The organism is Paraburkholderia sp. BCC1884, from assembly GCF_900996225.1.
In the GTDB taxonomy this organism is placed as follows: domain Bacteria; phylum Pseudomonadota; class Gammaproteobacteria; order Burkholderiales; family Burkholderiaceae; genus Paraburkholderia.
The window spans coordinates 228,053-689,425 of record NZ_CAAJGL010000090.1 but is presented as its reverse complement, the minus strand read 5'-3'; the positions used below and the strand labels follow the sequence as shown (position 1 = coordinate 689,425).

Here is a 461,373-nt window from a genome sequence, read left to right as displayed (position 1 = left end):
GATGAAGAAACGGAACAGACCGTAGTACACCACCGAGTAGACGATACCGATCGGAATCGCCCACCAGCCCTTGGTCGACAAACCGTAGTTCAGCACGTAGTCGATCGCGCCCGCGGAGAACGTGAAGCCCAGGTGAATGCCGAGCGCCGAGCAGATGGCGAGCGACAAGCCGGTCAACAGCGCGTGGATCACATACAGCACCGGCGCGAGGAACATGAAGCTGAATTCGATCGGCTCGGTCACGCCCGTCAGGAACGAGGTGAGACCCATCGAGACCAGCAGGCCGAAGACCATCGCGCGACGCTCTTTCGGTGCTTCGTGATACATCGCCAGACACGCAGCCGGCAGGCCGAACATCATGATCGGGAAGAAGCCCGTCATGAACGTTCCGGCCGTCGGGTCGCCCGCGAAGAAGCGATGCAGGTCGCCCGTCACGGCGACGCCGCCCGGCGGCGTGAAGGTGCCGAACACGAACCACGTCAACGAATTGAGAATGTGATGCAGACCCGTGACGAGCAGCAAGCGGTTCAGCACGCCGAACACGAACGCACCAAGCGCGCCCGCCGTGGTCAGCCAATGACCGGCCGAATCGATCACGGCTTGCACCGGTTGCCACACGTACCCGAATGCTATGCCGAGTACGAGACAGACCACCCCCGTGACAATCGGCACGAAGCGTTTCCCTCCGAAGAACGCGAGGTAGTCAGGCAGCTTGATGTCCTTGTACTTGTTGTACAGGAGACCCGCGACGACACCCGCGATGATCCCGGACAACACGCCCATGTTGAGCTTGTCGTTGATGTCCTTCATTACGGCGATTTCGACCAGATAGCCGATCGCGCCGGCAAGACCCGCCACGCCGTTGTTGTCCTTCGCGAAACCGACCGCCACGCCGATCGCGAACAGCAGCGGCAGGTTGTCGAAGATCGCGCCGCCGGCGTCGGCGATCATCTTGATGTTGAACACATCGGGCTGGCCAAGTCGCAGCAGCAGGCCGGCAACCGGCAGCACCGCGATCGGCAGCATCAGCGCGCGTCCCAGGCGCTGAATCTTCAGAAAGGGATTCCCATCCATTGATACCTCCAATCCTTGTCTCGTGGGTCGACTGTCGTCGTTGAGTTTTGTAGCTCTAAGTTGTGTTCCAGCGAAGCTGGTTGCGGACCGCTCGAGGTCAGTCCAAAGGCCAGGTTTCGCGGCTTACTGCTCTTACCGCCTGCGCCGATTCGAGCGCCAGGGCATCCTGGGCACGTTGACGGCACAGCTGATAATCGAGGTTGCGCACCCGCGCCTTGATGCCCGGCACCGAGACCGGATCCACCGACAACTCGGTCACGCCGAGGCCGATGAGCAACGGCATCGCCAGCGGATCGCCCGCGAGCGCACCGCATACGCCGACCCATTTGCCATGCTTGCCGGCACCCTGCACGGTGGCCGCGATCAGACGCAGCACCGCCGGATGCAAGCCGTCGGCCTGCGCGGCGAGGTCGGCCTGGCAGCGGTCCATCGCGAGCGTGTATTGCGTCAGATCGTTGGTGCCGATCGAGAGGAAATCCGCGTGTTGCGCCAGTTGATCGGCCAGCAAAGCCGCCGACGGAACTTCGACCATTACGCCGACTTCGATCGGCTCGGTCCGGCCGGACGCGCGTGCAAATTCGTCGATGCGTTTGCGGATGCGGATCAACTCGCCGACGTCGGTGACCATCGGCAGCAGGATGCGCACGGCGCCGAGCGGTTGAACCGCGAGCAGGCCGCGCAACTGATCGTCGAGCAGGTCAGGGCGCACCTGGGCGAGGCGAATGCCGCGCAGGCCGAGCGCCGGGTTCGGTTCCGGCGGCAGCGTCAGATAATCGACTTCCTTGTCCGCGCCGACATCCAGCGTGCGGATGATCGCGGTGCGGCCTTCCAGGGCGTCGACGATCGACTGGTAACTCTGCCGATGCTCGTCCGTGGTGGGCGCCGCAGCGCGGTGAATGAAGAGCAGTTCGGTGCGCAACAGGCCGACCGCATCGGCGCCGTTTTCGACAGCGGTTTTCGCGTCGTCGAGCGTGGCGATGTTCGCGGCCACTTCGACCGCGCGGCCATCGGACGTCACCGCAGCTTGCTGCGACGTACGGCGATTCGCTTCGCGCACTTCGGCGAGGCGGCCGCGCTCCATGCGTGCGCGCTCCACATCGAGTTCGGTCGGCGCGAATTCAAGGCGACCGGTGGTGGCATTCACCACCACCTGCGTGCCTTCGGGAATCGCGTGCAACGCGTCGCCGACGGCCACCAGCGAAGGAATGCCCGCTTGACGCGCGAGAATCGCCGCGTGCGAGGTCGCACCGCCACGCGCCATCACCAGCGCGGTGACGCGCGAACGATCCAGCGTCGACAGATCGGAGGGCGTGAATTCGTCCGCTGCGAGCACGGCTTCGTCAGGCAGCACACGCGCCGTGGCGTTCGTGTAACCGAGCGCGCGCAACACGCGCTTTTCGATGTCGCGCAGATCGGCGGCACGCTCCGCGAGCAGCGCGTCTTCGATGTTCATGAGGATCGCGATTTGCGCGCGGATCGCTTCGCGCCAGGCAAAGCCAGCGCTTTTGCCCAGGCTAATCAGATCGCGCGCGGCGTCGAGCAGCGACGGATCTTCGAGCAACACGCGATGCACCGCGAAAATCCCCGCTTCACCAACCGCACCGCGCTGCGATGCGTCGCGCACCGTGGTACCGAGATCGCCGTCGACGGTCGCAATCGCCTTGTCGAGCAGACGGCTTTCCGCGGCAGACGTGCCGCTTGCCTTTTCAGGTGGATCGATATCCGCGTCGTCCCAGCGCACCAGCTTGCCGACCGCGACGCCCGGCGCAGCGCACACACCCGCGAGCGTATTCGGCGCAAGCGTTTCGCCTGCAGGACGCACCGTCGCTTGCGGCGCCGGCGAGCTTTGACGCGCCGGTTTCTCTTCTGCTTCGCCGTGCGCTTCGCGCGTCAGTTCATGGGCAATCGCTTCGACCGCGGCCTTGGCCTGCGAACCGACGCCGAGCAACTCGACGGTCGCGCCTTCGCCCGCGCCCAGCGCAAGCAAACCAACCACGCTTTCAATCGCCGCCTTGCGGCCTTCATAACGCACTTCGACGCGTGCATCGAAACCACGCGCCGCTTCACGAGCCCGTGCTGCAGGACGTGCGTGCAAGCCGCCCGCGTGGATCAGCATGACCTGCTGACGCGCTTCTTCCGTGATGTTCGTCGCGCTCGCCTGACGCGATGCCTCGGCCGCCGCACCGTCGCGCGCACGCAGCACCAGCAGCGGCGTTTCGCCAGCCTTCAGCATGCCGCCCTGCACACGCTCGACGATCTCGAACGCATCCGAATTGGCAATCGCGATCACCGATACCAGGCTCGGCGCATTCAATGCGACCTGATCCTGATCGAACTCGATCAGCACGTCGCCGGCGCGCACTTTGGCGCCTTGCTCGATCATCGGCGCGAAGCCCTTGCCGTTCAGCTCGACTGTGTCGATGCCGATGTGCAGCAGAATTTCCGCGCCTTCGGCGGTCGTCAGCGTGACGGCGTGACCGGTGCGCGCGAGGTGCATCACGGTGCCGTCACATGGCGCGACGAGTCGGCCTTCGAGCGGATCGACGCCGATGCCGTCGCCGAACATACCGCCCGAAAACACAGGGTCGGGCACGTTCGCGAGCGGGACGACCGGACCGGTCATGGGCGCGAGCAAAACAATATGGCCTTCAGTGGGGCTCATCAAGCGGGACTCCTCGACACGTCGCATCTGATTTCTCGTCAGTGAGTTTCGGTGACTTTGTTGAGATGGCGCGGCGCATCGGGATTGCGCCCGCGCGCGGCGGCGAGGCCGGCGGCCATCACGTAAAAGGACAGAATGGCGGCGATCGGGTCGAGCGCCGCGTGAGCGGTGGTGGCCAGCGGCAGCGTGGCTTCCGGTACGTCCGACGGCGCCGCGAGCAACACCTTTGCGCCGCGTGCCTGCATGTCGCGCGCAAGTTGCAACAGGCCGGCTTGTTCCGGTCCGCGCGGCGCGAAGACCAGCAGCGGATAGTCGCGATCGATCAGTTCCATCGGACCGTGACGCACTTCCGCGCTCGAAAACGCTTCGGCCTGAATGCCGGAGGTTTCCTTCAGCTTCAGCGCGGCTTCCTGCGCGATCGCCAGACCCAGACCACGGCCGATCACGATCATGCGTTCGACGCCACGCAATTCCTCGACGGCCTTCGACCAGTCGAGCTTGCCCGCCGTTTCCAGTGCTTCAGGCAACGTGTTCAGCGCGGCGAGCAGTTCAGCGTCTTTCTGCCAATGCGCGACCAGTTGCGCGGAAATCGACAGCATCGCGATATAGCTCTTCGTGGCCGCGACGCTCAATTCCGGGCCGGCGACGAGCGGCAGTTGCCACTCGCACGCGTCGGCCAGCGGCGAGCCAGGCGCGTTCACCGCGGCCACCGTCAACGCGCCGGCGCGACGCAGCGCTTCCATCGTGCCGACCAGATCCGGGCTCTTGCCCGATTGCGAGAATGCCAGCGCGAGTTGATCGCGCACCTGCAGCGGCGCTTGCTGGAGCGTGGCGACCGACATCGGCAGCGAGGCAACCGGCACGCCGAGGCGGCTCATCGTCAGGCTGGCGAAATAACTCGCGGCGTGGTCCGAGCTACCGCGCGCGACGGTCAGCGCGACATGGCGCGGCTGGCTGGCGAGCTTCGCCGCCAACGCCTCGACGCGCGAGGTGTCCTTGAGTTGCGCGGCGACCGTTTCGGCGGACGCCAACGCTTCTTTAAGCATATTCGACAATTGCTTCTCCTTCGACGTAAGTCGCGGTCAACGCCAGTTCACGATCGAACACGACCACATCGGCCCATGCACCGCGCGCGATGCGGCCGCGGTCTTCGATGCCCAGGTAGTCGGCGGCGTAGCGCGACAAACGGTTTGATACGTCGGCGATCGGCAGACCGATCGATACGAGATTGCGCAGCGCCTGATCCATCGTCAGGGTGCTGCCGGCGAGCGTGCCGTCGGCGAGACGCACGCCGCCGAGACACTTCGTGACGTGCTGGCTGCCGAGCCGGTATTCGCCGTCGGGCATGCCGGTCGCCGAGGTGCTGTCGGTCACCACGTAGAGACGCGGAATCGCCCGCAGGGCGGCGCGGATCGCACCCGGATGCACGTGCAGCAAATCGGGAATGATCTCGGCGAATTCGGCATGCGCGAGCGCGGCGCCGACGAGGCCAGGATTGCGGTGATGCAGCGGCGACATCGCGTTGAACAGATGCGTGAAGCCGCAGGCGCCGTGCTTGAGCGCGGCGACGGCGTCGTCGTAGGTGCCGAGCGAATGGCCGAGTTGCACACGCACACCGCGCGCCGCCATCTCGGAGATGATCTCCATATGGCCCGCGATTTCCGGCGCCAGCGTGACCACCCGGATCGGCGCAATCGACAGATACTTCAGCACTTCGTCCATCACCGCCGAGACGGCCGCGTCCGGCTGCGCGCCGAGCTTGCCGGGGTTGATGTACGGCCCTTCCAGATGCACGCCGAGCACGCGCGCGCCGCCTGGCGTACGCGTTTTTGCGACGTCGCCGAGACCGGCGACCACGCGCATCAGTTCGTCGCGCGGCGCGGTCATGGTGGTGGCGAGCAGACTCGTCGTGCCATAGCGCGCATGCGTGCGGGTGATGGTTTCGATGGCGTCGCCCGCCTCCATCACGTCGGAGCCGCCGCCGCCATGCACGTGCAGGTCGATGAAGCCTGGCAGGATGTACGGCGCGTCGTTGGTCGACGGATCGACGCGTTCGCCGGTCAGCGCCGTGATGCGGCCGTTTTCGTATTCGAGCGTGCCGTGAATCCACCCATCGGTGGTGAGTATGTTTCCGGTCAGCATGAGTCTCTCTGGTGAGGCGTAATACGGGGTGTGCCTGAAGTGCGCCTGCTCGGCGCCGCGTTCTGGTTGGTCAGTGCCACGGCCACTCAGGTTCGCAATTCGGCGACAAAGTCGTAGTAATCGTCACGGCAATACGTGTTGGTCATTTCGATGGCGCGCTGGTCGGCGCTATAGCCGATACGCGTAATGACCAGCAGTGCCGAGCGCGGTTCGATATCCATCAGCGCGGCGATCTCGCTCGAGGCGTTGACCGCGCGAAAATGCTGCAAGGCGCGCACTACAGCGGCGCCACGTTGTTCCAGATAGCTGTAGAGCGAGACGCCGATCGCCTGCGGGTCGGGTACGATCGCCGCCGGCAGGGCCGAATGCTCGACCGCCATCACGATGCCGTCCGCGCGCCGCAGACGCCGCAGACTCGCCACGGCCGCGCCGGGCGACAAGCCCAGATGCACCAGTTCGTCACGGTTGGCGGCGCGAATCTCGCGCTCGAGCCACACCGAGTCGGGACGGAAACCGCGCTGCTGCATCTTCTTCGTAAAACCGGTGAGGCGGGACAGCGGATCTTCCACACGCGGCGTGATGAAACTGCCCGCGCCACGTGCGCGCCGGATCAAGCCCTGTTCCACCAGTAACTCGATCGCCTTGCGCGCGGTGATGCGCGACACGCCGATCGCGTCCGAGAGCGTGCGTTCCGAAGGCAGCGCCTCGCCCGCCGACCACACGCCGCAGTGGATCGCCGTCGCAAGATTGCGCGCGAGCTGCAAGTAGAGCGGCGTGACGTTGCGGGCGTCAGGCATCAGTGCGGACCAGCGAGTTTCCATGGGGCTCCGGCGGCCGTTGCAAAAGTACGGTCTACGAAAAATGAGAGCCCATTATATAACCAACATAATACCAGTCAACGAACTGGTTACAGGGTGGGCTAAATGCCGAAAATGCTTACTGGGTAAGACTTTGCGGTCGATCGAAAGGCTTTTGGTAGGGTTCCGACCAGATCGGGATTTACCCCTACATGGGAGCCCAGCAGAGACACCGGTGCCTAGGTGGGCTCCGCGCGCAAACGATGAAATGCGTGGCACGCAATACCACTTAAGCACCAGTTCAGCCAAAGCGGGATCCGCGCGGCTTTTTTAATAGGGTGCCTTCCAATATAGTGCTATGTACCAAGTGATAAATAACTTCCGGGGAGCCGCATTTGACCGATTCCGAGGCGCTACGGCGCGCTCAGGCCGTTCGCCATTTCAATCGCTTCTATACGCAGCACATTGGCGTACTGCATGAGCATCTGGCAAAAAGCGCCTTCTCGCTGACGGAAGTGCGCGTTCTGCATGAGCTCTCCCGGGGCCGCGCACAAACGGCTTCGGTGCTCGGTCGCGCCCTCGGTCTGGACAGCGGTTATCTCAGCCGTCTGCTTACCAGTTTCGAACGACGCAATCTGATCACGCGCCGGCCGTCCGAATCGGATGCACGCCAGTCCCTGATCGCCCTCACCGACGTCGGCCACGCCGCGTATGCGCCGCTCGACACGGCCGCGATCGAGGAAGTCCAGGCCGTGCTCGAGAGCCTCCCCGTGCTCGGCCAGGAACAGCTCACCATGGCGATGAAGATCATCGAACGGCTGCTGGGCGACAAACCGCAGCACGAGCTCGTCATGCTCCGGCAGCCGCGCCCCGGCGAATGCGGCTGGCTCGTGCATCGTCAGGCGCAATGGTTTGCCGCGCAGTACGGCTGGGATCGATCGTTCGAGGGATTGCTCGCGCGCGTGGTCGCGGATTACACGCAACGCGGCGACGCGGTGCGGGAAATGTGCTGGGTCGCCGATCAGGAAGGCTTGGTGGTCGGATCGGTGTGCATCGTCGCCGTCTCGACGACGGTGGCCGGCGTGCGGCTCCTGTGGGTGGAACCGGAAGTGCAGCGGCTGGGCGTCGGTACCCAACTACTCAACGAATGCGTGCGCTTCGCGCGGCGCGCGGGTTATACGAAACTCACGCTGACAACGGCCGCCACGCTCGCGGAGCCGCGGCGGCTAAGCGAACGTGCCGGCTTCAAACTGGCCGGCACGTCCGCCGAGCGCCGTTTCGGCAAGGAGCTGACGATCGAGCGCTGGGAATTGGTCCTGTAGGAACGCGTCTTAGAACGACGGCACCATCGAACCCTTGAACTGGGTCTTGATGAACTGACGCACGTCTTCCGACTGGTAAGCCGCGACCAGCTTCTTCACCCACGGTTTGTCCTTGTCCTGCGCGCGCACGGCGATCAGGTTGGCGTACGGGCTGTGAATGTCTTCCAGCGCGATCGCGTCTTTAGTCGGCTGCAGACCGGCGGCCAGCGCGAAGTTCGTGTTGATCACGGCAGCGTCGACGTCCGACAGCGAGCGCGGCAGTTGCGCGGCGTCGAGTTCGACGAGCTTGACCTTCTTCGGATTGTCGGCGAGGTCGAGCGGCGTGGCGTTGTTGCCGTTCGTGCCCGCACCGGCCTTCAGCTTGATCACGCCTTGCGCCTGCAACAGCAGCAACGCACGGTTTTCATTCGACGGATCGTTCGGCACCGCGACCTTCGCGCCTTGCGGCAGGTCCTTCAGCGATTTCAGCTTCTTCGAGTACGCGCCGAGCGGCGAGATGTAAGTCAGACCGGCGTTGACGATCTTGTAGCCGCGCTGCTTGATCTGGCTGTCGAGGTAGGGCTGATGCTGGAAGCTGTTGGCATCGAGATCGCCTGCGTCGAGCGCGGCGTTCGGCTGTACGTAGTCGTTGAATTCGACGACCTTCACGTTCAGGCCTTCGCGTTTGGCCACTTTCGTGACGACTTCCCAGATTTGCGCATCCGGGCCGCCGATGGTGCCGACCTTGATGACTTTGTCGTCGGCGTGGGCGCCGAAGCTGGTGAACATCGCCGCGCTGGCGACGACTGCCGAGAGGGCTTTGAGGATATTTCTGCGCTGCATGTGATTCTCGCTGGTTCTAATCGATTGGCCGACTGCTGACTGCTTGACCGCCCGATTTTCTGATCGATGTCAGATTGGGGTGAAGGCCGGTGGCCGCCCTGCTTTTGGCAGCGCGCCGCCAGCTGGACCGCAAATGGTCTCATAGGACCGGCGAGATGGGAAATATCACGATCGCATATGGGTATGCGCCAGAGGCTGTCTGCGTCGGCTTTTGTCGACTAGAAAGATGCCCACTCGTCGTCGGCGCTTATCTTCGCGGGGACGACTGTTGCACGAGGCGTTGCCGTTTTTTTAGCACTCGATGCCGCCGGTGCGGAGGCGGCGAATGACGTGGGTGCCGTGGGTGCCGTGGGTGCCGTGGGTGCCGTGGGTGCCGTGGATGCCGTGGGTGCCGTGGATGCCGTGGGTGCCGTGGGTGCCGTGGGTGCTACGGATGCGGCCCCCGGCCCCGCCAGCTGCGGCTCGGCGCGCGCCAGCGCCTTGGCGGGCAAAGCCGCACCGCTATCCTGCTTTGCGGCACGCTGCACACTCGCAGTAACCCGACGCGCCGCCACCGCCACCGCCACCGGACGCTCCGTCGGCCCCGCGCCGTTCACGCGGAACTCGCCAACCGTATCGCGCAGACGGCCCGCCTGATCCTGCAGCGAAGCGGCGGCCGCGGCCGCCTGCTCGACCAGCGCGGCATTCTGCTGCGTGACTTCGTCCATCTGCGCGACCGCGCGCCCGACCTGCGAAATGCCGCTGCTCTGCTCCTCCGACGCCGCCGCGATTTCGCCCATGATGTCGGTCACACGCTGCACCGCCTGCAGGATCTCGCCCATCGTCGTGCCGGCCTGCTCGACCAGAGTCGACCCGTTGTGCACGCGCTCGACCGAAGCGCTGATCAACTGCTTGATCTCTTTGGCCGCCGTGCCGGAGCGCTGCGCGAGGCTGCGCACCTCGCCGGCGACGACCGCGAAACCGCGGCCCTGCTCGCCGGCGCGCGCGGCCTCGACCGCCGCATTCAGCGCCAGAATGTTGGTCTGGAACGCAATGCCCTCGATCACGCCGATGATCTCCGAGATCTGCCGCGAGCTGTCGTTGATCTCGCCCATCGTGCCGATCACACGGCTCACCACCTGGTTGCCGCGCGTCGCGATTTCAGATGCATTGTGCGCAAGCCCGCTCGCCTGACGCGCGTTGTCGGCGTTCTGCTTGACCGTCGCGGTCAGCTCTTCCATGCTCGCCGCGGTCTCCTGCAACGAGGCCGCCTGCTGTTCGGTGCGCTGCGAGAGATCGTTGTTGCCGGCCGCGATCTGCTGCGTCGCCGAGGCAATCGATTCCGTCGAGTGACGAATCTCGCCGATGGTCCGCTGCAGACGGTTCTGCATGTCGCGCATCGCCGCCATCATGCTGGTCTGATCCTCCGTACGAACGTCGACGATCTGCGTCAGATCGCCTTGCGCGATGCTCGCCGCAAGCCGCGCGGCCTGGTCCGGCTCGCCGCCGAGACTCGCGCGCACATTGCGGATGATCAGCACCATCGCCAGCGAAATAATCGCGCCGATCACCAGCACCACGGCGAGGTGTCCCAGCAATGTTTCGTAGTAGACCGTGTCGATGTCCTTGATGAACACGCCGCTCGTGATGTTCCAGTCCCACGGCGCGAAACGCACCACGTAGCTGATCTTCGGCACCGCCGTTTCACTGTGCGGCAGACGTCCGCGATACTCGGCGAAGCCGCGGCCGGTGGCCTTGGCGGCGTCGACAATCGCGACATAGAGGAGCTTGCCGTCGGGGTCCTTGAAATCGCCGACGGGCTTGCCGGTCATTTGTGGCAACGTCGGATGCATCAGCACGACTGGCTTCGAATCCATCACGAACAGATAGCCGGATTCGCCGTAGCGCATCGTCGCGAGACGGGCGAGCGCCTCGCGCTGGGCATCGGCTTCACCGAGCTTGCCGTTCTGCGCGAGCGTGTAATAGCCATTGACGACACCCTGCGCCGCATCGACCAGGTTCACCATGCCCGCCTTGCGCTCGGCGAGCATCGTGCTGCGCGTTTCGACCGCACTCCACAGTCCGACACCCAGCAACCCCAGCCAGACGAGCGCGAGCGACAGCCACAGTTTGCGATTCAAACTCATCCTGCTCATTGTTATGGTCTCTCACGTGTGATTCGTTTCCTGCTTGCGAACGCGCGCAAACGCTTTGCCGGGCACTCGCAAACGATTGCCCCCTTTTATATCGGCATGGCGGCCGGCCAACTTGAGCGGCGCCAATAGTGAAACGACGAGGTCATCCGGCAATGCTCTATTGCGGCGACGCCACGCAAAGACGCCGCCGCTGACCGATAATCGACACGCAAGCCGTGTAGAGCAACGGCCCATTTAATGGTCAACGAGAAGAAGCCCTATGTACGTGATCAACCTCAGTTACACCGCATCGCTCGATCGCGTCGACGACGCACTCGATGCGCATCGCGCGTTTTTGGCCAGGCAGTTCGAGGCGGGGGTATTCGTCGCCGCCGGTCCGAAGATTCCGCGCGACGGCGGGATCATCCTGGCGGTGCGCATCGAGCGCGAAAAACTGGATGCGATTCTTGCCAGCGACCCGTTCGCGCAGCAACAACTCGCGCGTTACGAGGTGACGGAATTCAAGGTGACGCGGCTCGCGCCGGGGATGAATTTGCCGATACCGGCTTGAGAGGCGGGGTCTTGCGCAGGGGAATTGCGGATGCGCTCGAGAAGAACGGGCGCATGCGTGAAGCATGCGCCGTTCAGCATCGAAGCGTTAGTCGAGCAGCAGCTTGAAGTCGTGCACCCAGGGCGTGGCGCCCTGACCGTCACGTGCGAACAGACGCAATTTGCCGTCGGTATCGAACACGTAGCTCGCGGCGGTGTGATCCATCGTGTAGCTATCGGGCGTCTTGCCCGGTACCTTCGCGTAATAGACGCGGAAGTCTTTCGTGACCTTCGTGAGTTGTGCCTGATCCGCAGGACGCAAGCCGACGAAGGTCGGATTGAACGCCGGTGCGTATTGCGCGAGCAAGGCCGGCGTATCGCGCTCGGGATCGACGGTGACGAAGAGCACCTGCACGCGTTTCGCGTCTTCAGGTCCGATTTGCTGCAGCGCCTGCGACAGTTCGGCCATCGTCGTCGGGCAGACGTCCGGGCAGTGCGTATAGCCGAAGAACAGCACCACGACCTTGCCCTTGTAGTCCGCCAGGCTACGGAGCTTGCCGGACGTGTCGGGCAGCGAGAAGTCACTGCCGAATTGGGTATTGCCGGTGATGTCGAGATTCGTGAATGCCGGCGGCTGCTTGCCGCAGGCGGCCACCAACAGAGCGCCGCCGAGCGCGCAAGCCATCACGGCAGCACGCGCGACGCGCGCGAAGCGATTCTTGAACATGGATATGAGTACGGGTATTACGCGCCGATCAGCACGCGCGCGTAGTGGTCGATCAGTAGCGCGATAAACAGCAGCGACAGATAAACGATCGAGTAACGGAAGGTTCTACGCGCCAGATCGTCCGAGTACTCCCGATAGATCTTCCACGCATAGGCGAGGAACACCGCGCCGAGCAGCACGGCCGCGGCGAGATACACCACGCCGCTCATGCCGGAGATGAACGGCATCATCGTGACGGCGAAGAGGATCACCGTGTACAGCAGAATATGCAGGCGCGTGTACTTCTCGCCGTGCGTGTTCGGCAGCATCGGCAGGCCGGCGTTTTCGTAGTCTTTGCGGCGATACAGGGCGAGCGCCCAGAAATGCGGCGGCGTCCACACGAAAATGATCAGCACCAGAATCCACGCGTCGCCCGGCACGTGACCGGTGACCGCTGCCCAGCCAAGCGCCGGCGGCATGGCGCCCGAAGCGCCGCCGATCACGATGTTCTGCGGCGTGGCTGGCTTCAGCAACAGCGTGTAGATCACCGCATAGCCGACGAAAGTGGCCAGCGTGAGCCACATGGTGAGCGGGTTGGCGAACGTGTAGAGCGTCCACATGCCGAGGCCGCCGAGCACGGCCGAGAACAGCAGAATCTGCGTAGTAGTAATTTCGCCGCGTGCGGACGGACGCCACGAAGTGCGCCGCATCTTCGCGTCGATTTTCTGCTCGACGAGGCAATTGATGGCAAACGCCGCACCGGCCAACAGCCAGATGCCAATGGTGCCGCCGATCAGCGGAGTCCACGGCACCATACCGGGCGTGGAGAGGAACATACCGATGACGGCGCAGAACACGGCGAGTTGCGTAACGCGCGGTTTCGTCAGGGCGAGGTATTGGGAGACCCGGCTACCGGGCGTCTGGGAGAGTGTTGTGCTGTCCATGTGGAGTCACGCTGGCGCGGCATCGCGCGCAGGAAGCGCGGCGTGGCCGGGACGGCTATAAGCGATCCGAAAGTTTAACATAACGAGCAAAAGCAGCAGGATCGCGGCTCCCCCGTTATGCGCCACTGCAATAGGCAACGGCCATTGCAGAACGATATTCGACAACCCCGTGATGAACTGGATCAGCACCACCAGCAACACGCCGTTCGCCGGCCGCCGCAGCGACTCGAAATGGCGAATTTTTAACGCGAACCAGACCAGATAAGCCACTACGATCAGCGCAAAAGTGCGGTGCGTCCAGTGGATCGCCACCAGCGCGTCCTGCGTGATCATGTCGCCGTCGCCGGTCATGCCGAGCGCGCGCCACAGGTGGAAGCCGTGCGCGAAGTCCATCGGCGGAATCCATTGGCCGTTGCAGGTCGGGAAATCCGTGCAGGCAAGCACCGCGTAATTCGTGCTGACCCAACCGCCCAGCGCGATTTGCGCGATCAACAGGATCAGACCCGCCACTGCCGCCGTACGCCAGCGCGCGGCTTCGGGCTCGTAGGCGGGCAACGGCGTTTGCCGCGCGGCCAGCCAGCCGAGCGTGCCGAGCAGCGCGAGACCGAGCAGCAGATGCGTCGTCACGATGATCGGTTGCAACTTCATCGTCACGGTCCATGCGCCGAACGCGCCTTGCACGAGAATCAGGAGCAGCAGCGACGTCGGCCACCACGGCGATACATGCAGCGGACGACGCTTGATGCGCGCCGTCCACGCAATGATCGTCTGCGCGATGATGAGCACGCCGATCGCCATCGCGAAGTAACGGTGGATCATCTCGATCCAGGCTTTGCTCATGCTCACCGGCCCCGTAGGCATCAGTTGATGCGCGGCCGAGATCGCCGCATGCGCGATGAACGGCGACGACGTGCCGTAGCAGCCCGGCCAGTCCGGACAACCGAGCCCGGAATCGGTGAGGCGCGTGAAGCCGCCGAACATCACCAGATCGAGCGTCAGGAAAGTGGTGAGCCAGACCAGCTTGCGAAATTTGTTGTCATCGGCCTTGACCCACACGTAGGACAGCGGCAACAACGCGATACACACGCCGATCAGGGCCAGTTGCAGTACGAACATCTCTCTTACCTTAGTTGCGACATCAACCGATGGTCGACCATTTGAGCAGCTTGGTCACGTCGCCCTTGATCTTGCTCGGGTTCGGATCTTTGGGAAAACGCATCATCAGATTGCCGTTCGGATCGACCAGGTAGATGTGGTCGGTCACGTGCGTACCGGTGTCGACCGGCAGCCAGGCGGACACCGCCGCCGGATCGGCGATCAGCATGTCGGTGTCGGGGTAGGCGCTTTGTATCACGTCTGCGACCTTGCCTGCATCGGTGCGCAGCCACACTTGCACGACGCGCTCGCGTTCCGGGCCCTGAGCTGTGCGGATTTGTCGCATGAAATAGAGCTTGGTGACGCAGGCCTTGTCGCACGCGCTGTTGTCGACCGAGATCATCAGCCATTTGCCGCGCAGCGAGGCCAGCTTGAGCGGCTTGCCGTCTTCACCCGTGACCACGAGCGATTCGGGGATCGGACGCTGCGGTTCGACCAGCGTGCCGTAGTTCGTGCTGCCGCCGGTGGGCTTGATCACGTAGTACGTGAAATACGACACGGCGATCGGCGCCGCGCAGACGAACGCCAGCAGCAGCAGGACCCAGCGGCCGCGCTGCCATGAACCCTTGCCGTTGGGTTGGCCGGGCATTGCTTGTTGCGCAGCGGGTTTGCCGGCTTGGGGCGTACGGGGAGATTGCGTCGACACTACGGGACCTCTATCAATGATTGCGCGGTGAGCGGCCCAACTGCGGGCCGCGAAGCCGCTTTGGCTATTCAGGCAGCATCAGGCGAGCGGTACGTGCTCCTTCCTCGCCGCACGGCGCGCGGCGTACAGGCCGAACACCAGCGCGGCGGCGGCCATCCCCCACCACTGGAACATGTAGCCGTAATTACGCTCGACGCCGCTCGTCGGAGCGGGCCAGTCGCGCACGAGTTGGTCGCCGTCGTCGCTCAATTGCTGGATCACGAACGATTGCAACGGCAAGCCGGTTTCCTCGGCATAGGCGGCGGTGTCGAGATTCTGGCGGATCAGTTGATGCTCGGCCGAGCCGCCCTGCCCCAGTTCGTAGGCGCGCGTCGCATCGGCTCGGGCAACACCTTCGATCTCGATCTCGCCCTGCGGCGTGAGATACGGCGCGATGGTCTCGCGATTGTTCATGTTGCGCGGCAACCAGCCGCGATTGACCAGCACGTAACCGCCGTCGGCCAGTTTAAAAGGCATCACGACGTAAAAGCCGGGCTGATCGTTATACGGACGATTATCCAGGTAGACGACCTTGTCCGCGACGAAACTGCCGCGCGCCTTCACCCGATGAAACTCGATGTCCTTCAGCGGGAGCGGCGCGCCGCTCACCGTCAGCGCGGGCGCGTTCTCGAACTGGGTGATCTGCGCTTCGAGCGCCTCCTTCTGATGTGCGCGATCGCGCTGCCAGAAACCAAGCCGCACGGTCACCAGAATCACCAGCAGAATCAGCAGCGCGGGAATCAGGCGGATCTTCATTGCCCGTGCTCCGGCGCGGCCTGAAACGGCATCTGGAACGTGCGGCAAACGCCGGCGCGCGGTGAGATAATAAATGTCTTGCCTCTGCGCTTTCGGGTTTCAGCTGGTTCCATGCACATTCTCGTTCCCATCGCCTTCGTCCTGATCATCGCCAGTATGGTGTCGGCGCTGTATTTCATGATGCATGACAAGGGCAAAACCAAGCGGATGGTCTGGTCGCTCGCCACGCGGGTGGGGCTGTCGATTTCGCTGTTCCTGTTCATCCTGTTCGCTCACTGGATGGGCTGGATCCAGTCGACCGGCATTCCCTACGGCCGTTGAGTCCGGCGCGAGCGCAACACGCGCTGCGCGCTGCCACATCATCACGCCGCCAAACAAAACGCCGCCCTGACACGGTCGAGGGCGGCGCGGCATGAGTCCTTCGTACTGCTCGTGCGCCACGCCATCAACGACGTCGCGCGAAGGGCCTGCACGCATAGCCGGTAACCGGTCGGCGCAGGCCAGACTTCGTTACAGCCAGTACACGACGACGTACAGCCCGAGCCACACGACGTCCACAAAGTGCCAATACCAGGCGGCGCCTTCGAACGCGAAGTGATGTTCTGCCGTGAAGTGGCCGCGAATCAACCGCGCCAGCACCACCGCGAGCATCGTACCGCCGAGGAACACGTGGAAACCGTGGAAGCCCGTCAGCAGGAAGAAGGTCGAACCGTACACGCCCGAAGCCAGCGTCAGATTCAGTTCGTTGTACGCGTGGAAATATTCGAAGCCTTGCAGGAACAGGAAGCAGACGCCGAGCACGAGCGTAGCCGCCAGCCAGATGATCGCCTTCTTGCGATGATCTTCACGCAGCGCGTGGTGCGAGACCGTCAAGGTAGCGCCCGACGACAGCAGCAGCGCCGTGTTGATGGTCGGCACCGGCCACGGTTGCATCGACTTGAAGGTCGAGACCAGCGCTGCCGGACCGTTGTTCGGCCACACCGCCGAGAAGTCCGGCCAGATCAGCTTGTAGTCGAGGCTGCCGAGTTGATGCAGCGCGATTTCACGTGCATAGAACAGTGCACCGAAGAACGCGCCGAAGAACATGACTTCGGAAAAAATGAACCAACTCATGCTCCAGCGGTACGACTTGTCGACGTTCTTGCCGTACATGCCGCCTTCCGATTCGGCGATCGCGTCGCCGAACCAGTGCCACAGCGTGAAGAGCAGCCACAACAGGCCCGCGACGACGCCGATCGGCGCCCAGTCGTGATCGTTGATCCAGGCCGCAAGCGATCCGAGCATGACCAGCAACCCGGTGGCGGCGCTGATCGGATGCCGCGACGGATGCGGTACGAAATAGTACGGGCTCTCGTTTTGACCGCTCATTCTTGATTCTCCACTTCAGTCCAGTTGTTCCGGAATTTCCGGCTGTATCTTCGGCGGCGCGTCGATATCGCACCGCTTCGCTCTAATTCGTGGGCTCGCCTGCGCCCGATACTACGTCTCGCTCCAAACCGTCTCAACCGACTACTGCACGCACCACCAGAATCAGCACGCCGATGAAAATGGCCGCACTGATCAACGCCGCCGCGATCACATGCAACGGGTTCAACTGCGTGGCGTCCGCCTCCAGATCGCTGCGCTTGCGCACGCCAAAAAACGACCAGAAGACGGCGCGCATCGACTGGCCGAAGCTGGCCTTGCGCGGACTGCCGCCGTTCTCGCTCATCATGTTCCGTTTTCCTTCGCCGGCGGCCCGAGCCGTCAGGCGGGATTGGCGGCCGTGGCCGCCGTATTGGCCGTGGGTGCCGCGCTACCGGCCGTCGCCGCGGCCGGCGTAGTCAATTCAAAAAACGTGTACGACAAGGTGATCGTTTTCACGTCCTTCGGCAACTTCGGATCGACCACGAATACCACCGGCAGCCGCCTGGTCTGATTCGCCGTCAAAGTCTGCTGCGTAAAGCAAAAGCACTCGATCTTCCTGAAGTATTCGGTGGCCTGCTTCGGTGCGTAGCTCGGAATGGCTTGCGCCTGAATCGTGCGCGCCTGTTCGTTGCTGACTTCGTACATCACCGTTGTCACTTCGCCCGGATGCACGTCGAGACTGCGTTGCTCCGGCTTGAAACCCAGCGGGCCGCGCGCGTTCGCATCGAATTCGATTGAAATCGTGCGAGTCATGTCGACCTGCGTATTCTTCGCCTCGCGCACCGTGGCGTCACGCTGCACGAGGTTGTTGATCCCGGTGATCTGACAGATCGCGCGATACATCGGCACCAGCGCAAAACCGAAACCGAACATCATCAAGGCGACGATGAACAGCTTGATCAGCATGGGACGGTTAAAAGAGCGATCGGCCTGAGCCGGCGGTTGCGTCGACATCTCAATCCTCAACAAACCTGCAAATCAGACTTCACGCTCGCGCTAGGTGAAAAACCGCTGCCTGATGATGGCGCTCGCGAAAAACACCGCCGCGATGGCGAACATCACCCAACCTATCCGCCTGTTGCCGGCGCGAATCTGCTCCGGCGACCGTCGTTCCTGTGGATTACGCGTCATGCTCGATTGTCTGAATGCCTGTGTGACCGCCCGGTTCCGGCTGCGGTCTATTGCACGCCGCCGGACCGGTTAGCCCACCGATTGCCGATTACTCGACGGTCGGCGGATGTTCGAACGTGTGGAACGGAGCCGGGCTCGGCACGGTCCATTCGAGGCCCGTTGCGCCGTCCCACGGCTTGTCGCCGGCTTTTTCGAGTTCGCCGCCGCCACGGTAGGCCGGCAGCGCAACCGCGAACAGGAAGTAGACCTGCGCCAGACCGAAGCCGAATGCGCCGATCGAGATGACCTGGTTCCAGTCCGTGAACTGGGCCGGGTAGTCGGCATACCGACGCGGCATCCCAGCGAGGCCGACGAAGTGCATCGGCAGGAACGCGAGGTTGAAGAAGAACATCGACGCCCAGAAGTGGATCTTGCCGCGCGTTTCGTTGTACATCCAACCCGTCCACTTCGGCGCCCAGTAGTACCAGCCGGAGAACAGCGCGAATAGCGAGCCCGCCACCAGCACGTAGTGGAAGTGCGCCACCACAAAATAAGTGCCGTGATACTGGATGTCGAGCGGCGCCATGGCCAGCATCAGACCCGAGAGGCCACCGAACGTGAACACGATCAGGAAGCCCACCGCGAACAGCATCGGCGTTTCGAAGCTCAGCGAACCGCGCCACATCGTCGCGACCCAGTTGAACACCTTCACGCCCGTCGGCACGGCGATCAGCATCGTGGCGTACATGAAGAACAGCTGGCCGGTAACCGGCATGCCGGTCGCGAACATGTGGTGCGCCCAGACCATGAACGAGAGAATCGCGATCGAAGAGGTGGCGTACACCATCGAGCTATAGCCAAACAGCGGCTTGCGCGAGAACGCCGGGATCACCTGCGACACGATCCCGAACGCCGGCAAGATCATGATGTACACCTCGGGGTGCCCGAAGAACCAGAAGATGTGCTGGTACATGACCGGGTCGCCGCCGCCTGCCGCGTTGAAGAACGACGTGCCGAAGTGACGATCGAACAGCACCATGGTGATCGCGCCTGCCAGAACCGGCATCACGGCGATCAGCAGGTACGCGGTGATCAGCCACGTCCAGACGAACATCGGCATCTTCATCAGCGTGAGGCCGGGTGCGCGCATGTTCAGGATCGTCACGACGATGTTGATCCCGCCCATGATCGACGAGGCGCCCATCAAGTGGATCGCGAAAATCGCGAAGTCCATGCCCGGGCCCATCTGCGTGGACAGCGGCGCGTACAGCGTCCAGCCGGCGGCGGTCGCGCCGCCCGGTGCGAAGAACGAACCGACCAGCAGAACAGCGGCAACCGGCAGCAGCCAGAAGCTGAAGTTGTTCATGCGGGCGAAAGCCATGTCCGACGCGCCGATCTGCAGCGGAATCATCCAGTTCGCGAAGCCGACGAAGGCCGGCATGATCGCGCCGAACACCATGATCAGGCCGTGCATGGTGGTCAACTGGTTGAAGAACTCGGGACGCATGATCTGCAGGCCCGGCTCGAACAACTCGGCACGGATCATCAGCGCCATCACGCCCCCGGAGAGGAACATGGTGAACGAGAAGATCAGGTACAGCGTACCGATGTCCTTGTGATTGGTTGCGAATAGCCAACGGCGCCAGCCGTGCGGCGTTTCGTGAGCATGGTCGCCGTGCACGTGCTCGTGGCCTGCGACTACATCGTGTCCGATGCTAGACATGACAATCTCCTAAAGCGAATACTGCGGTGCTGCCCATGAACACGTCAGGCGGCCGGGCTGATCTGGACACGCCGGGCTTCTTTCGCGTCGGTCCCGCCCGTGATCGTCTCCGGCTTCTTTAAAATAATATGGTCTTCTGCGATGCCTGCTGCTTTCAGCGCGTCGCGCACGGCTTCGGCACGACTCTTCGCGAGCTTTGCGTTGATGTCGGCAGAACCGGTGGCGTCGGTGAAGCCCGAAACCGTGAACTTCGCGTCCGGATGCGCCTTGGCGTAGGCCGCGGCTGCATCTACTGCAGCTTGCGCGTCGGCCGGCAGCGCGCTCTTGCCCGTGTCGAAGTAGATGCTAGCCGGAAGCGCCGCTTGCGGAGCTGCTGCACTATCCGAACCTGCCGCTGCTGTGTCCGCAGCCGATGCGCCCGACGCTGCCGCTGCGCCCGACGCCGCTTCTGCACCGCTTGCCGCACCGCCTGCGTCGGCCAGATGGTTGCCGCCTTCCGGCAACTTGCCGTTGCGGGCGTCCAGAATCTGTTTCGGCTGGAGAATGTCGCCGGTGTGATTGCCCCACGAGTTACGTTCGTACGTGATCACCGAGGCGATTTCGACGTCGTTCAAAGTGGGCGCCCACGAAGGCATGGCGTTCTTGCCCTTGAGCACGAGGCTCACGTGTTCGGCGATCGGGCCGTTGGCGATCTTGCTGCCGTCGAGCGCCGGGAATGCGCCTGCGCCCTTACCGGTCGGCTGGTGGCAGACCGCGCAGTTCGACGCGTACACCTTGCCGCCGCGATCCATCAGCTCGGCCATCGTGTAGGTCTTGTTCGGATCGTCCTGGCCGGCGGCCATTTTCTTCTTCTGCGTGTCGACCCATTTCGCGTAGTCGTCGGCGGAGAGCACTTCGACCACCACCGGCATGAACGCGTGTTCCTTGCCGCAGAGTTCAGTACAGAAGCCGCGGAAGGTGCCGACCTTGTCGGCCTTGAACCACGTGTCGCGCACGAAGCCCGGAATCGCGTCCTGTTTCACGCCGAATGCCGGCACGTACCAGGAATGGACCACGTCGTTCGCGGTGGTGATGATGCGGATTTTCTTGTCGACCGGGACGACCAGCGGATTGTCGACTTCCTGAAGATACGTGGTGGAAATCGGCTCACGGCCATCGGTTTCCGCACGCGGCGTGGCCAGCGTGGACAAGAAGTTGATGCCTTCGCCCGGGCCCTTCACGTAGTCGTAGCCCCATTTCCACTGATAGCCGGTGACCTTGATGGTGACGTCGGCATTCGTGGTGTCTTTCATCGCGACGACGGTCTTGGTGGCGGGCAGCGCCATCAGCACGACGATGACGAACGGCACGATCGTCCAGATGATTTCGACGGTGGTGCTTTCGTGGAAATTCGAAGCCTTGTGGCCTTTCGATTTGCGGTGCGCAAAGATCGAATAGAACATCACGCCGAACACGCCGACAAAGATGACCAGGCACAGAACCAGCATGAACATGTGGAGGCTGAAGAGCTCCTCAGCGATTTTCGTCGCAGGCGGCTGGAGATTGATCTCGTTGACGGCAGGGCCGCCCGGGACATCGCCCACTGCCAGGGCCGCACCGGCGAAAAGCAGACCGCTCATCGCCAGCACGCCCATGAGGGCTCGCTTGATTGTTTTCATAGCTTCCTTACCCAAAATTTCCATTCAAACCCTCGACCCCGCTGGCAGGCTGTCTCGCGCTCCCCGTGAACGCCGCGCATCTGCACGCGTCTAACAACGCGTGAGCCACAGCCGCAATTCGCCTGCGAACTGGGCGCGCCGAAACTGCGCGAGATGTTGCCCGATCATGATCGTCTGGCCACGCGAGACCAGTTTGATGTGGTCACGCGGCGTCGCGCCCGGCTCGATCCGCACCCAGCGCGGATTGAATTCAAACTGCGTGAGTTGCTCGGCGCTGACCTGCTCGATCACCAGCCGGTTTGGAAACAACCGGATGCGTTCGTAATCCACAGCATGACGCGCATAAATGGCAAACGCGATGCCCACCGCCAGCAATTCGATACCGGTGAACGGCAACACCAGCCAGGCGCCGACCAGAACCAGCATGAATGCAATTGCCAACGAGAACAACGCCAGCGACACGTAGAACCCTACGAACTGCCGCGGCGATATCGAACAGTTGCGTTTCATCGTCCAGTCTTTGAGGACCGGTTCTGAATCCGCCAGCAGATCTGATGCTTGCATCGCTGCCTCCTGCGAACCGCCGCTTTCTGCTTTGTTGGCAGCCACTCAGCCGGCCGCTCGTCTCCTGCCACGTCACCTCATGTTGCAGCCCTGCGTCTCGGGCCTGTCGCCCCCGAGATGCGGGAACTCCGGGCGACAAACTGACGCATTATAGGCGCGATCCATGGCATCCACAAGCAAGCCTCGATTGGCCTGCAAGCCCGCTGCGACAGGCCTCCGCGCCGTTTTGCCGCAGCTTTCGCGGGTCTTTTGAAGCGGTAATTTCAGACATAACAGATGCCCTCTTTACCGCCTCGCCGATCCGCTACCGGTTCCTCGACGAACCTCGTCCGATATCCTCGATTCGCACGATGCCGTGACCGTCTGCCGTGGTCCGCGGCACGGCTTTCCATGCATGGCCGTAGATCACCTCGAAAGTCAGCGCGAGTGTGCCGTCGGCGCGCCGACGCGCTTCGAGCGCAGCCAGCAAAGCCTTGTGCAGCCGGCGCGCCGTCGCACCTGACGACACTTCGCGCTCGAACGGATACGCGCCCCACCGACGCACATCCGCGAGTAGCGACTCGGGCGACTTATAGGTGATGGTGAGCACTTCCTGATCCATCACTGGAATCTCGAAGCCGCTCTCCACCAGCATATCCCCAAGATCATGCATGTCGACGAAGTCGATCACATGTTTGCGCGAACTCACGCCGTGCGCGGCCTCGACCTCGGCGTAAGCGCCGCGCAACTCCTTGAGCGTGTCCGGGCCGAGCGTGCTGAACATCAACAGACCGTTGACCTTGAGCACCCGTTGCCATTCGGGGAATACGAGATCGGGCCGCGAGTGCCAATGCAGCGCAAGATTCGACCAGATGAATTCGAAGGCGCCGGCGGCGAACGGCAGCGCCGAGAAGTCGGCTTGCGCGAAACGCGGGCCGCGCGCGCCGAGCGCCTTGCCGAGCGTGGCCGGCAGGAAGCGGCGCCAACTGGTGTCGCCGGCGTCGTGGCGCAGCGCGCGGCCGAGCATGGCGTGCGACAGATCGGTGCCGAACACCGGCGCCTCGGGAAAGCGCTCGCGCAACGCCGGGAGGTCCTCGCCAGCACCGCAGCCCGCGTCGAGCACGTTCGACGGCGCGACCTTGATGTAATCCAGCCGCTCGCGCATGCGCTGGGCAATCTCGCGCGGCAGAAAGGCGACGTCGTCGAAAGTCGCCGCGCGGCGATCGAAGATCCGCCGGAGGCGCCGGGAATCGTAGGCCGGACGGCCAGTTTGAGCGGAAGTGGGGGGCATGGGTGTCGTGCTGGCGTGGAGCAGGAAGTATACTCGTTCGCTTCCTTCCATTCAGTGGAGACGGCCTTCGCGGCCAATCCGATCGTGGCTTTCCGACCTTTTTCCCTGTCGTCAGATACTAAATTCGCGCGGTTTGCGCGCGGGGTACAGTCGGCCTGGCCGCACATCGTCAATGCGGCGTTGCCGAACCTGTGCGCGTTATGCGGCAATTTGTCGCATGACACGCTCTGCGCGGCTTGCGACCAGGCGTACTGGAACGAAAGCCGGCTGCGTTGCGTCGTCTGCGCGGTGCCGTTGTCCGGTTTGCGATGGGCGAGCCACGCGCGGTATCACTGTGCGGATTGCATAGCCGTACCGCCGCCGTTCGACGCTACGTTTGCCCTCGCCGACTACCGCGCGCCACTCGACACACTCGCGGTCGGCCTGAAATTCCGCGCGCGCCTCGCGCTGGCCCGCGAGTTCGGGCTGCGTCTTGCGCGTGTCGCGCAAGACGCCTGGCATAGTCCGCTGGAACGGCCGGATGTGATCGCGCCGGTGCCGCTCGCGGGGCAAAGGCTTGTCGAGCGCGGCTACAACCAGGCCTGGGAGATCGCAAAGCCGCTGGCGCGCGCGCTGAATCTGCCGGGCCACGCCACCCTCGTGCAGCGCGTGATTCACACCGCGCCGCAATCGCGGCTCGATCTCGACGCGCGAAGGCTCAACGTAGGCCGTGCCTTCAAAGTTGCCGCGCAGGCGCAAGGCATACGCGGCATGCACGTCGGCATCGTCGACGATGTCATGACGACCGGCGCAACCCTCGAAGCGCTGGCCCGCACGCTGAAAGCGGCCGGCGCGCGGCGCGTCACCAATTTCGTCGCGCTGCGTACCCCGAAAAACTAATTCCACCTGGCCTCATTATGTTCAACGTCGTTCTCGTCGAACCCGAAATCCCGCCGAACACCGGCAACGTGATCCGCCTGTGCGCCAATACCGGCGCGCGGCTGCATCTGATCGAACCGCTCGGCTTCCCGCTCGACGACGCCAAATTGCGCCGCGCCGGCCTCGACTATCACGAGTATGCGCAGATGAATGTGCACGCCGACTGGGCCGCGTTCGTCGCGAGGGAAACGCCCGACCCGGCGCGCATGTTCGCCTTCACCACACGCGGCTCGGGACGCTTTCACGAGCACGCGTTTCAATCCGGCGACTGGTTCGTGTTCGGCGCCGAAACGCGGGGCCTGCCCGACTCCGTGCTCGACCAGTTCGCCAATGAGCAGCGCGTGCGGCTGCCCATGCGTCCGGGCAATCGCAGCCTGAATCTGTCGAATACCGTCGCGGTTGTGGTGTTCGAAGCCTGGCGTCAAACCGGTTTCGACGGCGGCGCTTAACGGTTTATCGGCTGGAAAAAGCAGGCAGCCGTTCAGCGCCCGGTCGCGCTAAAACGGCTGATAGATATAGCTTATTCAGCTTTGGAATCGCGCCGCAGCAGGGCGCTGACGGCGTCGCGGGGCGCCACGCCGTCGAACAGCACGGCACAGACCGCCTGCGTGATCGGCATGTCGATCGCGTGAGCGCGAGCGATGGCCAGCACGGCTTGCGCACAACGCACGCCTTCGGCCACGTGGCCGAGGCCGCCGAGAATATCCTCGAGCGACCGGCCCGCGGCGAGTTGCACGCCGACCGTGCGGTTGCGCGACAGGTCGCCGGTAGCGGTCAGGATCAGATCGCCCAGGCCGGTCAAACCGGTGAACGTTTCCGTCCGTCCGCCAAGCGTCACGCCGAGGCGCGACATTTCCGCCAGACCGCGCGTAATCAGCGCCGCGCGGGCATTCAGACCGAGGCCGAGACCATCGGCGATACCCGTGGCGATCGCCAGCACGTTTTTCACCGCGCCGCCCACTTCCACGCCGACGATGTCGTCGCCGGTGTAGATGCGCATGGCGCCATGATGAAACGCCGCGACCGTGCGTTCGCGGCATGCCGCCGAGCCGCTCGCGATGGTCAGCGCGACCGGCAGGCCCTGCCCGACCTCGCGCGCGAAACTCGGACCGGACAGCACGCCATTGCTGGTATGCCCCGGCAATTCAGCCGCGACCACCTGATGCGGCAACAATTGCGAGTCGGCTTCAAAGCCTTTGCACAGCCACACCACGTGCGCGGGCACCTTGCCGGCGTCGCGCATCGCCTGGAACAGACCGCGCAGGCCGGCCACGGGCGTGGCCACGACGCATAACGCGTCGTCGGCCAACGCGTGGTCGAGCGCCGCGTTCAGGTCCGCTTCGTAGCGAAGCGCCGCCGGCAAAGCAACGCCCGCCAGATAGCGGGCGTTTTCGTGCGAAGCGGAGAGGTCGGCAACGAGCGCGGGTTCACGCGCCCACAACACCGTGTCGTGCCGTACGGCCAGATGGCCGGCGAGGGCCGTGCCCCATGCGCCGGCGCCAAGGACAGCGACCTTCATAGCCGGCACTGCCTGCGACACTTAGTGCGTGACGCCGTTCTGCGCCGGGGCTTCCTGGCCACCCATCTGCGCGAGACGTTGCTCGTACAGCGCCTGGAAGTTGATTTCGGCGAGGTGGATCGGCGGGAACCCGGCGCGAGTGATCGCGTCGGCAATGTTCGAGCGCAGGTACGGGAACAGGATCGTCGGGCAGGCGATGCCGACCAGCGGATCGATCTGCTCAGCCGGGATGTTGCGGATGTCGAAAATGCCGGCTTGCTTGGCTTCGATCAGGAACGCAACCTTGTCCGACACCTTGGCCGTGACCGTGCCCGTGACGAGGATTTCGAACACCGTGTCGGCGAGGCGCTCGGCCTTCACGTCGACTTCGACTTCGACCGACGGCATTTCCTGCTCGAGGAAGATGCCCGGCGAATTCGGCTGCTCGAGCGACATGTCCTTCAGGTAGATGCGCTGGATGTTGAAGAACGGCTGGTTATTCTCGTCGGACATGATGAAGTGATTCCCTGATAGGTATGCATGGCGGCGACCCACGCTTGCATGGGCCGCCAGATCGTTGCGGCGCCTCGCCCGCCCGGATCGGGCGAGGATGCGCCGGCTTGTATTTCACCCGCCTCTCACACGCCCGCGGGCGCGCGAATTCAGGCGGCTTCGAGCAGAGGCGTCAGACCGCCCGCGCGGTCGAGCGCGGACAGGTCGTCGTACCCGCCCACATGCGTCTCGCCGATGAACACCTGCGGCACCGTGCGACGACCGGTCCGGGTCATCATTTCTTCACGACGGGCCGGGTCTTTGTCGATCAGTACCTTCTCAACGTGCTCGACGCCGCGCGACTTTAAAAGACGTTCGGCCATCTGGCAATACGGGCACACCTGGGTGCTGTACATGATCACTTTGTTCACTTGGCTACTCCTTGTTTCACAACCGGCATGCCGGCTTTCTGCCAGGCGTCGACACCGCCTTCGAGAACATGGACTTCGGCATATCCTGCATCCTGCACGATACGCGCTGCCTTGTTCGACTGCTGGCCGGTTTGACACACCAGCAGTACCGGGTTGCTCTTGTTCTTCACGAGTTGCGCGACTTTCGCCTGCAGTTCCGCAAATTCAAGGTGCCGTGCCGCGGGCAAATGGCCCTTGGCGTAATCGGCGGTGGGGCGCAGATCGATGACCGCCGCGTTGCGGCGGTTGATCAACTGGGTAGCTTCAGCGGCCGACAGGCCGCCACGGCCGCGCCGCATGATCGTTGGCCACAGCAGCAACCCACCAGAGATGAGGACGATCGCGATCAGTACAAGGTTTGTGTAATCAGTGAAAAACTTCACGGAAAATCCGCCGAAAAAGAGAGAAATCGAAAAGGGCAATCCACCCATTATAAAATAACCGTCTGACGCGATGGCGGCGCTCCTCTAGAGGACCCCCGCAACGCCTTCCTGCTTCCTCACTACCGACCGGCAATCTCATGTACAAACTCGTTCTCATCCGCCACGGCGAATCGACGTGGAACAAGGAAAACCGCTTCACGGGCTGGGTCGACGTCGACCTGACCGAGCAGGGCAACAGTGAGGCGCAGCAAGCCGGCGTGCTGCTGAAGGAATCGGGCTATACGTTCGATATCGCCTACACGTCGGTGCTCAAACGCGCGATCCGCACCTTGTGGCACGTGCAGGACAAGATGGATCTGATGTACCTGCCGGTGGTGCATTCGTGGCGTCTGAACGAACGTCACTACGGCGCGCTGTCGGGCCTGAACAAGGCGGAAACCGCCGCCAAATTCGGCGACGAACAGGTCCTGATCTGGCGTCGCAGCTACGATACGCCGCCGCCGGCGCTCGAACCGACCGACGAGCGCGCACCGTACAACGACCCGCGTTACGCCAAGGTTCCGCGCGAGCAATTGCCGCTCACCGAGTGCCTGAAAGACACCGTCGCGCGCGTGCTGCCGCTGTGGAACGAGTCGATCGCGCCGGCCATCAAGTCGGGCCGCAAGATCGTGATCGCCGCGCACGGCAACTCGATCCGCGCGATGGTGAAGTACCTCGACAATATTTCGGACGACGACATCGTCGGCCTGAACATTCCAAACGGCGTGCCGCTCGTCTATGAACTCGACGAGAACCTGAAGCCGATCACGCATTACTACCTCGGCGACCCGGACGCGATCGCGAAGGCGCAGGCCGCTGTTGCCAAGCAAGGCAAGGCAGGCTGATTCCACAGCCGCGGATGAACCGGTTGGGTAGTTCGCTCGCCGGTCATTTCCACGCCACCTCCCGGCCATCTTGCGGCCATGTCCAGCCGGAAGTCGTGGCGCGTTTGGGGCTTGGCGACAGCCGGCCCTCCACCGCACCGTCCGGCAACACCTACCGGCCGGAGCCGCGCAGGTCAGGCATCGCGCGTCATTCTGCCCACCCTTCACGGTTACCACACATTACTTTGGTGCCACGGGTACGATCTCACGAACCAGGCCCGGTGCCGGCTGTCGAATCACGATTGCCTGCGCTGCGCCCTTTGTGGGCGGGTGTGCAGTTATACTTGTCCGTCCCTATCTCTATCGACGCTGCCACGCGCTTCCGACCGCAACAGACTCTATGCGAAAGAACCTGAAAAATATCGGCCTGATTGCCGCGGGCCTTGCTACCGGCGTATTTGCCACCCTGCAACTTTCCGCCTCGGCCCAGCAACCCGCCAGTGCCGCGTCGAGCGCAGTCGCACCGCTTCCGCTAGACCAGCTCAGGCTCTTTGCCGAAGTGTTCGGGCAAATCAAGCATGAGTACGTCGAACCGGTCGACGATAAAAAGCTCCTCACCGCCGCCATCAAGGGCATGGTAGCGAGCCTCGACCCGCACTCGTCGTACCTCGACAAGACTGATTACGAAGAACTGCAGGAGCAGACCAAAGGTCGCTTCGCGGGCCTCGGCATCGAAATTTCGTCGGAAGACGGCCTTATCAAAGTGATCTCGCCGATCGAAGACACGCCTGCGTTCCGCGCCGGCATTCGTCCGGGCGATCTGATCACCCGCATCAACGACAAGCCGGTTCGTGGCATGACGCTCGACCAGGCCGTCAAGCAGATGCGCGGCGACCCGGGCACCAAGGTCACGCTCACGATCTTCCGCAAGACCGACGACCGCACGTTCCCGCTCACGGTCACGCGCGCAATCATCAAGGTCCAGTCGGTCAAGATGAAGATTCTTGCGCCGGGCTACGCGTATGTGCGTATCACGAGCTTCCAGGAACGCACCGTACCTGACCTCGCCGCGCGACTGCAGGACATTGCGCGTCAGCAGCCGAACCTGAAGGGTCTCGTGCTCGATCTGCGCAACAACGGCGGCGGTCTGCTGCAAAGCGCGGTCGGCGTAGCCGGCGCGTTCCTGCCGCCGAATTCGGTTGTGGTGTCCACCAACGGCCAGATTCCGGACTCGAAGCAGGTCTACCGCGACACGTACGACAACTACCGTCTGCAATCCTTCGACAGCGATCCGCTGAAGGACGAAGCGCCGATCTTCAAGACCGTGCCGATGATCGTGCTGACCAACGCGTACTCCGCGTCGGCGTCGGAAATCGTCGCGGGCGCGCTGCAGGATCAGCATCGTGCGCTGATCGTCGGCAAGACCACCTTCGGCAAGGGCTCGGTGCAGACCGTGCGCCCGATGACGGCGGACACCGCGCTGCGTCTGACCACGGCGTACTACTACACGCCGAGCGGCCGTTCGATCCAGAACAAGGGCATCCGTCCTGACATCGCGGTCGATCAATACGCGGAAGGCGATCCGGACGACGCACTGGTTACCCGCGAAGTCGACTACTCGAATCACCTTGCCAACACGCAAGACCCGAACGAGAAGAAGGAAGCGGAACAGCGCGAAGCCGATCGCATGGAACAACTGCGTGTGCTCGAAGAGCAGAACGACAAGAAGACGCCGGAACAGCGCCAGAAGGATCGCGAGCGCAAACCGGTCGAATTCGGTTCGGCCGACGACTTCATGCTGCAACAAGGGCTGAACAAGCTGGAAGGCAAGCCGGTTCAGGAATCGAAGTCGCTGAGCGAGCGCCGTCTGGCGCAGAACAAGCCGGGCACTTCGGCGTCCGCACCGGTCGCAGTCAAGCCGACCCAGCCGGTTCCGGGTGCATCCAGCCCGGCTGGCGCTTCGGCACCGGCGACGGAAAGCAAGTAAGCAGCTTGAGCCTTAGCGGGTCTTCGCAACGCTGTTCATCGCGATGCGAAGACCCGCAGTATCACCAGCACGCAGTAATCCCTCTTCTTCGCGCGATTAAAATAACCACAACGACAACGCGCGCCGCAGACTTCCCGTCTGCGTTCCTTCGCGCGACACACTCACGCGCCTCGCCATGAATGACGATCAACTCCTCCGCTATTCCCGCCATATCCTCGTCGACGAAATCGGTATCGAGGCGCAGCAGCGCTTTATCGATGCTCATGCGATCGTCGTCGGTGCGGGCGGGTTGGGTTCGCCCGCAGCCATGTATCTCGCAGCGGCGGGCGTCGGCCGTCTGACGTTGGTCGACGCCGACACGGTCGACCTGACCAACCTCCAGCGGCAGATCCTGCATGTGACCGCGTCGGTCGGGCGCAAGAAGGTGGAGTCGGGACGCGATGCGATCGCGCAGATCAATCCCGAGGTGGTGGTGAACGCCGTAGCCGAACGCGTCGACGAGGCATGGCTCGACGCGCACGTTCCCCACGCCACCGTAGTACTCGATTGCACCGACAATTTCGCAACCCGTCACGCGATCAACCGCGCCTGCGTGAAGCACGGCGTGCCGCTGGTGTCGGGCGCGGCGTTGCGCTTCGACGGCCAGATCAGCACATTCGACTTCCGCGACAACGCCTCGCCGTGTTACGCGTGCGTGTTTCCGGAAGACCAGCCGTTCGAAGAAGTCGCGTGCTCGACCATGGGTGTGTTCGCGCCGACGGTGGGCATTATCGGCTCGATGCAGGCGGCAGAAGCACTCAAAGTGATCGGCGACATCGGCACGCCGCTGGTGGGCCGCCTGACGATGCTCGACTCGTTGCGCATGGAATGGAACACGATGCGCATTGCGCGCCAGGCAGACTGCCCGGTATGCGGGCAGATGCATCATCGCGCTTGATAGGACCACGCAAGCCGGACATAAAAAAACGCCGCACATGTGCGGCGTTTTGTTTGAAGCAGCGCTTTCGAAAGCTCAGATCAACATAACTCGCTTGAGCGCCGCCTGCACTTCCTCCGGTTCGAACGAAGCCAGCACGTCGGCCACCGGCTTCTCCAGCGTCTTCAGATGGGAGCGCAGCACTTCCTGCTTGACCACAAGCAGTTGGCTCGGATGCATCGAAAACTCCGTGAGCCCCATGCCGAGCAACAGGCGCGTCAACGCCGGGTCGCCCGCCATCTCGCCGCACACCGAGACTGGCACGTTCGCCCGCTTCGCCTCGCGCAGCGTGAACGCGATCAGATGCAGCACCGCCGGATGCAGCGGATCGTACAGATGCGCGACGGCGTTGTCCGCGCGATCGATCGCCAGTGTGTACTGGATCAGGTCGTTGGTGCCGATCGACAGGAAGTCGAGCCGCTTCAGGAACAGCGGCAACGCGATCGCCGCAGCCGGAATCTCGATCATCGCGCCCACCTGCACGTTCGGATCGTAAGCAATGCCGGCGTCGTCCAGTTGACGTTTGGCTTCGCGGATCAGATCAAGCGACTGGTCGATCTCCTGCGCATGCGCGAGCATTGGAATCAGAATCTTCACCGTACCGAACGCCGACGCCCGCAGAATGGCGCGCAACTGCGTGAGAAACATCTGCGGCTCGGAGAGGCTCCAGCGGATCGCTCTCAGCCCCAAAGCGGGGTTCGCAGCGGTTTCATATCCATCGCCCCCGCTCATCGAATCGAGCGGCTTGTCGGCGCCCACGTCGATCGTGCGGATCGTAACCGGCAGACCGTTCATCAACTCGACCGCGCGACGGTAAGCAGCGAACTGCTCTTCCTCTTCCGGCAGACGGTCCTTGTGATTCATGAACAGGAACTCGGTGCGAAACAAGCCGACGCCGGTTGCACCCGCGTCCACCGCCGCGCGCGCGTCTTCCGGCAATTCGATGTTCGCGCACAACTCGATGCGCGTGCCGCACAGCGTTTGCGTCGGCGAAAATTTCAGGCGTTGCAGCTTGCGCTGCTCGAGCGCCTTTTCGCTTTGACGATACGAATACTCTTCCAGCACGATCGGTGCGGGATCGACGATCACGATACCGTGGTCCCCGTCGACGATGATCAGATCGTCCTGACGGATCAGCGCGCTGGCGTGCTGTACGCCAACTGCCGCCGGAATGCCGAGACTGCGCGCCACGATCGCCGTATGCGAGGTGCGACCGCCGAGATCGGTGACGAAACCCTGAAACGTTTGCGTTTTGAATTGCATCATGTCGGCCGGCGCGATGTCGTGCGCGACTACGATCATCTCGTCGCATGCACCGTGCACACTATCCGGCAGTCCCGCCGATGCCCCCGCGAGCGCCTTCAGCACGCGCTCCACCACCTGCTCGATGTCGGCTTTGCGCTCGCGCAGGTATTCGTCTTCGATATCGTCGAAGTGGCGCGACAGGCGCTCCAGTTGTTCGGTGAGCGCCCACTCCACGTTGTAGCGGCGCGTGCGGATCAGGTCGATGGTCTCCTGCACGAGCATCGCATCGTTCAGGATCATTGAATGCACGTTGATGAACGCGCCCATTTCGCTGGGCGCGTCTGCCGCAAGATCGGCGCGCAACGTGTCGAGCTCGTGGTGCACCTGTTGCTGGGCCGTGCGAAAGCGTTCGACCTCGCTCTCGATTTGAGCGGGCTCGACCAGATAGTGGTCTACGTCCAGTGCGGCCGGGGCGATCAGATAAGCCCGCCCGATGGCGATACCGCGTGACACGGGAATTCCATGCAGCGTGAAGGACACGCGCACCTCCTCTAGTTGTGTGATGCCGCGGCAAACCGCTGCAATGCTCTCAGACTCTCATCGTCATTATAAATTCCGCGCCCCATGCACGTAGGGCAACGGTGTGTGCAGCGCAGCACGAATGATTGTAATCGGCGCGACAGCACGGAATTTTCGTCTGTTGATTCCAGGGCCATTGTTACGCGCTAAAAAAAACGCCGCGGACAGCCGCGGCGTTGATCTCATGCAACGTGGACGCGCAAAATCACTGACCCTCGCCGAATTTATCGGCAATCAGTTTCAACAATGCGTCCATCGCTTCTTTTTCGTCGGCGCCTTCCGTTTCGATCAGCACCGTGCTGCCGATGCCCGCGGCCAGCATCATGACTCCCATGATGCTCTTCGCATTGATGCGGCGGCCATTGCGGCTCATCCAGATTTCCGACTGGTAGCTGCCCGCGAGTTGCGTCAACTTGGCCGACGCTCGCGCGTGCAGCCCCAGCTTGTTCACAATAGTCGTTTCCTGTTGCAGCATGTGATGGTCCGAAGCGCGGGTAAATGTTGTTGTGAAAGGTGGAACTGCACTCCACCTGCAATGCGTGTGAAACCAGAGTCAGACCGTGCGTCCTGCCGGTGGGTCACAACCCGGCTGAGTCGGCCTTCTGCGTCAGATCCGCGCCGGGCGGCAGCGCGGGCAGACAGTCACCGGGCGCGGCATCGGGCGGCAAGGCGGGCAGACAATCGCCGGATTCCGCGCTCGGCGCAACCGGTGCGGGCGTAGCGGGTCCGATTGCGTGCACACCTTTGGTCGCGCCGGCCAGCGCCTTGTCGACCAGCGTGTCGAGCGGCGTGGCGCGATAGCAGACCGCGCGTACCAGCATCGGCAAATTGACGCCGCACAGCACGCGCACGTTCGGCAGCGAGGCGAGCCGGCCCGCGATATTCGCGGGCGTCGCGCCGAACATATCCGTGAGCACGAGCGCACCGTTTTCTTCCTTGAGACGCTCGATCTCCGAATTCGCGAACGCGACTTGCTGCACCGGATCGCAATCGGGCGATACGTCGATCACGCCGATGCGCGCCGGCAAGCCACCATAAATGTGCGAAATACAGTCGCGCAACGCGGTGGCGAAAGGAGCGTGCGCAATGATCAGAATGCCTGCCATGTCAGCCTTACTGCCAAAAGAACGGCCCTGAACCGTGGAGCGGGACGAATCCCGCCACCAAGCGCTCTCGACCGGCCGTGGGCCATGAGAGCCGGAACACATCACGCGATGTACGCATCACAGCGCCCGATACTGCGCCGGCGCCGGCGAACCACTGCGCGATCACACGTCCGCAATCCCTGCCTCAGACGCCCCGTGGACGCCTTCGATCGAGCCTGGCGCGGAAGAGCGGGCATTGTAGCAGGCCCATTTTCGCGTCAAAGCCGCTGTACTACCTGATGCGGATTAACGACACAGTTTGGGGGCCGCGGCCTGCATTCAAGGGCACCACGTCAGGCGGCCGCACGCTCCAACGCATCGATAAACATGGCGGCGACGTCGAAACCGGTTTGATCCATGATCTCGCGGAAACACGTCGGACTCGTGACGTTCACTTCGGTCAGCCAGTCGCCAATGGCATCCAGTCCAACCAGTAGCAAACCGCGCGCCGCGAGCACCGGCGCCAGCGTGTCGGCGATCTTGCGATCGTGCTCGGTAAGCGGACGCGCCACGCCCAAACCGCCCGCCGCGAGATTGCCGCGCACTTCATTACCCTGAGGAATCCGCGCGAGCGAAAACGGCACCGCTTCGCCGCCGATCAGCAGAATGCGCTTGTCCCCCTCCTTGATCTCGGGGATGAATTTCTGCGCCATCACCGAACGCGTGCCGTCGTGGCTCAGCATTTCGATGATCGAACCGAGGTTCATGCCGTCGGCCTTCACGCGGAACACGCCCATGCCGCCCATGCCGTCGAGCGGCTTCAGGATCACGTCGCCATGTTCTTCGTGGAAAGCACGCAAACGGGTGGCGTCGCGCGTGACCAGCGTGGGCGTGACGAACTGTGCGAATTCGCCGATCGCCAGCTTTTCCGAGTGATCGCGGATCGCCTGCGGTTTGTTGAAGATGCGCGCGCCGCCGCGTTCGGCCATTTCGAGCAGCCATGTCGACGTCACGTACTCCATGTCGAACGGCGGATCCTTACGCATCACGACCGCGCTGAAGCTCTTGAGCGAGCGCGCCGTCGGGGCGTCCGCCGCGTACCAGACTTCGCGATGCAGATCGGTGACGTCGCCGACGATCGCGAAGCGCTGCACATTGGCTTCCACGTCGCCGCCGGTCCATGCCAGATGCTTCGGCTCGCACGCATACACCACGTGGCCGCGGCGCGCCGCTTCCGCCATCATCGCGTAAGTCGAGTCTTTGTAGATCTTGAAGTGCGAGAGCGGATCGGCGATGAAAAGAATGTCCATGAAGGTTCCGGTGCGCCCTGATGGGCTTGGCATTGATCGTAAATATAGTCGTTGAAAATGGCGATGGCGGCACGCATGCCGCCATCGACCACCCGCCGTGGCTTAAACCTGGATCGCTTCCGGGTCGGTCTTTTCCAGTTCGACCGATGCAGCCAGCAAGCCGAGCCGCGCCACCACGCCGTACATGTAGAAGCGGTTCGGCACCGCCGCGCCCGGCTTGGCGTGCGCATCCGGCAGCGCCGTGTGCTCGAAGCCAAGCGGCACGAAGTGCATGCCGGGCGCGTTCAGGTTCTGATCGCGCTCGCGGCTGCCGTGCACGCGGTAGAAACCGCCCACCACGTAGCGGTCGATCATGTACACGACCGGCTCGGCCACTTCTTCGCCGATCCGCTCGAAGGTGTACACGCCTTCCTGCACGATCACGTCATGCACTTCGAGGCCGTCTTTGGTGGCGGCCATCTTGGCGCGCTCGCGCTTGGTGAGCGCGGCCACTTCCGACGCATCGTGCACGGTCATCACGCCCATGCCATACGTGCCCGCATCGGACTTGATGACGACATACGGTTTCTCGGAGATGCCGTACTCGCGATACTTCTTGGCGATCTTCTTCAGCACGCCGTCGATCGCATCGGCCAGCGCTTGTTCGCCGGTGCGCTCCTGGAAGTCGACGCCTTCGACGTGCGCGAAGTACGGATTGATCATCCACGGATCGATCTCGACCATCTTCGCGAACTTCTTCGCGACGTCGTCATAACAGGAGAAATGCGTGGATTTGCGGCGAACCGCCCAGCCCGCATGCAGCGGCGGCAGCAGATATTGTTCGTGCAGATTCTCGAGGATCGGCGGAATGCCGCCCGACAAATCGTTGTTCAGCAGAATCGAACACGGATCGAAATTCTTCAGACCAAGCCGGCGCGGCGTCCGCTCGAGCGGTTCGAGCACCAGCTTCTGGCCGTCGGACAGCGCAATCGTGACGGGTCCGTTGATGCTTTCGTCGAGCGTGCCGAAGCGCACGTTCAAGCCTGCTTGCCGCATGATCGCGGCCAGACGGGCGACGTTCTCGAGATAAAACGCGTTGCGCGTGTGGCGCTCGGGGATCACCAGCAGATTCTTCGCGTCCGGGCAGATCTTCTCGATCGATGCCATCGCGGCCTGCACGGCGAGCGGCAACACTTCCTGCGGCAGATTGTTGAATGCGCCGGGGAACAGATTGGTGTCGACCGGCGCGAGCTTGAAGCCCGCGTTACGCAGGTCGACCGAACAGTAGAAAGGCGGCGTGTGTTCCTGCCATTCGAGCCGGAACCAGCGTTCGATGGCGGGTGTAGCGTCGAGGATCTTCCGCTCGAGATCGAGCAGCGGGCCGTTTAACGCCGTAACTAGGTGCGGAACCATTGATCACTCGCAGACTGGAGAAAAAAGATTGTAGAGCAAATGCTTTGCCCATTTGGGGACGGTTTCTCCATTCGCAAGCCGATGCGAATGCATTCTCGCTATCGCCATGATAGGCGCGGAAATCTGCTGTGACCAAGCCAGGCGCCAAGAAAAAAGCCCGCCATGAAGGCGGGCCAAAATCGCTGCGCTTGTTCGTCATCCAGCGAGCCCGGGAGCGCGGGCCCGCGGAGTATTGCCGTTGCTTATTCGACGTGTTCGCCGTGCAGGCTCACGTCCAGACCTTCGCGTTCCTGTTCTTCCGTCACGCGGATGCCCATCACCATATCGATGACCTTCAGCAGGATGAAACTCACCACGCCGCTGTAGATCAGGGTGGTCAGCACGCCCTTGGCTTGCAGAACGATGCTGCCGTCCGCGCCGCCGATGTCCTTGACCGCGAACACGCCCGTCAGCAACGCACCCACGATACCGCCGATGCAGTGCACGCCGAACGCGTCGAGCGAGTCGTCGTAACCGAGCTTGTGCTTGAGCCACGTTGCCGACCAGAAGCAGACCACGCCGGCCACGATACCGATCACCAGCGAACCCGACATGCCGACGAAGCCCGAAGCCGGCGTAATCGCCACCAGACCTGCCACAGCGCCCGACACGATACCGAGCACCGACGGCTTACCCTTGGCAGCCCATTCAGCGAACATCCATGCGAGTGCTGCTGCTGCGGTTGCGATTTGCGTCGCGAACATCGCGAAACCGGCACGGCCGTCAGCCGCCACTGCCGAACCCGCGTTGAAGCCGAACCAGCCCACCCACAGCATCGCGCCACCGATCAGCGTGAGCGTCAGGTTGTGCGGCGCCATGGCTTCCTTGCCGTAGCCGACACGCTTGCCGAGCACCAGGCAGCAGACCAGACCGGCGATACCGGCGTTGATGTGCACCACCGTGCCGCCTGCGAAGTCGAGGATGCCTGCCGTAGCCAGCCAGCCGGTCGGTTCCCAGACCATGTGAGCGATCGGCGAGTAGACGATGATCGACCACAGCGTCATGAACACGAGCATGGCCGAGAACTTCATACGGTCAGCAAAGGCGCCCGTGATGAGTGCCGGCGTGATGATCGCGAACGTCATCTGATAGACGAAGTAGACCGTTTCCGGGATCGTCGGGGCCAGATGGCTGACGGTCAGCGTCGTGGCCTTGTCGCCCTTGATGTAGTTCATGCCCGACATGAAGACGCGCGAGAAGCCGCCGATGAACGAGCCGCCCGGCGTGAACGCGATGCTGTAGCCGACCACGGCCCAGACGATCGTCACGACGCAGGTGATCGCGAAGCTTTGCATCAGCGTGGCGAGCACGTTTTTCTTGCGGACCATGCCGCCGTAGAACAGCGCCAGACCCGGGATCGTCATGAACAGCACGAGCGCGGTGGAGGTCAGCATCCAGGCGGTGTCGCCCGAATTGATCTTCGACGAATCGACCGAGAACGGCGCGGTCGGTGCAGCCGGCGCGGCGGCGGCCGATGCGTCTGCCGGTGCCGAGGCCGCTGCGTTGGCGGTGCCTGCAGTAGCTGCATCCGGGGTCGGCGTCGAAGCCGCGGCTACCGGCGCCGAAGCGTCCGGTGCCGGCGCGCTCGCCGTCGTATCGGAAGCCGCTGCCGAAGCGGCTGCGGGGGCGGAAGCGTCGTCCGCGAGGGCGGCGCCGATACCGCCCGCGAGCAGCGAACCGGCCATCAGCAAGGACATCAATAATTTGCGCATCTTTCGTTTCCTCTTATCGCTATCTGTGTCGCTGTCTTTTGGTATTACAGAGCGTCCGCGCCGGTCTCCCCGGTGCGAATCCGAATCACTTGTTCGATCGGCGTGACGAAGATCTTGCCGTCGCCGATCTTGCCGGTGCGCGCCGCACGTTCGAGCGCTTCGATTGCCTGATCGACGATGTCGTCCGAGACCGCGGCCTCGATCTTCACCTTCGGCAGGAAATCGACGACGTATTCAGCGCCGCGATAAAGCTCCGTGTGGCCCTTCTGGCGACCGAAGCCTTTCACTTCAGTCACCGTGATGCCCGAGACGCCGATGGCCGACAAGGCTTCGCGCGCCTCATCGAGCTTGAACGGCTTGATGATTGCGGTAATGAGTTTCATGAAATCCCTCGCTAAAGTTGCGTAACCCGTTGCGTAACCCGTTTTGCGTACCCGTAACCCGTTCGCGTGGTCTCGTTTCGTTGCCGGTAAAAAGGTGCCGGCAGTGCGCGCGGGGCAGTAACAGCAACTCGCATGCCATGTTGTGTCAGACTCCGCGGAGTTGCCGCCGCCAAAGGGGCGCAAGTCGCCCTGGCCGGATGGCCAACGTCGGCGGGGCACGGTGGCACGGCGTATGGATCGTTGCTAAAGTGTTCGCAGGCTCTGAACAGACGGCGGCGCACCAAAGGGGCTCATGCACCGGCGGTACGTAACGTCCCATGCACCAACACCGCCCATTCGCCGTAACAAAGCACAGACGTAACGAAAGATGCACATTTTTTGTGCACCAAGGGGAACACCATGAAACAACCTAACGATGTTTTTAACGACTTCCAGGCTCGCATGAGCGATCTGTTCAAGAATTCGCCGGCCAAAGATGTCGAGCGCAACGTCAAGGCCATGCTGTCGCAAGGCTTCTCGAAGCTCGATCTGGTCACGCGCGAAGAATTCGATACCCAGACCCAGGTGCTGGTGCGCACGCGTGCGCGTCTCGAAGAACTGGAACGCCGCGTCGCCGAGCTCGAACAGAAGCTGCCGGTCACGACGCAAACGTCCTAACGCCTTGCTCGCAGCTTTCTAGCTGCGCAGTGCTGCACATCACCGGCAAGCGAGCCGTGACGTCATCAGCGTTTTAGGGGACTTGCGCGCGCCCTCGGCGCGCCGTCCGACGGGAGAAAACATGTCGCTTGCCGTGGTGCGCAGTCGCGCGCCGGCCTCTGGCCGCGCGCCCGAAGTAACCGTCGAGGTCCACCTCGCAAACGGATTACCTTCGTTTTCCATCGTTGGCCTTCCTGATCTGGAAGTGCGTGAAAGCCGCGAGCGCGTGCGCGCGGCGCTGCAGAATTGCGGCTTCGACTTTCCCGTGCGACGCATCACCGTCAACCTGGCACCGGCCGATTTGCCGAAGGAGTCCGGCCGCTTCGACCTGCCGATCGCGTTGGGCATCCTCGCGGCGAGCGGGCAGATTCCTGCCGAATCCCTGTTGAACCGTGAATTCGCCGGTGAGCTTTCGCTGACGGGCGCACTGCGGCCGATGCGCGGTGCTTTCGCCATGGCTTGCGGCACGGCGCGCAGCTGTGCGGCAGGCGGGAGCCTGGCTGGCGGTGAACTGGCGAACAGCGAATGCGCCAGCGGCGGCTCGGCTGGCGACGGCTCGCGCGGCAAGGCCGCCGGCGAGCAACCCGCTTACCGTGCATCCGCTACGCCGCAGCTGTACCTCCCTGCCGCGAGCGCTGCGGAAGCCGCGCTCGTACCCGGTGTCGAAGTTTATGGCGCGTCCGATCTACCGTCGCTGTGCGCGCACCTCGCCGGTGAGGCCGATGCGCGTCTCTATCCGCTGGCCACACCAGAGCACGCCGACAGCTCGACCGCCGCCATCCCTGACATGGGCGACGTCATCGGTCAACGCGGTGCGCGCCGGGCGCTGGAGGTGGCTGCGGCCGGCGGCCATCACGTGCTGCTGGTCGGGCCGCCGGGCGCCGGCAAGTCCATGCTCGCCGCCCGTCTGCCCGGCCTGCTGCCGCCGATGACCGACGACGAAGCGCTCAGCTCCGCCGCGCTGCTGTCCGCCAGCCGGGCCGGCTTCAAACCTTCGCAGTGGCGCCAGCGGCCGTTTCGGGCGCCGCATCATTCGTCGAGCGCGGCAGCGCTGGTCGGCGGACGCAATCCGCCGCAGCCAGGCGAGATCACGCTGGCGCATCTGGGCGTGCTATTCCTGGACGAGTTGCCCGAGTTCGATCGCGACGTCCTCGAAACCTTGCGCGAGCCGCTCGAAGCTGGCCGCATCACCATTTCACGCGCAGCCTGGCAAGCTGACTTCCCGGCTGCATGCCAGCTGATTGCCGCGATGAATCCTTGCCCATGCGGGTGGCGAGGCGACCCCGGCGGACGTTGCCGCTGCACGCCGGAGATCGCGGCGCGTTACCTGCGCAAACTGTCCGGCCCGCTTCTCGACCGCATCGATATCCAGATCGAAATCCCGGCGCTGACGTCGGCCGAATTGTCGACTCGCTCGACCTCGACCGGCGAGAGAAGCTCGTCCATCGCGCGGCGGGTCAATGCCGCCCGCGAACGCCAATTGGGCCGTCAGGGCAAAACCAACCGCGAACTGGCGGGACGGGAAGTCGACGCGGTTTGCCAGCCCGACGCCGCAGGCGAATTGCTGCTGCGCGAAGCGGGCGAGCGTTTCGGTTGGTCGGCGCGTGCCTACTACCGCGTGCTCAAGGTCGCGCGCACCATCGCCGACCTCGCTGGCGAAGCGATGCCGAGCGCGCCGCAGATCGGCGAGGCGATCCAGTATCGCCGCGCTTTCGGGCCGCTAAGAGGCGAAAATTTTGCTGTCAAGACTTGACTTATGCACATGCGCGCGTTCCAGACAGAATTTGAAACAACTGAAAGGTATGTCAATCTCGATCGCACAAGCCCATTGATTTAATTGAGTTTTTTTAATTGCTCTGAGCAAGCCAAGCCTGACAGAATGCCCGCAGGATGGGCCTCTTCGGCAAAACCGGCCGAGTTCTCAACAGAGTTATCCACAGGCAAGGTGGGTAAAGCAAAAACCTCAACGTAAACCGTGAATTAGCGCGCGTTGCTGCGAAGGAACTTTCACTGCACGACGCGCCCTACAGCGCCCGAAATCGGCCAGAAATGCCGGTTCTAAACGCTCGTCAATACAGTTGGAACGACGAAAAAAATTGATCGACCTGTTCCTGCTGCAGCGGTTTGGAGGCAATGATCGCCGCCTGGTAGACATGGCGGCCGTGCGCCACCAGCCTTGCGTAGACGGTGCGCGCTTCGTGCTGTGAACCAGCCGGTCCGCTCAGCTTCATCTCCAGACCAGCTACCTGGCCGCCGGCGGCCAACGGAATCTGCACCGCGCGGGCATCCGGCGACGCACCCACGTTGCGGGCAAGTCCCGTGCGCAGGAAATCGAGCGCGGCGCGTTGGGTGGCCTCGTGGTCGTCCGGCAGCATCACGGTGCCGACCGCAAACACCGCGTCGCCTGCTTCGGCGGTCTGCATCGCCATCTGCATTGGCGTCCCGTCGATCTGAACCGCCCGCTGATCGTTGCCCGGCTTGGCCGGTAAGTCGACGGTGTAACCGTTGTCGTTATTCATGACGGTGCGCCAGTCGAAAGTCGGGGAGCACGCACTGAACGCGGCGCCCAAGGCCAGCGCAACCACGAGGGAGAGACAGAATGAAAGTCGTGCGAAAGACTGGCCGGTGCGAAAAACAGTTCGGAACATGGGGACAGAAGCTCGGAGTGGCGAAGACGTAAAGCCCTATTATCCGCTGCCGGCCGCCGCCCTGCCGCGCGGCGGGAATGGGGCTACAATAACGACGCTGCTATATAGCACCGGGCTGCCAGCCCAAACCGGCACACTGTCCCGCGCCTTCTGCGCGACTCTCGAGGTTCCGTTCATGAGCTCTACCCCGTCCACCGCAACCCGGCGCGCCAATCCGCTTCGCTACATCGTCATCGCCGTCGTGGCCATCGCGATTGCTGTCGCCGGCTATTTCGCGTTTGCCGGCCAGCAGCGCGTGCCCGATGCGACCTTCACGTTGCTGTCGGGCCAAAAGGTCTCGACCGCCGATCTGAAGGGCAAGGTCTACCTCGTCAACTTCTGGGCGACGAGCTGCGACACCTGCATGAAGGAAATGCCGCAGATGGTCCAGACGTATAACCGCTTCAAAGACAAGGGCCTCGAATTCGTCGCGGTGGCAATGAATTACGATGCGCCGATGTACGTCGCCAATTACACGCAAACGCGCCAGTTGCCGTTCAAGGTCGCGATGGACGACGGCTCCGCCGCCAAGCAGTTCGGCAACGTGCAGCTCACGCCGACCACCTTTCTGGTCGACAAGGACGGCAAGATTCTGAAGCGCTATGTCGGCGAACCGCAATTTGCGGAACTCGACCAGTTGCTTGAAAAGGCGCTGAAGCCGGCGTAAGCGTAAATGCGCAGACCGACCTGACCTGAAAAAAACGCCGGCATTGCCGGCGTTTTGCATTCTCAACGCTCCCCCTCCCCTTTGGCCGCGAGGCCATATCGTTTGATCTTCTCGTAGAGCGTCGCCTTGCCGAGCTGCAACTTGTCTGCGGCCACCGCGACCACGCCGCCGGTCTGCTCCAATGCCTCGGCGATCATCGCCCGTTCGAATTGTTCGACGCGCTCCTTCAAGGGTTGCGCTGCCGCGCTGTCGTCGGCGAAAGACATCACGGGATCATCGGCCACGCCGAGCACGAAGCGGTCGGCGGCGTTGCGCAGCTCGCGCACGTTGCCTGGCCAGTCGCGTTGCATCAGACCCGCACGCTGCCGATCGGTGAGGATCGGCACGGGACGCTGATAGCGCACAGCCGCGTCCAGCAGAAAATGCTCGAAGAGCGGCACGATGTCCTCGCGCCGCTCGCCCAATGGCGGCAACGCGATCGTCACCACGTTCAGCCGGTACAGCAGGTCGCGCCGGAACGAGCCATCCGCGACGTGCTCGGCCATGTCACCCTTGGCGGCGGCCACCACGCGACAGTTCACGCGGATCGGCTGATTCGAGCCGAGCCGTTCCAGCACGCCGTCCTGCAGCACGCGCAGCAGCTTCACCTGCAACGCCAGCGGCATGCTCTCGATTTCGTCGAGAAACAGCGTGCCGCCCGATGCATGTTCAAGCTTGCCGATCCGGCGTTTCGCCGCGCCCGTGAACGCACCTGGCTCATAACCGAACATCTCCGATTCGAACATCGGCTCCGGCAACGCGCCACAGTTTACGGCGATGAACGGCTTGTCCCGGCGCGGCGATAACTCGTGCAGACTGCGCGCGATCAATTCCTTGCCAGCGCCGGTGTCGCCGTTGATCAGCACGGAGGCATCGGTCGGCGCGATGTTCGCGATCAACCTGCGCACCTGTTCGATCGCCGGACTGCGGCCGATGATGCGCGGCGCGAGCGAGTTCTGTTCCGCAAGCTCGCGGCGCAGCGCGAGGTTCTCCAGCACCAGCTTGCGACGCTCCAATGCGCGCCGCACGGTTTCAATCAGGCGTTCGGACGCGAACGGTTTCTCGATGAAGTCATACGCGCCGTCGCGCATGGCCTGCACGGCCATCGAAATATCGCCGTGACCGGTCACCAGAATCACCGGCACGTCGGGCGCACGTTCGTGGCACTGAGCGAGCAATTCCAGCCCGCTCATACCCGGCAAGCGGATATCGCTCACGATCACGCCGGAGAAATCCGCGCCGATCATCTTCGCGGCCGATTCCGCCGACGCATGGCCGATCACCTCGAAGCCGGCCAGTTGCAAACTCTGCACGCTGGCGCGCCGCACGAGTTCGTCGTCTTCGATATACAGCACTTGCAGGCCGTGGTTCAGCATGGCGTTTTCCGTCTGATTCAGGAGCCCGTGGTCAACGGGTCCGATGTGTGGCTCGTCTGCACGCGCGCGCGGCGCAGCGTCAAGACGAATAATGCACCGCCGTCCGGCGTATTGCGCGCAACCAGCGAGCCGCCGCAATCGCGCGCAATCGACGACGAGATGGCGAGCCCAAGACCGAGACCCTGGCCCATTTCCTTGGTGGTGAAGAACGGCTCGAACAGGCGCGGCAACACGTCTTCGGGAATGCCGGGGCCGTTGTCGCTCACCGCGAACGACAAGCTTGTTTCCGATACTTCGATTTCGACGATGATGCGCGGCGCCGTCATGCCCGCAGTCGCGTCGAGTGCATTGCCGAGCAGATTGATAAGCACCTGTTCGAGCCGAAGGTCGTCGCAATTGGCGACCAGCTCGGTGTGGTCGTCGGCGAGACTCAGCGGCGAGCGTGTCGCGCTTTCAATATCGAGCAAGCGGAATTCGATCTCGACGCCCTGCAGGCGTTTTTGCAGCAGCGCGACGACGTTGCGCAAAGCCCGCACGATCGGCGCACGCGCGCTGCGCGGCCGCGCGCGTCCGACGAATAGCTTCAACTGATTGGTGATCTTGCCCATGCGCTCGGTGAGCGCCGCGATCGCTTCGAGATTTTCACGCGCCGACGCCTGGTCGCCGCGCTCGAGCAGCACGCGCGTGTTGTCCGAGAAGCCACGCAAGGCGGCCAGCGGCTGATTCAATTCATGCGTGATGCCGGCCGCCATCTGCCCGAGCGCGGCGAGCTTGCTCGACTGGATCAGCTCATCGTGCGCGTCGCGCAATTCCTGTTCGGCGCGCGTGCGTTCGGCCACTTCCTTCTGCAACTGTTCGTTCGCCTCCGAGAGATCCGCCGTGCGCTCGGCTACGCGCCGGTTCAATTCCGCATACGCTTTCTGCAGCATCGCGCGGCTGCGCATCACCTCGCGTACGCGAGCACGGCGCATGCGCCAGTAGAACGCAAACAGCACGAGCGACACATAGCCGAAGCCCGTCACGATGGTGGCGTTGCGCGCATCGGCATCGACCGGATCGACGGGCGACATGGTGATCAGATGCCAATCCGGTTCGCCCATGCCGCGCCGCGACGCGAGATAGCGCGGCGCATAGCGTCCGCCGCCGATGCGCACGATCTGCGCATTGCCTTCGAGCGTCCGCTCGACGGTGACCGGTAGCGGCGGGATCGGCTGTTGCGCGTACTGGCGTGCCTGGTAGATGGAATCGGCAACCGGCCCCGATAGCGGCCGGATGGTGTGGTACTTCCACGCCGGCACGGAAGACAGAAAGATCACGCCGTGATCGTCCGCGACGACGAGCGGCTCCGACGCGTCCGCGCCCTGGAACCACTCCAGATCGAGTTTGACGACCGCCACGCCGACGATCTTGCCGTCGCGCCGCACTGGCTGCGAAATGTAGTAGCCCGGTGCCTGTGAGATCGTGCCGATGCCGAAGAAGCGGCCCACGCCGCCTTTCACCGCATCGAGAAAATACGGCCGGAACTGATAGCCCGCGCCGATGAAGCTCTGCGGCCCATGCCAATTGCTTGCGGCCACGCAAAAGCCATTGACCGGAATGATGTAGGTGACCGTCGCGCGTGCGTGGCGGTTGAGGTCTTCCAGATAGAGATTGGCGCGCTGGACGTTGGCCGCGCTGGGATCGACCAGCACGTCCTGCACGATGGGATGTTCGGCCAGCAGATAAGGCAGCGACTCGTAACGTTCGAGCGTGCTTTTGAGAGCGTTGGTGGTGCGATCCACGCGCACGGCAGCGTTGCGCCGCAAGTTGTCGATGCCGCGTTGCCACGCGACGCTATAAGTGAGCCCGCACGCCGCTGCGAGCCCGGCCAGCAGCGCGAAGAGGATCAGCAGGCGACGCGTCACGTTGGCAATATCCGGTCGATGAGGATCGGCTATTGTGGCATAAGGTGACGCGCCATCGGCGCGACCCTGGTCGGCCGATGGCGCGTAATGTGGGCGCACGGACACCGGTTTCATGAGTAGGTGTCCGCGGCCGTTACAGAGGTAGGGAAGCGCGAGCGCGGTTCAAACCCGCACCGGTTCCTTGTCCTTGACCGACGCCTCCCCGCGCAACGCGGCGTTCAGCTTGTTGCGGTCCAGTTCCTTTTCCCATGCCGACACCACCACCGTCGCCACGCCGTTGCCGACGATGTTGGTCAGCGCGCGGCATTCGCTCATGAAACGGTCGATCCCGAGAATCAGCACCATGCCCGACAGCGGAATGGTCGGCACCACCGCCAGCGTCGCGGCCAGCGTGATGAAGCCCGCGCCCGTCACGCCGCTTGCGCCCTTCGAGGTCAGCATCGTCACCGCCAGCAGCGTGAGCTGCTGCGTCCACGTGAGATCCGTGTTGGTCGCCTGAGCGATGAACAGCACGGCCATCGTCATGTAGATGTTGGTACCGTCGAGGTTGAACGAGTAACCGGTCGGCACCACGAGGCCCACCACCGAGCGCGAGCAGCCGAGCTTTTCGAGCTTGAGCATCAGTTGCGGCAACGCGGCTTCGGACGAACTCGTGCCGAGCACGATCAGCATCTCTTCCTTGATGTACGCAACGAAGCGCAGGATGTTGAAGCCGACGGCCCGCGCGATGATCCCGAGCACCACCACCACGAACACGATCGAAGTCAGATAGAACGTGCCGATCAGCTTGAGCATCGGCAGCAGCGAGCCGATGCCGTACTTGCCGATGGTGAACGCCATCGCGCCGAACGCGCCGATCGGCGCCAGCTTCGTGATGATGCGCACCACGCCGAACAGCACGTGCGACAGGCCGTCGATCAGGTTCGTCACGACCTTGCCCTTCTCACCGGCCGTTGCGAGCACCGCGCCGAACAGCAGCGCGATCAGCAGGATCTGCAGGATTTCACCTTGCGCGAATGCCGACGTGATCGTGTCCGGAATGATGTGCATCAGGAACTCGACCGTCGACTGGCCATGCGCTTTCGCGGCGTACGAGGCGACGGCCTTACCGTCGAGCGTCGCCGGATCGATATTGAAGCCGACGCCCGGTTTCAGCACGTGCGTGGCGATCAGGCCGAGCAACAGTGCGAAGCTCGAGACGATCTCGAAGTACAGCAGCGCCTTGCCGCCGACGCGCCCGACCTTCTTCATGTCCTCCATGCCGGCGATACCGGTCACCACCGTACAGAAGATGATCGGTCCGATCACCATCTTGATCAGCTTGATGAAGCCGTCGCCGAGCGGCTTCATGTCGACGGCGAGATTTGGGTAGAAGTGGCCGAGTGCGATCCCGATAAGGATCGCCACGATCACCTGGACGTACAGCACTTTGTGGATAGGTTTCTTCACGATGTTTCCTGCGATGTGGATGAGCCCATGGCCTGCCACGCTGCGCATCATGCGAACGAATGATCGTCACGCCTGTGCACGGCATTAGGCCGCGACAAGACGACGAATCTAGAAATACCGGGAAGGGAAATCGGACATCGTTGTCTCCTTGCTTTAGTTGTCGGACCGTTGCGGCCGCACGATCTAATTTGCAAGGTCGATGCCAGCTTGAGGCTGGGTCGAGCGTGTTGATTCTTATAGTTTTTTTGAGACGCTAGGACGCATCTCGTCCGGGATTCTGGAAATCCAGACGAGGGTTGTCGGGGAATCCGGAATGCGCACACGCCGCAGCCTCGGGAAAACCCCGAGGCTTTTCAGTGACGTTTAAACCGCGCCTTCTTCCAGCACCAGCAGATTCTCGTGCGAGAAGCCGAGCGACACCGGCTGCCCACGTTCGGGCAAGCCGCGATTCGGGTCGTTGAACACATCGAGCGAAATGACGGCGTCTTTCACGCGCGTTCGGATGCGTACCACCGCGCCGAGGAAATTGACTTCTTCGACGGTCGCGTTCAGCGTGTTGCGGCCGGGCGCGGCCGGTTCCAGCACGATCGCTTCGGGACGCAGCGCGAGCAGGCGCTTCTTGCCCGCATCGTCCGCGGGTAATGCCTGGGTGGTGGTCAACTCTTGGCCGTCCACCGCCATCCGGCCGGTCGCCGGATCGACCACGTGCCCGGCCAGAATATTCAAGGTGCCCACGAACGAGGCGACGAAACGCGTGCGCGGATAGTTATAGATTTCCGAGGGCGAGCCGATCTGTTCGACACGCCCTTCGTTCATCACGACGATGCGGTCGGAAATCGACAGCGCCTCTTCCTGATCGTGCGTGACGAAAATCGACGTGATGCCGAGTTCGCGCTGCAACGCGCGAATGTCCTGTCGCAACGAGATACGGATTTTCGCGTCGAGCGCCGAGAGCGGTTCGTCGAGCAGCAGCACTTGCGGCTTGCCGGCAAGCGCGCGCGCGAGCGCCACACGTTGCTGCTGCCCACCCGACAGCTGCCACGGATAGCGACCGCCGAGTTGCGGCAACTTGATGAGGTGCAACATCTCTTCGACGCGCGAATTGATCTCCGCCTGGGGCCGGTGCGTGATCTTCAGTCCAAAGCCGATGTTCTCGGCCACCGTCATGTTCGGAAACAGCGCGTACGACTGGAACACCATGCCGACCTTGCGTTGCCGCGTGCGCAGGTGCGTGACGTCCTTGTTATCGAGCCGGATGATGCCGCGCGTCGGCGTTTCAAAGCCCGCAATCATGCGCAGCACCGTGGTCTTGCCGCAACCGGACGGTCCGAGGAACGTGATGAACTCGCCGCGCTCGATCTTCATGTCGAAGTGATGCAGCGCCGTGTTCGCCCCGAAGGACTTGTGCAGATTTTCGATCTCGAGAAATGCCATGATTCGTCGCCTGGGTCCGTCAAATTTTCTGGCCGCTCAATGCGCGGGCCGAGCCGAATACCTGAATCAAGCCCATCGACGCCCACGTGATCATGAACGCAATGATCGCGAGCGCCGACGGTTCATACGCGCGGTTCGCGCCGATCAACTGCAGATACGGACCGAACGCGGGACGGTCGAGCAGACTCGCCAGCGTGAACTCGCCGATCACTACCGCAAAGGTGAGAAACGCGCCGGACAGAATGCCCGAGCGGATATTCGGAAAGATCACCTTGAAGAGAATCGTCGGCCAGCTTGCGCCGAGACACTCGGCGGCTTCAGTGAGCGAGCGCACGTCGACGGCGCGCAGACCGGCGTCGACCGCGCGGTACATGTAGGGCAGCGAGAGCGTCACATAGCCGAATACGAGCAACAGATCGGTCGAGCGCTCGTTGCCGGTGAGCGGCAGTATCGAACTGCTGTTGTAGATGCGCAGATAGCCGAACACGATCACGATAGCCGGCACCACCAGCGGCAACAGGGTGATGAATTCGATGACCGGCCGCAGCTTCGGCAACCGCAATTGCACCCAGTACGCGGTCGGCACCACCAGCAGCACGCCGACCACGATCGTCAGCAGCGCCATCAGAATCGAATAGCCGAACGAGGCCTGAAAACGCGGGTCGCTCAGCACGACGCGATACGCTTCCAAACTGTACGAGCCGCGCTTCATGCGCAGGCTGAACTCGAAAGTCGCGATCAGCGGAATCAGGAAGTACAGCGAGCCGACCGTTACCGCGGTCCACGCGCCCACACGCGATTGGCTTTTCATCGACGCCCCTTTTCAACGCGTGAACGCAGCCAGATATAGCCGCCGTTCGAGAGCCCCGTCACGAGCACCATGCCGAGCGCGAGTGCGTAGCCGAGGTTCTGGTTGTGCATCACGTCGCCGCGAATCTGCGCGTACAACAGGATCGGGACGATGTTCAACGAACTGCCCGTGAGCGCGTAAGCCGTGGCTACCGCGCCGAACGAATTGGCGAACAGCAGCAAGGCGGCGCCCAGCACGCTCGGCCACAAGACCGGCAGCGCGACGTGACGCCAGTATTGAAACGCGGTGCCGCCGAGGCAATCGCAGGCCTCGCGCCATTCGCGCTTAAGGCCGTCGAGCGCGGGTGTGACGATCAGCACCATCAGGGGAATCTGGAAATACAGGTAGGTCAGCGTCAAGCCGGAAAAGCTCAGCACGCTGAAGCCCGTCGAATAGAGATTGAAGCCGAGATATTTCTTCAGCAACACGGTGACGAGACCGACCCGCCCCAATGTGCAGATGAAAGCGAATGCGAGCGGTACGCCCGCGAAGTTTGACGCTACGCCGGAGAAGGTCATCAACGTCGGACGAATCCAGCCGGGCAGCTTGCCTTGCACGGCAGCCCACGCGAGCAGCGAGCCGATCACCGCGCCGCCGAACGCGGAGGCGGCGCTCACCTTGAAGCTGATCCAGTAGGCGTCCAGCACGGTCGGCTGAAGCAGTTCGTGGAAGTTGGCGAGCGTGAAGTGGCCTTGCGGGTCCTGGAATGCGCCGACCATCAGGAAGCCGGTCGGCAGAATCAGGAACATCAGCGCGAAGACGAAGAACGGCACCACGCCGATCCAGGCGAGAAACTGCGACGCGCGGCCCGGACCGTCGACGCGCGGCGCGGGCGTAGGCACAGGCGGAACCAGCAATTCCGGCTGCGCCGACCCGGCATCCGATGAAGCGCTCATAGCTCACCTTTGGGGCAATCAGTTCAACGCCACCGGCGCGCCGCTCATGACAAGCGGTGCGCCGGTGGCAATACTTCAGGCTAGGGCGGCGGCCAGTCGCGGCGGCGTTTCAGCCGTCACGACTCAAGCCGTATCGCTTACTTGACGTTCGCGCCGACCACTTCGTCCCAATGCTTCGTGATCGTGTCCTTGTACGCGTCCTGTTGCTGGAGCGTCGGGAACACCACGTTCTTATACGACGACGGCGGCGGCAGCTTGTCGAGCAGCGCCTGCGGCACCTTCTTGCCGGCCACCAGTTCGTTGTAGCGCATCGGATGGCAGTAGCCCGTCAGCCAGCCGATCTGACCTTCGTCCGAGTAAAGGTATTCCATCCACAGCTTGGCGGCGTTCGGATGCGGCGCATAAGCGCTGATTGCCTGAACGTAGACACCGGCGACCACGCCCGTCTTCGGAATCACGACCTGCACCTTCGGATTGCCCTTGAGCGTGTCGCGGTCGGCCAGCGCGTTGTAGTCCCACCGCACGACGATCGGCGTCGTACCTTGCGCAAGCGATGCCGCCTTGCCGATCACCGGCACGAAGTTGCCGTTCTTGTTGAGGTCGGCGAAGTACTTCAGGCCGGCCTGATCGGCCTTGCTCGCGTCGCCCTTGCTTTGCGACAGACCGGCTGCGTACACGGCCTGGATCGCCTGGTTGGCCGAACGCGGGTCGCCTGCCAGCGACACGGCGTTCTTGTAGTCGGCCTTGAGCAGATCGCTCCAGTCGGCCGGAGCCTTGTCGATCATGTCGGCGTTCACTTCGAACGACAGCACACCGTAGTAATCGCCATACCAATAGCCGTCCGCGTCCTTCGAGTCTTTCGGGATCGAGTTCCACGTCGCGACCTTGTACGGCTGCAACAGGCCTTGCGCCTTCGCGGTCGGACCGAACGACAGACCCACGTCGATCACGTCCGGCGCTTGCGGGCCCTTGTTGCCCTTGTTCGCCTTGATCGCTTCGACTTCGTCGCCCGAACCCGCATCCGGATTCAGTTCGTTGATCTTGATGCCGTACTTCTTCTGGAAGCCCGCGACCAGTTGGCCGTAGTTGCACCAGTCGTGCGGCAGCGCGATCACGGTGAGCTGGCCTTCCTGTTTGGCGGCGGCGATCAGCGTGTCGAGCGGTGCAGCCGACGCGGCCGTGCTGACGCCCGCTGCGGCGATACCGGCGACGGCCGACATCGAAAGTGAACAGGTCAATGCGCGGGTCAAGGCGCGAGCTAACGCAGTGCGGTTCATGGTGTTCCCCATCCTGTGCCGAAATTGCTACGTTTGGAAAATTTCTGGTTCGAGCTTTCGTGTCGCGCCGATGCGGGTTGGCAGGCGCTTGTCTACGGCATGTTCAGGCCGGATTCGCCGGCGCGGAAAACATGTCGGGTTGCAGCCTATCGATACGATCTGTACAAATCATGTCGACGCCCCATTGCGCGAGCAATTGCGCACGCGCCGGGTCGTTCACCGTGTAGGCGAGCACGCGCAAACCCGCCGTGCAGATCTGCGCGACCAGCGCTTCGTTCAGATAGCGGTGGCTCGCGTGCAGCGATACGCAATCGAGTTCACGCACGATGCGCAGCCAGTCGGCCGGCACTTCTTCGAACAACATGCCGCGCCGCAGCGAAGGGGCCGCGTCGCGCGCGGCGGCCAGCGCTTCGTAAGAGAATGAGGACAGCAATGGCGGCGTCTGGTCCTGCCACAGCGTCAGCGCGCCTGCGGCCACCAGCGCGCCGGTGATCTCGTCGCGGCCGCTACAGGGTTTGATTTCGATGTTGGCGGCAATGCCGTCGCGTGCGCACCGCTCGGCCGCATCGGCGAGCGTGGGCAATCGTGTGCCGGCGAACTGCGGCCCGTACCAGGCGCCGGCGTCGAGGCCGGTCAGTTGCGCCCAGGTGTGGTCGGCAGCGGCGCCATGACCGTTGGAGGTGCGCTCGAGCGTATCGTCGTGGAGCAGGAAGAGCTGGTTGTCGGCGGAGAGCTTGGCGTCGAATTCGACCATGCGATAGCCGTAACGCACGCAGGCCTCGAAACCGGCTAGCGTGTTCTCCGGCGCAAGCGTGCCGCCGCAGCGATGCGCGACCAGTCGCGGATAGGGCCAGTCTGCGGATGAAGCCTGATCAATCCCGTTTCCCACGTCTCGTTACCTTTACAGATAGAGCGTTTGTGGCGACGACAGCATTCGGTCAAATTGCCAACAAACGCCGCGAAATGCTCGAATCAGGTCATTTCACTTCCTTTTCGAACATTTCCTGTTCGAAAAGGCCGCCTCGTTTCGATTTGCGAAGGCTAAAGTCAAATACACAAAGTTGCAAGCTGCCAAAAAAATACAACACAATCCGGCTAAAGTAGCGCGTCTGACATAGTGTGGACACACATTCGTGACCACGATAACGTCCTTAGATTCAAGTCGTGTGAACGCGTCACCATCCAGGGAAAATGCATGTGGCAGGAAGACCGTCATCAGAGAATTCGCGCGTTGCTGTCCACGCTGCAACGCGTGTCGACCGAACGGATCATGGCGGATCTTGGAGTATCGCGCGAAACGGTGCGGCGCGATCTGCTCGACCTCGAAGCGCTCGGTGAACTGCGGCGCGTGCACGGCGGCGCCATCAAACCCGGCGACGAAGCGCCGATCGCCGAGCGTGCCCACATGCGCGTCAAATCCAAAACTGCGATTGCGAAGGCGGCCACTGGCTTGATCGCGAGCGGCCAGACGCTTTTCATCGATGCGGGCACCACCACCGCTGCGTTAGCCGAGGAACTGGCGAAACTCGCGAACCTGACCATCGTCACCAATTCGATCGACGTCGCGTTGAAGATGCGTGGCGCGGTCGATCAAACCGACACCGCCAACGAAGTGATTCTGCTCGGCGGCTCGATCAGCGATCGTGCAATGGCGACCACCGGCGCCACCACCGTGCTCGACATTCACCGTTATCACGCGGACTTGGCGCTGCTGTCGCCGGTCGGCATCGATCATCGGCACGGCGCGACCAATTACGATCACGCCGAAACCGAAGTCGCGCGCGCCATGGTCGCCAATGCGGACCGCGTGGTGATCCTCGCCGACTACAGCAAGATCGGCCAGCGCAGCCGCATTTCGTACTGTCCGGCCGATCGGATCGACGTGCTCGTCACCAACAAAAAAGCGGCCGATGCCGCCGATTTCGCCGCGCTGAAAAAGAAGCTGGCAGAGATCGTTCTGGCTTAGGGCACGCGCTTATTCCTTCACGTGCATCGTGTCGAGCGAGCGCTTGCGCAAGCGCGTGTCGTGCAGTGCGCCAGCTGCGTCGAGCACCGGATAGGCCGTCGAGCAGAACAGGGAATTGAGCCGCTTCATGTCGCTGATCAGATCCAGATGCAGCGCGCTCGTCTCGATGCTGCGCAGCGTCTGACCGCTGAGACGATCCAGATGCCGATACGAATACGCGCGCTCCAGATCGCGGAAGCGCTCCTTTTCGGCAAGCAGCCGCTCAGCGCAACGCAAATCGCTGTTCAGAAACACCGACAGCCCCAACTGCAGATTGCTCACGAGCCGCGCCTGCAAATCGTCCAACTCGCCCAGCCCTTCTTCCGAAAACGACAGTCGGTGCGCGATCTTCTTTTCTTCGATGTCCCGCACGATCCGCTCGATGATGTCGCCCGCGTGTTCGAGGTTGATCGTCAGGGAAATGATATCGGTCCAGCGACGGCTGTCGGCTTCATCGAGTTGTTCGCGCGAGATCAGCGTCAGATAGCTTTTGACCGCCGCGTAGAGTTCGTCGACGTCGTCGTCCATGCGGATCGTCTCGCGCGCCTTGTCCAGACTGTTGTGATGAATCAGATCGGCGACGTTGTCGAGCATGGTGCGCACGATATCGCCGATGCGCAGCACTTCGCGCGAGGCATGCGCGAGCGCGAGGGCCGGGGTGGAAAGCGCGGCGGCATCCAGATGCAAGGGCCGTAACTCGCCGCTGGGCAGCGGCCGGTTGGGCAATACGCGCGTGCAGATGCGCGCCACCGGATCGATCAGCGACAGGCAGGCGCAGCAACGCAAGGTGTTGTAGATCAGATGGAAGCCGACCGTGGCTTCACGCGGATTGGCGATCAGCACGGGCAAACCACGCGCGAGCAATGGCGCGAACGGCAAGATCAACAAAGCGCCCGCGAGTTTGAACGCAAAGCTGCCCAACGCGAGACGCCGCGCCGCCGCATTCTGCGCGACCGTACCGAGCAGCGCCAGCAAGCCGCTGCCGAGATTCGCGCCGATCACGAGACACAGCGCGACCTTCAGCGAGATCACCCCGGACGACGCCAGCGTCGCGGTCAGCAGCACCGCGGCGAGGCTCGAATAGGACAGCATGGCGAAGGCGGCGCCGACCAGCGCGTCGAGCATGGTGTCGCCGGTCAAGGCGCCGAACATCACGCGCACGCCAGCGCCCTGCATCATCGGTTGCGCGGTCTCGACGATCAGATGCAAGGCCAGCAGGATCAGACCGAGACCGATCAAGGTACGGCCCGCCTGGCCGACGCGCGTCTGTTTGCGCGACAGGAATAGCGGCACGCCGAGCAGGATCAGGATTGGCGAAAGCCAGGAGAGATCGAGCGTGAGCACCCGTGCCATCAAAGCGGTGCCGACGTCGGCGCCCAGCATGATCGCAAGGCCGCTGGTGAGCGGCAACATGCCCTGCGCCGCGAACGACGTCACGATCACTGCGGTGGCATTGCTACTCTGCACGAGACTGGTGACGCCGACGCCTGACAGGAATGCACGCCAGCGGCCCTTGGTGCTGCGCCCGAGCACGCCGCGAAGATCGGCGCCCAGCACACGCAGGATGCCGGTGCGCACGATGTGTGAGCCCCACACGAGGAGCGCCACGCCCGCCAGGAGGTTAAGGAGAATCAACATAAGCCACTGCGCATCCATTCCTGCTGCCACATCCCAACCGCGTCCCGCGTTGAGCGACACCCGGCGCGTTTATGTCATCAGTGTTGCACATTTTTGCCTTATTGTAATTTTGTGCTTTTAATAATACGCTCGTGCAAACTGTGGGCGACTGCGTATCCCCGATATGCTCCATGCCCCGGTTGTGCGACTGCCTCGACCCATCAATCAAAGGACGCTGGATGAGCCGTAACCTCGCGCTGTTCGACCTGGATCACACCTTGCTGCCGCTCGACAGCGATCAGGCCTGGGCCCACTTTATGGCAGGCCTGGGTGTGGAAGGCGCGGCGCGGCATGCCGAGGAAATCGACGGGTACTACCGGCAATATGTAGCGGGCACGCTCGATATGGCCGCCTATCTGAACTACACGTTGGCGCCGCTCGCGCGTCACTCGCGCGAGCAACTCGACGCGTGGCATGCGCAGTTCATGCGCGAGGTAATCACACCGGCCATTCTGCCTGCCGCGCGCAAACTGGTTGCGCGGCATATCGAGGCAGGCGATCTATGCTGCATCGTTACCGCGACCAACGTGTTCATCACGGCACCGATCGGCGTGGCGCTCGGCTTCGAGCATCTGCTGGGCATCGAACTCGGCACCGAAGGCGAAGATCCGTCGGCGCGCTTTACGGGCAAGGCGGCAGGCGTGCCGACCTTTCGCGAGGGCAAGATCACGCGTACCGAGAGCTGGCTGGCTTCGCTCGGGCATCGGCTGGAAGACTTTGAGGAAAGCTGGTTCTATAGCGATTCCATCAACGACGTGCCCCTGCTCGAACGTGTCACGCATCCGGTTGCGACCAATCCTGATGCGCGCTTGCGTACCATTGCCGAGCAACGCAACTGGCCGGTGATCGAACTGTTTGCGTAAGGTTCGCCCGGACTCCGGCGACTTTATATGCGCCGTTTCCAAAGCACGAGGCGTCGCTCCAACAAGCGCATGCCGAGATCGAACAGCCACGCGATCAGGCCGATCAGCGCGATGCCCATCACCACGACGTCGGTGCGCAGAAAACTCGACGCGTTGAGCACCATCTGACCCAAAACGGCGGTGGCCACGACCATCCCGGCGGCCACTAACGTGGTCCAGCCGAAACCGATGGCGATGCGCAAGCCCGTGAGAATCTCCGGCAGCGCTGCCGGCAAAACCACGTGATTTTTCACGCCGAGTTGTTTAGTGCGACTGTCGATGCGCGCAGTGATGCGGCTTCAGCGAATGATGGCGTGAAGATACGCCCTGGCGCAACCTGGCCGTTCGGCAGATTGACCTTGCGTTGACGGCGGCGGGATGATCGCAGGATTGATCTTCGCTGGAGTCTTCATGCTCGATTTGTTAGGTCGCGTTAGCTGGTCGTTCTTCAATATCGGCGTACCGGTGTTCGCGCCAATTGCACTGCTCCCGCTGTTGAGTTTTTCGCGGTTCTATAGGCAGGCGTCGGCGGGCGCTGCAATGCGCTCAGTGCAGGACGGCCAGCTTCTCTGGGGCGTCATTTCGATGTGCGCGAGCGCGTGTTACGAGATCGGCTGCGGATTGAGCGAGGCGTCGCATGACGGCGCCCGAGCACTCATGCTAACCGGTCTTCTTTGGCACGTTCTGCTTATCATCGCAGCGTCGATCCTTGTGTCGTTTGGCGCAGCCGACTCCGCAACTCTCTACACGCGCCCCTTTGACGAGAAAGATTCGGATCGACGCCTGCTATGGCCTTCACTTTTCATGACGGCAATTTCAGCGGCGTCCTTTTCCGCATCTCATTATTCGTTAACCTAAACAAATTCAAAATGCCGCGATATACTTTGCGCGTGACGTTCAAGGGAGATATGACATGCCTAATCTGATTGATTACATCATCGAGAACCGCTCGTTGCGCGATCGTTTCATCAACTTCCTGTATCCCTTCATGCTTATCGGCACAGTTGTGTCCTCCACCTGCATGTTTCTGGCGCGGCACTATCGATAGGCTTGGCAGACAGAGCCGCAACGCGTGGCTGGAGCAATCAACGCTCGCCGAAAAAAACAAAGCCCGCATCAAGTGCGGGCTTTGTTTGTCCAGCTAACAGCAAGTCAATCGGCTCAGACCACACCGGCTCCATGTGCCTGCAAATCGGCGTGGTAGCTCGAACGAACCATTGCGCCAACCGCTGCGTGTGTGAAGCCCATCTTGTACGCTTCTTCCTCGTACATCTTGAACGTGTCCGGATGCACGTACGAGCGCACCGGCAGATGGTGTTCCGACGGCTGCAGATACTGGCCGATCGTCAGCATGTCCACGTTGTGTTCGCGCAGGTCGCGCATCACTTGCAGAATTTCTTCTTCAGTTTCGCCGAGGCCGACCATCAGACCGGACTTGGTCGCGACGTGCGGATGCAGCGCCTTGAAGTCCTTCAGCAGCTTCAGCGAATGCGCGTAGTCCGAACCCGGGCGCGCTTCCTTGTAAAGACGCGGCACCGTTTCCAGGTTGTGGTTCATCACATCGGGCGGTGCGGCGTTCAGAATGCCGATCGCGCGATCCAGCCGACCACGGAAGTCCGGCGTCAGAATTTCGATGCGCGTTTCCGGCGATAGCTCGCGCGTCTGACGGATGCATTCCACGAAGTGGGCAGCGCCGCCGTCACGCAAATCGTCGCGGTCTACGCTGGTGATCACCACGTACTTCAGCTTCAACGCGGCGATGGTGCGCGCCAGGTTGCCGGGTTCGTCCACATCGAGCGGGTCCGGTCGACCGTGGCCGACGTCGCAGAACGGGCAACGGCGCGTGCACTTGTCACCCATGATCATGAAGGTCGCCGTGCCCTTGCCGAAGCATTCGCCGATATTCGGGCAACTCGCTTCTTCACACACCGTGTGCAGGTTGTGTTCGCGCAGAATCTGCTTGATTTCGTAGAAGCGCGAATTGCCGGTGGCCGCTTTGACGCGGATCCAGTCCGGCTTCTTCAGCTTTTCGATCGGGATGATCTTGATCGGAATACGGGCGGTTTTGGCTTGCGCCTTCTGCTTCGCGGTGGCGTCATACGCGGCGGCGGCCGGCACGGCGTCAGGGGCGGGAGAAGCTGCGAGGTTCGCGGTTACGTCAGTCATTCGTTCGGTCCAGTCAGGCGGTGAGCGCACCGGCCTGCGGTTGGGCGACGGCCGCGGGACTGCCGTCGAGGTTTGCGGTGAGGCGTTCTGCAAAGGTACGGGCCACGTCGTCCCAGCCGGCGGTCACGCCGAGCGTGGCCATGTCGACCGTTTCGAGCCCTGCATAGCCGCATGGGTTGATCGCCAGAAACGGCTGCAAATCCATGCTCACGTTCAGACTCACGCCGTGATAGCTGCAGCCGTTGCGGATTTTCAGCCCTAGCGCGGCGATCTTGGCGCCGGCGTGTGATCCTGCCTCCAGCGCCGCGTCGGAGCCCTCTGCCACATAGATGCCGGGGGCGCCCGCCTTGCGTTCTCCGGCGAGATTATACGCCGCGAGGGTGTCGATCACGGCCTGCTCGATCCGCGTGACCATCTCACGCACCATCAGCTTGCGGCGTCGCAGGTCGAGCATCAGGTAAGCGACCACCTGCCCCGGCCCGTGATACGTGATCTGGCCGCCACGGTCGACTTTCACCAGAGGAATACCGCTGTCGGCAGCCAGCAGGTGCGCCGGGTCGCCGGCCTGGCCGAGCGTGAAGACGGGAGGATGTTCGACCAGCCAGATTTCGTCGGGTGTGTCGGCGGTGCGCGAGTCGGTGAACGCGCGCATGGCCTCGAAACTGGCTTCGTAGGGTTCGCTGCCGCGCCAGCGCAGCGTTAGCGGCGCCGTGGCGGACGAAGTAGACAGGGAAACCGGGTTGGCGCACATGATTTCGCCAGTTTACCGAAATATGGGAATCGGCGCCGGAGGCGAAAGCATGAGTGATGCCGGGGCGGATGCCTGGCCGTCATGCCGCCAGCCGTGCCGCGCCGTACCGCCGACCACGCATCTCCCCCCGCCTTACGCCTTTCCGCGCCCACCTAAACCGTCCGCCACCCGCCGCGCATGCGCGCCGCCAGCCGCTCGCCGATGCGCGCAAACCAGTTCAACGCGCGCTGGTCGCAACGCGTCGGCACGGAAAACGCAACTGTCGCGCGTGCGCTGCCTTCGGCGCTCAGCCATAACCGTTCGCCCCGACGCAGACGCAGCGTATGACCCGGTTGCAGCCAGTAATCTTCCGTATCGTCGCTACGGGTCACCCACACCGCGCCGCCGCGCACGACAAGCTTGGTGCTGCGCGCCACCTTCATCGGCACCGTTTCGCCGCTACGGATTTCAAACGCGATACTAGAGGAAATTTCTCGCATGATGCCCTCGCCAAAGATCGTTTCGTGACTACAATCCTAGGCGTATCAAGGGTTTGATCAAAACGATCAATTTTCACCTCTATGTGAGAAATATTGCGATGGATCTCCGGCAATTACCCGCGCTGAACGCCATCAAGGCTTTCGAAGCCGCGGCCCGACACGAGAGTTTTTCGCGTGCCGCCGACGAGCTTTTCGTCACTCATGGCGCCGTCAGCCACCAGATTCGCGCGCTTGAGGCCGAGTTGGGTGTCGCGCTGTTCGCCCGCGACGGTAAGCGCGTGCGGCTTACCGAAATCGGCCGCCGCTACGCCACCCACGTACGCTCCGCGCTGATGGCGCTCGCCGACGCCACCCGTGAAATCCGTGCCGGCGACCGTGAGCGACGGCTCGTGGTGTCCATGCTGTCGTCGTTCGCGGCGCGCTGGGTGACGCCGCGCCTCGGCAGCTTTATCGAGGCGCATCCACAGTGGGACCTCGAACTGCTGTCCACCAACGTGCTGACCGATTTCGCTCGCGACGACGTCGACGTGGCGATCCGTTTCGGCTTCGGCAAATATTCGGGGCTGCACGCGGAGTTGTTGCTGGAGGAGATTTTCTTCCCGGCCTGCTCGCCGAACTTCAACGGCGGCAAGCTGCCGCAAACACCGACCGATCTCGCCAAAGTGCCATTGCTGCGCTCCGACGACGAACTATGGCGCCCATGGTTCGACGCCGCAGGCCTCACCGACTGGCCGGAGCCCAAGCGCGGCGTGCTGTATCAGGATTCGTCGAATTTGCTGCAGGCGGCGATCGACGGCCAGGGCGTCGCCCTGACACGCCGCTCGCTCGCCATGCACGAGATCGCGGCGGGCCGCCTGGTCAGATTATTCGATGTGGACGGGCCGAGCCCGTGGCAGTACTACTTCATCTGCCCGCCGCAGATGATGGAAACCGCTAGGGTCAAGGCATTTCGCGACTGGGTCTTCGAGGAAGTGGGCCGCTTCAAGCAGCTTTTCGATCAAGCCTGCGAGGTGGGACCAGGCGCCGATGCCGGCCCAGGTCAAACGGCGGACGCATTGCGCGTCACAGCATAACGATCAATACAACCAATACGACCGACCGATGCGTCAGAGCACCACTTTGACCATCGGATGACCCGTCAGCGCGCGATAGATATCGTCGAGCTGCTCCTGGCTCGTGGCGCGCACCGTGACGGTCAGGCCGGTGTAATTGCCACCGCTCGAAGGACGCGTCTCAAGACGCGAGGCGTCCACTTCGTTGTCGAACTTGCGGACGACCTCGACAATCGTGTCGGCGAACTCGGGATGCGTTTTTCCCATGATCTTGATGGGGAATTCGCACGGGAACTCAAGCAGTGATGTTTTCTCGGGATTCATTCTCGACTCCTTGCTGCACGTGTTGCGCTTCCTTGACCTTGGCCCGCTGATAGGCCGCATACAGCGCCGCAAAGACCGCGCCCGGCTTACCCTCGCCGACCGGCTGGCCGTCGAGCTGCGTGACCGGCAGCACTTCCTTGGTTGCCGAACTGACGATGATCTCGTCGGCGACACGCACCTCGGCTTCGCTGATCTCTCGCGCTTCGAAGCGAATGCCGCATTCCTGCGACAACGCCTCGATCAGCCCGTAGCGAATGCCTTCGAGAATCTTGCGGCTACGCGGCGGCGCGGACAACACGCCGCCTTTCACCACCCACACATTCGACGACGACCCTTCGGTCAGCATGCCGTCGCGAAACTGGATCGTCTCGAACGCGTCGTTCTCTGCCGCATATTGCGCCATCAGCACGTTGCCGAGCAACGACACCGACTTGATATCGCAATTGAGCCAGCGACGATCTTCTGCGCTGACGCAACGCACGCCTTGCGCGCGCTGCATCTCGCCCGGCAACTGCAGCGGCGTAACCATCACGAAAACCGTCGGCTGTACGCCGGCCGGAAACGCATGAGCACGTTTGGCGACACCGCGCGTTACCTGAATGTAGACAATCGCGTCCTGATCGACGCGCAAAGAACCGTCGGCCTCGTTGGCCGCGACGACGCGTGAGATCAGTTCCCGCCAGCCGGTGTCGTCGAACGGATTGGCGATGCCAATCTTCCCGACCGAGCGCGCGAGACGCGCGAGATGCTGCTGCAAGCGAAACGGCGTGCGCGGGCCAGCGCCATTCGCGTACAACGGTGCGACTTCGTAAATGCCGTCGCCGAAGATAAAGCCGCGGTCGAGAACCGGCACACGCGCTTCGGACAACGGCACCAACTCGCCGTTCAGATAAACAATCGGGTCGAGCGAAACATCGGCAACAGCATTGGCAACAGCGGTCATTGCAATCAGACTCTTACTTCTTCTTGTTGAACATCAGCATCAGCGAATCCCACACGCGGCCGACCACGCCGGCTTGCGGCACGGCTTGCAACGCAACGATCGGGAACTGCGCGAGCACCTTGCCGTCGGCGACCAGTTTCGCCGTGCCGACCTGCTGACCGTTCGCGATCGGCGCGATCAGCGGATCGATCTGCTCGATCTGCGGCTTCACCTTGTCGCCCATGCCCTTCGGCACGGTGATGTACTGATCGCCCTTCACACCGATCTGAACCGTATCCTGCGCACCCTTGTAGACGCGCGGCGTGCCGACCACCTGATTCGCCTTGTACAGACGCACCGTGTCATACGCGCTGTAGCCGTAGTTCAGCATCTTCAGGCTGTCCTGCACGCGATCGTGTTCCTTGGTCTCGCCCATCATCACCGAGACGAGGCGGCGCGAGCCGTCGTTGGTACCCGGCAGCGAACGCTTCGCGCTCGCGATCAGGCAGTAGCCGGCGGCTTGCGTGTGACCGGTCTTCAGACCGTCGACGGTCGGGTCGATCCACAGCAGACGGTTGCGGTTCGGCTGCTTGATCTTGTTGTACGTGAATTCCTTGACCGAGAAGATGTTGTAGTAGTCGGGGAAGTCACGGATCAGACGCGCTGACAGGATCGCGAGGTCGCCCGCGGTCGTGTAGTGCTGCGGATCGGGCATGCCGTTCACGTCGGCGAAATGCGTGTGCGTCATACCGAGGCGCTTCGCCTCGTTGTTCATCATGTTGACGAACTGCGACTCGCTGCCGCCCACCAGTTCGGCCAGCGCGATCGCCGCGTCGTTACCCGACTGGATGATCATGCCGTACACCAGATCGTGCACGGTCACGGGCTTGTTCGCCTCGATGAACATGCGCGATTCGTCGGTCTTGACCCGGCGCACCGCTTCGCTCGGCGTGACCGTCTGATCCATCGTGATCTTCTTCGCCTGCAATGCTTCGAAGACGAGATACGCGGTCATCAGCTTGGTCAGCGAGGCCGGTTCGACACGTTCGTCGGCGTTGCCCGAGGCGAGCACCTGATTGCTGGTGGCGTCGACGAGCACCCACGAGCGCGCGTTCACCGCCGGCGGCGGCACTTGCGCGAACGCCGTGCTGGCCACGAGCGTGGCCGGCAGGACCACGCCGAGGGTCACGGCACGGCTAAGCGATTGGGGAACGAAGGAAGCGACTGAAGGGAATGACGTGCGGCCGGAGGTGGAAAAACGCATAGGGTCGATTCGTGCAGAAAAATACATCGCGCGCAGGGCGCATAGTTTGGAAGAGCCGGTCGGCGAGCGTCTTGCCGCAAAAACGGCGCGGCGCCCATTGGACTTCCGGCTACGCGGTCGGTTCGCGCAGCGCAATCCGCACCCGGCACCGCTGCGCACGCAAGCCCACTACGCGGCGCGCGAACTGCCGGATGGGCGGCGCTGCGCCCAAAAAAGTGCGCTCATTATACGCGCGCAATCCTGGTAACTTTGCGCAAAGGCGGGCGATTAATTTGCGTTTTCGCGTACCTGTACCCCGGAAAACGCATATGACGCGCCAATCACCGCCACGCGTCGACGATGATCCGCTTCAGCACATGCAGCTTGCGATGCAGAAAATGTTCCGCCCCCGGAATCACCACGACCGGCAATTCTTGCGGCCGCGCCCAGTCGTAAACCGATTGAATGGGAACGGTGTCGTCGGTCTCGCCGTGAATCACGAGCGTGTTTTCCGGCACGGGCGCGACTTCCCAACGGCTCGCCGCCGTACCGACGAATACCATGCGCTCGATCGCCTGCCCTTCCTCGCGCAGCTTCGCGGCCACGTGCGACAACACGAAGGTACCGAACGAAAAGCCCGCGAGCACGAGGGGCAGATCGCCTTGAGCCGGCTCGGCGCGCATGTGATCGAGCACGGCGCGCAGATCGTCGCGCTCGCCGATACCGGCGTCATGCTCGCCTTGCGTTTCGCCGACGCCGCGAAAATTCGCGCGATACGTCACGTAGTTCAACTGCACGAGCGTGCGTGCGAGCGTCTGCGCGACCTTGTTGTCCATCGTGCCGCCGAACAGCGGATGCGGATGCGCGACCAGCGCGATGCCGCGTGGTGCCGCGCCGTTGTCGCGCATCTCGTCGGGCAGATCCAGCGCGACTTCGATTTTGCCGACGGGGCCGTCGATCAGATATTTTTTCGTGTGTACGTTCATAGCGAGGCTTATTGATCGATCTTCAGACGCTCGACGATCTTGCCGTTCGCGAGGTGTGAATCGACGATCTCGTCGATGTCGCTTTCGTCGACATACGTGTACCAGACGCCTTCGGGATAGACGACCAGCGCCGGGCCGAGCTCGCACCGGTCGAGACAACCCGCCTTGTTGATGCGCACCTGGCCGGGACCGGCGAGACCGAGTTTCTTCACGCGCTTCTTGGCGTGCTCCTGCATCTCCTGCGCGTTGCAGTTCGCACAGCTCGGGCGCTCAGCGCCAGGGTCGCGCTGGTTGAGGCAGAAGAACACGTGATACTTGTAGAAGGAGTCCATGATGTCTAGGGAGCGAGACGATGAGAATGGGGAGTGGCGCTCTGAGCACAGCGGCGCGCCTGTCGTGCGAACGATTATAGCGAGCGAGGCTAGCGGTCGCTGGAGCGCGGCGCAGCAGCGCGCTGAGACAGCGAGCGCGATTTCATCCCGGCTCTCACGCGCGTTTCATCCGTGTTTCATCCGTCGCCTCAACCACGCCTGCTCGACGGTATAGGCCAGCCACACGAGCGCCGCATACGGCCAGATCCACGCGAGCCAATGCGCAAGACCGTTGAAGTGCAGGTAGCGTCCTTGTCGCCAGTCGGCCAGTACCGCATCGAAATACGGGTTCACCGGCAGCAGGTTGACGAGTACGAGCGAAGCCGTCAGCGCACACGCCGCCAGTGCTGCACGCCATTTGCGGCGCGCACGCAGGGTGAGAAGCGCCAGGAGCGTGCCGCAGACGAGCCCCGCGAGCGCGCCCGGTGTTGCCCAGTCGAAGGCGAGGCCCGACTGCGACTGCAAAAATGTTGCGCCCACTTTGACGCACAAGGTCGAGACGACAAACAGCAGCAGCAACCGCACGCGCGGCGCATGACGCCGCACCGGCAGCGACGCCAGCATGAGCGCGGCGCACAGATTGAGCATGGTGATCAGCGCCTCCCACACTTCGTCCGGCAAGCGTGGAGCGAGCAGCGCAGGCCATGCGCTTACGTGCCAGGCGGACGGCGTCCATGCAAGCAAGGCATCCTGCGTCGTCGAATCGAAACGCAGCCATAGCGCGCGAGGCCAGTTGCCGAGGCCGAACAGGCGCGGCGCCGGATACATCGTCGCGACCGGCCACAACCCGACCAGACAGACGAGCGCCGCCCTGCCTCGCTCGAACCACAGCAGCCGCCAGCGCCTTAGCAAGCCGCGATCGAGCAGCGCGCCGGTGGCAGGCGACATGATCGCCGCGCCAAGCAACGCGCCGAGCGCATTGGCCGCCAGATCGAGATTGGAAGCGACCCGCGTGGGCAGATAGGTTTGCACCGCTTCCATCACGCCCGACAGCAGTCCGCCAAGCAAAAAGGCCAAAGCGACCGCCAGCGTGCCACGCCAGCGCGGATAGACGGCGAGCACCACCAGCGCACCGAACGGCATGTAGCCGAGCACGTTGGTGACGACGTCGAACGCCGTCAGGTACTGCGGCATGGGATCGAACAGATAGGCGAACGGCGCGAGGCCAAGCGAACGCCAGCCCGAAAACGGATACCACGAACCGTAGACGATCAGCGCCGTGTATAGCAGCAGCGCCTGCCGGGCGAGCGCCGACGGACGGCGCAGCCAGGGTCTTTCGCTCACGCAGCGCTCCTTTGCGTGAGCGGCGCGCCGGTCATTGCGCAGCGACCAGCGCCTGTACGCCGAGCCACGCGCCGATCTGCGAGACCAGGTCGTCGCTGGCGGCGGCGAGCGCCTGCGCGCCGCCGGCGGCATCCGCCGAACTGGAGGGCGCACGCGCGATGAACGTGCGCTGGCCGACCACCTTGCCGCTCTGCGTGAGCGTGGCGCGCGCGGTCACCGCGGCATGACTTTCCGACTGGCTGTCGAAAACCTGCTCGAACTCGCTCAGATCGACTTTCAGGACGGGGGCGGCCACGCCGTCGGCGCCCGTGAGCACCGTGCCGCGCGAACTGAGCGCGCCGCGCAGACGCTGCGTCAGCAATTGCGACGGCGCCATGGTCCAGTGGCTGTTGGCGTAAGCGGCGGTCTGCTGCGCGTCCGCGTAGCTGATGCGGTAGATCAGCTTGTCGGTCTCGAGCACGTCCGGGGCGCTCACTTCGAGCACCTTGACCGGCGGCGCCGTACCCGCCGATGCAGCCGGATTCGGCGGTCCGAAGTCGTAACGGATGTCCGAGATCGCGGCCGGGTTGCCCGCGCAGCCCGCAGTCAGCACGCCGAACGCGAGCAGCACTGCTAGCGTGGCGCTGGTGGACAACAATCGGTGGGGCGAGCGTGACATGACAATCTTCCTTTCTTCAAATCTGCAAAATTATTTGGTGGTGCGGGCAGCCGGCCACGTAAAACCGGCTTCGCCGGGACCCGGCGCCGCAGCCGGCGCGCCGAACAACACGCTGCGCGGGCTGGTGCTGAACATATCGGCGGCACGGTCAACCGAACGCGCTGCGGAGCGCACGTCTTCGGCAAGCGAATTGACGCGCGGCAGCGTGTCGTAACCGACGCGCGAGGACAATTCCTGCAGCGAGCCGTTCATCGACGTCAGCGCATCTCCCGCCTGCTGGGCAGCCGTGCCGACCTTGTTCAGATTGGTCTCGAACGGGCCGTCCGGCCGGTTCAGCCCGGTGATCAACTGGTTGGTCGACGCCAGCGTGCGGTCCAGCTGGTCGATCGTGCCGGGCAGCTTGCCGGCGACCGGCCCCATCTGCTGGCTCAGCGTAGCGATGCCGTCGGCAGCTTTCTGCAGGCTCGCCGCGGTGCTCTGCACCTGGGCGATCATTTCCGGCGACAGCAGATTATTGACGTCGTCCGTGACCTTTTCGAGTTTGCGCAGCAGCACGTCGCCGCGTTGCTGCAACTGGTCGAGCAAACCGGGTCGCATCGGCAATTGGGCCACATCCTTGACCGACGAGGGCAACGGCGAGGTATCGCGCCCATTGTCGTCCAGCTGGATGAAGGCAATGCCCGTCACGCCCTGGAACCCGAGACTACCAAAGGTCGAGTGGGTAATCGGCGCATGCGTGTCGACCAGAATGCGGATCAGGATCTGACCCGGATGGTCCCGGTCGAACTTGATCGACTGCACCTTGCCGACGTCGAGGCCGCGATAGCGCACCGCCGCGTCGGTATAGAGGCCGGTCACGTTGGTGCGCGCAATCAGATCGTACGGCACTCGCACGGATCGGTCGACATTGAACAAAAAGGCCGCCACCGCGATTGCCACCAGCAAGACTATCGTAAAGAGCCCTGCCCAGAAGGCATGTGATTTATTTTCCATTGTCAGGTTCCCTGGTTCACAGCGGCAATTCGGACGACGCCGGTTCGAGCGCGGCACGCGGCAGCTTCGCGCGGCGCTCGGGCGGCAACGCCTGCAACGCGCGGCGCCCGCGCAGGCCGAGGAAATATTCGCGGACGAAAGGATGGTCGAAACCCGCGGCCTCTTCGACCGGCGCGGCCACCAGCACCTTGCGATCCGCCAGCACGGCGACGCGGGTGGAGAGCGCGATCATGGTGTCGAGATCGTGGGTGATCATCACCACCGTCAAACCGAGCGCGCGATGCAGCGCGGAAATCAGTTCGACGAATTCATCGGACGCCTGCGGATCGAGGCCGGCAGTCGGTTCGTCGAGAAACAGCAGCTCGGGTTCGAGCGCGATCGCGCGGGCGATGCCGACCCGTTTGACCATGCCGCCCGACAGCGCCGACGGCATCAACGAGGCATTCCTGCACGGCAACCCGACCATCTCGAGCTTGAGCATCACGATGTCGCGCAGCAGGTCTTCAGGCACTTTGCCCAGCTCGCGCACCGGCTGCGCGATGTTGTCGAACACCGACAGCGAAGAGAATAGCGCGCCGCGCTGAAACAGCATGCCGGAGCGGCTGCGCATCAGCAGCGCCGCGTCCGGCGGAATGGTCGCGAGGTCTTCGCCGAACAGCTTGATGGTGCCGGACGAAGGCCGCTCCAGCCCGAGAATCTGCCGCACCAGGGTGGTCTTGCCCGAGCCCGAGCCGCCCACGATCGACATGATCTCGCCGCGCCGCACCTCCAGATTCAGGTGCTGGTGCACGATGTTGCGGCCGTAGCGCTTGGTGATATCGGTCACTTCGATCACCGGTTCGGCGATCGACGGCGCCGGCTGGCCGCGCACGGTCTGGCTAAGCGGTGCGATCATCCGAGCCCCACGTTCTGGAAGAGGATCGCGAACACCGCGTCCGCGAGAATCACGATGGTGATCGAAGTCACCACCGAGGTCGTCGTGCCTTCGCCGAGACTTTGCGAATTGGCCTTGATACGGAAACCGAAGTGACAGCCGACGATCGCGATCAGCATGCCGAACGCCACGCCCTTGCCGATCCCGATCCACAGATTGGCCACCGGCACCACGCCCGGCAAAGCTCGCGCGAAATAGCTCATGTCGATGCCGAGCACGATCTTGGCGGCGAGCGCACCGCCCGTGAGCGCGATGATGTTGGTCCACATCACCAGCAGCGGCATGGCGACGCCGAGCGCGATCACCCGCGGCAAAATCAGGCGCAGACCGTGCGAGATGCCCATCACGCGCATCGCGTCGAGTTCTTCGGTCACGCGCATCACGCCGATCTGCGCGGTGATCGCCGAACCGGAGCGGCCCGCCACCAGAATCGCCGAAAGCACCGGCCCGAGTTCGCGGATCACCGAGAGACCCAGAATGTTGACGATGAACTGGTTCGCGCCGAACAACCGCAGTTGCTGCGCCGACAGATAACTCAGCACGATACCGATCAGGAACGCGACCAGCGCGGTGATAGGCAACGCCTTCGCGCCGGCGTTATACACGTTCGCGGAGATCTCGGTCCACGGCATGAGCTTCGGCTTGCGCAAGATCGACAGAAGATCGAGCACGACGCGCCCGAGCATGCCCACGCCGCCGTACAGGTGCTCGAAAAACGAAAAGATCGAGAGACCCAGGCGCGTGAACGGATCGAGCTTGGGCACCGGTTCGGCGTTGTCGCGCACGGTGTCGAGCAGGGCGATGCGTTCGAAAATGTCGCGCTGCGTGTCGGTCAGCGAGGTGTCCGGCGGCATCTTGTGGCCCCAGACGCGCCACAGCGCCTGGCCGCCGACGTGATCCATCCGGTCGATGCGCGACAGGTCCCACTGGCGGATGCCCGTGGCGCCGATCAGCGCGCGCAGCTGCGGGATCACATGGCCGGTGGCGCGGTCGCGCGCGAGTGCGAGCGCCGTCCACTGGCCCGAGAGCCGGACGATCTTGCCTTGGCTGCCTGCCGCGACTTCAAGGCCGGGCGGAGTGTCGTAGTTCAAGGATCGCTGGAATCTGGTTATCGGATTAAGGGCCATTGTAGCGAAGGCGCGGCGGATGGACCTTGCCGACCGCCCCAGCGGATGCGCTGTCGCTACAATATGCGATATGAACGCTTCCAAGACCTCCCCTCAGACCGCCTCGGCGGCGGATTGGCGCATCGACCGCGAGCGCGCCGTTGCCCTGTTCGGCCCGCAGGCCCATGACTGGCCGATCGAAATCGTCGAGGAAACCGGCTCGACCAATGCCGACCTGATGGCCCGCGTGAAGGCGCTGCCGCGCAAAGCCGGCGCACTGCCGCGGCCGATCGTGCGGGTCGCGTATCTGCAGACCGCCGGCCGCGGGCGCCGTGGGCGTCCGTGGTACGCGGAGCCGGGTAATGCGCTGCTGTTCTCGGTGGCCTGCGTGCTGCCCCGTCCGCTCGAGGGGCTGGCGGGTTTGAGCCTTGCCGTGGGCGTCGCACTGGTCGACGGGCTGCGCTCGCTGCCGGTCGCCGGCCCCGGCCAGATCGCGTTGAAGTGGCCGAACGACGTGCTGCTCGAAGGCGACAAGCTGGCCGGCATCCTGATCGAAACCGCCTGGAGCACCGACGACGCCAGCGCCGTGGTGATCGGCATCGGCACCAATGTGAAGGGCGCCGACGAACTCGCCGCCAAAGTCGGCGCGTTGAACGCCAGCGCCCCGCCGCAAGCGCGCGGCACGATGCCGACCGCGCTGCAGCGCGCGCTGCCCAACGCCAATCTCACCGACACGCTGGCCGCCGAACTGAACGCGCTCGAACCCGCTCTGCAACGCTTCGGCGTCGAGGGTTTCGCGCCGTTCCAGGCGCGCTGGAATGCCGTGCATGCGTACGCGGGTCGCGAAGTCGTGCTGCTCGAACAAGGCGAGGAACTGGCGCGCGGCATCGCAGCGGGCGTCGATGACCGCGGCCAGCTGTTGCTCGATACCGCGTCGGGCCGCCAGACCGTCGCCACCGGCGACGTCTCGCTGCGCCTCGCGGATGGTGCTGCATGACGGGCGGCGCGCCTCATCTGTTGATCGACGCGGGCAATAGCCGCATCAAGTGGGCGCTGGTGCAGACGGACGGTTCGCCAATGGCGAGCGGCGCGTTGGCGCACAGCGGTAGCGGTAGCGGTAGCGGTAGCGGTAGCGGTAGCGGTAGCGGTAGCGGTAGCGGTAGCGGTAGCGGTAGCAACAATGATCGCAGCGACGGCGGTAGCGGCGCAGAGCCGGACTGGTCGAGTTTGCCGACGCCCGGCGGCGCGTGGTTATCGAATGTCGCGGGTGAAGAAGTCGCGGCGCGCATCAAAGCATTGCTCGACGCGCACTGGCCGCAACTGCCGCTCACGACGATCCGCGCCACCGCTCAGCAATGCGGCGTGACCAACGGCTATACCACGGCGCACGCACTCGGCAGCGACCGCTGGGCCGGCATGATCGGCGCGCATGCGGCATTTCCCGGCGACCATCTGCTGATCGCGACGTTCGGCACGGCGACCACGCTCGAAGCCTTGCGGGCGGACGGTGGTTTTGTCGGCGGACTGATTGCGCCGGGCTGGACCTTGATGATGCGCTCGCTAGGCGAGCACACGGCACAATTGCCGACACTCGACGCCCGCGTCGCCCGCGACCTGCTCGATACCGGCGACACCGGCCGGACACTCCGCCGCGGCCCGTTCTTCGCGACCGACACGCCGCGCTCGCTATCCGCCGGTTGCACATTGGCGCAGGCCGGTTTGATCGAGCGGATGTGGCAGGACTTGCAGGACGAATGGCAGGTGCCGGTGCGGCTCGTGGTCAGCGGCGGCGCCGTGGACGAAGTGGCGAGCGCGCTGAAAGTACCGCATACTCGCCACGATTCGCTGGTGCTGTCGGGCCTTGCGCTGATCGCCGCCGAGCAGACGGCGCAACGCGGCACCTGAATCGCGAAGCTCGTGGCCCGCGAGATAACGGCGGCTCAACTTCTTCTGGACGGGGAAAACTAACAATGCTGCGCTGGCTGATCGCCATACTGTTTTTTGCCAACCTGCTGGCATTCGTCGCGGTGCGCGGCGTCTTCGGCCCGACGCCTACCGCAGGCGGACGCGAGCCCAACCATCTGAACCGGCAAATCCATCCGGAATGGTTGAAAGTGCAACCGGTTACCGCCTCCGAAGCCGCCGACCAGGCGGTGGTGGGCGCGCCAACGCCGTCGGTACCGATCGCGGCGTCGGCGTTGCAGTAAAGCGCGCGGTCAGCTTTGGGTGCGTACTTTCTTCAACAGCGCCGTGGTCGAGCGGTCGTGTTCGAAGGGAATCGCCAGCGCCTTGCCGCCCCAACTGCGCACGATCGCCGACTCCGGCAACACGTCCATATCGTAGTCGCCGCCCTTGACGAGCACGTCCGGGCGCAGCGCCGAAATCAGATCGACAGGCGTTTTCTCGCCGAAGCAAACCACGTAATCGACGCTCTCCAGCGCGGCCAGCAGCGCCATGCGATCGGCCTCGTTGTTGATGGGCCGGTCGTCGCCCTTGCCCAGCATGCGCACCGACGCGTCGCTATTCACACCGACGATCAGGCACGCGCCCAGCGCTTTGGCATCCGCGAGATACGTGACGTGCCCGCGATGCAGGATATCGAACACGCCATTGGTGAACACCACCGGCGCCGTGAGCGAAGGACGCAAATTCGCCAGTGCGTCGCGCGTCAAAATCTTGCGTTCGAAAGTAGCAGCCATGGAGAAGTACGAGAGAGGAAGTGTGTGTTGAAACGGAGAAGTGCCGTCACGATACACGGTACCCGGCATGATGCAAAACGGCCCGGCAAGCTCATGCTTGCCGGGCCGTTTGCTGAAACCGTGAAAACGGCTTACACGCTCGAGACGATCAAGCCGGCTGTTCCGCCGACTTCTGCTCAGCCTGCAAACGCTGCACCACTTCCTTGCGATAGCGGTTCAATTCCTGCGCGGTATTGAACGTGCGCTCGAACAGCAGCGACAGGTTGTGCAGAATCCGCTCGACGACCTTCTTTTCCCAGCCGTCGTCGAAACGAATCTGTTCGTCGAGCCAGCGTTCGAGCCATTCCGGATCCGGCAGACGCGATTGAATCGTGTCGCGCGGGAACAGTGCCTGATTCACGTGCAGATTCGTGGGATGCAGCGGTTTTTCCGTGCGGCGAGCCGATGCCATCAGCACGCCGATCTTTGCAAAAGCAGCACGTGCGATGTCGCCGGTCTGCACCATCGCTTTCTTCATGTAGCGCAGGTATGCGCCGCCATGACGCGCTTCGTCGCGAGAGATGGTTTCGTAGATCTGTTTGATGACCGGCTCAGTGTGCCATTCGGCCGCGCGGCGGTACCAGTGATTCAGACGGATTTCGCCGCAGAAGTGCAGCATCAGCGTTTCGAGCGGCGGCGCCGGATCGAACTCGAAGCGCACGGCGTGCAGCTCTTCTTCGGTCGGGCACATTTCCGGCTTGAAACGGCGCAGATATTCCATCAGCACCAGCGAGTGCTTCTGTTCTTCGAAGAACCACACGCTCATGAATGCGGAAAAATCGCTGTCGTGATGGTTGTCACGCAGAAACATTTCCGTGGCGGGCAACGCCGACCATTCGGTGATCGCATTCATCTTGATCGTTGCGGCCTGCTCGTCGGTCAGGAGCGATGCATCGAACTTGTCCCAGGGAATGTCTTTCTCCATGTCCCATCGAACGGATTCGAGCGATTTATAAAGTTCCGGATAAAGCATGGTGTTCATAGTCCCACCCCTGTTCTGCGCATACTGTGTGTGTCTGTCACTGCTACGTGTAGCACTTTTGTTCACGACGAAACGAAGTGCTCCCGTTTGTCGGCCAAGCATTCAATTTTACGCGGTAATCAGCTGCCTAGATGCATCAGACAGCAAAGAAGTCGAGGCGCGTGCGCGAGGCGCAGCTAACCATAAGTTACGCGCTGCGCGGCCAACCGTGGGTGAGGGATACCCTGTGCCTGAGGTCGAGCCAGTTTGCGATGAAAACCGCACCTGCCAGCCCTACGCCGGAATACCGGCGGTAAATGATGCAAGGGCGGCTGGATTGGTTGTTTTCAGCGCACGCCCAAAACCAAGTGAACCTTACACAATGATAGCACGCTGACTTTACGGTTCCCGCACGGGACAAGACGCAATAACAGTGCCTGATTGACCCCGCTCAATGAAGCCGGCGCCTCGGCAGTCTGGCGGACGACCGAGGTCAAAACCGTGACAGGCGCCGATTTCCCGCTGCCTCCCGAGGTCGACCGCTGGCGTCGTCACCGCGCCGGAAATACGGCGGCGCGGCTTGAGCCCCCACGATTCGTTCCCAGCGTCAAATCGACTTTTTCGTCGTGCGCGGCGCAGCGGCGCGCTTGGCGGAAGCGGACGTCGAAGTCCGCTTCGCTGCCGGCCGCCTGGTCGATGCTTCGCTTTCCGATTCCTTCGATGTCGCGGCCGACGGCGTTTCCTCACCTGCGGGCACCCCGGCCGAGGCCGCCCCTTCCGCCGCCGCCTGCATCTCCCGCGCCGTGCCGCCACCGGCTGCCGCCGTGGCGACCGAGGGTTGCGTCATGGCAAATTGTGCGATCTGGTTGAACTGCGATTGCAGCAGATTCCACCAGGCCGATGCGTCGAACGGCGGCGTGGCCGTGGCGTCATCCTCGTCGCTCGTCGACGACTCGGACGACTCGGACGACTCGGACGCCGGCGCCTCGGGATGCGGCCAGCCCGTTGCAGGCGCCGGACTCGGCGCCGCAGCAGCCGCCGGCTGCGCCATCGACGATTGTGCGAACGCGCCGAATGCACGCAGCGTGGCGAGCGTGGCGCGCTGCACCTCGAGCGCCTGAATCGCCGATTGCAACATGCTCAGATTCAGCTTGAGCCACTGCTCGACCGCGCGCATGTCGGTGATGCGCTTGTCGAGTTCCTCGACGTTGGTGAGCGGCGCCATCATGTCGGACATCATCGACAGCGAGGGCGTGAGTCCGGCGCCCGGCTGGGCACCGGAGAACGCGGAGCCGAACGGCGACAGCCGCATCATGCCCCACATGCGCTCCAGCATTTCAGCGGGCGGAAAACCAGGAAAGCCGGGAAAGGGCGGCGTGGAGTCAGTCTTATCGGTCATGCTTGTCGCCTCGCTGCTTTGATGGAAAGTGCGCCGTGCCGCGCGCGTCTGCGTCGATCATACCGTGGGGGACGCGTGCTCAGGAGCGCTCGTCGTCCGGAGTCATGGTGCCGGTGCCGGTGCCGGTCGGCGACTGGCCGCGCCACGGATCACTGCCGCCGAAATCCGGCGCGCGCCGCTCACGCAGCGAATTCACGCCCTCGCGCACATCCGGTCCCGCAAAGCCCATGAATTCCAGCGCGAGCGAGGTATCGAAAGCGGGCCCCGCCGAGCGCAACCAGTTATTCAACGCGTACTTGGTCCAGCGAATCGCTGTCTGCGAGCCGTTCGCGAGTTTCTGGGCGACTTCGAATGCCTTGGGCAGCAACTCGTTTTCCTCGACGGCGAGCGACACCAGCCCGATGCGCTCCGCCTCCTCGCCGCTCACCGGCTCGCACAGCATCAGGTAGTACTTGGCCTTCGCCATGCCGCACAACAGCGGCCAGACTATCGCCGCATGATCGCCCGCTGCAACGCCCAACCGCGTATGTCCGTCGATGATGCGCGCCGTCTTCGTCGCGATGGAAATGTCCGCGAGCAGTCCCGCTACGAGTCCCGCGCCGACCGCCGGACCATGCATCGCCGACACCACCGGCTTGCTGCAATTGATCACGTTGTAGACGAGATCGCGCGCTTCGCGCCACACGCGTGCACGCACGTCGAAATCCGTGGCCATATCTTCGACGAGTTGCAGATCGCCGCCCGCGGAAAAGCCCTTGCCTTCGCCGCGAATGATCGCCACGCGTGTCTCGGGATCGCGGTCGATGTCGCGCCAGATTTCCGCCAGTTCGAAATGCATGCGCGCGTTGGCGGTAGCAAGTCCGCTCCTGTTCGCGCCCTCGCCGCTCATCACGACTTCGAGCACGCCGTGCGGATGCCGATGCAATTGAAGCGACTGGTAACGCGCATAGAACGCGTCGTTGCTGTGAGGTGTTTGAGACATGATGAGCAATCCGTGTAACGGTGAATCAGTTAAATCGTGGCGCGCACGAGCCATTGCGCGCAGAGGCTCATGCGCACCAATTTCAGCGCGGCTGATAAACCCATTTGCCGTTCATGATTTCCACCATGACGCGCGCACGTTGGTCGAGTCCAAGGTGATCCGTCTTGCTCATGTTGACCACACCGTTGGTATCCGCGAGACCGTGTGTCGATTCGAGCGCGTCGCGCAACGCGCGGCGAAATTCCGGTGTGCCGGGCGCGCCCGCTTTCAATGCGATGGGCACGGCGTTGCTGAGCAGCATGCCCGCGTCCCACGTGTACGAGCCGAACGCGGACACGCTGTTGGGCCCGCGCAGCGCTTCGAAGCGTGCGATGTAGTCGAGCGCGAGACGCCTGGCCGGATGATCCGCTGGCAATTGCGCGGCGACCAGCACCGGGCTGGCAGGCAGGAACGTGCCGTTGCAATCGGCGCCGCATACGCGCAGGAAGTCGTTATTGCCCACGCCGTGGTTGTGATAGATCAGCCCTTTATAGCCGCGCTCCCTGAGCGTCTTCGGCGGCAACGCGGCGGGCGTACCGGCCGCGCCGACCACTACGGCGTCGGGATGCGTCGCGAGAATCTTCAGTACCTGGCCGGTCACGCTCGGGTCGGTGCGGTTGAAGCGTTCGCTCGCCACCATCGCGATGTGATGCAGCTGCGCGAACTTCGCGACTTCGGCGTAAAAGGTTTCGCCGAGCGCGTCGGCCTGGCCGATGAAGGCGATCGTTTTGACGTTGTGCAGACTGGCGTGCTCGGCGATCGCCGAGGCCATCATCGCGTCGGTTTGCGGCGTCTTGAAGACCCAGTGACGTTTCGCATCCACCGGCTCGATGATTTTCGCCGACGACGCCAGCGAGATCATCGGCGTCTCGCCATCGGCCACCACGTCGATCATCGCCAGCGAATTCGGCGTGATCGACGAGCCGATGATGGCGTCGACGTGATTCTCGGAGATCAGCTTCTTGGTGTCCTGCACGGCCTGAGTGGTGTCGGACGCGTCGTCGAGCACGATGTATTCGACCGACTGACCGCCGATCTGCTTGGGCAGCAGTGTCGCCGTGTCGCGCGCCGGGATGCCGAGCGAGGCAGCCGGCCCGGTCAGCGACAGCACGAGTCCGATCTTGACCTGCGCAAGCGCCACGGCAGGCAGCGCGCTCAACAGCGCAGCGCCCAGCGCCGTGACACGCTTCGCGAATCCGTGACGCGATGCGTTCACACGCCCGCCCGGTCTTTCAGTACGCCGGGTTCCCGATGCAAAGGATTCGAATCGCAGCATGCTGTCTCCTCACGTTGGTTTTCGTTCTGATATGCCGCCGATGCACGCAAACCATTTCACTTGCGCACAGAGGCGTGTACGTTCCGCGATCAACCGGCGACACGCCACCCCTGGCTACGCCGCCGCGCCCGTCAGTGTAGCCGCGCGCTGTGGCCGCGGCATCGGGCGAAACCCTTTCGAATTCAACGAGGTCGGCGCGCACGTGAACGGCGCGCCGCCTACTTCTTCACCAGGCACACAAGCGGTGCATCGATCAATCCAGCGGCGCGATGCCCTGATCGATCGAGCCGAAAATCGACTTGCCCGCTTCGTCGAACATTTCGATCTTCACCGTGTCGCCGTACTTCATGAACTCGGTTTGCGGCGCGCCGTGCTCGATGGTCTCCAGGCAGCGCTTTTCGGCGATGCAGCAGTAGCCGCGCTTCGCGTCCTTGTTCGACACCGTGCCCGAACCCACGATTGCCCCCGCGCGCAGATTGCGGGTTTTCGCCGCGTGCGCGATCAACTGGCCGAAGTGAAACACCATGTCGGTGCCGGCGTCGGGCTGGCCGACCTTCCTGTTGTTCCAGTGGACGATCATCGGCCGATGCACGCGGCCTTCGCGCCAGTGTTCGCCGAGTTCGTCGGGCGTGACGGCGACCGGCGCGAACGAGGTAGCGGGCTTGCTCTGGAAAAAGCCGAAGCCTTTTGCAAGTTCCGCGGGAATCAGATTGCGCAGCGAAACATCGTTGACGAGCGTGATCAGCCGCACGCTACGCAGTGCCTGGTCGGGTGTGGCGCCCATCGGGACGTCGGTGGTGATCACGGCCACTTCCGCTTCGAAGTCGATGCCGAACGCTTCCGAGGCGCACGGCACATCGTCTTTCGGGCCGATGAAGTCATCGCTGCCGCCCTGGTACATCAGCGGATCGGTCCAGAATTCCGGCGGCATTTCCGCGCCACGCGCGCGGCGCACCAGTTCGACGTGGTTCACGTACGACGAGCCGTCGGCCCATTGGAACGCGCGCGGCAGCGGCGCCATGCATTCCCTGGCGTCGAACGAGAAGGTGTTGCGCGCGCGGCCCTGATTGAGCGCGTCGTACAGGTCGTGCAGTTGCGGCGCGTAGAAGGCCCAGTCGTCGAGCACGCGCTGCATGGTGGGCGCGATCGCGTCGGCGATGGCCGCGGTATGCAGGTCGCGGGACACGACGATCAGCTGACCGTCGCGCGTGCCGTCCTTCAGCGTGGCAAGTTTCATAGAGAAGTGGAACCGTGTTAGTGACGATAGAAGGAATCTATTCTACGATGGTGAATCGGCACGACCCAAGTGCGGGGCTGCGCTCGCTAGGCTGGGGCCAGCCTCGGCACGAAGTGCGCCGGAAGCGTGGTCCGATTTCGGGCACTCTCGCCGGACCCCGCTGTCCATCCTTTCTCACTGTCATTTGAACGCGCTCCATGCGCTCTGCTCATGCCTCCTATTGCCCGCGCCGGTGCGATCCGCACCGACCACGAGTCTGCTGAACCGCTCGACCCGCCCGAAGCCGACGACGATAGCGTCGAGTCCGGCGAGGAAAAGCTGCGCTCGGGCATCCAGTCGATCGAAGTCGGTTTCCGGCTGCTCGAAGTGCTGACCGGCGAACCGCGCGCGATGATGCTGCGTGATCTCGCACAACGCGCCGGCATGAGTCCGGCGAAAGCGCACCGTTATCTGGTGAGTTTTCTGCGACTGGGCGTGGTCGCGCAAGATCCGCTCTCGGGTCGCTACGAGCTAGGCGGCTTCGCCTTGCAGATGGGCCTCGCGCGGCTCGCGCGGGTCGACGGTGTCAAGCTTGCGCGGATTGCGCTGGCCGAGATGCGCGACCGGCTCGATCTGACGGTAGGTATCGCCGTATGGGGCAATCAGGGGCCGACCATGGTTCATTGGATGGAATCGAGCCATCCGGCGAAGGCATCGCTGAAACTCGGCGACGTGATGCCGCTGCTCAGCTCGGCCACCGGCCTGCTGTTTGCCGCGTATTTACCGTCCAGCAAAACCGCCGCGATGCTCGAACGCGAGTTGGCCGATTCGCGCCGCTCCTCACAAACGGGCGGCCCGCGCACACGGGAAGAAGCCGAACGGGTGCTGGCTCAGGTGCGTCAGCATGAAGCGGCGCGCGTGGAAGGCATGTTGCTGCCGACTATTCACGCATTCTGCATGCCGGTATTCGACTCGACCGGCGAGCTTGCCCTGGGACTCGTCGCGCTGGGTCACGAAGGTGTATTCGATATCCGTTGGGGCGGCGAGATCGATACGGCCCTGCGGGAATGCGCTCAAAAGCTTTCGTATGAGCTGGGGTATAGTGCGGCGCCCCGCAACGACGCCGCTTGATGTGATGCGCCTGGCACGCATTCGGCACGTATCACGGCCCTCATAAGCTCTTACAGCTATCCGCGATGTCCTCACCCTCCGCCACCCACCGCACCGATCGCACGCCGCCCAGCGGGCCGCGCGCGGGATTGCGCGCGTGGCGCTGGATTGCCGTGCTCGTGCTGGTGGCCGTGCTGCACTGGATCGCCGCGCAGTGGGTGGAGCGCAATCGCGCCAATCTGAATCCATCGGACAACGCGCGCGTGCCCGTGCAGGTTACGCTGCTCACGCCCGAGCGGATCGAGCGCAAACCGGCGGCGGCAGCGCCGCAGGCACCGGCCGCTGCGCCCGCGCATAAGGCTGCGGCAAACAAGCCGCACGAGCAGCATGTGTTGACGGCTTTGCAGCCTGCGGCGAAAGCGCCATCGACGGCCACTGCGGCCTCGGCGACGACTGCGGCGAGCGCTGTTGCCGCTGCCGCCGCAAGCAGCGCAAACGCGAGCGCCGGCGTGAACGGCACCGGAACCGCCAGCGCACCATCCGCTGCCAGTGCTCCCCAGGCAACGCCTGGCGTGAAGTTCGCGGTCCCGCCATCCGGTGAACTGCAATACGACACCTTCTACAACGGCGTACGCAATCAGCCCGGCACGATTCACTGGACCAGCAACGCGCAGAGCTACGAAATGGTCGTGTCGGTGCCGCTGCCTTTCGTCGGTACATTCGTGTATTCGAGCCACGGCCGCATCGATGCATTCGGTCTCGCGCCGGATCAGTACATCGAAAAGCGCGGACATCGCGCGGAAGACGTCGCAATCTTCAATCGCACCGACAAGAAGATCGCCTTTACCCGCACCCCCGCTACGCTGCCGCTGCCCGACGGCGCGCAGGATCGTTTCAGCATGGTGATGCAACTCGCGAGCCTCGTGCGGGGGGACCCGGCCGCCTATAAGCCAGGCGTGACGCGCCAGTTCTTCGTGGTCGACAACGACAGCGGTGAAAACTGGCCGATCGTAACTATCGGCGACGAAACGATCCGCACCGCGCAGGGTTACCTCGACACACGCCATTTCAAACGCCTGCCTCGCCACGACGGCGACATGCGACGCATCGACGTATGGCTCGCACCGTCGCTCGGCTGGCTGCCGGCGCGCATCGTTCAAACTGAACCGAACGGTACACAATTCGAACTCGTGTGGCGCGGCAAGCTCAATGCCGATAACGCGAATAGTTCAGTCAATAGCGACAATAGCGCGGTCCCCTCTGACGATTCTCCCAACGCACCGCCATCCGACACTTCGGCGGTTGCGCCCGAGCCTGCGCCCTCTTCTCCGGTTGATTCGACCGAGCCCGGCAGTCCGTCCGGCATCATCAAGCCCTAAAGCTTTAAATCCGAGCATAGGCTCCAGTGACTCGCTGAACTTACGTCGCGAGGTGCACTCGCACACACTGTTGCAACCGTTCGCGCGTAAGCTGCGTATATACCTCAGCCGTGCAGTCAAAAGCGTGGCGTCGCGCGTGAATGGACCCTTCCACTGCGTTCCCCTTCAAGGAGCCCGCATGCAAGTGAACATCAACGGTATCGAAACGCGCTATGTGCTGAGCAACGAGGGCGGCGGCCCGTGGCTGACGTTCATCCATCAACTCGGCGGCGACCTGTCTGTCTGGGATCAGCTCGCGGGCTATTTCCGCGACGACTACACCGTCCTGCGCTACGACTTGCGCGGACATGGCAAGACCGCGGCATCGCGTGCGCCGTTTAGCATAGACGACCTGGCCGGCGACCTCGCCGCCTTGCTCGATGCGCTCGGCGCACCCACGACGCATCTGGTCGGCATGTCGATGGGCGGCATGATTGCGCAGCAATTTGCGCTGACTCACCCTGACCGCGTCGATACTTTGACCATCGCCGACAGCAGCGCCGGCACTTTGCCCGAAGCGCGTGCCACATGGAACCAGCGCGCTGCCAGCGCCCGCAGCGACGGCATGGCGGCGCTCGTGCCATCGACCTTGAGCCGCTGGCTGACGCCCGATTTCACGACCGCGCACCCCGAAGCGGTCGAACAGATTCGCGACGTACTGACGCATACGTTGCCAGAAGGCTACGCCATGGCGTGCGAAGCGCTGCGCGATTTCGATGTACGCAGTAAGCTGGGAACCATCCGTTGCCCAACGTTGACGGTGGCGGGCCGCCACGACACGGGCACGCCGCCTGCTTCTACGCAGGCGATAGCAGACGCCATCGAAGGCGCGCGTTTCGAATTACTCGATGCCGCTCATCTGGCGCCCATCGAGCAATCTCACCGTTTTGCTGCACTGCTTGAAACGTTTCTTGAAAGGCCGGTCTAACCGGTAGGTTCGGAACTTTTACAAGCGTCAATCCGGACCCACCCCTTGAATTCCACACCATACGCTCCACCTATGGCGCAGGAATGGCCAGGAGCCAACGGAAATAAGGAGTGTCGCCATGCAAATGATCTACAACAGCCCGAACTATTGTGTCGTCGAGTTTCCGCCGCAGGAAGGTCCGCTGGCCATGAAGTCGGGTGGCTATGAGATCGTCGACAAGAACATGCAGCGCGAAATCTACATTGACGGTGCTATGGCGGCGCGCTTTCGCGAGCACGTGCAGAAGCTGATCGAAGAAGAACCGTCGCTGGACGAGGTAGACGAATTCCTCGGCCAGTTCGACAGCCTCATGCACCAGCCCGTCATTCTTCACTGAGGGCAGGGTTCGGCTTAACGTTTTTGGCGACATGGATTGGCCGCGCTGTCCGGATTCGCAAGTCCATCCGGCGGAGTTTTTAAGACGGCCAGCAGTTAATGAAACGGCCCAGCAGGCTTTCGCCTTGCGGGGCCGTTTTCTTTTCACACTGTCGATGTCGCGAAGGCCCGCGCCGGGCGGTTCCGTCCGACAGCGGCTACAATGACAGGTTTCCCGAAAAAGCCGGCGCAAGCCCACGTCCGCCATGAACCAGCCTGCTCAAACCGCCACGCCAGTCCGTCTCGACGCCGCCTACACGCGCGGCGCGGCGCTGCCCGCGCTGCTCAAGTCGCGCATCCTGATCCTGGATGGCGCAATGGGCACGATGATCCAGCGCTACAAACTCGACGAAGCGGCCTATCGCGGCGAGCGTTTCGCGGACTACGGGCGCGACATCAAGGGCAACAACGAACTGTTGTCGATCACGCAGCCGCAGATCATCCGCGAGATTCACGAGCAATATCTCGCGGCGGGATCGGACATCATCGAGACCAACACGTTCGGCGCGACGACCGTGGCCCAGGCCGACTACGGCATGGAACAACTTGCCATCGAGATGAACCTCGAATCGGCGAAACTGGCGCGCGCCGCTTGCGACAAGTATTCGACGCCCGACCGCCCGCGTTTCGTCGCAGGCGCGATCGGACCGACGCCGAAAACCGCCAGCATTTCTCCTGACGTGAACGATCCGGGCGCGCGCAACGTGACCTTCGACGAACTGCGCGCCGCGTACTACGAGCAGGCCAAGGCATTGCTCGACGGCGGCGCCGATCTGTTTCTCGTCGAAACGATCTTCGACACGCTCAACGCGAAAGCCGCGCTGTTCGCACTAGACGAGTTGTTCGAAGACACCGGCGAGCGTCTGCCGATCATGATTTCTGGCACCGTCACCGACGCATCGGGCCGCATTCTGTCGGGCCAGACCGTCGAAGCATTCTGGAACTCGCTGCGTCATGCCAAGCCGCTCACGTTCGGCCTGAACTGCGCGTTGGGCGCGGCACTGATGCGCCCGTACATCGCCGAGCTGGCGAAGCTGTGCGACACCTATGTATCTTGCTATCCGAATGCGGGCTTGCCGAATCCGATGAGCGACACGGGCTTCGACGAACTGCCGGCGGATACCTCGGGCTTGCTCAAGGAGTTCGCGCAGGCCGGCCTCGTGAATATCGCAGGCGGTTGCTGCGGCACGACGCCGGAGCACATTGCGGCGATTGCACAGGCACTCGCTGAAGTGAAGCCGCGCCAATGGCCCAACCAATATCGCGACGCAGCCTGAGTCCGGCGGCCTGAACCTCGGCCGCCAGTTCCCGCTATCGACTCCGACGCACCTCAAACGCAGCACTCGACTCGCACCTACGCCATGACCGATCACACCATGCGCCTTTCCGGCCTCGAGCCGTTCAACGTCACGTCCGGGACGCTCTTCATCAACGTCGGCGAACGCACCAACGTGACCGGCTCGAAGGCGTTCGCGCGAATGATCCTGAACGACCAGTTCGACGAAGCCGTCGCGGTTGCGCGCCAGCAGGTCGAAAACGGCGCGCAGGTCATCGACGTCAACATGGACGAGGCGATGCTCGATTCGAAAGCGGCAATGGTGCGCTTCATGAATCTGATCGCGTCGGAGCCGGATATCGCGCGCGTGCCGATCATGATCGACTCGTCGAAATGGGAAGTGATCGAAGCCGGTCTGAAGTGCGTGCAAGGCAAGGCGATCGTCAACTCGATCTCGCTGAAGGAAGGCGAAGAAGCCTTCCGCCATCACGCAAACCTGATTCGCCGCTACGGCGCGGCAGCCGTCGTGATGGCATTCGACGAGAAAGGCCAGGCCGACACTTTCGAGCGCAAGACGCAGATCTGCAAACGCTCGTATGACTTCCTCGTCAACGAAGTCGGTTTCCCGCCGGAAGACATCGTGTTCGATCCGAACATCTTCGCGATCGCAACCGGCATCGAAGAGCACAACAACTACGCCGTCGACTTCATCAACGCCACGCGCTGGATCAAAGCGAATCTGCCCTACGCGAAGATCAGCGGCGGCGTGTCGAACGTGTCGTTCTCGTTCCGCGGCAACGACCCGGTGCGCGAGGCAATTCACACCGTGTTCCTGTATCACGCGATTCAGGCCGGCATGGACATGGGCATCGTCAACGCGGGCCAGCTCGGCGTGTATGCCGACCTCGATCCGGAGTTGCGCGAGCGCGTCGAAGACGTGGTGCTGAACCGTCGCGAAGACGGCACCGACCGGCTGCTCGAAGTCGCCGACAAGTTCAAGACCGGTGCAGCGAAAAAGGAAGAGAACCTCGAGTGGCGTAACCAGCCGGTCGAGAAGCGTCTTGCGCATGCACTCGTGCACGGCATCACCAACTTCATCACCGAAGACACCGAAGAAGTCCGCGCGACGATCGCGGCCGCGGGCGGCCGCCCGATCAACGTGATCGAAGGCCCGCTGATGGACGGCATGAACGTCGTCGGCGACCTGTTCGGCCAGGGCAAGATGTTCCTGCCGCAAGTCGTCAAATCGGCGCGCGTGATGAAGCAGGCCGTGGCGCATCTGATCCCGTTCATCGAGGAAGAAAAGCGTCAGATGGCTGCGGCCGGCGACGACGTCCGCGCCAAAGGCAAGATCATCATGGCGACGGTAAAGGGCGACGTTCACGATATCGGCAAGAACATCGTGACCGTGGTGCTTCAGTGCAATAACTTCGAAGTGGTCAACATGGGCGTGATGGTCCCGTGTAACGAGATTCTCGCGAAGGCCAAGGTCGAAGGCGCGGACATCATCGGTCTTTCCGGGCTGATCACGCCGAGCCTCGAAGAAATGGCCTACGTCGCCTCGGAAATGCAGCGCGACGACTACTTCCGCATCAAGAAGATTCCGCTGCTGATCGGCGGCGCGACCACCTCGCGCGTGCATACCGCCGTGAAGATCGCGCCGCATTACGAGGGACCGGTGGTGTACGTGCCGGACGCGTCGCGATCGGTGTCGGTGGCGTCGAGCCTGCTGTCCGACGAGGGCGCGGCCAAGTATCTCGACGACCTCAAGTCCGACTACGACCGCATCCGCGATCAGCACGCCAACAAGAAAGCCACGCCGATGGTCACGCTCGCCGAAGCACGCGCGAACAAGACCAAGGTCGACTGGGCGAGCTATCAGCCGGTCAAGCCGAAGTTCATCGGCCGCCGCGTGTTCAAGAATTTCGATCTGAACGAGCTTTCGAACTACATCGACTGGGCTCCGTTCTTCCAGACGTGGGACCTAGCCGGTCCGTATCCCGCGATTCTGAACGACGAGATCGTCGGCGAATCGGCGCGCCGCGTGTTTTCGGACGGCAAGTCGATGCTTGCGCGCCTGATCCAGGGCCGCTGGCTGCAGGCCAACGGCGTGATCGCGCTGCTGCCGGCCAACACGGTGAACGACGACGACATCGAAATCTACACGGACGAATCACGCACGGAAGTGGCGCTCACGTGGCGCAACCTGCGCCAGCAGACCGTGCGGCCGGTGGTGGACGGTGTGATGCGGCCGAACCGGTCGCTCGCCGACTTCATCGCGCCGAAGGAATCGGGCGTGGCCGACTACATCGGCATGTTCGCGGTCACGGCGGGTCTGGGCGTCGACGTCAAGGAAAAGCAGTTCGAAAAGGATCACGACGACTACAGCGCGATCATGCTGAAGGCGCTCGCCGACCGGTTCGCGGAAGCCTTCGCCGAAGCGATGCATGCACGCGTGAGACGCGACCTGTGGGGCTACGCGAACGACGAAACCCTCTCCAACGACGACCTGATCTCCGAAAAATACCGCGGTATCCGTCCGGCGCCGGGCTATCCGGCCTGCCCGGACCACCTGGTCAAACGCGACATGTTCGACGTGCTGCAAGCCACCGAAATCGGCATGAGCGTGACCGAATCGCTCGCCATGCTGCCGGCGGCCAGCGTCTCGGGCTTCTACCTGGCGCACCCGGACAGCACCTATTTCTCGGTTGGCAAGATCGGTCAGGACCAGGTAGAAGACTTCGCTCAACGCATGTCGTTGTCGAAAACCGACGCTGAACGGGCGCTCGCGCCTTTGCTGTAAGGCTTCCGTGGGGGCAACCCCACTATATCGGGCCAGAAAGAATGAATATTTGCGGCGGCGTAATTTTCGTCTTTGTAGACTGAGTCGGCTTTACCTCGCCAGACGCGGCCAAAACGCGTCGGCTTAACTAATTGCAATCGTCGACGGAGAGAAATCCTATGAAGAAGCTGACGCTGTTGTTGACTGCTGTTTCGCTTGCCGCTGGCGCCTCGATCGCGGTGGCTCAGCCCGCCGCTCCCGGTGGCTCCAGCTCGGTCAGTTCGTATTCGCCGCCCACGGTGAAACACGTCAAAAAGCCGAAGAAACAGAAAATGAAGAAGGGCGCGTCGGCTCCGATGGCCGCTCCGGCTGCCGCCAGCCAGTAAGCAGCGTAGCGAGGCCGGTTGCGTTCCAGCCTTTTTTCCGGCCTTCGAAAGACAAAAGAGCCCGCATCGAGCGGGCTCTTTTCATTGGTGCGCCTGAATTAGCGTGACCGCCGGCCGCGAGGCGCGATCAGATCCCCCAGACGATATCCGCGTTTTCCTTCTGCGCCGCGCGCAGCATGTCGAGGAACGGATAGGCGCGCTGCGCGAGTCCCGGCGGAATCTCGTGGTGCTCGTGACCTTCCTCGCCTTCGTGGAAATGACCGTCGTGCTCGGCCCGTTCCTGTTTGTCGACGACGATGGCCGCTTCGAGCTTGGTGATCGCCGGGCCCAATTCGTCGTGTGTGATGACGCCTCGCTCACCCAGCCGTTTGCCGACGATGCCGATCAGGTACTGTGCCAGGTTGTCCAGCATCATCACGTCCGGCGTGGCGCGGCATTTGAAAGTAATCAGCATGACTGTTCCCATTTTCGTTATGTTGGATTGGCGCGCAAGCAGCTCGAGAGCCACCGCCGCAGCGCGTTACGTTGGCTCGCCGATCAGGCATGACGGCCACGGCCCTTGCTGGGCATCTCATTGAACATATTAGCACCTGCTAAAATCCGTCTGAACGGAAAAGCGAAGCGCAAAGGGCGTGGGCCGGCCGGTTGGCCACATTCACCACGCCATCGCGGCACGCCGCCGCCGTGCATGTCACAACAGGCCGCCACGCACCGCACTGATTGCGTTGCAGGCAACGTGCCTGACGGCGCAGCCGCTGCACCCGAGGCGTCACGCCGGGCGCAGCGCCGCTTTCCATGCTTCTGACGAACCGGCCGCGCCTGCCGCGCGGTCGGCGCCTCTTCCGCATCACCGGATTGCCTCACTGGACTCGCAACAAGCATGCTGCCCGCACATAAACATACTCTCGAAACACTGCTCGCCGACACGGTGAAGCAGGTCGCACAAGCCACTCAGGGCGCGAGCGAAGCCGCGTTCGTGTCGCCCACCATCACGCTGGAACGTCCGAAGGTCGCGGCGCACGGCGACGTCGCGTGCAACGTGGCGATGCAACTCGCCAAGCCGCTGCGCGCCAATCCGCGCCAGCTAGCGCAACAGATCGTCGACGCGCTGCTCGCTCAACCGCAGGCCAAAGGCCTCGTCGAAGCCGCCGAGGTGGCCGGCCCCGGCTTCATCAACCTGCGTCTGGCCGCGGCCGCCAAGCAGGCGGTGATCGCTGCCGTGTTCGCGGAGCGGGACGCCTTCGGCCACTCGCAACGCGACGCCGGCAAGCATGTGCTGATCGAGTTCGTCTCGGCCAACCCGACCGGCCCGCTGCACGTCGGCCACGGCCGCCAGGCCGCGCTCGGCGACGCGCTCTCGAACGTGCTGGCCTCGCAAGGCTGGGACGTGCACCGTGAGTTCTACTACAACGACGCCGGCGTGCAGATCCAGACGCTCGCCCTGTCCACCCAGGCGCGCGCCCGTGGCCTCGCGCCCGGCGACGCCGGCTGGCCGGCTTCGGCGTACAACGGCGAGTACATCGCCGAAATCGCGAAAGAGTATCTGGCCGGCGCCACCGTGGCCGCCAGCGACGGCGCGCCGGTCACCGGCGCGCGCGACGTCGAAGATCTCGAAGCGATCCGCCGCTTTGCCGTGACGTATCTGCGGCGCGAGCAGGATATGGACTTGCAGGCCTTCGGCGTGAAGTTCGACCAGTACTATCTGGAGTCGTCGCTATACAAGGAAGGCCGGGTCGAAAAGACGGTCGAGGAGCTGGTCGCGGCCGGCAAGACCTACGAACAGGAAGGCGCGCTCTGGCTGCGCACCACCGACGACGGCGACGACAAAGACCGCGTCATGCGCAAGACCGACGGCACCTACACGTACTTCGTGCCGGACGTCGCATACCACGTCGCCAAGTGGCAGCGCGGCTTCACCAAGGTCATCAACATTCAGGGCTCGGACCACCACGGCACGATCGCGCGCGTGCGCGCCGGTCTGCAGGGTCTTGGCGTCGGCATTCCGAAGGGCTATCCCGACTACATCCTGCACAAGATGGTCACGGTGATGCGCAATGGCGAAGAGGTGAAGATCTCCAAGCGCGCGGGCAGCTATGTGACGGTGCGCGATCTGATCGAATGGTCGGGGGGCGCCACGCCGGGCTCGGAAGCGGCCGTCGATCTGATCGACGAAGAAACGATCCGGCGCGGCCGCGACGCCGTGCGCTTCTTCCTGATCTCGCGTAAGGCGGATACGGAATTCGTGTTCGACATCGATCTCGCGTTGAAGCAGAACGACGAAAATCCGGTGCATTACGTGCAGTATGCGCACGCGCGCATCTGCTCGGTGATCGCCGAATGCAAGTCGCGCTACAACACGGACGAAAGCACGCTCGCGTCGGTAGATGTCTCGCCGCTCACCAGCGAACGCGCGATGGCGCTGTTGAACAAGCTCGCCGAATTCCCGGACGTGCTGCAACACGCCGCGGAAGAACTCGCACCGCACGCGGTCGCTTTCTATCTGCGCGACCTCGCCGGGGAATTCCACTCGTTCTACAATGACAGAGCCGAGCGCGTGCTGGTCGACGACGCGGCCGAACGCAATGCACGCGTCGCGCTGCTCACCGCCACGCGTCAAGTGCTGGCCAACGGTCTGGCGACGATCGGCGTCTCCGCTCCCGTCAAGATGTAAGTCCTCCGGCGCAACATGCATGCGGCCGTCGCTATAATCGGCGGCCGTTCCAGGATTCTTTTTGCAGGTGATTCATACGATGGCAAAACCACGCCGCACAACAAAGCAATCGAAACAAACCGGGGGTACGTTTCTCGGTATCGTGCTGGGCCTGATCGTCGGCCTTGCGATCGCGGTAGTGGTGGCGCTGTATATCACCCGTGCGCCTACGCCGTTCGTGTCGAAGGTGGCGCCGCCCGCGGCGTCCGATTCCGGCGCGAGCCAGACCCAGTACGACCCGAATCGTCCGCTGCAAGGCAAGACGCCGGGGCAACCGGTGCCGCAGGCCGCGCAACCCGCGCCGCCCAACACGGCGCCAGGCCAGACCAATCCGCAGACCCAGTCGGGCATGCTCGAAGAACCGCAGATCGTCGAAGTGCCGCCGTCCAATGGCAGCGCGAACGGCGTCGCGGTTCCGCCGAAGGCCGCGCAGGATAACGGCGAAGGCACCACCGCACCGGCCAAAAAACCGCAGGCCGGCAGCGCGCCGGGCGCCAACGCGTCCAACTCGGCGCCCAAGAGCGGCTCGGCCACGACCGCCGCCAACGCCAAGCCGGGTTCCGGCGCAGCACCGGCTCCGGGCGACGCCAACACCGGCTACTTCCTGCAAGTGGGCGCCTACAAGACCTCGGCCGACGCCGAGCAACAGCGTGCGCGCCTCGCCTTCCAGGGCTTCGAATCGAAGGTCACGCAGCGCGATGCGGGCGGTGTGACGTACTATCGCGTGCGTATCGGACCGTTCTCGAAGTTCGAGGACATGAATTCGAACCGTCAGCGTCTGTCCGACGCGGGCGTCGATACGGCTGTGATCCGCTTTACCAAACAATAAAACCACGTGATTGGTCGACACGCGCCGCCGCCGAACTATCGGCGCGCGGCGCGTGTCACAAACACGACGGACAATTCACGACGTTCAAAGCCGACATTGAAAAACGGTGACGGGCATTTGCGTGGCGCCACCGGTTTACCGCCTACTTGGGTCATCACAACATGAAAAAACTGCTGAGCATTCTGTTCCTCTCGCTGGGCCTCGTCGCCGCAACGGCACAGGCATCGCCGGCCGCACCGGTATCGGGCAAGGACTACACCGTGCTGTCCACGCCGCAGCCGACCGACGAGCCCGCCGGTAAGATCGAAGTCACCGAATTCTTCTGGTACGGCTGCCCGCACTGCAATGAATTCAACCCCTACCTCGAAGCATGGGTGAAGAAGCAAGGTCCGGACGTGGTGTTCAAGCGCGTGCCGGTGGCCTTCCGCGACGACTTCATCCCGCATTCGAAGATGTACCACGCGCTCGACGCACTCGGTCTGGCCACGCAACTCACGCCGAAGGTCTTCAACGAAATCCACGTCAACAAAGACTATCTGCTGACGCCGGAAGATCAGGCCAAGTTCCTCGCAAAGAACGGCGTGGATCCGAAGAAGTACATGGACGCGTACAACTCGTTCTCGACGCAAAGCGCGCTGCAGAAGGACAAGAAGCTGCTGGACGACTACAAGATCGACGGCGTGCCGACGCTGGCCGTGCAGGGCAAGTATGAAACCGGCCCGGCCACGACCAACAGCCTGCCGGGCACGATCCAGGTGCTCGACTACCTGGTGACGCAAATCCGCGCCAAGAAGATGTAAAGCCGAGGCGCCGGAATGAGTTCACCCCTGAAGGTTTTCATTACCGGCGCGTCGAGCGGTATTGGCCTCGCGCTCGCTACCGAATACGTGCAGCGCGGCGCGATTCTCGGCCTCGTCGCCCGCCGTGGCGACGCCCTCGCCGCCTTCCAGCAGTCCCATCCGCACAGTTCCATCTCGATCTATTCCGTCGACGTTCGCGACGCCGAAGCGCTGGCCGAAGCTGCCGCGCAGTTCATCGCGCAGCACGGCTTGCCGGATGTCGTCATCGCCAATGCGGGCATCAGCCGCGGCGCGGTCACGGGTGAGAGCGACTTGCGCACCTTCCGCGAAGTGATGGATATCAATTACTTCGGCATGGTCGCCACCTTCGAGCCGTTCGCCGCCGCCATGGTCGCGGCACGGCGCGGCACGCTGGTCGGCATCGCCAGCGTGGCCGGGGTACGTGGCCTGCCGGGTTCGGGCGCGTACAGCGCGTCGAAGTCGGCGGCGCTCAAGTATCTGGAAGCGTTGCGCGTCGAAATGCGGCCGCACGACGTCGGCGTGGTCACCATCGCGCCGGGCTACATTCGCACGCCTATGACCGAGCACAATCCGTACACCATGCCGTTCCTGATGGACGCCGACCGCTTCGCGGTGAAAGTCGCGCAGGCCATCGAGCGGCGCACGGCGTTCGCGGTGTTTCCATGGCAGATGGGCATCGTGGCAAAGTTGCTGCATGTGCTGCCGCGCTGGCTCTACGATCGCGCCTTTGAACGCGCGCCGCGCAAGCCGCGCGGCACCGTGACGGAATAACCGCAGCGGCCATGTCGCGGACGATGCTGCCGCACAGGGTCGTCATCTCTCTACAGACCTGGCAGGCTCTCCTGGCGCGATCTTCGATCGTGAGCACGGCGCAGGCGCACGCACGGCCCCAATGGGCCAGCCCAGATGGGCCAGCCCAAACGGGCCAGCCATATCCATATGTAGATTAAGTTGTTGTCGTCGCAACGACCCTTCGATAAGCTTTCGCGAAGGCCGACGCGCTTACTGGCTGGCTCACCGGGCCCATGCGTCAGCGCCGGAAACGTATCACAATGAACACGGCGGCCACGCCGGCCGCCTTCGTCAACGGAACATAAACACAACCAGACGCACTGCCTGACTGCGCTTGTTATGGGAGATCCTATGCGCTTCAAACTGCTCGCAGCCGCCGTACTGTTCACGGCGCCCGCGCTCGTGCTCGCCAAACCGCTGACCGTCTGTACCGAGTCGAGCCCCGACGGTTTCGATGTCGTGCAGTTCAACTCACTCGTCACGACCAATGCGTCAGCCGATGTGATCTTCAACTCGCTGGTGTCGTACGACGAAGCCGCGAAAAAAGTAGTGCCCTCGCTCGCCGACAAGTGGGAGGTGAGCGCCGACGGCCTCACCTACACGTTCCATCTGCGTCCGAACGTGCAATTCCAGACCACCGACTACTTCAAGCCGACCCGCGCGCTGAATGCCGACGACGTCGTCTTCACGTTCGAGCGCATGCTCGACGACAACAATCCGTGGCACAAGGTGGCGGGCGCGAGCGGCTTCCCGCATGCGCAGTCGATGGGCTTGCCCAAGCTCATCAAATCGATCAGCAAGGTCGACGACAACACCGTCAAATTCGAGTTGAACGCACCGGACGCGACCTTCGTCTCGATCCTGACCATGGGTTTCGCTTCGATCTATTCGGCTGAATACGCCGATCAGCTACTCAAGGCCGGCAAGCAGGTCGATCTGAACGCCAAGCCGATCGGCACCGGGCCGTTCGAATTGAAGAGCTACACGAAAGACGCCGTGATCCGCTACGACGTGAACCCGACCTACTGGGGCCCGAAACCGAAAATCGACCGCCTGATCTACGCGATCACGCCGGACGCCACGGTGCGCGCGCAGAAGGTAAAGGCCGGCGAATGCCAGATCGCGCTCTCGCCGAAGCCGCAGGATCTCGCCGACGCGAAGACCGACAAGTCGCTCGCCATCGTGCAGACGCCCGCCTTCATGACGGCGTTCGTCGCATTGAACACGCAGAAGAAGCCGCTCGACAACCAGAAGGTCCGTGCCGCACTGAACATGGCGTTCGACCGCACCACGTATCTGAAGACCGTGTTCGACAACACTGCGACCGCCGCCGTGAATCCGTATCCGCCGAACACGTGGAGCTACGACAAGGCCGTCAAACCGTGGCCGTACGATCCGGCCAAGGCGAAGAAACTGCTCGCCGACGCGGGCTATCCGAACGGCTTTGAAACGACCATCTGGGTGCGTCCGAACGGCAGCGTGCTGAATCCGAATCCGAAGGCCGGCGCCGAACTGCTGCAGGCGGACTTCGCGAAGATCGGCGTGAAGGCGGACGTGAAGGTGATCGAATGGGGCGAGCTCATCAAGCAGGCCAAGCAAGGCCAGCATGATTCATTGTTCATGGGCTGGGCCGGCGACAACGGCGATCCGGACAACTACCTCTCGCCGCTCTTCAGTTGCAATGCAGTGAAATCGGGCATCAACTTCGCGCGCTTCTGCGACCAGGATCTGGACAAGCTGATCGCCGACGGTAAGGCGACAGCCGATCAGGCCAAACGCGCGAAAGCCTACGAACAGGCGCAGCAGATCATCCACGATCAGGCGCTGTGGATTCCGCTGGGTTATCCGACCGCTGCAGCGATCACGCGCACCAACGTGAGCGGCTATCACGTGAGTCCGTTTGGTCGGCAGAACTTCGGCGCGGTGTCGGTGCAGTAAGATCGCTTCGACTTAGCCGCCTCGACGGGCGGCCATAAGAAAAGCCCGGTTGCGTGACGAACGCAACCGGGCTTTTTTATCGATACGCTAACGTCGATGCGTTAGCGCTTACGCCGGCGAGAACCGGATCACGCCATCCGCGTCCTGTGTGCGCTTCAACTCGCCCGCGAGCCACAGCAGATGCAAATGCGCGAGCGCTTCGCCCATCGCGAACGTCATCTGGTGGATGTCGAGTTGGCGTTTGAACATCAGCGGGACGATATCCGCTGCGCTTTGCGGCTTCTGCGCGCAGGCCTCGCGCACTTCGGCGAGTCGCGCATCGTGATGCTCGCGCAACTGGCGGATACGCGTACGCACGCCGCGAAACGGCTTGCCGTGCGACGGCAGCACCAGCGTGTCCTCCGGCATCGTCTCGTAGCGACCTAGCGATTCCAGATACAGCGCGAGCGGCGTGCCTTCCGGCTCCATATCGAACACCGACACGTTGGTCGAAATACGCGGCAGCACCATGTCGCCGGAGATCAGGACGCCGGTCTTTTCGCAGAACAGCGCGCAGTGTTCCGGCGAATGCCCGAAGCCGGTCACCACACGCCAGGTCTCGCCGCCGATCGTCACGCCGTCACCCTCGCGCAGACGACGGTATTGGCCAGGAATCGCCGGTACGAGGCTCGCGTAATAGCTCTTGCGGTTGCGCAGTTTGTCGAGCGATTCCTCGTCCGTCACGCCGTGCCGCGCGAAGTGGCGCGCCGCGCCGTCGCCGCCCGCGTTCGAACCGTCGCCGGCTGCCATCACGCGTGCCTGCATGTATTCGCCGAGCGTCATCCACAGCCGCACGTCCCAGCGCTGCTTGTCGCCGCCCGTGCAAATCCAGTGCGCGAGGCCGATGTGATCCGGATGGCAATGCGTGACGATCACGCGCAGGACCGGCAGGCCGTCGAGCACCGAGTCGAACACCTTCTCCCAGTTCTGCTTGATCGTGTCCGAGGTGATGCCGCAGTCCACCACCGTCCAGCCACGCTGACCGTCGATCTCGTCACGCAGCAGCCAGAGGTTGATGTGGTCCAAAGCAAAAGGCAGCGGCATACGCAGCCAGAACACGCCGGGCGCGACTTCCATGGCGTGGCCCGCTTCCGGCAAGGTGTCGCCGAACGGGTAGTCGAGTTGATGTTCGAGTGCATTCATTGTGGGTGTCTTCCTCCGTCGGCCGCCCGGCAAGGCGAGGTTTGCGATGCCGGTCAGCGTGGTTGCGGCACGTTCGTGCCGTGATGCGCCAGGGTTACTGCGGTGGTTGCGTTCCACTCAAGTTGACGATAACGTAAACGTCGATTCTATCGTCCAATCCGAATGTCTGCCCGGCCATGGGATGCCCCGATGAACACGCAATACACGATCACCGAGCTCGCGCGGGAATTCGACGTCACGCCGCGCGCGATCCGCTTTTACGAAGACCAGGGTTTACTCTCGCCAAGCCGAGAAGGATCGAGCGGCTTGCGGCGCGTCTATTCGGGGCGAGACCGAACGCGTCTGAAGCTGACGTTGCGGGGCAAGCGGCTCGGTTTTACGTTGTCGGAAATTCGCGACCTGCTGGACGTGTATGAATCGCCCACCGACACCGTGTCGCAACTGCACGCCTTCCTCGCCACGGTGGCACGTCATCGCGATGTGCTGGAGCGTCAACTGGAAGACCTGAACGCGACGCTCGAAGATCTCGCGCAATACGAAACCCAGGCGCGCGCGCTGCTCGAAAGCGGCGCACGCGAGGCCAGGCCTGCTTGAGCGGAGCATACGGTCGACATGAATCACTTCCCCAAACTGCTGTCGTCGCAGATCGGCTTCGACGTCGCGCAGACGATGCTCGAAGGATTCGACCGTCACTACCGTATCTTTCGCGACGCTGCGATCCACGCCAAGACGCTCTTCGAAAAGGCGGACTGGCATGGCTTGCAGACACTCGCCCGCGAGCGCATCACGTCGTACGACGAGCGTGTGCAGGAGTGTGTCGAACTGCTCGAAGACGAATATGACGCCGAGAATATCGACGACGAAGTCTGGCAGCAGATCAAGCTGCACTACATTGGCCTGCTGACCACGCACCGTCAGCCCGAGTGCGCCGAAACCTTCTTCAATTCGGTGTGTTGCAAGATCCTGCACCGTTCGTACTTCAACAACGATTTCATTTTCGTGCGTCCGGCGATCTCGACCGAATACATCGAGAACGACGAACCGGCGGCGAAACCGACTTATCGTGCGTACTACCCCGGTAAAGACGGGCTCGCCGCGACGCTCGAACGCATCGTCACGAACTTCCAGCTCGAGCCGCAATTCGAGGACCTGACGCGCGACGTCGGCTGTGTCATGCAGGCGATTCACGATGCGTTCGGCGTATTCGACGAAGCGCCCAATTTCCAGATTCACGTGCTTTCGTCGCTGTTCTACCGGAACAAGTCGGCGTATATCGTCGGGCGCATCATCAACGGTGATCTGCTGTTGCCGTTCGCCGTGCCGTTACGCCACGTGAAGCCCGGCTTGCTCGTGCTCGACACGGTGCTGCTGAAGCGCGACCAGTTGCTGATCATCTTCAGCTTCTCGCATTCGTACTTTCTGGTCGACATGGAAGTGCCGTCCGCTTACGTGGAGTTTCTCGGCACCATCATGCCGGGCAAACCGAAGGCGGAAATCTATACATCGGTGGGTCTGCAAAAGCAGGGCAAAAACCTGTTCTATCGCGACCTGCTGCATCATCTGTCGCATTCGAGCGATCAGTTCATCGTCGCGCCCGGCATCAAGGGCCTCGTGATGCTGGTGTTCACGCTGCCGTCGTTTCCGTACGTCTTCAAGCTGATCAAGGACAACTTCCCGCCGCCGAAGGAAACCACGCGCGCGAAGATCAAGCAGAAGTATCAACTCGTGAAGCGGCACGATCGGCTGGGCCGCATGGCCGACACGCTCGAATATTCGAGCGTCGCCCTGCCCCGCTCGCGACTCGACGAAGTGCTCGTGCGCGAACTGGAAAAGGAAGTGCCCTCGCTGATCGAATACGATGGCGACAACCTGGTGATCCGCCATCTGTACATCGAACGACGCATGGTGCCGCTCAACCTGTTCCTGCAGAACGGCAACGACGACGACGTCGATCACGGCATTCGCGAATACGGCAATGCGGTGAAGGAATTGATGCAGGCGAACATCTTCCCCGGCGACATGCTGTACAAGAACTTTGGTGTAACCCGTCATGGCCGCGTCGTGTTCTACGACTACGACGAAATCGAATATCTGACCGACTGCAACGTGCGCGCAGTGCCGGCGCCACGTAACGAGGAAGACGAAATGTCGGGCGAGCCATGGTATTCCGTCGGCCCGCACGACATTTTCCCGGAGACGTACGGCACATTTCTACTCGGTGACCCACGCGTGCGCCGAGCCTTTCTGCAGCATCACGCGGACTTCTTCGATCCTGCGCTTTGGCAACGGCACAAGGATCATCTATTGAAAGGCGAATTGCCCGACTTCTTCCCGTACGACAGCAGCGAGCGCTTCTGCATCCGTTATCCGCAACGTTTCGCCGATATCGATCCCGATGCACAGGTCGACGCGCGCAGCGTACGCGCGGCATGATGCCCGCGCACTTCTAACGACACCGGCCGGTCAATCGGTCGAGCCATCGCCCACACGCACCATGCACACGAACACGACGAATTCCGACAACCCGCTCTCGCATCTGTTCGACAACAACGATGCGTGGGTCACGCGCAAACTCGCCGAGGACCCCGAGTACTTCTCGCGTCTCGCCCATCAGCAAACGCCGGAGTATCTATGGATCGGCTGCTCCGATTCGCGCGTGCCGGCGAACCAGATCATCGGCCTGCCGCCGGGCGAAGTGTTCGTGCATAGAAACATCGCCAACGTAGTGGTGCATACGGACCTGAACTGTCTCTCGGTGATCCAGTTCGCCGTCGATCTGCTGAAGGTCAAGCACATCATGGTGGTCGGCCACTACGGCTGCTCGGGCGTCGGCGCGGCGCTGCATGGCCGGCGCGTGGGTCTCGCGGACAACTGGCTGGCGCACGTGCAGGACGTGCGTACCAAACATGCCGCATTGATCGAAGAATGGCCGCTTGGCGAAGCGCGTCACCGTCGCCTCGTCGAACTGAACACGATCGAACAGGTGGTGAACGTGTGCCGCACGACCATCGTCAACGACGCATGGGCGCGTGGCCAGGAACTGACCGTGCATGGCTGGGCCTACGGCGTGCATGACGGCAAGGTCCGCAACCTCGGCATGACGATCAACGACGCCGCCGCGCTGGATGCGACTTACAGGGAATGTGTGGGCGCCATCTCGGCCGGCGGCGCGCACAAGGCAGACAACGACATGATTACCGCCGACGCCGCTCAACTCGGCGACGTGCCGGCAATCGTCGAAGGTGTGATCAAGGAGCTAAAACATGAGTGAGACGAATATGAGCACGACACAGACTGATCCGATCGTCATCGTGGGCGTGGCCCGCACGCCAATGGCCGCCTTTCAGGGCGACTTCGCGTCGCTGACCGCGCCGCAACTCGGCTCGGTGGCCATCGAGGCGGCGGTCCAGCGCGCGGGTCTGAAACCCGAACAGATCGACGAAGTGGTGATGGGCTGCGTGCTGCCCGCTGGCCTCGGCCAGGCGCCGGCACGACAGGCGGCATTGGGCGCCGGCTTGCGGTTGAGCACCGGCAGCACGACCGTCAACAAGATGTGCGGTTCCGGTATGCGCGCGGCGATGTTCGCGCACGACATGCTGGCGGCAGGCTCGGTCGACGTGATCGTCGCGGGCGGCATGGAAAGCATGACGAATGCGCCCTACCTGCTGCCCAAAGCGCGCGGCGGCATGCGCATGGGCCACGGTCAGGTGATCGATCACATGTTCTACGACGGCCTCGAAGACGCCTACGAAAAAGGCCGTCTGATGGGCACCTTCGCCGAGGAGTGCGCATCGTCGTTCGATTTCACGCGCGAGGCGCAGGACGCCTTCGCGATCGAGTCGCTCAACCGGGCGAAGCGCGCCAACGAAGACGGCTCGTTCGCGTGGGAAATCGCACCCGTGAAGGTGGAAAGCCGCAAGGGCGACGTCACCATCGATCACGACGAGCAGCCGTTCAAAGCCAACCTCGACAAGATTCCGACGCTCAAGCCCGCGTTCAGCAAAACCGGCACGGTGACGGCCGCGAATTCGTCGTCGATTTCCGACGGCGCGGCCGCGCTCGTCATGATGCGCGAGTCGACCGCCAAACGCCTCGGCGTCGAGCCGATCGCGCGCGTGGTCGGTCACTCGACCTTCGCGCAGGAACCCGCCAAGTTCACCACCGCGCCGGTCGGCGCGCTCCGCAAGCTGTTCGAGAAGAACGGCTGGCGTGCTGACGAAGTCGATCTGTACGAAGTCAATGAAGCGTTCGCCGTGGTGACGATGGCCGCGATGAAGGAACACCATCTGCCGCACGAGAAGGTCAACGTGAATGGCGGCGCTTGTGCGCTCGGCCATCCGATCGGCGCTTCGGGCGCGCGGATTCTCGTCACGCTGATCGGCGCCTTGAAAAAGCGCGGCTTGAAGCGCGGCGTCGCGACGTTGTGCATCGGCGGCGGCGAAGCGACTGCCATGGGTATCGAACTGGTCTGACGCGTCGTCCAATGCGTTTGAAGTCTGAAGGCTTGAGGTAATTCGATGAAGACAGTGTTGATCGTCGGTGCGTCGCGCGGCATCGGCCAGGAATTTGTCCGGCAATACCGGAAGAGCGGCTGGCGCGTACTCGCCACCGCGCGCGACGGCGCCGCGCTCGACGCGTTGAAACAGCTCGGCGCGCAAACTTACTCGCTCGATGTGACCGTGCCCGAGGAAATCACCGGCTTCGGCCAGCAGCTCGACGGCGAAAAACTCGACGCGGCAATCCTCGTGTCGGGCGTCTATGGTCCGCGTACCGAAGGCATCGAATCGATTCTCGCCGAAGACTTCGACCACGTCATGCACACCAACGTGCGCGGCCCGATGCAACTCATGCCGGTTCTGCTGCCGCTCGTCGAAGACGCTGGCGGCGTGTTCGCGGTGATCTCGAGCAAGATGGGCAGCATCAGCGACACGAGCGGCACGACCGGCTGGTTGTATCGGGCGAGCAAGGCGGCGTTGAACGATGCGCTCAAACTCGCCTCGCTGGATACGCAACGCGCCACCTGCATCTCGCTGCATCCGGGCTGGGTGCGCACCGACATGGGCGGCGCGCAGGCGGCGATCGATCCGGCGCGCAGCGTCACCGGCATGCGTGAAGTGCTGGCGCAGGCTGCCGGCGCACGCGAGGCGTTCAACGGCCGTTTCTATCAATACGACGGCACGCCGCTCGACTGGTGAGGAGACACACCGAATGGTGCTTGACCAGGATCACCCGATGGTCCACGACGCGCTGCGCACCTTCGTGCGCGACGCGATCACGCCTTACACGGCAACGTGGGACCGCGAGCGAGCCTTTCCGAACGACGTACACCGGCAACTCGCCGAACTCGGCGCTTATGGAGTGGATCTACCGCGACGTGCGCGTCTGCCAGATCTACGAGGGCACGAGCGACATCCAGAAAATTTTGATTGCACGCGGAATCGGTTGAAGATCAGATGAATGAGCAACTGTTGTCAACGCAACGACCGATCGACTGCCCGTGCGGCGGCGCGGCACCGGATCAACGCAGCGGGGCCAAGGCGCCCCGCTTCGCGCAATGCTGCGGGCGCTATATCGACAACGGCGAAAGCGCGCCGCGCGCCCTCGAACTGATGCGCTCGCGCTATAGCGCGTACGTTGTGGGCGCAACGGACTATCTGCGCGCTACCTGGGCGCCGCACACCTGCCCCGCCGACCTCGACGTGAACCTGGCCGCCCCCGACACGCCGCGTTGGCTCGGACTCCAGATCAAAGCTTTTGCCGAGAGCGATGCCGATCATGCAACGGTCGAATTCATCGCACGATACAAGGTGGGCGGACGCGCACGCCGCTTGCACGAACTAAGCCGTTTCACGCGCGATGAAGCCGGCCGCTGGCGCTACGTCGACGGCGACGTGAGCGAATAACGCGCGGAACCTTTCTGACCCTTACGCAATGCTACGGCGTGCGTAGCGACGTGCTCACCTATGGCCCTCAAAGCAGGGCCATTTTTTTTGTTGGCGTGACACCACAACGGCCGCGCTGCCCCTTATTGCTTCGTGTCACCAACTACCGGCGGGGCCCTGTTTTCGCGGACCTGAGCGCCCGTTCTAAAGGCGGCAATTTTTGCGTCGCGGGTTCTCCTTGATTGCACAAAACAAAATTGTCGTGCCAGGATGAGGCCGTAGCTTCATGACGTCACGTTGCGAGAGCCGGTCCATACCGACTCCGCAAAATGCGCAGGGTGCTCTGCCAGATACCAGACAGTGTGGATTCGGCGGCAGCTTCCGGTAGCAGGAGTGATGCTCATCATCGGCGCGTGGGGTCGCGTCGGCCGTTTGGGTTCATCCCGTGCGATCTCGATTGGCGTGCGTGCACCTGGTGCACTGCGTACGCGAGTGTGCTTTTGTTTGTCGAAAACCCGGCCGAAAGGCAATCGTCAGCAATGACATTCGACAGACAGGCATCACGGTGTTCAGGGCAGGTTTTTCAGGCAGGTGCGTCGATGGGTTTCAGCAAGGTTCTGACGAAGTGCGTAGTGGTCTGTGCAACGGCAACGTGCGCAGTCGCACTCGCACATGCCGACCCGCTCGCCGACAACCAGGCTGGCCCTCTGACCCGCGCACACGTGCCGCGCATCGCGCTCGACGACGATGTCTATTTGCCCACGGCGGGTCTGAACGAACAGATCATTCGCGTGCCCGTCGACGCAGCCGGCACTACCACCCTTGAAACCACGATCTACAAGCCGGACGGCGCAGGCCCGTTTCCGATGATCGTGTTCAACCACGGCAAAATCCCTGGCGATCCGCGTACGCAGGAACGCAGCGACCCGCTGCCGTTCGCGCGCGAGTTCGTGCGTCGCGGTTATGTGGTGGTCGCGCCGAACCGTCAGGGCTTCGGCCATTCGGACGGCGTGTATGAGCAGGATGGCTGCGACGTCGAGAAGAACGGCATCGGCCAGGCGGGCGACGTGGCGGCGACCATCAGCTTCATGTCGAAGCAGTCTTATGTGGACGCGACGCACATCGTGGTGGCGGGTACTTCGCATGGCGGCTTGGCGACGATGGCGTACGGTACCGAGGCGGCGTCGGGCGTGCGGGCGCTGATCAATTTCTCGGGCGGGTTGCGGCAGGATGCCTGCACCGACTGGCAGGGCAACCTGACGCGGGCATTCGGCGCGTATGGCGAGAAGACCAAGGTGCCGTCGCTGTGGATGTATGGCGACAACGATTCGGTCTGGAATGCGCCGCTGGTGGCGGGCATGTATTCCGCATTTGCCGCGCATGGCGCGAGCGCGAAGATGGTCGATTTCGGCACGTACAAGAACGACGCACATCGGCTGGTCGGCGACCGCGACGGAGTGCATGTCTGGTGGCCCGCCGTCGAGGCGTTCCTGGCCCGCGTGGGCATGCCTACGGGCGTGCAGTATCGTGTCGCGGATCCTTCGATGCCGAAGGCTAGCGGTTTTGCGGCTGTCGATGCGGTGGATTCAGTGCCGTTTGTCGATGAAGCCGGACGCAATGGGTATCGGAACTTCCTGCATCAATATCCTAGCCGGGCTTTTGCGGTGTCGGATTCGGGTGCCTGGTCTTGGGCCGAAGGTGGGGATGATCCGATGACCGTGGCTGTGGCGAATTGCCAGAAGCAGAGTTCGGCGCCTTGCCGGTTGTATGCGGTCAATAACTCCGTTGTTTGGGGGGATCAGTCTTCGACTACGGCGGATAATGGTGTGGGCGCTCCTGCTTCTGCTGCTGCGCAGCGGGCTATTGCTAGTCGGGAGTAGGGGTTGGGTTGCTTGTTTGCGTGATGATTTGGGCTTTTGTTTTTCAGGGTTTTGGCCTTTCCTTGAGGTCACGGTGGTCTATTAGTGTTGCCCCTGTGCGGGGCGGCACTCACTTTCTTTGCCGCCGCAAAGAAAGTAAGCAAAGAAAGCGGGCTCACACCGCCAGCTCATAAGCGGGTCCCCCGCACAGCCACGATAGTGGCTCATCTGGAATCCGTGCCCTCGCGCACTCCGCGCTCGTGGCACAGCAGTCATTCTTCCGGCGGCGCTGCGCGCGCCCCCCCGCCAGTTCTCAAACAGTCGGTTGTCCGGCGTCTCGCCGAGGCGAAGCCGACGTCCCCACAGACAAAACTCAACCGCTGCTTTTCGACCGACCGCTCCGCCGCGCGAAGCGCGAGGCGGGATGGATGATGGCTTTGTCACCGACGTCGAATGTGCGAGAACACGGATTCCAGATGCACCACTGCCTCCTGCGAGCCAGGGGGCCCGCTTCCTGGCTGGCGGTGTGAGCCCGCTTTCTTTGCTTACTTTCTTTGCGGCGGCAAAGAAAGTGAGTGCCCCCCCGCACAGGGGGAACGCTAATGGACCACCGTGACTTCAAGGAAAGGCCCAAGCCCAACGACCACAAAACCCACCACAAAACCCACCACAAAACCCAAACCCTCACCCTGAAGCCCAAATTCCCGCCAGTAACAGCCCATTACTTTGTCGTCGTCAACTCCGTCCATTCCCGGGGTTCAGAAACGAAAAGCAGCGACCTGCAGCAAACACCCCACAACCCCAGCGTCGCAGACAAAAAACCCCTCCGTAACCCAGGTGCACGGCACGAAATAAACCGCTAATCTCGACCCCGCACGCCTGCCCAAAGCCGCGCGCAGCGCAAATCCCACGCGTCAAACCGTGCCCCATCAAGGCCCTGAAAACCCCTTGAAAAAGCCCCGCGCAGCGGCAAAAAAGCACCCCTGGAGCACCGCATTGGAAAACGCAACAACACCCTCAGCCACATCCCCCGACGACTGGATCGCCCGCAGCCTGCGCGCCGTCTGGCACCCCTGCACGCAGATGAAGCACCATGAGCGCCTGCCGCTCATCCCCGTCGCGCGTGGCCAGGGCGCCTGGCTCTACGACCGCGCCAACCATCGCTATCTGGATGCCATCAGCTCCTGGTGGGTCAACCTCTTCGGCCACGCGAATCCGCGCATCAACGCAGCGCTGAAAGACCAACTCGACACCCTCGAGCACGCCATGCTCGCCGGCTGCACGCACGAACCGGCCATCGAACTGGCGGAACGCCTCGGCGCGCTCACGAACAACACGCTAGGCCACGCGTTCTTCGCATCCGATGGCGCGTCCGCCGTCGAAATCGCGCTGAAGATGAGCTTTCACTCATGGCGCAATCGCGGTTTCGCCGACAAGCAGGAATTCGTCTGCATCGCCAACAGCTATCACGGTGAAACCATCGGCGCGCTCGGCGTCACCGACGTCGCGCTCTTCAAGGACGCCTACGATCCGCTGATCCGTCACGCGCACGTGGTGGCCTCGCCCGACGCGCGCCAGGCTCAGCCGGGCGAGACCGCCGCCGATGTTGCCCGCCGCGCACTCGACCACGTCCGCTCGCTGTTCGATGCGCGCGCCACGAAAATCGCCGCGCTGATCGTCGAGCCGCTCGTGCAATGCGCGGCCGGCATGGCCATGCACGACCCGTCGTATATCGCCGGATTGCGCGCCCTCTGCGACCAGTACGGCGTGCATCTGATCGCCGATGAAATCGCCGTCGGCTGCGGCCGCACCGGCACCTTCTTCGCGTGCGAACAGGCCGGCATCTGGCCGGACTTCCTGTGTCTGTCGAAGGGCATCAGCGGCGGCTATCTGCCGCTGTCGATCGTACTGTCGCGCGACGAAATCTTCGAGGCCTTCTATCACGACGAAACCGCACGCGGTTTCCTCCACTCGCACTCGTACACCGGCAATCCGCTCGCCTGCCGCGCAGCGCTCGCCACGCTCGATCTGTTCGCGAGCGACAACGTGCTCGCCGTCAACACGCAGAAGTCGGCGAAGTTGAAAGCCGCGCTCGCGCCGCTCGCCAATCACCCGCAAGTACGCAACCTGCGTCAGTGCGGCACGATCTTCGCGTTCGACGCCGTGATCGACGACGCTCAGCAAGCCCGCACTTTCTCGCGCCGCTTCTTCGAAAACGCCTTGCAGCGCGAACTGTTGCTGCGCCCGATTTCGACCACGGTGTACCTGATGCCCCCTTACATCCTCGACGACGAAGAACTCGCGCTGCTCGCTTCGCGCACGATCGGGACCTTCGAAGCCACGCTCGCGGAGACTTGCTAATGCACCTGCTCGACACTCTTGCCGAAGGCTTGAAGGAAATCGACGCACTCGGCCTGCGCCGTCGCCGCCGCACCATCGACACACCGTGCGCCGCACACATGACGGTCGATGGCCGCGCGATGATCGGCTTCGCCAGTAACGACTATCTGGGCCTCGCCGCGCATCCGCAACTCATCGCCGCGATCGCCGAAGGCGCGCAGCGCTACGGCGCCGGTAGCGGCGGTTCGCATCTGCTCGGCGGCCACTCGCGCGCGCACGCGCAACTCGAGGACGACCTCGCGGCATTCGTCGGCGGCTTCGTCGACAATGCCCGCGCGCTCTACTTCAGTACCGGCTACATGGCCAACCTCGCCACGCTCACCGCACTCGCGGGCCGTGGCACGACGCTCTTCTCCGACGCGCTGAATCACGCCTCGCTGATCGACGGCGCACGGCTGTCGCGTGCCGATGTCCAGATTTATCCGCACTGCGATACCGACGCATTGAGCGCGATGCTCGATGCCTCGGATTCAAACGTCAAGGTGATCGTCTCCGACACCGTGTTCAGCATGGATGGCGACATCACGCCGCTCGCGCGTCTGCTCGAACTCGCGGAGCAACACGGCGCATGGTTGATCGTCGACGACGCGCATGGTTTCGGCGTGCTCGGCCCGCAAGGCCGTGGCGCGGTCGCGCAAGCCGCGTTGCGCTCGCCCAATCTCATTTCGATCGGCACGCTCGGTAAGGCAGCAGGCGTCTCAGGCGCCTTCGTCGTCGCGCACGAAACGGTGATCGAATGGCTCGTGCAGCGCGCGCGTCCGTACATCTTCACCACGGCGTCGACACCGGCGGCCGCACATGCGGTGTCGGCGAGTCTGCGCATCATCGGCGGCGAGGAAGGCGACGCAAGACGCGCGCATCTTCAGCAGTTGATCGAACGCACACGTGCGATGCTCAAAGCCACGCCGTGGATCCCCGTGGATTCGCACACTGCCGTTCAGCCGCTCATCATCGGCGCGAACGACGCCACGCTCGATATCGCCGCCACGCTCGATCGCGCGGGTCTATGGGTGCCGGCAATCCGTCCGCCGACCGTGCCTGCGGGCACCTCGCGTCTGCGCATTTCATTGTCCGCCGCGCATTCGCAAGCGGACCTCGATCGTCTCGACGCTGGTTTGCAACAACTCGGAGCGAAAGCAGCATGAGTAGCGTGAGTGGTAAGGCACTGTCCCTGTTCGTCACCGGCACCGATACGGAAATCGGCAAGACCTTCGTTTCGTCGGCGCTGTTGCGCGGGTTCGTGCGTGAAGGCTTACAGGCCGCCGCGATGAAACCGATCGCCGCGGGCGCATTCAAACTGAACGGCGTGCTGCATAACGAAGACGCGGATCAACTCGACGCCGCCGCGAACGTCCTGCTGCCGCCCGCGATGCGCACACCGTATCTGCTGAAGGAACCGGCCGCGCCGCATATCGCGGCTGCGCTGGAGAACGTCACGTTCGACATCGCGCACATCGTCGATTGTCATGCGCAGGCGTTGCAGCGCGCGGAGATCGTCGTGGTGGAAGGCGTCGGCGGCTTTCGCGTGCCGTTGACCGCGACGCAGGACACCGCCGATCTCGCCGTCGCGTTGAAGCTGCCGGTGGTGCTGGTGGTCGGCATGCGCCTCGGCTGTATCAGCCACGCGCTGCTCACCGCCGAAGCAATCGCCGCACGCGGTTTGACGCTCGCCGGATGGGTCGCAAACCGCATCGATCCGGATATGACGTTCCCCGACGAAAACATTGCATCGATCCGCGAGCACCTCGCGCGTGAATACGACGCGCCACTGCTCGGCATCGTGCCGCATCTGAAACCGGCTTCGCCCGAACTCGCGGCGGACCGACTCGACATCAACCGGCTTTTGCAGACGCTGCGTCAGACGCAGCGCTGAGCCACCATCATCTCCATCCATGAGGATTGACGACATGACGCAACTGAATATCGCCCCGACGCCAGCCGACACGGCCGCCGCCAACCAGAACGCCGCCGCAGGCACGAAACCGGTCGCGCGCTGGCGTGTCGCCGACATCGTCGCGCTGTACGAACTGCCGTTCAACGACCTGATGTTCCGCGCGCAGCAGGCGCATCGCGAACATTTCGACGCCAACACCGTGCAACTGTCGACGCTGCTGTCGATCAAGACCGGCGGCTGCGAAGAAGACTGCGCGTACTGTCCGCAGTCGGTGCATCACGACACGGGCCTTGTCGCCGACAAACTGATGCCGGTCGACGAAGTGCTCGCCGCCGCGAAGGTCGCCAAGGAAAACGGCGCAACGCGTTTCTGCATGGGCGCCGCGTGGCGCAACCCGAAGGACCGTCACCTCGAACCGATCAAGGACATGATTCGCGGCGTGAAGGCAATGGGGCTCGAAACCTGCGTGACGCTCGGCATGCTCGAAACGCATCAGGCGCAAGGTCTGCGTGATGCAGGGCTCGACTACTACAACCACAACCTCGATACGTCGCCGGAGTTTTACGGTCAGATCATTTCGACGCGCACCTATCAGGATCGTCTCGATACGCTGGAACGCGTGCGCGATGCGGGCATCAACGTCTGCTGCGGCGGCATCGTCGGTCTAGGCGAGTCGCGCCGTGAACGCGCCGGGTTGATTTCACAGTTGGCGAACATGGAGCCGTATCCGGAATCGGTGCCTATCAACAATCTGGTTCAGGTCGAAGGCACGCCGTTGACGGGCACCGAGGCAATCGATCCGTTCGAATTCGTGCGCACCATCGCGGTTGCGCGCATTACGATGCCCAAGGCAATGGTGCGCCTCTCGGCCGGCCGTGAGCAAATGGATGAAGCGTTGCAGTCGCTGTGCTTCCTCGCCGGCGCGAATTCGATTTTCTACGGCGATCAACTGCTGACGACCAGCAATCCGCAGGCGGAGGCGGATCGGAAGTTGCTGGAGCGTCTTGGCATTCGCGCTGAAGCCGCGCAACAAATGCCGCTGGATCAGAGCGGTTGTGAGAATGGCTGCGATAAGCATGCAGCGCCAAACTAAGCATTGGGACTTGCTGCACACGCTCAAACGCATGCGATGAAAAAAAGGCCGCCTCGGAAACGAGGCGGCCTTTTTACGTTGAGCCGCGATCGACTACTTCTTGTCGACGATGATCTGATCGAACGTCCCGCCGTCGGAGAAATGCGTTTGCTGCGCCTTCTGCCAGCTGCCGAACATTTCTTCGACGGTGAATGTCTTGATCGGTTTGAACTCCGCCGCATGCTTCGCCAACACGTCCTTGTCGCGCGGACGCAGATGATGCTGCGCGATGATTTCCTGCGCGGCCGGCGACCACAGATAGTCGAGATATGCCTGCGCTTCCTTGCGTGTGCCGCGCTTGTCGACCACCTTGTCGACGATCGAAACCGGCGGCGCAGCTAGCAAACTCACTGACGGATACACGGCTTCGAAATTACCCGCCCCCACGCCGCTGTCGATCAGCGACACCTCATTTTCGAACGTCACCAGCACGTCGCCGATGCCGCGTTGCGTGAAGGTGGTCGTCGCGCCACGGCCGCCCGTGTCGAGCACTGGCACGTTCCTGAAGATGGCTTTTTCCAAGTCGAGCGCCTGGGCATCCGTCCCACCATGCTGCTTGCGATAGCCCCACGCGGCCAGATACGTGTAACGCCCATTGCCCGACGTCTTCGGATTCGCAATCACCACCTGCATGCCCGGTTTCGCGAGATCGTCCCAATCCTTGATGTGCTTGGGGTTGCCCTTGCGTACGAGGAACACCATCGTGGTGGTGTAAGGCGCGCTGTCGTTCGGCAGACGCGTGCGCCAGTTGGCCGGCACCAGTTGCCCCTTCTCGGCGAGCAGGTCGATATCGTTCGGCTGGTTCATCGTCACCACGTCGGCCTGCAAGCCTTGCAGCACCGACAACGCCTGCGCGCTCGAAGCACCATGCGACTGACGGATCGACACGGTCTCACCGCTCTTCTGCTTGTATGCCGCGACGAAGCTGGCGTTGATGTCCTTATACAACTCGCGCGTCACGTCATACGACACGTTGAGCAACGACGTATCGGCGTGCGCCGTCGAGATGCCGCTCATCGCGAGCGTGATTGTCGTTATGCCGGCTGCCAGCCAGCGCGATGTCCCCGTCTTGCCTGCCATCTTGTCCCCGCCTATCGATGATGAAAACCTGCAGCCGCACGAACGCGCAGCGTAAAGCGGGATTCTAACGGATCGCTTACTGGCGCAGGCACGCACGCGCGGCGATGCGCTCACATGAACGCGTGCTGTGCGGCCTCGAACGGCTCCTCGCGAAAACGCAGCGGCGCGGCGCAATGCACCAGCGTATCGACGAAATATTTGGCGCGCGGCCACGGACCGAATCCGGCCGCGGTGTTGATATGCCCTGCATCGCCGAGATTGACGAACGCACTACCGAAACGCTGCGCAAGCTCACGCGATCCGGCCAGCGGCATCCACGGATCGGTTTCGCTGCCGATCAGAATCGACGGCACACCCAGACGCCGCGCGTCGAATGCACCCGCAAAGGCGAATTTCTGCGGACTGGCAGGCGCCACGAACAGCACGCCGACCACGTCGTTGGCATACGACGCCTGTTGCAACGCATGCGCGGTCGCGAGGCAGCCGAAGCTGTGCGCGGCCAGCACGAACGGCCCGCGCTCGCGGGCCAGCAAATCGCGCAACGACGTCGCCCACAGCGCGAGGTCCGGCGCGTCCCAGTCGGTCTGTTCGACCCGCAGCGAGCGCGCGAACTGACGCTCCAGCCATGTTTGCCAGTGCGCGCCCTCGCTGCCGTGCAGACCGGGAACGGTCACGAGGCGCGGCGGCCATGTCGATTTGGTGCAAGAAAGCATGTCGGTCCCTCGCTGCGGAAATCCGGAACTTGATTGTCCCGCTGCGCACCGCACGCACGAACCAAGTTTTTGTGCTTTGGTTATGGCGTAAAAACACGCGAGAAGGCGCTAACACGGCACGTCGCCCTGCCGACGCGAGCCATACGATATGCACGCTCGTGCGCAAACGGGCGCGAATCGCGTCGAAAAAGTAGAATGAAGCCTATCCATAAAAGGAGGAGCCCCATGCAGCAGGCGTCGTTCGTTGCGAAACAGCGCTCGCAGCCGCCGCATCACGGCCTCACCGCAACCCGAACTGGCCGCACAGGCGCATTGGGCACCGTATGAAAATCCTCTTCTACATGCCGCATGCCGACGTCGCCGAGTGGCTGCACGACTTTGCGCGTGCACTGCCCGAGGCCGATCTGCGCGAATGGCAAGCAGGCGACACCGCGCCCGCCGATTTCGCGGTCGTCTGGCGGCCGCCGCGCGAGATGTTCGCGGGCCGCGCCGATCTGCGGGCAATTTTTAACCTCGGCGCGGGCGTCGATGCAATCCTCGCGCTGGAACACGCGCAACCCGGCACGTTGCCGCGCAACGCACAACTGATCCGCCTCGAAGACAGCGGCATGGCCCCGCAGATGGCCGAGTACGTGACCCACGCTGTGCTGCGTTATCTGCGCCGCTTCGACGAATATCAAACGCAGCAGGACGCGCGCCGCTGGCAGGTACTCGATCCGCATCCGCGCGAAACATTTACCGTTGGGGTGCTGGGACTCGGCGTGCTCGGCGCGCATGTGGCGCGCACGCTTGCATCGTTCGGCCTGCCGGTGCGAGGCTACAGCCGTAGCGCGCGCGACGTCGCGGGCATCACCACGTTCGCTGGCGAAGCACAGTTCGACGCATTTCTCGACGGCGTCAAAGTGCTGGTGAATCTGCTGCCGCATACGCCGGAAACGGGCGATGTACTCAACGCACGGACCTTCGCGAAGCTCGCGCAGGGCGCGTATCTGATCAACGTCGCGCGCGGCGGCCATCTTGTCGAACAGGACCTGCTCGACGCGCTCGCAAGCGGCCAGCTCGCCGCCGCCACGCTCGACGTGTTCCGCGAAGAACCCTTACCGCCCGATCATCTGTTCTGGCAGGAACCGCGCATTACGATCACGCCGCACATGTCCGCCCTCACGTTGCGCGCGGAAAGCGTCGCGCAAGTGGCACGCAAGATCAAAGCGCTGGCGCACGGCGACACCGTCAGCGGCGTGGTGAATCTCGACCGCGGATACTGACACCGGCCAATCCAATCGAAGGAGCGCGGCAACGCGCAAGAGGAGACACATCATGGCTCTACCCCAGCAAGTGAAAATCGTCGAAGTCGGTCCGCGCGACGGATTGCAGAACGAAAAGGAATTCGTCACCACCGCGATCAAGGTCGACCTGATCAATCGCCTGTCGGCCGCCGGCATCCGCAATGTCGAGGCGGCGTCGTTCGTGTCGCCGAAATGGGTCCCGCAGATGGCCGACGGCGCCGAGGTGATGGCCGCTATCGAACGCCGTCCGGGAACGATCTATTCGGTGCTGACGCCGAATCTGCGCGGCTTCGAAGGCGCGCTCGCGGCGCGTGCCGACGAGATCGTGATCTTCGGCGCCGCCAGCGAGGCCTTCTCGCAGAAGAACATCAATTGCAGCATCGCCGAAAGCATCGACCGGTTCGCGCCGGTCGTGCAGGCGGCCAAGGAGCATGGCGTGCGGATTCGCGGCAGCGTGTCGTGCGCGCTCGGCTGCCCGTATCAGGGCGAGGTGCCGGTAGCGTCGGTAGTGGACGTGGTCGAACGCTTCGCGGCGCTCGGTTGCGACGAGATCGATATCGCCGACACGATCGGCGTCGGCACACCCAAACGTACGCGCGAAGTGTTCGAAGCCGTCACAAAAGTGTTTCCGCGTGAACGTCTTTCCGGTCACTTTCACGACACCTACGGCCAGGCGCTCGCGAACATCTACGCAGCGTTGCAGGAAGGCATCGAGATTTATCACGCGTCGGTGGCGGGTCTCGGCGGCTGTCCGTATGCGAAGGGCGCGACCGGCAACGTCGCGACCGAAGACGTCCTGTATTTGATGAACGGCCTCGGCATCGAGACCGGTATCGACCTGGCGCAAGTCGTAGCGATCGGCGATTTCATTTCGACCTCGATCGGCCGGCCCAATGTTTCGCGCGCCGGTAAAGCGCTGCTCGCCAAAGCGCGCAGCGAAGCAACGAACTGCGTTTGACGCCTGCCCAACCCTCACGCCAATCAATCGGAACCTGAAACGATGACGGACCACGCTTCTCTCGAATCCGACGATCTCACCGCTCTTCCGGACTCGGCACGGCGCGTTGCGCTGCTGTTGCGCGAACGCGGTCACGCGGGTCGAATCGTGATGTTGCCGGAAACCGGCAAGACGTCCGCGGAAGCCGCCGCGGGTCTCGGCTGCTCGGTCGCGCAGATCGCCAAGTCGATTCTGTTCCGCCGTCGCGAAGACGATGCCCCGGTGCTGGTCGTGGCGAGTGGCGCGAATCGCGTCGATGAAAAGAAGGTCGCCGCGAAAGTCGGCGAGATCGGCCGCGCGGACGCGAAGTTCGTGCGCGAAAAAACCGGCTATGCGATTGGCGGCGTCTGCCCGATTGGTCACGCCGTCGAACCGGTCACGTTGATCGACGCCGATCTGCTCGAACTCGACAGCTTGTGGGCCGCAGCCGGCCACCCGCACGCGGTGTTCAATCTGACGGCGCAGGAATTGATCACACTGACCGGCGCACCGGTGGTCGACGTGGCCTTGCGCGAGGGCGCCTGAAGTCATGACAGCGGGCGCCCACATCGCCAGCCAGGACGACGCCGTGCCGTCGCCGTGCATCAGCGTGTGCAGGATGGACGCAGCGACAGGCTGGTGCGAAGGATGCCTGCGCACCATCGATGAGATCGCCGGCTGGTCCCTGTTCGACGGCGATGAGAAGCGCGCCGTGTGGGACGCGATCGAAGCGCGCCACGCGCAGTTCATCGCCGTCCGGATGAAGGAGCCGCGATGAAGCCGGCGCCGCGCATCGTGACGATCGGCGAGACCTTTAGCTCGACGCTGGCGTTGTCGGCGGATTCGGTGAAGTCCTTCGCCATGCTCGTCAACGATATGAACCCGCTGCATCACGATGAGGCCTATGCCGCGCAAAGCCGCTTCGGCGGTCTGATCGCATCCGGCACGCAGCCCACTGCGCACTTCATGGCGTTGCTGGCCACGCATTTTTCCACTTACGCGCAGCCGCTCGGCCTCGAATTCGATATCAAGCTGAAGAAGGCCGTTCACGCGGACGACACGCTGACGATCACCTGGCGCGTGCGCGATGCGTACTGGAAGGCGAGTCTGAATGGCGATTTGACGCATCTCGACGGCACGGTCGTGAACCAGCGCGGCGACACCATGCTGACCGGTACCTCCACCATTCTCGTGATGCCAAAACCGGAAGCGTCCGCGCCAGCGAACGGCGGCGCATCGTGATCGCGCTGCCGCCGTCGATCCGGGTATTCGAGCGCGGCTGGCTGTCGTCGAACAACGTATTGCTGATCGACGAGGCGTGCACCGCGCTGGTCGATACGGGTTATGCCACGCATGCGCCGCAGACGCTCGCGTTGGTGCAGCAGGCGCTCGGCAGGAGGCCGCTCGATCTGATCGTCAACACGCATCTCCATTCGGATCACTGCGGCGGCAATGCGCTGCTGCAGGCCACATGGCCATGCCGCACGCTCATTCCCGTGTCCGAAGCAGAGACCGTCCGCGAATGGAATGAAGCGCGCCTTAGCTTCCGCGCCACCGGCCAAACCTGCGAGCGCTTCGCCTTCACCGAAACGATTGCGCCCGGCGCGCAGTTGCGGCTCGGCGCGCTCGACTGGCAGGTGCTCGGCGCACCTGGCCACGATCCTCACTCGCTGATGCTGTATTGCGCGGAGCAACGCATCCTGATCAGCGCGGACGCCCTGTGGGAAAACGGCTTCGGGGTGATCTTTCCCGAATTGGAAGGAGAAAGCGGATTCGCCGAAGAGCAGGCCGTGCTCGAAGCGATTCAGAAGCTCGATGTTCGGCTCGTGATTCCGGGTCACGGCGCGCCTTTCACGAACGTCGAACAGGCGCTCGACAAAGCGTTTTCACGCGTCGCGTGGTTGCGCGCCGATCCTGCGCGCAATGCGAAGAATGCGCTAAAGGTGCTAATCGCGTTCAAGCTGCTCGAAGTCCGCGAGATGCGTTTCGACACGTTGCTGGCCATGCTCGATCACGCCGCCGTGATGCGCGCCGCCGCATCGATGCTCGCGCCGCACGGCGAGTGGCCTGCGCTGTTGAAGGGGATTGTCGAGGAACTGGCGGCGAGGAACGGGCCGCTGGAATTGGATGGCGCGCGCATCGTCGCCCGCCAAGGATGAATTGCCGACGCGATGGCCTCGCACACGCATGCTGCACCGCCATTCGTCGCAACAAAAAGAAAGCCGCCCGACTATGAAGGCGAGCGGCGGAAATTCTGTCGGACGTGATCAGCGTCGTTACCGATGATACGCGCGCCGCTTTTTTGACCGCATCGGTGATTTCCCTACAGAAGGTTGACGTCTGCTTTTAAACGGGCATACACGGAATATTGATCGGCTCATATGACCATTCATCGCCGAAAATAATCCGGAATCCGTAATATCGACGCAGACGAGTTCGCCAGATGCCGCCGCGCCGCTTGCCGCCGCTCAGCTGAACGGGGCACGCGGGCGCGCATTGCACGGCTGCGGAGAAAAAGCGGCCTATTGTTCGACCGCCTCGAAGAAGGACAGCATTTCCGCGACCAGTTCGTCGGGTGCCTCTTCGGGAATGTAATGCCCGCAGGACAGCGAGCGGCCGCTCACGTCACGCGCCACGTGACGCCATTCGTCGAGCGCGTCGAAGCATTTTTCGATCACACCCTTGTCGCCCCACAACACGCGCAGCGGACAGCCGATCTTGTGGCCGCGCTCGATATCGCTGCGATCGTGTTCGAGGTCGATACTCGCCGACGCCCGGTAGTCCTCGCACATCGCGTGCACGGCACCGGGTTGCGCCAGCGCCGACCGATAAGCATCGAGCGCGGCGGGATCGAACGGCGCCAGACCCGCGTGACGGCCACCCATTACCGCATCGACATAAGCGGCCGGGTCTGCGCCGATCAAGGTTTCGGGCAATGGCTCGGCCTGAATCAGGAAGAACCAGTGAAAGTAAAGCGTCGCGAACGTGCGGTCGGTCGCTTCGTACATGGCGAGCGTCGGCGCGATGTCGAGCAGCATTAGACGCTCGACGGCGTCGGCGTGATCGAGCGCCATGCGATGCGCGACACGAGCGCCGCGATCGTGCGCGCAGACCAGGAAACGCTCGAAGCCGAAGTGGCGCATCACGGCGACTTGGTCGGCCGCCATCGTGCGTTTGGAATACGGCGTGTGGGCGGCGTCGCTCGGCGGCTTGCCCGATGCGCCATAGCCACGCAGATCGGTGGCGATCACCGTGAAATGCTCGGCCAGCCGGGCGGCGCATCGCGCCCAGATCAGATGCGATTGCGGATGGCCATGCAGCAACAGAAGCGGCGGCCCTGATCCCCCCTTCACTCCAAAAATGTCGACATCGCCCGCGGCGACGCGAAAGGGCGTGAAATTCTCGAAGGCCATGGCGTCTCTCGTGTCGTTTGAAGTTCCTGCATTGTAGGAGCGCGACAAGTCCAAACGAGGTGGGTTAACCCACGCAAACATAGAACCTGAACTCTCCCTCCAACGGTTCTAAACAATCGGCTCGAATGTGGGCGACTTGCTTCACCTATAATCGAACGATCGTTCTTAAATATTCGAATGCGGCGATTGACGGTGTGTCGGCTTCGGCACGCCGCAAGCCGTGTGCCGCTAAACTCATCTCATGCCGGGCGCTCAACGCCGCACCGGTCCGCTCAAAATCAGGAGACTCGCACTATGGCATTGCCCGCCGTCCTGCAAAAACTCGCGCTACCCGTCGTCGCTTCGCCGATGTTCATCGTCAGCTATCCCGAACTCGTGCTGGCTCAGTGCAAGGCCGGCATCGTCGGCTCGTTTCCCGCGCTGAATGCCCGCCCCGCCGAATTGCTCGACGAATGGCTCACGCAGATCCAGGCCCAGCTCGCCGAGCACAAGGCGGCCAATCCCGATGCGATCATCGGGCCGATCGCGGTCAACCAGATCGTCCATCAATCGAATACGCGACTCGAACACGACGTGCGCGTATGCGTCGAGCACAAGGTGCCGATTTTCATCACGAGCCTGCGCGCGCCGGCGCGCGAGATCGTCGACGCCGTGCACAGCTACGGCGGCATCGTGCTGCATGACGTGATCAACCTGCGCCACGCGCAGAAAGCGCTGGAAGCGGGTGTCGACGGTCTGATCCTGGTGGCCTCCGGCGCCGGCGGCCACGCCGGCACGACCTCGCCGTTCGCGCTGGTCGGTGAAGTGCGGCGCATGTTCGACGGCCCGATCGTGCTGTCGGGTTCGATCGCCAACGGCGGCTCGATTCTCGCCGCGCAGGCCATGGGCGCCGACCTCGCCTACATGGGCACACGCTTCATCGCGACCCAGGAGGCGCACGCGGTGGATAGCTACAAGCAGGCGATCGTCAACTCCACGGCGTCGGACATCATTTATACGAACCTCTTCACCGGCGTGCACGGCAATTACATTCGCGAAAGCATCCTGAACGCCGGACTCGATCCGGATGCGCTGCCGGAGTCGGACAAGACGAAGATGAACTTCGGCAGCGACAAGGCCAAGGCATGGAAAGACATCTGGGGCGCAGGCCAGGGCGTCGGCCTGATGGACGACGTGCCGAGCGTCGGCGAGCTGGTGCAGCGTCTGAAGAAGGAATATGACGAAGCGAAAGCGCGGCTGGGGATTGCGCGCTGAGTGGATCGGCTGAAGCTGCGGCTCGCTTTGCGCTGAGCCGCAGGCAGCGCCTCAATGCACGGCCAGCGCCTTGATCTGTTCAAGCGATGGCCACAGCGACTCGTTCGCGAACCGCTCGGCGAGAAAGTCCACGAACGAGCGCACCTTCGCCGACAGATGCCGGCGGCTCGCATAGACCACGTGGATCGGCAACTCGCGCGGCGGCATCTCGTCGACCAGCAGCGGCACGAGACGGCCCGCGGCCAGATCGTCGCCGATCACCTCGGTGCCGAGCATCGCGATGCCCGCGCCCTGGAGCACGATGACCCGCTGCGCTTCCAGATGGTTGACGATCAGATTGCCCGACAGACGCACACGCGGCGCGGCCTCGCCGGGCACGGTGGCGATATCGAGCGGCGACACACCTGCGTATTGCAGATAGTTGTGACGCGCCAGATCGGCGATGGTCTTCGGCGTACCGTGCCGCCGCAGATAAGCGGGCGACGCGCACAGCACCAGGTGCGCGGTCGCAATCTGCCGCGCGATGAGCGAAGACGACTTCAAACCGCTCGGCGAGGCCCGGATCGCGACATCGAAACCCTCGTCGATCAGTTCGACCACGCGGTCGGACAAGGTGATGTCGACCGTGACTTGCGGGTATTGCGCAGCGTAGTCCGCGATCGCGCTCATCACATGGCTCAAGCCGAACGCCGACAGCGACGACACCCGCAAGCGCCCTTGCGGCACGACGCTCGCCGCACCGACCACCTGCTCGGCTTCCTCCAGTTCGGTGAGCACCTGACTCAGGCGCTCATAGTATTCGCGCCCCGCTTCGGTCGGTGCCACGCGCCGCGTGGTGCGGTTCAGCAGGCGCGCGCCGAGTTGCTGTTCCAGGTGCATGACGTGCTTGCTCGCCATGGCCGCTGACATTTCCATCCGTTCGGCCGCGCCGACGAAGCTCCCCACTTCGACCACGTGGCGGAACACTTTCATACTGACGAGGGTATCCATCTCAATCGCTCGCTTCAGGAATCAATCGGCGCCATTTTGCCGGGTTTATCAAAAACTGGTCAGCAAACTGGTCGGCGTTGGGTCCAGAAGCGGCAAAGCCCGCCTTCCGAAGAAGGCGGGCTTTGCCAGACGGTGCTGAAACCGGCGCGCTTAGAACTTCGCGCGCAAGCCGACGCCGTAGGTGTTGCCGCTCGACATGCTGGAAATCTTGTCGTACATGTACGCCGCATAGACGTCCGTGCGCTTGGACAGCGGATAGTCGTAGCCGATCGACGCCGTCTGACGGGTCTGGTCGAGACCGCCGCCGTCGCGCGAGTAAGCATACGACGCCATCACCGTGCCCGGGCCGACCGGCACCGATGCGCCGCCTTGTGCCGTGTTCACGTGCCAGCTGGTGATCTGCTCGTCGTTGTACGTGTACATGTACTGGCCGAAGAATTTCACGAACTTCAGGTCGTACGAAACGCCCGCTTGCGCAACGCTCTGGCTCTTCAGACCCGGCACGCCCGACGCGCCGAAGCTGCCCAGGTCGCTCGGCACGTTGTTGAAGTTCACGTACTGATACACCGCGGTCGCAGCGAACGGGCCGTGGAAGTACAGCACCTGGCCGCTCCACTTCTTCGCACCGTTTTCCGTCGTGTTGCCCAGCGCGTACATGGCCGTTGCGCTCAAGCCGTTGAAGTTCGGCGAGGCATACGACACGGCGTTGCTCCAGCCCGAGTCACCCGTCACGCCCTGGTCGGTGGTGTAGGTCGGGAAGGTGCCGAGACCCAGGTACGTGTGCCACACCATCGGCGAGAACTCGTACGAGTCGACGAACGGGTTGAACAGAATCGTCGACACGAACAGCGGCGTGGTCAGACGGCCGGCCGTGATCGTACCGTAAGGCGATTCGACACCGACGTAGGCGTTACGCGAGAACATCGTGTCGCCGGTGAAGCGGCCGTACTGGCCGTTCTGCGCGAGGAAAAAGCCTTCCAACGCGAAGATCGCCTTGTAGCCGTTACCCAGATCCTCAGCCCCCTTCAAGCCCCAGTACGACGTCGACATACCGCCGCCGGACACCTGCACAGCCGTCTTGCCGCCCGGGAATTTCTGCGCGCCGACCCATTCGTCGACCTGACCGTAGAGTTGCACGCTCGATTGCGCAAAAGCAGACGATGCACTGGCCAGCAGAGCGGCACACGCGGTTGCCTTGAGGGTGGTCTTCAGCGCACTGCTGATGCTTGTTTTCATGGGTTCTCCTGTCTTTGTCAAAAAGGGGTGTGGCTGTGCGAAAGGGGGAGCTCGCGCGAACCATTTGTTGTCGTCCGTTCGATCATCGAGCCAATCTGGGCGGGACCATCTTTGCGGACCATTTTTATGAACAAAAATATCGCTGGTTATTGCGGGTATATCGGTCTGATTAGTTTTGTCGCTTATCGGCCTGTTAAAGCACCGGCCTCAGGCCGGCTCGCCGTGGCGCCGCAGATCATGCGGCACCGCGCAAAGCGTTACTGACCATGCGGCCGACGGCCTGATCACGCTTCAAATGACATGCCGATGACGCACCGCCGCAGAACCGATCAAATTTGACGACGAGAGGGGGGTTGATGCCGAGAGATTTCAAAAAAGTGTGGCGTCTAAACGTCACAATGATGCGGGTGTTTTTGGCGCGCGCAGAAGCGTGAGCCAGACAAGGCAGCGGAAGAGACAGAAAATTCAACGGGAGACTACGAGGAGTGCAGCGGGAAGACGCTTGCAGGCGGAACGAACGAAGACCTGCCATCGGCTCGAGCGAGCACAGCGATGTGCCCGGCCGGCCTAATTACGATATGGATTACCTTCAGGCTGCCGAGGATCGTCGACTTGCCGCTGCATCGCGCGCCCGGAACCACGTTCTTCGTTGTAGCGGGCGACATCGGCGCGAATCGAACCGGTTCGAACCGGTGCGCTGGGCGGCGGCCGCGGCACCGAGCGCGATTCCGCGCTGACGGGCGTAATGGCCCCGGCGTATTGCATGCCGCCACGGCCATCGCCGCCGTAGCCGGCAGGACCCGCGACGCGATGCATGCCAGGGTTGTAAATCCCGAGGCCGTTAGCGTAATTGCCGTTGGCGAAGTTTGCGCCGCCGCGCGGTGGGCGCGCGCTACGCTCAGCCATGTCGTTGCGGACAGGTCGTGCCGCAGGGGCACCGTAGCCACGTGCGCCGCCATGCATCTCGCCGCGCATGGCGTGCTCCCCGGAACCGCGCGAGTAACCGCCGCCGTGCGGTACGCCTGGCGCTTTTGCATAGGCGAACGAACACAGCGCAGCGATAACCGCGCCCAACGCCCAATGCTTCGTTCTCGACAACCCGTCCACCTGCGACTCTCATGCCCGAAGACCTGCCTGAAATTCACCGTTCGAGCTGCGATGAATCTGTTTTGGGAATGCCCCGGGCGCTACGACAAATTCACGCAACGCGAAGCATCCCTACGGCCTTTGAACCGTAATTTATGGGTGACGGCAGAGGGTGTCGAGCCAAAAAGTGTTAGGCCTCGCCCGTTGATGTAACACCTTGTTACTGCGACGTTTTTCTGCGACACAGCACTTGCGTGGATGCCTTTAAAAAGCTTACTGGACGGGCGTTTTGGAGACAGGACAGAAGAGATTGCGTCTGATGAATCGCGAGCCGGTTTGCTGCCCGATTGGTTAATTCGACATGGACCAAACGTGGCAGGTCGCCAATACTGGAATAACTGGCGAACCGCCATGCTCGAATTCGAGCGGCCGCGCATGTTGATGCGCGATCCTCATTAATCGATTCGGCAAATGAATTTGCTTTTTCAATCGATTTTCAACAACAATAGTGTTTCCCATAGCCCGGACGACGCTTTCACAAGCGCGTCTTGCGCGCTCTTCCGCATCACCGAATCGAGATTTCGACATGGCTCGCCCGAAACTGCTTCCCGACAATTTCACCTTGTGCCTCGTGGGCACCGTGATTTTTGCCAGCTTCGTCCCGGTTCACGGGCAGGCCGCCGTTGGGTTCAACTGGCTGACGAACGTGGCGGTCGGCCTGCTGTTTTTCCTGCACGGCGCCAAGCTCTCACGCGAAGCGATCGTGGCGGGCGCGACGCACTGGCGCCTTCATCTGGTAGTGCTGCTCAGCACGTTCGCGCTGTTTCCGCTGCTCGGCCTCGCGCTGAAACCGCTCCTTTCGCCACTTGTCACGCCGGCGCTCTACGCGGGGGTCCTCTTCCTCTGCACGCTCCCCTCGACGGTTCAATCTTCGATCGCGTTTACGTCGATCGCCAAAGGCAATGTACCGGCTGCCGTATGCAGTGCGTCGGCCTCGAGCCTGCTCGGCATCTTCATCACCCCCGCCCTCGTCAGCGTCGTCGTCGCCAATCAGGCTGCCGCCGGCGGCGCTTCGCCGTGGCATACGGTGGGCAACATCGTGCTGCAACTGCTGGTGCCGTTCGTGGCGGGGCAACTGCTGCGTCCGCTGATCGGCAAGTGGATCGAGCGCAATCGCGGTGTGCTCAAGTTCGTCGACCAGGGATCGATCCTGCTCGTGGTGTACGGCGCGTTCAGCGAGGCCGTGAACGAAGGCCTTTGGCATCAGATCCCGCTCTCCGCGCTCGGCGGCCTCGTGGTGGTGAGCGCCGTGCTGCTGGCCCTCGCGCTGGCGGTGACGATTTTCGTCAGCAAGCGACTCGGCTTTAACCGGGCCGATCAGATCACGATCATCTTCTGCGGCTCGAAGAAGAGCCTCGCCGCCGGCGTGCCGATGGCCAAGGTCATCTTCGCCTCGCATGCCGTGGGCGCCGTCGTGTTGCCGTTGATGCTGTTCCACCAGATCCAGTTGATGGTGTGCGCCGCGCTCGCGCAGCGCTGGGGCGCGCGCGACACCAGCGGTGAGACTCACGCCGCTGCGCGCGAGCGGAGCGCCGCCGCCGTGGCGCGGCGCTAGATACGCGCGCAATGCAAACAGGACATTCATAAGCGCCCTCCCTGAGCGTCATTTTCAAAAAGCCGCCTCGTGCGGCTTTTTGTTATTTCACGCTCAAACGCCGCCGCTGTCGCCTCAGCCTGATGGCATAGGCGAAGTCCTAATGCCTGGTAACCCCGACCAGCATGCGGCCCGCTTACGCACCACCCCGGTGCAACGTTTCACTAAAAGTTCACTTAATTCCGCCCAGCCCAAGCCGATAAGCCGGAGGTCGATCGCTACGCCTACCTGCCATGCAACTTCGCTCGCCCTCCCGATCCGCCGCGCCGCGCATCGAGGAATTGATCGCCCGGCGTGATCTGTCCGCCGTATTTCAACCGATCATCGATTTCGAGGACGGCGCGATTCTCGGCTACGAAGGCCTGATCCGCGGGCCGGCCGGCACGTCGCTGGAGACGCCGTTCGCACTTTTTTCGCAGGCACTCGACCAGGGCTGCGCGATCGAACTCGAACGCGCCGCCGCGCGCACCTGCATCGAAGCGTTCGCCAAACTCGATTTCGATTGCAAGCTGTTCCTCAACTTCAGCGCAGGTGCGATCCGCCAGCTGGCGCAAGCGCCCGAGGACACGCTCGCGTTGCTGCGCCATCGCGGCCTCGATCCGCAGCGCATCGTGATCGAGTTGACCGAGCAAAGCTCGATTCCCGACGTCGGCAGCTTCGCGCGCGTGATCGACGCGATCCGCGCAGCCGGCGCGCAATTCGCGCTCGACGACTACGGCACCGCGAACGCCAGCATGAATCTGTGGGTGCGCCTGCAACCGGACGTCGTGAAGATCGACCGCTTCTTCATCCACGACATTGCCAGCGATCCATTGAAGTTCGAAGCCGTGCGCGCCATGCAGCATTTCGCCAGCGCGAGCGGCGCGAAGCTCGTGGCCGAGGGCATCGAAAACGAAGCGGATCTGATCGTGGTACGCGACATGGGGATCGGCTGCGGACAAGGCTATTTCTTCGGCCGCCCGCATGCGCAACCGGCCCGCAAAGTGACCGACGACGCCCGCGACGCCCTGCGCGCCGGCCACATCGCCGTGTTTCCGGAGGCGACGCGCACCGTGAGCAGCGCTTCGCCTTCGGGCGGCATGGCGTCGGCCAAGATGCTGGTGCACGCGCCCGCGCTGCCGCGCCGCGCAACCAACAACGACGTGCTCGAACTGTTCAACCGCCTGCCGGACCTGCACGCGGTGGCGGTCGTCGAACATGACGAGCCGGTGGCGTTGATCAACCGCCGCAGCTTCATGGACCGCTACGCGCTGCCCTATCACCGGGAGCTGTTCGGCAAGCGCCCTTGCCTGCAATTCGCAAACGCCTCGCCGGTGATCATCGAGAAATCGATGACGGTCGAGCAGATGGCCAAGCTGCTCGCGAGCGACGACCAGCGTTACCTCGCCGACGGCTTCGTCATCACCGACGACGGCAAGTACGCCGGTCTCGGCACCGGCGAGAATCTGGTGCGCGCCGTGACCGAGGTGCGCATCGAAGCCGCCCGTTACGCCAACCCGCTCACCTTCCTGCCGGGCAACATCCCGATCAGTTCGCACATTGCCCGTCTGCTTGGCAACGATGCGGGCTTTTACGCGTGCTACGTCGACCTCAACCACTTCAAGCCGTTCAACGATCAGTACGGCTATTGGCAAGGCGACGAGGTGCTGAAATTCGCCGCCGCCGTGCTCGCGGACGTGTGCGACCCGACGCGCGACTTCCTCGGCCACGTGGGCGGCGACGACTTCCTGATCCTGTTCCAGAGCGACGACTGGCGTGAACGCGTATTGCGCGCGATCCATGCATTCAATGAAGGCGCGCAACGTTTCTATGCGCCCGCCGACCGTCTGGCCGGCGGCATCCACGGTGAGGACCGGCGCGGCAATCCGACCTTCTTCGGTTTCGTGACGATGGCGATCGGATGCGTGCGGGTCGAGTCGGCCGGCGGCCCGACGCTCTATAACAGCGAGGAAATCGCCTCGGTCGCGGCCGTGGCCAAGCGGCGCGCGAAGCAGGAAACCAGCGGTTTCGTGTTGATCGACGCGGAGGAAAGCGTGGCGCTGCTGAGAGGCCAAACCGAAGCCAGCCACGCCCTCGTGAACTGAAACGGCACGGGGAAATGCCCGTTCGAGAAGATGTTTAGTCCATTTTACTAAACAACATATTTCGAGCCAACCTCAACAGATACGGGTATCTCCGGGTCTGGTTCGCTTGCTTTTCTGGCTGGGTTGAACGCGTTTTACTATACAATCGCCGAACTCCAACAGTTGCGGCGGCCCACATGCGGCCGCCTGAATCGATGGCCACAACCATCCGCGACGTCGCCCGCGCGGCCAGCGTGTCGATCGGCACCGTTTCACGCGCATTGAAAAACCAGCCCGGCCTCTCGGAGGCCACCCGCGTGCGGGTCGTCGAAGCGGCGCGGCAGCTCGGTTATGACGCCGCCCAATTGCGGCCGCGCATTCGCCGGCTCACTTTCCTGCTGCATCGTCAGCACAATAACTTCGCGGTCAGTCCGTTCTTCTCGCACGTGCTGCACGGTGTGGAAGACGCCTGCCGCGAACGCGGCATCGTGCCTTCGGTGCTGACCGCCGGTCCCACGGAAGACGTGATCCAGCAGATGCGCCTGCACGCGCCGGACGCCGTGGCGATTGCCGGTTTCGTCGAGCCTGAAACGCTCACCACACTGGTCGCCATGCAGCGTCCGCTCGTGCTGATCGATCTGTGGGCGCCCGGCCTGCGCTCGGTGAATCTCGACAACGCCGCAGGCGCCATGCTCGCCATGCAACATCTGTTCGAGCAGGGGCGCAAACGCATCGCCTTCATCGGCGGCTCGCTCGCGCACTTCAGCATCGCGCAGCGCGCGCTCGGCTACCGGCGCGCGTTCTTCGAAGCGGGGCTGTTGTTCGACCCGTCGCTGGAAGTCACGATCGACGCCGGCCTCGACCCCGACAGCGGCGCCGCGCGCGCCATGCATCAACTGCTCGATGCGCCCGGTCCGCGCCCCGACGCGGTGTTCGCCTATAACGACGCCGCCGCGCTCGCCGCGCTGCGCGCCTGCCTCGCACGCGGTTTGCGCGTGCCTGACGACCTTGCCATCATCGGCTTCGACGATATTCCCGCCGCCGCGCATGCCACGCCGCCGCTGTCGACCATTTCGGTCGACAAGGAAGCGCTGGGCCGGCGCGGCGTCGAACTCCTGCTAGAAGACGCACCCGCCGAACCGGAGGTCCGCCTGCCGGTTCATCTCATCGCCCGTGCCAGTACTTTGGTGAAAACGCCATGACGCAATCCGACTCGCTTCATCCCGCTAACAACCCTACTCCGGTGCCGTCCGTCGCCAGCTTTCGCGATCGTGACGTCCTGCTCTCGCATGTGCAGGACACGCTGCGCTTTTACGCGCCGAACGTGTTCGATCCGAGCGGCGGCTTTTTCCATTTCTTCCGCGACGACGGTTCGATCTACGACAAGACCACGCGGCATCTGGTGAGCAGTTGTCGCTACGTCTTTAACTACGCGATGGCGTATCGCCAGTTCGGCGACCCGCAGCATCTCGAGTACGCGCGCCACGGTCTGCGCTTTCTGCGCGAAGCGCATTGGGACGCGCAACACGAAGGCTACGACTGGGAACTCGAATGGCGCGACGGCCACAAGCGCACGCTCGACGCGACGCGTCACTGCTATGGCCTCGCCTTCGTTCTGCTCGCGTATTCGCATGCTGCAATGGCCGGCATCGAAGAAGCGAAGCCGATGATCGCCGCGACCTTCGAGCTGATGGAACATCGCTTCTGGGACGCCGCCGCCGGTCTCTACGCCGACGAAGCGTCGCCCGAATGGCGCGTCAGTTCGTATCGCGGGCAGAACGCGAACATGCACACCACCGAAGCGTTGCTGGCCGCACATGAAGCGACCGGCCATCTCGTCTATCTGGATCGAGCGGAACGGGTGGCGTCCAACATCACGCTGCGTCAGGCGAAGCTTTCGCAAGGTCTGGTGTGGGAACACTTTCACGCGGACTGGTCGGTGGATTGGCACTACAACGAGGAAGACAGTTCGAACATCTTCCGCCCGTGGGGCTTCCAGCCTGGCCATCAAACCGAATGGGCCAAGCTGCTGCTGATCCTCGAACGTTTCCGTCCGCTGCCGTGGCTGCTGCCGCGCGCGATCGAACTGTTCGACGCCGCCATGACGCACGCCTGGGATGAAGACCACGGCGGCCTCTACTACGGCTTCGGCCCGGACGGCACCGTCTGCGACCACGACAAGTATTTCTGGGTCCAGGCCGAAACCTTCGCGACCGCCGCGCTGCTCGGCAAGCGCACCGGCAACGAACGCTTCTGGGACTGGTACGAGGAGATCTGGCGTTACAGCTGGACGCACTTCGTCGATCATAAATACGGCGCGTGGTATCGCATCCTCACCTGCGACAACCGCAAGTACAGCGACGAAAAAAGTCCGGCCGGCAAGACCGACTATCACACGATGGGCGCGTGCTACGAAGTCCTCGCGCACGCACTGCCCGACGGCGCGGCCGCCGCGCCCGAATCCGCGGAGCAAGCACAATGACCACCCCGAACGCGAACAGCGAATTCCCCGTCTTCGTTTCCGCTGGCGACATCCTCACCGATCTCGTGCGCACCGGCGCCTCGCAGTGGCTCTCCCGGCCGGGCGGCGCCGGCTGGAACGTCGCGCGCTGCGTGGCGCGGCTCGGTTTGCCGACCGCCTGCGCGGGCTCGCTGGGCGTCGACAACTTCTCCGACGAGATCTGGAACGCGAGCGTCGCCGCCGGGCTCGACATGCGCTTCATGCAGCGCGTGGAGCGTCCGCCGCTGCTGGCGATCGTGCATCATACGCATCCGCCCGCGTACTTCTTCATGGGTGAAAACGGCGCCGATCTCGCCTTCGATCCAGCCCACCTGCCGGCCGGCTGGACCGCTCAGGTGAAGTGGGCGCACTTCGGTTGCATCAGCCTCGTGCGCAAACCGCTCGGCGACACGCTCGCCGCGCTCGCGGCCGAATTGCGTTCGCAAGGCGTGAAGATCAGTTTCGATCCGAACTACCGCAATCTGATGGAGCACGGCTACGAGCCCACGCTCCGCAAGATGGCCGCGCTCGCCGATCTGATCAAGGTGTCCGACGAAGATCTGCGTCTGATCTTCAAGACCAACGACGAAGCCAGCGCACTCGCACAATTACGCGCGATGAATCCGGCCGCCACCGTGCTGGTGACACGCGGCCCGGAAACCGCGGTGCTGATCGACGGCGCGATGGTGGTCGAAGGCCGGCCGCCGCGCGTCGAAGTGGTCGACACGGTGGGCGCGGGCGATGCCTCGATCGGCGGTCTGCTGTTCAGCCTGATGACCGCGCCGCAGCGCGCCTGGCCGGAGCATCTGGAGTTCGCATTGGCGGCCGGTGCGGCCGCTTGCCGGCACGCCGGCGCGCACGCGCCTTCGCTCGACGAGGTCGTCGCCCTGCTGTAATCCGGTCGTCCTGCGTCGCGCACAGTGGCGGAAGGTGGAGCGAAAGGCACGCTACACGCCCAGGCTCCACCATCGTGCTACGATGAAAAATCAAAACCTTCGGAAGGAGCAGCGACGCCATGGAGGACATCACTTACACCAAAGGCATCTACACGGCCACCGCATCGATCAGGGAAGTCAAGTTCGATACGTGGCAAGGCGTGGTCTCCCTCTCGCGCGACGAAGGCGATGCCCTCGCCGACCAGGAAACCACCGTCCATGAGGTCGACGCTACCTCGTCGACCCCCGAAGAAGCATTCGAAGAAGCCAAGGCGCTGGCGCACCGCATCCTCGGCAAACTCGAGCTTTAAGCAGACCGGCGCCGCGTCGGCAAACCGTTCGCGTCGCGCCACCCCGAATCAACCGGCTGGAGGCGATCATGGCTGAACAGCTCTTCCTCTACGGCGTGTACTCCATTCACGTCCGCCCCATCGAACTCAACGGCGCGCGCTGGGACGCGGAATACGAAATCCGGCATCGCGAGAAAGCGGTGAAAACATGGACGACGATTGGCGGCGACACCGGTTACGGCGACGAAGCCGAAGCCGTCGCGGCAGCCCATCGACAAGCGGTGGACGACATCGAACACGGCGCCGGCATTCCCCGGCCAAGAGCCTTTCCGTAGCCTGGAAAACCGCGCGCCTGCAACACCGCGTGCCAGCGGCACGCATGCTACGCTTGCGCCGTTTTCATCTCCACGAGCCCATGATGGCAACCGAACCGTCAGACCGTTTTCCCGGCATGGCCGACACCGATGCGGCCGCCGCCAAGCGTCGCGCGCGCGGCAGCCGCGAAATGCGTCTGGACGATCGGGTGGTCGTGGCGCACGGTCTGCCTACTCCGTTCTGGCTGGACCTTTATCACCGTGCGCTAGTACTGCGCTGGCCGACCTTCTTTGTCTCGTTGGCGCTGCTGTTTCTGCTGCTCAACACCGCGTTCGCCACGCTCTACATGCTCGGCCATGCATCGATCGCCAATCAATATCCGCCGGGTTTCGGCGGCGCGTTTTTCTTTAGCGTCGAAACTCTCGCGACGGTCGGCTATGGCGACATGCATCCGCAAACCGTCTACGCGCACTGGATCGCCACGCTAGAAATCTTCGTCGGCATGTCGAGCATCGCATTGGCGACCGGTCTGATCTTCGCGCGCTTTTCGCGGCCGCACGCCAAGATCATGTTTGCCCGCTACGCGATCATCCGGCCGCTCGATGGCCGCATGACCCTCGTGGTGCGGGCCGCCAACGCGCGTCGGAACGTGATTGCCGAAGCGCACGCGAAGCTGCGCATCATGCGCCAGGAGACCACCGTCGAAGGCTACACGCTGCGCAAGCTCTACGACCTGACGCTGGTGCGCGAGCAGCACCCGGTGTTCAAGCTGGGCTGGAGCATGATGCATGTCATCGACGAAAGCAGCCCGCTGTTCGGCGAAAACGCGGAGACGCTCAAGAGCCGCGACACGACGCTCTGGCTCACGCTGGAAGGCGTCGACGAGTCGACCTCGCAGACCATGCAGGCGCGTCACATGTGGACCTGCGAGCAGATTTTCTGGCAGCACCGTTTCGTCGATATCCTGACCGAACGGGACGGCGTGAGCTACATCGATTATTCGCACTTCGACGAGGTCGTGCCGCTCGACGCCGCGCCTCTCTCGGCGTCCGTCGTGAAGGCGTCGGCATCGTAAGTTCGGAGCGTGTCGGACCCCAGGGCATACCCGAAGCTCGCCATCGCGTGGCAGATCCACCTCAAAACTTCATTAAAACAGGTGGCTCTTCTCGCTCATTCGCCCTCAGCGGACCAAAGTAGGAATAAATCACTCTAATCGGCGCTAAAAAATAGAGTCTCTTTCGCGACGTCACCTTCGTGGTCCCCACCACTGCGCGCGGATGCAAAAAATGGAGACTCACCCATGACCGCTCGCCTGCCCATCGACGGCACGCCCGCTCTCGCCGACTACAAGCTGTCCGACAACCTCACCGCCACGCGCGGCCGGATCTTCCTGACCGGCACGCAAGCGCTGGTGCGCCTCGCGCTGATGCAGCGCGCGCTCGACAAGGCTCGCGGCATGAACACCGCCGGCTTCATCAGCGGCTATCGCGGCTCGCCGCTCGGCATGGTCGATCAGCAGTTGTGGAAAGCAAAAAAACTGCTCACGGCGAGCGATATTCGCTTCTTGCCCGCGATCAACGAAGAACTCGGTGGCACCGCCGTGCTCGGCACGCAACGGGTCGAATCGGACCCGGAGCGCACCGTCGAAGGCGTGTTCGCGATGTGGTACGGCAAGGGCCCCGGCGTGGACCGCGCGGGTGACGCGCTCAAGCACGGCAACGCCTACGGCTCGTCGCCGCACGGCGGCGTGCTGGTGGTGGCAGGCGACGACCATGGCTGCGTGTCGTCGTCGATGCCGCATCAGAGCGACTTCGCCCTGATGGCCTGGCATATGCCGGTGGTGAATCCGTCGAATATCGCCGACATGCTCGAGTTCGGCCTGTATGGCTGGGCGATGTCGCGCTTCTCCGGCGCATGGGTCGGCTACAAGGCGATCTCCGAAACGGTCGAATCGGGCACCACGGTCGATCTCGACGCGCTGCAAACCGACTGGGCCGTACCGCAGGATTTCGAAGCGCCAACCGGCGGCCTGCATAACCGCTGGCCCGATCTGCCGAGCCTGACCATCGAATCGCGCATGCACGCGAAGCTCGACGCCGTGCGTCACTTCTCGCGGGTGAACAGCATCGACAAATGGATCGCGCCGAGCCCCGATGCCAACGTGGGGATCGTAACGTGCGGCAAGGCGCATCTGGACTTGATGGAAACGCTGCGCCGGCTCGACCTCACCGTCGCCGATCTGGAAGCGGCCGGTGTGCGCATCTACAAGGTGGGCCTGTCGTTTCCGCTGGAGATGACGCGCATCGACGCGTTCGTCTCCGGTTTGTCTGAAGTGCTGGTGATCGAGGAGAAGGGCCCGGTCATCGAACAGCAGATCAAGGACTATCTCTACAACCGCACGCAAGGCACGCGGCCGATCGTGGTCGGCAAGAATGCTGCGGACGGCACGTTGCTGCTGTCGGCGCTCGGCGAACTGCGGCCGTCGCGCATTTTGCCGGTGTTCGCGGATTGGCTTGCGAAGCACAAGCCGGCGCTCGATCGCCGCGATCGCGTGGTCGATCTGGTCGCGCCGCACATTCTTTCGAACGCCGCCGACAGCGTGAAGCGCACGCCCTACTTCTGCTCCGGCTGCCCGCACAACACGTCGACGAAAGTGCCGGACGGATCGATCGCGCATGCGGGCATCGGCTGTCACTTCATGGCTTCCTGGATGGAGCGCGACACCACTGGCCTGATCCAGATGGGCGGCGAAGGCGTGGACTGGGCTTCGCATTCGATGTTCACGAAAACGCGCCACGTGTTCCAGAATCTCGGCGACGGCACGTACTTCCACTCCGGCATTCTCGCGATCCGCCAGGCGGTCGCCGCGAAAGCCACCATCACGTACAAGATTCTCTATAACGACGCGGTCGCCATGACAGGCGGCCAGCCGGTCGACGGCAGCATCTCGGTGCCGCAGATTGCGCGTCAGGTGGAAGCCGAAGGCGTGTCGCGCTTCGTCGTGGTGAGCGACGAGCCGGAGAAATACGACGGCCATCACGATCTGTTTCCGAAGGGCACGACCTTCCACCATCGCAGCGAGATGGACACCGTGCAACGCGAATTGCGCGACACCGACGGCGTGACCGTGCTGATCTACGACCAGACCTGTGCGGCGGAAAAACGCCGGCGCCGGAAAAAAGGCGAGTTTCCCGATCCCGACAAGCGTCTGTTCATCAACGAGGAAGTCTGCGAAGGCTGCGGCGATTGCGGCGTGCAATCGAATTGCCTCTCGGTAGAACCGGTCGAAACGGCGTTGGGACGCAAGCGTCGCATCGATCAATCGTCGTGCAACAAAGACTACTCGTGCGTGAACGGTTTTTGCCCGAGCTTCGTCACGGTGGAAGGCGGCAAGCTGAAGAAGGCCGCAGGCGCCGCGTTCGATCCGCAAGCGCTGGCGGCACGCGTTGAAGCCTTGCCGATTCCCGCGACGCATCTCGACGCCGCACCGTTCGACATTCTGGTGACGGGCGTGGGCGGCACGGGTGTCGTGACGGTCGGCGCGTTGATCAGCATGGCCGCGCACCTGGAAGGCAAGAGCGCGTCGGTGCTCGACTTCATGGGCTTCGCGCAAAAGGGTGGCTCGGTGCTGTCGTTCGTGCGCTTCGCCGCGCGCGACGAATGGCTCAACCAGGTGCGTATCGACACACAACAAGCCGACGTGCTGCTCGCGTGCGATATGGTGGTCGGCGCGAGCGCCGATGCGTTGCAGACGGTGCGTCATGGCCGCACGCGCATCGTGGTGAACACGCATGCGATTCCGAACGCGAGCTTCGTGACGAATCCTGACGCCACTCTGCACGCCGATGCGCTGATCGACAAGATGCGTCACGCGGCAGGTGCGGAACGCATGTCGACGTGCGACGCTCAAGCACTCGCTACGCGTTTTCTCGGCGACACGATCGGCGCGAACATTCTGATGCTCGGCTACGCCTGGCAACTCGGCCTCGTGCCGGTCTCGTTCGGCGCGATGATGCGCGCGATCGAACTGAACAACGTCGCGGTGCAGATGAATCAACTGGCATTCTCGATCGGCCGTCTCGCGGCGCAAGATCCGGCCGCGCTCGACGCGTTGTGGCAAGCGCGGCATCTCGCAAAACAGGCCGTCAAGGTCGATACGCTCGATGAGCTGATCGCCCATCGTGAAGGCCGTCTGCAGACTTACGGTGGCGCGAGCTACGTGAAGCGTTATCGCGCGCTGGTGGATGCGGCGCGTCGCGCGGAATCCGCAGTGGACGCCGGCAGCGAACGCGTGAGCCGCGCCGTGGCCACGACGTTCTATCGTCTGCTCGCGGTGAAGGACGAATACGAAGTCGCGCGTCTGCACACCGACTCGGCTTTCCGTGAAGCCCTCGAAGCGCAATTCGAAGGTGTCGCGGGCAAGGACTTCGGCATCAAGTTCAACCTCGCGCCGCCGACCATCGCGCGTCCGCAAGCGGGCAAGAATCCGACCAAGAAAACCTTCGGTCAATGGATGTGGCCGGTGCTCGGCGTGCTGGCGAAATGGCGCGGCTTGCGCGGCACGATGCTCGATCCGTTCGGCCGCACGCTCGAACGCAAGATGGAACGCGATCTCGCCGGTGACTACGAAACCACCCTTCAACGTGCGTTCGCCAAGCTGAACGCGAACAACCTGGAGGACGTTGCGAAGCTGGCCGATCTGCATGCCCGCGTGCGCGGTTACGGTCACGTGAAACTGGCGAATCTGGCGGGAGTGAAGCGTGGCGAGCGTGATCTCGCAGCGCGTTTGCAGATCGACGCGGCGACGAGTGAGTCGGTGAAGAAGTCGCTGGAAGAGGTGAAGGGCGCCGGACAGTTGCGCGGAATTCCGGTCGTCGTAGCAAAGTAAGCGGGGCGAAAAAATGCCGCTTCGGGTTCTCACCCGAAGCGGCATTTTTCTTTGCTGTCCGCCAGATTCAGTTAAGCGAGGTCATGTCGAGCAGGGCTCGGACTTTTGCCACCTTGTCTGCATCGACCGGTGCAAGGCCGTTGCCGCCGACGCGAACGCCCGAACCGAAATGCACGGCTTCAACCTGGGTACGGCTCACGAAACCGCCGATCGCCTCGACCGTCAACCCCGCGCCGGCCAGCACCGTGCAATGCGAGCCGGATGCCTGCCTGACCAACTCGCTGATCGTGTCTTGCGCGCCCAGGACCGAAGGCTTGCCACCCGATGTCAGAACATTCGTCACGGCATCGAAACCCAGCAATACATCGAGCGAGTTTCGCAAATCACGCGCTTCATCGAACGCGCGATGGAACGTGATGGCAAGACCATCGGCCGCATCGACTGCGCGCGCGAGACCCTCGCGGTCGATCTCCCCTCCCTCGTTCAGCATGCCGATCACGATACCGTTGGCGCCCGCGGTTCGCACCGCCCGCACGTCGCGCAGCATCACCGCGTAATCGTCGCGGTCATAGACGAACGAGCGGCTGTGCGGCCGCACGATCACATTGACGGGGATTTCAACGGCGGCCACCACCGCTTCGATCAAGCCGAGGCTAGGCGTCAACCCGCCTTCGCCCATCGCAGTGACGAGTTCTAGACGGTCGGCGCCCGCGCGCGCGGCGAGGCGCGCGTCGGCAACGGTCGTGGCAATGACTTCAAGAAGAACGGACATGAGCGCGGCTGGGTGTCGTCGAAAACGACATCATCTCAGAAGCGCTCTTCGTCCACCCAATCGATATCGCCGCACAGCACGCAAGTCTGCTCGCCGACCCGCGTCGCCACCGACAGCGTCACACACGGCAGCGCTTCGTTGATCGACAGATACGGCCGCGTCACATGCACGCGCTCGGGTGAATTGATCGCATCGCGGAAATATGGCCGACGCAGCCAGTTCGCGCCCTGCGCATCGGCGAGCGGCAGAAAGCGCGTCTCATGCGCCGCGCGATCCGCACGCAGCACGACGTTGCGTCCCGCCTGTTTGCCCTTGGCGTCGAGCAGGAAACAGCGCGCCGCGTGGTCGAGCGCGAGAAAATTCCAGCAGACTTCCTCGAGCGGCTCGCCGGCCGCGAGCCGTTCCGCGGCGCGCTCGAACGCCCGCAAATACGGCGCGAGACGACTCACGCTGCGACGCTCGCGCGCCTCGGTCTGGTCGCGATAACGCTCGGTCAGTTCGCTGATGCACGACGCCGCCTGCGCCGCATCGGCCGCGCCCGGATTCGGGCGGCCGAAGAAAAAGCCCTGCACGAAGTCGGCATTGCAGGCGAGCGCCATCTGCGCTTCATGTTCGGTTTCCACGCCTTCTATCAGCACCAGCTTGCCCGCTTCGTGCAGCAGGGCGACGAGGCCCGGCAGGATCGTCGCCATATCCGCGCGATGCGCGGCGTGCGACAGCATGATGCGGTCGAGCTTCACGATATCGGGGTTCAGTTGCCAGATCCGTTCGACGTTCGAGTGTCCCGCGCCGAAATCGTCGAGTGCGATCAGGAAGCCGCGCTCGCGGAACTGGCGCACGGCTTCGGCAAGACGCTCGAGGTCTTCCGCGCGATGCTCCAGCACTTCGAGCACGATGCGGCGCGGCGGCAGATCGAGTCGCTTCAAGGTGGCGAGCAGCGCGGCAGAGAGATACGGATCGGTGAGCGCGCCGGGATGCACGTTGAGGAACAGCCACTCCCGCTCGGCGCCGAGCACCTTGAAGTTTTCCAGATGAAGCGTCTGGGCGAGCCGGTCGACCTGCAGGACGTCGCCGATCCGCGCGGCCTCACCGAACACGTCGATCGGCGACACGGCGCGGTCGAGCGAGTCGTGCGCGCGCAGCAGTCCCTCGTAGCCGACTGCCCGCATATGCGACAGGCTGAAAATGGGTTGAAACACGCTCGTCAGCGTCAGTTCGCCATGCTGAGCCGAAAAACGTTCGAGCCCCGACGTTACTTCGACGTCGAAGCCATGCGGCGCGGCGGCCGTCCTTTCCTGTTGCGCAATCGTCATGCAATCCTCTCACGCGAGAGCCGGGCCGGTCCGAACGCGGAAGCGAACAACCTCGGCGCCGTTTCTCAAATGTGCGTCATCGATATGACTTAAGCAAGCTCCGTGCGCACGCTGGCGCACATTCGAAGGAAATTTGCGGACGGGATTGCACCGGCGCATGGTGGCGTGCGCCGCGTCCGGGCGTGACGCGCACCGTTGCGGTGCGTAGCAGGTTTGAGCGAGGAGCCGACTCGCGGGCAACCCGGCGCAACTCCCGGCCCACTGTTCTTCTGCCGCGCTGGCGATAGCGCGACACGGCATCGGGCTAAACTGCAGCCTTACGCCGCGTAAACGCTATGCGGCACTTTCATCGAACTTGACCGGGTGACACCCGTTATATCCCCACAAATAGACCGATGGAAATTGTTTTTACCGTACTGATTCTGCTGCTCGCCGTTGCCGGTTCCGGCATCGTCACGCGTGTGTTGCCGTTCACCTTGCCGCTGCCGCTCGTACAGATCGCCATCGGCGCGGTGCTCGCCTGGCACAGGCTCGGCTTGCACGTCACCTTCGATCCGGAAATCTTCATGATGCTGTTCATTCCACCGCTGCTGTTCGCGGACGGATGGCGCATTCCGAAGCGCGAGTTCTTCATGGCGCGGCGCTCGATCCTGATGCTCGCGCTCGGCCTCGTGTTCATGACCGTGCTGGTGGTCGGCTACTTCGTGCACGCGCTGGTGCCGGCGATCTCGCTGCCGGTGGCGTTCGCCCTGGCCGCCGTGCTGTCGCCGACGGACGCGGTGGCGCTGACCGGCATCGTCGGCAAGGGCAAGATTCCCGGTCGGTTGATGCATATCCTCGAAGGCGAAGCGCTGATGAACGACGCCTCGGGCCTGGTCGCGTTGAAGTTTGCGATTGCCGCGGCGCTCACCGGTGTGTTCTCGCTGCGCGACGCGTCGATCAGTTTCGTGGTCATCGCCGTGGGCGGCCTGGCGACGGGCGCGGCGGTGAGCTGGCTATTCAGCTTCGTGTCGGCGCGCTTCTTCTCGTTGACTGAAGAAGGCGATCCGGCGCCCGGCGTGGTGATGACCTTGCTGATTCCGTTCAGCGCCTATCTGATCGCCGAGCGCTTCGAGCTGTCGGGCATTCTGGCCGCCGTCGCCGCCGGCATGATGATGAACTACTCGACTCTTGCCAGCACCGGCCCGGTGTCGTCGCGCGTGCGTGCGAACAGCACGTGGACGATGATCGAGTTCGTCTTCAACGGCATGGTGTTCATTCTGCTCGGCCTGCAGTTTCCGCACATTCTCGGACGAGCATTGCTCAATGCGCACGAAACCAGCAATACCCAGGTCCTGCTGCTGATCGGCTATATCGCCGCCGTGGCGGTCGCGCTCTACGCAATGCGCTTCGTCTGGGTATGGCTGCTGCGCTGGTTCGCAAGCCGTGGCGCGGCGAAGCAGGGTATGACGAGCGCCGTGCCCGGTTTGCGCACGGTGGCGGTAACGACGGTAGCCGGCGTGCGCGGCGCCGTGACATTGGCGGGCGTGCTGTCGCTGCCGGAAATGCTGCCGGACGGCGCACCGCTGCCGGGCCGCGATCTGGCGATCTTCATTGCCTCAGGCGTGATCCTCCTGTCGCTGGTGGTCGCCGTGGTGGCATTGCCGCTGTTGTTGAGTGGTTGGCGACGTGGCAAGGACCCCCATCTCGCCGAAGAAACGCTCGCGCGCAAGATAGCGGCACAGGCCGCGATTCGCGCAGTCGACAAGGTCCACGATAAAGAGTGCTCGAATCTGGATGAGTCGTCGTCAGCGTATGCGGCCGACGTGACCGCGCGCGTGATGGACATCTACCGCCGCCGCCTCGCCACCTTCGACGACGAACAGGAGCCACGCGAACTGGCGCGGCGCGCCGATGCGCTGGAGTTCAGGATGAAGCTGGCGGCGATGCGGGCCGAGCGCAAGACGCTGCTGGCGTTGCGCAACAGTCAGGAGATCAACGACGAGACGTTGAACAAGCTGATGCGCGAGGTGGATTTGTCGGAGACCGCGCTGACGGCGCGCAGAAAATAACGCGGCGCGGGTCTTTTCGATCGTGACCGAAAAGAAACCGCGCCGCTGTCGAACTGCGAATACGTGTCGCCCTGTGCGGAGAAAAATCAGGCCACCGGACCTTGCGCCGGTTTCCTTCTCAGCAGCGCGTAAAGAATGATCGCGCCGAAAGTCGCGGTGCCGATGCCACCCAAACCGAAGCCACCGAGCTTCAGCGAGAAATCGCCCGCGCCGAGCACGAGCGTGACGGCGGCCACGATCAGGTTGCGGTTATCGGAGAAGTCGACCTTGTTGACGACCCAGATGCGCGCGCCCGTCACCGCAATCAGGCCGAACACGACGATCGACACGCCGCCCAGCACCGGCCCCGGAATGGTCTGGATCACCGCGCCGAACTTCGGCGAGAAACCGAGCACCAGCGCGATCACGGCGGCAATCACGAACACCAGCGTCGAATAGATCTTGGTCACGGCCATCACGCCGATGTTCTCGGCGTAGGTGGTCACGCCCGTGCCGCCGGCGAAGCCGGACACGATGGTCGCAAGTCCGTCGCCGAGAAAGGCGCGGCCTACATAACGGTCGAGGTTCTGACCGGTCATCGCGCTGACGGCCTTGATATGCCCGAGGTTTTCCGCCACCAGAATCACCGCGATCGGCGCGAGCAGCGTCATGGCCTGCAGGTTGAAGACCGGTGCCATGAAGTGCGGCATGCCGAACCATGCCGCGTTCGCGACCACGGCGAAGTCGATCGGCTTACCCATGCCGAGTCCGTTCGTGACGACCGCGTAGATCACATACGCCATCAGCAGGCCGACCAGAATCAGCAGACGCTGCAGCATGCCGCGCGCGAACACCGCGACCGCGCCGACGCACAGCACCGTCACCAGCGCCATCCACGAATCGAAGTTGCTGCCGCTTACGCCGTGCACGGCGATCGGCGCGAGGTTCAAACCGATCACGCAGACGATCGCGCCGGTCACGACGGGCGGCATCAGCGTTTCGATCCAGCGCGTGCCCACTGCCGAGACGATCAGTCCAATGATCGCGTAGACGACCCCGCACGCGATGATCCCGCCGAGCGCCACCGGAATGTTCAGGTTCGGACCATGACCGCCGTAGCCCGTCACCGCGATCACGAGGCCGATGAAGGCGAAGCTCGATCCGAGGTAGCTCGGCACGCGGCCGCCCACCAGCACGAAGAACAACAGCGTGCCGATGCCCGACATGAAAATGCACAGGTTCGGATCGAAGCCCATCAGCAGCGGCGCGAGCACCGTCGAGCCGAACATGGCGACCACGTGCTGGATGCCCATCGCGAACATCTGCGGCCACGCAAGGCGCTCTTCAGTACCGACGATGCGGCCTTCGACGCTGTTGGACTGGGCGCGCCAGCGGGGGAAATAGGAATCGGCCATGGCGGGGGTTCTCCTCTGTTCGGCGTTATTCGTGCTGAACGGCGCCGCTCGCGCCGCCGCCCAGTAATCAGGCGCGAGTGTACGGAGTGCCACCAGGCGTGGCAAGCGTCCTACGCGGCCGGCTTCAGCCGCCGCGCGTGTCCAGCGAAAACACCGTGACCGCCGCCTGCAACTGCCGCGCCTGATCCGCCATCGACGCCGCCGCGGCTGCGGCCTGCTCGACTAGCGCCGCGTTCTGCTGGGTCACGTCGTCCATCTGCGCGACCGCACGGTTGACCTCTTCGATCCCGGTGCTCTGCTCCTGCGAGGCCGACGAAATCTCCCCCATGATGTCGGTCACGCGCTTTACCGCGTGTGTGACTTCGGCCATCGTCTGGCCGGCCCGCTCGGCCAGTTCGGCGCCGCTATCCACGCGTGCCGTCGAGTTTTCGATCAGTTCCTTGATCTCCTTGGCCGACACCGCACTGCGCTGCGCGAGCGAGCGGACTTCGCCCGCCACCACTGCGAAACCGCGCCCCTGTTCGCCGGCGCGCGCCGCCTCCACCGCCGCGTTGAGCGCGAGGATATTGGTCTGGAACGCGATGCCTTCGATCACCGCGATGATGTCGGTCATGCGCTTGGAACCGGCCGCGAGGTCGCGCATCGTGTCGACCACGTCGCCGACCAGGTGACTGCCGCGCGCCGCCACTTCCGCCGCGCCGTGTGCCACGCCGCCTGCCTGCTGCGCGTTTTCGGCGTTCATTTTCACCGTCGAGGTCAGCTCCTGCATGCTCGACGCCGTTTCCTGCAGCGCGGCGGCTTGCTCTTCGGTGCGCTGCGAGAGATCGGTATTACCCTGGGCGATTTCGCCCGACGCCATCAGGATCGATTCGCTCGATTCGCTGATACCCGACACGATGCCCGCAAGCCGCTCGCGCATATTGCGCAGCGCGAACAACATGCTGTCGGTGTCGCCCGAGCGAGTGTCGACGCGCACGCTCAGGTCGCCGTCCGCGATACGGTTGGCGATCTGCATGGCGTACGCCGGTTCGCCGCCGAGTTGTCGCGCCAGCCGACGCGCAATCACCGCCGCCAGCAAAGTACCGGCGACGATCGCGCCGAGCACGAGCACGCTCATCGTAATGCGCATGTGCCGGTAGTCGTCGCCGGCTTCCTGCTGCGCTTCGTTGGCCTGCTGACGGCGATAGTCGATCAGCGCGGTAATGCTGTCGCGCAGCGCTTCGCTCGAAGCGATGGCGCGCCGCACCAGTTCGTTGTTGTCGACGCCGGCGGGAATCGGCTCGAGGCCAATCTGCTGATGCACGATGCTTTCCCAGATCGCCGACTTGCGCTGCACGTCGTCGAACCTGTCCTGGCCCTTGCCGGTCTCGATGGTCGGGCGATATTGATCGTAGGCGGCGTGCATGGTCTTCAGCGAGCCGACGATGCCGTCCTTGAGTTTTTGTCGGGCTGCGTCGTCGGCGGCGTAGCCGAGATTCGCGGCGGCCAGATCGGAATCGATCTTGTGGCGATTGGCCTCTTCCATCCAATAGAGACCATTGAGATGCTTATCGCAGATGGCATTGGTAATGTCGTGCATGGAGGACAGCGTGGTCAGCGCCGTCCCGCCGACCACGATGCAAAAACCAATCACCACGGCAAACGCCAGCAGCAGCTTTCTGAACACGGGCATGCGGTCGAACCACTTCATTTCACCATCCTTCACGAGTCACGACGGGACGCTGGAGCCGCGACGACATCGCAAAACTTTTCGCGATTTTTCCGGATACGTTGCGGCGCTCCCACCTCATTTACGGCGGCGCTCAGGCGACCTGAAGCAATAAATGGCGGGCATAACGAGGACAGGATGATGAAAGCAAACCGCATCGCAGCGATGTGCGAGCGCCTTACTCAGCGCGGCTTCCGAGTCATCAGTACGTTTAGGATTTGTCTGATGTTATTAGGCGCAGCGCCCGCTTAAACTTTAATTTCTGCGTTCACCCATGAGGGCGCAGCGATGTTGTTGTAACTCTCCGACTTTCCGCTCACGCTTCCCCAGTGTGAGCGGTTTTTTTTCGCCTCTACGCGCTGGTCATTTACGTTGGCGCGACGAACGCGGCTTCGGCAAGGCGCAAGGTGTGCTCGCGAATGTCCAGCGGCCACGCTGCAGCGATCGCTTCAAAACGCGCGCGGTCATCGGCGTACAGCGCGCGGGTGGCGTCCTCGTATTGCGGCAGATCGCCTGCGAGTGCCGTCATGAAGCGATAAACCGACTCTTGCGCCGCACGCCTGCGGTCCTTGTCCTCACCGCCCGCGCGCGCCGCCTCGACCAGTTTGCGCAGCGCGACCGACGCGCCGCCCGGTTGCCCGTTCAACCAATCCCAATGACGCGGTAACAACGTGACCTCGCGCGCCACCACCCCCAGTTTCGGACGACCTCGGCCACGCGGTGTGTCGTCTTGCGCTGCGTCGGTGGGTTGAGTGGTGGGGTCGGTGGTGGTCGGAATCACGAGGCGCGCTACGATTTCCTCGGGCGTGCCACGCAAATCGAATTCGACCGGACGGCTCGTGACGTCGTCGACAATCAGAACCGGCGCCTGTTCACCACGCATCAACAGCTGCCTGACGGCCAATGCCACTTCGGGCAATGCGCCGCTTGCGATCCGCCGGTGGCCTTCGAAAGCCGTGCACGTGATGGGATGAGAGGTCACGACAAACTCCTGTGGAAGAATTTGTCGAATTATACCCGGATAAAATTTAAAGGCAATATATTACCCGGATGAAATTAGGTATCCCTACGCTAGGTGGCGTTGCGCGCTTCCGTGGCTTGGGCGGCGTTGTCCCTCGCTGCGGATGAACCGTTCTCAGCAGATGTCCGCATTACCCCGCCATGACGTTGCACGCGGTTGCGGCCAGCGTCCTTGGCTTCGTACAAGGCGCCGTCGGCGGCGTTGATCAGCGCGCGAACCGTCGCGAAGCTGTCGTCGCGCATCGTGGCGGCACCGATACTGACCGTCAGCACATGATGCGAGCTCGCCACGTGGCGCAGTTGCAGCGAGTGGATCGCCGCGCGAATCTTTTCGGCGATGACGGCGGCGCCCGCCTCGTCGGTATTCGGCAGCAGCACGGCGAACTCTTCGCCACCGTAGCGCGCCGCCGTATCGCCCGGACGCCGCACGCTTTGCGCGATGCAACGCGCCACGGCGATCAACGCGTCGTCGCCGGCGGAATGGCCGTAGAGATCGTTAAAACCTTTGAACGTGTCGACGTCGATCAGCAAAGCCGACAGCGGCCAGCCGTTGCGCCGCTGACGACGCCACTCTTCTTCGGCGTGTTCGTCGAAGGTACGGCGATTGTTCAGGCCGGTGAGTCCGTCGGTCCGCGCGAGCGACCGCAGCTCTTCTTCGGCCGCGCGGCGATGCCGCAACTGGTGGGAGGCCGACACGGCCAGCGCGATGATCGACAGATCGAGTGCGGCAATCAGCGAGCCGATGATCCACGCGCGACGCCGCCATTCCATATAGATATCGCGCGTGGAGAGCGCGACGTCGAGGATCAGCGGATACATGTCGATGTGGCGGAATGCGTACCAGCGCTCGACGTTGTCGATCGCGGCCGTGCCGAAAAAGTCGCCGCTCGGCTGCTGAACGAAGCGGGAATAGTTGGACGTGCCGGTCAGGTTGATGCCGATGATCTTCGGGTCGTAAGGACGCCGCATCAACATCGTGCCATCGCTCAGCATCAGCGCCATCGAGCCGCCCGCACCGAGATTCATGCCGGCAAACAGGCGACGAAAGTAGGTCAGCCGCAAGGTGCCGACCACCACGCCGCCGAAGCTGCCGTCCGGCTTCGAGATGCGTCGGCTCAAGGCAATGCTGACTTCCTTGCTGCTCACCTTCGGGATGAATGGACGACTCACGTACAGACCGACGTTCGGCGACGCGCGTTGCACCTTGAAGTAATCGCGGTCGGCGACATTGGACTGGCGCGGCGGGAACGCCTGGGAGTCGAACTTGACATTACCGGCTTCGTCGACCACGACGAGCGACCCCATGTCTTTGGCGCTCGCGGCGCCGTCGAACAGCACCATCTGACGAATCGCCGGCTGCAATTCCAGCACGCCGGGCTGCTTCAGGCCATCGAGCACCGCGCGCAGCGACAGGTCGTAGATTTCCAGATTGCGCGAGACGTCACGCTCGACCAGCAATGACACGTTGAAAACCGAATCCTGAGCACGACGTAGTGCGTCGTCGCGCATTTGCGCGAGCACCCAGACCGCGATGGCAAGGATCGCGCTGGCCAGCATGATACTGATCGCAATCACGATATTCGGTCGGCGCGTCACCATTGGCGTGTCATTCGAGCATGCGCTGGCCCACGCGCGTGATGGAATGGGGCGCGTGTTCAAGGCGTCCCGAGAACCGGTAGCGTACCAGAGGTCGTGACGCGTCTAAGGCTCGAATAGACGGCTTTTTGCCGGCTCCGGGACGAATCGCTGAGCTCAGCCCGGATGTAGACCGGGCACCGGTGTATCGGCCTCACGGCTGAGCGCGCGGAGGTCGGCGGTTTCGAGCACGGCCTTGTCGGCGCCGTGCCGCGCGACGGCGAGCATGGCCCGGCCGATGTCCTCGGTACTCAGAATCTGATTAGGCAGGAGTGCTCGCAGCGTCGACAGAAACGGTTTGGCCAACGCGTAGAACAGCCGGTAGGAGCGGGTTTTCGAGCGAGCGCCATGCAGCGGTTCGATCACGCCGGGACGAAACAGGTACACCGCTTTGAACGGCAGCTTGCGCAGCGCGTTCTCGGTCTTGCCCTTCACGCGAGCCCACATGCCGCGGCCCTGCACGGTGCTGTCGGTGCCGGCGCCCGAGACGTATACGAAGGTCATGCCGGGGTTGAGCCGGCTAAGCGTCTGCGCGGCCGCCAGAGTAAGGTCGTAGGTCAGGCGCGTGTAGTCGGCCTCGCTCATGCCCGCCGACGAAACACCCAGGCAGAAGAAGCAGGCATCGAAGCCGACGAGCGAGCTTTCCTGCGCGCGATAGTCCATCAGATCCGGCTGGATCACCTCGGTGAGGCGCGGGTCGAGTTGTCCGGTGCGCATACGCCCGATGGTCTGAACCGCCTCGACGTCCGGCGCGCGCAAACATTCCCGCAATACGCCCTGCCCGACCATGCCGGTCGCGCCGAAAATCAATACTTTCATGTTGCGTGCTCCATGGCCGCGCGCGGCCAGCGCGCGTTGGTCAATGCTTCCGAGACTTCCCACAAGCGGGTGGCGACGGCCTGGTCCTGCGCCTGGCGTGCAATCCGCGCCTCGCCTGGCGGCCCTTTCAATTCGAACAGACCGGTCGGTCCGTAATAGCCGGCGGGCCGCGCCTCAGGGGCGGTCGCGGCGAACAGCGTCGGCAATGCGCCCTCGGCCGCCGACTGACTGGCGATCGGTTCCAGCGTGAAGCGACTCAGCGTCTGCATCAGACTGTCGGCACCCGGACCGTTGGCGATCAACCCGGTACGCGCGTAACCGGGATGCGCCGCATTGCTCAGCAGTCCCCAGCCATTCGCGTCGCTGCGACGCTGCAACTCGATTGCGAACATCAGCATCGCGAGCTTCGATTGCGCATACGACGGCCACGGCTTGTAGCTGCGCTGCCATTGCAGATCGTCGAAATGAATCGCAGCGCCGGTCTTGTGCGCGAGACTGCTGAGGTTGACCACGCGTGGCGCGCGGGCCGCCGTCAGCAGCGGCAGCAAATGCTCGGTGAGAGCGAAGTGTCCGAGATAGTTCGTGCCGAACTGGAGTTCGAAACCGTCCTCGGTGGCCTGGCGTTTGGGCGGCATCATCACGCCGGCGTTGTTGATCAGCAGATCGAGCGTGGCGTGCTCGCTCGCAAACTGATCCGCAAAACCACGAACCGAAGCGAGGCTGGCGAGATCGAGATGTGTGTATCGAATCGACGCCGCCGGATACTGCGCGCGGATCGTTTCGAGCGCAGCCTGCCCTTTCTGCGCGTTGCGGCCGGTCAGCACGATGTCCGCGCCCGCGCCGGCCAGCGCGAGCGCCGTCTCCAGACCGAGGCCGCCGGTCGCACCGGTAATCACCGCGAGGCGGCCCGTCTGACGCGGAATGTCCGCGGTGGTCCAATTCGCCATGCTGTTCGTCCTCAGGTTAGCTGCACGCAGATGTTTTCGGACGGCCTCGCCCGAGTGCGGGTAGGAAATCAGTGCCGGGCAATCGCGTTCCAGAACGCCTCGAAGCCGGCTTGCCGATACTGCTGCGCGTTCGCGGGTTCACGGGCGATGAAGTCCATGGTGGTTTCCGCCAGCGCGCTCATGATTGCCGACAGAAAAGCCGGCGGATGATCCCGTAACGCGCCGCTCGCCACGCTTGCCTGGATCATTTCGTTGATGTCCGCGAACGACTGCATGCCGGTCGCGCGCGTGTGTTCGGTCAGCCGTTCCGAGACGGCCAGTTGTGCCATGGCCCGGCGTCTGCGTGGCTGCGCGACGCCCCAGTCGACGAACTGGTTCCACACGTATTGCGCGCGCTCCCGCGCGCCGGCGTGTTTCGGATAATTGGCCATCATGACTTCGCGCAATTCGGCCTTGATATCCAGATACAAAGCGTTCAGCAGATCGTCCTTGTTCGCGAAGTAGGTGAAGAGCGTGCCCTCGGCGACGCCTGCCACTTTGGCGATCCGCGCCGTGGGCGCACCCAGCCCTTGCTCGGCGATGACCTCCGCCGCGGCGGCAAGAATGGCATTGCGTTTGTCTTCGCTTTTCGGGCGGGCCATGCAGGTCAAGTTCCAGGCTGAGCTATTAATGAGTGATTACTCAATCATAATATTGAATCCACGGGTGTTCAAGCGTTTTTTGCGCCATGCATAACGACGCCCGCGTCGCCCGGGCATCGCCAGGCAAATGAAAGCAGTCGCAAACGCCTGTTTTCAACACACGCCTAAATCCATGCAAGTAAATGAGAACTTCCCGGCTTCTTCGGTCATCGTGTGCAAGCTTATAGAGAAATACCCGCAAAGCCTTAAGTACGCGCAGCGCCGCTCCGATATCCCGTACATGGGATACCCATTTTGTGCCGGTTGCCGGCGCGCCGCGAATGGCGGCGCGTTGGCGGCGGCACCGAAGGGACAGACCGCGCACCCCGTTCCGGCTTATCGGGCGGCCAAGTAGACGCTCCCATGCCCGGACCTGAGAGTCCATTGCGAACGCCTTTTGAGTTTCGTTATTGGAGAAAATCGTGACATTGAAGAATCTAAGCATCAAAACCAAACTGATTGCCGGCTTCGGCATGCTGTCCCTCATCGTCGTCGCGGTGTCCGGTCTCTCGCTGAAGGCTTTGAGCGATTCCACCGACGGCTTCTCCAACTTCGTCCACGGCATCAACGCACGTGCGGACATGGCCGTGCAGGTGCGTACCGCCGTCGACCGCCGCGCGATCGCCGCGCGCAATCTCGTACTGGTGACCAAGCCACAGGATCTCGAACTCGAGAAAGCCGACGTGTTGCGCGCTCACGAAGACGTGCAGACCGATCTGAAAAAACTCAACGACATGATTGCGAGCGCGACCGACACGTCGGAGAAAGCACGCAGTCTCGTCGTCGACATCAACAAGGTGGAAGCCTTGTATGGTCCCGTCGCCACCGACATCGTCAACCTCGCGCTGGCCAACAAGCGTGATGAGGCGATCGTCAAGATGGACGACCAATGCCGGCCGCTGCTCGCCGCGCTGATTCGTTCGACCGACGCCTATGCCGACTACACGCGCTCGCGTCAGGAGCAGTTGATCAGCGACTACTCGGCGCACTACGAGATGCAGCGCAACGTACTGATCGCGATGAGCCTGATCGCGATCGCGCTCGCGATCGGCGCGTGCATCCTGATCACACGTGCGGTGACGGGACCGTTGCGCTTCGCAATCGATGTCGCGCGCACGGTGTCGGAAGGCGATCTGCGCACGCGCATTACCATCGACGGCAAGGATGAAACCGGCAAGCTGCTCAGCGCCTTGCGCGAGATGAACGAACGCTTGACGGCCGTCGTCGGACGCGTGCGCGACAGCAGCACGAGCATCGCCGGCGCGGCACGCGAGATCGCTGCGGGCAATATGGATTTGAGCCAACGCACCGAACAGCAAGCCGCTTCTTTGCAGGAGACGGCGTCGAGCATGGAACAGTTGACGTCGACCGTGAAGCAGAACGCCGACAACGCGCAGCAAGGCAGCATGTTGGCCGCGAATGCATCGACGGTGGCGCTCAAGGGCAGCGAAGTGGTCGGCCAGGTGGTGAACACGATGCACGACATCAGCGATAGCTCGACCAAGATCGCGGACATCACCGGCATCATCGAAGGCATTGCGTTTCAGACCAATATTCTGGCGTTGAACGCGGCCGTGGAAGCTGCGCGCGCGGGCGAACAGGGACGCGGTTTCGCGGTGGTCGCGAGCGAAGTCAGAAGCCTCGCGCAACGGTCGTCGAGCGCGGCCAAGGAGATCAAGGACTTGATCGCCACCTCCGTCGACAAGATTCGCGACGGGTCGGCGCTTGCAGGCGAAGCCGGCAGGACGATGACGGAGGTGACGCAGGCGGTCACGCGCGTGACGGACATCATGTCGGAGATTGCGGCGGCCTCGACCGAGCAAAGCCGCGGCATCGAACAGGTCAATGTGGCGATTACGCAGATGGACAACGTCACGCAGCAGAATGCCGCGTTGGTCGAGCAGGCCGCGGCTGCGTCGCGGTCAATGGAAGATCAGGGGCAACAGCTCAACGAAGCCGTGGCGTTCTTTCAGATTTTGAGCAGTGGCGCGCAGGCGGGTTCTATTGCGCGCACTGAGCCGACCCGTCGGGAAGTGACCGCGGCGCCGGTAAGGCGGGTCGCGCGTGCGATGCCCGCGCCGGTTGCGTCACTCGCCACCGCTTCGGGCGGTGCGGATGATGGGTGGGATAAGTTCTGATCGGGTTTTCTTGTGATTGAGCGCCTCGCGCGCGCGGGCCGCGTGCGGTGTCCGGGATGCCGGGAAGATCGATCGCGAACGATCCGATCTTCTCCGGCGCCGGTTTAAGTCTGCGATTCTTCGTCGCTGCGCGTACTTCGCTGCGTCGCGTCGTCAAACAGCTTAGCTGCCGAAGTACGGCGTGCAGAAGCCAGCAGGGCCGACGCATGCGCTCGGTGCATTCATCTTCAACTTCATCTTCATCGTCGCGTTTGCCTGGCCACGGCCGGAAGCCGAGGTGCCTTGCATCGGCACGCCGCCGTAAGAGCCGTCGGTTTGCGCTGAAGCTTGCGTGCTGACTCGAGCTTCGGCGGCCTGAATGTCGGCGGGATAGTTGGTGGCGTCGCCGTCGCCCGGCATGTAGCCGGCCTGTTCGACTCGCACCAGATCGGCGCGCACATCGGCTCGCGTGATCGCCGTGCTGGTTTGCGCAAAAGCGGCTGCGGGGATGGCGAGCATGGCGGCAATCAATGCGGCGCGGCGGATGGTGTGGGACATGATGAAACTCCTGCTTTTAGCGTGTTGGATGGTTGGGTGTTAATAGCCCACTTCCGGGTTCAGCTGAGAAGGTGTTGCTGCGTTCCGGTGATGCTCATCTTGGGCGGTGCAGGGACGTCTCGCTATCGGCTTGCGACGAAACGGCGGTGGGCGTCGTGAAGCGGCGATCTGGCGGCGTGAGAGGTGCGGGTGACATGATGAGTTGTTGATTGAGCCTTTCCGGTCATTGATTGAGTGGGCGAGTACCGGGCTACAGGAGTCGTCAGACGGCGTTTCGTCGCCATGTTGTTCGCGCTGCCGTGATGGCGTTTCGCGCCGGCTAATAGCCGTTCGTCGCAGACCAGTTGAGCGACTTGCTGCGAGGCATCACCATCGGCGCATCAACGTACAATCGTCCGATCCGCCCAGGAAACACGCCATGCCACTCTCCACACTGTCCCTGCTGCGGCCGCTCCGGCGAACGCTGTGGGTCTATGCTTTGACCACGGTCGGCTGCGCCTGGCTTTACAGCGCGATTTATCAGGAATCGTTCTCCAGCGATCTCGTCTATGCCGCGTGCGTCGTCGCGATCGTTCAATGCCTCGTGGCAGGTGGACGACATCTCCACGCGTTCCGGCAACGTCGACAAGGCCGTATCGACGCGGATGGCGCGCGTGACTGGCCTGGCTGGAAATGGATGCTGCCGTGGGTGGTCGCGAGCGTGGTGATCGGCTATTTCGCCGGCATTCGACTCGGCGATGTCCTGCTCGGGATTCGCTACATGCCGATCGGGGCGGCACATGATGCGCGCACGGTGCTCATTAGCCTCACCGTGGCGTTGGTGCCGGCTGGATTCCTGACCTACGTGTTTTATGCCCGCAACCGGATTGCTTCCATCGAGTTGCGCGCAGAAGCTGCGCAGCGGACCGCGGCGGAGAGCCAGCTCAAGCTGCTGGAGTCGCAGCTCGAACCTCATATGCTTTTCAACACGCTGGCTAATTTGCGTGTGCTGATTGGGCATGATCCGCAGCGCGCGCAAGGCATGCTCGATCATCTGATTGCTTTTCTGCGCGCGACGCTTGCGGCGTCGCGGGCGGGTTCGCATACGTTGTCGGCAGAATTCGCACGACTGTCCGATTATCTGACGTTGATGCAGATCCGCATGGGGCCGCGACTGAAGATACAGCTCGAGCTTCCCGAGCAGTTGTCGGGCTATCAGGTGCCGCCGTTGCTGCTGCAGCCTTTGGTGGAAAACGCGATCCGGCACGGACTTGAGCCGAAGGTGAGCGGCGGGAGTGTGGCGGTGAGCGCCGAACGTCATGCGAATGATCTGGTGCTGACGGTTCGCGATACCGGCGTCGGTCTCGACGTGAAAGCACATCATGGCGCACGCTTCGGACTACAGCAGGTACGTGAACGCCTTTTCACGCTTTATGGCGAAGCTGGGACGCTGGATCTGCGGCCTGCGCCGAATGGAGACGACGGGACGTTGGCTGTCGTCACGCTGCCCTGCACGAGGAGCAATACGAAATGAAAGCGACTGCTTTGATTGCAGAAGATGAGGCGTTGCTGGCCGCTAATCTGCAAGCTGAATTGTTCGGTGTGTGGCCGGATCTGGAAATCGTCGCCGTTGTGGGAGACGGTCAGAGTGCAGTGAAGGAGGCGCTGCGGTTGCAGCCGGCGGTTCTGTTTCTCGACATCCGCATGCCGGGGATGAGCGGGCTGGAATGCGCAGAAACGCTTGCCGAAGAGTGGCCTGAGGATGCTGGGGCGTTTCCTTTGATCGTGTTTGTGACGGCTTACGATCAGTATGCAGTGCAGGCTTTTGAACGGGCGGCGTTTGATTATTTGCTTAAGCCGTTGCAGTTGGCTCGGCTTGAGCAGACTTGTGCGCGGTTGAAGACTCGGTTGGGTGAGCGGTCAGTTGAGGTGGGCGGGGAGTTGGCGCTCGGGGGGATTGTCGAGCAGATGCGGGAGTTGCTTGCTGCGGGTGGTGGTGGTGCGCAGGCGGGGCAGGACTCGCAGGATAGCTCGCCGCTGCGGATCATTCAGGCGAGTGCGGGGAATACCATTTCGATGGTGCCTGTCGATAAAGTGATTTATTTTGAGGCGGCGGATAAGTATGTGCGGGTTGTGACGGCGGATAGGGAGCACCTGGTGCGGTCGTCGTTGAAGGAGTTGCTGTTACGGCTGGATACGCAGCGGTTCTGGCAGATTCATCGCGGGTCGGTCGTGCATTGCGATGCGATTGCGAGTGCGCAAAGGGATGAGGCGGGGAAGCTGACTTTGACGCTGAGGGAGCGGTCGGAGAGGCTGGTGGTTAGCCGGCTTTATGCGGATCGGTTTCGGGGGATGTGAGGGGGATGGGGGAAAGCTGCTAGCTTGAAAAAGGCTAGCAGGGGTGGGGTGTTGGCATTGCGTTGTTTTTAAAGCAAAAATTGGTGGAGAGGAGGAGGATCGAACTCCCGACCTTCGCATTGCGAACGCGACGCTCTCCCAGCTGAGCTACCCCCCCAACGTGCGAACAATTCTAGCACGAGCTTTTTCCATTTCCTCGCGCCCCAACCCCAGAAAAACCCTCACTTAGCAGGCGCCCCAGCCAGCACCCAATCCACCACTGCCCGAATATCCGCATCGCTCATAGACTGGTGCGCGGGCATAGGAATCATCCCCCAAACCCCTGCTCCACCATCCTTAACTTTCCGCGCCAACTTCACCGGCGCCTGCGCATCACCCTTGTACTTCGCCGCAATCTGCTGAAACGAAGGCCCAACAAGTTTGCGATCCACCGCATGACATCCCATACAGGCATTCGCATTCGCAATCGCCGGTCCACGCGAAACATCAGCCGCGTGCGACGTCGACACGAACATACCCAGCAACGCCCCCGCCATCACCGAAGCGACAAAGATCACCCCACGCTTCATGGCGTCGTCGCCTTCGGATTGCCCGGATGCACCGAGTTCGAATTGCTGACCGGCGCCGGCGCCTGCTGATCGAGCGGCCGCGCGCTAACCGACGAATCGGGGATCGCCCCAACCGTCGGCGCACTCGCATCCGGCTGCGCAGCGGCCGGTGCCGGCGCGGTCGCCGCCGCAGCAGCGGCCGCTGCGGCTTCCTGCGGCTGAATGTACTGGAACACCTTCACGACCTGCACCACGCCCGGCACACGGCTCGCGACATCCGCGCCGCGATTGCCTTCGTCCATCGTGACGAGCCCCATCAGGTACACCGAGCCACGCTCGGCCACCACCTTGAAGTTGTTCGCCGAAATATTCTTCTCGGCGATCAGCGCGGTTTTCACGCGCGTTTCCAGATACGTATCGTTAGTGCGCGACGAGAACGAACTCGCCGGCATGATCGCCAGTTCGTTGACGATCGTCGTGACGTTGTTCAGACCACGCACGACACTTTCAGCGCGCTGCTTCGAGACTTCCCCCGCGACTTCACCGGTCAGCAGCACGCGACGGTTGAACACCGCCACATTGACGTGCGCATTGTCCGGCAGATTCTGCGTGATCTGCGACAGCGCCTTCACCTGCAACTCGCGATCTTCGGTCTGCGCGCCGAGCGTGCGCCGGTCGGTCGCCACCAGCGCGCTGCCGCCCGCCGCGCCGGCCACCGCGAGAAAACAACCTTGCAACGTTGCGGACAAGCCCGCCGCGAACCCCACCACCAGCACGGTTCTCACCAGTGTCTTCTTGACGCGGAATGCGCTCATCAACTAGCTCTCCTTCGGAATCGGTCAGTCTTCGCCCAGCAACATGGCATCGATGCCGTCGCATAGACAATGGATGGTCAACAAATGCACTTCCTGAATGCGCGCAGTGCGATCGGACGGCACGCACACGTGAATATCGGTGTCGCTCAATACTTGCTGCATGCGTCCGCCGCCTTTGCCGCTCAGCGCAACGACGATCATTTCGCGCTCGTGCGCAGCTTCTATCGCGGCCAGTACGTTGGCGGAATTGCCGGAGGTGGAGATCGCGAGCAGCACGTCGCCGGGTTGACCGAGCGCCCATACCTGCTTCGAGTAGATCTGCTCGAACGAGTAGTCGTTGGCGATGGCGGTCAGCACGGACGTGTCGGTGGACAGCGCAATCGCCGGCAAGCCCGGACGTTCACGCTCGAAGCGGCCGATCAGTTCGGCAGCGAAGTGTTGCGCGTCGGCAGCCGATCCGCCGTTGCCGCACGCAAGGATGCGATTGCCGTTGGCAAGCGCGCCGAACATCGTGTCGATCGCTGCGGCGATCGGCATCGACAGGATTTCGAGGGCTTCGAGTTTGACCGCCGCGCTATCGCGGAAGTGTTGTTGAATACGTTCGACTGACATCGAGTCTCTATCTTCTACCGCGTATGGGCCGCACCGTGCAGCCGTGTTGTGAAGTGATCTTGCGAAGTTGCGCGGCGCCCCGTGGCCCGCGTGCGAGCGCAAGTTTATCGCACTCACACGGGTTCTCCGCGCACAACGTCAGACTTCATCGGCCCGAAACGCGTCGCGTAACCAGACGAGGCGGCCGGCTTCGAAAGCAATCACGTCGAAACGGCAGGCGGGCTGATCCGTCTCGCGACGACTGCGCACGGCCAGATAGTGCTGCGCCGCGCGCACGATGCGCTGTCGTTTCTGCCAGCCGATACTCGCCGCCGCACCGCCATACCGACGCTGGGCCCGCGCGCGTACTTCCACGAAGACCAATGCGCCGTCCCGATCGCGCATCACGAGATCGATTTCCCCGCCCCGGCACGACACATTGCGCGCGACCAATCGCAAACGCTGCCGCTGCAAAAATTCGAGCGCGCGTGATTCGAAAGCCGCGCCGACGAGTTTGGACCCCGCCGGCCCCGAAAAGTTGTGGGCACCGACGGCGTCTGTCTTCAAGCGCGTCGTCACCGCCTCGCCCCCGCCCGATTCGCGCGACACCGCGTGGCACAATGGCGGCCTCATTCTGTCTGTTTGCGTCTTCTGCCTCATGACTCCTCTTTCCGAACTCGCGCAAGGGCAGCAATACCCTTCTGCCGCGCTCTATGTGGTGGCCACGCCGATCGGTAACGTCGCCGACGTGACGCTGCGCGCGTTGCACGTGCTCGGACTGGTAGACCGCATCGCCGCCGAAGACACCCGCAACACCGGCCAGCTGCTCGCGCGCTACGGCATCTCGAAGCCGCTCGTCGCCGTGCACCAGCACAACGAGCGTGCCGCAGCGCTACGCCTGATCGAGCATCTGCAAGCCGGCGAACGCGTCGCCTACGTGTCCGACGCCGGCACGCCCGGCATCTCGGACCCCGGCGCGAAACTCGTCGATGCGGTCCGCGAAGCCGGCTTTCCGGTGATTCCGCTGCCGGGCGCGAGCGCGCTCGCCACGGCATTGAGCGCAGCCGGCGATTGGGTCGCCACGTTCTCCTTCCTCGGCTTTCTGCCGCCGAAACCCAAGGCGCGCGCCACGACGCTGCAAACGCTCGCCAACCATCCGCATGCGATGGTGTTCTACGAAGCGCCGCACCGGATCGTCGAAACGGTCCAGGCACTGGCCGATGCGTTCGGCGGCGAGCGTCGTCTGCTGATCGCGCGTGAATTGACGAAGTTACATGAAGCGCTGCATCAAGGCACCCTGGCCGAAGGGCCAACGTGGCTCGCCGCCGATCCGAACCGTCAGCGCGGCGAATTCGTTCTGGTGGTGGAAGGCGCGCAGCCGGAAGCCGCCGGCGAACACGATCACGACGCGTTGCTGGGCATCCTGCTGGAAGAGTTGACGGTGAGCAGCGCGGCGAAAGTGGCGGCAGCCATCACCGGAGCTCCGCGCAACGCGTTGTACACCCGTGCGCTGGCGCTGAAAAAAGACGAAGACGACGAATAAAGCCATCGCGCAGAAGCAAAAAGAAAGGGCCGCATGTCACCATGCGGCCCTTCGTATTTCTGCGACGCGCAGCGCGCCCGCGATCGGCTGATTACTTCTCGCTGGACGACCCCGAGTTCGACGCAAGCGTCTCGTTCAGTTCAGCGCGTGCTTCCTGCTGCGTCAGACCTTCGATCTTGACCTTGGCAGTCCCTGCGTGGCGCATGTCCAGCAGATTGGCGGCGGCCATCGACAGGTCGATTACGCGGCCTCGGGCGTAAGGCCCACGGTCGTTGATCCGCACGACTACCGAGCGCGAAGTAGCCGGATTCGTCACGCGGACGTAGGAGCCGAGCGGCAGCGTGCGATGCGCGGCAGTCAGCGCATGCATGTCGTAACGCTCGCCGTTGGCGGTGCGGCGGCCGTGGAAGGCGCGGCCGTACCACGAAGCGCGGCCGGTCTGACGGAAGTCAGCAACCGCCGAACTATCGTCCGTTAGAGGCTGAGCGTCGGCCAGCGAGCTACCTTTGGCGGACGCGTCGGAGGCCGGCGCGCTACCGAAGGATTGTGGTCCAAAGGTGCCCGCTTGCGCGTTCTTCGTGCTCAGCGGCTGGCCGCTGTCTGACGTGGTGCTACCGCCCGGAGGCGTAGCGCAACCGGCCAGCACAAAAAAGGCAAAAAGAGTCCCCAGACCACGGGATAACCGAGTTTTCATAAGACGTGCAATCACATTGTCGAGCCGCATCACGCGAAATTGAGCGTGTTGCCTGCGACTCCGGCGGCAAAGGGACGACAACGCGCCGCGCAAAAAGGCGCAGAACGTCAAAGCCCGGATGCGGCTCATTCAGCCGCTACCGCACGGTTAATTTTCACGTCTGGCGCAACCTGTCCCCGGCAGCCTGACCAGACCCCACATGCCGCCATCGAACGTGGCAAACACGTTCTTGCGCGCGAAAAACTCAGCGCACAGGAACGGCGGCGTAGGCCCCACCCAGCGTCGCGACCGCTAAAGTCGCAGCAGGCGCGTGGCACCTGGCTGGGCAAGACGTGTGCATCGAATGCATCGATACTTGATGGCCGTCCAAGACTGCGACAGCCCATACTTGAGTGGCGATCCGCGTGCCCATTTTTGATGGGGACGCATCGCCGTGTGGCATGCACACCTACTAGTGCATGGGGTGCATTATACCTAAAACAAATTTTTGGGATGACAAGCGACTGAAAACCTTGATGAATTTTCACGAACGCTGCAAAAATGGGCAGGCAAAACCCCGCTGGGCGGGGGCTGACGCGCCCTCGGCGAGCACGCGCCGCAGGCCGGTACAATCGATGTTTTTCCAGCGGCGCCGTCCTTCATGAAAGTCACCTTGATCCCCGTCACGCCGTTCCAGCAGAACAGCTCATTGCTCGTTTGCGAGGCAACCGGACGTGCGGCCGTCGTCGATCCGGGCGGCGACCTCGACGTCATCCAGGGCGAGATTGCGCGTCAGAACGTGACGGTCGAAAAAGTCTTCCTGACGCACGGTCACATCGATCACTGCGCCGGCGCGAAGACACTCGCCACGCACTACGGCGTGCCGATCGAAGGCCCGCATCCCGACGAGCGTTTCTGGCTCGACAAGCTGCCGGATCAAAGCACGCGTTTCGGCTTTCCCGCGGCCGAGGCATTCGAGCCGGACCGCTGGCTCGCCAACGGCGACACGGTGCAGTTCGGCGACGAAACGCTCGAGGTCTATCACTGCCCCGGACACACGCCGGGTCACGTGGTGTTCTTCAGTCGCGCGCACCGTCTCGCGCTAGTCGGCGACGTGCTGTTCGCCGGCTCGATCGGCCGCACGGATTTTCCGCGCGGCAATCACGCGGATCTGGTGCGCTCGATCCGCGAGAAGCTGTGGCCGCTTGGTGACGACGTCACCTTCGTGCCGGGTCACGGACCCACGTCGACGTTCGGCGCCGAGCGTCGGACCAACCCCTACGTCGCTGATGGAGTCGAGGCATGACGAGCGAAATCTATGTGAGCACCGACGTCGAAGCGGACGGCCCGATTCCCGGCCCGCATTCGATGCTCAGTTTCGCCTCCGCCGCCTACACCGAAGACAAGCAGTTGATCGCCACCTTCTCGGCGAATCTCGAATTGCTCGACGGCGCTGCACCGCATCCCGTGCAGGAAGCCTGGTGGAAAACCCAGCCCGAAGCATGGGAGGCTTGCCGCAAAGATTTGCAGTCGCCCGTGGCGGCCTTGACGGCCTACGTCGACTGGGTCGAAGCGTTGCCCGGCAAGCCAGTGTTCGTGGCGATGCCGGCGGGCTTCGACTTCACCTACATGTTCTGGTACATGATGCGGTTTGTCGGACGCTGCCCGTTCTCGTGGTCGGCGCTCGACATCAAGACACTGGCGTTCGCGATGACCGGTCTTCCGTATCGCAAGAACATCAAACCGCGCTTCCCGCGGCACTGGTTCGACGACCACCCGCACACCCATGTGGCACTGGACGACGCGATCGAACAGGGTGCGCTCTTCTGCAACATGCTCAAGGACCTGCGCGCCAATCAGGCAAGCTTGCTCGCTGCCGCCAAAGATGGGGACGCCTCAGGGCAAAAAACCGCTGAGAAAACGTGAAATTAGGTAATCTCCCTCGTCCAGGCCGTTTTACATTGCGTTTCGTTTTCGCGCCCTCTACCATGCGTTGATACGGCGACGCAAACGGAGGCGCAGTTGACACTCGATACGTTCTCACAAAAAATCCTGCGCCTGCTGCAGCTGGATGCACGCCGTTCCGTGCAGGAGATTTCCGACCAGGTCGGCCTGTCGAGCACACCCTGCTGGCGGCGCATCAAGGACATGGAGCAATCGGGAGTCATCCAGCGCTACACGGCGCTGCTCGATCGGGAAAAGCTGGGTCTGCACGTTTGCGCGCTGGCGCATATCCATCTGACACGCCACACCGAAGGCGGCGTCGAACAGTTCGAACGGGAAATCGCCACCTGCCCGGAAGTCACCGAGTGCTACAGCACGACTGGCGAATCCGACTACATCCTCAAGATCGTCGCGCCGGATATCAAGGCGTACGACACCTTTCTGCACGAACGCATCTTCAAGATTCCCGCCGTCGCGCAGGTCCGCACGAGCGTCGTGTTACGCGAAATCAAATTCGATACGCAACTGCCGCTTTGATCTCGTTCGACTGAGCCGGGAGTGCTTGCAGCACATCGAGCTTGCGGGCGCCCAGGCGCGCCTTGAGTGCCTCCAGATCGACGTGTTCTAGCGTCGCCATGGTGCTTTGCAAGGTGCCGGGCTGTGACGCCGGCAGCACTACCTCGATGTCGAGCCCCGTGCTCAGGTAATGAATATTGATCGCGGCAGCCCGAGCGCCTGCCGACGCCAACGCCGCGTCGACCTCTTCCACCACGCGTTTGCGAGCGGGCAGGTCGATCGGCGGATGCGCGACGGCATCGTTTTCCGGATCGACGTGGATTAGCGCGTCGAGCACGCGGTTATCGGTCAGGACACGCAAACGCGCCGACTCCGCGATGTAATGCCCTTCCGATACCGAAATCTGCGGATCGACGAGGATATGCGCATCGACCAGCGCAAAGTCGCCCATCTTGCGCGTGCGCAATTCGTGCACGTCGCGGACGCCGGGCGTGGAGAGCAGCAGCGTGCGCACGTCGGCGGCCGAGGCGTCGTCGAGCGCGCGGTCGGAGAGATCCTGCAGGGCGTCCCAACCAAACGTCCAGCCCATGCGCGCCACCATGAAGCCGACGATCGCCGCCGCAATCGGATCGAGCAGGCGCACGCCGGCCAGACTGCCGACAATGCCGATCGCCACCACCAACGATGAAGCCGCATCAGAACGCGCATGCCACGCGTTGGCAATCAGCATGGCGGAACGCACGCGTTGCGCTTCACGCAGCATGTACCTGAACAGCCCTTCTTTCGCACACAGCACGAGGACAGCAACCGCGAGCGCGCTCATATGTACTGCGGGAATACTTTGCATATCGGCCAGCCGCGAGCCGGCGCGCCACAACATACCGACACCGACCGCGATCAGCAGTGCACCTAAAAATAATGAAGCCACCGTTTCATAACGGCTATGTCCATAGTTGTGGTCGGCATCGGGCTTCACGCCGCTGTGCCGATTGGCAATCAGCACGACAAAATCGGAAATCAGATCGGCAAGGGAATGGACGCCATCCGCGACCAATGCCTGCGAGTGCGCAAATGCACCGATGACGATTTGCAGCGTCATCAAGACCGCATTGAGCGCAATACTGACGAAAGTGGTTTTGCGCGCAACGCGATGTTTGTCGACGGATTGAGCAGTAGCGCCGGAAGCCATATCAGAGACAAAGCAGAAAGTTCAATGCCTGAATTCTACCTGCCGACACTCGGAACACGCCGGGAGTTTTTAAAAAAATCCTTTTAAATCAGCCGTTTATCTAAACGAAAAGCATTCGTGTTCCGATTATGCGAAGTTCGTGCGACAAAACCTCGCGCCGCCAGCTGGCAATAAAAAAACCGCGCCCTGACCGGTACGCGGTTTTTCGTGGCCACAGCGCGCTATAAGCGCAGCCGATTGGCGCTAACCCTAATACTTCACGCCCGCAGGCATTACTTCTGGATCAGAAACTTTTCTCGGTCCAGACCGGCGATCCAACGCGGCGGCTTGCCACGGCCGGACCACGTGCTGCCACTGTCCGGGTCGCGATATTTCGGCGCAACGCCTGCGCGCGGACGACCCGCTTTAACGCCTTTTGCTGCACGGCCACCGCCGAGTTCAGTCAGCGAGATGCCGTAATCGGCCATTTTCTGCTTGATCTCATTCAACACTTCCGCGTATTCGCGCGACTTTGCTTCTTCGATCTGCTTTTCGAGCTTCTCGCGCTGCGCGAGTAGTTCCTTGTAGGAAGACATAGGTTCCCTTGTGATTTGGATAAATGACTGCCAGTCTTAAGCCAGCTTGCCCTTAGAAGGTGATCATGCCTCGGAATTTGATGGCGAGATTAACACAAAATAGAAAGACTACAAAAGCGCGCGCGTAAATTTAATCTAAATTCGTTTCAAAAAATTTCCTGAGACTGTGCTGTTTGATCACATCCTTTCAAATTCATGATTTCGCATTTTGCTGAATAAACAGAGTCGACTGCCATAATCGCGGAATTAACTTTCAAAAAATGAAATTTAAGATACCGATTTGGCATCAACATCTCATGCCATGAGAGCTTCAACATGAAACCTTGGAACATATTGCAAGGCCGCCGCCCCGCTGCTATTCGCGCATGAGTGTTTTCCCCGAAGCCGCAATAAAACTAAATCGCACCACGCTGGATGCAATCTTCAAGCGCCGCATGCAAGGTTTCGCCATTGGGTTTGACTTCTTCGAAGGCAAGCCGGCTGCGCGCACCGTTGCGCTTCAGATCGATGCCATACCGATCCACGCCGAGTAGTTCAACTCCGCCGTCGTTCTTCAATTGATGGCCGAAATGTCGGATAAGCGCATTCTCTTCGGCAAAATCAAGCGGCGCCAGGGGATCGAGTTCGGCGCCGTTGAGCCATCCCATTGCGCCGAAGCCGCCGATATAACGCAGCCGTTCAAGGCGCATCGTCCAGAAAGTGAAATCGCCGAGAATCAGATAGCGCTCGGCGTCCGGGTGATAGCGTAGATAACGCTGCACGACTTCGGGCGTCGAATCAACCTGCTCGAACATGCCGAGCAAGGTCACGCGTGCGCCGCTCAGTACATCGCCGCCGGGGGCGTCGAAAGCCAGGAAACCGGCGCGCGGATCGGCGTGCAGGTTATGCGTGTGTTCGGCGAGCCGGCTCACGAGAAGGGTCGGCCGATGCTGCGAGTCCGGCGCGAAGGGCAGCACAGATGGATAGGGAAAGCCCTCCGGCTGACGCGCATGCGTGGCGAGCGTGCCGACGGCGGCCGTATGCAGCAGATGAAGCGGAGCGTGAGCGGGAATGTTCAAGTGCGCGTTCCTCCATGAATGGGCGGCGAATGGCGACCAGTTGCAGCAAAAGCGGGACCCGCTTGCCGCCGCCTTTCCAAGCATAAGACAGCACGCTTCGTTAGAATCGGAAATTCGCTTTCAACGCGCTTTCTTCCGCCTTACCCTTCACGAGATTTTCAGTGTCCGACCGCTCTCCCGATTTCGCTACCCTGCCCGCCGCTCACCGCGATCTGTCCGATACCGGGCGACAGCGCGCCCGGTGGGCCACGATGGCGGTGTTCTTCATCGCCGGCATGATGTACGCGTCGTGGGGGGTGCATGTGCCGACGGTGCGCGACCGCTTTCATCTCAACGCGGCCATGCTGTCGTTTGCGCTGCTCGCCGTGGCGGGCGGCTCGATCGGCGCGATGGCGCTCAATGCGTCGTGGATCGCGCGGGTCGGCACACGCCGCGCCTGCCTCGCCGGCGGCCTGGTGATGGCCGTGTGTGCCGCGTTGATTCTGCTCGTGCCGGCCTACTGGATGTTGCTAGTGGTGCTGGCGATCTTCGGTGCGGGCATGGCCACGCTCGACGTTGCGATGAACGCCGAAGCCAGCGCCGTCGAGAAGGCGCTCGGCAAGCCGATCATGTCGTCGTTGCATGGCATGTTCAGCGTCGGCGGGATGGTCGGCGCGGCGGTCGGCGGGGCGTTGCTGTCGCGCGGCATGGCGCCGGCGGTGCATCTCGCGCTGGCCGCGGCGGTCAGTGCGTTGGTCCTCCTTGCCGCCTGCCCATCCGTGTTGCCGCACGTGCCGCACGCCGATCATCCCGACTCCGCCACGCCGCGCGCCAACCGCTGGCGCTCGCCGGCGCTGTGGGCGCTCGGCGCGCTGGCGCTCGTCGCGCTGATCGCGGAAGGCGCGATGTACGACTGGGCCACCGTCTATATGCGCGACGTCGTGCTGGCTACGCCCGCCCTCGCCAGTGCGGCCTACGCGGCTTTCTCCGGCGGCATGGCTGCCGCCCGTTTTGCCGGCGACGCAGTACGCGCCCGCTTCGGCGCGCCGCAACTGGTGATGGTGAGCGCGGCGCTCGCCTGCGCCGGGATGGTCGGCGCGCTGTTGCTGCCGAATCCGGTCGCGGTGCTGATCGGCTTCACCTTGATGGGCCTCGGCCTTGCCAACATGATGCCGGTGCTGTTCGCGGCAGCGGCAAGCGTCAAGGGCATTCATGCTGCGGAAGGACTCGCGCACGTCGCCGGCCTGGCGTATTTCGGCTTGCTGCTCGGGCCGGTGATCATTGGCGCCGTGACCCAGGCGACCAGTTTGCCCATTGGGTTGTCGGTGGTGGCGGTGTGCTCCGCGGCAATCGCGGTGGTCGGGCCGAAGATCTTGCGGCGACTGAAGATCTGAGGTTCGCGCGCGCGCCGAGCGTTACGTTACGCGCTGCCATGCGCGTCGATGTGTTCCGCGCCACATGAGTCGTCCAGGCACGAACTCCGACCGGCCAATGGCTCATTCAAGCCATTGATTTATATGTCTTTATTTTCGTCACAAAGCCTGAAAGAAAAATTGGCATAGGCTTTGCAGTTAGCTTCCCCAGCAAATCTTCAAACTACGGGGGAGCACACCATGAATCATAAATTCAAACTCTCGGCGATCGCCATGTGCGTGTCGTCGATGATCGTCCTGACGGGATGCGGCAGCACGTTGACTCTGCCGAATGCGGCGAACGGCGCAAGCGGATTGGGGGGCGGCTCGGGGAGCGGTTCGGGTTCAGGTAGCGGTTCGGGTTCAGGTTCGGGCAGCGGCACGCCGACTCCAACGCCCACATCGACACCCACGCCCACACCGACACCCACACCCACACCCACACCTACACCTACACCTACACCCACACCCACACCCACGCCCACACCCACGCCCACACCCACACCCACCAGCGCCAACCCGATCGGCGTGGTCGTGCAAAACACCGGCAACGTCATCACCGCGACCGGCCAGACCGTTTCCGCCGTCGGCAGCCAGATCGGCCTCACCCCGATTCCGGGCGCGAACCCCGCGACCACGACGGCCCTCGGTAACGTCGTTTCGAATCTCGGCAGCGGCGTCACCGCAGTCGGCACAGGCGCCGCGAATGGCCTGGGCCAACTGGGCAACGCCACCGATCCGCTCGGCACCACGCTCGCCAGCAGCGGCAATCTCGTGTTCGACGCAGGTCAGTCCGTCAACAGCGCCGGCCAACTCGTGACGAGCCTTGGCAGCGGTCCGACCGCGCCACTCAGTCCGTTGACCACACCGCTTGGCAGCGCCGTCTCGACGGTCGGCAACACCGTCAGCGGCATCGGCACGCAACTCGGCTCGCAGCTGACGAACGGCCCGATCCAGCAAGTCACGCAGACAGTCAGCACCGCGATCACGCCGATCACGAGCACGCTTGCGCAGACCACGCAAACCGTCGGCGACACGACCGGTCTCGGCGCGCCGCTCAATGGTCTGCTCTCGACCATCGGCCACGGTCTCGACAGCGCCGGCGGCCAGATCAGCGGCGCGACCGGCAATCCGATCGGCCAGAACTTCGGCAACGTCGTGACCAGGCTGGGCGACACGGTTGCGTCGGCGGGTGGTCTGTTGACAGCGGGCGGCGCCGGCAGCGGCAATCCGCTCGGCGGCCTGACCGGCCTCCTGAATCCGGGCAGCGGCTCGAGCAATCCATTGAGCGGCACGCCGCTCGCCCCGTTGACCAGCATCCTCACCGCACTGCCCGGCACCTTGAGCGGCGGTCTGACGGGCGGCAGCGGCTCCGGGAGTCCGCTCGCGCCGCTGACCAATGTCATCAGCACCTTGTCAGGTGGCCTCGGTGGCGCCGGTTCGGGCAACCCGCTCGCGCCGCTCACCGGCGTCGTGAGCTCGGTGACAGGGGCATTGAGCGGCGTGGCCAGTAGCGGCGGCAATCCGCTCGCGCCCGTGACAGCGGCGGTTTCGTCGCTGACCGGCGCGCTCGGCTCGGCCACCGGCTCTGGCTCCGGTGGCGGCAGCGCCGGCAACCCGCTCGCGCCGCTGACCGGTTTGCTGAGCAGCGTCACGGGCACCTTGAGTAGCGCAGCGACGTCGACCGGTGGCGCGACCGGCGGCGGCTTGCTCGGCGGCCTCAGCGGTCTCGCGACCAGGAAATGACGAACACCTATAACGACGGCAAATAACGGCGCGATTCAACAAGCGCTGAAGGGGGGCGGCGAGCCGGGCAACCGGCTCGCTGTTTTTTTATCGAGGCACGCCTTGCGAGGCCACGCCATACCGCGCTCACCTCGACGTCACAGTTCGTGATACGTCGCGTAGTGACGCGAGAAATCGTTGCTCTGCAAGAAATTGGTGAACGTCATCGTCACCGAGGCGTCGAGCCCTTCCACGTAGTGCCACCAGCCGATCGGCAGAAACAGCAACTCACCTGGCGCCAACGTGCATTCGATCAGCTGCGCGTTGTGCATCGAAGGAAAACGCTCGTAGTCGATCGCGCTGCCGTCCACCTGCGAATAGCAATGCAGATGGTTCGCCATATGCGGCGTGTCGACGAGCGGCACCAGCTTGATCTGCTTGCGGCCGATCACCTGCGCCATGAAGTTGTTGGTCAGATCGTGATGAAACGGCGTCTTCGTGCCAGCCGGTCCCATCCAGAAGAAACCGGTATCGGGCGAGGCGGCATCCAGATAGGTATCGATGGTTGGTACATCGGGCCATAGCGCCGCGAGCGCCGTGCGGTTCTGCGAGGTGTTGTTCGCGGTCATGTAGAAGTCGTTGGTCGCGCCACTGCGCTCGACCAGATCGACATACTCGCCAAAGCGCATCAGGCGCTTGAGTGTCGGCTGATTGATTTCGTAGTCCGCATCCGACTCGCGACCGAACTGCACTTCCACTTCGCGATCGCCGCAGCGCTGGCGAAAATAATCGAAACTCCATGTCCGACGCGCGGGCCAGAAATCGAATGCGCCGGTGATGATCACCGGCCGGTTCTGAAAGTAGTACTGCTCGAAGAACTCATCGCGCGATAAACGCTCGCGACGCTCGATCACGCCGCCCGTCGCGCGCATGCGATTGAGCGCGCCATACACGGACAAAATCCACTCACGCTTACGCAAACGATTGCGCAAACGCGTTGCCCCCTGAAAATAAGGACTCGCGAGCGCCGCTTCGATCTCCCGCGACGCCTCGGCGGCATCGAATCCATGTCCCACCAACGCGCCATGCAAGGCAGGCGGCGGTGCGTCGAGCAGCAGGTTCTCGCCGATCCAGCGACGCCACTCATCGTCGATCGAACGGTTCGTCGTGGTCACGGCGCTCTCCTTCATGTGTTTCTACCGCTATTGAATCACCGGTCGCTGATCGACACGCGCAAAAGAAAAGGCACGCGAACCTCGCGGTGCGCGTGCCTTTTAACTAGCGGATCGAAGACAGTTTAAAGCCGTCCTCGCTCACGCGGATTTACATCTTCACTACGTCGAGCAGCGTCTTCTTGCCTGCCTTGTAGTCATACAGCGAGATCACGCCGTGCTGAAGGTCACCCTTCGAGTCGAACGTGGTTTCACCGATCACACCCTTGTAATCCGTGCTCGGCATTGCTGCCAGGATCTTCGCCGGATCGGTCGAGTTAGCACGCTTCATAGCGTCGACGATGATGTACACAGCGTCATACGTGAACGGAGCGTAGATCTGGATCGGCTGACCGAAACGCTTTTCGTACTTCGTTTCGAACGCCTTGCCGCCAGCCATCTTCTCGAGCGCCATACCGGCTTCCGAGCAGACGATGTTGTCGGTTGCGTCGCCAGCCAGGTCCGACAGCTTGTCCGTACAGACGCCGTCACCTGCCAGCACCTTCGCGCGCAGGCCGAGTTGCTTGGCTTGCTTGGCGAACGGGCCGCCGGTTGCATCCATACCGCCGTACATGATCGCGTCCGGGTTTTCGCCCTTGATCTTCGTCAGAATTGCGCGGAAGTCGACAGCCTTGTCGTTGGTCGCGTCATGCGACATCACGTTCATGCCGAGCGACTTGGCAGTCTTTTCGAATTCGTTGGCGAGACCCTGGCCATAAGCGGTCGAGTCGTCGACGATCGCGACGCTCTTCACTTTCAGGCCCTTGGATGCGTAGTTAGCCAGTGCCGGACCTTGTTGCGCATCGGTCGCGACGACGCGGAACGTCGTCTTGAAGCCTTGTTGCGTGTAAGCCGGGTTCGTTGCCGACGGCGAGATCTGCACGATGCCTGCATCGCTATAGATCTTCGAAGCCGGAATCGACGTGCCCGAGTTCAAGTGACCAACCACTGCGACGACCTTATCGTCGACCAGCTTCTGCGCGACTTGAGTTGCCGTACGCGGGTCAGCTGCATCGTCTTGTGCGTCGAGTTGCAGCGTGATCTTCTGACCACCGATCGACAGGCCCTTGGCGTTGATTTCTTCAACTGCCAGGCGCGCGCCGTTTTCGTTATCTTTACCCAGGTGAGCGATACCGCCAGTCAGCGGTGCAACGTGACCGATCTTGACGACCTGGTCAGCTGCCGCGGAAGTTGCCAACGTTGCGAACAGCATCGCCGCAGCGCTGATCGGCAACAGCTTTTGAATCTTGATGTTCATGTAAGTCTCCAGTTTCGGTCCCAAAAACAACGTAATCGCCCTGTGCCCCCGCTTCCCCAACACGTGTCGCTCAGTCCCGTAGACGACCACGCCGGTTGCATCGTTCATGCACTTGGCCAGCACGCTCACCAGCCTGTTTGTGGCAGGCGGCAACCCGTACTTGCGCGCAAGTGTAGGCCATCAAATTAAATTGTGGGATTTTTTTGAGGAAGTGGGATGAACACTAATAGCGTTTATCCAACAGACCCCTGATGCAACTGGACAGACTGGCTGGAAAGCACCAGCCCATGCGGGTTTCCGCCAGGTGAGTCTGTCGTCTAACGGCGCGCCCAAAAGCCTTTTGCGCGTTAAACCGTTAATCATCCGAATTGACTTTGTGCTTAAAAAACAGGCGTACGCAGTGCCATCAAAAAATCCATCTGAAGCACGCCGAATCTGCCTGCGTGCGCGACGAAACGGCAGGCGAAGAATGTTTCAATCGCCTTACGAAATGACCGCCGCCGGCCTCGCCTGCAAGCCGTTTCTTTTGATGGCACACTGACCGCCGCTTCAGGCATTCAGGCCTCTGGCATTCATTTCAGACCGACCGCGCACCCAGGCGCGCGGGTATATGGAGAGCACCATGAGCACGACTTCCCGTTGGATCGACATCCCCGCCGGCAAAGAGAGTTTCGGCGGCTACCTGGCGCTGCCCAAAGGCGGCAAAGGTCCGGCGGTCATCATCATTCAGGAAATCTTCGGCGTGAACAGCCATATCCGCTCGGTCGCGGATCAGTACGCGCAAGACGGCTACGTCGCCCTTGCACCGGATGTGTTCTGGCGCGTGCAGCCGCGTGTCGAATTGACCTATGACGGCGCGGATCGCGAAAAGGGCATCGAACTGATGCAGAAGCTGAAACTCGACGACGCCGTGGCCGACATCGGCGCGGCCGCTGCCGCGTTGCGCGCGCTGCCGGAAGTGACCGGCAAGGTGGCCGCGATCGGCTACTGCTTCGGTGGACGTCTCGCCTATCTGGCCGCCGCGCAAGGTTCGCTCGACGGTGCGGTCGCCTACTACGGCGGCGGCATCCAGAATCAGCTCGACGAAGCCGCGAAGATCAAGGTGCCGATGCAATTCCACTACGGCGAACTCGATGCGCATATTCCGCTGTCGGCCGTAGGCGAGATTCAGGAGCGCTTCGCCGGCCGCGCCGACGCTGAATTCCACATCTATGCGAACGCCGATCACGGCTTCAACTGCCCGGACCGCGCCTCGTACAACCAGCGCGCCGCCGCGCTCGCGCACGGCCGCACGCTGACCTTCCTCGGCGAGCGTCTGTAACTCGTCGCGCCGAACGGCTCGCGTCGTCGAGTGGCGCGACTATCGCCGCCACTCACGCGAGCGCTCAACTCAGTTACTCTCTGAGCGACGACGCGGCATCGCCGCGTCGTCTTCCATGCATTCGACCGATCCAACACTCGATAACGAGGGCTCATCCGTCGTGCAATCAGACTATCTCGCCCATGACGCCCTCGGCCTCGCCGAGCTGGTGCGCACGCGTCAAACCAGCGCGCGCGAGTTGCTCGACATCGCGATCTCCCGCACCGAAGCCGTCAACCCCGCGATCAACGCGATTGTCCTGAAGGACTACGACGCCGCCCGTCAACGCGCCTCGCGCGACGACGCCAGCCGGGCCAACGGTGCTACTTATAGTGCGATCGACGCGAATGGCGCCGGCACGCAGACGGCGCTAGCGGGCGTGCCTTATCTGATCAAGGATCTCGGTGCGCCGGTTGCCGGACTGCGCATGTCGATGGGCAGCCGCCACTATCGCCATTTCATTCCCGAACTGGACGCGCCAGTCGTCGCGCTCGCGAAAGCAGCCGGTCTGAACATCTTCGCCAAGACCAGCACTTCCGAACTCGGGCAAATGCCCTATACCGAGCCCGAACTGTTCGGCGCGTGCCGCAATCCGTGGAATCTCGACCACACGCCGGGCGGCTCGAGCGGCGGTGCCGCCGCCGCGGTGGCGGCCGGCATCGTGCCGCTCGCGCATGCCTCTGACGGCGGCGGCTCCATCCGCATTCCGGCTTCATGCTGCGGACTCTTCGGCCTCAAACCATCGCGCGGACGTGTGCCACGAGCGACGCCGGCCGGCGCCGGCGAGCTCGCCGTCGATCTCGCCGTCTCACGCAGTGTGCGCGACAGCGCCGTGCTGCTCGATCTGCTGTCGGGCAACGCGGACCGTCCGCTCGGCGCACCAGGCACTTTTCTCGGCGCGAGCCGCGAACCGTGCAAGCCGCTGAACATCGCCTATGTCACGGAGTCGATGCTCGCGCCTTCGCTTTCCGCCGACGCGCGCGCCGCGCTCGACGACGCCGCGCAACTGGCGATCTCGCTCGGTCATAACATCGAGCCGGTATCGCTCGGCATCGACTTCGCCGCGGTTCGTCACGCGTTCCTCACGTTGTGGTCCGTGACGGCGGAAGAACTGGTGCTGAATGCCGAGCGCATCACCGGCCGCAAACCGCTGCGCGCCGAGTTCGAAATTTCGACGTGGACGATGGCGCACGTCGGCCGCAAGCTCGGCGAGCGTGGTTTGCCCGCCGCACTCGAAGAACAGCGCCGCATCACCGAACGTCTCACGGATCTGCTGAACCGTTACGACGTGCTGCTGTGCGCGACACTGGCAGCCGCGCCGATCAAGATCGGCGAGATGCAGCCCACCTCGGCGGAACGCATGCAGATGCGCGCCGTCACCGCCATGCCTCTCGAACCGCTGATGAAGAAGGTGCTCACCGAGGCATCGAACAAAGCCTTCACGTGGGCGGGCTGCACGGAAGTCTTCAATCTGAGCGGACAACCGGCGATGTCGGTGCCGCTGTACTGGAATGCACGGGGCTTGCCGGTCGGCGTGCAGTTTGCCGCGCGCGAGGGTGGCGAGGCGACGCTGCTGCGTCTGGCTGCGCAACTCGAAGCGGCGCGGCCGTGGTTCGACAAACGTCCGCCATTGATGCAGGCGCGGAGTTAGGTTAGCGTGGGATTCGCGCGCGGCGAGTGCGAAACCTGGCTCGCCGGCTCATGCCGGCTTGCGGTGCGCATCGAGATCCGCGTGACGTTTGCCGGGAATGCACGCGATCGCGACGATCGACAGCGCCAGTCCTCCCATCACATAGTAAGTCGGCGCGAGCGGCGAGCCTGTCGTGTTGATGAGCCACGTCACGACGAATGGACCGAAGCCGCCGAACAGCATCACCGCGACGTTGTAGGCGAGCGATAAACCCGTGGAGCGTACGTTGGCCGGAAACAGTTCGGCGATCAGCGCGCCGAAGGGTCCGTAGTAACCCGACAGCGTGATCGACAGCAGCGCCTGGACGAGAATCAGTTTCGACACGCTCGGCTCGGCCGCGAGCCACGCGAACAGTGGATAAATGATCACGAGCGTCAGCACCAGCGACCACAGCGACAGTCCTTTACGTCCGATCCTGTCGGACCATGCGCCGGCCAGCGGCGAGAGCAGTGTCAACAGTAGATTGCCGACAATCACGGCGTAGAAGGATTGCGCGTACGGCAGCTTCAGTTGCGTCACCGCCAAGGTCGGTAGATAGCTGATCAGTACGTAGATCGTCACCGTCAGCGCGATTACCGAGCCGAGTCCGCACAGCACGTCGCGGCTATGGCCGCGCAAAACTTCGCCGAGCGTCGCACGCCGCGCAGTTTTTTGCGCGAGGAGAAAGGCTTCGGAATCGACGAGATGCCGGCGGATATAAAAGCCGATCGGTCCGATAATCAAACCCAGCAGGAAGGGCACACGCCATCCCCAGGACTTCAATGCTTCGGGCGAGAGTCCCCGCGTGATCGCCGCGCTGACCAACGCCCCGAGCAGCAGCGCCGCCGCCTGGCTCGCCATCTGCCAACTGCCGTAGAGACCGCGCCGCGAGAAGGGTGCGGCTTCAATCAGCAGCGCCGTCGAACTGCCAAACTCGCCGCCGGCGGAAAAGCCTTGCAACGATCTGCCGAGCACGATCATCAACGGTGCGCCGATACCGATCGCCGAATACGGCGGTGCAATGGCGAGCAGCAGGATGCCGAGCGTCATCAACGCGATCACGAGCGACAACGCCGCCTTGCGTCCCGCGCGATCCGCATAGAGTCCGAGTACGATGCCGCCGATCGGCCGCATGACGAAGGCGACGCCGACGGTCGCGGTGGTGAGAAGCAGCGACGCGTAGTTGTCGCCGGCAGGAAAGAAGACTTGCGCGATCACCACTGTCAGAAAGCCGAACACGGTGAAGTCGTACCATTCGAGCGCATTGCCGACCACAGCCGCGACAACCGCTCGCGTATGAAGGCTTTTTGAAGCTGGTGTCATACGAGTCTCCCAGCCTGCGAAACATGTGCCGTGGTTCGTCGTTCTCGCGTCACTGCGCGTTGGTGTGCGCCTTGGAGTGTAAGGAGCGCATCCGCTGTTTTCAAGGAACAAAAAGGCGTCGGTCGCGTGGAGCGGCAGACGCCTCAATGATCAATGCTCGATCGCGCGCCGCAATGCTGCAACGCAATTCGCGCGATATCAAACGTGTGCAAGCTTCAACCGGTATCAGGCCTTCTTGTTATATGCACTGCACCAACCCTTGCTGGCGACCTGCTTGCCCGCGAACATCGGGCAGCCGCCCCACGGGTCAGTGGCTTTCGCCTGATAGAAACTGCAGTTGCCGCAGTCCTGCCCGGCTGCGTATTTTGCGAACTTGGCCTTGTCGACTTTGCTCGCGTCGGCTTTATAGCCGAGCGCTTGCGCAGTCGGATCGGTTTCGGCGACCTTCGGTGCGTCGGCGAATGCCTGGCGCGAGAGGGCGAATGTGGAAGCGACACCAATGCTGGTAATCAGAAAGCTACGACGGGACGATTTCATGGGGGACTCACTCCATTTATAGTGAACTGATCGCCGTTCTTTGACAGCGGTCCCCAAGGATAGCAACGAAGCCGTAGCGCGTGACGGCCCAAATGATAGAGATAACCGGATTGGTACGGGCCAGCGCGCGACTTCTGCGTGGTCTATACGTGAACCGCGCGTGAGCGCTACGTCACTCAAGCGCGGCCGCTCAACTCGCACACTCGTTGCGCGATCGCAAGCGAGGCGGTCAATCCCGGCGACTCGATTCCGAAGAGGTTGACGAGTCCGCGCACACCGTGCGCAGCTGGTCCCTGAATCACGAAATCGGCAGCAGGCTCGCCCGGGCCCGACAGCTTCGGACGAATTCCCGCGTACGCGGGCTGCAACGCATGATCAGGCAGCGCGGGCCAGTACGCACGAATCGCCGCATAAAACGATTCCGCCCGACGCGGATCGACGTCGTAATTGATCGCATCGACCCATTCGACGTCGGGGCCGAAACGCGCCTGACCGCCGAGATCGATCGTCAGATGCACGCCGAGGCCGGCCTCGTTCGGCATCGGATAGATCAGACGGCTGAACGGCGCGCGCCCCGAGATGCTGAAGTAGTTGCCGCGCGCCAGATAGAGCGGCGGCACGTGGCGCGGGTCGAGTCCCCGGATCGAGCGCGCGAGGGAGTTGGCGTGCAGACCCGCGCTGTTGATCACGCAGGCCGCGCTGATGGTGGTCGGCGCGCTGCCGCCCACGGTGATGATGAAACGGCCGTTGCTCGCTACGATCGCCTCGACCGGCGCGTGAAAAGCGCACACCGCGCCATCGCGTTCGGCGTCGCCCTGAAGCGCGAGCATCAACTGATGACTGTCGACGATGCCCGTCTGCGGCGAGAACACGGCTTCGACGCAGTCGAGCGCCGGTTCGAGCGCTTGCGCCTGGTCGCCGGTGATTCGCATCAGGTCGAGCACGCCGTTGTCGCGGCCCTTCGCCATGATGCTTTCGAGCTGAGGAATCTGGTTGCGCGAGGTCGCCACCAGCAACTTGCCGCAGCGCGAATGCGGTACGTTGCGCTCCGTGCAGTACTCGTAGAGCATTTCGCGGCCACGCACGCAGAGCGCCGCCTTGAGCGAGCCGCGGGGATAGTAGATGCCCGCATGAATCACCTCGCTATTGCGCGAACTCGTGCCCACGCCGATCGCCTCGGCCGCTTCCAGCACGATCACTTCGCGCCCCCGAGCGGCCAGCCCGCGCGCCACGGCGAGGCCGATCACGCCCGCGCCAATCACTACACATTCGATTTGGTCCATGTCCCTTGACGCGGCTGACCTCGCCGCGCGCTGCCTCGTTCACCTGATAGTGATGAAGACAGGATGCGGCCTTCCCTCGCCGCACACCGCTCGCTGCCGAACGCACCTGCCTTTTCGCAACCGCTACGCAAAATTGTACGACGCCGCACAGACAGAAATGCCCGCAGTCGGAAACGACGGCGGGCATGCGGTCTTGAGCAGGTCTCAAACGTAGCGGTCAGACTGATTCAGTGTACGCCGCGTGGAGGTGGGGCGCTGAGTTCTTCGACCGGTGTGAAGGCTTAGTTCTGCGTGCTGACGGCGCGATGGAACACTTGCGCAAGGCTGCTCTTCTGCGCGCGCGGCGCCGTATAGCCGCCGACCGCCAGTTGCTGCTGATACGCCGGCGCATTCGGATTCACGTTCAGTTCACCGTTGGCGCGAGCCTCGACCAGCTCAGCCTTCACCTCGGCGCGCGTCTTCGGGCCATTGTCCGGCGTGGCGCTCACGCTATCGGCGGAGATCGGCGCGTACGGGTTCTGGTTCAGTTCGCCGGCAGCGCGAGCCTGCACGACGTCGGCCTGAACTTGCGCGCGGGTCACGCCGCTCGGCTGGGTGTACGTCGCGACTTCCGGACGATACGAGGTGGCCGGGCCATAGCCACTTGCGAAAGCCGGAGCGGTGACGGCGACGGAGAAGAGCAAAGCGAAGGAAGCGGTTCTCATGATGGTTTCCAATAGTCGTTGAATTCGGGTTTTTATCTGTTGCGACGATGGCGTCCGGCGTCTTGCACTGCCGTCATCTCGTTGGGCTCAGTGTATTCCCTGACTATCGAAAATCTAGACCGATTGCTAACAACTTAGCATCTCATTATCAGCAACAATTGCTGCGACATTGACCTTATTTTGGGTAGGGATTTCCGGTTTTGGTCATAAAAAAACCGCCCGGAGGCGGTTTACTCACTGAAAATGGGCAAAAAAGCTCAAAAACCGATGGGTTTTCGTCGATTTCCATGATCCAGCCGAATGTCGCCGGCTTCGACGTGATCGCGACGATCGATACGCGCCGAGCCGAAGCCATTCAGGATTGCGCGTCGCATTTCGCGCGGCGAGGCACGCACCAGCGCGTCGAGCGCAGCGTCGCCGAGCGCCTCGGGAAACCGCAAACCCCAGTTGTGCGCCGAGCGGATTTCGTCGTAGATCGCCTGGGCGATGCGGCGCGCGCCCGCATGATCCGGCGGCGGAATCTCGTAGACGTTCATGCGGTTCAGGATCGGCTCGGGAATCGAGCGCTCGTCGTTCGCGGTCGCGATCCAGATCACGTGCCCGGCGTTGATCGGAATCTCGGCGAATTCGTCGATGAAGCTCTGCGCCGTGTCGTGCTCGAGCAGCGCGTACAGCGCACCGAGCGGGTCGTATTGCGAATCGCCGGTGGCCTTGTCGATTTCGTCGACGGCGATTACCGGGTTGGCGTAACTGCCGTTCACGAGCGCATCGAATACTTTGCCTGGCTTCGCGTTCTTCCACTGCGACGAAGCACCCGAGAGAATCCAGCCTGCGGTCAGCGAACTCATCGCGACATATTGGTAGGCGGTGCCGAGCAGGCGCGCCAACTGCTTGGCAAAGTGCGTCTTGCCGATGCCGGGGTCGCCGAGCAGCAGGATCGGCATCAGTTCGAGTCGGTCTTCGGTCTCCAGACACAGGGCGACCTGCTTGCGGATGTCGTCGAGGGGCGCCGAAAAGTTGGGCAGCGCGTCGATCAGATCGTCGATTGACGGCATGCGGTTCGGCTTGACGCAGAAACGCAGATTGCCGGTTTTCAGCATCTTTTCGTAGGTGGCGCGCAATGCCTCGTTCGCGCCGTCGCCGAGATCGTTCAGCGCGGTTTCGACCTGATCGAGGTCGTACACCCGACTGAAAGACGCCACGGCGATTTCCTGTTTGACCATTGCTGTTGTCATCGCTTACCCCGTCTGGCTGGCCTTGCTGCGGCGGCGCTTGATCGGCGCCGTTTCAAGTCCAGTGTAACGACGACATATTGGTGTGCAAGCCAGCAGTCATGCGGCTCTGCTGCTAACAACGGGTTGTTTTCGCCATGGATCAACCCCAACTGAAATGCATTGCTGCTGAACCCGGCCCCGTTTGACGTGTCAGAAAAGCGTTCCGTCCATCAGGCGTAAGATGGCCGTCTGACCACTTGGCCGGACGCAGTGACCGGAGACTTCTTCTATGTGGAAAACCAGTATCGCGGCCGTGTTGCTCGGCACTTCGTTGCTTGCAAACGCACAACAACGTCCAGCAGATCAGGTCGTGCAATGGCAGTTGCAGGTCATGCGCGACGGCCAGCAGATCGACGCGTTCGACGGCACGACCACGGTCGGCCAGGCGCGCACGGATACGCATCACAAGGTGGTGCAGCACAACGTCGGCTGCAAGGATCAGCCTGGCGGCAGCATCGATCTGGCGCGCACGCTAACCGTCTCGCCGCTGCGCGCGGATGCGAACGGCGTCACGTTGTCGATCGAAGCCCAGGAAACGTTCGATGAAGACACCGCGCAGCAAACCGACACCGGCTGCAAGCTCCCGCCGCAGCCGCGCCAGGTGAGCGCGAGTCATCCGGGGTTGACGGTGCCTCCCGGCCAGTGGGCCACCTGGACCATCGTCGACAAGAATCCGAACCTGGTCTACCGCGTGCGTGCGAGTCTCGCGACCGGCGCCAGCGCTGCCAACTAAGAACGAAGCCCTCAACCAGAACACGTGGATAACGCGGCATGCGAAACCCCGAAGAATTGATCCGCGAAAGCGTTGCACCGAAGGATTTCGTCGCGGTGAGCTGGAATTTGCATAAAGGCCGCACGCCGCTTGGTTTTCAGGCGTGGCAGGCCATGCAGCGCTGGGTGCAATCGACCCACGCGGACGCGTACTTTTTGCAGGAAGCGATGGCGCGGCGCATGCCGTCGCCGGCCTTGGCGAGTAGTTTCGGCGCGCCTCTCGCCGATCCCCTGAGCGATGTGTGGCACTGTCAGGCCACCGAAATCGCTCGCGCACTGGAACTCGACATCGCGCTTGGGCCAAATGTGTTCAAGCCCTCGTGGCGGCATGGCAATGCGATTCTGTCGCCGCATCCGCTCGATCTCGGTGGACGCTGGGATATTTCCGCGCATCGCTTCGAGAAGCGCGGTTTGCTGGTGGCGCGGGCAACCTTTGGCGGCCATTCGGTCACGCTGTTGTGCGCGCATCTTGCGCTCACACGCTCGGCGCGCTTGCGGCAGATGAACTGGATCGCCACCTGGATCGCGAAAGAGGCACCGGAAGGTCCGTTGGTACTAGCCGGCGACTTCAACGACTGGCGTAACGACTCGGTGCCGCTGTTCCGCGAGCATGGTCTGCAGGAAGTCGCGACGCTGCTCGGCGAATCAGGGCGCACCTTCCCCGCCTTCTCACCGGCGCTCGCGCTCGACAAAATGTTCGTGCGCGGCATGCAGCCGGTCGAATGGATCCAGCCGACGCAGGAAACTGCGTGGCTGTCGGATCACTTGCCCTATATGGCACGCTTGCGAGTCGAATGAACGCTGCGGCGGCGCCGTACGCTACCCGGCGTGTTGCGGCGTCCAGCTGAGCGTGGCGGCGAGTGTTTCGCCCGGCTGCAAGACGCAGCCGCCCACCTGCTCGCGGCCGCCGACGGTGTTGAAGCAATCCGTCGTGTTGGTCACCGGTTCTACGCACAGCTGCGCGTCGTTCGCAGGCGCGAAGATCACCATGTGATCGAAGGGCGCGTCGGCCGTCATCGTCAGTTGACGGTGTTCGTCCGGCCACGCAATAGTCGCCTCGCGCGACCAGTTCGCGAAGTTGTTATCCAACTCGAATGCATCCGGCGACATGCCGTTGCGCAAGGCATCGACTGCCGGGTGCGGGCCGAGATGCGTCGGCAGCACTTCCTCGTCGGCGTGCCACATGCCGGCGACCTCGGCGTGCACGCGGGTGTGGTCGGTGCGCGGATAGTACGGGTGATGCCCCATACCGAACGGCATCGGCCGGTCCGCCAGGTTTTGCCCGCTCAGCGTGATGCGCAACGCACCGTCCACCAACTCGATACGCTGCTGCGCCCGATAGTGGAACGGCCAGTCGCCGGGCACGCGTGCGTCCGGCACATGTTCGAAGTGCAACTCAACCGAACTCTCCGTGCGCGCGCCCACTTGCCACGGATGCCGCCATGCGTTGCCATGCAGCGCATGGGCGAAACGCAGGTCGTTGCCGGTGAGATCGATCGTCACGCCGTCGAATTCGAAACGCGCGTCGCGAATCCGGTTGCAGTAGGGAAACAGCGGAAAGCTCGCCATGCGCAGCGGATCGGACTCGGTGAACGCCGTCGATACCGCTGGGCGCAACCAGTGCAGAGCGCCCGCAGGCGTGATTTCGTAGAAGGCCGCCAGCGCGCCGCCCACTTCAGGCGCGATCACGGCGCGCAACGCGCCGGCGGAGAGCGTGACGACAGTGGCCACGATCGCGGGATCGTCGAGCCACGTGAGCTCATCGGCGAGCGGCGGGAGCGAATTCAAGGAAACGTCGCGCATGGTCAGAAAAGGCAGGGCCTCGGGCGGATGGCGGCAGGAACGCGCATCGGTGTCTCCTAGGGCGTGCCGCGCACAGCACGCGGCCGGCGGACTGTCAGGGTCCGCGCGACCGAGAATCGCACGCCAAAGCCTGTTGGTCAATATTATTAGTAATAAATTCTCCAGGCCGACTGCGTGGCGAGACCGATCGAAGCCTCCCAGATGACGGGTTAGCGCGCGTTGCCGGGGACATATTATTAGTGGTACCGTCAGCACCACAATGCCCACGGCAGCCCCAAGCTTTTGCGCCGCGGTAACGCGGCCCGCTCAATGAAAAAATCGACTCAACGCCGTCCTACCATGACCGACATCGCCAAACTCACTGGCGTGTCGCAATCGACTGTCTCTCTCGTGCTCAACAACGCGACCGGCGCGAAGTTTTCCGAGAGCACCCGCAACAAGGTATTGAAAGCCGCGCATGACCTCGGCTACCGGCTCTCGCTGCGTGAACCCGTGTCGGCTTCCGCCGACGAACGCAACCTGATCGTCTATCTCGCCGACGAGATCTCCACCAGCCCGCACCCGGTCGTCAACGTCGACGGCGCGCGCGACGCGGCGTATGCAAGCGGCAAGATGCTGGCGGTCTATTCGACCCACGGCAACGCCGACATCGAGAAGCAGGTGCTCGATACCATCCTGTCGAATCCGCATGTATTCGGCGTGATCTATGCCACCGTCTACACGCGTAAGGTGACCTTGCCGGCGGCGCTTTCGCAGGTGCCGACCGTGCTGCTGAACTGCTATACGGGCGAAGGCGGGTTCTCGTCGGTGGTGCCGGCCGAAGTGGCCGGCGGCCATCTCGCCACCGACTATCTGCTGCAGGCCGGCCATCGGCGGATCGGCTATATCAACGGCGAACCGTGGCAAGACGCCTCGAAGGATCGCCTCAAGGGTTATCGCACCGCGCTCGCCACGGCCGACCTGCCGTTCGCGCCGGAACTAGTGCGCGACGGCGACTGGAGTTCGGGCCTCGGCTTCGAACTCACCCTCTCGCTGATGCGCGAAACGAATCCGCCGACCGCGATTTTCTGCGCCAACGACCTGACCGCGATCGGCGCGATCGAGGCGCTCAAGCAACTCGGCTTGCGCGTCCCGGAAGACGTCTCCGTGCTCGGCTACGACGACCAGGAAATCGCCCGTCATACGCATCCGCCACTCTCCACCGTGGTGCTGCCGAACTACGAACTGGGACGCTGGGCCGTCGAGACTTTGCTGCAGGAAGAACACAACCGCGCCGCCGGCGCGCCGGTGCGGCATCGCATGGTCAAGCTCGACGGTCCGCTGGTCGAACGCGCTTCGATCAGGGTAATTACCGAGGCAAAAAAGCCAATAATTAATATTATTAGTGATTGACCGATAATAATTCTGGATGGAATAATCGGCACGTCCGGTAGAGCAAAACAGCGCCGACCGGCAGAAGAAACACAAAAAGCAAATACACCTACCTCACCAGGTACTGGAGGAAGACATGGCGTCGCTCAACACGCAGTCGCGCGCTCACGTGCGCAAGCAGCAGATTCGTCCGCTGGCGGGTTCCCTGCTGGCTCTGGCAATCGGTTTCGGCGTCGCTACCGCGCACGCCGACGACGCGCTGCCGAAGTTGCCCAACAAGACTCCGCTGAAGGTCGGCTTCGCGCAGACCGAAAGCAACAATCCGTGGCGTCTCGCGGAAACCAAGAGCTTCAAGGACGTCGCCGCCAAATGCGGCTGGCAAGTCGTGATGACCGACGCCAACGGCTCCAACTCCAAGCAGGTCTCCGACATCCAGAGCATGATCGCGCAACACGTCGATCTGCTGGTGTTCCCGCCGCGCGAAGAGAAGCCGCTTGCACCGATCGTGCTGCAAGCTAAAAAGGCCGGCATTCCGGTGATTCTGGTCGACCGCGATGTCGATCAGTCGGTGGCCAAGGCAGGTCGCGACTACATCACGTTCATCGGTTCGGACTTCATCGATCAGGGCCATCGCGCGGCTGACTGGCTCGTCAAGGCGACTGGCGGCAAGGCGAAGATCATCGAACTGGAAGGCACCACGGGCGCCTCCGCGGCGAACGATCGCAAGAAGGGCTTCGACGAAGTCATCGCGAAGAACCCGGGCATGTCGATCATCGCGTCGCAAAGCGGCGACTTCGCACGCGACAAGGGTCGTCAGGTGATGGAAACGTTGTTGCAGGCGCATCCGGACGTCACCGCGGTCTACGCGCATAACGACGAAATGGCGCTCGGCGCCATCGCCGCGATCAAGGCCGCCGGCAAGCAGCCGGGCAAGGACATCCAGATCGTGACGATCGACGGCACCAAGGGCGGCATGGACGCGATCGCGGCCGGCGAACTCGGTGCGAGCGTGCAGTCGAGCCCGTTCTTCGGCCCGCTCGCCTGCGACGTCGCACAACGTTACGCGAAGGGCGAAAAGATCCCGACGTGGGTCAAGGTCTCGGACCGTTTCTACGACAAGAGCAACGTACAGCAGAACACGCAGTACGGCTATTGATAGCGTTGCAGCAGGAAGTCACCCGCTTGTGAAAATCGTCTTCTGTCGACCAGAGTTGGCGCTTCAGCGCTTACTCTGGTCCCATGCAATTTTTTGCGCGGTAGGCGGGTGACGGGAAGGCTTCGAAGCGACGCGCCCGTGGTTCACGGACCGTCGCTTCGCTTTTATGCGGCGTAAGATGGTTTAGCGACGCCCCCGCATCGAGCCCGAGCGCGCACGGCGCCCCGCCGGCAGCACGGGCTACGCAGCAGACGCAGCAGTACATGCATCAGGAGGACACCCGTGACGCAATCCGCCACGCAGACGCCACACTCTTCTCCCCTTAACGGTTCCTCGAGCTCATCGGCTTCGCCGCTGCTCGAGATGCAGGACATCGGCATCAGCTTTGGCGGCGTCGCCGCGTTGCGCAGCGCCAATCTGAGCGTCGCCGCCGGCGAAGTGCATGCGCTGATCGGCCAGAACGGCGCCGGCAAATCGACCATGATCAAGATCCTGACCGGCGCGTATCGGCGCGGCTCGGGCAGCGTGCGTTTCGAAGGACGCGACGTCGATTTCCGCACCCCCAAACAGGCCCGCGAAGCCGGTATCAGCACGATCTATCAGGAGATCAACCTGGTGCCGTTCCGCTCGGTGGCGGAAAACATTTTCCTCGGCCGCGAGCCGCGCCGCTTCGGCATAATCGACTGGCGCGCGGTGCAGCAACGCGCCGCCGCGCTGCTCGAATCGTTCGGCTTGCAGATCGACGTGAAGAAACCCGTCGGCCGCTACTCGACCGCGATCCAGCAGATGGTGGCGCTCGCGCGCGCGGTGTCGTCGGACGCGAAGATGGTCATCATGGACGAGTCCACCTCGTCGCTCGACGAACGCGAAGTGGAACTGCTCTTCACCGTCGTGCGCAAACTGCGCGACGACGGCCGCGCGGTGATCTTCGTCTCGCACCGGCTCGACGAACTCTATGCGCTGTGCGACCGCGTCACCGTGATGCGCGACGGCCAGACCGTCGCCCAAAGCACGATGGCGGAGATGGACAAACTACAGCTGGTCACGACGATGCTCGGCCGCTCGCTCGCCGCCGTCGTGCAGGACGATACCGGCGCACGCGAAGCGAACCTCGCGCGACGCGGCAAGCAGATGATCTCGACCTCGCATCTGAGTGCGCATCCGAAAGTGAGCGACGTTTCGCTGCAAGTCCATGCGGGCGAAGCGGTGGGCCTCGCGGGATTGCTCGGCTCGGGCCGCACGGAAACCATGCGGCTGATGTTCGGCGCGGACCCGCTGGAGCAAGGCTCGCTCATGATCGGTGGTGAAACGGTGACGCTGAAGTCGCCGCAAGACGCGATTTCGCGTGGCCTCGCCTACCTCACTGAAGATCGCAAGGCGGAAGGCATCGTCCCCGAACTGTCGGTGCGCGACAACCTCACGCTCGTCTGCCTGCGCACACTCGCGAAGAACGGTGTGGTCGACGTGAAGAAGCAACAGGCGATCGTCGACCGTTTCATTGCGTCCCTCGGTATCAAGTTGCGCTCGGCCGATCAACCGATCCGCGAGTTGTCCGGCGGCAATCAGCAGAAGGTGCTGCTCGCACGCTGGCTCGCGGCTGAGCCGTCGTTGTTGCTGCTCGATGAACCCACGCGCGGCATCGACGTCGGCGCCAAAGCGGATGTCGCGAAGATCGTGCGCGAGTTGCGCGATGCGGGGCTCGCGGTGTTGCTGTCGGCGTCGGAACTGGAAGAACTCACGGCGGTCGCCGATCGTGCGGTGGTGATCCGCGATGGCCGCACTGTCGCCGAACTGAACGGCGCCGACATGAGCGAGACCGCGATCATGGACGCCATCGCCTACGGCAGCGAAGGACAGTCGCAACTGGCCGAAGCCGCACAAACGGCAAACGCCGCCCATATCGAAGACGCGTTGGAGGGCGACCGTCATGGCGCTTAAGCTGCACAGCGAATCCTTGCAACCCGAGCCGCGGCTCGGCGAAACCGCTCAACAGATGGCGGCCGCCCCGGTCGCCAGATCGACGACGACGGTGCAGAAATGGCGTCATCTGGCAATGCAGCGCGAAGTCATCGTGCTGCTCGCGATGGTGCTCTTCAACCTGATCTTTACGCCGCACTTCTGGTCGCTGCAGACCTTCAACGTCAACATGACGCAGGTGGTGACGATCGTGATCGTCGGCATCGGCATGACGCTGGTGGTAGCGACGGGCGGCATCGATCTGTCGGTCGGTGCGTCGATGGCGATCTCGGGTGCACTCGCGCCGATGCTGTTCCTGAATATCGCCGGCCCGTTAGGCATTGGGCTCGCATTCGTGTTGCCCGTGCTGGCGGCCGCGCTGTGCGGCGTCTTCAACGGCTTCCTCGTGACGAGGCTCTCAGTCCAGCCGATTGTCGCGACGCTGGTGCTGTTCATTGCCGGACGCGGCATCGCGCAAGTCGTCACCGACGGCAGTCTGCAGGCCTTCAACACGCCCGCGTTCCAATGGATCGCGCTGGGCAAGGTCGGTGGCGTGCCCTTCCAGGTGCTGCTGATGCTGGCGCTGGTCGCCGCGTTCGTGTGGATCGTGCGCAAAACACTCTTCGGCCAGTATCTGCTGATCACCGGCGGTAACGAGAAGGCCGCGTATCTGTGCGGCGTGCCGACCGCCACGGTGAAGCTGATCGCCTACACGTTGTGCGCCGCGCTTGCGGGTCTGGCCGGCCTGATCTCGATCTCGGTGAATTCTTCTTCCGATGCGAACGTGGTTGGGCTCGGCGTCGAACTCGATGCAATCGCCGCAGTGGCGGTGGGCGGCACGGCGCTGACAGGCGGCAAGGCGTATATCGGCGGGACGCTGATCGGCGCGCTCATCATCCAGTTGCTGCGCTACACGCTGCTCGCGCACGGCATCCCCGACGCGGCGGCGCTGGTGGTGAAGGCCGCCATTATCGTCGCGGCGGTTTACGTGCAGCGGCGTTCGCGCTGATCCGCGCGCTTCAAGGACATCCCCGGACTCGATGCGATGAAAAAGAATCTCCCTATCCTGCTGGCGCTGGCCGCCCTCGTGGTGTTCGGCCTGGTGCGCTACGACCATTTCGGCTCGGCGTACAACATCACCTCGTTCTGGCGCTACAACTCGATGTTCGCGCTGATCTCGGTCGGCATGGCTTTCGTGATCATCACCGGCGGGATCGATCTGTCGGTGGGCACCGTGGCGGCGCTGGCGAGCGTAGTCGCTGCCTTGACCAGCGTGTACGGCAGTTGGGTCGCCGTGCTGTCGGGATGCGTGGCCGGGCTGCTGGTCGGCGTGCTCAACGGTGTGATCATCACGCGTCTCAAGATTTTGCCCTTCATCGTGACACTCGCGACCAGTCTCGGCGCGCACGGCGTCGCGCTGCTGCTCGGCAAGAACGATGCGGTGTCGATCGCCGCCGATTCGAACTTCGGCAACTTCGGTCAGGGCGATCTGTTCGGCCTGCCGATCCCGGGGATCGTCGCGGTGGTCGCCGCCGTCGCCGGCTGGCTCGCGCTGCGCAGCACGCGCTTCGGGCGCCATTCGCTGGCCATCGGCGGCAGCGAGGAAGCCGCGCGGCTAATGGGCCTGAACGTCGATCGCACACTGGTGATGGCGTATGCGGTGAGCGGCCTGCTGGCCGGCATGGCGGGCGTGATCCTCGCGGCGCAGTTCGGCGCGGGGCAACCGAACGAAGGCGTCGGCTGGGAGCTGTTCGCGATCTCGGCGGTGGTGCTCGGCGGCACGCTGCTGACCGGCGGCGAAGGCTCGATTGCGATGACGATAGCCGGAGTGTTGCTGCTCGGGCTCGTGTTCAACCTGCTCAACTTCGAAAATGGGCTGGGGTTTATCAGCTTGTCGGCGTATTGGCAGTCGGTGATTCGGGGTGTGTTCCTGTTGCTGGTGATCGTGCTGCAGGCTCGGGTGCTTAAGCAGCGTGGGAAAAAGCGTGTGGCTGCGCCGGCGTAACCCAATCGTGAAGCGAATATAACGCGGCAAAAGCTGGCTCTACAGCGTCTTCAACGCGATTTACATCACCGCTGTGTACCAACGCAGCGAACATGGGGCGGCGCGACCGGCCATGCGTCGCGCGTATGCTTTCGACCGTCGCAAGCTTTCCGTTTTTGCCTCTTTTGCGCGGCCCTTGCCAGTTTTATCAGCAGGGTCAATGCTGCAGCGTCCGGCGCGTTTCGGTATCATCCCGAACACGTTGCCCGCGCGGCGCGCCTATCCGGCGCATGCCGGACAGCCGATGGCAGCCGCCCTGCGCGGCTTTCGCCCATCGCCGGACCCTCGGTGAAGCGCGGCTGAATCCACGCCGACGCACTTCGCGGCGCCAGCTCGTATCGAATTCGGCGCCGTCGCTTCATCGTCCGGTAACCCGCTTCACCACGCTCAACCGCCGTGCCGCAGCCCTCCGGCAGCGAGCGCGGTAAAATAGCGGATTGCGCGTGAGTCCCGACCTCGGGTGAACGCAGCATCGCCCTTGCCGTGCCGGCCGGCTCCAACGACTGGCCGCCTTTGTTTTCGCATTATCCAAGAAGCCATGAGCAACCTGAACACACAGACCGTCCTGAGCGTCCATCACTGGACCGATACGCTTTTCAGCTTCACTTGCACGCGCGATCCGTCGTTCCGTTTCGAAAACGGCCAGTTCACGATGGTCGGCCTCGAAGTCGACGGCAAGCCGCTGATCCGCGCCTATAGCCTCGCGAGCGCGAACTACGAAGAGCACCTCGAATTCCTGAGCATCAAGGTGCAGGACGGCCCGCTCACGTCGCGTCTGCAGCACCTGAAGGTCGGCGACGAAGTCCTGATCGGCAAGAAGCCGGTCGGCACGCTGATGGCCGACAACCTGCTGCCGGGCAAGACGTTGTGGCTGCTGTCCACCGGCACGGGCCTCGCGCCGTTCATGTCGATCATCAAGGATCCGGAGATTTACGATCGCTACGAGCGCGTCGTGCTCACGCACACCTGCCGTTTCGTCGACGAACTCGCGTACAAGGAATACATCACAGATCACCTGCCGGCGCACGAGCACCTCGGCGAACTGGTACAGGAAAAGCTGCTGTATTACCCCACAGTCACGCGCGAAGCCTTCGAGAACCGCGGCCGGATCACCGAACTGATCGAAACCGAAAAGCTGTTCGCCGACCTCGGCGTGCCGGGCTTCTCGCTGGAAAACGACCGGGTCATGCTCTGCGGCAGCCCGCACATGCTGCGCGACACCCGCAAGTTGCTCGACGACCTGGGTTTCCAGGAAGGCAGCAACAACGCGCCGGGTCACTACGTGGTCGAAAAGGCCTTTGTCGGCTGAAAGCGTGTTGTTTTTTTCGCGGCCCACGCCGCGAATTCGAGAAAAGGAGCCTGCGGCTATATGGGGTAGTTTCTTTGTACTAATTCGACGTACGAAGCCTCGTTTTCGCAGAGAACGAGGCTTCTTTACAACTATAGCTTGACGTCCGTGGGGGCAATAAAGATACTATTCACAAATTGGACTCTGGTGACACGGAGGCAAGATGGCGAATGGCAGGCAGCTTGCGGACGTCAACTACACGCGTTTTAGGGCTTGGGTGGTCCTCAAAAAAGACGCCGACTTCCGGCAGATGGTGAGCCGAGGGGTCCTGTCGCGCAAAGAGATGGCAAAGGAGTGCGGCTTCGCCAAGTCCGTTCTGGACCAGAATCCGCGTATAAAGTCAGACCTGAGAAGCTTGGAAAACGACCTGCGCGCTCGAGGCGTCCTTCCGACTCTCGATACGAAGCCACGTGAGGAAGCGGCACTACCTCCCATGCGTGAGGCTGGGCAGCAACGCGCAATGTTCAACGCGGAGCGACTGAAGCGACTCGAGACCGAGAACGCCAGCCTACGTAGCGAGAACGCCTGCTTGCGCGGCGAGAACGTGGAACTCAAGCGTCGGCTAGACCAATACGCAGTCCTTCACGAAGCCCTCGTAACGACGGGGAGAGTTCCCCGTTGAACAAACAAACCCTTCGCGTCGCCACCGTCCGCAGCCAGAATCCCAAAGGCATCGGCGGTTGTATTTTCACGGGTGTCCAGATTGACCAGCATGGCAACGTGCTCGATGCCCGTTCCTACATGGTAGTGCGCGCGTCTAATCACATTCTCGGTCGCGCTCGGGTGCAGGTCGGACAATGGTGGAGTGTTTCGGGAGAGTTGACACAGAACGAAATCGTCGTCAACGGATACAAACTGACAGAGTGGCAAGTCTCGGCAAGCCATGCTGAGATGTTGCTACCCTCGGGCGAGCACATCGTCACGCTCATTGCCGAAAATGCCGACTTCAAAGGCATCGGATGGGTTAAGGCGCGGAAGCTCTGGGAGACATTTGGCGATGAGCTCTACCGCATACTTGACGAACGGAACGTCCCCGCTCTGACGAAAGTGTTGAGTGAGGACACCGCATGTACCGTATTGACGGCTTGGTCAACATATGGCGATACGCGCACGCTCTCTTGGTTGCAGGCGAATGGATTCAACACTTCAATTGGGCGTCAAGTGCTCGCCTTCTTCGGAACGCAAACCGTAGATAAAATCGAAGCCGACCCCTATCGTTTGCTTAGCTTTTGTGCGACATGGGCGCAAGTCGACACACTGGCGCGTGAACGTTTCGGAATTACAGATGCCGACCCTCGCAGGCTACAAGGAGCTATTGAGGAGGCGTGCTATCGGCTTTTTAACGCCGGACATACGGTAGCAACACAGCGGATGCTTATTGAGCATCTGGCGTTGATTCTGAACACACATACGCAGAGCTGCCCGTGGCGGCAGCTAATTCCGCAGGCACTGTCGCAAGGCTTGACGAACGGAAGTTATGTCATAGGCACCGACGGTCGCCTCCATCCTCTCGGGCCGTTCGTAATGGAAACGGGCGTTGCTCGGTCGATATCGCGCCGAATCGCTGTTGGCGAGCAAACTTTGCTCTCCGACTTTGACATCAAGATGCTAACGAAAGCGTATGAAGAAGCTGAGGGCATCACTCTAAACCCTGAGCAACGCGCGGCAGTCCAAACTGCAAATGCGAACGACTTCGCGTTAATCACCGGCGGCGCAGGCGTCGGCAAAACCACCGTGTTGAAAGCGCTGCATCAAATGTACGAAGCGGCCGGCTGGCGAGTCTATCAAATGGCACTTGCCGGGCGCGCTGCAAAGCGAATGCAAGAAGCCACAGGACGTCCGGCATCAACAATTGCGAATTTCCTACGGAAGACGGACCAGAGCGAACTAGAGGGACACTGCGCGGTAATCGTCGACGAGGCGTCGATGACAGACGTCATAACTATGAGTCGCCTCTGTGATTTACTGCCTGCCCATGTCCGCTTATTGCTCGTGGGTGACCCGCATCAGTTGATGCCCGTCGGTCCAGGACTCGTCCTACACTCATTGGTTCAAGTGGCCGCCATTCCTCAAATTGAGCTTACTGTCACGAAGCGATACGGCGGTGCGATAGCCGACGCGGCACATTCTATCCGCGAAGGAATCTGGCCCGACTTACCTAACGATGAGTCCGCCCCAATCGCGTTTTTGCCGTGTGATGTTCAACCTAGTCGCTACGCAAATGTCCATGACGAAACACTGGGCAACAAGGTCTTGCGCCTGTATGCGCAAAACACTACTTCCACTCAAATAATCTCACCCATCCGTAACGGACTTGCTGGCACTAAGACATTGAATGCTCTTTGCCAGAGCGCGTTCACGGGCACTGCTCCTCCTTTGCTGGTTTGGAGCAACGAATACGCCGCAAAGATATACACCGGCTTTCGACTTGGCGACGTTCTTCTTTGCACAAAGAACATGTGGGATTGGGGCTTGCAAAATGGAGCACTTGGAAGGTTGTTTCAAATCGAGGACGAGCCACGCCTTCTGAGAAATGAAGATGGCAACGAGATTGGAAACGTTCTCGCATGGGTGGAGTGGGATGATGGTGAGCGTCGCCCACTCTTGGAAACGATGCTCGACTATTTGGAACTGGGCTATGTCGTTACCGTGCACAAGGCCCAAGGCTCACAGTGGGGTCGCGTTATCGTCCCAATCACCGGCAATCGACTACTCGATAGGACGCTTGTGTACACAGCGGTGACGAGGGCGCAACAACAGGTTATTTTGGTTGGGGACAAGCTAGCTGCTCGAAGAGCTGTCGAAGGATTACCTCGAGCACGTCAACGGCGTATCGCGCTTGGCGCATTGTTGACAGACCTACTGCCACGTGAGGTGCCCTTATGACCCACGTGCGCGTAAACGCTACGGTCGTTATTGACAGAACCGGAATCAAGGTGAAGATTCCCATAATTCTCATCACCCAACAAGGGCGGCTCAAGGAGCTGGAGCCGTTGCTCGACTACTTCTTGGCTCATTACCAAGCGAAGAGCCTCGACTGGATGCTGAAATTGTGCCAGATAGTTGGACTTCTGATGGACTACACGGCAACGAATCATCAGTTCTTCGGCACACCAGAGGACTTGTTTGAAACATTTGCGCAGCGGATTTATGCCGGCACAATCGGCGAGGACGGCCTAGACCCTAGCGGACTCTACTGGTTGCCAAAGCGCACGAAAACGGCGAGACAGCTGTTGACCATGTTGAGCCAATTCTCGGATTGGATGCAGAAGAACTACGGCACCAAGTCGCTGAACCCGTGGCGTGAGGCAACTCATTATGAGCAGCAGCTTAACTGGGCCGCATTTGTCAACAAGAGCGAGCGGTCCTTCTTGGGCCACTTGGATAGCCGAGCGGGTGCGACCGCCGCCGCGAGACAAGCCAGAAATGTGCTGCAGCGGCGTGTGCCGACTGCCGACCGAGGCGAGACCAAGTCCTTCCCCGACGACTGCTTTCTTGAACTGCTATTCGTGGGATTCACTGTGCCGGGCAAGCAAGACAGTCCCGACATCGTTGAACGATACGACTGGCGCGGAATATGTATCACTATCCTGATGCATTGGGGTGGACTACGTGTATCCGAACCATTCCACTTGTGGGTGCACGATGTTGTTGCGGACCCTCTTAAACCGAACGAAGCGCTGGTACGGGTTTATCACCCTATCGACGGCGCAGCACCTAACGATTTCAGATACGCAAATGGAAAACTGGTAGCAAATCGGGAAGCCTATCTGAGGGCACGCCACCCGGGTTATCTACCGCGTCACAAGGAAACAGGAAATCGGAGGGCCGGATGGAAAGACCCAAAACTCGACGATGGCTCACAAAACTACCTGCACGTTCACTGGTTGCCTGCCGGAATTGCAGGACGCCTGTTTTTCCAAGCGTGGAAGCTGTACATGTATCAACGCATGCGTGCCCGTATTGGTGCCGACAAGCATCCCTTTCTGTTCGTATCGTTTCGAGGGGACCAACGCGGAGAGCCGTACACCATCGACGCATATCGCGACGCTCACGAACGAGCCGTGCGCCGAATTGGCCTTCGCCCGGCCAAGATGAACGGAACGACGGAACACGGCCACCGACACGCATATGGCCAGCGTACTCAACGTGCAAAGGTTGACGCACTGGTGACGCAGAAGGGGCTTCACCATAAGTCGATTGAATCGCAAGCCGTCTATACGGAACCGTCAATCGACCAGGTTACGCGCGCTCTTGAAGCCACGACAGCCACTCTCGACGCAGGCCGGTCGGTCGCCATGGCAGATGTGCTCGATGCATTCTTACTTGCTGAACGGAAGAACAACTCTCGACCTGCAGCCAGAAAGGGAATCAAACTATGAGCAAAGACATTCCACCCAGCCGACGCCGAATCCGGGGAACCAAAAAGGATGACACGTTTGGTTACGCCACGACACTGAGCCCAAATTTAGAACAGTGGCGCAGACTCGCGGCTGAATGGCTCGTCACGCTCCGTGAAGGTAAGAGCGATGCAATGAAGGCAATGAAAATCTTTCTCATTGACTACATTCATGCGCAAGGACTTGAAGCCAATCCGGCACACTTCTTTAATGCGAGATATCGTGCCCCCTGTCTTCATGAAACATGTTTAGCACACTTCAAGACCTACAAAGCAAAAGTTAAGCTCCACACGCATGTTACGCGGTTTTTAACGTACGTTCTTGAACACTATTTCTCTGTCGAGAATGACGAAGGTCGGCCAGTTGTTCCAGCAGAATTCAAAATCCCCATTCCCCCAATGCCGAATCAGGACGGCAGCCAACGTGGGGAGCTGCCCTTCTCCGATAAAAACGTTCTGCCGTATCGCTTTATTCGCCAACTCCGAGAAATCGTCTGTCCTGTCGAGGCTAAGAGCTTTAAGGATTGGAAGTGGGCGCAGGCGGCAGAGGACAGTACTCACGGGGGTAGTTGGTTTGTGGTATCACCCAGCGTTATCGACGAGAACGACCTTGACTGCGTATGGCGCGAACGCGAGGCAACCAAGTACGAGCGAGAAAAATTTGGTTACTCTGAATCCATTTACGAAATATGGAGTCCGGTGCGTGCCGTTGCTCTGTACGTAAAACTTCAGTTGCCACTAAGAGTCTTTCAAGTTCGAATGCTTGATAGTGGCGAGGCAGACACGCACCGCTATGAACGAGGAGGATGGATTCCAAATAAGAGTGCACACTGCAAGGGAACAGATAAAAATCCATACCGCCGTGGCGTTTTCCGTCAAATGACGGACGGCATACACAACTTGCTAATGACGGGTTTGTTCATCAACACCAACAAGTCAGCGGACAAGGATAAGGACGAATGGACAAGGGGATATAGCATTCCGTGGCAACACCCGGATGTGCTGAGATGGCTCGAGAAACTTAGAGATTGGCAGGAGAAGTACAATCCAATATCTGGCCCTACCCCTTGGACGGAGCTTGATTTAAAACATCTTGGCGACCAAACAGCTGAGGCCCTTCTTAAGTCGATGGGCTCGACTTGCTTCTTGTTTCGCGATGCAGCGGCAACGGATAGCGACCGGTCAAAGCCATTCGGGAAGGGTCCGCTCGATAGCCTTTGGTTCAAATTGCTCGCACATCTTGAGCAGGTTTGTCTCCAAGAAAACGCTCGAGACCTTAGCGGAGCACCCTTAGTGTTCGTCAAGCCCGGCTCAAACTCGACGACCTACTATCCTCTCCACGCGCTTCGAGTTTCGTTGATTACTGCCTTTGCTTTGGAAGGCGGCGTGCCGCTGACGGTCCTGTCCAAGTGCATTGCAGGCCACGCTAGGTTGGTGATGACACTGTACTATACGAAAGCTGGCGTTACCTACTGCACAGAAGTAATGGACTCAGCCACAAAGCGCCTTCTGGTGAACGAGCAGGAAAATTATGTTCGATGGTTGAAGGACAAGACGTATGAGCAATTGGAGGCGAGTGGAGCGTACTATGACCCCGCCGCGATTCACGCGGTGATGAGAGCAAATCAGTGTAATGCTAGCCTCTTGAAGGACGACAAAGGCTTGTGCCCGAGAGGCGGTTGGGGCTGCGATTCGGGAGGGGTGTATATCAATGAAGATAGCGGGCAAGTCACGTATGGCGAAGTACCTGGGTACCCTCAAAAGAACTGTGTGCGCTGCCGTTGGTTCTTCACGGGGCCAGCCTTCCTTGATGGGTTGCAAAACCATTGGAACAATCTTGAATTGAGCATGGCGGACTTGGGTGAGCGAATTCTCAAGATGGAAGGTGAGATTACCGCGCTAGAGGACGAACTGTATGAGTGTGAGGTGCGTGACCAGCCTTTCATGCACCACGATAGGCTTAATACACTGCGCATACTTCATCAGGCAGACTACGAGAGAAATAACAAAACCGCAGAGGACCTCAGTGCTACGCATCGTCTCATCATGCGCTGCAGAGCAATTTCTCGAAGCCGACAAGATGTCGGTGTTGTCCAGTTAGTCGCAGTCGGCGCTTTGGACAACGTAGAAATCGCCATTAACGAGTGCGGGAAATTGCATCAGATTCTAACTGCAGTCGCGGGCTCCGTCGTCTATCCAGAACACGATGTGTCGAAGGCGATTCTGCAGGCCGGGAAGGCGTTTGACATGATGCTAGCGAAGAACGGCAGGGAGCCATTCCTGTTCAAGCTGGACGAGAGCGAACTATCGGTTGTCGTCCAGCACATAACCAAGCTATTGGCGACAGAGGCCGGAAGCATCAAGAGTGCAGTTCACTTCGTTGAAGGAAGGCAACGTCTTGCCCAACTCGGGCTAGATAGCGACATTGCGCGCCTCGCGCAGGAGATGGCCGCTGCGCGCGTCGTTCAGTTGCCAGACATCGACGACTCCGAACAGATGCTATTGGCCTAACGTTATGGCGCTAGCACAGAGGGAAGGTATCCCATGACTCAAGACAAGGTATCTCCAGATGAAGTCTTGGTCGCGCTAAAGCAAAATGCAACAACGCGGACAAAAAACTCACTGGACATCATTCATGCAATTTGCCAGGAGCAGGCGGAATCGGGAAGCCGCGACTTCTCCGTCGCGACTATTGGTCGACTCTCGGAACGACGTGGAGGTCCCGTCACGCAAACGCTACGAAATGCGCCGGGCGAACACTATCGCGCGTTGCTCGCTGCATGGGCCCACTATGCTGACGGCGCAACGCGAAAACCTCCTGCGAGACCCGAGCCCGGAGTAGCTGACGATGTCCTCGCCATGATTCCGGACGCCTCCGTTCGCGCATTAGTTGGCAGCTTCCTTGCTGAGAACCGCAAACTGAAGGCCGAAAACAATTTGCTCAAAACTCAAGCGCAGGTCGTGATTGACCGACGTCCCGTGTCTGAAATGGGCGCGCTTGAATCCCGGTCCGACGTACAGATACTGCCTCCCTTGAGCACCCTGCTGCCCATTGAAGTCGATGCATTGCGGCACGCTATCTCAGATGAGCTATTGGGGAACATGGGTTGGGTCGTGGATGCGAAGACCGGTCGAGTTTCGAAAGGGGGGCTAGCAATCTTCCGGACGGGGTTCGCTACAGCCATCAAAAAGGTCCTGGACGCAGTGGGTCGGTGACTTGGTCCACCTCGAAGCGGAGGGCTGTCAAGGGCACCGTGGAATAAATGGAAGGGGCCCACGCTCGCGTGGGAAGGCTCTCGTTTATGCCGCGAAAGGCCCTTGACGGACCGCAGCGACCAACGCTCAGGCATGTCGGGACTGGGTTGCTTTGTAACCCGGTCCCGGCTGCCTAACGGCGAGTGAAAGGTCTTCCCTTGCTTCCCTCACCTCATCCAGTCAACGACCGGGCGAGAGGTGGCCAACGATTTAGTAGTACATATACTAAACTAGAAATACCCTTAAACCCCGCAGGCACTCAGTCACATCATATTTAGTACAGTTTTTACCCGGGATAACCCCAGGCTCCTTTTTTATTGCTCAGTTACAAATTGGCGTTGTATATCTGACATTTAACGTCGGTATTTTTCCTACATGACGGAGCGTGGGACAACATCAACCATTGCGCGAAATATAGGCGCTAACCCTTGGTGGCAATGCTTTTTTTATCTTTTTGAGATATGATCGCGGCGCACGATCTGTCGCAATGACACGATTGTCACGGTACAAGCTGCATGTTACTGAATGTAAATTTCGTTACGTGGAGTCCTCACGAATTGCCCGTTGCGCTACGCGCCATGGCTCACTCCTTGAGGCTGAAGATTCGCATGCGTACTTGTGTTTGCGCGCCGCCGTTGCGCACCCGCTTCGCTGTCCACACGGTTTCCTGAGAGGGAAAGTCATGGATACGTCGACTGTCGTCCCGTTCACTGTTCACTCTGCTTCTTCGCCGACGTGCGAAGGCGCCAGCGCGTCCCTCGCAGCCGCGAACGCCGTGCCGCGTTCGGCTGCCGAGCGTGAGCTGGCGACGCTGCGCGCCAGGGTGCGTGAACTGTCGACCGAACTCGTCCAGGCCCAGGAAGCCGCCTGCCGCCACGTAGCCCGTGAATTGCACGACGGCGTGGGCGCCGAATTGACCGCGACGCGCTTCGCGCTCGCCGGTATCGAAACCTGGCTGCCCGCCGACGCGCCGCCGCAATGCGCCGCCGCGCTCGCCGTCGCCAACCGTTCGCTCGACGCCGTGTGCGACGCGAGCCGCCAGGCCGTAGCGGAGCTGCATGCGCCGTCGCTCGAGGTCGGCATCGTCGGTGCACTGGCGCAGTGGACCGGCGACTTCGCCGCCCGCACGCAACTACGCACGAGCTTCGTGTGCGCCGCCGACGTGCGGCTCACGCGCCTGCCCGCCGATGCGGCGCTGGCCGTTTTCCGGGTCGCCCAGGAAGCCCTGAACAATATCGCCAAACACGCGCGCGCCGAATCCGCCGACGTCCGCATCGAAACCAGCCGGCGCCATCTCACGCTGCTCGTCAGCGACGACGGCATCGGCCTGTCACGCAACGCGCGCAGCCGCCGTGGCCATTTCGGCCTGAGCGGGATGCAGGCGCGCTGTGCGGCCTTCGACGGCACGCTACGCGTCAGCGCCCGGCGCGCCGCCCGTTCATCGAACGGCGAGGGTGGCAAAGAGTCGCGCGGCACGCTGCTGCGTGCCCGTTTCGCCTGGGATGCGATGCTCGCACTCGCGCCGCTCGCCGAGCGTCAGGCTCTGCAATCGTGAGCGCGCTGACATCATGAGCTTGCGCATCCTGCTTGCCGACGACCACGCCGTGGTTCGCCAAGGCGTCCGTCAATTGCTGCTCGACCGGGGCGTCGCCCGCGAAGTCATCGAGGCGCAAACCGGCGCCGAAGCGCTCGACGCCGTCACGCGCCATACCTACGACGTCGTGCTGCTCGACATTTCGCTGCCGGACATGAACGGCGTCGAGGTCCTCAAGCGTCTGAAACGCAAGGCGCCGCGCGTCGCGGTTCTGATGTTCTCGATGTATCGCGAAGACCAGTACGCAGTGCGCGCATTGAAGGCAGGCGCCGCCGGCTACCTGTCGAAAACGGTCGATGCCGCCCAGATGATCGGCGCGATCCAGCAAGTCGCGGCGGGCCGCAAGTACGTGAGCCCCGCGATGGCCGAAGCGCTGGCCGACTACGTTTCCTTCGACGGCGAACAGTTGCCGCACGAGAAGCTCTCCGATCGCGAATATCAAACGCTGTGCATGCTCGCTTCGGGCAAGCGTCTGACCGATATCGCCGTGACACTGTCACTGTCGGTGAAAACGGTCAGCGTGTATCGCACCCGTTTGCTCGAGAAAATGAAGCTGCGCAACAACGCGGAGCTCACCTTCTATGTGATGAGCAACCGTCTGGTCGATCTGAATCCGGCGATGGCGGGCTAAGGCGCCGCTTCAGAACGACACGCGCGATATTTCCTTCGCGCTCTCCAGCGTTTGCTGAAGAACCCGCGCCGAAGCCGGCCGCTTCTGTAAGAGAGCGAATCCCTCCCCATTAAGCGCATATCGCGCTAAAGCCTTTCCGCCGAGAGCCGCCGCGCTCATCTTGGGCCCGTTCCGGGCCGCTTTCACAGAGATTTTCCGCCCGTTCACGCAACCGCAGAACGGGCGTCCCAAAATGGTGCAACGGCCTGCTTCCGTTAAAATCCAGGGTTTCCCCGACATTCGGCGCGCAAAAACGCGTGCACCACTGGAGACCCACCGCCAATGTCCCTGTTTCGCAAAAAGAGCGTCGAGCACATGATCGCCGCGAGCGCTCAAAACGCCGGCCTGAAGAAAGCGCTCGGCGCGCTAGATCTGACTTTCCTCGGTGTCGGCGCCATCATCGGCACCGGCATTTTCGTGCTGACTGGCACGGGCGCGGTTCAGGCCGGCCCGGCGCTAATGATCTCGTTCCTGATCGCGGCGATCGCCTGCGGTTTCGCCGCGCTCGCTTATGCCGAATTTGCCTCGACCATTCCCGTGGCGGGGTCCATTTACACGTACTCGTATGCAACGCTTGGCGAGCTGGCGGCGTGGATCATCGGCTGGGACTTGATGCTCGAATATGGATTGGCCACGTCGGCGGTGTCGGTGGGCTGGTCGGGTTATCTGCAATCCTTGCTGTCGGGGTTCGGGGTGAGCTTGCCGGTTGCGCTCACGGCCGCGCCAGGCGCGTTGCCGGGGCACGCGACGTTATTCAATCTGCCCGCCTTTCTCGTGATGATGGCGATTACTACGCTGCTGTCGGTCGGCATCCGTGAGTCGGCGCGGATCAACAACGTGATGGTGGCGATCAAGGTGACGGTCGTGCTGCTGGTGATCGGCGTGGGCGTGTTTCACGTAACGCCGGCTAACTGGCATCCGTTCATGCCGAACGGCTGGAACGGCGTGTTCGGGGCGGCTGCGGTGATGTTCTTCGCGTTTATCGGCTTCGATTCAGTGTCGTCCGCGGCCGAAGAGGTCAAGAACCCCAAGCGCGATCTGCCGATTGGGATCATTGCGTCGCTGGGCGTATGTGCGGTTTTGTATGTGGCGGTGGCCGCGGTAGTGACCGGGATCGTGCCGTCGCCGCAGTTTGCGAACATCTCGCACCCGGTGTCGTACGCGTTGCAGGTGGCTGGGCAGCCCTGGGTCGCGGGGTTTATCGACTTGGGCGCGGTGTTGGGCATGCTGACGGTGATTCTGGTGATGGCCTACGGTCAGACGCGGGTTATCTTCGCCATGTCGCGCGACGGCCTGTTGCCCGAGCGGCTGTCGCGCTTGCATCCGCGCTTCGCCACGCCGTTTTTTACGACCTGGCTGGTAGGGATTTTCTTTGGGTTGATCGGCGCGCTGGTGCCGTTGAACGTGCTGGCCGAGCTGATCAATATCGGCACGCTGGCCGCGTTTTCGATGGTGTCGATTGCGGTTCTGGTTTTGCGTAAGACGCATCCCGAACTGCCGCGGGCGTTCCGGTGCCCTGGCGTGCCGGTTGTGCCGGTGCTGGCCGTCGCTTCCTGCCTGTTTTTGATGGTGAATCTGCAGGCTATTACCTGGATCGCTTTTGTCGTCTGGCTGCTGGTAGGGATGCTGATTTATTTTGGCTATTCGCGGAGGCATTCGAAGTTAGGCCAGTGAAGCGGTTTTTGGCTTGCGCGCAAACCCAAATGGCGCCCCCGCCCAATTTGTGCTTTACTTTTCGGCACACCTACAAAAAACCCGCAGCCCCGAGAGCCGTAACGGGAGCCAGAAAACGGCACCGTGACTGCGGGTAACAACACTCAATAGCAAGAAGAAAAGGCAAAAAACCAAAAGTCCGACCTCACCCCATCAGGAGACAACTTCATGGCGATCAGCATCAGTCTGACGGTGAACGGCGCGCCTATCAGCGCCTCTATCGACCCCGGCACCCTCCTTGTCCAGTTCCTGCGCGACCAGATGCGCCTGACGGGCACGCACGTCGGCTGCGATACGGCTCAATGCGGCGCCTGCACGGTTCATCTCAACGGCCGGGCGATCAAATCCTGCAACATCCTCGCCGTCCAGGCCGAAGGTGCGCAGATCACCACCATCGAAGGACTCGCCCAAAACGGTGCGCTCCACCCGATGCAAGCCGCCTTCAAACACTGCCACGGCCTGCAATGCGGCTTCTGTACACCCGGCATGGTGATGAGCGCAGTCTCGCTGGTCCAGCGTCAACCCAACCTCACCGGCGACGACGTGCGCGCCCAACTCGACGGCAACCTGTGCCGCTGTACGGGCTATCACAACATCGTCAAGGCGGTGCTCGAAGGCGCCGAAGGCATGCAGTCCAACGCCAGCGCGAACGCCGATGCACCGGCCGCCGCCCCGGCTACCGCCTGAGGAGCCGACGATGAACGCGCCCGACACCCATCTGATCGGCTCTTCCGTCGAACGTAAGGAAGACTATCGGTTCCTGACCGGCAACGGCCAGTACACCGACGACATCGTCCTGCCCCAGCAAACTTACGCCGTATTCCTGCGCTCGCCGCACGCGCACGCGAGGATCGCCGGCATCGACACCACGGCGGCCAGACAGTCGCCCGGCGTCGTCGCGATCTTCACCGGCGCCGACATGGCGGCGGACAACGTCGGCGGGCTGCCGTGCGGCTGGCTGATCCACAGCACCGACGGCAAACCGATGAACGAGCCGCCGCATCCGATCATCGCGCACACCAAAGTGCGTCACGTCGGCGACCAGGTCGCCGTCGTGATCGCCGATTCGATCAAGGCCGCGAAAGACGCCGCCGAATTGATCGAGGTCGATTACGACGTGTTGCCGGCGGTGGTCGATACGGCGCACGCAGCCGATCCGGGCCAACCGGCTGTGCACGACGAAGTGCCGGACAATCTCTGCTACAACTGGGGCCACGGCGACAAAGCCGCCACCGACGCCGCCTTCGCCAAAGCCGCACACGTCACCACGCTCGACATCGTCAACAACCGCCTGATCCCGAACGCGATCGAACCGCGCGCCGTGAACGCGAGTTACTCCGTGCAGGACGACAGCTACACGCTCTACGTCGCGAATCAGAATCCGCATGTGGAGCGTCTGCTGATGGCGGCTTTCGTGCTGTCTCTGCCGGAATCCAAATTGCGCGTCATCGCGCCGGACGTGGGCGGCGGCTTCGGCTCGAAGATCTTCCTGTACGCCGAAGACGTTGCGCTGACGTGGGCATCGAAGAAAATTCGCCGCCCGATCAAATGGACGGCCGAGCGCTCGGAAGCCTTCGTGTCGGACGCGCATGGCCGCGATCACGTGACCCATGCCGAACTCGCGATGGACGCCGACGCGAAGTTTCTCGCCATGCGCGTCCATACCACGGCCAACATGGGCGCTTACCTGTCCACGTTCGCGTCGAGCGTACCGACCATTTTGTACGCGACCTTGCTCGCCGGCCAGTACGCCACCCCCGCGATCTACGCCGAGGTGAAAGCGGTCTTCACCAACACCGTCCCCGTCGATGCCTACCGCGGAGCCGGCCGCCCCGAAGCAACGTATGTGGTGGAACGTCTGGTCGAAACCGCCGCGCGCGACATGAAACTCGATCCCGCGGAAATTCGCCGCCGCAACTTCATCCGCGATTTTCCGTATGCGACGCCGGTCGGCCTCACCTACGACATCGGCGACTACGAGACGCTCCTCGCGCGCTCGCTCGAACTGGCGGACGTGAAAGGCTTCCCCGCTCGCCGGCAGGAATCCGAAAAGAACGGCAAGCTGCGCGGCCTCGGCTACTCGTGTTACATCGAAGCCTGTGGTCTCGCGCCGTCGAATATCGCGGGCGCGCTGGGCGCACGCGCGGGTCTCTTCGAAGTCGGCCAGATTCGCGTGCATCCAACCGGCTCGGTCACCGTGTTCACCGGTTCGCATAGCCACGGCCAGGGACACGAGACGACCTTCGCGCAAGTGGTGGCGGACCGACTCGGCATTGCGCTGGACAGCGTCGAGATCGTCCACGGCGACACGGGCCGCATTCCGTTCGGTATGGGCACGTATGGTTCACGCTCGATCGCGGTCGGCGGCTCGGCGATCATGAAGGCGCTCGACAAGATCGAAACCAAGGCGAAGAAGATTGCCGCGCATCTGCTCGAAGCGGCCGCAGAAGACATCGAGTTCAAGGACGGCGTGTTCCGCGTCGCGGGCACCGACCGCACCAAGGCATTCGCCGAGATTTCGCTGGCCGCCTACGTGCCGCACAACTATCCGCTCGACGTGCTCGAACCGGGTCTCGAAGAAAGCGCGTTCTATGATCCGACCAACTTCACCTATCCGGCCGGCGCGTACATCTGCGAGATCGAAGTCGACCCGGACACAGGTGTGTGCCGGATTCAGCAATTCACCGCCGTCGACGATTTCGGCAACGTGATCAATCCCATGATCGTCACGGGACAGGTGCATGGCGGCCTCGCGCAGGGCATCGGCCAGGCCATGCTGGAGCGCTGCGTGTACGACAACGAGAGCGGCCAGTTGCTCTCCGGCTCCTACATGGACTACGCGATGCCGCACGCGTCCGATCTGCCGGACTTCACCGTCGAAACCGCCAAGGGCACCCCCTGCACGCACAATCCGCTAGGCGTCAAAGGCTGCGGCGAAGCAGGCGCCATCGGCTCGCCGCCGGCGGTGATCAACGCGATCCTCGACGCGCTCGCCCCGCTCGGCGTCACCGACCTGCAAATGCCGGCGACACCGCATCGCGTGTGGTCGGCGATTCACGCTGCCAAGCAGCCCCACTGAGATCCTGAGCGGAGCATTCGACATGTATTCATTCGAGTATCAACGCGCGGCGGATCCCCAGGCGGCCGCCGCGGCCCTCACCGCCGACCCCGATGCAAAGTTCCTGGCCGGCGGTCAGAGCCTGCTGCCGACCATGCGCTTGCGTCTCGCGCAGCCGTCGCAACTCATCGACGTGACGCGGATTCCAGCGCTCAAATCGATCACTGTCGACGCGCAAAAAGTGACCATCGGCGCCGCCGTCTGCCATGCGGATGTAGCGGAGCACGCGGAGTTGCGGCGCGTGTCGCCGGGACTCGCGGACCTTGCCGCGCACATCGGGGATCGGCAGGTGCGCGCACTCGGCACGATCGGCGGCTCGCTCGCCAACAACGATCCCGCCGCGTGCTATCCGGCGGCGGCAATGGCGTTGGACGCGACCATCGTCACCGATCGGCGGCGCATCGCATCGAGCGATTTTTTCGTCGGCATGTATGAAACGGCCCTGGAGCCGGACGAACTGATCGTGGCCGTCGAGTTTCCCGTGCCCGAGCGGGCAGCCTACGAAAAATTCCGCAATCCCGCGTCGCACTTCGCGCTGGTCGGCGTATTCGTCGCCAGGTTCGCGAACGGTGTGCGAGTTGCGGTGACGGGCGCGGCGTCGTCGGTGTTTCGTGTGCCGGAACTGGAGAGCGCGTTGTCGGCGGCCTTTACGCCCGAGGCCGCGCGCGCGGTGAGCGTGTCGGATGCCGATCTGAACACGGATATGCACGCGAGCGCCGAGTATCGCGCGCATCTGATTCCGGTGCTGACCGCTCGAGCGGTCACGAAAGCGCAAGGTTAGCGAGCGACATCGGGCACGTCATGCAACCCGTTTCGATCGACGACACCCTCGCGCAACTCGCCGCCCAACGCTACTTCGCCAGCCGCGAGCTGGCGACGGCGTTGTATCTCGCGCTGCGCATGGAGCGGCCGTTGTTCGTCGAAGGCGAGCCGGGCGTCGGCAAGACCGAACTCGCCAAGGCTGCGGCGGGCATGCTCGGCACCACGATGCTGCGGCTGCAATGCTACGAAGGCCTCGACACCGCCAGCGCGCTCTACGAATGGGACTACCCGCGGCAGATCATGGCGCTGCGTCTCGCCGAAGCGGCGGGTGAGCGTCCCGACAACGACACCTTGTATCGCAGCGAATTCCTGCTGAAACGTCCGCTGTTGCAAGCCTTGATGCCGGACGAAGAGCATCCCGGCGCGCGGCGCGTGTTGCTGATCGATGAAATCGACCGTGCCGACGAGCCGTTCGAAGCGTTTCTGCTGGAACTGCTGTCGGACTTCCAGGTGTCGATCCCCGAGTACGGCACCGTGCGCGCGGCGCAGCCACCGCTCATCGTGATGACCTCGAATCGCACGCGCGAGGTGCATGATGCGTTGAAGCGCCGCTGCTTGTATCAGTGGATCGGCTATCCCGAGCGCGATCGGGAACTGGACATCGTTGCCGCACGAGCGCCGCAGACCTCGGCGGAATTGCAGCGGCGTGCGGTCGATTTCGTTCATCGGCTGCGCGGCATGGATCTGTTCAAGGCGCCGGGGATTGCCGAGACGATCGACTGGTGTCGTGCGTTAGAGGCGCTCTCGGTGACGGAGCTCGATCCACAATCGGTCCAGAACACCCTGGGTGTGCTGCTCAAGTATCAGGACGATCTGGCGCGCGTGGATGCCGCGCAAATCGCGCAATGCCTGGCCGCGCCGGGATAGTCAGCATGACGACACCGACACTCGCCCGCAACGTCGTCCATTTTGTGCGCGTGCTGCGCGGCGCGGGCCTGCCGATGTCGCCGGCTCAGGCCGTGGACGCGCTGGCCGCCCTGCACTGGATCGATCTCGGCCGCCGCGACGACGTGCGCGCCGCGCTCGCTGCGTCATTGATCAGCGCGCCCGACGAACGCGATCTGTTCAACGCCGCTTTCGACCTCTTCTGGCGCGATCCCGACTGGGAAGGCAAGCTGCGCGCGCTGCTGCTGCCGAAGGTACGCGACGGCCTGCCGCCGCCGAAACGCAACAACCGCCTCGCGGACGCGCTCGCCGTGCGCGCGCCGCCCTCGCCGCATGGCAGGATGCAGCAGGAAACCGAGCAGCACGAGCTGCGCGCGCATGCCACGTTCAGCGCGGAAGAACGGCTGCGCCAGCGCGATTTCGACACCCTTTCCGCCGATGAATGGCGCACCCTGCGTCATCTGATTCGCAGCCAGCGTCTGCCGCTCGCAACCGAGCCGACGCGTCGTCTGAAGGCCGCCTCGCACGGCACCCATGCAGACTTGCGCGCGAGCGCCCGGCATGCGGTGCGAGCGGGGGGCGACTGGACCGTGTGGAAGTATCGCGCGGTAGTCGAACGCAAACCGCCACTCGTGCTATTGCTCGACATTTCCGGCTCGATGAGCAGCTATTCGCGCGCCGTGCTGTATTTCTGCCACGCCCTGCTGCAATCGCGCGAACGCTTGCAAGTGTTTCTGTTCGGCACGCGCCTCACGAATGCGACCCGTGCGCTGCGCGAGCGCGATCCCGACGTGGCAATCGCGACGCTCACGGAACAGGTGCCCGACTGGTCGGGCGGAACACGGATCGGCGCAGCGCTCGCCGAATTCAACCGACGCTGGGCGCGACGCGTCCTGACCGGGCGCGCGACCGTTCTGCTCGTCACCGACGGCCTCGATCACGAAGCGATCGACTTGCTCGACACCGAAATGGAGCGCCTGCGACGCTTTGCGCACCGCATCGTCTGGCTCAACCCGTTGCTGCGTTTCAGCGGCTTTGCACCAAAAGCACGGGGGGTGCAGGCGATCCTTCCGTATGTGGACGCCCATCGTCCGGTTCATAATCTAGACAGCCTGGCGGCGTTCGGCCGCGACCTCGCGCAACTTGCGCGTGCGCCGCGCCCGAGCGTCTCGCCCAAGGCAACCGCAGGAGCTGCGTCATGGAATTGACGGAAACTCATACGCTGCCGGTATCGCAGCAGCAAACATGGGACGCCTTGAACGATACGGAGATTCTGCGCAGCTGCATTCCGGGTTGCGAAAGCATCGAGCCGGACGGCGAAAATGCGTACCTGGTGGCGCTGAGCGCGGCGGTCGGGCCGGTCAAAGCCCGTTTCAAGGGACGCATGCAGCTGACGGACATCGAGCCGCCGAACGCGTACAGCATTGTGTTCGAGGGTCAGGGTGGCGCGGCCGGTTTCGCCAAGGGCAATGCGCGTGTCACGCTCGAAGCCGCTGGCGAAATGGTCACGAAGCTCTCGTATACGGCCAGCGCACAGGTAGGTGGCAAGCTCGCGCAGATAGGCTCGCGGCTGGTGGACGGCGCGGCACGTAAAATCGCGGGCGAGTTTTTCAAACGCTTTAGCGCGCAGGTGAGCGGCGACGCCACCCAGGACGGCACGCCAGTTGCGGATGACACCGGGACAGCAGCCGATCCGGCGGCGCAGCACAATACGGCATCGAATGAAGTCGCGGACGACGAGTCGGCCGGCGACGCAACGAAAAGGAAGAAATCATGGACAGCGTGGATCTCGAAGTCCTGAAGTCCAGCGCACGTTGGCTCGAAGAAGGACATCGCGCCCTACTGGTGACGGTGGTGAAGACGTGGGGCTCATCGCCGCGACCCGAGGGTGCGATGCTCGCGGTGCGCGACGACGGACTGGTGGTCGGGTCGGTCTCGGGCGGCTGCATCGAAGACGATCTGATCGATCGCGTCCGCCAGCGAGGCATCGAGCAGACCCATCCGGAGGCGGTCAAGTACGGTATCTCGGCGGAGGAAGCGCATCGCTTCGGCCTGCCTTGCGGCGGCACGATCCAGTTGGTGCTCGAACCCTTGACGCCTCAAAGCGGCATTGCCGAATTGTGCGCCGCCGTGGAAGACGGCCGCCTCGTGGCCCGCGAAGTCGACATGATCTCGGGCGGCGTACGGCTCGACGAGGCGCAAGCGACGGATGGCGTGCATTTCGACGGCGAGCGGCTTTTGACGATTCACGGCCCGCGTTACCGGATGCTGGTGATCGGCGCGGGACAGTTGTCGCGCTATCTTTGCCAGATCGCCGTGGGCCTCGATTATCAGGTGACGGTGTGCGATCCGCGCGAAGAGTACACCGAAGAGTGGAACATCCCCGGCACGAAAATCGTCCGGACCATGCCCGACGATACCGTGATCGACATGAAGCTCGACGAGCGCTGCGCGGTGATTGCGCTCACGCACGATCCAAAGCTCGACGATCTGGCGCTAATGGAAGCGCTGAAGACACCGGCGTTCTATGTCGGCGCGTTGGGTTCGCGAAGGAATAACCAGGCGCGGCGCGAGCGACTGAAAGAGTTCGATCTGAACGACACCCAACTTGCCCGCTTGCACGGGCCGGTCGGGATTTATATCGGCAGCCGCACGCCGCCTGAGATCGCGGTATCGATTCTGGCCGAGGTGACCGCAGCGAAGAATGGCGTTTCCTTGCCAACGTTGCTTCAGGTCGAAGGCGCCAAGGCCGCTCGGGAGATCGCAGCTTCCGCCGGGACGGCGTGTAGCGTTTAGCGAGCGTTGGGGCGAGCGCACGCTAACGCAGCAACGAACAAAGTGGGGTTTTGAGAAGGAAGCGCCAGACAAACGCGGGATCCGCTTGACATTCGGGCGTCGCAAACGGACCCTGACTGGCGATCCCGTCAACGTTGCCGTTCGGAACCCTGCCCGCCATGCGCCTCTCCTCTCTGGTCTGTCTTGCGTCCTTCGGCTGGCTTGCCGGTCTCCACGCCGCGAGCGCGAGCCTCCAGGCAAAGCTCGACGATCCCTACACCAACGAGGGCGAGACCCAGACCTTCACCGTCAACGCGGACGGCTCCTTCTCCAAGCTCGACGCGATGACCCTGCTGGTGAACAACGAGGCTGGCGTCGCACGCGTCGCGCAGCAATACGTCTGGTTCAATCGCAACATGGCCGACGTACAGATTCTCGAGGCCTATACCCTCACCGCCGACGGCGTGCGTCACGACGTACAACCCGAGCAGATCCGCGACGTGCAGGAAGCCCGGTCGTTCGACGCGCCGATGTTTCAGGACATCCAGGAAAAGGTGATCGTATTCCCCGCCGTGGAGCCCGGCGCGCGCGTGCATCTCACCTATCGCAAGACGCAAAAGCAAGCCATCGTGCCGGGCGAATTCAGCGATTTCACGCCGCCCGATCTCGCGCCGACCCACAACTTTCGCCTGATCTACGATCTGCCCGCCGGCAAACCGCTCTACGCGGATGCACGCGGCTTCACTGCCTTACAGCCGGTCACGCGCGACGGCCGCACACGCTACGAATTTCGCTACGACCGCGCCCATTTCAGCCGGCTGGAGCATGGCTCGGTGGCGTACGTCTCGTACGGCGACCGGCTGATGGTCTCGACCTTCCCCGATTACGCCGCGTTCGCCGCGACCTATCGGGACTCGTCGGTTGACCCCGGCGCGCATGAAGCCGCCGTCACGCGACTCGCGCAGCAGCTCACCGCGCGCGATCCCACCCCGCGCGACAAGGCCAAGACGCTGTACGACTGGGTGCGCCGCAATATCCGCTACGTGGCGATCAACGTCGGACGCGGCGCCGTGGTGCCGCACAGTGCGAGCGCGGTACTCGCCAACCGCTACGGCGATTGCAAGGATCATGTCGCCCTGTTCGGCGCCTTGCTCGATGCAGCCGGCGTGCGCAACGAGCCGGCCCTGATCAGCAACGGTTCGATCTACACGCTGCCGAGCGTGCCGGGCTACGGCGTCATCAATCACGTGATCACGTGGCTGCCGGATTTGCAGCAATACGCCGACTCGACGGCATCGAATGTCGAATTCGGTTTTCTGCCGTCCTCGGATCTGAACCGGCCTACCGTGCTGGTCGACCAGGGCGTGCTCGCGCAGACGCCCGCCACCGCGCTCATGACGCGCTCGAGCGATCTGTCGATCAAGCTCGAACCGGACGGCTCCGCGAGCTTCACGTACCGGCTGGAAGCATCGGGCGCGTCCGCCGAACAGGCGCGCGCGATGTTGCGTTCGCAATCGCCCGCGCAACGTGAGGAATCGATTCAGGCCGAGTTACGCAGCGTCAACCTGCGTGGCGTCGCGACGCTCAACACCAGCGATCTCGACGTGGCCGACGGCCCGCTCACCATCACGATGAAAGGCACACTGGAAAGTCTCGTGGTGCCGGGCGCGGCGGCGTCGATTCCGGCGCTCACGAGTCTGGCCGGCGGCTTCGAAGCGGATACGCGTTACTGGCTAGGCGAGCGTCAGCGCACGCAGCCGTTCGTGTGCCACAACCTGGCGCTGCACGAACGCGCGCGCATCGAGTTGCCCGCCAATTTCCACGTGCTCGACATGCCCGAGGCGAAACGCACGCAAGACCGCTTTGTCGATTTCCAGTCGCAATACACGTTCGATCCGCTCAGCAACGTGGTCACGATGACGCGCGACGGCGCCACCCATTTCGACAGCGAAGTGTGTTCGCCCGACGACTACGCGCAAATGCGTCCCGCGATGGAAGCGATCGGACGCGACGTGCGCGCCGAAGTGATCGTCCGGTCGACGCTGGTGGAATCGTCGAGCGTGGCGTCGCAGGCGCCTTAGCGCCGCGCCTGCTTCACTACGCCTCAAACCGGCCAGAGCGGCCCTTCCTGCATCGCGCCCAACTGCTCGCGCAGTTCGAGGATGCGGTCTTCCCAATAGCGTTGCGTGTTGAACCACGGAAACGCCGCGGGAAAGGCGGGATCGTCCCAGCGCCGCGCGAGCCACGCCTGATAGTGAATCAATCGCAGCGTACGCAACGCTTCGACCAGATACAGTTCGCGCGGCTCGAATTCACAGAAGTCTTCGTAACCGGCGAGCAGATCGGCGAGTGCGCGCGATGCTTCCACTCGATCGCCCGGCAGCAATAGCCATAAATCCTGCACGGCCGGTCCCATGCGGCTGTCGTCGAAGTCGACGAAATGGGGGCCCGCGTCGGTCCACAGCACGTTGCTCGGATGACAGTCGCCGTGCATTCGCAGCTGGCGAATGTCGCCAGCCCGTTCGAACGCCCGTTCCACGCCTTCGAGTGCGAGATTCACCACGGTCTCCCAGGCGGTGCGCACGTCGTCGGGGATGAATCGATGAGCGAGCAGGAAGTCGCGCGGCTCGTAGCCGAAGGTGTTGATGTCGAGCGTGGGACGTTCCGTGTAATTCTGCGTCTGGCCCACCGCATGAAGCCGGCCGATGAACCGCCCCAGCCATTCGAGCGTGTCGCGCCGGTCGAGGTCCGGCGCGCGGCCGCCGCGGCGCTCGAAGATCGAGAATCGAAAGCCGTCAAAGGTATGCAGCGTACTGCCTTCCAGCACGCGCGCGGGGACCGCCGGAATCTCGCGCGCGGCAAGATCGGCGACGAAGGCATGTTCTTCGAGAATGGCGGCGTCGCTCCAGCGCTCCGGGCGATAGAACTTCGCGACGACGGGCGGCCCGTCTTCCACGCCGATCTGATAGACGCGGTTCTCATAGCTGTTGAGCGGCAGCATGCGGCCGTCGGTACGCACACCGACGGTGCTGAGCACGCTGTCGAGCGCGTCGAGCACGATTTCCGGCTTGAGCCGGGCGAAGGGTACGGCGCTGTCGGCGTCGTCCTGGGAGTCGAAGAGTTCGTCGTTCATGCCCGCATTGTGCGCCGCGCCGCCGTCAAAGACGAGGCCGATCACTCACAACGCGGCCCAATGCGCGGCAAGCCGCGCATTGGTACGACGCGACGCGCCTTAATGTATCTGCGCGCTGGACGGGCGTACCTGCTCGCCCGTATCGATCAGGTCTTCAAGGAAGAAGGGTTCAGTATTCAGGTGCTCTGACGTGCCGGGTTCGCCGGCATACCACGCCACCATGGCCATGTCGCCAAGAATGCGCATGACGATTCCGCGCGCGCCTTGCGGCACGGCGATATGCACCGAGCGGACAATGGAACCGATTTGCATGATGTTTCCCCGTTCTCCCATAGCCGGCTTTATGATTTCACGCCGGTCAATGTGATGATAAAAACGCCGCTTCGCCGATAACGTTGCGTGCGCACCTAATCTGCTGCGCGTCAGACGCGTGAGAGGTTGAAGTCATTGTTCCCGTTTTGTGGGGCCATGGAAAGCGCGAAGTAAGGGATCTTCACCCGTCGTTTCGCCCTATTCCCATTACGGCGCGACGGACCGATCATGCTGAACGTAACGCGTCGTAACGAGACCATCATAAACCCTGCTGGGGGGAGAGATCAAAATCGTGCATCGTCAGGACAATCCGCGAAACAGGGCCGCTACGGCCGCCCGCCTTCATGACGACCCGCTCTGCGGCACCAGCGGCTGCGCACATCGTGCCGGCCGCGCGGCGCTCGTCACGCGGCCAGCCCTGGACCGGTTGCATTAGTCATGTGGATTGTCCGCCTCGCGCTACGGCGCCCCTACACGTTCGTCGTGCTGGCCCTGCTTCTGCTGATCGTCGGCCCGCTGACGATCCTGCGCACGCCGACCGATATCTTCCCGAATATCGACATTCCGGTGCTTTCGGTGATCTGGTCGTATAACGGCCTGCCCGCCGACGAAATGGAAAAACGCATCGTGTTGAACTACGAGCGCGGGCTGTCGGTGGCGGTCAACGATATCGAGCACACGGAATCGACCTCGCTGAACGGCATCGCGGTCATCAAGATCTTTTTCCAGCCGCACGCGAATATCGATGAAGCGCTCGCCGAGGTCACGGCGCTGTCACAGACGCAATTGCGTTCGCTGCCGCCGGGCATCACGCCGCCGAACATCCTGCGTTATAACGCGTCGACGGTGCCGATTCTGCGGCTCGCGCTGTCGTCGCCCTCGCTCACCGAGCAGGAGTTGTTCGACTTCGGCAATAACTTCCTGAAGACCCAGCTCGCCACCGTGCCCGGCGCCTCGGCGCCGCTGCCGTACGGCGGCAAGCAGCGCCAGATCATGGTCGATATCGATTCGCGCAAGCTGCAGGAGCGCAATCTCTCGCCGCTGGATGTGGTGAACGCAGTCACCGCGCAGAATCTGATCTTGCCTTCCGGCACGGCGAAAATCGGCTCTACCGAGTACTCGGTGGAAATGAACGGCAGCCCCGATTCGCTGGCGGGCCTGAACAATATTCCGATCAAATCCACCGCCAACGGCACCGTCTATATCCGCGACGTCGCGCACGTACGCGACGGTTTCCAGCCGCAAACCAATATCGTGCGCGTGAACGGCCAGCGCGCCGCCTTGCTGACCATCAACAAAAGCGGCAACACGTCCACGCTGGAGATCGTCGACCGCATCAAGACCATGATGCCGACGCTGCGCAATCTCGTGCCGGCGTCGCTGAATATCGATCCGGTGGCCGATCAGTCGCTGTTCGTGCGCGCCTCCGTGCAGGGCGTGTTGCGCGAGGCACTGATCGCCGCGTGCCTGACCGGTCTGATGATTCTGCTGTTCCTCGGCAACTGGCGCGCCACGCTGATCATCGCCGTGTCGATTCCGCTGTCGATGATCACCTCGATCATCGCGCTCTCCCTGCTCGGCGAAACCATCAACATCATGACGCTCGGCGGCCTTGCGCTCGCGGTCGGGATTCTGGTGGACGACGCCACCGTGGCGATCGAAAACATCAGCCATCAACTGGAGCAAGGCAAGACGCTGGAGCAGGCGATTCTCGATGGCGCACATCAGATCGCGATTCCGACGCTGGTGTCGACCCTGTCGATCTGCATCGTGTTCGTGCCGATGTTTCTGCTCACCGGCGTCGCGCACTATCTGTTCATTCCGCTCGCCGAAGCGGTGGTGTTCGCGATGCTCGCTTCGTATTTCTTCTCGCGCACGCTCGTGCCGACGCTCGCGAAATACCTGCTGCGTCACCACCACAAGGCCGTGGATTCGCATCATGCGCCGGCGCCTTCCCGCAATCCGTTCATGCGCGTGCACTACGCATTCGAAGGTGGCTTCGCACGCCTGCGCGATCGCTACCGGGTGTTTCTCGAAGCCCGCGTTGCGCGGCCAGGTTTATTCGTGACGCTGTTTCTGGTCTGCTGTGGCGCGTCGATGCTGCTGATGCCCTTCCTCGGCCGCGACTTCTTCCCAGCCGTCGACGCCGGCACCATCGCACTGCACCTGCGCGCGAAGACCGGCATGCGGGTCGAAGAAACCGCGGTGGTGACCGATCGCGTCGATACGCGGATTCGTCAATTGATCCCGCCCGCCGAGCTGCATTCGATCATCGACAACATCGGCCTGCCGGTGTCGGGGATCAATCTCTCGTACAGCAACACCGGCACGATCGGCACTTCCGACGCCGATGTGCTGATCACGCTGAACCCCGATCACCACCCGAGCGCCGACTACGTGCGCACGCTGCGGCGCACGCTCACCGACGAATTCCCCGGCGTGCAGTTCGCCTTCCTGCCGGCGGATATCGTGAGTCAGACGCTCAACTTCGGCATGCCGTCGCCGATCGACATTCAGATCGTCGGCCGCGACGTGGCGGGCAATCGCGTCTTCGCCGCGAATCTGCTGAATCGTCTGCGCAAAGTGCCCGGCCTCGCCGACGCGCGCATCCAGCAGCCCGCCGACCTGCCGCGCATTTTCATCGACGTGGACCGCACGCGCGCGCAGCAAGCGGGCTTCTCGCAACGCGACATCGCGAGCAATCTGCTGATCACGCTGTCCGGCAGCCAGCAGACCACGCCGACGTTCTGGCTCAATCCGCGCAACGGCGTGAGCTACAACGTCATCACGGAAGCGCCGCAATATACGATCGATTCGCTGCAGTCGCTCGCCAACATTCCGTTGAACGCAAACGGCCGCAGCAACATTCTCGGCTCGCTCGCGACCATGAAGCGGGAAGCCGGCAATGCGACGCTCAATCACTACAACGCGCAGACCACCATCGACATCTACGGCACCGCCGACGGCCGCGATCTCGGCGGCGTGTCCGACGACATCCGCAAGATCATCGACGAGGCCAAAGGCGAGTTGCCCAAGACCTCGAGCATCGAAGTGCGCGGCCAGGTGCAGACCATGAACGATTCGTTCTCGGGCCTGTTCGCCGGCCTCGTGTTCGCGATCCTGCTGGTGTATTTGCTGATCGTGGTGAATTTCCAGTCGTGGCTGGACCCGTTCATCATCATCACGGCCTTGCCGGGCGCGCTCGCGGGCATCGTGTGGATGTTGTTCCTCACGCACACTACGCTGTCGATTCCCGCGTTGACCGGCGCGATCATGTGTATCGGCATCGCGACCGCCAACTCGATTCTCGTCATCAGCTTCGCGCGCGAACAGTTACTCGAACACGGCGACGCGACGCGCGCCGCGATCGAAGCGGGCTTCACGCGTTTCCGCCCAGTCCTGATGACGGCCCTCGCGATGGTGATCGGCATGGTGCCGATGGCGATCGGCCTCGGCGAAGGCGGCGAGCAGAATGCGCCGCTCGGACGCGCGGTGATCGGCGGCTTGACGGTCGGCACGCTGGCCACGCTGATCTTCGTCCCCGTAGTGTTTTCGATGATCTATCGACGACTTGCGGCACGACGCCGGCGCGCGGCCGAACACGTGGTGCAGCAGCCATGATGACCATTCCGGGCGCGCCGGCAACGGTGAGCAACACAAGAGGCAGCATCGACTGCCCATGCTTCTTCACAGGGGAAGTTTGATGGAAGGACAACGTCCAGACGGTTCCGGCGCGGCACGCGATCCAGCCAGCACGAGGCGTGCACGCCTGATCGGCCTCGCGGTGGCGGTCGTCGTCATTGCACTCGCGGCGCAAGGCATCTGGTCGCGACATGACGCGCACGCGGCGCTCGAACGCGATGCCGAACATGCGAGCCAGACGAGCGTGGAAGTCGTGCGGCCGCAGAAGTCGACAGCCGGGCTCGATCTCGTGCTGCCCGGCAACGTGCAGGCCTTTCTCGACACGCCGATCTACGCACGCACCAACGGTTATCTGAAGAAGTGGTACGCGGACATCGGCGCACACGTGAAAAGCGGGCAATTGCTCGCGGAAATCGACACGCCCGAAGTGGACGATCAACTACGCGCCGCCCGCGCCGATCTCGCCAATGCCGACGCCAACTACGCGCTCGCGAAAAGCACCGCCGACCGCTGGACGGAGATGCTGAAGAGCAAATCGGTCTCGACGCAGGAAACCGACGAGAAGGTCGGCGACATGCTCGCGAAGAAAGGCACGCTCGATGCCGCGCGCTTCAACGTGGCGCGCCTCGAGAAAACGCAATCGTTCCAGAAGGTCTACGCGCCGTTCGACGGCATCGTGACCGCGCGCAACGTCGATGTCGGCGCGCTGATCGACGCGGGCAGTTCGGGCGGACCGGCGAAGGAGCTGTTTCACGTCGCGCAGGCGGATCGGCTGCGGGTCTACGTGAACGTGCCGCAGGCCTATGCACTGCAGGTGCGGGCGCAGCAGACCGCGTTTTTGACGCTGACCGAAATGCCGTCCAGACATTATCCGGGGACCGTGGCGCGCACGGCAGGCGCCGTCGATCAACAACAGCGGACCATGCTGGTCGAAGTCGATGTCGACAATCGCAACGGCGATTTGCTGCCGGGCGCTTATGCGCAAGTGCATTTCGCGTTGGGCACGGGCGCGGCGCCGTTCACGCTGCCGGGCAACGCGTTTCTGTTTCGCCCGGACGGCGTGAAAGTCGCGACCGTCGATGCGCAGCGTAAGGTGAAGCTGCTGCCGGTTTCGCTGGGCACGGACTTCGGCACGCGCGTAGCGGTCGCGTCTGGATTGCAGGGCGATGAGCAGGTGATTCTGAACCCGCAGGATTCGATCGTCGATGGCGCGCCGGTGCGGATCGTGCCGCGCAAGGCGCAGGGTGACGCGAGTGCCGCGGGTGCCTCTGGTGCAACGGCTGCTTCCAGTGCTGCGGCGGGTGGCGCCAGCACCGCCGCCGGGAGTTCGCCATGACGGCGCCGACGTCACGTCGCGCGACGGTGCTGGTGCGCATCTCGTCGCGCGCCTCGACATTCGTGCTCGCCACGGCTTGCACGCTCACCGCTTGCACCGTCGGCCCCGACTACGTCAAGCCGCCTACCTCCACGGCGGCGACCTACAAGGAACTTCAGGGCACCAGCTGGATTCCCGCACAGCCCGCCGACTCGCTCGCGCGTGGCGCGTGGTGGAGCGTCTACGCCGACCCGTCGCTCGACGCGCTCGAACAGCAGGTGGCGCAATCCAATCAGAACGTCCACGCCGCCGAAGCCCGCTTTCGCGCGGCACGCGCGACCGTCGCACAATATCGCTCGAGCTACTTCCCACTGGTGAGCGCGAACGGCGGCTATTCACGCGCACGAAGCTCGGAAAACGTGCTGCACAAATCGACCGCCGGCCTCACGCTGAACGACTATCTGGTGCAAGCCGACGCCTCCTGGGAACCCGACTTATGGGGCCGCGTATCGCGTAGTGTCGAAGGTGCGAAAGCCGAGGCCCAGGCGAGCGCCGCCGACGTACAAGCCGCGCTGCTGTCGATGCAGGCCGAACTCGCCACCGACTACTTCGAACTGCGCGGCATCGATCAGGAGCGTCAGCTTCTCGACGACACGATCCAGGCCTACAAGGAAGCGCTCGACCTCACGCAGCATCGCTACACGGGCGGCATCGCCACCGACGCCGACGTTGCCCAGGCGCAGACGCAACTGAAAACCACTCAGACGCAAGCGCTCGATCTCGGCGTTCAACGCGCGCAGCTCGAACACGCGATCGCGATCCTGATCGGCCAGACGCCCTCCACGTTTTCGCTGCCGGTCGCCCCGCTTACTGCCGTGCCGGTGGTGGCATCGGCCGGCGTGCCGTCGGCGCTGCTCGAACGACGCCCCGACATCGCCGCAGCCGAGCGGCACGTCGCCGATATGAACGCGCAAATCGGCGTGGCAACGGCGGCCTTCTTCCCGAACCTGATCCTGTCGGTAACCGGTGGCCTCGAAGCGACCAACTATAGCCAATGGCTGCTGGCGCCGAGCCGGCTCTGGTCGCTCGGGCCGACGCTGGCGGGCACGCTGCTCGACTTCGGCGGACGCGCCTCCGTGAAAGAGCAGGCCCGCGCGCACTACGACGAAAGCGTCGCGCAATACCGGCAGACGGTGCTCAACGCGTTCGGCGAAGTCGAAGACAACCTCGCCGCGTTGCGCGTGCTGGAACAGGAAGCCGTCGCACAGGACGACGCCGTGTCCGCCGCTCGGCGCTCGCTCGCGGTCGTGTCGAATCGCTACAAAAACGGCGCGATCACTTATCTGGACGTCGTCGTCGCGCAAACCACGGCGCTCACCAACGAGCGCAACGCTGTTTCGATCGCGCGTCGGCGGATGGCGGCGAGCGTCGCGCTGATCAAGGCGGTGGGCGGCGGCTGGGATGCATCGACGCTGCCCAGCGATGAGCAGATCGTGCATCCGGATACGTCTGCCAGCGAGGCCGCCGCGCATGGGTAGTGTGTCCTGCAGGACGACACATGCCGACCTGGCGGCGTTTTTTCAGCGTATCCTTAACTCGTTTGAGCCACCTCGCGCTTCTCAAGGAGATTTTCGTGACCGCGCCGCCGGAATCCAGCCGGACCGCTGCTTCAGCTGTTCCTTCTTCCTCTGCCTCTTTCGCCGCATCCCCCGTGTCTGACGTCCCCGATATTCCCTACCTCGAACGCGGCTCGCGTGCTTACTGGCGCGCCAGCATCGCGCTGCTGTTCGCGGGTTACGCCACCTTCTCGCTGCTGTACTGCGTGCAGCCCCTGTTGCCGTCCTTCTCCGCCGCGTTCGACGTGACGCCTGCGCAAAGCAGCCTGTCGCTTTCGCTGACCACGGCCGCGCTCGCGCTGGCGGTTTTCATCGCGGGATTTGTCTCGGAAGGCTGGAGCCGTCACAAGCTGATGACCTTGTCGCTCACCTTGTCGGCCTTGCTGACCATCGGTGTGTCGATCAGCCCGAATTGGCACGAACTGCTCGTGCTGCGAACGCTCGAAGGTCTCGCGCTAGGCGGCGTCCCCGCCGTCGCGATGGCGTATCTCGCAGAGGAAGTGCACCCCGAAGGCCTGGGTCTCGCGATGGGCCTGTATGTCGGCGGGACGGCGATCGGCGGGATGGCGGGGCGCGTGATCACGGGCGTCGTCGCGGATCTGTTTTCGTGGCGCATGGCGATCGGCACGATCGGCGTGCTCGGGATTCTGTCGATGCTCGCGTTTCGCGCCTTGCTGCCGCCGTCTCGCCATTTCGTGCCGCGACGCGGGCTTGGCTTCAGGCATCATCGCAGCGCGCTGCTCAAGCAATTCACGCGACCCGGACTGCCTTTGCTGTTCCTGCTCGGCTTCGTGCTGATGGGCAGCTTCGTCACGTTATACAACTACCTCGGTTATCGCCTGCTCGCGCCGCCCTATCAATTGAGTCAGACGGAGATCGGCGCGATCTTCGTCGTGTATCTGACGGGCGTGGTCGCCTCGCCGTGGTCGGGACGCATGGCCGATAGCTTCGGCCGCGCGCGTGTTCTGATCGCCAGCCTGCTGCTGATGGCGTTCGGCCTCGCGCTCACGCTGCTGCATCCACTGACCGCGATCGCGGCCGGTATCGCGTGTGTGACGTTCGGCTTCTTCGCCGGGCACTCGGTCGCGAGCGGCTGGGTCGGACGCCTCGCCGGGGAAGCGAAAGGCCAGGCCGCCGCGCTCTATCTGTTGGCGTACTACATCGGCTCGAGCGTGGTGGGTTCGTACGGCGGTCACGTCTGGGCTGGCTACGGGTGGAGCGGCGTCGCGGTGTTGGTGGCCGCGTTGCTGGCAACCGGCTTGCTGGCTGCCATGCGATTACGTGCGCGTGAACAGACCGCGATGTGAGCCACGAGTCATCGCGCATCGAACAGGCGAAAAAAGTAAGGCGGACGTAAGCGAACGCTTCACTCTTTTTGTCCCAATTGTTGCAACGCGACAATCGCGGCGGCCCTTTTCACACCGGCTTCAGCGGCTTGCGAATAGCCGCTGCGGCGCCGCAAACCGCCGCCACGCCGATCTAACCGTCTCCTATACTCAAATCGAGCGCTAGCGGTGCATGACTCCATAAATCGAGCCGCCGCCCGCGCCTGAAATACACACGGAGACAAAGATGACGACCTACTTCACGATCAGCGATTTCATCCTGGTGATCCCGATGGCGCTGGCTGGCGCGCTATTCGTCGGTGCGCTTCCCTGCAAGACGGAATTGCGGCATAACGCGCTGCGGGTGCTAGGCGCATTGATCGGCGTGCTGTTCGCCGTCGTATTGGTCGAAGGTTTGCCGGCGCTCGTCTAGCAAAAAAAGAAGCCGCCTCATGGGCGGCTTCCTGTTTTCACGGGGCTGAGGTCGCGTCGATCAGATCGCCTGATCGGTCGACGGTTTTTCCCACAAGTTGATGCCACCTTCGGTCGCGTAACGATCGATCTCCGCGAGTTCGTCCTTCGAGAACGCGAGGTTCTTCAACGCGCCGACATTTTCGCGCACCTGGTCTGCACGGCTCGCACCGATCAGCACGGAGGTCACGCGCGGATCGCGCAGCGCCCAAGCCAGCGCCATCTGCGCAAGACTCTGTCCGCGACGTTGCGCAATGTCGTTCAGCTTGCGCACGTGCTCGATGTTTTGCGCGCTCAAATGCTCCTGCTTGAGCGACCCGCCGCCCGGCTTGTTGACGCGTGCGTCGGCCGGCACGCCGTTCAGATACTTACCGGTGAGCAGGCCCTGCGCGAGCGGCGTGAATGCAATGCTGCCCGTGCCGACCTGCTCCAGCGTGTCCAGCAATTCGTGCTCGATCCAGCGGTTGAGCATGTTGTACGCCGGTTGATGGATCAGCAGCGGCACCTTGTATTCGGCCAGCAGCTTTGCCATTTCGAGCGTCTTCGCAGCCGAGTAGGACGAGATGCCGATGTACAGCGCCTTGCCTTGTTGCACGGCCGTCGCCAGCGCACCCGCGGTTTCTTCGAGCGGCGTGTCGGCGTCGAAACGATGCGAATAGAAAATATCGACGTAGTCCAGACCCATGCGTTGCAGGCTCTGATCGAGACTCGCGAGTACGTACTTGCGCGAGCCGCCGCCCTGACCGTACGGACCCGGCCACATGTCCCAACCGGCTTTCGACGAAATCAGCAGTTCGTCGCGATACGGTTTGAAGTCGTCTTTGAAGAGGCGGCCGAAGTTGGTTTCGGCACTGCCGTACGGCGGCCCGTAGTTGTTGGCGAGGTCGAAGTGCGTGATGCCCAGGTCGAAGGCCGTGCGCAGAATGTCGCGCTGCGTGGAGATCGGCGTGGTGTCGCCGAAGTTGTGCCACAGACCGAGCGAGAGCGCCGGCAGTTTGAGACCCGACTTGCCGCAGACGCGGTATTGCATGTCCGAATAGCGTTCTGAAGCTGCTTCGTAAGCCATTGCTAGTGTCCTTGATGGTGAGGTCGCCCGACGCATGACGGGCGTTGCGCAATCACAGTTGCAAGAGGCGGGCGGCCGTATGTTTATCGGTGTAAGTCGGCAGCCAGTCCGCTATGTTAGCCAATCGACGCGATGCATGCAGACGCCCAGTATGCGGGATGGACGATCGCCAACGGCTCCCCTACACTCTGCCCGACTCAAACTCGTGGAGGGATAGATGGCGAAGGCGATTTCAATCGCGCTGATCGTGGGCGGCGTCATGCTGTTGTACTTCGGTGGTCAGGCATTCAACTCGGTGAGCAGCGACGTGTCGCGCGTCTTCACCGGTTCGCCGACCAACAAGGCGATCATGCTGATCGTGGGTGGCGTCATCGCGACGATTGCCGGGCTGACCGGCATCGCGCTGTCGGGACGCAAACGGTGAAGCGAAGCGTCGGACGTTAAAACGCCACCTCGGGCTTGGCGGCCGAGCGGGTGCCGGGTAATGGCACGTTGCTCGCGCCGTGGTAGGTGTAGACCAGCGAAAACTTCACCTGATCGCTAAGGTTCTTGCCGGCCGAATGCAGCGTATTGCAATGGAAGAACACCACGTCGCCAGCCTTGAGTTCGGGCGACACCGCAGTGCGAATCCACGCCTGATTCTCCTCGAGATCCGAGCGAAAAAATTTCGATTCGTCGAATCGATCGGACGTAAAAGGGGCGCTGTGCGACTTCGGCACCAGCCAGAGCGCGCCGTTGTCGACCGTTTCCGGGCCGAGCGCGAGCCACACCGACACCAGATCGTCGCGTTCAAAGGACCAGTAACGCACGTCGCGATGCCAGCCGGTCAAGCTGCCGTAGGCCGGATGTTTGGTCATCATGCAGTTGTGGTGCGCGCGCGATAGGCGCGGCTCTTCACCGAAGTACAACTCCATCCAGCCGCGAATCTCAGGCGCGGTTGCCCACTGTGCGAACGCCGGATGACGCCCATACGCGTCCAGCAAACGCCTCACCGTCTGACCGCCGGGCGCATGCCTGGAACTCGGCGCGCCTGGATACTTCAGATCCGCTTCGAATTCGATCGGCGTGGCCGCTTCTTCCAGTTGGCGCTGCGCAATCTGTTTCAGTTCGACGCAACGCTCGGGCGACACCAATCCGGGCACCACGACAAAGCCCTGCTCTCGCAACGTGTGAATCTGCTCTTTCTTCGAATGAAGTGACATGGTGTTCCGTGACTTTCGACTAGCTGGTGTCCGATTGTAAAACGGGCGCGATCGCGCTGCGCGCAGTTTCACCGCTACGGCCGAGTCGTCGCATGGAGCACGGCTTCATGCGCAATACTGAATTGTGCGGCACGATCAATGGGCAGGGACGCACGATAATCGCGCGTCCTGCGTGCGGGCCGGATAGCTTGCACCACTTATCGACCCCGTAAACCCGTATTCGCAGGGTAAAAACCGACTTTCTGACGTCACGAATCACGTGTAGCCTGCTCGCATGTTGATCGCACCTCCCGCATTTTTGCGCCGCGCGCAGGCCGCCAAGGCCGTCCCCGCCGGTGTTCATGCTTTTTCCAGACGAATTACAGGCTCCCGCGCCGTCCTTTGCGACCTCGCCATTGGCACACTTGGTGCTGCTATTGGCGCACATTCCCTCGCGCGACACGCTGCCTACTTGTGAAGCCATGCATACTCTTCTGAGCACCCGTCTTACCCGCGCCGCGCTGAAAGCGGCGCGTCCCGCGCGCCGCCATGTCGTGCGCGCCCTGCGTCACCACGCCACGCGCACGCGCGCCATGGGCGAACAATGGCGCGATGCCAAAGCCGTCGACGGCATTCGCACCTGGTTCCATACGTTTTTCTCCGCTTTGCGTCTGCATGGTTCGCGCCGCTTCTCGTTGCGCACACTATTGCGTAAGCCGACGCCGCTGCGTTTGAACGCCGCTCAGCGCGCACCGGTCGCCGCGCCGCAGAATACGAGCCGCCGTCCGCGTCGCATGTCGACGAACGGCAGCACTGGCTGGTTCGCTTTTGCGTTCGCGTTCGCCGGCCGTTAAGCGACGTCTAACGCCAGGCCCATAAAAAAACCCCGCCCGGCTTGCGCCGGCGGGGTTTTTTGCTAAAGCTTTAGCGGACTACGCGGGCTTATTCTGCCAACGCAGCAACCGGTTCCGTGCCGGCGGCTTCGGCGAGTGCCAGAGCCTTGTCCGTGGCTTCCCACGTGAATTCCGGCTCTTCGCGGCCGAAGTGACCGTATGCAGCGCTCTTCTCGTAGATCGGACGCAGCAGGTCGAGCATCTGGATGATGCCCTTCGGACGCAGGTCGAAATGCTCCTGCACCAGACGCGTGATGGTCGCATCCGACACGCGGCCCGTGCCGAACGTGTTGACCATGACCGACGTCGGCTGTGCCACGCCGATTGCGTACGACACCTGGATCAGGCAGCGCTCGGCCAAACCTGCCGCGACGATGTTCTTGGCGACGTAACGGCCGGCATAAGCCGCCGAACGGTCCACCTTCGACGGATCCTTGCCCGAGAACGCGCCGCCGCCGTGCGGTGCCGCGCCGCCGTACGTATCGACGATGATCTTGCGGCCGGTCAAACCGCAATCGCCTTGCGGGCCACCGATCACGAAACGGCCGGTCGGGTTCACCAGGAACTTGATATCGCCCTTGATCAGGTCGGCCGGCAGGGTCGGCTTGATGACTTCTTCGATCACCGCTTCGCGCAGCGTCTCGAGATCGATGTCCGGCGAATGCTGCGTGGACAGCACGACCGTGTCGATCGCGTGCGGCTTGCCGTCGACGTAACGCACGGTGACTTGCGACTTTGCATCCGGACGCAGCCAGGGCAGACGGCCATCGCGGCGCAGATTGGCCTGACGCTCGACCAGACGGTGCGACAGGTGAATCGGCAGCGGCATCAGTTCCGGCGTTTCCTGGCACGCGTAACCGAACATCAGGCCCTGGTCGCCAGCGCCTTGGTCGAGGTTGTTGTCGTGCGCGCGGTCCACGCCTTGAGCGATGTCCGGCGATTGCTTGTCGTACGCGACGAGCACCGCGCAGCCGCGGTAGTCGATGCCGTAGTCGGTGTTGTCGTAGCCGATGCGCTTGATCGTATTGCGCGCGACCTGAATGTAATCGACGTTCGCGGTGGTGGTGATTTCACCGGCCAGCACGACCAGACCCGTGTTGCACAGCGTTTCAGCTGCGACTCGCGAGTACTTGTCCTGCTCGAGGATGGCGTCGAGGATAGCGTCCGAAATCTGATCCGCGACTTTGTCGGGATGGCCTTCGGAGACGGATTCGGAAGTGAAGAGATAGTCGTTTGCCACGTTGCAGACTCCTTTGATGTGGTTACGGTGAGTTTCACGTAGCCAGCTCCGGGAGCCCTGAAGCGGCGACGCTTTAGCGGTTTACCTTGCCAACGGGCGCATATCGCGTGGATTGCGCCTGCCAGCTTCGCCCCGCAAGTTGTCTATTAACTCGGCGAAGCCCTTATTATAGCGACTTCCTAAGATTGTCACAGAGTGTCCACGAGTGCGGTATTACGTCAACTTTTCCGCTTTCCTTAAAGCAGCCTCGCGCCGCGCATCTTTTAAGGGGATGGCATGCTGAGCCGTTACGCCACCAAACTTGCCATCGCGCTGCTGAAATTATTCGCGCTGCTGCCCTACGGCTTCGTCGCCCGTCTTGGCGACGGCCTTGGCTGGTTGCTTTATCAGCTGCCCAGTGGGCGTAAGCGCATTGTCCATATCAACCTGAAACTGTGCTTCCCCGAATGGAGCGACGAACGTCGCGAAGATGTTGCCCAGCGGCACTTCCGGCATGCTATCCGCAGCTACCTGGAGCGCAGCGTCCAGTGGTTCGGCTCCGCGAAGAAGCTCGAGAAGCTGATCGAGGTCGACAGCGAGGTCGATCTGTTAGATCCGGACATGCCGCCTACGCTGCTGCTCGGCTTTCACTTCGTCGGTATCGAAGCCGGATCGATCTTCATCAACTACTCGCTCAGGCGCCAATGCGGCTCGCTGTATCAGCCGATGTCGAACCCCGAACTCGAGGAAGTCGCCAAAAGCGCGCGCTCCCGCTTCGGCGCCGACATGGCGAGCCGCGCCGACAGCGCGCGCGTGGTGCTGCGCTGGCTACGCGATCGCAAGCCGGTCATGCTCGGCGCGGACATGGACTATGGCGCGCGCAACTCCACTTTCGTGCCCTTTTTCGGCGTGCCAACCTGCACGCTGACCGCCGTGGGCCGTCTGGCCAAGGTCGGCCACGCGCAGGTACTGCCGTTCATCGGCGAAGTGCTGCCGAACTACAAGGGTTACCGTCTGAAGGTGTTCAAGCCGTGGGAGAACTACCCAACCGGCGACGACGAAGCAGACGCGCGGCGGATGAACGCCTTCCTCGAAGAGAAGATTCTGCTGATGCCCGAGCAGTACTACTGGGTCCACAAGCGCTTCAAGACCCGGCCGCCGGGCGAGCCGAGCGTGTATTGAGCGGCCCTCGCGCGCGGCCTGCCAGAGAGAGTCGAACGCCAAAATATTGCGCCACCGGCTCAGCCGGGGGCGCGTCACTTACAATAGCGCGATGAACCTGAAATTCACCAAAATGCACGGCGCGGGCAACGACTTTGTCGTGCTCGACGGCTACACCCAACCGGTCAACCTGACGCCGGCGCAGGTGCGCGCGCTCGCCGACCGGCATTTCGGCGTCGGCGCGGACCAGTTGCTGCTGGTCGAGAAGCCCACCGTGGATGGTGTCGATTTCAGATATCGCATCTTCAATTGCGACGGTGGCGAGGTCGAGCATTGCGGCAACGGCGCGCGCTGCTTCGTGAAATTCGTGCGCGATCGCGGCCTGACCGATCAGCGCAGCGTGCGCGTGCAAGTGCAAAACGGCACCATCACGCTGACCATGCAGGACAACGGTGAAGTGCTGGTCGACATGGGCGCGCCGGTGTTCGACCCGGCTCGCGTGCCATTCGCCACCAAAGGGCTCGAAGGGCGCCGCGAAGGCGCCGATACGCTGTGGCCGCTGGACGTGAACGGCACGACCCGGTGGATTTCGGTGGTGTCGATGGGCAATCCGCACGCCGTGCAGGTGGTCGACGACGTCGAAGCGTTCCCGGTGCTGGTGGAAGGCCCGGTGATCGAACGCCACGCGCGTTTTCCGCAGCGGGTGAACGCGGGCTTCATGCAGATCGTCGGGCGCAGCGAGATCAAGCTGCGCGTCTACGAACGAGGCGCCGGTGAAACCCTGGCGTGCGGCACGGGCGCATGCGCCGCCGTGGCGGCCGGCATCCGGCGCGGACTGCTGGACACGCCGGTGCTGGTGCACACGCATGGCGGCAAGCTGACAATCTCGTGGGACAGTACGCAGGAAAACGAGCCGCTGCTGATGGCCGGCCCCGCGGCAACCGTCTTCGAAGGCGAGATCGAACTGGCCGACTGATTGGCCGATCTACTGGCCGCACTTGGGCCACTTGATCGAACGCTTAAACTCATTGACCGATGCGCCGCCCAAAGGCGTCGCCCCGTAGTCCTTTAGCCGAAACCATGAACGATCGCGAAGTCGCCGAATACCTGCTCGCCAATCCTGAATTCTTCGCCGAACACGCGGAAATGCTCGCGACCATCCGGCTCGCCAATCCGCACGGCAAAGCCGCGGTGTCGCTGCAGGAACGGCAGATGGAAATGCTGCGCGACAAGAACAAGATCCTCGAACGCCGTCTGGCCGAACTGCTGCGCTACGGTCACGAGAACGACAGCATCGCCTCGAAATTCAATCGCTGGACTATTCGTGTCCTGGCCGAGCGCGATGCGTATGCGCTGCCGCGCACGATCGCGGGCGGCCTGCTCGAGATTTTCGACGTGCCGCAAGCCGCGCTGCGCGTGTGGGACGTCGCCGAGCCCTACGCTCAGGCCGACTTCTCGCGCCATGTCGGCGAGGAAGTGCGGATCTTCGCCAACAGCCTGACCGCACCGTATTGCGGCGCGAACACCGGCTTCGAGGCCGCGCAATGGCTGATTCCGGCGGCAGCGAGCGAGGACGGCGCGGCGTCAGGCGAATCGGCGCATGTGACTGAATCGATCGCCTTGCTCGCGTTGCGCGATCCCGAGGGCAAGGAAGAAGCGTCCGCGTTCGGTCTGCTGGTGATGGGCTCGGCCGACGCGCGCCGCTTCCATGACGGCATGGCCACCGATTTCCTCACGCAGATCGGCGCGCTGGCCAGCGCCGCGCTGAGCCGCCTGCTGCCGCGCTGAACCGCGCGCGACGCAGCGATTACGCCGCACCAGCCGCCCACCGAGCGATCGTGACCGAAGCCGACCCGATTCCCGCGTACCTGTCGAATCTCGAACACGAGCGTCGGCTGTCGGCGCATACGCTGCGCGGCTACACGCATGAACTGGAACAACTCCGCTTGCTGGCCAAGGGCCGGCCGCTGCAAAGCCTGACTGCCGTCGACATTCGCGGCGCCGTCTCGCGCGCGCATGCGGGTGGTCTGACGGCGCGTTCGATCAGCCATCGCTTGTCGGCGTGGCGGGCGTTTTACCGTTGGCTGGCCGGCCGCGTCGACCTGCCGGCTAATCCGGTCGCCACCGTGCGTGCGCCGAAGCAGGCCAAGCCGCTGCCCAAGGCGCTCTCCGTGGACGACGCCACACGCCTGATGGACAGCCCGCCGCCAGCGTCGCTCGAAGGTTTGCGCGATCACGCGATGCTGGAGTTGTTCTACTCGTCGGGGCTGCGTTTGTCGGAGTTGGTCGGCTTGGACGCCCGTTTCGCCGATGCCGACGGCTATCGCTCCGCCGGCTGGCTCAAGCTGGATTCCGCCGAAGTCGAAGTGCTCGGCAAGGGCAACCGGCGCCGCATCGTACCGGTCGGCAGCAAGGCGCTGACGGCGCTGAACGCTTGGCTCGCGGTACGCGACCAGATGGTGAAACACGATCCACATCCGCTCTTTCTGTCGTCGCGCGGCAATCGCCTCTCGCCGAACGTGGTGCGGGATCGCGTGAAGCGGGCGGCGCTCGCGGCCGGCATTCCCGCCAACGTGCATCCGCACGTGTTGCGGCATTCGTTCGCCACGCATGTGCTGCAATCGAGCGGCGATCTGCGCGCCGTGCAGGAATTGCTCGGCCATGCCAGCATCACCGCCACGCAGGTTTATACCGCGCTCGATTTCCAGCATCTCGCGCAGGTCTACGATCAGGCGCATCCGCGCGCCAAAAAACGCGACTGACGCCGCCTGTCCGGCGGCTCGCAGTCTCCGGTTCCGCTTCACCCGCCGCGCGCGTCTTGCCGCGCGGCCCAAAGCTTTCCAGACACCCAGATGAATATCGTTACGCTCAAACCGTCGAAAGAAAAATCGCTGCTGCGCCGCCATCCGTGGGTCTACGCCAACGCGATCGACCGCATCGACGGTAATCCGGCTCCCGGCGCGACCGTGCTGGTGCGCGCGCACGACGGCCGGTTCCTCGCACGCGCCGCTTACAGCCCGCATTCGCAGATCCGTGCGCGCGTGTGGAGCTTCGATGAAAGCGAGCCGATCGATCACGCGTTCTTCAAGCGCCGCGTGCAGCGCGCGCTCGCGCATCGCCAAACGATGGTCCACGACACCGGCGCAGTGCGGCTGATTTTCGGCGAAGCGGACGGCCTGCCCGGCCTGATCGTCGACTACTACGTCGCCGAGGATGAAGGTCAGCGCAGCCAGGTCGTCTGCCAGTTCATGGCGGCGGGCGTCGAGGCGTGGAAAGAAGCGATCGTCGCCGCGCTGGTCGACGCGACCGGCTGCCCGAACGTCTACGAACGCTCGGACGTGTCGATCCGCCAGAAGGAAGGGCTCGAGCAGACCGTTGGCGTATTGGCGGGCGAAGCGCCGTCAGAAGCACTGATCGCCAGCGAAAACGGCGTCCGCTATCACGTCGACGTGCTCAACGGTCACAAAACCGGCTTCTACGTCGATCAACGCGACAACCGACTGCTGGTGCAGCAGCTCGCGCAGGACCGCGAGGTGCTGAACTGCTTCTGCTACACCGGCGGCTTTTCGCTGGCGGCGCTGAAAGGCGGCGCAAAACGCGTGGTGTCGATCGATTCGTCCGGCGATGCGCTGGCCATCGCCCAGCAGAATGTGGCGGCCAATGGTTTCGATGCCGAACTCGCCAGCTGGCTCGACGCCGATGCGTTCAAAACCCTGCGTCGCCTGTACGACGACGGCGAGCGCTTCGACCTGGTGGTGCTCGATCCGCCGAAGTTTGCGCCGTCGAAAGAACACGTGGACCGGGCTTCGCGCGCCTACAAGGACATCAATCTGACCGGCCTGAAGCTGCTGCGCCCGGGCGGCCTGCTGTTCACCTACTCGTGTTCCGGCGCGATCGACTCCGAACTGTTCCAGAAGATCGTTTCCAGCGCAGCCGCCGACGCCCGCGTGGATGCGCGGATTCTCAAGCGCCTCGGCGCCGGGGTGGATCACCCGTTGCTGACCGCTTTCCCGGAAGGCGAATACCTGAAGGGCCTGCTGTTGCAAATCGCCTGATCGCCCATAGATTGAGGGTTATTTCGCGCGTCGGCGGTACGGGCGAAGACGGGCTCGAGCCGTTCGCCAGCAACGGCTCGACAGATATGATTCAATAACCGGCTACGCCGGGCTGTGCGCCATCCGGCTGCCGCGCCCGATTTAGCGCTTCGATTACGCACGTTTCACGAACATACAGGCGACCCACATGATCCCAGTCACCATCCTGACCGGCTTTCTCGGCAGCGGCAAAACCACCCTGCTCAAGCGCATCCTGAATGAAAAGCACGGCATGAAGATCGCCGTGATCGAGAACGAGTTCGGTGAAGAGAACATCGACAACGAAATTCTCGTGCAGGACACGACCGAGCAGATCATCCAGATGAGCAACGGTTGTATCTGCTGCACGATTCGCGGCGACCTGTCGCGCGTGCTGTCCGATCTGGCCGCGCAGAAACAATCGGGCACGCTGGATTTCGACCACGTCGTGATCGAAACGACCGGCCTCGCAAATCCGGGCCCCGTCGCGCAAACGTTCTTCATGGACGACCAGATCGCCAACGAATTCCTGCTCGACGCGATCATCACGCTGATCGACGCGAAGCACGTCAATCACCAGTTGGACGAGCACGAAGTGGTGCAGCGCCAGGTCGGTTTCGCCGACCGCCTGTTCATCACCAAGGCCGATCTGGTCGACGACAAGCACATGGACGCGCTACGCCACCGCTTGCTGCACATGAACCCGCGCGCGGCGATCAAGGTCGTCAATTTCGGCGAAGCGGACATCAAGGAAATCTTCGATCTGCGCGGCTTCAATCTGAATTCGAAGCTCGAAATCGATCCCGACTTCCTCGCTGAAGACGAACACGCGCACAGCCACGCTCACGCCCACGACGAGCACGGCCACACCCACGCGGATCACGACCACGCCGATTGCGATCACGACCACGGCAAGTGCGATCACGAAGGCCACGATCACGCGCACCACCACCACGCGCACCACGACGACAAGATCAAGTCGTTCGTCTACCGCAACGATCGCCCGTTCGATCCGAACAAGCTGGAAGACTTCTTGGGCGGCATCCTGCAGATTTACGGCGAACGCCTGCTGCGCTACAAGGGCGTGCTGTACATGAAGGGCGTCGATCGCAAAGTCGTGTTCCAGGGCGTGCATCAGATGATGGGCAGCGATCTGGCCGCGAAATGGCAGCCGATCGAGAAGAAGACCAACAAGATGGTGTTCATCGGCATCGAACTGCCGCAAGACCTGATCACTGACGGTCTCGACGCCTGCCTTGCTTGAGCGCGCCGCCACCCTGCCGTGCCGTTTTCACCCATTACGGTGGCTGCGGCACGCGTCATGCTGCAGCGCTTAAAATCGCACGCCGTTCGCTCAGCGTGAATCGGTAATTGTCTGCTGAATACGCGCGGATCACTGCCGAAAGCTGGGTGAAATGTCGTGCGTGTGAAAAGCGCGTGAAAACCCTGCTGTATTAAAGCGTGCACGACCATCGCTTTTTGGTCGTGCGCGCGTTATATTTTCGGGATATCGGCGCGCCGCAGGGGGATTTTTACTAGTTGCGGTGGCGGATTGTGATTCAGTTACAATACGTGCCCACTGGAGAATGACAACGAATTGCCCGGTCAGCGCGTATCCCGCGCCGGGCCTGACACGGCGCCGGAAAATCTTGTCCGGACAATACGCCGAGAATGCCGGTTGGCTTTGCCTGAAAAGCACGCAACCGGCAAGCAATGCCTCAGGAGCATTTGGGATTCGGTTTCCAGAGGAGTTCGGCCCCGCATTGGCGTTGCGACGCCCGGCGTGTGGGCGCCAGGCGCTTCGGCGTCACGACAGTCCACCGTCCGTGCCTGCCTTGCGCTTCGCGCCTTCAAGGCGCCTTTGCGGGCAATACGAAAGTGCGGGCACTATGTAAGAGTTTTGCCTCACATTGAAGAAGTAAGCCAGATGACGACGAAACGACTCTTGACTGAAGCCGAAATCCTGAAGATGAGCGACAAGGATTACATGAATGCGGATCAGCTCGCCTTCTTCAAGAACAAGCTCGAACAGCTGCAAGCGGACATTCTCCGCAATGCCGGCCAGACGACCGAGAACCTGCGCGAAACTGTAATCGTGCCGGACCCGGCCGACCGTGCAACGATCGAGGAAGAGCATGCGCTCGAACTGCGCACGCGCGACCGCGAACGCAAGCTGCTGAAGAAGGTTCAGCAATCGATCGCGCGCATCGATTCCGGCGATTACGGCTGGTGCGAAGAAACCGGCGAGCCGATCGGCATTCCGCGTCTGCTCGCACGGCCCACGGCCACCCTGTCGCTCGAAGCGCAGGAACGCCGCGAACTGCGCCAGAAGCTGTTCGGCGACTGAACACCCGCGGCGCGGCTTCGGCTCCGCGCCCGTTAGGCTGCTTCGTTGAGAGGCGCACGGTGATCCGTGCGCCTTTTTTCTTTTGTACGGCGCTTTTTCCCTTCTTTCACCTTTCTGCGCGCCGCCTCGAATCCCGTGTTTTTTGTCCTATGCCTTTTGCCGGCTCTTGATATGACCGCGCACGCCCTAAAATAAACCGGACATGCGCAGTACGAGCGCGCGCTGGCCATTTCGGTTTGAGCGTCGCGCGCCGTCCGCTTTCAGGATTCATGCGGTAGCGCAGTGTGCTGCCGCGTCCTACCCGTTTTGCAAAGAGGAACGCATATGGAGCAATTTCACGGCACGACGATCGTCTCCGTGCGCCGCGGCGACAAGGTCGCGCTCGGCGGCGACGGCCAGGTGACGCTGGGCAACATCGTCATGAAAGGCGGTGCGAAGAAAGTCCGGCGCATCTATAACGGCAAGGTGCTGGTCGGCTTCGCCGGCGGCACGGCCGACGCCTTCTCGCTGCTCGACCGCTTCGAAGCGAAGCTGGAAAAACACCAGGGCAATCTCACGCGCGCGGCCGTCGAACTCGCCAAAGACTGGCGCACCGACCGCATGCTGCGCCGGCTCGAAGCCATGCTGATCGCAGCTGACGCCACCACGACCCTCGTCATCACCGGTAACGGCGACGTGCTCGACCCGGAAGGCGGCATCTGCGCAATCGGTTCAGGCGGCTCGTACGCGCAGGCTGCTGCGATCGCGCTGGCCCAGAACACCGACATGTCACCCCGCGAAATCGTGGAGAAGTCGCTGGAAATTGCCGGCGACATGTGTATCTACACGAACCACAACCGCGTCATCGAGACGATCGAGTAAGGACCCACGATGAGCACCATGACCCCTGCCGAGATCGTCTCGGAACTCGACAAACACATCATCGGCCAAGGCCGTGCGAAGAAAGCGGTTGCCGTGGCGCTGCGCAATCGCTGGCGGCGCCAGCAGGTCGAAGACCCGCTGCGTCAGGAAATCACGCCCAAGAACATTCTGATGATCGGACCGACCGGCGTCGGCAAAACCGAGATCGCGCGGCGTCTGGCAAAACTCGCGGATGCGCCATTCATCAAAATCGAAGCGACCAAGTTTACCGAAGTCGGCTACGTGGGCCGCGACGTGGACAGCATCGTGCGCGACCTGATCGAAATCTCGGTCAAACAGACGCGCGAAACGGAAATGCGCAAAGTGCGGACCAAGGCTGAAGACCAGGCCGAAGACCGCATCCTCGACATTCTTTTGCCGAGCGCGCGCCCAGTAGGATTCGGCGCAAGTTCGAGCGCGGCTGACACCGTCGACGAAGGCAGCACCACGCGCCACACATTCCGCAAGCGTCTGCGCGAAGGCTTGCTCGACGACAAGGAAATCGAACTCGACGTCGAACAGCCGCAAGCCGGCATGGACATCATGGGGCCGCCGGGCATGGAAGACATGACCGAGCAGATCCGTTCGATGTTCGCGAATATCGGCGGCGGCAAGAAAACGCGCCGCAAGCTGAAGGTAAAGGAAGCGCTAAAGGTTCTCACCGACGAAGAAGCCGGCAAGATGCTGAACGACGAAGAGGTCAAAGCCAAGGCCGTGCAGAACGTCGAGCAGAACGGCATCGTGTTCCTCGACGAGATCGACAAGATCGCGTCGCGCAATGAAGCCGGTGGTGGCGAGGTGTCACGTCAGGGTGTGCAGCGCGATCTGCTGCCGCTCGTCGAAGGCACCACGATCAACACCAAGTACGGCATGGTGAAGACCGACCACATCCTGTTCATCGCGAGTGGCGCGTTTCATCTGGCCAAGCCGAGCGATCTGATTCCGGAACTGCAAGGCCGCTTCCCGATTCGCGTCGAACTGGACTCACTTTCGGTGAACGACTTCGAATCGATCCTGGTCTCGACCGATGCCAGCCTCGTCAAGCAATATCAGGCGCTGCTCGCCACGGAAGACGTGCATCTGGAATTCGCACCGGACGGCATTCGTCGTCTCGCCGAGATCGCGTATTCGGTGAACGAGAAGACCGAGAACATCGGTGCGCGCCGTCTGTACACGGTGATCGAAAAGCTGCTCGAAGAAGTCTCGTTCGCGGCCGGCAATCATTCGGGCCGCACGGTGCAGATCGATGCGGCGTATGTCGATCGCGCATTGAACGAAGTCGCGGAAGACGAGGATCTGTCGCGCTACGTGCTGTGATGAATCTGGCCTGACGCAGATCGAATCTCAGGCGTAAAAAACGGGCTGCCCTTTATAAGGCAGCCCGTTTTCTTTTTCCTTCGCGCTTACTGTTTGACTGGCCGCTTCGCCAGCTTGCGCTGCAGCGTTCGACGATGCATGTTCAACGCCCGCGCCGTCGCCGAAATATTGCCGCCGTGCTCAGCGAGCACGCGTTGAATATGCTCCCACTCGAGGCGCGCAACCGACAAGGGCGTGGGATGCTCGATCGCCGCATCGGCTTGCAACGCGCTCGCCTCGCTTTGCAACGCGGACAGAATCGTCTCGACGTTAGCGGGCTTGGCCAGGTAATTGTCGGCGCCGTCTTTCACCGCCTGCACGGCGGTGGCGATGCTCGCGTAACCGGTCAGCACCAGCATGCGCGCGTCGGGTTGCAGATCGCGCAAAGGCGCGACGAGCGTGAGGCCGGAGTCGCTGCCGAGATGCAGATCCACCGTGATCTGGCTGAACTTTTGCTGGTTCGCGAGCTTGATGGCTTCGTCAGCGTTATGTGCTTCGCTCACGGTATAACCGCGCCGGGTCAAGCCACGGGCGAGGATGCCGGAGAACACCTCATCGTCGTCGATCACCAGAAAATTCATGTCGCTCATGCCTGTTTCTCCGTATTGGATGGTGCGGTGCCTTGACGGCCCGCGCCGGAAAATTTGCGCCCGGACAGCGGCAATTTCAGCACTGCACGTGTGCCGCGCGGCTTGATCGTGCTGGCGTCGGTCAGTTCGATCGATCCATTCAGACGCGCTGCCGCCGAAAACGCCAGATAAAGGCCCACACCATGTCCACCCTGCGTGCTTTCAACCGGCATCGCACCGAGTGAGCCGCGCAGCGTGGCCGGAATGCCGGGGCCCGCATCGCACACTTCGAACGCGATCTGGTCGCCGCGCGCCGTCAGCGCACAGGACAGCGTGACGTGATCCCGACTCGCACGTGCAGCGTTGTCGAGCAGAATCGTCAGAATCTGACTCACGGCAACCGTATCGTCAAGGCTGACCTCCGCGGGCGGCGCACCGATTCGCTCGAACTTCACATGCGGATGACGCAGCCTCCATTGCTCGCCAAACGATTCGAGCCATTCGCCTACCCGCTGACGGCGGGTGGTCGTCGATGCGCGACTGCGCAAGCGAGCCAGCGCCGACGTACACAGGCCCATCTGCTGTTCGAGCAACTCGATATCGGCGCTGTACGGCGCGAGTCCCTTGTCGGTACGAGCCGCGTCGCGCAATTCTTCGGACAGCATCGCGATTGTAGACAGAGGCGTGCCGATTTCGTGTGCGACAGTTGCGGCCTGCACCCCTAGCGCGACCGCCCGTTCGTCGTGAAGCAAGCGCTGCTGTGCGTCTCCGAGCGCTGCGTCACGTAGCCGCAGCGCCCGCGACATGCGTGCAACGAACCATGCAATCAGCCCGACGCTCACCATGAAGTTCACCCACATGCCGGCACGGTAGTAGTCGAACAGGTTGGCGGGATTGTCGAGATTCAACGGGACGGAGTCAAAGCCGAGCACGGCGTAGCAGGCCACGGCGAACGCCGCGAGCCAGATCATCAGACGCCAGGGCAACACGGCAGCAGCGATCGCGAGCGAAGGGAGATACAGCGAAACGAACGGATTGGTCGTGCCGCCGGAGAGAAACAGCAAAGCGGAGAGCGCGCCCAGATCGACCCAGATCTGGCCGAACAACTCCATGTTGGATTCCGGCCGCTGCTGCGACACACGCCACCAGGTGATGCCGTTGAAGATCACTTCGAGGCCGATCACCAGCAACATGGCGGGCAGGGGCAGGTGCACGCCGATGAATATCTGCACGAACGCGATGGTCATCAACTGACCGATGATCGCGAGACTGCGCAGCCAGAACAGATGACCGAGGTTGACGCGCCCGGTGTTGGTTATACGATGCATGACTTAATTTGCCTGTTCGGACTCGTCCGACTTACTGTGCAGCCTGGCGCCGCTAACATGGTATTTTTGCGACAGCATCGCGCATATCGACCATGCCACCTACTTCTACCTTTGATCGCGAAGCTGACATCTCTTCAGCTTTCCTCACTGTTCTGCGACATGCCGCCGCAGCCCGGCGCCATGGCACAGCGGAATCGGAAACCCAATGTTTCGACAGCGCGGCGCGACTCCACCCACTCGACGACGTGTCGCTCGACTCGCTCATCACCGCTTTGCTTGAACGACGCCGCCACGACGAAGCGATCGAACTCGCCGCCATTATTGCCCAACTCGATGCCCACCGCGCCGCTGCGCTATTTCGTCTCGGCTACGTGTTGCAGATGGCAGGCCGTCACGCCGAGGCCATTGCGCCTTACCGTCTCGCGCTGGCGATTGATCCTGCTCCGCCGAGGCTGCGCAACAACCTCGCCGGAGCACTGATGCTCACCAACGGCGACCCGGCTGAACAACTCGCCTTACTGGAAAGTGCCGTCCGCGATCAGCCGGACGACGCCGACGCATGGACCAATCTCGCTCACGCCTACCGCACGAGTATGGACTTGCAGCGTGCACTGGAAGCCGGCGCCAAGGCCGTGAAATGCGCGCCGCATAGCCCGCTGGCGCATAACAACTATGCGCTGGCACTGCGCGAAGCGCAACGCTGGAGCGAAGCGGAACAGGCCGCGCAAGCCGCTTGCGTGCTGGCGCCGCTGGACGCGACCATGCGCTCCAATCTTGCCATGCTGCAACTGGTGCGTGGCGACTACGTACATGGCTGGCCGTCGCATGAAGCGCGCTGGGAGGGCTCGCTGGAGCTGACCGGCAATCGCCCGGCGATGCCGGCGCCGACCTGGCATGGCGAACCGCTTGCGGGCAAGACGCTGCTCGTATGGGGCGAGCAAGGCATGGGCGACGTGCTGCAGTTCAGCCGCTATATCCCGATGCTGGCGCAACGGGTTCGTTGCGAGGGCGGGCGTCTTGCGTGGAACTCGTTCCCGCAAATGGGCGCGTTGCTCGAACGCAGCCTCGGCGGTCATGTCGACGATTACTCGGCGGGCGGTGGCGTTGAATCGTTGCCGCCGTTCGACTACGAGATTCCGTTGCTCAGCCTGCCTTTGCTGTTCAGCACGGGAGAGGAGAGCATTCCCTTTGCGGCGCAACCTTACTTGCATGCCGACGCGGCGGCCATCGAAGCCTGGCGGGAGCGGCTGGCCAGCGAGACGAGGCTCAAGGTCGGATTGACGTGGACCGGCAGCCATGGCCATCAGCGCAATCCCTTTCGGCGGATCGGCTGGGAACGTTATGCGGCGCACTTCGGCGGTATGCGAGATGTGGCTTTCTATTCGCTTCAGCCGGGCGCTGCGGCTGACGTGGCGGCCGCAAGAGCCGCGGGCTTAACGATGAGCGACTACACAGCCGAATTCACGAGCTTCGACGACACCGCCGCCTTTGTCGGCGCGCTAGATCTCGTCATTTCGGTTTGCACGTCGGCCGCTCATCTGAGTGGCGCGCTCGGACAGCGCACCTGGGTGCTACTCGACGTCAATCCTCACTGGGTCTGGCTGCTGGCGCGCCGCGACAGCCCGTGGTATCCGAGCGCCGAGCTTTACCGGCAGCCGCAATTCGGCCAATGGGAGCCGGTGCTCGAAGCTGTAGCGCGTGATCTGGGCGAACTCGCGGACGGGCACCGCACGAGGTAATGAGTCGATGCGTGTCGGCGTGTCGGCGCAACATGGCGCTGTCGGCCATTCGTTAGCGGGACGCCATCTGGCGATTCACTCGCCACCAATTCAACGCCGATCTCCTTCAGGTGGCGCCCGCACCGCCCGCGCAAGCTCCCCGGCGAGACATTCAGGACACAGGCAACGCCCAGCCGGATCCAGCCGCTCGGCCGGCAGCGTCGGCATTTCGCGGCACCAGCACTCGAACGGCTTCGCATGCATGCCGCAATCGAAGGCGTTGCCGCAGCGTGGACAGCGCGCGCTGCTGTCTGAATCGGAGGCAGACGGTTTCATGACGGCCTGGACCCTCTCCCGGAGGCATCGATCGGGAAATGATGCCACGACCGGCCGCGCGCCGGGAGTCGTCCGTTCGGCCAATTCACAGACGTCATCGAAGCGCGGTACGCTTGCCCTCGTCAACTGGCACCCGCGGCCTGTCATTGCGCAGTGCGCAATGCCCGTGGCGCCCAGCGCCCGCGCAGGTATCGAAAACCCTGTTGCAGCGCGCCAGTCCTGTACAATTCGCCCTGTTTTAACTGTTCCGTGCCTGAGCCTGCCGCCATGTCCGAGCTTCCCGACCTTTCGCAGATCGCGCCCACCCTGAAGGCTGAAATCCTGGCCGAGGCGCTGCCCTACATTCGCCAGTATCACGGTAAGACCGTGGTCATCAAATACGGCGGCAACGCCATGACGGAAGAGCGCCTGAAGCAAGGCTTCGCGCGCGACGTGATCCTGCTGAAGCTGGTCGGTATCAATCCGGTCATCGTCCACGGCGGCGGTCCGCAAATCGATCACGCGCTGAAAAAGATCGGCAAACAGGGCACGTTCATTCAGGGCATGCGCGTCACCGACGAAGAGACGATGGAAGTCGTCGAATGGGTGCTCGGCGGCGAAGTGCAGCAAGACATCGTCACGCTGATCAACCACTTCGGCGGCCACGCGGTCGGCCTCACGGGTAAAGACGGCGGCCTGATCCACGCACGCAAGATGCTGATGCCGGATCGCGACAATCCCGGCCAGTACGTCGACATCGGCCAGGTGGGCGAAGTCGAGGCGATCAACCCGGCAGTCGTGAAAGCGCTGCAGGACGACGCCTTCATTCCGGTGATCTCGCCGATCGGTTTCGGCGAAGACGGCCTGTCGTACAACATCAACGCGGATCTGGTCGCGGGCAAGCTGGCGGTGGTGCTGAACGCCGAAAAGCTCGTGATGATGACCAACATTCCCGGCGTGATGGATAAAGAAGGCAATCTGCTCACCGATCTGTCGGCCCGCGAAATCGACGGCCTGTTCGCCGACGGCACGATCTCCGGCGGCATGCTGCCGAAAATTTCGTCGGCGCTCGACGCAGCCAAGAGCGGGGTGCGCTCGGTGCACATCATCGACGGCCGCATCGAGCACTCGGTGCTGCTGGAAATTCTCACCGAACAACCGTTCGGCACGATGATCCGCTCGCATTGATTCCTGCCTCACACCCGGCATACATGGCACGTCCCACTGGCGCCGTGTATGCCGTCCGGTTGTCCGGTCACACGGCCGCCTCGCCCGGCGGCCGACAACGCGCCGCCACGGCGCGTCAGCAAGCTCTCCCCTCTCATACCGCCGCCCGCACCACGAACCGCTCGCGTTCGCTGCGTCACGCGACTGCTCGCGCCTAATGGCGCCCCTCCTCATGCGCACTCCTACTTCCCGACGCCGTCGTCCGCATATCGCCGGCGGCAGTCCGGTCTGGCTATTCGATCTCGACAACACGCTGCATCGGGCCTCGCACGCGATCTTTCCGGCCATCAATCAGGGCATGACGCAGTACATCGTCGACACCCTTGAAGTGGATATCGACGAAGCCAACCGCCTGCGCAGGGGCTACACGGAGCGCTACGGCGCGGCGCTGCTCGGTCTGACGCGCCATCATCCGCTCGATGGACACGACTTCCTGAAGGTCGTGCATACGTTCCCCGACCTCGGCTCGATGATTCGTCACGAACGCGGCGTCGCGCGCCTCGTCGCGGCCTTGCCGGGACGCAAAATCGTGCTGACCAACGCGCCCGAAGCCTATGCGCGTGCGGTGCTGGCGGAATTGCGCATCGAGCGGCTGTTCGAACAGGTGATCGCTATCGAACACATGCGCGACCGCCGCTTCTGGCGCGCCAAACCCGATCATGCGATGCTGCGTAAGGCGATGCGCGACGCCCACGTCGCGTTGAAAGACGTGATCCTCGTGGAGGACACGCGCTCGCATCTGAAGAACTACCGGCGGCTCGGCATCCGCACGGTGTGGATCACCGGTCATCTGCCGCGCAAGCCGCACGCCGACGGCGTGCCGACGCGCTTGCCGGGCACGGGCCGCCCGCACTATGTCGACCGGAGCATTCGTTCGTTAAAATCGTTGAGACTGGGCACCCGCTCGGTTCGATTGAAGGGACAGCAGACGGGACGGTAGCCATGCAGCCGATCGACAAGCCTGACCAGGTCTTAGCCGAACACGAAGCCACCTCAGCCGCCGAGCCCGACCTCGCGCCTACCCCACGCGCGCAACGCCTGAAACCGGGCGAGCGTCGCGTGCACATTCTCCAGACGCTCGCCGCGATGCTGGAAGCGCCCAAAAGCGAAAAAATCACCACGGCGGCGCTCGCCGCCCGGCTCGGCGTATCCGAGGCCGCGCTCTATCGCCATTTCGCCAGCAAGGCGCAAATGTTCGAAGGGCTGATCGAGTTCATCGAGCAGACCATTTTCGGGCTGATCAACCAGATCGCCGACAAGGAAAGCAACGGCGTGCTGCAAGCTCGCGCGATTGCGTTGATGCTGCTCAACTTCGCCGCCAAAAACCCCGGCATGACCCGCGTACTGACCTGCGAAGCGTTAGTCGGCGAGCACGAGCGGCTGACCGAACGGGTCAACCAGATGCTGGAGCGGGTCGAGGCATCGCTCAAGCAGTGTCTGCGATTGGGCGCGATGGAAGCCGATGGGTCGGCGACTGCGGGCTCAGCGCCGGTGCCTATTCCCGAGCATTACGATCCCGCCGTCCGGGCGAGCTTGCTGCTGAGCTACATCATCGGGCGCTGGCATCGCTATGTTCGAAGCGGCTTTACCCGCATGCCGGCCGAGCACGCCGACGCCCAACTAAGGCTGATTCTTCAGTAGTACGCGGCAAAGAGTGCATCTGGCGGTGCGAGCGCGATGCGCCCAGGCCTGTCCCGCCCGACGCTGTCACGCGACATTTTCCGCTATACTTTGCGCCTGATTGCAGCACCCGGAGCACCTGAGGCGCCGCAATCGAACCATCATCACGCGCCGATTTGCTGACTCGATTGCGGGCGCGCGAGCCGTAGGGAATATGTCCCGCGGTTCACTACAAATGCGGCTAAAGAGGTCGTCAGCCGCGCACACAGTCTTTCCTCCGTGCCTTGCCGACGCCATCTAGCCGCCCTGTTTTTGTTAAATGGCGGAATGAATGGAATCGATCGGTATCGTCGCTCCCCAAAGCATGCATTTCACCGAGCCGCTGCAATTGCAGAACGGCAGCTCGCTCGCTGGTTACGACCTGATGGTCGAAACCTACGGCACGCTCAACGCCGCGCGTAGCAATGCGGTGCTGGTGTGTCATGCGCTCAACGCTTCGCATCACGTGGCGGGCGTGTACGCGGACAACCCGAAAGACGTCGGCTGGTGGGACAACATGGTGGGTCCGGGCAAACCGCTCGACACCAACAAGTTCTTCGTGATCGGCGTCAACAACCTGGGATCGTGCTTCGGCTCGACCGGGCCGATGAGCCTCGATCCGTCAACCGGCAAACCCTACGGCGCGGCGTTCCCCGTCGTCACGGTAGAAGACTGGGTCAACGCCCAGGCGCGCGTCGCCGACGAATTCGGCATCACCCGTTTCGCCGCGGTGATGGGCGGCAGCCTCGGCGGCATGCAGGCGCTCGCGTGGAGCACGATGTACCCGGAGCGCGTCGCACATTGCATCGTGGTCGCGTCCACGCCCAAGTTGTCGGCGCAGAACATCGCGTTCAACGAGGTGGCCCGCTCGGCGATTCTCTCGGACCCCGACTTCCACGGCGGCAACTACTACGCGCACGACGTGAAGCCGAAACGCGGCCTGCGCGTCGCGCGCATGATCGGCCACATCACGTATCTGTCGGACGACGATATGGCCGAGAAATTCGGCCGTTCGCTGCGGCGCGCGGAAGGCGCCGTGGATGCCTACAACTTCAACTTCGACGTCGAGTTCGAAGTGGAGTCGTACCTGCGCTATCAAGGCGACAAGTTCGCCGACTACTTCGACGCGAACACGTACCTGCTGATCACCCGCGCGCTCGACTACTTCGATCCGGCCAAGGCCTTCGACGGCGATCTGACAGCGGCGGTCGCGCACACCACGGCGAAATATCTGATCGCGAGTTTCACGACCGACTGGCGTTTCGCGCCGGCCCGTTCGCGCGAACTGGTGAAGGCGCTGCTCGACCACAAGCGCACGGTCACCTACGCGGAAATCGACGCGCCGCACGGCCACGACGCCTTCCTGCTCGACGACGCGCGCTATCACAACGTGATGCGCGCCTACTACGAACGTATTGCGAAGGAGGTGAACGCATGAACCAGCGTGCACTGGACTATTTGGCGCTGCGCCCGGACTTCCGCGCAATCGCCCGCTGGGTCGAACCGCGCGCCACCGTGCTCGATCTGGGCTGCGGCGACGGCTCGCTGCTCTCGCTCCTCACCGAAGAGCTGGACGTGCAGGGCTACGGCATCGAAATCAACGACGCGGGCGTGCTGGCGTCGACGCAAAACGGCGTCAACGTGATCCAGCAGAATCTGGAAGACGGCCTGCGCCTTTTCGAAGACGGCAGCTTCGATTTCGCCATCCTTTCGCAGACGCTGCAAACCATTCATCAGACGGCCGCGATCCTGCGTGAGACGGTCCGGGTCGGCAAGGAATGCATCGTGTCGTTCCCGAACTTCGGCTACTGGGCACACCGTCTGTCCGTGCTGCAAGGGCGTATGCCGGTGTCGAAGTCGCTGCCTTATCAGTGGCACAACACGCCGAACGTGCGGGTGCTGACGATCGAGGATTTCGAGGCGCTGGCGCCGGAAGTCGGCATCGAGATTCTCGACCGCGTCGTGCTCCACGAAGGTCAGGTGGTGCGGTGGGGCGTGAACTGGCGTGGTAGTCTTGCGGTCTATCGCGTCAAGAAAAGCTAACGCAAGTTATCCACATGTCGAACCCGCCGCACGAGGCGCCTGCACTTTCCGCTCACGAAGAACATCCCGGCTGGCGCGCGTTCCTGAATACGCGCATGCTGATCTGCGTCTTTCTCGGCTTCACGTCGGGATTGCCGCTGTTCACGCTCGTCTATCTGGTGCAGGCGTGGCTACGCTCCGAAGGCGTCAATCTGAAGGAAATCGGCCTTTTTGCGCTGATCCAGTTCCCCTACACCTGGAAATTCGTCTGGGCGCCGTTGATGGACCGCTACGTCCCGCGTTTTCCGGGCTGGCGTCCGGGCAGACGGCGCGGCTGGATGCTGGTCACGCAGATTCTGGTGGCGGGAGCGATCGCGACGCTCGGCTTCGTTTCGCCACGCGAATCGATCTGGACGGTGGCCGCGTTGACGGCGCTGGTCGCGTTTTTCGGCGCGAGCCAGGACATCGTGATCGACGCCTACCGGCGTGAACTGCTGAGCGATACGCAGCAAGGCCTCGGCAATGCAGTGCATGTGAACGCTTACAAGATCGCGGCGCTAGTGCCCGGCTCGCTCGCGTTGATTCTGTCCGACCATTTGCCGTGGAGCACCGTGTTCATCGTGACAGCTGCATTCATGCTGCCGGGCATGGTGATGACGCTGGTAGTGCGTGAGCCTGAAGTGCACGGCACACCGCCGAAGAATCTACGCGAGGCGATCACTCAGCCTTTCCGCGAATTCATTCAGCGTGACGGCTGGCGCGGCGCGCTGTTCGTGCTCGGCTTCATCTTTCTCTACAAACTCGGCGACACGATGGCGACCACGCTGTCCACGTCGTTCTTCCTCGATATCGGTTTTTCACGCACCCAGATCGGTGTGATCGCCAAGACCACTGCGTTCGGGGCGAGTCTGGCGGGCGGTATCGTCGGCGGCATCTGGCTGATGAAGATCGGCATTGGCCGCGGCCTGTGGATCTTCGGCATCCTGCAGATGGTCTCGACGCTCGGCTTCGCGTGGCTTGCGCATCTCGGGCCGGCATCGCCGGGGCTCGCCGCGATCTACGACATCGCCGTCGGAATCAGCCAGGGCACGACGAAGTTGCTCGCGCTGGTCGGCATCGATTGGGCCGTGCAGTTGGAGCCACGTTCTGTGGCGCTGGCACTTGTCTACGGTTTGGAAACCTTTGCCACCGGTCTGACGATGGCCGCGTTCACCGCCTATATCGCCAGCACGACCGACCCGCGCTACACCGCGACGCAGTTCGCGCTGTTCACGAGTCTTGCTTCGGTGCCGCGTACGCTGGCGTCTGCCGCCAGCGGCTATGTGGTCGCACAGATCGGCTGGTTTGAATACTTCCTCGTATGTACCGCGTTGGCGTTGCCCGGCATGCTGCTTCTGCTGCGCATCGCACCGTGGAGGACGCGGTCGTGACGTCGCTGTTCAAGAAGCTCGCGCCGGGCTCGCTTAAAGCTAAAGCCCGGCGTGGTTCGCTCAGGACGAGCCGCGTGGCACTGCACGCAGTCTGGATGTTCGGCTGCGCGAGCGTGGCGCTTGCCGTGCCGCTCGATGCTTACGCGACCGCCATGCCCGCTGTTGCCAACAGTGCGGCGGCAGCAGCGCCTGCGACGGCGGCGACCACGACAGCCCCAGCGGCAAAGTCCACCGCGACTTCAACGAGCCCGGAAAACGCGACCTCGGCGGCGCAAAGCGCGAACAGCGCGGGTAGCGCGCCGAGCAACGGCAACGCACCTGCGGCGGCCGCACCGACTTCAGCGACGCCAGCACCGCCTGCTCCAGTCACCGCCAGAACGCCCGCTGCAACTTCATCGCCGAACGCATCCGCCAAAGCGCCTGCCGCGCCGGCGATGCCCGCCGTACCCAACGCGTCGTACAGCCCGAACCCGCAGTTGCGTTTCGGCGGCTACCTCGTGTTCCGCAACCTGATCCCTTCACCGATGCTCGAGGCGCAAGCCGCCGAAGAGTTCAGCCAGATCGTCTACGGCGCACAACACGCGGACCGTCTGTATGCCGACACCGACGCGCACGTCACGCGCGTGCGCACGATCGTCGACAAGCTGATCCCGTACTCGTTGAAATGGAACGAGCGGGCCAGGAACTGGAAGTGGGAAGTGGCGGTGGTGAAGTCGCCCGACATCCGCATGTACTGTCTGCCGGGCGGCAAGATCGTCGTCTATGGCGGGCTGCTCGACCGGGCGCATCTGAACGACAACGAACTGGGCATGCTGATCGGGCACGAGATCGCCCATGCTTTGCGCGAGCATGCACGCGAACGTCTGGGCCAGTTGCAGGCGAGCCAGCTCGATTCGTCCGGCACGATTCCCCAGCTATTCGGACTCGCCGACCTGGGCGCGGCCCCGCTCGGCATCGGCTCGCGTCTGCTGGAAATGAAATACGAGAACACCGACGAAACCGAAGCCGACGTAATCGGCAGCGATATTGCCTCGCGCGCCGGTTACGACCCGCGCGCGGCGGTCACGCTGTGGGACAAACTCGCGCAGGCGACCCACAGCAACCGCGACCAGGGCTTCATCTACGTCCATCCGTATAACGCGGAGCGCCGTCAGGACATCATCAAGCGCTTGCCGGATATGCTGCCGCTCTATGCCAAGGCGATCGGCAAGAGCGTGGATTCGCTGCCGGACTACGCCGGCATGGGCCGCCCGCGCCGCAAGACGCCTCGCGATTAAGACGTACTCGCAACACGCTGCAGAAGCCGCTTACTTCTTGACCTTGTGGTCGTAATCGATGGTCAGCGGCGCGTGATCGCTGAACTTGATATCGCGGAACACGTCGGTGCGTTTCGCCTTGCTCGCGATACCCGGCGTCGCGATCTGATAATCGATCCGCCACCCGACGTTCTTCGCGTACGCCTGACCGCGATTGCTCCACCACGTGTACTGTTCCGGCCGCTGATCGAGCGTGCGGAACACGTCGACGTAGCCCACGTCGTCGAATAGCGTGTCGAGCCAGGCACGCTCTTCCGGCAAGCAACCCGAGTTCTTCTGGTTGCTCTTCCAGTTCTTGATGTCGATTTCCTTGTGCACGATGTTCACGTCACCGCACACGATCACTTCGCGTTCTTTCGCGAGTTCGGCGAGATGCGGCATGAACTCGGCCATAAAGCGGAATTTGGCCTGCTGACGCTCTTCGCCGCTCGAGCCCGAGGGCACATATACCGAAATCACCGAGAGCTCGCCGAAGCGCAACTCGACATAGCGCCCTTCCGGATCGAATTCCTCGCTACCGAAACCGATGATTACCTCATCCGGCTCGTGACGCGTGTAGACGCCCGCGCCGCTATAGCCCTTCTTCACCGCATGCTGAAAATAGCCGGTGAAATTGTGCGGCGCCATGAACTCCGGCGTCATGTCGTCTTGCGAGCATTTGATTTCCTGCACGCACAGCACGTCGGCTTTCTGTTCGCCGAACCAGTCGAAGAAACCCTTCTTTGCCGCTGAGCGAATGCCGTTCAGGTTGGCGGTAATCACACGCAACATGTCGTTCCTTTTATGTTCGATTCGTTGTCTGAGCGAAGGGCATCGAGATCACTCGACCTTGATGCCTTTCAGCGATTCTTTCGCGGGCGGATATTCGAGCTTCAGCGCTGCGAACGTCCGCAACAACAACTCCGCGACCATCACGTTGCGATGCGTCTTCGAATCGGCTGGAATTACGTACCAGGGCGCGTAATCGGTCGATGTCGCAGCGAGCGCGTCGCGATACGCCGACTGATATTTGTCCCACTGCTTGCGCGCTTCGAGATCGGCGACGTCGAATTTCCAGTGCTTGCTCGGATCGTCGATGCGCGCCTGCAGGCGCGCGCGCTGCTCGTCTTTCGAAATATGCAGCATGCACTTGATGATCGTCGTGCCGCTATCCGCGAGCAGTTCTTCGAATTGGCGAATGTGGCAGCAACGTTGCTCGAACGCCTTCGCGTCCAGAGCGCCGAGCACGGTCGGCACCAGCAGATCTTCGTAGTGGCTGCGATTGAAGATCGTTAATTCGCCGGCAGCAGGCGCTTGCGAATGCACGCGCCACAGAAAATCGTGCGCGAGCTCGACTGGCGTCGGCGCCTTGAAGGGCACGATGCGCAAGCCGAGCGGATCGACCTCATGGAACACTGCGCGGATCGTGCCGTCCTTGCCGCTCGTGTCCATACCCTGCAATACCAGCAGCACCCGACGCTCGCGCTGGGCGTGCAAACACTCCTGTTGCGTGTCGAGCTTATCGCCGATCTCCGACAGGCGCGCCTTGTCGGAATCTTTCGAGCCGGTGGAAAACGGCTTTGCGGACGGATCGAAATCGTCGAGCGAGAACTTGTCGTTCTTCTTGCCCTCGTCGAAATACGGCACGCGGAAATCGTCGAGTTCGGGTTGCTTCGCCATCCACATACTCCCTGATCTGCGTTAAAACGAGCCCGCCAAATAAAACGGGCCGTTGCCCCACTTTCGCTCCGGCAACAGCCCGCGTTGGCTCGAGCGCGCGCGCTCGAACCTTGCTCACTCGACTCAGGACAGCTTCTTCTTCAGCAGTTCGTTCACCTGCGCTGGATTGGCTTTGCCCTTGGTCGCCTTCATCGCCTGACCGATCAGTGCGTTGAAAGCCTTCTCCTTGCCGGCGCGGAATTCTTCGACCGACTTCGCATTGGCAGCCAGCACTTCGTCGATGATCGCTTCCAGCGCGCCGGTATCCGAAATCTGCTTGAGACCCTTCGCTTCGATGATGCGATCGGCGGCGGCTTCGTCGGTGGCTTTTTCTTCCCAGATCGCGAGGAAAATTTCCTTGGCGATCTTGTTCGAGATCGTGCCGTCTGCGATACGTTGCAGCAACAAGGCGAGTTGCGCCGACGACACCAGGCAATCGGCAATGTCGAGACCTTCGCGATTCAGTTGCGACGACACTTCGCCCATCAGCCAGTTCGCCGCGACCTTCGCGTTGGCCGGGCCAACTTTCACGACCACCGCTTCGTAATACGCGGCCATCGCCTTGCTCGACGTCAGCACGTTCGCGTCGTACGGCGTCAAGCCGTATTGCGTGACGAAGCGCTGCTGAATCGCCACCGGCAGTTCCGTCATCTCGCTCTTCACGCGCTCGACCCACGCCGCGTCGATCACGAGCGGCATCAGATCGGGATCGGGGAAATAGCGGTAATCGTGCGCGTCTTCCTTGCTGCGCATGGAGCGCGTTTCGCGCTTGTCCGGATCGTACAGACGCGTTTCCTGCACCACCGTGCCGCCGTCTTCGATCAACTCGATCTGACGACGCACTTCGTACTGGATCGCTTCTTCGAGAAAGCGGAACGAGTTCAGGTTTTTGATCTCGGCACGCGTGCCGAATTCCGCCTGACCGACCGGACGCACCGAGACGTTTGCGTCGCAACGGAAGGAGCCTTCCTGCATGTTGCCGTCGCAGATGCCGAGCCATGTGACGAGCGTATGCAGCGTCTTCGCGTAGGCAACCGCTTCAGCCGCACTGCGCATTTCCGGCTCGGTGACGATTTCGAGCAACGGCGTGCCGGCGCGATTCAGGTCGATGCCCGTCATGCCCGCGAAGTCTTCGTGCAGCGACTTGCCCGCGTCTTCCTCAAGGTGAGCGCGCGTCAGGTTGACGACCTTCTCGTACGCTTCCTTCCCCGCCTTTTCGTTGGCCGGCACCTGAATCGTCACCTGGCCGCCCTGCACCACGGGGATTTCGAACTGGCTGATCTGATAGCCCTTCGGCAGATCGGGGTAGAAATAATTCTTGCGCGCGAAGATGCTGCGCGACGCAACCGTCGCGCCGATCGCGAGACCGAACTGGATCGCACGTTCGACCGCGCCACGGTTCATCACCGGCAAGCTGCCCGGCAACGCCAGATCGACGGGGCAGGCTTGCGTGTTCGGCGCCGCGCCGAATTGCGTGGCGGCGCCCGAGAAAATCTTCGACTGCGTCGACAGTTGCGCGTGGGTCTCCAGACCGATCACGACTTCCCATTGCTTGGCCATGGTGCTCACACTCCCGCCGGTGCTTTGCGATGCCAGTCGGTCGCGCGTTGGAACGCGTCGGCCACCTGGAGCATCCGGGCTTCATTGAAATAGTTGCCGATGATCTGCAAACCCACCGGGCGCTGCGCATTCGCGCCCGCGCCGAAGCCGCACGGCACGCTCATGCCCGGCAAACCGGCGAGGCTCACCGACAGCGTGTAGATGTCGGCCAGATACATCTGTACCGGATCGTCGCCCTTCGCCCCGAGGTCCCACGCCACCGACGGCGCAACGGGCCCCATGATCACGTCGCACTGCTTGAACGCTTCCTGGAAGTCTTGCGCGATGATGCGGCGAATTTTTTGCGCCTGCAGGTAGTACGCGTCGTAGTAACCATGCGACAGCACGTACGCGCCGACCAGAATGCGGCGCTTCACTTCCGGGCCAAAACCTTCGGCCCGCGACTTCTTGTACATGTCGAGCAGATCGCGGTATTCAGCGGCGCGATGACCGAAGCGCACGCCGTCGAAACGCGACAGGTTCGACGACGCTTCCGCCGGCGCGATCACGTAGTACACCGGGATCGACAGTTCGGTTTTCGGCAGCGAGACGTCGACCAGCGTGGCGCCGAGCGCTTCGTATTGCTTGAGCGCGGCGTCGATCGAGGCACGCACGTCGTCGGCGAGACCCGCGCCGAAATACTCTTTCGGCAGGCCGATGCGCAAACCGGCGAGCGGCTTGCCGGCGTCGCCTTCTTTCCACGACTTGCCGAGGTAGCGCGTGTAGTCTTCGTCGTCGCGCACGAGGCTGGTCGAGTCGCGCTCGTCGAAGCCGGCCATGGCGTTGAGCAGCGCGGCGCAATCGGCGGCGCTTTGTGCCATCGGACCGCCCTGATCCAGCGACGACGCGAACGCGATCATGCCGTAACGCGAAACGCGACCGTAGGTCGGCTTGATACCGGTGATGCCCGAGAACGATGCCGGCTGACGGATCGAACCGCCGGTGTCCGTGCCGGTTGCAGCAGGCGCGAGACGCGCCGCCACGGCCGCTGCCGAACCGCCCGACGAACCGCCGGGCACCGCTTTAATGTCCCACGGATTCTGCACGGGACCAAAGTACGAATTCTCGTTGGACGAGCCCATCGCGAACTCGTCCATATTGGTCTTGCCCACGCAGACCATGCCGGCGTTCTGCAGACGCGCGACCACGGTTGCGTCGAACGGGCTTTCGTAGTTCGACAGCATCTTCGATCCGGCGGTAGAGCGCCAGCCCTTGGTGACGAACACGTCTTTGTGCGCGATCGGCACGCCGACCAGCGGGCCGGCGTGACCGGTGTGCAGCAGCGCGTCGGCGGCTTTCGCCTGCGCGAGCGTCAGATCGGGGTCGACCTGGATGAACGCGTTCAGGCTATTGGCGGCGTCGATCCGCTTGAGATAGAGCTGCGCCAGTTCGACTGCGGAGCATTCCTTGGCCGCCAGTGCGGCACGCAGTTCGGTCAGACTTTTTTCATGCATTGCGTTTTATCCTGAAGAGCGCGGCAGCGCGGGTCTTACTCGATCACCTTCGGCACGAGGTACAGGCCGTCTTGCACAGCCGGCGCCGGGCGCTGGAAAGCTTCGCGATCGACCGTTTCGCTTACCGCGTCGTCGCGCAGGCGCAGCGCGACGTCTTCGATCTGCTCGATCGGGTGGGCCAGTGGAGCGATGCCAGTGGTATCGACCGCCTGCATCTGTTCGACAAGGCCGAAAAAATCATTGAGCTGAACCAGCGTGTGCTCTGCGTCGGCGTCGGCCAGTTCGAGTCGCGCGAGGTGCGCGATGCGTTTAACATCGGTCAGGGTCAGGGCCATGCGATCACCGGAAAATGTGGTGGACCGCCGCAGCGGGAAAAAAACGATGCTGCGACAGTGGGTTGCGACGCTGGAGGAAGACCTCGAAAAAGGGGTCAGCGGAGGCAAAAAGTGCCACCTGTTTCCTTCAAAACAACCAAAATTATAAGGTATCATTACGCGTTCGACCCAAACCCGGACCGACTTACCAAGGCCTTTCGAACAATTTCCAAAGATCGTTCGGATTTTCTGACTTGGCCTTGCAACGGCCTCCGGTAGACTCCCTCGCAGCTTCAAGTTCCAGTGGCGCCGTTTCCGCCCGGCTGAGGCTGTTATTTTTTCCGCTGCCGCCCTGCGCATACATTGCGAGGCCCGGCCCCAAGCGAGACAGGATTTTGAATGTTCGGTTTTTTGCGCAGCTACTTCTCCAACGATCTGGCGATTGACCTCGGCACAGCCAACACGCTCATCTACATGCGTGGCAAGGGAATCGTTCTCGATGAACCGTCGGTGGTTTCGATCCGCCAGGAAGGCGGTCCCAACGGCAAGAAAACCATTCAGGCAGTCGGCAAGGAAGCCAAGCAGATGCTTGGCAAGGTGCCGGGCAACATCGAGGCGATCCGCCCGATGAAAGACGGCGTGATCGCCGACTTCACCGTCACCGAGCAGATGATCAAGCAGTTCATCAAGACAGCTCACGAATCGCGCATGTTCTCGCCGTCGCCGCGCATCATCATCTGCGTGCCGTGCGGTTCGACCCAGGTCGAACGTCGCGCCATCAAGGAAGCCGCGCACGGTGCGGGCGCTTCGCAGGTCTATCTCATTGAAGAACCCATGGCTGCGGCCATCGGTGCCGGCCTGCCGGTGTCGGAAGCCACGGGCTCGATGGTCGTCGACATCGGCGGCGGCACGACCGAAGTCGGCGTGATCTCGCTGGGCGGCATCGTGTATAAGGGCTCGGTGCGGGTTGGTGGCGACAAGTTCGACGAAGCGATCGTCAACTACATCCGCCGCAACTACGGCATGCTGATCGGCGAGCAAACCGCCGAAGCCATCAAGAAGGAAATCGGCTCCGCCTTCCCGGGTTCCGAAGTCAAGGAAATGGAAGTGAAGGGTCGCAATCTGTCGGAAGGCATTCCGCGCAGCTTCACCATCTCCAGCAACGAAATTCTCGAAGCCCTCACCGATCCGCTGAACCAGATCGTGTCGTCGGTGAAGATCGCGCTCGAACAAACCCCGCCGGAACTGGGCGCGGACATCGCCGAGCGCGGCATGATGCTCACCGGCGGTGGCGCACTGCTGCGCGATCTGGACCGCCTGCTCGCCGAAGAAACCGGCTTGCCGGTGCTCGTCGCCGAAGACCCGCTGACCTGCGTTGTGCGCGGTTCGGGCATGGCGCTCGAACGCATGGACAAGCTGGGCAGCATCTTCTCGTACGAGTAAGCGAGCCCCGTCTCCATGTCAGTAGCGCGGATCTGGCACACGGCCCCTTGCGGGCCGGTTTGCCATTGGCTGGGCCAACCAGCCGCCGCACGCTGAGCGCGCGTTCCTCGCGCGCCGCCGTCTCACCCAACCGCTCACGCCCCCGGCGCCGACCATGGAATACAGTCCGCCGCCCCTGTTCAAGCAAGGCCCTTCCGCCCTCGCCCGACTGGTGTTTTTTGTCTTGCTGGCGCTGGCCCTGCTGATCTCCGACGCACGCTTCAAAACGCTCGAAATCGTTCGCGGCGTGCTCGGCGCGGGTCTTTATCCGTTGCAACGCGCGGCGCTCGTGCCGCGCGACATCTTCATGGGCGCCGCCGATCTGGCCGTGACCAGCGCCACGCTGCGTAGCGAAAACGACAAGTTGCGTACCAAAGACCTGCAGCTTTCGCAGCAGGCCAATACGGCCGCTGGGCTGGCTGCGGAAAACGCCCATTTGCGCGCGCTGCTGCAACTCTCGCAGCGCTCGACCACCGAATCGCTGCCCGCCGAAATCCAGTACGACACGCGCGATCCGTTCACACAGAAGGTCGTGATCGGCCGTGGCGCGCAGCAGGGCATCCAGAACGGTTCACCGGTCGTCAACGAAGACGGCGTGATTGGCCAGGTGACGCGTGTGTTCCCGCTGCAGGCCGAAGTAACGTTGCTCACCGACAAAGATCAGGCCGTGCCCGTGCAGATCGTGCGAACCGGTTTGCGTAGCGTGATTTACGGTACGCCGAAAGGCGACACGCTCGATCTGCGCTTCGTGCCGATCAGCGCCGACGTGCAAACCGGCGACGAACTCGTCACGAGCGGACTCGACGGCGTGTATCCGCCGGGGCTGCCGGTCGCCAAAGTCGTGCGGGTCGACAAGCAAGCCGACACGGCCTTCGCCCGCGTGATCTGCCTGCCGATCGCACCGGTGCGCGGCGCGCGTCAGTTGCTGGTGCTGCACTACGTGAACAATGTGCCGCCGCGCCCGCCCGAAGAGCCCGATGCCGCGACGGTAGCAAAAGAAGCCAAAGCGAAAAAGGGCGGCAAAGCGCCTGACGCCAAGGCTGCGGCGGATAAAGCCCCGGTTAAGCCGGGTGAAAAGCCCGCAGCCGAGAAACCCGCTGCGGTCCAAAAACCGACCACGGGCAAAACCGCCGACAAAGCGCCCGCCAAGCCAGCGACGACGACGGCTGCGGAGAAAAAATCCGCCACCGAGAAAAAACCGGCCGCCGACAAGACCGCGAAGCCGCAAGCCACGCCGGGGGCACAACCATGAACCGTCCGCAATACATCCTGCAGCCGGTCAATCCGTACTTCATTTCGTTCAGCCTCGCCGCGGCGTTCCTGCTGAATCTGATGCCGTGGGGACGCCTCGCCGGCGTGCCCGACTTCGTCGCGCTCGTGCTGCTCTTCTGGAACGTGCACCAGCCGCGCAAAGTCGGCATGGGCATCGCGTTTTCGCTCGGTTTGTTGATGGACGTGCATAACGCCAGCCTGCTCGGCGAGCACGCACTGGCCTACACGTTGTTGTCGTATGGCGCGATCACGATTCATCGCCGGGTGCTGTGGATGTCGCTCGGCGTGCAGACCTTCGCGGTTATGCCGCTGCTCGTCGTCGCGCAACTGGTCCCGTTCGTGACCCGCCTGCTGACGGGCGCGGCGTTTCCGGGCTGGGGTTATCTGATCGACGGTTTCGTCGAAGCCGCGCTGTGGCCGATCGCCAGCGTGCTCCTGTTGATGCCGCAGCGGCGCCCGGCCGATCCTGACGATACGCGGCCGATTTGATCCGCACCGAGCCTGCCGGCGGTTCCGACGGAATGGAACCCGCGCCGTCGGCCCGCGCGATGCGCAACGCTCCTCATGCCTCCCGGTTCCGGCCGGTTTAGGCGCACACTCATGATGGCCGTCAGCCGGCCTTTTGCAGAATCGCATGACCGAATTCAAGGACACTCAGCAACAGCTCACGAAGTTCCGCCTGCGCGTCGCGGCGGCGGGCCTGTTCGTGTTCGTCTGTTTCGGGCTGATCGGCTTCCGTTTCCTGTATCTGCAGGTGTGGCACTACAGCAAATACTCGCTGCAGGCCGATGAAAACCGCATTTCCGTCGCGCCGATCGTGCCGAACCGCGGCATCATTACGGACCGTAACGGCGTGGTGCTGGCCAAGAACTACTCGGCCTACACGCTGGAAATCACGCCCTCGAAGCTGAACGACTCGCTCGAAAACGTGATCGACAGCCTGGCCACGGTGGTGTCGATCGACGCTCGCGACCGCCGTCGCTTCAAGAAGCTGCAGGAAGACTCGAAAAACTTCGAGAGCCTGCCGATCCGCACCCGTCTGACCGACGACGAAGTCGCGCGCTTCACCGCACAGCGCTTCCGTTTCCCCGGCGTGGAAGTGCGCGCGCGCCTGTTCCGCCAATATCCGCTCGGGCCGACTGCGGCACACGTGATCGGCTACATCGGGCGGATTTCGCAGCGCGATCAGGACCGCATCGACGACGCCAGCGACCAGAACGACAGCGACCCGGACCACTACGATCCGCGTCTGGACGCGAACAACTACAAAGGCACGGACTATATCGGCAAGATCGGCGTCGAGCAGAGTTATGAGACCGAGTTGCACGGCCAGACCGGTTTCGAAGAAGTGGAAGTGACGGCAGGCGGCCGCCCGGTGCGCACCTTGTCGCGCACACAGGCGACGCCCGGCAACAACCTGGTTTTGTCGCTCGATATCGGTTTACAGCAGGTCGCCGAGCAGGCATTCGCGGGCCGCCGCGGCGCGTTGGTCGCGATCGAACCGGCCACCGGCGACGTGCTCGCCTTCGTGTCGGCACCGAGCTTCGACCCGAATTCGTTCGTCGACGGTATCGACCAGCAGACCTGGGACGACCTCAACAACTCGCCGGACCACCCGTTGCTGAACCGTCCGTTGCACGGCACCTATCCGCCGGGCTCGACCTACAAGCCGTTCATGGCCCTCGCCGCGCTGACGCTGCACAAACGCACGCCGGGCTGGGGCTTCCAGGATCCGGGCTCATACACGTTCGGTGGCCACACGTTCCGCAACGACGTGCGCTCGGGTCAGGGTTGGGTCGACATGAACCGCGCGATCGTGGTGTCGAACGACACGTATTTCTACATGCTCGCGCACGATCTCGGCGTGAACAACATCGCCAACTTCATGAAACCGTGGGGTTTCGGCCAGATCACCGGCATCGACATTTCGGGCGAGGCGCGCGGCATCCTGCCGTCGACGGAATGGAAGCGCAAGGCGTATAAAAAGCCCGAGCAGCAGCGCTGGTATGAAGGCGAAACGATCAGCCTCGGCATCGGCCAGGGCTACAACTCGTTCACCATTCTTCAATTGGCGCACGCTACGGCGACGCTCGCCAACAACGGCGTCGTGATGAAGCCGCACCTCGTGCGCGACATCGAGAATCCGATCACGAAAGACACGCGCGCCGTCGTACGCGATCCGAGCGACAAGATCGCCGTGAAGCAGTCGGACATCGACTTCATCAAGCACGCGATGGAAGGCGTCGTGACCAACGGCACGGCGTCGAAACTGTTCATCGGCGCGCAGTACCAGGCGGCCGGCAAGACCGGTACGGCGCAGGTCTACTCCCTGCAGGGTGCGAACTACAAGGGTCACGCGGTCGCCGAACATCTGCGCGACCACGCGCTCTTCATCGCCTTCGCGCCGGTCGAAAATCCCAGGATCGCGCTCGCGCTCATCGTCGAAAATGGCGGCTGGGGTGCAGAATCCGCCGGCCCGATTGCGCGCAAGGTGCTCGATTACTACCTCGTCGGCAAGAACAAGCCGGGCGCTCAAGCGGCGGCGATCGAAGCGGCGGCCTCGGCAACTCAGGACGCTTCCGCACCGGAAGTCGGCGACGCGCCGGCGCCGGCGGAAACCGTGCAGCCGGTGAAGGTCGCAGCGGGCTTCACCGCGTTGCCGATTCCCGGCGCGGCTTCGGCGGCAGCGGCGGCTTCCGCGGCAGCGGCCGCATCCGCGGCGGAGGCGGCGTCCGCGCCAGCGGCGACGTCGGCTCCGGCGGTCGTCGCGCCATCGCCGGCCGGAACGAAAACGAAGACGGCCACCGCGAAACCGTCGGCCGCTTCCGCCACGGGCGTCACGCCGGCCTCCGCGTCCGCCGCCGCAAAGAATTCCACGTCGCGTAAATCCGGCGTCCCGCATAAACCCCGTCCCGCTAGCGAACCGGCGCCGACCGCCGCCGCCCCGTCACGCGACGACGGCATTGAAGCCACGTCGCCACGCCAGCCGGTTTCCGGCGGCATCGACGAGTAAGGAGAAAGGCATGCAATTCGACAAGCGCGCCTGGATCGACCGCATCAAGAAGATGTTCGCGGGCTTCGATCGCCCGCTCGCATTGATCGTGTTTCTGCTGCTGTGCGTCGGTATCGTCACGCTGTACAGCGCGAGTCTCGATGTTCCCGGCCGTGTGGAAGACCAGTTGCGCAACATCCTGCTGACCTTCGTGCTGATGTGGGGGCTCGCCAACGTGCCACCCACCACGCTGATGCGATTCGCGGTCCCGCTCTACACCTTCGGGCTCGCGTTACTGGTAGCGGTCGCGATGTTCGGTCTCACGCGCAAAGGCGCAAAGCGTTGGATCAATGTCGGCGTGGTGATCCAGCCTTCGGAAATCCTGAAGATCGCCACGCCGCTGATGCTTGCCTGGTACTACCAGCGTCGCGAAGGCGTGATGCGTTGGTATGACTATCTGGTCGGCTTCGTGATCCTCGTCGTGCCGGTCGGCCTGATTGCCAAGCAGCCTGACCTTGGGACTGCCGTGCTGGTGTTCGCGGCGGGTCTCTTCGTGATCTACTTCGCGGGCCTGAGTTTCAAGCTGATCGTGCCGGTGCTGGTCGCGTGCGTGATCGCGGTTGCTGCCATTGCGACGTTCCAGGACAAGATCTGCCAGCCCGAAGTGCAATGGCCGCTGATGCACGATTATCAGAAGCACCGTATCTGTACGCTGCTCGACCCGACCTCCGATCCACTCGGCAAGGGCTTTCACACGATTCAGGCGGTGATTGCGATCGGTTCCGGCGGACCGCTTGGCAAGGGTTGGCTGAAGGGCACGCAGGCGCATCTGGAATTCATTCCCGAGAAGCACACCGACTTCATTTTCGCGGTGTTCTCCGAGGAGTTCGGCCTCGCGGGCGGCGTCGTGCTGCTCACGTTGTACATGCTGCTGATAGCGCGCGGACTTTACATCGCAGCCAATGGCGCGACGCTATTCGGGCGATTATTGGCCGGCTCGCTGACCATGGCCTTCTTCACCTACGCGTTCGTCAACATCGGCATGGTGAGCGGCATCCTGCCGGTGGTCGGCGTGCCTTTGCCGTTCATGAGCTATGGCGGCACGGCACTCACCACGCTGGGCGTCGCGATCGGCCTGATCATGAGCATCGCGCGACAGAAGCGCTTGATGCAGAGTTAGCTTCGCCAGGCGCGTTACGATTCTGAAAAGCAAAAGGGGCGCACCATCCGGTGCGCCCCTTTTTCGTTTGCCGTCGCGTGAAAAGCGTTACTGCGGCTTCACTTCCTTCTGATCCCGCAATTGCGCGCTCAGTTGCTGATACTTCAGACGCGCCGCCGGATCGCCCTGCGCCGCTGCCGCAGCATAGTAAGCGCGCGCCACGTTCAGATTCTTCTCGACGCCATCACCGCCGCGTTCATAGAACGAGCCGGCGACGTATTGCGCAGTCATATCGCCGCCTTCCGCCGCTTTCTTGTACCAGACGAACGCCTGCTTATTGTCGCGCCCGGTGCCGCGTCCATCGAGGAACTGGTTGGCCAGCGCGAGTTCCGCCTGCACGTGTCCCTGCTGCGCGGCCTTGAGGAACCATCGATGCGCTTCGGTCGGATCGCGCTCGACGAACTCGCCGTCGTCATACATCTTGCCGTACACGTATTGAGCGTGTGACATGTTGGCGTCGGCGGCCTTGCGCAGCCATTTCTTGCCCTCGTCGACGTTGGCGGTCGTGCCTTCGCCGTTGAGCAGCATCATCGCGTAGTTGAATTCGGCGAGCCGGCTGCCGTGCTCAGCGGCTTTGCGAAACTCGGCCAGCGCCGCGCCCATATTCCCGGCGTTGTAATCGGCGACCGCCGTTTGTGTTTCCGGATCGTTCGATTTGGCAGGCCGATCCTGCGCATAAGCAGAGACACCGATCGTCACGCTCGCCATCAACGCCGCAGTCACTGCCAGACGCACCGCGACGCACTGCACCATCCCCTTCATGACCTCACCTCCTGCAACGCCTGGCGAGTTGCGCGCAACATCCACATGACGTCGGCGGCCAGAGCGATAAATCGAAAACCCACATCGCGATGCAGCTTCGCACTCGCGACGTCCATAGCGAAAATACCGGCAGCAATGCCGGCTTTGTCCGCGGCGCTGACGATACGCGCCATCGCCGCCTGCACGTCGGCGTGCTTCGAATCGCCGAGATGACCGAGGCTCGCGGCCAGGTCGGCCGGTCCGACGAACAGGCAATCCACGCCCGGCGTCGCCGCGATTTTTTCCACTTCCTGCAAGCCGCGCGCCGACTCGATCTGCACGATGGTCGCAATCTGCGCATTGGCGGTTTGTACGTAGTCGCGCCGCATGCCGTAGGCCGCCGCGCGCACCACGCCGGCGACGCCGCGCTGACCGTCGAGTGCGTCCGCTGTCGGATATTGCGTGAGACGCACGGCGTGCGCCGCTTCCTCGGCGGACTCGATATTCGGGAACATCAGCGTACGCGCGCCGGCGTCCAGCACGCGTTTGACAAGCCATCCCTCGCTGGACGGCACGCGCACCACCGGCTCGCTCGGCAGATGCGCGGCGGCAATCGCGCGCAATTGCGAGGCGACGTCGGCGCTGTCGTTCGGTGCGTGCTCCATGTCGATCAGCAGCCAGTCGTAACCGGCATGCGCGAGCGCCTCGGCGGCGGCGTCGCTACCGAGCGAAAGCCACAGCCCGAATAACGGATCGGTTTCCTTCAGGCGTTGCTTGAGGGTATTGGTGAAGGTGCTCATCGCCACGCTCCCGGGCGGTGGCCTGTGAGCCTGTTGCGGCGCAATGCGGTGACCGGCATGTCTCGCTCCGTGTGGTTATCGGAGCGATCATACCGTGACAATAACGGGAGGGTTGGACGGCCCCGGAAGGGGACGTCCTATCGTGCTGTGCGCGTAAGCCGGAGGCCTAGTCGCGGACTACGTCGGCCCAGCAGTTCGGCGTCTCGAACAGACGCAGCTTGTGCAGGCGCAGATTGACGCCGTAGTGCGCGTCGTAGACGTTCGCGAGGATGTCGAACGCGACGGCGGCAAGATTTTCCACGGTAGGGATGCGGTCGAGCACGACCGTCTTGTGACCGGCCATGGTCTCCAGAAAGCCACGCACTTGCGCGTCACCTTCGAAGACGAGGAATGCGTGGTCCCATTTGTCGACCAGATGCTCGACGGCGAGCGACTTCACGTCGGCGAAGTCCATCACCATGCCGCGATCGGGCGCGCCTTCGGTGTCGACCAGATCGCCTTGCAGCGTGATTTCGAGCACGTAGCGATGCCCGTGCAGATTACGGCACTGGCTGCGGTGATCGGGGATGCGGTGACCCGCGTCGAATTCGAGTTTTCGTGTAATCGTCAGCACGGCAAATCAGGGAATGTTCAGATACTTGTGGGTCTGCATCGACAGGCGCCATTGCGGATGACGTTTGCACCAGTCGATCGCGAGTTTGGTGTTGAGATCGCGCGACGGGCCGTCCATCGGCTGGACGAGGAAATACTCGAAGTCGAGCTTCGCATACTCGGACAGACGTTGATTGTCTTGCGGAATCACGACCTTCAGTTCGTTGCCCTTGGTCACGACGAGCGGCGCGTCGGCTTTCGGGCTCACGCAAATCCAGTCGATCGTCTCGAGCACCGGCAGCGAGCCGTTGGTTTCGATGGCGATTTCAAAGCCGGCGGCATGCAGCGCGTCGACCAGCGGCTGATCGATCTGCAACATCGGTTCGCCGCCGGTGCAGACGACGAAACGTTCGCCCTCGCCTTCCGGCCATTGCGACGCGATCATCTGCACGAGGTCTTCAGCCGTGCGGTACTTACCGCCGTTCTCACCGTCGGTGCCGACGAAGTCCGTATCGCAGAAGCGGCACACCGCTTCCGCGCGATCTTCTTCGCGGCCCGACCACAGATTGCAGCCGGCGAAGCGGCAAAACACGGCCGGGCGCCCGGCATTCGCGCCCTCGCCTTGCAACGTGTAGAAGATTTCCTTGACCGCGTACGTCATGCTGCTTTCTGCCTTTGTGTTCCTGAAAAATGATTTGCTGCGGTGCTTCGACACATCGACGATCAGAGCGGCGATTCCGTGACTTTCTCACCGGACAGATACGCTTCATAGCCTCGCTTACGCAGACGGCAAGCCGGGCACTCGCCACAACCGAAACCCCATGCATGCAGTTCGGCGCGTTCGCCCACATAGCAGGTGTGCGTTTCGACTCGCACCAGTTCGACCAGTTCATCGCCGCCCAGCTCGTGCGCGAGGCGCCACGTATCGGCCTTGTCGAGCCACATGAGCGGCGTTTCGAGCAGGAAGCGCGTGTCCATGCCGAGATTCAACGCGACTTGCAAGGCCTTCATGGTGTCGTCGCGGCAATCGGGATAGCCCGAAAAATCCGTCTCGCACATGCCGCCCACCAGCACCTGCAAACCACGCCGATAAGCAATCGCCGCGGCGATGGTCATGAACATCAGATTGCGTCCCGGCACGAACGTGTTCGGCAAACCGTTGGCCGTCGCTTCGATCTCGATTTCGCGTGTCATCGCGGTATCGCTGATCGAGCCCAGCACCGACAGATCGATCATATGATCTTCGCCGAGGCGCTCGGCCCACGCGGGAATCGTGCGCACGACAGCGTTGCGAAACCCTTCGCGACATTCGAGTTCGACGCGGTGCCGTTGACCGTAATCGAAGCCGAGGGTCTCGACCGTGTCGTAACGATCGAGGGCCCAGGCGAGGCACGTGGCGGAATCCTGGCCGCCGGAAAACAGCACCAGAGCGCTACGTTTAGCGTCTTTGCGGATCACCGTGAAACTCCGTGAATGATGAGTGCCACGTCGCGCTGCGCGAGGTGCGCCATGCAAGCAACGCGGTGCGACGCGTGCCGGCACTGTTGCCGGCCCAAAGCAGTATAGGCCGCGCCTTTTGCCTGCAAAGTCGCTGGGCGCTTATACCGTTAATCGTCGGGCGAAGGGTTCGGTGCGGGTCGCGGTCTCGCCGCGCGGCGATCAGACCGCAAGCCAGGCGACGCGCCTGCGCGCAAGTCCTTGAACTGGCGCGATTTTATCACGCGACGCCGAACGCCGCCGAGCACGCCCGGTCCAGCGATACGCGCGGGCAGAAACAACAGGCGCCCGTCAGAAAAGGAAAAGCCCCAGGAATCTTGCGATTTCCTGGGGCTGAATCCTGGTGGCCTGGGACGGAATCGAACCATCGACACGCGGATTTTCAATCCGCTGCTCTACCAACTGAGCTACCGGGCCAACGAAGAACGAAATGATATCAAAGGGTCGCCGGCACGACAAGCCCCTTCTCGAAAAAATCTGAGCAGAGGGGCTCTGCGCGGCAGGCGTGGATACGCTGCCGTACCTCGCTCACTCGCCTTTGTTCTTGCCGAGGTCGACGCCGAGCTGCTTGAGCTTGCGATACAAGTGCGTGCGCTCCAGCCCGGTCTTCTCCGCGACGCGCGTCATGCTGCCGTTCTCGCGCGCGAGGTGATATTCGAAGTACGCACGCTCGAAGGCATCGCGTGCATCGCGCAGCGGAATATCGAATGAGATCGATGCGGTTTGCGCAGCGAGTGCGCCGCTACCCAGCCCATCGGTCGACAACATCGGCAACGCGGCCGCCGACGCCACCGCCGACGAACTCACCGGCAACACCGGCTTGGCCGCCGCGCCGCCCGGCGCACCCGTTGCGTTGCCGCGCGCGAGGCCCTGCTCGACTGCCTTCAGCAGCTTCTGCAAGGCAATCGGCTTCTCGAGGAAGTTGAGCGCGCCGATCTTGGTCGCTTCGACTGCCGTGTCGATGGTCGCATGACCCGACATCATGATGACCGGCATGGTCAGTTGCCCTTGCGCGGCCCACTCCTTGAGCAAGGTCACGCCGTCGGTGTCGGGCATCCAGATATCGAGCAGCACCAGATCCGGCGCTTGGCGCAAACGGAACTCGCGCGCCTCCTGCGCGTTTTCCGCGGCCTCCACGACATGCCCTTCGTCGCTCAGGATCTCCGAGAGCAATTCCCGGATGCCCATTTCATCATCTACCACCAGGATGGTTGCCATTTACGCTGCCCTTGTCTGCACTGTTGCTTTTGTCTTTCCCTGCGACGCACTACCGTGCGCCGGACGCGGACCTGCTCCAGGTGCCGCGGCGTCGTCTGCCAGTTGGAGGAAGAGAATCGATATTTGCGCACCTTCGATCACGTCGCCCGCCTTCATGCGGTTGCGGATGTCGATGCGCGCGCCGTGTTCGTCGACGATCTTCTTGACCATCGCAAGTCCCAGACCCGTACCTTTGGCCTTGGTCGTCACGTAAGGTTCGAATGCACGTGTGAGGATACGCGCGGGGAAACCCGGTCCATTATCCGACACGGTCAAACGCACCGCGACGCGCACCTTGCCTTCCGCGTCGGGGTCTCCGTATTCTACTGTCCTCGTCTCGAGCAACACACGCGGGTGCTCGACCTCGGCGACTGCATCCTGCGCATTCTGCAGCAGGTTGTGAATCACCTGGCGCAGTTGCGTCGCATCGCCGCGGATCGCCGGCAGAGCGGACAGCTCCACCTGGATCGCGCCCTTGCCTTCTTCGATACCGTACAGCGTCAGCACCTCGCTGACCAGATCGTTCAGTTGCAGATGAGCCAGCACAGCCGGAGGCGTGCGCGCGTAGTCGCGGAAATTGTCGACCATCTGCTTCATCGCGGCGACCTGGTTCACGATCGTGGTCGCGCCGCGTTTCAACACATCGGCATCCGATGGCGACAGTTTATCGGCGAGCTTCATCTGCAGACGCTCGGCGGAGAGTTGAATCGGCGTGAGCGGATTCTTGATCTCGTGCGCAAGCCGTCGTGCGACTTCGCCCCACGCGATGGAACGCTGTGCGGAGATCACGTCGGAAATATCGTCGAACACGACCACGTAGCCCGAGGTCTGTACGTCTTCCGCGTCGCGATCCGTGGCGGAGACGAGACGCGCGCCGCGCACGAGCAAGGTGAGCGGCTCGGTTTCGCCCGGCACCTGAATCGAGAACTGCTGCTGCCAGTGGCCGCGATCGTCGTGACCATCGCCGCTTGCCGCTTCGCGATCGGCAAACGCCTTGCGCACCATGCCGCCGAATTCGCTCAGCACGTTGATCTGATCGAGCGCCGCGCCCAGCAAAGCCTGGAACGGCTGACGGAAAATCCGCTCGGCGCCGCGATTGGCTGTAGTGAGTCTGAACTGCCGGTCGAACACGAACACGCCCGCCGTGAGGTTGGCGAGGATACTTTCCAGATACGTCTTCGAATGCTCGAGCGCGATGCGATTGTTCTCGACTGCCGCGCGCGCCTCCGACAACTGCCGCGTCATCGCGTTGAACGACTGCGTGAGGAAGCCCAGCTCGTCGCGCGATTTGATTTCGCGCTTCGGCGTGTAATCGCCTTCGGTGATTTCCTTGGTGCCCTGCGCAAGCAGGAACAGCGGCCGGGCCAGCTGATTGCCGAGCGCGAGCGCCAGCATCATCGCGATGAAGGTGGCAAGAAACAGCGCCAGCGTCAGCGTGCCGATGTACATCTTGCGCAAACCGGTGCGCCCAAGCGCCTTCTCCTGATACTCGCGATAAGCGCGCTGCACCGCGTCCGCGTTACGCGCGAGCGAGGGCGAGACGGGCTGCGTGAGTTGCAGGAAGCGTTCGGTGGGCTGCAGCAGCGAGGCGTTCGAATCGGGAATCCGCTGCACGATGCGCAGGCGCAGGACACCCTTGCTGCCGTGTGCGTGAGGATCGCCGTCCAGTTCGCCCTCGATCGCCGCGTAGCCGCGGCCGCGTGCCTGATCGATCATCAAGGGCGTGGGCAGGTCGTTCGGCACGAGCGTCGCGTAATTGCTCGAAGCCTGGGCGACCACGTGCATATCCGGCGTCGCGCCCGACATGCTGCGCGTCGGTTCGACGATCGTCGCGTCCTGCACGCCGAACTGGTCACGCAGACGCAACAGCGTGAGCGTGGTGCCCGCAGCGTCCGCGCTGGCGATCTGCTCGGACATCAGGCGACCCTTGGTCTGCAGATCGGAGAGCGACGCGTCGAGCATGCCGCGCCCGAGATTCAGCCCGGACGTGAGCGCGGTTTCGACGTTCACGTCGAACCACGATTCGATACTGCGCGACACGAACTGATACGAGACGACGTAAATGATCCCGCCCGGCACCACGCCGACCAGCGCCATGAAGAACGCGAGCTTCGCCAATAACCGCGTGCCGAACTTGCCCTTCCTCAGCCGCGCAATGATGATGACGATGAGCGTGGCCACCACCAGCAAAAAGATCATTGCGACCGCGACGTTGGCCGCATAAAGCCACTGGTAATAGCGGTCGAAGAATTCGGTATTGGCGCTGGCCGCGGCCAGCAGCACGAGCAGCAACACGGCCGTCACGGCGACCGTCGACACCAGCACGCGCACGACAATGCTGCTGACGCTGGTGGTGGAAGTGGCGGAGCGCACTTTATTTAGCACGTTCGCTCACCGTGAAGGTAAAACGCTTCCAATCGGAGGCGAGGTTCCAGTCGCGGTTGTTCACCGCGTCGATCTGGAACGGCTTGGGCATCAGCGCGATGTCGAGCTGCATGCGCACGGACGCGGTGTAGGTCTCGCCGACATGCACGTCGTTGCGATCGATCACATGCCACGACGTGATGTGCCTGATCACTGCAAGCGCATCTTTGAGCGTGGTGAAGCCGAGCTGCAAACCGCCCGACGACACGCTCGACACACGGTACTCGCGCGTGAGCGGCTGGAACGACAGGCGAATGCTCTGCGACACGCTCACCGGCTGCTCGTCGAACCAGTACCAGCGCGGCCGGCTCAGTTCGAAGTCAGTCGTGAAGTAAAGCGGAATGCCTTTATTGACCGCGTCTTCGAGATTGCTATTCAGGTCGAAGTCGAAACGCGCGTCGAGATTCCAGCCGGTGTTGTCGGACTGTAGCGACGCACGCTGCACCGCGATCGGGTCGGCGAGCGCCGCGCCCGGCGCGGCAAGCCACACGGCCAGCGCGATCCAGAGCACGGCAGCGAGCCGAAGCGGGAAGAAGCGTTTGATGGTCACCGTTTCTGAAAGCGCGCGTAGAAAAATCCGTCGTGGTCTGAGTTCGCACCGGTGCTGTCTTCAGCGAGTTGTCCGGCATGGGAACCGGCCGATGTTTCGGCGGGCGCGCGAGTGACTGAGGGCAACAGTTGCCCCGGCGCGTCCAATCGTACCGCATCCTGATACTTGTTTCCAAACCACTGCGCCTGCAACTCGCCTTCTTCCGGAAAGATCGAGCATGTAACGTAAAGCAACTCGCCGCCTGGTTTCACGAGCGGCCACAGTGCGTCGAGAATGCGGCGCTGCTCGGCGACCAACGCGGGAACATCGGATGCACGGCGCAGCCAGCGAATGTCAGGATGACGCCGCACGATGCCCGACGCCGAACACGGCACGTCGGCAAGAATGCGGTCGAACGGCTGGTCGATGTCGTCATGCCACTTGGCCGGCGCCCCCGCGTCGCCGATGCGCACTTCGGCTTCGAGCTTGAGCCGCTGCAAATTTTCACCGATGCGCCGCGCGCGCGCCGCGTCGCTTTCGAGCGCCACGAGCTGAAGATTGGCGAGTTCGAGCAGGTGACCGGTCTTGCCGCCGGGCGCCGCACAGGCGTCGAGCACGCGCATGCCGTCGCGCGCGCCGAGCAGGGGCGCGGCGAGTTGCGCGCCGGCATCCTGCACGGAGACGATGCCCTCATTGAAGCCGGGAATACGGTCCACGGGCATCGGCGTGGCGAGCTTGACAGCGTGATCGCCCACTTTGCTCGCGACAATATGATGGCTGTGCAGGACTTGCAGATAGGCTTCGACCGTCGAGTGACGGGCGTTCACGCGCAGCGTCAACGGGCCTTGCGTGTTGCCGGCTGCAAGCACGGCTTGCCATTCAGCCGGCCATGCCCGTTTGACCGCGTCGATCCACCAGGTGGGGTAGTTCCAGCGCGCCACTTCGTCGGCCTGCGCGGCGGCTAGAAGCGCCTCGCGCTCGCGCAGAAAAGTGCGCAGCACCGCGTTGACGAGCCCTTTGGCGAATGCAAATTCACGACGCGCACTGATCGCGCCCACCGCCTGATCGACCACCGTGAAGGGTGTATAGGCGGCGTTTGCTTCGTCGTCGACCAGCAGAGCCAGCGCACAGGCGAGCACATGGTCGACGTGCGGCGGCGGGGCTTTCTTCACCAGCTTCGCGATCAGCCATTCAGCGGTGGCGAGACGGCGCATCGTGCGGTAGGCAATATCCTGCACCGCGCCGCGTGCAGCGGCGGCGGTACCTTCGGGAGCCGATCCGAAGACGGCTTGCAGCGCGGCGGGCAACGCCGCCCCGAGCCGCACGGCGCCGACGGCCTGACCCGCGCAGTCGAGCGCGAAAGCGAGCGATTCGGGCGCGAGGTGCAGCATCGACAGACGGGATTCGCGCGGACGCGCCGATGGGGAAGCAGAACGCGAAGAAGGCTTTGGGGTCATGAAAAAGACAAAGGCAGGCCGCGCGGTGCGCGCAACGCAAACTGCAGACATTGTAGCGTGGCGCGGAGCAGGGGCTGCGGCGTGTGCGCGGCGACGCCCCCGCTTGCGTGCGAGTGCGCGCGAATCTCCGCACCGGAACGAAAAAGGCGAGTCCGTGGACTCGCCTTTTTTTACCGCGTCCCCGGACAACTGCGCAGTTATTCGAAGCGCCCTGTGCGCGCCATTTCCATCAACCGCGCGACGCGTTCCTCAGTGGCCGGGTGCGTTGAAAACAGATTGGCGATGCCGCCGCCCGACAGCGGATTCATGATCATCATCTGCGCAGTGGCGGGATGCTGCTCGGCCACCGGAAACGGAATACCGCTCGCGTAACGATGAATCTTGTCGAGCGCCGACGCGAGCGCCTGCGGGTCGCCGGAAATCTGCGCGCCGCCACGATCTGCCTCGAACTCACGGGAGCGTGAAATGGCCATCTGGATCAGCGCACCGGCGATCGGCGCGAGCAAAGCCACGGCGATACCCGCGATCGGGTTTGTGGAACGGCCGTTTTCGTCGCGGCTACCGAAGAACATGGCGAAGTTCGCCAATGCGGAAATGGCACCTGCCATGGTGGCCGACACGGTCGAGATCAGGATGTCGCGGTGCTTCACGTGCGCCAGTTCGTGCGCCATCACCCCGCGCATTTCGCGCTCGGACAGCACGCGCAAGATGCCGGTGGTCGCGGCAACCGCCGCGTGCTCCGGATTACGGCCGGTGGCGAAAGCGTTGGGGGCGTCTTCGTTGATCAGATAGACCCGCGGCATCGGCAGGTTGGCGCGCGTGGCGAGCTCACGCACCATGCGATAGAACTGCGGCGCGCTGCTCTCGTCGACTTCCTGCGCGTTGTACATGCGCAGAACCATCTTGTCCGAGAACCAGTACGAAAAGAAGTTCATGCCGAGCGCAATCACGAGCGCGATCATCATGCCTCGCGATCCGCCGATCATGCCGCCGATCACGATAAAAAGGGCCGTGATCGCGGCCATCAACATCGCGGTTTTGACCCAATTGAACATGTCTGCCACTCCTTGCCCTAACGCGGGTTCATATCTGCGCCACGTCATTGCGGCGCCCAATTGTAAGCGAAATGTTAGATATGGGCGCGTCGGGAAAATTCAATCATCGTGATGCGGTGGCGAGTTTCAGCCCCAGTCCGACGAAAGCGCTGCCGACTCCGCGGTCCAGCCACTTCTTCACCGACGGCTTACCGGAGAAACGCCGCGTCACGCTACCAGCGACCCAAGCCACAAAGCTGTTCCAGAGCATGCTCATCATGACGAACACCGCGCCGAGCGTGAGAAACGCGAACGCCTTGTGGTCGCTGCCCGTCGTCACGAACTGCGGAAAAAAGGATACGAAGAACAGCACTACCTTCGGGTTCAGCACATTGGTCCAGAAACCCTGCAGGAACAGCTGCCGCAGTGACTTGGGCGCACCGGCGCCGCGCGCTTCGCCGGCTGCCTGGTCTTTTTCCGACTTCGCAAAGACCAGCCGCGTGCCGAGATAGATCAGATAAATGGCACCGACGAACTTGATGACGGTGAACGCCGTAGCCGACGCGGCCAGCAACGCGGTCAAGCCGAACGCGCACGCCAGCGAGTGCACGCAGCAGCCGGCGGAGATACCCAATGCGGACATCAGCCCCGCACCACGGCCCTGAGCGACGCTACGCCCGACGATATAAGCCGTGTCAGGACCGGGCGTCACGTTCAAAAGAAAGACCGCGACGATGAAGAACTCGAAATGGGTGATGCCAAACATGGAAAATCCTCGAAAACCTGGCGATTGCATAGAGGATTCTAACGCGCGGCGCGTTCGCGGCGGCGGGTCTTGAACATCGGCCGAACGGACGATGTTCAAGACGTGTGGCAAGGTGTTATTTTGCTTCGGGAAGCTGGAAACGCTGCCCCGCAGCCAGTGTCGAGCCGGCCAGGAATTCGCGCACCGGCAAGCGCTTGCCGCCGGGTTTCTGCAACTGCGTGAGGCGCAATGCGCCTTCGCCGCAGGCTACCACCACGCCTTCGGGCGAGACGTCGGTGATCGTGCCGGGCGCGGCGTTATTGCCTTGCACTGTCGCATCGACGGGTATTGCGGCCCAGATTTTGATCGCGGTGCCGTCTTCAAGCGTGCCTACGCCGCCCGGGAACGGGTCGAACGCGCGCACCTGGCGCGCCAGCACGGCGGCTGGACGACGCCAGTCGAGCGCGGCTTCCTGCTTGCCGATCTTTTCAGCGTAAGTGACGCCGTCGGCCGGTTGCGGCGTGGCGGCCAGCTTGCCGCTGCGCTCGAGTTCGATCAGCGCTTCGACGATCAGCTTCGCGCCGTCGTGCGCAAGGCGATCGTGCAACGTGGCGGTGGTGTCGTCGTCGGAAATAGACGTACGCGCTTCGGAGATCATCGCGCCGGTGTCGAGGCCGACGTCCATCTGCATCAACGTGATGCCGGTTTCGGTATCGCCTGCTTCGATCGCGCGATGGATCGGCGCGGCGCCGCGCCAACGCGGCAGCAACGACGCGTGAATGTTGATGCAGCCGAGCGGCGCAATATCGAGCACTTCCTGCGGCAGGATCAGGCCGTAAGCGGCCACCACCATCACGTCGTGCGGCGTGGCGCGCAGTTGCTCGATCGCGGTGGCGGCTTCCTCCGGATATTTGCCCGCGCGACGCAGCGAAGTGGGTTGCGCGACGGCAAGACCATGCTCCTGCGCGTAGCGCTTCACCGGGCTCGCCTGCAATTTCATACCGCGTCCGGCGGGACGATCCGGCTGCGTCAGCACGAGCGGCACCGGAAAACCGGCGCCGTGGATCGCGGCCAGCGCAGCCGCGGCGAACTCCGGCGTACCGGCAAAGATGACGCGCAACGAATGGCTCATGAACAGGTGCAGTAGGCGAGTTGGACGCGCATTACATCGCGTGGGCGAGCTTCTTCATCTTGCTCTTGATGCGGGTCTGCTTGAGCGAGGACAGGTACTCGACAAAAACGCGGCCCATCAGGTGATCCATTTCGTGCTGGATGCAAACGGCGAGCAAGCCTTCGCAGTCGAGCTCGAAGGTTTCGCCCTTTTCGTTCAACGCCCGCACGCGCACCTGCTCGGCGCGCTCGACGTTGTCGTAAATGCCCGGCACCGACAGACAGCCCTCTTCCGACAGCTTCTTCTCGTCGCTCGACCAGATGATTTCCGGATTGATGAAAGCCAGCAATTCGTTGTGATCGTCCGATACGTCGATCACGATCACGCGCTCATGCACGTCCACCTGGGTCGCGGCGAGGCCGACGCCGGGGGCGGCGTACATGGTTTCCGCCATGTCTTTGACCAGACGGCGGATGCGGTCGTTGACCACGTCGACCGGCTTGGCGATCTTGTGCAGCCGTTTGTCCGGGTAATTGAGGATATTCAGTAAAGCCATGATCTTGAGTGTGTTTTTAGACGCCGCTGACCGCCGGGAGGCTCGCGTTAGCCATTCGGCCAGCTTGTGAGCCCGTCGTATTACGCACACGATAGATGGTGTCGAACCGGTTCGATTCAACGCGCCAAATGCGCCATACAACGAGCCCGCGCGGGTGGGCGCGGCGCTGCAGTTATTTCGGATGATGAAAATTTTAGCATGGCGCCCGCCTGCCCGCTGGCCCTGCCGGAGGATCGACTCGCAATGCACACCTTGCCTGCAACCGATATTGAACTCGCCGCCTGGCTGCGGCTGTCGCTCGCGCCCGGACTGAAACCCGCTGCGCTGCGCGCTTTGCTGGCTGCTTTCGGACTGCCGGAAGCTATTCTCGACCAATCGCCGGAAGCGCTTGCCGGCGTCGCCGGCGATGCTGCGGCGCGCGCGGTGCTGGCGCCGGTTGGCCCCGACTTCGACGCCCAACTCGACGCGGTGATCGCATGGCGCGAGCTGCCGGGCAATCAGGTGGTCATGCTCGACGACCCCGCCTACCCGCCGGCGCTCCTGACCATGCCCGATCCGCCGCCGCTGCTATATATAAAGGGTCGGCTGGACCTGCTGCACGGAAGAGCCGTCGCCCTTGTGGGGAGCCGCAGCGCGACGCCGCAGGGTGTCGAAGACGCGGAGCGCTTTGCCCGGGCGCTGTCGGCGGCCGGTGTCACGGTCGTGTCCGGGCTGGCGCTGGGTATCGACGGCGCGGCGCATCGAGGGGCGCTGGGAGGCGTCGGCGGCACCGTCGCGGTAATCGGCACCGGTGCAGACCTGGTCTACCCGGCGGCGCATCATGCGCTGGCGCGGCAGATCGCGGTTCAAGGCGCCATTCTGTCGGAGTGGCCGCTCGGTACACCCGCGCGCGCCGCCAATTTTCCGCAGCGTAACCGGTTGATCGCGGGACTCGTCAGCGGCGTGGTGATCGTCGAGGCGGCCATGCGTTCGGGCTCGTTGATCACCGCACGGCTCGCCAATGAAATGGGGCGCGATATCTTCGCGTTGCCCGGGTCGATCCATGCGCCGCTCTCGCGTGGGTGTCATCGGATCATCAAGCAAGGCGCGAAGCTGGTCGAAACGCCGGATGAGGTGCTGGAGGAACTCGGTTTTGCAAAGCGTGTAGCGCCTAGCAAGGCCCGTTCAGCGCCGACACGAGCCACGGTTGCGTTTCTGGCGAACCTGGACAGCAGCGCCGACTCCGACTCGGAAGGGGACCGCGGCGCAACGACCACGAACGCCAGCGGAGCCACCGGCCCGGAAGCCTCCACGGCAACGCCACCCGCATCCTCCTGCCTCGGCGCAGAAGCGCAGCGCCTCCTGGAAGCGCTTGGCCATTCGCCCACCACGCTTGAAATTCTTGCCTACCGTACCGAGATGGAGGACTCGCTATTACAGACTACTTTGCTGCAACTCGAACTGGCCGGCCGGGTGGCCTTACTGCCCGGCGGCCGCTTCGTACGGGCAAGCCACGCAGGAGCGCCATGATCCCGCCTGACCACGATTCGGGATCGGCCATGCTACATTCGCGCCAAAGCATCTGACAAAGTACGCAAGGAACCACCATGCCCGCGCTGAACCTCGACACCGACTACGACCGGATCGCCGAGCGCATCAACGAACCCGACACGCTGTTCGTGGCGTGCCTGTGCGCGGAATGGTGCGGAACGTGCCGCGATTACCAGGATGCCTTCGACAAATTGGCCGACCGGCACCCCGACATCTGTTTCGCATGGATCGACATCGAAACGCATGCGGACCGCTTCGATGATCTCGATGTTGAGAATTTTCCGACCATACTGATCGAAGACTCAGTGACGACACGGTTCTTCGGCACTGTTTTGCCACAAGCGGCCATCGTGGAGCGGATGTTGTCCGATCTGACGGCCGTGCCCGGTGTCAGCGGCGCGCCCAAACTGCGTCCGGCGCTGACACTCGCCTAAGCGCTGTCGATAGCGCTTAGGCCCTGCGCAACGGGCGTTGCGAGCGCAGCGCACCGCGTTTTGCGCGGCTTGCCCGAGCGTTGAAAGCGCAATTTTGATGGCGCGCATTTATTGCACTTGACACGTCGTCTTCGCGCCGTGTGCTATAAAGCGGTCGTTAATGGGTCGCAAAGGTCGCAAACGAGGGGTCGCGCTAAATGAAGCGCACTCAAGGCCATCAACCCTGATCTACCAACCTCACATCGAGTCATGTCCAAAGCACTGATCATCGCCGAAAAGCCTTCCGTCGCGAACGACATCGCGCGCGCTTTGGGCGGCTTTACCAAGCATGACGAATACTACGAAAGCGACGACTACGTCCTTTCCTCGGCAGTCGGCCATCTGCTGGAAATCGCCGCGCCCGAAGACTACGAAGTCAAGCGCGGCAAGTGGAGCTTCGCCAATCTGCCCGTCATCCCGCCGCATTTCGATCTGAACCCGATCGCCAAGAGCGAGTCGCGCCTGAAGGTGCTGACCAAGCTGCTCAAGCGTAAGGACGTCGACCGCCTGATCAACGCATGCGACGCGGGGCGCGAGGGCGAGCTGATTTTCCGCCTGATCGCGCAGCACGCGAAAGCCAAGCAGCCGGTGCAGCGCCTGTGGCTGCAATCGATGACCGCGGGTTCGATCCGCGACGGCTTCGCCCGTCTGCGCAGCGACGAAGAGATGCAACCGCTCGCGGATGCCGCACGCTGCCGTTCGGAAGCGGACTGGCTGGTCGGCATCAACGGCACGCGCGCCATGACTGCGTTCAACAGCAAGGGCGGCGGCTTCTTCCTGACCACGGTCGGGCGAGTGCAGACGCCGACGCTGTCGATCGTGGTCGAGCGCGAAGAGAAGATTCGCCGCTTCGTGTCGCGCGACTATTGGGAAGTGAAGGCGGAGTTCGTGTGTGCGGCCGGTTTCTACGAAGGCCGCTGGTACGATCCGAAATTCAAGCGCGACGAGTTCGATCCGGAAAAGCGCGATTCGCGTCTGTGGGCGGCGCCCGCGGCTGACACGATCGTCGCAGCCTGCCGTGGCCAGATCGGCACGGTGACGGAAGAATCGAAGCCGTCCACGCAACTGTCGCCGGCGCTGTTCGACCTGACCAGCTTGCAGCGCGAAGCCAACGGCCGCTTCGGCTTTTCGGCGAAGAACACCTTGGGCCTCGCCCAGGCGCTGTACGAAAAGCACAAGGTGCTGACCTATCCCCGGACCGACGCTCGCGCGCTGCCGGAAGACTATATGGATACGGTCAAGGACACGCTCGGCATGCTCAAGGAGAGCAACAACTATCTGCCGTTCGCCAAGCAGGTGCTCGACAAGGGCTGGGTGAAGCCGAACAAGCGCATCTTCGATAACTCGAAGATCAGCGACCACTTCGCTATCATCCCGACGGCGCAAGCGCCGAAGAATCTGTCCGAGCCGGAACAGAAGCTCTACGACCTCGTCGTGAAGCGTTTCCTGTCGGTGTTCTTCCCGGCCGCCGAATTCCGGGTGACGACGCGAATCACGGAAGTGGTCGGTCATCACTTCAAGACCGAAGGCAAAGTGCTGGTCGAACCGGGCTGGCTGCAGGTCTACGGCCGTGAAATTGGCGGTGAAGACGCGAACCTCGTGCCGGTACAGAAGGACGAGAAGGTCAAGACCGACAAGATCGCCGCGCATCAACTGGTGACGAAACCGCCTGCACGCTACAACGAAGCGACGCTGCTGTCGGCGATGGAAGGCGCGGGCAAGCTCGTCGAAGACGACGAACTGCGCGAAGCAATGGCGGCCAAGGGGCTCGGCACGCCGGCGACGCGCGCCGCCATCATCGAAGGTCTGCTCGGCGAAAAGTATCTGATCCGCGAAGGTCGCGATCTGATCCCGACGGCCAAGGCGTTCCAGCTGATGACGCTTCTGCGTGGCCTCGGCGTAAAGGAATTGACCGCCCCGGAACTGACCGGCGAGTGGGAGTACAAGCTCTCGCAGATGGAGCGAGGCAACCTGCCGCGCGACGCGTTCATGCAGGAAATTGCCCGCATGACGCAGACCATCGTCAAGCGTGCGAAAGAATACGATTCCGACACGATCCCCGGCGATTACGCGACGTTGGAAACGCCGTGTCCGAATTGCGGTGGTCAGGTGAAGGAAAACTACCGGCGCTTTGCCTGTACGAAATGCGAGTTTTCGATTTCGAAGATTCCGGGCAGCCGCCAGTTCGAAATTCCGGAAGTCGAAGAACTGCTGCAGAACAAGACCATTGGGCCGCTGTCGGGATTCCGCAGCAAGATGGGCCGGCCGTTCTCGGCGATCCTCAAGCTCTCCTTCGACGACGAGATCAAGAACTTCAAGCTCGAATTCGATTTCGGTCAGGACTCGGGCGGGGAAGACGGCGAACCGCCTGATTTCTCCGATCAGCAACCGGTGGGCGCGTGTCCGAAGTGCCAGGGCCGTGTGTTCGAGCACGGCATGAGCTATGTCTGCGAGAACTCGGTTGCCAATCCGAAGACCTGCGACTTCCGCTCGGGCAAGGTGATCCTGCAGCAGGAAATCGCGCGCGAACAGATGTCGAAACTGCTCGAAGAAGGTCGCACCGATCTGCTGACGAACTTCAAGTCGTCGCGTACCGGCCGCAACTTCAAGGCGTTCCTCGTCAAGCAGAACGACGGCAAGATCGGCTTCGAGTTCGAGAAGAAGGAACCGTCGGCCAAGACGGCAGCGAAGACCGCGGCGGCCAAGGCGGCGGCGAAAGCAGCGCCGGAATCGGACGACGGCGACGACGCAGCAGTCGCAGTGAAGGCCGTGCCGGCAGCCAGGAAGGTTGCGGCGAAGAAAGCGCCGGCCACGAAAACCGCGGCGGCCAAAAAAGCCGTGGCGGCCAAGAAGGCGCCTGCGAAGAAGGCTCCCGCTCGCAAAACCGGCTCCTGAGCCAAAGCTGGCGGCTGGAAGGCGTGATCAATCGCTAACCCGCCGTCCAGCACGATTGGTCGGCACCATGAAAAAGGCGCAGTCACTGCATGTGACTGCGCCTTTTTGTTGTCCGCCCGGCCAACCCCGCTTTGAAACGGCCGCTCGAGACACGCCCGCTAGGAAAGCGGTGACAAAGCCGTGGGGCGCGTGCGAGGAGGCGTCGTGGCCAACGCCTTTGGCACTGGCGCAAGCTCGCTATCCAGCAGGCGCGAGAGCGGCTCAGCGCCGTCGAACGCTTCCGGTGGCATGTGATCCGTGGATTCGAGCGCGGACGACGTAGCGGGCCGCTCAAGGCCGTCCTTGATCCATTGCTCGCCGAGTACGCTGTTCGGCGTCTGGTTGAAATGCTCGACCAGATGATCGATGAACGTGCGCACCTTCGCCGGCAAGTGGCGACGGCTCGGGTACGCAATGTTGATCTCGACTTGCGGCAAACGGTAATCGCCGAGCAAACGCACGAGCCTGCCACGCGTCATGTCCCGGCCGATCAGATAGCTCGGCAAGATCGCGATCCCCATACCGAGCAACGCAAATTGACGCAGCATCTCGGTATTGTTCGCCACGATCACGTTCGACGGACGAACCCGTACCTCACCTTCCGGGCCCGTGAAAACACGCTCGTCGCCCCAGTACTCGGACGGCAGGCTCAGGCACGGATGCTCGAGCAGGTGCTCGGGCCGCGTCGGCAGGCCATGCTTTTCGAGGTAAGCCGGCGTGGCGCACACCGTCATGCACCCTGTAGTCAAACGCCGCGTGACGATACTGGCGCTGCGCATCTGCCGCGCAATGACGACGCCGACATCGAAACCTTCTTCCACCAGATCCACCTGCCGGTCGACCAACGTGACGTCGGGAATGACCTTCGGGTAACGCTCCGCATAGGTCTGGAGCACGGGCGCGAGGTTGTGCAAACCGAACACCACCGGCGCCACGATTCTCAACGTGCCAACAGGTTCGTGGTTTCGCGCGACCACCATCTGCTCGACGTCTTCCAGCTCGTCGAGAATCTGGCGCGCGCGCTCGAGATAAACCTGACCCGATTCGGTCAGGGACAGGCTTCGGGTTGTGCGATTGAGCAGTCGCGTTCCGAGACGACCTTCGAGGTCGGCAACGTGACGGGTGGCAACTGCGTTGGAAATATCCATCGCGCTCGCAGCGCGGGCAAAACTGCCGAGATCCGCCACTTTGACGAAAACTCGCATCGACTGCAAATGATCCATAAGACAACTCCTGCCGTGTTACAGCTTCCTGACAATTGGTGAAAACCAGTGAAGCGAACTTGGAATTCTCCTACGACTCGCGAAATCGTGCAGAAGTTGCCCGCAAAAGCGGAAATATTGTCAGTTTTCGTGCGACTGTACTCTCCAATATGGGGCGACATCGTCAATTGTTTCGAAAAATGAAACAATCTGCTGCAGTGCAGCTTTTACTGTCATTTTTGTGCGAACAGACGTAAAGGTCGCCTCAGTATTGCGGAATCGGAAAAAATCGCGCCAAGGCTCGGCTGGATAAAGAAAAACCGCCCGAAGGCGGTTTTCCATGCGAAGTGAATACTCACGTAATCAGGGCACGAGTTTCTCTTCCAGACTGCGTTTTGCCTCGATCAGCGCCGGCGGCAGACCTTGTTGCAGTGTGTCAAACAACTCGGCATGCAGCGCGAGTTCATCGCGCCAAGCCTGATCGTCGACGGAGATCACCTGCTCGAATTGCTCGCGGCTGAAATTCAACCCGCTCCAATCGATGTCGTCGAAGTCTGGCGACAGCCCGAACGCGTGTTCTTCGCCTTGCGCCGTTCCCTCGATGCGGCCGACCATCCAGCCCAGCACGCGCATGTTCTCGCCGAAACCAGGCCAGACGAACTTGCCGTCCGGACCCTTGCGGAACCAGTTGACGCAAAAGATTTTCGGCAGCTTCGCGTTCAGTGCCGCCAGGCGCTCGCCGGTCTTCAACCAGTGGCCAAAATAGTCGGCCATGTTGTAGCCGCAGAACGGCAGCATCGCGAACGGATCGCGCCGCACCACGCCTTGCTGGCCGGCCGCGGCGGCGGTCGTCTCGGAGCCCATGGTCGCCGCCATGTAGACGCCTTCCACCCAGTTGCGCGCCTCGGTGACGAGCGGCACGGTCGTGGACCGGCGACCGCCGAAAATGAACGCATCGATAGCGACGCCCGCCGGGTTTTCCCAGTCGGCATCGATGGACGGACACTGCGCGGCCGGCGCCGTGAAGCGCGCGTTCGGATGCGCCGCCTTGCGGCCGCTCTCTTTCGCGCTGGCCGGCGTCCAGTCCTTGCCCTGCCAGTCGATCAGATGCGCCGGCGGCTGGTCGGTCATGCCCTCCCACCAGACGTCGCCGTCGTCGGTGAGCGCCACGTTGGTGAAGATCACGTTTTCTTTCAACGTGGCCATCGCGTTGAAATTGGTTTTTTCGCTCGTACCGGGCGCCACGCCGAAATAGCCGGCCTCCGGGTTGATTGCGTACAGACGGCCGTCCTTGCCCGGTTTGATCCACGCGATATCGTCGCCGATGGTGGAGATTTTCCAGCCGTTCAGCCCATCAGGCGGAATCAGCATCGCGAAATTGGTCTTGCCGCATGCCGACGGGAACGCCGCCGCCACGTGATGTTTATGCCCTTGCGGCGAGGTCACGCCGAGCACCAGCATGTGTTCGGCGAGCCAGCCTTCGTCGCGGCCCATGGTCGACGCGATGCGCAGCGCGAAACACTTCTTGCCGAGCAGCGCGTTGCCGCCGTAGCCCGAGCCGTAACTCCAGATTTCGCGCGATTCGGGAAAATGGACGATGTATTTGGTGTCGTTGCAGGGCCACGGCACGTCGTTCGCGCCGGCCGCGAGCGGCGCGCCGACCGAATGCACGCACGGCACGAACTCGCCGTCTTCGCCGAGCACGTCGTACACCTTGCGGCCCATGCGCGTCATGATGCGCATGTTCGTCACCACGTACGGGCTGTCGCTCAATTCCACGCCGATGTGCGCGATCGGCGAACCAAGCGGGCCCATCGAGAACGGCACGACGTACATCGTGCGGCCGCGCATCGCGCCTTCGAAGAGGCCGTCGAGCGTAGCCCGCATTTCTGCCGGGGCAATCCAGTTATTGGTCGGGCCGGCGTCTTCACGACGCTGCGAGCAGATGAAGGTGCGGTCCTCGACCCGCGCCACGTCGGACGGATCGGACCAGGCCAGATAGGAATTAGGACGTTTAGCCGGATTGAGCTTTCTCAAGGTGCCTGCTTCGACCATTTGCGCGCACAGGCGGTCGTACTCCTCCTGCGAACCGTCGCACCAGACGATCCTGTCCGGCTTGGTCGTGGCGGCGACGCGCTGGACCCAGTCGAGCAGTTTTCGGTGTTTGACCCACGCTGGCGCCTCGATAGCGGGCGTTCCTTCGAATGAGGGATGGTTCATCGACTTGTCTCCGTTTTGAAAGCAATAGAAAAACGGTACAAGCCCAAAAGACACTGCATGCGAGAGGCGTTCACTTCGTCACGCCGGGTTCCTGCAACCCCGACGCGCCGATGTGCAGGTCATATGGGCTACCCAGTCTGTCAAGCGGAGGCCCGAGCCGGCGGGGCTTCTGCAACCGTCTGTAAAGCGGCTTGCCTCAACACGCAACAAACTGTTAAAAACGATGTCAATCGGCCTTTGCCGTGGCGCTCCCGTTCTATGCGGGAGCTTCTACGGTAAGCCATTCAGCCAGTCCGGCATGTGACTTAGGTCACATGGTGGGACAGTCAGCATAACACTCCGTTTCGCACCGCCATGGTGCGCCGCAAGACACATACCATGAAGATTGCCATCCTCGACGATTATCAGGACGCCGTTCGTAAGCTCGACTGCTTTCAATTGCTCGCCGACCATGAAGTCAAAGTTTTCAACAACACCGTCCGGGGCCTCGGCCAACTGGCGAGCCGGCTTTCCGAAGTCGACGCGCTGGTCCTGATTCGCGAACGCACCCGCATCAGCTCGCAACTTCTCGATAAATTGCCTCGTTTGCGCATGATCAGCCAAACCGGCAAAGTGTCCAGCCACATCGACCTGGCAGCCTGTACGGAGCGCGGCATTGCCGTGCTGGAAGGCAGCGGCTCACCGATCGCGCCGGCGGAGCTAACCTGGGCTCTCATCATGGCGGCGCAGCGGCGCATTCCGCAATACGTAGCAAACCTTAAGCAAGGGGCCTGGCAGCAGTCCGGATTGAAGACGTCGGCGTTGCCGCCGAACTTCGGCTTGGGCCAGGTGCTGCGCGGTCAGACGCTGGGGATCTGGGGCTACGGCAAGATTGGCCGGCTGGTCGCCGGTTACGGCAAGGCCTTTGGCATGAATGTGCTGATCTGGGGCCGCGAGCATTCTCGCGAAGCCGCTCGCGCCGACGGATACGGCGTGGCCGAGAGTCGCGAGGCGCTGTTCGAGCAGAGCGACGTGCTGTCTTTGCATCTGCGTCTGCACGACGACACGCGTGGCATCGTCAAGCAGGAAGACCTGATGCGCATGAAGCCGACCGCATTGCTCGTGAACACGAGCCGGGCGGAATTGCTCGATGAAAACGCGCTGGTGAACGCGCTGTCGCACAACCGTCCGGGCATGGTCGCCATCGACGTCTACGAAAGCGAGCCGATTCTGCAGGGCTACAGCCTGCTGCGCATGGAAAACGTGATCTGCACGCCGCACATCGGCTACGTGGAGCGCGAGAGCTACGAGCTGTACTTCACCGCGGCGTTCCAGAACATTCTGGCTTTCGACGCCGGCGATACCGCCAGCGTGGCGAATCCGGAAGCGTTGCAGGGCGGTCGCCGGCGGTAATTCAGCGTCGCCGGACAGCCGATTGTTCGGGGCGCGCGAAGCGTCCCGAACGTCTTAACGGGCTTCGTGCGCCCCGGCTTCCAGTAGAGCGGGCATCCGTTCCAGGAAAGTCTCGCCATCCACACGGCCGAGATTGTACGCATGCACCATCTGCGAGGGACTGGTGTAGTCCCAGCTCGAAATCGGCACCTTGCGCGACGGCTGCACGTACAGCCGCTGCTGCACGCCGTGCGGCACGACGAACATCTGGGGCCGCGGATAGAGGCGCGTAACCATCACCAGCACGTTGCCGGGCGCCTCGGCATCGAGCGCGCCGACCGGCACGTTATCGACCATCCCGCCGTCCAGCACCGGCCGGCCATTGCGCCGCAGAACCGGCGTGAAAGGCGGTGTGCTGGACGATTGCAGGATCAGATCCGCCAGATCCTCGACGCTCGCGCAATCTTGCGCCCGCACGAATTCCGGATGAAAACCGAGCGTCTGACCGAGCGTCGGGTGCAAGGTCTTGCGCACGTATTTTTCGATGTTGTACGCGATCAGGCCCGCCGCTACGGCGCTGCGTGCGCCAAGCCAGCGCGGCAGATGCGACACGCCGATGCGGATTTCGGGGGCGTCGGCGAGCGTCGAAAACTTCTCGCCGTAGATGTCGAGCAGAGCCTGCCGGTAGATACGGTAATGCGGAAACACCGACTCGCCGCGCAGCAGGTTGCCCCAGTAAGCGTTGCGGGTGTTGTGGCGCAACGCGTCTTCGTAATAGCGCATCACCCAGGCGGAGTCGCGCGTGTAGAGCATGCACGCCGTGGCGGCGCCGGCTGAAATGCCGGTGATGACGCGCGGCCGGATATGCAGCTCCGGCTGGACCACGTCCCAGAAACCCGCCTGCCACCAGCAGCGATTGCCACCGCCGGCGAATACGACCTGATCGAACATCTCGGCTTTTTCCTCTGCTGCGGCTTTTTATGGCGTGGGGACTGGGGCGCTCATTCGAGCAGCGCGTAGGTGGTGGTCGCGTGGACGGCCATGTTGCCGGCTTCGTCGAATAGCTCGACCTCGCCAAAAACCAGATTGCGACCCATACGCAGCACGCGCGCGGTGATCAGCACGTCGCCCTTGCGGACGGTGCGCATGAAGTTGATATTCAGCGACACCGTGCTCATCGGCTTGAAACCGCCGAGTGCGGCGGAAATCGCGACGATCATCGCCGTGTCGGCCGCCGCCATGAACACCTGCCCGCAGATTACGCCGCCGGAATGTCGCAGACCGCCGGAAAACGGCAGGCGTAGCGTCGCACTCTCGTCGTCGACCTTGACCGGCGTCAGCGTGAGCGCGCGAACCCACGGCGCGAGGATGCGGTCGAGCAACTCGAGAATCTCTTTGTCATCCATGGCAATCCCCGGTGGGAAGCCGCGCGACGCTTCGTGCGGCAAGGTGATCGCGACATGATACCGGGACAGTGGAGGGAGCGATGTTTCGGCGTGGTTGCGAGCCAGGTACGGATATCGAGGGGCGACGTGAAGCCCGCCGTGGCGGATTTTTTTAAGAAATCTGCTAAAGGGACTTGGCAATCTCTGAAAGTTTCGGCATAATTTCGCTTCTGTTGGGGGCGTTAGCTCAGCTGGTAGAGCAGCGGACTCTTAATCCGTAGGTCGACAGTTCGAATCTGTCACGCCCCACCAAGATATCAGGCAAAAAGCCCAGTCATCGCGACTGGGCTTTTTGCTTTCTGGAATCCGTTCAGGCTCCGCAGGCACTCGCGGGAAATTTCGCCACGCTCGTTCCGCCATTTCGCCCCCGATATCTCTGTTTGACGGCTTCTTGTGTCCGGCGGCGTCGGATAAATTCAATTTCGCGTAACCCAGATGCCGTCCGCTTGGCGCAAGCACGATTCTTCGCCCAAGCGCTCGATTCTTTCATATGGTTAGCAACCCAAACTAATCGACCGGCGCAGTTATCCGGGCCGCAAACCGTCGAGTCTATATTGATTGCATAAGGAATCTAGAAAATGAATAAAAAAAGATTGCCGCATTGCTGTGTGCCGCTGCTAATTGAACGCATTCATTGGATACCGCATTGCGCGACCGGACTCAGTTCGGCAACTTTGAGCAACGCAATGCCGCTCGCGGTCGCTCGTAGGAACATCCTCCATAAGAGCCCAGCCGCCGCGTAAAGTCATTTCCTTCAATACGCCCCACCCCTCGCCGGATATCGTTGCCCATCGCAAATCCTGCGTGCAAACGTGTCGAGGCATCAGATGACCGCTTTTCTCTCCATGGCTGCTTTTGCGCTGGCCTGTTCGATTACTCCCGGCCCGGTGAATGTCGTGGCGCTTGGTGCCGGCGCGCAGCACGGCTGAGCCACGCTAAATCGACGTGCATCATGCGATATGACCAGGCTTCATCGGCAACCGGATTGCAGGCATGCACGTCGTCCGCATTCATCATCACGACCGTGCCGGCCCCGATCCACTCGCGCGCGCGACGATTCACATAGAGGCTGCGGCCCCCAGTCACGGCGCCAATCGAGAACGTCTCGTGCGAGTGTTTTGCGTAGCAGATCTCACGGCCATCTTCGATGGAACGCGCCTCGATGAATGGCAACGCGTCATCGCGCCAGAACTTCGGCGCAGAAGCGCCTTTAAGCCGGATTGCCGCCGAGGTTATCGCGTTCATGCGCGCTCCGATGGTTGCATAGGCCCCACCGCAGCGAGGCCTGCCTATCGTAGCCGCCAAACGTATCGCCAACAAGGAAACCGGCCAGCGACCCAGGCAACGCAACCGGATTACTTCGCGCTGACGTCGATATCACCGAGATATTTGGCGGCCAGCGTCTTCACCGTGCCGTCGGCCTGGACCTTCGCAATTGCCGCATTCAGCCGATTGCGCAATGCCGCGTCGTCCTTGCGAATTCCGTAGGCGATGCCGCTGCCAAGAATCTTGTCGTCACGCACCGGTTGACCGACGAACGCATAACCGTTGCCGTTCGGCTTCGACAGAAAACCCGTTTGCCCCGCCGGCGCAAGCACGAGCGTCGCGTCGAGACGACCCGCCACCAGATCCGTATAAACCTGGTTCTGATCCTGATAGGGCACCACCGTCACGCCGACGGGCTCCCAATGCGTCTTCGCGAAGGTTTCCTGAATCGACGACTGCAACACGCCCACACGCTTGCCCTTCAACGACGCGGGCGTCGGCAGCAAACCGCTGTCGCGCTTCGCGATCAGTTGCGACGGCACGCGATACACGACCGTGGTGAAATCGATTGCCTGCCGACGTTGTTCGGTCGCATTCATCGCCGAATTGATCGCGTCGAATTTGCGGCCTTGCAGCGCGGGGATCAATCCGTCGAACGAGGTTTCGACCCATTTGCACGTCATATGCGCGGCGGCGCAGACGGCATTGCCGACATCGATATCGAGGCCCTGCAACTCACCATTCGGCCCTTTCGATTCGAACGGCGGATACTGCGCTTCGAGTCCAAAACGCAATGTCGAAGTGTCGGCGGCGCTTGCCGCGCACGCTGTCGTGAGCGACGCGAATGCACAGGCCAGTGCCAATAGAGGCTTGAGCAATTTCATAAACAGGTCCTTATTTTCTACGATTTCGTTTCGATGTCATCGGTGACATTCGCGAGCCATCAAATCTCGCACAAACGGCGCGCACCTTCAATCAAGGTCGCGTCGTCTTTCGAGAAGCTCAGGCGAATCAGGCCGGAGTCCGTGCCATCGGTATAAAAGGCCGACAGAGGAATCGTGGCGACCCGCGCGTCGCGAATCAAACGCAGCACGAAGTCGCTATCGCTTTCTTCCGAGAAACCACGAAAGCGCGCGAGCATAAAGAAGGTGCCTTCGCTCGGCAACAATTCGAAGCGCGAGTCGCGCAATGCGTCGGCGAGCAGATCGCGCTTCTTCTGATAGAACGCGGACAGACCGAGGTAGCTTTCGCGATTCGCCAATGCATCGACGAACGCGTACTGCATCGGTGTATCGGCAGAAAACACCATGAATTGATGCACTTTGCGAATCTCGTCCATCAAGGCGGCGGGCGCGAGGCAGTATCCGATGCGCCAACCCGTCACGTGATACGACTTGCCGAACGACGAGACGATCACGCTGCGTTCAGCGAGTTCGCTGTGACATGCCATGCTCTGATGGCGGTCGCCGTCGAACACCACGTGTTCGTAGACTTCATCGGCGAGAATCACGATATCCGTGTTGCGCGTCAGCGCTCTCAGGCGCGCGATGTCGTCCTCGCCGAACACGGTCGCGGTCGGATTGTGCGGTGTGTTGATGATGATCATGCGGGTCCTGGGCGTGATCGCGGCGGCGACCTCGTCCCAATTCACGCGGAAATCGCTTAGCGACAGTTTGATCGCCACCGGCGTCGCACCCTGCAAGCGAACGATCGGACCGTAGCTGTCGAATGACGGCTCGAAGTAGATCACTTCGTCGCCGGGATGCACCAACGCGCTGATCGTCGAATATAGACCTTCGCTCGCGCTGGCGATCACGGTCACTTCGCTCACCGGGTCGTAGCGCACGCCGTATAGCGTTTCCACCTTGTCGGCGAGCGCTTCGCGCAACGCGGCGATGCCCGCCATCGGTGCATATTGATTGTGGCCGGCGCGCATGGCCTGCGCGACACCGTCGACCAGCTTTGCATCCGGCGCGAAATTCGGCGCGCCTTGCGACAGGTTCAGCGCATCGTATTGCGCAGCCAGTTGGCCGATCACGGTAAAAATCGTCGTGCCTACATCAGGCAGTTTCGAGCGGGCTTGCATGGCGCTCTGCATAAGGCTTTCTCCCTTTCTCCAGCCAGCAAGGAATACACGGGCAGCCCATGGCGCGGCGCTTCCTTGCGGTTGAGTGATTAGGCATCAGCCAAAGAACCGTCACAATCGAAACTTTGTCATGCACGGCATGCGTTTACGTCATGGCGCGTGCAAAGTCGCACCGTCATGCGTGGAGCCAGTCAGATCGGGGTTTCTGGGGAAGAAACGAGGCCGCGCAAAGCATGCGGAAAACAGCTGAGGTATGACGTAATGTGATGCGGGATGAGCCGGCTGCACGGGCAGTGCGTGCAGCCGGCCGGAACCACGACTTCGAATCAGGCGTCGTCCATCATGCGAACCTTGACCTTCTTGCCCTTCACCTTGCCGGCGCTGAGCTTGCGCAGCGCTTCACGCGCGATGCTGCGCTCCACGGCCACATAGGTCGACATTTCGGTCACGTTGATCTTGCCGATCTGTGCGCCGGTGAAGCCCGCCTCGCCGGTCAACGCGCCGAGCACGTCGCCCGGACGGATCTTTTCCTTGCGGCCACCGAGAATCTGCAGCGTTTCCATCGGCGGCAAAAGGCGTTCGTTGCTGGCGGGTTTCAGCTCAGTCAGCTTGTGCCACTCGACGTCGCGCTTTTGCGCATGTTCGAGATTACCCACACGCCCCATCTCGTTCATGCTGACGAGACTCAGCGCCCAGCCTTCCTGATCGGCGCGGCCCGTGCGGCCGATGCGGTGCACGTGCACTTCCGGGTCCGGCGTGACGTCGACGTTGATCACCGCCTCGAGTTGCGCGATGTCGAGACCGCGCGCGGCGACGTCGGTCGCCACCAGCACCGAGCAGCTGCGGTTTGCGAACTGGATCAGCACCTGATCGCGTTCGCGCTGATCGAGTTCGCCGTGCAACGCGAGCGCATGAAAACCTTGCGCGCGCAGCACGTCGAGCAGATCGCGGCATTGCTGTTTGGTGTTGCAGAACGCCAGCGTGCTCACCGGGCGATAGTGGTTCAGCAGCAAGCCGACTGCATGCAGACGCTGATCCTCGGTCACTTCGTAGAAGCGTTGACGGATCTTGGTGTTGTCGTGCCGCTCGGCCAGCTTCACTTCTTTCGGGTTGCGCAGGAACTGCTGGCTCAGCTTGACGATGCCTTCGGGGTACGTCGCCGAGAACAGCAGCGTTTGCCGCTCTTTCGGACATTGCTTGACCACGGTGGCGATATCGTCGAAGAAACCCATGTCGAGCATGCGGTCGGCTTCGTCGAGCACCAGCGTTTTGAGCGACTGCAACGGCAAGCTGCCGCGCTCGAGGTGATCCATGATGCGGCCCGGCGTGCCGACCACGATGTGCGCACCGTGTTCGAGGCTCGCCGTTTGCGGACGCATCGGCGTGCCGCCGCACAACGTCAGCACCTTGATGTTTTCCTCGGCACGCGCGAGACGGCGGATTTCCTGCGTGACCTGATCGGCGAGTTCGCGCGTCGGGCACAGCACCATCGCCTGCACGGCGAAGTTGCGGACATCGAGGCGGGCGAGCAGCGCCAGCGAAAACGCCGCGGTCTTGCCGCTGCCGGTTTTCGCCTGGGCGATCAGATCGTTGCCGGCGAGTGCAATGGGCAAGCTCGCGGCCTGGATCGGCGTCATCTCGAGGTAGCCGAGCTGCGTCAGATTGGCGAGCGTAGCGGGCGCTAGCGGCAACTCGCTAAACGGCGCGCCGGCGGGAGTGGGACTGTTCATAGGGGTGATGGCTCGCTGTCGGCTGGAGGCAACTGGTTATTCGGCCATGGGGCCGGTTGAGGGACGGCCTTCCATCTGCTCGTACACCACCGAGCCATCTTCGCCGTCGAAACGTTCGACGTAATTGCGCGCGCCGCACATCGGGCAACGGAACAGGAGCCCTTGCCCTTCGTTCTTGATGACGACGTCCGATTGCTCCCACTGCGCGCCGCAGGATTGGTTTCTACAGGTAAACACGTTGATTCTCCAACTGGATTCGATTGTTTATTGGCCAGGCCGCTCATGCGACCCGCCGTGAATAGGGCGATTTTCGCGCGGCTTCACGCCGACGCGCGTCAGCCCAGATGCGTATGCCGCGCGCGGGGCGCGCTCACATCCATGTCCGTAAGGCCGTGCACGATGCCGCAGTCCTCCACGGCCTGTTCGCCGTGACACTGCTCGCGCAGCGTGGTCAGCTGCATTTTCAGCTGCTTCAGTTCGTCGATGCGCGAGTCGACGTGGGAAATATGCTCGTCGATCAGCGCATTGATGCCGCCACAACCCTCCGCCGGTGCGTCGGTGAGACGCAGCAAGGCGCGGATTTCATCGTGGGTCATGTCGAGCGCACGGCAGTTGCGGATGAAACGCAGCCTTTCGACGTGCCGTGCCGAATAACTGCGGTAATTGGCTTCGGTGCGCTCCGCTTCGGGCAACAGGCCCTCTTTTTCGTAGAAGCGGATGGTTTCGGTCGTGCAATGGGCGATTTTCGCCAGTTCGCCTATTTTCATGGACCCTCCTCGAAGACGGCCTTGACCTTGTAGTGGCTTCAAGGTGTTTACTAGACCACAAATCTAACCAGGAAGCCACCATGCCTCGAGCCGACTACGCGGAAGCCGACCGTCCCAAACAGGCCAAAGCCCGTGCCCATGGGGATGACGGACATGCTCACGACCAGGGGCACGAAGGTCACGCTCACGATCACAACAGGCACGATCACGGTCACCGTCATGAAGACGCGGGCTGCTGTGGAGCGTCAGGCGCCGTTGCGCCAATGCCGGTCCAACTACCGCAATCCGAGGCGGTCGGCACCGACATGCGCACGGCCATCCGTATCACGCAGATGGATTGTCCGACTGAAGAAGCCCTGATCCGCAAGAAGTTCAGCCGCATGCCCTACGTGCGCAGCATGGATTTCAACCTGATGCAGCGGGTCTTGACCGTCGTCCACGCGCCTGGCGCGCTCGATTCGATCCTCGCCGCGCTCCGTTCGCTCGACTTCACGCCCGAGCTGGCGAGCGCCAGAGCGGATGCGGCGTCGGTAGCCGCCTCGCCCGTGCCGCACAAGCCGTGGTGGCCGCTCGCCCTCGCCGGGGTCGTCGCGGCTGGCTCAGAGGCCGCCAGTTGGCTCGGCGCCCCCGCCTGGGTTCCAGCGGCGCTGGCGATCGTCGCCATCGCCTCCTGCGGCCTGACGACGTACAAGAAGGGCTGGCTCGCGATTCGCAACGGCAACCTGAACATCAACGCGTTGATGAGCATTGCGGTGACCGGCGCACTGATGTTGCGCCAATGGCCGGAAGCCGCGATGGTGATGGTGCTGTTCACTATCGCCGAATTGATCGAGGCGAAGTCGCTCGACCGCGCCCGCAATGCGATCCAGGGCCTGATGCAACTCACGCCGGAGCAAGCCAGCGTGCAGCAATCCGACGGCAGCTGGCTGGCCACCGAACTCAAAACGATCGCACTCGGCGCGCTGGTGCGCGTGAAGCCGGGCGAGCGCATCGCGCTCGACGGCGAGATCGTCGAAGGACGTTCGAGCGTAGATCAGGCGCCGATCACCGGCGAAAGCCTGCCGGTCGACAAAACGGTCGGTGACGCGGTGTTCGCCGGCACGATCAACCAGACCGGCTCGTTCGACTATCGCGTGACGGCTGCGGCCAGCAACACGACGCTTGCGCGCATCATGCACGCCGTCGAGGAAGCGCAAGGCACCAAGGCGCCGACACAACGCTTCGTCGATCGATTTGCCCGCGTGTACACGCCGATCGTGTTCGCCGTCGCGCTCGCGGTCGCCGTCGTGCCGCCGCTGCTATTCGGCGGACTCTGGCAGGAGTGGGTCTACAAGGCTTTGGTGATGCTGGTCATCGCCTGTCCGTGCGCGCTGGTGATCTCGACGCCGGTGACGATCGTGAGCGGCCTCGCCGCAGCGGCCCGCAAGGGCATCCTGATCAAAGGCGGCGCTTACCTGGAACAGGGCCGCAAGCTGAGTCGGCTGGCACTCGACAAAACCGGCACGATCACGCACGGCAAGCCCGTGCAAACCGAGTTCGAGATCCTCGCCGACGTCGATGTCGTGCGCTGCCGGTCGCTCGCGGCAAGCATCGCGGGGCGCTCCGATCATCCGGTGTCGACGGCCATCGCGGCGGCCGCGCAAGCGGAAGGCCTGGCGAGCGTGACGGTCGACGCATTCGAAGCCATCGCGGGACGCGGCGTGCGCGCAGAGATTGACGGCGCGCCGTACTGGCTCGGCAATCATCGGCTGGTCGAGGAACTCGGGCGCTGCTCGGCGTCGCTTGAAGCGAAGCTCGACGCACTTGAGCGGCAAGGCAAGACCGTGGTCATGTTGATCGACAGCGAGCGCGTGCTCGCGCTGTTTGCCGTCGCCGACACCGTGAAGGAAACGAGCCGTGCCGCCATCGCCGAATTGCAACGCCTTGGCGTCGGCACGACGATGCTTACCGGCGACAACCCGCACACCGCTGCGGCGATTGCGCGGCAGGTCGGCATCGACGAAGCGCGCGGCAATCAGTTGCCGGAAGACAAGCTTGGGGCTGTTGCACAGTGGTCCGAGAAAGGCGCGACCGTCGGCATGGTCGGTGACGGCATCAACGACGCGCCGGCGTTGGCTCGCGCCGACATCGGCTTTGCGATGGGCGCGATGGGTACCGACACCGCGATCGAAACCGCCGACGTCGCGTTGATGGACGACGATCTGCGCAAGATTCCGCAATTCATCCGCTTGTCGAAGTCGACGCACTCGGTGCTGGTGCAGAACATCACGCTGGCGCTCGGCATCAAGAGCGTGTTTCTCGTGCTGACCGTCGTGGGCCTCGGCACGATGTGGATGGCAGTATTCGCCGATGTCGGCGCGAGTTTGCTGGTGGTGGGCAACGGATTGCGATTGCTGCGTAAATAGGCCCGCACACGATCGCGATTGGTCAAACCATACTCGCGCGCCTCCGCGACGATCGATTGACGACGCCCACGCGTCGGCAATGCGGCCGTTTCCGCAGCCGTTAATGCGCCAACGTCGAACAGTGACGCCAGCACCGACGCTTGCAAATTGTTGCGCGTGAAATTCGACCCGGCTGCATACGTCGCTGCATTGTTCAATTTGTGAACAGGACTGCGCACGCTGCTCCGAATCGGGACGCTCCGGCCGTGCGACTTGAACAACGCACGCTCGATTGCTTACGCGGACGCTTGCCGCGCGTGCACGCTTCACTGGTCCGGTGCACTGGCACAGTTCTGGCTCATCCCCCTCGCGGCCAAGCGAAATATCGCGCCGAATATAGCCCATTCATACATGTGAGGAGCACACAGATGAATCACGCGGAGATGCAGTTTCTGACCACCGAATTCCCGTATAAAAAGCAGTATGAGAATTTCATCGGTGGAGAATGGGTAAAGCCTGCGGGCGGCGAGTACTTCGACAACATATCGCCGATCACCGGTGAGCCGTTCACATCGATCCCGCGTTCGCGCGAAGCCGATGTCGAACTCGCGCTCGACGCAGCACATCGTGCCAAAACGGCCTGGGGCAAAACCTCGGCCGCGGATCGCGCGAACATCCTGATGCGCATTGCCGATCGCATGGAAGCCAACCTGCAACGCCTTGCGGTGGCCGAGACGATCGACAACGGCAAGCCGCTGCGCGAGTCCATGGCGGCCGACATTCCGCTCGCCATCGATCACTTCCGCTATTTCGCCGGCGCCGTGCGTGCCCAGGAAGGCGGGATCTCCGAGATCGATCACGACACTGTCGCGTATCACTTTCATGAACCGCTCGGCGTGGTCGGCCAGATCATTCCGTGGAATTTCCCGATTCTGATGGCCGTGTGGAAGCTCGCACCGGCGCTGGCAGCGGGCAATTGCGTCGTGCTCAAACCGGCCGAACAAACCCCGGCTTCGATTCTCGTGCTGGCCGAACTGATTCAGGACCTGCTACCCAAGGGCGTGCTGAACGTGGTGAATGGCTTCGGTCTCGAAGCCGGCAAACCGCTCGCGTCGAGCAAGCGCATCGCCAAGATCGCCTTTACCGGCGAAACCACCACGGGTCGCCTGATCATGCAGTACGCGAGCCAGAACATCATTCCGGTGACGCTCGAACTCGGCGGCAAGAGCCCGAACATTTTCTTCGCCGACGTGATGAACGAGGACGACAGTTTTTTCGACAAAGCGCTCGAAGGCTTTACGATGTTTGCGCTGAATCAGGGTGAAGTGTGTACTTGTCCGTCGCGTGTTCTGATCGACGAGAAGATCTACGACCGCTTCATGGAACGTGCGTTGAAACGCGTCGCTGCCATCACGCAAGGCCATCCGCTCGACACGAAGACGATGATCGGTGCGCAGGCTTCGCAGGAGCAACTCGAGAAGATTCTTTCGTACCTCGATCTCGGCAAGAAGGAAGGCGCCGAGTGCCTGATTGGCGGTGAACGTAACGGGCTCGATGGTGAACTGAGCAAGGGCTACTACATCAAGCCGACCGTGTTCCGCGGTCACAACAAGATGCGCATCTTCCAGGAAGAAATCTTCGGACCCGTGGTGTCGGTCACGACCTTCAAAACCGAAGAAGAAGCGCTCGAGATCGCCAACGATACGCTCTACGGTTTAGGCGCCGGCGTCTGGACCCGCGACGGCACGCGCGCCTATCGCTTTGGCCGCGAAGTGCAGGCGGGCCGCGTATGGACCAACTGCTATCACGCCTACCCGGCGCATGCGGCATTTGGCGGTTACAAGCAATCGGGTATCGGCCGGGAAAATCACAAGATGATGCTCGACCACTATCAGCAGACCAAGAACCTGCTCGTCAGCTATAGCGACAAGCCGCTGGGCTTCTTCTAAGTATCACGATCCTGTACGAGCGGGCCGCCTTGCGCGGCTCGCTCTTTTTTCAGCGAGGAATGTGATGACTGATACGAAAGAAGTGGATCGCGTAATCGCCACGCCGGCCGCCGTCGAGCTGATCGACAAGCTGCGCGCGGAGCATGGCGCCGTGCTCTTCCATCAATCCGGTGGCTGCTGCGACGGCAGCGCACCGATGATGTTCCCGCAGAGCGAGTTCATGGTCGGCTCGTCCGATGTGAAACTCGGCGAAATTGCCAGTGTGCCGTTCTACATGAGCGAATCGCAATTCGAATACTGGCAGCACACGCAGTTGATCATCGATGCCGTGCCGGGCAACGGCGGCATGTTTTCTTTGGAGCGTCCCAGCGGCTTACGTTTTCTGACCCGCTCGCGGATCTTCGAGGATGACGAGAACGCCTGGCTGCAAACGCATCCGGTGGAGCGCGTCAAGAACTGAGCGGCTTTTATGCCGTGTCTGCTTGCTGCGAGGCATCGCTCACAGCGCGCGCCGTCGGCGCGCTCTCCAGCAGCGCGTCGCTGTCGTCTTTCAGGCCCACGCCGGTGAGACCCAGGCGCTTCGCGTGCGTGAGTAGATAGTGAAGTTTGTGTGCGGCCAACGGGTAGTCGAGTCCCTCGGGACGCACGTTGGAAATACAGTTGCGCTGCGCGTCGCTGCAGCCGACTTTCGGCCCGTAAGTCAGGTAAATGCCGAGGCTATCGGGAGAACTCAGACCTGGACGCTCGCCGATCAGCATCACCACCAGCTTGCTATCGAGCAATTCACCGATTTCATCACCCAGTGCCACGCGCGCCTGTCGCGCAACCACGACCGGGCCGATTTTCCAGTCCGCGAGTTTTGCGCAGACCGCCTGCAAGAGCGGAATGGCTTGCTTCGACGCGGCGAATGCGGATAGACCGTCGCCGATTACGAACACGACCTCCGGGGAATCGCTTTGAAATGCGCCGAGCGCCGCACGACTTTCGTCCGACAGGCGTCTGCCGAGATCGGGGCGCCGCAGGTAACGCTCGCGATCCGGCGCAGCGCTGTGGACGTCCAACGTCTTGAAGTTCAGCGCATGGAGTTGCTCATGCAATACGTCGGTATCCAGCGGATGATGCACGGCGTCGCGAGCTTGCGCATGCGATAGATTGAATGCCAGCAGTGGCGCAGTCGGCAAACTGTTGCCGGCGCGGCCCAATGCAATCCGCGCGTTGGTGAACTCGCGCAGCGCACCCCAGGGATTCTTTTCGAGGATGTCGCTCATGCGATCCCCATCCAGTCGCGCGCGCCTTCCAGCAGCGGCTGTTGTGCCGACACGCTTAGCAGTGCGCCGCGCGCGTCGGTGATCTGCATCGACTCCAGCCATTCCTCGAATTCCGGCGCCCGACGCAGGCCGAGCACGTCGCGTACGTAAAGCGAGTCGTGAAAGGAGGTGCTTTGATAGTTGAGCATCACGTCGTCCGCGCCCGGAATGCCCATGATGAAATTGATGCCCGCTACGCCGAGCAGCGTGAGCAGGTTGTCCATATCGTCCTGATCCGCTTCCGCGTGATTCGTGTAGCAGATGTCGCAACCCATCGGCACGCCCAGCAACTTGCCGCAGAAGTGGTCTTCGAGACCGGCGCGCGTGATCTGCTTGCCGTCGTAAAGATACTCCGGGCCGATAAAGCCGACGACGGTGTTGACCAGGAAGGGGTTGAACTTGCGCGCCACTGCGTAGGCGCGCACTTCGCAGGTTTGCTGGTCGACGCCGAAATGCGCATTCGCCGACAACGCGCTGCCCTGCCCTGTCTCGAAGTACATCAGGTTATTGCCGACAGTGCCGCGTTGCAGCGACAGTCCCGCTTCGTAGGCCTCCTGGAGCAATGCGAGTGAAATCCCGAAACCCGCGTTCGCTTTCTCTGTGCCCGCGATCGATTGAAACACCAGATCGACCGGCGCCCCCTTTTCGATTGCCGCGATCGTGTTGGTAACGTGAGTCAGTACGCACGATTGTGTCGGTACTTGATAGCGTAGGCGGAAGTCATCGATCATCGATAATAGTCGCGTGATCGCGGCGAGATTGTCGCTGGCGGGGTTGATGCCGATCATCGCGTCGCCGCAGCCGTACATCAGACCGTCGAGCATCGAGGCGGCGATACCTTTGACATCGTCCGTCGGATGATTCGGTTGCAGACGAACCGACATGTGCCCCGGCAAACCGACCGTATTGCGGAAGCGCGTAATCACCGGACGTTTGCGTGCTGCCGCGATCAGATCCTGATTGCGCATCAGCTTGGACACCGCCGCCACCATTTCCGGAGTGAGGCCCGTCGCGATGCGCGTGAGCGCGTCGCTATCCGTCGTGTTGCTCAGCAACCAGTTGCGGAAATCACCGACCGTCAAATGTGAGATCTCGGCGAATGCTTGCGGCGAATGGTCGTCGATCACGAGACGCGTGACCTCGTCGCTTTCGTACGGGATCAGCGCTTCATTCAGGAAAGTGCGCAACGGCACTTGCGCGAGAGCCATCCTGGCAGCGACCCGCTCTTCCTCGCTCGCCGCGGCGACGCCCGCGAGCTGGTCGCCCGAGCGTTGGGGACTCGCCTTCGCCATCAGGGTTTTCAGATCGGCAAAGCGGTACGTGCGACTGCCAATCGTCTCGGTGTAGCTCATGCTGTCGACTCCATCGCCGCTGCTCGTGCAGCGGCTCGATCCGTCATTCTTCGAGCAGGGTGTCCGACGGCGCCTCTTCCCGCTGCTGACTCGTCAAAAGAAAGTAGACGTAGCCCAGCGCGAGAAAAGTTGCGAACGCGATCGCCACCAGAAAATTGAAGTACGCCATCGTCGCCAGACGCGATGACCTCGGCCATCAGGTCGAACGCTGGGAAGAACAGATATAGCGGTGCGCGGGACGGGCGCTCCATGTCCGGATCGGCACGGCGCAGCCTGAACAGCGACAACAAGCTGACGATAAACATCACGATAGCGCCAAATACCGACATCGTCACGGTGTTCGCGGTGAGCGTCTGGCCGCTGAACTGGATCGGCTCGCGATGCGCGACTTGATCCGCGTGCTGATCTGATTTCATCGGAAACTCCCTGATGTAGCCGCTAGCTCGGCAAAGCAAGGCTTTGCGGATGCCGACGGATAAGACTTCACCCGATGGTAGCGGGCCATTATTCGAGGTGTTATCGAAATTCGGCAAACTTGAGCGGGTGATGAGTCTGCGATGAAATTCGCAGGATTTGGTTAATGCGCGCGTGGTACTTTTGCTCGCAGGGAGTCCTTTTGCGGCAATCATCGGTCGTTCACACGCACTTTTCGCGCGGCGTTCGGCGTGCCGCCGGCGCAGTATCGCCAGCAAGGTACACATAGCCGGTTTCATCCGGCGCTTTCAGGAGACGCTCAAATGACAACGCGTGAAGTGGTGATTCGGAATGTGGAGCCGATGGAGGTGCTGTCGGTCGATCACGTTGGACCGTATATGCAGATCGGCAAGGCTTTCGATGGTTTGTTCGGCTGGTTGGCGAAACACAATTTGCTGGCCGCGCAGATGCGCATGATCGGGATTTACTACGACGATCCAGGCGTCGTGGATGAAGATGCGTTGCGTTCGAAAGCCGGGGTGCTGTTGCCCCATCCGGTTCAGATGTCGGTGACAGTGAGTCCGCCGGTTTCGGTGGCGCATGTCAGAGGCGGACAGTACGCGACCTTGAAGCATACCGGGCCATACAGCGATATGCGTGCGGCGTATGAATGGCTGTATGGGACCTGGCTCGTGCAGTCCGGGCGGGAGGCGGCAGATGCGCCAGTGTTCGAGGAGTATTTGAACAGCCCGAAGGACACGCCGCCTGGTGAGTTGGTGACGGAGATTTGTTTGCCGTTGGTTTGAGGGGTTTGGGTTCGATGCCGACGGTGTAGTGGACTTGCGCTTGTCCGCTGCTCATCTGCGCAGCGGGCTTTCGCCTGCCTCTCTGGTTTTTATAGTCTTTGTATATGTATACGTAGTAATAGTTAACAAGCATCGCGGCTGGTTGTGGATAACCTGAAACTTCGCTTATGGATCAACAGGCTGCGGAATCGACAACCGTGCGGAGCCCGGGCGGATAGCAGGACGGAGCCAGGGAAAACTTTTGGACGACCCGGCACGGTGAACCGTTTATCAAGGTTTCGCCCACAGTGAGTCAGATGGGTTTTACAAACGTTGTCCAAAGGGGGATGTGGATAAGTCGGAGTCGGCGCCGCGTTTTTTTGTCTTCCTTCGGGCATTTACGCTATGCCTATTGGGTCGCGCTATGCCGGCTCATCGGGACCATGCAACCTTCTGCTGTGCGATGGCGCAGATCACTTGCCTTTCTCCCTGCCAAACAGGAGTTGTTGCAATTGCAAAGCTCGGGAATTGCGCAATCGAACTTATAATCAATTTGCCATCAATCTGGAGATTTACCGCATGCGTTTGTATTTGACGAAATCCTCCATCATCGGATCGATCCCACTGGTCGCACTCGCTTTTTGCCTTCCTGCATGCAGCCAGGCCGGTCAATCTCCAGAAGTCAAAACCTTGGTTAAAAAATCGTTGGCCGATATGGTTTTCGTGAAGGGTGGGACATTCACGATGGGCGATTTCGGTTCCGATGTATCCCCCGACAAGCAACCCTATACGTCACAACACGAGAACAAACCGGCCCATTCAGTAACGCTCGATAGTTACTCAATTAGCAAGTACAAGGTGACCTACGCAGACTTTGACATTTACACCGCTGCGACAGGAAACCCCTCATGGCCACAGGACAAAGTTCCGCGCTCGTACCGAGTTCCAACCCATCCCGTCGGTGTACCCTGGCAGATGGCGAAAGACTATTGCCAATGGTTGGGGAAAGAGAGCAACTTGCCCATCGACCTGCCCACCGAAGCGCAATGGGAATACGCCGCCCGCTCAGGCGGCAAACCGGTCGCCTTTGCCACTGACAACGGCAAATACGAGCCCGATCGCAACTTCCCTGGCGCCGATACGATTGCAGACAAACTTGCTCCGGACGTCGGCATCGTCCAGATGTATCTGTACCCGGTAGGCAAGTATCCGGCCAACCCAATTGGACTATTCGATATGGGATTCGATGGTCGCGACTGGGTAAGCGATTGGTTTGGCGCCGATTACTACGCGAAGTCACCAACAAAAAATCCTCAAGGCCCCGCCTCGGGTACAACCAGGGTCATTCGAGGAGCCGAAGGCGGCAACGACGAAACCGCAATGACCATGTATCGTTACGGAGCGGCCCCGGCCGGCCATTTGATCTCGGAGACCGGCGGGAAGACAGTGCCGTCAACCTTCACCACCTATACATTCCGCTGCGCGTTGCAAAGTACTCAACCGCGATAGCCGCTTCGCTGCGTCACACCACCCGGACTTCCGGCATGTTTTGATAGAACGGGTGGGTTCCCGCTGCCATCTGGAAGCCGTAGTCGTGAGAGTCGACCTGCGCGACCGCGTAACCGGCAGTCGGCTCCGTCTTGATCATAGCGGTCAGGTTGTCGTAGTAGTCGTCCATCTCCTGCGCATCCGGTGCCGAAGCGCCCGTCACCGACATCTGAAGAAACTCTCTGATGTATTGGCGATTTTTAGCCAGATCGCCTTTTTGCCCGCGGGCGTCCATGTGCTGGACCACGTTGTCGAGATCGTGCCTGGTGTGGGACCACTGAAGGATCTGCTTGACCGCGTCTTTGCGACGACCGTAGTAGCGACCAAAAGTGTGATTGGCGGGGTCGACGCCATCGGTCATGACCCAATGGCGAGTGAGTTGATAAATCATAATGCCCTTGGCTTCGGGCGTCGCGTATTGAAGCATCCAGGGATTACCTAGCACGCGGTTCATCAACTGGACGCGCGCCGCCTCCTGTTCGTATGCGACCACCAAATCCGCATACAAGGTCTGAATATCAACCAGTTCTTCACCGACTGTCGAACTCAGATCTTTTATTCCTTGAATGACCATCACCTGGATATGCGTGTAAGCGTCGAATGCTTCCCTGCTGATGAACTTCAAGCGCTGGAAGTTCGCGTGATAGAGCTGATAGAAAAACCATTTCACAAACTCGGCAATGCGCAAAGCGTCGACCGACACTTCGATGTCACCCTTTGCGCCCACGCCGAGGCATAAACCCGCTTTCGCCTTGATTCTGAAACGACCCGCCGCATAGCTCACGTCGAGCATGCAGGTGAGTCCGGCACCCGCCATCGCGGTGACCGTGTCTCCGACCTTGGCGAACGCTTTGTATTTGCCGCTGGGTCCTGTCTTTGCCGGCTCCATCCATTCCAGAGCACCTTCAAGCGACAGGTCCGCGCGCGCGCCGGCAAACACGTCGAGGTCGGCATTCGCACTTGGATCGACCGGCTTGCCGCCTACCTTGATCTCGCGTTGCTTCGTCGCGGGGTTATCGACTGCTGCGCCGTACAGACCCAGGTCTTTGCGCTTCTCGTCGCGGTAGTCGACCACGACGCCAAGCTGCGCGACCATGCTCGCACCCACCATCCCCGACAACCCGAGTTCGCCCTTGAATCGAACTGCGCCGAGTGGATAAGTCTTGCCATCGTCGCCGTCCAGGCTCCACATCCAGCCGGCAATGTCCGGATAATAGAACGCGCCCGAGACCTTTCCCTCGGCGATAGCAAATTCGGCCTGCGCCGATGCTTTGATGGCCACGTGGCCTTTTTGCGGCTGCCATTCGGTATCCAGCCCCGCTCCCGCCAGGTAGCGCATCAACTGAGCTTTAGCCTCGATGCTGACGTTGTTGCTGAAGGCAGTCTGCCGGGGCTTCTCCTTATCGTTCTTCCCGGCTTCGCCGCTCTCGCCGCGTTCGACGGGCTCTTCTGCGCCGGCGCTGTAACTGAGATCCTTATTCCACTCTTCCGCCCACGCGAAAAGCGTCCCTGTTACATGCTTCTCGACGATCTCCGAGGAGACCTTGGTCTTTTCATACAACTGCGATTTGATCTTGCTTTCGCGATTGATCAGCACGCCTTCCTTCAGCTTATCGACATCGATCTTGTGCTTGCCTTGCGCATTCGTTTTGATAAAACTTTTTGAACCGGTCTCCTTTTCCTCCTTACGGCCCTTCATGTCTTCGAACGCAGCCGGACCGAATTTATGCCAGCCCGGCTTGATCTTGTTCGAACGCACATAGTGCAGCTTGTACTTTGCAAACTTCACGCTCTTCTTGCCGTCGCCATCGATATGGATGGGGATCAACTCGACCATGGTGAGGTCCTTGCTATCGAGCTTGCTGAGCGGTTCCAATTCTTTTTTCAGCGCCTTGTGCGCGGCCTCGCGCTCTTTGAGCGCATCGTCAACGGCGGACTTGTGCGCTTCGCCGGCACGCGGATCGGACATGTGGTTCTGCACATCTTCGGCATAGGATTTCAGCACCACATCGAGCTTCTCATTCGCCTTGTGAAATTTGTCGACGCGGTCATGTAACAGATTGCATTCGCTTTGTAGACCACTGACGTCTTCCGCCGGCACGAGAATGAATTCACCCGTCTCAGGACGGAAGTAGAGCATAGGAGCCGGATCGTGCGGCACGTGCACGAGACTGTCGGGCGTCGTGTTAGTGGTGCCATTGCCGTCTGGCGCGTGACTTGTGCTCGGAGCGTTCATGGATGTCGGTCTGCTTGAATGGGCGGAGCATTCAGCGCATCTCTGAGAGATGCGCATACTCCTTGGCCGGAATCAGGTGTCCAGGAAAACCTTCAGGGCACTTGGCGTGCTGGTCATGATGCGCGAGGTGAGTCCCTGCTCATCGGTCATCCCCTCGAACACTTTTCCTTCCGCAGTCTCGATGCGATAACGCACGTAGGGACTGGGCTCCCCTGTGTGCGTGTCGTGAATCTTGAACTGCTCGTTGTACGGACCTTCGCCGGTGGGGAGTGCCGGCGGTTTGCTGGAGAGGCTGGTGGGACCCGCAAAAGAATGAGCGCTGCCCTTGATATCGATTTTTCCCGGCGCGTGAATTTCGATGTTTCCGTCTTTCAGACGAATGTACGCGCCGCCACTCGTCAAGAGAATGTCCTGTTTGGCCGCAACCTCGATTTTCTCGGTCGCCGATAGCAGCTTCAGCGTCTTCTGAGCGGTGATTTCGACGTTGCCCGACTGTGCCTGGATCTCGACTTTGCCCTTGGCCGCGAACAGTTTCATGCCCGCGTTCTGCACGAACAGGCTGATCTTCTCGCCGACGCTCGCCAGTAGCGATTTGCCCGTGGCGATGTGCGTGCTCTGGCCACTGACCAGATTGACGTGTTCGTTTGCCGCAATGTGCGCCGACTTTTGCGTTGACATGGCGAGGCCTGCCGGCGTCGCGAACAGCATGATCGGTTCCTTGAACGCGTTCGCGGTTCCGGTGCCCCCGCCTGCCGTATTGCCGCCGCTGCCTGTCGCGCCCGACACACTGTTCTGCGTCGCATCGGTAAAGGACTTCAGCGAGTCGTAGCCATCCTTGAGGCTTTCCGCCTGATGCAGTTCGCTCGCCTGCCCGAGCGACTCGATCACGCTTTCGGAATTGACCAACTGGCCAGTGGCGTCGCGTGCGTCGAGTGGCTGGGCCGATGTCCCGCCCGTCGGATGCGTCGAGACGTACAGACCCTGGGCCGCCCGCACTGCGCCATACGCATCCGACTTCAGGTCGAAGCCGCTGCCCAGATAGGCGCCCCGTGTGTTGCCGGTCTGGGCGATCAGATAGCCGAGATGCAGCTGGGAGTTCGCGCTTGTACTGAACAGCTGCATCCGGTTCTGGCCGGTCGCGTCGTCCATCACCATCTGGTTGTAGCCGCTGCCCTGATATTCCTTCGACCTGTAGCCCGACAGGATGCCGTTCGAGTGCCAGTCCGGTGTCTTCGCGCCGTTATAGACGCGGCCGGTGACAATCGGTTTGTCGCAATCGCCATCGAGGAACGACACGATCACTTCCTCACCGATGCGCGGTACGTGCACGCCGCCGTGGCCGCCGCCTGCATTCGACTGGGACACACGCATCCAGCACGACGCATTCTCGTCGCCAGGGTTCAGGCGATCCCAGTGCATCTGCACCTTGATGCGGTTCAGTGAGTCAGTGAAGACCTCTTCGTTCGCCGGGCCAACCACCGTCGCCGTCTGCATGTGCATCTCGGGCTTGTGATGCTCGAGCGGACTGCGGAACGGGATCATCCTGCGTTGCGCTTCGACGGTGGCCATGAAGAACCCTTCGCTGCCGTCGGCCGACTTCATGACCAGCGCCGGATCGTTCGCATGTTGCGCGCGAGCCTGCGCGACCGCCCGGTTCAGGCTATGCGGGAAGTCCGTCGTGCCACTCGACACCGGCAGGTTGTTCTCGATTACCCAGTCGACCGCGATCACCGCGAACTGCCGCTCCTGGGCGCTTCCCGTATCGTGCTCCGGATGGTTATCCAGTTCGAACCAGCGCCCGGCATCGATACGGCGCACCGCGCCCACACCATGGAAACGCTTCGCACGCGACTCCCATTCCTCCATGCGCACTTTCGCCAACTGGTCGCCCCGATTCTGCTGTCCGTACGTGTAGGCGCCGGTGTACTCGTAGACTTCGGCCTGCTGCGGCAGGTTGCCCTGGGTGCCCAGCGTCGGAATGCTTGTCCCCTTCGGGTTCGCGGCTGTGGACGGTGACTTGTAGTCGAACGTGCGGGTGGTGAGGGTCGTGCTCTGCAGTGTGCGCGTGCCGCTCCACTGTACGAACGCGTCGGTTTCGCTGTTGGTGCCCGAGCGGTAGAAGTCCACCGTCTGCGGCGACGCGGGCTGCAGACTGCCCATATCGTCAGTCACCACCAGCGTATGGGATTTCCCGTCGGCGGCCTGTTCGAAATAGCCGAACAGCCCTTCCGACTCCATCAACCGGTGACAGAAATGCCAGTCATCCTCGTATTGCACGCAGAATGAACGCTGCGGTAGCGGATTTTTCAGATTAAAGCGAAATGCACCTTGCGCCTGCGGATGCATATTGAATAAATCCGTCAGGATTTCATCGGCTGCTTTATCCTGCCAGATACGCGCATCTTTTCTGAATCGCAGAAAATGCATCCACGACACAAAACCGAGCTGATAACTGGTAATCGCGCCATCGGAGCCGAGCCGGCGGGCAGTATGGACATAACCGTGGTGCGGCGCGTACGACGAGTCGGTTTGCTGGATCCACAGCGTGACGGACTGGGCTATCAGCGTTTTGAGTTCAATATTCTCGCTGGTGGAAACACAATCGAGTGTGAATCCGTAATCACGGCCCATCCGCGAATAGCCCACTAACCGCCGCGGCAGAAGGACATTCGTGCCCAATGATGAATCGAGTTTCAGCAGCCGGTCGCTCTGTGACACGCCGCCTTTTATTGCCGCGATTAAGTCCTGCGCCCCCATACCGCCTCTCTTTTACAAACCGCGCCCCTGCGCCATCGCGCGATAATACAAAAGATCAGATGTTTACAGCAACCGGTTGAGCGGAAACAATTGTCAAATCGGAATTTGTTCCTTCTGCGATGCTGATTTTAATAATACAGGTAAAAATGGCGGACTAATTCGACCGGTTTTGAACGCGCTACCCGCCATCGGATCAGGCTTCAGTTGACATCATCTGCTGTGACGCTACGAGACGAGGCGGCGGATGACAGCCACAAATGCACAGGTCATCACTTAAGGCAGCGTGCCTGCCGTCCGGCGCAGTCATGATCTGCCGAGGGCCGTCGCACTGGATTTTCCCTGTCGTATTGCACGCCGGGCATGTAACCGGATCTCCTTCGTGGGCAACGTCTTTTTCGCTTAGTTGAATGGAAGTGGGCGCCGCCTGGACGACGCCGTCGGCCGTCGTCTTGTCGCCGTTTAGAATCAGAAACCTTTTCATAGTCCCTCTAAGACGTTGAGAACCTGCGTGTTAGGCTTGGTTTTTTGCGAGCCTTTATTCGACGGCAAAAACTCCTTGACTGGCAATATGTCACACGTTCGTCTCGTAAGGATAGCTGTCTCGCGTTTAATGTTGGCGTAGCGTAGCGCCAGCTCGGGTCTTGTTTCAAACCATAGCCGATTTCGAGGCAGTGGCCAATATCGCAGAGCCCCCGGGTACGTCCCGCAATAAAAAAGAGCCGGCCTCAATCGGCCGGCTCTTTTTGACTAAATACGCCCGAACGTCACTCGAGCAGTCAGTTATTTCCTAGCTAAACCGCACAGCAGCGGCCTTCGCCTCAAACATCAATATTCCCCGCCCGCAGCGCATTCGACTCAATAAACGCTCTCCGCGGCTCCACATCGTCGCCCATGAGCGTAGTGAAAATACCATCAGCCGCAATAGCATCCTCGATCTGCACACGAAGCAAACGACGCACCGTCGGATCCATCGTCGTTTCCCAGAGCTGCCCAGGGTTCATCTCACCCAAGCCTTTATACCGCTGCTTCGAAATATTGCGCTCGGCATCCGCCAGCAACCACTTCATCGCACTCTTGAAGTCGCTAACCGCCATACTGCGCTCACCACGCTTGATCACGGCACCACTACCAATCAAGCCCTTGAACGTATTAGCCGTATTAAGAAGCTGTCGATAATCCGCCGTCAGCTGAAACTCTTCATCCAGAACGAAAATCTTCTGATTCCCGTGATGCGACCGCGCGACGCGTAGCGAGCGCAACTCACGCACCTCGTCGTACATCGTCGTCACCCGAACTTCGGGCTTCAACGGTTCGTCGCGCAACTTCGCTTCCATGGCCCGAGCCGAAGCCTCGGCCGCTTCCTCGCTGGACAGATCCATCACCACGCCGTCCATCACCGCCTCGAGCGCGCCAGCGTCGTACAACCGGCTCAACCGATTCACCACCGCCTGCGCCAGCAGGTACGCACGAGCCAACTCACCCAAGGCATCGCCCGTGATCGGCGCAGCGCCTTCAGCCGGCAACAGCTCCGAGCCCTGCAATGCCAACTTCAAAATATGAGCGTTGACCTCGGACTCGTCCTTCAAATACCGCTCATCCTTGCCGGCTTTGATCTTGAACAGCGGCGGCTGCGCGATATAGATAAATCCACGCTCGATCATCTCCGGCATCTGCCGATAGAAGAACGTCAGCAGCAGCGTCCGAATATGCGCGCCGTCCACGTCAGCATCGGTCATGATGATGATCCGGTGATAACGCAGCTTCTCCAGGTTGTAGTCGTCCTTGCCGATCCCGCAACCCAGCGCCGTAATCAGCGTGACGATCTGCTCCGAAGAAATCAGCTTGTCGAAGCGCGCTTTCTCGACGTTCAACACCTTGCCGCGCAGCGGCAAAATCGCCTGAAACTTCCGATCACGGCCCTGCTTCGCCGACCCACCTGCCGAGTCGCCCTCGACGATGTAAATTTCGGACTTCGCCGGATCTTTCTCTTGGCAATCGGCGAGCTTCCCGGGCAGACCGACGCCGTCGAGCACGCCCTTACGACGCGTCATTTCCCGCGCTTTCCGAGCCGCATCGCGCGCACGCGCCGCGTCGACGATCTTCCCGACGATAATCTTCGCGTCGACCGGCGTTTCAAGCAAAAACTCCTCGAGCGCCTTCGCAACCACGTCCTCCACCGGCGCGCGCACTTCCGACGACACCAGCTTGTCCTTCGTCTGCGCGCTGAACTTCGGCTCCGGCACCTTCACCGACAACACGCACGACAGCCCCTCGCGCATGTCATCGCCAGAGGTCTCGACCTTCGCCTTCTTGGCGATGTCATGATCGTTGATGTACTTGTTCAACACGCGCGTCATCGCCGCCCGCAACCCGGTCAGGTGCGAGCCGCCGTCGCGCTGCGGAATGTTGTTGGTAAAGCACAGCACGTTTTCGTTGTAGCTGTCGTTCCACTGCATCGCGACTTCGACGGCAATGCCGTCTTTCTCTCCGCTTACGTGGAAAATGTTCGGGTGCAGCACGGACTTGTTCTTGTTGATGTACTCGACGAAACCCTTCACGCCGCCGACAAACGCGAAATCTTCTTCCTTACCCGAGCGCTGATCCGTCAAACGAATCCGCACGCCGTTATTCAGGAACGACAGTTCGCGAATCCGCTTGGCCAGAATGTCGTAGTGATATTCGACATTGCCGAAGATCGTCTCGTCAGCGAGAAAGTGCACTTCGGTGCCGCGATTCTCGGTGTCGCCTGTCACCTGAATCGGCGACACGGCCACGCCGTTGATTTCTTCGATGATGCGGTTCTGCGGCACGCCACGGTGGAATTCCATGAAGTGTTTCTTACCGTCGCGGCGAATCACGAGGCGCAGCCACGCCGACAGCGCGTTCACGCACGACACGCCCACGCCGTGCAAACCGCCGGACACCTTGTAGCTGTTCTGGTCGAACTTGCCGCCGGCATGCAGCTCGGTCATCACGATTTCAGCGGCGCTGCGCTTCGGATCGTGCTTGTCGTCCATCTTCAGACCGGTCGGCACACCACGGCCGTTGTCGGTGATCGAAATGGAGTTATCCGCGTGAATGATCACCTGGATGTCGTTGCAATGCCCCGCCAACGCTTCGTCGATGGAGTTGTCGAGCACCTCGAACACGAGGTGATGCAAACCGGTGCCATCCGATGTATCCCCGATGTACATCCCCGGCCGCTTGCGCACAGCCTCCAGACCTTCGAGGATCTGAATGGACGAGGCGCCGTAGCTGTTGTCGGGTTGCGTATTGTTCGTTTCAGTCATGGATTTTTTCCGGTTCTGCGTTACTGCAAGGTTGCTGCTCGGGACTTTTCAAAACACCATAAAAACGCCAAAGGGGCGCTGCGCCCCTTGGTGTGTTCCTGGTGTTGGACGCGTTAGATGCGCATCGGCATCACTACGTATTTGAACTCGTCGTTCTCGGGAATCGTGATCAACGCGCTGGAGCTGGCGTCGCCAAGGCTCACCTGCAACATATCGACCTTCAGGTTCGCGAGCACGTCGAGCAGATACGTGACGTTGAACCCGATATCGACGCTGTCGCCGTCGTACGCGATTTCCAGTTCTTCCTGCGCCTCTTCCTGATCGGCGTTGGTCGACATGATCTTCAGCTGGCCCGGCTCGATGATGCAGCGCACGCCCTTGAATTTGTCCGACGTCAGAATCGCGGCACGTTGCAGCGAGCGCTGCAGTTCTTCACGGCCGATCAAAAACTGATTCTTGTGCGACTTCGGAATCACGCGCTGAAAGTCGGGGAATTTGCCTTCCACCAGCTTCGACACCAGTTCGACCTGGCCGAACGTGAACTTCACCTGCGTTTGCGCGATGTCGATCTTCAGCGTGTCGTCGATGTCTTCCAGCAGACGCTGCAATTCCAGAATCGTCTTGCGCGGAATGATCACTTCCTGACGCGCGAACGTGCCCTCGATCTTCATCGACGAAAACGCCAGACGGTGGCCGTCGGTCGCGACCGCCATCAACTGGTCGCCGTCCACCACCAGCAACATGCCGTTCAGGTAGTAGCGAATGTCCTGCTGGGCCATCGAAAAATGGACCATGCCGAGCAACTGGCGGAACGTCTTTTGGGGAACCACGAGGTTCGCGCCGTAGTCTTTAGCTTGCGCGACCGTGGGAAACTCGTCCGCGGCGAGGGTTTGCAGCGCAAAGCGGCTCTTGCCGGATTGCACGGTCAAACGCTTGTCGTTCAGCGTGAGGGTGACCTGCCCGTCGGGCATGGCGCGCAGAATGTCGAGGAGCTTTCTTGCTGCCACCGTGGTCGCCACCGAATCGCCGCCCACGCCAAAATCCGCACGCGTGGTGATCTGCAACTCGAGGTCGGTGGACAGGAACGACACGTCGGGGCCGTTCTTGGTAATCAGCAAATTGGCGAGGATCGGCAACGTATGGCGGCGTTCGACGATGCCGCTCACAGTTTGCAGCGGCCTGAGGAGGTTATCGCGTTCGGTCTTGACCAGTTGCATAGAGTTCCTTCGTTGATATAACGGCCTGCGCGCCTTGCCAGGTAAGCTTTCCCGCACACAGCCGTGGCTCCCCGCCGGCGCCACGCAGCGCCCGTCACGGCGTGAATTCCGCCCGCGGCCGCCGGGCGGTTAAACCTGTATTGTGCCTGAAAACAGAACCGCCTCACTAAAATGGGGGCGAGTTTGGAAATAAACAGGTCGTTTTTTCCAGGCGGCTTGCCTAGCCCTTCAGCGTCTGCTCCAGAACGTGCAATTCGTGGTTCAGTTGCGCGTCCTTGCTACGCTCGTCGGCAATCTTGCGCACCGCGTGCAGCACGGTGGTGTGGTCGCGCCCGCCGAACAGCTCGCCGATCTCCGGCAAGCTCTTCTGCGTCAACTCCTTCGCCAGATACATCGCGATCTGTCGCGGCCGCGCAATGTTCGCGGGACGCTTCTTCGAATACATGTCCGCGACCTTGATGCTGTAGAAATCAGCTACGGTCTTCTGGATGTTTTCCACCGAGATCTGGCGGTTCTGCACCGTCAGCAGGTCTTTCAGCGCTTCTTTGGTCAGTTCGATCGTGATTTCGCGGCCGTGGAACTTCGAGTACGCGAGGATCTTGCGCAGTGCGCCTTCGAGTTCGCGCACGTTCGACCGCAGATGCTTGGCCACGAAGAACGCGACGTCCTCGCTCAGGCTCACAAACTCCGATTGCGCCTTGCGCATCAGAATCGCGACGCGCATTTCCAGCTCGGGTGGCTCGATCGCCACGGTCAGTCCCGAGTCGAAGCGCGAAATCAGGCGGTCGTCGATCCCCGAAATTTCCTTCGGATACGTGTCGCTGGTGATGATCACCTGCGCCTTGTTCGCGACCAGCGCCTCGAACGCGTAGAAGAATTCCTCTTGCGTGCGCGACTTGCCCGAGAAGAACTGAATATCGTCGATCAGCAGCAGGTCGAGCGAGTGGTAGTAGCGCTTGAATTCGTCGAACGCCTTGCGCTGGTACGCCTTCACCACGTCGGACACATATTGTTCCGCGTGGATGTAGCGAATCCGCGCGCCGGCCTTGTCCATCAGAAGCTGGTTGCCGATTGCGTGGATCAGGTGAGTCTTGCCGAGCCCGACACCGCCATACAGGAATAGCGGGTTGTACGAGATGCCGGGGTTATCCGCGACCTGAATCGCCGCGGCGCGCGCCAACTGGTTGGCCTTACCTGTCACGAAGTTGTCGAAGGTCAGGACCGGGTTCAGCTTCGAACGCTCGTACATCGAGTCGTTTTCGCCGCTGCCATTCGAACTCGCGCTCTGCCCCGGACGCCACGTGCGGCGTGCGGCGGCCGCTTCGTTCGCGTCGAGGCTGGGTAGATCGAGGTCGGCTGCGTCGTCGGCGGCGGCCGATGCCGCGCGCGCGTTCGCATGTTGCTGCGCGGCGGCGTTCAGCCCGCCAGCGCGCGCGGCGTGCGCCGCTTGCACAGCACCGACGGCCGCGTCGACCGCAGCGCCGCCGCCGGGATTGCCGCCCATCGGTGCGGACGAAGTGTGACGAACCGGCGCCGGCGAAGACGTAGCCTGCGGCGCGCGCATCCCGGCTTTCGGATCCAGCACGAATTGCACGTCGACCGGTGCTTGCCAGAAATCGCGGGCCATGTCCGCGATGCGGCCGGAGAACTGGCTCTTGACCCAGTCGAGCTTGAAGCGGTTCGGCGCGGCGATGCTAAGCGTGTTCGCAGCGGCGTCGAAGGCGACCGGGGCCAACGGTTTGATCCACGTCACGTACTGCTGGGGCGTAAGCTCACGCTCCAGCAATGCGGAACAGTGTTGCCAGAAATCGTTCATCGAGTTGCTGTCGTTATGGTGTGCACGGCGGTCGCCGCTGCCCCTGTCGCGTGCGCGCAACAAGGCCCTGAGCAGCCAGGCGTAACGGCTCCAGGCGCTTGTGCCACAAGGGTTTGCGGGGCAAGCGAGCCGGAGCGGCGTGCAGGATTTTTGGGAAGTAAGGCGAGATTCTAACGCCAAATGCTACCCGCAAGGGAGTTATCCACAGGGACGGATCATCTGGCGAAGCCGGCCCGGCGCATGGCCGAACCAGGCTAAACTATTGACGGCCAACGGAAAACGGGTTTAAATAGCGGGTTCCGCGAAAACCAATTCAGTAAACCACCGGCCATTGCGCTTTCAGCGATGATCGCGCGGTTATTTTTCGATCAAGTGAGAGCAACATGAAACGTACTTACCAACCTTCCGTTACCCGTCGCAAGCGTACCCACGGCTTCCGCGTTCGCATGAAGACTGCAGGTGGCCGCAAGGTCATCAACGCACGTCGCGCGAAGGGCCGCAAGCGTCTCGCCATCTAAGGCAGGCCAGCGGATTGCACGCTCTGTCTGTGTCAACAGGCGAAGCCCGCGGTGACGGGGGAGCGGCAGGGGCGCCGCAACTGGGCTCGGTTCCGTTGCGAGCGCAAGCCGCCTTCCCTAAAGCCGCAAGGCTACTGAAAACGGATGAATTTTCATCCGTTTTTCGTTTGCGCCCGTGGCGCCGCACTCCACACTTCGTGGTGTACGGTCGGCCCACCGGCAACGACGCTCGCCTGGGGCTCGTGATCGGCAAGAAGTATGCGCCGCGCGCGGCCACGCGTAATCTGGTACGTCGACTCGCACGCGAGGCCTTCCGGCTGCGTCGCGCGGAATTCGGCGGTTGGGATGTGCTGCTGCGTCTGCACACGCGCTTCGACAAGAAAGCTTTGCCGAGCGCATCGTCGCCGCCGTTAAAGGCGCTGTGCCGCAGCGAAATCGAGGCGTTGCTCGACAAGGCAGCGCGCGAAATCGTCCGTCGCGAGGCGCCGCCCGCGGAAGCGCCCAAGACGGAATGACGCTCAAGTGACTGCCCGCGTCGCAGCTTGGCTGCACGGGCGTCGCCCGGTACTCCACGTTGCGCGGCGCCGTCCGGCCGCACCAGCCATGCAAACGGTACTCATCGCTTTATTGCGCTTCTACAAGGTTGCCGTCAGCCCAATGCTCGGCAACCGGTGCCGTTTTTACCCTTCCTGCTCTGATTACGCGCGCGAAGCAATCCAGTATCATGGCGCCGCGCGCGGGACTTATCTCGCCGCCAGGCGTATTTGCCGTTGCCACCCGTTTTCCGCGGGCGGCATCGATCTCGTCCCGCCTCCCACTTCTGAAAAGCGCTGACGCGCCGTTCCATCGACACTGAGACAACGCATGGATATCAAACGCACCGTCCTATGGGTCATCTTTTTCATGTCAGCGGTCATGCTGTTCGACAACTGGCAACGCGACCACGGACGCCCGTCGATGTTCTTCCCGAGCGCCAACCCGACCAAAACGGTCGGTAGCGCCGCACCGGGAACCACGACGCCGGGAACCCAGCCCGCCGATTTGCCGGCGACGAACGCAGCTGCTCCGGGCAACGCGCCGGCGGCCGCTCAATCGCAACTGATCAAGTTCAGCACCGACGTCTATAGCGGCGAGATCGACACCCGCGGCGGCACGCTGTCGAAGCTGTCGCTCGTCAACAAGGGCGACGGCAAGCAGCCGGATCTGGTCATCACGCTGTTCGACCGCACCGCGAGCCACACGTATCTGGCGCGCACGGGTCTGCTCGGCGGCGATTTCCCGAATCACAACGACATCTACACGCCGCTGCCGAATCAGCCGCACGATCTGACGGGCGACGAAAAGTCGTTCCAGCTCAGCTTCGAGTCGCCGGTGAAGGGTGGCGTGAAGGTCATCAAGACCTACACGTTCACGCGTGGCAGCTATGTGATCGGCGTCGACACGAAGATCCAGAACGTCGGCAGCACGCCGGTGACGCCGTCGGTCTACATGGAACTGGTGCGTGACGATCAGCCGGTGGAAACGCCGCGCTTCTCGCACACGTTCATCGGGCCGGCTGTCTACACCGACCAGCATCACTTCCAGAAGATGACGTTCAGCGACATCGACAAGAACAAGCAGGATTACGCGACCTCGGCCGACAACGGCTGGGTGGCGATGGTCCAGCATTACTTCGCGTCGGCCTGGATTCCGCAGCAGGGTGCGAAGCGCGACATCTACGTCGAGAAGATCGATCCGGCGCTGTACCGCGTCGGCGTGAAGGAACCGGTGGCGACGATTGCCCCGGGCCAGACAGTCGATGTCTCCGCGCGCCTGTTCGCCGGTCCGGAAGAAGAGCGCATGCTCGAAGGCATCGCGCCGGGTCTGGAGCTGGTGAAGGACTATGGCTGGGTCACGATCATCGCGAAGCCGTTGTTCTGGCTGCTCGAGAAGATCCACAGCTATGTCGGCAACTGGGGCTGGTCGATCGTGCTGCTCACGCTGCTGATCAAGGCCGTGTTCTTCCCGCTGTCGGCTGCGAGCTACAAGTCGATGGCGCGCATGAAGGCGATCACGCCGCGTATGCAAGCGCTGCGCGAACGCTTCAAGGGCGATCCGCAGAAGATGAACTCGGCGCTGATGGAGTTGTACAAGACCGAGAAGGTCAATCCGTTCGGCGGCTGTCTGCCGGTCGTGATTCAGATTCCGGTGTTCATCTCGCTGTACTGGGTATTGCTGTCGTCGGTGGAAATGCGCGGCGCGCCGTGGATTCTCTGGATTCACGATCTGTCGCAACAGGATCCGTTCTTCATCCTGCCGGTGCTGATGGCCGTCTCGATGTTCCTGCAGACCAGGCTGAACCCGACGCCGCCGGACCCGGTTCAAGCCAAGATGATGATGTTCATGCCGATCGCGTTCTCGGTCATGTTCTTCTTCTTCCCGGCCGGTCTGGTGCTGTACTACGTCGTGAACAACGTACTGTCGATCGCCCAGCAGTACTACATCACGCGGATGATGGGTAAGTCGAAAGTGAAAGCGGCCTGAGATCGTGGTGGCGGCTGAGGCGGGCGGCGGTTAAGCCCGCCGCGGGTCGCCAAACTCGGATCACGCCGCAAAAAAGCCGCCCGGTGCAAACCGGGCGGCTTTTTTCATTGGCGCTGCGTTCTCGTCTAGCCCTCCTCCGCGCCGCCGTAGAACTCGGTGATCATTTCCTCGACCAGATTGCGCTGGCGAGCCGACAAACCTTCGAGCCGCGACGCCAGTTCGATCGTCTCCGGCGAAGGCGGATATTTCTCACCTTTCGCGAGCGGCTTGAGCTTGCCCGATGGCGCGGGACCGTAGTGCAGCCAGTGCACATCGATCTGCAACCAGTCGGCCAGCGTCTGCAATTTGTCGGGCTTGGGAATCGTCGTACCCGTGTACCACTTGTGCGCCGTCTGCGGCGAAACGGGCGGCCCGTTCTTGTAGCGTTTGTCGAATTCCCTGGCCAAGTCGGTCCCGCCCTTGACGTCCTTGGGGAGTGAGTCCTTCAACCGTTTGGCGAAGGCAGCTTTTTCTTTGGAGGTTGGCATGGGCCCGATTGTGCAATTCGGCGCATAATCAGTGGACAACCACTTAAGCTACAATTGAACTCATATAGGCTACTTTTAGCCTGAAATGACCATCAAATAACGCATTGGACGATTTTACAGAAAGTCGTTTTTTCTCGCTGTGACGTGGGTTTCAAGCCAACGGACGCGTCGATCTGTCTCAGTTGACGCCAAGCTCATCTTAGCCCATTTAAGATAAATCTCAATTCATCTTATGAAATCTTGCCGAGGCCAAGGATCTCGACCGCGGCGGGTTCGGTGGAATGCCCACGTTACAATGCCCACGCCCACCCAACCGGGCATTTCGAATCTCCTCTGACCACGCCCTCCCATGCTCACCACCGATTCCGATCCGATCGTCGCCATTGCCACTGCGCCAGGCCGGGGAGGCATCGGCGTCGTGCGGATTTCGTTCGGTCGCGCGGGAGAGGCTGCAGCGCAACCGCTGATACAGGTTCTCACCGGCCATTCGCTGGCTCCGCGTCACGCAAGCTACGTCCCGTTTCTCGATGACACCGGCAACGCACTCGACCGCGGTATCGCCCTGTACTTCCCGGCGCCGCATTCCTACACCGGTGAGCACGTGCTCGAACTGCAAGGCCATGGCGGCCCGGTCGTGCTGCAACTCGTGCTGCAGCGTTGCATCGACGCCGGTCGCGCGTTCGGTCTGCGCCTTGCCGAGCCCGGAGAATTCACCCGTCGCGCGTTTCTCAACGACAAGCTCGATCTGGCGCAAGCCGAGGCCGTCGCCGATCTGATCGAAGCGAGCACAGAAGCCGCCGCGCGTTCGGCGGGCCGCTCGCTCGACGGTGCGTTCTCGCGCGACATTCACGCGCTAGTCGAGGACGTCATTACGCTGCGGATGTTGGTTGAAGCAACGCTCGACTTCCCCGAGGAAGAGATCGACTTCCTCGAAGCCGCCGACGCCCGCGGCAAGCTCACACGAATTCGCGAGCGCCTCGCGCATGTGTTGAGCGAAGCGCGGCAGGGCGCATTGCTGCGCGAAGGACTCTCGGTGGTGCTGGCCGGACAGCCGAACGTCGGCAAATCGTCGCTGCTGAACGCGCTGGCGGGCGCCGAGCTGGCTATCGTCACGCCGATCGCCGGCACCACACGGGACAAGGTCGCGCAAACCATCCAGATCGAGGGCATTCCGCTGCATGTGATCGACACCGCCGGCCTGCGCGATACGGACGACGAAGTGGAAAAGATCGGCATCGCGCGCACGTGGGGTGAAATCGAGCGTGCGGACGTGGTGCTGCATCTGCTCGATGCCCGTACCGGCATGACCGCCGAAGACCACGCGATCGCCGCACGCTTTCCGGGCGGTGTGCCGGTCGTGCGCGTGCTCAACAAGACAGATCTGACCGGCCTGCCGCCGACGACACAAGCGCTCGATGCCGACCGCGACCTCAGCGAAGTGCGGCTCTCGGCCAAACAGGGTGACGGTGTCGCGCTGTTGCGCGCCGAGCTGCTTCGAATCGCCGGCTGGCAAGCGGGCGCGGAGAGCGTCTACCTCGCGCGCGAGCGCCATCTGATTGCGCTGCGCGCCGCCCAGGAGCATCTGGCGACGGCGGCCGCGCACGCCGATCAGAACTCGCAGGCGCTTGATCTATTCGCCGAGGAGTTGCGTCTGGCGCAGGACCAATTGAATTCGATCACCGGCGAATTCAGCTCGGACGACCTGCTCGGAGTGATTTTCAGCAGGTTCTGCATCGGCAAGTGATATCGCATGTGCTGTCACGATTTTGGCCCTTAAATATAGGTTAGATCGTCAATTTTGAGTTGCTTCGCTTATCCCTCAGACCCCAATCGTTGACCAAAAAACCGACATATCTTTGGTACACAAAGCTCGAAGCGTCTAAAATCATCGCTATCAGCCCATTAGCGATCCGAGCATGCCCCGCCTAGCCGTCCCTCTCACCGAAAGCCAAATCCGCGCGCTCGAACCGCGCGCCACTCGTTACAGCGTCGCCGACGGCAATGGCCTCGTCATCGAAGTCATGACGACCGGCACCAAGGTCTGGCGTTTCCGCTATTCGCTGAACGGCAGGCGCCAGCCCCTCGCCACGATCGGCGATTACCGGATGATCTCGCTACGCGTCGCGCGGGCGAAAGCGCAAAAATACGCCGAGCTGGTCGCTCAAGGGCTCTCGCCGGCCTCCACGGCGCGGCGCGATCGCGGCGCGCAAAGCAAGGCGGACGTGCTACGCGAAGCCGCCGAGCTTTATCTTGCGACGGCGATGGCCGGCAAATCGGACGAATACCGTCGCACCACGCGTCGCGCGCTGGACAAAGATGTCTTGCCCGCCATCGGCGATATGAAGATCGAGGCGGTCACCTCCGACCACGTCGTCGAGATATGCGAGCGAATCAAAAGCCGTGGCTCGCCGAAAATGGCGCTGCATACGCGCAACGTGATCAAGCGCCTTTACGAGTATCTGATGGCCCGGCAGCTCGCCACCCGCAACCCGGCCGCGGTCGTGCCCGCGCGCTCCATCGCCACTTTCGACAGCCGCAACCGCGTGCTCACGGGCGATGAGATCGGCACCATGCTCCGTGCAATCGACGCATCGAGCATCCGCCGGCCGCTCAAACTGGCGCTGCATCTGCTGGTGCTGACGATGGTGCGCAAGTCGGACCTCATTGAGTCGACGTGGCGCGAATTCAACCTGGATCGCGCGCTGTGGACGATACCCGCCGCTCGCCTGAAGAAAGATCGGGATCAATTGGTCCATCTACCGCACCAGGCTGTGGCGATGCTGCGCGAGCTTCATCAGGCAAGAGTGAGTCGACAATTCGTATTCCCGAGCGTCAGAGGCGACGATCGGCCGATCGCCAAAAGCACGCTGAATCAGGCCGTGAAGGCGCTTGGACTCGAAGTGGAGCATTTCGTCCTGCATGATTTTCGGCGCACGGCATCGGCACATTTGCGTCAATTGGCGCAACGGCGGGAGACCGGGGTCAGTGCGCTCGACGGACAGCTTTGGGCTGATTTCGTCGATCGGCAGGTCGCTGACGACCGCAATCAAACGGCTGGCTAGGCGGGCGGCGCCAGAGTTAAAGCCCAATCACCACAAACGACAAAATTGACCAACTTTTTTGGTACACAACGTTTTGCCGTAAACAATTAACGTGTTGTAGAAAAAGAAAAATCGAAAAATCTCGCTAGGTTTTAAAGGTGAGACTTTACCCGGCAAACGGACCTCGCTAGGACCCTATTACGTCGCCCTTCCCTCCTGGTTTCTATCGCCTAAACTGAAACGTGGACGCAAGCCGCCAGGGAGGCTCCGATGTCTGAATCGTTGATGGCTTATTTGTTGGGGCCGGCTGTCATGTTGCTGGTCGGCGTGACGATCTGGGCGGCGTCTCACTATCATCAGAAGACGAGGCCGCCGCGGCTCGAGCGTTGGCTCGACACGCACTACGCAGAGTGGCTGCATCACCGCCACTGAGCATCAGGAAATGAAAAGGCCGTCGCGATCGATCGCGACGGCCTTTTTGTCTGCTGCGCTCAAAACCCCTACGCGACTCTGACGACTACCAGCCCGGCTGCTGCGGATACCCGCCGTATTGCTGCGGCGGAGGCGGCGGCGCACCGCACGCGACGTACGCGCGCTGGTACTGGTCATAGCAGTATCCGGGAGGCGTGGCCGCATACACCGGTGCAGGTTGATAGACCGGCTGCGCATAGACGGGCTGAGCGTAGACAGGCTGCTGATAAGCCACCACTGGCGCAGGATTGAGCACGGAGGTCACCACCGCCCCCAGCACCGCGCCGCCGATCAACGCGCCGACGACATCCCCGCCATTGCCATGAGCAGACGCTTGACCCGCCATGCTCAGACTTCCCACCATCACCAACGCCACTGCGATCTTTTTCATGTTTGACTCCCGCCGTTGAGGCATGGAACAGATTGTGGCGGGCGCGCGCGGAAATAGATGCTGCAAGTGGTAACTGGACATTACCTCTGTAACGTTTCAGGGACGGCTACATTGCGACCTCGACTCCCCCTCCGCATTCATCACCCCGACAGCCTGTAATCCCCCGATCAATGTAAAATTCGCGGCACCAAGCCGTCGGAAAAATCCGACGACCCGCAAAGCTTTCCGATCCGCCCTCCTATGCTCAACCGCGTAGAGAATCGGGATCAGGACAAAGCAAAAAGTAAGGGGCGTGCGCGTGAAACAATGGACCATCCGGCAACGGATTCTGTGTAGCTTCGGGATCGTGCTGATCGTGATGCTGGCAATGGCAACTGTCACCTTCGAACAGCTCGGCGGCATCGACCGCAATGCGAAAAGCCAGCAGCAGGACTCGATGCCCGGCCTCTACTACGCCACCGCCATGCGCGCCGCCTGGTTCGAGAACTACACCGTCACGCAGCGCCTGATCTATGTCGACACCGATCCCGACAGTGTCAAACGCGATACGGCGCGTCTGCAGGAAACCCAGCAGACGCTAGACAAGCTCATCAACGACTACGGCGCGACCATTTTCCGCGACGTCGACCGTCAGCTGTTCAATGACTTCCGCCAGCAACATGCGCAATACCTGCCCATTCAGACATCGCTGCTGACCGCCTTGCAAGGCTCGAAAGAAGACGCCGCGGGCGTTTTCAACACGCAGCTCACGCCAGTCTGGGAAACCGGGCGCCTGTCCGTGCGCAAGCTGGTCGACAACAACAAGGGCTACGCCGACCACGCCGCCGACAGCATCCGCAGTTCCGTCGAGGCGACCCGCATCGTGTTGCTCGTGATGTTGCTGCTCGCCGCGATCGTCGCCGTGCTGGCCGGCTACTGGTTGCTGCGCGCGGTCACCACGCCGATGGCCAAGGTGCTGCAAGTGGTCGACGTCATGCGCACGGGCGACCTCACGCAGCGTCTGCAACTGAATCGCGCGGACGAAATCGGCGCGCTCGAAACAGGCTTCAACCGTATGACCGACGAACTCACCGCGCTGGTCGGCCAGGCGCAGAAGTCGGCCGTGCAGGTGACCACGTCGGTGACGGAAATCGCCGCGACCTCGCGCGAGCAGCAGGCCACCGCCAACGAAACCGCCGCCACCACCACCGAGATCGGCGCGACGTCGCGTGAAATCTTCGCCACCTCGCGCGACCTGTTGCGGACCATGAACGAAGTCTCGGAAGTCGCCGGCCAGTCGGCGGCGCTCGCGGGCACCGGCCACGCCGGCCTCGCGCGCATGGAAGAGACCATGCGCCTCGTGATGGAAGCGGCCGGCTCGGTCAACGCCAAGCTGGCGATCCTCAACGAGAAGGCGAGCAACATCAACCAGGTCGTTGCCACCATCACCAAGGTCGCGGATCAGACCAACCTGCTCTCGTTGAACGCCGCGATCGAAGCGGAGAAAGCCGGCGAATACGGCCGTGGCTTCGCGGTCGTGGCGACGGAAATCCGCCGCCTCGCCGACCAGACCGCGGTCGCGACTTACGACATCGAACAGATGGTGAAAGAGATCCAGTCCGCGGTCGCCGCAGGCGTGATGGGCATGGACAAGTTCTCCGAGGAAGTGCGCCGCGGCATGCTCGACGTGCAGAACGTCGGCGGCCATCTCACGCAGATCATCCAGCAGGTGCAACAGCTCGCACCGCGCTTCTCGATGGTCAACGAGGGCATGCAGACGCAGGCCACCGGCGCCGAGCAGATCACCCAGGCGCTCACGCAGCTTTCGGAGGCCGCGCAGCAGACGGCTGAATCGTTGCGCCAGTCGACCCAGGCGATCGACGATCTGACGCATGTCGCCAACAGCCTGCGCACCGGCGTGTCGCGCTTCAAGGTCGTGGCCTGACGCGGCCCACCGCCGTCCAGCCTCACGTTCTTTTATTCCGCTCATCAGACGCCCATGCTCTTCATCCTCTTCACGCTCGATAGCGAACGCTACGTGATCGACGCGACGCAGGTGGAGCGTCTGATGCCGCTCACGCCGCAGTCGCCGCCCAAAGCAATTCCGGGGGCGCCGTCGTGGGTCGCGGGCGTGCTCGATCACGACGGCCTACCGCTGCCTGTGATCGATCTGCCGGCGCTCGCACTCGGCCGCCCCGCCGCGCAGCTGATGTCGACCCGCGTCGTGCTGGTGCGCTATCCGCATGCCGGCGCGACGCGTCTGCTCGCGCTGCTGCTCGAAGGCGCAACGCGCACGATTCGCCTTGAAGCCGACGCGTTTCACGCCACCGGCATCGACCTGCCAAAGACACGCTATCTCGGTCCGGTCGCGAGTGAAGCCGGCAGTCTCGTGCAGTGGCTCCGCATCGAGCATCTGTTGCCGGACGACGTCAAAGCGCTGCTGTTTCCCGAGGCGCACGCATGAACGCGCACCACGACAACGCGCCGCTGTATCGACGCTTCGCCGACCTGCTGCATCGGACCATGGGGCTCGACGCCGCATCGCTCGGTCATGGCGCGATCGAACGCGCAGTCGACCAACGCGCCGCAGCGTGGCGCGCAGGCGGCCATGCCGGCGCCACGCTGGGCGAGTATTGGGAAGCCGCGCACATCTCGCCTGCAATGGTGCAGGCGCTGATCGAAACGGTCGTGGTGCCCGAAACCTGGTTCTTCCGCGACGCCGACGCCTTCAAGGCGCTCGCCCGCCTTGCGCGTGCACGCCTCGATGAACGTGGCACGGCGCTGCCGCTGCGCATCCTCAGCCTGCCCTGCTCGACCGGCGAAGAGCCGTACACGATGGCGATGAGCCTGCTCGATGCGGGCATCGACGCCGCGCATCTGCGCATCGACGCGATGGACATCAGCGAGCATTCGCTCGCGCTCGCTCAACGCGCCGTGTATGGCCGCAACTCGTTTCGCGGCAATGCGTTTGCGTTTCGCGACGCCCACTTCACGCGGACCGGGGACGGCTGGCGCATCGCGCCGCGCATCGTCGAAACGGTGCGGTTTTCACGCGCCAATCTGATGCAACTCGATGCGTCGGCGTTGGGCGTCTACGATTTCGTGTTCTGTCGCAACGTGCTGATCTACTTCGACCGCGATGCGCAGCAAAGCGCATTGCACGCGCTCCATAGCGTGTTGGCCGAGAACGGCACCCTGTTTGTCGGTCCTGCGGAAACCGGGTTGCTGATGCGTTACGGCATGCAATCCGCGAAGATTCCGCTGGCCTTCGCCTTTCATCGCGCGAATGCGGCTGAAGGACAGCAGAACGGTTGGCACACCGCGCCGCTCGCCACGGCTGCTGCAATCGCGATGACACAAGTCTCAGTGCCCGCCCTCACGCCGCTTTCGGTGTTTTCCGCCGAGCCATTCGCATGGCCCGATCCGGTCGCGCCTGCGTCTGCTCCATTTGCCGCCGAATCGCGGCCAGCGCGCAAGCCGCTGATGACGGCAACGCCGGCACACAAGGCGCCGGCCCTGCCGGACCACGCGCCGGCGCAAGCCGCGCGCGATTCGCTGCAGGCCGCCCGCGCGCTCGCCGACGCCGGCCGTCTGGCGGAAGCCGCCGCCGCGATCAACGCCTATCTCGAGCGGCACGCGCCACACGCCGATGCGTTCTATCTGCTCGCCGTATTGGCCGATGCCAATGGCGAAACTCAACTCGCGCGAGGCCACTATCGCAAGGCGCTCTATCTCGATCCTCAGCATGCTGAAGCCCTCGCGCATCTCGCCACCTTGCTGGAACTCGAGGGCGACCGCAACGGCGCGCGCCTGTTGATGCAACGCGCGTCGCGCGCGCAGGGAGCGCCACGTGGCTGAGATTGGAATCATGGGCTTCGACGATTGCTGGAACCGCATCGGCGTGCGTGGCGATTCGTCGTGCGAGCGGCTGACCGAGTATGTGCGCTGCCTGAATTGCCCCGTGTTCGAAACGGCTGCTACCCGCTTGCTCGACCGGCCGATTCCGCACATCGACCTCGCACAACACGACGTACGCTCACCGACCGCCTTGCAACATGGCGCGTCCGGCGCGAGCGAATCGTTTCTCGTGTTTCGCATCGGCGATGAATGGCTCGCGCTGCCCACGCCGATCTTCAAACGCATCGTGCAGACGCGCCCGGTCCACACGCTCCCGCATCGGCAGCATCGTGCGGTGCTGGGCGTGGTGAATGTACAGGGCGAACTGCTGGTGTGTCTGTCGCTCGCGCATCTGCTCGGTTTCGAGCCCGACACCCGACTTCGCGACGACCGCGCGCGGCAAGACCTGCCGCGCCTGCTGGTGGTGTCGCGTGAGGAGGAGCAGGCGGTGTTCCCCGTCGATCAGGTCGACGGCGTGCACCGCTTCGCCACCGCCAGTTTTTGCGCGCCGCCCGCGACGCTCTCACAAGCGGCCGCCGCGCACACCCGCGCAGTCGCACCGTGGCGCGGCATGAGTGTCGGCCTGCTCGACGCCGACACGCTCTTCGATACCTTGAACCGGAGTCTCGGATGACGGACGACCCGCGCCGCCCGTCGCTGATCGACCTTTTCCGCGAAGAAGCGCGGACCCAGGCTCGCGTGCTCAACGACGGCCTGCTCACGCTCGACCGGGCACCGCGCGACGCCGCCGCGCTCGAGTCCTGCATGCGCGCGGCGCATTCGCTGAAGGGCGCGGCACGGATCGTCGGAGTGCAGGTCGGCGTCGAACTCGCGCACGCGATGGAAGATTGCTTCGTCGCCGCGCAGGAAGACCGGGCCCTGCTCGACGCCGCCTGGATCGACGAGTTGCTGCGCGGCGTGGATATCGTCGCGCGCATCGGCAACGACGAAGATGAATCGGCGCGCGATGCGGTCAGCGCGTGCGTGACGGCATTGCAGGCTCGTATGGCTGGCGTGGCTGCGCACGCAGCGGTGCTGCGCCGGGAAGTCGCGACTCCCGTTGCGCAGCCGGCGCCCTCGCCTGCTGACAGCAGCACTGTTGAGACGCCCACCAGCCCGACCTCCGCTGACGACGCAGCCTTCGACCTGTTAGCCGAAGCGTTGCGCGCGGAAGCGACGCCGGCAACCGCGGTCGTGTCGACCGGAACATCGGCCGGCGCAGCGAGCGAAACCTCGACCACGACCTCCGCCGACTCCGGCCGCATGCTGCGCGTACGCGCCGACAACCTCGACCGCCTGTTGTCTTTATCCGGCGAATCGCTGGTCGAATCGCGCTGGCTGAAACCCTTCGCACAATCGATGCTGCGCGTAAAACGTGTCCAGCGCGACGGCAGCCGCGCGCTCGACCAGTTACACGAAACGCTCGCCGACCTCAAGCTCGACCCGCGCGCGCACGCCGCGCTGGAAGAAGTGCGCCGCCTCACCGCCGAATCGCAGCATCTGCTCGCCGAGCGCCTCGCTGATCTGGAAAGTTTCGACCGCCGCTCGACGCACCTGTCGCAACAGCTTTACGACGCCGCCCTGCAATGCCGGATGCGTCCGTTCGGCGATGGCACTGGCGGACTCGCGCGCATGGTGCGCGACGTGGCGCGTTCGCTCGGCAAGAAAGTGCGCTGGCAACTGGTCGGCGAATCGACTCAGGTGGACCGCGACATTCTCGATCTGCTCGAAGCGCCGCTAGGCCACATGCTGCGCAACGCGCTCGACCACGGCATCGAAGCGCCCGCCGTGCGCCTCGCGCAAGGCAAGCCGGACGAAGGCACGCTCACGCTCGACGCACGTCATACTGCCGGCGCGCTCCTCATCACCGTCTCCGACGACGGCGCCGGCGTCGATCTCGACGCGCTGCGCGACTCGATCCTCCGCAAGAAGCTCGCGAGCGCGGAAACGGCTGCGCGGCTGTCCGAAGCCGAACTGCTCGAGTTCCTCCTTCTGCCCGGCTTTTCGTTGCGCGATCAAGTCACTGAAGTGTCCGGTCGCGGCGTCGGGCTCGATGCGGTGCACGATATCGTCAAACGCGTTCGCGGCACGGTACGCATCACCCAGGAACGCGGCCTCGGGACGCGCGTGCAGTTGCAATTGCCGTTGACGCTGTCCGTGATCCGCAGTCTGCTGATCGAAGTCGCGGGCGAGCCGTATGCGGTGCCGCTCGCGCACGTGAACCGTACATTGCATGTCAGCCGCGCCGACATCGAGTTGCTCGAAGGTCATCAGCACATCGCGTTCGGCGGCCGCAGCATCGGCGTCGTCACCGCGCATCAGATTCTCGACACCGCGCCGCCCGCGAGCGATACCGATACCGTCAGCCTGATCGTGATCGGCGACGGTCCGCAGACTTACGGCGTCGTGGTCGACCGTTTTCTCGGCGAACGGATGCTGGTCGTCCAACCACTCGATCCGCGTCTCGGCAAGGTCCGCAACATCACCGCCGGCGCCTTGATGGAAAATGGCGATCCGGTGCTGATCGCCGACGTCGACGACTGGCTGCGATCGGTCGAACGGCTCGTCGCGGGCGGCGAACTCAAGCACACCGAGCAAGGCGGCCCACAGGCAACCCAGCGTGCCACCCGGCGCGTGCTGGTGGTCGACGATTCGCTCACCGTGCGCGAACTCGAACGTAAGTTGCTCGCCACGCGCGGCTACGACGTGACGATCGCCGTCGACGGCATGGACGGCTGGAACGCGGTGCGCGGCGAGCGCTTCGATCTCGTCATCACCGATATCGACATGCCGCGCATGGATGGCATCGAACTCGTCACGCTCATCAAGCGCGATCCGCTGTTGCAGTCGCTGCCGGTGATGATCGTCTCGTATAAAGATCGCGAAGAAGACCGCCGCGCCGGGTTGAATGCGGGCGCGGATTATTATCTGGCGAAGGGCAGTTTTCATGACGAAGCACTGCTCGACGCAGTGCGGGATTTGATCGGCGAGGCCTACGGGTAAAACGGATGAAGATCGGAATCGTCAACGACATGCCGCTCGCCGTCGAGGCGCTGCGCCGCGCCCTCGCCGCGCGCGTCGACTTCGACGTGCTATGGGTCGCGCGCGACGGCCAGCAAGCGGTCGATTTCTGCACCGCCCAGCGGCCGGACATCGTGCTGATGGACCTCGTGATGCCGAACGTCGACGGCATCGAGGCGACGCGCCGCATCATGGCGCGTGCGCCGTGCGCGATCCTGGTCGTCACGGTCGACGTCGGCGCGAACGCATGGCGCGTCTATGAGGCGATGGGCGCCGGCGCGCTCGACGCCGTCGATACACCGTCGCTGAGCGGCCCCGACGCACACAAAAGCATCGCCGTGCTGATCGCAAAGATCGATCGCATCGGCGCCTTGGTGAAGGAGCGCGCGGCGCCCGGCACGACGGCTTCAGCCTCCCCAGCCGGAGTAACGAGCCGCGACACGCCGCTGGTCGCGATCGGTGCATCGGCGGGCGGCCCGGCTGCGCTCGCCACGCTGCTCGCCGCCTTGCCGAAGGATTTCGCGGCGGCGACCGTGATCGTGCAGCATGTCGACGCCGCGTTTGCCGCCGGCATGGCCGACTGGTTGAACCAGCAATCGGCGCTGCCGGTGCGCATTGCCGTTGAAGGCGACCGGCCGCAAGCGGGCGTCGTGCTGCTGGCCGCCACCGACGACCACCTGCATCTGAAACTGCCCAACGTGCTCGGCTATACGCGAGTGCCGGAAGAGACGCCGTACCGCCCATCCGTCGACGTGTTTTTTCATAGCGTGGTGGCACGTTGGCCGGCACGCGCCATCGGCGTGTTGCTGACCGGCATGGGCCGCGACGGCGCGATCGGGCTGAAGGCGATGCGCACCAAGGGTTATCACACGATCGCGCAAGACGAGGCGACGTGTGCCGTATATGGCATGCCCAAGGCAGCCGCGGCGCTCGACGCAGCCGCCGCGATCCTGCCCTTGCCACGCATTGCCGCCGCGCTGGCGGCCGCCGTCAACAAGCAGTAGACGCGAATACACCGCATATGAACCGCTTCGATTCACTGACATTCATTCTGGTTGAACAACATGGACACGCCTAAGCCGCATCAGAACGCCGCTACGCAAGACCTCGCAGAACACGACGCGAATACGCGGGCTCAAGCGTTGGACGCGGAGGTCGCATCCAACCTCGCCGTCGACGATGCGCTTGCGCGTATCCTTGGCAATCCGCCCGCGTCGGAATGTCCGATCATGGTGTTGCTGGTCGACGATCAGGCGATCATCGCCGAGGCGATCCGCCAGGCGTTGGCCGACGAAGCGTCCGTCGATTTCCATTACTGCGCATCGCCCGAAGAAGCGGTGCTTTGCGCCGAGGAAACCCGCGCAACCGTGATCCTGCAGGATCTCGTCATGCCGGGTACGGACGGCCTCACGCTAGTGCGTCAGTACCGGCAAAATCCGGCCACGCGCGATATTCCGATCATCGTGCTGTCGACCAAGGAAGAGCCGCTCGTGAAAAGCGCGGCGTTCGCCGCCGGTGCGAATGACTATCTGGTGAAATTGCCGGACCGCCTCGAGTTGATCGCCCGCATCCGTTATCACTCGCGCTCGTATCTGAACCTGTTGCAGCGTGACGAGGCTTATCAGGCGCTGCGTCAATCGCAGCAGCAGTTGCTCGCGACCAATCTGGAATTGCAGCGGCTCACGCATTCGGACGGGCTGACGGGGCTGTCGAACCGACGCTATCTCGATCAGTATCTGACGGCCGAATGGCGTCGCAGCATGCGCGATAAAAGCGGCCTCGGTTTTCTGATGATCGACGTGGATAACTTCAAGGCCTACAACGACACCTACGGCCACGTGGCCGGCGACGAAGTGCTCAAGCGCGTCGCGCAAACGGTCGAGTCGTGCCTCGGCCGCGCGCCCGATCTCGCCGCGCGCTTCGGCGGCGAAGAGTTCGCGGTGGTGGTGCCGGGAACGTCGTCAGGCGGCTTGCGACTGCTGGCCGAAAAAATCCGCATCGCAATCGAAGCGCTCGCGATTCCGCACGCGGGATCCGCGAGCGGCGTGGTGACGATCAGCATCGGTGCGGCGACGCTGGTGCCGGCCGTCGGCGAGCCGGTCACGAAGCTGATCGAAGCCGCCGACGTCGGCCTCTATCAGGCGAAGCGGGATGGAAAGAATCAGGTGGCCATGAGCGGGTGAGGCGCCGGTCGCCGGATGTCTTCCCGCCGCATCAGCATTGCCACGATGCCACGCCGACTGGCGTATCGCCGTAGTACTTGCGGCGCGCTTCAGTGAGCAAGCTCACCTCGATCGCACCTTCGTCGGCCAGCGCTTTCAAAGCGGCGAGCACAATCGACTTGCGGTCCACTTCGAAAAATTCACGCAACGCCTGACGCGTGTCGCTACGGCCGAAGCCATCGGTGCCGAGCGTCACGTAACGGCGTGGCACGTAGGCGCGGATCAGTTCCGGCACCGCACGCACATAATCCGTTGCGGCGATGATCGGGCCTTGCGAAGCTTCGAGCGCTTGCGCGACATAAGGCATCGCTGTCGCTTCTCCATGACGCGCCAGCCGCTCCACCGCCATCCCATCGCGCTGCAATTCGGTGAAGCTCGTCACGCTCCATACGGCGGCGTCGATCTGCCAGTCGTCTTTCAACATCTGCTGCGCGGTGATGACTTCGCCGAGGATCGCGCCCGCGCCGAGCAATTGCACCGTGGCTCGTGAAGTCTCATCCGCTTGTGCCTGTACCTGATCGGCCAGCGGATAGATGCCTTTGAGAATGCCTTCACGCAGCGTCTGCAAATCGCCGCCAGGCGCCGACGGTTGCGCGTAGTTCTCGTTCATCACCGTGACGTAATAGAACACATCGCGCTGCGCCTCGACCATCTCGCGCATGCCTTCGTCGACGATGGCGGCCACCTCGTGGGCGAACGCCGGATCATAGGCACGGCAATTCGGAATCGTCGACGCCGCCAGATGGCTGGAACCGTCCTGATGCTGCAAGCCCTCGCCGCCGAGCGTCGTCTTGCCCGACGTCGCGCCAATCAGGAAACCTCGCGCACGCTGATCCGCCGCAGCCCAGATCAGATCGCCGATGCGCTGGAAGCCGAACATCGAGTAGTAGATGTAGAACGGCAGCATCGGCAGATCGTGCACGGTGTACGACGTCGCCGCCGCAATCCACGACGACACCGCGCCCGCTTCCGAAATGCCTTCCTCGAGAATTTGCCCCTTCGTGTCCTCGCGGTAATACAGCATCGAACCCAGGTCCTCCGGCTCGTACAGCTGCCCCAACGGCGAATAGATACCCACCTGCCGGAACATGTTTGCCATGCCGAAGGTGCGCGCCTCGTCGGCGACGATCGGCACGATGCGCTGGCCGACTTCGTTGTCCTTGAGCAGCGCGGTCAGCATGCGCACCAGCGCCATCGTCGTGGACATCTCGCGGCCGTTCGATTCCAGCGCGAATTGCCCCCAGGAGGACACCGGCGGGACGATCAGCCCCTTCGATGCGACTCGCCGCCTTCTGGGCAGATAGCCTCCGAGAGCCGCCCGGCGTGCATGCAGGTACTGCATTTCCGGGCTGTCTTCTGCTGGTTTGTAAAACTTCACCTGTTCGACGTCGGCGTCCGTGAGCGGCAGGCGGAAGCGGTCGCGAAACGCCTTGAGGTCGTGGAAATCGAGTTTCTTCTGTTGATGCGTGGTCATGCGCCCCTGGCCCGAGGTGCCCATGCCGAAGCCCTTCATGGTCTTGGCGAGGATCACCGTCGGCTGGCCGCGATGGTCGAGCGCCTTCGCGTAAGCCGCGTGCAGTTTGCGCACGTCGTGGCCGCCGCGGCGCAGGCGGTCGATATCGTCGTCGCTCAATTGCGCGGCGAGTGCGGCGAGTTCGGGATTCTGGTTGAAGAAGCGTTCGCGGTTATACGCGCCGTCGTTCGCGGAGAAGGTCTGGAACTGGCCATCGACGGTATGCGCGAAGGCGCGCAGCAAGGCGCCGGTGCGATCGCGTGAGAACAGCGCATCCCAGTCCGAGCCCCACACGACCTTGATCACGTTCCAGCCCGCGCCGATAAAGTGCGCTTCCAGTTCGTCGATGATGCGGCCATTGCTGCGCACCGGCCCGTCGAGCCGCTGCAGATTGCAATTGATCACGAAGACGAGGTTATCGAGCCCTTCGCGGGCGGCAAGCGAGAGCGCGCCGGTCGATTCCGGCTCGTCCATTTCACCGTCGCCGAAAAAGCCCCACACCTTGCGGCCATCCGTTTGCGCGAGGCCGCGATTGGCGAGATAGCGCATGAAACGCGCCTGGTAAATCGCGTTGATCGGGCCGATGCCCATCGAGCCGGTCGGAAACTGCCAGAAGTCGGGCATCAGCCAGGGATGCGGATAGGAACACAAGCCCGGGCCGCCGATCTCGCGTCGGTAATGCTGCAGGTTCTCCTCGGACAGGAAGCCTTCGAGGTAAGCCCGCGCATACAAGCCCGGCGACGAATGCGGCTGGAAGTACACGAGGTCGCCCGTGCCCTCCTCTCCACCCGGCGCAGTCGCACGGAAGAAATGATTGAAGCCGACCTCGAACAGATCCGCCGCCGACGCGTAACTCGCGATATGACCGCCGAGCTCACCGTAGGCCTTGTTCGCGCGCACGACCATCGCGAGCGCATTCCAGCGCAGCGCGCCGGCAAGCCGTTCCTCGAGTTCGAGGTTGCCCGGATAGCGCGGCTGCTGCTCGAACGGAATCGTGTTCTGGTACGGCGTGACGTTGGTGCGCGCCGACTCGACGCCCAGCGACAGCGCGTGGCTCGCGAGCTTGTCGAACAGGAACTGCGCGCGATCGCGACCGACATTCACGACGACCGCGTCGAGCGCCTCCAGCCATTCGGCGGTTTCCTGCGGATCGCTATCTGCGTGCTCCGCGTTGTCATCATGTGGCGCGGTCAAAGACCGCCATTGCTTGCTACCGCTGGACAAATCCGTCATGGCACCGCTCCCGCTTCGACACACTGGGTTCAAGATCGAGTGAGTCAATGGTAACCACGTGCCCACAAAATGAGCCTCTGATTTGCTTGTGATCCCGCGCTGCGATAGGCTGTTTATTCCGGATTTTGACCTTTCGACGGAATATTTCATCTATGACCACGACACCGAGACGGCTCGATCGCATCGACATCGGCATCCTGAGCCAGTTGCAGCAGAACGCGCGCATCACCAATGCCGATCTGGCGCGCTCGGTGAATCTGTCGCCCACGCCGTGTTTCAACCGCGTACGGGCGCTCGAAAAGATGGGGCTGTTCAAGCAGCAGGTCACCCTGTTGAATCCGGAGCTGCTCGGGCTGCGCATCAACGTGTTCATTCAGGTGAGTCTGGAAAAGCAGGTGGAAGATGCGCTGCTGCGGTTCGAGCGGGCCATTTCGGAGCGCCCCGAGGTGATGGAGTGCTATCTGATGACGGGCGATGCCGACTATCTGCTGCGCGTCGTCATGCCGGATATGCAGACGCTGGAGCGATTCATCGTCGATCATCTGACGAAGATTCCAGGCATCTCCAATATCCGGTCGAGCTTCGCGCTCAAGCAGGTGCGCTACAAGACGGCGCTGCCGCTGCCGTCGTCGGGACTGACGCTTGCCGATCCCGACGACGTGGCGACCGACTGGCGCTGAGCCGTTACGACGCCTTTTTTGTGGCTCGATGCCGCCTCATGCCGAACGCTGCCGCTCAACCCTGCTCGACGGCGTTCAGGCAGCCACATTGACTCGCGCGTAGCGTGTCGCCGGATTCTTATGCGACAGGTTCGGCCCCAGGTGCTGGCGCGCCGTGTTGAAACGCTCCCAATCCGCCGCATCCGGCAACGACGGAATCGTCACCAGTTCGCCTTGGTCGAAACCGGCGAGTGCCGCGTCCACCATGTCTTCGGCGGTCATCACGATCTGCGACGGCAGGTGCTCGACCGGCACCCCTGCGCGCCCCCAGAACGCGGTGCTAGTCGCGCCCGGCAACACGGCCTGGAGCTTGACGCCCTTGTCGCCCACCTCATGATGCAGCGATTGCGTCAGATTCAGCACGTAGGCTTTCGTGCCGCTATAGGTGCCGTTCAACATTTCCGGCGACAGCGCGGCGACCGACGAAATATTGATGAGCGCGCCGATGCCCCGCTCTACGAAACCCGGCACGGCTGCCGCCGTCAACCGCGTCAGCGCGGTCACGTTGAGATCGATCATGCTTTCGAGCGCATCCACGTCCGAATCGATCAGCGAGGCCGTCGCGCCGACACCCGCGTTGTTAACCAGCATCGTGATGCCGCGATCGGTGCGCAGCCTTTCTTCGATACGGCGCACGTCGGCCTTGACGGTCAAGTCCGCGACGACGGTGTCGACGTGGCGGCCGGTTTCCTTCGTCAACCGTTCGGCAAGGCCGTTCAGACGCTCGACGTCGCGCGCCACCAGAATCAGGTCGTAGCCGCGCCGTGCCAGACGATCCGCATACACCGCGCCGATCCCCGACGAAGCGCCTGTCACCAATGCCGTTCCTTTGTTTGCTTGCGTTGTCATTTGAAGCTCTCCTTGCGAGCGTGGCGCATGGCGCTGCTGCTCTGTCCGTTGAATGGGAAATCTGGAAACCGCCGCCGCCGCATCGCTTTTGCTCGATATTGCGGTGTTGACGGAGCAAGTCTAGGCGCGTAGCCTGTTGTCTCAAATGTCATATTTACCTCGTTTTAGGACATCGCGATGAGACGCGTCGGCGTGGTGGTTTTTCCAGGCTTCCAGATCCTCGATATGGTCGCGGTGTCGATCTTCGAACTGGCGAATCTCGAAGGCGGTCAGCCGGAGTACGAGGTCGAGATCATTTCCGAGCACGGCGGCATGGTGCGCAGTTCGGCGGGCGTCGAAATCGGGACGAAGGCGTTTGGCGATCCAACTTACGACACGGTGGTGGTCACCGGCGCGATGCAGATTGCGCCGTCGTCGTCGGGTTTGCTGGCGTTTCTGAACGATGCGCTGGCCGCGTCGCGCCGCACCACCAGCATCTGCACGGGCGCGTTCGTGCTGGCCGAGGCCGGCATTCTCGACGGCCGTCACGCCACGACTCACTGGGTGCATGCGCGTGATTTGCAGCGCCGCTATCCCGACGCGCGGGTCGACGAAGACCGCATTTTCATCGTCGACGGCTCCGTGTGGACTTCCGCCGGCATGACGGCGTGCATCGATCTCTGTCTGGCGCTGGTTGAAAACGATCTCGGCGCGGAGGTCTCGCGCTCCATCGCGCGCAAGCTCGTTGTGTATCACCGGCGTGCCGGCGGCCAGTCGCAGTTCTCGGCCATGCTCGATCTCGAACCGAAATCCGACCGGATCCAGAGCGCGCTCTCGTATGCAAAGAGCCATTTGCGCGAGCCCCTGACAGTCGAACAGCTTGCCGATGTCGCCCACCTGAGTCCGCGCCAGTTCAGCCGCGCGTTTCGCGACGAGACGCGTCAATCGCCCGCCAAGGCGATCGAAGCATTGCGCGTCGAAGCCGCGCGCGCGATGCTGGAAGCCGGCCGTCACGCCATGGAGACGGTGGCGGTGGAAACCGGCTTCGTCGACACCGAGCGGATGCGGCGCGCTTTTCTGCGTGCTTACGGCCAACCGCCGCAAGCAATCAAACGCGCAGCGCGCGTCCTGTAACAGATGGGGACGACAATATCGGCGACACTGGCATCCGCCTGAACCGTCCCTGCAACCGGAAAGGAAGCGCGATGAAATACGACGACAGCAATCCCTTTGCGAGGATTCTGCGTGGCGAATTACCTTGCATCAAAGTCGCGGAAACCGATGCCGCGCTGGCCTTCATGGATCTGATGCCGCAAGCCGACGGCCATTTGCTGGTTGTGCCGAAAGAAGCGGCAGCGGAAATTTTCGAATTGTCGGACGCCTCGACGGTGGCCTGCATGCGCATGACGCAGAAGCTCGCGATCGCGGTTCGCGCGGCCTTGCGGCCCGACGGCGTGTTCATCGGCCAGTTCAACGGCGCGGCGGCGGGACAAACCGTGCCGCACGTTCATTTCCATGTGATCCCGCGCTGGGAAGGCCAGCCGCTGCGCATGCACGCACGCGACGTGGCCGACGCCGACACCCTCGAAGCCCTGGCCAAGCGGATTCGCTCGCACTGGCGTGCGGATTGATCGGGCCGTGGTCATGCCCCGTAACATGTGTAAGAGCGGGTGAAACCACGAGCGCGCATTGTGCCGCTAGACTGTCCTCTGCCTTGTACCCGCAAGGCATTGAGTGTGGATCTCTTTTTAGCCTGCCCGAAACGGCAGGCTTTTTTATTGGTCGCAAAAAAACCCGCGCAAGGCGGGTTGGATCGATCTATCACCGATGATTCGGCGCCGGCACGATGGTGCGGCGGCAGACGGCGATGATGGTGATAATGCGGCGACGCCACGCCCGATTCGTGCAGTGCAGCACGCACGAGGATTCGTGAAACAGTTGGGCGATCGCTTAAAGACGATCTCGCGAACGACGCAGCGGATGCCGCCAGTCGATGCGGCGCGGTCTCACAGGGACGGGCCGCATGTCATGCAGGTGACGATGTTCTTGCCACAATTCGTCCGAGAAAAGAAACGCGACGATGAGTAACGGAATCACCAGGAAAACGCCCAGAATCAAGTGCTCGATCACAATAGCCTCCGATCGCAGGAGCATGATTTCATTGTAGGGCAACCGCCGCCTTGGAACTCGCCATCGACTATGCGTTTTCGGTGCTCAACCTCGCCCGGCCAGCCTGGCACTGTTTAAGTTCTGCACGTACACCGTTATTTCGTGATTTTTGATTAATCGGTCGAATGACTTTGTGTGCATTGCACCAAGTCCACCTATTAATTGTATTAAATCGCTTAATTGACGCTTCTCGTTTACGCCAATACGCGCCGTGAAGCTTGATGGTAATAGCTGCGCGCCCTAACCATCGTTTAGTTATCCGTTTCAATCTGCCAATTTTGAACGCCTGCCCAAGGTTTAGGCAGGGGCGACTTAGCTGCGACAATTCGCCACTGTTGCGACCGCACACAAGATGTGCTTGTTGTTCTTCTACGTTCTTCTAAAGTGCAAGTTGCGGGTTCGGCGTTGAATTTAAATAGATAGCTAACCTGAGCATTCAGCCCGCACCGGAGGAAAATATGAAAACGCGAATCGCCCTTGTTTTCGCCATTGCAGGTTTGGCCGCTGCGACTGTTCAGGCGCAAGACGCCATGGTCAAGCCGCAACAAACCATTCAGTTCAAAGCTAATGCTTATGGTTGCCTGTCGAAGGATAAACTCGACGCCGCCGATCAGCATGCGCAAGCCGGCGAACAGCAAAAGATGCAGGAATTCTTCTCCGGGTATCAGTGCGTTTCCACGCCGGAAAACTCGAGCTTCCGTGTGGTCAAGGTGGTCGGCCATGACGTCGAATTCGTGAATTCGGGCAATAGCGATACGGAAGGCCTCTGGGCAAACGATCGGTTCATCAAGCAATAAGTTTTATCGGGCAATAATCTCGAATTTCGAGACTTCGGCTGAATGCCGGGGTGAATGTTGCGTGCGAAAAACTCCAGCTTTAAAAAAGCTGAAGATTGAGAACCTGTGAGCTAAAGAGCGGCTGGGCATTGAATGCCCGGCCGTTTTTTTCGTCCATGTTTTTCAGCCGCCGATGGTGACGCGCAGAAAAAAGCCGACGCGGATTATCAGCCCGCGTCGGCAGTACGCCTTCTCGCAAAAGCGCAGGAACAACGATTAACCGGTTACTCGCCGATGCCGATCAATGCGAATCACGCGGCACCGGCGCGCCGCTCGACCCCACCAGGAAGTCGAGATCCGCACCCTGATCCGCCTGCAGCACGTGTTCGACATAGAGCTTGTAATAACCGCGCTTAGGCAGCTCGGGCGCCGTCCATGCGCCGCGACGACGCGCGAGTTCCTCGTCGGTGACATCGAGATGCAGGCGCCGCGCTTCGACGTCCAGTTCGATCATGTCGCCGGTCTGCACGAAGGCGAGCGGGCCGCCTGCAGCCGCTTCCGGCGATACGTGCAGCACCACCGTGCCATAGGCCGTGCCGCTCATGCGGCCGTCGGAAATACGCACCATGTCCGTGATGCCTTTTTGCAGCACTTTTTTCGGCAGCGGCATGTTGCCGACTTCCGCGAAACCCGGATAACCCTTCGGCCCCGCGCCCTTGAGCACCATGATGCAGTGCTCGTCAATATCGAGCGCGTCGTCGTCGATCTTCGCGTGCAGTTCCTCGATGTTCTCGAACACCACCGCGCGGCCGCGATGCTTGAGCAATTGCGCCGTCGCCGCCGACGGCTTGATCACCGCGCCATTCGGTGCGAGGTTGCCCTTGAGCACGGCGATGCCCGCCTTCGGCTTGAACGGCTCGGCGAAGGTCGTGATGACTTTCTCGTCGTGATTCGGCGCGTTGCGCACGTTGTCCCAGATCGTCTTGCCGTTCACGGTCAGCGCTTCACGATGCAACAGCCCTTGTTCGCCGAGTTGCTTCAACACGGCCGGCAAACCGCCCGCGTAGTAAAAATCCTCCATCAGGTACTCACCGGAGGGTTGCAGATTCACGAGACACGGCACGTTCGAGCCCAGTTCCCAATCTTCCAGCGACAACTCGACCCCGATGCGCTTGGCCAGCGCGATCAGGTGCACCACCGCATTGGTCGAGCCGCCAATCGCCGCATTCGTGCGAATCGCGTTTTCGAAGGCCTGGCGCGTGAGAATCTTGTCCATCGTCAGATCCTCGCGGACCATGTCGACGATGCGCCGACCCGCGAGATGCGCGAGCACCTGACGGCGCGCGTCCACCGCTGGAATCGCGGCGTTGTGCGGCAAGCCCATGCCGAGCGATTCGACCATCGAGGCCATCGTCGAGGCCGTGCCCATCGTCATGCAATGGCCGCGCGAGCGGTTCATGCACGACTCGGCTTCGGTGAATTCTTCCTGGGTCATCGAGCCGGCGCGAACCTCCTCCGACATCTGCCAGACGCCCGTGCCCGAACCGATATGCTTGCCGCGAAACCGGCCGTTGAGCATCGGCCCACCCGACACCGCCAGCGCCGGCAGATTGCACGACGCCGCGCCCATCAGCAGCGCGGGCGTGGTCTTGTCGCAGCCGACCAGCAGGATTACGCCGTCCATCGGATTACCGCGAATCGATTCCTCCACGTCCATCGACGCGAGGTTGCGAAACAGCATCGCCGTAGGCCGCAAATTGGTTTCGCCGAGCGACATCACCGGAAACTCGAGCGGCAGGCCACCTGCTTCATGCACGCCTTTTTTCACGTACTCGGCGAGCTCGCGAAAATGCGCATTGCACGGCGTCAATTCCGACCACGTGTTGCAGATGCCGATCACCGGGCGTCCGTCGAATTCATCGTGCGGAATGCCCTGGTTCTTCATCCACGAGCGATGCAGAAAACCGTCGCGGTCCTTGAGCCCGAACCACGCCTGGCTGCGCAGCGGCTTTTTAGTCTGGTTGGAATCAGCCATGAAATCTCCTGTTGGCAAACATGTAGTGCGGGGCGTGCATCAGTTGACGCGTTTGCTGCGTCGGAACTGATCGAACAGCACCGCGAGCAGCAGAATCCCGCCGCGAATCAGGTATTGGTAAAAGGTCGGCACGTTCATCAGGCTCATCGCGTCCTGCACGGAGCCCATGATGAGCACGCCGACCAGCACGCCGGAAATCGTCGCGACGCCGCCGGTCAGCGACACGCCGCCGAGCACGCACGCCGAAATCACGCCGAGTTCGAGTCCGACCGACGTCTTCGGATCGCCCAGACTCATCCGCGACGCAAGCATCACGCCTGCAAACCCGGTGACTAGGCCTTGCAATACGAACACTGTGATCTTGATACGCGTGACCGGCAAGCCCGCGAGCAGGGCCGCTTCGCTATTGCCGCCGACGGCCAGCACGTTCTTGCCGAAGACGGTTTTCTTCAGCAAGAAGCCGAACAGCACGAAGCCGATGATGTTGCTCCAGATCGGATAGGAAATGCCAAGGAACGCGCCGCCGCCGAGGTCGAAGAAACGCTCCTCTGAAATCATCACGGCGTCGCCGTTCGAGGTGATGTAGGCGAGGCCGCGCACGACTTCCATCATCGCCAGCGTGACGATCAACGAGTTGATCTTGTAGCGCGCGACCAGCACGCCGTTCACCAACCCAACCGCGCCACCCGCGAGCACGCCGGCGGCAATGCCGATCGTCACGCTATGCGTCGCGGTAATCAAGGTCGACGCCACCACGCCCGCGAACGCGACGATCGACGCCACGGACAAATCGACTTCACCGAGCGCGAGCACGAACATCATCGTCACGGAGATCGAGCCGATCAGCGTGACCGAGAGCAGCAGGCCCTGAATGTTTCGCGAGCTCAGGAATTCCGGCACGGTGAACGACAGGGCCGCGAACAGAATCACGAACACCATCACGATGCCGGACTTGTTGATCAGGTCCCAGGTGCGCGCGGCACGCGCGCTCAGTCCCGCGGAAGCGACGGCTGGGGTCGAGGAATCGGTTGAAGGTGTCTGCATGATGTGTGTTCCGTTTCAATGACGCGTTGTGCGCGGCCTTCGTTATCTGGCTAAATGCGGCGGCCTCAGCGGGGCAGGGCGAGCTTGATCAGCGCATCGGGCGTGGCCTGCGCTTTGGGCAGATCGCCGACGATGCGGCCTTCTTTCATCACGATCACGCGATCCGCCACGCCGATCACTTCGGCGAGGTCGCTGGATACGACGATGACCGTGCGGCCCGCTTCAGCAAGCCCATACAGCAAGCCGTAAATTTCGCTGCGCGCGCCGACGTCGATGCCGCGCGTGGGTTCGTCCATCAGGAAGACGTCGATATCTTCCGCGAGCCAGCGCGACAGAATCACCTTCTGCTGATTGCCGCCTGACAGCGTGCCGATCGGCGTTTCGCCGTTGCGCGTCTTGATGGCGAGCTTGCCGATGAACTCTTTGGCCGTTTGCGCTTCCTTGCGGCGATTGAGCACGTTGAAGCGGCTGAAGTGCCGGCGGCAACTGATGTTGAGGTTGTCCGATACCGAGGCGATCGAGACGATGCCTTCCTGCTTGCGATCTTCCGGACAGAGCGCGACGCCTGCACGCACGGCATCGCGCGGCGTGGCGAAGCGCACGCGTTCGCCCTTGAGCGCGATTTCGCCCGAAGCGGGTTTCACCGCGCCGTAGATCAGCTTCATCAACTCGGAGCGGCCTGCGCCGACGAGGCCGAAGAAGCCAAGAATCTCACCTTTGCGCGCTTTGAACGAAGCCGGTTCACGCAGACCGCGTCCCATCAATGCCTTGACGTCGAGTTGCACGTCGCCGAGTTCGCGCGAGCGATAGCCGTACACGTCGGCGATTGAACGGCCCACCATGCAGCTGATCAACCGATCGCGGTCGAGTCCTTCACCCGCTTCGAGCGTATCGATACGTCGGCCGTCGCGAAACACGGTGACGCGATCGCATAGCTCGTAGACTTCGTCCATCCGATGCGTGACGTAGACGATCGCGCGGCCTTCGGCCTTCAGCGCGCGGATGATGCGAAACAGTTGCGTCGTCTCGCGCGACGACAATGAACTGGTGGGTTCGTCGAACGCGATGACGCGCGCATCGCGCATCAACGCCTTGCCGATTTCGATCATCTGACGCTGTCCGATCGACAGATTCTTCACCTGTTGCGACGGATCGATCTTTTCGCCAAGCCGCTCCAACTCCCGTACCGCGCGCGCGACCAGCGCTTTCTCGTCCAACACGCCGAAGCGATTGGGCAGGGCACCGAGCATCAGGTTTTCGGCGACCGTCAACTCCGGCACAAGATGCAATTCCTGATAGATGATCGCCACACCGGCTGCGATGGCGGCCTTGGTCGTCGTGAACTGCTGCTCGACGCCATCGAGCGACAAGCTGCCGGCGGCGGGTTGATTCACACCCGACAACACCTTCAGCAACGTCGATTTGCCCGCGCCGTTTTCGCCCATCAGGCCGTGCACTTCGCCACGCCGAACTTCGAGCGAGACCTGATCGAGCGCGAGCACGCCCGGAAAGCGCACGGTGATGCCGTCGAGATGCAGATACGGCTTGGTCGATTCGGAGGCGGGCGAGGGCGCGTCGCCAGCCAGGGACTCAGTGTGTGAAACCGTCATCGAAAACCTCAAACTGATGGACAGGCTGTGCGGGCGCTCTCGCATGAAAACTGAACGAGAGCCGGCCCGCAGCGTGCAAAACTCGACTACCGCTTAAATGCCGAGTTCCTTGCGCACGTCCTGCCAGTTGCTGCGCACCATCAGCTTGCCGGTGGTTTGCGTATCGGCGGGCGGCTGCTTGCCGTCCTTGATCCAATCCACGAGGTTCTCCGTGCTTTCCTTGCCGTGCATCGTCGAGCTCACGGCGATCGTGCCGTAGAAGCCCGTCGGCTCCTTCTTCTGGAATTCGGCGAACGCTTCGCCCGCACCGTTGATGCCGACGCCGATCACGTCCGCCGCCGGAATATGCAGTTGCTCGGTAGCGCGCACGCCGCCCAGTACGCTTTCCTCGTTGAGCGCGAAGATCACCCACTTCTTGATGTTCGGATGCTGCGCGAGCACCGGCGACGATGCGTTGAAGCCGCCTTCGTCATCGGTTGTTTTTTGCGGGGCGTCGAAGATGTTTTCCTTTTTGAAGCCGCCGGCCAGCAGTGATTCCGTCGCGCCGTCGGTGCGCAGTTTCGCGGTCGGCAGTTCGTAGTTCGTGATACGCAACGCGCCGACTTCTTCCGGCTTCCAGCCGCGGCGTTTCATTTCCTCGCTGATCGCCTGGCCAACCTGATTGCCGATCTTGAACGCGGACATGCCCAGGTGCGGCACGTTCGGCAGCGGCTTGCCGGTGGAGTCGACCAGTTGATCGTCGACGGTGACGAACTTCATGTTGTAGCGCTTCGCGCGCGCCTGAATCGCCGGTCCGAGACGCACGTCGGGCGCGCAGATCACGAAGCCCTTGGCGCCTTGCGCACCGAGGTTGTCGATTGCGGCCAGCACTTTTTCGCCGTCGGGCGTGCCGATGTTGACGACCGAGAAGCCGTCCTTCTGGCCGAGCGCGGTGGCCGCTTTCTGTTCGTTGATGAACCATGCCTGTTCCGGCATCTTCACGAGGAAGCCGACTTTGAGCGGCGCATCCGCGTGCGCGGACAGTTGGGCGGCAAAGGGCGCGGCGAGGGCGGCGGCGGCCATCGCGGTTAGCGTCAAACGGCGAAGCTTGCTGGTCATGGTTTGTCTCCTGACGTTGAAAGGCTGCATTGATTTCGTTTAATTGCAGCGGGGCGATGCACGGCGGCGTCAGCCGGGGCGTGCGTAAGCGGTGCGATGTGCGGGCGGCAGAACGTAGGGACGATCGTGTGTCATCGCGATCAGCCCGCCACGTAGGCCGTTTTCACGGTCGTCCAGAAAGTGGCGTCGGTGGCGCCATAGGCGGACGCCTTGCGGCCGCCTCCCGGCGCGTGGTGCTCGACCGAGGTCGTCGGCAGATTGATCGTCACGAGGCCGGCCTGGACGTGGCGGCGGAAATGCCGCGCCCGGCTCAGCGAACGTGTGCAGATGCCGGCGCATAAGCCGTATGCCGAATCGTTCGCGAGATGCAGCGCGTGGTCGTAGTCCTCCGCGCGCAGCACCACGGCGAGCGGACCGAAAATTTCTTCACGCGCGATGCGGTGTTCCGGTTCACCTGCGAATAGCGCAGGCTCAAAAAAATAGCCACGGGTCGCACGCTCCAGTTGACGGCCGCCGCGCAGCAATTGCGCACCTTCCTGCAGGCCGATGCGTACATAGTCGAGATTCCGTTCGAGTTGGGCGGCGTTCGCGACCGGGCCGATGTCCGTGCCGTGCTTCAACGCGTGGTCCACCGTGAGCCCGGCCAGCTTCGTCTGCAAGGCATCGACGAAAGGCTCGTACACGGCGCGCTCGACGATCAGCCGGGCCGCCGACGTACTGCGCTGGCCGGTCGATCCATAGGCGCCGCTCAACGCTGCGTCGACAGCGCTATCGAGATCGGCATCGGCCAACACCACGAAGGGATTCTTGCCACCCATCTCCAGTTGCACGCGTGCCTGCCGTGCTGCGGCGGCCTGTAGCACCCGCGTACCGTTTTCCGCCGACCCGGTGAAGCTGATCGCCGCCACCAGCGGATGCGCGACGATCCGCGCGCCGACCTGACGGCCGCTGCCCATCACGAGATTGAAGACGCCTGCGGGAAGACCTGCGCGGCTGATGATCGATGCCAACGCCGCGCCGCACGCCGGCGTCGATTCGGCCGGTTTGAAGACGACGCAATTACCATGGGCCAGCGCGGCGCCAAGCTTCGCCGCAGCGATCGCCAGCGGCTCGCTCCACGGCGCGATGATGCCGATGACGCCCAGCGGTTCGCGCGTCAGATCGATCTCGACGCCGGCGCGCGCCGACATCACGGGCTGGAAAAACGAGCGCAAGGCGTCGGCGGCGGCCAGCTTGAAGAGTTGGCCGGCGCGGGTCGCTTCGGCCCAGGCTTCCGGCAGGGTCTTGCCGACTTCACGCGCGAGCAGCCGGCCGAGTTCATCGCGACGCGCCAGGATCTCACTGCCGATCGCATCGAGCGCGTCGGCGCGGCGCTGCGCCGAGCCCAGCGACCATTCGCGAAACGCCGCATGCGCGGCTTCGATTGCGCTATCGGTTTGCCGCACGTCGGCACGCACGTAGTCGCCGACCAGTTCATCCAGATCCGACGGGTTCAGCGACACGCCCGTGGTCGCGCCTGTCTCCCATCCGCCATTGATGTAATGGCGAAACGGACTGGTAACGAGTGGGACGAGCGGATCGCGGTTCATCGACGGAAAAGGCGCCACGTGAGGAAGCTCAGAAAGTCCACGAATGGTATGAGGCGCCCCAATAACTTTCCAATCCCTTTTTAGGCTATCCCGATATCAATTCCGGTATGGCATCATGAGCGTCAGACAGGGCGAACTGCCCGCCAGCCGGCTCTGGGCCGGCTGATTAAAATGTTGGGAGACAGGCCATGACGCGTAGCTACTCGAACTGGTTCGTGCGGGCGCGGCTCAAGACAAGGCAATTGCTGCTGCTGGCGGCGATGGAAGAGGAGGGCAACGTGCGACGCGCAGCCGACGTGCTCGGCATGACCCAGCCTGCCGCGTCGCGTCTTTTAAAAGAACTCGAGGACATGCTGGACGTCAGCCTGTTCGACCGCACACCGCATGGCATGCATGCCACGCTGTACGGTGAGGTCATGATCCGTCACGCGCGCATGGTGCTGTCGAATCTGAGCCATGCGCACGACGAAATCTCCGCGTTGCGCGCGGGTCTGGCCGGTCAGGTGCGCATCGGCGTCATTGCGGCAGCGGCCGCGACGATGGTGCCGCGCGCGATCGCCAGCGTGAAAGAACGCTATCCGCAGTTGCAAATATGGGCGGAGGTGGAAACCTCCGACGTCATGCTGCCGCGGCTCGCCGAAGGCGAACTGGATATCATGATCGGCCGCGTGCTGGAGCGGCAAAACCAGTTCAAAGCAGAGGTGCGCTACGAACCGCTCGCCGACGAACCGCTGTGCGTGGTCGCCCGTCCTGGTCATCCTCTCGAAAATGAGACAGGTTTGACACTGCGCGGAATCGTCAACGCAAGCTGGGTTTTGCACCCGCCGGGCAGCGTATTACGCCATCGCTTCGATCTGATGTTTTCGCAAATCGGGCTCAATCCGCCGCAAAACGTGGTCAATACCAACAATTTTCTGGCGATTTCGAGCCTGCTTCTCCAAAGCGACATGTTGGCGGTGTTACCTGACGAAGTGGCGCGTCAGTACCAACAGTATGGCGTCCTGAAACGCGTACCGATCGATTTACCGTGCAGGATGGATACATTCGGTATCATCACGCGCCAGTCGCATCTCCTGTCGCCGGCGGCCTCCGTGGTGCTGGACGCCTTGCGGGAAGCCGCCAGCGAGGTGTACGGCAGTGCTTTTGAGCCGACAGTGGCGCGATAAATGCTTCTTCCGTCGTATGAACCGCCGGCAAACGGCGGGGGAGACGCGGACATGTACGACAAACACCGAAAACGGCAACGCGCCGTCGACGATTCTTTTTCTGTTCGCTCCGGTGGAGCGAGCGCCTGGTTTAGCAACGGCATGGCTCTCAAATCGACGATATACAAGGCGGAACTGCAGATCGCCAACATGGACCGGCACTATTACGCCGACCATTCGCTGACGATCGCCCGCCATCCCTCGGAAACCGACGAACGGATGATGGTCCGCGTCGCCGCGTTCGCGCTGTTCGCGCAGGAACGCCTGGAATTCTGCAAAGGTCTGTCGGACGTCGACGAACCGGATTTGTGGGAGAAAGATCTCACCGGCGCGATCCAGACCTGGATCGAAGTCGGCCAGCCGGACGAACGGCGTATCGCGAAGGCGAGCGGCCGCTCGAACGAAGTGATCGTGGTCGCGTACGGCGGCCGTACGTCGGACATCTGGTGGCAAGGCGTGCGCAGCAAGGTGGAACGCATGCGCAATGTCACCGTGTGGACACTTGGCGAAGACATCGCGGCATCGCTTGGCTCGCTCGCCGAACGCACGATGCGGCTGCAATGCACCGTCCAGGACGGCGAAGCATGGCTCGGCAGCGCCGACGCCGATGCGGTGAAAATCGAGTGGACGGTATTGAAGGCGCCCGCCAACGCTTGAGCGCGTGGGCGCGTTCTTACGCCAATTTCAGGGTCGGCGTGCGTTGCTCAAGCGGTTCGTGAAACCGTCTACAACGATGTCGCCCGCGCCGCCTCCGGCGGCCCTTTGAGTTCGACCATATTGCCCTCCGGGTCGAACAGATACAGCGACGGACCAAACCCGTCCGCGCCATAGCGCAATCCCACCTCGCCCAGCTTGACGCCGTGTTCGGAGAGATGCGCCTCGAGTGCATCCGCGTCGAAGGGCTCGACGCGCAAACACACGTGATCCATGTTCCGCCCCGCGCCGGGCACGCCGTTTTCCGCGTGGTCTAGCCGCGCGCCGACCTGCAACAGATCGATCAACGAACGCCCCGCGCGTAATTGCGTGAGCCCCAGATCGCGCTGCTCCTTTTCGAGGCTGCAGCCGAGTACGTCGCAGTAAAAGCGCGCCATGGTCTCGACGTTCGACGCCCGAATGACGACGTGGTCAATTTCGCGAATGTGAATTTTCATGTGAAGCGCCCCCGGCTGGTTCGCAGAACGGATGAATAGCCAGTTTAGGAGAAAGGGCGGCGTTGCGAGAGCGGACGCTGAGGGCGTGGCTCGGATCGCGCCAGGAATCGGCAGACGAAAAAAAGCCCGCTCTATGTGGAGCGGGCTGAATCCATATCAGGAGGAGACATGGAGGAGACAAGTACTAATATACACATGGGGTTGGTGCGACGCAATAACTTTTTAAGGGAAAACCCGATATCGGGCCAAAATGTCGCACTTTGTCGGCAATCGACGGCCTGGCGGCGCTTTGAGGCTACGGAGCCGCGCAATGACAGAGCAAGAACCGAGGCGTAGCCGGTCGGCAGACGGCCTACATTGATGAGCATCGACATCGCTCATCGGGACCATCATCATGAACCGCAATCCTAACGACACCGCCGCTGACATCGCCCACTGGAATTCGGACGACGAACGCTGGGAAGCCGTCACGCGCCGCGAACCGCAGGCCGACGGCGCTTTTTTCTATGCCGTCAGAACCACGGGCGTGTTCTGCCGTCCGTCGTGCGCATCGCGCCAGCCGCGTCGCGAAAACGTGGCCTTTTTCGGCGATGCCGCCGCCGCGCGCGCCGCGGGCTTTCGCGACTGCAAACGCTGTCAGCCCGGCGGCTTGCCGCGCGAACTGGAGATCGTCAACCGCGCGTGCGCCGCGCTCGACGCCGATCCGCAGCAACGCCTCACGCTCGCGCAATTGAGCGACGCCGTGCACGTCAGCCCATTCCATCTTCAGCGACTCTTCAAGCGCGTGGTCGGCGTCACGCCGCGCCAGTATCAGGCGGCGCAACGTGGCGCCGCGTTGCGCGACGCGCTGCAAAGCGGCACCGACGTCACCCGCGCCACGCTCGACGCCGGCTTCGGCTCACCATCGCGCATGTATGACAGTGCGTCGGCGGAACTGGGCATGTCGCCGTCCGCTTATCGGCGCAAGGGCGCGGGGCTCACCGTCCGTTATGCCAGCGCATCGACCGCGCTCGGCTTCGTGCTGGTCGCCGCGACCGACAAAGGCATCTGCAAAATCGGTTTCGGCGACGACGCCGCCGAACTCGCCGACGAGTTGCGCGGCGAATTCGCCAACGCAGACCTGGTGGAAGACCCGCAACGGCTCGCCCCGTTCATCGCCCAAGTCGACGCCTATTTGCGCGGCACCCGTCAGGATTTCGATCTACCGCTAGACATCGCCGCGACCTCGTTCCGGCAGCGTGTTTGGGAAGCGCTGCGGCACATTCCCTACGGCGAAACGCGCAGCTATTCGCAGATCGCCGAGGCGGTCGGTGCGCCGCGCGCCGTGCGTGCCGTGGCGAGCGCCTGCGCGACCAACCCGGTGGCGCTCGCGATTCCATGTCATCGCGTCGTGCAAAAGAGCGGGGCGTTGGCGGGTTATCGCTGGGGTCTGCCACGCAAGGCCGCGCTGCTCGATAACGAAGCGCAACATGCCGGCGAGCGTTCTTCCAGCGAGCGCGGCACAGCGACTCGAGCCGACGCCGACACGACCCCGAACCTGGACCATGCCGCGTGAGCACGCTCGACGAAGTCGCTACCCTTGAATTGCCGTTCAAAGCACCTTTCGACTGGCCACGTCTGCTGCGTTTCTTCGGCGGCCGCTCGACGCCAGGCGTCGAAGCGGTGGAGGACGGCGCGTATCGCCGCGCCATCGATTGGAACGGCGATGGTGGCACGCTTAGCGTGCGCCTGCATCCGCGCAAGCGCTGCCTGGTCGCGAGCATCGAAGGCCCCGCGAGCCGTCACGCCGACACGCTCGCCACGCCCATCGCAAAGATGTTCGACCTGCATGCCGATCCGAAGAAGATCGGCGCCGAACTGGCCAAGGACCCCTGGCTCGCGCCGCTGATCGAAGCCGCGCCCGGGTTGCGCGTGCCGGGCGCATGGTCGGGCTTCGAACTGGTGGTGCGCGCGATCGTCGGTCAGCAGGTCAGCGTGAAGGCGGCGACCACCATCATCGGACGGCTGGTGCAACGTGCGGGTCAACGCATCGAAGGGCATCCGCATGAAAACACTGCATGGCGCTTTCCCACGCCTGCTGCATTGGCCGCAGTCGATCTCGAAAAGATCGGCATGCCGGGTAAACGCGTAGCCGCCTTGCAGAGCTTTGCGCATGCCGTCGCCACCGGCGCCGTGCCGCTCGACAACAGCACGGCCGACGCCAACGTCTTGCGCGCCGCGTTACTCGCGCTGCCCGGCATCGGGCCATGGACCGTCGAGTATGTCGCCATGCGTGCATGGCGCGATGCCGACGCGTGGCCCGCATGGGACCTCGTATTGATGCAGGCGATCTGCGCGCGCGACCCGTCGCTCGTGCGGCCAACGCAGCAGCGCCTTCGCACCGACACGTGGCGGCCATGGCGCGCGTATGCGGCGATGCATCTCTGGAACGAAGTGGCCGACCGGTCTGGCGCGGCGCGCGGCGGTTGACTCCAAGCCGTGTTGAAGCAATAGACACGGCTCGCGCGCGAGTCGTACGGCGAGTAGAGTGAGCAGGTGCAAGCGGGTGAATCGGGCCGGAAAACAGGCCTGCTCCGACTCGCGAATGCCCTGCCGAAGCGGCCTCAAGCAGCGGTTCTGGCGAGATGTTAAAGTGCCCGCTACTGAAAATTCCGCCGAACGTTGTCAACCGCGCAATGCTGCCCGCGAGCAGTGAAGCGGCACATGGCGGCCGACAACGCCCGACTCGCATCAATGCCAAACACGACACCTTCCCGCACGACCGACGCGTTCCTGCACCGCCTGTCCGTGCTGACCTCAGGCCCGCAGCGCGATGCGCTGATACGCGGCCTGCGCGGCATCGAAAAGGAAAGCCTGCGCGTCACGCATGAGGGCCAGCTCGCGCTAACGCCGCATCCGCGCGTGCTCGGCTCGGCACTCACGCATCCCTCGCTCACCACCGACTATTCCGAAGCGCTGCTCGAACTGATCACGCCGGCCGAACAGGACGTCGCGCTCACGCTGGAGAAGCTGGACACGCTGCATCGATTTGTCTACGCGGAACTCGGCAACGAGATCCTGTGGAACAACTCCATGCCGGGCCTCCTGCCCGATACCGACGACGGCATTCCCATCGCGCGTTACGGCGACTCGAACATCGGCAAGCTGAAGTACGTGTATCGCATCGGCCTCGCGCTGCGTTACGGGCGCACCATGCAGTGCATCGCGGGTATTCACTACAACTATTCGCTGAACGAAGAAGTGTGGCGGCTGCTGCATGCCGACCAGCAATCCACGGCGAGCGCCGTCGATTTCCAGTCCGAACGTTATCTCGCGCTGATCCGCAATTTTCGGCGCACCAACTGGCTGCTGATGTATCTGTTCGGCGCGTCGCCGGCGCTGGATCGACGGTTTCTCCGCGATCGCAAACACACGCTCGACAGCTTCGACGCCGACACGCTGTACCGTCCGTACGCCACGAGCCTGCGCATGAGCGACCTCGGCTACTCGAACACCACGGCGCAAGCCGAACTGCATGCCGACTACGACACGCTGCCGGGCTATCTCGACGCGCTCGCGAAGGCCGTGAGCCAGCCTTATCCGGCGTACGAAGCGATTGGCACGCAGCGCGACGGCGAGTGGGTGCAGATCAACACGAACGTGCTGCAGATCGAAAACGAGTTCTACTCGACCATTCGTCCGAAGCGCGTCACGTATCCGGGCGAGCGTCCGCTGCATGCGCTCGCCGCGCGCGGCGTGCAATACGTCGAAGTGCGCTGTATGGACATCGATCCGTTCGAACCGACCGGCATTTCGCTCGAGACGTCGCGCTTTCTCGACGCCTACCTGCTGGTTTGCGCGCTTGACGACAGCGCGCCGCTGCCACCGGACGCTTATGCGGAAGCGAACCAGAATTTCGGCCGCGTGACGATGGAAGGCCGCAAGCCGGGCCTCGAACTGACGCGCGACGGCCAGCCAGTCGCCATGATGGATTGGGCCGACGAACTGCTGCTCAAGATCGACGCGGCGGCCGCCGCGCTCGACGCATTGCAAGGCGGCGACGCACATGCACGCGCCGTCGCGGTTCAGCGCACGAAACTCGCCGATGCATCGCTCACGCCGTCGGCCCGTGTGCTGCAAACCATGCGCGACAAGCAGCAGAGTTTCCTCGCCTTCGGCCTCGAACAGAGCGAGGCGCACGCCGCATATTTCCGCGCGCGTCCGTTGGATGCCGAAGCGGTGAAGACTTTCACGGACCTCGCCGCTCAATCGCTGGCGGAACAAGCGAAGCTGGAACAGGAAGAAGTCGGCTCGTTCGACGCGTTCGTCGCGGCTTATCGGGCGTATACGTTGAACCGTTTCAGTGTCTGAAGAACGATGAGCGTCGCGAGGTTGGCGATGCGATGTGATGTGATGTGATGTGATGAAAAAGCGGCCTGGCCGCTTTTTTGTTGCCCGCGCCGGTAACGGCTACGTCGACTGGCGCAACGAGACGAACGCGATCGGCAAATTCTCCGTTGCGCCTGACGATTCTCTGACGCAGATGAAACACCCTACCGATGCCATGGTCCAAACTGTCATGACACGCTCCAGTGAGGGAGGTATCGACGTGATGAAAAAAGGTCTGCTGTCCGTGTTGTGTATCGTCGCGGTCGCCGGATGTTCGACGCAAGGTCAGGTCGATCCGAACGTCATGCAGATCGCGACAACGCCGTTGACGTGCTCGAACAAGACCGAGTGCGATCTCTGGTGGCAGCGCGCCCAGGCATGGGTCACGAGCCATTCGACCTACAGGATCGAGTCCTCGACCGACACGCTGATCCAGACTGCCGGCCCGGACGGCGGCAAGCGCGCATTGGCTTATCAGATCACGCGTGCGCCGAACCCGGACGGTACCGCGACCATCGGTTTTGCTGCGCATTGCGACGGCTCGATGGGCTGCAAGCCGAACCCATGGGAGGCGGGCGCCGATTTTAAGGAATATGTGCGCGGCGTTGCTACCAACATGAAGCCTTCGCAGCAGTCCGCACCTTCGGCAACGCATCCTGATTCCACCGGGCAATCGATCCCGCCGACGAACGGCGAAACGCTCACGCAATAGCGAATCGGGCCGCGGAGAAAACGCGGCCCGTACGGTGTCGAATCAGTGGCCCATCGAAGGGCCGACGCCCTCGCGCGGCTTGGTGATCCACACCAGCACCGCGAGCGCGAGGAACGCCGCGCAGGAGATGCGGAAGAAGTCGTTGGTGGCCAACATATACGCCTGTGCGGTCACCACCTGATTCAATTGCGCGGTGATGCTGTCGCCAGAGAGGCCGATGCCGGCCAGCGCGTTCGTATACGCGTTGGTGTTGTCGGCGTAGACGTTGACTGAATCGGTCAGCATCGCGTGATGGTAGATCGTGTCGTTTTCCCAATACGTCGTGCTGATTGCCGTGCCGATTGCGCCTGACAGCGTCCGGAAGAAATTCGATAGGCCGGAAGCGCTGGCGAGCCTGTCGTCCGATACGCTGGAGAGCGTAATGGTGGTCATGGGCACGAAGAAGCACGCCACGCCGATACCTTGCACGATCCGCGGCCAGATCACGTGATTGAACGGCACATCGAGCGTGAAGGTCGAGTTCCAGAACGAGACGAAAGCGAACACGATGAACGCAAAGCTCGCCACCACACGCAGATTCAAACGGTGCATGTTCTTGCCGATCATCGGCGACAGAAACAGCGCGAGCAGACCGACCGGTGCGGTCGCGAGTCCGGCGAGCCCGGCGGTATAACCCATCACGGTCTGTAGCCAGAGCGGAAAGATCACCACCGAGCCGAAGAAGGCCATGAAGCCGAACGAGATGATCAGCACGCCGAGCGCGAAGTTACGATCCTTGAAGAGCGAGAGATCGATTACGGGCTCCTTCTCCGTCATCTCCCACACCAGCATGAAGGCGATCGCCACGACCGCAATCACCGCCAGCGCGACGATGAAATTCGAATTGAACCAGTCGCGGTCCTTGCCGAGGTCGAGCACCATCTGCAGGCACGACACGCCGATCACCAGCAAGGCGAGGCCGACCGCGTCGATACGCTGTTTGGTGGTTTTCGTCTCGCGGCCGCGCAGCAGCAGATAGGCGCACACCGCCGAAAACAACCCGATCGGCACATTGATGTAGAAGATCCACGGCCACGTGTAGTTGTCGGTGATGTAGCCGCCCATCACCGGACCGAAGATCGGCGCGCAAATCACGGTCATCGCCCAGAGGCCGAGCGCGAGGCCGCGCTTTTCCGGCGGATAGGAGCGCATCAGGATCGTTTGCGACAGCGGGACCATCGGCCCCGAGACCAGCCCTTGCAGCAGCCGGAACGCAATCAGCGACTCGAAGTTGTGCGCGAAGCCGCACAACGCCGAGGCAATCGTGAACAGCAGCACGGAGAGCGTGAAAAGCCGCACCTCGCCGACCCGGCGCGCGAGCCAGCCGGTCAACGGCACGGCGATCGCCGAGGCGACCGAATACGACGAGATCACCCATGTGCCCTGGCTGGTCGCCACGCCGAGGCTGCCGGAAATCGTCGGCACCGCGACGTTCGCAATCGACGTGTCGAGCACTTCCATGAACGTGCCGAGTGCCAGGCCGACCGTGAGCAGCGCGAGCATGCCGCCTTTGAGCGGCGCGAGTTCGGCGGCGGGCAGATCGGCGGCGGATGCCGTGGCGTCCATTGATTCTTCTCCTCAGCCAGGAAAGCTTGTCACGGCAGCTTTATCTCCCGCGATGAACGGGGTGCTTACATGCCGTATCATCCTCTGCCCAGACAGATATATTCAGACAATGGCGCTTCGAAAACGCGCCTCCTGGTTATGCCTTGCCGTCTTCCGGCGGTAACGGTTCGAACTCGGGCGAAGGCCCCACGCGATCCGGTCCCAGATCACAGCCCGCGCTGGCTCCTTCGTCGATTCCGTTTGCAATGAAACGCCCAAGCAGATCGATCAAAGTCGCGAGGTCCATGCTGGAAAAGCCGCGCAACTGCTCGTTGAGGACCGCTGCGCCCAGTTCGGGAAGTTGCTTCGCCGCAATTTGCCCTTGCGGCGTCAGTTCGAGCTTGACCATGCGGCGATCGGCGTCGCTTCGCGTACGCACCACAAAGCCTTTCTTTTCAAGGCGATCGAGCAGACGCGTCATCGATCCGCTGTCGTAAGACATGGCACGCGACAGCTCGAACGGCGTGCTCGCGCGACCCGAAAACAACATCAGGATCACGCCGATCTGCTGCGCGGTCAGCCCCAACGGCCTGACCGCGCGATCCGTCCGTTCGACCAGCACGTTCCGCGCTTTCGACAGGTAATAGCCGAGACTCGATTCGAGGTGGATCTCGTCGGGCTTGTAGGGACCTTCAGTCATCGTGTATCCGGGCAACGTCAGCAAGCAGATCGGATTTTAGCTGCCTAAGCAGACAAGTCAAACCTGATTTCACGTAGGGCGATCCGCCGAAAAACAACACGGACCTCGCACGCGAGGCAAAGTATCTTGAAATTTAATTGCATAGTCAATATTATTGCAGGCAACGAGTTACGCGCGATCCGCGCCACCCGAGACTATGTTCTGACCGATTGTCTGCCCGCCGCAAGAGCGACGCGCACAAAGGATTTTTCCGATGCTGTACCTCAAAAACACGCTTGGCGGCTGGAGCCGCTCCCTGACCGATTCCGCGCTGAGTAGCTTTCAAGGGCCGCACCGCTGGTGGAAACTCGCACTCTTCGCGGTGCTGTTCATTCTGCCGGGTGGGTCGGTCGGCGTGGTGGTGCTGGCGTGGGTCGAGCATCGGCGGGGGCGCAAGGGCGGGCAAACTGAAACGGCCATGGGCAAGGCGGCGCCAGCCGCCATCGCGAAGGCCGGTTCTGGTTCAACTGGCACGATCGGGCAAACTGCCAGCCACAGCGGCACCGGCCCTTGCCAGGCTCGCGGCGATGCGCCTTGCCGTGCCGCTGCCGGCAAGCAGGCCCGTCAGACTAAATCAGCGGATTCGCGCGCTTAGGGCCGGTTCAGTAACAGCACGTAACCTTCAAGACACCCTCAGTAACACACCTGCCTCCTTCCTCGCATTAACCTTTCGGTTTCCCGCTTCCGGCGGGCTCATACGCTAACATTCCGGCAGACCAAGATCTCGCCCGGCCGGCGGTGCCGCCATCGGCCGCGCCGCGGCGTCCAGAAGGAATTCATTGCATGCAGTCTGATCGAATCGTGCGTGCGCGGACACTCGTGCCTCGCGCCCTGACCCTCGCCGTCGCAGCGGCTCTCACCAGCCTGCTGGCGGCTTGCGTTGTCGGCCCGGACTACAAGCGGCCTGCCGCCGAGATCCCCGCTTCGTACAAGGAAGCCGCGCCAGGCTGGAAAGTGGCCGAGCCGGCCGATCAGCACGATCGCGGCGACTGGTGGACGATCTATCAGGACCCGCAACTCAACGCGCTGGAAGACAAGCTGAATGTCGCCAACCAGACGGTTGCGCAATATGCCGCCGCGTACCGCCAGGCCCGCGCGCTGGTCGGCGAGGCGCGTGCCGCGTATTTCCCGACAGTCGGCGCATCGGCGGGCGCCACGCGCTCGGGCAACGGCGTGTCGTCGGGCGGGAATTCGACCACGGCAACGAGCCGCTCGGGCGTCAACAACAGCTTTAATGTGCAACTCGACGCCAGTTGGGAGCCTGATCTGTGGGGTTCGGTTACCCGTTCGGTCAATTCGCAGAAAGCCGGTCAACAGGGCGCGGCGGCGGATCTCGCCAACGCACGGCTCTCGGCCCAGGCTACGCTCGCGCAAACCTACTTCTCACTGCGCGCCCTCGACTCGACCCAGAAGCTACTCGACGACACCGTCGCGGCTTATCAGCGCTCGCTGCAAGTCACGCAGAACCAGTACGCCGCCGGCGTCGCCGCACGCTCCGACGTGATTCAGGCGCAAACGCAACTGCAATCGGCGCAGGCAGCGGCCATCGACAACGGCGTACAGCGTGCCCAGGACGAACATGCGATCGCGGTGCTGGTCGGCGAACCGGCGTCGGCCTTCGCGATTCCGCCGTCGCCGCTTGCCGCCACGCCGCCCGCCGTACCGGCGCAGATGCCGTCGGCGCTGCTCGAGCGGCGTCCGGACATCGCATCGGCGGAACGCAAAGCGGCGGCGGCAAACGAGCAGATCGGCGTGGCGATCGCTGCGTTCTTCCCGACACTTACACTGTCCGCCAGCGGTGGATTCGAAAATTCCATCTTCTCGCAGTTGCTGACTGCGCCGTCGCGCTTCTGGACCCTCGGCCCGCAACTGGCCGGCACGCTCTTCGACGCCGGCTTGCGCCAGGCAAAGACCGACGCGGCGCGCGCGGCCTACGATCAGGACGTCGCGAGCTACCGGCAAACGGTGCTGGCCGCGTTCCAGGATGTCGAGGACAACCTCGCGTCGCAGCGCATCCTCGAACAGGAAATCGTCGTGCAGCGGCAAGCGGTGGATTCGGCCCGTCAGGCGCTCGCCATCGTGACGAACGAGTACAAGGCGGGCACGGTCGGCTACGTCAACGTGCTGACCGCGCAAACTACCGCCTTCACCGCCGAGCAGAAGCTGGAAAACATCGCGGGCCAGCGGATGGTGTCGTCGGTGGGTCTGGTGAAGGCGCTGGGCGGCGGCTGGGACGCGTCGCAAATGAATCGCGAAACAGGCGAGGTAGCCGCACCGGCGCCGGTGCCGGCGGCATCGGCTGTGCCTGCCGCGCAGAGCGGCGTAGCAGTGCCTGTTGCGCAGAGCGGAGCGGCGGTGCCTGCTGCGCAAAGCGGAGCAGCTATGCCTGTTGCGCAAAGCGGAGCAGCTATGCCTGCTGCGCAAAGCGGAGCAGCTATGCCTGCTGCGCAAAGCGGAGCCGCGGTGTCGCAGACACAGACACAGACCCAATAGGCGCACGCAGCGCGCCCAAAGCGCTCGACGCAAAACAAAAAAGGCCTGGCCGCGTGACGCGACCAGGCCTTTTTTCCATCACTCACGCTTCGGGAGTCGGGCGGACGGTCAGTGCACGAAAGCCAATGCCACCGTATCCGGTCCGCTGGGTCGTCCCAACAGATTCAACAGCCCCGCGAGGTTGTCGCGCGCTTCGGGCGCGGCGCTGGCCGAGCCGTGAAACGATGTCATCGCCGCCGACACCGTGCCGTTGCCGCTCAACATCAGCGGCCCCTTCAGCGTGGTCAGATTGAGCGTGGACGACGCGCCCTCCGCCTGAAACATCAAACGATACGAGCCCAGCGGCTTGACCACCGAGACCCGCGAACTGACGTCGTTCAGCGTGACGTTCAGTTGCCCGAACGCCTCGCGGTTGAAGCTGCGCCAATCCGACCACGACAGCCGCACATCGCCCTGCAGATCGAGCGTGTTGAAGGGTGCGCCCAATCCGCTCAGTAGCGAAGCCGGCACGGCGATCGTGCCGGGCGTGACCGTAGCGCTGCGCGGCGTCGCGTCGACGGTGATCGAGTCGGGCATCGCCTCGCTCTGCAGCATGGTCATGCGCACCCGGCCGATGAAGAGCGGCCAGAACGCCGTATGCCATTCGATCCGTCCGGGCAGCAGGGTAGCGGCGCTCATGTCCGCGCCGGCCGCCAGCATCAACGTGGCCGAGCCGTGCCACAGCGAACCGGACGGGTCGACCAGATTGACGTGGCCGTTGGTCTGGCGGGCGAACTGCGGCGTGATCCAGGCTGCCGGCAACAACGTGAGCATCACAGCCGCAGCCGACAGCACCGCGACCGCCAGCCAGGGAAGCGCGACGCGCAGGCGCCGCATCCAGTAAGTCATGCGAGATCCCGTGCCGACGCGGTCATTTGGCGGTCGACGGCTGCAACGACGCCGTCAGATCCACTTGGCCGTCGTCCTTGAGCGCAGTGACATGCGCCTCGGCGACCTGCACCTTGAACTGCTTGCGCGCGTCGTCGACCCAGCGGGTCCACGTCGGGAACGAGGCGTTCTTCAACTGGATCTGCACCGCGTTGCCGATGACCTGCACCTGCACCGCGGCCATACCGTGATCGGTGAGCGAAGCGGTGAGCGCGTCTTTCAACGCTGCGCCAGTCGGCGCAACGCCTTGCGCCGCCGCCGACAGCTGACGCGCTTCGTTTGCCTGCGCCGTCATCTGCGCCAGTTGGCGCTGCAGGCTCGGCAGCGATTCACGCAGATGCGCACGGCCTTCCTGCGCCGGCGCCCATAGCACCGTCCACGCGATCACGACGGCGAGTACGGCGCCACCGTAGGTCAGGATGGATTTTTCGCGCTCGGTGCGCTGGTCCCAGAATCCGGCCCATGTTTGTGCGAGTTCGGCTTTCATTGTCCGTTCCTGATGATCCACTTGCCGGTGTTGCTATCGATCGAGCCGCTCAAACCGTTGCGCGCGAGGCGCTTGGCGAAGTCCGGGTCGACTTTCACTTCGGGCTTGAAATTCACACCGAGGCGCCGGTCCTGATAGTCGAGCGCGGCGATGCCGTTGACCGGCAGCGGCGCGAGCGAACGCGCAAGACCATCGGCGAGCGCAAGGAAGTCGTCGGGCGACAGTTCTCCCGCCGCCACGCGCAACTGCTGCAACTGGCGCGACATCTGATCGGGCGCATCGAGCACGACCGTCGTCTTCGGGAAGGTGTTGAGCAGCAGTTCGGTCATCTGCGTGTTGATGGCATCGCGTTCGCGCGAGAGCATCAGCCACTGCACGTTCATGCCGACGATCGCGATTACGATTGCGGCCACGCCCAGCAACACCGGCAGGCGCAATCGGCGCAACGTCGCGCGGTCGAGCCGCCACGGCTGCGAGGCGAACTCGAACTGACACAGGTCGAAGCGACACTCCAGCGCGCGGCGCGCCAGCTGTTCGAACGGCAAAGGACTGGCGCCGTGGATATGCGCGGCCAGCCGCGCCGGGCTGCCTGCCCCGAGGCTCGGCTCATTGCCGGGCACTTCGGTGAGCATGTAGAGCGACACTGGCGCCGCGCCGGCGAGTGCGCCGAGCGTCGCGTTCACCGCATTGGCCGGCACCGCCAGGCCTTCGCCCTGCACGCCGCGTGCGATCGCCAGTTCCACGCGTGGCACCGTTCTGTCCGCCGCGCTGTCGACCACGCTTTCGAGCAGCATCGCCGGTGCGGTCTGAACCACGGCGCCGAGCACGGCCGCCACCATCGGCACCACTGACGCCAGGCCCGGTGCGACCACCGGCGCGACGCCCGGCAGCGAGGTCGCGACGCTGGCGGAGCCCGCCATCACCGGTTCGCCCGCATTGACCATTTCGGCGACTTCGGCGGGCGTCTCGAGCGCGATCGCCTGCGGCAGGCAGCGCGTGACCGGCACGGCGCGCAGGCTGCGATGACCGGCGTTCGTGAAAGCTTCGCAGATAAAACGGAACCAGCCGCGGTCGATGATCGCGAGCAACTGCCGACCGCCGGCGACCGGTTGCGGATCGACGGCGATGTGACAGGTCTGCGGATCCTGGATCAGCTGATCCTCGACGATATTGGGCAACGCCTGCCGCAGCCGTGGGCCGCGCAGCGGCGGCAGCTTGGCGGGCATCATCAGCAGGTCGCGGGCGGCGACCATCAGCACCGTCGACGTGGCGCGCGGCAACAGCGCGAGCGCCGCACGCCCGGCGCGCTGGGTGCGGCCCGACTTGTCGAGCAGCACGAACGGCAGCTCCGGCAGTTGCCATTCCTGCGATGGCACCGCCGGGTCACGCGGCGGCAGTAGGACGATCAGCGTGCTCAAAGGCCACTCTCTCTGGGATAGGCGTTATTCATAGTTGGTCTTGTACCCGCACGATACGCGTAGTGTGAGTCATTGCATCGCGATAGACGAGCGTTGTCCGGTCGACTTCGGCGCGTTCATGCTGCACGCGGCCGTGGATCAGGAAATAACTGGTGTTGACGTCGAACTCGCTCGGGTCGATCGACACCGACTGCACACCGGCGCCGCGCAACGCCAGCAGCACGTCGCCGGAGTTCCGGAAAAACACGGTTTGCCGCCGCGCGACGAAGCCTTGCGCCGCCGACAGATTCATACCCGGCACGACGGCCGCGACCACTTCGGCGGAGGCGGTATTCATGTTGATGGCGGTGACGGTCGGCAGGATGATCACGAAGGGGCGCAACTGCGCGACGATTTCGGGCGTGTAACCGGGGATATCGAGTAGTGAATCGACACTGGTCATTTGCAGCGGGGCGCGCGCCGCGCTGTCGTCGCCATCTTCGATGCCGGGTTTATTGGTGAAGCTGCCGCCGGTGGCGCCGCCCTGAATCGGCTGGGTCGGTGCGGCGCCGGTGGTCGACGTGACGGTCTGGAAGCGGGTGGCCGATTGCGCGAGGCTGTCGCGGATCTGAACGGCGGTGGTTTTCGCTAGCTGGCTGTTGATGCCGAGCGAGACGAGCAACCTTTGATAATCGCCGATCTGTTCGAGGTTCAGCTGCATGACGCCTGGGGCGGGGCTGGACACCAGGTTACGGAGATTGAATTTGGCCTGGGCGTCTTCGATCGAGCCTGACAGATAGGTGGCGGCGCCTTGTTCGGCGCGGACTTCACCGATTTGGCCGAGGAAATCCGACAGTCGTGTTTTGGCGATGGGTACGCCCCACAGGCCGCCCAGGTAGGTGATGCCGGCGGAGGTATCGCCTTCGGATCGAAGGATCAGGCGAGTCCAGTCGAGGGCGCCGCGTGAGACCCATTGCGCCTGGGAGAGAAGGCGTTGGTTTTCGATCCGGCGGATTTGGACTTGCTGACGCCAGAGCATGCCGGCTACCAGGATTGCTGACAGGGCGACGACTAGCAGGGCGCTGATGATGGCTGCGCCGCTTTCGGTTTTGGACCTTTTTTGGGGGCTGGCGGTGTAAGCCCGCTTTCTTTGCTTACTTTCTTTACGGCGGCCAGGAAAGTGAGTGCCCCCCTGCACAGGAGGAACGCTAACAGACCACCATGACTTCAAGGAAAGGCCAAATCCCAGAAGAAAAATAGCAAACGGGCACCGCGGAGACAAAAAAGAAACCCTCATTTCATTCTCCGACGAGAAAAACCCGCACCACCGGCCGCGCCAGCGACGTCGCCCCGACACTGACTTCGAGCCCCGTCACCGAGCGCGGCAGCGGCGCACTCCCTAGCTGAGGGACCTTGAGATTATTATCAGCCTCCGTGATCGCACTCTGCACGTCGTTCATCTGCGTAGTCCAACCGACCTTCGGCACATACATCCGCGCCGAAATCGACCCAACACCGCCCATCAAGGGCACCGCACTCCATCCATCGCCTTCGCCACCGCGCAACGCTGCGCGCAAGTCACCGACAGTCCCCAACGGCGGCGACGCATACCGCGTCACGCGTCCCCCAGACACCCGATACCGGACCACTTCCAGACGCGGCGCGCTCCCCGGCACATTCACCTGCCGCACGATCTGCAACACGCTGCCCGACACCGACACCGCCGCCTGACCCGATTCATCGTCGGTCGCGGCCTGGCGCGCGTCGATCCGCATCTGATCGAAGAGTTGCGCAAAGACGCGCTCGTCCTCCATCGCGTTCGTGATGGTCTGCCGCCCGCGAATGATCTGGTCGAGCCCGCGCCACGACAGCACCGCAATCACCGCCATGATCGCAATCGCCACCAGCAATTCAATCAGCGTGAAACCACGCGCGCCCGATCGGCCGCGGCGCTCAGAGCGAACGGTTGTTTTCATTCGCCACCACCGTCACCATCTGCGCGAGATTGCCGGACCGCCCGGGCATCGCCACCATCACTTCCACTCGACGAAACACCGGATTCGGCGTCGCCGTCACATGTTCGGTACAGATCAATTGCAGGTTGCCCTGCGAGCAGTCGAAGCTCGTCGAGCCCACGTTCGGCCAGCCATGCGTGAGATGCAATTGCGCCAGCGCGTTGTCCGCGCTCCAGCCGGCCAGCAAGCGCCGATGCAAATCCGCTTCGCCATTTGCCAGACTGCCCACCGCACGCAACGACGCCGCCAGCGCAATCGCGATGATCGCCAGCGCCACCAGCACTTCGATCATTGTAAAACCGCGCTGTGAACCGCGCGCCACCCCGTTCTTGCAACGACGCATCTCAGTGCACCTCGTAGCGGCCATTGCCGGTGCTGACGATCGTCGCGCTCCCGGCCGCCGAAAACAGCGTGATCCGTACGGGCACGTCGATCGCCTCGGTACCGAAGACGATGCGGCTCGGATGCGCATCCGAGCCGGGATAATTGATCGTCACGCCCGTCACGCCGCCTTCCCATTGACGCGGTCCGAGCAGATCGTCGCGCAACGGACGCCAGCCGTCTTCGGTACGCATGTCGAATCGGAAGCCGCCGTCGAGCGGTTGCCACGCAATCGGCCGCGCGCGCACCTGCGCTTCGTCGCCGGCCGATTCGAACAGCAGCGCAAGACGTTGCGCTTCTTCGTTCAGATCGGTGCGCGGGTTGCGCGTCATCGTCAACGCGGTGAGGGACACCAGGATGCCCGCAATCACCAGCACCACCATCATTTCCAGCAGCGTGAAACCGGCCGCGCGGACGCGTCCTTTCGTCGACCTGCCGCGCGCGCGCGCGCGGCTCCGCACCGCATGCGGCACAGACGCCGTACACGGCGTGTCCACAACGGACTTGCTAGCGGACAGTCGCATAGTGCGGGCCACGAACGATCAACTCGACATCACAGAAGCTTCTTTCGGCGCGACAAGCGAGGCGCCTATTGCCATGAGCCCACATCGGCGTCGTTGCCTTCGCCGCCGGGTTTGCCGTCCGCGCCGTAGCTGAATATATCGATGTCGCCATGCACGCCCGGGTTCAGATACTGATAGGCATTGCCCCACGGATCGTTCGGCAGACGCTCGAGATAACCGCCGTCCTTCCAGTTGTTCGGTACCGGATCGGTCGACGGCTTTTCGATCAGCGCACGCAAGCCTTGCTCCTGAGTCGGATAACGGCCATTGTCGAGACGGTACAGCTTCAAGGCCTGCATCACCGTGCCGATATCCTGCTTGGCAGCGACGCGTCGTGCTTCATCCGGGCGGCTCATGATCTTCGGCACGATCAAAGCGGCCAGAATGCCCAGAATCGCGATCACGACCATGATTTCAATCAGCGTGAAACCGCGTTGACGACGGCTGCGCGGACCCGCGATATCGCTGCGGCGTGTGGTCGACAGTTGCATAGCTTGCTACCTCTTTTCAGGTGAATTCAGGTGAAAATTTGCACCAGCGCGGGATGCTCGGATGGGCAATCAGAGTGCCATCGATTCCGCCTGGCCGGTCATTTTAATGTCATGGTGTTGAAGGGTTTCAACCCAACGCAATTTTCACAATAGTCCGTACAATGTACGCATGAACGCCATCCAAATCCGCCTTCTGTCGCTCGCGCTGTTTGCCGTGTTCTGCGCGACGCTGACCTACTGGGTCATCACGCTCAGCACGATGTCCGGTGCGCCGTTGCCCGCGGCTGCAGCCCACGCGCAGGTGTCGACCGACCAGGCCGCCACGCTGTTCGGTGGTCAGCTCACACGCAGCGCCAACCAGGACGTGCATCTGTTCGGCATCCTTGCTTTGCGCGAAGGCGCGGCGGCGATCGTCAGCGTCGGCGGCGAACCGCCGCATGCCGTCTCACTCGGCAGCGCGCTCATGCAAGGCGCCAAGCTTTCCGAAGTCCGCCCCCGCTCGATCATCATCGACCGCAACGGCGCGCATTCCGAAGTGTTCCTGCCGGCCAATCCCGCAGGCCCCACCATTTACGTACGCTAAAACGAAGGTCGCTACGGCGGCCTTCGTCACTCAGACTTTCTCAGCTTTACTGCACCAGGTTGTTCAACTCGATGATCGGCAGCATCACTGCCAGCACGATCACCAGCACCACACCCCCCATCGCCAGAATCAGCAACGGTTCGAGCAGGCTCGTCAGAAACATCGTGCGACGCTCCAGCTCGCGTGCCTCGCCGTCGGCTGCGCGGTCGAGCATGGTCGTGACGTCGCCAGTCGCTTCGCCTGAGCGGATCAGGTGCACCAGCACCGGCGGAAAGGTCTTGGTATTGCCCAGCGCTCGCGACAAGGACGTGCCTTCGCGAACCCGCACGATCGCATCGTCGATGTTCTCGCGCATCGCGTTGTTGCTGAGCGTTTCGGCGGCGGCCTGCAAGGCGCGCAAAATCGGCACGCCCGCTGCCGTCAGAATGCCCAGCGTGCTGGCGAAGCGCACCGTGTTATATCCGCGCACCAGTTTGCCGAGCAGTGGGGCAGTCAGAATCCAGCGGTCGAAGGCAAGGCGCGGTCCGGTCTGCCTGAGAATCGAGCGCACCAGATACACCAGCACCACCACACCGATCAGCATCGCCCACCACCAGTGCCGCACGAAACCCGACAAGGCCATCATCACGATGGTGAGAAAGGGCAGTTGCTGCTTGGTGCTGGCGAACACGTTCACTACCTGCGGCACCACATAGCTCAACAGGAACGTGACGATGCCGAACGCGATGAGCGTGACGATCGCCGGATACGTGAAGGCGAGCACGATCTTCTGCTTTAGCGCATTGCGTTGCTCGATGTAGTCGGCAAGACGCGAGAGCACGAGACCGAGCTTGCCGGTATGTTCGCCGGCCGCGACCAGCGCGCGATAAATCTCGGGGAAGTCTTTCGGATGCTGCGTCAGCGCATTGGCGAGCGAATGGCCGCCAAGCACTTCCGCGCGAATCGACGCCATCAGTTCGCGAATGTAATCGCGCTCCGATTGCTCGGTGAGCACAGCCAGCGCTTCGTCGAGCGGCAAGCCGGCGATCAGCAGACTCGCGAGTTGTCGCGTGAGAATGGCCTGCTCGCGCTGCGACAGACGCCGCCCGAGCGACAGACGCTGATTGCGTTCACCGCGCGTGCGCGTCGCCGCGGGTTCGACGACCAGCGGCGTCAGTCCTTGCGAGCGCAGATTGGTCCGCGCGCCGCGCGCACTGTCCGCGTCGAGCACGCCTTTTTGCGCCTTGCCCGCCGCGTCGATCGCTTCGAAACGAAATGCCGGCATGCTTTTATGCTCCGCCCGTCACGCGGATCACTTCTTCGAGCGACGTCAGCCCCGATTCGAGCCAACGGTCCGCATCTTCACGCAGCGTGCGCATACCTTGCGCGCGGCCTGCGGTGAGAATCTCCGCGTCGGATGCATTGCGGTGGACCAACGCGCGGATGCCGTCGTCGATCAACAGCAGTTCGTACACGCCGCGCCGTCCCGCATAACCCGATTGCCCGCACCTGTCGCAACCGACCGGATGCCAGCGCACCGTGCCGTCTTCTTCGACACGCTCTTCGCGGCACACCGGACACAGACGCCGCACGAGCCGCTGCGCCAGCACGCCGAGCAGCGACGAGGCCAGCAGATACGGCTCGACGCCCATGTCGGTCAAACGCGTCACGGCGGATGCGGCGTCGTTGGTGTGCAGCGTCGCCAGCACGAGGTGACCCGTGAGCGATGCCTGCACGGCGATCTGCGCGGTTTCGAGGTCGCGGATTTCACCGATCATGATGATGTCCGGGTCCTGCCGCAGAATCGAGCGCAGCGCCCGCGCGAAGGTCATGCCGATCCGCTCGTTGACCTGCGTCTGGCCGATGCCGGACAGGTCGTATTCGATCGGATCTTCGACCGTCATGATGTTGGTGGTCGCCGTCTCCAGACGCGACATCGCCGCATACAGCGTGGTCGTTTTACCGGAACCGGTCGGGCCGGTCACCAGCACGATGCCGTGCGGCTTGCCGATCAGCTTGTCGAACTTGACGAGCGTGTCCGCGCCCATGCCGAGCGCTTCGAGGTTCAGGCGCGACGCGTCTTTTTCCAGCAGACGCAGCACCGCGCGTTCGCCATGACCGGTCGGCAGCGTCGACACCCGCACGTCGACCGGACGGCCACCGACGCGCAGCGTGATCCGGCCATCCTGCGGCAGACGCTTCTCGGCGATATCGAGCTGCGCCATGATCTTGATCCGCGAGATCAGCGCGCCATGCAGCGCTTTCTTCGGCCGCACGACATCGCGCAAGGTGCCGTCCACCCGGAAGCGCACCACGGAGGCGTTCTCGAACGGCTCGATGTGAATATCCGACGCCTGTTCGCGCGCCGCTTGCGTAAGCAGCGCGTTGATCATGCGGATGATCGGCGCGTCGTCTTCCGACTCGAGCAGATCCTCGACCTCGGGAATGTCCTGCATCAGCCGCGACAGATCGACTTCGCCTTCCACTTCACCCACCACTTGCGCAGCGCTGCCGTCCTGGCGCGCATACGCCTGATTGATCGCCTGGGCGAGTTCGTCAGCAGGCACGCGCAGCACCGACAACGCGCCGAAGTTACGCGCGACTTCCGCGAGCGCGGCGTCGCTGGTGCGTTCGCTGATCCAGACTTCGAGGCTGTCGGCATGCTGATGCGCGATCAGGATCTGACCGCTGCGGGCAAAGCCATAGGGCACGAGACGCGCGGCGACGGCTGACGGCGCAATGCGTTCGACCGCGCCAGCCGGCGACGTCGCTCCAGCTTGCGTCGCCGCCTGGGTCGATGCGGCGGCACGCGCCGCTGCCGGCGATGCCGAAGCTGACGGCGGCGTGGACGGCGTGCTCACGGCCGCACTCCAGGCGCCGCGGTAGACGGCGTCGGGCTGGTTTGCACCGCGCCGTTATTACCCGGCACGGGATACGCCTGCACCGGATTGGTGGTCACCGCGCCATTGTTCGACGGCACCGGATTGGTCTGCACCGCACCGCCATTGGCCGGCGCCGGCAGGACGACCGGCGGACGCGTCATCTGCTGACGGCGCATCTGGTCGAGATCGAACAGGTTCATCGCCGGCGAACCGCCCTGGCTCGGACCGATCGGCATCGGCGGCATCACCGGGTCGTCGTTGTCCTTGATGAGGTTGTTGTCCTGCTTGTACGCGCCTTGCACACCCTGGATGTAGTCGTAACGGTTCGACGTCACGGCCTGCGTGGTGCTGCGATCGTTGAGGATCACCGGGCGCAGGAACACCATCAGGTTGGTTTTGTTGCGGGTCTTCTGTTCCGAGCGGAACAGCTGGCCGATCCACGGAATGTCGCCCAGCAGCGGCACCTTGCTGTTGCTGACCTGATAGTTGTCCTGCATCAGGCCGCCCAGCACGATGATCTCGCCGTCGTCGGCGAGCACGGTCGACTGGATCGAACGCTTGGTGAATTCGGGGCCGGCCGGGTTGGTCGTCGCGTTGGTCGTGCCGTTCACGATCGCCGAGTCTTCCGTGTACAGCTGCAGCTTGAGAATGCCGCCGTCGGTGATCTGCGGCTTGACGTGCAGCGTCAGGCCCACGTCGACGCGGTCATAAGTATTGAACGCCGAGGTCGCGGTACTGCTCGTCAGATTCGAATACGAACCGGTCTGGATCGGCACGTTCGTCCCGACGACGATCTTGGCTTCTTCGTTGTCGAGCGTAATCAGGTTAGGCGTGGAGAGCACGTTTGCGTCGGCGGTCTGCGACAACGCTTGCAGCAGCGCACCGAGTCCCTGCACGCCGAAAATGTTGTGAATCCAGCCGACGTTCAAGCCCTGCTGAAGAGCGCCGCCTCCCACCGCGCTGGCCAGACCGCCCGTGGCCACGTTCGCCGCGGCTGCGGCCGTCAGGTTGACGATGCTGTTGCCGGAGCCGGTCGCCAGATTGGTGCCCGCGTAGATCGAGTTGTTCGCGACCTGCCACTGAATGCCGAGGTTGGCATTCGTGTTCGAGTTCAGCTCGACGATCAGCGCCTCGATGTAGACCTGGGCGCGTCGCGCGTCGAGTTGTTCGATCACCGCGCGCAGATTGCGATAGACCGGGTCGGACGCCGTGATGATCAGCGAGTTGGTGGCCGAGTCCGCCTGGATCATGCCGCCAGGCTGATTGTCGTCGCCCTTGTCCTTGTCGCCGCCCAGCAGGCCGCTGTTACCTGCGCCGCCGTTCGAACCGCCCGCGCCGCTACCGCCCATCGGCGAAGCCATCGAACTGCTGCCGAGGCTGCCCGACGGAAGTGGCGGCGTGCCGGACGAGCCCGTCGAATTGCTGCCCAGGCCGCCGCCACTGCCACCACCGTTCTGGTTGAACGAGTTCGCGTCGTTCGAGCCGCCCGACGAGCCGGTATCGCCGCCCTTGCCGAGCATGCCGCGCAAGGTCTTGGCGAGTTTGGTCGCGTCCGCGTTACGCAGCGGCACGACGTGAATGTTGCCGGGCATGGTGGTCGGCGCGTCGAGCTCTTTGGCCAACTGCTTGGCCGCCGCCAGCCGCGCGCCGTTCGAGGCGCGGATCAGCAGCGCGTTGGTGCGCGGGTCGGCGGTGATCGACACTTTCAGGGTCGCGTCGGTGCTGCCGATCGCGCCCGGATCGAGCATCTTGGTCAGTTGCGCGGCAATGTCGATCGCGTTCGCGTTCTTCAACGGCACCACCGAGACCGACTGGCCCGCGGCCGTATCCACGCCCGCGATGATCTGCGCAATACGCCGCACGTTGTCGGCGTAATCCGTGACGACGATCGTGTTGTTGGCCGGGTAGGCGGCCACTGTATTGTTCGGCGAGATCAGCGGACGCAGCACCGGCAGCAGGTTGTTGGCCGACTCGTTCTTCAGCACGAACACTTGCGTGACCACCTGGTCGCCGCGTGCAACCGGCGTGTTGCCGACGTAGGTCGGCACGCCTTGCAGCTTGGCGTCGGCTTCCGGCACCACCTTCAATACACCATGGTCCTGGACCAGCGCGAAGCCCTGCATGCGCAAGGCCGATTGCAAGGTCTTCAGCGCCTGATCCTCAGGTACTGCGTTTTCCGACACGAGGTTCAATTGACCCTTGACACGCGGGTCGACGATGATCGTTTTGCCGGTCGCGGCGCCAATTGCCCTGGCCACCTGATCGATGTCGGCATTGACGAAGTTGAGTGTCACCTGTGCCTGTGCTGTCTGCGCGGTGATCAATCCAGCCACCAGCAGCGCCGTTGCGACGCGACGCAAAGCCATACGATTTCTTCTCATGGAATGTGGTTTCGATGTCGACAGCCGTAGCTGTCGACGGTCACGCCGTACGGACATGGAAGCAGGCCGCCGCCCTGTCGGTCTGCCGGCCAGCCTCGTGGACGTCTATCGCCCCCGGTGCTCGCCACCCGATGTCCGAAAAAAATGAACAGTAACAGTTTTTCATGTCGGATTTGTCACAAAACGACCGGCTCCGTGCGATTACTCTAATGGTCGCCCGATTCTGTTAACCAACTGAAAGCTAATAATGTCTGGGCGGCAAGGCCATGCATGCTACGTTTTCTGACTCTTATGTCGGTTAGCCAACTTGACGAAGGTCTGCCTGCCGGTATGATACGAGCGGTTCAAGCCACCGGTTGCGGCTTGCTGACGCGGGTTTTCCCCGACGCCCACAAACGCCCGGCCAGCTTGCCTCGGCGGCCGTCAGCGGCTGAAGTATGGCCGATGCGATCCATTACCAACCCTTACTCTTGCGATTTGCTTAGTGGTCTTGACCGATGAAACGAGCCTTGGTCACCGTCGCCGTGGGACTCGCCGTGCTGGCTGCAGCAGGGCAGGCACGCGCCGATTGCTTTGACGAGGCCGCCAAGTATCAGAAGGTCAACCCCTTGATTCTGCGCGCGATTGCGTGGCAGGAGTCGCACAACCGGCCGGACGCCCAGCATAAGAACGCCAACGGCTCGACCGACTACGGCGTCATGCAGATCAACTCGATCCATCTGCCGGTGCTCGCCCAGTACGGCATCTCTCAGGGCACCCTGATGGAGCCGTGCAAGAACGTCTATATTGCCGCGTGGCATTTGCGCCGTCAGATGAACAAGTATGGCAACACGTGGCAGGCCGTCGGCGCCTACCACTCCGAAACACCGGCGCTGCGCGACAAGTATTCGCAGCAGATCGCCGCGATTCTGCGCAAGTGGAATCTGATGCCGGCTGCGCACTGAGCCGGTCCGTCACGCGGCCTCCCTCTTTTTTGATGCACAATGCGGCTTCGTGCTGCCGTCGAAGCTCGCCCGTCAGTCCGGCTGCGCCGCCCTGCACGCGCGCCACGGCACGCCTTCCAATCCTCTAGCTTTTCCGTACTGCGATGAACCAGCCGCTATTGCCCGTCACCGTGCTCTCCGGTTTTCTGGGCGCCGGCAAGACCACGCTCCTGAACCACATCCTCGCGAATCGCGCCGGTTTGCGCGTGGCCGTGATCGTCAACGATCTGGCCGCCGTCAATATCGATGCCGCCCTCGTGCGCGAAGCCGCCACGTTGTCGCATGTCGAAGAAAAGATCGTCGAACTGTCGAACGGCTGCATCTGCTGCACGCTGCGCGACGATTTGATTGTCGAGATCAGGCGTCTGGCCGCCGAACAGCGCTTCGACGCGATCCTGATCGAATCGACCGGCGTGGCCGAGCCGATGCCGATCGCGGAAACCTTCGCCTTCGTGGACGACGACGGCCATTCGCTCTCGGACATCGCAAGGCTGGACACGATGGTGACGGTGGTCGACGCGTTCAATTTCCTGCGCGACTACGCTTCGGCCGACGCGCTCGCCGAACGCGGCATCGCCGCGGGCGAGGAAGACGATCGCACACTGGTCGAGTTGCTGATCGAGCAGATCGAGTTCTGCGATGTGCTGGTGGTCAACAAGGCCGACCTGGTGAGCGCGGACGATCTCACGCGACTGCAACGCATCCTCGCCCGGATCAATCCGCGCGCGGTGCAGGTAACGAGCACCTTCGGCGAGGTGCCGCTCGCGGAAGTCCTGAACACCGGTCGCTTCGATTTCGACGAAGCGTCGAGTGCGCCGGGTTGGCTGGCGTCGCTCAATCATGAACATGACGACGAGCACGGTCATGCGCATCACGGCGAGGCGGACGAATTCGGTATCGGAAATTTCATCTACCGTGCACGCCGGCCGTTTCATCCAGAGCGTCTGTGGGCCTTGTTGCATCAGGAGTGGAAGGGCGTGCTGCGCAGTAAAGGCTTTTTCTGGCTGGCTACGCGCAACGATATCGCCGGTTCGCTGTCGCAGGCCGGCGGCGCTTGCCGGCACGGTCCGGCGGGCATGTGGTGGGCGGCTCAGGATCGCAGCGAATGGCCGGATGGCGACGATGAACTCGCTGCCGAAATTGCCGCCGACTGGTACGGCAACGCAGACGATATGACGATCGGCGACCGCCGTCAGGAACTGGTGATGATCGGTGTCGGCATCGACCCGGCTGTGTGGCAGGCGAAGTTCGACGCATGCCTGTTGACCGCTGAGGAATTCGCGCTGGGGCCGCAAGGCTGGCAGCAGTTCGCCGATCCGTTCCCGGCGTGGGATTTCGACGACGACGATCACGACCATGAGCATGGCCATAGCCACGACCGCCACGACCATCACGATCATGGCCACAAGCATGGCGGCCACGGCGACGATCATGGCCACGGCGAAATCATCCACCGCCACGACTAAAACCCACTCACCGTACGCATGAACGTCGAGCCGCGTCATCCGTCGCCGCTCGACTCATCGCTTTGCGCGGACGAAAAAAAACCCGCCGTTGGCGGGTGTCAACTGCCGGGCAGTAATCTGCTTAGCGCTTGTTGACTGCGTCCTTGAACGCCTTACCAGCCGTGAACTTGACGGTCTTGGCTGCCGGGATCTTGATGGTTTCGCCGGTCTTGGGGTTACGACCCGTACGTGCTGCGCGCTTGCCCGAACCGAAGCTGCCGAAGCCGATCAACTGGACCGCGTCACCTTTCGACACAGACTTCTTGATCACCTCAAGCAACGTGTCCAGCGTCTCACCGGTTTGAGCCTTGCTGGCGCCCGTCTGTCCTGCGACGGCGTCGATCAGTTCCTGTTTGTTCATTAAGGTTCCTTTCTGAGTTTAGGTTGATACGAACAGCGCGAACGCGCCGATTATACGTGCGCGGACCACGCCGTCGAGCAGCTACGGCTCCGGATCCCGTCCGGACCCCTCACACCGGACAGTCACTGTCCGGCGGCCGTGCTGCCGCTCCCTTCGCGGCGCTTGCTATGATAGCGCAGCGCAAACCCAATCAGGATAAGGGTTTCGAAGAATTGCACGGTTTCAGGGCCGAACCATCAAGGAAACCGCTCTTTTTGCTCTTCACGCGTGTCATCTGAAGGCTGAAACCCAATATGGACGGGGCTTAGCGTTGGTTTTTGCCAACGCTCGGCGCGTCTTTTTCGCCGCCTGGCGAGCAGCGTGCGCTGGCGGTAACGTTCGACCCGCTCTGCGGGACGTCATTTTCCGTTGCGCATGACCGATCCGCTGATCCCAGCCGTCCTCGCTTTTCGCGACAACGGCACGCCGTTTTCCCCGCTTTACAACGACATTTACCACAGTGCCGTGGGCAGTCTCGACCAGGCCGAATTCGTGTTTCTACGCGGCAATGCCCTGCCGCAGCGGTGGCAGGGCCGGCGCAGTTTCACCGTGCTCGAAACCGGCTTCGGCATGGGCATCAACTTCCTCGTGACATGGGCCGCGTGGCGGGCGGATGCATCGCGTTGCGAACGGCTGCACTTTGTCTCGACCGAAAAGCATCCCTTTACGCTCGACGATTTGCGCCGCGTGTATGCCGGATTGATCTCCGATCCGGCCATCGCGGCGTTGGCCGACACGCTTGCGAACGCGTGGCCGATGCTCGTACCCGGCACGCATCGAATCGAATTCGAGGGCGGACGCGTGGTGCTCACGCTCGTATTCGGCGATGCGCTCGAAAGTCTGCCCGCACTGAGATTGCGCGCCGATGCGTTCTATCTCGACGGCTTCGCGCCCGCCAAAAACCCCGAGATGTGGGCACCGGCGATCTTCAAGTCATTGGCGCGGCTGGCCGGCGAGGGCGCGACCTTCGCGACCTATAGCAGCGCGGGCGAAATCAAACGCGCGTTGACACAATGCGGCTTCGAATACCGCAAGGTCGATGGCTTCGGCTGGAAGCGGGCCATGCTGGTCGGCCATTTCGCGCCGCGCTGGCGAGTGCGCCGGCACGAGCCGCCCGCGCCGGTCCCGGTCGACGAACGGCACGCGGTGGTGATCGGCGCGGGCCTCGCCGGATGCGCGGTGATCGAACGGCTCGCGGCTCGCGGCTGGCGCGTGACGTCGCTGGAACGGCACGGGGCGGTGGCGCAGGATGCGTCGGGCAATCCCGCCGGCGTGTTCCATCCCATGATTTCCCGCGACGACAGCGTCGCTTCACGCGTCACGCGCGCCGGTTTTCTCTACGCGCTCAGGCGTTGGGCCGAGCTTGAACGGCTCGGTTATCCGCCTCTGCGTGGCGCGCAAGGCTTGCTGCAAATCGCCACGGACGACGAGGAAGCCCGTTCGATCAGCGAAGCGATCGCCGCGTTCGGCTATCCGTCGGATTATGTGATGCCGGTGTCGGCCAGCGACGCGAACAAGCTCGTCGGCATGCCGCTCTCGCGCCGCGGGTGGTTTTTCCCACAAGGCGGCTGGATCGACCCCGTTTCACTTTGCGCGGCGCAATGCGCTTCCGCGGGCGGCTTGCTCGAACGTCGTTTCGGGGTGGACGTCGCCCGGCTCGAACGCAGCGGCGATCAATGGACCGTGTTCGATACGGCCGGTCGGACGGTAGCGCGTGCGCCCGTGGTGATCGTCGCCAGCGCACACGATGCAGCGCGCATTGCCGGCTTGCACTACGCGTCGACTCGCAGCATCCGTGGCCAGCTCACACTGGTGCCGTCCGGCACGGTGCCGCCGCTGGCTTTGCCGGTAATCGGCGACGGCTATGCCGTGCCGCTGGCAAATGGCATGACGTTAACCGGCGCCACCTATGAGCTCGACGATCCGGATACGGCGCTGCGGCCGGCCGGTCATATCGATAACCTCGAACGCGTCGTGCAAATGTTGCCGGCGTTCGCCAGCACGCTCGACCTCGCAAAGACAGCGATGCTGACCGGACGGGTCGCGTTCCGCTGCGTCACGAGCGACCGCATGCCGATGATCGGCAACCTCGCCGACGAAGCCAGCGCTACGCGCGACGCCCAGCGTCTGCAGGGCGCATGGCCTCTGGATCTGCCGCGCTCGGAGGGGCTGTACGGTGCATTTGCCTACGGCTCGCGCGGACTGGTGTGGGCAGCGCTTGGCGCCGAGCTGATCGCGTCACAGATAGAAGGCGAGCCGTGGCCGCTGGAACGGGACCTGGCTGAAGACATCGATCCCGCCCGCTTCCTGCTACGCGCCTTGCGGCAGAAGACCGCCGGTTAACTCCCGGTTTACCACCGTTCGCGTCCCGACTCTGCTTCGCAGGCAGTGCATAACTTATCCACCGACTCTTGTGGATAACCGCGCAGTTAACCTGCGCAACTCGTGTGGAACCGTTGTGGACGTAAACGGGGTAACTTTGCCGCCGCCGGAAAACGCGAAAAGTTGCCCCCGACTACCCGCTGTTCCCGCACATGCTGTGCATCCGGTTATGCCGTCGGCAAGCCAATGATTTATTTAGGTAAACAGGAGTTATCCACAGAAACCGAGGCAGCTTGTTAACTGTTACTACGTATACATACAGTAAACCTGTAAACCAAGAGGCCAAAGCTGATCGAGCGCGTATCGGCGTAGCCAACCCCTTCCAAACCCCCTTCCGACATCCTCTCCGTTGTCCCGAAAAGCACACATCGGGCGTTCAAGCTGTCCGGTCAGACGACCCGATTGCCTCACAAAACGGTCGCTTTTTCCTCATCTCACGAAGATAACGTACGTTTTTACCGTTTTGACTGCATGTTCGTGTCTTTTCGGTCGAGGCTGAAAAAGCTATGGCACAATCGCCGTTCTTTTCCGCGTCGTGCCTTGCGTTCAGCTAACGGCACGCGCAGCAAACGGAACGGCGCCGCTCAATCAGAATCTGATTCAAGTCGACGGCGTTCTTTCACCGTGCCGTGCCGGTTGCTAAGGCCGCACCCCTTGAATGCGCCGCGCTCCCTGCGGCTGCGGCGCGTTCAGATCACCCGATCGTTGAAAACTCGCAACGCTGGTCACGCGAAGCGATCGCGACAGTGAGCGCCTTGCGCGTTCACCCGCTCGCCGGTGTTTGCGCCGGTTCGTGTCGTCCGCCGTTGCTGCCAAGGAGAACCCATTACGATGAAGTCGGCGTTTTCATTTTTTCCCGCCTGGCCGCTTTCACCCGACGCCATTTTTTGGGCCGGGCTGGCTTTGCTCGTCGCAGGCTTGTGCGGTGAGCTTTGCTATCGCGCGTGGCGTCTGCCGCGCATTTCCGGTTATGCGGTGATCGGGCTGATTGCCGGCGCGGCCGGCTCGGGCGTCATCGACGCCGACTCCGCAAGCGCCGCGCGTCCGCTGCTCGACGTCGCGCTCGGTTTGCTGCTGTTCGAACTCGGCAGCCGGCTCGATTTGCGCTGGATCCGCCGCAATCCCTGGTTGATTCTGTCGAGCGTGGCTGAAGCCACGTTGACGTTCGCACTCGTCTTGCCCGTTTTGCTGTTCCTGCACGTACCGCTGATGGTCGCGACCGTGCTCGCCGCGATCGCCATGGCCACCTCGCCCGCGATGGTGATTCAGCTGAAAACGGAATTGCGCGCGGAAGGTCAGGTCACGCAACGTCTGCTGACCTTGACTGCGCTGAACAGCATGTACGCCGTGGTGATCGAAAAGCTCGTGTCGAGCTGGTTGCATCAGGAGGTGTACGGCAATGTGTTCGCCACCATCCTGCAACCGCTTTATCTGCTGGCCGGCTCGCTCGTGCTCGCGTACCTGCTCGCACGCACCTGCACGTTCTTTTATCGTCGTTTGAATATGCAGGATGAACATTCGTTCGTCGCCCTATTCGGCTTGGTGCTGCTGGCTATCGCGGTCGCGCATCTGTTCAAACTGTCGACGATTCTTGCGTTGCTGGCTGCCGGCATCATCGTGAAAAATCATGAAGCGCGTCCGCAGTTGTGGCCGCAGCATTTCGGCACGGCCGGTTGGTTGTTGACCGTGATTCTGTTCGTGTTGACCTTGACGTCGTTCGAGTGGAAAGACATTGCGCTCGGCGGTGTCGCCGCGTTGGGTCTGATTGTTGCGCGTCTTGTCGCGAAACTGGTCGGCGTGCTGGCGTTCGCCAAGCCGAGCGGTTTGAACTGGAAACAGGGCATAGCGCTCGGCTTATCGTTATCGCCGATGTCGGCGCTTGCGTATCTGCTGGTCGACGACACCTACAACCTCTATCCGAATTTCGATCCGCAACTGCGCGCCATCACGATGTGTTCGATTTTCGTGCTGCAGATTCTCGGGCCGTGGCTCGTGTATCGCAGCCTCGCGCTGGTGGCTGAACGGCGCGAAGAGTAAGCGCCCGGCGCTGCTCGATGTTGTATCCGCGACATTCAATTTATTCGATTCAAATAAACGGCCGGACACGTGAATACGATCCGGCCGACCTGACTCAGGGGACGCCATGTCACTCGAACCCTTCATCGATTCGAAACCGTTCACTTTCGGTGTCGAACTCGAGATGCAGATCGTCAATACGCACGACTATGATCTGACCAAAGCTGGCTCGGATCTGCTGCGCCTCATCAAGGATGAAAAAATCCCCGGCAACATCACGCCGGAAATCACCGAAAGCATGATCGAGTTGTCGACCGGCATTTGCACGACGCATGAGCAGGCGGTCACCGATTTGCGCAAGATTCGCGACACGCTGGTGTCGGCGGCGGATCATCTGAACGTCGGTTTGTGCGGCGGCGGCACGCATGCGTTCCAGCAATGGAGCGAACGGCAGATCGTCGACACGCCGCGCTTTCAATACCTTTCCGAGTTGTACGGTTATCTCGCCAAGCAATTCACGGTGTTCGGCCAGCACGTGCACATCGGCTGCCCCGATCCGAACAGCGCGCTGTATCTGCTGCATTCGATGTCGCGCTTCATTCCGCATTTCATCGCGTTGTCTGCCTCGTCGCCGTTCGTACAAGGTGTGGATACCGGATTTCATTCGGCACGCCTGAATTCCGTGTTCGCGTTTCCGCTGTCGGGCCGTGCGCCGTTCGTGCTGACGTGGGACAGTTTCGAAGAGTATTTTTCGAAGATGGTCCACACGGGTGTGGTCAACAGCATGAAGGACTTTTACTGGGACATCCGGCCGAAGCCAGGTTTCGGCACGATCGAAGTCCGCGTGATGGACACGCCCTTGTCGGTAGATCGCGCGGCGGCCATTGCCTGCTACATCCAGACGCTCGCCCGGCATCTGCTGCTCGACAAACCGATCACGCCGCAAGAAGATGATTACCTCGTGTACACGTTCAACCGTTTCGAGGCATGCCGCTTCGGTCTGGCCGGCACCTGCATCAATCCGCAGACGGGCGAACGCAAAACGATTTCCGAAGACATCCTCGAAACACTCGACCGGATTGCGCCGCATGCCGAAGCGTTGGGCTCGGGCAAAGCGCTTGCCGAAATCGGCGCGATCGCGCGTGGTCAGGTCAACGACGCGACCTGGTTGCGTGGCGTCGTCGAACGGGAAAAGTCCTTGCACGAGGCGGTACGCCAGCAGTGTTTGCAGTGGCGCGCGTAGCCGAAACCGGTAAGGTGCTCGTGAATTCGTAAGGAAACCCGCGCTACGCGGGTTTTTTTTCGTAATTAAAATTTCCAGTTCGCGTTCTCTTAGGTTTTTATAGATTTAACGTATACAAACGTAGTAGTAGTTAACAAGCACCGCCCTGGCCTGTGGACAACTGAATAATTCCCTGCAAAGTCAACGCGCTGCGTAAACCATAACTGGGTGGATCGGAGCGGCTTGTGCGTCGTTGGACAAGGACAACTCAGGCGGGTGTGAAGCGGTTCGCAGGCTTATTAAGAATCGGCACACAGGCAGTCCCGATGTTTTCCCATGGTTATCCACAGCTTGCCTTGGATAAGTTAGCTGTACGATTCGCCGCTCTCGCATAGAATGTCGTTTTCGTCGCCTTGGCTTGCGAGGCGTTGAATTTTTGAGATAGTAGAAAACCGTCTTGTCCGCAGTTGGGCAGGGCTACCCCACACAGGCTACGGGCGCGGTCGGTTAGCGGTTGACCGGCAACGTACCAACGCTGTAAATAAACGAATCGAAGATTATGAGCGAAGGCGTATACGGAGAACAGGCGACCGGGCGAGTGACCCACAGCCTATTGCGATTGAGCACGGCGATGCGAAGCCAGGCTTGGGAATGGGCGGAAGGCGCAGGCCTTACCCCGACTCAAGGCGAAATCCTGGTCTTGCTGATGCAGCGCAAAGGCCCGATGCGTCTTGGTGAAATTGCTCGCGAAACGGCGCTGACCGCCGCGACCACCAGCGATGCAGTGAGCACGCTCGAAACCAAGGGTCTGGTCGAAAAGCGCCGCGCGCTCGACGACGGTCGCGCCCTCGCAGTCCGCCTGACGGCGCGTGGCCGCACGGCTGCAAAGCGTGCCGCACAATGGCCGGACTTCCTGGCAAAAGCGGTCGGCACGCTGCGTGACGACGAACAGGCCATCTTCTACCGCACGTTGCTCAAGACGGTTCATCAGCTGGAAGCGCAAGGTACGATTCCGTCGCACCGCATGTGCCTGAGCTGCTCGCACTTCGAGCCGAGCAAGAATCCGAAGAAGACGCCGCATCACTGCGCGCTGCTCGATCTGAACATGTCGGACACGGATCTGCGTCTCGATTGCTCGGTGTACGAAGTGGCCGACGTCGCCACCCAGAAGAAGACCTGGAAGATCTTCGCCCAATAAGGCGGCTTCCGGGACAATCCGCTACACTGCCAAGCCGGTTTGGCGGGCGGCACTTGCCGCCTGTCAGCTGCTTCGTGCCGCGTAGCGGCAAGTCTTTAGTCAACCTGAAGGTGGGTCAGGCCGATGAATCGCGAAGTTCTGGCCATTCGCCATGTGCACTTCGAGGATCTGGGCAGTCTCGAGCTGGTGCTCGGTGAGCGCGGGTGCCCGGTCCGTTATCTCGATGTCGGTTTCGCCCGCATCGAGGCGCCGAATCCCGTCGCCGCATCGTTGATGGTGATCCTCGGCGGCCCGATCAGCGCGACCGACGACGCGCTTTATCCGTCGCTCGTGCCGCTGCTTTCCATGATCGAAAAGCGTATTGCGGCTGGCTTGCCGACCTTGGGCATCTGCCTCGGCGCTCAACTGATCGCGCGTGCGCTCGGCGCGCGCGTCTATCCCGCTGGCCATACCGAACTCGGCTGGACGCCGCTTACCCTGACCGACGCCGGCCGCGCTTCGCCGCTGCGTCATCTGGATGGCGCGCAGACTTCCATGCTGCATTGGCACGGCGATACGTTCGATCTGCCCGACAACGCCACACGCCTCGCTTCGACGCCGGCTTGCGAAAATCAGGCATTCACGTGGGGCAATCACGTCCTCGGATTGCAGTGTCATCCGGAGATTCGTACGGATCGCTTCGAGCCCTGGCTGATCGGCAATGCCGGCGAACTCGTCAGCCATGGTATCGATGCGCGTCAATTGCGGGCCGAGACGGCGCAATTCGGCCCCGCGCTTGAAGCCGCCGCCTGCCGTATGTTCGGCGAATGGCTCGATCAGGTCGAAGCGAAACCCTGAGCAGGCGTGCGCCTGCAGTAAATCATGCGCGGTGCTATGCTCGTTCGCTCTCGGGTTTTCACTGGGCGTAATCCATGAGCGCGCTATTTTCTCCGCTCACGCTGCGTAGCGTGACGCTTCCCAATCGTATCGTCGTGTCCCCGATGTGCCAGTATTCCGCCGAGCGTGGCGAGGCCACCGCGTGGCACATGATCCATCTCGGTTCCATGGCGTTATCCGGCGCCGGCATGTTGTGCATCGAGGCGACTTCGGTTGAACCCGACGGCCGCATCACCCCTGGCGATCTGGGCTTGTGGGACGACGCAACCGAAGCCGCGCTCGTGCCGGTGCTGGCCGCGATCCGCAAGCATTCGCATGTCAAGGTGGCCATGCAGTTGTCGCACGCAGGGCGCAAGGCTTCGAGCCATGCGCCTTGGGAAGGTGGCCAGCTGATTCCGGTTGCGCAAGGCGGGTGGCTACCGCACGCGCCGTCCGCGCTGCCGCACAAAGCCGGCGAAGAACCGCCGCTTGCGCTCGACACAGCTGGGCTGAACCGCATACGCGAAGCCTTCGCAGCATCGGCACGGCGTGCGGCGCACCTCGGCATCGACGCGCTGGAAGTTCACGCCGCGCATGGTTATCTGCTGCATCAATTTCTCTCGCCGCTCGCCAATCAGCGCAGCGATGAATACGGTGGCTCGCTCGAAAACCGCATGCGTTTTCCGCTCGAGATTTTCGATATCGTGCGCGCTGCATTCCCCGCCGACAAACCCGTCGGTGTGCGCGTCTCGGCGACCGATTGGGTCGACGGCGGCTGGACGCTCGAGGAAACCATTGCGTTTGCGCAGGAGTTGAAGAAGCGCGGCTGCGACTGGATCGACGTATCGTCCGGCGGTGTCTCGCCGTTGCAAAAGATTCCGCTTGAGCCGGGTTATCAGATTCCGTTTGCGCATGCGGTCAAGCAGGCAACCGGTCTGGTCACGATCGGCGTCGGCCTGATTACCGATCCGCTGCACGCCGAGCAACTCATCGAAGAGGGCGATGCCGATCTGATCGCGCTAGCCCGCGCGTTGCTCTATAACCCGCGCTGGCCGTGGCATGCCGCGGCGCAACTCGGCGCAACGGTCGAAGCGCCGCCGCAGTACTGGCGCTCGCAACCGCGCGAGCAAAAGGCGCTGTTCGGCGACATTTCGTTCGGACAACGGTGAAGCGGCTCACACGCCTCACGGGCTGACGTCTTTTTGACGGTTGAAGGAAGCCGTCTTGAACGTGTAGGATGCCGGTTGTGACGCATGAGCGTTGCACAGGTTGACGCGGCGCTCGCAAGGCGCCGCGTTTGCTATCCGCGTCAGAAAAAAGCAGCGCGCGAGACGTGAGCGTGTCTGACGGTTGCCGGACTTCACCCCCAGTTCTTCACAAGGATTCATTCAATGAGTTCACGCAGGATCGCCGTGCGCCGTTCGGGTGTGCACGGCAAAGGCGTGTTTGCCGTCGAACCGATCAAGGCCGGCGCGCGCCTGATCGAATACAAGGGCGAGCGGATCTCCTGGAAGGAAGCGTTGCGCCGTCATCCGCACAATCCGGCCGAGCCGAATCACACGTTCTATTTCGCGCTGGATAGCGGCAAGGTGATCGACGGCAAGGTAGACGGCAACAGCGCGCGCTGGATCAACCATTCGTGCGCGCCTAACTGCGAAGCCGAGGAAATCGACGGTCACGTGTACGTGCATGCGTTGCGCGACATCGCGGAAGGCGAGGAAGTCTTTTACGACTACGGCCTCGTGATCGACGCGCGTCAGACCAAGAAGCTGAAGAAGGAATACGAATGCCGTTGCGGCGCGCGCAAGTGCCGCGGCACGATGCTGGCGCCGCCGGAGAAAGAGAAGGCCAAGGGCGAAGCCAAGGCCGGCAAGTCGGCGAAGAAAGCCGGAACGCCGGCTAAGAAAGCGAAGAAGAAATGAAGTACGGACCGCCGCGCTCGATCACATGAGTGACGGCGAGGTGGTCCGCGTAGCACCGAAACCTCAGATATCCACCGGCGCCGACAGCGCCTTTTTTTTCGCCTGGCGTTGGGCTTCGGCGCTGGCTTCGTTCTGCACGCTGACAGGCAGAAGTGGAATGCGCACGATGAAACGGGCGCCGCCTTCCGGCGCGTCTTCGTAATGCACGCTGCCGCGGTGCAGCACCATGATGTCGTGGACGATCGCGAGGCCGAGACCGGCGCCGCTGTCCACGCCGGCATCGGTCTGACCGTCGCCACGGAAGAAACGTTTGAAGAGATCCACCTGCTGCATGTGCGGCACGCCCGGCCCGTTATCCTCGACGATGATCTCGGCCATCCGCACTTCGTCGATCACCGTTTGCGACACGGTCACCGTGATGCGGCCGCCGTCGAAGCGCGAGGGCGGCACGTACTTCAGCGCGTTATCCAGCAGATTGGCGATGACTTCGTGCAGCAACACGGGATTGCCGCGCGCCATCAGAGGATGAGCGTTGGTGGGGTCGTCGAGGCGCTGGAAACCGAGATCGACTTGGAAGCCCAAGGCGCGCGGCACCCACTCCGCGCCGGTATCGAACGCGAGCGCGGCCATATCCACATTGACGAAGCGCGCGGCCTGTTCACCCGGCTCGGCGCGCGCCAGCGACAACAGTTGATTTGACAGTCGTACCGCGCGATCGGCCGCGGCGCGCAGTTCGCGCACGGCGACGAGGGTTTGCTGCGGGTCGCGCGCGACGGCGGCCTGTTCCGCATGCAACTTGACGGCAGTGAGCGGCGTGCGTAGTTGATGCGCGGCATCGGCGATAAATTTGCGCTGTGCATCGAGCGCGGACTTCAGGCGATCGAGCAGCGCGTTCAGCGCACCGGTCAGCGGCCGGATTTCAACCGGCACATAGGTTTCGTCCACCGGTTCGAGCGAGGTGTGGGTCTGCCGGTTTAGCGAGTCGGCGAGATCGGTGAGCGGATTGAGCTGCTGATTGACGACGCGCCACACGATCACCCAGCCCGCCAGCAACAGCAGCAACAGCGGCATCATGATCGCGACAAGAAACTCGGCAGCGATCTGAAAGCGGTGATGCACGGGCTGACCGACTTCGACGACGATCGGATTGCCGGTAGGTTGATCGACCCGCACCTGCGCCACGCGTACGGTGACGCCCTGATGCTGCGTTTCGAACACGTACGCGTAGTGCATACGACGCACGCTGGTGCCTTGCAGCGGCAAGTTATGGTCGCCGGCAATTTCCGTGTCGCCGTTGCTGATACGGTAGACCAGCTGTTCGACGGGGTCCGAGAACATGGCCTGCGCGAGCGGCGGCACGGTAACGCGTGCGTTAGGGCCAGCAATCTGGATCTGCTTGGAGATCGCGGTGGCGAGGTCGGCGAGCGAGCGGTCGACCACGTGCTGGGTGTACTGCCACGCGAGCCAGTAGGCGATCAGGCCGCTCATGAGCGCGAGCAGGGAGAGGGGAGCAGCTAGGCGCCGCAGCAGCGTGCGGCGCAGACTATTGGCGGCCGGCTGAGGCATGATCGAACGCACGGAAAAGGGCAACGGCGGGAGCGCCGTGAAATTCCGCCGGAAGCCGGCACGTTGCGCAGTGGATGCGCGGTGCCGGCCCGGCGCCGTCAGGCCGCATGGAGATGGCGGCCTTCATGACGATTATGCGGCCTGGCGGATTTCCTGCAACAGGTAACCGAAGCCGCGCACCGTGACGATCTCGACACGGCAGCTCTCGAGCTTTTTACGCACCCGGTGCACGTAGACTTCGATCGCGGTGTCGCCGAGATCGCCGCCGAAATGCGTCAGATGGTCTTGCAGTTGCGCTTTGCTGACCACACGGCCATGACGCAGCAGCAGCATTTCGAGCACCGCGAACTCGCGCGGCGACAGTTCGAGCGGCTTGTCGTCGTTGAAAATACGGCGGTCGACGCCCGACAGACGCACACCGCCCAGCGACACTTCCGGACGCGGCATATCGCCGTGCGGACCGCTGCGGCGCATCACTGCGCGGATGCGTGCTTCGAGTTCGGTGGGTTCGAACGGCTTCAGCATGTAGTCGTCGGCGCCGGAATTCAGGCCTTGAACACGGTCGTTCAACTCGTCGCGCGCGGTGAGGATGATCACCGGCGTATGACGATTGCTCTGACGGAAACGCGCGAGCAAGGTCATGCCGTCGATGCCGGGCAAGCCCAGATCGAGGATCACCAGCTCATGACGATTTTGCGTGAGGGCCTGCTCGGCGAAAATGCCGTCGTGGACCATGTCGACGGTAAAGCCGGCTTGTTCGAGACTGCTTTGGATGCCGCGTGCGATGGGACGGTCATCTTCGATCAGAAGGAGTCGCATGGATTTCGCTCAAGTACAATGGGTTAGGCGTTTGGGGCAAGCGGTTCGCCGGGGCGCCTGCTGCACAGCAGCGAGCAAGGTGACCATGCCTGACTGGCAGAAACCGGCCACGATGCAGCCATCGAGCAGCCCTGGAATCACGAAGTCATGTCCGAGATAAGCATTCACGAACTGGAAGCCGCGATCAACTTCTGGCGCGCCCGCTCACCTTCGAGCGGCGACGAACTCGTTCTGTGCAAGGAGGCAAGCGCGCTCTCCAAGCCGTATGCGCTGATGATTGTACAGCGTCAGCAGACGCTATCGCCGGATCGTTTAGACGGGATTGCCAGGCAAGCGTGGGAATCTTACGTGCGCCTTAATAATAGCCTGTAGAACTGAAGGTTTGGCCACCGGCTTGCCTGCAATGCCCTTTCACGGCGGTCCCATTGTTCAACGCGCAGCGCATAAACACGGCTGAAACGGCATGGGTCGTTTGTATTACGCCGTAATACTATCGATGAAGCGGGCCAGTTTGATGTCCCGCTCGGTCACACCATTGGCCTCGTGCGTGGCCAGCGTGATCTCCACCTTGTTGTACACATTGAACCACTCGGGATGGTGATCCATCTCCTGCGCCTTGATCGCCACGCGCGTCATGAAACCAAATGCCTCGTTGAAGTCGGCGAACTGGAACTGACGCTGGATCGCGTCGCGGCCCGCTGCGGCTTGCCAGCCGTGCAACCCGGCAATCTGCACGGCGCATTCTTCGGAAGTCAGTTTGTGAATCATGGTGCTACCTCGTCGATCGGCTGGTTGATTTCGTATTTTTTCACGGATACCGGTAGCCTGCTTTCGCATCGGTCCCGTCAGATATCCCCGTCGGTTTGCCAGCCCTCCTGCGATCCGCGCGTGATGATGTGATCGCCATCGAGCACGTCGCCGGCCGCGTGGGCGGGTTCGGCCGCGAGCCTTGCCAGCAGCGGCGCGAAATCCGTTTGCGTGACGCCGAACAGCTGGGCGAAGTCGTCGATTACGAAGTAGGTTTTCTGGAACGTGTCGATACGGTAACGCGTACGCATCACGCGTTCGAGATCGAAGCCGATGCGATTCGGCGCCGCGCTTTGCTGACTGTAGATTGTCTCGCCTTTGCTGGAGACAATGCCCGCGCCGTAGATCTTCACGCCGTTAGGACTGACCGCGTCGCGGATCAGGCCGAACTCGACTGTGTACCAATAGAGGCGTGCGAGCAGCGGCAGGGCGCCGGCATGGTCGGCGGCCAGCGCTGCGCGGCCATACGCGTGCATGTAGTCGGCGAACACGGGGTTGATCAATAGCGGCACGTGGCCGAACAGATCGTGGAAGCAGTCCGGTTCCTGCAGATAATCGAGCTGATCGGGACGGCGCATCCACCAGGTCACCGGGAAACGACGATTTGCCAGATGCTCGAAAAACACGTGATCCGGTACGAGGCCTGGCACGGCGACGATGCGCCAACCCGTGGCAGGTGTGAGCTTCGCGTTGATTTCGTCGAATGAGGGCACGCGGTCGGACGGCATGCCGATGCGATCGACACCCGCCAGAAACTCGTCGCACACGCGGCCTTTGAGCAACTCTGTTTGCCGTGCATAGAGCTGCTTCCAGACGGCGTGATCGACCGCGCAGTAGCGTTCGGTCGGCTGGTCGATGGTGAAGTCGGCGCGGGTTTCCAGGCCGGCGTCGAATTGTTCTTTGAGTCTGACGGTGTTAACGGTGGACATGGTGCTGCGCTCTACGTGACGGCAGTGAAAAATCGATGCTGCGAGTGTAGAGCGGCCAACGTGCGGAAAGGGCGCAATAATGTCGCTGTGGCGCGTGAATATGCAATAATCGTGCATCAAATGACGATTTAATGCGGGGTATTCACATGCTGGAACTGGATCACTTCGATCTCGCGCTGCTGGACGTGCTTCAGCGCTTCGGGCGCGCTACCCATCAGCAACTGGCGGAGCAGGTGCCGCTGTCACCATCGCAGATCGGACGGCGACTGCAGCGGCTCGAACAAGTAGGCGTCGTGGATGGCTATCGGGTGGTCCTGCGTCCGGAAAAGCTTGGACTCGGCGTCACCGCTTTCACGAGTCTCAAGTTGAAGCACCACGGCGATTCGATCATCGAGCAATTCCAGCAACAGATCGAGGTGCTGCCCGAAGTGCTGGAATGTCACGCGGTAGTGGGCGACGCCGACTATCTGTTGCGCATTGTCGCGCCCGATCTGAATTATCTGTCGACGTTCGTGATGAAGAAGTTGATGCGTGTGCCCGGCGTAGACAGTGTGCGTTCGAATATCGTGCTCACCACGTTCAAGCGCAACGGGCCGCTGCCGCTCGGCCATCTTTCGCCGGGAACCGCCGCCGTCTGAGGCGGCGGCTTCTTCGGTAAAGCGTATCGCGCTGCCTTATGCCGCCTGCTTCGATTCGCTGCCGGGGCTCAGCAGATCGACGTAGGCGAGCGCCACCAGATCCGACTCCGGTACGCCAAGGCTCGCGAACATCGCGTGCGCTTCGGCATGAGCGCCTTCTTCGTCGTCATCCTGGGCAAGCACGACTTCGAGTTCGACGAAGTCGCCCAGTCCGTCCACGCGGTCCAGATGAATCCGCGTGCGGCCGGTCAGATACACATGCCGTTCCTTCGTGACGATGCCGCGCGTGGTCAGCGCGGTGGCGAGCAGCGCGTGCATGGCTTCCGGGTTGGTCACGGGGCTGCGCGTGTAGTACGAAGCGGTCGGACCGTCACGGTCGTCGCGCTGATAGAAAATCAGCTCGGCAGGCGTGCCGTCGTCGAATTGGCGCAGTTTCAGACGTCCGCGCGGCACGTCGTAGAAAAAGTCCTGCTGGCGGAAGATCAGCGGCGCATCGGGCGCGAGTTCGGCCGCGCGTTCGCGCAGTTGCTCGAAATGCGGGGCGCGAGCTTTGATTTCAATGTTGCGTGCCATGTCAGGCTCCTGTCTGGGAATGGAGTGGCCGGCGGCTTCCGGTGTTGCCGGGCGAAGCTGCCGGGAAGGACTAAGTCAAACGGAACAGAAAGGGATGCGAGGCGAGGCCGGCGCGTGAGCGCGAACCCTCAATCTAACAAAATCTGCGTGACGGTGTCGTTTCAGATGGTGACAGCGGGCCTTGCTCTCATGAGAGCGGCTCATATCGCGTTGCAGCAAGCATCGGCACGACGCCGGGCATTCGTGCCTTCACGTCGCCCATTGCTGCTCGATCAGCTTCAACGCCGCGGCGATCGCTGGCTCGTCCTTGCGCGCGTCGAGTGTGATGAAGCTGAGCTGGGTCGGCACGGTAATGCCTTCGACGATGGTCAGCGCGTGCGCATGCGCCTCCGCAATGGCCGTCGCGTCGCGCGCAAGCGTCAGACCGACGCCCGATTTGACCAGATCGAGCATCGACGGCTCCTGGTCCACTTCCGCCACTTTCAACGGCTTCACGCCGGCCTCGGCGAAGCAGCGCGACAGCAAGCGATTATGCGCGGACGCGGGCGGCGTCCAGATCCACGGCAGCGTGGCGAGGGCGCGCCAGTCGCGCACGCCTTTGACGCGGTCTTTCCACCCCGGCGGCGCCAGCACGCGGTACTGGAACTGGGTGAGCGTGACTGCGTGGAAGGCGGGGCCGTCGCGCGCCTCGTCGTCGGACGGCAAGCCGATGTAATAGCCGACGTCGAGTTCGCCCGCCCGCACCTGCTCCAGCACCCAGCCTGACATGCCATGCCGCAAAGCCGTTTCGATACGCGGCCAGGTCTCCACCAGTTGCTTGAGAAAGCCGCCCAGCCGCAGAAACGCCGGGTCGAGGATCGTGCCGATTCGCAGTCGTCCGCTTACCTCCTGACGCAGTGACTGCGCCGCGCGCTGCACGTCGTTGGCGGCGCCCAGCGCGCGCTCGGCGTGGGGCAGCAGTGTCTGGCCGTCGCGTGTGAGCGAAAGTCCATGCGACGTCCGCGTGAACAAGGTGACACCTAGCGTTTCCTGCAAGTGCTTGATTTGCAGGCTGACGGCGGGTTGCGTCAGATGTAGTTGCACCGCAGCACGCGTGAGGTTGCCCTCGCGCGCGACGGTAACGAACGCCCGTAGCAGAGTCAGATCCATATCCTGATATTAGCCCGGCTTATAGCGCAGTTGAGCATTACTCATTGGATTTGTCTCGATAAAGCGCCGTACGCTCGCCGTTCGGCACGCCTTTGCGACGCTTCGAGCGCCGGGCGGAAGATTTCTCAGGAAGAGGACGACATGAGCGAGACAGATCAGGATGTGGTGCAGCAGAGTCAGACCGGCGCACACGCGCTGACGCATTTCGTCAACGGCAAGACGATCGAGGGCACGAGCGGCCGCTTCGGCGATGTCTTCAATCCCGCGCTCGGCAGTGTGAGCGCGCGCGTGCCGCTTGCAAGCGTCGCCGAAGTGGATGCTGCAGTCGCTGCGGCGCAAGCCGCGTTTCCCGCATGGAGCGAAACCGCGCCGATCAAACGGGCCCGCGTGATGTTCAGGTTCAAGGAATTGCTCGACCGTCACCACGACGAACTCGCGGAGTTGATCACGCGCGAGCACGGCAAGGTGTTCTCGGATGCGAAGGGCGAGGTGATGCGCGGCATCGAGATCGTCGAGTTCGCGTGCGGCATTCCGAATCTGTTGAAGACCGACTTTACCGACCAGATCGGCGGAGGCATCGACAACTGGAATCTGCGTCAGCCGCTCGGCGTGGTCGCCGGCATTACGCCTTTCAATTTTCCGATGATGGTGCCGTGCTGGATGTTCCCCGTGGCGATTGCTTGCGGCAACACCTTCGTGCTGAAACCGTCCGAGCGTGATCCTTCGTGCGCAAATCGGCTTGCCGGGTTGCTGAAGGAAGCCGGCTTGCCGGATGGCGTGTTCAACGTCGTGCACGGTGACAAGGTGGCCGTCGACGCCTTGCTCGAGCACCCGCAAGTGAGCGCGCTGTCGTTTGTCGGCTCGACGCCGATTGCCGAATATATCTACACGGAAGGCACGAAACGCGGCAAGCGGGTCCAGGCGTTGGGCGGAGCGAAGAATCATCTGGTCGTGATGCCGGACGCGGATCTCGATCAGGCGGTCGATGCCCTGATCGGCGCCGCGTACGGATCGGCCGGCGAACGCTGCATGGCGATTTCGGTGGCTGTCGCCGTGGGCCATATCGCCGATGAGTTGATCGAGCGACTCACGCCGCGCGTGAAGAGCCTGAAGATTCTCAACGGCATGGAGTCGGACGCCGAGATGGGTCCGCTCGTGACAGCGGTGCATCGCGACAAGGTGGTGGGCTATATCGATGCGGGCATCGCAGCAGGTGCAAAGCTGGTGGTCGACGGGCGTGGTCATCAGGTAAGCGGTCACGAGAAGGGCTTCTTCCTGGGCGGCACCTTATTCGACGACGTGTCGACCGACATGAAAATCTATCGCGAAGAAATTTTCGGGCCCGTGCTGTGCGTGGTACGTGTGCCGGATTTTGCATCCGCGGTGGAGTTGATCAACGGCAACGAGTTTGCCAACGGCGTGTCGCTCTTCACTTCCGACGGCGGTGTGGCTCGCGCGTTTTCGCGGCAGATCCAGATCGGTATGGTTGGCATCAACGTGCCGATTCCAGTACCGATGGCATGGCATTCGTTCGGCGGCTGGAAGCGTTCGCTGTTCGGCGATCATCACGCCTACGGTGAAGAAGGCGTGCGCTTTTATACGCGCTACAAAAGCATCATGCAGCGGTGGCCGGACAGTATTGCGAAGGGTGCGGAGTTCACCATGCCCGTCGCCAAATAAAAAACAGATAAAGCATGACGCCGCACTTCATTCTCGATGGAGTGCGGCTTGAAGAAAAAAGATCAGGAGACGAAACCATGAGCTACGCCCAAAGTACGCCTGCGTCGAACCGGCGCCTCGAAGGCGAATTCGATTACGTGATCGTGGGTGCGGGTACGGCGGGGTGTGTGCTGGCCAATCGCCTGACCCAGGACCCCGACATTCAGGTTCTGCTGCTCGAAGCGGGTGGCAAGGACGATTACCACTGGATTCACGTCCCCGTCGGCTACCTTTATTGCATCGGCAATCCGCGCACGGACTGGCTCTATAAAACCCAGGCGGAAACAGGCTTGAACGGCCGCTCGCTGTCGTATCCACGTGGCCGTGTGTTGGGCGGCAGTTCGTCGATCAACGGCATGATCTACATGCGCGGCCAGCGCGAAGATTACGACGAATGGGCACGCGTCACGAACGACGCGTCGTGGTCGTGGAACTCGGTTCTGCCGGTCTTCAAACGCAGCGAAGATCATCACGCCGGCGCGAGCGAATCGCATGGCGCGGGTGGTCCATGGCGTGTCGAAAAGCAGCGCCTGAAATGGAAGATTCTCGAAGAGTTCTCACGCGCCGCGCAGGAGACCGGCATCCCCGCAACCGAAGATTTCAATCGTGGCGATAACACGGGCGTTGGCTATTTCGACGTCAATCAGAAGCGCGGGATTCGCTGGAATGCCTCAAAGGCGTTTTTGCGGCCTGCGCTCAGGCGGCCGAATCTCACGGTGATTACCGGCGCGCAAACACAACGCGTCGTTTTCGAAGGACGTCGCTGCACCGGCGTCGAATATCGCGGCGAGAACATCGACTATCTCGCCAAGGCTCGCTGCGAAGTGATCCTCTGCGCGGGCGCGGTGAATTCGCCGCAATTGCTCGAACTCTCGGGCATCGGCAATGGGGCGCGGCTGCAGAATCTCGGTATCGATGTCGTCAACGATCTGCGCGGCGTCGGCGAAAATTTTCAGGACCATCTGCAATTGCGTATGGCCTATAAGGTCGACGGCGTGCGCACACTCAATACGGCGTCCGCGCATTGGTGGGGCAAGCTGATGATCGGCATGCAGTACGCGCTGTTTCAAAGCGGGCCGATGTCGATGTCGCCTTCGCAACTCGGCGCGTTTGCCAAATCCGATCCCGACGATCGCTCGCTCACGCGTCCCGATCTCGAGTATCACGTGCAGCCGCTTTCGCTCGATCGTTTCGGCGAGCCGCTGCATCGCTTCAATGCATTCACGGCCTCGGTGTGCCAGTTGCGTCCCACTTCGCGCGGCAGCATTCACATCGAATCCGCCGATGCCTCAGCGCCACCGTTGATCGCACCGAACTATCTCTCCACCGATTACGACCGGCACGTCGCCGCCAACGCGCTGCGAGTCACGCGCCGGATTGCCGCGGCGCCCGCGTTGTCGCGCTATCGGCCGCAGGAGATTTTGCCGGGCATCCAGTATCAGACGGAAGAAGAGCTGCAACAGGCCGCAGGCGCGGTCGGTACGACCATCTTTCACCCGGTCGGCACCTGTCGCATGGGGACGATCGACGATCCGGGCGCGGTGGTCGATAACCGGCTGCGTGTGATCGGCGTCGACGGCTTGCGGGTGGTCGACGCATCGGTGATGCCGAATATCACCTCGGGCAACACCAATTCGCCGACGCTGATGATCGCCGAACGAGCCAGCGACATGATCCGCGAGGATCGGCGTGCGCGCGTGGGCGGCAGCCGGACGGCGCAGACCGGCGCGGCCGTGACCATGTCGGCGGTGTGACAGCCGACGCGGCGCGCGCATCGGACCGGCGTCATCCACTAAGTGCAAATCCCGATGAATGCGCTGCATCATTGGCGCGACAATGGCAGCCATGCTGCATGCTGCCCCATGGATTACCGTCCGGATTGGTGCAGCACGCCAACGAGTGGCACGGGGTGCCACCGTCATAAAAAAGTCGCGCAGCGGTTCGCGCGGAAGATCGTAGTGCTTCGCCTTACTCCGTATGGAAGGGAACATGATTCTCGGCGATACGATTCTCGAAACGCGCGGCCTCACCCGAGAGTTCAAGGGCTTCATCGCCGTGAACGGGGTGAACCTGCGCGTACGCCGTGGTTCCATCCATGCGCTGATCGGTCCCAATGGGGCAGGCAAGACCACCTGCTTTAACCTGCTCACCAAATTTCTCGAGCCCACCGCGGGCCAGATCGTCTTCAACGGTATCGACATCACGAAGGAACGTCCGGCGCAAATTGCGCGGCGCGGCATCATCCGCTCGTTCCAGATTTCCGCGGTGTTCCCGCATCTGACAGCATTGCAGAACGTGCGTATCGGCTTGCAGCGCCAACTCGGCACCGCGTTTCACTTCTGGAAGAGCGAGCGCACTTTGCGCCAGCTCGACGATCGCGCGATGGACCTGCTCACTCAGGTCGGATTGACCGATTTCGCCGATGTATTGACGGTCGAGCTTTCCTACGGCCGCAAGCGCGCGCTGGAAATCGCCACCACGCTTGCCATGGAACCCGAGTTGATGCTGCTCGACGAACCCACGCAAGGCATGGGCCATGAAGACGTGGACCGCGTCACGGCACTGATCAAAAAAGTATCGAGCGGTCGCACCATCCTGATGGTCGAGCACAACATGAACGTGATCGCCGGCATCTCCGACACCATTACCGTGCTGCAACGCGGTGAAGTGCTCGCCGAAGGCAGCTACGCCGAAGTGTCGAAGAATCCGCTCGTGATGCAAGCCTATATGGGCAGCGCCGACGCGGCGCTCGCCGGAGCCCACGCATGAATACGATTGCCGAGCGCGAAAGCCTCGAAGTGAGCGGCATGGGTGAAGCCGTGCCCGCGCTGGAAATTGCGGGTTTGCAGGCGTGGTACGGGGAATCCCATATCCTGCATGGCGTCAATCTGACGGTGAACCGCGGCGAAGTCGTCACGCTGCTCGGCCGCAACGGCGCGGGGCGCACCACTACGCTGCGCGCCATCATGGGTTTGACGGGACGGCGCACGGGGTCGATTCGTATCGGCGGCCGCGAAACCATCAGCATGCCCACGCATCGGGTCGCGCATTGCGGTATCGGCTATTGCCCGGAAGAGCGCGGCATTTTTTCGAGCCTCTCCTGTGAGGAGAATCTGCTGTTGCCGCCGCCTGTCGGCGACAAGGCGCACATGATGTCGCTCGAAGAAATCTATTCGATGTTCCCGAATCTGCAGGAACGCCGCATGAGCCAGGGTACCCGCCTCTCGGGCGGCGAACAGCAGATGCTCGCGGTGGCGCGCATTCTGCGTACGGGCGCGAGTCTGCTGCTGCTCGACGAGATTTCGGAGGGCCTCGCGCCCGTGATCGTGCAGGCACTCGCGCGCATGATCATCACGCTCAAGGAGCGTGGCTATACGGTCGTGATGGTCGAACAGAATTTCCGCTTTGCCGCGCCGCTTGCCGATCGCTTCTACGTGATGGAGCACGGTTCGATCGTCGAGCACTTCGGGGCCAGCGAGCTCGAAAGCAAAATGCCGGTCCTGCACGATTTACTGGGCGTATAACCGAGCGCCCGATTGCCTCTGATAACCACAAGCGAAGAAACCAGGAGACAGGAATGAACAAGAAACCACTCGCGCGACTCGCCACACTTTGTTTCGCGGCCGTCGCCGGCGCCACCCTCACGATGGGCAGCGTGCAAGCGGCCGACGACGCGGTGAAGATCGGCTACATCACCGATCTCTCGGGGCTGTATGCGGATATCGACGGCCCGGGCGGCCTCGAAGCCATCCGTATGGCCATCGCCGACTTCGGCGGCAAGGTCAACGGCAAGCCGATCACGCTGGTCTACGCGGATCACCAGAACAAGGCGGACATCGCCGCCTCGCGCGCGCGTGAATGGTTCGATCGCGACGGCGTCGACATGCTGATCGGCGGCACGAACTCGGCAACCGGTTTGTCGATGAATACCGTGGCGGGCGAGAAGCACAAGGTGTACATCAACATCGGCGCGGGAGCCGACACGCTGACCAACGAGCAATGCACGCCGTACACGATCCACTACGCGTACGACACGACGGCGCTCGCCAACGGCACCGGCTCGGCGGTGACGAAGCAGGGCGGCAAGACGTGGTACTTCCTCACGGCTGACTACGCTTTCGGCAAGGCGCTCGAAAAAGCGACCTCGGACGTGGTGAAGGCGAATGGCGGCCAGGTGCTCGGCGCGGTGCGCGCACCGTTGTCGGCGTCGGACTTCTCGTCGTTCCTGTTGCAGGCGCAAGCATCGAAGGCACAGATTCTGGGCCTCGCGAATGCCGGCGGCGACACCGTCAATTCGATCAAGGCCGCGAAGGAATTCGGCGTGACCAAGACGATGAAACTCGCCGCGCTGCTGATGTTCATCGACGACGTGCACAGCCTGGGTCTGGAAACCACCCAAGGTCTGGTGCTCACGGACAGCTGGTACTGGAACAAGGACGCCAACACGCGCAAGTGGGCACAGCGCTACTTCGACAAGACCAAGAAGATGCCGTCGAGCCTGCAGGCCGCCGACTACTCGGCGACCATGACCTACCTGAATGCCGTGAAGGCAGTCGGTTCGACCGACACCGACAAGGTGATGGCGCAACTGCGCAAGACCAAGATCGACGATTTCTACGCGAAGGGTTACATCCGTCAGGACGGCAGCATGATCCACGACATGTACCTGATGCAGGTGAAGACGCCGGCCGAGTCCAAAGAGCCGTGGGACTACTACAAGATCATGGCGACGATCCCGGGCGAACAGGCGTTCACGACCAAGGCGCAAACGCGCTGCGCGTTGTGGAAATAAACACCGGTTCATAACCGGATAGCCGTCTTCCTGCCATATCTGACGGGAAATTTGTGATTCCGTGATGGTACACAGGATGACGGCGAACGGTTTTACCTGCGGCGCGCGATCGGCGTGTTGGCGGTCGATCGCGCAGGCCGGCTCGGGCGTGGCCGGTTTCACCTTGTTAAGGCTTCAATGGAAATCTTTGGCGTTCCGCTACCGGCGATGCTGAGCCAGCTGCTGCTGGGGCTCGTCAACGGCTCGTTCTACGCGATTCTGAGTCTCGGGCTGGCGGTCATCTTCGGCTTGCTCAACGTGATCAACTTCGCGCACGGGGCGTTGTTCATGCTCGGCGCGATGCTCGCCTGGATGGGCTTTTCGTATTTCGGCCTGCCGTACTGGGTGATGCTGGTGCTGGCGCCGCTCATCGTCGGGCTGTTCGGCATGGCGATCGAGCGCACCATGCTGCGCTGGCTCTACAAGCTCGATCATCTGTATGGCCTGTTGCTCACCTTTGGGTTGACGCTGGTAGTCGAAGGCGTGTTCCGTTCGATCTACGGCTCGTCGGGTCAGCCGTACGACGTGCCTTCGGCATTGTCCGGCGCGACCAACCTCGGCTTCATGTTCCTGCCGAACTATCGTGCCTGGGTCGTGGTGGCGTCGCTCGCGGTGTGCTTCGCGACCTGGTTCGTGATCGAGAAGACGCGGCTTGGCGCCTATCTGCGCGCGGGCACGGAGAACCCGAAACTCGTCGAAGCCTTCGGCGTGAACGTGCCGTTGATGATTACGCTGACCTACGGTTTCGGCGTCGCACTCGCGGCGTTCGCCGGCGTGCTCGCCGCGCCCGTGATCCAGGTTTCGCCGCTGATGGGCCAGCCGATGATCATCACCGTGTTTGCAGTCGTCGTGATTGGCGGCATGGGTTCGATCATGGGCTCGATACTGACTGGTCTGATGCTCGGCGTGATCGAAGGGCTGACGCGCGTGTTCTACCCGGAAGCGTCGGCGACCGTCGTCTTCGTGATCATGGCGCTCGTGTTGCTCGTGCGCCCGGCGGGCCTCTTCGGCAAGGAAAAATGATGCAGAGAAAAGTGCTCTACGGTCTGCTGCTGATCACGCTGCTGCTGGTGCCGGTGCTTGGCATCTATCCGCTCTTCGTGATGAAGGTGCTGTGTTTCGCGCTGTTTGCAGCGGCCTTCAACCTGCTGATCGGCTATACCGGTCTGCTGTCGTTCGGCCACGCGATGTTTCTCGCGACAGCGGGTTACACCACCGGCTATGCCATCCAGACGTTCGGCTTTTCGCCGGAACTCGGTGTGCTGGCCGGCACGGCGGCGGCTACTTTCCTCGGGCTGATCGTCGGCATGTTCGCGATTCGCCGGCAGGGCATCTACTTCGCGATGGTCACGCTGGCGCTCGCGCAGATGGTCTACTTCGTGTTCCTGCAGGCGCCGTTCACGCATGGCGAGGACGGTCTGCAAGGTGTGCCGCGCGGCAAGCTGTTCGGCGTGCTCGATCTCTCCTCCGACGTCGCGCTGTACTTCGTCGTGCTGGCCGTGGTCGTGCTCGCGTTCCTGCTGATCGTGCGCATCGTGCATTCGCCGTTCGGCCAGGTGCTGGTGGCGATCAAGGAGAACGAACCGCGCGCGGTGTCGCTCGGCTACGATACCGATCGTTTCAAGCTGCTGGCGTTCATTCTGTCGGCGGGCATTGCGGGGCTCGCGGGTTCCCTCAAGGTGCTGGTGCAAGGCTTCGAAACCTTGAGCGACGCATACTGGACGATGTCGGGGCTCGTGATCCTGATGACGCTGGTCGGCGGCATGGGCACCTTGTTCGGGCCGCTGCTTGGCGCGGCGCTGATCGTCGCGCTGGAAGATCGGCTCGGCGATATCGGTTCGGCGCTGGCCGCGTCGACGGGCGTCGACTGGTTCCGTTCGCTGGGCGAGTCGGTGACGATCGTGACGGGGATCATTTTCATCGCGTGCGTGCTGGCGTTCCGGCGCGGCATTGTCGGCGAGATCGTGGCCCGGGTGCGGCCGCTGCGTGCGTAAGCAGAATCAGATGTTCCGTTGCTTCGGCATCCGATATAATTCGCCACTCGTTGCATCGTGAAGTTCGAGCACGACTCACTGGCAGCCGGTCGGTGCAAACCAGGATGGCGCAACGGCGCCCCAACTTGGTGCTGCGCTGCACCACTAGGGTAATTGCTAGTTGTAGTACGGAAGGTGCTCGTTTAATCTTCATGCAGTTCTGATGCACCACGAATTTTGCAGGTGGAGAACGAGGAGACAATGAGGCACTCAGTGCCCAGACGAAAGCGCTGTTGGATTGATATCCAACAGCGCTTTTTATTTGTGCTTTCCGTCATGCTCCATTCAATTACCGTGCTAAATCGGTATCTCTTTTTTAGTCGCCGCAACACCCTCATTGGCACCCGTTGTAACCCTGCAAAACGCTTGCAGCGCTGCGCTTTCGTCCGCTACACTCGCTATTCACCGACCGCTGGGTCGGGATTTAAATCCACGGATTTAAATTCGATTGAATAACGGGGTAGGCAGAGGAGCGGCATGAAGTCGGCATTGCGTTGGATTAGCGCGGCAGTGGTCGCGACAGGTGTATCCGCAGCATGGAGCAGCCATGCATTTGCAGACGTGAAAATCGGCGTCACGGTGTCCGCAACGGGTCCGGCCGCATCGCTCGGTATTCCGGAAAAGAACACGATTGCACTGCTGCCGAAAGAAGTGGCGGGGCAAAAGATCGACTACATCGTGCTCGACGACGCCACCGATTCCACGCAAGCCGTCAAGAACGCTCGCAAGCTCACCAGCGAAGAGCACGTCGATGCCATGATCGGCTCGACCGTCGTGCCGAACTCGCTTGCAATGATCGACGTCGCCGCCGAAAGCACCACGCCCATGATCTCCATGGCCGCTGCGGCCAGCATCGTCGAACCCATGGACGCGAAGCGCGCGTGGGTCTTCAAGACACCGCAAAACGACATCCTGATGGCGACCGCCATCGCGCAACACATGGCCAATCATGGCGTGAAGACGGTAGCCTTCATCGGCTTCTCGGATGCCTACGGTGAGAGCTGGTTCAAGGAATTCGGCAAGGCCGCGGATCTCGCGAAGATCAAGATCGTCGCGAACGAACGCTTCGCGCGCAACGACGCGTCGGTTACCGGCCAGGTGCTGAAAGTGATGTCGCAAAACCCGGACGCGGTGCTGATCGCCGGCGCGGGTACACCGGCCGCGCTGCCGCAAAAAACGCTCAAGGAGCGCGGTTACAAGGGCAAGCTCTATCAGACGCACGGCGTAGCCAATAACGATTTCCTGCGCGTGTGCGGCAAGGATTGCGAAGGTACGTTCCTGCCCGCCGGCCCGCTGCTGGTCGCGGATCAACTGCCCGATTCGAATCCGGTAAAGAAGCCGGCGCTCGCCTACAAGCACGCGTATGAAACCGCCTATGGCGCGGGCTCGGTGTCGACCTTCGGCGGCCATGCGTGGGACGCGGGCTTGCTCTTGCAACGCGCGATTCCTCTAGCGCTGAAGAAGGGCCAACCTGGCACACCGGCATTCCGCGAGGCGCTGCGCGCCGCGCTTGAGAGCACCAAAGATTTGCCGGCGTCGCACGGCATCTTCAACATGAGCGCGAACGACCATGCTGGCCTCGACCAGCGGGCGCGCGTGATGGTGGAGATTGTCGGCGGCAAGTGGAAGTTGGCCGGCGACTGAGCGAAGGCGAAGCGATACGGAAACCCATTCAAAAGACGCGTGCAGTTGACGCGTCTTTTTTATTGCCCGATCGACGCGAAAACGCGAGCGGGAAGTGTGGCGCGACGGCTTCAGGACAAACCCGCATTCGGGCCGCCGTCTATTGACCGTCGATGAAGCAGAACGAATACTACTAACATGTTAGTGTTTTGTTGCCAGTAGATCGATACGACATGGCGCAACAAGACGCGAGACACGAATCGCAGCAGTCGGCAGGTGCGGTATGCAGCAGGGCAATGGCAACGCAACGGTGGAGGCTTCGCGTCGAGCAGGGAAAACCATGCTTGGCACGCCTCAACCCTATAACTAGATTCAGACACCCGGCCCGTGAGCCGGATTACAGATACGCGCTTCAAAGCGTTTGGAGACTCGCAATGAAAAAAACCAGCCAATGGGTACGTACCGGCGTTGCAATGGCGTTGATGTGCGGCGCGGGCGCCGCATTCGCTCAGGTGAAGATCGGTGTCACGCTGTCCACTACGGGGCCGGCTGCATCGCTCGGGATTCCTGAGAAGAATACGATCGCGCTGCTGCCGAAGGAGATCGGCGGCAAGACGGTGCAATACATCATCCTCGACGACGCATCGGACACCGGCAAGGCCGTGCAGAACACGCGCAAGCTGATCGACGAAGATCACGTCGATGCGATCATCGGTTCGACCGTTACGCCGAACTCGCTCGCCATGCTCGACCCCGCAGCCGAGGGCAAAACACCGGTGATCTCGCTGGCAGCATCGGCTGCGATCATTTCGCCGATGGATGCCAAGCGTGCCTGGGCTTTCAAGCCGCCCCAGAACGACAGCCTGATGGCTGACGCGATCGCCGACTACATGGAACACCACGGCGTGAAAACGGTGGGCTTCATCGGTTTCGCGGATGCCTATGGCGACGGCTGGAACAATGTTTTCACGGCGGCCGCCGCTGCGCACAATCTCAAGATCGTCTCGAACGAGCGCTTCAACCGCACCGACGCATCGGTCACGGGGCAGGTGTTGAAGACGATGGGCGCGAACCCCGATGCCGTGTTGATCGCGGGCGCGGGCACGCCGTCGGCACTGCCGGCCAAGACGCTCAAGGAGCGAGGCTACAAGGGCAAGGTCTATCAGACGCACGGCGTCGCCAACAACGACTTCCTGCGTGTGTGCGGCAAGGATTGCGAAGGCGAATTCCTGCCCGCGGGTCCGATCCTCGTCGCCGACCAATTGCCGGATTCGAATCCGGTGAAGAAGTCGTCGGAAGCGTATAAGGCGGCGTACGAGAAAGCGTATGGCGCGGGTTCGGTGGCGACCTTCGGCGGCCACGCATGGGACGCCGGCCAGATGCTGCAAGCGGCGATTCCGGTCGCACTCAAAACCGCTCAGCCGGGCACCGAAGCGTTCCGCGTGGCACTGCGTGGCGCCCTTGAGAACATCAAGGAACTGCCGGTTTCGCACGGCATCATGAACACCACCCCGACCGACCACAATGGCCTCGACAAGCGCGCACGCGTGATCGTGCAGATCGTCGACGGCAAGTGGAAGCTGCAGAACGACTAATAACAAAAGCGGTACGCGCCTCTCGCGCAATGTGCGGCATGTGACGCCGCATTGCCATTCTGTTCGATGACAATGGCACCGACCGCCGCGCCGTGTTCCGGCGCGGCGGTCGCCTTTTCAGACATGCAAGGTCAGTGGTGGACCGTGTCATTGGCCGCCACGCCGGTTTTCCGATTTCGATTTCGACGCTTCAGGACGAGGAAGTATGGATCTATCAATTGCAGCGATCCTCGCGCAGGACGGCATCACCACCGGCGCGATTTATGCGCTGCTCGCGCTTGCGCTGGTGCTGGTGTTCTCCGTGACACGGGTGATCTTCATCCCGCAGGGCGAGTTTGTTTCGTACGGTGCGCTCACGCTCGCGGCACTGCAGACACAAAAGTTTCCGGCCACTTGCTGGCTGCTGATGGCGATGGGCGCGGCATGCTTCGTCGTCGAGGCGGCGGGGATGGTGCGGCATGCTGAACGTCGACGTCACGCGGCTCGCACACTGGCGCTGATGGTCGGCAAATTCCTGCTGTTTCCGATCGCGGTCTACGCCGTGACTCAAGGTCTTTTTCTTCACCCGCTGCCGATGATCGTGCAGATCGCACTGACGTTGCTGATCGTGATTCCGATGGGACCGTTCGTCTACCGCCTGGCGTATGAGCCGATCGCAGAAGCGACCACGCTGCTGCTGCTGATCGTGGCCGTGGCGGTGCACTTCGCGATGGTCGGCCTCGGGCTCGTGATGTTCGGCGCGGAAGGCTCGCGCACGACCGCGTTCTCCGACGCCACCTTCAACCTCGGCACGCTGACGATCTCCGGGCAGAGTCTGTGGGTGGTCGGCACGGCCGTGGTGTTGATCGGGGCGCTGTATCTGTACTTCGATCGCTCGATCTCGGGCAAGGCCTTGCGTGCGACGTCGGTGAACCGACTGGGTGCGCGCCTGGTCGGCATCGGCACGACGCAGGCTGGGCGCCTTGCGTTCACGCTCGCTGCGGGGCTCGGTGCGCTGTGCGGGATCCTCGTTGCACCCTTGACCACCATCTACTACGACTCGGGCTTCCTGATCGGTCTGAAGGGCTTCGTGGGGGCGATTATCGGCGGACTCGTCAGCTATCCGCTGGCGGCGGCCGGTTCGATCCTCGTCGGTCTGCTGGAATCGTATTCGTCGTTCTGGGCGAGCGCTTATAAGGAAGTGATCGTGTTCACGCTGATCATCCCGGTGTTGCTCTGGCGCAGTTTTGCCAGCCCGCATGCCGAAGAGGAAGAGGAGTGACGCGATGAAACGGATCATGCAAAACAAGTTCTTCTGGCTGTTCCTCGTGGTGCTGTTCGCGTTGCCGGTGCTGCCGCGGCCAATTCACGTGCCTGAATACTGGGTAACGTTGCTCAACTACATCGGCCTCTATTCGATCGTGGCGATCGGCCTCGTGTTGCTGACGGGGATTGGCGGGATGACGAGTTTCGGGCAAGCCGCGTTCGTCGGCATCGGCGCTTATGCCACCGCGTTTCTGACGACCGCGTATGGCGTGTCGCCGTGGCTCGCGCTGATTGCTGGCGTCGTGGTGACGGCGTTGATCGCGCTGATGCTTGGACTCGTAACGATGCGTCTGTCGGGCCACTTTTTGCCGCTCGGCACGATCGCGTGGGGTCTCGCGCTGTTTTATCTGTTCGGTAACCTGGACATCCTGGGCAAGTACGACGGCATCAACGGAATTCCGGTGCTGAATGTGTTTGGCATCAATCTGGAGTCCGGCCGCCATATCTATTACCTGATCTGGCTGGTCGTGCTCGGTGCGGTGATTTCTGTTCAGAACCTGCTTAATAGCCGGCCGGGGCGAGCGATTCGCGCGTTGCGCGGCGGCGGCATGATGGCTGAGGCGATGGGCGTAAATACCGCGTGGATGCGCGTGGTGATCTTCGTTTATGCCGCCGTACTGGCGTCGATATCGGGATTTCTGTACGCCCATCTGCAACGTGCCGTGAACCCGACGCCGTTCGGCCTGAATCACGGCATCGAGTTTCTGTTCATGGCGGTGGTGGGCGGCGTCTCGCATGTTTGGGGTGCAGTGCTGGGTGCAGCGATTCTGACCGTGCTGCAGGACTATCTGCAAACGCTGCTGCCAAAGCTGCTCGGCGAGAACGGCAACTTCGAAGTGATCGTATTCGGCATTTTGATGGTCCTGTTGCTTCAGTACGCGCGGCAGGGTGTTTGGCCATTCGTCGCGCGCTTCTTCCCGCGTGGGCCGCGTGCGCAGCTAGCGGAAAATGCAGAAGCCTTGCCGCAGCGCAGCAAGCCTACGGCTGGTGAGGATCTGCTGACGGTCAACAAGGCGCGCAAGCAGTTCGGCGGTCTGGTTGCGGTGAACGACGTGAGCTTTGAAGTAAAGGCGGGGCAGATCATCGGCCTGATCGGTCCGAACGGCGCCGGCAAATCGACGACCTTCAACCTGGTGACCGGCGTGCTTCAGGCGACCAGCGGTGAAATCACTTTCCGCGGCGAACGCATCGATTCGTTGAGTTCACGTGAAATCGTCAAGCGGGGGATCGGGCGAACCTTCCAGCACGTCAAGTTGCTGCCAGGCATGACGGTATTGGAGAACGTTGCGATCGGCGCACATCTGCGTGGTCAGGCCGGCGTGTGGCGCAGCGTCGTGCGTCTCAACGGCGCGGAAGAAGCGCGTCTAATGGCGGAGGCGGCTCGGCAGATTCGCCGCGTCGGGCTCGAGCAACACATGTACGACGAAGCGGGTAGCCTCGCTTTGGGACAACAGCGAATTCTCGAAATCGCCCGTGCGTTGTGTTGCGATCCGACCTTGCTGCTACTTGATGAACCGGCGGCCGGTTTGCGTTATCAGGAGAAACTGCAACTCGCGGATTTGCTGCGACGGTTGAAGGCAGAAGGAATGAGCGTGTTGCTGGTCGAGCACGATATGGATTTCGTGATGAATCTCACCGATCGATTGGTGGTGATGGAGTTCGGAACACGGATCGCGGAAGGTTTGCCGCAAGAGGTGCAACAGGATCCGGCAGTGCTCGAAGCCTATTTGGGCGGGGTGGAATAATGGAAAACACGACGAAAGCCGCACTGCCAATTCTGGATGTGAACGGTCTGTCGGTGCGGTATGGAAAAGTCGAGGCGCTGCACGGCGCAGCCATTAAGGTGGGCGCCGGCCAGATCGTTTCGGTTATCGGGCCGAACGGTGCCGGCAAGTCCACGTTGCTGAACGCGATCATGGGTGCGTTGCCGACGTCGGGCCACGCAAAAGGCGCGGTCCGTTACCAAGGTGAAGACGTCAGCGCCGTACCTGTGGAGAAGCGAGTTGCACGTGGAATGTGTCTGGTGCCGGAAAAGCGCGAGCTGTTTGCGTCGATGACTGTGGAAGATAACCTTGTTCTGGGTGCGTATCGCCGGAAGCGAGCAGGGGAGCGCAACTTTCTCGATCAGCTTGAACCGGTGTTCACGCTCTTTCCTCGACTGAAGGAGCGGCGCAAGCAGGCTGCCGGAACGTTGTCCGGTGGTGAGCGACAAATGCTCGCCGTCGGCCGTGCGCTGATGGGCAAACCAGATCTGTTGATGCTGGATGAACCGAGCCTGGGACTTGCACCGTTGATCGTTAAAGAAATTTTCCACATCATCAGCGCGTTGCGGCAGACCGGCGTAGCAACACTGCTTATCGAGCAGAATGCCCGCGCGGCATTGCAAATCTCCGATTACGGCTATGTTCTAGAAACGGGCGAACTAGCGCTGGAAGGGCCGGCGGTAGATTTGGCGCAAAACCCGCGCGTTATCGAAACCTACCTAGGACTGGCCAAGAAAGTGGCGTAAGTGATCTAGGTTCTGAGTTCTATCCCGGCTAAAGGCGGTGTGTTTCACGTGAAACACACCGCCTTTTTTGTTCTTAGGCCATTCGGACGAATTCGGGCCAAAACCGAACCCGTTATAATTCGCCCATACATTTTCCTTTAAAAGGCTCACGCGATGATCTGGCGTGAGATCTGCGATGCTTTTTCCCACAGAATTTGACGTAATTGTCGTCGGCGGCGGCCATGCCGGAACCGAAGCCGCTTTGGCATCGGCGCGCATGGGCAACACCACGCTCCTGCTGACTCACAACATCGAAACCCTTGGCCAGATGAGTTGCAATCCGTCGATCGGCGGCATTGGCAAGGGCCACTTGGTGAAAGAAGTCGATGCGCTCGGCGGCGCCATGGCGGCCGCAACGGATGAGGGCGGTATCCAGTTCCGCATCCTCAATTCGTCGAAAGGCCCAGCCGTTCGTGCGACGCGCGCGCAAGCCGATCGTCTGCTGTACAAGCAGGCAATCCGCCATCGGCTCGAAAACCAGCCGAACTTGTGGCTATTCCAGCAGGCCGTCGACGATTTGATGGTGGAAGGCGATTGCGTTGTAGGTGCAGTCACGCAGGTGGGCATTCGTTTCCGCTCGCGTGCCGTGGTGCTGACAGCCGGGACGTTCCTGGACGGCAAGATTCACGTGGGGTTGAACAACTACACCGGCGGTCGCGCGGGCGATCCCGCTGCGGTGTCGTTGTCCGCGCGTCTGAAGGAGTTGAAGTTGCCGCAAGGGCGCCTGAAGACTGGCACTCCGCCGCGCATCGACGGCCGGACGATCGACTTTTCGCAGTTGGAAGAGCAACCGGGCGACCTCGATCCCGTGCCGGTGTTTTCGTTTTTGGGTCGAGCGGAGCAGCATCCGCGACAAGTGCCATGCTGGGTCACGCATACGAACGAACGGACGCACGACATCATTCGCGGTGGCCTCGATCGTTCGCCGATGTACACAGGCGTGATCGAAGGGGTGGGACCGCGCTATTGCCCGTCGATCGAGGACAAGATTCATCGGTTTGCATCGAAGGAATCGCATCAGATTTTTCTTGAACCGGAAGGGCTGACGACCAACGAGTTCTACCCGAACGGAATCTCCACGAGCTTGCCGTTTGACGTGCAATTGGAACTCGTGCGTTCGATGCGCGGTTTGGAGCACGCGCATATCCTGCGGCCGGGCTATGCGATCGAATACGACTACTTCGATCCGCGTGGATTGAAGGCATCGCTAGAAACGAAGGTGATCAGTGGGCTGTTCTTTGCAGGACAGATCAACGGCACGACCGGCTACGAAGAAGCGGCCGCGCAAGGCTTGCTGGCCGGCATCAACGCTGGGCTGTATGTGCAGGGCAAGGAGGCGTGGTGCCCGCGCCGCGATCAGGCCTATCTGGGCGTACTCGTCGACGATCTGGTCACGCGTGGCGTGTCGGAGCCGTATCGCATGTTCACCAGCCGCGCTGAGTACCGCCTGAGCTTGCGCGAAGACAATGCAGATATGCGGTTGACAGAGATGGGTCGCGAGTTGGGCGTGGTAGACGACGTCCGCTGGGACGCATTTAGCCGGAAACGTGACGCTGTTTCACGTGAAACAGAGCGTCTTCGCACTACGTGGGTCAATCCTAAGACGTTACCGGCAGAAGAAGCGACTGCTTTGCTCGGCAAACCGATTGATCACGAATACAGCCTTGCAGACTTGCTGCGTCGTCCGGGCGTAACGTACGACGGTGTCTGCGGTTTGCGCGCCGGCGAATGCGCTGCGCCCGAAACCTTGGCGGCAGACGAAGTTTTGCGTGCCCAGATTAAGGAGCAGATCGAAATCGCTATCAAGTATCAGGGCTATATCGATCGTCAGGCAGATGAGATAGAGCGCAATGAGGCGCACGAAGGCACGCGTTTGCCGGATGGACTGGACTACGCTGAAGTTCGTGGCCTGTCGTTTGAGGCGCGTCAGAAGTTGACGCAATTCCGTCCGGAAACTATCGGGCAGGCATCGCGCATTTCGGGCATCACGCCGGCGGCTATCTCGCTGCTGATGGTTCATCTGAAGCGCGGCTTGGGCCGTCGCTCGACGAAAGCAGCCGAGCCGGGCACCGACAGCACGCCGGTGGTGCAATGACGGGAAACCAGAAGGGAAGTGGCCGGGAAGCTTTGGTGCCGCTGCTTGAAGAGGGTGTGCGTGAGCTTGATCTCGATTTAAGCGACGCACAGATCGGCAAATTACTCGACTACGTCGCGTTGCTGTCGAAATGGAATGCCGTCTACAACCTCACCGCGATTCGCGACCCGCGTCAGATGTTGATTCAACACATCCTGGATTCGCTTTCGATCGTGCCGCACCTCGCGCCGCTCGGTCCGTCCTCGGTATTGGACGTGGGTTCGGGTGGCGGTTTGCCTGGCATCGTGCTGGCCATCGTGTTGCCAGACTGGACGGTGACGACAAACGACATCGTCCATAAAAAGACGGCTTTTCAGGCGCAAGCCAAGGCTGAGCTTGGTTTGGCCAATCTCTCCGTCGTGACCGGGCGGGTCGAGACATTGCAACCCGGCGCCGAAGTACCTGCAAAGTTCGACGTAATCGTCTCACGCGCATTCGCAGAACTCACGGATTTCGTTACACTGGCCCGTCATCTGGTTGCACGAGGTGGCGCGATCTGGGCGATGAAGGGCGTGCATCCGGAGGGCGAGATCGAACGGTTGCCAGAGGGTGCCCACGTGGAACAAGTCATCCGCCTGAATGTTCCTTCGCTCGATGCTGAGCGTCACCTCATCAAGGTTTCGGTGGATACCGGTAACTGACGGCGACCGTTAGACTCACGCCGTACCCGATACCTCCAGCGGTTTTTAGTCACTTCATCCAGGCAGCAAAAGGGATACACCAACGATGGCAAAAATCTTCTGCGTTGCGAACCAGAAGGGTGGCGTCGGCAAGACGACAACCACAGTCAATCTGGCCGCGAGCTTGGCAGCGCAGGGACAGCGAGTTCTTCTCATCGATCTGGACCCGCAGGGCAACGCCACGATGGGCAGCGGCATCGACAAGGCTGCCTGTGCAAACACCGTCTACGAAGTGCTCGTCGACGGTGTTTCGGTCGCCGATGCGCGTGTGCGGCCCGAAGCCGTCGGCTACGATGTGCTGCCGGCGAACCGCGAACTTGCGGGTGCCGAGGTCGAACTGGTCAGCGTACAGAACCGCGAGCGTCAATTGAAGGCTGCTCTTGGGCCTGTCGAAAACGAATATGACTTCGTCCTGATCGACTGCCCGCCGGCCTTGTCGCTGCTGACGCTCAACGGCTTGTGCGCCGCGCACGGCGTTGTGATTCCGATGCAGTGTGAGTACTTTGCACTCGAGGGCTTGTCCGATCTGGTCAACACGATCAAGCAGGTGCACGCGAACCTGAACCGCGATCTGAAGGTGATCGGCCTGCTGCGCGTGATGTTCGATCCACGCATCACCTTGCAACAGCAAGTTTCGGATCAGCTGAAAGAGCATTTTGGCGACAAGGTTTTCGACGCCGTGATCCCACGCAACGTTCGTCTCGCGGAGGCGCCGAGTTACGGCTTGCCCGGCGTCGTGTTCGACCGGGCGTCGCGTGGCGCGCAAGCTTATGTGCAGTTCGGCGTAGAAATGATTGAGCGGGTGCGCGCACTGAACGACGCGCCCCAGGCATCCTAAGCGGATCGAGGAAGCACGATGAATGCAGTAGCGAGAAAGAAGGGATTGGGCCGGGGACTCGAGGCGTTGCTGGGTGGTAGCGCGGATATTACCGAGGCGGTAGCGATCGAGGGAGCGCCGAACGTCTTGCCGCTCAGTAAGATGCAGGCAGGCAAGTACCAACCGCGTACGCGTATGGACGAGGGGGCGCTACAGGAGTTGGCCGCGAGCATCCGCGCGCAAGGGCTGATGCAGCCGATTCTGGTGCGCCCGGTGTCGGCGGACAAGTACGAGATCATCGCCGGCGAACGACGATTTCGTGCGGCGCGGATTGCCGGCCTCGAAGAGGTGCCGGTACTGGTGAGGGACGTGCCGGATCAAGCGGCAGCCGCGATGGCGCTGATTGAGAATATTCAGCGCGAGGATCTGAATCCGCTGGAAGAGGCGCAGGGTATCCAACGTCTACTCGATGAGTTCAATTTCACCCATGAACAGGCGGCAGAGTCGGTTGGCCGTTCGCGCAGCGCGGTGTCGAATCTGCTGCGTCTGCTGAATCTCGCTTCGCCGGTGCAGACGATGCTGTTGGCTGGTGACCTCGACATGGGTCACGCACGTGCGCTGCTGGCCGTCGACGCCGCAACGCAAATCACGCTGGCCAATCAGGTTGTCAACAAGCGCATGTCGGTACGCGAAACCGAAAAGCTTGTGACGACGACCACCAAGGCGGCACCCGCGGTCAAGGCGCGTGCAAATCAGGACGGCGGTCGTGACACGCGACGCCTTGAAGAAGAGCTGTCTGATCTGTTGGCTGCCACGGTGAAGATCAAGCTCGGTCGGCGTGGGCGAGGGCAGGTGCTGGTGGATTTCGGCGATCTGGACGCATTGGAGGGCATTCTTGTCCGATTGCGAGGCAATGCGACGGCCTGATTGACGGTGGCGTAATAGAAGGGTTTTCTGAGCGGTCTTGCGGTCGGTGCAGATGTCGACCGCAAGCTGTTGGGTGCAATTTGAGCGATAAAACGGCGCTGCGCTGTGGCAGCGCTCTAACTAAAAGTGAAGGCTATGCAAATTAATCAGGATCGCTGATCAATCTAGTCTGCAGCGCGATATTTCATGTCGTGCGGGCCTGCGTCCAAATGCCCTAGGTCGCAGATTTCCCTACCGGGCGACACGCAACGTGTCCACCGACTTGGGCAAAATTCGGCGTTTGTTGCATTTTCGAGACGTCCGTTGAAGCGTTTTTGAAGCGCGTCGGCGCGTCCTACGTGGGCCAGTACGACAGGCATGTTTTGCCACCCCCCAACAGCCTTACATTCGACGTCTTTTACGCCATCAGCGGGCCGTTCCCGCATCGTGAAGGCCCATTTCACAGTGGTTATTGAACGGCCTAAAGTCTTGAATTGCCTGCAACTATCGCTTACAATCGCCCGGATTTAATTGCACGGCAACCCCGTAAGCGCAGCGTAAGCTGGCGGGCTGGAACAAGACTTTCGGAACACTGCGATGGCGGTCAAAACGTCGAATCAAGCGCCGAAGAATGGGCACGACGAACACCCCGCTGAACGCACTGCTTCCGCTGCGTCCACCGGTCAGCAAGTCGCCTCAGACGAAGCGTGGGATGTTGAGCAACAAGATAACAATATCGTTCCGCTCACGCGGGCCGAGGCTGAAAAGCTCTTTGGTTCGAATGTGAGTCGTCCATCGCGTGTCACGCCTTTCAAGGTCGTGGCGGCGCAAATGGTTTTGTCCCTGGGTGCTACGCTGGTGTGGTGGCTGTTCTACAAGCCGCCGGGCGCTGCTGCGCTGTCCGCGTTCCTGGGGGGAGCGATCTGCTGGGTGCCGAGCGCGTTGTTCGCGGCACGACTTAGAACGCTGAGCGGCGCCGAAACAGCGATGAGCTGGATGATCGGCGAAGCGCTCAAGATGGGGACAACGATCGCGATGTTTGTAGCCATCGCCTTCTGGTATCACGACGTACGCTGGGTGCCGCTGCTCGTGACCTACCTCATTGCGCTCAAGACGTACTGGATCGCCTTAGCTTGGCGCTAAGGTAGCAGGAACAAAAGTAGTAGCAAAAAAATTCAGGCCGGCGCGCAGCGCTGGCATCAGGAGTGCGGATATGACACGGTCCGCACCCGGCGCGTTCCCGCAATACAGAATTGCTGCGGGAGCGGCCTCAGACGATTTTCGACAATTTGGGTGGCTTTAACGATATGGCAGCTAGCGAAGGCACGCGCGCAATGGATCCGTCCGAGTACATCGCGCACCACTTGCAGAACTTTTCCACCGGGCATCAGACGTCGATTTTCGACATTCACGTGTGGAATCTGGACACCCTCTTCTGGTCGATCGTTTGCGGTCTGGCCACCATCTTCATTCTGCATCTCGCTGCCCGCAAGGCAACGTCGGGCGTGCCGGGCCGTTTCCAGTGCGCGATCGAAATGCTGGTCGAAATGGTCGAGGATCAATCCAAGTCGATGATCCACGGCTCGCGTACTTTCATCGCACCGCTGGCCCTGACCGTGTTCGTCTGGGTCGCGCTGATGAACTCGCTCGACTTTATTCCTGTCGACCTGCCGGGCAAAGTGATTGGCCTGCTGGGTCTGTCCGAAGTCATCCCGCACCACCGCATCGTGCCGACCGCCGACCTGAACGGCACGCTCGGCATCGCCCTCGGTGTGTTCGTGCTGATGATTTACTACAACTTCAAGATCAAGGGCGCTGGCGGCTTCGTGCATGAACTGCTGTCCGCTCCGTTCGGCGCGCATCCGCTGCTGTGGATCCCGAACCTTGCACTGAACATCATCGAGTTCGTCGCCAAGACGGTCTCGCTCGGCATGCGGCTGTTCGGCAACATGTATGCGGGCGAACTGTTGTTCCTGCTGATTGCCCTGCTCGGCAGCATGTGGGGTTTCGGCGCGGACGTGTCGGTGCTTGGCTTTATCGGCCATGTGATCGCAGGCACGGTTTGGGCGATCTTCCACATTTTGATCGTTCTGCTGCAGGCGTTCATTTTCATGATGCTGACGCTGGTGTACATCGGCCAGGCTCACGATACCCACTAGTAGCGGCTGCGCGTCGCGAATAGTTTTTGGTTTTAGCTTTAGTTTTTAAATCCCAGTTCCAACCAGTTCTAAAAGACTTTTCACAAAGGAGTGATCATGCAAGCTTTCATCGCCAACATCCAGGGTCTGACCGCCATCGGTATCGGCATCATCATCGGCCTGGGTGCAATCGGCGCCTGTATCGGTATCGGCCTGATGGGCGGCAAGTACATCGAAGCATGTGCACGTCAGCCTGAATTGATGAACCCGCTGCAAACCAAGATGTTCCTGCTGGCTGGTCTGATCGATGCGGCTTTCCTGATTGGCGTTGGTGTGGCAATGCTGTTTGCGTTCGCGAACCCGCTGCTGTCGAAGCTGGCAGGCTGAGGTTCCTCGGAAGTTTGCGCCTGAGCTATAACTGGTGAAGGCGCAGGGCGGAACGGGCACTCGGGCGCTGATCGAATACAGATCGATGAGCGCCTTGCCGTTTCACTTTCCGAACTAGCAACGTTTAAGGAAACACCGTGAATCTCAACGCAACCCTGTTTGCGCAAATGGTCGTGTTCCTGATCCTCGCGTGGTTCACGATGAAGTTCGTGTGGCCGCCGTTGATCAACGCCCTCGACGAGCGCTCGAAGAAGATTGCTGACGGTTTGTCGGCCGCTGAAAAGGGCAAGGCAGAACTCGAAGCCGCTCACAAGCGCGTCGACCAGGAACTCGCTCAGGCTCGCAACGACGGTCAGCAACGCATTGCCGACGCGGAAAAGCGCGCCGTAACAGTCGCTGACGAAATCAAGGCGCAAGCACACGCTGAAGCTGCTCGCATCATCGCGCAAGCGAAGGCGGACGCGGACCAGCAAGTCGTCAAGGCGCGCGAAACGCTGCGCGGCGAAGTCGCTGCACTCGCTGTGAAGGGCGCTGAACAGATCCTGAAGCGCGAAGTCGACCAGGCAGCTCACGCTGACCTGCTGAATCAACTGAAAGCCGAGCTCTGATCATGGCCGAACTTGCAACCATCGCCCGTCCGTACGCAGAAGCGCTGTTTGGCGTGGCCGAAGCTGGTGACATCGCCGCCTGGTCCGATCTCGTGCAGGAGCTGGCACAGGTTGCGCGTCTGCCCGAAGTGCTGTCGATCGCCACGAGCCCGAAAGTGAGCCGCGCCCAAGTCAGCGAATTGCTGCTGGCCGCGGTCAAGTCGCCGCTCAAGGACAACGCGCAAGCGAAGAATCTGGTGCAAATGCTGGTCGATAACCATCGCCTGCAGTTGCTGCCGGAAATCGCTACGCAGTTCGAAGAGTTGAAGAACGCCCGTGAAGGGGCGGCCGATGTGCTGATCGTCAGCGCATTCCCGCTCGAAGGCGCGCAGTTGAACGAACTCGTCGCGAGTCTCGAACGCAAGTTCCAACGCAAGCTTAAGCCGACGGTCGAAGTCGACTCGTCGCTGATCGGCGGCGTACGCGTGACGGTCGGCGATGAAGTGCTCGATACCTCGGTCCGCGCGCGGCTTGCCAGCATGCAGACGGCTCTGACGGCCTGAAGCGCCTAAGGCGCTGAAGCGGCTGGCACGCAACAGAATTGACTATCAGGAGCGAATAATGCAACTCAATCCCTCTGAGATCAGCGAGCTGATCAAGAGCCGGATCCAGGGCCTTGAAGCGAACGCAGACGTTCGCAACCAGGGCACCGTGATCTCCGTGACCGACGGTATCGTGCGTATTCACGGCCTGTCGGAAGTGATGCAGGGCGAAATGCTCGAATTTCCGGGCAACACCTTCGGTCTCGCACTGAACCTCGAGCGCGACTCGGTCGGCGCCGTGATTCTGGGTGAGTACGAACACATTTCGGAAGGCGACATCGTCAAAACGACGGGCCGCATTCTGGAAGTGCCGGTGGGTCCGGAACTGCTCGGCCGCGTGGTCGATGCACTCGGCAACCCGATCGACGGCAAAGGCCCGATCAACGCGAAGAAGACCGATGCAATCGAAAAGATTGCTCCGGGCGTGATCTGGCGTAAGTCGGTTTCGGAGCCGGTCCAAACCGGTCTGAAGTCGATCGACGCGATGGTGCCGGTTGGCCGTGGCCAGCGTGAGCTGATCATCGGCGACCGTCAGTGCGGCAAGACTGCAGTCGCAGTCGACGCGATCATCAACCAGAAGGGCAAGAACCTCTTCTGTATCTACGTCGCAATCGGCCAGAAGGCTTCGTCGATCATGAACGTGGTCCGCAAGCTGGAAGAAACCGGCGCGCTGGAATACACGATCGTCGTCGCGGCTTCGGCGTCGGAATCGGCTGCGATGCAGTACCTCGCACCGTACGCCGGCTGCTCGATGGGCGAGTACTTCCGCGACCGCGGTCAAGACGCGCTGATCGTTTATGACGATTTGACCAAGCAAGCTTGGGCATACCGTCAGATCTCGCTGCTGCTGCGCCGCCCGCCGGGCCGCGAAGCTTACCCGGGCGACGTGTTCTATCTGCACTCGCGTTTGCTGGAACGTGCGGCTCGCGTTTCGGAAGAGTACGTCGAGAAGTTCACGAACGGCGAAGTCAAGGGCAAGAGCGGTTCGCTGACGGCACTGCCGGTCATTGAAACGCAAGCAGGTGACGTGACCGCATTCGTTCCGACGAACGTGATCTCGATTACCGACGGCCAGATCTTCCTGGAAACCGACCTTTTCAACGCAGGTATCCGCCCGGCAATTAACGCCGGCGTGTCGGTGTCTCGCGTGGGTGGTGCGGCTCAGACGAAGGTCGTGAAGAAGCTGTCGGGCGGTATCCGTACCGACTTGGCGCAGTACCGTGAACTGGCTGCGTTCTCGCAGTTCGCCTCGGACCTCGACGAAGCGACCCGCAAGCAACTGGAGCGCGGCCGCCGTGTGACGGAACTGCTGAAGCAGCCGCAGTATCAGCCGCTGCAAGTATGGGAACTGGCGGTCGCGCTTTTCGCTGCGAACAACGGTTACCTCGACGATCTGGAAGTCTCGCAAGTCCTGCCGTTTGAAAAGGGCTTGCGCGAACACCTGAAGGCGAGCCACGCTGACCTGGTCAAGCGCATCGAAGATACCAAGGAACTCTCGAAGGACGATGAAGGCCTGCTGCACACGGCTGCCAAAGACTTCAAGAAGTCCGGCGCTTATTGATCCGCGAGTGATCCGCAAGGCATAAACGGACCTTGAAGCGGCGCGGGCCGCAGGCAACTGAACCCGCGCTGTTTCATGGGACCCGAGTCAGCGCTGAAGCGCTAACTCGGGCCGACAAGGAGCAAGCAATGGCTGGAATGAAGGAAATTCGCGGCAAGATCAAGAGCGTGCAAAACACGCGCAAGATCACGAAAGCGATGGAGATGGTGGCCGCATCGAAGATGCGCCGCGCTCAGGAGCGCATGCGCGCTGCTCGCCCGTATGCCGACAAGGTCCGCGATATCGCTGCACACATGAGCCGTGCCAACCCGGAGTATCGCCACCCGTTTATGGTGTCGAACGAAGGCGCGAAGGCGGCGGGCATCATCCTCGTCACGACCGATAAAGGTCTGTGCGGTGGCATGAACACCAACGTGATGCGTGCGTCGCTGCAGAAGTTCAAGGAACTGGAAGGCCAGGGCAAGACGATCGAAGCAACGGCGATCGGCACCAAGGGTCTGGGTTTCCTGAATCGTCTGCGCGCCAAGGTGGTGTCGAACGTCGTGCATCTGGGCGATACGCCGCATCTGGAAAAGCTGATCGGCGCGGTGAAGGTGCAGCTCGACCTGTACTCGGAAGGCAAGGTTTCGGCGGTGTACCTCGCGTACACGCGCTTCGTCAATACGATGAAGCAGGAGCCGGTGATCGAGCAACTGTTGCCGCTGTCGGCAGAACAGTTCGAGCGCAAGGAAGAAGACGGCACGACGCCGAGCACGCAGTGGGACTACATCTACGAGCCGGACGCGCAGGCAGTGGTGGACGAACTGCTGGTGCGTTATGTCGAGGCGCTGGTCTATCAGGCCGTCGCGGAAAACATGGCATCGGAACAGTCGGCACGAATGGTCGCGATGAAGGCCGCTTCGGATAACGCGAAGACGGTCATCAACGAACTGCAGCTCGTGTACAACAAGAGCCGTCAGGCCGCGATCACGAAAGAACTGTCGGAAATCGTCGGTGGCGCGGCGGCAGTCTGACCGTCACGGTCAAGCCAGCCGCTTCGTGTGCGCCCATGTGGCGCACCCGTCCAGGCGACCCCACCGAAACTGCGCCTTTGCGCGAGTGAAGAATTGAGTATCTAAAGGAAAAGCGATGAGTACTACTGCTTTGGTAGAAGGCAAGATCGTACAGTGCATCGGCGCGGTGATCGACGTGGAATTTCCGCGTGAATCCATGCCGAAGATTTACGACGCGCTGATTCTCGACGGTTCGGAATTGACCCTCGAAGTCCAGCAACAACTGGGCGACGGCGTTGTCCGTACCATCTGTCTGGGTGCATCGGACGGCCTGCGTCGCGGCACCGTCGTGAAGAACACGGGTAAGCCGATCAGCGTGCCGGTCGGCAAGCCGACCCTCGGCCGGATCATGGACGTGCTGGGTCGCCCGATCGACGAAGCCGGCCCGATCAACTCGGACGTGGTTCGCGGTATTCACCAGAAGGCTCCGGCGTTCGACGAACTGTCGCCGTCGACCGAACTGCTCGAAACCGGCATCAAGGTGATCGACCTGATCTGCCCGTTCGCGAAGGGCGGCAAGGTGGGTCTGTTCGGTGGCGCCGGTGTGGGCAAGACCGTGAACATGATGGAACTGATCAACAACATCGCCAAGGAACACGGTGGTTACTCCGTGTTCGCCGGTGTTGGCGAGCGTACCCGCGAAGGGAACGACTTCTATCACGAAATGAAGGACTCGAACGTTCTCGACAAGGTCGCGCTGGTGTACGGCCAGATGAACGAGCCGCCGGGCAACCGTCTGCGTGTCGCGCTGACCGGTCTGACGATGGCTGAGCACTTCCGTGACGAAGGCCTCGACGTGCTGTTCTTCGTCGACAACATCTACCGTTTCACGCTGGCAGGCACGGAAGTGTCGGCACTGCTCGGCCGTATGCCGTCGGCAGTGGGCTATCAGCCGACGTTGGCTGAAGAAATGGGCAAGTTGCAAGAACGTATCACGTCGACCAAGACCGGCTCGATCACGTCGGTTCAGGCCGTGTACGTCCCTGCGGATGACTTGACCGACCCGTCGCCGGCTACGACTTTCGGCCACCTTGACGCAACCGTCGTGTTGTCGCGTGACATCGCTTCGCTGGGTATCTACCCGGCGGTCGATCCGCTCGATTCGACCTCGCGTCAGATCGACCCGAACGTGATCGGCGAAGAGCACTACAAGATCACGCGCGGCGTGCAGCAAACGCTGCAGCGCTACAAGGAATTGCGCGACATTATCGCGATTCTGGGCATGGACGAATTGGCGCCGGAAGACAAGCTCGCCGTAGCGCGCGCTCGTAAGATCCAGCGTTTCCTGTCGCAGCCGTTCCACGTCGCCGAAGTGTTCACGGGCTCGCCGGGCAAGTACGTGCCGCTGAAGGAAACGATCCGTGGCTTCAAGATGATCGTTGAAGGCGAATGCGACCATCTGCCGGAGCAAGCGTTCTACATGGTCGGCACGATCGACGAAGCCTTCGAAAAGGCCAAGAAGATCCAGTAAAGGTCGGGTGTAACGAAGCGGGCGCCGGCCCGTCCAGAACCGATAGCATCGTGATATCCGTTCAGAAAGCCGGCGCCTCTTACTACGCTCACCCCAGCCTTGCATGGGACGAGAGTGAACGCTAAAGCGCCCACTCTCGTCGACAGGAGTCGACACATATGGCAACCATTAAAGTAGACGTCGTCAGCGCGGAAGAGCAGATCTTCTCGGGCCAGGCGAAGTTCGTTGCACTGCCGGGCGAAGCAGGTGAACTCGGCATTCTGCCGGGCCACACGCCGCTCATCACGCGGATTCGTCCGGGTGCAGTGCGTATCGAAGCTGAAAACGGCGAAGAAGAGTTTGTGTTCGTCGCCGGCGGCATCCTCGAAATCCAGCCGGGCGCTGTGACGGTTCTCGCCGACACCGCGATCCGCGGCAAGGATCTCGACGAAGCGAAGGCTGAAGAAGCACGCAAGCGCGCGGAAGAAGCGCTGCAGAACACGGGTTCGAACCTCGAATACGCCACCGCGCAAGCGGAACTGGCGTACGCGACGGCTCAGCTCGCTGCGATTCAGCGTCTGCGCAAGCTGCGCGGTCAGAACTAAAAACCATCGGCGTTCGCAAGTCGTTGCGGCTCAGGCTGCCCGACTTGCTGCAACGAAGGATGAGAAACGGGCTCCTGTGCAGGAGCCCGTTTTTTTTCGTCTGCCGATGGCAAGGCATCGTTTTCCGTTGCGGGTTGTCTATCTCACGAGCGTCGCGTTCACCCGACTTCAGACGTTGGCGGACGACGCGCCGGGTTTAGGCTGCAAGGGCGTATAGCTAGGTTTTACATTCGGCGCGTAGACGAGTTCCTCGTCCCCCGAGTAGATGTTTTTTGCGAACAGCGACTCTTCACCGTTGAACGGCTCCTCGACCAGACGTACCCCGACGCGCGGCGCAAGGCGCGCGGCCGCACCGGCCTCGTTGGGCGCAGCACTGGCGATCTCCGCGACGCGGAACACCGTATTCGGCCTGAAGATCCATTCACGCTCCTCGCCAAGATTGGTGGATACGCCCTCGATCGTGGGTTTCGCCGTTAGTCCCTCGATGTCGTAGATGGCAATGGCCGGTGATTGTCTTATGAACACGCCGCCGACCGACTCGATCGCCTGATCCGCGAACGTATTCGAACTCGACGCGGACATGAACGCCGGCGAATTCGTCACCAGGTCGCCGACCTTGAAACGGGTTGCGTAGTCGGCGGGCACTTGCGCTGTCCGCAACAATTTTTGGGGACCGTCTCCGGGCGCCGGCAGTTCGTCGAGCGCGGCAGCCAGGTTGTCCCTCAGGCTCGCAGTGAAGGACTGAGGTTCGCGGTTATAGAGGCTGCTGTTCAACCTGTAGTTGATAGCCTCGTGGCTGCTTGCCGACGAACTGGAGTCCGAGTCGCCCACTGCGGTCCACGAGCGCAAAGCGCCTCGGTTTTTTGCCGGCATGGCGTCGAACGCGGCCCGGTAGTCTCGCTTGAACGCCGGGTCGTCGATGGCGCCGTTAGCCTGCGACTTCCAGCCCAGCACGTCCATCGCCTGGGTCAGTTCAGGTGACACCGGCGCGCCGGACGACGACGCAACGGTGAATCCTTCCGCCAGCCGAGGCAACGGCTGATGCTCCTTGGATTCCGCCAGCGTCCACGTCCACCACGGACCGGCCGACGAGCTTGCCGCGTCGGGATCCGACATCATCCCGCCTTTGAGTCCCACGTTGTTGTGAACTTCAAAGCCGCCGTCCGCAGCGGGCCGAACGGGATATTGCGGCTTATATGCGTTGTCCGACTGCCAGACGCGCAGCGTACCGTTGTCGGCGTCGTAGCGGACGGGGTACCAGTGGGCATCATCGTGAATGTACCGGCTGCCGCTCGCATCGTGATAAAGGTCGCGCTGTCCAGGCACCTGCGACAATCCTTCGGGCCGCTGTACCGCATAGGACGACGGAATGGGCAACGGTGTACCGGCCTGTTCATGCAGGAGTTCGCTCGCACGATCGACCTCGAAGCCGGCCACTTTCACAGCAGCGGCCGCAGCAGTTTCGCCGCGAGTGAGTTCGGTGGTTTTGGCGACGTCGCTCGCCAGCGCGCCGATTTGCCTAAGTGCCTGAGGGACCTCTTTTGCCACGGCGCCCATTTCGCCGCCGGGAAGCGCGGCGCTCAGCAGTGCCGTTCCGACATCGATTCCGAGGCGTGCATTTTCTGGCAGCACGCTTCGCGGCATCAGCTCGTCGACGAACGGCGCTGTGAGCGGAAACATGTCCAGCATGAAGCGGGCGACGCCCTCGACAATTTGACCGGCAAGCCGCTCGGCCTTGGCCTTTGGCGAGACGGAGATGTCTTTCGAGGTGTTGTCCTGCAGAACGGTGTTGAACCGGTCCGACAGATCGCGTACATAATCCGGCCCGGCCGCCGGCGGATTCTGAACGATGCTCTCGTAGCGTTTGCCGCCGGCGACGCCTGCCTGGTTGAGCTTGCCCGCCGCCGCGCCATACCATTGAGCCAGCTTGTCGTGAAGCCCCGGATCGTTGCGCAAGCGATCCGTGAACGCCAGAACTGCCCGATCGCTATCCTCGCCGGGCGTGTTCGTGAACAATTGGCGGCCGATCGTCTCGTAACGTAATCCGGGGTCCGTCTGCGATCCCGCGGCACCGAGGATCCCATCGACCCGCGCATTGGCCTCGTTCCATTTGACTGCCTCGCGCCGATACCGCGTATCGAGCGAATTGCCCAGCTTCTCCTGCAGATTCGCCTTGAGTGTCGCGGCTTGCCTGAACAACTGCTCGCGTTGCGCCGGGGTTTTGCCCGGCGCAAGAAAGCTTTGCCTTAACGCATTAAGCGCAGCACCGTTCGTTGCATCGCGCTCACCCTGCGCGACTGTGCCGGCCGGTGCGTTGAATACGCCGAGAACTTCGTCGGTTGGATCGGTGAGCACGCGGTTGCGTTCGTCCAGTGCGGCGCGCTCGAGTTTGTCCATCTGGACAGACAGTGCGTCGAGTACCTTCGGATCGGTCGTTTCGCGTCCGACCGCGCGCAAGGTCGCGCCGGCGCCCGCGAAATACTCGCGGACCGAGGGGGGCGAGTTCTGCAGGTTTGCAGCCATGGCCGCCAGACGCTCTTCGCGTGCCACGACGTGCTGCGGATAACCGGTCAGAGACTGAGCGACGTTGCGCTCGATTTTCTGCCTGTTTGCCGTCGCCAGCGATCCGGCGCGGACATGGTAGTCACTCACGTAGAGCGAATCGAGTTGCGCGAGTTCGTCGGAGCCGATTGGCATGGGACTATTCGCACTAATCGCCGGACTTTTGCCGGCCAGCACCGGCAATGGCCGGCAGGATGCAAGTTTCGTGGCCGTCAGGCCCATCGTCCCAGCCATATCGGATAAGTTCGTATTCACTTTCATGTCGGACTCCGTTTTCATTGCCTGACGCCGTGGTTTGCGCCACTCAGTCCCCGATGATTCGACTGGGGATATCGAATCATCCTTTCGACGTCTGGCCGCCGGTGTTACCCAGGTATTTTCAGATCTCGGACGTAGGCTTAGCGGGTATCACTCGATGCCGTTCGGCCGGTGGTGCATGGCACAATTGTCAGCAGATCGAAATCAAAACCGATTTTCAGGAGACACCACCATGACAACGCATCCGTCACGCGATGACGCGATCATCGAACCTCGCGACGGCCTGTCGTACGTCCGCGGCTCGACCGATATCCCGTTGAGCGAAGCGACCGTGAGCCAATTCCTGCGCGATACGGCCGAACGCTTTGCGGATCGTCCCGCCGTGGTGTTTCGAGAGCAGGGCATTCGCTGGACGTGGCGCGAGTTTGCGCAGGAAGTGGACTTGCTGGCGGCCGGTTTGCTGGCGCTCGGAATCGAGAAGGGTGACCGCGTCGGCATCTGGTCGCCGAACCGGGTGGAATGGTTGCTCACGCAGTTCGCGACCGCGCGCATCGGCGCCGTGCTCGTCAATATCAATCCGGCCTACCGGCTCGCGGAACTGGAATACGCGCTGAACAAGGTGGGCTGTAAGGCGATCATTGCCGCCGAGCGCTTCAAGTCGTCGATGTACCTGGAAATGCTTCAGGAACTCGCGCCCGAACTGGCCACGCAGTCGCCAGGACAGTTGCACGTCGCGAGGCTTCCCGAGTTGCGCTACGTGATCCGCATGTGCGACACGGAAACGCCCGGCATGTTGAGCTTCTCCGACGTGATCGAGCAGGGGCGAGCCACGCTCGACGTCGCGCGACTCGACGACATCGGCGCGACGCTGTCTTGCCACGAGCCGATCAACATCCAGTTCACCAGCGGCACGACGGGCAATCCAAAGGGCGCCACGCTGACGCACAGCAACGTGGTCAACAACGCGCGCTACATTGCGATGGCGATGCGGCTGAGCGAACAGGACGGCCTGTGCATTCCCGTCCCGCTGTATCACTGTTTCGGCATGGTGCTGGCGGTGCTGGCCTGCGTGTCGGTCGGCGCCAATATGGTCTTTCCGGGCGAAGCATTCGACCCGGCCGCGGCGCTCGCGGCCGTCGCCGAAGAAAAGTGCAGCGCGCTCCACGGCGTGCCGACCATGTTCATTGCCGAACTCGACCACCCAGACTTCGCCAGCTTCGATCTTTCGCGCTTGCGCACCGGCATCATGGCCGGCTCACCGTGCCCGATCGAAACGATGAAGAGGGTCGTCTCCCGGATGCATCTAGGCGAAATCACCATTGCCTACGGCATGACAGAAACCAGCCCGGTGTCGTTTCAGAGTTCGACCGCCGACCCGCTCGATAAGCGCACGACGACGGTGGGCCGAATCCAGCCGCATCTCGAGGTGAAGGTTGTCGATCCGCTCGGCGACATCGTGCCGGTAGGTGAGACGGGCGAACTCTGCACCCGCGGCTACTCAGTGATGCAGGGCTATTGGGGTGACGAGGCGAAGACGCGCGAAAGTATTGTCGACGGCTGGATGCATACCGGCGACCTGGCGACGCTCGACGCCGAAGGTTATTGCAACATCGTCGGCCGACTGAAGGACATGCTGATTCGCGGGGGCGAAAATATCTATCCGCGCGAGATCGAGGAGTTCCTGTTCCGCCATCCGAAGATTCAGAGCGTGCAAGTGTTCGGTGTACCCGACACGAAGTATGGCGAGGAAGTGTGTGCGTGGGTGGTGTTGCGCTCCGGCGAGCAGGCGTCGGCCGAAGAAATCCAGCAGTTTTGTCAAGGCCAGATCGCGCACTATAAGGTGCCGAAGTACATTCGGTTTGTCGACGAATTGCCTATGACCGTGACCGGCAAAGTGCAGAAATTCATCATGCGCGAACGGATGATCAATGAACTGAGCCTGCGCCAGGACAGGACGGCTTGATACAGCGTAGCTGCGATTGACGAGTCCGCGCCGGGAATGAGCACCCGGCGCGGCCGATGAAGATGAAAGCGCAAATCGTTTGCCGCACAGCGTTGAAAACTGCCGGACGCATGAGCCGCCAATAGCGCGATGCCGCACTGCGCAAACGTTTGGCCAGACGAAAAAAAAGCGGGCCTGGAGCCCGCTAAAAACCACACGCTACGGGGTTAGCGCGAGGAGACCAAAGTAGGAACCGACTGAGACGGCGACCCTGCGCCGACTACGGCCCCAGCAGGGATGCCCCTTCACAGGGCTTCGGCATAGGCCGACCGGCAAGTGCATCGTATCCGCTCACACTACGCACCCAGCCACATCCGTGTTGAAACCGTTGAGGGCATTGTGGGCGAATTAATCTACGAGCGCGGTAACAAAGTGTTTCAGGTTGTAACGCCCGCCAGATAAGGCGCCACGGGACTTATTGCCAAACCGGAACGTTTTAAACGTAATTTTTACCGATGACTTGCCCGCAATTTCATACGCATGATTGATGCTATTCGAGAAGCATATTGCGCGGCAATTTGTTCAGTCGATTCCGCATGAAATGGTTGCACGTTCATCTTTTTCTCCACGGACTGCCCATGAATTGGGCGTGCTTTCCGACCTTAAAAAATTCGTCGCGCGAGGGATTCAAGTTTCGCGTCGTAACACATCTGCGAAGCATCCACCTTTTCATGGGGGCCAGTTCGTTTCTCGCCGCAGCGGTCCTGTTGTTCGGTTTTTGCTTAAGAACTACCGCCGCGGTTACATGATCGCCGCCAGATCGCCTTGCCGTGGTCGCACTGCGGTGGCCGAAATCTAGCTCGCCTGAGCAAATGCCGGCCGCCTCAAACGCATGCGACGCTACTTCAGCCACTTATCCGAAATTGCCTGATATTCGCCAGTTGCGCGCGCAAGGTGCAGCCATTGATCGACGTATTGCTGGAACGTCACGTCGCCGCGCGGCAGCAACCAGGCCTTTTCGCCATATTGGAACGGCTTGTCTGGATGCACTGAACATAGCCCTGGATTCAGCTTCTGCTGAAGCAAGGTTTCAGAGGCGTCGGTCACCATCACGTCCGCTTTGCCGGCAAGGATCTGCTTGAAGACCGTCACGTTGTCGGGATACACCGTCAGGTTCGCGTGCGGGAAATACTGCTTCGCAAAACGCTCGTTCGTGCCGCCCGGATTGACGATCACGCGCGTGGACGGCTGATCGATCTGCGCGACCGTTTGGTATTTGTTCACGTCGTCGCAGCGAACGATGGGTGTTTTACCGTCGACCATGTAGGCCTGCGTGAAGAACGCGCGCTTTTGCCGCTCGAGCGTAGGCGAAACGCCGCCGACGCCGATATCGCATTTCGCCACGAAGTCGTTCATGAGGTTCGACCACGACGTCTTGATGTACTCCGCCTTAACGCCGAGCGACTTGGCTAGCGACTCCGTCATGTCGATGTCGATACCTTCGAACTGACCGTCGGCCTTGTAGAACGAGTAGGGTTTGTAGTCGCCCGTGGTGCAGGCGCGCAGCGTGCCGCGGGCCATAATTTCGTCGAGCCGGGACGGCGTCGCGGCGGTGGCGCTGGTTTGCGCGCAAGCCACGCCGACGTGCATGAAAACGCCAGCCAGGGTGCCGAGCAGTGCGAGTGCTGCTTTATTCATCGAGTCTCCTTCGGTGCGTGTAATTGTTTGGTAAGGCCAACCGATCATATCCAGGTAATTCGCCCTTGAACATCGGCTGTTCGGCCTAGTCCTCGCGTCGCAGCGGGGCGGCGCGACGTCGCCTGCGAACCGCGCGCCCAGCAGGCTCGCGACAGTTATTGCCTGCATCAAGCGCGATGGGGTGAGCCGGCTCCGGTAAAATGCCCCTTTGCCCTCAGTCGTACGCAACGTGGCCCATAAACTCCTGAACGACACATTCCTGCGCGCGCTGCTGCGCCAGCCTACCGACTACACGCCGATCTGGCTGATGCGGCAAGCTGGCCGCTACCTGCCGGAATACAATGCCACGCGCGCGCGTGCGGGCAGTTTTCTCGGCCTCGCCAAGAACCCCGCGTTCGCCACCGAGGTCACGCTGCAGCCGCTCGAGCGTTATCCGCTCGACGCCGCAATCCTGTTCTCCGACATTCTCACCGTGCCCGACGCCATGGGTCTCGGCCTGGAATTCGTGCAGGGCGAGGGCCCAAAATTCGCCCGTCCGGTGCGCACGGAAGACGACGTGGCGCGCCTCGCGGTGCCGGACATCGACGCCACGCTGCGCTATGTGACCGACGCCGTGCGTGAAATTCGCACCGCGCTGACCGACGCGCAGGGCCGTCAGCGCGTGCCGCTGATCGGCTTTTCGGGCAGTCCGTGGACGTTGGCCTGTTACATGGTCGAAGGCAGCGGCTCGGCGGATTTCCGTACCGTCAAGTCCATGCTGTACGCGCGTCCCGATCTGATGCACCGCATTCTCGAGATCAACGCGCGCTCGGTCGCGGCTTACCTGAACGCGCAGATCGAAGCCGGCGCACAAGCCGTGATGATCTTCGACACGTGGGGCGGGGCGCTGGCAGATGGCATCTACCAACGGTTTTCGCTGCATTACATCCAGCAGGTGGTCAGTCAGCTGAAGCGTGAGCACGACGGTGAGAAAGTACCGGTGATCACTTTCACTAAAGGCGGCGGCCTGTGGCTCGACGAGATTGCCGAAATCGGCGTGGATGCAGTCGGCCTCGACTGGACCGTGAACCTGAGCCAGGCGCGCGGGCGCGTGGGTAGCAAAGTCGCGCTGCAAGGCAATATCGACCCGTCGGTCTTGTTCGCGCCGCCGGCCGCGATTCGCATGGAAGCGCGCGCGGTGCTCGACAGTTTCGGCAATCATCCGGGCCATGTGTTCAATCTTGGCCACGGCATTTCGCAATTCACGCCGCCGGAACACGTCGCTGAACTCGTCGACGAAGTGCATCGTCACAGCCGGGCGATTCGGAGCGGCTCGCGTGCACCGGCATGAGGCCGTAATCGTTACCACTTTTGCTGCAACGCAGCGAAGTGGGCTCTCGGCCTAAGGGAAAATTTGCAGTCAGCAGGCCGTCAGATGGCGGTCTTGCAGTTGTCAAGACTTGACTTATGCACATTCATCACGCTGCGACGCGGTAGAAGTTTTCGTCGTACCCAAACCCTTGCACATTACCGGCGCATTTGATCTAAGCCTTGTCTGGCAAGGGTTTCAAGGGTCCAGAGCAGAATGTGCGGAATCCCACAGAAGGCCGCTGGGGCGCGGCTCCCGGCCCATCGGCGCGAAGTTCTCAACAAAGTTATCCACAGGCAAGCAAACCGATTGCAATTGTTCAGCGGAATCCAAAACTTAGCGCCGAAATTGAAGTTTTACTTTAACTTCGAGTGCGTCGGCGTCGGCTCGACGTGCCAAGCGGCGCGGCACCGTGCCGCAGCAGTGCGCCACAATCCCGCCGCCGCGTGAGTCAAGCGTTCGTCCGCGTCGCGCTGGATCATCCGCTGCCGACTTTGTTCGACTATCGGTGCGACACGCCAGAACTCGCCACGCCGGGCACGATGGTCAGCGTACCGTTCGGCAAGCGGCATGTGGTGGGCCTCGTCTGCGAAGTGACCGCTCACAGTGACGTCCCCGCTGAGCGCCTGCGATCAGTAAGCGGCGTTTGCACGGCGTGTCCGCCATTGTCGGCGGAGTGGCTTGCGCTCACGGCTTTTGCGGCCGACTACTATCAACGCGGTCTCGGTGAAGTGGCGTTGCCCGCGTTGCCCCAGGCGTTGCGCGACGCGTCGCGCTGGTCGCGCCTGTTCGCGCCGGAAGAACGCTACAGCTTGACCGAAGCGGGTCGCTCGGCGTTGCCCGACGCGTTGCCCAGCCGCGCGAGCGCTTTGCGCAAACTGGCGCAAGGGTTGGCCGAGACTGAATTCCTGCTGGCCGCCGACGCCCGCGCGCTTCATCCCAAGGCGATCGCCACGCTGGACGCGTGGCGTGCCGAAGGCTGGGTGGAACTGGATCTCATCGAAGCCGCGGCGGCGCTCGCCGCGCCTGCGTCGGCGGACGCATCCGCGCCCAGACTGCCCACGCTCACCGACGAACAGGCCACGGCAGTCGAAGCGATCCGCGATGCGGACGGCTTCGCGCCCTTCCTGCTGCACGGCGTGACAGGCAGCGGCAAAACCGAGGTTTATCTGCGAGCGCTCGCGGAGATTCTTGCCGCGAAGCCTGACGCGCAAGCGCTCGTCCTCGTCCCCGAAATCAACCTGACGCCGCAGTTCGAGGCGGCTTTCCGCGCGCGCTTCGCCGCGCTGGAAGGCACATCGATCGTCACCCTGCATAGCGGCCTTGCCGAAGGCGAGCGCGCTCGCAACTGGTTCGCCGCGCACACCGGCCGCGCTCGCATCGTGCTAGGCACCCGGTTGGCGGTGCTCGCGTCGCTGCCCAAGCTGGCGGTCATCGTCGTCGATGAGGAGCACGATCCGGCTTACAAGCAGCAGGAAGGCTTGCGCTATTCGGCCCGCGATCTGGCGATTTATCGCGCCAAGCAACTCGATCTTCCAGTCGTGCTCGGCTCGGCGACGCCGTCGCTGGAAAGCTGGTGGCAGGCCGATCAGGGACGATACAAGCGCCTGACCTTGTCGCGTCGCGCGGTCGCCGACGCCGTGCTGCCCACCGTCCGGTTGATCGATCTGGAAGAAGAGCGCCGGCGCGGCCGGGCATCCGTGGAGGGTTTATCCGGGCCGCTGATCGCCGCCCTGAAAGCGCGCCTCGAGCGAGGTGAGCAGAGTCTCGTGTTCCTGAATCGACGGGGCTACGCCCCGCAGCTCGCCTGCGACGCCTGCGGTTGGGTTGCCGGTTGCCCGCGCTGCACGGCATACGTGGTGCTCCACAAGCCCGAACGCGCGCTGCGCTGCCACCACTGCGGCTGGGAAGCGCGCATCCCGCGTTCGTGCCCCGAGTGCGGCAACGTCGATATCGAACCGATGGGGCGCGGCACGCAACGCGTCGAAGAAACGCTGGCGAGCGCGGTGCCCGGCGCCCGCGTGCTGCGGATCGACGCCGACAGCACGCGTCGCAAGGGCAGCGCTCAGGCGCTTTTCTCCGACGTGCACGCCGGGGAGGTGGACATCCTCGTCGGCACGCAGATGATCGCGAAAGGTCACGACTTCCAGCGCGTTTCGCTGGTCGGCGTGCTGAATGCCGACACGGCGCTGTTTTCACACGACTTTCGCGCGAGCGAACGTCTTTTCGCGCAGCTGATGCAGGTGAGCGGCCGCGCTGGCCGCGCCGGTTTGCCCGGTGAAGTGCTGGTCCAGACGCGCTATCCGCGTCACGCGCTGTATCACGCGCTAGGGCGCCACGACTACGTCGGTTTCGCCAACTCCACCTTGGCTGAGCGACGCGATGCGCACTTGCCGCCGTTCGTCTACCAGGCCTTGCTCCGCGCCGAGGGCCGCACGCTCGAAGCTGCGCTCGCCTTCCTCCAGCAAGCCGCCGCCGAGCTGACCGGTATAGCGGCCGCCGAACGCGTCACGGCTTACGACGCCGTGCCGCTCACCATCGTCAAGGTGATGCACGTGCATCGCGCGCAGTTACTGATCGAAAGCGCATCACGCGGGGCGTTGCAGGCGACGCTGCGTGCCTGGCAGCCGTTGTTGCGAAACCTCAAAGGCGTGCTGCGCTGGAGTCTCGAAGTCGACCCGCTCGACATCTGACGTCGACCCGCCGTTCGGCCATCGGCGTTACTTCTTTCAGTCAAATTTATTGCGCGAATGATCGTTTCGCCTGACGAGCGGCAATAACGCGAGGCGCAACCGTGCCGCCGTCCGGAACCCAGGCGGCACACCGTTGCAATTGATTCCCCGTCAGTCGAGCGTCGTCGTCGCGCGATGAACCGCTGCGCGCCATCTCGTCACTCAATCGTTTAACGCCGTCCGCGAATCGCCCGTCGATGCGCGCGATCCGCCGCGCTCGCGTCCTTCGACCGCGAGGCGCTTGTCCGAACCGCCCGTCGCGCCGCGGATGAAAAGCACTGCGCAAGTCGCGCACATAGCCCAGATGCCGAGTACTACCAGCCATTTTTCCATTTCACCAGTCCTCTCAAAACCCCGTATCGTTTTTGTGCGTGCCGTGAGGCCGCGTGCCGCTATGTTCTCTATAACGGCGCGGCGTCGGGTTTGATAAGGGTAAATGCAAAAAGAATCACGCCAGGGAAAGTACTGATCGCAACCGCCGCCGGCGTGCGTCGCGGCATTGGCCGGAAACCCTTGTCGCATAAGGCTTTGACTAAGGTGCAACCATGTCCTCCGAATGGTTGCACCTTTTTATTGGGAGGCGTACGATTCGCCCAACTTTTAGTCTTTAACCAGCGTATTCGTCTGGTCTCCGAAGAAGGAAACATGGCTAGCACCACCCTTGGCGTCAAGGTCGACGACCTCCTGCGTTCCCGGCTCAAAGATGCCGCAACCCGTCTCGAACGCACCCCGCACTGGCTCATCAAGCAGGCCATCTTTGCGTACCTCGAAAAGATCGAGCACGGCCAATTGCCGCCAGAACTGTCCGGCGTGACGGGTTCAGCCGATCTGGCCGACGGCGCCGCGGTCGAGCACGAGGAAGACGGCGCATCGCATCCGTTCCTCGATTTCGCGCAGAACGTGCAGCCGCAATCGGTGCTGCGCGCGGCGATCACGGCGGCTTACCGTCGTCCGGAGCCGGAATGCGTGCCGTTCCTGCTCGGCCAGGCGCGTTTGCCGTCCAGCCTCGCGGGCGATGTGCAGACGATGGCCGGCAAGCTGGTCGAAACGCTGCGCACCAAGAGCAAGGGCGGCGGCGTCGAAGGCTTGATCCACGAGTTTTCGCTGTCGAGCCAGGAAGGCGTCGCGCTGATGTGTCTGGCCGAAGCGCTGCTGCGCATCCCCGACCGCGCCACGCGCGATGCGTTGATCCGCGACAAGATCAGCAAGGGCGACTGGAAATCGCACGTCGGCCAGGCGCCGTCGCTGTTCGTCAATGCCGCAACCTGGGGCCTGATGATCACCGGCAAGCTGGTGACGACCAATAGCGAAACGGGTTTGTCGTCGGCGCTGACGCGTTTGATCGGCAAGGGCGGAGAGCCGCTGATCCGCAAGGGCGTCGACATGGCGATGCGCCTGATGGGCGAGCAGTTCGTCACTGGCGAAAACATCTCTGAAGCGCTTGCCAACAGCCGCAAATACGAAGCACGTGGTTTCCGCTACTCGTACGACATGCTCGGCGAAGCGGCCACCACCGAAGCCGACGCGCTGCGCTACTACGCGTCGTACGAACAGGCGATCCATGCGATCGGCAAGGCTGCCGGCGGCCGTGGCATCTACGAAGGCCCGGGCATCTCGATCAAGCTCTCCGCACTGCACGCACGCTACTCGCGCTCGCAGCAGGAACGCACGATGAGCGAACTGCTGCCGCGCGTGCGCTCGCTGGCGATCCTCGCGCGCCGCTACGACATCGGCCTGAACATCGACGCCGAAGAAGCCGACCGCCTCGAAATTTCGCTCGATCTGCTCGAGGCGCTGTGCTTCGATCCGGAACTGGCCGGCTGGAACGGCATCGGCTTCGTGGTGCAGGCGTATCAGAAGCGCTGCCCGTTCGTGATCGAATACCTGATCGATCTGGCGCGCCGCAGTCGTCACCGCATCATGGTGCGCCTCGTGAAGGGCGCGTACTGGGACACCGAAATCAAGCGCGCTCAGGTGGACGGCCTCGAAGGCTATCCGGTGTACACGCGCAAGATCTACACGGACGTCTCGTACCTCGCCTGCGCGAAGAAGCTGCTTAGCGCACCGGATGCGGTCTATCCGCAATTCGCTACGCACAACGCGCACACGCTGTCGGCGATCTATTACCTCGCGGGCAACAACTACTACCCTGGCCAGTACGAGTTCCAGTGCCTGCACGGCATGGGCGAGCCGCTGTACGAGGAAGTCACCGGCCGCGACAAGCTGAACCGTCCGTGCCGCGTGTACGCACCGGTCGGCACGCATGAAACGCTGCTTGCCTATCTCGTGCGTCGTCTTCTGGAAAACGGCGCGAACACGTCGTTCGTGAACCGCATCGCCGATGAAAGCGTCGCGATCAAGGATCTGATCGCCGATCCGTCCGACGAAGCCGCGAAAATTACGCCGCTCGGCGCGCCGCACGCAAAGATTCCGCTGCCGCGCAATCTGTTTGGCGCCGAGCGTCTCAATTCGATGGGTCTCGATCTGTCGAACGAGCACCGTCTGGCGTCGCTGTCGTCGGCGTTGCTGGCGAGCGCGCATCATCCGTGGCGCGCCGCGCCGATGCTCGAAGACAACGAGATCGCCGTCGGCAACGCCCGTGATGTCCGCAACCCGGCCGACCAGCGCGACCTCGTGGGCACGGTGGTCGAAGCGACGCCGGAGCACGTGAGCGCCGCGCTCGCCCACGCCGTGGCCGCTGCGCCGATCTGGCAAGCCACGCCGGTCGAAGCGCGCGCCGATTGCCTCGCGCGTGCCGCCGATCTGCTCGAAGCGCAGATGCATACGCTGATGGGTCTGGTGGTGCGTGAAGCCGGCAAGTCGCTGGCGAACGCAGTCGCGGAAATCCGCGAAGCGATCGACTTCCTGCGCTACTACTCGACGCAGATTCGCGATGAGTTTTCCAACGATACGCACCGCCCGCTCGGTCCGGTGGTCTGTATCAGCCCGTGGAATTTCCCGCTGGCGATTTTCATGGGGCAAGTTGCCGCTGCACTCGCAGCCGGTAACACGGTGCTCGCAAAGCCGGCCGAACAAACGCCGCTGATCGCCGCGCAAGCCGTGCGGATTCTGCGCGAAGCCGGCGTGCCGGCGGGCGCGGTCCAACTGCTGCCGGGCAACGGTGAGACGGTTGGCGCCGCGCTGGTGGCCGATCCGCGTACCCGCGCAGTGATGTTCACCGGCTCGACCGAAGTCGCGCGTCTGATCAACAAGACGCTGTCGAATCGTCTCGATCCGGACGGCAAGCCGATTCCGCTGATTGCCGAAACGGGCGGCCAGAACGCGATGATCGTCGACTCGTCGGCGCTCGCCGAGCAGGTCGTGGCGGACGTGCTGCAATCGTCTTTCGATTCGGCCGGTCAACGATGTTCCGCGTTGCGCGTTCTTTGTCTACAGGACGACGTGGCGGACCGCACGCTCGAAATGCTGACCGGCGCGATGCGCGAACTGGCGGTGGGCAATCCGGATCGTCTGTCGATCGACGTCGGCCCGGTGATCGACCTCGACGCGAAGCGCAATATCGACGCGCACGTCGCGACGATGCGCGACAAGGGGCGCAAGGTCGAGCAGCTGCCGATGCCGGAAGGCTGCGCACAAGGCACCTTCGTGCCGCCGACGCTGATCGAGCTCGACAGCATCGACGAACTGAAGCGTGAAGTTTTTGGGCCGGTGCTGCACGTGGTGCGTTACCGCCGCAGTCAACTGGACAAGCTGCTCGAACAGATCCGTTCGACCGGTTACGGCCTGACGCTCGGCATTCACACGCGGATCGATGAAACCATCGCTCACGTGATCAGCCGCGCGCATGTCGGCAACATTTATGTGAACCGCAACGTGATCGGCGCGGTGGTGGGTGTGCAGCCGTTCGGCGGCGAAGGTTTGTCCGGCACGGGTCCGAAAGCGGGTGGCGCGCTGTATCTGCAGCGTCTGCTCGCGACGCGTCCGGCCGGTTTGCCGAAGTCGCTCGCGCAGTCGCTGATGGCGGATGTTCCGCAAGCGGGTGAAAACAGCGACAATCCGTCCGCTGCGCTGACCGCGCTGCGTGACTGGCTGATCGCCGAACGCGAGCCGCAACTGGCCGCACGCTGTGACGGCTATCTGTCGCACGTACCGGCTGGCGCGACGGCGGTGTTGTCGGGCCCCACCGGCGAGCGCAACACGTACACGTTGGGCGCGCGCGGCACGGTTCTGTGTATTGCGTCGACGGCAAGCGGGGCGCGCGTGCAGTTTGCCGCCGCACTGGCTACGGGAAATCGCGCCTTGTTTGAAGGCGCAGCGGGTGAACAATTGGTGGCTCAGCTACCGGCCTCGCTCAAGTCGCATGCGAGCGTGAAGAAGAGTGCCGATACGCCGTTCGACGCCGTGTTGTTCGAAGGCGATAGCGACGAGCTGCTGGCGCTGGTGAAGGAAGTCGCGAAACGGACCGGGCCGATCGTCTCGGTGCAAGGCGTTGCGGCGCGCGCGCTGGAAAGCGGCGATGAGGATTACGCACTCGAGCGTCTGTTGACGGAACGTTCGGTCAGCGTAAACACGGCAGCAGCAGGCGGTAATGCGAATTTGATGACGATTGGTTGAGCGAACCTCACTTCAATTGCTCAGTAAAACGGAAGCGGTACGGCCATCCCGAAACCGCTCCATCCACACCTGGTACCAAGGAGAGACTATGCAACACAAGATGAATCAGTTGGCAGGCGCGGCGCTGGTCGCAGCAATGTCGCTGGCGGGGACGGCCAACGCTCAATCGACGGAAGACGTGAAGGTCGGCTTCGCCGGCCCGATGACGGGCGCGCAGGCGCACTACGGTAAGGACTTCCAGAACGGCATCACGCTGGCAGTGGAAGACATGAACGCGACCAAGCCGGTGATCGGCGGTAAACAGGTTCGCTTCGTGCTGGATTCGGCGGACGACCAGGCTGACCCGCGCACCGGCACGACCGTCGCGCAGAAGCTGGTGGACGACGGCATCAAGGGCATGCTCGGCCACTTCAACTCGGGCACCACGATCCCGGCTTCGCGCATCTACGCGAACGCGGGCATCCCCGAAATCGCCATGGCGACGGCGCCGGAATACACGCAGCAAGGTTTCAAGACCACGTTCCGCATGATGACGTCGGACACGCAGCAAGGTTCGGTGGCCGGCACGTTCGCGGTCAAGACACTGGGCATGAAGAAGATCGTGATCGTCGACGACCGCACGGCTTATGGCCAGGGTCTGGCTGATCAGTTCGAAAAGGCAGCGAAGGCAGCGGGCGGCCAGATCGTCGATCGTGAATACACGAACGACAAGGCCGTCGACTTCAAGTCGATCCTGACCAAGGTGAAGTCGGTCAACCCGGATCTGATTTACTACGGCGGCGCGGATTCGCAAGCGGCACCGATGGTCAAGCAGATGAAGCAACTGGGCGTCAAGGCACCGCTGATGGGCGGCGAAATGGTCCACACGCCGACGTTCCTGCAGATCGCGGGTGACGCAGCGAACGGTACGGTGGCATCGCTCGCCGGCCTGCCGCTGGAAGAAATGCCGGGTGGCAAGGACTACGTCGCAAAGTACAAGAAGCGCTTCAACGAGGACGTGCAAACGTACTCGCCGTACGCTTACGACGGCGCAATGGCGATGTTCGACGCAATGAAGAAGGCTAACTCGACCGATCCGGCCAAGTACCTGCCGCTGCTCGCGAAGACCTCGATGCCGTCGGTGACGTCGGCTAACCTGGCCTACGACAGCAAGGGCGACCTGAAGAACGGCGGCATCACGCTGTACAAGGTTGTCGATGGCAAGTGGACGACGCTGCAAAGCGTGGGCGGAAAGTAAGCGGTTTTCGCTTGCTTTGACGTCAGAAACCCCGCTTTGGCGGGGTTTTTTATGCGCGTGGAGCGTGTCGACTACGAGCAGGAAGCTACGACTCTCCCCGCATCTTCCTCCCCTGCTCCCGAATCTGCTCCAGCGTCGCGCCCGGCGTACTCGCCTCCTGCAACATGCGAATCTCGATCACCGCCGCGCTCTGCGCTGCCATCGCGCGTTGCAAAGCCGGCAGAAAATCTTCCGTACGCTCAACCGTTTCGCCATGCGCGCCGAACGATCGCGCGAACGCCGCGAAGTCGGGATTGGTGAGTCCGGTGCCGTGCACGCGTCCAGGATAATGCCGCTCCTGATGCATGCGAATCGTGCCGAAGTGAGCGTTATTCACGACGATAAACAACACGTGCAGGTCGTACTGCATCGCCGTCGCAAGTTCTTGGGCAGCCATCATGAAACAGCCGTCGCCGGCTAACGCGACCACCGCGCGTTGCGGATAGAGCGACTTCGCAGCGATCGCCGCCGGCACACCGTAACCCATCGCGCCACTCGTCGGCGCGAGTTGCGAGCGGTAATGTCGATACGAAAAGTGCCGATGCAGCCACGTCGCGTAATTGCCCGCGCCGTTCGTGAGAATCGCATCGTCCGGCAGGTGCGCGCGTAGTTGCTGGATAACTTCGCCCATCTGCACATCGCCGGGGATTTGACGAGGCTTGCGCCATTCGAGGTAGGCGCGATGCGCCTCATCCGTCGCGCCTGTCCACGCGAGCTCGCCCGAAGCAGGTTTCAACGCAGCAAGCATCGACGCCAGCTCGGGCATGCCCGACACAATCGGCAGATCCGCTGCGTATACGCGGCCCAACTCCTCCGCGCCTTGATGCACGTGCACCAGCGTTTGCTTTGTCTTTGGAATGTCGAGCAGCGTGTAGCCGTTGGTCGTAGCTTCACCGAGTCGAGGCCCGATCGCGAGCAGCAGATCGGCATCGCGGATGCGCTTCGCGAGCGCGGGATTGATACCGAGGCCGACATCGCCCGCATAGTTCGGGTGCTCGTTATCCAGCGTGTCCTGAAAGCGGAACGCGAGGCCAACCGGTAACTGCCAGTTCTCCACGAAGCGCTGAAAATCTGCGCACGCAGCTGACGTCCAACCGCTGCCGCCTGCAATCACCATCGGCCGCTGCGCACCTTCGAGCAACTCGCGCAACTTCCCGATCTGCGCCGCCGACGGCGACGCCGCCACGCGCTGGTACGCAGGCGCGCCGGCGACGGCATCGCATGCATCGCTCAGCACGTCTTCGGGCAACGACAGCACCACGGGCCCAGGCCGTCCCGACGTCGCCGTGTGAAACGCATGGCTCAGATATTCGGGGATGCGCTTCGGGTCGTCGATCTGCGCGACCCACTTCGCCATCTGGCCGAACATGCGTCGATAGTCGATTTCCTGGAATGCCTCGCGCTCGAGATGTTCTCGCGCGCATTGGCCGATCAGCAGGATCATCGGCGTGGAATCCTGAAACGCGGTGTGCACGCCGATCGATGCGTGCGTGGCACCCGGTCCACGCGTGACGATCGCGACGCCAGGCGTTCCGGTCAATTTGCCGACCGCCTCAGCCATATTCGCTGCCGCCGCCTCATGGCGACAAACGATGGTCTGAATTCGCTCAGTCTCGTCATGCAGCGAGTCGAGCACGGCGAGAAAGCTTTCGCCAGGCACACAGAAAACGCGTTCGACACCGTGCGTGAGTAACGCATCGACGACAAGACGCGCGCCGGTGGTTTGAGCGACAGGAGAACCGGAAACGGGAGCATTCGGCTGCGACATTGCGATGAAGCCTCCAGACAGTGCGTAAGTGCGAGATAAGATCGCCGCATCGGCCCAACGAGCGGCGCTACAACAGCTTACGCTGGGCACGCCGCCGCTGTCACGGCGCAACGCAACCAACATGGGCGCCGGCGACGCACCAATAAAAAAACGCGGACCGTAGCCCGCGTTTCTCGTTAGCCGCCGTCGAGACCGCTCATCAGCACTCGACGATATTCACCGCGAGGCCGCCTCGCGATGTTTCCTTGTACTTGGTCTTCATATCCGCGCCGGTTTCGCGCATGGTCTTGATGACCGAGTCCAGCGACACATAGTGGCTGCCGTCACCGCGCAAAGCCATCCGTGCCGCGTTGACCGCTTTTACGGAGGCCATCGCGTTACGTTCGATACACGGAATCTGCACCATCCCGCCGACCGGGTCGCACGTCAGTCCGAGGTTGTGCTCCATGCCGATTTCCGCGGCATTCTCGACCTGTCTCGGCGTGCCGCCCATCACGGCGGCAAGCGCACCGGCCGCCATCGAACACGCGACACCCACCTCGCCCTGGCATCCCACTTCTGCGCCCGAGATCGAGGCGTTCAGCTTGTAGAGAATGCCGATCGCCGCCGCCGTCATCAGGAAGTCGATCACGCCTTGTTGATTCGAGCCCGGCATGAAGCGCGTGTAGTAATGCAGCACCGCCGGGATAATGCCGGCCGCGCCGTTGGTCGGCGCAGTGACCACCCGGCCGCCTGCGGCATTCTCTTCGTTGACGGCGATCGCATAGAGATTGATCCAGTCGACCATCGACAACGGATCGCGCAGCGCAAGTTCCGGATTACCCGACAGCGCGCGATACAACTGCGGCGCACGGCGCTTCACCTGGAAGGGTCCCGGCAGATTGCCGTCGGCGTCCGGATTGTTGATGCCGCAACCACGCGACACGCACGATTGCATCACGTCCCAGATTTTCATCAAGCCGGTACGCGTCTCTTCTTCCGTGTGCCACACGCGCTCGTTTTCCCACATCAACTGGGCGATGCTTTTGCCGGTCGATTCACACAGTGCGAGTAACTCGTTACCGCTGCGAAACGGGTGCGGCAATTGATCGACCGCGCTCAGTACTTTCGTGTTCGGCGCGCCGGCCGTCACCACGAAGCCGCCGCCCACCGACAGGTAGGTCGATTCGCGCAGCGTCTCGCCCTGCGCATCGAAAGCGCGCAGCTTCAGGCCGTTCGGATGCTCAGGCAGCGCCTGACGATAAAACGAAATGTGATCCTTCTGCACGAACGGCACATCGTGCGTGCCGAGCAGCGCCAGCTTGCGCGAGCCGCGCACCGCTTCGAGACGTTGCGCGATCGTGTCCGGATCGACGGTGTCGGGTGCGTCGCCCATCAGGCCGAGCATCACGCCGCGATCCGTGCCGTGGCCTTTGCCCGTTGCACCGAGCGAGCCGTAGAGATCTGCTTTTACCGACGCCGTATTGCCGAGCAGCCCATCGCGTTCGAGCCCCTGGACGAACATCAGCGCCGCGCGCATCGGTCCCACCGTATGCGAACTGGACGGACCGATGCCGATTTTGAAGAGGTCGAATACGCTGACTGCCATTTACTGCTCCTGCCAATAATGAAAAGTGGATTTATCGCGCGGGCAGCGGCAAACACACGGCGAGCCACGCAGGTGGCGTCGGTGCTAGCTGCAATGCGATTGGCGTATAGCGTCCGTCGAGACGCGCCGCCAGGTGAAACAGTTCCGTCGCGTTCTTCGGGTCCCATTGACCCGAGTAGCCGGGCAAACCGGCTTCGCGACGCTTTGCGTCGAACGGTACGTTCGAATGCACGAATTCTTCATGCGTCCTGCTGCCCGCCGCGTAAGGCGCGAGCCAGTTCAGCGCGGCTTGCAGCGTCGCGCCGTTCGCACCCTTCTCCGGCAGCCAGTTCCGATTGTGGCGACGCGCGGCGAGCGCGGCCGTCACGAGCGGCTGCAGATCGTAAGTGACGTAATGCAGCGCGTCACGTTCGCTGAAGTCGATGGTCGAGCCATCCGGCTCGATGTTGTCGCCGATATGTTCGACGAATAGACGCTGCGCCGCGTTGATCATCTTGCGGTTATCCAGCGTGAACGCGGCCATCGCGATCAGCTTGATCCGGTGGCTTTGCCAGTTGTTCTGGAACGTGCCTTTGAGCGGGCGCGCTTGCGCGTCGATCTGTCCGATGTAGCCGTTGGCGAGCTTCGTCAGAAATGCCATCGACGCATTGCGCGTTTTCACGGGCAGCGCGCTCGCGGTCATGTCATAGGCGAGGATCAGCCCTTCGAAACGCGTTTCGTCGATGGGATTGAAGCTTGGCTGATAGGTCGTGACCCAGGCGTATAACAGGCGGTCCACGAGCTTGAGATAGCGGTCGTCGCTGGTGGCGCGCCAGGCAAGCGCGGCGTCGCGCATCAGGTCGAGGTCTTTCTCCGCCTCGACGCTCTGGTCGTAAATGCCCTCGTGCGGCAAGGTGCCTTCGGTATGCAGTTTCGCCAGCGCGTGTGGCTGTTCATTCAGATGCGCCTGCACGTTGCTGACCAACGCCTTGACGCCCGGATCGGCATTCGTGCGCTCGCTCGTTTGCAGCGCGGGCGCCGCACAAAAATTCATTGCGGCGTGTGCCTCGCGCAGCGGCAGCAGCAACGCCGCGCCAGCCAGCGCAAGCGCGCAGCCCTGCTGCCATGTCTTCTGGGCTTGCCTGATTCCGGTCCGGCTATACATCGATCGCACCTGTCGCGCCATGCGAAACTCCTCGTTGGGCTGATTCGGTGTGTGATGTTAGCCGTTTGCGGCCATGAACGACAGAACCGCGCAACGCCTGCTTACAACCTCAGGCGATGCGCGTTTGGGACGGCTCTTACTCGTAGTCGGCGATCGGCACGCAGGAGCAGAACAGATTGCGGTCGCCGTACACGTTGTCCGCGCGGCCAACCGGCGGCCAGTACTTCTTCGCGATCAAGGTGGGCAGCGGATACGCGGCGGTTTCGCGCGCATACGCATGCTTCCAGTCGTTGGCGATTACGACCGCCGCCGTGTGGGGCGCGTGCTTCAGCGGATTGTCTTCGCGGTCCGAGCGGCCTTCTTCCACTGCGCGGATTTCTTCGCGGATCGCAATCATGGCCTCGATGAAACGGTCGAGTTCTTCCTTCGATTCCGATTCGGTCGGCTCGACCATCAGCGTGCCCGGCACCGGGAAGCTCATGGTCGGCGCGTGGAAGCCGTAGTCGGCGAGGCGCTTGGCGACGTCGTCCACGGTGATGCCGCTTGTGTCCTTGATCGGACGCAGATCGAGAATGCACTCGTGCGCGACCAGTCCGCCCGGGCCCGAATAGAGCACCGGATAATGCGGCGCGAGTTTGTTCGCGACGTAGTTCGCGTTGAGGATCGCGGTTTCGGTTGCGGCGGTGAGGTTCTTCGCGCCCATCATCGCGATGTACATCCACGAGATCGGCAGAATCGACGCCGAACCGAACGGCGCGCCCGACACAGCGCCGATACCGTTCGGCGCGCGTTCATAGCCCGACGAAATCTGGTTCGGCAGGAACTGTGCGAGATGTGCACCGACTGCAACCGGACCGACGCCCGGTCCGCCGCCGCCGTGCGGAATACAGAAGGTCTTGTGCAGGTTCAGGTGTGAGACGTCGCCGCCGAACTGGCCCGGCGCGGTCAGGCCGACCATTGCGTTCATGTTCGCGCCGTCCACGTAGACCTGGCCGCCATGCGCATGCACGATCTCGCAGATTTCACGGACGTTCTGTTCGAACACGCCGTGTGTGGACGGATACGTGATCATGATCGCCGCGAGTTTGTCGGCGTGTTGACCGGCCTTCTTCTTCAGGTCTTCGATATCGACGTTGCCTTGCACGTCGCAAGCCACCACGACTACCTGCATGCCGGCCATTTGCGCCGAAGCCGGGTTCGTGCCGTGTGCCGAAGCGGGAATCAGGCAGACATTGCGATGCGCTTCACCGCGCGAGGCGTGATAAGCGTGGATGATCAGCAGACCCGCGTACTCGCCTTGCGAGCCGGCATTCGGTTGTAGCGAGATTGCCGCGTAACCCGTCGCCGCGACCAGCATCTCTTCGAGCTGATCGATCATTTCGCGGTAGCCGACGGTTTGCTCAGCCGGTGCGAACGGATGGATCTGACCGAATTCGGGCCACGTGACCGGCAGCATTTCCGACGTCGCGTTCAGCTTCATCGTGCAGGAGCCGAGCGGGATCATCGAACGATCGAGCGCGAGGTCCTTGTCCGACAGGCTGCGCAAATAGCGCAGCATTTCCGTTTCCGAATGATGACGGTTGAACACGTGGTGCGTCAGATACGCGCTGGTGCGTTCGAGCGCGGCCGGCACCGAAGCGCTGTCCGATGCAGCCATCGCGGCGTCGAGCGCGTCGACTTGCGGCACGTCCTTCGCGCCGGCGGCTTCGGCGAATACGGCGAGCAGATCGGCGAGGTCGCGGCGCGTGGTGGTTTCGTCGACCGATAGACCCACTTGCGTGTCGCTCACACGGCGCAGGTTGATGCGCTTCGCGTTTGCGGCGTCGTGCAGCGCTTGCGTTTGCGCGCCGCTATTGAACGTGAGCGTGTCGAAGAAGCTTTCGTTGGCGAGCGTGTAGCCCAGTTGCTTCGCGCCTTCGGCGAGCAAGGCGGCGATGCGGTTCACGCGCAGTGCGATCGTCTTCAGACCGCGCGGGCCGTGATACACCGCGTACATGCTGGCCATGATCGCGAGCAGCGCTTGCGCGGTACACACGTTCGAGGTCGCTTTCTCGCGGCGGATATGTTGTTCGCGCGTTTGCAGCGCGAGACGCAGTGCAGGGTTGCCTTGCGCGTCGACAGTCACGCCGACGAGACGGCCCGGCATCTGACGCTTGAATTCGTCGCGCACGGCGAGGTACGCGGCGTGCGGGCCGCCGAAACCGACTGGCACACCAAAGCGCTGCGTGTTGCCGACGGCCACATCCGCGCCCCATTCGCCCGGCGGCGTGAGGACGGTCAGCGCGAGCAGGTCGGCGGCGACCACCACGTGGCCGCCCGCTGCGTGGATCGCTTCGGTGAGCGCGCGGTAGTCGCGCACGTCGCCGTTCACGCCCGGGTATTGCAGCAGCACGCCGAACGCATTCGCGTTCGCCGCTTCCGCAGCCGGGCCCACTTTCACTTCGATGCCGATCGGCGTGGCGCGCGTCTTCACTACTTCGATGGTTTGCGGCAGCACGTCGTCAGCGACGAAGAACACGTTCGACTTCGGCTTGCCGATGCGTTGCAGCAGCGTCATTGCTTCAGCGGCAGCGGTGGCTTCGTCGAGCAGCGACGCGTTCGAGATCGCCAGACCCGTCAGGTCGACGATCATCTGCTGGAAATTCAGCAACGCTTCCAGACGGCCTTGCGAGATTTCCGGCTGGTATGGCGTGTACGCGGTGTACCACGCCGGATTTTCCAGCACGTTACGCAGGATCACCGTCGGCGTGTGCGCGTTGTAATAGCCCTGCCCGATGTACGAGCGGAACACCTGGTTCTTGTCCGCGAGTTCGCGCAGCGCGGCGAGCGCTTCGGCTTCGCTCTTCGGTTGCGTGAAGGCGCCGAGCGGCAGCGTTTCGGTGCGGCGGATCGTCTTCGGAATCACGGCGTCGATCAGCGCGGCGCGCGACGCGAAGCCGAGAGCTTCGAGCATGGCGTGCTGGTCGGCCGAATCCGGGCCGATGTGCCGTTCGGCGAAGGCGTCATGCACTTCGAGCGCGGCGAGCGAGAGAGGAGTGCGGTTCATCAGACGATCCGGGTGTTCGAGCTTCATGGGGTGTTCCTGGCGGTGCGGCCGTCCTTATCGAAAGCCGCACCTGACGGGTTAAACGTAAAGGCGAATCAGGCGCCGATCGACTTCGTGTACGCGTCGGCGTCGATCAGGCGATCTTGCTTGGCGTCGGCGGCCGGCTTGATCTTGAAGAGCCAGCTTTCATACGGCGTGGAGTTGACCGAATCGGGCGTATCGGCGACGGCCGTGTTCGCTTCGATGATTTCGCCCGAGACCGGCGCGTAGATATCGGAAGCGGCTTTCACCGATTCGATCACGGCGACGGTGTCGCCTGCGGTTACGGTCTTGCCCAGTTCCTGGACTTCGAAGAAGACGATATCGCCGAGCGCTTCCTGCGCGTGGTCGGTGATGCCGACCGTCAGCGTGCCGTCTGCCTCGGTGCGGACCCATTCGTGCGATTCGGTATATTTCAGATCGGCCGGGATGCTCATCGGATGCTCCTATGCGGTGGATTCGGTAATGACTTAAAAGGTTCGTGGCGTACGCGCCAGCTGCTTAAACTGCGAGCACTTTGCCGTTGCGCACGAACGGCAGTTTTACCACGCTTGCGGGTACGTTCTTGTCACGAATCTGAACCTGAACGGTGTCGCCCGGCTGCACGCCTTTCGGCACGCGCGCGAAGGCGATCGATTCCTGCATGGTCGGCGAAAACGTGCCGCTGGTGATTTCGCCTTCGCCCTGCGGCGTGACGACTTTCTGATGAGCACGCAGCACGCCTGCCGCCTTGCCGTTTTCCTTCAACAGGATCAGGCCGACGAACGCTTTCTGCGAACCGTCGGCTTCCAGCTTGCCCTTGCCGACGAAGTCGCGCGGCGAGGTGAGGTCGACGGTCCATGCCAGGCCGGCGTCGAGCGGCGAAACGTCGTCGTCCATATCCTGGCCGTACAGGTTCATACCCGCTTCGAGGCGCAGCGTGTCGCGCGCGCCGAGACCGGCCGGGCGCACACCTTGCGCCTGCAGTGCGTTCCACAGGGCGACGACGTGATCCGCTGGGACGATGATCTCGAACCCGTCTTCGCCGGTGTAACCGGTGCGGGCAACGGTCAACTCGCCGAACGGCGTCTCGTCGATACGGGCGGCGTTGAAGGGTTTCAATGCTTCGGTGGCGGCGCGTGCGGCCGGCACGGTTTGCCAGACTTTCTCGCGCGCGTTCGGGCCTTGCACGGCGACGATCGCGTAGTCGCGACGCGGCGTGATGGTCAAGCCGAAGCTGCCTTCTGCGTTGAGCTGGCCGAACCAGGCGATGTCTTTGTCGGCGGTACCGGCGTTGACGACCACGCGGAAGTGATCTTCGCCGAAGTAGTAGACGATCAGATCGTCGATCACGCCGCCATTCGGGTTCAGCAGACAGGAATAGAGCGCGCGGCCCGGCGTTTGCAGCTTGGCGACGTTATTGGCCAGCGCGAATTCGAAGAAGGCGCGCACGCGCTCGCCGGTGAAATCGACGACGCACATGTGCGAGACGTCGAACATGCCGGCGTCGGTGCGTACGGCGCGATGTTCGTCGATCTGCGAGCCGTAATTGACAGGCATGTCCCAGCCGCCGAAGTCGACCATGCGGGCATTGAGCGCACGATGGGTGGCGTTGAGCGGGGTGTGTTTGAGTTCGGTCATGGGGCCTCAGGCGTCTCGCGAAACAAAAAAGGCCATGCGGCGCTACGCCTCGCGGCCTGATGGCTGCGAGCGATGCGTTGCATGGCCCCTCTGTCCTCGATACCTGAGAGATTGCGTTGCCGTGAACACGTTGACGTGTCACGGGGAAACGCGCGCCCCTTCGGTGGGCAGCTTGCCAGAATCTGCGTTGGCAGACGGCTACTGCCGCTCTCCAGAGTGCGAAAAACCGGTGCCGTAAGGCGGGTTTTTCGACGCGGTCGGTCCTTTTGCCTGAGAGTTTGCGGGTGTGCCCCTTCGGCGGCGCGGCCTGCGATTTTCTGCGGCCAGCACGCTCTCCCGACGCGTGCGGCGAATGTACGCGAGGGCCGGGGGCTTGTCAATTAAAGGCCCGCGAGCGGTATGGGCGTTGGCGTAGCGCTCACGCAAGTGTCAAAAAAAGCGCGGGACGTGAGGCCCGCGCTTCGGCTTGTGCTGCTTTTGAGTGCCGGAACCGGCGCGATTATTCGCCGATGGCGTGTGCTGCGTTGTCCAGTTCCTGGTTCAGCACGCGCTGCTCGTCGGCCGACAAACCGCCGCCGTGTTGCGCAGCCATGTCGTGCGCTTCCTGACGGACCACGTCGAGGCGATGATGCAGCGCGCCGCCTTGCGGGGGCGGGTAATAGCCTTGATTGACATGATTGTCGATACGGCGGCTCAGATTATCGATGCGGCCGTCGACCTGATGCAGGCGCTGATCCGCGATCTGCTGCGGATTCGGACGCGGGGCCGGCTGAGGTTGGGGCGCTACCACGCAGGCAGCAAGGGTACTGAGCAATGCACATGCGCTAAGTGCGCGGATGATACGGGGCATGGACTCTCCGGAAGTCATTGTCGTTTTGTGGTGCTACCCGGGTAGCAACGGATCACCATGGGTTCGCGCTGACCCGTCCAGAGCCCTTATTTGTAACGTTATGTTCCTTTCGGGCTTGTCAGGGTATTTCGCCTGCGCGACGGCAAAGGCAATCGGCGCTTTTTGGGTACACAAAGCGTCGCGCCGCGCAGCAAAACAGCTTAACGAACGCGTTCGAACGCCAGCCGGACGCCTTCTTCAGAACTGCGCGCCGCGAGTTCAATAATTGTCATTACGTCGACGGCGTCTTGAGCGCTGACGGGGAATTTCACGCCGCCCTGGATCGCGTCAGCCAGTGCGATATAGAAACCGACGTAATCGCCGTTTTGCGTCGGCACGTTCCGCTCGACTTCCTGATCACCTTCCACCACGCGCAGCACGCCGGCGTCGTTACCGGCGCCGAAGCCTTCGTCACCGGGGCGCAGTCCGGCCTTCAACTGATCTTCCTGCGTATCGAGACCGTACTTCACGTAGCTGCCACGTGTGCCGTGGATCGAAAATCTCGGCGCGACCAGCGCGGTCAACGCGCTCGCGTGCAGCACCGCTTCGAATTCGCTGTAACCCAGCTGAATGTGCACGTAGTCCGGCGCGCTGGCCGCGTCGCGATGCGTACGCACCGTCGCCGAGACGGTTTGCGGGGCGCCGAACAGGGCCAACGCCTGATCGATCAGATGCGGACCGAGGTCGAACAGCAGGCCGCCGCCACGCGAGGCTTCCTCGCGCCAGCGCTGACGCACTTCCGGGCGGAAGCGGTCGAAATGCGATTCGTATTGCGTGACGCGCCCTAAGGTCTGAGCGGCAAGCAGATCGCGCACGGTCAGGAAATCGCCGTCCCAGCGGCGGTTGTGAAACGGCACGAACAGCTTGCCTCGGGCCAGAGCGATGTTGGCGAGCGTGTGGGCGTCCGCGGCGGTGAGCGTGACCGGCTTGTCGACAACCACGTGTTTGCCGGCTTCCAACGTGCGGCGCGCGAGGTCGAAATGGGTGTCGTTCGGCGTCGCGATCACAACGCACTCGACTTCTTCGAGCGCCAGCAGCGCGTCGAGATCGGCGACCACTTTGGCATGCGGATAATCGGCGAGCGCGCGCTCGGGCTGACCCGTGGCGATGGCCGCGACGCTCGCGCGGCCGCAGTGCTCGATCACCGGCGCATGAAAGGTCGCGCCGGCGAAACCGTAACCCATCAATCCAATCTTCAGCGATGCGGACATGCGTGTCTTCCTGCAAGAATGGCGCGCCGCTTTGCCACCGCGGCGACGGCGCGCAACACCGTAATTGTGGCATGTGTTGGAGGAGGATCGACAGCGTGGACTGTGCGGCGGTCGTCTGCGTTCGTCGAAGACATCCGTGTTAACATCGCTCCTCTCGCGCGAACCCTGGCGGGCCAGAACAGCTTCGCAACCGACGAAGCGCCCGTTCCAGCCGCCGGCGCCGCGCAGCATGCCCCCGGGCCCCTGGCCGGCGTTTCGCGCCGCAGCGCCCTCAACCGCATTACCCATCCACAGACGATGTCCGCAGGCCTGAACCCCGCCCAGAATGAAGCGGTCCGTTATCTCGACGGCCCGTGTCTCGTGCTCGCCGGCGCAGGCAGCGGCAAGACGCGCGTGATCACGCAGAAAATCGCGCACCTGATCGAAGCGAAAGGCTTCGAGCCGCGCCATATCGCCGCCGTCACCTTCACGAACAAGGCCGCGCTGGAAATGCGCGAGCGCGTGGGCAAACTGCTCGAAGGCAAGACGCTCACAACACCCGGCAAGGAAGGCCGCAAAGTACCCGTCAACCAGTTGACGGTCTGCACCTTCCACTCGCTCGGCGTGCAGATTCTGCGGCAGGAAGCCGAACATGTCGGCCTGAAGCCGCAGTTCTCGATCATGGATTCGGACGACTGCTTCGGCATGATTCAGGAACAGGTCGGCTCGACGGACAAGGGTTTCATCCGCAAGATCCAGTCGATCATCTCGCTGTGGAAGAACGGCATGATCATGCCGGAACAGGCGATCGCGATTGCCGCGAACGAGGACGAGCATCAGGCCGCGATCGTCTATCGCAACTACGTGGCGACGCTGCACGCGTATCAGGCGGTAGATTTCGACGACCTGATCCGCCTGCCCGCCGAACTGTTCGAAAAGAACGAGCAGGTGCGTGACCGCTGGCAGAACAAGCTGCGCTATTTGCTGATCGACGAGTATCAGGACACCAACGCCTGCCAGTACGAACTGGTGAAACTGCTGGCCGGCAAGCGCGCGGCCTTCACGGCGGTGGGCGACGACGACCAGGCGATCTACGGCTGGCGCGGCGCAACGCTCGAAAATCTCGGCCAGCTCAGCAAGGATTTTCCAAAGCTCCATCTGATCAAGCTGGAGCAGAACTATCGTTCGACGGTGCGCATCCTGACCGCCGCGAACAACGTGATCGCGAACAATCCGAAGCTGTTCGAAAAGAAGCTGTGGTCCGAACACGGCATGGGCGACACGATCACCGTCACGCCTTGCAACGACGAAGAGCACGAAGCCGAGTCCGTGGTGTTCCGGCTGTCCGCGCACAAGTTCGAACGGCGCGCGAATTTCCGCGACTACGCCATTCTGTATCGCGGCAACTTCCAGGCGCGCATCTTCGAACAGGTGCTGCGTCGCGAGCGGATTCCGTACGTGCTCTCGGGCGGCCAGTCGTTCTTCGACAAAGCCGAGATCAAGGACATCTGCGCGTATCTGCGCCTGATCGCCAACGCGAACGACGACCCTGCGTTCATCCGCGCGATCACGACGCCGCGTCGCGGCGTCGGCAATACGACGCTCGAAGCGCTTGGCTCGTTTGCGGGCCAGGCCAAGGTGTCGCTCTTTGACGCGGTGTACATGGGCGGCATCGAAGCACGCTTGTCGCCGCGTCAGATCGAACCGATGCGTGTGTTCTGCGATTTCATGCAGCGTCTCACCGATCGCGCGGAGAAGGATGCCGCCGGTACGCTCCTCGACGAGTTAATGGACGCGATCCACTACGAAGCCTATCTGTACGACGCGTTCGACGAGCGTCAGGCGCAGTCGAAGTGGCAGAACGTGCTGGAGTTCATGGAATGGCTCAAGCGCAAGGGCACCAAGGCTGAACCGGCGGCCGCCGAGAATAGTGAAGCGACGGGCTACGATACCGCCGACGGTCTCGGCGACACCGGCAAGAATCTGCTGGGTTTGATTCAGACAGTAGCGCTGATGTCGATGCTCGAAGGCCGCGAAGAAGATCCGGACGCGGTGCGGCTTTCGACGGTGCACGCGTCGAAGGGACTGGAGTATCCGCACGTTTTTCTGGTGGGCGTCGAGGAGGGCATCATGCCGCACCGAGGCGGCCCCGACGACGAACCGATCGACGATGCGCGCATCGAGGAAGAGCGCCGCCTGATGTACGTGGCGATTACGCGCGCGCAGCGCAGCTTGCATCTGAACTGGTGCAAGAAGCGCAAGCGTGCGAGAGAGACGGTGGTGTGCGAGCCGTCGCGCTTCATCCCCGAAATGCTGCTCGACGACGCCCCGCCGCCGACGCCCGAAGAAGCGCCGATGTCGCCGAAAGATCGGCTCGCGAGTTTGAAGGCGTTGTTGCAGAAGCCTTGATGGGATGAACCGGCGTGGCTGTGAGCCCGGATTCGTGGAGCGCACTCGCGCGCTGAACGCTTGCAAGACCATGCAAGTGGCAGGTGCTTCGCCGGTTCTGTCAGACGATCGCGATAGAGTGGCGCGGCTCGTCGGTTGAAACGCGACGAGGGCTCATTGGAGACCGCTCGTATGACCTCGCTGCAGATCGCGCCCTATCGTCAGGCGCTCGAAACCTATCTCGACGCGAAAGACAATACGCGTGCACAACGCATTGCGGACGCTTTTGCTGCTGACGCGGTGCTGACCATGTCGCTCGCTACATCGAATATCGCGTTTCCTGCGCGCACCGTCGGCGCCGATGCGATTGCGAAGACGCTCGTCACCGATTTCGGCGCTCAGTACACGCGGTGCAGGACCTACTACGTTTGCGATTCGCTCAACGTCGATGAAGGCGTGATCGATGCGCTGCCCTGGTTGGTCGTCATGCGCGAGCCGAAGACTGGCGCGTTACGCGTGGGCCACGGCGTTTATCGATGGACCTTCGACGACACGCCGGTGGTGACCGCTTTTCACATCCACATTGCACGGATGGACGTCGTGCCGGATGTCGACGGCGCGTTGGTCGAGGCGTTGCAAGGGAGTCTGCAGTATCCATGGCTTACGCCGGGTGACTTGCTCGCGCGGTTCACTGCGTTCGCTCGCAGCACGCCGGCGTTGGCGTTTATCGAGGCGTTCAGCCGTCCCGCAGTTGCGCCGGTTGCGTCGGCATAAGCCAGGCGCGTCGCGCAAATAGCCGACAAGCAAAAATCCCTGCCCGCGTTGCCACGGAGCAGGGATTTTTTTAACGCACGCAGCCGGCGCGGAAGGCTTATTTCACTGCGCTGACCATGTAGTCGACGGCAGCCTTCACGTCCGCATCGGAGGCAGTCGAGCCGCCCTTCGGCGGCATCGCGCCCTTGCCATGCAGCGCGTAGTTATAAACCGTGTCCATCGGATCTTTCAGGCGCGGCGCCCACGCGTCCTTGTCGCCGAATTTTGGTGCGTTCAGCACGCCTGCCGCGTGACAAGCCTGGCAAACCTGCTGATACAACGCCTTGCCGGCTTGCGACGCGTCTGCGCTTTGCGTCCCGCCGGCTGCTGGCGCGGCCGCTTGCGGCACGCTCGCCATGGCGGCCATTGCTGCGGCGGCCTGAGCCGCGCCCGCGTCGGACGCGCCTGCCGGCGCGGCAGCGGCAGCACCGGACGCCGCTGCCGCCGCGCCCGCAGCCGGTTGCGCCGGCTCAGGGAAGCTCGCGCCGGAATTGTTCGCCATATACACCACCGCGCGGGCGATTTCGAAGTCGCTGTAGTCGTCCGGGCTGGTGCCGCCGCGCGGAGGCATCGCGCCCTTGCCGGAGAGCGCCGTGTGCCACAGCGTGTCGAAGCCTTGCGCGATGCGCGGGGCCCAATCGGCGGTATTGGTGAATTTCGGCGCCCCTGCTGCACCCGAGGCATGACACGCGGAGCAAACCGCCTTGTAGACCTCTTCGCCCGACTTGTAGACCGGTGGCGCGTTGGCGTCGCGAATATCGACCTGCGCGAACGGTTTGATGCGGGCGGTGACTTCGGCGTCGGAGAGAGAGTCGGTGCCGGCGCCGGTACGCGTCGAATTGTCGACGTAGACCGCGAGCAGCACGATGATGACGATCGGCACAGCAAATCCGGCGATGATCGCGGCGATAAGCTGTGCTGGGGTTTTGATCGGGGCTTCGTGTGGTGCTTCGCTCATGCTTGTCTCGTCTCCGTGGGTATGTGAGCGGTACAGCGTGACGGCAACTTCTTGTTCTTTATTAGCCACGGACGATTATAGACGCAAGATTTCGACGGCGGCGAGGGGCGCGAAGGGCTGTTCAGCAGGCGTTTACCCGCATCGGATGAGCTGGGCCGAGCCCGCCGGACCGGGCTAAATCGGCCGTCCGGTGGACGGTTGCGCCGAAACCGGGTATTCTTTCGCTCTCGCTTTGGCGTCGCATCCATTCTGGTTGCCGCGCTGTCGTGTTGAAGCGCCCGTAGCTCAATGGATAGAGTACTGCCCTCCGAAGGCAGGGGTTGCTGGTTCGATCCCAGCCGGGCGCACCAAAAACAGATTAAAAATCAAGCGGTTGCGTAGATGCTCTCGCCGTCTTGTAATTTTGTACGGAAATCATACGGAAAAGCTCCATGCGCCCAGGCCTTGGAGCTTTTTTCTTAGTCCTGGGTTGGTGCGGGCAACGCCAGCAAAACTTGCGAAGCCGTCTGCATTACTTTCGCAGACAAATCCGCCCCCGAGACGTCTTCGTAACGAGCCGGTATGCGCTCTCTGAGGCGAAACAACCGCTGGTGTGCCGATCGGGTGATCTGGCCGTAGGTGACTGCTTGAACTCGACCTCGCAAAACGCCCTCTTCTTTGAGTTCTTTCTCGCGCGTCGTCTTCGCCGCAATCTCGTGCCCGACCACAAAAGCTCTGAACATGGGCGTCCCATCGAGCGCGCCGCTGGCGAGGAAGTCTTGCACATAGCCGTCGGCTTGGGTCATCTCCTGGCGTCCGATCGCAAACTTACCCTTCTTGAGTTCGATGATCAGGACATTTTGGATGCGCGTGAGCGTCGGGTCCGCCGGGTCGAATCCTTCAGTGCCGACGATCGAGCACGTCGCATCGGCCAGCACCACGATGTCGGGGCGCTGTTTGTGATTGATAAACGCCCCGGTGGGCAATCTCTTCTTGAAGATTTTCTCGGCAGACGTTCGTAAGCTGACGTTCGATGAATATTCGCTGCTATCAAATTCCGGCCCGAAGAGCCAGCGCGCTTGCGTGACCAACGGGTGCAGCGTGTGCAGTTCGTCTGTGGCCTCGTCTCCACACAGCTTCTCAATCGCAGCAAGCACGGCCAAGCGGTGGTCGATCTCGTCGAGCACCGACAACGCGTCGCGAACGGTCCATTGACTCAGCAGGCGGTCAAGCCCATCAATGTCTGATTCGTCGAGCTTAGTGAGCTTTTCAAGCAGAGCGGCGCCGCCGCGCGCCTTCTCCAAATTGATCAAGGCCTGAACCGCAGCGGAAAGCACGTCTTGGGAGACCGTGGGCGTCGTTTTCACGAGCTCACGCGCGAAGGTAGCCACCTCAGCGCGACCGAGCTGCGATAGCTCTTTAAACTGCTCGCGATTGCGAATCAGCGCCTCTTCCGAACTTTCCTCCACCAGTGTGGAAGACAGAGACGCAAACACTTTCTGGGCGTATTGTCGAACCGCCGCAAACAGAGCGTCCACGGCCGGCCCATTCGTGAATCGAGCCCAGTCCGGTTCGACCTCCGACATCCAGCCATCACTGGTCTTGACCACTATCGCGTAGCGCTTTGCAAATCGAGCGCGACCGTCGAGGACCGCCTCGGAGCCGACGACCCAACCGGGTGTGCCGACCAGGCGACCATTCACCCAGAATGCAATCCCTTGGTAAATCGTCGATTTGGCAACTCGCGTAGAGTCCACGACGTAGGCCTCGGCTGGCGGATACCCTACGATTGAAAGATCCATTCGCTCGATCAGCCCCATTTGATCCGCCAACTCGACAGACTGACCGTTGACCCGTACGACGAATTGCGGATCGTGTAGGAAGCGGGCGGACAGAATCTCGCGAATCCGGTCGGGGTCGGGCAGATGCCGCTCGACGATCACTGAGAGCCTCGTTCCGTGCCCCGCTCGCAAAAAGGCGCCTTCCTTTTCGATCTTAAAAGGTGACTCCTGACCTTGCGTGCCGATGTCAAAGCTCGCACCCTTATCCTCGCGCCAGGTTTCGACCGAATATTGATCGGCGAAGCACAACAAGCCATGACGCCCGACGCCATTGTGCCCATAGGCCCGTCGCCGCCATCCCTTCCGTTCTGGCGGGAACTCCACGTTTGAGCTTTGATGCTTGGTCCGGTCGTAACCGAGTTTCATCCACCGGGCCTTGAACTGGGCAACCGTCATACCGTGGCCATCGTCTTGCACTTTCAAAACGAGGCTATGCGTGGGCGGAATGATGAGATCGACCAGCGATGCTCCCGCATCCCAAGCGTTAGCCACTAACTCGGTGAGCGCAATCTCCGGGTCGTGGGCGATATGACCCAGGGTGCGGACTAGGTAGTTCTCTTCGAAGAGCGACCCCATCGAGTCGTCCGCTTTCCGCTTCGGTCTTGCCATTTCACCACCGCAATTTATCTGTTGCTCTTGTTCGTGGGTTTGGCCAGCGTTTAGCCTTGTCCACTCGCTGCCACAGTGAATGATGCATCCTCGTTTCGCTGGATGCCCAATCGGCCCAACGCCGCCTACGACCGCGTGATTATCGCGCAATTCCCAGAAACGCCGTCGTCGCGCCGGGCCTTGATCAGCAGCACCTAGGCCATCCAGGACAGCGCCCTTCGCGCGCATCAGGTTGTTCACTCCGGGCCGGGCACAGTTCGCTAAACTTACCTAGCCAACAACGGAGGCCTCGGCCTCGCCGAGAAGAGAGACCGCCCATGGAACGACAGAGCCCGAAGCGCTATTTGATTGTCGAGGCCACGCCCGATGGTGGCGTGCAAGTGCACGAAATGAAGAAGTGGTGCCGGCTGCACCCCGAGCAAATGCCACCCGGGATGTCTGCGGCGGCCAGCGGCGGCGACAACTCGCAGGGGCTGCGCCGAGGCTTCGAGAAAATGGGGTGGAGCGTGGTCGAAACGCTGACTGAGGTGCGCATCCAGCGCCCGGGCGAAGCGGGGCAGGCCGAAGAGCTCTTGGGCGATTTGAACGACGACGCCGAAGTGTTGTCCGAATCCAGTGACGACTCCGAGTCGCTCGCCGACACCGTCTTTCACCTGGAACGACAGTTGCAAGAGTTCATCGCCGACAACCTCGGATCGATTCCGGTCAACGGCAAGCGCCTGCACCTCTATTCGGACGGTGTGTCGAGTGGCCGCGAATATCCTACGAGCAGTGGCCGACGGATCGACATTCTGGCCGTCGATGACGACGGCAATTTCGTGGTCTTCGAGTTAAAGCGCGGCGAGGCGCCAGACAAAGCCATTGGCCAGATCGCGAGCTATATGGGTTGGGTGTCGCTGAACCTCGCGCACGGCAAGGCGGTGAGCGGTGTCATCGTCGCGCGCTCGATCAACGAGAGTTTGCGCGAAGCGATCGCCGTCGTGCCGCATGTCTCGCTCTTCGAATATAAACTCCGATTCGACCTCAACGCGATTGGTGTGGCCGAGGCTGCTCTGCCCAAGGAACCCGCCGCGCCAGCGGTGCGCTAGGCGGCGCCCTGACGTTGTTGCCCAGTTCAGCTCCAGGGACCGAATCCCCTGCAGACGGTGTAGCGCAAAATTTTGATTGATTTTTCGTGCATCCGATGATCCAATAGCGTCCACTGTAGAGTGTGTGACATAACTCACCTACAGCAGTTTGACCTGATGCTCCAGCAGCGGACTGACCGCGATGGCGCGTCCTCCAAAAGACGTAGCCTTACCTACGTTGTGAATGTCCCTACGAGGGACATTCCATATAAGCCCGTCACGGGTAATACACAGAAACCCCCAGTTCAGGCGCAACCGTTTCGATCAACGCATCGAGGGTTCCGCTCTGCCTAATCGCGCCGTGTTTTTTCCCGCGCGAACTTCACTTTCGAATATCTACTGTTCAACGATTCCGCAAAGGCGGAAAGGAGTGGGCGTGAATCACGTATCTTCAGGGCTGTCTGCTGCCCGATTGAAAGCAGAAGCTGATGTTGTATCAGTTAGTAACCCTATTGATTTCTGTTGCGATCGACTTATCGACATCAAAGAGCTGATCAAGCTTACCGGGGATAGTCGCAGCGGTGCGTATGAGAAAATGAATCGGGCATCCAACGCCTATGACGCGGCTCACCCCGTTGGCGTTCGGTTAGGACGGAAGTCGGTACGCTACCGGCTCAGTGAGGTTTTGGCCTATATCGCGTCGCGCCCTCGCGTTCGTGGCATTCCTAGCGAAAAGGCGGTGGTGTGATGAACAACACTTCCTACGCGAACGATGCGCTTAGCCCGAGCAAGCATGATGTTTGCATCCAGCAAGCAGGCATTGACTACGGCATCGCCCATTGCCTTGACGGCACCACGTATTCGTTTGTGGACGATTACCCCCGAAAGCTGCGTGCGGCGGTCAAGCTTACTGCGCAGATTTTCAATGGACGTCGCATGTTCTTGAGCGAACAGGAACTGGATAATCAAATCGGTCGCCTGAAGGTGTGCCGAGACCTTCCGAGTCCCGACTGTGACCTTGCTCCCGTCATTGACGTCCTGCTGCGCAACTTGCTGCCGAGCCGTTTCAACCAGCTTGTTGGCACAATGGCCGACTGCAGGGAAATGGACTTGTCTATCCGCGACCTGTTCGAACGGGTTCGCGATCAAGGGGAGCGCACCCAAGCTATAGCGCGCGCAATCCAGTGGCAACGCAGGAGCGATGCCGATTCGATGACAGCCAAGCATACCGTCGAAGCCGCTTTTTCCGGTAACGAGCCGGTGTTCGCGCACAAGGTGGCACTTTTGCGTAAGACTTTCGTCCCGGCAAACGAGGCGGCCGCGTATTCGCTACACGAGCGCGCGAAGGGTAACGAACGTCTGTTGCAACAGGAAATGTCGGGTGAAAAGGTGCCTCACAAGCCCGACATACTGCATCGGCCCCATATCGCCTTGATCGAGAACGACATGCATACCCTGCAAGCTGGTCTCGACTCCGCGGTATCCGTCAAGGATCTGCTTCGAGGTGGTGTCATCACGGTCAATTTCTCGCGAGTCCATGGCTTATATCTCGGTGCGGTTTTTCTGGTCGATAGCCGTAGGATCACTGCATTGAAAGACCTCGCAGACGAGGTACACCGCCTGTGGGACGAGGTGACGGATGGCGATGGACATACCCACCATTGGAGAGAGCCGCAATGCTCGTGGTGCGGCTTGATCGAACCTAACGACATCGCAAAAAAGGCCTCGCTCCTGCTCGAACTTGAGTGCCGCGCCTTGCGCGAAAAGTATGTCCGGGCAAAGGGGGCCGAAGTGCTGCCTACCTTCACGCCCATTCTGTCTGCCATGGTAGGCGCCCAGCGTGGGGAGGATCATTATGCATAACGCTAACTCTTCGCCAAAGCGCAACGGCCCCATCATCGAACATGCCTCCGACATTGCGCTCCTGGCAATCGAGTGGCTTTGGAAATTCTGGCTTGCCATCGGCAAACTGCACCTGCTGGTCGGCGAGCCGGGTTCCGGCAAAACGACCTTGCTGGCCGATCTGCTCGCGGCGTTCTCCACAGGCGGGTTGCTTCCCGATGGCACTCGTGCGCCTAAAGTGTTTTGCCTGTACTGGACGAGCGAAGACAGCATTCAGGAAACGGTCATGGGTCGCCTCATTGCCGCAGGTGCCAACCTGGAAAATGTCCTGGTTTTGCGTGGCATGGCAGAGCATGGCAAGAAACGATATTTCCGCCCCTCGGACATGCCTGAGCTGGTCAGCGAAATCAAGCGATTGCGCGCCGATGGGATCGATGTTCGCGTCATCGCTATCGACCCGCTGCCATCGGGTTCCGGCAACACGAACAATAACGATGCCGTGCGCAAATACCTCGAACCCCTGATCTTGCTGGCCGAACAGGAAGGTCTCGCCATCATCGGTGTGCGCCATCTGGCGAAAGCCTCGTCAAAGAAGAAGTTGGCGGATCGCATCAACGGTAGCGTTGCCTACCTGGCTGTCTCTCGTGTCGTACTGTTCGTCAGCAGGATTGCAGGTACTGGAACGTCTCGGGAGAATCCCGTTCGTGGTGTGCTGGTTCGTGGCAAGTCTAATCTTGGTCCCACCGATGGCGGCCATGCCTTCACGATCGACTCTGTCCGCCTTGAGGCGGAAAATGGCATCGCTGATGCGACTGCTTTGAAGTGGGACACGCAAGATTTGATCGGTGACCCTGAGGCCATTGTCCGCGCTGCCGAGTCCAATACTGCGGCCGTCGAGGATGAGTTGGTGTCTGAAATGGAATTCATCGGTGACCTGCTTCGCGGTGGTCCGGTGCAGGCTAACGAGGCAATCAGCAGTGGGCAGGCCCAGGGCTATACGCCCGAGAACCTGCGCAAGGCACTGGCGGAGCTGGGTGGGAAGTCGATGAAGGAGCCTGGGTACTCGCGTGGCGCATGGTACTGGGTGCTTTCAGTCTCGGATTTTGACAATCTTCGTGACCGTTCGCGTGCTGACCACCAGGAGGATCGCCGTATCCGTCGTCGCGATGAGTCTGATCGTCCGAGAAGCCGCTACCAGGAGCGTGGCTCGCGTGATGAGGGTCGCTATGACGATGACATCCCCAAAGTCGAAAAAGACGGAAAAGACGAAAAACACGACCAAGACGAAAAGTCGGGAGACTCGACCCAGTTTTGGGCAGAAGAGCGCAATCTGCCTGAAGCGGGTGATGGCTCACCCGATGAATCAGCTCCTTTCTGGCTGGACGAGATGAACCTTCCAGACCAGCTTTCGACGCGGGAAACATTCATGACCTACATGAGCCGGGGGGGAGATCGATCATGATCGTTTGACCTTGTTGATGGCGACATAAAAGCCCATGCAAAAAAATCCCATTTCCCTGACGTTGGCTGCGAGCTACGTCGGGGATTTGTCTTGCAGCAGGCTGTTTCCCTGTCCTTGTCATTGCTTTTTATGGAATAGATAAACGAATACCACTATCCAATCGAATATAAATCAAAGCAATCACATGAACGATGAGTGAGGGTGGCTATCAGTTACACGATCCTCATATCGAATAAAAAAATATCAGCACAGTTGATCCGTTGGCATAACCACAGACGAGATCAATCATGTTTGATGAAAACCGCTATGACGATGGCATCAGCCGTAACGATGCGATCAGACGCCGTAAGGCTGAACAAGCGAGAGTCCGCAGGAATAGACGTAAAGGTTTGAATTTTGAAGAAAAAATGTTCGACGACAGCTCACGCTATCTGCTTCTCTTCCCGACACTGAACTATAAAAAGCTTTATCGCGAAGACATGACGCTTAGCACCATCCAAGGTCATCGAGATCGATTCTTCCGCCACATGGAAGACTACGACAGTGAGTTGTTGCGAGGCATTCGTGGGGTAATCTGGAAACTCGAAGAAGGTAAACGCTCAGGATTACATCTGCATCTTCTCGTTTTCTATCGAGGTGACCGCAGAGCTGATGTGCCGATCTGTAGGGCGCTAGGTGAGTATTGGGAGCACGACATCACGAAAGGACGGGGTACCTATTGGAATTCCAATGCCTATAAGGCGGATTTAGAGCATCGATGGGGGGTCGGCCTCGGGCAAGTCAATCGTCGTAATGATCCGAAGCGTGACTCCCTGCGCCTGTTCATCGAAAACTACATGGCGAAGTCCAACCAAGTACCGAGAGATCGAACCGAGGACGATAAGCTATTCGGTACGAGGTACTTTGACCGATAGTCGTAGGCCATAGTCGTATTGTGGATTGCTCCGAGCTTACCGGTCGCAATCACCTACATCGTGAAATGCCTGTTCAGCTTTTCGGCGGGCTGCCGATAATTCGATTAATGTCGTGATCATATCGCGACAAGGGGCGGTACCTGCAAGCGATGAGCGGAGGAACTGCGTCAAGCGAACTGCGGTAAATTAGCTAGAATCGATGCACAGGTCGACGGGATACGGGATGGCTTCCAGCAATAGAATCAATCATGCCTTGCACGATCCAAATTGGAGCTATGACGGGGCGAATCGCGTGCGGCCGACGAATGCCGATATGGTGATTCCTTCGGAATATACAGCGGACATGGAGGATAGCCTCTATTGTCCTGAATGCTTCACGCCCATATCCCGCTCGCCGAAAGACAAGGATCGCTTTTCGAATGGTCGATCATGCTGCTTTATGCACCGGTCAACCTACCGTGAGATACCTTGCTCACTTCGCACGCCACTGGCCGACGGGAAGAGGTATCTGACGGAAGAAGATGCGAAGCAGGCTATTGCGAGTGACCAGCTCGCGATTATCAGTTCCTTTATGGCAGACCGGCCGCTCAAACCGCATGGAGACGCCGAGCCGTACGGGCAAAGTGCTGTCGAGGATAACGTTGGGCCAGTCGCAGAAGTTCCCATTGGGAGGCATCGCGGCGAAACGTTTGCGCTTCCCAGCAGGATCACGACAATTGCAGGGTTGTGCCGGCGCTTTGATGTCAATCTCTACAAGTACTTCGTGCTTCCTAGCACCGATGTTGCTCGCAAGCTAAGCGACATCTTGATCGACATTGCGACTGTAACAGAGGAATGCGCAGTTCCTCGCCTCTATTACGGAACCATCCTGCGTTCCCGGAATGCCGGTATTCACCCAAAGCCTACCAATATCCGCATGACCAGACTGCAGGCTCATCCGGATATTGTCGATTTCACGATCAAGGTCCCAGCGGGCGAGCAAGAGGAGAAAGGTATCAACGACGAATCTGCAGGTCGTATCGTGCTCTTTTGGGGAAAAATCACATCGAACGGCGTCGGATTGGCGGTATCAGGTTTGGGATGGGGCGAGTTTGCATTGCTCGCCGCGAAGTATCAAAAATTCCTCACTGTGTAGATCGAGCTGTAGGATCTAAAGCGCCGACCTTAGCCCACCGCGCATGACGGCGTGAGTCAGTTTGCATTCTTTCTGACGGCTTCCACTCGATGGAAGTCCCGAAGTCAACAAGGTGGGCTCGGGAAAGGGCTACGCCGGGTAGCACGATTTCGGAGCCTCTCTTGTTCTCTGTCACGCATGTCGCAATGACCTAAGTCCTAGCTTTACGGTAAATGGCGAGGAAGAGCTTCCGGATGGGCTTCTTTTGGGATTAGCATTCCACTCTGAATGCTGAGGAGCTCGAGAGGTCACGCACGGATCGAACCGTGCAGCACAGTGTCGAGCCTCACGTGACGCTAGTCCGTGCAAAGCACGGTCGATAAGTAACGAATACACAAGGCCATGACCGAAAAAGAAGCTGTTGTCACTCCCAGTTCGGGAAGCGTTAGCCTCCGATTCTTGGAGCTTTGCCAGTTCCGTCGACTGGGCAAGGTCCAACTTGAGATCGACGAAAAGACTACCATTCTCGTCGGAGCTAACAACAGTGGTAAGACCTCGGTGCTCGCGGCATTGCGGAATTTCCTCTCAGATGGCTCGGCGTTCGGTGCCTTCGATATCAGCCTGTCGCAGTGGACGAAGCTGCGGGAAATGGGAAAGCAATGGGAGGCGCTTGACGAAGATCCGACAACGGCTGCGGGCACCGATACCAATGACTGGGCGGCTCAGCTCGCCACACTGCTGTCGGCGATGCCGACGCTCGACCTTTGGTTCAATGCAGAGGCGGGCATGTACCACTTCGTGGCACCGTTCCTGTCGAAGTTTAATTGGCAGGATGGCGCGGTCGGTGTTCGGTTGCGCCTGGAGCCGGCGACCGATCTCGATTCGCTCAAGGAGTTGGCCTGGTCGTATCGCACGGCCCGCCTTCCCGTGAAGGACATGGGCAGTGATTCGCTGGCGTGGCCCATTGATCTACTCGACTATTGGTTACGTGAACCTTCGAAGATGGGGCAGGTCAGGGCCTACAAGCTAGACGCAGAGAACAATCCGTTGGACGGGAAGGGGGCCTACAAGACGCAGGTTTTGGCGGCAGACGCGCTGCCAATCGAGCGCAAGCATTTGTCAAAGCTGATTCGCGTCGATTTCGTAGCAGCGCAGCGCGGCTTGGGCAGCGAGGAGTCAGGCTCTCGATCGACCTCCGGTCCTCATCGCGTGGGCATGTTCTCCAACCAGTTGCTGCAATTTGCACGGCGGCACCTGAACGTAGCCGCGACCGGGCACGGTCACCGCGCCGATCTTATCAAGGCCGTGGCCGAGGCGCAGAAGGAGCTCGACCGGAAGATCCACGACGCCATCGCTCCCTCCGTTGAGGAGGTCAAGGAGCTCGGCTACCCCGGGCTGCACGACCCTCAGGAAATCCGCTTCCGGACTCGCATTCACACGGCCGACTTGCTCGACCACGGCACCGCCGTCCAGTACAGCATGAGGAAGGAATCGGCGGAAGACTTACTGCCGGAATACTCCATCGGCTTGGGCTACCAGAACCTCCAGTCGCTAAGTTATCAGTTGGTCTCCTTCAAGACCGCTCGCCTGAATCCCGAAAAAGGCTCACCAACGCCGGTACATCTGGTGATGATCGAGGAGCCGGAGGCCCACCTGCATGTCCAAGTGCAACGAATTTTTCCAGATAAGGCTCACAAGCTCATCAGCCCGACCGACAAGGAGGCGACGGCGCTGAAGAGCCAGTTGCTCATCAGCACCCATTCGAGTCACCTCGCTCACGCTGAGAACTTCGATCGGCTCCGCTATGTACGGCGCATCGCCAAATCCAAGGACCACCCGATGCCCACCACAGAAGTCGTCAATCTGGGGCAGGTCTTCGGCAGCGATGACGCGACGCGTCAATTCGCCGAGCGCTACTTCCGGGTTCAACACACCGACCTGCTGTTCGCCAACGCGGCCATCTTTGTGGAGGGTGTGGCCGAGCGCATGCTGGTGCCGCTGTTCATGGAGCGTGACTACGAGTCTCTGAACAGGCGTTACGTCTCTTTTCTGGACATCGGCGGCAGCCACGCCCATCGATTGAAGCCTCTGGTTGAGAGGCTGCGCATCCCCACCGTCGTCATCACCGACATTGACCCCGTGGAAGTGAAGATTGGCGCCAAAGGCCAGCCGGTGCGGGTGGCGGTGGCCAACACCGGTCAAGCGGGGCTGGAGTGTGGCAATGCGACGCTGCGCAATTGGCATCCGAAGTTCGTGCAGCTGGACGACTTCAAGGCCCCCAAGCCCGAACACCTGACGTGGACCGAGGTTGCTGAGTGCATGGTGCGCTTCGCTTGGCAGCTGCCGGTCACTGAGGCAGGCAACACTTGGCCGAGTTCCTTTGAAGACTCGCTCATATTGAGCAACATGGAGTGGTTCAAAGACCTGTCCAAAGACAAGGAAGACAAGGACGGCAAAAAGACAAAACCGCCGACTGGCGCGCTGGGCGCAGCCGCCTCGATGGTCGCCGATGCCAAGACGCATCCCGAGCTGGCAAATGCACTGCACGCGCTGATGCACGATTCCTTCAGCAAGGGAGACTTTGCCGCGAGCATCTTCGAGAAGGTAGCCGCCGGCGAGACCATCGCGTGTCCGAAATACATCGCGGATGCCCTCGAGTGGCTACAAGCGCAGCTCGAACCGAGTGTGGACGTGGTGCTATGAGCGACGCAGTGGTTCGCGAAAGCAACGACCGCGATGCCGGCGTTGTCGAGGAGATCTGCGGCTATCTGACCGAACAGCCGCCGCGTAGCTTCTTCCTATTCGCCGGTGCCGGTTCCGGAAAAACGAGGACGCTCGTCGAGGTCTTGCGCCGGCTCACAGGGGTAGTGCCTCACGAGGCCGGTGGCGTGCTCGGCCGTCGCTTGCGCCTGAACGGTCGATCTATCCGTGTCGTCACTTTTACGAAAAACGCGGTGGCGGTCATAAACGGGCGTCTGGGAAGCAACGACCTAGTCAGCGTCTCGACGATCCATTCCTTTTGCTGGGAGCTCATCGACGGCTTCGACGAAGACATCCGCGATGCGCTCATTGCAGTGAAGAAGATCGAGCTTGAGAAAGCACGCGAGAAAGCCGGCGCCAAACCGCGCGGTGTTAGCGCCACCGACCGAGCGAAGTTCGCTGAGATCGAGGCGGATATCGAGCAGTTCGGCAACACCGAGAAATTCATCTACCATCCGGACCGAAACACCTTCGGGCCCGGCGCGATCCAGCACCCGCACGTCCTTAGCGCCACGGCCTGGTTGTTGCTAAATAGGCCGACGCTCCAGACCATCCTGCGGGACCGCCATCCGATAGTCCTCATTGATGAGTCTCAGGACACCATGAAAGGCATGCTGGACGCGCTGATGGTGCTCGCGGAGCCCCGTGGTAGTGGGCTTACGCTGGGCCTCGTGGGCGACCACCGACAGCGCATCTACTCCGACGGTCATTCCGACCTGCCGGGCTTGGTGCCTGAGGGTTGGGCGAGGCCTGCATTGCAGATGAACCATCGCAGCCAGCGCCGCATCGTCACCCTCATCAACAATATCTGGGAATCGAAGATGCATGGCCGCACGCAGCCGGCAACGGGCGTCAAGCAGCATCCCCGGATCGAGAAGACGGGGGGCATGGTGCGCCTGTTCATTGGGGATGCCTCCTTGTCCGCAGAGGAGAAGCGCGTTCGCGAACTCTGGTGTGCCGAGCAAATGCGGGCGTTGATCCAGGGCGACGCTTGGAAGGTTGGCGGCTATCAGCTTTTGGCGCTTGAGCACAAGTTGGTGGCGGCCCGAGGAGGGTTCCTGAAGGTCTACGAGGCGATGGACCTGATTGACCCTAACGCCGCTGCACCCGTCGGCAGCGGCGAGAATAATGGGCCTTCGGCCGCACGCCTGCTTCTGAATGAGCTGGCACAGCTTGAGGCCTGTATCCGGCCTGACGGCACTGTCAATGAATTCGCGGCGACCGATGTGCTCAGGCGCAGCGGAAGCCTCGACCACCTTCCGGTTGACGCGGTCAAGCGGTATGTCCGAACGGACGAGATGCTCAAGGCGATCCAAGCCTTTGCGAAGGCGTGTGGCGACCAGGATGCGACCGTGACTGAGGTTATCGAGCCTATCCTGGCTGCCAACTTATTTGACGTGCACGCTCGGCTGGCAGAATCGTTTGCAGACAAGTCGGATCCTCCTCCCCCACCAATCCCTCGTAGGGAAACGGAAACCACGCAAGCGAGGATGCGCCGCGGCTGGTGCGCGCTGTTTGCGGCTCCGTGGGAAGAACTTGGAAGGTACCGGCGCTATCTCGCCGGCAACTCCGAACTGGCTACCCACCAAGTGGTGAAGGGCTCCGAGTTCCCTCACGTCATGGTCGTGATGGACGATAGCCAGGCGGGTGGCTTCCAGATTTCGTACGACAAGCTCTTCGGTGGCAAAGAGCTGAGCGACACGGACATTTCAAATGTGGATGCCGGGAAAGAAACCACCATCGATCGCAGCCTGCGCTTGCTATACGTCACCTGCAGCCGAGCTCGCGAGTCTTTAGCGCTTGTTCTATGGTCGAAGCAACCAGCGGCGGCACTCGCACACATTAGGGGAAAGAGTGACTGGTTTACTCCGGGGGAGATCATGGCAATTCCGTGATGTCGAAGGAGCCGACAGTGGCTGGCGAGTATCAGCTTCGTGTCGAAAAATGGCTCGTCACCTAAAGATGCTTGATCAATCGTCGCGGTGTCCAGTTGCGCGACTCTCGGCGGGTTGCTCATCGAGAGCGAGGCCAACTCGGTTCTGGGCGAGCGCAACTCGAATGCTACGCTGTTTCCCCGCTGTGCCTTGACCGAACGCACATGCATATGCATATGCCTATGCCTATGCGGATTGGGCACCGTCTCGATCAATGGACTGTTCAGATGCCTGTCGATATCTTTGCCAATCGAAACCGTTCCCCCGGATCCCTCAACACGAAATTTATTGAACTCCGCGACAGTGTTAGCTTAGCTCCTGCTAGAGCGATAATCCGTGAATTGCAGCAGGAGTTTGTTGACCCCGACGGCAATTTTGTCGAGCAACTGCAGACGACTGGTTTCGACGCAAGATTGTTCGAGTTGTTTGTTTTCGCCATGTTGCGGGAGGCGGGCCATAAGCTCGATCGCACATGGGAGAGACCGGATTTTCTGATTAGTAAGGACGGCGTCACGGCTGCGATCGAAGTAGTTACTGCGAATTCGCCTAACGGAGAGCCGCGAGGCAGAATCAGCGAGATAGCGCAGGCACGTGAGCAGCGTGCTGACTATCTGGCGAACACTGTCCCGATACGTCTGGGCAGTCCTCTGTATTCAAAGCTCAAAAAGAAATACTGGGAGCTGCCACATGTCGGCGACATGCCCATAGTCTTGGCCATTCAGGATCATCATGCCGACGATTCGTTAATGCTGTCCAGTGCTGCGTTGGTTCGCTACCTGTATGGGATGAGGCAACGGCCAAACCGCGACGCCAATGGGCACCTGAAGCCAACAACGTATCCGATCGTAGAGCACAGGGTGGGCGACAAGAGAATCCCGTCGAGTTTCTTCCGGTCGCCGGACGCGGAGTGCATTTCCGCTGTTCTGCAATTTGGGAACTGCAGACAAGTTCAATCGTATTGGGCACCAAGGGGCGCACCGAGAGCCGAATATCGCAATGGTGCATTCGGGGACTTGCTTGGGGCGAAATCCGAACTCGACCACACCGGACGTGTTTGCCTACGAAGTGGGCGATAACAATTGGGAATCGGAGTCGTGGGCGCAGGGCACTGTGTTACTCCGAAATCCGAACGCACTGTATCCTCTACCAGAAGGCTGGCTCGGTGCCCCCGTCGAGCAAAGTCTCATCGACGAACAAATTGTGGCGCGACTTCAAGGCGGATTCCATCTCTTCCGATCACACACGGATATCCTGATGGGAGCAAATGCGGGCCCCGAGGAGGTCCGTGAGCACGTGAAATCTCGAATAGAAGTGCTGTGCCGGCAACACCCGGATTCAGACCCACGTCGGACTGGATAGGGGTTTAACGGCCAACTAAATCGGATGCCGTTTCTCTGATAGATTGTCGCAACGCGTGCATGAAGCGCGAACAGTCTCCCGTGGACTCGTGCGGCGAATGTTTCTCGGGCGACAAAAAAAGAAATTTAACGCGTTGTCTTGAGGGGCGCTCGCTTACTCGCAAGTTGGCGTGAACGCGATACGGACTCCACAAGTCGATCTGCGTCTGAGGCAGATCGAACTGAAAGATGCACTTGTCCTGCTTGTCGCGATTGGGTCGTAATTGATGCTCAGATGAGCCGAACCTCTCGTGCATGGCACAAGAACCGTGTCGTCGTGAAGCGATTCGCGCCCCTCTTATCGCGCAGAGCCTTCAAATACTGTTTTCTACTGTGAAGAATGCTATGGCCAAAGACACATCCACCGACCCTATTGCGTCGAAGGAGACGATGAACGAAGCCGATTTTCAGGCTTCAATTGTCGCGAGAATTGAAGAGGCCCTACCCCTTCTGAAAGGACAAATCCGGGTAGAGCGATACTTGCATTTAAAGCTCGGTCATCATGAGATCAAGATCAACGGAGCATCAGCCGAAAAGCAGAGCGTCAAGGGCAGATCCGATGTTGTTGTATTTCTTGATGACGTGCCACTTGTACTGGCTGAACTTAAGGCGCCAAGCGTAAAGATAACCGACGACGATATCGACCAAGGTCTATCGTATGCCCGACTTCATCAGCCAATGGTACCTCTCGTGCTCGTAACGAATGGAAATCCCGGCTCAACTCGCTTCATCCGCACCTATGACGGGACATCGGTCTCAACGGAACAGGCAGATGCTGTAGCTTTGCGGAAGGTGTTGGCATCTGCGTCAGAACTGGCAGCGGAATCTGTTGAAGGTGCAATCCGGGGGTTGCTTGGAAGTGAACCATCGGTCTGGCGTGAGATGCTGCAACGTTGGAATTTTGAGAGTATCGTCAGTCGCAGTGGTGCCGTAGGTGATTTCCGACGTTCTATTGCAGACAAGTTCCAAATTCCGCGTGACGCCGTAAAGGAAGTTACTGGCTGTCTTTCTGACGGGAGCCCCGTTGTTGTTTTGCACGGACCGCCCCTCGCAGGGGTGACTTGCGTGATGGCGCAACTTGTACGGAATCTCCCGGAAGTGCCATGCATTTATGTCGATTCTGGAAGTGCGGGCGACGTGCTGCAGTTCATTGCTAACCGACTTAGCCGCGAATTGAGCACGGGCATCTCTAAGGATGACCTGAGACAGTGGTTAAACACTGGGCAGTCGCTAGCTGGTCTGACATTGCTCATCGACGGTGCGCCAGTTGGCGCTCTGGACGAGTTGTTGGATATGGCTGGGGCCGGCTTGTTGAATGTGGTGTTTGGACTAGATAGCTGGACGTGGGCATCGCTGACGACAAGACCTGGTCGGTCAGAAGAAACGTCGCTTGCCAGACTCGCGCGCGAAGTCACACTGACTGAACTATCAAACGACGAATTTGAATGTGCATGCAAGATAATCTGGGACGATTTCAACGCAACATTCCTCAGCGGTCGAGAATTTGTCGCCGACTTGCGCATTCCAAGGACGTTGCGGATGGTCGTGTCACAGATACCCGCAAAGAATCCTCGCAGAACTTTCGCGACGGCATCCGGCGATGAGTATGTGACTGCCGCAGTTATCCCTCCGATTCCTACATACGACATTCTTGAGCGCGCAAGTTCGATATATGGGGCCGATCCGAGGTTGAAGCATGACCTGTCACGCTTAGCGTCCGCCTTCCTCGCAGACATACGCGAGAACGGGCGCAACCCAGAACGCGTCGTCGAGACGTTTGGCGCCCCTTCAATAGATGCTAACGTGCTCGAGGAAACTGCGGGTGAGCAACGAACCCGGCGGCTGTCCGATCAAGGGATCATTCATTGGACCGACACGCGATCGCTTGGCCCCCGAATCGTTGTCCGGCTACCGGAACTTCTGGCTCATCACGTCTCCGTTGAGTGGACGACCGAACTGCGAGACGCAGAGAGTGATGAGGCTGCTGTTGAGATGCTTCACGAAATCGTTGGCTTGTCGCATTTTGTTCCCTATGGAGACCTCAGCGTTGCAGCCGCAATTGTGAGACTGAAGGACGGAAAACGAATCTACTCTGTGGCACGGGCGCTTCAAGAACTTGTCCCCGAAGAGAGTCGATTGCGGGAAGGGGCGGTCATCGAACTATTAACAACAGATAAAAAGGGGATTCGAATTCACTTTGGCGAAGGGATGGACGAGCGGATACCCGGAGACATGCAGGCGTGGCTTATTTTGAGTCATCTGGCCCAGATTCGCGCAGACTTCGGTAAAGATGAACAATCTTTGAATTTCGCCATCTTCGCGGGAATCGGTAATTCAGAGGACTTAATTTACTCACCTCCTCCGGGGAGGTTGAGTGAAATACCCGGGTTCCATTTTCACGAAATACCCGGCCTCGGCTCGCTTCTGTGTGCAAGTTCAGGAATCATTGAACCGCTCCTACAAGCAATGTATTTCCACGCAATGTGGGGGCCCGAAGAGTTCAAGCGGCTGGTTCAACACGCTGTTGAGGAGAGGAGGGTCTTTCTCGCCTGGCGTTTGAGTATCGTCGCGAGAATCGTTAAAAATGCGACGAATCATTCAGCCAGTGAGGCAGCGTTTTGGGCGGATGCCGTCTTGAAGGACTGGTGGCAGAAGACCTTCGATGCGGTCATATCTCACTAGAACTTAAAGTGCTGTCGCGTCGCGTCGCGTCGCGCCTGCGATCTCGGCTACCGAGTGTGCTTTTGTCTGGGGTGAAACAGAGATTCCAACATAAGTGCGACGGCACTAGCCATTGTCTGTCCGTGATCGATCACCGATCGACGATGCGATCCGTTCTGCAAAAAAAGATGCCGCCGTCACTGGTGGGACATCGTGCTTCGGTCTAGCCAGATTCGCTGACTCAGCGTGAACGAAGGCTAGCATCGCAGAAAATCTTGGAAATATATCACCTCATCGAGCATTCCCCTGAATGCTTGAGCAACACTGTTTGCCCTGAATTTTTTAGCGAGGCTGATATATGACTCATTCGCTTTCTTGTCCTCGCTGCGGTTCGCAGCGCATCACTACCCGAGACTATGCTCGTAAGGCTGGCGCCACTGTCGGCACAGTCGCGGGTGCTGGCGGCGCCGCTGCCGCTGCACTCGGCGGTGCCGAAGCCGGTGCTGCACTCGGTATGGTCGCCGGACCGGTCGGCTCGATCGTCGGTAGCTTGGCCGGTGCGCTCATGGGCGCGCTTTTCGGCGGCGCTGCCGGCTGCGCCGCCGGCTCGGCCGTCGGAGAGCAGATAGACGAGCACGTTCTTTCGAACTTCGCCTGTCTGGAGTGCCGCCATACCTTCAGCAAGCCGTCCGCTAACTGACGCTCGCCCGCCCTTCGCTTCTCCACTTTTTTCGCTCAATGCCTACAGCCCTTCGGGGCTGTAGGCATTTGCGTTTTCCATTTGTCACTCTATTTATCAGGAACATCAATCATGCATCTTGTATCTGCAATGGCCTATGCCAACGAAACGCCGTGGCATGGTCTAGGCAATCAGCTTGCGGCCAATCAGCCGCTCGAAGTCTGGGCACGTCAGGCTGGCATGGACTGGCGTATTGAGGAAACCGAAGTCCGCTTTGTCTCCGGCAGCACCGGTTCCAACCTCGGCTCAATCCACGCCTTCCCCGAGCAGAAGGTGCTCTACCGGTCCGATACCAAAATGCCGTTGTCCGTAGTGTCTGCCAGGTATGCGGTTGTGCAACCGATTGAGCTGATCGAGTTCTATCGCGATCTCGTGGAGGCGGGAGGCTACCAACTTGAGACTGCTGGGGTACTCAAAGACGGCAAAAAACTCTGGGCACTCGCCCGTACCGGCCAGTCTGTGTCGCTCAAGGGCAAGGACACAGTGAACGGCTATCTGTTGCTTTCGACCTCATGCGATGGGTCCCTTGCTACGACAGCTCAATTTACGAGCGTCCGCGTGGTCTGCAACAACACCTTGCAAATCGCGCTCGGCGATTTGGCCGGGGCCGTCAAGGTGCCGCACCGTAGCCAGTTCGACGCACAGGCGGTCAAGCGCCAATTGGGTATCGCGATTTCCAGTTGGGACGGTTTCATCGCGAGGATGAAAGCCCTGTCCGAATGCAAGGTCAACGAAACCGCTGCGGAAGCATTTTTACGTCGCGTGCTGACGTACCCGGTCGGCTCGGGTCAACTAGTGCCGGCTACCAACGATTCCGCCATCAAGGCCGTACAGTCACTGTATGCCGGCAAGGGTATGGGAGCGATGCTTGCATCGGCATCCGGTACAGCCTTCGGACTTCTGAATGCAGTGACGGAGTATTGTGATCACCATCGACGCGCTCGCAGCGAAGATCATCGGCGCGATGCTGCATGGTTCGGTACGGGAGCCACCCTTAAGCAAAAAGCCTGGGACGAGGCCATGAGACTCGTCGCATGATTGCTTTTCATTACCGCATAGATGCCCGGTCGGGATCGCTCCCACCGGGCATTTTCATTTGTGGAGGCTGAACATGTCTTTGCCTGAACCTACAGGGCATCGCAGCAATCGTGCTGCGTTGCGGCTTGTGGATACGAAGAATATGCCGCGCGAGGATTGGCTGGAGGTGAGGAAATCCGGGATCGGTGGAAGTGATGCTGCTGCCGCCGTGGGCCTCAGTCCGTACCGGTCGCAACTTGAACTCTGGCTAACAAAGACGGGGCGTGACGCCAACCTGCCAAAGCCGGACTCAGACGATACCAGTGAGCCTGTCTACTGGGGCCAACTCCTTGAACCGATCGTCGCCGCGTCTTACACCAAACAGACGGGCAACAAGGTAAGGCGAGTCAACGCGGTACTTCAGCATTCGACCATTCCGTGGATGCTCGCCAACATCGACCGCGAGGTCGTCGGCATGCCAGATGTGCAGATCCTTGAGTGTAAAACGGCCGGAGAATTCGGTGCACGTCTATGGCGCGAAGGCGTACCCGAATACGTGGTCTGCCAGGTTCAGCACCAGCTCGCGGTCACTGGCAAACAGGCGGCGGATGTCGCGGTACTGCTCTGTGGACAGAAACTCGAAGTGCATCGCATCCAGCGTGACGACGCGCTGATTGCTCGCCTGATCGAACTCGAAGCTGCGTTCTGGCGCTACGTCGAGACAGATACACCGCCACCGGCGGACGGCTCGGAATCGGCGGATCGCGCGCTACGGTGTCTCTATCCAGGAACCGGAGGCACTGTTGATTTCTCGGATGACCGTCACCTGTCGTCGGTGTTCGCCGATCTGGTTGCGGTACGGGCCGACATCGAGCAACGCGAGACACAGGAAGCGGTACTCAAGCAGACGATCCAGCAGGCAATGTCCGAAGCCGACCGGGCGCTCTTTGAGACCGGTTCGGTGTCGTACAAGCGCAGTCGCGATGGCGCGGGCGTCGACCTGAAACGACTGCTCGCCGATCATCCGGAATTCACCTCCCAGTACGCGCTCACGAAACCCGGTTCACGCCGGTTCCTCGTATCCGTCTGAATTGCTTCGCCGCAGCTTTCCCCTTTCTTTCCTTTATCTACCGGAGAACCAGTATGCTCAAGGGCCTCAGTATTACGCCTCCCGCTATCGGCCGTATATCGATTGGCAGAATTGTCGAGAAGAACGGCAAGCGACTCCCCGAGAAAGACGACCAGTTTACTTTAACAACTCAAGTGATCAATCGAGGCGATTGGGTCCTCCATCCACTCAACGAAACACTTCGCAAGGCGACCACCGGCAAACTGCGTTCGATACCTGTACGGATGCTGTTCAACGATCCGGACCTCAACCTGAGGGCCGAATACAGTCTCTTTGACCGCAGGACGGGCCGTCCCTTGTGCGTCGGAAATGGCGAGACATGCAAACGTGTGACTGACGGTGGCATCACCACAATGGACTGTCCGACGCCAGATGGCTGCGCGTTCGGCGAAGCCGGTGGCTGCAAGCCGTACGGGCGCTTGAACGTCACGATCGGCCAGGAAGACGAGCTCGGCTCGTTTATCTTTCGTACCACCTCGTACAACTCTATCCGCACGCTCTCGGCACGGCTGCAGTATTTCAACGCGGTGTCCGGCGGCCTGCTCGCCTGTCTGCCGCTGGAACTGAAGCTGCGCGGTAAGTCCACCACGCAAAGTTACGGCTCGGCAATCTACTACGTCGACTTGGGCGTACGGGCGGGGAGTTCTTTGCAGGAAGCCATCACACAGGCGCGGGAACTCAATGCTAGCCGACAGACGGCGGGCTTTGCCCAGGCAGCACTCGATGCGGCGGCACGCGCGGGTTTCGCCAATGGTGCGTTCGAAGACAGTATCGAAGAGAGCGCCGCAGTCGCCGAAGAGTTCTATCCAGCAGAGTCCGTTGACGATCGCAGTCACGATGACGGTCACGACCATTCCGGTCAGCCATCCACGCACCGCCTCAAAGACCGGCTGGATAAACGTGCCGCCCTGCTCGGCGGGAAGGCTGCATGACGAATCGTCCCGCGCTCGTCTTGGCTGCGGTGGCAACTAGTACCGCCGTATGCATGTCGATACTGGCCGGCTGGCAGCGCGGCGGATGGATCACCGAGCGGCTGGTGTGGGTAGCTATCGGGGTCGTGCTGGTTGCGGGCGCCCACCTGCTCCCAGCGCTATGCCGCCCGGCTCCGATATCCGTGCGCTGCGCGGGTACCGTGCTCTGGCTCGCCTGCATGGCGACGGCCTGCTATGGGCACGCGACCTTCTTCGTGCTGGCGCAGCAGCACGCGGGCGGATTGCGGGTCACGTCGGTTTTTGCCTCGCCCATTTCGCCGCACCGCAGCCTGACGATCGTGATGGACGAGCGTACAAACGTCGTCAGCCGACTGGCAAACCTTCGCTCGCGCAGATGCGTTCATGACTGCACGTTACTGGACGCTCGACGTGCGACGCTGACTGCCCACCTCGACGCGCTGGACGCCGAGGCAGCAGAAGTGCGACGGGCGCAGGTCGAAGCCGATCGGGTTATGGGGCAACGTGACTTGGCCATGACCGACCCGGTAACGTCCAGACTGGCAACAGTCACAGACATCACGGCCCCGCACCTCGAACTTGTTGCAGGACTCGGATTTGCCCTCGTGCTCGAATGCCTCGCCTGCCTGCTCTGGTGGATTGCACTGCGGCCCCATGAGCTGCCCGAAACCGTCACGAATGACCACGATGTGTCAGTTGAAGTCGTAGTCGATCCTCCTGAGTCACTGGCCACGGTCACGGAGCCCGAAACCGAAGTCACGAAACTCGCGAGGGATATCGAAGCGGGTCTCGCGCGCCCAACCGTCGCCGACATACGCCGGCATCTGCGGTGCTCACAGGCGAAGGCCGCCGTCCTTCGTCGCCAGCTCGTCGAGTCCAAGCCATAACCCGAACGCGTCCTGCGTCCGGTATTTCCTTTCAATTTTACGAGTTCGTATCCGGTTCATCCGGAGGCCCGTGCTCGTCCGTATTCGGGAGAGGTCACCTTGCATCCGCCTACTCGGCTTAAACCGCTTTTCCGTCCGGGACGCCTGCTCGTCGCGTCGGACGCACTCACGGCACTGCGTGTGAACGGCATTCCGGCCGTCAGCGTACTGCTCCGGCATGTCTCAGGCGACTGGGGTACGGTGTCTGACGACGACCGCAAGCAGAATGACCTGTCAATCGTGGCTGGTCTGCGCCTGATCTCGCTTTACCATCTGCCAGACCAGACTCGAATTCTGGTGATCACCGAGTGGGATCGCTCAAGCACGACTATCGAACGACTTGAGGATGTCCTGCCCGATGGCGACACACGCGAGGATCAATCTGCCCATCGACGCTATCCGGCCCGGCCTTCCATGAACCACTGGCAGGAGACCCGCGCATGAGCCGCTATGCAAATGGCCCGCGTTTCCCGATGGGACGCCCTGTCATCAC

401 protein-coding genes, 4 tRNA genes, 6 pseudogenes and 2 riboswitches (2 of these 413 only partly in view) are annotated in these 461,373 nt (G+C 62.2%); of the genes and pseudogenes, 226 read left to right on the top strand and 185 right to left on the bottom strand.

Annotation, left to right across the window (positions count from 1 at the left end):
- From nagE to FQ705_RS21965, 5 genes are all read right to left on the bottom strand, one after another.
- Nucleotides 1–1,074: the 5' portion of an N-acetylglucosamine-specific PTS transporter subunit IIBC gene (gene nagE / locus FQ705_RS21985; protein WP_144144187.1), read on the bottom strand. It extends 714 nt beyond the left edge of the window; 1,074 of the gene's 1,788 nt are visible here — the first part of the coding sequence; it begins with the start codon at nt 1,072–1,074; its stop codon lies off the left edge, out of view.
- A 97-nt stretch (nt 1,075–1,171) separates the two neighbouring features.
- Nucleotides 1,172–3,763 carry a phosphoenolpyruvate--protein phosphotransferase gene (gene ptsP / locus FQ705_RS21980; RefSeq protein WP_144144185.1) on the bottom strand — a complete coding sequence of 864 codons (2,592 nt, stop codon included), beginning with the start codon at nt 3,761–3,763 and terminating at the stop codon, nt 1,172–1,174.
- A gap of 11 nt (nt 3,764–3,774) precedes the next feature.
- Nucleotides 3,775–4,782: an SIS domain-containing protein gene (locus tag FQ705_RS21975; RefSeq protein ID WP_144144388.1), complete on the bottom strand. Its 1,008-nt coding sequence runs from the start codon at nt 4,780–4,782 to the stop codon at nt 3,775–3,777.
- Nucleotides 4,775–5,878 (bottom strand): N-acetylglucosamine-6-phosphate deacetylase, encoded by a 1,104-nt coding sequence (nagA, locus tag FQ705_RS21970; protein ID WP_144144183.1) that lies wholly within the window; start codon nt 5,876–5,878, stop codon nt 4,775–4,777. Before nagA ends, FQ705_RS21975 begins: the two co-directional genes overlap by 8 nt.
- Before the next feature lie 86 nt (nt 5,879–5,964).
- Nucleotides 5,965–6,699: a GntR family transcriptional regulator gene (locus FQ705_RS21965; RefSeq protein ID WP_144144181.1), complete on the bottom strand. Its 735-nt coding sequence runs from the start codon at nt 6,697–6,699 to the stop codon at nt 5,965–5,967.
- A 371-nt stretch (nt 6,700–7,070) separates the two neighbouring features.
- Here FQ705_RS21965 and FQ705_RS21960 point away from each other — a divergent pair, with 371 nt between their 5' ends.
- Nucleotides 7,071–7,997 (top strand): bifunctional helix-turn-helix transcriptional regulator/GNAT family N-acetyltransferase, encoded by a 927-nt coding sequence (locus tag FQ705_RS21960; protein ID WP_144144179.1) that lies wholly within the window; start codon nt 7,071–7,073, stop codon nt 7,995–7,997.
- A gap of 9 nt (nt 7,998–8,006) precedes the next feature.
- Here the strand turns inward: FQ705_RS21960 and FQ705_RS21955 are convergent, their stop codons facing one another.
- Both FQ705_RS21955 and FQ705_RS21950 read right to left on the bottom strand, forming a co-directional pair.
- On the bottom strand, nt 8,007–8,819 hold the full coding sequence (locus FQ705_RS21955) for a MetQ/NlpA family ABC transporter substrate-binding protein (protein WP_144144177.1): 813 nt from the start codon (nt 8,817–8,819) through the stop codon (nt 8,007–8,009).
- 218 nt (nt 8,820–9,037) lie between these two features.
- Nucleotides 9,038–10,954 carry a methyl-accepting chemotaxis protein gene (locus FQ705_RS21950; RefSeq protein ID WP_144144175.1) on the bottom strand — a complete coding sequence of 639 codons (1,917 nt, stop codon included), beginning with the start codon at nt 10,952–10,954 and terminating at the stop codon, nt 9,038–9,040.
- Nucleotides 10,955–11,213: 259 nt separating this feature from the next.
- On the opposite strand from FQ705_RS21950, the gene FQ705_RS21945 reads away from it, so the two are divergent.
- Nucleotides 11,214–11,504, top strand: a complete 291-nt coding sequence (locus tag FQ705_RS21945; RefSeq protein ID WP_144144173.1) for a YciI family protein — start codon at nt 11,214–11,216, stop codon at nt 11,502–11,504.
- A gap of 87 nt (nt 11,505–11,591) precedes the next feature.
- On the opposite strand, the gene FQ705_RS21940 is transcribed toward FQ705_RS21945, so the two are convergent.
- From FQ705_RS21940 to FQ705_RS21920, 5 genes are all read right to left on the bottom strand, one after another.
- Entirely contained in the window at nt 11,592–12,209 is a 618-nt protein-coding gene (locus FQ705_RS21940; RefSeq protein ID WP_144144171.1) for an SCO family protein, read from the bottom strand.
- A 17-nt stretch (nt 12,210–12,226) separates the two neighbouring features.
- On the bottom strand, nt 12,227–13,132 hold the full coding sequence (cyoE, locus tag FQ705_RS21935; protein WP_144144169.1) for a heme o synthase: 906 nt from the start codon (nt 13,130–13,132) through the stop codon (nt 12,227–12,229).
- Nucleotides 13,133–13,138: 6 nt separating this feature from the next.
- On the bottom strand, nt 13,139–14,248 hold the full coding sequence (locus FQ705_RS21930) for a COX15/CtaA family protein (protein WP_144144167.1): 1,110 nt from the start codon (nt 14,246–14,248) through the stop codon (nt 13,139–13,141).
- Nucleotides 14,249–14,270: 22 nt separating this feature from the next.
- Complete coding sequence (locus FQ705_RS21925; RefSeq protein ID WP_144144166.1) at nt 14,271–14,933, bottom strand: cytochrome C oxidase subunit I; 663 nt, start codon at nt 14,931–14,933, stop codon at nt 14,271–14,273.
- A gap of 78 nt (nt 14,934–15,011) precedes the next feature.
- Complete coding sequence (locus FQ705_RS21920) at nt 15,012–15,728, bottom strand: SURF1 family protein (protein WP_144144164.1); 717 nt, start codon at nt 15,726–15,728, stop codon at nt 15,012–15,014.
- 111 nt (nt 15,729–15,839) lie between these two features.
- Here FQ705_RS21920 and FQ705_RS21915 point away from each other — a divergent pair, with 111 nt between their 5' ends.
- The gene (locus tag FQ705_RS21915; RefSeq protein WP_007179452.1) at nt 15,840–16,049 is read left to right on the top strand and encodes a twin transmembrane helix small protein; all 210 of its coding nucleotides are present in this window, start codon (nt 15,840–15,842) and stop codon (nt 16,047–16,049) included.
- A 189-nt stretch (nt 16,050–16,238) separates the two neighbouring features.
- Here FQ705_RS21915 and FQ705_RS21910 read toward each other — a convergent pair whose 3' ends face one another.
- The 8 genes from FQ705_RS21910 to FQ705_RS21880 form a co-directional block, all read right to left on the bottom strand.
- Nucleotides 16,239–17,096 (bottom strand): cytochrome c oxidase subunit 3, encoded by an 858-nt coding sequence (locus FQ705_RS21910; protein ID WP_144144162.1) that lies wholly within the window; start codon nt 17,094–17,096, stop codon nt 16,239–16,241.
- 133 nt (nt 17,097–17,229) lie between these two features.
- Nucleotides 17,230–17,439: a DUF2970 domain-containing protein gene (locus FQ705_RS21905; RefSeq protein WP_144144386.1), complete on the bottom strand. Its 210-nt coding sequence runs from the start codon at nt 17,437–17,439 to the stop codon at nt 17,230–17,232.
- A 35-nt stretch (nt 17,440–17,474) separates the two neighbouring features.
- The gene (locus FQ705_RS21900) at nt 17,475–18,089 is read right to left on the bottom strand and encodes a cytochrome c oxidase assembly protein (protein WP_144144160.1); all 615 of its coding nucleotides are present in this window, start codon (nt 18,087–18,089) and stop codon (nt 17,475–17,477) included.
- Between the two features lie 42 nt (nt 18,090–18,131).
- Complete coding sequence (locus FQ705_RS34345; protein WP_222105665.1) at nt 18,132–18,266, bottom strand: cytochrome oxidase small assembly protein; 135 nt, start codon at nt 18,264–18,266, stop codon at nt 18,132–18,134.
- A gap of 88 nt (nt 18,267–18,354) precedes the next feature.
- Entirely contained in the window at nt 18,355–19,968 is a 1,614-nt protein-coding gene (gene ctaD / locus FQ705_RS21895) for a cytochrome c oxidase subunit I (RefSeq protein ID WP_144144159.1), read from the bottom strand.
- Nucleotides 19,969–20,012: 44 nt separating this feature from the next.
- A complete protein-coding gene (coxB, locus tag FQ705_RS21890) occupies nt 20,013–21,650 on the bottom strand; it encodes a cytochrome c oxidase subunit II (protein ID WP_144144157.1) in 1,638 nt (545 codons plus the stop codon).
- Between the two features lie 66 nt (nt 21,651–21,716).
- The gene (locus FQ705_RS21885; protein ID WP_144144155.1) at nt 21,717–22,190 is read right to left on the bottom strand and encodes a DUF2244 domain-containing protein; all 474 of its coding nucleotides are present in this window, start codon (nt 22,188–22,190) and stop codon (nt 21,717–21,719) included.
- A gap of 304 nt (nt 22,191–22,494) precedes the next feature.
- Complete coding sequence (locus tag FQ705_RS21880; protein WP_144144153.1) at nt 22,495–23,460, bottom strand: methyltransferase domain-containing protein; 966 nt, start codon at nt 23,458–23,460, stop codon at nt 22,495–22,497.
- Between the two features lie 84 nt (nt 23,461–23,544).
- On the opposite strand from FQ705_RS21880, the gene FQ705_RS21875 reads away from it, so the two are divergent.
- Nucleotides 23,545–24,339, top strand: coding sequence for a ComF family protein (locus FQ705_RS21875; protein ID WP_144144384.1), 795 nt, complete (start codon nt 23,545–23,547; stop codon nt 24,337–24,339).
- A gap of 17 nt (nt 24,340–24,356) precedes the next feature.
- Entirely contained in the window at nt 24,357–24,827 is a 471-nt protein-coding gene (gene trmL, locus FQ705_RS21870) for a tRNA (uridine(34)/cytosine(34)/5-carboxymethylaminomethyluridine(34)-2'-O)-methyltransferase TrmL (RefSeq protein ID WP_144144151.1), read from the top strand.
- Between the two features lie 71 nt (nt 24,828–24,898).
- Here the strand turns inward: trmL and FQ705_RS21865 are convergent, their stop codons facing one another.
- From FQ705_RS21865 to FQ705_RS21850, 4 genes are all read right to left on the bottom strand, one after another.
- Nucleotides 24,899–25,897 carry an NAD(P)H-dependent glycerol-3-phosphate dehydrogenase gene (locus FQ705_RS21865; protein WP_144144150.1) on the bottom strand — a complete coding sequence of 333 codons (999 nt, stop codon included), beginning with the start codon at nt 25,895–25,897 and terminating at the stop codon, nt 24,899–24,901.
- A 21-nt stretch (nt 25,898–25,918) separates the two neighbouring features.
- On the bottom strand, nt 25,919–26,389 hold the full coding sequence (gene secB, locus FQ705_RS21860) for a protein-export chaperone SecB (RefSeq protein WP_144144148.1): 471 nt from the start codon (nt 26,387–26,389) through the stop codon (nt 25,919–25,921).
- A gap of 149 nt (nt 26,390–26,538) precedes the next feature.
- Nucleotides 26,539–26,799 (bottom strand): glutaredoxin 3, encoded by a 261-nt coding sequence (grxC, locus tag FQ705_RS21855; protein WP_013088272.1) that lies wholly within the window; start codon nt 26,797–26,799, stop codon nt 26,539–26,541.
- A complete protein-coding gene (locus FQ705_RS21850) occupies nt 26,796–27,221 on the bottom strand; it encodes a rhodanese-like domain-containing protein (protein ID WP_144144146.1) in 426 nt (141 codons plus the stop codon). The genes grxC and FQ705_RS21850 overlap by 4 nt, the downstream gene beginning before the upstream one ends.
- Before the next feature lie 137 nt (nt 27,222–27,358).
- On the opposite strand from FQ705_RS21850, the gene gpmA reads away from it, so the two are divergent.
- The 3 genes from gpmA to FQ705_RS21835 all read left to right on the top strand — a co-directional run bounded on the left by gpmA (nt 27,359) and on the right by FQ705_RS21835 (nt 31,008).
- Nucleotides 27,359–28,105, top strand: coding sequence for a 2,3-diphosphoglycerate-dependent phosphoglycerate mutase (gene gpmA / locus FQ705_RS21845; protein WP_144144144.1), 747 nt, complete (start codon nt 27,359–27,361; stop codon nt 28,103–28,105).
- A 379-nt stretch (nt 28,106–28,484) separates the two neighbouring features.
- A complete protein-coding gene (locus FQ705_RS21840) occupies nt 28,485–30,071 on the top strand; it encodes a S41 family peptidase (protein ID WP_144144142.1) in 1,587 nt (528 codons plus the stop codon).
- 175 nt (nt 30,072–30,246) lie between these two features.
- Nucleotides 30,247–31,008 carry a HesA/MoeB/ThiF family protein gene (locus FQ705_RS21835; RefSeq protein WP_144144140.1) on the top strand — a complete coding sequence of 254 codons (762 nt, stop codon included), beginning with the start codon at nt 30,247–30,249 and terminating at the stop codon, nt 31,006–31,008.
- A gap of 75 nt (nt 31,009–31,083) precedes the next feature.
- Here FQ705_RS21835 and ptsP (FQ705_RS21830) read toward each other — a convergent pair whose 3' ends face one another.
- From ptsP (FQ705_RS21830) to FQ705_RS21800, 7 genes are all read right to left on the bottom strand, one after another.
- Entirely contained in the window at nt 31,084–32,832 is a 1,749-nt protein-coding gene (gene ptsP / locus FQ705_RS21830) for a phosphoenolpyruvate--protein phosphotransferase (protein WP_144144138.1), read from the bottom strand.
- Between the two features lie 244 nt (nt 32,833–33,076).
- The gene (locus tag FQ705_RS21825; RefSeq protein WP_025597881.1) at nt 33,077–33,346 is read right to left on the bottom strand and encodes an HPr family phosphocarrier protein; all 270 of its coding nucleotides are present in this window, start codon (nt 33,344–33,346) and stop codon (nt 33,077–33,079) included.
- A gap of 103 nt (nt 33,347–33,449) precedes the next feature.
- A complete protein-coding gene (locus FQ705_RS21820) occupies nt 33,450–33,977 on the bottom strand; it encodes a PTS sugar transporter subunit IIA (protein WP_144144136.1) in 528 nt (175 codons plus the stop codon).
- A gap of 332 nt (nt 33,978–34,309) precedes the next feature.
- Nucleotides 34,310–35,266, bottom strand: coding sequence for a glutathione synthase (gene gshB, locus FQ705_RS21815; protein WP_144144134.1), 957 nt, complete (start codon nt 35,264–35,266; stop codon nt 34,310–34,312).
- 102 nt (nt 35,267–35,368) lie between these two features.
- On the bottom strand, nt 35,369–36,658 hold the full coding sequence (gene gshA / locus FQ705_RS21810) for a glutamate--cysteine ligase (protein WP_144144132.1): 1,290 nt from the start codon (nt 36,656–36,658) through the stop codon (nt 35,369–35,371).
- A 242-nt stretch (nt 36,659–36,900) separates the two neighbouring features.
- Complete coding sequence (locus tag FQ705_RS21805) at nt 36,901–38,409, bottom strand: ammonium transporter (RefSeq protein ID WP_144144130.1); 1,509 nt, start codon at nt 38,407–38,409, stop codon at nt 36,901–36,903.
- 44 nt (nt 38,410–38,453) lie between these two features.
- Nucleotides 38,454–38,792: a P-II family nitrogen regulator gene (locus tag FQ705_RS21800; RefSeq protein ID WP_006048089.1), complete on the bottom strand. Its 339-nt coding sequence runs from the start codon at nt 38,790–38,792 to the stop codon at nt 38,454–38,456.
- Nucleotides 38,793–39,191: 399 nt separating this feature from the next.
- Between FQ705_RS21800 and FQ705_RS21795 the strand changes: the two genes are divergently transcribed.
- Nucleotides 39,192–39,449: an accessory factor UbiK family protein gene (locus FQ705_RS21795; RefSeq protein ID WP_144144128.1), complete on the top strand. Its 258-nt coding sequence runs from the start codon at nt 39,192–39,194 to the stop codon at nt 39,447–39,449.
- 121 nt (nt 39,450–39,570) lie between these two features.
- Nucleotides 39,571–41,241, top strand: coding sequence for a YifB family Mg chelatase-like AAA ATPase (locus tag FQ705_RS21790; protein WP_144144126.1), 1,671 nt, complete (start codon nt 39,571–39,573; stop codon nt 41,239–41,241).
- Nucleotides 41,242–41,557: 316 nt separating this feature from the next.
- Here the strand turns inward: FQ705_RS21790 and FQ705_RS21785 are convergent, their stop codons facing one another.
- Entirely contained in the window at nt 41,558–42,136 is a 579-nt protein-coding gene (locus FQ705_RS21785; protein WP_144144124.1) for a hypothetical protein, read from the bottom strand.
- 175 nt (nt 42,137–42,311) lie between these two features.
- On the opposite strand from FQ705_RS21785, the gene FQ705_RS21780 reads away from it, so the two are divergent.
- The gene (locus FQ705_RS21780) at nt 42,312–42,842 is read left to right on the top strand and encodes a TlpA disulfide reductase family protein (RefSeq protein ID WP_144144122.1); all 531 of its coding nucleotides are present in this window, start codon (nt 42,312–42,314) and stop codon (nt 42,840–42,842) included.
- A gap of 62 nt (nt 42,843–42,904) precedes the next feature.
- On the opposite strand, the gene FQ705_RS21775 is transcribed toward FQ705_RS21780, so the two are convergent.
- From FQ705_RS21775 to ugpQ, 8 genes are all read right to left on the bottom strand, one after another.
- Nucleotides 42,905–44,257 carry a sigma-54-dependent transcriptional regulator gene (locus FQ705_RS21775; RefSeq protein ID WP_186307936.1) on the bottom strand — a complete coding sequence of 451 codons (1,353 nt, stop codon included), beginning with the start codon at nt 44,255–44,257 and terminating at the stop codon, nt 42,905–42,907.
- 17 nt (nt 44,258–44,274) lie between these two features.
- Nucleotides 44,275–46,275, bottom strand: a complete 2,001-nt coding sequence (locus tag FQ705_RS21770) for an ATP-binding protein (RefSeq protein WP_144144120.1) — start codon at nt 46,273–46,275, stop codon at nt 44,275–44,277.
- Between the two features lie 48 nt (nt 46,276–46,323).
- Complete coding sequence (locus tag FQ705_RS21765; protein ID WP_144144118.1) at nt 46,324–47,610, bottom strand: dicarboxylate/amino acid:cation symporter; 1,287 nt, start codon at nt 47,608–47,610, stop codon at nt 46,324–46,326.
- A gap of 363 nt (nt 47,611–47,973) precedes the next feature.
- Nucleotides 47,974–49,044, bottom strand: coding sequence for an ABC transporter ATP-binding protein (locus tag FQ705_RS21760; protein ID WP_144144116.1), 1,071 nt, complete (start codon nt 49,042–49,044; stop codon nt 47,974–47,976).
- 19 nt (nt 49,045–49,063) lie between these two features.
- Entirely contained in the window at nt 49,064–49,855 is a 792-nt protein-coding gene (locus tag FQ705_RS21755; protein ID WP_144144114.1) for an ABC transporter permease, read from the bottom strand.
- Nucleotides 49,852–50,790 (bottom strand): ABC transporter permease, encoded by a 939-nt coding sequence (locus FQ705_RS21750; protein WP_144144112.1) that lies wholly within the window; start codon nt 50,788–50,790, stop codon nt 49,852–49,854. The genes FQ705_RS21755 and FQ705_RS21750 overlap by 4 nt, the downstream gene beginning before the upstream one ends.
- Before the next feature lie 137 nt (nt 50,791–50,927).
- Nucleotides 50,928–52,067, bottom strand: a complete 1,140-nt coding sequence (locus tag FQ705_RS21745) for an ABC transporter substrate-binding protein (protein ID WP_144144109.1) — start codon at nt 52,065–52,067, stop codon at nt 50,928–50,930.
- 103 nt (nt 52,068–52,170) lie between these two features.
- Complete coding sequence (gene ugpQ, locus FQ705_RS21740) at nt 52,171–52,956, bottom strand: glycerophosphodiester phosphodiesterase (RefSeq protein WP_144144107.1); 786 nt, start codon at nt 52,954–52,956, stop codon at nt 52,171–52,173.
- A 306-nt stretch (nt 52,957–53,262) separates the two neighbouring features.
- Between ugpQ and FQ705_RS21735 the strand changes: the two genes are divergently transcribed.
- Nucleotides 53,263–54,033: a DeoR/GlpR family DNA-binding transcription regulator gene (locus tag FQ705_RS21735; RefSeq protein WP_144144105.1), complete on the top strand. Its 771-nt coding sequence runs from the start codon at nt 53,263–53,265 to the stop codon at nt 54,031–54,033.
- A 9-nt stretch (nt 54,034–54,042) separates the two neighbouring features.
- Here FQ705_RS21735 and FQ705_RS21730 read toward each other — a convergent pair whose 3' ends face one another.
- Nucleotides 54,043–55,710 carry a Na/Pi cotransporter family protein gene (locus FQ705_RS21730; protein WP_144144103.1) on the bottom strand — a complete coding sequence of 556 codons (1,668 nt, stop codon included), beginning with the start codon at nt 55,708–55,710 and terminating at the stop codon, nt 54,043–54,045.
- 218 nt (nt 55,711–55,928) lie between these two features.
- Here FQ705_RS21730 and FQ705_RS21725 point away from each other — a divergent pair, with 218 nt between their 5' ends.
- Nucleotides 55,929–56,612, top strand: coding sequence for an HAD family hydrolase (locus tag FQ705_RS21725; RefSeq protein ID WP_144144101.1), 684 nt, complete (start codon nt 55,929–55,931; stop codon nt 56,610–56,612).
- 23 nt (nt 56,613–56,635) lie between these two features.
- Here the strand turns inward: FQ705_RS21725 and FQ705_RS21720 are convergent.
- Nucleotides 56,636–56,905: pseudogene (locus FQ705_RS21720) on the bottom strand (ABC transporter permease subunit); the annotation flags it as partial.
- 124 nt (nt 56,906–57,029) lie between these two features.
- Between FQ705_RS21720 and FQ705_RS21715 the strand changes: the two are divergent.
- Nucleotides 57,030–57,509 carry a hypothetical protein gene (locus FQ705_RS21715; protein ID WP_260854585.1) on the top strand — a complete coding sequence of 160 codons (480 nt, stop codon included), beginning with the start codon at nt 57,030–57,032 and terminating at the stop codon, nt 57,507–57,509.
- A gap of 55 nt (nt 57,510–57,564) precedes the next feature.
- Nucleotides 57,565–57,699, top strand: coding sequence for a hypothetical protein (locus FQ705_RS34600; protein ID WP_260854584.1), 135 nt, complete (start codon nt 57,565–57,567; stop codon nt 57,697–57,699).
- Between the two features lie 113 nt (nt 57,700–57,812).
- Here the strand turns inward: FQ705_RS34600 and lipA are convergent, their stop codons facing one another.
- The 3 genes from lipA to FQ705_RS21700 form a co-directional block, all read right to left on the bottom strand.
- Nucleotides 57,813–58,817, bottom strand: a complete 1,005-nt coding sequence (lipA, locus tag FQ705_RS21710) for a lipoyl synthase (RefSeq protein ID WP_144144099.1) — start codon at nt 58,815–58,817, stop codon at nt 57,813–57,815.
- Between the two features lie 13 nt (nt 58,818–58,830).
- Nucleotides 58,831–59,568 carry a lipoyl(octanoyl) transferase LipB gene (gene lipB, locus FQ705_RS21705; protein WP_144144097.1) on the bottom strand — a complete coding sequence of 246 codons (738 nt, stop codon included), beginning with the start codon at nt 59,566–59,568 and terminating at the stop codon, nt 58,831–58,833.
- A gap of 152 nt (nt 59,569–59,720) precedes the next feature.
- The gene (locus FQ705_RS21700; RefSeq protein ID WP_144144095.1) at nt 59,721–60,047 is read right to left on the bottom strand and encodes a DUF2917 domain-containing protein; all 327 of its coding nucleotides are present in this window, start codon (nt 60,045–60,047) and stop codon (nt 59,721–59,723) included.
- Nucleotides 60,048–60,145: 98 nt separating this feature from the next.
- On the opposite strand from FQ705_RS21700, the gene FQ705_RS21695 reads away from it, so the two are divergent.
- Nucleotides 60,146–61,120 carry a transcriptional regulator GcvA gene (locus FQ705_RS21695; RefSeq protein WP_144144092.1) on the top strand — a complete coding sequence of 325 codons (975 nt, stop codon included), beginning with the start codon at nt 60,146–60,148 and terminating at the stop codon, nt 61,118–61,120.
- A 33-nt stretch (nt 61,121–61,153) separates the two neighbouring features.
- On the opposite strand, the gene FQ705_RS21690 is transcribed toward FQ705_RS21695, so the two are convergent.
- The 10 genes from FQ705_RS21690 to FQ705_RS21645 form a co-directional block, all read right to left on the bottom strand.
- The gene (locus FQ705_RS21690; protein WP_260854583.1) at nt 61,154–61,423 is read right to left on the bottom strand and encodes a DUF493 family protein; all 270 of its coding nucleotides are present in this window, start codon (nt 61,421–61,423) and stop codon (nt 61,154–61,156) included.
- Nucleotides 61,395–62,366, bottom strand: a complete 972-nt coding sequence (locus FQ705_RS21685; RefSeq protein WP_144144088.1) for a D-amino acid aminotransferase — start codon at nt 62,364–62,366, stop codon at nt 61,395–61,397. The genes FQ705_RS21690 and FQ705_RS21685 overlap by 29 nt, the downstream gene beginning before the upstream one ends.
- 13 nt (nt 62,367–62,379) lie before the next feature.
- Complete coding sequence (locus FQ705_RS21680) at nt 62,380–63,609, bottom strand: D-alanyl-D-alanine carboxypeptidase family protein (protein WP_144144087.1); 1,230 nt, start codon at nt 63,607–63,609, stop codon at nt 62,380–62,382.
- A 320-nt stretch (nt 63,610–63,929) separates the two neighbouring features.
- Nucleotides 63,930–64,574, bottom strand: a complete 645-nt coding sequence (locus FQ705_RS21675; protein WP_144144085.1) for an alpha/beta hydrolase — start codon at nt 64,572–64,574, stop codon at nt 63,930–63,932.
- A gap of 8 nt (nt 64,575–64,582) precedes the next feature.
- Complete coding sequence (locus tag FQ705_RS21670) at nt 64,583–64,906, bottom strand: (2Fe-2S) ferredoxin domain-containing protein (protein WP_144144084.1); 324 nt, start codon at nt 64,904–64,906, stop codon at nt 64,583–64,585.
- A 165-nt stretch (nt 64,907–65,071) separates the two neighbouring features.
- On the bottom strand, nt 65,072–66,229 hold the full coding sequence (locus FQ705_RS21665) for a VanZ family protein (protein WP_144144083.1): 1,158 nt from the start codon (nt 66,227–66,229) through the stop codon (nt 65,072–65,074).
- A gap of 31 nt (nt 66,230–66,260) precedes the next feature.
- On the bottom strand, nt 66,261–66,887 hold the full coding sequence (locus FQ705_RS21660; protein ID WP_144144082.1) for an ABC-type transport auxiliary lipoprotein family protein: 627 nt from the start codon (nt 66,885–66,887) through the stop codon (nt 66,261–66,263).
- Between the two features lie 30 nt (nt 66,888–66,917).
- Nucleotides 66,918–67,880: an MlaD family protein gene (locus FQ705_RS21655; RefSeq protein ID WP_144144081.1), complete on the bottom strand. Its 963-nt coding sequence runs from the start codon at nt 67,878–67,880 to the stop codon at nt 66,918–66,920.
- Nucleotides 67,881–67,896: 16 nt separating this feature from the next.
- Nucleotides 67,897–68,775: an ABC transporter ATP-binding protein gene (locus FQ705_RS21650; RefSeq protein ID WP_144144080.1), complete on the bottom strand. Its 879-nt coding sequence runs from the start codon at nt 68,773–68,775 to the stop codon at nt 67,897–67,899.
- Nucleotides 68,772–69,905: an MlaE family ABC transporter permease gene (locus FQ705_RS21645; protein WP_144144079.1), complete on the bottom strand. Its 1,134-nt coding sequence runs from the start codon at nt 69,903–69,905 to the stop codon at nt 68,772–68,774. Before FQ705_RS21645 ends, FQ705_RS21650 begins: the two co-directional genes overlap by 4 nt.
- 106 nt (nt 69,906–70,011) lie before the next feature.
- Between FQ705_RS21645 and FQ705_RS21640 the strand changes: the two genes are divergently transcribed.
- The 3 genes from FQ705_RS21640 (at nt 70,012) to FQ705_RS21630 (ending at nt 72,127) form a co-directional block, all read left to right on the top strand.
- Entirely contained in the window at nt 70,012–70,917 is a 906-nt protein-coding gene (locus FQ705_RS21640; RefSeq protein WP_144144078.1) for a biotin--[acetyl-CoA-carboxylase] ligase, read from the top strand.
- Nucleotides 70,914–71,825, top strand: a complete 912-nt coding sequence (locus tag FQ705_RS21635) for a type III pantothenate kinase (protein ID WP_144144077.1) — start codon at nt 70,914–70,916, stop codon at nt 71,823–71,825. Before FQ705_RS21640 ends, FQ705_RS21635 begins: the two co-directional genes overlap by 4 nt.
- A 65-nt stretch (nt 71,826–71,890) precedes the next feature.
- On the top strand, nt 71,891–72,127 hold the full coding sequence (locus FQ705_RS21630; RefSeq protein WP_144144076.1) for a hypothetical protein: 237 nt from the start codon (nt 71,891–71,893) through the stop codon (nt 72,125–72,127).
- A 9-nt stretch (nt 72,128–72,136) separates the two neighbouring features.
- Here the strand turns inward: FQ705_RS21630 and rfaE2 are convergent, their stop codons facing one another.
- The 6 genes from rfaE2 to FQ705_RS21600 form a co-directional block, all read right to left on the bottom strand.
- Nucleotides 72,137–72,619 (bottom strand): D-glycero-beta-D-manno-heptose 1-phosphate adenylyltransferase, encoded by a 483-nt coding sequence (gene rfaE2 / locus FQ705_RS21625; RefSeq protein WP_144144075.1) that lies wholly within the window; start codon nt 72,617–72,619, stop codon nt 72,137–72,139.
- 148 nt (nt 72,620–72,767) lie between these two features.
- A complete protein-coding gene (locus tag FQ705_RS34170; RefSeq protein ID WP_186307935.1) occupies nt 72,768–73,640 on the bottom strand; it encodes a ferritin-like domain-containing protein in 873 nt (290 codons plus the stop codon).
- A 586-nt stretch (nt 73,641–74,226) separates the two neighbouring features.
- Nucleotides 74,227–75,018 carry a PhaM family polyhydroxyalkanoate granule multifunctional regulatory protein gene (locus FQ705_RS21615; protein ID WP_144144074.1) on the bottom strand — a complete coding sequence of 264 codons (792 nt, stop codon included), beginning with the start codon at nt 75,016–75,018 and terminating at the stop codon, nt 74,227–74,229.
- Nucleotides 75,019–75,097: 79 nt separating this feature from the next.
- A complete protein-coding gene (locus FQ705_RS21610; RefSeq protein WP_144144073.1) occupies nt 75,098–76,000 on the bottom strand; it encodes an enoyl-CoA hydratase/isomerase family protein in 903 nt (300 codons plus the stop codon).
- 82 nt (nt 76,001–76,082) lie between these two features.
- Complete coding sequence (locus tag FQ705_RS21605; protein WP_144144072.1) at nt 76,083–77,315, bottom strand: ABC transporter substrate-binding protein; 1,233 nt, start codon at nt 77,313–77,315, stop codon at nt 76,083–76,085.
- 253 nt (nt 77,316–77,568) lie between these two features.
- Nucleotides 77,569–78,552 carry a fumarylacetoacetate hydrolase family protein gene (locus tag FQ705_RS21600; RefSeq protein ID WP_144144071.1) on the bottom strand — a complete coding sequence of 328 codons (984 nt, stop codon included), beginning with the start codon at nt 78,550–78,552 and terminating at the stop codon, nt 77,569–77,571.
- A 210-nt stretch (nt 78,553–78,762) separates the two neighbouring features.
- Here FQ705_RS21600 and FQ705_RS21595 point away from each other — a divergent pair, with 210 nt between their 5' ends.
- From FQ705_RS21595 to FQ705_RS21565, 7 genes are all read left to right on the top strand, one after another.
- Complete coding sequence (locus FQ705_RS21595; protein WP_144144070.1) at nt 78,763–79,662, top strand: IclR family transcriptional regulator; 900 nt, start codon at nt 78,763–78,765, stop codon at nt 79,660–79,662.
- A 65-nt stretch (nt 79,663–79,727) separates the two neighbouring features.
- Complete coding sequence (locus FQ705_RS21590) at nt 79,728–81,020, top strand: DUF3108 domain-containing protein (RefSeq protein WP_144144069.1); 1,293 nt, start codon at nt 79,728–79,730, stop codon at nt 81,018–81,020.
- 178 nt (nt 81,021–81,198) lie between these two features.
- The gene (pcaD, locus tag FQ705_RS21585) at nt 81,199–81,987 is read left to right on the top strand and encodes a 3-oxoadipate enol-lactonase (protein ID WP_144144068.1); all 789 of its coding nucleotides are present in this window, start codon (nt 81,199–81,201) and stop codon (nt 81,985–81,987) included.
- A gap of 118 nt (nt 81,988–82,105) precedes the next feature.
- Nucleotides 82,106–82,363: a DUF3567 domain-containing protein gene (locus FQ705_RS21580; protein WP_007179533.1), complete on the top strand. Its 258-nt coding sequence runs from the start codon at nt 82,106–82,108 to the stop codon at nt 82,361–82,363.
- A 244-nt stretch (nt 82,364–82,607) separates the two neighbouring features.
- Nucleotides 82,608–83,678, top strand: coding sequence for a homocysteine S-methyltransferase family protein (locus tag FQ705_RS21575; protein ID WP_144144067.1), 1,071 nt, complete (start codon nt 82,608–82,610; stop codon nt 83,676–83,678).
- Nucleotides 83,679–83,714: 36 nt separating this feature from the next.
- Nucleotides 83,715–86,480 (top strand): methionine synthase, encoded by a 2,766-nt coding sequence (gene metH, locus FQ705_RS21570; protein ID WP_260854587.1) that lies wholly within the window; start codon nt 83,715–83,717, stop codon nt 86,478–86,480.
- 158 nt (nt 86,481–86,638) lie between these two features.
- A complete protein-coding gene (locus FQ705_RS21565) occupies nt 86,639–86,845 on the top strand; it encodes an acid-shock protein (protein ID WP_144144065.1) in 207 nt (68 codons plus the stop codon).
- A 127-nt stretch (nt 86,846–86,972) separates the two neighbouring features.
- Here the strand turns inward: FQ705_RS21565 and FQ705_RS21560 are convergent, their stop codons facing one another.
- Entirely contained in the window at nt 86,973–87,299 is a 327-nt protein-coding gene (locus tag FQ705_RS21560; RefSeq protein ID WP_144144064.1) for a DUF1840 domain-containing protein, read from the bottom strand.
- A 426-nt stretch (nt 87,300–87,725) separates the two neighbouring features.
- On the opposite strand from FQ705_RS21560, the gene argS reads away from it, so the two are divergent.
- The 5 genes from argS to FQ705_RS21535 all read left to right on the top strand — a co-directional run bounded on the left by argS (nt 87,726) and on the right by FQ705_RS21535 (nt 93,935).
- Nucleotides 87,726–89,516 (top strand): arginine--tRNA ligase, encoded by a 1,791-nt coding sequence (argS, locus tag FQ705_RS21555; RefSeq protein ID WP_144144063.1) that lies wholly within the window; start codon nt 87,726–87,728, stop codon nt 89,514–89,516.
- A gap of 61 nt (nt 89,517–89,577) precedes the next feature.
- Entirely contained in the window at nt 89,578–90,384 is an 807-nt protein-coding gene (locus tag FQ705_RS21550) for an SPOR domain-containing protein (RefSeq protein ID WP_144144062.1), read from the top strand.
- Nucleotides 90,385–90,545: 161 nt separating this feature from the next.
- A complete protein-coding gene (locus FQ705_RS21545; RefSeq protein ID WP_144144061.1) occupies nt 90,546–91,184 on the top strand; it encodes a thiol:disulfide interchange protein DsbA/DsbL in 639 nt (212 codons plus the stop codon).
- Between the two features lie 15 nt (nt 91,185–91,199).
- Nucleotides 91,200–91,976 (top strand): SDR family oxidoreductase, encoded by a 777-nt coding sequence (locus tag FQ705_RS21540; protein WP_144144060.1) that lies wholly within the window; start codon nt 91,200–91,202, stop codon nt 91,974–91,976.
- A 372-nt stretch (nt 91,977–92,348) separates the two neighbouring features.
- The gene (locus FQ705_RS21535; protein ID WP_144144059.1) at nt 92,349–93,935 is read left to right on the top strand and encodes an ABC transporter substrate-binding protein; all 1,587 of its coding nucleotides are present in this window, start codon (nt 92,349–92,351) and stop codon (nt 93,933–93,935) included.
- Nucleotides 93,936–94,043: 108 nt separating this feature from the next.
- Here FQ705_RS21535 and FQ705_RS21530 read toward each other — a convergent pair whose 3' ends face one another.
- Nucleotides 94,044–95,117: an MBL fold metallo-hydrolase gene (locus FQ705_RS21530; protein ID WP_144144058.1), complete on the bottom strand. Its 1,074-nt coding sequence runs from the start codon at nt 95,115–95,117 to the stop codon at nt 94,044–94,046.
- 189 nt (nt 95,118–95,306) lie between these two features.
- Between FQ705_RS21530 and FQ705_RS21525 the strand changes: the two genes are divergently transcribed.
- From FQ705_RS21525 to bioB, 13 genes and pseudogenes are all read left to right on the top strand, one after another.
- Nucleotides 95,307–95,711 (top strand): MerR family transcriptional regulator, encoded by a 405-nt coding sequence (locus FQ705_RS21525; protein ID WP_144144057.1) that lies wholly within the window; start codon nt 95,307–95,309, stop codon nt 95,709–95,711.
- 18 nt (nt 95,712–95,729) lie between these two features.
- Nucleotides 95,730–97,550 (top strand): bifunctional isocitrate dehydrogenase kinase/phosphatase, encoded by a 1,821-nt coding sequence (gene aceK, locus FQ705_RS21520; RefSeq protein ID WP_144144056.1) that lies wholly within the window; start codon nt 95,730–95,732, stop codon nt 97,548–97,550.
- Nucleotides 97,551–97,611: 61 nt separating this feature from the next.
- Entirely contained in the window at nt 97,612–98,388 is a 777-nt protein-coding gene (can, locus tag FQ705_RS21515; RefSeq protein ID WP_144144055.1) for a carbonate dehydratase, read from the top strand.
- A complete protein-coding gene (locus FQ705_RS21510) occupies nt 98,381–99,589 on the top strand; it encodes an acetyl-CoA C-acetyltransferase (protein WP_186307934.1) in 1,209 nt (402 codons plus the stop codon). The genes can and FQ705_RS21510 overlap by 8 nt, the downstream gene beginning before the upstream one ends.
- A 45-nt stretch (nt 99,590–99,634) precedes the next feature.
- Nucleotides 99,635–100,312 (top strand): SDR family oxidoreductase, encoded by a 678-nt coding sequence (locus tag FQ705_RS21505; RefSeq protein WP_144144054.1) that lies wholly within the window; start codon nt 99,635–99,637, stop codon nt 100,310–100,312.
- A gap of 13 nt (nt 100,313–100,325) precedes the next feature.
- Nucleotides 100,326–100,487: pseudogene (locus FQ705_RS34165) on the top strand (acyl-CoA dehydrogenase family protein); the annotation flags it as partial.
- Nucleotides 100,471–100,563 (top strand): annotated as a pseudogene (locus FQ705_RS34160) (acyl-CoA dehydrogenase family protein); the annotation flags it as partial. The pseudogenes FQ705_RS34165 and FQ705_RS34160, both read left to right, overlap by 17 nt.
- 7 nt (nt 100,564–100,570) lie before the next feature.
- Nucleotides 100,571–101,020 (top strand): YchJ family protein, encoded by a 450-nt coding sequence (locus tag FQ705_RS21495; RefSeq protein WP_144144052.1) that lies wholly within the window; start codon nt 100,571–100,573, stop codon nt 101,018–101,020.
- A 578-nt stretch (nt 101,021–101,598) separates the two neighbouring features.
- Entirely contained in the window at nt 101,599–102,879 is a 1,281-nt protein-coding gene (locus FQ705_RS21485; RefSeq protein WP_144144051.1) for a dienelactone hydrolase family protein, read from the top strand.
- A gap of 975 nt (nt 102,880–103,854) precedes the next feature.
- Nucleotides 103,855–105,219, top strand: a complete 1,365-nt coding sequence (gene bioA, locus FQ705_RS21475; RefSeq protein ID WP_144144050.1) for an adenosylmethionine--8-amino-7-oxononanoate transaminase — start codon at nt 103,855–103,857, stop codon at nt 105,217–105,219.
- Nucleotides 105,219–106,403 (top strand): 8-amino-7-oxononanoate synthase, encoded by a 1,185-nt coding sequence (gene bioF, locus FQ705_RS21470; RefSeq protein ID WP_144144049.1) that lies wholly within the window; start codon nt 105,219–105,221, stop codon nt 106,401–106,403. The genes bioA and bioF overlap by 1 nt, the downstream gene beginning before the upstream one ends.
- The gene (gene bioD, locus FQ705_RS21465) at nt 106,400–107,131 is read left to right on the top strand and encodes a dethiobiotin synthase (RefSeq protein ID WP_144144048.1); all 732 of its coding nucleotides are present in this window, start codon (nt 106,400–106,402) and stop codon (nt 107,129–107,131) included. The genes bioF and bioD overlap by 4 nt, the downstream gene beginning before the upstream one ends.
- A 34-nt stretch (nt 107,132–107,165) precedes the next feature.
- Nucleotides 107,166–108,245 carry a biotin synthase BioB gene (gene bioB / locus FQ705_RS21460; RefSeq protein ID WP_144144047.1) on the top strand — a complete coding sequence of 360 codons (1,080 nt, stop codon included), beginning with the start codon at nt 107,166–107,168 and terminating at the stop codon, nt 108,243–108,245.
- 93 nt (nt 108,246–108,338) lie between these two features.
- On the opposite strand, the gene FQ705_RS21455 is transcribed toward bioB, so the two are convergent.
- A complete protein-coding gene (locus FQ705_RS21455; RefSeq protein WP_144144046.1) occupies nt 108,339–109,364 on the bottom strand; it encodes a sulfate ABC transporter substrate-binding protein in 1,026 nt (341 codons plus the stop codon).
- Between the two features lie 110 nt (nt 109,365–109,474).
- Nucleotides 109,475–110,077 carry an RBBP9/YdeN family alpha/beta hydrolase gene (locus FQ705_RS21450; RefSeq protein ID WP_144144045.1) on the bottom strand — a complete coding sequence of 201 codons (603 nt, stop codon included), beginning with the start codon at nt 110,075–110,077 and terminating at the stop codon, nt 109,475–109,477.
- A 323-nt stretch (nt 110,078–110,400) separates the two neighbouring features.
- On the opposite strand from FQ705_RS21450, the gene FQ705_RS21445 reads away from it, so the two are divergent.
- The 6 genes from FQ705_RS21445 to FQ705_RS21420 are packed head-to-tail and all read left to right on the top strand — an operon-like array spanning nt 110,401 to nt 114,498.
- On the top strand, nt 110,401–111,342 hold the full coding sequence (locus FQ705_RS21445; RefSeq protein ID WP_144144044.1) for a 2-hydroxyacid dehydrogenase: 942 nt from the start codon (nt 110,401–110,403) through the stop codon (nt 111,340–111,342).
- Nucleotides 111,343–111,394: 52 nt separating this feature from the next.
- Nucleotides 111,395–112,321, top strand: coding sequence for a hydroxymethylglutaryl-CoA lyase (locus FQ705_RS21440; RefSeq protein ID WP_144144043.1), 927 nt, complete (start codon nt 111,395–111,397; stop codon nt 112,319–112,321).
- 42 nt (nt 112,322–112,363) lie between these two features.
- Nucleotides 112,364–112,885: a YbaK/EbsC family protein gene (locus tag FQ705_RS21435; RefSeq protein WP_144144042.1), complete on the top strand. Its 522-nt coding sequence runs from the start codon at nt 112,364–112,366 to the stop codon at nt 112,883–112,885.
- A gap of 4 nt (nt 112,886–112,889) precedes the next feature.
- A complete protein-coding gene (locus FQ705_RS21430; protein WP_144144041.1) occupies nt 112,890–113,117 on the top strand; it encodes a DUF1289 domain-containing protein in 228 nt (75 codons plus the stop codon).
- A complete protein-coding gene (locus FQ705_RS21425; protein WP_144144040.1) occupies nt 113,114–113,581 on the top strand; it encodes a MaoC family dehydratase in 468 nt (155 codons plus the stop codon). Before FQ705_RS21430 ends, FQ705_RS21425 begins: the two co-directional genes overlap by 4 nt.
- The gene (locus FQ705_RS21420; RefSeq protein WP_144144039.1) at nt 113,578–114,498 is read left to right on the top strand and encodes an MBL fold metallo-hydrolase; all 921 of its coding nucleotides are present in this window, start codon (nt 113,578–113,580) and stop codon (nt 114,496–114,498) included. Before FQ705_RS21425 ends, FQ705_RS21420 begins: the two co-directional genes overlap by 4 nt.
- 363 nt (nt 114,499–114,861) lie before the next feature.
- On the opposite strand, the gene FQ705_RS21415 is transcribed toward FQ705_RS21420, so the two are convergent.
- Entirely contained in the window at nt 114,862–115,752 is an 891-nt protein-coding gene (locus FQ705_RS21415) for an alpha/beta fold hydrolase (RefSeq protein ID WP_144144038.1), read from the bottom strand.
- A 294-nt stretch (nt 115,753–116,046) separates the two neighbouring features.
- Between FQ705_RS21415 and FQ705_RS21410 the strand changes: the two genes are divergently transcribed.
- Nucleotides 116,047–117,006: an NAD(P)H-dependent flavin oxidoreductase gene (locus FQ705_RS21410; RefSeq protein WP_144144037.1), complete on the top strand. Its 960-nt coding sequence runs from the start codon at nt 116,047–116,049 to the stop codon at nt 117,004–117,006.
- 51 nt (nt 117,007–117,057) lie between these two features.
- Here FQ705_RS21410 and FQ705_RS21405 read toward each other — a convergent pair whose 3' ends face one another.
- The 3 genes from FQ705_RS21405 to FQ705_RS21395 all read right to left on the bottom strand — a co-directional run bounded on the left by FQ705_RS21405 (nt 117,058) and on the right by FQ705_RS21395 (nt 120,339).
- Entirely contained in the window at nt 117,058–117,996 is a 939-nt protein-coding gene (locus tag FQ705_RS21405; protein WP_144144036.1) for a LysR family transcriptional regulator, read from the bottom strand.
- A 150-nt stretch (nt 117,997–118,146) separates the two neighbouring features.
- Nucleotides 118,147–119,232 carry a porin gene (locus tag FQ705_RS21400; RefSeq protein ID WP_144144035.1) on the bottom strand — a complete coding sequence of 362 codons (1,086 nt, stop codon included), beginning with the start codon at nt 119,230–119,232 and terminating at the stop codon, nt 118,147–118,149.
- A 567-nt stretch (nt 119,233–119,799) separates the two neighbouring features.
- On the bottom strand, nt 119,800–120,339 hold the full coding sequence (locus FQ705_RS21395; protein ID WP_144144034.1) for a hypothetical protein: 540 nt from the start codon (nt 120,337–120,339) through the stop codon (nt 119,800–119,802).
- A 565-nt stretch (nt 120,340–120,904) separates the two neighbouring features.
- On the opposite strand from FQ705_RS21395, the gene FQ705_RS21390 reads away from it, so the two are divergent.
- From FQ705_RS21390 to FQ705_RS21350, 9 genes are all read left to right on the top strand, one after another.
- Nucleotides 120,905–121,933 carry a bile acid:sodium symporter family protein gene (locus FQ705_RS21390; RefSeq protein WP_144144033.1) on the top strand — a complete coding sequence of 343 codons (1,029 nt, stop codon included), beginning with the start codon at nt 120,905–120,907 and terminating at the stop codon, nt 121,931–121,933.
- A gap of 272 nt (nt 121,934–122,205) precedes the next feature.
- Nucleotides 122,206–124,056: an EAL domain-containing protein gene (locus FQ705_RS21385; RefSeq protein ID WP_144144032.1), complete on the top strand. Its 1,851-nt coding sequence runs from the start codon at nt 122,206–122,208 to the stop codon at nt 124,054–124,056.
- 194 nt (nt 124,057–124,250) lie between these two features.
- Nucleotides 124,251–125,237, top strand: coding sequence for a LacI family DNA-binding transcriptional regulator (locus FQ705_RS21380; RefSeq protein ID WP_144144031.1), 987 nt, complete (start codon nt 124,251–124,253; stop codon nt 125,235–125,237).
- Nucleotides 125,234–126,517, top strand: coding sequence for an AGE family epimerase/isomerase (locus tag FQ705_RS21375; protein ID WP_144144030.1), 1,284 nt, complete (start codon nt 125,234–125,236; stop codon nt 126,515–126,517). The genes FQ705_RS21380 and FQ705_RS21375 overlap by 4 nt, the downstream gene beginning before the upstream one ends.
- The gene (locus tag FQ705_RS21370; protein ID WP_144144029.1) at nt 126,514–127,431 is read left to right on the top strand and encodes a carbohydrate kinase family protein; all 918 of its coding nucleotides are present in this window, start codon (nt 126,514–126,516) and stop codon (nt 127,429–127,431) included. Before FQ705_RS21375 ends, FQ705_RS21370 begins: the two co-directional genes overlap by 4 nt.
- 119 nt (nt 127,432–127,550) lie before the next feature.
- A complete protein-coding gene (locus FQ705_RS21365) occupies nt 127,551–127,781 on the top strand; it encodes a hypothetical protein (protein WP_144144028.1) in 231 nt (76 codons plus the stop codon).
- A 68-nt stretch (nt 127,782–127,849) separates the two neighbouring features.
- Nucleotides 127,850–128,095 (top strand): hypothetical protein, encoded by a 246-nt coding sequence (locus FQ705_RS21360; RefSeq protein WP_144144027.1) that lies wholly within the window; start codon nt 127,850–127,852, stop codon nt 128,093–128,095.
- An 83-nt stretch (nt 128,096–128,178) separates the two neighbouring features.
- On the top strand, nt 128,179–129,150 hold the full coding sequence (locus tag FQ705_RS21355; protein ID WP_144144373.1) for an ion channel: 972 nt from the start codon (nt 128,179–128,181) through the stop codon (nt 129,148–129,150).
- Between the two features lie 225 nt (nt 129,151–129,375).
- Complete coding sequence (locus FQ705_RS21350; protein WP_144144026.1) at nt 129,376–132,963, top strand: indolepyruvate ferredoxin oxidoreductase family protein; 3,588 nt, start codon at nt 129,376–129,378, stop codon at nt 132,961–132,963.
- Between the two features lie 67 nt (nt 132,964–133,030).
- On the opposite strand, the gene FQ705_RS21345 is transcribed toward FQ705_RS21350, so the two are convergent.
- Both FQ705_RS21345 and FQ705_RS21340 read right to left on the bottom strand, forming a co-directional pair.
- The gene (locus FQ705_RS21345) at nt 133,031–133,735 is read right to left on the bottom strand and encodes a copper homeostasis protein CutC (RefSeq protein ID WP_144144025.1); all 705 of its coding nucleotides are present in this window, start codon (nt 133,733–133,735) and stop codon (nt 133,031–133,033) included.
- 35 nt (nt 133,736–133,770) lie between these two features.
- Nucleotides 133,771–135,048, bottom strand: a complete 1,278-nt coding sequence (locus tag FQ705_RS21340) for an EAL domain-containing protein (RefSeq protein ID WP_144144024.1) — start codon at nt 135,046–135,048, stop codon at nt 133,771–133,773.
- A gap of 395 nt (nt 135,049–135,443) precedes the next feature.
- On the opposite strand from FQ705_RS21340, the gene FQ705_RS21335 reads away from it, so the two are divergent.
- Nucleotides 135,444–137,099, top strand: coding sequence for a Na+/H+ antiporter (locus tag FQ705_RS21335; RefSeq protein WP_144144023.1), 1,656 nt, complete (start codon nt 135,444–135,446; stop codon nt 137,097–137,099).
- Between the two features lie 86 nt (nt 137,100–137,185).
- Here FQ705_RS21335 and FQ705_RS21330 read toward each other — a convergent pair whose 3' ends face one another.
- The 7 genes from FQ705_RS21330 to FQ705_RS21300 all read right to left on the bottom strand — a co-directional run bounded on the left by FQ705_RS21330 (nt 137,186) and on the right by FQ705_RS21300 (nt 145,263).
- Nucleotides 137,186–138,493 (bottom strand): solute carrier family 23 protein, encoded by a 1,308-nt coding sequence (locus FQ705_RS21330; protein WP_144144022.1) that lies wholly within the window; start codon nt 138,491–138,493, stop codon nt 137,186–137,188.
- Between the two features lie 124 nt (nt 138,494–138,617).
- A complete protein-coding gene (locus FQ705_RS21325; protein ID WP_144144021.1) occupies nt 138,618–140,183 on the bottom strand; it encodes a methyl-accepting chemotaxis protein in 1,566 nt (521 codons plus the stop codon).
- A gap of 385 nt (nt 140,184–140,568) precedes the next feature.
- Nucleotides 140,569–141,183, bottom strand: coding sequence for a DUF2239 family protein (locus tag FQ705_RS21320; protein WP_144144020.1), 615 nt, complete (start codon nt 141,181–141,183; stop codon nt 140,569–140,571).
- Nucleotides 141,184–141,272: 89 nt separating this feature from the next.
- The gene (locus FQ705_RS21315; RefSeq protein ID WP_144144019.1) at nt 141,273–142,820 is read right to left on the bottom strand and encodes a sensor domain-containing diguanylate cyclase; all 1,548 of its coding nucleotides are present in this window, start codon (nt 142,818–142,820) and stop codon (nt 141,273–141,275) included.
- A 153-nt stretch (nt 142,821–142,973) separates the two neighbouring features.
- Nucleotides 142,974–143,675 (bottom strand): epimerase, encoded by a 702-nt coding sequence (locus tag FQ705_RS21310; protein WP_144144018.1) that lies wholly within the window; start codon nt 143,673–143,675, stop codon nt 142,974–142,976.
- Nucleotides 143,672–144,622, bottom strand: a complete 951-nt coding sequence (locus FQ705_RS21305; RefSeq protein ID WP_144144017.1) for an SDR family oxidoreductase — start codon at nt 144,620–144,622, stop codon at nt 143,672–143,674. The genes FQ705_RS21310 and FQ705_RS21305 overlap by 4 nt, the downstream gene beginning before the upstream one ends.
- 68 nt (nt 144,623–144,690) lie before the next feature.
- On the bottom strand, nt 144,691–145,263 hold the full coding sequence (locus FQ705_RS21300; protein WP_144144016.1) for a TetR/AcrR family transcriptional regulator: 573 nt from the start codon (nt 145,261–145,263) through the stop codon (nt 144,691–144,693).
- Between the two features lie 127 nt (nt 145,264–145,390).
- Here FQ705_RS21300 and FQ705_RS21295 point away from each other — a divergent pair, with 127 nt between their 5' ends.
- Both FQ705_RS21295 and FQ705_RS21290 read left to right on the top strand, forming a co-directional pair.
- Entirely contained in the window at nt 145,391–145,657 is a 267-nt protein-coding gene (locus tag FQ705_RS21295) for a hypothetical protein (protein WP_144144015.1), read from the top strand.
- A 118-nt stretch (nt 145,658–145,775) separates the two neighbouring features.
- Nucleotides 145,776–147,440 carry a methyl-accepting chemotaxis protein gene (locus FQ705_RS21290; RefSeq protein WP_409934730.1) on the top strand — a complete coding sequence of 555 codons (1,665 nt, stop codon included), beginning with the start codon at nt 145,776–145,778 and terminating at the stop codon, nt 147,438–147,440.
- Nucleotides 147,441–147,602: 162 nt separating this feature from the next.
- Here the strand turns inward: FQ705_RS21290 and FQ705_RS21285 are convergent, their stop codons facing one another.
- Entirely contained in the window at nt 147,603–147,977 is a 375-nt protein-coding gene (locus tag FQ705_RS21285) for a DUF4148 domain-containing protein (protein ID WP_144144013.1), read from the bottom strand.
- 418 nt (nt 147,978–148,395) lie between these two features.
- Here FQ705_RS21285 and FQ705_RS21280 point away from each other — a divergent pair, with 418 nt between their 5' ends.
- Entirely contained in the window at nt 148,396–149,490 is a 1,095-nt protein-coding gene (locus FQ705_RS21280) for a sensor histidine kinase (protein ID WP_144144012.1), read from the top strand.
- Nucleotides 149,487–150,314, top strand: a complete 828-nt coding sequence (locus tag FQ705_RS21275; protein WP_144144011.1) for a LytR/AlgR family response regulator transcription factor — start codon at nt 149,487–149,489, stop codon at nt 150,312–150,314. Before FQ705_RS21280 ends, FQ705_RS21275 begins: the two co-directional genes overlap by 4 nt.
- 81 nt (nt 150,315–150,395) lie before the next feature.
- Here FQ705_RS21275 and FQ705_RS21270 read toward each other — a convergent pair.
- The 5 genes from FQ705_RS21270 to FQ705_RS21250 form a co-directional block, all read right to left on the bottom strand.
- Nucleotides 150,396–150,471: transfer RNA gene (locus tag FQ705_RS21270), tRNA-Ala, on the bottom strand.
- 64 nt (nt 150,472–150,535) lie between these two features.
- Complete coding sequence (locus tag FQ705_RS21265; protein WP_144144010.1) at nt 150,536–150,883, bottom strand: c-type cytochrome; 348 nt, start codon at nt 150,881–150,883, stop codon at nt 150,536–150,538.
- Nucleotides 150,880–151,677, bottom strand: a complete 798-nt coding sequence (locus tag FQ705_RS21260; protein ID WP_144144009.1) for a BON domain-containing protein — start codon at nt 151,675–151,677, stop codon at nt 150,880–150,882. Before FQ705_RS21260 ends, FQ705_RS21265 begins: the two co-directional genes overlap by 4 nt.
- Before the next feature lie 24 nt (nt 151,678–151,701).
- Nucleotides 151,702–152,289: a phosphoheptose isomerase gene (locus tag FQ705_RS21255; protein WP_144144008.1), complete on the bottom strand. Its 588-nt coding sequence runs from the start codon at nt 152,287–152,289 to the stop codon at nt 151,702–151,704.
- 138 nt (nt 152,290–152,427) lie between these two features.
- The gene (locus FQ705_RS21250; RefSeq protein ID WP_409934729.1) at nt 152,428–152,889 is read right to left on the bottom strand and encodes a YraN family protein; all 462 of its coding nucleotides are present in this window, start codon (nt 152,887–152,889) and stop codon (nt 152,428–152,430) included.
- A gap of 37 nt (nt 152,890–152,926) precedes the next feature.
- On the opposite strand from FQ705_RS21250, the gene rsmI reads away from it, so the two are divergent.
- Entirely contained in the window at nt 152,927–153,811 is an 885-nt protein-coding gene (gene rsmI / locus FQ705_RS21245; protein ID WP_144144007.1) for a 16S rRNA (cytidine(1402)-2'-O)-methyltransferase, read from the top strand.
- A 91-nt stretch (nt 153,812–153,902) separates the two neighbouring features.
- On the opposite strand, the gene FQ705_RS21240 is transcribed toward rsmI, so the two are convergent.
- Entirely contained in the window at nt 153,903–154,505 is a 603-nt protein-coding gene (locus FQ705_RS21240; RefSeq protein ID WP_409934724.1) for a septal ring lytic transglycosylase RlpA family protein, read from the bottom strand.
- A gap of 640 nt (nt 154,506–155,145) precedes the next feature.
- Here FQ705_RS21240 and FQ705_RS21235 point away from each other — a divergent pair.
- From FQ705_RS21235 to FQ705_RS21225, 3 genes are all read left to right on the top strand, one after another.
- A complete protein-coding gene (locus FQ705_RS21235; RefSeq protein ID WP_144144005.1) occupies nt 155,146–155,790 on the top strand; it encodes an MBL fold metallo-hydrolase in 645 nt (214 codons plus the stop codon).
- Entirely contained in the window at nt 155,787–156,410 is a 624-nt protein-coding gene (locus FQ705_RS21230) for an exonuclease (protein ID WP_144144004.1), read from the top strand. The genes FQ705_RS21235 and FQ705_RS21230 overlap by 4 nt, the downstream gene beginning before the upstream one ends.
- Nucleotides 156,411–156,506: 96 nt before the next feature.
- Nucleotides 156,507–156,965 carry an Lrp/AsnC family transcriptional regulator gene (locus FQ705_RS21225; protein WP_006050474.1) on the top strand — a complete coding sequence of 153 codons (459 nt, stop codon included), beginning with the start codon at nt 156,507–156,509 and terminating at the stop codon, nt 156,963–156,965.
- On the opposite strand, the gene FQ705_RS21220 is transcribed toward FQ705_RS21225, so the two are convergent.
- Nucleotides 156,937–158,043, bottom strand: coding sequence for a cation diffusion facilitator family transporter (locus FQ705_RS21220; RefSeq protein WP_260854582.1), 1,107 nt, complete (start codon nt 158,041–158,043; stop codon nt 156,937–156,939). The two genes, FQ705_RS21225 and FQ705_RS21220, sit on opposite strands and share 29 nt — an antisense overlap.
- On the opposite strand from FQ705_RS21220, the gene FQ705_RS34595 reads away from it, so the two are divergent.
- Nucleotides 158,032–158,220: a hypothetical protein gene (locus FQ705_RS34595; RefSeq protein ID WP_260854581.1), complete on the top strand. Its 189-nt coding sequence runs from the start codon at nt 158,032–158,034 to the stop codon at nt 158,218–158,220. The two genes, FQ705_RS21220 and FQ705_RS34595, sit on opposite strands and share 12 nt — an antisense overlap.
- 185 nt (nt 158,221–158,405) lie before the next feature.
- On the opposite strand, the gene FQ705_RS21215 is transcribed toward FQ705_RS34595, so the two are convergent.
- Nucleotides 158,406–158,708 carry an H-NS family nucleoid-associated regulatory protein gene (locus FQ705_RS21215; protein WP_144144002.1) on the bottom strand — a complete coding sequence of 101 codons (303 nt, stop codon included), beginning with the start codon at nt 158,706–158,708 and terminating at the stop codon, nt 158,406–158,408.
- Nucleotides 158,709–159,103: 395 nt separating this feature from the next.
- Nucleotides 159,104–159,766, bottom strand: a complete 663-nt coding sequence (locus FQ705_RS21210) for a HugZ family protein (protein WP_144144001.1) — start codon at nt 159,764–159,766, stop codon at nt 159,104–159,106.
- A gap of 161 nt (nt 159,767–159,927) precedes the next feature.
- Between FQ705_RS21210 and FQ705_RS21205 the strand changes: the two genes are divergently transcribed.
- Together FQ705_RS21205 and FQ705_RS21200 are read left to right on the top strand one after the other, a co-directional pair.
- Entirely contained in the window at nt 159,928–161,139 is a 1,212-nt protein-coding gene (locus FQ705_RS21205) for an MFS transporter (protein WP_144144000.1), read from the top strand.
- 219 nt (nt 161,140–161,358) lie between these two features.
- Nucleotides 161,359–162,903, top strand: a complete 1,545-nt coding sequence (locus FQ705_RS21200) for a collagen-like triple helix repeat-containing protein (RefSeq protein ID WP_144143999.1) — start codon at nt 161,359–161,361, stop codon at nt 162,901–162,903.
- A 137-nt stretch (nt 162,904–163,040) separates the two neighbouring features.
- Here FQ705_RS21200 and FQ705_RS21195 read toward each other — a convergent pair whose 3' ends face one another.
- Nucleotides 163,041–164,072 (bottom strand): cupin-like domain-containing protein, encoded by a 1,032-nt coding sequence (locus FQ705_RS21195; protein WP_144143998.1) that lies wholly within the window; start codon nt 164,070–164,072, stop codon nt 163,041–163,043.
- A gap of 133 nt (nt 164,073–164,205) precedes the next feature.
- Nucleotides 164,206–165,351 (bottom strand): branched-chain amino acid ABC transporter substrate-binding protein, encoded by a 1,146-nt coding sequence (locus FQ705_RS21190; RefSeq protein WP_144143997.1) that lies wholly within the window; start codon nt 165,349–165,351, stop codon nt 164,206–164,208.
- Between the two features lie 622 nt (nt 165,352–165,973).
- On the opposite strand from FQ705_RS21190, the gene FQ705_RS21185 reads away from it, so the two are divergent.
- Both FQ705_RS21185 and FQ705_RS21180 read left to right on the top strand, forming a co-directional pair.
- A complete protein-coding gene (locus tag FQ705_RS21185; RefSeq protein ID WP_144143996.1) occupies nt 165,974–166,672 on the top strand; it encodes a dienelactone hydrolase family protein in 699 nt (232 codons plus the stop codon).
- A 160-nt stretch (nt 166,673–166,832) separates the two neighbouring features.
- Nucleotides 166,833–168,362, top strand: a complete 1,530-nt coding sequence (locus FQ705_RS21180) for an amidase (RefSeq protein WP_186307931.1) — start codon at nt 166,833–166,835, stop codon at nt 168,360–168,362.
- A 48-nt stretch (nt 168,363–168,410) separates the two neighbouring features.
- Here FQ705_RS21180 and FQ705_RS21175 read toward each other — a convergent pair whose 3' ends face one another.
- From FQ705_RS21175 to FQ705_RS21155, 5 genes are all read right to left on the bottom strand, one after another.
- Nucleotides 168,411–169,703 carry an MFS transporter gene (locus FQ705_RS21175; protein WP_144143994.1) on the bottom strand — a complete coding sequence of 431 codons (1,293 nt, stop codon included), beginning with the start codon at nt 169,701–169,703 and terminating at the stop codon, nt 168,411–168,413.
- A 225-nt stretch (nt 169,704–169,928) separates the two neighbouring features.
- On the bottom strand, nt 169,929–170,240 hold the full coding sequence (locus FQ705_RS21170) for a high-potential iron-sulfur protein (RefSeq protein ID WP_144143993.1): 312 nt from the start codon (nt 170,238–170,240) through the stop codon (nt 169,929–169,931).
- Nucleotides 170,241–170,416: 176 nt separating this feature from the next.
- Complete coding sequence (locus FQ705_RS21165; protein WP_144143992.1) at nt 170,417–171,523, bottom strand: NAD(P)/FAD-dependent oxidoreductase; 1,107 nt, start codon at nt 171,521–171,523, stop codon at nt 170,417–170,419.
- 281 nt (nt 171,524–171,804) lie between these two features.
- Nucleotides 171,805–172,227: a DUF4148 domain-containing protein gene (locus FQ705_RS21160; RefSeq protein WP_144143991.1), complete on the bottom strand. Its 423-nt coding sequence runs from the start codon at nt 172,225–172,227 to the stop codon at nt 171,805–171,807.
- Nucleotides 172,228–172,484: 257 nt separating this feature from the next.
- Entirely contained in the window at nt 172,485–173,462 is a 978-nt protein-coding gene (locus FQ705_RS21155) for an AAA family ATPase (RefSeq protein WP_144143990.1), read from the bottom strand.
- Between the two features lie 268 nt (nt 173,463–173,730).
- On the opposite strand from FQ705_RS21155, the gene FQ705_RS21150 reads away from it, so the two are divergent.
- Nucleotides 173,731–174,234 (top strand): hypothetical protein, encoded by a 504-nt coding sequence (locus FQ705_RS21150; RefSeq protein WP_144143989.1) that lies wholly within the window; start codon nt 173,731–173,733, stop codon nt 174,232–174,234.
- Between the two features lie 38 nt (nt 174,235–174,272).
- Nucleotides 174,273–175,070 (top strand): endonuclease/exonuclease/phosphatase family protein, encoded by a 798-nt coding sequence (locus FQ705_RS21145; protein WP_144143988.1) that lies wholly within the window; start codon nt 174,273–174,275, stop codon nt 175,068–175,070.
- A gap of 21 nt (nt 175,071–175,091) precedes the next feature.
- Here the strand turns inward: FQ705_RS21145 and FQ705_RS21140 are convergent, their stop codons facing one another.
- Nucleotides 175,092–176,075 (bottom strand): aldose 1-epimerase, encoded by a 984-nt coding sequence (locus tag FQ705_RS21140; protein WP_144143987.1) that lies wholly within the window; start codon nt 176,073–176,075, stop codon nt 175,092–175,094.
- Between the two features lie 339 nt (nt 176,076–176,414).
- On the opposite strand from FQ705_RS21140, the gene FQ705_RS21135 reads away from it, so the two are divergent.
- The 22 genes from FQ705_RS21135 (at nt 176,415) to FQ705_RS21030 (ending at nt 205,262) form a co-directional block, all read left to right on the top strand.
- Nucleotides 176,415–177,467, top strand: coding sequence for a LacI family DNA-binding transcriptional regulator (locus FQ705_RS21135; protein ID WP_144144368.1), 1,053 nt, complete (start codon nt 176,415–176,417; stop codon nt 177,465–177,467).
- Nucleotides 177,468–177,582: 115 nt separating this feature from the next.
- On the top strand, nt 177,583–178,602 hold the full coding sequence (locus FQ705_RS21130) for an ABC transporter substrate-binding protein (protein ID WP_144143986.1): 1,020 nt from the start codon (nt 177,583–177,585) through the stop codon (nt 178,600–178,602).
- 363 nt (nt 178,603–178,965) lie between these two features.
- Nucleotides 178,966–180,540 (top strand): sugar ABC transporter ATP-binding protein, encoded by a 1,575-nt coding sequence (locus FQ705_RS21125; protein WP_409934728.1) that lies wholly within the window; start codon nt 178,966–178,968, stop codon nt 180,538–180,540.
- A 55-nt stretch (nt 180,541–180,595) separates the two neighbouring features.
- Nucleotides 180,596–181,567 carry an ABC transporter permease gene (locus FQ705_RS21120; protein WP_144144366.1) on the top strand — a complete coding sequence of 324 codons (972 nt, stop codon included), beginning with the start codon at nt 180,596–180,598 and terminating at the stop codon, nt 181,565–181,567.
- Nucleotides 181,568–181,603: 36 nt separating this feature from the next.
- A complete protein-coding gene (locus FQ705_RS21115) occupies nt 181,604–182,563 on the top strand; it encodes an ABC transporter permease (RefSeq protein WP_144143984.1) in 960 nt (319 codons plus the stop codon).
- Between the two features lie 577 nt (nt 182,564–183,140).
- Nucleotides 183,141–183,911, top strand: a complete 771-nt coding sequence (locus FQ705_RS21105) for a ferredoxin--NADP reductase (RefSeq protein ID WP_144143983.1) — start codon at nt 183,141–183,143, stop codon at nt 183,909–183,911.
- A gap of 202 nt (nt 183,912–184,113) precedes the next feature.
- Nucleotides 184,114–184,572, top strand: coding sequence for a VPA1267 family protein (locus tag FQ705_RS35000; protein ID WP_409934723.1), 459 nt, complete (start codon nt 184,114–184,116; stop codon nt 184,570–184,572).
- A complete protein-coding gene (locus FQ705_RS21100) occupies nt 184,569–186,836 on the top strand; it encodes an ATP-dependent RecD-like DNA helicase (protein ID WP_144143982.1) in 2,268 nt (755 codons plus the stop codon). Before FQ705_RS35000 ends, FQ705_RS21100 begins: the two co-directional genes overlap by 4 nt.
- Nucleotides 186,833–188,332 carry a gamma-mobile-trio recombinase GmtY gene (gene gmtY / locus FQ705_RS21095; protein WP_144143981.1) on the top strand — a complete coding sequence of 500 codons (1,500 nt, stop codon included), beginning with the start codon at nt 186,833–186,835 and terminating at the stop codon, nt 188,330–188,332. Before FQ705_RS21100 ends, gmtY begins: the two co-directional genes overlap by 4 nt.
- Nucleotides 188,329–190,860 (top strand): integrase family protein, encoded by a 2,532-nt coding sequence (locus FQ705_RS21090; protein ID WP_144143980.1) that lies wholly within the window; start codon nt 188,329–188,331, stop codon nt 190,858–190,860. Before gmtY ends, FQ705_RS21090 begins: the two co-directional genes overlap by 4 nt.
- A 33-nt stretch (nt 190,861–190,893) precedes the next feature.
- On the top strand, nt 190,894–191,565 hold the full coding sequence (gmtX, locus tag FQ705_RS21085) for a gamma-mobile-trio protein GmtX (protein WP_144143979.1): 672 nt from the start codon (nt 190,894–190,896) through the stop codon (nt 191,563–191,565).
- Nucleotides 191,566–192,286: 721 nt separating this feature from the next.
- Nucleotides 192,287–193,159 carry a sensor histidine kinase gene (locus FQ705_RS21080; protein WP_144143978.1) on the top strand — a complete coding sequence of 291 codons (873 nt, stop codon included), beginning with the start codon at nt 192,287–192,289 and terminating at the stop codon, nt 193,157–193,159.
- A gap of 13 nt (nt 193,160–193,172) precedes the next feature.
- Nucleotides 193,173–193,829 (top strand): response regulator transcription factor RqpR, encoded by a 657-nt coding sequence (gene rqpR, locus FQ705_RS21075; protein ID WP_144143977.1) that lies wholly within the window; start codon nt 193,173–193,175, stop codon nt 193,827–193,829.
- Between the two features lie 321 nt (nt 193,830–194,150).
- Entirely contained in the window at nt 194,151–195,542 is a 1,392-nt protein-coding gene (locus FQ705_RS21070; RefSeq protein ID WP_144143976.1) for an amino acid permease, read from the top strand.
- A gap of 207 nt (nt 195,543–195,749) precedes the next feature.
- A complete protein-coding gene (locus FQ705_RS21065) occupies nt 195,750–196,268 on the top strand; it encodes a (2Fe-2S)-binding protein (RefSeq protein WP_144143975.1) in 519 nt (172 codons plus the stop codon).
- Nucleotides 196,269–196,278: 10 nt separating this feature from the next.
- The gene (locus FQ705_RS21060) at nt 196,279–198,660 is read left to right on the top strand and encodes a xanthine dehydrogenase family protein molybdopterin-binding subunit (RefSeq protein ID WP_144143974.1); all 2,382 of its coding nucleotides are present in this window, start codon (nt 196,279–196,281) and stop codon (nt 198,658–198,660) included.
- Nucleotides 198,661–198,682: 22 nt separating this feature from the next.
- Nucleotides 198,683–199,480 (top strand): FAD binding domain-containing protein, encoded by a 798-nt coding sequence (locus tag FQ705_RS21055; RefSeq protein ID WP_144143973.1) that lies wholly within the window; start codon nt 198,683–198,685, stop codon nt 199,478–199,480.
- Between the two features lie 20 nt (nt 199,481–199,500).
- The gene (locus FQ705_RS21050) at nt 199,501–200,388 is read left to right on the top strand and encodes an AAA family ATPase (RefSeq protein WP_144143972.1); all 888 of its coding nucleotides are present in this window, start codon (nt 199,501–199,503) and stop codon (nt 200,386–200,388) included.
- Nucleotides 200,367–201,614 (top strand): vWA domain-containing protein, encoded by a 1,248-nt coding sequence (locus tag FQ705_RS21045; protein WP_144143971.1) that lies wholly within the window; start codon nt 200,367–200,369, stop codon nt 201,612–201,614. Before FQ705_RS21050 ends, FQ705_RS21045 begins: the two co-directional genes overlap by 22 nt.
- Complete coding sequence (locus FQ705_RS21040; RefSeq protein WP_144143970.1) at nt 201,605–202,207, top strand: CoxG family protein; 603 nt, start codon at nt 201,605–201,607, stop codon at nt 202,205–202,207. The genes FQ705_RS21045 and FQ705_RS21040 overlap by 10 nt, the downstream gene beginning before the upstream one ends.
- Complete coding sequence (locus FQ705_RS21035; RefSeq protein ID WP_144143969.1) at nt 202,180–203,202, top strand: XdhC family protein; 1,023 nt, start codon at nt 202,180–202,182, stop codon at nt 203,200–203,202. Before FQ705_RS21040 ends, FQ705_RS21035 begins: the two co-directional genes overlap by 28 nt.
- Before the next feature lie 158 nt (nt 203,203–203,360).
- On the top strand, nt 203,361–205,262 hold the full coding sequence (locus FQ705_RS21030) for a DUF3857 domain-containing transglutaminase family protein (RefSeq protein ID WP_144143968.1): 1,902 nt from the start codon (nt 203,361–203,363) through the stop codon (nt 205,260–205,262).
- A gap of 23 nt (nt 205,263–205,285) precedes the next feature.
- Here FQ705_RS21030 and FQ705_RS21025 read toward each other — a convergent pair whose 3' ends face one another.
- Nucleotides 205,286–206,314 carry a serine/threonine protein kinase gene (locus FQ705_RS21025; protein WP_144143967.1) on the bottom strand — a complete coding sequence of 343 codons (1,029 nt, stop codon included), beginning with the start codon at nt 206,312–206,314 and terminating at the stop codon, nt 205,286–205,288.
- Between the two features lie 99 nt (nt 206,315–206,413).
- Nucleotides 206,414–206,626, bottom strand: coding sequence for a hypothetical protein (locus FQ705_RS21020; RefSeq protein ID WP_144143966.1), 213 nt, complete (start codon nt 206,624–206,626; stop codon nt 206,414–206,416).
- Nucleotides 206,627–207,064: 438 nt separating this feature from the next.
- On the opposite strand from FQ705_RS21020, the gene FQ705_RS21015 reads away from it, so the two are divergent.
- The 5 genes from FQ705_RS21015 to FQ705_RS20995 all read left to right on the top strand — a co-directional run bounded on the left by FQ705_RS21015 (nt 207,065) and on the right by FQ705_RS20995 (nt 214,957).
- Entirely contained in the window at nt 207,065–210,247 is a 3,183-nt protein-coding gene (locus FQ705_RS21015; protein WP_144143965.1) for an efflux RND transporter permease subunit, read from the top strand.
- An 82-nt stretch (nt 210,248–210,329) separates the two neighbouring features.
- Entirely contained in the window at nt 210,330–211,604 is a 1,275-nt protein-coding gene (locus FQ705_RS21010; RefSeq protein WP_144143964.1) for an efflux RND transporter periplasmic adaptor subunit, read from the top strand.
- Nucleotides 211,601–213,121 (top strand): efflux transporter outer membrane subunit, encoded by a 1,521-nt coding sequence (locus tag FQ705_RS21005; protein WP_144143963.1) that lies wholly within the window; start codon nt 211,601–211,603, stop codon nt 213,119–213,121. Before FQ705_RS21010 ends, FQ705_RS21005 begins: the two co-directional genes overlap by 4 nt.
- Nucleotides 213,122–213,216: 95 nt before the next feature.
- A complete protein-coding gene (locus FQ705_RS21000; RefSeq protein WP_144143962.1) occupies nt 213,217–214,506 on the top strand; it encodes an MFS transporter in 1,290 nt (429 codons plus the stop codon).
- Between the two features lie 265 nt (nt 214,507–214,771).
- Nucleotides 214,772–214,957, top strand: a complete 186-nt coding sequence (locus tag FQ705_RS20995; protein ID WP_144143961.1) for a hypothetical protein — start codon at nt 214,772–214,774, stop codon at nt 214,955–214,957.
- Between the two features lie 60 nt (nt 214,958–215,017).
- Here FQ705_RS20995 and mgrA read toward each other — a convergent pair whose 3' ends face one another.
- On the bottom strand, nt 215,018–216,061 hold the full coding sequence (gene mgrA / locus FQ705_RS20990; protein WP_144143960.1) for an L-glyceraldehyde 3-phosphate reductase: 1,044 nt from the start codon (nt 216,059–216,061) through the stop codon (nt 215,018–215,020).
- 217 nt (nt 216,062–216,278) lie between these two features.
- Between mgrA and FQ705_RS20985 the strand changes: the two genes are divergently transcribed.
- Entirely contained in the window at nt 216,279–216,485 is a 207-nt protein-coding gene (locus FQ705_RS20985) for a DUF3185 family protein (protein WP_144143959.1), read from the top strand.
- Between the two features lie 16 nt (nt 216,486–216,501).
- On the opposite strand, the gene FQ705_RS20980 is transcribed toward FQ705_RS20985, so the two are convergent.
- Entirely contained in the window at nt 216,502–217,263 is a 762-nt protein-coding gene (locus tag FQ705_RS20980) for a phytanoyl-CoA dioxygenase family protein (protein WP_144143958.1), read from the bottom strand.
- A gap of 461 nt (nt 217,264–217,724) precedes the next feature.
- On the opposite strand from FQ705_RS20980, the gene FQ705_RS20975 reads away from it, so the two are divergent.
- Nucleotides 217,725–218,096, top strand: a complete 372-nt coding sequence (locus FQ705_RS20975; RefSeq protein WP_144143957.1) for a hypothetical protein — start codon at nt 217,725–217,727, stop codon at nt 218,094–218,096.
- An 88-nt stretch (nt 218,097–218,184) separates the two neighbouring features.
- Here the strand turns inward: FQ705_RS20975 and metK are convergent, their stop codons facing one another.
- Nucleotides 218,185–219,375, bottom strand: coding sequence for a methionine adenosyltransferase (metK, locus tag FQ705_RS20970; protein WP_144143956.1), 1,191 nt, complete (start codon nt 219,373–219,375; stop codon nt 218,185–218,187).
- Between the two features lie 276 nt (nt 219,376–219,651).
- Between metK and FQ705_RS20965 the strand changes: the two genes are divergently transcribed.
- The 9 genes from FQ705_RS20965 (at nt 219,652) to hslU (ending at nt 229,152) form a co-directional block, all read left to right on the top strand.
- The gene (locus FQ705_RS20965) at nt 219,652–220,536 is read left to right on the top strand and encodes a lipid A biosynthesis lauroyl acyltransferase (RefSeq protein WP_144143955.1); all 885 of its coding nucleotides are present in this window, start codon (nt 219,652–219,654) and stop codon (nt 220,534–220,536) included.
- 91 nt (nt 220,537–220,627) lie between these two features.
- Nucleotides 220,628–221,491 carry a diaminopimelate epimerase gene (dapF, locus tag FQ705_RS20960; protein ID WP_144143954.1) on the top strand — a complete coding sequence of 288 codons (864 nt, stop codon included), beginning with the start codon at nt 220,628–220,630 and terminating at the stop codon, nt 221,489–221,491.
- A 104-nt stretch (nt 221,492–221,595) separates the two neighbouring features.
- On the top strand, nt 221,596–222,303 hold the full coding sequence (locus tag FQ705_RS20955; protein ID WP_144143953.1) for a DUF484 family protein: 708 nt from the start codon (nt 221,596–221,598) through the stop codon (nt 222,301–222,303).
- A gap of 50 nt (nt 222,304–222,353) precedes the next feature.
- Entirely contained in the window at nt 222,354–223,277 is a 924-nt protein-coding gene (gene xerC / locus FQ705_RS20950; protein ID WP_144143952.1) for a tyrosine recombinase XerC, read from the top strand.
- A 90-nt stretch (nt 223,278–223,367) separates the two neighbouring features.
- Nucleotides 223,368–224,570 carry a class I SAM-dependent rRNA methyltransferase gene (locus FQ705_RS20945; protein WP_144143951.1) on the top strand — a complete coding sequence of 401 codons (1,203 nt, stop codon included), beginning with the start codon at nt 223,368–223,370 and terminating at the stop codon, nt 224,568–224,570.
- Between the two features lie 187 nt (nt 224,571–224,757).
- Nucleotides 224,758–225,852, top strand: coding sequence for a CobW family GTP-binding protein (locus tag FQ705_RS20940; protein WP_144143950.1), 1,095 nt, complete (start codon nt 224,758–224,760; stop codon nt 225,850–225,852).
- 663 nt (nt 225,853–226,515) lie between these two features.
- On the top strand, nt 226,516–226,935 hold the full coding sequence (dksA, locus tag FQ705_RS20935; RefSeq protein WP_035554081.1) for an RNA polymerase-binding protein DksA: 420 nt from the start codon (nt 226,516–226,518) through the stop codon (nt 226,933–226,935).
- A 324-nt stretch (nt 226,936–227,259) separates the two neighbouring features.
- Nucleotides 227,260–227,796, top strand: coding sequence for an ATP-dependent protease subunit HslV (gene hslV / locus FQ705_RS20930; RefSeq protein ID WP_144143949.1), 537 nt, complete (start codon nt 227,260–227,262; stop codon nt 227,794–227,796).
- A gap of 9 nt (nt 227,797–227,805) precedes the next feature.
- Entirely contained in the window at nt 227,806–229,152 is a 1,347-nt protein-coding gene (gene hslU, locus FQ705_RS20925; protein ID WP_144143948.1) for an ATP-dependent protease ATPase subunit HslU, read from the top strand.
- Between the two features lie 86 nt (nt 229,153–229,238).
- Here hslU and FQ705_RS20920 read toward each other — a convergent pair whose 3' ends face one another.
- The gene (locus tag FQ705_RS20920) at nt 229,239–229,781 is read right to left on the bottom strand and encodes a response regulator transcription factor (protein ID WP_144143947.1); all 543 of its coding nucleotides are present in this window, start codon (nt 229,779–229,781) and stop codon (nt 229,239–229,241) included.
- Nucleotides 229,778–231,088, bottom strand: a complete 1,311-nt coding sequence (locus FQ705_RS20915) for an ATP-binding protein (protein ID WP_144143946.1) — start codon at nt 231,086–231,088, stop codon at nt 229,778–229,780. Before FQ705_RS20915 ends, FQ705_RS20920 begins: the two co-directional genes overlap by 4 nt.
- A gap of 92 nt (nt 231,089–231,180) precedes the next feature.
- Here FQ705_RS20915 and FQ705_RS20910 point away from each other — a divergent pair, with 92 nt between their 5' ends.
- On the top strand, nt 231,181–232,827 hold the full coding sequence (locus FQ705_RS20910; RefSeq protein ID WP_144143945.1) for a tetratricopeptide repeat protein: 1,647 nt from the start codon (nt 231,181–231,183) through the stop codon (nt 232,825–232,827).
- A 90-nt stretch (nt 232,828–232,917) separates the two neighbouring features.
- Here FQ705_RS20910 and FQ705_RS20905 read toward each other — a convergent pair whose 3' ends face one another.
- Nucleotides 232,918–233,142, bottom strand: a complete 225-nt coding sequence (locus tag FQ705_RS20905; RefSeq protein ID WP_144143944.1) for a cysteine-rich CWC family protein — start codon at nt 233,140–233,142, stop codon at nt 232,918–232,920.
- Nucleotides 233,143–233,409: 267 nt separating this feature from the next.
- Here FQ705_RS20905 and argB point away from each other — a divergent pair, with 267 nt between their 5' ends.
- The 7 genes from argB to FQ705_RS34155 all read left to right on the top strand — a co-directional run bounded on the left by argB (nt 233,410) and on the right by FQ705_RS34155 (nt 240,736).
- Entirely contained in the window at nt 233,410–234,309 is a 900-nt protein-coding gene (gene argB / locus FQ705_RS20900; protein ID WP_144143943.1) for an acetylglutamate kinase, read from the top strand.
- A gap of 211 nt (nt 234,310–234,520) precedes the next feature.
- Nucleotides 234,521–235,288 (top strand): HAD-IA family hydrolase, encoded by a 768-nt coding sequence (locus FQ705_RS20895; RefSeq protein ID WP_144143942.1) that lies wholly within the window; start codon nt 234,521–234,523, stop codon nt 235,286–235,288.
- Nucleotides 235,289–235,290: 2 nt separating this feature from the next.
- On the top strand, nt 235,291–235,989 hold the full coding sequence (slmA, locus tag FQ705_RS20890; RefSeq protein ID WP_144143941.1) for a nucleoid occlusion factor SlmA: 699 nt from the start codon (nt 235,291–235,293) through the stop codon (nt 235,987–235,989).
- A 310-nt stretch (nt 235,990–236,299) separates the two neighbouring features.
- Nucleotides 236,300–237,445 (top strand): homoserine O-acetyltransferase, encoded by a 1,146-nt coding sequence (locus FQ705_RS20885; protein WP_144143940.1) that lies wholly within the window; start codon nt 236,300–236,302, stop codon nt 237,443–237,445.
- A complete protein-coding gene (gene metW / locus FQ705_RS20880) occupies nt 237,442–238,050 on the top strand; it encodes a methionine biosynthesis protein MetW (protein ID WP_144143939.1) in 609 nt (202 codons plus the stop codon). Before FQ705_RS20885 ends, metW begins: the two co-directional genes overlap by 4 nt.
- A 14-nt stretch (nt 238,051–238,064) precedes the next feature.
- On the top strand, nt 238,065–239,459 hold the full coding sequence (locus tag FQ705_RS20875; protein WP_144143938.1) for an AmpG family muropeptide MFS transporter: 1,395 nt from the start codon (nt 238,065–238,067) through the stop codon (nt 239,457–239,459).
- Nucleotides 239,460–239,554: 95 nt separating this feature from the next.
- Nucleotides 239,555–240,736 carry a M48 family metallopeptidase gene (locus tag FQ705_RS34155; protein WP_409934727.1) on the top strand — a complete coding sequence of 394 codons (1,182 nt, stop codon included), beginning with the start codon at nt 239,555–239,557 and terminating at the stop codon, nt 240,734–240,736.
- A 30-nt stretch (nt 240,737–240,766) separates the two neighbouring features.
- Here FQ705_RS34155 and FQ705_RS20865 read toward each other — a convergent pair whose 3' ends face one another.
- The 5 genes from FQ705_RS20865 to gatC all read right to left on the bottom strand — a co-directional run bounded on the left by FQ705_RS20865 (nt 240,767) and on the right by gatC (nt 245,861).
- Nucleotides 240,767–241,546, bottom strand: coding sequence for an exodeoxyribonuclease III (locus tag FQ705_RS20865; protein ID WP_144143937.1), 780 nt, complete (start codon nt 241,544–241,546; stop codon nt 240,767–240,769).
- Between the two features lie 48 nt (nt 241,547–241,594).
- Complete coding sequence (locus FQ705_RS20860; RefSeq protein WP_144143936.1) at nt 241,595–242,434, bottom strand: PPK2 family polyphosphate kinase; 840 nt, start codon at nt 242,432–242,434, stop codon at nt 241,595–241,597.
- Nucleotides 242,435–242,557: 123 nt separating this feature from the next.
- The gene (gene gatB, locus FQ705_RS20855) at nt 242,558–244,033 is read right to left on the bottom strand and encodes an Asp-tRNA(Asn)/Glu-tRNA(Gln) amidotransferase subunit GatB (RefSeq protein ID WP_144143935.1); all 1,476 of its coding nucleotides are present in this window, start codon (nt 244,031–244,033) and stop codon (nt 242,558–242,560) included.
- Nucleotides 244,034–244,038: 5 nt separating this feature from the next.
- Nucleotides 244,039–245,526: an Asp-tRNA(Asn)/Glu-tRNA(Gln) amidotransferase subunit GatA gene (gene gatA / locus FQ705_RS20850; protein WP_144143934.1), complete on the bottom strand. Its 1,488-nt coding sequence runs from the start codon at nt 245,524–245,526 to the stop codon at nt 244,039–244,041.
- A gap of 35 nt (nt 245,527–245,561) precedes the next feature.
- The gene (gene gatC, locus FQ705_RS20845) at nt 245,562–245,861 is read right to left on the bottom strand and encodes an Asp-tRNA(Asn)/Glu-tRNA(Gln) amidotransferase subunit GatC (protein ID WP_144144362.1); all 300 of its coding nucleotides are present in this window, start codon (nt 245,859–245,861) and stop codon (nt 245,562–245,564) included.
- Nucleotides 245,862–246,239: 378 nt separating this feature from the next.
- On the opposite strand from gatC, the gene FQ705_RS20840 reads away from it, so the two are divergent.
- From FQ705_RS20840 to rodA, 5 genes are all read left to right on the top strand, one after another.
- The gene (locus FQ705_RS20840) at nt 246,240–247,283 is read left to right on the top strand and encodes a rod shape-determining protein (RefSeq protein WP_004189550.1); all 1,044 of its coding nucleotides are present in this window, start codon (nt 246,240–246,242) and stop codon (nt 247,281–247,283) included.
- A 154-nt stretch (nt 247,284–247,437) separates the two neighbouring features.
- Nucleotides 247,438–248,574, top strand: coding sequence for a rod shape-determining protein MreC (gene mreC, locus FQ705_RS20835; RefSeq protein WP_144143933.1), 1,137 nt, complete (start codon nt 247,438–247,440; stop codon nt 248,572–248,574).
- Complete coding sequence (gene mreD, locus FQ705_RS20830) at nt 248,571–249,083, top strand: rod shape-determining protein MreD (RefSeq protein ID WP_144143932.1); 513 nt, start codon at nt 248,571–248,573, stop codon at nt 249,081–249,083. Before mreC ends, mreD begins: the two co-directional genes overlap by 4 nt.
- Nucleotides 249,084–249,228: 145 nt before the next feature.
- The gene (gene mrdA, locus FQ705_RS20825; RefSeq protein WP_144143931.1) at nt 249,229–251,607 is read left to right on the top strand and encodes a penicillin-binding protein 2; all 2,379 of its coding nucleotides are present in this window, start codon (nt 249,229–249,231) and stop codon (nt 251,605–251,607) included.
- Nucleotides 251,608–251,617: 10 nt separating this feature from the next.
- Nucleotides 251,618–252,766, top strand: a complete 1,149-nt coding sequence (gene rodA, locus FQ705_RS20820) for a rod shape-determining protein RodA (RefSeq protein WP_144143930.1) — start codon at nt 251,618–251,620, stop codon at nt 252,764–252,766.
- Nucleotides 252,767–252,853: 87 nt separating this feature from the next.
- On the opposite strand, the gene FQ705_RS20815 is transcribed toward rodA, so the two are convergent.
- The 14 genes from FQ705_RS20815 to def all read right to left on the bottom strand — a co-directional run bounded on the left by FQ705_RS20815 (nt 252,854) and on the right by def (nt 265,547).
- Complete coding sequence (locus FQ705_RS20815; protein WP_144143929.1) at nt 252,854–253,567, bottom strand: tetratricopeptide repeat protein; 714 nt, start codon at nt 253,565–253,567, stop codon at nt 252,854–252,856.
- Complete coding sequence (locus FQ705_RS20810) at nt 253,564–254,346, bottom strand: HpcH/HpaI aldolase family protein (protein ID WP_144143928.1); 783 nt, start codon at nt 254,344–254,346, stop codon at nt 253,564–253,566. Before FQ705_RS20810 ends, FQ705_RS20815 begins: the two co-directional genes overlap by 4 nt.
- A 166-nt stretch (nt 254,347–254,512) precedes the next feature.
- Nucleotides 254,513–254,956 (bottom strand): 6-carboxytetrahydropterin synthase QueD, encoded by a 444-nt coding sequence (gene queD, locus FQ705_RS20805; RefSeq protein ID WP_144144360.1) that lies wholly within the window; start codon nt 254,954–254,956, stop codon nt 254,513–254,515.
- Between the two features lie 9 nt (nt 254,957–254,965).
- The gene (gene queE / locus FQ705_RS20800; protein WP_144143927.1) at nt 254,966–255,598 is read right to left on the bottom strand and encodes a 7-carboxy-7-deazaguanine synthase; all 633 of its coding nucleotides are present in this window, start codon (nt 255,596–255,598) and stop codon (nt 254,966–254,968) included.
- 62 nt (nt 255,599–255,660) lie between these two features.
- Nucleotides 255,661–256,395 (bottom strand): 7-cyano-7-deazaguanine synthase QueC, encoded by a 735-nt coding sequence (gene queC / locus FQ705_RS20795; protein WP_144143926.1) that lies wholly within the window; start codon nt 256,393–256,395, stop codon nt 255,661–255,663.
- A gap of 380 nt (nt 256,396–256,775) precedes the next feature.
- Nucleotides 256,776–256,851: transfer RNA gene (locus FQ705_RS20790), tRNA-Phe, on the bottom strand.
- 111 nt (nt 256,852–256,962) lie between these two features.
- Nucleotides 256,963–257,652 carry a response regulator transcription factor EsaR gene (gene esaR, locus FQ705_RS20785; RefSeq protein ID WP_144143925.1) on the bottom strand — a complete coding sequence of 230 codons (690 nt, stop codon included), beginning with the start codon at nt 257,650–257,652 and terminating at the stop codon, nt 256,963–256,965.
- Entirely contained in the window at nt 257,653–260,076 is a 2,424-nt protein-coding gene (locus tag FQ705_RS20780; RefSeq protein WP_144143924.1) for a sensor histidine kinase, read from the bottom strand.
- Nucleotides 260,066–260,665, bottom strand: a complete 600-nt coding sequence (locus FQ705_RS20775; protein ID WP_144143923.1) for a DUF4390 domain-containing protein — start codon at nt 260,663–260,665, stop codon at nt 260,066–260,068. The genes FQ705_RS20780 and FQ705_RS20775 overlap by 11 nt, the downstream gene beginning before the upstream one ends.
- Nucleotides 260,662–262,101: a 16S rRNA (cytosine(967)-C(5))-methyltransferase RsmB gene (rsmB, locus tag FQ705_RS20770; protein WP_144143922.1), complete on the bottom strand. Its 1,440-nt coding sequence runs from the start codon at nt 262,099–262,101 to the stop codon at nt 260,662–260,664. Before rsmB ends, FQ705_RS20775 begins: the two co-directional genes overlap by 4 nt.
- A gap of 197 nt (nt 262,102–262,298) precedes the next feature.
- Nucleotides 262,299–263,156: a zinc metalloprotease HtpX gene (gene htpX / locus FQ705_RS20765; protein ID WP_144143921.1), complete on the bottom strand. Its 858-nt coding sequence runs from the start codon at nt 263,154–263,156 to the stop codon at nt 262,299–262,301.
- A gap of 103 nt (nt 263,157–263,259) precedes the next feature.
- The gene (locus FQ705_RS20760) at nt 263,260–263,901 is read right to left on the bottom strand and encodes a LysE family translocator (RefSeq protein ID WP_144144358.1); all 642 of its coding nucleotides are present in this window, start codon (nt 263,899–263,901) and stop codon (nt 263,260–263,262) included.
- Between the two features lie 115 nt (nt 263,902–264,016).
- Nucleotides 264,017–265,012 carry a methionyl-tRNA formyltransferase gene (gene fmt, locus FQ705_RS20755; RefSeq protein WP_144143920.1) on the bottom strand — a complete coding sequence of 332 codons (996 nt, stop codon included), beginning with the start codon at nt 265,010–265,012 and terminating at the stop codon, nt 264,017–264,019.
- Between the two features lie 31 nt (nt 265,013–265,043).
- The gene (gene def, locus FQ705_RS20750; protein ID WP_144143919.1) at nt 265,044–265,547 is read right to left on the bottom strand and encodes a peptide deformylase; all 504 of its coding nucleotides are present in this window, start codon (nt 265,545–265,547) and stop codon (nt 265,044–265,046) included.
- 243 nt (nt 265,548–265,790) lie between these two features.
- Between def and dprA the strand changes: the two genes are divergently transcribed.
- The 3 genes from dprA to FQ705_RS20735 all read left to right on the top strand — a co-directional run bounded on the left by dprA (nt 265,791) and on the right by FQ705_RS20735 (nt 270,445).
- Nucleotides 265,791–267,056 (top strand): DNA-processing protein DprA, encoded by a 1,266-nt coding sequence (dprA, locus tag FQ705_RS20745; RefSeq protein ID WP_144143918.1) that lies wholly within the window; start codon nt 265,791–265,793, stop codon nt 267,054–267,056.
- 77 nt (nt 267,057–267,133) lie between these two features.
- A complete protein-coding gene (locus FQ705_RS20740; protein WP_144143917.1) occupies nt 267,134–267,511 on the top strand; it encodes a thioredoxin family protein in 378 nt (125 codons plus the stop codon).
- Between the two features lie 249 nt (nt 267,512–267,760).
- Nucleotides 267,761–270,445, top strand: coding sequence for a DNA topoisomerase III (locus FQ705_RS20735; protein ID WP_144143916.1), 2,685 nt, complete (start codon nt 267,761–267,763; stop codon nt 270,443–270,445).
- A gap of 158 nt (nt 270,446–270,603) precedes the next feature.
- Here FQ705_RS20735 and FQ705_RS20730 read toward each other — a convergent pair whose 3' ends face one another.
- Entirely contained in the window at nt 270,604–271,707 is a 1,104-nt protein-coding gene (locus FQ705_RS20730) for a LysR family transcriptional regulator (RefSeq protein ID WP_144143915.1), read from the bottom strand.
- A gap of 342 nt (nt 271,708–272,049) precedes the next feature.
- The gene (locus FQ705_RS20725; RefSeq protein WP_144143914.1) at nt 272,050–273,906 is read right to left on the bottom strand and encodes a phosphoenolpyruvate carboxykinase (GTP); all 1,857 of its coding nucleotides are present in this window, start codon (nt 273,904–273,906) and stop codon (nt 272,050–272,052) included.
- 378 nt (nt 273,907–274,284) lie between these two features.
- On the opposite strand from FQ705_RS20725, the gene FQ705_RS20720 reads away from it, so the two are divergent.
- Complete coding sequence (locus tag FQ705_RS20720; protein ID WP_144143913.1) at nt 274,285–275,298, top strand: D-2-hydroxyacid dehydrogenase family protein; 1,014 nt, start codon at nt 274,285–274,287, stop codon at nt 275,296–275,298.
- A 54-nt stretch (nt 275,299–275,352) separates the two neighbouring features.
- On the opposite strand, the gene FQ705_RS20715 is transcribed toward FQ705_RS20720, so the two are convergent.
- On the bottom strand, nt 275,353–276,228 hold the full coding sequence (locus FQ705_RS20715; protein WP_144143912.1) for a patatin-like phospholipase family protein: 876 nt from the start codon (nt 276,226–276,228) through the stop codon (nt 275,353–275,355).
- Nucleotides 276,229–276,278: 50 nt separating this feature from the next.
- Entirely contained in the window at nt 276,279–276,683 is a 405-nt protein-coding gene (locus FQ705_RS20710; RefSeq protein ID WP_144143911.1) for a PaaI family thioesterase, read from the bottom strand.
- A gap of 215 nt (nt 276,684–276,898) precedes the next feature.
- On the opposite strand from FQ705_RS20710, the gene FQ705_RS20705 reads away from it, so the two are divergent.
- Nucleotides 276,899–276,974 (top strand) — tRNA-Lys (locus tag FQ705_RS20705).
- A 575-nt stretch (nt 276,975–277,549) separates the two neighbouring features.
- Nucleotides 277,550–277,648, top strand: a pseudogene (locus FQ705_RS20700) (LysE family translocator); the annotation flags it as partial.
- Here the strand turns inward: FQ705_RS20700 and FQ705_RS20695 are convergent.
- The 6 genes and pseudogenes from FQ705_RS20695 to cadR all read right to left on the bottom strand — a co-directional run.
- Nucleotides 277,644–277,967, bottom strand: a pseudogene (locus tag FQ705_RS20695) (AraC family ligand binding domain-containing protein); the annotation flags it as partial. The pseudogenes FQ705_RS20700 and FQ705_RS20695 overlap by 5 nt on opposite strands.
- A 110-nt stretch (nt 277,968–278,077) precedes the next feature.
- On the bottom strand, nt 278,078–278,872 hold the full coding sequence (locus tag FQ705_RS20690; RefSeq protein ID WP_144143910.1) for an ABC transporter substrate-binding protein: 795 nt from the start codon (nt 278,870–278,872) through the stop codon (nt 278,078–278,080).
- Nucleotides 278,873–278,931: 59 nt separating this feature from the next.
- Nucleotides 278,932–280,086, bottom strand: coding sequence for a pyridoxal phosphate-dependent aminotransferase (locus FQ705_RS20685; protein WP_144143909.1), 1,155 nt, complete (start codon nt 280,084–280,086; stop codon nt 278,932–278,934).
- Nucleotides 280,087–280,400: 314 nt separating this feature from the next.
- On the bottom strand, nt 280,401–281,804 hold the full coding sequence (dbpA, locus tag FQ705_RS20680; RefSeq protein WP_144143908.1) for an ATP-dependent RNA helicase DbpA: 1,404 nt from the start codon (nt 281,802–281,804) through the stop codon (nt 280,401–280,403).
- A 36-nt stretch (nt 281,805–281,840) separates the two neighbouring features.
- Complete coding sequence (locus FQ705_RS20675; RefSeq protein ID WP_144143907.1) at nt 281,841–282,041, bottom strand: hypothetical protein; 201 nt, start codon at nt 282,039–282,041, stop codon at nt 281,841–281,843.
- A gap of 98 nt (nt 282,042–282,139) precedes the next feature.
- Nucleotides 282,140–282,571, bottom strand: a complete 432-nt coding sequence (gene cadR / locus FQ705_RS20670; protein ID WP_144143906.1) for a Cd(II)/Pb(II)-responsive transcriptional regulator — start codon at nt 282,569–282,571, stop codon at nt 282,140–282,142.
- A gap of 80 nt (nt 282,572–282,651) precedes the next feature.
- Between cadR and FQ705_RS20665 the strand changes: the two genes are divergently transcribed.
- The 3 genes from FQ705_RS20665 (at nt 282,652) to FQ705_RS20650 (ending at nt 287,364) form a co-directional block, all read left to right on the top strand.
- Nucleotides 282,652–284,976, top strand: coding sequence for a heavy metal translocating P-type ATPase (locus FQ705_RS20665; protein WP_144143905.1), 2,325 nt, complete (start codon nt 282,652–282,654; stop codon nt 284,974–284,976).
- A gap of 407 nt (nt 284,977–285,383) precedes the next feature.
- Nucleotides 285,384–286,904 (top strand): aldehyde dehydrogenase, encoded by a 1,521-nt coding sequence (gene adh / locus FQ705_RS20655; protein WP_144143904.1) that lies wholly within the window; start codon nt 285,384–285,386, stop codon nt 286,902–286,904.
- Nucleotides 286,905–286,968: 64 nt separating this feature from the next.
- Nucleotides 286,969–287,364 carry a DUF779 domain-containing protein gene (locus tag FQ705_RS20650; RefSeq protein WP_144143903.1) on the top strand — a complete coding sequence of 132 codons (396 nt, stop codon included), beginning with the start codon at nt 286,969–286,971 and terminating at the stop codon, nt 287,362–287,364.
- 7 nt (nt 287,365–287,371) lie between these two features.
- On the opposite strand, the gene eutC is transcribed toward FQ705_RS20650, so the two are convergent.
- The 3 genes and pseudogenes from eutC to FQ705_RS20635 all read right to left on the bottom strand — a co-directional run.
- A complete protein-coding gene (eutC, locus tag FQ705_RS20645; protein WP_144143902.1) occupies nt 287,372–288,172 on the bottom strand; it encodes an ethanolamine ammonia-lyase subunit EutC in 801 nt (266 codons plus the stop codon).
- Nucleotides 288,169–289,563: an ethanolamine ammonia-lyase subunit EutB gene (locus tag FQ705_RS20640; protein WP_144143901.1), complete on the bottom strand. Its 1,395-nt coding sequence runs from the start codon at nt 289,561–289,563 to the stop codon at nt 288,169–288,171. The genes eutC and FQ705_RS20640 overlap by 4 nt, the downstream gene beginning before the upstream one ends.
- A gap of 43 nt (nt 289,564–289,606) precedes the next feature.
- A pseudogene (locus FQ705_RS20635) lies at nt 289,607–289,940 on the bottom strand (ethanolamine permease); the annotation flags it as partial.
- Between the two features lie 360 nt (nt 289,941–290,300).
- On the opposite strand from FQ705_RS20635, the gene FQ705_RS20630 reads away from it, so the two are divergent.
- The gene (locus tag FQ705_RS20630; protein ID WP_144143900.1) at nt 290,301–290,783 is read left to right on the top strand and encodes a GyrI-like domain-containing protein; all 483 of its coding nucleotides are present in this window, start codon (nt 290,301–290,303) and stop codon (nt 290,781–290,783) included.
- A 507-nt stretch (nt 290,784–291,290) separates the two neighbouring features.
- The gene (locus tag FQ705_RS20625; RefSeq protein ID WP_186307929.1) at nt 291,291–292,271 is read left to right on the top strand and encodes a formylglycine-generating enzyme family protein; all 981 of its coding nucleotides are present in this window, start codon (nt 291,291–291,293) and stop codon (nt 292,269–292,271) included.
- A gap of 13 nt (nt 292,272–292,284) precedes the next feature.
- Here FQ705_RS20625 and FQ705_RS20620 read toward each other — a convergent pair whose 3' ends face one another.
- The 6 genes from FQ705_RS20620 to dnaA all read right to left on the bottom strand — a co-directional run bounded on the left by FQ705_RS20620 (nt 292,285) and on the right by dnaA (nt 303,626).
- Complete coding sequence (locus FQ705_RS20620; RefSeq protein ID WP_144143898.1) at nt 292,285–294,546, bottom strand: hypothetical protein; 2,262 nt, start codon at nt 294,544–294,546, stop codon at nt 292,285–292,287.
- Nucleotides 294,547–294,618: 72 nt separating this feature from the next.
- Complete coding sequence (locus tag FQ705_RS20615; RefSeq protein WP_144143897.1) at nt 294,619–297,303, bottom strand: type VI secretion system Vgr family protein; 2,685 nt, start codon at nt 297,301–297,303, stop codon at nt 294,619–294,621.
- A gap of 193 nt (nt 297,304–297,496) precedes the next feature.
- Entirely contained in the window at nt 297,497–297,784 is a 288-nt protein-coding gene (locus tag FQ705_RS20610) for a PAAR domain-containing protein (protein WP_144143896.1), read from the bottom strand.
- Between the two features lie 337 nt (nt 297,785–298,121).
- Complete coding sequence (gene gyrB / locus FQ705_RS20605; protein WP_144143895.1) at nt 298,122–300,593, bottom strand: DNA topoisomerase (ATP-hydrolyzing) subunit B; 2,472 nt, start codon at nt 300,591–300,593, stop codon at nt 298,122–298,124.
- Between the two features lie 113 nt (nt 300,594–300,706).
- Nucleotides 300,707–301,810 (bottom strand): DNA polymerase III subunit beta, encoded by a 1,104-nt coding sequence (gene dnaN / locus FQ705_RS20595; protein WP_035554206.1) that lies wholly within the window; start codon nt 301,808–301,810, stop codon nt 300,707–300,709.
- Between the two features lie 220 nt (nt 301,811–302,030).
- Nucleotides 302,031–303,626 carry a chromosomal replication initiator protein DnaA gene (gene dnaA, locus FQ705_RS20590; protein ID WP_222105664.1) on the bottom strand — a complete coding sequence of 532 codons (1,596 nt, stop codon included), beginning with the start codon at nt 303,624–303,626 and terminating at the stop codon, nt 302,031–302,033.
- A 383-nt stretch (nt 303,627–304,009) separates the two neighbouring features.
- Between dnaA and rpmH the strand changes: the two genes are divergently transcribed.
- The 4 genes from rpmH (at nt 304,010) to yidC (ending at nt 306,667) form a co-directional block, all read left to right on the top strand.
- Nucleotides 304,010–304,144 carry a 50S ribosomal protein L34 gene (rpmH, locus tag FQ705_RS20580; protein WP_004198824.1) on the top strand — a complete coding sequence of 45 codons (135 nt, stop codon included), beginning with the start codon at nt 304,010–304,012 and terminating at the stop codon, nt 304,142–304,144.
- Nucleotides 304,145–304,173: 29 nt separating this feature from the next.
- On the top strand, nt 304,174–304,659 hold the full coding sequence (rnpA, locus tag FQ705_RS20575; protein WP_144143893.1) for a ribonuclease P protein component: 486 nt from the start codon (nt 304,174–304,176) through the stop codon (nt 304,657–304,659).
- An 88-nt stretch (nt 304,660–304,747) separates the two neighbouring features.
- Nucleotides 304,748–304,978, top strand: a complete 231-nt coding sequence (gene yidD / locus FQ705_RS20570) for a membrane protein insertion efficiency factor YidD (protein ID WP_007180115.1) — start codon at nt 304,748–304,750, stop codon at nt 304,976–304,978.
- Nucleotides 304,979–305,008: 30 nt separating this feature from the next.
- Entirely contained in the window at nt 305,009–306,667 is a 1,659-nt protein-coding gene (gene yidC / locus FQ705_RS20565) for a membrane protein insertase YidC (protein ID WP_144143892.1), read from the top strand.
- A 125-nt stretch (nt 306,668–306,792) separates the two neighbouring features.
- Here yidC and FQ705_RS20560 read toward each other — a convergent pair whose 3' ends face one another.
- Entirely contained in the window at nt 306,793–307,194 is a 402-nt protein-coding gene (locus FQ705_RS20560; protein ID WP_144143891.1) for an XRE family transcriptional regulator, read from the bottom strand.
- A 349-nt stretch (nt 307,195–307,543) separates the two neighbouring features.
- Between FQ705_RS20560 and mnmE the strand changes: the two genes are divergently transcribed.
- The 3 genes from mnmE (at nt 307,544) to FQ705_RS34150 (ending at nt 310,667) form a co-directional block, all read left to right on the top strand.
- Complete coding sequence (mnmE, locus tag FQ705_RS20555; RefSeq protein ID WP_144143890.1) at nt 307,544–308,938, top strand: tRNA uridine-5-carboxymethylaminomethyl(34) synthesis GTPase MnmE; 1,395 nt, start codon at nt 307,544–307,546, stop codon at nt 308,936–308,938.
- A 172-nt stretch (nt 308,939–309,110) separates the two neighbouring features.
- Nucleotides 309,111–310,256 (top strand): tyrosine-type recombinase/integrase, encoded by a 1,146-nt coding sequence (locus tag FQ705_RS20550; RefSeq protein ID WP_144143889.1) that lies wholly within the window; start codon nt 309,111–309,113, stop codon nt 310,254–310,256.
- A gap of 249 nt (nt 310,257–310,505) precedes the next feature.
- Nucleotides 310,506–310,667, top strand: a complete 162-nt coding sequence (locus FQ705_RS34150; RefSeq protein ID WP_186307927.1) for a hypothetical protein — start codon at nt 310,506–310,508, stop codon at nt 310,665–310,667.
- Between the two features lie 85 nt (nt 310,668–310,752).
- Here FQ705_RS34150 and FQ705_RS20545 read toward each other — a convergent pair whose 3' ends face one another.
- Nucleotides 310,753–311,097 (bottom strand): ecotin precursor, encoded by a 345-nt coding sequence (locus FQ705_RS20545; protein WP_144143888.1) that lies wholly within the window; start codon nt 311,095–311,097, stop codon nt 310,753–310,755.
- 298 nt (nt 311,098–311,395) lie between these two features.
- On the opposite strand from FQ705_RS20545, the gene FQ705_RS20540 reads away from it, so the two are divergent.
- From FQ705_RS20540 to FQ705_RS20510, 7 genes are read left to right on the top strand one after another with little or no spacing between them, the layout of a single operon-like run.
- Nucleotides 311,396–313,021 (top strand): methyl-accepting chemotaxis protein, encoded by a 1,626-nt coding sequence (locus tag FQ705_RS20540; protein WP_144143887.1) that lies wholly within the window; start codon nt 311,396–311,398, stop codon nt 313,019–313,021.
- A 54-nt stretch (nt 313,022–313,075) separates the two neighbouring features.
- On the top strand, nt 313,076–313,540 hold the full coding sequence (locus FQ705_RS20535; RefSeq protein WP_144143886.1) for a chemotaxis protein CheW: 465 nt from the start codon (nt 313,076–313,078) through the stop codon (nt 313,538–313,540).
- Entirely contained in the window at nt 313,537–314,934 is a 1,398-nt protein-coding gene (locus tag FQ705_RS20530) for a CheR family methyltransferase (protein WP_144143885.1), read from the top strand. Before FQ705_RS20535 ends, FQ705_RS20530 begins: the two co-directional genes overlap by 4 nt.
- A 10-nt stretch (nt 314,935–314,944) precedes the next feature.
- Nucleotides 314,945–315,607 (top strand): chemotaxis protein CheW, encoded by a 663-nt coding sequence (locus tag FQ705_RS20525; protein WP_186307953.1) that lies wholly within the window; start codon nt 314,945–314,947, stop codon nt 315,605–315,607.
- Nucleotides 315,604–317,976: a hybrid sensor histidine kinase/response regulator gene (locus FQ705_RS20520; protein ID WP_144143883.1), complete on the top strand. Its 2,373-nt coding sequence runs from the start codon at nt 315,604–315,606 to the stop codon at nt 317,974–317,976. Before FQ705_RS20525 ends, FQ705_RS20520 begins: the two co-directional genes overlap by 4 nt.
- Nucleotides 317,977–317,981: 5 nt before the next feature.
- The gene (locus FQ705_RS20515; protein WP_144143882.1) at nt 317,982–318,998 is read left to right on the top strand and encodes a chemotaxis response regulator protein-glutamate methylesterase; all 1,017 of its coding nucleotides are present in this window, start codon (nt 317,982–317,984) and stop codon (nt 318,996–318,998) included.
- Nucleotides 318,999–319,058: 60 nt separating this feature from the next.
- Nucleotides 319,059–320,177 carry a diguanylate cyclase gene (locus tag FQ705_RS20510; RefSeq protein WP_144143881.1) on the top strand — a complete coding sequence of 373 codons (1,119 nt, stop codon included), beginning with the start codon at nt 319,059–319,061 and terminating at the stop codon, nt 320,175–320,177.
- Between the two features lie 31 nt (nt 320,178–320,208).
- Here FQ705_RS20510 and mdeB read toward each other — a convergent pair whose 3' ends face one another.
- Complete coding sequence (gene mdeB / locus FQ705_RS20505; RefSeq protein ID WP_144143880.1) at nt 320,209–322,962, bottom strand: alpha-ketoglutarate dehydrogenase; 2,754 nt, start codon at nt 322,960–322,962, stop codon at nt 320,209–320,211.
- Between the two features lie 152 nt (nt 322,963–323,114).
- Between mdeB and FQ705_RS20500 the strand changes: the two genes are divergently transcribed.
- Nucleotides 323,115–323,642, top strand: a complete 528-nt coding sequence (locus FQ705_RS20500) for an Lrp/AsnC family transcriptional regulator (protein WP_144143879.1) — start codon at nt 323,115–323,117, stop codon at nt 323,640–323,642.
- A 75-nt stretch (nt 323,643–323,717) separates the two neighbouring features.
- Here the strand turns inward: FQ705_RS20500 and FQ705_RS20495 are convergent, their stop codons facing one another.
- Nucleotides 323,718–324,530, bottom strand: a complete 813-nt coding sequence (locus FQ705_RS20495; protein WP_144143878.1) for an SDR family NAD(P)-dependent oxidoreductase — start codon at nt 324,528–324,530, stop codon at nt 323,718–323,720.
- Nucleotides 324,531–324,707: 177 nt separating this feature from the next.
- Between FQ705_RS20495 and FQ705_RS20490 the strand changes: the two genes are divergently transcribed.
- A complete protein-coding gene (locus tag FQ705_RS20490; RefSeq protein WP_144143877.1) occupies nt 324,708–325,643 on the top strand; it encodes a GlxA family transcriptional regulator in 936 nt (311 codons plus the stop codon).
- A 71-nt stretch (nt 325,644–325,714) separates the two neighbouring features.
- Entirely contained in the window at nt 325,715–326,140 is a 426-nt protein-coding gene (locus FQ705_RS20485; RefSeq protein WP_144143876.1) for an HIT family protein, read from the top strand.
- Between the two features lie 319 nt (nt 326,141–326,459).
- Here FQ705_RS20485 and FQ705_RS34840 read toward each other — a convergent pair whose 3' ends face one another.
- Nucleotides 326,460–326,639, bottom strand: a complete 180-nt coding sequence (locus FQ705_RS34840) for a hypothetical protein (protein WP_144143875.1) — start codon at nt 326,637–326,639, stop codon at nt 326,460–326,462.
- 497 nt (nt 326,640–327,136) lie between these two features.
- Here FQ705_RS34840 and sap1 point away from each other — a divergent pair, with 497 nt between their 5' ends.
- Complete coding sequence (gene sap1, locus FQ705_RS20475; protein WP_144143874.1) at nt 327,137–327,475, top strand: surface attachment protein Sap1; 339 nt, start codon at nt 327,137–327,139, stop codon at nt 327,473–327,475.
- A gap of 280 nt (nt 327,476–327,755) precedes the next feature.
- Here the strand turns inward: sap1 and FQ705_RS20470 are convergent, their stop codons facing one another.
- From FQ705_RS20470 to FQ705_RS20450, 5 genes are all read right to left on the bottom strand, one after another.
- On the bottom strand, nt 327,756–329,489 hold the full coding sequence (locus FQ705_RS20470; RefSeq protein WP_144143873.1) for an IlvD/Edd family dehydratase: 1,734 nt from the start codon (nt 329,487–329,489) through the stop codon (nt 327,756–327,758).
- A gap of 39 nt (nt 329,490–329,528) precedes the next feature.
- Nucleotides 329,529–330,533 carry an L-arabinose ABC transporter permease AraH gene (araH, locus tag FQ705_RS20465; RefSeq protein ID WP_144143872.1) on the bottom strand — a complete coding sequence of 335 codons (1,005 nt, stop codon included), beginning with the start codon at nt 330,531–330,533 and terminating at the stop codon, nt 329,529–329,531.
- A gap of 65 nt (nt 330,534–330,598) precedes the next feature.
- Complete coding sequence (gene araG, locus FQ705_RS20460) at nt 330,599–332,143, bottom strand: L-arabinose ABC transporter ATP-binding protein AraG (protein ID WP_144143871.1); 1,545 nt, start codon at nt 332,141–332,143, stop codon at nt 330,599–330,601.
- Between the two features lie 93 nt (nt 332,144–332,236).
- Complete coding sequence (locus tag FQ705_RS20455; protein WP_144143870.1) at nt 332,237–333,241, bottom strand: arabinose ABC transporter substrate-binding protein; 1,005 nt, start codon at nt 333,239–333,241, stop codon at nt 332,237–332,239.
- 140 nt (nt 333,242–333,381) lie between these two features.
- A complete protein-coding gene (locus FQ705_RS20450) occupies nt 333,382–334,830 on the bottom strand; it encodes an aldehyde dehydrogenase family protein (protein ID WP_144143869.1) in 1,449 nt (482 codons plus the stop codon).
- Nucleotides 334,831–335,018: 188 nt separating this feature from the next.
- On the opposite strand from FQ705_RS20450, the gene FQ705_RS20445 reads away from it, so the two are divergent.
- Both FQ705_RS20445 and FQ705_RS20440 read left to right on the top strand, forming a co-directional pair.
- Entirely contained in the window at nt 335,019–335,996 is a 978-nt protein-coding gene (locus FQ705_RS20445) for a LysR family transcriptional regulator (protein WP_144143868.1), read from the top strand.
- A gap of 141 nt (nt 335,997–336,137) precedes the next feature.
- Nucleotides 336,138–336,692 carry a YaeQ family protein gene (locus tag FQ705_RS20440; RefSeq protein ID WP_144143867.1) on the top strand — a complete coding sequence of 185 codons (555 nt, stop codon included), beginning with the start codon at nt 336,138–336,140 and terminating at the stop codon, nt 336,690–336,692.
- A gap of 68 nt (nt 336,693–336,760) precedes the next feature.
- Here FQ705_RS20440 and FQ705_RS20435 read toward each other — a convergent pair whose 3' ends face one another.
- The gene (locus tag FQ705_RS20435) at nt 336,761–337,186 is read right to left on the bottom strand and encodes a VOC family protein (protein WP_144143866.1); all 426 of its coding nucleotides are present in this window, start codon (nt 337,184–337,186) and stop codon (nt 336,761–336,763) included.
- Nucleotides 337,187–337,580: 394 nt separating this feature from the next.
- Between FQ705_RS20435 and ada the strand changes: the two genes are divergently transcribed.
- The 4 genes from ada (at nt 337,581) to FQ705_RS20415 (ending at nt 342,266) form a co-directional block, all read left to right on the top strand.
- On the top strand, nt 337,581–338,741 hold the full coding sequence (gene ada, locus FQ705_RS20430; protein ID WP_144143865.1) for a bifunctional DNA-binding transcriptional regulator/O6-methylguanine-DNA methyltransferase Ada: 1,161 nt from the start codon (nt 337,581–337,583) through the stop codon (nt 338,739–338,741).
- Nucleotides 338,738–339,655 carry a DNA-3-methyladenine glycosylase family protein gene (locus FQ705_RS20425; RefSeq protein ID WP_144143864.1) on the top strand — a complete coding sequence of 306 codons (918 nt, stop codon included), beginning with the start codon at nt 338,738–338,740 and terminating at the stop codon, nt 339,653–339,655. The genes ada and FQ705_RS20425 overlap by 4 nt, the downstream gene beginning before the upstream one ends.
- 264 nt (nt 339,656–339,919) lie before the next feature.
- Complete coding sequence (gene gshA / locus FQ705_RS20420) at nt 339,920–341,536, top strand: glutamate--cysteine ligase (RefSeq protein WP_144143863.1); 1,617 nt, start codon at nt 339,920–339,922, stop codon at nt 341,534–341,536.
- Between the two features lie 241 nt (nt 341,537–341,777).
- Nucleotides 341,778–342,266 carry a hypothetical protein gene (locus FQ705_RS20415; protein ID WP_186307952.1) on the top strand — a complete coding sequence of 163 codons (489 nt, stop codon included), beginning with the start codon at nt 341,778–341,780 and terminating at the stop codon, nt 342,264–342,266.
- Between the two features lie 42 nt (nt 342,267–342,308).
- Here the strand turns inward: FQ705_RS20415 and FQ705_RS20410 are convergent, their stop codons facing one another.
- A complete protein-coding gene (locus tag FQ705_RS20410) occupies nt 342,309–343,871 on the bottom strand; it encodes a DHA2 family efflux MFS transporter permease subunit (protein ID WP_144143862.1) in 1,563 nt (520 codons plus the stop codon).
- Between the two features lie 136 nt (nt 343,872–344,007).
- Nucleotides 344,008–344,550 (bottom strand): MarR family winged helix-turn-helix transcriptional regulator, encoded by a 543-nt coding sequence (locus FQ705_RS20405; RefSeq protein WP_144143861.1) that lies wholly within the window; start codon nt 344,548–344,550, stop codon nt 344,008–344,010.
- A 253-nt stretch (nt 344,551–344,803) separates the two neighbouring features.
- On the opposite strand from FQ705_RS20405, the gene FQ705_RS20400 reads away from it, so the two are divergent.
- Together FQ705_RS20400 and FQ705_RS20395 are read left to right on the top strand one after the other, a co-directional pair.
- On the top strand, nt 344,804–345,184 hold the full coding sequence (locus FQ705_RS20400; protein WP_144143860.1) for a hypothetical protein: 381 nt from the start codon (nt 344,804–344,806) through the stop codon (nt 345,182–345,184).
- A gap of 188 nt (nt 345,185–345,372) precedes the next feature.
- Entirely contained in the window at nt 345,373–347,082 is a 1,710-nt protein-coding gene (locus tag FQ705_RS20395) for an efflux transporter outer membrane subunit (RefSeq protein ID WP_144143859.1), read from the top strand.
- Between the two features lie 108 nt (nt 347,083–347,190).
- Here the strand turns inward: FQ705_RS20395 and FQ705_RS20390 are convergent, their stop codons facing one another.
- The 8 genes from FQ705_RS20390 to gspG all read right to left on the bottom strand — a co-directional run bounded on the left by FQ705_RS20390 (nt 347,191) and on the right by gspG (nt 353,343).
- The gene (locus tag FQ705_RS20390) at nt 347,191–347,970 is read right to left on the bottom strand and encodes a type II secretion system protein N (RefSeq protein ID WP_144143858.1); all 780 of its coding nucleotides are present in this window, start codon (nt 347,968–347,970) and stop codon (nt 347,191–347,193) included.
- A gap of 22 nt (nt 347,971–347,992) precedes the next feature.
- A complete protein-coding gene (locus FQ705_RS20385; protein WP_144143857.1) occupies nt 347,993–348,496 on the bottom strand; it encodes a type II secretion system protein M in 504 nt (167 codons plus the stop codon).
- On the bottom strand, nt 348,493–349,914 hold the full coding sequence (gene gspL / locus FQ705_RS20380) for a type II secretion system protein GspL (protein WP_144143856.1): 1,422 nt from the start codon (nt 349,912–349,914) through the stop codon (nt 348,493–348,495). The genes FQ705_RS20385 and gspL overlap by 4 nt, the downstream gene beginning before the upstream one ends.
- A 28-nt stretch (nt 349,915–349,942) precedes the next feature.
- Complete coding sequence (gene gspK, locus FQ705_RS20375) at nt 349,943–351,190, bottom strand: type II secretion system minor pseudopilin GspK (RefSeq protein ID WP_260854579.1); 1,248 nt, start codon at nt 351,188–351,190, stop codon at nt 349,943–349,945.
- 1 nt (nt 351,191) lies between these two features.
- Nucleotides 351,192–351,869, bottom strand: a complete 678-nt coding sequence (locus FQ705_RS20370) for a type II secretion system protein J (protein ID WP_144143855.1) — start codon at nt 351,867–351,869, stop codon at nt 351,192–351,194.
- The gene (gspI, locus tag FQ705_RS20365; RefSeq protein WP_144143854.1) at nt 351,847–352,251 is read right to left on the bottom strand and encodes a type II secretion system minor pseudopilin GspI; all 405 of its coding nucleotides are present in this window, start codon (nt 352,249–352,251) and stop codon (nt 351,847–351,849) included. The genes FQ705_RS20370 and gspI overlap by 23 nt, the downstream gene beginning before the upstream one ends.
- A 1-nt stretch (nt 352,252) precedes the next feature.
- Nucleotides 352,253–352,813 carry a GspH/FimT family pseudopilin gene (locus FQ705_RS20360; RefSeq protein ID WP_144143853.1) on the bottom strand — a complete coding sequence of 187 codons (561 nt, stop codon included), beginning with the start codon at nt 352,811–352,813 and terminating at the stop codon, nt 352,253–352,255.
- A 65-nt stretch (nt 352,814–352,878) separates the two neighbouring features.
- A complete protein-coding gene (gene gspG / locus FQ705_RS20355) occupies nt 352,879–353,343 on the bottom strand; it encodes a type II secretion system major pseudopilin GspG (protein WP_144143852.1) in 465 nt (154 codons plus the stop codon).
- A 169-nt stretch (nt 353,344–353,512) separates the two neighbouring features.
- Between gspG and FQ705_RS20350 the strand changes: the two genes are divergently transcribed.
- Nucleotides 353,513–353,926: a type II secretion system protein N gene (locus FQ705_RS20350; RefSeq protein ID WP_144143851.1), complete on the top strand. Its 414-nt coding sequence runs from the start codon at nt 353,513–353,515 to the stop codon at nt 353,924–353,926.
- A 46-nt stretch (nt 353,927–353,972) separates the two neighbouring features.
- On the opposite strand, the gene gspF is transcribed toward FQ705_RS20350, so the two are convergent.
- Genes gspF through gspD form a run of 3 tightly spaced genes read right to left on the bottom strand, consistent with a single transcriptional unit; the run spans nt 353,973 to nt 359,153 of the window.
- Nucleotides 353,973–355,190, bottom strand: a complete 1,218-nt coding sequence (gene gspF, locus FQ705_RS20345; RefSeq protein ID WP_144143850.1) for a type II secretion system inner membrane protein GspF — start codon at nt 355,188–355,190, stop codon at nt 353,973–353,975.
- A gap of 4 nt (nt 355,191–355,194) precedes the next feature.
- Nucleotides 355,195–356,766 (bottom strand): type II secretion system ATPase GspE, encoded by a 1,572-nt coding sequence (gene gspE / locus FQ705_RS20340; RefSeq protein WP_144143849.1) that lies wholly within the window; start codon nt 356,764–356,766, stop codon nt 355,195–355,197.
- Nucleotides 356,763–359,153: a type II secretion system secretin GspD gene (gene gspD / locus FQ705_RS20335; protein WP_144143848.1), complete on the bottom strand. Its 2,391-nt coding sequence runs from the start codon at nt 359,151–359,153 to the stop codon at nt 356,763–356,765. The genes gspE and gspD overlap by 4 nt, the downstream gene beginning before the upstream one ends.
- Before the next feature lie 512 nt (nt 359,154–359,665).
- Between gspD and FQ705_RS20330 the strand changes: the two genes are divergently transcribed.
- Together FQ705_RS20330 and FQ705_RS20325 are read left to right on the top strand one after the other, a co-directional pair.
- Nucleotides 359,666–360,112 (top strand): lytic transglycosylase domain-containing protein, encoded by a 447-nt coding sequence (locus FQ705_RS20330; RefSeq protein ID WP_144143847.1) that lies wholly within the window; start codon nt 359,666–359,668, stop codon nt 360,110–360,112.
- Nucleotides 360,113–360,255: 143 nt separating this feature from the next.
- The gene (locus FQ705_RS20325) at nt 360,256–361,617 is read left to right on the top strand and encodes a GTP-binding protein (protein ID WP_144143846.1); all 1,362 of its coding nucleotides are present in this window, start codon (nt 360,256–360,258) and stop codon (nt 361,615–361,617) included.
- Between the two features lie 121 nt (nt 361,618–361,738).
- On the opposite strand, the gene FQ705_RS20320 is transcribed toward FQ705_RS20325, so the two are convergent.
- Nucleotides 361,739–362,017: an HU family DNA-binding protein gene (locus tag FQ705_RS20320; RefSeq protein ID WP_006050811.1), complete on the bottom strand. Its 279-nt coding sequence runs from the start codon at nt 362,015–362,017 to the stop codon at nt 361,739–361,741.
- A 414-nt stretch (nt 362,018–362,431) separates the two neighbouring features.
- Between FQ705_RS20320 and mnmC the strand changes: the two genes are divergently transcribed.
- From mnmC to FQ705_RS20285, 7 genes are all read left to right on the top strand, one after another.
- The gene (gene mnmC / locus FQ705_RS20315) at nt 362,432–364,399 is read left to right on the top strand and encodes a bifunctional tRNA (5-methylaminomethyl-2-thiouridine)(34)-methyltransferase MnmD/FAD-dependent 5-carboxymethylaminomethyl-2-thiouridine(34) oxidoreductase MnmC (protein ID WP_144143845.1); all 1,968 of its coding nucleotides are present in this window, start codon (nt 362,432–362,434) and stop codon (nt 364,397–364,399) included.
- A gap of 870 nt (nt 364,400–365,269) precedes the next feature.
- Nucleotides 365,270–366,475, top strand: a complete 1,206-nt coding sequence (locus FQ705_RS20310) for a cation:proton antiporter (RefSeq protein WP_144143844.1) — start codon at nt 365,270–365,272, stop codon at nt 366,473–366,475.
- A 106-nt stretch (nt 366,476–366,581) separates the two neighbouring features.
- Nucleotides 366,582–367,697, top strand: coding sequence for a YbdK family carboxylate-amine ligase (locus FQ705_RS20305; protein ID WP_144143843.1), 1,116 nt, complete (start codon nt 366,582–366,584; stop codon nt 367,695–367,697).
- Between the two features lie 538 nt (nt 367,698–368,235).
- Nucleotides 368,236–368,874 (top strand): MarR family winged helix-turn-helix transcriptional regulator, encoded by a 639-nt coding sequence (locus FQ705_RS20300; RefSeq protein ID WP_144143842.1) that lies wholly within the window; start codon nt 368,236–368,238, stop codon nt 368,872–368,874.
- A gap of 123 nt (nt 368,875–368,997) precedes the next feature.
- Nucleotides 368,998–369,711, top strand: a complete 714-nt coding sequence (locus tag FQ705_RS20295; protein WP_144143841.1) for a glutamine amidotransferase — start codon at nt 368,998–369,000, stop codon at nt 369,709–369,711.
- A gap of 74 nt (nt 369,712–369,785) precedes the next feature.
- Complete coding sequence (locus tag FQ705_RS20290) at nt 369,786–370,898, top strand: NADH:flavin oxidoreductase/NADH oxidase (RefSeq protein ID WP_144143840.1); 1,113 nt, start codon at nt 369,786–369,788, stop codon at nt 370,896–370,898.
- A gap of 222 nt (nt 370,899–371,120) precedes the next feature.
- Entirely contained in the window at nt 371,121–371,651 is a 531-nt protein-coding gene (locus tag FQ705_RS20285; RefSeq protein WP_144143839.1) for an SET domain-containing protein, read from the top strand.
- A gap of 63 nt (nt 371,652–371,714) precedes the next feature.
- On the opposite strand, the gene FQ705_RS20280 is transcribed toward FQ705_RS20285, so the two are convergent.
- Together FQ705_RS20280 and FQ705_RS20275 are read right to left on the bottom strand one after the other, a co-directional pair.
- Complete coding sequence (locus FQ705_RS20280) at nt 371,715–373,217, bottom strand: sensor histidine kinase (protein WP_144143838.1); 1,503 nt, start codon at nt 373,215–373,217, stop codon at nt 371,715–371,717.
- 132 nt (nt 373,218–373,349) lie between these two features.
- Nucleotides 373,350–374,036, bottom strand: coding sequence for a response regulator transcription factor (locus FQ705_RS20275; protein ID WP_006050820.1), 687 nt, complete (start codon nt 374,034–374,036; stop codon nt 373,350–373,352).
- A 147-nt stretch (nt 374,037–374,183) separates the two neighbouring features.
- On the opposite strand from FQ705_RS20275, the gene FQ705_RS20270 reads away from it, so the two are divergent.
- Complete coding sequence (locus FQ705_RS20270; protein ID WP_144143837.1) at nt 374,184–374,408, top strand: DUF3717 domain-containing protein; 225 nt, start codon at nt 374,184–374,186, stop codon at nt 374,406–374,408.
- 105 nt (nt 374,409–374,513) lie between these two features.
- Here the strand turns inward: FQ705_RS20270 and FQ705_RS20265 are convergent, their stop codons facing one another.
- Nucleotides 374,514–374,804: a 4a-hydroxytetrahydrobiopterin dehydratase gene (locus FQ705_RS20265; protein WP_144143836.1), complete on the bottom strand. Its 291-nt coding sequence runs from the start codon at nt 374,802–374,804 to the stop codon at nt 374,514–374,516.
- Nucleotides 374,805–374,881: 77 nt separating this feature from the next.
- Nucleotides 374,882–375,772 carry a phenylalanine 4-monooxygenase gene (phhA, locus tag FQ705_RS20260; RefSeq protein WP_222105663.1) on the bottom strand — a complete coding sequence of 297 codons (891 nt, stop codon included), beginning with the start codon at nt 375,770–375,772 and terminating at the stop codon, nt 374,882–374,884.
- Between the two features lie 146 nt (nt 375,773–375,918).
- Here phhA and FQ705_RS20255 point away from each other — a divergent pair, with 146 nt between their 5' ends.
- Nucleotides 375,919–376,410 (top strand): Lrp/AsnC family transcriptional regulator, encoded by a 492-nt coding sequence (locus FQ705_RS20255; RefSeq protein ID WP_144144352.1) that lies wholly within the window; start codon nt 375,919–375,921, stop codon nt 376,408–376,410.
- A gap of 36 nt (nt 376,411–376,446) precedes the next feature.
- Here FQ705_RS20255 and FQ705_RS20250 read toward each other — a convergent pair whose 3' ends face one another.
- Nucleotides 376,447–376,983: a class IV adenylate cyclase gene (locus FQ705_RS20250; protein ID WP_144143834.1), complete on the bottom strand. Its 537-nt coding sequence runs from the start codon at nt 376,981–376,983 to the stop codon at nt 376,447–376,449.
- Nucleotides 376,984–377,232: 249 nt separating this feature from the next.
- Nucleotides 377,233–378,132: a LysR family transcriptional regulator gene (locus FQ705_RS20245; RefSeq protein WP_144143833.1), complete on the bottom strand. Its 900-nt coding sequence runs from the start codon at nt 378,130–378,132 to the stop codon at nt 377,233–377,235.
- A gap of 141 nt (nt 378,133–378,273) precedes the next feature.
- Between FQ705_RS20245 and FQ705_RS20240 the strand changes: the two genes are divergently transcribed.
- The 25 genes from FQ705_RS20240 (at nt 378,274) to FQ705_RS20120 (ending at nt 406,705) form a co-directional block, all read left to right on the top strand.
- On the top strand, nt 378,274–379,812 hold the full coding sequence (locus FQ705_RS20240; protein ID WP_144143832.1) for a CoA-acylating methylmalonate-semialdehyde dehydrogenase: 1,539 nt from the start codon (nt 378,274–378,276) through the stop codon (nt 379,810–379,812).
- 77 nt (nt 379,813–379,889) lie between these two features.
- A complete protein-coding gene (locus tag FQ705_RS20235) occupies nt 379,890–381,605 on the top strand; it encodes a GMC family oxidoreductase (RefSeq protein WP_144143831.1) in 1,716 nt (571 codons plus the stop codon).
- Between the two features lie 235 nt (nt 381,606–381,840).
- Nucleotides 381,841–382,620 carry an ABC transporter ATP-binding protein gene (locus tag FQ705_RS20230; RefSeq protein WP_144143830.1) on the top strand — a complete coding sequence of 260 codons (780 nt, stop codon included), beginning with the start codon at nt 381,841–381,843 and terminating at the stop codon, nt 382,618–382,620.
- Entirely contained in the window at nt 382,617–383,375 is a 759-nt protein-coding gene (locus FQ705_RS20225; protein ID WP_144143829.1) for an ABC transporter ATP-binding protein, read from the top strand. The genes FQ705_RS20230 and FQ705_RS20225 overlap by 4 nt, the downstream gene beginning before the upstream one ends.
- Before the next feature lie 53 nt (nt 383,376–383,428).
- A complete protein-coding gene (locus FQ705_RS20220; protein ID WP_144143828.1) occupies nt 383,429–384,643 on the top strand; it encodes an ABC transporter substrate-binding protein in 1,215 nt (404 codons plus the stop codon).
- A 177-nt stretch (nt 384,644–384,820) separates the two neighbouring features.
- Nucleotides 384,821–385,705 (top strand): branched-chain amino acid ABC transporter permease, encoded by an 885-nt coding sequence (locus FQ705_RS20215; RefSeq protein WP_144143827.1) that lies wholly within the window; start codon nt 384,821–384,823, stop codon nt 385,703–385,705.
- A complete protein-coding gene (locus FQ705_RS20210; RefSeq protein ID WP_186307947.1) occupies nt 385,705–386,676 on the top strand; it encodes a branched-chain amino acid ABC transporter permease in 972 nt (323 codons plus the stop codon). The genes FQ705_RS20215 and FQ705_RS20210 overlap by 1 nt, the downstream gene beginning before the upstream one ends.
- 516 nt (nt 386,677–387,192) lie before the next feature.
- Nucleotides 387,193–388,359: an ABC transporter substrate-binding protein gene (locus tag FQ705_RS20205; RefSeq protein ID WP_144143825.1), complete on the top strand. Its 1,167-nt coding sequence runs from the start codon at nt 387,193–387,195 to the stop codon at nt 388,357–388,359.
- 413 nt (nt 388,360–388,772) lie between these two features.
- A complete protein-coding gene (locus FQ705_RS20200; protein WP_144143824.1) occupies nt 388,773–389,933 on the top strand; it encodes an ABC transporter substrate-binding protein in 1,161 nt (386 codons plus the stop codon).
- A gap of 205 nt (nt 389,934–390,138) precedes the next feature.
- Nucleotides 390,139–391,194, top strand: a complete 1,056-nt coding sequence (locus FQ705_RS20195; protein ID WP_144143823.1) for a branched-chain amino acid ABC transporter permease — start codon at nt 390,139–390,141, stop codon at nt 391,192–391,194.
- Nucleotides 391,195–391,198: 4 nt separating this feature from the next.
- Complete coding sequence (locus FQ705_RS20190) at nt 391,199–392,983, top strand: ATP-binding cassette domain-containing protein (RefSeq protein ID WP_144143822.1); 1,785 nt, start codon at nt 391,199–391,201, stop codon at nt 392,981–392,983.
- Nucleotides 392,983–393,747: an ABC transporter ATP-binding protein gene (locus tag FQ705_RS20185; RefSeq protein WP_144143821.1), complete on the top strand. Its 765-nt coding sequence runs from the start codon at nt 392,983–392,985 to the stop codon at nt 393,745–393,747. Before FQ705_RS20190 ends, FQ705_RS20185 begins: the two co-directional genes overlap by 1 nt.
- A gap of 175 nt (nt 393,748–393,922) precedes the next feature.
- Nucleotides 393,923–395,881, top strand: a complete 1,959-nt coding sequence (gene mnmG, locus FQ705_RS20180; RefSeq protein WP_144143820.1) for a tRNA uridine-5-carboxymethylaminomethyl(34) synthesis enzyme MnmG — start codon at nt 393,923–393,925, stop codon at nt 395,879–395,881.
- On the top strand, nt 395,878–396,561 hold the full coding sequence (gene rsmG, locus FQ705_RS20175) for a 16S rRNA (guanine(527)-N(7))-methyltransferase RsmG (RefSeq protein WP_144143819.1): 684 nt from the start codon (nt 395,878–395,880) through the stop codon (nt 396,559–396,561). Before mnmG ends, rsmG begins: the two co-directional genes overlap by 4 nt.
- A gap of 85 nt (nt 396,562–396,646) precedes the next feature.
- Nucleotides 396,647–397,438, top strand: a complete 792-nt coding sequence (locus FQ705_RS20170) for a ParA family protein (RefSeq protein ID WP_144143818.1) — start codon at nt 396,647–396,649, stop codon at nt 397,436–397,438.
- Between the two features lie 18 nt (nt 397,439–397,456).
- Nucleotides 397,457–398,344 (top strand): ParB/RepB/Spo0J family partition protein, encoded by an 888-nt coding sequence (locus FQ705_RS20165; protein WP_144143817.1) that lies wholly within the window; start codon nt 397,457–397,459, stop codon nt 398,342–398,344.
- A gap of 576 nt (nt 398,345–398,920) precedes the next feature.
- A complete protein-coding gene (locus tag FQ705_RS20160; protein ID WP_144143816.1) occupies nt 398,921–399,466 on the top strand; it encodes an ATP synthase subunit I in 546 nt (181 codons plus the stop codon).
- Nucleotides 399,467–399,630: 164 nt separating this feature from the next.
- Nucleotides 399,631–400,482: a F0F1 ATP synthase subunit A gene (gene atpB, locus FQ705_RS20155; RefSeq protein ID WP_144143815.1), complete on the top strand. Its 852-nt coding sequence runs from the start codon at nt 399,631–399,633 to the stop codon at nt 400,480–400,482.
- 96 nt (nt 400,483–400,578) lie between these two features.
- On the top strand, nt 400,579–400,848 hold the full coding sequence (gene atpE / locus FQ705_RS20150) for a F0F1 ATP synthase subunit C (RefSeq protein ID WP_007180033.1): 270 nt from the start codon (nt 400,579–400,581) through the stop codon (nt 400,846–400,848).
- 137 nt (nt 400,849–400,985) lie between these two features.
- Nucleotides 400,986–401,456 carry a F0F1 ATP synthase subunit B gene (locus FQ705_RS20145; RefSeq protein WP_105510156.1) on the top strand — a complete coding sequence of 157 codons (471 nt, stop codon included), beginning with the start codon at nt 400,986–400,988 and terminating at the stop codon, nt 401,454–401,456.
- A gap of 2 nt (nt 401,457–401,458) precedes the next feature.
- Nucleotides 401,459–401,998 (top strand): F0F1 ATP synthase subunit delta, encoded by a 540-nt coding sequence (locus tag FQ705_RS20140; protein ID WP_144143814.1) that lies wholly within the window; start codon nt 401,459–401,461, stop codon nt 401,996–401,998.
- Between the two features lie 58 nt (nt 401,999–402,056).
- Nucleotides 402,057–403,598, top strand: a complete 1,542-nt coding sequence (atpA, locus tag FQ705_RS20135) for a F0F1 ATP synthase subunit alpha (RefSeq protein WP_144143813.1) — start codon at nt 402,057–402,059, stop codon at nt 403,596–403,598.
- 128 nt (nt 403,599–403,726) lie between these two features.
- The gene (gene atpG / locus FQ705_RS20130; RefSeq protein ID WP_144143812.1) at nt 403,727–404,611 is read left to right on the top strand and encodes a F0F1 ATP synthase subunit gamma; all 885 of its coding nucleotides are present in this window, start codon (nt 403,727–403,729) and stop codon (nt 404,609–404,611) included.
- Nucleotides 404,612–404,726: 115 nt separating this feature from the next.
- Nucleotides 404,727–406,121: a F0F1 ATP synthase subunit beta gene (atpD, locus tag FQ705_RS20125; RefSeq protein ID WP_144143811.1), complete on the top strand. Its 1,395-nt coding sequence runs from the start codon at nt 404,727–404,729 to the stop codon at nt 406,119–406,121.
- A gap of 158 nt (nt 406,122–406,279) precedes the next feature.
- The gene (locus FQ705_RS20120; protein ID WP_144143810.1) at nt 406,280–406,705 is read left to right on the top strand and encodes a F0F1 ATP synthase subunit epsilon; all 426 of its coding nucleotides are present in this window, start codon (nt 406,280–406,282) and stop codon (nt 406,703–406,705) included.
- A gap of 168 nt (nt 406,706–406,873) precedes the next feature.
- On the opposite strand, the gene FQ705_RS20115 is transcribed toward FQ705_RS20120, so the two are convergent.
- Nucleotides 406,874–409,528, bottom strand: coding sequence for a hypothetical protein (locus FQ705_RS20115; RefSeq protein WP_144143809.1), 2,655 nt, complete (start codon nt 409,526–409,528; stop codon nt 406,874–406,876).
- 229 nt (nt 409,529–409,757) lie between these two features.
- Between FQ705_RS20115 and FQ705_RS20110 the strand changes: the two genes are divergently transcribed.
- Entirely contained in the window at nt 409,758–411,488 is a 1,731-nt protein-coding gene (locus tag FQ705_RS20110; RefSeq protein WP_144143808.1) for an AMP-binding protein, read from the top strand.
- An 879-nt stretch (nt 411,489–412,367) separates the two neighbouring features.
- Here the strand turns inward: FQ705_RS20110 and FQ705_RS20105 are convergent.
- Entirely contained in the window at nt 412,368–413,165 is a 798-nt protein-coding gene (locus tag FQ705_RS20105) for a transporter substrate-binding domain-containing protein (protein WP_144143807.1), read from the bottom strand.
- Between the two features lie 229 nt (nt 413,166–413,394).
- Here FQ705_RS20105 and hemE point away from each other — a divergent pair, with 229 nt between their 5' ends.
- From hemE to FQ705_RS20080, 4 genes are all read left to right on the top strand, one after another.
- Nucleotides 413,395–414,495, top strand: coding sequence for a uroporphyrinogen decarboxylase (gene hemE / locus FQ705_RS20100; protein ID WP_144143806.1), 1,101 nt, complete (start codon nt 413,395–413,397; stop codon nt 414,493–414,495).
- Nucleotides 414,496–414,959: 464 nt separating this feature from the next.
- On the top strand, nt 414,960–417,206 hold the full coding sequence (locus FQ705_RS20095) for a primosomal protein N' (protein WP_144143805.1): 2,247 nt from the start codon (nt 414,960–414,962) through the stop codon (nt 417,204–417,206).
- A gap of 684 nt (nt 417,207–417,890) precedes the next feature.
- Nucleotides 417,891–421,820: a trifunctional transcriptional regulator/proline dehydrogenase/L-glutamate gamma-semialdehyde dehydrogenase gene (gene putA / locus FQ705_RS20085; RefSeq protein WP_144143803.1), complete on the top strand. Its 3,930-nt coding sequence runs from the start codon at nt 417,891–417,893 to the stop codon at nt 421,818–421,820.
- 88 nt (nt 421,821–421,908) lie between these two features.
- A complete protein-coding gene (locus FQ705_RS20080; protein ID WP_144143802.1) occupies nt 421,909–423,057 on the top strand; it encodes a branched-chain amino acid ABC transporter substrate-binding protein in 1,149 nt (382 codons plus the stop codon).
- A gap of 85 nt (nt 423,058–423,142) precedes the next feature.
- Here the strand turns inward: FQ705_RS20080 and FQ705_RS20075 are convergent, their stop codons facing one another.
- From FQ705_RS20075 to FQ705_RS20040, 8 genes are all read right to left on the bottom strand, one after another.
- Nucleotides 423,143–424,864 carry a thiamine pyrophosphate-binding protein gene (locus FQ705_RS20075; RefSeq protein WP_144143801.1) on the bottom strand — a complete coding sequence of 574 codons (1,722 nt, stop codon included), beginning with the start codon at nt 424,862–424,864 and terminating at the stop codon, nt 423,143–423,145.
- A 199-nt stretch (nt 424,865–425,063) separates the two neighbouring features.
- Complete coding sequence (locus FQ705_RS20070) at nt 425,064–426,452, bottom strand: L-serine ammonia-lyase (RefSeq protein ID WP_144143800.1); 1,389 nt, start codon at nt 426,450–426,452, stop codon at nt 425,064–425,066.
- 31 nt (nt 426,453–426,483) lie between these two features.
- Entirely contained in the window at nt 426,484–427,617 is a 1,134-nt protein-coding gene (locus FQ705_RS20065; protein ID WP_144143799.1) for an alginate lyase family protein, read from the bottom strand.
- Between the two features lie 115 nt (nt 427,618–427,732).
- Nucleotides 427,733–430,669 carry an aminomethyl-transferring glycine dehydrogenase gene (gene gcvP, locus FQ705_RS20060; protein ID WP_144143798.1) on the bottom strand — a complete coding sequence of 979 codons (2,937 nt, stop codon included), beginning with the start codon at nt 430,667–430,669 and terminating at the stop codon, nt 427,733–427,735.
- A 68-nt stretch (nt 430,670–430,737) separates the two neighbouring features.
- Nucleotides 430,738–431,118, bottom strand: coding sequence for a glycine cleavage system protein GcvH (gene gcvH / locus FQ705_RS20055; protein ID WP_144143797.1), 381 nt, complete (start codon nt 431,116–431,118; stop codon nt 430,738–430,740).
- 64 nt (nt 431,119–431,182) lie between these two features.
- Nucleotides 431,183–432,301: a glycine cleavage system aminomethyltransferase GcvT gene (gene gcvT, locus FQ705_RS20050; protein ID WP_144143796.1), complete on the bottom strand. Its 1,119-nt coding sequence runs from the start codon at nt 432,299–432,301 to the stop codon at nt 431,183–431,185.
- Nucleotides 432,302–432,381: 80 nt separating this feature from the next.
- A riboswitch (glycine riboswitch) is annotated at nt 432,382–432,526 on the bottom strand.
- 22 nt (nt 432,527–432,548) lie between these two features.
- Nucleotides 432,549–432,650, bottom strand: a riboswitch (glycine riboswitch).
- Between the two features lie 150 nt (nt 432,651–432,800).
- Nucleotides 432,801–433,151 (bottom strand): hypothetical protein, encoded by a 351-nt coding sequence (locus tag FQ705_RS20045; protein ID WP_144143795.1) that lies wholly within the window; start codon nt 433,149–433,151, stop codon nt 432,801–432,803.
- A gap of 200 nt (nt 433,152–433,351) precedes the next feature.
- Nucleotides 433,352–434,401, bottom strand: a complete 1,050-nt coding sequence (locus FQ705_RS20040; RefSeq protein WP_144143794.1) for an oxidoreductase — start codon at nt 434,399–434,401, stop codon at nt 433,352–433,354.
- Between the two features lie 297 nt (nt 434,402–434,698).
- On the opposite strand from FQ705_RS20040, the gene FQ705_RS20035 reads away from it, so the two are divergent.
- On the top strand, nt 434,699–436,789 hold the full coding sequence (locus FQ705_RS20035; protein ID WP_144143793.1) for a UvrD-helicase domain-containing protein: 2,091 nt from the start codon (nt 434,699–434,701) through the stop codon (nt 436,787–436,789).
- Between the two features lie 171 nt (nt 436,790–436,960).
- Nucleotides 436,961–437,542, top strand: coding sequence for a hypothetical protein (locus tag FQ705_RS20030; RefSeq protein ID WP_144143792.1), 582 nt, complete (start codon nt 436,961–436,963; stop codon nt 437,540–437,542).
- 97 nt (nt 437,543–437,639) lie between these two features.
- Here FQ705_RS20030 and FQ705_RS20025 read toward each other — a convergent pair whose 3' ends face one another.
- Nucleotides 437,640–438,539, bottom strand: a complete 900-nt coding sequence (locus tag FQ705_RS20025; protein WP_144143791.1) for a c-type cytochrome — start codon at nt 438,537–438,539, stop codon at nt 437,640–437,642.
- 274 nt (nt 438,540–438,813) lie between these two features.
- Between FQ705_RS20025 and FQ705_RS20020 the strand changes: the two genes are divergently transcribed.
- A tRNA-Arg gene (locus FQ705_RS20020) sits at nt 438,814–438,889 on the top strand.
- A gap of 108 nt (nt 438,890–438,997) precedes the next feature.
- Here FQ705_RS20020 and FQ705_RS20015 read toward each other — a convergent pair.
- Nucleotides 438,998–440,935, bottom strand: coding sequence for an ATP-binding protein (locus FQ705_RS20015; RefSeq protein ID WP_144143790.1), 1,938 nt, complete (start codon nt 440,933–440,935; stop codon nt 438,998–439,000).
- Nucleotides 440,936–441,285: 350 nt separating this feature from the next.
- On the opposite strand from FQ705_RS20015, the gene FQ705_RS20010 reads away from it, so the two are divergent.
- The 17 genes from FQ705_RS20010 to FQ705_RS19930 form a co-directional block, all read left to right on the top strand.
- Nucleotides 441,286–442,056 (top strand): endonuclease NucS domain-containing protein, encoded by a 771-nt coding sequence (locus FQ705_RS20010; protein WP_144143789.1) that lies wholly within the window; start codon nt 441,286–441,288, stop codon nt 442,054–442,056.
- Nucleotides 442,057–442,471: 415 nt separating this feature from the next.
- Nucleotides 442,472–442,783 (top strand): helix-turn-helix transcriptional regulator, encoded by a 312-nt coding sequence (locus FQ705_RS34145; RefSeq protein ID WP_186307925.1) that lies wholly within the window; start codon nt 442,472–442,474, stop codon nt 442,781–442,783.
- On the top strand, nt 442,783–443,898 hold the full coding sequence (locus FQ705_RS20000) for a hypothetical protein (protein WP_144143787.1): 1,116 nt from the start codon (nt 442,783–442,785) through the stop codon (nt 443,896–443,898). The genes FQ705_RS34145 and FQ705_RS20000 overlap by 1 nt, the downstream gene beginning before the upstream one ends.
- On the top strand, nt 443,891–445,339 hold the full coding sequence (locus FQ705_RS19995) for an AAA family ATPase (RefSeq protein WP_144143786.1): 1,449 nt from the start codon (nt 443,891–443,893) through the stop codon (nt 445,337–445,339). The genes FQ705_RS20000 and FQ705_RS19995 overlap by 8 nt, the downstream gene beginning before the upstream one ends.
- 287 nt (nt 445,340–445,626) lie before the next feature.
- Entirely contained in the window at nt 445,627–446,253 is a 627-nt protein-coding gene (locus FQ705_RS19990; protein ID WP_144143785.1) for a hypothetical protein, read from the top strand.
- Nucleotides 446,254–446,476: 223 nt separating this feature from the next.
- Nucleotides 446,477–447,388, top strand: coding sequence for a hypothetical protein (locus FQ705_RS19985; protein ID WP_260854578.1), 912 nt, complete (start codon nt 446,477–446,479; stop codon nt 447,386–447,388).
- Nucleotides 447,389–447,769: 381 nt separating this feature from the next.
- Nucleotides 447,770–450,070 (top strand): AAA family ATPase, encoded by a 2,301-nt coding sequence (locus tag FQ705_RS19980; protein ID WP_144143784.1) that lies wholly within the window; start codon nt 447,770–447,772, stop codon nt 450,068–450,070.
- The gene (locus FQ705_RS19975) at nt 450,067–452,022 is read left to right on the top strand and encodes a UvrD-helicase domain-containing protein (protein ID WP_144143783.1); all 1,956 of its coding nucleotides are present in this window, start codon (nt 450,067–450,069) and stop codon (nt 452,020–452,022) included. The genes FQ705_RS19980 and FQ705_RS19975 overlap by 4 nt, the downstream gene beginning before the upstream one ends.
- A 266-nt stretch (nt 452,023–452,288) precedes the next feature.
- Nucleotides 452,289–453,137 (top strand): hypothetical protein, encoded by an 849-nt coding sequence (locus tag FQ705_RS19970; RefSeq protein ID WP_144143782.1) that lies wholly within the window; start codon nt 452,289–452,291, stop codon nt 453,135–453,137.
- A gap of 711 nt (nt 453,138–453,848) precedes the next feature.
- Nucleotides 453,849–456,140, top strand: coding sequence for a type I restriction enzyme HsdR N-terminal domain-containing protein (locus tag FQ705_RS19965; RefSeq protein ID WP_186307923.1), 2,292 nt, complete (start codon nt 453,849–453,851; stop codon nt 456,138–456,140).
- 337 nt (nt 456,141–456,477) lie between these two features.
- The gene (locus FQ705_RS19960; RefSeq protein WP_144143780.1) at nt 456,478–456,819 is read left to right on the top strand and encodes a hypothetical protein; all 342 of its coding nucleotides are present in this window, start codon (nt 456,478–456,480) and stop codon (nt 456,817–456,819) included.
- Between the two features lie 111 nt (nt 456,820–456,930).
- The gene (locus FQ705_RS19955; protein WP_144143779.1) at nt 456,931–457,896 is read left to right on the top strand and encodes a DUF932 domain-containing protein; all 966 of its coding nucleotides are present in this window, start codon (nt 456,931–456,933) and stop codon (nt 457,894–457,896) included.
- Between the two features lie 73 nt (nt 457,897–457,969).
- Nucleotides 457,970–458,965, top strand: a complete 996-nt coding sequence (locus FQ705_RS19950; protein WP_144143778.1) for a YqaJ viral recombinase family protein — start codon at nt 457,970–457,972, stop codon at nt 458,963–458,965.
- Between the two features lie 53 nt (nt 458,966–459,018).
- Nucleotides 459,019–459,936, top strand: a complete 918-nt coding sequence (locus tag FQ705_RS19945) for a phage capsid protein (protein WP_144143777.1) — start codon at nt 459,019–459,021, stop codon at nt 459,934–459,936.
- Nucleotides 459,933–460,841, top strand: coding sequence for a hypothetical protein (locus FQ705_RS19940; RefSeq protein WP_144143776.1), 909 nt, complete (start codon nt 459,933–459,935; stop codon nt 460,839–460,841). The genes FQ705_RS19945 and FQ705_RS19940 overlap by 4 nt, the downstream gene beginning before the upstream one ends.
- A 180-nt stretch (nt 460,842–461,021) precedes the next feature.
- Nucleotides 461,022–461,324 (top strand): hypothetical protein, encoded by a 303-nt coding sequence (locus tag FQ705_RS19935; RefSeq protein ID WP_260854577.1) that lies wholly within the window; start codon nt 461,022–461,024, stop codon nt 461,322–461,324.
- Nucleotides 461,321–461,373, top strand: partial view of a hypothetical protein gene (locus FQ705_RS19930; RefSeq protein WP_091797059.1) — the start only. The gene runs 238 nt beyond the window's last position; the window shows 53 of its 291 coding nt (coding positions 1–53); the start codon lies at nt 461,321–461,323; the stop codon falls past the right edge of the window. Before FQ705_RS19935 ends, FQ705_RS19930 begins: the two co-directional genes overlap by 4 nt.

What these genes read in the sequence shown, in the direction of transcription:
- ptsP (WP_144144185.1), bottom strand. Translation starts at nt 3,763, where the DNA reads ATGCGACGTGTCGAGGAGTCCCGCTTGATGAGCCCCACTGAAGGCCAT.
- FQ705_RS21975 (WP_144144388.1), bottom strand. Translation starts at nt 4,782, where the DNA reads ATGCTTAAAGAAGCGTTGGCGTCCGCCGAAACGGTCGCCGCGCAACTC.
- nagA (WP_144144183.1), bottom strand. Translation starts at nt 5,878, where the DNA reads ATGCTGACCGGAAACATACTCACCACCGATGGGTGGATTCACGGCACG.
- FQ705_RS21965 (WP_144144181.1), bottom strand. Translation starts at nt 6,699, where the DNA reads ATGGAAACTCGCTGGTCCGCACTGATGCCTGACGCCCGCAACGTCACG.
- FQ705_RS21955 (WP_144144177.1), bottom strand. Translation starts at nt 8,819, where the DNA reads ATGCAGCGCAGAAATATCCTCAAAGCCCTCTCGGCAGTCGTCGCCAGC.
- FQ705_RS21950 (WP_144144175.1), bottom strand. Translation starts at nt 10,954, where the DNA reads ATGAGCAGGATGAGTTTGAATCGCAAACTGTGGCTGTCGCTCGCGCTC.
- FQ705_RS21945 (WP_144144173.1), top strand. Translation starts at nt 11,214, where the DNA reads ATGTACGTGATCAACCTCAGTTACACCGCATCGCTCGATCGCGTCGAC.
- FQ705_RS21940 (WP_144144171.1), bottom strand. Translation starts at nt 12,209, where the DNA reads ATGTTCAAGAATCGCTTCGCGCGCGTCGCGCGTGCTGCCGTGATGGCT.
- cyoE (WP_144144169.1), bottom strand. Translation starts at nt 13,132, where the DNA reads ATGGACAGCACAACACTCTCCCAGACGCCCGGTAGCCGGGTCTCCCAA.
- FQ705_RS21930 (WP_144144167.1), bottom strand. Translation starts at nt 14,248, where the DNA reads ATGTTCGTACTGCAACTGGCCCTGATCGGCGTGTGTATCGCGTTGTTG.
- FQ705_RS21920 (WP_144144164.1), bottom strand. Translation starts at nt 15,728, where the DNA reads ATGAAGATCCGCCTGATTCCCGCGCTGCTGATTCTGCTGGTGATTCTG.
- FQ705_RS21915 (WP_007179452.1), top strand. Translation starts at nt 15,840, where the DNA reads ATGCACATTCTCGTTCCCATCGCCTTCGTCCTGATCATCGCCAGTATG.
- FQ705_RS21910 (WP_144144162.1), bottom strand. Translation starts at nt 17,096, where the DNA reads ATGAGCGGTCAAAACGAGAGCCCGTACTATTTCGTACCGCATCCGTCG.
- FQ705_RS21905 (WP_144144386.1), bottom strand. Translation starts at nt 17,439, where the DNA reads ATGAGCGAGAACGGCGGCAGTCCGCGCAAGGCCAGCTTCGGCCAGTCG.
- FQ705_RS21900 (WP_144144160.1), bottom strand. Translation starts at nt 18,089, where the DNA reads ATGTCGACGCAACCGCCGGCTCAGGCCGATCGCTCTTTTAACCGTCCC.
- FQ705_RS34345 (WP_222105665.1), bottom strand. Translation starts at nt 18,266, where the DNA reads ATGACGCGTAATCCACAGGAACGACGGTCGCCGGAGCAGATTCGCGCC.
- ctaD (WP_144144159.1), bottom strand. Translation starts at nt 19,968, where the DNA reads ATGTCTAGCATCGGACACGATGTAGTCGCAGGCCACGAGCACGTGCAC.
- coxB (WP_144144157.1), bottom strand. Translation starts at nt 21,650, where the DNA reads ATGGAAATTTTGGGTAAGGAAGCTATGAAAACAATCAAGCGAGCCCTC.
- FQ705_RS21885 (WP_144144155.1), bottom strand. Translation starts at nt 22,190, where the DNA reads ATGCAAGCATCAGATCTGCTGGCGGATTCAGAACCGGTCCTCAAAGAC.
- FQ705_RS21880 (WP_144144153.1), bottom strand. Translation starts at nt 23,460, where the DNA reads ATGCCCCCCACTTCCGCTCAAACTGGCCGTCCGGCCTACGATTCCCGG.
- trmL (WP_144144151.1), top strand. Translation starts at nt 24,357, where the DNA reads ATGTTCAACGTCGTTCTCGTCGAACCCGAAATCCCGCCGAACACCGGC.
- FQ705_RS21865 (WP_144144150.1), bottom strand. Translation starts at nt 25,897, where the DNA reads ATGAAGGTCGCTGTCCTTGGCGCCGGCGCATGGGGCACGGCCCTCGCC.
- secB (WP_144144148.1), bottom strand. Translation starts at nt 26,389, where the DNA reads ATGTCCGACGAGAATAACCAGCCGTTCTTCAACATCCAGCGCATCTAC.
- gpmA (WP_144144144.1), top strand. Translation starts at nt 27,359, where the DNA reads ATGTACAAACTCGTTCTCATCCGCCACGGCGAATCGACGTGGAACAAG.
- FQ705_RS21840 (WP_144144142.1), top strand. Translation starts at nt 28,485, where the DNA reads ATGCGAAAGAACCTGAAAAATATCGGCCTGATTGCCGCGGGCCTTGCT.
- FQ705_RS21835 (WP_144144140.1), top strand. Translation starts at nt 30,247, where the DNA reads ATGAATGACGATCAACTCCTCCGCTATTCCCGCCATATCCTCGTCGAC.
- FQ705_RS21825 (WP_025597881.1), bottom strand. Translation starts at nt 33,346, where the DNA reads ATGCTGCAACAGGAAACGACTATTGTGAACAAGCTGGGGCTGCACGCG.
- FQ705_RS21820 (WP_144144136.1), bottom strand. Translation starts at nt 33,977, where the DNA reads ATGGCAGGCATTCTGATCATTGCGCACGCTCCTTTCGCCACCGCGTTG.
- gshB (WP_144144134.1), bottom strand. Translation starts at nt 35,266, where the DNA reads ATGGACATTCTTTTCATCGCCGATCCGCTCTCGCACTTCAAGATCTAC.
- gshA (WP_144144132.1), bottom strand. Translation starts at nt 36,658, where the DNA reads ATGGTTCCGCACCTAGTTACGGCGTTAAACGGCCCGCTGCTCGATCTC.
- FQ705_RS21805 (WP_144144130.1), bottom strand. Translation starts at nt 38,409, where the DNA reads ATGCGCAAATTATTGATGTCCTTGCTGATGGCCGGTTCGCTGCTCGCG.
- FQ705_RS21800 (WP_006048089.1), bottom strand. Translation starts at nt 38,792, where the DNA reads ATGAAACTCATTACCGCAATCATCAAGCCGTTCAAGCTCGATGAGGCG.
- FQ705_RS21795 (WP_144144128.1), top strand. Translation starts at nt 39,192, where the DNA reads ATGAAACAACCTAACGATGTTTTTAACGACTTCCAGGCTCGCATGAGC.
- FQ705_RS21790 (WP_144144126.1), top strand. Translation starts at nt 39,571, where the DNA reads ATGTCGCTTGCCGTGGTGCGCAGTCGCGCGCCGGCCTCTGGCCGCGCG.
- FQ705_RS21785 (WP_144144124.1), bottom strand. Translation starts at nt 42,136, where the DNA reads ATGTTCCGAACTGTTTTTCGCACCGGCCAGTCTTTCGCACGACTTTCA.
- FQ705_RS21780 (WP_144144122.1), top strand. Translation starts at nt 42,312, where the DNA reads ATGAGCTCTACCCCGTCCACCGCAACCCGGCGCGCCAATCCGCTTCGC.
- FQ705_RS21775 (WP_186307936.1), bottom strand. Translation starts at nt 44,257, where the DNA reads ATGCTGAACCACGGCCTGCAAGTGCTGTATATCGAAGACGACGAACTC.
- FQ705_RS21770 (WP_144144120.1), bottom strand. Translation starts at nt 46,275, where the DNA reads ATGAAACCGGTGTCCGTGCGCCCACATTACGCGCCATCGGCCGACCAG.
- FQ705_RS21760 (WP_144144116.1), bottom strand. Translation starts at nt 49,044, where the DNA reads ATGGCATTTCTCGAGATCGAAAATCTGCACAAGTCCTTCGGGGCGAAC.
- FQ705_RS21755 (WP_144144114.1), bottom strand. Translation starts at nt 49,855, where the DNA reads ATGAAAAGCCAATCGCGTGTGGGCGCGTGGACCGCGGTAACGGTCGGC.
- FQ705_RS21750 (WP_144144112.1), bottom strand. Translation starts at nt 50,790, where the DNA reads ATGAGCGCTTCATCGGATGCCGGGTCGGCGCAGCCGGAATTGCTGGTT.
- FQ705_RS21745 (WP_144144109.1), bottom strand. Translation starts at nt 52,067, where the DNA reads ATGAACCGCACTGCGTTAGCTCGCGCCTTGACCCGCGCATTGACCTGT.
- FQ705_RS21735 (WP_144144105.1), top strand. Translation starts at nt 53,263, where the DNA reads ATGTGGCAGGAAGACCGTCATCAGAGAATTCGCGCGTTGCTGTCCACG.
- FQ705_RS21730 (WP_144144103.1), bottom strand. Translation starts at nt 55,710, where the DNA reads ATGTTGATTCTCCTTAACCTCCTGGCGGGCGTGGCGCTCCTCGTGTGG.
- FQ705_RS21725 (WP_144144101.1), top strand. Translation starts at nt 55,929, where the DNA reads ATGAGCCGTAACCTCGCGCTGTTCGACCTGGATCACACCTTGCTGCCG.
- FQ705_RS21715 (WP_260854585.1), top strand. Translation starts at nt 57,030, where the DNA reads ATGATCGCAGGATTGATCTTCGCTGGAGTCTTCATGCTCGATTTGTTA.
- FQ705_RS34600 (WP_260854584.1), top strand. Translation starts at nt 57,565, where the DNA reads ATGCCTAATCTGATTGATTACATCATCGAGAACCGCTCGTTGCGCGAT.
- lipA (WP_144144099.1), bottom strand. Translation starts at nt 58,817, where the DNA reads ATGACTGACGTAACCGCGAACCTCGCAGCTTCTCCCGCCCCTGACGCC.
- lipB (WP_144144097.1), bottom strand. Translation starts at nt 59,568, where the DNA reads ATGTGCGCCAACCCGGTTTCCCTGTCTACTTCGTCCGCCACGGCGCCG.
- FQ705_RS21700 (WP_144144095.1), bottom strand. Translation starts at nt 60,047, where the DNA reads ATGCGAGAAATTTCCTCTAGTATCGCGTTTGAAATCCGTAGCGGCGAA.
- FQ705_RS21695 (WP_144144092.1), top strand. Translation starts at nt 60,146, where the DNA reads ATGGATCTCCGGCAATTACCCGCGCTGAACGCCATCAAGGCTTTCGAA.
- FQ705_RS21690 (WP_260854583.1), bottom strand. Translation starts at nt 61,423, where the DNA reads ATGAATCCCGAGAAAACATCACTGCTTGAGTTCCCGTGCGAATTCCCC.
- FQ705_RS21685 (WP_144144088.1), bottom strand. Translation starts at nt 62,366, where the DNA reads ATGACCGCTGTTGCCAATGCTGTTGCCGATGTTTCGCTCGACCCGATT.
- FQ705_RS21680 (WP_144144087.1), bottom strand. Translation starts at nt 63,609, where the DNA reads ATGCGTTTTTCCACCTCCGGCCGCACGTCATTCCCTTCAGTCGCTTCC.
- FQ705_RS21675 (WP_144144085.1), bottom strand. Translation starts at nt 64,574, where the DNA reads ATGAACGTACACACGAAAAAATATCTGATCGACGGCCCCGTCGGCAAA.
- FQ705_RS21670 (WP_144144084.1), bottom strand. Translation starts at nt 64,906, where the DNA reads ATGGACTCCTTCTACAAGTATCACGTGTTCTTCTGCCTCAACCAGCGC.
- FQ705_RS21660 (WP_144144082.1), bottom strand. Translation starts at nt 66,887, where the DNA reads ATGTCACGCTCGCCCCACCGATTGTTGTCCACCAGCGCCACGCTAGCA.
- FQ705_RS21655 (WP_144144081.1), bottom strand. Translation starts at nt 67,880, where the DNA reads ATGGAAAATAAATCACATGCCTTCTGGGCAGGGCTCTTTACGATAGTC.
- FQ705_RS21650 (WP_144144080.1), bottom strand. Translation starts at nt 68,775, where the DNA reads ATGATCGCACCGCTTAGCCAGACCGTGCGCGGCCAGCCGGCGCCGTCG.
- FQ705_RS21640 (WP_144144078.1), top strand. Translation starts at nt 70,012, where the DNA reads ATGAACGCTTCCAAGACCTCCCCTCAGACCGCCTCGGCGGCGGATTGG.
- FQ705_RS21635 (WP_144144077.1), top strand. Translation starts at nt 70,914, where the DNA reads ATGACGGGCGGCGCGCCTCATCTGTTGATCGACGCGGGCAATAGCCGC.
- FQ705_RS21630 (WP_144144076.1), top strand. Translation starts at nt 71,891, where the DNA reads ATGCTGCGCTGGCTGATCGCCATACTGTTTTTTGCCAACCTGCTGGCA.
- rfaE2 (WP_144144075.1), bottom strand. Translation starts at nt 72,619, where the DNA reads ATGGCTGCTACTTTCGAACGCAAGATTTTGACGCGCGACGCACTGGCG.
- FQ705_RS34170 (WP_186307935.1), bottom strand. Translation starts at nt 73,640, where the DNA reads ATGAACACCATGCTTTATCCGGAACTTTATAAATCGCTCGAATCCGTT.
- FQ705_RS21615 (WP_144144074.1), bottom strand. Translation starts at nt 75,018, where the DNA reads ATGACCGATAAGACTGACTCCACGCCGCCCTTTCCCGGCTTTCCTGGT.
- FQ705_RS21610 (WP_144144073.1), bottom strand. Translation starts at nt 76,000, where the DNA reads ATGTCTCAAACACCTCACAGCAACGACGCGTTCTATGCGCGTTACCAG.
- FQ705_RS21605 (WP_144144072.1), bottom strand. Translation starts at nt 77,315, where the DNA reads ATGCTGCGATTCGAATCCTTTGCATCGGGAACCCGGCGTACTGAAAGA.
- FQ705_RS21600 (WP_144144071.1), bottom strand. Translation starts at nt 78,552, where the DNA reads ATGAAACTTGCCACGCTGAAGGACGGCACGCGCGACGGTCAGCTGATC.
- FQ705_RS21595 (WP_144144070.1), top strand. Translation starts at nt 78,763, where the DNA reads ATGCCTCCTATTGCCCGCGCCGGTGCGATCCGCACCGACCACGAGTCT.
- FQ705_RS21590 (WP_144144069.1), top strand. Translation starts at nt 79,728, where the DNA reads ATGTCCTCACCCTCCGCCACCCACCGCACCGATCGCACGCCGCCCAGC.
- pcaD (WP_144144068.1), top strand. Translation starts at nt 81,199, where the DNA reads ATGCAAGTGAACATCAACGGTATCGAAACGCGCTATGTGCTGAGCAAC.
- FQ705_RS21580 (WP_007179533.1), top strand. Translation starts at nt 82,106, where the DNA reads ATGCAAATGATCTACAACAGCCCGAACTATTGTGTCGTCGAGTTTCCG.
- FQ705_RS21575 (WP_144144067.1), top strand. Translation starts at nt 82,608, where the DNA reads ATGAACCAGCCTGCTCAAACCGCCACGCCAGTCCGTCTCGACGCCGCC.
- FQ705_RS21565 (WP_144144065.1), top strand. Translation starts at nt 86,639, where the DNA reads ATGAAGAAGCTGACGCTGTTGTTGACTGCTGTTTCGCTTGCCGCTGGC.
- FQ705_RS21560 (WP_144144064.1), bottom strand. Translation starts at nt 87,299, where the DNA reads ATGCTGATTACTTTCAAATGCCGCGCCACGCCGGACGTGATGATGCTG.
- argS (WP_144144063.1), top strand. Translation starts at nt 87,726, where the DNA reads ATGCTGCCCGCACATAAACATACTCTCGAAACACTGCTCGCCGACACG.
- FQ705_RS21545 (WP_144144061.1), top strand. Translation starts at nt 90,546, where the DNA reads ATGAAAAAACTGCTGAGCATTCTGTTCCTCTCGCTGGGCCTCGTCGCC.
- FQ705_RS21540 (WP_144144060.1), top strand. Translation starts at nt 91,200, where the DNA reads ATGAGTTCACCCCTGAAGGTTTTCATTACCGGCGCGTCGAGCGGTATT.
- FQ705_RS21535 (WP_144144059.1), top strand. Translation starts at nt 92,349, where the DNA reads ATGCGCTTCAAACTGCTCGCAGCCGCCGTACTGTTCACGGCGCCCGCG.
- FQ705_RS21530 (WP_144144058.1), bottom strand. Translation starts at nt 95,117, where the DNA reads ATGAATGCACTCGAACATCAACTCGACTACCCGTTCGGCGACACCTTG.
- FQ705_RS21525 (WP_144144057.1), top strand. Translation starts at nt 95,307, where the DNA reads ATGAACACGCAATACACGATCACCGAGCTCGCGCGGGAATTCGACGTC.
- aceK (WP_144144056.1), top strand. Translation starts at nt 95,730, where the DNA reads ATGAATCACTTCCCCAAACTGCTGTCGTCGCAGATCGGCTTCGACGTC.
- can (WP_144144055.1), top strand. Translation starts at nt 97,612, where the DNA reads ATGCACACGAACACGACGAATTCCGACAACCCGCTCTCGCATCTGTTC.
- FQ705_RS21510 (WP_186307934.1), top strand. Translation starts at nt 98,381, where the DNA reads ATGAGTGAGACGAATATGAGCACGACACAGACTGATCCGATCGTCATC.
- FQ705_RS21505 (WP_144144054.1), top strand. Translation starts at nt 99,635, where the DNA reads ATGAAGACAGTGTTGATCGTCGGTGCGTCGCGCGGCATCGGCCAGGAA.
- FQ705_RS21495 (WP_144144052.1), top strand. Translation starts at nt 100,571, where the DNA reads ATGAATGAGCAACTGTTGTCAACGCAACGACCGATCGACTGCCCGTGC.
- FQ705_RS21485 (WP_144144051.1), top strand. Translation starts at nt 101,599, where the DNA reads ATGGGTTTCAGCAAGGTTCTGACGAAGTGCGTAGTGGTCTGTGCAACG.
- bioF (WP_144144049.1), top strand. Translation starts at nt 105,219, where the DNA reads ATGCACCTGCTCGACACTCTTGCCGAAGGCTTGAAGGAAATCGACGCA.
- bioD (WP_144144048.1), top strand. Translation starts at nt 106,400, where the DNA reads ATGAGTAGCGTGAGTGGTAAGGCACTGTCCCTGTTCGTCACCGGCACC.
- bioB (WP_144144047.1), top strand. Translation starts at nt 107,166, where the DNA reads ATGACGCAACTGAATATCGCCCCGACGCCAGCCGACACGGCCGCCGCC.
- FQ705_RS21455 (WP_144144046.1), bottom strand. Translation starts at nt 109,364, where the DNA reads ATGGCAGGCAAGACGGGGACATCGCGCTGGCTGGCAGCCGGCATAACG.
- FQ705_RS21450 (WP_144144045.1), bottom strand. Translation starts at nt 110,077, where the DNA reads ATGCTTTCTTGCACCAAATCGACATGGCCGCCGCGCCTCGTGACCGTT.
- FQ705_RS21445 (WP_144144044.1), top strand. Translation starts at nt 110,401, where the DNA reads ATGAAAATCCTCTTCTACATGCCGCATGCCGACGTCGCCGAGTGGCTG.
- FQ705_RS21440 (WP_144144043.1), top strand. Translation starts at nt 111,395, where the DNA reads ATGGCTCTACCCCAGCAAGTGAAAATCGTCGAAGTCGGTCCGCGCGAC.
- FQ705_RS21435 (WP_144144042.1), top strand. Translation starts at nt 112,364, where the DNA reads ATGACGGACCACGCTTCTCTCGAATCCGACGATCTCACCGCTCTTCCG.
- FQ705_RS21430 (WP_144144041.1), top strand. Translation starts at nt 112,890, where the DNA reads ATGACAGCGGGCGCCCACATCGCCAGCCAGGACGACGCCGTGCCGTCG.
- FQ705_RS21425 (WP_144144040.1), top strand. Translation starts at nt 113,114, where the DNA reads ATGAAGCCGGCGCCGCGCATCGTGACGATCGGCGAGACCTTTAGCTCG.
- FQ705_RS21415 (WP_144144038.1), bottom strand. Translation starts at nt 115,752, where the DNA reads ATGGCCTTCGAGAATTTCACGCCCTTTCGCGTCGCCGCGGGCGATGTC.
- FQ705_RS21410 (WP_144144037.1), top strand. Translation starts at nt 116,047, where the DNA reads ATGGCATTGCCCGCCGTCCTGCAAAAACTCGCGCTACCCGTCGTCGCT.
- FQ705_RS21405 (WP_144144036.1), bottom strand. Translation starts at nt 117,996, where the DNA reads ATGGATACCCTCGTCAGTATGAAAGTGTTCCGCCACGTGGTCGAAGTG.
- FQ705_RS21400 (WP_144144035.1), bottom strand. Translation starts at nt 119,232, where the DNA reads ATGAAAACAAGCATCAGCAGTGCGCTGAAGACCACCCTCAAGGCAACC.
- FQ705_RS21390 (WP_144144033.1), top strand. Translation starts at nt 120,905, where the DNA reads ATGGCTCGCCCGAAACTGCTTCCCGACAATTTCACCTTGTGCCTCGTG.
- FQ705_RS21385 (WP_144144032.1), top strand. Translation starts at nt 122,206, where the DNA reads ATGCAACTTCGCTCGCCCTCCCGATCCGCCGCGCCGCGCATCGAGGAA.
- FQ705_RS21380 (WP_144144031.1), top strand. Translation starts at nt 124,251, where the DNA reads ATGGCCACAACCATCCGCGACGTCGCCCGCGCGGCCAGCGTGTCGATC.
- FQ705_RS21375 (WP_144144030.1), top strand. Translation starts at nt 125,234, where the DNA reads ATGACGCAATCCGACTCGCTTCATCCCGCTAACAACCCTACTCCGGTG.
- FQ705_RS21370 (WP_144144029.1), top strand. Translation starts at nt 126,514, where the DNA reads ATGACCACCCCGAACGCGAACAGCGAATTCCCCGTCTTCGTTTCCGCT.
- FQ705_RS21365 (WP_144144028.1), top strand. Translation starts at nt 127,551, where the DNA reads ATGGAGGACATCACTTACACCAAAGGCATCTACACGGCCACCGCATCG.
- FQ705_RS21360 (WP_144144027.1), top strand. Translation starts at nt 127,850, where the DNA reads ATGGCTGAACAGCTCTTCCTCTACGGCGTGTACTCCATTCACGTCCGC.
- FQ705_RS21355 (WP_144144373.1), top strand. Translation starts at nt 128,179, where the DNA reads ATGGCAACCGAACCGTCAGACCGTTTTCCCGGCATGGCCGACACCGAT.
- FQ705_RS21350 (WP_144144026.1), top strand. Translation starts at nt 129,376, where the DNA reads ATGACCGCTCGCCTGCCCATCGACGGCACGCCCGCTCTCGCCGACTAC.
- FQ705_RS21345 (WP_144144025.1), bottom strand. Translation starts at nt 133,735, where the DNA reads ATGTCCGTTCTTCTTGAAGTCATTGCCACGACCGTTGCCGACGCGCGC.
- FQ705_RS21340 (WP_144144024.1), bottom strand. Translation starts at nt 135,048, where the DNA reads ATGACGATTGCGCAACAGGAAAGGACGGCCGCCGCGCCGCATGGCTTC.
- FQ705_RS21335 (WP_144144023.1), top strand. Translation starts at nt 135,444, where the DNA reads ATGGAAATTGTTTTTACCGTACTGATTCTGCTGCTCGCCGTTGCCGGT.
- FQ705_RS21330 (WP_144144022.1), bottom strand. Translation starts at nt 138,493, where the DNA reads ATGGCCGATTCCTATTTCCCCCGCTGGCGCGCCCAGTCCAACAGCGTC.
- FQ705_RS21325 (WP_144144021.1), bottom strand. Translation starts at nt 140,183, where the DNA reads ATGAAGTGGTTCGACCGCATGCCCGTGTTCAGAAAGCTGCTGCTGGCG.
- FQ705_RS21315 (WP_144144019.1), bottom strand. Translation starts at nt 142,820, where the DNA reads ATGGTGACGCGCCGACCGAATATCGTGATTGCGATCAGTATCATGCTG.
- FQ705_RS21310 (WP_144144018.1), bottom strand. Translation starts at nt 143,675, where the DNA reads ATGAAAGTATTGATTTTCGGCGCGACCGGCATGGTCGGGCAGGGCGTA.
- FQ705_RS21305 (WP_144144017.1), bottom strand. Translation starts at nt 144,622, where the DNA reads ATGGCGAATTGGACCACCGCGGACATTCCGCGTCAGACGGGCCGCCTC.
- FQ705_RS21300 (WP_144144016.1), bottom strand. Translation starts at nt 145,263, where the DNA reads ATGGCCCGCCCGAAAAGCGAAGACAAACGCAATGCCATTCTTGCCGCC.
- FQ705_RS21295 (WP_144144015.1), top strand. Translation starts at nt 145,391, where the DNA reads ATGAAAGCAGTCGCAAACGCCTGTTTTCAACACACGCCTAAATCCATG.
- FQ705_RS21290 (WP_409934730.1), top strand. Translation starts at nt 145,776, where the DNA reads ATGCTGTCCCTCATCGTCGTCGCGGTGTCCGGTCTCTCGCTGAAGGCT.
- FQ705_RS21285 (WP_144144013.1), bottom strand. Translation starts at nt 147,977, where the DNA reads ATGTCCCACACCATCCGCCGCGCCGCATTGATTGCCGCCATGCTCGCC.
- FQ705_RS21280 (WP_144144012.1), top strand. Translation starts at nt 148,396, where the DNA reads ATGCCACTCTCCACACTGTCCCTGCTGCGGCCGCTCCGGCGAACGCTG.
- FQ705_RS21275 (WP_144144011.1), top strand. Translation starts at nt 149,487, where the DNA reads ATGAAAGCGACTGCTTTGATTGCAGAAGATGAGGCGTTGCTGGCCGCT.
- FQ705_RS21265 (WP_144144010.1), bottom strand. Translation starts at nt 150,883, where the DNA reads ATGAAGCGTGGGGTGATCTTTGTCGCTTCGGTGATGGCGGGGGCGTTG.
- FQ705_RS21260 (WP_144144009.1), bottom strand. Translation starts at nt 151,677, where the DNA reads ATGAGCGCATTCCGCGTCAAGAAGACACTGGTGAGAACCGTGCTGGTG.
- FQ705_RS21255 (WP_144144008.1), bottom strand. Translation starts at nt 152,289, where the DNA reads ATGTCAGTCGAACGTATTCAACAACACTTCCGCGATAGCGCGGCGGTC.
- rsmI (WP_144144007.1), top strand. Translation starts at nt 152,927, where the DNA reads ATGACTCCTCTTTCCGAACTCGCGCAAGGGCAGCAATACCCTTCTGCC.
- FQ705_RS21240 (WP_409934724.1), bottom strand. Translation starts at nt 154,505, where the DNA reads ATGAAAACTCGGTTATCCCGTGGTCTGGGGACTCTTTTTGCCTTTTTT.
- FQ705_RS21235 (WP_144144005.1), top strand. Translation starts at nt 155,146, where the DNA reads ATGAAAGTCACCTTGATCCCCGTCACGCCGTTCCAGCAGAACAGCTCA.
- FQ705_RS21230 (WP_144144004.1), top strand. Translation starts at nt 155,787, where the DNA reads ATGACGAGCGAAATCTATGTGAGCACCGACGTCGAAGCGGACGGCCCG.
- FQ705_RS21220 (WP_260854582.1), bottom strand. Translation starts at nt 158,043, where the DNA reads ATGACGCTGCAAATCGTCATCGGTGCATTTGCGCACTCGCAGGCATTG.
- FQ705_RS21215 (WP_144144002.1), bottom strand. Translation starts at nt 158,708, where the DNA reads ATGTCTTCCTACAAGGAACTACTCGCGCAGCGCGAGAAGCTCGAAAAG.
- FQ705_RS21200 (WP_144143999.1), top strand. Translation starts at nt 161,359, where the DNA reads ATGAATCATAAATTCAAACTCTCGGCGATCGCCATGTGCGTGTCGTCG.
- FQ705_RS21195 (WP_144143998.1), bottom strand. Translation starts at nt 164,072, where the DNA reads ATGAAGGAGAGCGCCGTGACCACGACGAACCGTTCGATCGACGATGAG.
- FQ705_RS21190 (WP_144143997.1), bottom strand. Translation starts at nt 165,351, where the DNA reads ATGAACATCAAGATTCAAAAGCTGTTGCCGATCAGCGCTGCGGCGATG.
- FQ705_RS21185 (WP_144143996.1), top strand. Translation starts at nt 165,974, where the DNA reads ATGAGCACGACTTCCCGTTGGATCGACATCCCCGCCGGCAAAGAGAGT.
- FQ705_RS21175 (WP_144143994.1), bottom strand. Translation starts at nt 169,703, where the DNA reads ATGACACCAGCTTCAAAAAGCCTTCATACGCGAGCGGTTGTCGCGGCT.
- FQ705_RS21170 (WP_144143993.1), bottom strand. Translation starts at nt 170,240, where the DNA reads ATGAAATCGTCCCGTCGTAGCTTTCTGATTACCAGCATTGGTGTCGCT.
- FQ705_RS21165 (WP_144143992.1), bottom strand. Translation starts at nt 171,523, where the DNA reads ATGGACCAAATCGAATGTGTAGTGATTGGCGCGGGCGTGATCGGCCTC.
- FQ705_RS21160 (WP_144143991.1), bottom strand. Translation starts at nt 172,227, where the DNA reads ATGAGAACCGCTTCCTTCGCTTTGCTCTTCTCCGTCGCCGTCACCGCT.
- FQ705_RS21155 (WP_144143990.1), bottom strand. Translation starts at nt 173,462, where the DNA reads ATGACAACAGCAATGGTCAAACAGGAAATCGCCGTGGCGTCTTTCAGT.
- FQ705_RS21150 (WP_144143989.1), top strand. Translation starts at nt 173,731, where the DNA reads ATGTGGAAAACCAGTATCGCGGCCGTGTTGCTCGGCACTTCGTTGCTT.
- FQ705_RS21145 (WP_144143988.1), top strand. Translation starts at nt 174,273, where the DNA reads ATGCGAAACCCCGAAGAATTGATCCGCGAAAGCGTTGCACCGAAGGAT.
- FQ705_RS21140 (WP_144143987.1), bottom strand. Translation starts at nt 176,075, where the DNA reads ATGCGCGACGTTTCCTTGAATTCGCTCCCGCCGCTCGCCGATGAGCTC.
- FQ705_RS21135 (WP_144144368.1), top strand. Translation starts at nt 176,415, where the DNA reads ATGACCGACATCGCCAAACTCACTGGCGTGTCGCAATCGACTGTCTCT.
- FQ705_RS21130 (WP_144143986.1), top strand. Translation starts at nt 177,583, where the DNA reads ATGGCGTCGCTCAACACGCAGTCGCGCGCTCACGTGCGCAAGCAGCAG.
- FQ705_RS21125 (WP_409934728.1), top strand. Translation starts at nt 178,966, where the DNA reads ATGCAGGACATCGGCATCAGCTTTGGCGGCGTCGCCGCGTTGCGCAGC.
- FQ705_RS21120 (WP_144144366.1), top strand. Translation starts at nt 180,596, where the DNA reads ATGGCGGCCGCCCCGGTCGCCAGATCGACGACGACGGTGCAGAAATGG.
- FQ705_RS21115 (WP_144143984.1), top strand. Translation starts at nt 181,604, where the DNA reads ATGAAAAAGAATCTCCCTATCCTGCTGGCGCTGGCCGCCCTCGTGGTG.
- FQ705_RS21105 (WP_144143983.1), top strand. Translation starts at nt 183,141, where the DNA reads ATGAGCAACCTGAACACACAGACCGTCCTGAGCGTCCATCACTGGACC.
- FQ705_RS35000 (WP_409934723.1), top strand. Translation starts at nt 184,114, where the DNA reads ATGGCGAATGGCAGGCAGCTTGCGGACGTCAACTACACGCGTTTTAGG.
- gmtY (WP_144143981.1), top strand. Translation starts at nt 186,833, where the DNA reads ATGACCCACGTGCGCGTAAACGCTACGGTCGTTATTGACAGAACCGGA.
- FQ705_RS21090 (WP_144143980.1), top strand. Translation starts at nt 188,329, where the DNA reads ATGAGCAAAGACATTCCACCCAGCCGACGCCGAATCCGGGGAACCAAA.
- gmtX (WP_144143979.1), top strand. Translation starts at nt 190,894, where the DNA reads ATGACTCAAGACAAGGTATCTCCAGATGAAGTCTTGGTCGCGCTAAAG.
- FQ705_RS21080 (WP_144143978.1), top strand. Translation starts at nt 192,287, where the DNA reads ATGGATACGTCGACTGTCGTCCCGTTCACTGTTCACTCTGCTTCTTCG.
- rqpR (WP_144143977.1), top strand. Translation starts at nt 193,173, where the DNA reads ATGAGCTTGCGCATCCTGCTTGCCGACGACCACGCCGTGGTTCGCCAA.
- FQ705_RS21070 (WP_144143976.1), top strand. Translation starts at nt 194,151, where the DNA reads ATGTCCCTGTTTCGCAAAAAGAGCGTCGAGCACATGATCGCCGCGAGC.
- FQ705_RS21065 (WP_144143975.1), top strand. Translation starts at nt 195,750, where the DNA reads ATGGCGATCAGCATCAGTCTGACGGTGAACGGCGCGCCTATCAGCGCC.
- FQ705_RS21060 (WP_144143974.1), top strand. Translation starts at nt 196,279, where the DNA reads ATGAACGCGCCCGACACCCATCTGATCGGCTCTTCCGTCGAACGTAAG.
- FQ705_RS21055 (WP_144143973.1), top strand. Translation starts at nt 198,683, where the DNA reads ATGTATTCATTCGAGTATCAACGCGCGGCGGATCCCCAGGCGGCCGCC.
- FQ705_RS21050 (WP_144143972.1), top strand. Translation starts at nt 199,501, where the DNA reads ATGCAACCCGTTTCGATCGACGACACCCTCGCGCAACTCGCCGCCCAA.
- FQ705_RS21045 (WP_144143971.1), top strand. Translation starts at nt 200,367, where the DNA reads ATGCCTGGCCGCGCCGGGATAGTCAGCATGACGACACCGACACTCGCC.
- FQ705_RS21040 (WP_144143970.1), top strand. Translation starts at nt 201,605, where the DNA reads ATGGAATTGACGGAAACTCATACGCTGCCGGTATCGCAGCAGCAAACA.
- FQ705_RS21035 (WP_144143969.1), top strand. Translation starts at nt 202,180, where the DNA reads ATGGACAGCGTGGATCTCGAAGTCCTGAAGTCCAGCGCACGTTGGCTC.
- FQ705_RS21030 (WP_144143968.1), top strand. Translation starts at nt 203,361, where the DNA reads ATGCGCCTCTCCTCTCTGGTCTGTCTTGCGTCCTTCGGCTGGCTTGCC.
- FQ705_RS21025 (WP_144143967.1), bottom strand. Translation starts at nt 206,314, where the DNA reads ATGAACGACGAACTCTTCGACTCCCAGGACGACGCCGACAGCGCCGTA.
- FQ705_RS21020 (WP_144143966.1), bottom strand. Translation starts at nt 206,626, where the DNA reads ATGCAAATCGGTTCCATTGTCCGCTCGGTGCATATCGCCGTGCCGCAA.
- FQ705_RS21015 (WP_144143965.1), top strand. Translation starts at nt 207,065, where the DNA reads ATGTGGATTGTCCGCCTCGCGCTACGGCGCCCCTACACGTTCGTCGTG.
- FQ705_RS21010 (WP_144143964.1), top strand. Translation starts at nt 210,330, where the DNA reads ATGGAAGGACAACGTCCAGACGGTTCCGGCGCGGCACGCGATCCAGCC.
- FQ705_RS21005 (WP_144143963.1), top strand. Translation starts at nt 211,601, where the DNA reads ATGACGGCGCCGACGTCACGTCGCGCGACGGTGCTGGTGCGCATCTCG.
- FQ705_RS20995 (WP_144143961.1), top strand. Translation starts at nt 214,772, where the DNA reads ATGACGACCTACTTCACGATCAGCGATTTCATCCTGGTGATCCCGATG.
- mgrA (WP_144143960.1), bottom strand. Translation starts at nt 216,061, where the DNA reads ATGGCTTACGAAGCAGCTTCAGAACGCTATTCGGACATGCAATACCGC.
- FQ705_RS20985 (WP_144143959.1), top strand. Translation starts at nt 216,279, where the DNA reads ATGGCGAAGGCGATTTCAATCGCGCTGATCGTGGGCGGCGTCATGCTG.
- FQ705_RS20980 (WP_144143958.1), bottom strand. Translation starts at nt 217,263, where the DNA reads ATGTCACTTCATTCGAAGAAAGAGCAGATTCACACGTTGCGAGAGCAG.
- FQ705_RS20975 (WP_144143957.1), top strand. Translation starts at nt 217,725, where the DNA reads ATGCATACTCTTCTGAGCACCCGTCTTACCCGCGCCGCGCTGAAAGCG.
- FQ705_RS20965 (WP_144143955.1), top strand. Translation starts at nt 219,652, where the DNA reads ATGCTGAGCCGTTACGCCACCAAACTTGCCATCGCGCTGCTGAAATTA.
- dapF (WP_144143954.1), top strand. Translation starts at nt 220,628, where the DNA reads ATGAACCTGAAATTCACCAAAATGCACGGCGCGGGCAACGACTTTGTC.
- FQ705_RS20955 (WP_144143953.1), top strand. Translation starts at nt 221,596, where the DNA reads ATGAACGATCGCGAAGTCGCCGAATACCTGCTCGCCAATCCTGAATTC.
- FQ705_RS20945 (WP_144143951.1), top strand. Translation starts at nt 223,368, where the DNA reads ATGAATATCGTTACGCTCAAACCGTCGAAAGAAAAATCGCTGCTGCGC.
- FQ705_RS20940 (WP_144143950.1), top strand. Translation starts at nt 224,758, where the DNA reads ATGATCCCAGTCACCATCCTGACCGGCTTTCTCGGCAGCGGCAAAACC.
- dksA (WP_035554081.1), top strand. Translation starts at nt 226,516, where the DNA reads ATGACGACGAAACGACTCTTGACTGAAGCCGAAATCCTGAAGATGAGC.
- hslV (WP_144143949.1), top strand. Translation starts at nt 227,260, where the DNA reads ATGGAGCAATTTCACGGCACGACGATCGTCTCCGTGCGCCGCGGCGAC.
- hslU (WP_144143948.1), top strand. Translation starts at nt 227,806, where the DNA reads ATGAGCACCATGACCCCTGCCGAGATCGTCTCGGAACTCGACAAACAC.
- FQ705_RS20920 (WP_144143947.1), bottom strand. Translation starts at nt 229,781, where the DNA reads ATGAGCGACATGAATTTTCTGGTGATCGACGACGATGAGGTGTTCTCC.
- FQ705_RS20915 (WP_144143946.1), bottom strand. Translation starts at nt 231,088, where the DNA reads ATGCATCGTATAACCAACACCGGGCGCGTCAACCTCGGTCATCTGTTC.
- FQ705_RS20910 (WP_144143945.1), top strand. Translation starts at nt 231,181, where the DNA reads ATGCCACCTACTTCTACCTTTGATCGCGAAGCTGACATCTCTTCAGCT.
- FQ705_RS20905 (WP_144143944.1), bottom strand. Translation starts at nt 233,142, where the DNA reads ATGAAACCGTCTGCCTCCGATTCAGACAGCAGCGCGCGCTGTCCACGC.
- argB (WP_144143943.1), top strand. Translation starts at nt 233,410, where the DNA reads ATGTCCGAGCTTCCCGACCTTTCGCAGATCGCGCCCACCCTGAAGGCT.
- FQ705_RS20895 (WP_144143942.1), top strand. Translation starts at nt 234,521, where the DNA reads ATGCGCACTCCTACTTCCCGACGCCGTCGTCCGCATATCGCCGGCGGC.
- slmA (WP_144143941.1), top strand. Translation starts at nt 235,291, where the DNA reads ATGCAGCCGATCGACAAGCCTGACCAGGTCTTAGCCGAACACGAAGCC.
- FQ705_RS20885 (WP_144143940.1), top strand. Translation starts at nt 236,300, where the DNA reads ATGGAATCGATCGGTATCGTCGCTCCCCAAAGCATGCATTTCACCGAG.
- metW (WP_144143939.1), top strand. Translation starts at nt 237,442, where the DNA reads ATGAACCAGCGTGCACTGGACTATTTGGCGCTGCGCCCGGACTTCCGC.
- FQ705_RS20875 (WP_144143938.1), top strand. Translation starts at nt 238,065, where the DNA reads ATGTCGAACCCGCCGCACGAGGCGCCTGCACTTTCCGCTCACGAAGAA.
- FQ705_RS34155 (WP_409934727.1), top strand. Translation starts at nt 239,555, where the DNA reads ATGTTCGGCTGCGCGAGCGTGGCGCTTGCCGTGCCGCTCGATGCTTAC.
- FQ705_RS20865 (WP_144143937.1), bottom strand. Translation starts at nt 241,546, where the DNA reads ATGTTGCGTGTGATTACCGCCAACCTGAACGGCATTCGCTCAGCGGCA.
- FQ705_RS20860 (WP_144143936.1), bottom strand. Translation starts at nt 242,434, where the DNA reads ATGGCGAAGCAACCCGAACTCGACGATTTCCGCGTGCCGTATTTCGAC.
- gatB (WP_144143935.1), bottom strand. Translation starts at nt 244,033, where the DNA reads ATGGCCAAGCAATGGGAAGTCGTGATCGGTCTGGAGACCCACGCGCAA.
- gatA (WP_144143934.1), bottom strand. Translation starts at nt 245,526, where the DNA reads ATGCATGAAAAAAGTCTGACCGAACTGCGTGCCGCACTGGCGGCCAAG.
- gatC (WP_144144362.1), bottom strand. Translation starts at nt 245,861, where the DNA reads ATGGCCCTGACCCTGACCGATGTTAAACGCATCGCGCACCTCGCGCGA.
- FQ705_RS20840 (WP_004189550.1), top strand. Translation starts at nt 246,240, where the DNA reads ATGTTCGGTTTTTTGCGCAGCTACTTCTCCAACGATCTGGCGATTGAC.
- mreC (WP_144143933.1), top strand. Translation starts at nt 247,438, where the DNA reads ATGGAATACAGTCCGCCGCCCCTGTTCAAGCAAGGCCCTTCCGCCCTC.
- mreD (WP_144143932.1), top strand. Translation starts at nt 248,571, where the DNA reads ATGAACCGTCCGCAATACATCCTGCAGCCGGTCAATCCGTACTTCATT.
- mrdA (WP_144143931.1), top strand. Translation starts at nt 249,229, where the DNA reads ATGACCGAATTCAAGGACACTCAGCAACAGCTCACGAAGTTCCGCCTG.
- rodA (WP_144143930.1), top strand. Translation starts at nt 251,618, where the DNA reads ATGCAATTCGACAAGCGCGCCTGGATCGACCGCATCAAGAAGATGTTC.
- FQ705_RS20815 (WP_144143929.1), bottom strand. Translation starts at nt 253,567, where the DNA reads ATGAAGGGGATGGTGCAGTGCGTCGCGGTGCGTCTGGCAGTGACTGCG.
- FQ705_RS20810 (WP_144143928.1), bottom strand. Translation starts at nt 254,346, where the DNA reads ATGAGCACCTTCACCAATACCCTCAAGCAACGCCTGAAGGAAACCGAT.
- queE (WP_144143927.1), bottom strand. Translation starts at nt 255,598, where the DNA reads ATGACGTACGCGGTCAAGGAAATCTTCTACACGTTGCAAGGCGAGGGC.
- esaR (WP_144143925.1), bottom strand. Translation starts at nt 257,652, where the DNA reads ATGGCAACCATCCTGGTGGTAGATGATGAAATGGGCATCCGGGAATTG.
- rsmB (WP_144143922.1), bottom strand. Translation starts at nt 262,101, where the DNA reads ATGACCCCAAAGCCTTCTTCGCGTTCTGCTTCCCCATCGGCGCGTCCG.
- htpX (WP_144143921.1), bottom strand. Translation starts at nt 263,156, where the DNA reads ATGTTCAATTGGGTCAAAACCGCGATGTTGATGGCCGCGATCACGGCC.
- FQ705_RS20760 (WP_144144358.1), bottom strand. Translation starts at nt 263,901, where the DNA reads ATGTTTGGCATCACCCATTTCGAGTTCTTCATCGTCGCGGTCTTTCTT.
- fmt (WP_144143920.1), bottom strand. Translation starts at nt 265,012, where the DNA reads ATGAGCCATTCGTTGCGCGTCATCTTTGCCGGTACGCCGGAGTTCGCC.
- def (WP_144143919.1), bottom strand. Translation starts at nt 265,547, where the DNA reads ATGGCTTTACTGAATATCCTCAATTACCCGGACAAACGGCTGCACAAG.
- dprA (WP_144143918.1), top strand. Translation starts at nt 265,791, where the DNA reads ATGCACACCTTGCCTGCAACCGATATTGAACTCGCCGCCTGGCTGCGG.
- FQ705_RS20740 (WP_144143917.1), top strand. Translation starts at nt 267,134, where the DNA reads ATGCCCGCGCTGAACCTCGACACCGACTACGACCGGATCGCCGAGCGC.
- FQ705_RS20735 (WP_144143916.1), top strand. Translation starts at nt 267,761, where the DNA reads ATGTCCAAAGCACTGATCATCGCCGAAAAGCCTTCCGTCGCGAACGAC.
- FQ705_RS20730 (WP_144143915.1), bottom strand. Translation starts at nt 271,707, where the DNA reads ATGGATCATTTGCAGTCGATGCGAGTTTTCGTCAAAGTGGCGGATCTC.
- FQ705_RS20725 (WP_144143914.1), bottom strand. Translation starts at nt 273,906, where the DNA reads ATGAACCATCCCTCATTCGAAGGAACGCCCGCTATCGAGGCGCCAGCG.
- FQ705_RS20720 (WP_144143913.1), top strand. Translation starts at nt 274,285, where the DNA reads ATGAAGATTGCCATCCTCGACGATTATCAGGACGCCGTTCGTAAGCTC.
- FQ705_RS20715 (WP_144143912.1), bottom strand. Translation starts at nt 276,228, where the DNA reads ATGTTCGATCAGGTCGTATTCGCCGGCGGTGGCAATCGCTGCTGGTGG.
- FQ705_RS20710 (WP_144143911.1), bottom strand. Translation starts at nt 276,683, where the DNA reads ATGGATGACAAAGAGATTCTCGAGTTGCTCGACCGCATCCTCGCGCCG.
- FQ705_RS20690 (WP_144143910.1), bottom strand. Translation starts at nt 278,872, where the DNA reads ATGAAATTGCTCAAGCCTCTATTGGCACTGGCCTGTGCATTCGCGTCG.
- FQ705_RS20685 (WP_144143909.1), bottom strand. Translation starts at nt 280,086, where the DNA reads ATGCAGAGCGCCATGCAAGCCCGCTCGAAACTGCCTGATGTAGGCACG.
- dbpA (WP_144143908.1), bottom strand. Translation starts at nt 281,804, where the DNA reads ATGAACAGTCCCACTCCCGCCGGCGCGCCGTTTAGCGAGTTGCCGCTA.
- cadR (WP_144143906.1), bottom strand. Translation starts at nt 282,571, where the DNA reads ATGAAAATAGGCGAACTGGCGAAAATCGCCCATTGCACGACCGAAACC.
- FQ705_RS20665 (WP_144143905.1), top strand. Translation starts at nt 282,652, where the DNA reads ATGCCTCGAGCCGACTACGCGGAAGCCGACCGTCCCAAACAGGCCAAA.
- adh (WP_144143904.1), top strand. Translation starts at nt 285,384, where the DNA reads ATGAATCACGCGGAGATGCAGTTTCTGACCACCGAATTCCCGTATAAA.
- FQ705_RS20650 (WP_144143903.1), top strand. Translation starts at nt 286,969, where the DNA reads ATGACTGATACGAAAGAAGTGGATCGCGTAATCGCCACGCCGGCCGCC.
- eutC (WP_144143902.1), bottom strand. Translation starts at nt 288,172, where the DNA reads ATGAGCGACATCCTCGAAAAGAATCCCTGGGGTGCGCTGCGCGAGTTC.
- FQ705_RS20640 (WP_144143901.1), bottom strand. Translation starts at nt 289,563, where the DNA reads ATGAGCTACACCGAGACGATTGGCAGTCGCACGTACCGCTTTGCCGAT.
- FQ705_RS20630 (WP_144143900.1), top strand. Translation starts at nt 290,301, where the DNA reads ATGACAACGCGTGAAGTGGTGATTCGGAATGTGGAGCCGATGGAGGTG.
- FQ705_RS20620 (WP_144143898.1), bottom strand. Translation starts at nt 294,546, where the DNA reads ATGAACGCTCCGAGCACAAGTCACGCGCCAGACGGCAATGGCACCACT.
- FQ705_RS20615 (WP_144143897.1), bottom strand. Translation starts at nt 297,303, where the DNA reads ATGGGGGCGCAGGACTTAATCGCGGCAATAAAAGGCGGCGTGTCACAG.
- FQ705_RS20610 (WP_144143896.1), bottom strand. Translation starts at nt 297,784, where the DNA reads ATGAAAAGGTTTCTGATTCTAAACGGCGACAAGACGACGGCCGACGGC.
- gyrB (WP_144143895.1), bottom strand. Translation starts at nt 300,593, where the DNA reads ATGACTGAAACGAACAATACGCAACCCGACAACAGCTACGGCGCCTCG.
- dnaN (WP_035554206.1), bottom strand. Translation starts at nt 301,810, where the DNA reads ATGCAACTGGTCAAGACCGAACGCGATAACCTCCTCAGGCCGCTGCAA.
- dnaA (WP_222105664.1), bottom strand. Translation starts at nt 303,626, where the DNA reads ATGAACGATTTCTGGCAACACTGTTCCGCATTGCTGGAGCGTGAGCTT.
- rpmH (WP_004198824.1), top strand. Translation starts at nt 304,010, where the DNA reads ATGAAACGTACTTACCAACCTTCCGTTACCCGTCGCAAGCGTACCCAC.
- yidD (WP_007180115.1), top strand. Translation starts at nt 304,748, where the DNA reads ATGCAAACGGTACTCATCGCTTTATTGCGCTTCTACAAGGTTGCCGTC.
- yidC (WP_144143892.1), top strand. Translation starts at nt 305,009, where the DNA reads ATGGATATCAAACGCACCGTCCTATGGGTCATCTTTTTCATGTCAGCG.
- FQ705_RS20560 (WP_144143891.1), bottom strand. Translation starts at nt 307,194, where the DNA reads ATGCCAACCTCCAAAGAAAAAGCTGCCTTCGCCAAACGGTTGAAGGAC.
- mnmE (WP_144143890.1), top strand. Translation starts at nt 307,544, where the DNA reads ATGCTCACCACCGATTCCGATCCGATCGTCGCCATTGCCACTGCGCCA.
- FQ705_RS20550 (WP_144143889.1), top strand. Translation starts at nt 309,111, where the DNA reads ATGCCCCGCCTAGCCGTCCCTCTCACCGAAAGCCAAATCCGCGCGCTC.
- FQ705_RS34150 (WP_186307927.1), top strand. Translation starts at nt 310,506, where the DNA reads ATGTCTGAATCGTTGATGGCTTATTTGTTGGGGCCGGCTGTCATGTTG.
- FQ705_RS20545 (WP_144143888.1), bottom strand. Translation starts at nt 311,097, where the DNA reads ATGAAAAAGATCGCAGTGGCGTTGGTGATGGTGGGAAGTCTGAGCATG.
- FQ705_RS20535 (WP_144143886.1), top strand. Translation starts at nt 313,076, where the DNA reads ATGCTCTTCATCCTCTTCACGCTCGATAGCGAACGCTACGTGATCGAC.
- FQ705_RS20530 (WP_144143885.1), top strand. Translation starts at nt 313,537, where the DNA reads ATGAACGCGCACCACGACAACGCGCCGCTGTATCGACGCTTCGCCGAC.
- FQ705_RS20525 (WP_186307953.1), top strand. Translation starts at nt 314,945, where the DNA reads ATGGGCTTCGACGATTGCTGGAACCGCATCGGCGTGCGTGGCGATTCG.
- FQ705_RS20520 (WP_144143883.1), top strand. Translation starts at nt 315,604, where the DNA reads ATGACGGACGACCCGCGCCGCCCGTCGCTGATCGACCTTTTCCGCGAA.
- FQ705_RS20515 (WP_144143882.1), top strand. Translation starts at nt 317,982, where the DNA reads ATGAAGATCGGAATCGTCAACGACATGCCGCTCGCCGTCGAGGCGCTG.
- FQ705_RS20510 (WP_144143881.1), top strand. Translation starts at nt 319,059, where the DNA reads ATGGACACGCCTAAGCCGCATCAGAACGCCGCTACGCAAGACCTCGCA.
- mdeB (WP_144143880.1), bottom strand. Translation starts at nt 322,962, where the DNA reads ATGACGGATTTGTCCAGCGGTAGCAAGCAATGGCGGTCTTTGACCGCG.
- FQ705_RS20500 (WP_144143879.1), top strand. Translation starts at nt 323,115, where the DNA reads ATGACCACGACACCGAGACGGCTCGATCGCATCGACATCGGCATCCTG.
- FQ705_RS20495 (WP_144143878.1), bottom strand. Translation starts at nt 324,530, where the DNA reads ATGACAACGCAAGCAAACAAAGGAACGGCATTGGTGACAGGCGCTTCG.
- FQ705_RS20490 (WP_144143877.1), top strand. Translation starts at nt 324,708, where the DNA reads ATGAGACGCGTCGGCGTGGTGGTTTTTCCAGGCTTCCAGATCCTCGAT.
- FQ705_RS20485 (WP_144143876.1), top strand. Translation starts at nt 325,715, where the DNA reads ATGAAATACGACGACAGCAATCCCTTTGCGAGGATTCTGCGTGGCGAA.
- sap1 (WP_144143874.1), top strand. Translation starts at nt 327,137, where the DNA reads ATGAAAACGCGAATCGCCCTTGTTTTCGCCATTGCAGGTTTGGCCGCT.
- FQ705_RS20470 (WP_144143873.1), bottom strand. Translation starts at nt 329,489, where the DNA reads ATGGCTGATTCCAACCAGACTAAAAAGCCGCTGCGCAGCCAGGCGTGG.
- araH (WP_144143872.1), bottom strand. Translation starts at nt 330,533, where the DNA reads ATGCAGACACCTTCAACCGATTCCTCGACCCCAGCCGTCGCTTCCGCG.
- araG (WP_144143871.1), bottom strand. Translation starts at nt 332,143, where the DNA reads ATGACGGTTTCACACACTGAGTCCCTGGCTGGCGACGCGCCCTCGCCC.
- FQ705_RS20455 (WP_144143870.1), bottom strand. Translation starts at nt 333,241, where the DNA reads ATGACCAGCAAGCTTCGCCGTTTGACGCTAACCGCGATGGCCGCCGCC.
- FQ705_RS20450 (WP_144143869.1), bottom strand. Translation starts at nt 334,830, where the DNA reads ATGAACCGCGATCCGCTCGTCCCACTCGTTACCAGTCCGTTTCGCCAT.
- FQ705_RS20445 (WP_144143868.1), top strand. Translation starts at nt 335,019, where the DNA reads ATGACGCGTAGCTACTCGAACTGGTTCGTGCGGGCGCGGCTCAAGACA.
- FQ705_RS20440 (WP_144143867.1), top strand. Translation starts at nt 336,138, where the DNA reads ATGGCTCTCAAATCGACGATATACAAGGCGGAACTGCAGATCGCCAAC.
- FQ705_RS20435 (WP_144143866.1), bottom strand. Translation starts at nt 337,186, where the DNA reads ATGAAAATTCACATTCGCGAAATTGACCACGTCGTCATTCGGGCGTCG.
- ada (WP_144143865.1), top strand. Translation starts at nt 337,581, where the DNA reads ATGAACCGCAATCCTAACGACACCGCCGCTGACATCGCCCACTGGAAT.
- gshA (WP_144143863.1), top strand. Translation starts at nt 339,920, where the DNA reads ATGCCAAACACGACACCTTCCCGCACGACCGACGCGTTCCTGCACCGC.
- FQ705_RS20415 (WP_186307952.1), top strand. Translation starts at nt 341,778, where the DNA reads ATGAAAAAAGGTCTGCTGTCCGTGTTGTGTATCGTCGCGGTCGCCGGA.
- FQ705_RS20410 (WP_144143862.1), bottom strand. Translation starts at nt 343,871, where the DNA reads ATGGACGCCACGGCATCCGCCGCCGATCTGCCCGCCGCCGAACTCGCG.
- FQ705_RS20405 (WP_144143861.1), bottom strand. Translation starts at nt 344,550, where the DNA reads ATGACTGAAGGTCCCTACAAGCCCGACGAGATCCACCTCGAATCGAGT.
- FQ705_RS20400 (WP_144143860.1), top strand. Translation starts at nt 344,804, where the DNA reads ATGCTGTACCTCAAAAACACGCTTGGCGGCTGGAGCCGCTCCCTGACC.
- FQ705_RS20395 (WP_144143859.1), top strand. Translation starts at nt 345,373, where the DNA reads ATGCAGTCTGATCGAATCGTGCGTGCGCGGACACTCGTGCCTCGCGCC.
- FQ705_RS20390 (WP_144143858.1), bottom strand. Translation starts at nt 347,970, where the DNA reads ATGACTTACTGGATGCGGCGCCTGCGCGTCGCGCTTCCCTGGCTGGCG.
- FQ705_RS20385 (WP_144143857.1), bottom strand. Translation starts at nt 348,496, where the DNA reads ATGAAAGCCGAACTCGCACAAACATGGGCCGGATTCTGGGACCAGCGC.
- gspK (WP_260854579.1), bottom strand. Translation starts at nt 351,190, where the DNA reads ATGAGGGTTTCTTTTTTGTCTCCGCGGTGCCCGTTTGCTATTTTTCTT.
- FQ705_RS20370 (WP_144143855.1), bottom strand. Translation starts at nt 351,869, where the DNA reads ATGAAAACAACCGTTCGCTCTGAGCGCCGCGGCCGATCGGGCGCGCGT.
- gspI (WP_144143854.1), bottom strand. Translation starts at nt 352,251, where the DNA reads ATGCGTCGTTGCAAGAACGGGGTGGCGCGCGGTTCACAGCGCGGTTTT.
- FQ705_RS20360 (WP_144143853.1), bottom strand. Translation starts at nt 352,813, where the DNA reads ATGCGACTGTCCGCTAGCAAGTCCGTTGTGGACACGCCGTGTACGGCG.
- gspG (WP_144143852.1), bottom strand. Translation starts at nt 353,343, where the DNA reads ATGCAACTGTCGACCACACGCCGCAGCGATATCGCGGGTCCGCGCAGC.
- FQ705_RS20350 (WP_144143851.1), top strand. Translation starts at nt 353,513, where the DNA reads ATGAACGCCATCCAAATCCGCCTTCTGTCGCTCGCGCTGTTTGCCGTG.
- gspF (WP_144143850.1), bottom strand. Translation starts at nt 355,190, where the DNA reads ATGCCGGCATTTCGTTTCGAAGCGATCGACGCGGCGGGCAAGGCGCAA.
- gspD (WP_144143848.1), bottom strand. Translation starts at nt 359,153, where the DNA reads ATGGCTTTGCGTCGCGTCGCAACGGCGCTGCTGGTGGCTGGATTGATC.
- FQ705_RS20330 (WP_144143847.1), top strand. Translation starts at nt 359,666, where the DNA reads ATGAAACGAGCCTTGGTCACCGTCGCCGTGGGACTCGCCGTGCTGGCT.
- FQ705_RS20325 (WP_144143846.1), top strand. Translation starts at nt 360,256, where the DNA reads ATGAACCAGCCGCTATTGCCCGTCACCGTGCTCTCCGGTTTTCTGGGC.
- FQ705_RS20320 (WP_006050811.1), bottom strand. Translation starts at nt 362,017, where the DNA reads ATGAACAAACAGGAACTGATCGACGCCGTCGCAGGACAGACGGGCGCC.
- mnmC (WP_144143845.1), top strand. Translation starts at nt 362,432, where the DNA reads ATGACCGATCCGCTGATCCCAGCCGTCCTCGCTTTTCGCGACAACGGC.
- FQ705_RS20310 (WP_144143844.1), top strand. Translation starts at nt 365,270, where the DNA reads ATGAAGTCGGCGTTTTCATTTTTTCCCGCCTGGCCGCTTTCACCCGAC.
- FQ705_RS20305 (WP_144143843.1), top strand. Translation starts at nt 366,582, where the DNA reads ATGTCACTCGAACCCTTCATCGATTCGAAACCGTTCACTTTCGGTGTC.
- FQ705_RS20300 (WP_144143842.1), top strand. Translation starts at nt 368,236, where the DNA reads ATGAGCGAAGGCGTATACGGAGAACAGGCGACCGGGCGAGTGACCCAC.
- FQ705_RS20295 (WP_144143841.1), top strand. Translation starts at nt 368,998, where the DNA reads ATGAATCGCGAAGTTCTGGCCATTCGCCATGTGCACTTCGAGGATCTG.
- FQ705_RS20290 (WP_144143840.1), top strand. Translation starts at nt 369,786, where the DNA reads ATGAGCGCGCTATTTTCTCCGCTCACGCTGCGTAGCGTGACGCTTCCC.
- FQ705_RS20285 (WP_144143839.1), top strand. Translation starts at nt 371,121, where the DNA reads ATGAGTTCACGCAGGATCGCCGTGCGCCGTTCGGGTGTGCACGGCAAA.
- FQ705_RS20280 (WP_144143838.1), bottom strand. Translation starts at nt 373,217, where the DNA reads ATGCCTCAGCCGGCCGCCAATAGTCTGCGCCGCACGCTGCTGCGGCGC.
- FQ705_RS20275 (WP_006050820.1), bottom strand. Translation starts at nt 374,036, where the DNA reads ATGCGACTCCTTCTGATCGAAGATGACCGTCCCATCGCACGCGGCATC.
- FQ705_RS20270 (WP_144143837.1), top strand. Translation starts at nt 374,184, where the DNA reads ATGTCCGAGATAAGCATTCACGAACTGGAAGCCGCGATCAACTTCTGG.
- FQ705_RS20265 (WP_144143836.1), bottom strand. Translation starts at nt 374,804, where the DNA reads ATGATTCACAAACTGACTTCCGAAGAATGCGCCGTGCAGATTGCCGGG.
- phhA (WP_222105663.1), bottom strand. Translation starts at nt 375,772, where the DNA reads ATGTCCACCGTTAACACCGTCAGACTCAAAGAACAATTCGACGCCGGC.
- FQ705_RS20255 (WP_144144352.1), top strand. Translation starts at nt 375,919, where the DNA reads ATGCTGGAACTGGATCACTTCGATCTCGCGCTGCTGGACGTGCTTCAG.
- FQ705_RS20250 (WP_144143834.1), bottom strand. Translation starts at nt 376,983, where the DNA reads ATGGCACGCAACATTGAAATCAAAGCTCGCGCCCCGCATTTCGAGCAA.
- FQ705_RS20245 (WP_144143833.1), bottom strand. Translation starts at nt 378,132, where the DNA reads ATGGATCTGACTCTGCTACGGGCGTTCGTTACCGTCGCGCGCGAGGGC.
- FQ705_RS20240 (WP_144143832.1), top strand. Translation starts at nt 378,274, where the DNA reads ATGAGCGAGACAGATCAGGATGTGGTGCAGCAGAGTCAGACCGGCGCA.
- FQ705_RS20235 (WP_144143831.1), top strand. Translation starts at nt 379,890, where the DNA reads ATGAGCTACGCCCAAAGTACGCCTGCGTCGAACCGGCGCCTCGAAGGC.
- FQ705_RS20230 (WP_144143830.1), top strand. Translation starts at nt 381,841, where the DNA reads ATGATTCTCGGCGATACGATTCTCGAAACGCGCGGCCTCACCCGAGAG.
- FQ705_RS20225 (WP_144143829.1), top strand. Translation starts at nt 382,617, where the DNA reads ATGAATACGATTGCCGAGCGCGAAAGCCTCGAAGTGAGCGGCATGGGT.
- FQ705_RS20220 (WP_144143828.1), top strand. Translation starts at nt 383,429, where the DNA reads ATGAACAAGAAACCACTCGCGCGACTCGCCACACTTTGTTTCGCGGCC.
- FQ705_RS20215 (WP_144143827.1), top strand. Translation starts at nt 384,821, where the DNA reads ATGGAAATCTTTGGCGTTCCGCTACCGGCGATGCTGAGCCAGCTGCTG.
- FQ705_RS20210 (WP_186307947.1), top strand. Translation starts at nt 385,705, where the DNA reads ATGCAGAGAAAAGTGCTCTACGGTCTGCTGCTGATCACGCTGCTGCTG.
- FQ705_RS20205 (WP_144143825.1), top strand. Translation starts at nt 387,193, where the DNA reads ATGAAGTCGGCATTGCGTTGGATTAGCGCGGCAGTGGTCGCGACAGGT.
- FQ705_RS20200 (WP_144143824.1), top strand. Translation starts at nt 388,773, where the DNA reads ATGAAAAAAACCAGCCAATGGGTACGTACCGGCGTTGCAATGGCGTTG.
- FQ705_RS20195 (WP_144143823.1), top strand. Translation starts at nt 390,139, where the DNA reads ATGGATCTATCAATTGCAGCGATCCTCGCGCAGGACGGCATCACCACC.
- FQ705_RS20190 (WP_144143822.1), top strand. Translation starts at nt 391,199, where the DNA reads ATGAAACGGATCATGCAAAACAAGTTCTTCTGGCTGTTCCTCGTGGTG.
- FQ705_RS20185 (WP_144143821.1), top strand. Translation starts at nt 392,983, where the DNA reads ATGGAAAACACGACGAAAGCCGCACTGCCAATTCTGGATGTGAACGGT.
- mnmG (WP_144143820.1), top strand. Translation starts at nt 393,923, where the DNA reads ATGCTTTTTCCCACAGAATTTGACGTAATTGTCGTCGGCGGCGGCCAT.
- rsmG (WP_144143819.1), top strand. Translation starts at nt 395,878, where the DNA reads ATGACGGGAAACCAGAAGGGAAGTGGCCGGGAAGCTTTGGTGCCGCTG.
- FQ705_RS20170 (WP_144143818.1), top strand. Translation starts at nt 396,647, where the DNA reads ATGGCAAAAATCTTCTGCGTTGCGAACCAGAAGGGTGGCGTCGGCAAG.
- FQ705_RS20165 (WP_144143817.1), top strand. Translation starts at nt 397,457, where the DNA reads ATGAATGCAGTAGCGAGAAAGAAGGGATTGGGCCGGGGACTCGAGGCG.
- FQ705_RS20160 (WP_144143816.1), top strand. Translation starts at nt 398,921, where the DNA reads ATGGCGGTCAAAACGTCGAATCAAGCGCCGAAGAATGGGCACGACGAA.
- atpB (WP_144143815.1), top strand. Translation starts at nt 399,631, where the DNA reads ATGGCAGCTAGCGAAGGCACGCGCGCAATGGATCCGTCCGAGTACATC.
- atpE (WP_007180033.1), top strand. Translation starts at nt 400,579, where the DNA reads ATGCAAGCTTTCATCGCCAACATCCAGGGTCTGACCGCCATCGGTATC.
- FQ705_RS20140 (WP_144143814.1), top strand. Translation starts at nt 401,459, where the DNA reads ATGGCCGAACTTGCAACCATCGCCCGTCCGTACGCAGAAGCGCTGTTT.
- atpA (WP_144143813.1), top strand. Translation starts at nt 402,057, where the DNA reads ATGCAACTCAATCCCTCTGAGATCAGCGAGCTGATCAAGAGCCGGATC.
- atpG (WP_144143812.1), top strand. Translation starts at nt 403,727, where the DNA reads ATGGCTGGAATGAAGGAAATTCGCGGCAAGATCAAGAGCGTGCAAAAC.
- atpD (WP_144143811.1), top strand. Translation starts at nt 404,727, where the DNA reads ATGAGTACTACTGCTTTGGTAGAAGGCAAGATCGTACAGTGCATCGGC.
- FQ705_RS20120 (WP_144143810.1), top strand. Translation starts at nt 406,280, where the DNA reads ATGGCAACCATTAAAGTAGACGTCGTCAGCGCGGAAGAGCAGATCTTC.
- FQ705_RS20115 (WP_144143809.1), bottom strand. Translation starts at nt 409,528, where the DNA reads ATGAAAGTGAATACGAACTTATCCGATATGGCTGGGACGATGGGCCTG.
- FQ705_RS20110 (WP_144143808.1), top strand. Translation starts at nt 409,758, where the DNA reads ATGACAACGCATCCGTCACGCGATGACGCGATCATCGAACCTCGCGAC.
- FQ705_RS20105 (WP_144143807.1), bottom strand. Translation starts at nt 413,165, where the DNA reads ATGAATAAAGCAGCACTCGCACTGCTCGGCACCCTGGCTGGCGTTTTC.
- putA (WP_144143803.1), top strand. Translation starts at nt 417,891, where the DNA reads ATGGCTAGCACCACCCTTGGCGTCAAGGTCGACGACCTCCTGCGTTCC.
- FQ705_RS20080 (WP_144143802.1), top strand. Translation starts at nt 421,909, where the DNA reads ATGCAACACAAGATGAATCAGTTGGCAGGCGCGGCGCTGGTCGCAGCA.
- FQ705_RS20075 (WP_144143801.1), bottom strand. Translation starts at nt 424,864, where the DNA reads ATGTCGCAGCCGAATGCTCCCGTTTCCGGTTCTCCTGTCGCTCAAACC.
- FQ705_RS20070 (WP_144143800.1), bottom strand. Translation starts at nt 426,452, where the DNA reads ATGGCAGTCAGCGTATTCGACCTCTTCAAAATCGGCATCGGTCCGTCC.
- FQ705_RS20065 (WP_144143799.1), bottom strand. Translation starts at nt 427,617, where the DNA reads ATGGCGCGACAGGTGCGATCGATGTATAGCCGGACCGGAATCAGGCAA.
- gcvP (WP_144143798.1), bottom strand. Translation starts at nt 430,669, where the DNA reads ATGAAGCTCGAACACCCGGATCGTCTGATGAACCGCACTCCTCTCTCG.
- gcvH (WP_144143797.1), bottom strand. Translation starts at nt 431,118, where the DNA reads ATGAGCATCCCGGCCGATCTGAAATATACCGAATCGCACGAATGGGTC.
- gcvT (WP_144143796.1), bottom strand. Translation starts at nt 432,301, where the DNA reads ATGACCGAACTCAAACACACCCCGCTCAACGCCACCCATCGTGCGCTC.
- FQ705_RS20045 (WP_144143795.1), bottom strand. Translation starts at nt 433,151, where the DNA reads ATGCCCCGTATCATCCGCGCACTTAGCGCATGTGCATTGCTCAGTACC.
- FQ705_RS20040 (WP_144143794.1), bottom strand. Translation starts at nt 434,401, where the DNA reads ATGTCCGCATCGCTGAAGATTGGATTGATGGGTTACGGTTTCGCCGGC.
- FQ705_RS20035 (WP_144143793.1), top strand. Translation starts at nt 434,699, where the DNA reads ATGTCCGCAGGCCTGAACCCCGCCCAGAATGAAGCGGTCCGTTATCTC.
- FQ705_RS20030 (WP_144143792.1), top strand. Translation starts at nt 436,961, where the DNA reads ATGACCTCGCTGCAGATCGCGCCCTATCGTCAGGCGCTCGAAACCTAT.
- FQ705_RS20025 (WP_144143791.1), bottom strand. Translation starts at nt 438,539, where the DNA reads ATGAGCGAAGCACCACACGAAGCCCCGATCAAAACCCCAGCACAGCTT.
- FQ705_RS20015 (WP_144143790.1), bottom strand. Translation starts at nt 440,935, where the DNA reads ATGGGGTCGCTCTTCGAAGAGAACTACCTAGTCCGCACCCTGGGTCAT.
- FQ705_RS20010 (WP_144143789.1), top strand. Translation starts at nt 441,286, where the DNA reads ATGGAACGACAGAGCCCGAAGCGCTATTTGATTGTCGAGGCCACGCCC.
- FQ705_RS20000 (WP_144143787.1), top strand. Translation starts at nt 442,783, where the DNA reads ATGAACAACACTTCCTACGCGAACGATGCGCTTAGCCCGAGCAAGCAT.
- FQ705_RS19995 (WP_144143786.1), top strand. Translation starts at nt 443,891, where the DNA reads ATGCATAACGCTAACTCTTCGCCAAAGCGCAACGGCCCCATCATCGAA.
- FQ705_RS19990 (WP_144143785.1), top strand. Translation starts at nt 445,627, where the DNA reads ATGTTTGATGAAAACCGCTATGACGATGGCATCAGCCGTAACGATGCG.
- FQ705_RS19985 (WP_260854578.1), top strand. Translation starts at nt 446,477, where the DNA reads ATGGCTTCCAGCAATAGAATCAATCATGCCTTGCACGATCCAAATTGG.
- FQ705_RS19980 (WP_144143784.1), top strand. Translation starts at nt 447,770, where the DNA reads ATGACCGAAAAAGAAGCTGTTGTCACTCCCAGTTCGGGAAGCGTTAGC.
- FQ705_RS19975 (WP_144143783.1), top strand. Translation starts at nt 450,067, where the DNA reads ATGAGCGACGCAGTGGTTCGCGAAAGCAACGACCGCGATGCCGGCGTT.
- FQ705_RS19970 (WP_144143782.1), top strand. Translation starts at nt 452,289, where the DNA reads ATGCCTGTCGATATCTTTGCCAATCGAAACCGTTCCCCCGGATCCCTC.
- FQ705_RS19965 (WP_186307923.1), top strand. Translation starts at nt 453,849, where the DNA reads ATGAACGAAGCCGATTTTCAGGCTTCAATTGTCGCGAGAATTGAAGAG.
- FQ705_RS19960 (WP_144143780.1), top strand. Translation starts at nt 456,478, where the DNA reads ATGACTCATTCGCTTTCTTGTCCTCGCTGCGGTTCGCAGCGCATCACT.
- FQ705_RS19955 (WP_144143779.1), top strand. Translation starts at nt 456,931, where the DNA reads ATGCATCTTGTATCTGCAATGGCCTATGCCAACGAAACGCCGTGGCAT.
- FQ705_RS19950 (WP_144143778.1), top strand. Translation starts at nt 457,970, where the DNA reads ATGTCTTTGCCTGAACCTACAGGGCATCGCAGCAATCGTGCTGCGTTG.
- FQ705_RS19945 (WP_144143777.1), top strand. Translation starts at nt 459,019, where the DNA reads ATGCTCAAGGGCCTCAGTATTACGCCTCCCGCTATCGGCCGTATATCG.
- FQ705_RS19940 (WP_144143776.1), top strand. Translation starts at nt 459,933, where the DNA reads ATGACGAATCGTCCCGCGCTCGTCTTGGCTGCGGTGGCAACTAGTACC.